The organism is Streptomyces sp. C10-9-1 (assembly GCF_024497955.1).
GTDB classification, from domain to species: domain Bacteria; phylum Actinomycetota; class Actinomycetes; order Streptomycetales; family Streptomycetaceae; genus Streptomyces; species Streptomyces sanyensis.
In genome coordinates, this window is record NZ_JANHKP010000001.1 from 1 (window position 1) to 461373 (window position 461373).

General features: G+C 75.0%; 390 protein-coding genes, 1 tRNA gene and 2 pseudogenes (1 of these 393 only partly in view). 177 read left to right on the top strand and 216 right to left on the bottom strand.

All coding sequences use genetic code 11. The features are described from left to right. A partial coding sequence (sph, locus tag NPS70_RS00005) for a sphingomyelin phosphodiesterase (protein WP_374211911.1) occupies positions 1–986 on the top strand: 986 nt, incomplete at its 5' end. Between the two features lie 195 nt (positions 987–1181). Here sph and NPS70_RS00010 read toward each other — a convergent pair. Then, a complete protein-coding gene (locus NPS70_RS00010; protein ID WP_256521295.1) occupies positions 1182–1670 on the bottom strand; it encodes a macro domain-containing protein in 489 nt (162 codons plus the stop codon). 178 nt (positions 1671–1848) lie between these two features. Here NPS70_RS00010 and NPS70_RS00015 point away from each other — a divergent pair, with 178 nt between their 5' ends. After that, entirely contained in the window at positions 1849–2595 is a 747-nt protein-coding gene (locus tag NPS70_RS00015; RefSeq protein ID WP_256521296.1) for a MerR family transcriptional regulator, read from the top strand. Between the two features lie 119 nt (positions 2596–2714). Here the strand turns inward: NPS70_RS00015 and NPS70_RS00020 are convergent, their stop codons facing one another. From NPS70_RS00020 to NPS70_RS00035, 4 genes are read right to left on the bottom strand one after another with little or no spacing between them, the layout of a single operon-like run. Continuing rightward, entirely contained in the window at positions 2715–4892 is a 2178-nt protein-coding gene (locus NPS70_RS00020; RefSeq protein ID WP_256521298.1) for a 3-hydroxyacyl-CoA dehydrogenase NAD-binding domain-containing protein, read from the bottom strand. 46 nt (positions 4893–4938) lie between these two features. After that, positions 4939–6153, bottom strand: a complete 1215-nt coding sequence (locus NPS70_RS00025; protein ID WP_256521299.1) for an acetyl-CoA C-acetyltransferase — start codon at positions 6151–6153, stop codon at positions 4939–4941. A gap of 55 nt (positions 6154–6208) precedes the next feature. Next, the gene (locus NPS70_RS00030) at positions 6209–7351 is read right to left on the bottom strand and encodes an acyl-CoA dehydrogenase family protein (protein ID WP_256521300.1); all 1143 of its coding nucleotides are present in this window, start codon (positions 7349–7351) and stop codon (positions 6209–6211) included. After that, positions 7348–8481, bottom strand: a complete 1134-nt coding sequence (locus tag NPS70_RS00035) for a CaiB/BaiF CoA-transferase family protein (RefSeq protein WP_256521302.1) — start codon at positions 8479–8481, stop codon at positions 7348–7350. Before NPS70_RS00035 ends, NPS70_RS00030 begins: the two co-directional genes overlap by 4 nt. Before the next feature lie 275 nt (positions 8482–8756). Here NPS70_RS00035 and NPS70_RS00040 point away from each other — a divergent pair, with 275 nt between their 5' ends. Beyond that, positions 8757–9941 (top strand): trans-acting enoyl reductase family protein, encoded by a 1185-nt coding sequence (locus NPS70_RS00040; protein ID WP_256521303.1) that lies wholly within the window; start codon positions 8757–8759, stop codon positions 9939–9941. 15 nt (positions 9942–9956) lie between these two features. Here the strand turns inward: NPS70_RS00040 and NPS70_RS00045 are convergent, their stop codons facing one another. Beyond that, on the bottom strand, positions 9957–10655 hold the full coding sequence (locus tag NPS70_RS00045; RefSeq protein ID WP_256521305.1) for an endonuclease V: 699 nt from the start codon (positions 10653–10655) through the stop codon (positions 9957–9959). A 44-nt stretch (positions 10656–10699) separates the two neighbouring features. On the opposite strand from NPS70_RS00045, the gene NPS70_RS00050 reads away from it, so the two are divergent. The 5 genes from NPS70_RS00050 (at position 10700) to NPS70_RS00070 (ending at position 15990) form a co-directional block, all read left to right on the top strand. Next, positions 10700–10999 (top strand): YciI family protein, encoded by a 300-nt coding sequence (locus NPS70_RS00050; protein WP_256521306.1) that lies wholly within the window; start codon positions 10700–10702, stop codon positions 10997–10999. Positions 11000–11483: 484 nt separating this feature from the next. Beyond that, positions 11484–12092 carry a hypothetical protein gene (locus NPS70_RS00055; RefSeq protein ID WP_256521307.1) on the top strand — a complete coding sequence of 203 codons (609 nt, stop codon included), beginning with the start codon at positions 11484–11486 and terminating at the stop codon, positions 12090–12092. A 206-nt stretch (positions 12093–12298) separates the two neighbouring features. After that, on the top strand, positions 12299–12718 hold the full coding sequence (locus tag NPS70_RS00060; RefSeq protein WP_256521308.1) for an SsgA family sporulation/cell division regulator: 420 nt from the start codon (positions 12299–12301) through the stop codon (positions 12716–12718). 426 nt (positions 12719–13144) lie between these two features. After that, positions 13145–14806 (top strand): ABC-F family ATP-binding cassette domain-containing protein, encoded by a 1662-nt coding sequence (locus tag NPS70_RS00065; protein ID WP_256521309.1) that lies wholly within the window; start codon positions 13145–13147, stop codon positions 14804–14806. A gap of 206 nt (positions 14807–15012) precedes the next feature. Beyond that, complete coding sequence (locus NPS70_RS00070; RefSeq protein ID WP_256521311.1) at positions 15013–15990, top strand: acyl-ACP desaturase; 978 nt, start codon at positions 15013–15015, stop codon at positions 15988–15990. Positions 15991–16108: 118 nt separating this feature from the next. Here the strand turns inward: NPS70_RS00070 and NPS70_RS00075 are convergent, their stop codons facing one another. Both NPS70_RS00075 and NPS70_RS00080 read right to left on the bottom strand, forming a co-directional pair. Then, positions 16109–17437, bottom strand: coding sequence for an SDR family NAD(P)-dependent oxidoreductase (locus tag NPS70_RS00075; protein WP_256521312.1), 1329 nt, complete (start codon positions 17435–17437; stop codon positions 16109–16111). A 137-nt stretch (positions 17438–17574) separates the two neighbouring features. Then, positions 17575–17820, bottom strand: a complete 246-nt coding sequence (locus NPS70_RS00080; protein WP_256521313.1) for a WhiB family transcriptional regulator — start codon at positions 17818–17820, stop codon at positions 17575–17577. A gap of 486 nt (positions 17821–18306) precedes the next feature. On the opposite strand from NPS70_RS00080, the gene NPS70_RS00085 reads away from it, so the two are divergent. Beyond that, positions 18307–19488, top strand: a complete 1182-nt coding sequence (locus tag NPS70_RS00085; RefSeq protein ID WP_256521314.1) for an MAB_1171c family putative transporter — start codon at positions 18307–18309, stop codon at positions 19486–19488. A gap of 154 nt (positions 19489–19642) precedes the next feature. Next, positions 19643–20044, top strand: a pseudogene (locus tag NPS70_RS00090) (GNAT family N-acetyltransferase); the annotation flags it as partial. A gap of 348 nt (positions 20045–20392) precedes the next feature. Here NPS70_RS00090 and ligD read toward each other — a convergent pair. Then, the gene (ligD, locus tag NPS70_RS00095; RefSeq protein ID WP_256521315.1) at positions 20393–21397 is read right to left on the bottom strand and encodes a non-homologous end-joining DNA ligase; all 1005 of its coding nucleotides are present in this window, start codon (positions 21395–21397) and stop codon (positions 20393–20395) included. Between the two features lie 52 nt (positions 21398–21449). Here ligD and NPS70_RS00100 point away from each other — a divergent pair, with 52 nt between their 5' ends. Then, positions 21450–22517, top strand: a complete 1068-nt coding sequence (locus tag NPS70_RS00100; protein ID WP_256521318.1) for an ATP-dependent DNA ligase — start codon at positions 21450–21452, stop codon at positions 22515–22517. On the opposite strand, the gene NPS70_RS00105 is transcribed toward NPS70_RS00100, so the two are convergent. The 16 genes from NPS70_RS00105 to NPS70_RS00180 form a co-directional block, all read right to left on the bottom strand. Further along, positions 22481–23857, bottom strand: coding sequence for a lytic transglycosylase domain-containing protein (locus NPS70_RS00105; protein WP_256522161.1), 1377 nt, complete (start codon positions 23855–23857; stop codon positions 22481–22483). The two genes, NPS70_RS00100 and NPS70_RS00105, sit on opposite strands and share 37 nt — an antisense overlap. Positions 23858–23916: 59 nt before the next feature. Next, positions 23917–24705, bottom strand: coding sequence for a hypothetical protein (locus NPS70_RS00110; RefSeq protein ID WP_256521319.1), 789 nt, complete (start codon positions 24703–24705; stop codon positions 23917–23919). 23 nt (positions 24706–24728) lie between these two features. After that, positions 24729–25256, bottom strand: a complete 528-nt coding sequence (locus NPS70_RS00115; RefSeq protein ID WP_256521320.1) for a hypothetical protein — start codon at positions 25254–25256, stop codon at positions 24729–24731. Between the two features lie 57 nt (positions 25257–25313). Beyond that, on the bottom strand, positions 25314–25910 hold the full coding sequence (locus NPS70_RS00120) for a hypothetical protein (RefSeq protein ID WP_256521322.1): 597 nt from the start codon (positions 25908–25910) through the stop codon (positions 25314–25316). Beyond that, positions 25907–26395, bottom strand: coding sequence for a hypothetical protein (locus NPS70_RS00125; RefSeq protein WP_256521325.1), 489 nt, complete (start codon positions 26393–26395; stop codon positions 25907–25909). The genes NPS70_RS00120 and NPS70_RS00125 overlap by 4 nt, the downstream gene beginning before the upstream one ends. Beyond that, positions 26392–27651, bottom strand: coding sequence for an MCE family protein (locus NPS70_RS00130; protein ID WP_256521326.1), 1260 nt, complete (start codon positions 27649–27651; stop codon positions 26392–26394). Before NPS70_RS00130 ends, NPS70_RS00125 begins: the two co-directional genes overlap by 4 nt. Next, positions 27651–28784, bottom strand: a complete 1134-nt coding sequence (locus NPS70_RS00135; protein ID WP_256521327.1) for an MCE family protein — start codon at positions 28782–28784, stop codon at positions 27651–27653. Before NPS70_RS00135 ends, NPS70_RS00130 begins: the two co-directional genes overlap by 1 nt. Beyond that, entirely contained in the window at positions 28781–29938 is a 1158-nt protein-coding gene (locus tag NPS70_RS00140; RefSeq protein WP_256521329.1) for an MCE family protein, read from the bottom strand. The genes NPS70_RS00135 and NPS70_RS00140 overlap by 4 nt, the downstream gene beginning before the upstream one ends. Continuing rightward, the gene (locus tag NPS70_RS00145; protein WP_256521331.1) at positions 29935–31026 is read right to left on the bottom strand and encodes an MCE family protein; all 1092 of its coding nucleotides are present in this window, start codon (positions 31024–31026) and stop codon (positions 29935–29937) included. The genes NPS70_RS00140 and NPS70_RS00145 overlap by 4 nt, the downstream gene beginning before the upstream one ends. After that, positions 31023–32054 (bottom strand): MCE family protein, encoded by a 1032-nt coding sequence (locus NPS70_RS00150; RefSeq protein ID WP_256521332.1) that lies wholly within the window; start codon positions 32052–32054, stop codon positions 31023–31025. Before NPS70_RS00150 ends, NPS70_RS00145 begins: the two co-directional genes overlap by 4 nt. After that, on the bottom strand, positions 32051–33289 hold the full coding sequence (locus NPS70_RS00155; protein ID WP_256521335.1) for an MCE family protein: 1239 nt from the start codon (positions 33287–33289) through the stop codon (positions 32051–32053). Before NPS70_RS00155 ends, NPS70_RS00150 begins: the two co-directional genes overlap by 4 nt. Next, positions 33286–34089: an ABC transporter permease gene (locus NPS70_RS00160; protein ID WP_256521336.1), complete on the bottom strand. Its 804-nt coding sequence runs from the start codon at positions 34087–34089 to the stop codon at positions 33286–33288. Before NPS70_RS00160 ends, NPS70_RS00155 begins: the two co-directional genes overlap by 4 nt. Before the next feature lie 3 nt (positions 34090–34092). Further along, positions 34093–34908, bottom strand: coding sequence for an ABC transporter permease (locus tag NPS70_RS00165; protein ID WP_256521337.1), 816 nt, complete (start codon positions 34906–34908; stop codon positions 34093–34095). After that, positions 34905–35942, bottom strand: a complete 1038-nt coding sequence (locus tag NPS70_RS00170) for an ABC transporter ATP-binding protein (RefSeq protein WP_256521338.1) — start codon at positions 35940–35942, stop codon at positions 34905–34907. The genes NPS70_RS00165 and NPS70_RS00170 overlap by 4 nt, the downstream gene beginning before the upstream one ends. Positions 35943–36212: 270 nt before the next feature. Next, positions 36213–37823 (bottom strand): DUF6801 domain-containing protein, encoded by a 1611-nt coding sequence (locus NPS70_RS00175; protein WP_256521339.1) that lies wholly within the window; start codon positions 37821–37823, stop codon positions 36213–36215. 163 nt (positions 37824–37986) lie between these two features. Beyond that, positions 37987–38580: a hypothetical protein gene (locus NPS70_RS00180; RefSeq protein WP_256521340.1), complete on the bottom strand. Its 594-nt coding sequence runs from the start codon at positions 38578–38580 to the stop codon at positions 37987–37989. A 542-nt stretch (positions 38581–39122) separates the two neighbouring features. Here NPS70_RS00180 and NPS70_RS00185 point away from each other — a divergent pair. Then, a complete protein-coding gene (locus tag NPS70_RS00185; RefSeq protein ID WP_256521341.1) occupies positions 39123–40334 on the top strand; it encodes a helix-turn-helix domain-containing protein in 1212 nt (403 codons plus the stop codon). A gap of 203 nt (positions 40335–40537) precedes the next feature. Then, entirely contained in the window at positions 40538–41926 is a 1389-nt protein-coding gene (locus NPS70_RS00190) for a diacylglycerol kinase family protein (protein ID WP_256522164.1), read from the top strand. 60 nt (positions 41927–41986) lie between these two features. Here NPS70_RS00190 and NPS70_RS00195 read toward each other — a convergent pair whose 3' ends face one another. Next, entirely contained in the window at positions 41987–43018 is a 1032-nt protein-coding gene (locus tag NPS70_RS00195) for a zinc-binding alcohol dehydrogenase family protein (protein ID WP_256521344.1), read from the bottom strand. A gap of 146 nt (positions 43019–43164) precedes the next feature. On the opposite strand from NPS70_RS00195, the gene NPS70_RS00200 reads away from it, so the two are divergent. Both NPS70_RS00200 and NPS70_RS00205 read left to right on the top strand, forming a co-directional pair. Then, a complete protein-coding gene (locus tag NPS70_RS00200; RefSeq protein ID WP_256521346.1) occupies positions 43165–43518 on the top strand; it encodes a helix-turn-helix domain-containing protein in 354 nt (117 codons plus the stop codon). A gap of 324 nt (positions 43519–43842) precedes the next feature. Next, positions 43843–44100 carry a hypothetical protein gene (locus NPS70_RS00205; RefSeq protein ID WP_256521347.1) on the top strand — a complete coding sequence of 86 codons (258 nt, stop codon included), beginning with the start codon at positions 43843–43845 and terminating at the stop codon, positions 44098–44100. Positions 44101–44230: 130 nt separating this feature from the next. Here NPS70_RS00205 and NPS70_RS00210 read toward each other — a convergent pair whose 3' ends face one another. Next, positions 44231–44665 carry a YchJ family protein gene (locus NPS70_RS00210; RefSeq protein ID WP_256521348.1) on the bottom strand — a complete coding sequence of 145 codons (435 nt, stop codon included), beginning with the start codon at positions 44663–44665 and terminating at the stop codon, positions 44231–44233. Between the two features lie 82 nt (positions 44666–44747). On the opposite strand from NPS70_RS00210, the gene NPS70_RS00215 reads away from it, so the two are divergent. Further along, a complete protein-coding gene (locus NPS70_RS00215) occupies positions 44748–46094 on the top strand; it encodes a 6-phospho-beta-glucosidase (RefSeq protein ID WP_256521349.1) in 1347 nt (448 codons plus the stop codon). Positions 46095–46396: 302 nt separating this feature from the next. On the opposite strand, the gene NPS70_RS00220 is transcribed toward NPS70_RS00215, so the two are convergent. Both NPS70_RS00220 and NPS70_RS00225 read right to left on the bottom strand, forming a co-directional pair. Next, on the bottom strand, positions 46397–46633 hold the full coding sequence (locus tag NPS70_RS00220; RefSeq protein WP_256521351.1) for a DUF397 domain-containing protein: 237 nt from the start codon (positions 46631–46633) through the stop codon (positions 46397–46399). Then, positions 46634–47494, bottom strand: a complete 861-nt coding sequence (locus NPS70_RS00225; protein ID WP_256521352.1) for a helix-turn-helix transcriptional regulator — start codon at positions 47492–47494, stop codon at positions 46634–46636. Between the two features lie 126 nt (positions 47495–47620). On the opposite strand from NPS70_RS00225, the gene NPS70_RS00230 reads away from it, so the two are divergent. From NPS70_RS00230 to NPS70_RS00240, 3 genes are all read left to right on the top strand, one after another. Next, positions 47621–48121 (top strand): ATP-binding protein, encoded by a 501-nt coding sequence (locus tag NPS70_RS00230; RefSeq protein ID WP_256521353.1) that lies wholly within the window; start codon positions 47621–47623, stop codon positions 48119–48121. A 134-nt stretch (positions 48122–48255) separates the two neighbouring features. Then, positions 48256–48597, top strand: a complete 342-nt coding sequence (locus NPS70_RS00235) for a hypothetical protein (RefSeq protein ID WP_374211912.1) — start codon at positions 48256–48258, stop codon at positions 48595–48597. A 110-nt stretch (positions 48598–48707) separates the two neighbouring features. Beyond that, positions 48708–49004, top strand: coding sequence for a hypothetical protein (locus tag NPS70_RS00240; RefSeq protein ID WP_256521354.1), 297 nt, complete (start codon positions 48708–48710; stop codon positions 49002–49004). Between the two features lie 72 nt (positions 49005–49076). Here the strand turns inward: NPS70_RS00240 and NPS70_RS00245 are convergent, their stop codons facing one another. Continuing rightward, on the bottom strand, positions 49077–49970 hold the full coding sequence (locus NPS70_RS00245) for a transcriptional regulator (RefSeq protein ID WP_256521355.1): 894 nt from the start codon (positions 49968–49970) through the stop codon (positions 49077–49079). 254 nt (positions 49971–50224) lie between these two features. Between NPS70_RS00245 and NPS70_RS00250 the strand changes: the two genes are divergently transcribed. The 5 genes from NPS70_RS00250 (at position 50225) to NPS70_RS00270 (ending at position 54757) form a co-directional block, all read left to right on the top strand. Next, a complete protein-coding gene (locus NPS70_RS00250; RefSeq protein ID WP_256521356.1) occupies positions 50225–50857 on the top strand; it encodes a helix-turn-helix transcriptional regulator in 633 nt (210 codons plus the stop codon). A 78-nt stretch (positions 50858–50935) separates the two neighbouring features. Then, positions 50936–51466 carry a toxin-antitoxin system, toxin component gene (locus NPS70_RS00255; RefSeq protein ID WP_256522168.1) on the top strand — a complete coding sequence of 177 codons (531 nt, stop codon included), beginning with the start codon at positions 50936–50938 and terminating at the stop codon, positions 51464–51466. 4 nt (positions 51467–51470) lie between these two features. Then, entirely contained in the window at positions 51471–52658 is a 1188-nt protein-coding gene (locus tag NPS70_RS00260; RefSeq protein WP_256521358.1) for an MAB_1171c family putative transporter, read from the top strand. Between the two features lie 68 nt (positions 52659–52726). After that, the gene (locus NPS70_RS00265) at positions 52727–54142 is read left to right on the top strand and encodes an FAD-dependent monooxygenase (RefSeq protein WP_256522170.1); all 1416 of its coding nucleotides are present in this window, start codon (positions 52727–52729) and stop codon (positions 54140–54142) included. A 408-nt stretch (positions 54143–54550) separates the two neighbouring features. Continuing rightward, complete coding sequence (locus tag NPS70_RS00270; protein WP_256521359.1) at positions 54551–54757, top strand: hypothetical protein; 207 nt, start codon at positions 54551–54553, stop codon at positions 54755–54757. A 54-nt stretch (positions 54758–54811) separates the two neighbouring features. Here NPS70_RS00270 and NPS70_RS00275 read toward each other — a convergent pair whose 3' ends face one another. Then, positions 54812–55714 (bottom strand): helix-turn-helix domain-containing GNAT family N-acetyltransferase, encoded by a 903-nt coding sequence (locus tag NPS70_RS00275; RefSeq protein ID WP_256521360.1) that lies wholly within the window; start codon positions 55712–55714, stop codon positions 54812–54814. A 304-nt stretch (positions 55715–56018) separates the two neighbouring features. Then, complete coding sequence (locus tag NPS70_RS28420; protein ID WP_308314961.1) at positions 56019–56714, bottom strand: ATP-binding protein; 696 nt, start codon at positions 56712–56714, stop codon at positions 56019–56021. 213 nt (positions 56715–56927) lie between these two features. On the opposite strand from NPS70_RS28420, the gene NPS70_RS28645 reads away from it, so the two are divergent. Beyond that, positions 56928–59876 carry a helix-turn-helix transcriptional regulator gene (locus NPS70_RS28645; protein WP_308314962.1) on the top strand — a complete coding sequence of 983 codons (2949 nt, stop codon included), beginning with the start codon at positions 56928–56930 and terminating at the stop codon, positions 59874–59876. 21 nt (positions 59877–59897) lie between these two features. Here NPS70_RS28645 and NPS70_RS00295 read toward each other — a convergent pair whose 3' ends face one another. The 5 genes from NPS70_RS00295 to NPS70_RS00315 form a co-directional block, all read right to left on the bottom strand. Next, a complete protein-coding gene (locus NPS70_RS00295; protein ID WP_256521361.1) occupies positions 59898–60959 on the bottom strand; it encodes a YeiH family protein in 1062 nt (353 codons plus the stop codon). After that, complete coding sequence (locus NPS70_RS00300; RefSeq protein ID WP_256521362.1) at positions 60959–61531, bottom strand: cysteine dioxygenase family protein; 573 nt, start codon at positions 61529–61531, stop codon at positions 60959–60961. The genes NPS70_RS00295 and NPS70_RS00300 overlap by 1 nt, the downstream gene beginning before the upstream one ends. A gap of 147 nt (positions 61532–61678) precedes the next feature. Next, positions 61679–62584, bottom strand: coding sequence for a LysR family transcriptional regulator (locus NPS70_RS00305; RefSeq protein WP_256521363.1), 906 nt, complete (start codon positions 62582–62584; stop codon positions 61679–61681). 233 nt (positions 62585–62817) lie between these two features. Beyond that, the gene (locus tag NPS70_RS00310) at positions 62818–63633 is read right to left on the bottom strand and encodes an SAM-dependent methyltransferase (RefSeq protein ID WP_256521364.1); all 816 of its coding nucleotides are present in this window, start codon (positions 63631–63633) and stop codon (positions 62818–62820) included. 169 nt (positions 63634–63802) lie between these two features. Beyond that, the gene (locus tag NPS70_RS00315) at positions 63803–64165 is read right to left on the bottom strand and encodes a MerR family transcriptional regulator (protein WP_256521365.1); all 363 of its coding nucleotides are present in this window, start codon (positions 64163–64165) and stop codon (positions 63803–63805) included. Between the two features lie 125 nt (positions 64166–64290). Here NPS70_RS00315 and NPS70_RS00320 point away from each other — a divergent pair, with 125 nt between their 5' ends. Further along, on the top strand, positions 64291–64776 hold the full coding sequence (locus tag NPS70_RS00320; RefSeq protein WP_256521366.1) for a hypothetical protein: 486 nt from the start codon (positions 64291–64293) through the stop codon (positions 64774–64776). 26 nt (positions 64777–64802) lie between these two features. On the opposite strand, the gene NPS70_RS00325 is transcribed toward NPS70_RS00320, so the two are convergent. Together NPS70_RS00325 and NPS70_RS00330 are read right to left on the bottom strand one after the other, a co-directional pair. Beyond that, positions 64803–65390, bottom strand: a complete 588-nt coding sequence (locus NPS70_RS00325) for an isochorismatase family protein (protein WP_256521374.1) — start codon at positions 65388–65390, stop codon at positions 64803–64805. Between the two features lie 84 nt (positions 65391–65474). Next, positions 65475–65804, bottom strand: coding sequence for a deoxyxylulose-5-phosphate synthase (locus NPS70_RS00330; protein ID WP_256521375.1), 330 nt, complete (start codon positions 65802–65804; stop codon positions 65475–65477). 161 nt (positions 65805–65965) lie between these two features. On the opposite strand from NPS70_RS00330, the gene NPS70_RS00335 reads away from it, so the two are divergent. Both NPS70_RS00335 and NPS70_RS00340 read left to right on the top strand, forming a co-directional pair. Beyond that, positions 65966–66781 carry an N-formylglutamate amidohydrolase gene (locus NPS70_RS00335; protein WP_256521376.1) on the top strand — a complete coding sequence of 272 codons (816 nt, stop codon included), beginning with the start codon at positions 65966–65968 and terminating at the stop codon, positions 66779–66781. A gap of 110 nt (positions 66782–66891) precedes the next feature. After that, positions 66892–67392: an NUDIX domain-containing protein gene (locus tag NPS70_RS00340; protein WP_256521377.1), complete on the top strand. Its 501-nt coding sequence runs from the start codon at positions 66892–66894 to the stop codon at positions 67390–67392. 177 nt (positions 67393–67569) lie between these two features. Here the strand turns inward: NPS70_RS00340 and NPS70_RS00345 are convergent, their stop codons facing one another. Both NPS70_RS00345 and NPS70_RS00350 read right to left on the bottom strand, forming a co-directional pair. After that, a complete protein-coding gene (locus NPS70_RS00345; RefSeq protein ID WP_256521378.1) occupies positions 67570–68709 on the bottom strand; it encodes a winged helix DNA-binding domain-containing protein in 1140 nt (379 codons plus the stop codon). 65 nt (positions 68710–68774) lie between these two features. Further along, a complete protein-coding gene (locus NPS70_RS00350; protein WP_256521379.1) occupies positions 68775–70418 on the bottom strand; it encodes an alpha-amylase family glycosyl hydrolase in 1644 nt (547 codons plus the stop codon). 259 nt (positions 70419–70677) lie between these two features. Between NPS70_RS00350 and NPS70_RS00355 the strand changes: the two genes are divergently transcribed. Both NPS70_RS00355 and NPS70_RS00360 read left to right on the top strand, forming a co-directional pair. Then, positions 70678–71169: a DUF2975 domain-containing protein gene (locus tag NPS70_RS00355; protein WP_256521381.1), complete on the top strand. Its 492-nt coding sequence runs from the start codon at positions 70678–70680 to the stop codon at positions 71167–71169. Beyond that, on the top strand, positions 71169–71390 hold the full coding sequence (locus NPS70_RS00360) for a helix-turn-helix transcriptional regulator (protein WP_256521388.1): 222 nt from the start codon (positions 71169–71171) through the stop codon (positions 71388–71390). The genes NPS70_RS00355 and NPS70_RS00360 overlap by 1 nt, the downstream gene beginning before the upstream one ends. A gap of 281 nt (positions 71391–71671) precedes the next feature. On the opposite strand, the gene NPS70_RS00365 is transcribed toward NPS70_RS00360, so the two are convergent. Next, positions 71672–71759: transfer RNA gene (locus NPS70_RS00365), tRNA-Leu, on the bottom strand. Positions 71760–71927: 168 nt separating this feature from the next. Here NPS70_RS00365 and NPS70_RS00370 point away from each other — a divergent pair. Beyond that, the gene (locus NPS70_RS00370; RefSeq protein WP_256521390.1) at positions 71928–73256 is read left to right on the top strand and encodes a DUF2254 domain-containing protein; all 1329 of its coding nucleotides are present in this window, start codon (positions 71928–71930) and stop codon (positions 73254–73256) included. A gap of 252 nt (positions 73257–73508) precedes the next feature. Here NPS70_RS00370 and NPS70_RS00375 read toward each other — a convergent pair whose 3' ends face one another. The 3 genes from NPS70_RS00375 to NPS70_RS00390 form a co-directional block, all read right to left on the bottom strand. After that, positions 73509–74153, bottom strand: a complete 645-nt coding sequence (locus NPS70_RS00375) for an HAD family acid phosphatase (RefSeq protein WP_256521391.1) — start codon at positions 74151–74153, stop codon at positions 73509–73511. A gap of 962 nt (positions 74154–75115) precedes the next feature. Beyond that, positions 75116–75592 carry an NUDIX domain-containing protein gene (locus NPS70_RS00385; RefSeq protein ID WP_256521393.1) on the bottom strand — a complete coding sequence of 159 codons (477 nt, stop codon included), beginning with the start codon at positions 75590–75592 and terminating at the stop codon, positions 75116–75118. A gap of 37 nt (positions 75593–75629) precedes the next feature. Further along, positions 75630–76577, bottom strand: a complete 948-nt coding sequence (locus NPS70_RS00390) for a beta-ketoacyl-ACP synthase III (protein WP_256521395.1) — start codon at positions 76575–76577, stop codon at positions 75630–75632. A gap of 303 nt (positions 76578–76880) precedes the next feature. Here NPS70_RS00390 and fdhD point away from each other — a divergent pair, with 303 nt between their 5' ends. Continuing rightward, positions 76881–77720, top strand: a complete 840-nt coding sequence (gene fdhD, locus NPS70_RS00395) for a formate dehydrogenase accessory sulfurtransferase FdhD (RefSeq protein ID WP_256521396.1) — start codon at positions 76881–76883, stop codon at positions 77718–77720. Between the two features lie 91 nt (positions 77721–77811). Here fdhD and NPS70_RS00400 read toward each other — a convergent pair whose 3' ends face one another. Beyond that, positions 77812–79233 carry a condensation domain-containing protein gene (locus NPS70_RS00400; protein ID WP_256521397.1) on the bottom strand — a complete coding sequence of 474 codons (1422 nt, stop codon included), beginning with the start codon at positions 79231–79233 and terminating at the stop codon, positions 77812–77814. 402 nt (positions 79234–79635) lie between these two features. On the opposite strand from NPS70_RS00400, the gene uppS reads away from it, so the two are divergent. Next, positions 79636–80322, top strand: coding sequence for a polyprenyl diphosphate synthase (gene uppS / locus NPS70_RS00405; RefSeq protein ID WP_256522173.1), 687 nt, complete (start codon positions 79636–79638; stop codon positions 80320–80322). Next, a complete protein-coding gene (locus NPS70_RS00410) occupies positions 80319–81830 on the top strand; it encodes an oxygenase MpaB family protein (protein ID WP_256521404.1) in 1512 nt (503 codons plus the stop codon). The genes uppS and NPS70_RS00410 overlap by 4 nt, the downstream gene beginning before the upstream one ends. Positions 81831–81879: 49 nt before the next feature. Here NPS70_RS00410 and NPS70_RS28650 read toward each other — a convergent pair whose 3' ends face one another. From NPS70_RS28650 to NPS70_RS00430, 3 genes are all read right to left on the bottom strand, one after another. Continuing rightward, positions 81880–82038 carry a hypothetical protein gene (locus NPS70_RS28650; RefSeq protein ID WP_308314964.1) on the bottom strand — a complete coding sequence of 53 codons (159 nt, stop codon included), beginning with the start codon at positions 82036–82038 and terminating at the stop codon, positions 81880–81882. Positions 82039–82351: 313 nt separating this feature from the next. Continuing rightward, positions 82352–83398, bottom strand: coding sequence for a bile acid:sodium symporter family protein (locus NPS70_RS00420; protein WP_256521406.1), 1047 nt, complete (start codon positions 83396–83398; stop codon positions 82352–82354). Between the two features lie 224 nt (positions 83399–83622). Then, a complete protein-coding gene (locus NPS70_RS00430) occupies positions 83623–83919 on the bottom strand; it encodes an ester cyclase (protein WP_256521407.1) in 297 nt (98 codons plus the stop codon). A gap of 258 nt (positions 83920–84177) precedes the next feature. On the opposite strand from NPS70_RS00430, the gene NPS70_RS00435 reads away from it, so the two are divergent. The 3 genes from NPS70_RS00435 to NPS70_RS00445 all read left to right on the top strand — a co-directional run bounded on the left by NPS70_RS00435 (position 84178) and on the right by NPS70_RS00445 (position 88132). Next, complete coding sequence (locus NPS70_RS00435; protein WP_256521408.1) at positions 84178–85104, top strand: LysR substrate-binding domain-containing protein; 927 nt, start codon at positions 84178–84180, stop codon at positions 85102–85104. Between the two features lie 251 nt (positions 85105–85355). Continuing rightward, a complete protein-coding gene (locus NPS70_RS00440) occupies positions 85356–87155 on the top strand; it encodes a long-chain fatty acid--CoA ligase (protein ID WP_256522174.1) in 1800 nt (599 codons plus the stop codon). Positions 87156–87298: 143 nt separating this feature from the next. Then, entirely contained in the window at positions 87299–88132 is an 834-nt protein-coding gene (locus NPS70_RS00445) for an aldo/keto reductase (RefSeq protein ID WP_256521409.1), read from the top strand. Positions 88133–88203: 71 nt separating this feature from the next. Here the strand turns inward: NPS70_RS00445 and NPS70_RS00450 are convergent, their stop codons facing one another. After that, a complete protein-coding gene (locus NPS70_RS00450; protein ID WP_256521411.1) occupies positions 88204–88506 on the bottom strand; it encodes a 4a-hydroxytetrahydrobiopterin dehydratase in 303 nt (100 codons plus the stop codon). A gap of 113 nt (positions 88507–88619) precedes the next feature. On the opposite strand from NPS70_RS00450, the gene NPS70_RS00455 reads away from it, so the two are divergent. Beyond that, a complete protein-coding gene (locus tag NPS70_RS00455; protein WP_256521412.1) occupies positions 88620–89126 on the top strand; it encodes an FBP domain-containing protein in 507 nt (168 codons plus the stop codon). Between the two features lie 18 nt (positions 89127–89144). Here the strand turns inward: NPS70_RS00455 and NPS70_RS00460 are convergent, their stop codons facing one another. After that, positions 89145–90713, bottom strand: coding sequence for an ATP-dependent DNA ligase (locus NPS70_RS00460; RefSeq protein ID WP_256521413.1), 1569 nt, complete (start codon positions 90711–90713; stop codon positions 89145–89147). 154 nt (positions 90714–90867) lie between these two features. Between NPS70_RS00460 and NPS70_RS00465 the strand changes: the two genes are divergently transcribed. The 3 genes from NPS70_RS00465 to NPS70_RS00475 all read left to right on the top strand — a co-directional run bounded on the left by NPS70_RS00465 (position 90868) and on the right by NPS70_RS00475 (position 93805). Then, complete coding sequence (locus NPS70_RS00465) at positions 90868–91923, top strand: phosphatidylinositol-specific phospholipase C domain-containing protein (RefSeq protein WP_256521416.1); 1056 nt, start codon at positions 90868–90870, stop codon at positions 91921–91923. Between the two features lie 554 nt (positions 91924–92477). Then, positions 92478–92909: an SsgA family sporulation/cell division regulator gene (locus tag NPS70_RS00470; RefSeq protein WP_256521418.1), complete on the top strand. Its 432-nt coding sequence runs from the start codon at positions 92478–92480 to the stop codon at positions 92907–92909. A 65-nt stretch (positions 92910–92974) separates the two neighbouring features. Beyond that, positions 92975–93805, top strand: a complete 831-nt coding sequence (locus NPS70_RS00475) for a helix-turn-helix domain-containing protein (RefSeq protein ID WP_256521419.1) — start codon at positions 92975–92977, stop codon at positions 93803–93805. 317 nt (positions 93806–94122) lie between these two features. Here the strand turns inward: NPS70_RS00475 and NPS70_RS00480 are convergent, their stop codons facing one another. Then, positions 94123–96288 carry a phage holin family protein gene (locus tag NPS70_RS00480; protein ID WP_256521422.1) on the bottom strand — a complete coding sequence of 722 codons (2166 nt, stop codon included), beginning with the start codon at positions 96286–96288 and terminating at the stop codon, positions 94123–94125. Between the two features lie 290 nt (positions 96289–96578). Here NPS70_RS00480 and NPS70_RS00485 point away from each other — a divergent pair, with 290 nt between their 5' ends. Continuing rightward, complete coding sequence (locus tag NPS70_RS00485; RefSeq protein WP_256521424.1) at positions 96579–97361, top strand: MBL fold metallo-hydrolase; 783 nt, start codon at positions 96579–96581, stop codon at positions 97359–97361. Next, entirely contained in the window at positions 97358–98011 is a 654-nt protein-coding gene (locus tag NPS70_RS00490; RefSeq protein ID WP_256521429.1) for a VTT domain-containing protein, read from the top strand. The genes NPS70_RS00485 and NPS70_RS00490 overlap by 4 nt, the downstream gene beginning before the upstream one ends. A gap of 75 nt (positions 98012–98086) precedes the next feature. On the opposite strand, the gene NPS70_RS00495 is transcribed toward NPS70_RS00490, so the two are convergent. Further along, entirely contained in the window at positions 98087–99304 is a 1218-nt protein-coding gene (locus NPS70_RS00495; RefSeq protein WP_256521430.1) for an aminotransferase class I/II-fold pyridoxal phosphate-dependent enzyme, read from the bottom strand. A gap of 222 nt (positions 99305–99526) precedes the next feature. Between NPS70_RS00495 and NPS70_RS00500 the strand changes: the two genes are divergently transcribed. Next, entirely contained in the window at positions 99527–101047 is a 1521-nt protein-coding gene (locus NPS70_RS00500) for a bifunctional phosphatase PAP2/diacylglycerol kinase family protein (protein WP_256521436.1), read from the top strand. A 204-nt stretch (positions 101048–101251) separates the two neighbouring features. On the opposite strand, the gene NPS70_RS00505 is transcribed toward NPS70_RS00500, so the two are convergent. After that, positions 101252–101686 (bottom strand): protein phosphatase, encoded by a 435-nt coding sequence (locus NPS70_RS00505; protein ID WP_256521438.1) that lies wholly within the window; start codon positions 101684–101686, stop codon positions 101252–101254. 162 nt (positions 101687–101848) lie between these two features. Between NPS70_RS00505 and NPS70_RS00510 the strand changes: the two genes are divergently transcribed. The 4 genes from NPS70_RS00510 to NPS70_RS00525 all read left to right on the top strand — a co-directional run bounded on the left by NPS70_RS00510 (position 101849) and on the right by NPS70_RS00525 (position 106029). Further along, positions 101849–102667: a methyltransferase domain-containing protein gene (locus NPS70_RS00510; protein ID WP_256521439.1), complete on the top strand. Its 819-nt coding sequence runs from the start codon at positions 101849–101851 to the stop codon at positions 102665–102667. Positions 102668–103088: 421 nt separating this feature from the next. Next, positions 103089–104276 (top strand): PP2C family protein-serine/threonine phosphatase, encoded by a 1188-nt coding sequence (locus NPS70_RS00515; RefSeq protein ID WP_256521442.1) that lies wholly within the window; start codon positions 103089–103091, stop codon positions 104274–104276. Positions 104277–104488: 212 nt separating this feature from the next. Continuing rightward, positions 104489–105610 (top strand): cation diffusion facilitator family transporter, encoded by a 1122-nt coding sequence (locus tag NPS70_RS00520; protein WP_256521444.1) that lies wholly within the window; start codon positions 104489–104491, stop codon positions 105608–105610. A 62-nt stretch (positions 105611–105672) separates the two neighbouring features. Further along, on the top strand, positions 105673–106029 hold the full coding sequence (locus NPS70_RS00525; RefSeq protein WP_256521450.1) for a VOC family protein: 357 nt from the start codon (positions 105673–105675) through the stop codon (positions 106027–106029). 31 nt (positions 106030–106060) lie between these two features. Here the strand turns inward: NPS70_RS00525 and NPS70_RS00530 are convergent, their stop codons facing one another. The 12 genes from NPS70_RS00530 to NPS70_RS00585 all read right to left on the bottom strand — a co-directional run bounded on the left by NPS70_RS00530 (position 106061) and on the right by NPS70_RS00585 (position 117427). Continuing rightward, positions 106061–106762 (bottom strand): SUMF1/EgtB/PvdO family nonheme iron enzyme, encoded by a 702-nt coding sequence (locus NPS70_RS00530; protein WP_256521451.1) that lies wholly within the window; start codon positions 106760–106762, stop codon positions 106061–106063. An 86-nt stretch (positions 106763–106848) separates the two neighbouring features. Beyond that, positions 106849–107448 carry a GNAT family N-acetyltransferase gene (locus NPS70_RS00535; RefSeq protein WP_256521452.1) on the bottom strand — a complete coding sequence of 200 codons (600 nt, stop codon included), beginning with the start codon at positions 107446–107448 and terminating at the stop codon, positions 106849–106851. Beyond that, positions 107445–108425 carry an LD-carboxypeptidase gene (locus NPS70_RS00540; protein WP_256521454.1) on the bottom strand — a complete coding sequence of 327 codons (981 nt, stop codon included), beginning with the start codon at positions 108423–108425 and terminating at the stop codon, positions 107445–107447. Before NPS70_RS00540 ends, NPS70_RS00535 begins: the two co-directional genes overlap by 4 nt. Next, the gene (locus NPS70_RS00545; RefSeq protein WP_256521456.1) at positions 108422–110422 is read right to left on the bottom strand and encodes a prolyl oligopeptidase family serine peptidase; all 2001 of its coding nucleotides are present in this window, start codon (positions 110420–110422) and stop codon (positions 108422–108424) included. The genes NPS70_RS00540 and NPS70_RS00545 overlap by 4 nt, the downstream gene beginning before the upstream one ends. Before the next feature lie 9 nt (positions 110423–110431). Continuing rightward, the gene (locus tag NPS70_RS00550) at positions 110432–111772 is read right to left on the bottom strand and encodes a M20/M25/M40 family metallo-hydrolase (protein WP_256521459.1); all 1341 of its coding nucleotides are present in this window, start codon (positions 111770–111772) and stop codon (positions 110432–110434) included. After that, the gene (locus NPS70_RS00555; RefSeq protein WP_256521461.1) at positions 111765–112604 is read right to left on the bottom strand and encodes a M55 family metallopeptidase; all 840 of its coding nucleotides are present in this window, start codon (positions 112602–112604) and stop codon (positions 111765–111767) included. The genes NPS70_RS00550 and NPS70_RS00555 overlap by 8 nt, the downstream gene beginning before the upstream one ends. 164 nt (positions 112605–112768) lie before the next feature. Further along, positions 112769–113992, bottom strand: a complete 1224-nt coding sequence (rocD, locus tag NPS70_RS00560; protein WP_256521463.1) for an ornithine--oxo-acid transaminase — start codon at positions 113990–113992, stop codon at positions 112769–112771. Then, the gene (gene ddaH, locus NPS70_RS00565) at positions 113989–114819 is read right to left on the bottom strand and encodes a dimethylargininase (RefSeq protein ID WP_256521465.1); all 831 of its coding nucleotides are present in this window, start codon (positions 114817–114819) and stop codon (positions 113989–113991) included. Before ddaH ends, rocD begins: the two co-directional genes overlap by 4 nt. A gap of 151 nt (positions 114820–114970) precedes the next feature. Then, on the bottom strand, positions 114971–115492 hold the full coding sequence (locus NPS70_RS00570) for an Lrp/AsnC family transcriptional regulator (protein WP_256521467.1): 522 nt from the start codon (positions 115490–115492) through the stop codon (positions 114971–114973). 236 nt (positions 115493–115728) lie between these two features. Then, on the bottom strand, positions 115729–116175 hold the full coding sequence (locus NPS70_RS00575) for an SRPBCC family protein (protein ID WP_256521468.1): 447 nt from the start codon (positions 116173–116175) through the stop codon (positions 115729–115731). A gap of 259 nt (positions 116176–116434) precedes the next feature. Continuing rightward, on the bottom strand, positions 116435–116737 hold the full coding sequence (locus NPS70_RS00580; protein ID WP_256521470.1) for a hypothetical protein: 303 nt from the start codon (positions 116735–116737) through the stop codon (positions 116435–116437). A 120-nt stretch (positions 116738–116857) separates the two neighbouring features. Then, positions 116858–117427 carry a HEAT repeat domain-containing protein gene (locus NPS70_RS00585; RefSeq protein ID WP_256521472.1) on the bottom strand — a complete coding sequence of 190 codons (570 nt, stop codon included), beginning with the start codon at positions 117425–117427 and terminating at the stop codon, positions 116858–116860. A gap of 335 nt (positions 117428–117762) precedes the next feature. On the opposite strand from NPS70_RS00585, the gene NPS70_RS00590 reads away from it, so the two are divergent. The 9 genes from NPS70_RS00590 to pssA all read left to right on the top strand — a co-directional run bounded on the left by NPS70_RS00590 (position 117763) and on the right by pssA (position 128641). Further along, entirely contained in the window at positions 117763–119547 is a 1785-nt protein-coding gene (locus NPS70_RS00590; RefSeq protein WP_256521474.1) for a 3-hydroxyacyl-CoA dehydrogenase family protein, read from the top strand. Positions 119548–119641: 94 nt separating this feature from the next. Then, positions 119642–120490 carry a TetR family transcriptional regulator gene (locus NPS70_RS00595; RefSeq protein ID WP_256521476.1) on the top strand — a complete coding sequence of 283 codons (849 nt, stop codon included), beginning with the start codon at positions 119642–119644 and terminating at the stop codon, positions 120488–120490. 417 nt (positions 120491–120907) lie between these two features. Next, complete coding sequence (gene ccrA, locus NPS70_RS00600) at positions 120908–122245, top strand: crotonyl-CoA carboxylase/reductase (protein ID WP_256521477.1); 1338 nt, start codon at positions 120908–120910, stop codon at positions 122243–122245. Positions 122246–122254: 9 nt separating this feature from the next. Continuing rightward, positions 122255–124267: a protein meaA gene (locus tag NPS70_RS00605; protein ID WP_256521478.1), complete on the top strand. Its 2013-nt coding sequence runs from the start codon at positions 122255–122257 to the stop codon at positions 124265–124267. After that, positions 124264–125229 carry a CoA ester lyase gene (locus NPS70_RS00610; RefSeq protein WP_256521479.1) on the top strand — a complete coding sequence of 322 codons (966 nt, stop codon included), beginning with the start codon at positions 124264–124266 and terminating at the stop codon, positions 125227–125229. The genes NPS70_RS00605 and NPS70_RS00610 overlap by 4 nt, the downstream gene beginning before the upstream one ends. A gap of 2 nt (positions 125230–125231) precedes the next feature. After that, complete coding sequence (locus tag NPS70_RS00615; RefSeq protein WP_256521480.1) at positions 125232–125756, top strand: MaoC family dehydratase; 525 nt, start codon at positions 125232–125234, stop codon at positions 125754–125756. 2 nt (positions 125757–125758) lie between these two features. Beyond that, on the top strand, positions 125759–126964 hold the full coding sequence (locus NPS70_RS00620; RefSeq protein ID WP_256521481.1) for an acyl-CoA dehydrogenase family protein: 1206 nt from the start codon (positions 125759–125761) through the stop codon (positions 126962–126964). A gap of 170 nt (positions 126965–127134) precedes the next feature. Then, complete coding sequence (locus NPS70_RS00625) at positions 127135–127791, top strand: phosphatidylserine decarboxylase (RefSeq protein ID WP_256521483.1); 657 nt, start codon at positions 127135–127137, stop codon at positions 127789–127791. Further along, on the top strand, positions 127784–128641 hold the full coding sequence (pssA, locus tag NPS70_RS00630) for a CDP-diacylglycerol--serine O-phosphatidyltransferase (RefSeq protein WP_256522175.1): 858 nt from the start codon (positions 127784–127786) through the stop codon (positions 128639–128641). Before NPS70_RS00625 ends, pssA begins: the two co-directional genes overlap by 8 nt. 100 nt (positions 128642–128741) lie before the next feature. On the opposite strand, the gene NPS70_RS00635 is transcribed toward pssA, so the two are convergent. Beyond that, a complete protein-coding gene (locus tag NPS70_RS00635; protein ID WP_256521484.1) occupies positions 128742–129875 on the bottom strand; it encodes a glycerate kinase in 1134 nt (377 codons plus the stop codon). Positions 129876–130090: 215 nt separating this feature from the next. Here NPS70_RS00635 and NPS70_RS00640 point away from each other — a divergent pair, with 215 nt between their 5' ends. Next, the gene (locus tag NPS70_RS00640) at positions 130091–130603 is read left to right on the top strand and encodes an NUDIX hydrolase (RefSeq protein ID WP_256521486.1); all 513 of its coding nucleotides are present in this window, start codon (positions 130091–130093) and stop codon (positions 130601–130603) included. Between the two features lie 138 nt (positions 130604–130741). Here the strand turns inward: NPS70_RS00640 and NPS70_RS00645 are convergent, their stop codons facing one another. Next, on the bottom strand, positions 130742–131908 hold the full coding sequence (locus NPS70_RS00645) for a sulfite oxidase (RefSeq protein ID WP_256521487.1): 1167 nt from the start codon (positions 131906–131908) through the stop codon (positions 130742–130744). A 125-nt stretch (positions 131909–132033) separates the two neighbouring features. On the opposite strand from NPS70_RS00645, the gene NPS70_RS00650 reads away from it, so the two are divergent. Beyond that, positions 132034–132615: a hypothetical protein gene (locus NPS70_RS00650; protein ID WP_256521489.1), complete on the top strand. Its 582-nt coding sequence runs from the start codon at positions 132034–132036 to the stop codon at positions 132613–132615. A gap of 137 nt (positions 132616–132752) precedes the next feature. Beyond that, positions 132753–133484 (top strand): Sir2 family NAD-dependent protein deacetylase, encoded by a 732-nt coding sequence (locus NPS70_RS00655; RefSeq protein ID WP_256521491.1) that lies wholly within the window; start codon positions 132753–132755, stop codon positions 133482–133484. Between the two features lie 106 nt (positions 133485–133590). Here NPS70_RS00655 and NPS70_RS00660 read toward each other — a convergent pair whose 3' ends face one another. From NPS70_RS00660 to NPS70_RS00690, 7 genes are all read right to left on the bottom strand, one after another. Then, positions 133591–134088: a methylated-DNA--[protein]-cysteine S-methyltransferase gene (locus NPS70_RS00660; protein ID WP_256521492.1), complete on the bottom strand. Its 498-nt coding sequence runs from the start codon at positions 134086–134088 to the stop codon at positions 133591–133593. Positions 134089–134091: 3 nt separating this feature from the next. Further along, the gene (locus NPS70_RS00665) at positions 134092–135582 is read right to left on the bottom strand and encodes an AlkA N-terminal domain-containing protein (protein ID WP_256521495.1); all 1491 of its coding nucleotides are present in this window, start codon (positions 135580–135582) and stop codon (positions 134092–134094) included. A gap of 90 nt (positions 135583–135672) precedes the next feature. After that, the gene (locus NPS70_RS00670) at positions 135673–136383 is read right to left on the bottom strand and encodes a L,D-transpeptidase (RefSeq protein ID WP_256521496.1); all 711 of its coding nucleotides are present in this window, start codon (positions 136381–136383) and stop codon (positions 135673–135675) included. A 168-nt stretch (positions 136384–136551) separates the two neighbouring features. Further along, complete coding sequence (locus tag NPS70_RS00675; protein WP_256521498.1) at positions 136552–137076, bottom strand: O-acetyl-ADP-ribose deacetylase; 525 nt, start codon at positions 137074–137076, stop codon at positions 136552–136554. Between the two features lie 25 nt (positions 137077–137101). Continuing rightward, a complete protein-coding gene (locus tag NPS70_RS00680) occupies positions 137102–138517 on the bottom strand; it encodes an NAD(P)/FAD-dependent oxidoreductase (RefSeq protein WP_256521501.1) in 1416 nt (471 codons plus the stop codon). Between the two features lie 446 nt (positions 138518–138963). Further along, complete coding sequence (locus NPS70_RS00685) at positions 138964–139782, bottom strand: inositol monophosphatase family protein (protein WP_256521502.1); 819 nt, start codon at positions 139780–139782, stop codon at positions 138964–138966. Between the two features lie 136 nt (positions 139783–139918). Beyond that, the gene (locus tag NPS70_RS00690; protein WP_256521503.1) at positions 139919–140656 is read right to left on the bottom strand and encodes an SDR family NAD(P)-dependent oxidoreductase; all 738 of its coding nucleotides are present in this window, start codon (positions 140654–140656) and stop codon (positions 139919–139921) included. A gap of 251 nt (positions 140657–140907) precedes the next feature. Between NPS70_RS00690 and NPS70_RS00695 the strand changes: the two genes are divergently transcribed. Beyond that, positions 140908–141540: a universal stress protein gene (locus NPS70_RS00695; protein WP_256521504.1), complete on the top strand. Its 633-nt coding sequence runs from the start codon at positions 140908–140910 to the stop codon at positions 141538–141540. Between the two features lie 46 nt (positions 141541–141586). Here NPS70_RS00695 and NPS70_RS00700 read toward each other — a convergent pair whose 3' ends face one another. Further along, positions 141587–142192, bottom strand: coding sequence for a hypothetical protein (locus NPS70_RS00700; RefSeq protein ID WP_256521505.1), 606 nt, complete (start codon positions 142190–142192; stop codon positions 141587–141589). Positions 142193–142464: 272 nt separating this feature from the next. On the opposite strand from NPS70_RS00700, the gene NPS70_RS00705 reads away from it, so the two are divergent. Next, complete coding sequence (locus NPS70_RS00705; RefSeq protein WP_256521507.1) at positions 142465–143346, top strand: universal stress protein; 882 nt, start codon at positions 142465–142467, stop codon at positions 143344–143346. Between the two features lie 201 nt (positions 143347–143547). Next, a complete protein-coding gene (locus NPS70_RS00710; protein WP_256521511.1) occupies positions 143548–144222 on the top strand; it encodes a CBS domain-containing protein in 675 nt (224 codons plus the stop codon). Between the two features lie 82 nt (positions 144223–144304). Here the strand turns inward: NPS70_RS00710 and NPS70_RS00715 are convergent, their stop codons facing one another. From NPS70_RS00715 to NPS70_RS00725, 3 genes are read right to left on the bottom strand one after another with little or no spacing between them, the layout of a single operon-like run. Beyond that, a complete protein-coding gene (locus NPS70_RS00715; protein ID WP_256521512.1) occupies positions 144305–144961 on the bottom strand; it encodes a M15 family metallopeptidase in 657 nt (218 codons plus the stop codon). Positions 144962–145019: 58 nt separating this feature from the next. Further along, entirely contained in the window at positions 145020–145640 is a 621-nt protein-coding gene (locus tag NPS70_RS00720; RefSeq protein ID WP_256521513.1) for a TetR/AcrR family transcriptional regulator, read from the bottom strand. 33 nt (positions 145641–145673) lie between these two features. Then, positions 145674–147110: an amidase gene (locus NPS70_RS00725; RefSeq protein ID WP_256521514.1), complete on the bottom strand. Its 1437-nt coding sequence runs from the start codon at positions 147108–147110 to the stop codon at positions 145674–145676. 55 nt (positions 147111–147165) lie between these two features. Here NPS70_RS00725 and NPS70_RS00730 point away from each other — a divergent pair, with 55 nt between their 5' ends. The 4 genes from NPS70_RS00730 (at position 147166) to NPS70_RS00745 (ending at position 150614) form a co-directional block, all read left to right on the top strand. Beyond that, the gene (locus NPS70_RS00730) at positions 147166–147954 is read left to right on the top strand and encodes an SDR family oxidoreductase (RefSeq protein WP_256521515.1); all 789 of its coding nucleotides are present in this window, start codon (positions 147166–147168) and stop codon (positions 147952–147954) included. Positions 147955–148320: 366 nt separating this feature from the next. Beyond that, on the top strand, positions 148321–149655 hold the full coding sequence (locus NPS70_RS00735; protein ID WP_256521516.1) for a phosphoribosyltransferase family protein: 1335 nt from the start codon (positions 148321–148323) through the stop codon (positions 149653–149655). 67 nt (positions 149656–149722) lie between these two features. After that, a complete protein-coding gene (locus NPS70_RS00740) occupies positions 149723–150184 on the top strand; it encodes a cyclic nucleotide-binding/CBS domain-containing protein (protein WP_256521517.1) in 462 nt (153 codons plus the stop codon). Between the two features lie 133 nt (positions 150185–150317). Next, positions 150318–150614, top strand: coding sequence for a hypothetical protein (locus tag NPS70_RS00745; protein WP_256521519.1), 297 nt, complete (start codon positions 150318–150320; stop codon positions 150612–150614). 196 nt (positions 150615–150810) lie between these two features. Here the strand turns inward: NPS70_RS00745 and NPS70_RS00750 are convergent, their stop codons facing one another. The 8 genes from NPS70_RS00750 to NPS70_RS00785 all read right to left on the bottom strand — a co-directional run bounded on the left by NPS70_RS00750 (position 150811) and on the right by NPS70_RS00785 (position 159633). Further along, positions 150811–152064 carry a hypothetical protein gene (locus tag NPS70_RS00750; protein WP_256521520.1) on the bottom strand — a complete coding sequence of 418 codons (1254 nt, stop codon included), beginning with the start codon at positions 152062–152064 and terminating at the stop codon, positions 150811–150813. Positions 152065–152298: 234 nt separating this feature from the next. Then, entirely contained in the window at positions 152299–153312 is a 1014-nt protein-coding gene (locus NPS70_RS00755; protein WP_256521521.1) for a TIGR03842 family LLM class F420-dependent oxidoreductase, read from the bottom strand. Between the two features lie 11 nt (positions 153313–153323). Continuing rightward, complete coding sequence (gene hydA, locus NPS70_RS00760; protein ID WP_256521526.1) at positions 153324–154727, bottom strand: dihydropyrimidinase; 1404 nt, start codon at positions 154725–154727, stop codon at positions 153324–153326. A gap of 49 nt (positions 154728–154776) precedes the next feature. Next, positions 154777–156057 (bottom strand): aspartate aminotransferase family protein, encoded by a 1281-nt coding sequence (locus NPS70_RS00765; protein WP_256521528.1) that lies wholly within the window; start codon positions 156055–156057, stop codon positions 154777–154779. Further along, positions 156054–156896, bottom strand: coding sequence for a nitrilase-related carbon-nitrogen hydrolase (locus tag NPS70_RS00770; protein WP_256521529.1), 843 nt, complete (start codon positions 156894–156896; stop codon positions 156054–156056). Before NPS70_RS00770 ends, NPS70_RS00765 begins: the two co-directional genes overlap by 4 nt. A 297-nt stretch (positions 156897–157193) precedes the next feature. Further along, positions 157194–158876 (bottom strand): hypothetical protein, encoded by a 1683-nt coding sequence (locus NPS70_RS00775; protein ID WP_256521530.1) that lies wholly within the window; start codon positions 158874–158876, stop codon positions 157194–157196. A gap of 79 nt (positions 158877–158955) precedes the next feature. Next, the gene (locus NPS70_RS00780; protein ID WP_256521533.1) at positions 158956–159339 is read right to left on the bottom strand and encodes a PPOX class F420-dependent oxidoreductase; all 384 of its coding nucleotides are present in this window, start codon (positions 159337–159339) and stop codon (positions 158956–158958) included. 39 nt (positions 159340–159378) lie between these two features. Continuing rightward, positions 159379–159633, bottom strand: a complete 255-nt coding sequence (locus tag NPS70_RS00785) for a helix-turn-helix domain-containing protein (RefSeq protein WP_256521534.1) — start codon at positions 159631–159633, stop codon at positions 159379–159381. A gap of 85 nt (positions 159634–159718) precedes the next feature. Between NPS70_RS00785 and map the strand changes: the two genes are divergently transcribed. The 4 genes from map (at position 159719) to NPS70_RS00805 (ending at position 162744) form a co-directional block, all read left to right on the top strand. Next, positions 159719–160486 carry a type I methionyl aminopeptidase gene (gene map, locus NPS70_RS00790; RefSeq protein ID WP_256521536.1) on the top strand — a complete coding sequence of 256 codons (768 nt, stop codon included), beginning with the start codon at positions 159719–159721 and terminating at the stop codon, positions 160484–160486. Positions 160487–160746: 260 nt separating this feature from the next. Continuing rightward, the gene (locus tag NPS70_RS00795) at positions 160747–161034 is read left to right on the top strand and encodes a transposase (RefSeq protein WP_256521537.1); all 288 of its coding nucleotides are present in this window, start codon (positions 160747–160749) and stop codon (positions 161032–161034) included. A gap of 102 nt (positions 161035–161136) precedes the next feature. Continuing rightward, positions 161137–161955 carry a DUF2182 domain-containing protein gene (locus NPS70_RS00800; RefSeq protein WP_256521538.1) on the top strand — a complete coding sequence of 273 codons (819 nt, stop codon included), beginning with the start codon at positions 161137–161139 and terminating at the stop codon, positions 161953–161955. A gap of 129 nt (positions 161956–162084) precedes the next feature. Continuing rightward, positions 162085–162744, top strand: a complete 660-nt coding sequence (locus tag NPS70_RS00805; protein ID WP_256521544.1) for a DUF1326 domain-containing protein — start codon at positions 162085–162087, stop codon at positions 162742–162744. Between the two features lie 222 nt (positions 162745–162966). Here the strand turns inward: NPS70_RS00805 and NPS70_RS00810 are convergent, their stop codons facing one another. Together NPS70_RS00810 and NPS70_RS00815 are read right to left on the bottom strand one after the other, a co-directional pair. Then, on the bottom strand, positions 162967–164529 hold the full coding sequence (locus NPS70_RS00810; RefSeq protein WP_374211913.1) for a M28 family peptidase: 1563 nt from the start codon (positions 164527–164529) through the stop codon (positions 162967–162969). Positions 164530–164824: 295 nt separating this feature from the next. Beyond that, a complete protein-coding gene (locus NPS70_RS00815) occupies positions 164825–165433 on the bottom strand; it encodes a TetR/AcrR family transcriptional regulator (RefSeq protein WP_256521545.1) in 609 nt (202 codons plus the stop codon). A 386-nt stretch (positions 165434–165819) separates the two neighbouring features. On the opposite strand from NPS70_RS00815, the gene NPS70_RS00820 reads away from it, so the two are divergent. Both NPS70_RS00820 and NPS70_RS00825 read left to right on the top strand, forming a co-directional pair. Next, the gene (locus NPS70_RS00820; protein ID WP_256521547.1) at positions 165820–166740 is read left to right on the top strand and encodes an NAD(P)/FAD-dependent oxidoreductase; all 921 of its coding nucleotides are present in this window, start codon (positions 165820–165822) and stop codon (positions 166738–166740) included. A gap of 29 nt (positions 166741–166769) precedes the next feature. Then, positions 166770–167402: a hypothetical protein gene (locus tag NPS70_RS00825; protein WP_256521548.1), complete on the top strand. Its 633-nt coding sequence runs from the start codon at positions 166770–166772 to the stop codon at positions 167400–167402. 93 nt (positions 167403–167495) lie between these two features. On the opposite strand, the gene NPS70_RS00830 is transcribed toward NPS70_RS00825, so the two are convergent. Both NPS70_RS00830 and ggt read right to left on the bottom strand, forming a co-directional pair. Then, positions 167496–168383 carry a glycoside hydrolase family 75 protein gene (locus tag NPS70_RS00830; protein ID WP_256521549.1) on the bottom strand — a complete coding sequence of 296 codons (888 nt, stop codon included), beginning with the start codon at positions 168381–168383 and terminating at the stop codon, positions 167496–167498. 136 nt (positions 168384–168519) lie between these two features. Beyond that, positions 168520–170340 carry a gamma-glutamyltransferase gene (gene ggt / locus NPS70_RS00835; protein WP_256521550.1) on the bottom strand — a complete coding sequence of 607 codons (1821 nt, stop codon included), beginning with the start codon at positions 170338–170340 and terminating at the stop codon, positions 168520–168522. 106 nt (positions 170341–170446) lie between these two features. Here ggt and NPS70_RS00840 point away from each other — a divergent pair, with 106 nt between their 5' ends. After that, complete coding sequence (locus NPS70_RS00840; protein ID WP_256521551.1) at positions 170447–171193, top strand: hypothetical protein; 747 nt, start codon at positions 170447–170449, stop codon at positions 171191–171193. A 463-nt stretch (positions 171194–171656) separates the two neighbouring features. On the opposite strand, the gene NPS70_RS00845 is transcribed toward NPS70_RS00840, so the two are convergent. The 3 genes from NPS70_RS00845 to NPS70_RS00855 all read right to left on the bottom strand — a co-directional run bounded on the left by NPS70_RS00845 (position 171657) and on the right by NPS70_RS00855 (position 173846). Beyond that, positions 171657–171950 carry a hypothetical protein gene (locus NPS70_RS00845; RefSeq protein ID WP_256521557.1) on the bottom strand — a complete coding sequence of 98 codons (294 nt, stop codon included), beginning with the start codon at positions 171948–171950 and terminating at the stop codon, positions 171657–171659. 593 nt (positions 171951–172543) lie between these two features. Continuing rightward, positions 172544–173008, bottom strand: a complete 465-nt coding sequence (locus NPS70_RS00850) for a DUF6278 family protein (protein ID WP_256521558.1) — start codon at positions 173006–173008, stop codon at positions 172544–172546. 58 nt (positions 173009–173066) lie between these two features. Then, positions 173067–173846 carry an exodeoxyribonuclease III gene (locus NPS70_RS00855; RefSeq protein ID WP_256521559.1) on the bottom strand — a complete coding sequence of 260 codons (780 nt, stop codon included), beginning with the start codon at positions 173844–173846 and terminating at the stop codon, positions 173067–173069. A 344-nt stretch (positions 173847–174190) separates the two neighbouring features. Here NPS70_RS00855 and NPS70_RS00860 point away from each other — a divergent pair, with 344 nt between their 5' ends. The 5 genes from NPS70_RS00860 to rbsD all read left to right on the top strand — a co-directional run bounded on the left by NPS70_RS00860 (position 174191) and on the right by rbsD (position 180050). Further along, entirely contained in the window at positions 174191–175228 is a 1038-nt protein-coding gene (locus NPS70_RS00860) for a LacI family DNA-binding transcriptional regulator (protein ID WP_256521560.1), read from the top strand. Further along, positions 175225–176748: a sugar ABC transporter ATP-binding protein gene (locus NPS70_RS00865; protein WP_256521561.1), complete on the top strand. Its 1524-nt coding sequence runs from the start codon at positions 175225–175227 to the stop codon at positions 176746–176748. The genes NPS70_RS00860 and NPS70_RS00865 overlap by 4 nt, the downstream gene beginning before the upstream one ends. Continuing rightward, positions 176738–178684, top strand: a complete 1947-nt coding sequence (locus NPS70_RS00870) for a substrate-binding domain-containing protein (protein WP_256521563.1) — start codon at positions 176738–176740, stop codon at positions 178682–178684. Before NPS70_RS00865 ends, NPS70_RS00870 begins: the two co-directional genes overlap by 11 nt. 74 nt (positions 178685–178758) lie before the next feature. Next, positions 178759–179661: a ribokinase gene (locus tag NPS70_RS00875; RefSeq protein ID WP_256521565.1), complete on the top strand. Its 903-nt coding sequence runs from the start codon at positions 178759–178761 to the stop codon at positions 179659–179661. After that, on the top strand, positions 179658–180050 hold the full coding sequence (rbsD, locus tag NPS70_RS00880) for a D-ribose pyranase (protein ID WP_256521568.1): 393 nt from the start codon (positions 179658–179660) through the stop codon (positions 180048–180050). The genes NPS70_RS00875 and rbsD overlap by 4 nt, the downstream gene beginning before the upstream one ends. A 474-nt stretch (positions 180051–180524) precedes the next feature. On the opposite strand, the gene NPS70_RS00885 is transcribed toward rbsD, so the two are convergent. The 8 genes from NPS70_RS00885 to NPS70_RS00920 all read right to left on the bottom strand — a co-directional run bounded on the left by NPS70_RS00885 (position 180525) and on the right by NPS70_RS00920 (position 188491). Beyond that, the gene (locus NPS70_RS00885) at positions 180525–181178 is read right to left on the bottom strand and encodes an MBL fold metallo-hydrolase (RefSeq protein ID WP_256521569.1); all 654 of its coding nucleotides are present in this window, start codon (positions 181176–181178) and stop codon (positions 180525–180527) included. 12 nt (positions 181179–181190) lie between these two features. Continuing rightward, positions 181191–182504 carry an alpha/beta fold hydrolase gene (locus NPS70_RS00890; protein WP_256521570.1) on the bottom strand — a complete coding sequence of 438 codons (1314 nt, stop codon included), beginning with the start codon at positions 182502–182504 and terminating at the stop codon, positions 181191–181193. A 130-nt stretch (positions 182505–182634) separates the two neighbouring features. Next, on the bottom strand, positions 182635–183207 hold the full coding sequence (locus tag NPS70_RS00895; protein ID WP_256521572.1) for a hypothetical protein: 573 nt from the start codon (positions 183205–183207) through the stop codon (positions 182635–182637). Then, positions 183204–184373 carry an ROK family glucokinase gene (locus NPS70_RS00900; RefSeq protein ID WP_256521574.1) on the bottom strand — a complete coding sequence of 390 codons (1170 nt, stop codon included), beginning with the start codon at positions 184371–184373 and terminating at the stop codon, positions 183204–183206. The genes NPS70_RS00895 and NPS70_RS00900 overlap by 4 nt, the downstream gene beginning before the upstream one ends. A 133-nt stretch (positions 184374–184506) precedes the next feature. After that, on the bottom strand, positions 184507–185325 hold the full coding sequence (locus tag NPS70_RS00905) for an ATP-binding cassette domain-containing protein (RefSeq protein ID WP_256521576.1): 819 nt from the start codon (positions 185323–185325) through the stop codon (positions 184507–184509). Further along, positions 185322–186386, bottom strand: coding sequence for an ABC transporter permease (locus NPS70_RS00910; RefSeq protein ID WP_256521577.1), 1065 nt, complete (start codon positions 186384–186386; stop codon positions 185322–185324). Before NPS70_RS00910 ends, NPS70_RS00905 begins: the two co-directional genes overlap by 4 nt. Next, positions 186383–187399 carry a sugar ABC transporter substrate-binding protein gene (locus NPS70_RS00915; RefSeq protein ID WP_256521578.1) on the bottom strand — a complete coding sequence of 339 codons (1017 nt, stop codon included), beginning with the start codon at positions 187397–187399 and terminating at the stop codon, positions 186383–186385. The genes NPS70_RS00910 and NPS70_RS00915 overlap by 4 nt, the downstream gene beginning before the upstream one ends. Before the next feature lie 318 nt (positions 187400–187717). Further along, positions 187718–188491 (bottom strand): GntR family transcriptional regulator, encoded by a 774-nt coding sequence (locus NPS70_RS00920; protein ID WP_308314965.1) that lies wholly within the window; start codon positions 188489–188491, stop codon positions 187718–187720. 101 nt (positions 188492–188592) lie between these two features. Between NPS70_RS00920 and NPS70_RS00925 the strand changes: the two genes are divergently transcribed. Further along, positions 188593–189597 (top strand): Gfo/Idh/MocA family oxidoreductase, encoded by a 1005-nt coding sequence (locus NPS70_RS00925; RefSeq protein WP_256521579.1) that lies wholly within the window; start codon positions 188593–188595, stop codon positions 189595–189597. Positions 189598–189614: 17 nt separating this feature from the next. Here NPS70_RS00925 and NPS70_RS00930 read toward each other — a convergent pair whose 3' ends face one another. From NPS70_RS00930 to allB, 4 genes are all read right to left on the bottom strand, one after another. Further along, positions 189615–190802 (bottom strand): cytochrome P450, encoded by a 1188-nt coding sequence (locus NPS70_RS00930; protein WP_256521581.1) that lies wholly within the window; start codon positions 190800–190802, stop codon positions 189615–189617. Positions 190803–191034: 232 nt separating this feature from the next. After that, positions 191035–192264, bottom strand: coding sequence for a sensor histidine kinase (locus tag NPS70_RS00935; RefSeq protein ID WP_256521582.1), 1230 nt, complete (start codon positions 192262–192264; stop codon positions 191035–191037). Between the two features lie 185 nt (positions 192265–192449). Further along, positions 192450–193580, bottom strand: a complete 1131-nt coding sequence (gene alc, locus NPS70_RS00940) for an allantoicase (protein WP_256521583.1) — start codon at positions 193578–193580, stop codon at positions 192450–192452. 4 nt (positions 193581–193584) lie between these two features. Beyond that, positions 193585–194943 carry an allantoinase AllB gene (gene allB, locus NPS70_RS00945; protein WP_256522178.1) on the bottom strand — a complete coding sequence of 453 codons (1359 nt, stop codon included), beginning with the start codon at positions 194941–194943 and terminating at the stop codon, positions 193585–193587. Between the two features lie 381 nt (positions 194944–195324). Between allB and NPS70_RS00950 the strand changes: the two genes are divergently transcribed. Next, positions 195325–196125, top strand: coding sequence for an IclR family transcriptional regulator (locus NPS70_RS00950; RefSeq protein ID WP_256521585.1), 801 nt, complete (start codon positions 195325–195327; stop codon positions 196123–196125). 99 nt (positions 196126–196224) lie between these two features. Here NPS70_RS00950 and NPS70_RS00955 read toward each other — a convergent pair whose 3' ends face one another. Beyond that, entirely contained in the window at positions 196225–196896 is a 672-nt protein-coding gene (locus tag NPS70_RS00955) for an ABC transporter ATP-binding protein (protein ID WP_256521586.1), read from the bottom strand. Continuing rightward, positions 196893–197999, bottom strand: a complete 1107-nt coding sequence (locus NPS70_RS00960; protein ID WP_256522182.1) for an ABC transporter permease — start codon at positions 197997–197999, stop codon at positions 196893–196895. The genes NPS70_RS00955 and NPS70_RS00960 overlap by 4 nt, the downstream gene beginning before the upstream one ends. A 111-nt stretch (positions 198000–198110) precedes the next feature. On the opposite strand from NPS70_RS00960, the gene NPS70_RS00965 reads away from it, so the two are divergent. Then, positions 198111–199361, top strand: coding sequence for a sensor histidine kinase (locus NPS70_RS00965; RefSeq protein WP_256521588.1), 1251 nt, complete (start codon positions 198111–198113; stop codon positions 199359–199361). Further along, a complete protein-coding gene (locus NPS70_RS00970) occupies positions 199358–199999 on the top strand; it encodes a response regulator transcription factor (protein ID WP_256521589.1) in 642 nt (213 codons plus the stop codon). Before NPS70_RS00965 ends, NPS70_RS00970 begins: the two co-directional genes overlap by 4 nt. 83 nt (positions 200000–200082) lie before the next feature. Here NPS70_RS00970 and NPS70_RS00975 read toward each other — a convergent pair whose 3' ends face one another. The 3 genes from NPS70_RS00975 to NPS70_RS00985 form a co-directional block, all read right to left on the bottom strand. After that, the gene (locus NPS70_RS00975; protein WP_256521590.1) at positions 200083–200838 is read right to left on the bottom strand and encodes a class I SAM-dependent methyltransferase; all 756 of its coding nucleotides are present in this window, start codon (positions 200836–200838) and stop codon (positions 200083–200085) included. 115 nt (positions 200839–200953) lie between these two features. Then, positions 200954–201334 carry a DUF5955 family protein gene (locus NPS70_RS00980; protein WP_256521591.1) on the bottom strand — a complete coding sequence of 127 codons (381 nt, stop codon included), beginning with the start codon at positions 201332–201334 and terminating at the stop codon, positions 200954–200956. A gap of 117 nt (positions 201335–201451) precedes the next feature. After that, positions 201452–203341, bottom strand: a complete 1890-nt coding sequence (locus NPS70_RS00985) for a serine/threonine-protein kinase (RefSeq protein ID WP_256521592.1) — start codon at positions 203339–203341, stop codon at positions 201452–201454. Positions 203342–203648: 307 nt separating this feature from the next. Between NPS70_RS00985 and NPS70_RS00990 the strand changes: the two genes are divergently transcribed. Beyond that, entirely contained in the window at positions 203649–204230 is a 582-nt protein-coding gene (locus NPS70_RS00990) for a nucleotidyltransferase family protein (RefSeq protein ID WP_256522190.1), read from the top strand. A gap of 330 nt (positions 204231–204560) precedes the next feature. Continuing rightward, positions 204561–206183 carry a malate synthase A gene (gene aceB, locus NPS70_RS00995; protein ID WP_256521594.1) on the top strand — a complete coding sequence of 541 codons (1623 nt, stop codon included), beginning with the start codon at positions 204561–204563 and terminating at the stop codon, positions 206181–206183. 102 nt (positions 206184–206285) lie between these two features. Here the strand turns inward: aceB and NPS70_RS01000 are convergent, their stop codons facing one another. Next, complete coding sequence (locus tag NPS70_RS01000) at positions 206286–206552, bottom strand: hypothetical protein (protein ID WP_256522191.1); 267 nt, start codon at positions 206550–206552, stop codon at positions 206286–206288. A 172-nt stretch (positions 206553–206724) separates the two neighbouring features. Here NPS70_RS01000 and NPS70_RS01005 point away from each other — a divergent pair, with 172 nt between their 5' ends. Both NPS70_RS01005 and NPS70_RS01010 read left to right on the top strand, forming a co-directional pair. Further along, positions 206725–207564: an alpha/beta fold hydrolase gene (locus NPS70_RS01005; RefSeq protein ID WP_256521595.1), complete on the top strand. Its 840-nt coding sequence runs from the start codon at positions 206725–206727 to the stop codon at positions 207562–207564. Between the two features lie 169 nt (positions 207565–207733). Continuing rightward, positions 207734–208639 carry a carbohydrate kinase gene (locus NPS70_RS01010; protein WP_256521598.1) on the top strand — a complete coding sequence of 302 codons (906 nt, stop codon included), beginning with the start codon at positions 207734–207736 and terminating at the stop codon, positions 208637–208639. A gap of 480 nt (positions 208640–209119) precedes the next feature. Here the strand turns inward: NPS70_RS01010 and NPS70_RS01015 are convergent, their stop codons facing one another. Both NPS70_RS01015 and NPS70_RS01020 read right to left on the bottom strand, forming a co-directional pair. Continuing rightward, positions 209120–209788 (bottom strand): hypothetical protein, encoded by a 669-nt coding sequence (locus tag NPS70_RS01015; protein ID WP_256521599.1) that lies wholly within the window; start codon positions 209786–209788, stop codon positions 209120–209122. 53 nt (positions 209789–209841) lie between these two features. Beyond that, the gene (locus NPS70_RS01020) at positions 209842–211713 is read right to left on the bottom strand and encodes a hypothetical protein (RefSeq protein ID WP_256521600.1); all 1872 of its coding nucleotides are present in this window, start codon (positions 211711–211713) and stop codon (positions 209842–209844) included. Positions 211714–212034: 321 nt separating this feature from the next. Between NPS70_RS01020 and NPS70_RS01025 the strand changes: the two genes are divergently transcribed. Further along, the gene (locus NPS70_RS01025) at positions 212035–212799 is read left to right on the top strand and encodes an RICIN domain-containing protein (RefSeq protein WP_256521601.1); all 765 of its coding nucleotides are present in this window, start codon (positions 212035–212037) and stop codon (positions 212797–212799) included. Positions 212800–212972: 173 nt separating this feature from the next. Next, positions 212973–214190 carry a hypothetical protein gene (locus NPS70_RS01030; protein WP_256521602.1) on the top strand — a complete coding sequence of 406 codons (1218 nt, stop codon included), beginning with the start codon at positions 212973–212975 and terminating at the stop codon, positions 214188–214190. Between the two features lie 60 nt (positions 214191–214250). On the opposite strand, the gene NPS70_RS01035 is transcribed toward NPS70_RS01030, so the two are convergent. Both NPS70_RS01035 and NPS70_RS01040 read right to left on the bottom strand, forming a co-directional pair. Continuing rightward, a complete protein-coding gene (locus NPS70_RS01035; RefSeq protein ID WP_256521603.1) occupies positions 214251–215117 on the bottom strand; it encodes a PhzF family phenazine biosynthesis protein in 867 nt (288 codons plus the stop codon). Between the two features lie 87 nt (positions 215118–215204). Next, complete coding sequence (locus NPS70_RS01040; RefSeq protein ID WP_256521605.1) at positions 215205–215843, bottom strand: hypothetical protein; 639 nt, start codon at positions 215841–215843, stop codon at positions 215205–215207. Positions 215844–216008: 165 nt separating this feature from the next. Between NPS70_RS01040 and NPS70_RS01045 the strand changes: the two genes are divergently transcribed. Both NPS70_RS01045 and NPS70_RS01050 read left to right on the top strand, forming a co-directional pair. Further along, positions 216009–216770, top strand: a complete 762-nt coding sequence (locus tag NPS70_RS01045) for an IclR family transcriptional regulator (protein ID WP_256521606.1) — start codon at positions 216009–216011, stop codon at positions 216768–216770. An 89-nt stretch (positions 216771–216859) separates the two neighbouring features. Further along, positions 216860–217186 (top strand): putative quinol monooxygenase, encoded by a 327-nt coding sequence (locus tag NPS70_RS01050; RefSeq protein WP_256521608.1) that lies wholly within the window; start codon positions 216860–216862, stop codon positions 217184–217186. 13 nt (positions 217187–217199) lie between these two features. On the opposite strand, the gene NPS70_RS01055 is transcribed toward NPS70_RS01050, so the two are convergent. Together NPS70_RS01055 and NPS70_RS01060 are read right to left on the bottom strand one after the other, a co-directional pair. Then, a complete protein-coding gene (locus NPS70_RS01055) occupies positions 217200–217652 on the bottom strand; it encodes a hypothetical protein (RefSeq protein WP_256521610.1) in 453 nt (150 codons plus the stop codon). Between the two features lie 226 nt (positions 217653–217878). Beyond that, the gene (locus NPS70_RS01060; protein ID WP_256521611.1) at positions 217879–218832 is read right to left on the bottom strand and encodes a fibronectin type III domain-containing protein; all 954 of its coding nucleotides are present in this window, start codon (positions 218830–218832) and stop codon (positions 217879–217881) included. A 314-nt stretch (positions 218833–219146) separates the two neighbouring features. Between NPS70_RS01060 and NPS70_RS01065 the strand changes: the two genes are divergently transcribed. Further along, positions 219147–220058: a CAP domain-containing protein gene (locus NPS70_RS01065; protein WP_256521612.1), complete on the top strand. Its 912-nt coding sequence runs from the start codon at positions 219147–219149 to the stop codon at positions 220056–220058. Positions 220059–220397: 339 nt separating this feature from the next. On the opposite strand, the gene NPS70_RS01070 is transcribed toward NPS70_RS01065, so the two are convergent. Genes NPS70_RS01070 through NPS70_RS01080 form a run of 3 tightly spaced genes read right to left on the bottom strand, consistent with a single transcriptional unit; the run spans position 220398 to position 222816 of the window. Further along, entirely contained in the window at positions 220398–221708 is a 1311-nt protein-coding gene (locus NPS70_RS01070) for a sensor histidine kinase (protein WP_256521613.1), read from the bottom strand. Continuing rightward, complete coding sequence (locus tag NPS70_RS01075) at positions 221705–222394, bottom strand: response regulator transcription factor (RefSeq protein WP_256521614.1); 690 nt, start codon at positions 222392–222394, stop codon at positions 221705–221707. The genes NPS70_RS01070 and NPS70_RS01075 overlap by 4 nt, the downstream gene beginning before the upstream one ends. Positions 222395–222447: 53 nt before the next feature. After that, complete coding sequence (locus tag NPS70_RS01080) at positions 222448–222816, bottom strand: hypothetical protein (RefSeq protein WP_256521615.1); 369 nt, start codon at positions 222814–222816, stop codon at positions 222448–222450. On the opposite strand from NPS70_RS01080, the gene NPS70_RS01085 reads away from it, so the two are divergent. Then, positions 222806–223027 (top strand): hypothetical protein, encoded by a 222-nt coding sequence (locus NPS70_RS01085; protein ID WP_256521616.1) that lies wholly within the window; start codon positions 222806–222808, stop codon positions 223025–223027. The two genes, NPS70_RS01080 and NPS70_RS01085, sit on opposite strands and share 11 nt — an antisense overlap. Positions 223028–223078: 51 nt before the next feature. On the opposite strand, the gene NPS70_RS01090 is transcribed toward NPS70_RS01085, so the two are convergent. The 3 genes from NPS70_RS01090 to NPS70_RS01100 form a co-directional block, all read right to left on the bottom strand. Beyond that, positions 223079–225319 carry a hypothetical protein gene (locus tag NPS70_RS01090; RefSeq protein WP_256521617.1) on the bottom strand — a complete coding sequence of 747 codons (2241 nt, stop codon included), beginning with the start codon at positions 225317–225319 and terminating at the stop codon, positions 223079–223081. 194 nt (positions 225320–225513) lie between these two features. Then, positions 225514–228249: a SpoIIE family protein phosphatase/ATP-binding protein gene (locus NPS70_RS01095; RefSeq protein WP_256521618.1), complete on the bottom strand. Its 2736-nt coding sequence runs from the start codon at positions 228247–228249 to the stop codon at positions 225514–225516. A gap of 163 nt (positions 228250–228412) precedes the next feature. Continuing rightward, positions 228413–228622, bottom strand: coding sequence for a hypothetical protein (locus NPS70_RS01100; RefSeq protein ID WP_256521619.1), 210 nt, complete (start codon positions 228620–228622; stop codon positions 228413–228415). An 833-nt stretch (positions 228623–229455) separates the two neighbouring features. On the opposite strand from NPS70_RS01100, the gene NPS70_RS01105 reads away from it, so the two are divergent. Continuing rightward, complete coding sequence (locus NPS70_RS01105) at positions 229456–230148, top strand: response regulator transcription factor (RefSeq protein ID WP_256521620.1); 693 nt, start codon at positions 229456–229458, stop codon at positions 230146–230148. A 113-nt stretch (positions 230149–230261) separates the two neighbouring features. Here NPS70_RS01105 and NPS70_RS01110 read toward each other — a convergent pair whose 3' ends face one another. From NPS70_RS01110 to NPS70_RS01145, 8 genes are all read right to left on the bottom strand, one after another. Further along, positions 230262–230597 carry a YnfA family protein gene (locus NPS70_RS01110; RefSeq protein ID WP_256521621.1) on the bottom strand — a complete coding sequence of 112 codons (336 nt, stop codon included), beginning with the start codon at positions 230595–230597 and terminating at the stop codon, positions 230262–230264. Between the two features lie 170 nt (positions 230598–230767). After that, complete coding sequence (locus tag NPS70_RS01115; protein ID WP_256522193.1) at positions 230768–232111, bottom strand: nucleobase:cation symporter-2 family protein; 1344 nt, start codon at positions 232109–232111, stop codon at positions 230768–230770. A gap of 409 nt (positions 232112–232520) precedes the next feature. Beyond that, the gene (locus NPS70_RS01120) at positions 232521–233918 is read right to left on the bottom strand and encodes an 8-oxoguanine deaminase (RefSeq protein ID WP_256521623.1); all 1398 of its coding nucleotides are present in this window, start codon (positions 233916–233918) and stop codon (positions 232521–232523) included. A 378-nt stretch (positions 233919–234296) separates the two neighbouring features. Then, on the bottom strand, positions 234297–235220 hold the full coding sequence (gene pucL, locus NPS70_RS01125) for a factor-independent urate hydroxylase (protein ID WP_256521625.1): 924 nt from the start codon (positions 235218–235220) through the stop codon (positions 234297–234299). Between the two features lie 6 nt (positions 235221–235226). Next, positions 235227–235640 carry a hydroxyisourate hydrolase gene (uraH, locus tag NPS70_RS01130; protein WP_256521626.1) on the bottom strand — a complete coding sequence of 138 codons (414 nt, stop codon included), beginning with the start codon at positions 235638–235640 and terminating at the stop codon, positions 235227–235229. Further along, a complete protein-coding gene (uraD, locus tag NPS70_RS01135; protein ID WP_256521628.1) occupies positions 235637–236158 on the bottom strand; it encodes a 2-oxo-4-hydroxy-4-carboxy-5-ureidoimidazoline decarboxylase in 522 nt (173 codons plus the stop codon). Before uraD ends, uraH begins: the two co-directional genes overlap by 4 nt. Before the next feature lie 153 nt (positions 236159–236311). Beyond that, positions 236312–236686 carry a helix-turn-helix domain-containing protein gene (locus NPS70_RS01140; RefSeq protein WP_256521631.1) on the bottom strand — a complete coding sequence of 125 codons (375 nt, stop codon included), beginning with the start codon at positions 236684–236686 and terminating at the stop codon, positions 236312–236314. Then, entirely contained in the window at positions 236683–236943 is a 261-nt protein-coding gene (locus NPS70_RS01145; protein ID WP_256522195.1) for a hypothetical protein, read from the bottom strand. The genes NPS70_RS01140 and NPS70_RS01145 overlap by 4 nt, the downstream gene beginning before the upstream one ends. Positions 236944–237153: 210 nt before the next feature. On the opposite strand from NPS70_RS01145, the gene NPS70_RS01150 reads away from it, so the two are divergent. The 3 genes from NPS70_RS01150 (at position 237154) to NPS70_RS01160 (ending at position 240630) form a co-directional block, all read left to right on the top strand. Continuing rightward, positions 237154–237993, top strand: coding sequence for a TIM barrel protein (locus tag NPS70_RS01150; protein WP_256521633.1), 840 nt, complete (start codon positions 237154–237156; stop codon positions 237991–237993). Between the two features lie 35 nt (positions 237994–238028). Next, on the top strand, positions 238029–238916 hold the full coding sequence (locus tag NPS70_RS01155) for a 2-hydroxy-3-oxopropionate reductase (RefSeq protein WP_256521634.1): 888 nt from the start codon (positions 238029–238031) through the stop codon (positions 238914–238916). Positions 238917–239166: 250 nt separating this feature from the next. After that, positions 239167–240630: a catalase gene (locus NPS70_RS01160; protein WP_256521635.1), complete on the top strand. Its 1464-nt coding sequence runs from the start codon at positions 239167–239169 to the stop codon at positions 240628–240630. A gap of 422 nt (positions 240631–241052) precedes the next feature. Here NPS70_RS01160 and NPS70_RS01165 read toward each other — a convergent pair whose 3' ends face one another. The 4 genes from NPS70_RS01165 to gcl form a co-directional block, all read right to left on the bottom strand. Beyond that, positions 241053–241739 carry a sigma-70 family RNA polymerase sigma factor gene (locus NPS70_RS01165; RefSeq protein WP_256521637.1) on the bottom strand — a complete coding sequence of 229 codons (687 nt, stop codon included), beginning with the start codon at positions 241737–241739 and terminating at the stop codon, positions 241053–241055. Positions 241740–241866: 127 nt separating this feature from the next. Continuing rightward, a complete protein-coding gene (locus NPS70_RS01170) occupies positions 241867–242580 on the bottom strand; it encodes a hypothetical protein (RefSeq protein ID WP_256521639.1) in 714 nt (237 codons plus the stop codon). A 212-nt stretch (positions 242581–242792) separates the two neighbouring features. Further along, entirely contained in the window at positions 242793–243989 is a 1197-nt protein-coding gene (locus tag NPS70_RS01175) for an acyl-CoA dehydrogenase family protein (protein WP_256521642.1), read from the bottom strand. A 205-nt stretch (positions 243990–244194) separates the two neighbouring features. Beyond that, positions 244195–245982, bottom strand: a complete 1788-nt coding sequence (gcl, locus tag NPS70_RS01180; RefSeq protein WP_256521644.1) for a glyoxylate carboligase — start codon at positions 245980–245982, stop codon at positions 244195–244197. Between the two features lie 357 nt (positions 245983–246339). Between gcl and NPS70_RS01185 the strand changes: the two genes are divergently transcribed. Continuing rightward, positions 246340–247110, top strand: coding sequence for a hypothetical protein (locus NPS70_RS01185; RefSeq protein WP_256521645.1), 771 nt, complete (start codon positions 246340–246342; stop codon positions 247108–247110). Between the two features lie 408 nt (positions 247111–247518). On the opposite strand, the gene NPS70_RS01190 is transcribed toward NPS70_RS01185, so the two are convergent. Both NPS70_RS01190 and NPS70_RS01195 read right to left on the bottom strand, forming a co-directional pair. Continuing rightward, the gene (locus NPS70_RS01190) at positions 247519–249210 is read right to left on the bottom strand and encodes an AMP-binding protein (RefSeq protein WP_256521646.1); all 1692 of its coding nucleotides are present in this window, start codon (positions 249208–249210) and stop codon (positions 247519–247521) included. Then, positions 249207–250883: an AMP-binding protein gene (locus tag NPS70_RS01195; RefSeq protein WP_256521647.1), complete on the bottom strand. Its 1677-nt coding sequence runs from the start codon at positions 250881–250883 to the stop codon at positions 249207–249209. The genes NPS70_RS01190 and NPS70_RS01195 overlap by 4 nt, the downstream gene beginning before the upstream one ends. A gap of 113 nt (positions 250884–250996) precedes the next feature. Here NPS70_RS01195 and NPS70_RS01200 point away from each other — a divergent pair, with 113 nt between their 5' ends. Then, the gene (locus tag NPS70_RS01200; RefSeq protein ID WP_256521654.1) at positions 250997–251854 is read left to right on the top strand and encodes a helix-turn-helix transcriptional regulator; all 858 of its coding nucleotides are present in this window, start codon (positions 250997–250999) and stop codon (positions 251852–251854) included. A 49-nt stretch (positions 251855–251903) separates the two neighbouring features. Here NPS70_RS01200 and NPS70_RS01205 read toward each other — a convergent pair whose 3' ends face one another. From NPS70_RS01205 to NPS70_RS01230, 6 genes are all read right to left on the bottom strand, one after another. Further along, positions 251904–253394 (bottom strand): histidinol-phosphate transaminase, encoded by a 1491-nt coding sequence (locus tag NPS70_RS01205; RefSeq protein ID WP_256521657.1) that lies wholly within the window; start codon positions 253392–253394, stop codon positions 251904–251906. 329 nt (positions 253395–253723) lie between these two features. After that, positions 253724–254875 carry an XdhC family protein gene (locus NPS70_RS01210; protein WP_256521658.1) on the bottom strand — a complete coding sequence of 384 codons (1152 nt, stop codon included), beginning with the start codon at positions 254873–254875 and terminating at the stop codon, positions 253724–253726. Between the two features lie 67 nt (positions 254876–254942). Next, positions 254943–256424 carry an NCS2 family permease gene (locus tag NPS70_RS01215; RefSeq protein ID WP_256521660.1) on the bottom strand — a complete coding sequence of 494 codons (1482 nt, stop codon included), beginning with the start codon at positions 256422–256424 and terminating at the stop codon, positions 254943–254945. A gap of 333 nt (positions 256425–256757) precedes the next feature. Then, a complete protein-coding gene (pucD, locus tag NPS70_RS01220) occupies positions 256758–259163 on the bottom strand; it encodes a xanthine dehydrogenase subunit D (protein ID WP_256521661.1) in 2406 nt (801 codons plus the stop codon). 2 nt (positions 259164–259165) lie between these two features. Continuing rightward, a complete protein-coding gene (locus NPS70_RS01225; RefSeq protein WP_256521662.1) occupies positions 259166–259768 on the bottom strand; it encodes a (2Fe-2S)-binding protein in 603 nt (200 codons plus the stop codon). 2 nt (positions 259769–259770) lie between these two features. Further along, the gene (locus NPS70_RS01230) at positions 259771–260661 is read right to left on the bottom strand and encodes a xanthine dehydrogenase family protein subunit M (protein WP_256521664.1); all 891 of its coding nucleotides are present in this window, start codon (positions 260659–260661) and stop codon (positions 259771–259773) included. Positions 260662–260954: 293 nt separating this feature from the next. Between NPS70_RS01230 and NPS70_RS01235 the strand changes: the two genes are divergently transcribed. The 3 genes from NPS70_RS01235 (at position 260955) to NPS70_RS01245 (ending at position 264592) form a co-directional block, all read left to right on the top strand. After that, positions 260955–262658: a PucR family transcriptional regulator gene (locus tag NPS70_RS01235; protein ID WP_256522197.1), complete on the top strand. Its 1704-nt coding sequence runs from the start codon at positions 260955–260957 to the stop codon at positions 262656–262658. Between the two features lie 627 nt (positions 262659–263285). After that, positions 263286–264083, top strand: a complete 798-nt coding sequence (locus NPS70_RS01240; RefSeq protein WP_256521665.1) for a hypothetical protein — start codon at positions 263286–263288, stop codon at positions 264081–264083. Beyond that, positions 264080–264592 carry a protein phosphatase gene (locus tag NPS70_RS01245; RefSeq protein WP_256521667.1) on the top strand — a complete coding sequence of 171 codons (513 nt, stop codon included), beginning with the start codon at positions 264080–264082 and terminating at the stop codon, positions 264590–264592. Before NPS70_RS01240 ends, NPS70_RS01245 begins: the two co-directional genes overlap by 4 nt. Positions 264593–264625: 33 nt before the next feature. Here NPS70_RS01245 and NPS70_RS01250 read toward each other — a convergent pair whose 3' ends face one another. The 3 genes from NPS70_RS01250 to NPS70_RS01260 all read right to left on the bottom strand — a co-directional run bounded on the left by NPS70_RS01250 (position 264626) and on the right by NPS70_RS01260 (position 267280). Continuing rightward, complete coding sequence (locus tag NPS70_RS01250; RefSeq protein WP_256521669.1) at positions 264626–264988, bottom strand: hypothetical protein; 363 nt, start codon at positions 264986–264988, stop codon at positions 264626–264628. A gap of 211 nt (positions 264989–265199) precedes the next feature. After that, the gene (locus tag NPS70_RS01255) at positions 265200–266402 is read right to left on the bottom strand and encodes a hypothetical protein (protein ID WP_256521671.1); all 1203 of its coding nucleotides are present in this window, start codon (positions 266400–266402) and stop codon (positions 265200–265202) included. An 11-nt stretch (positions 266403–266413) separates the two neighbouring features. After that, the gene (locus tag NPS70_RS01260; protein WP_256521673.1) at positions 266414–267280 is read right to left on the bottom strand and encodes a GntR family transcriptional regulator; all 867 of its coding nucleotides are present in this window, start codon (positions 267278–267280) and stop codon (positions 266414–266416) included. A gap of 145 nt (positions 267281–267425) precedes the next feature. On the opposite strand from NPS70_RS01260, the gene NPS70_RS01265 reads away from it, so the two are divergent. Both NPS70_RS01265 and NPS70_RS01270 read left to right on the top strand, forming a co-directional pair. Further along, positions 267426–268271, top strand: a complete 846-nt coding sequence (locus NPS70_RS01265; RefSeq protein ID WP_256521675.1) for a (2Fe-2S)-binding protein — start codon at positions 267426–267428, stop codon at positions 268269–268271. 214 nt (positions 268272–268485) lie between these two features. Continuing rightward, positions 268486–269574 (top strand): DUF2637 domain-containing protein, encoded by a 1089-nt coding sequence (locus tag NPS70_RS01270; protein ID WP_256521685.1) that lies wholly within the window; start codon positions 268486–268488, stop codon positions 269572–269574. A gap of 115 nt (positions 269575–269689) precedes the next feature. On the opposite strand, the gene NPS70_RS01275 is transcribed toward NPS70_RS01270, so the two are convergent. Together NPS70_RS01275 and NPS70_RS01280 are read right to left on the bottom strand one after the other, a co-directional pair. Then, positions 269690–270172, bottom strand: a complete 483-nt coding sequence (locus NPS70_RS01275) for an ATP-binding protein (RefSeq protein WP_256521687.1) — start codon at positions 270170–270172, stop codon at positions 269690–269692. A gap of 181 nt (positions 270173–270353) precedes the next feature. Continuing rightward, positions 270354–271901, bottom strand: coding sequence for a protein phosphatase 2C domain-containing protein (locus tag NPS70_RS01280; RefSeq protein ID WP_256521690.1), 1548 nt, complete (start codon positions 271899–271901; stop codon positions 270354–270356). Between the two features lie 562 nt (positions 271902–272463). Here NPS70_RS01280 and NPS70_RS01285 point away from each other — a divergent pair. The 4 genes from NPS70_RS01285 (at position 272464) to NPS70_RS01300 (ending at position 277546) form a co-directional block, all read left to right on the top strand. Then, on the top strand, positions 272464–273471 hold the full coding sequence (locus tag NPS70_RS01285) for a helix-turn-helix transcriptional regulator (protein ID WP_256521693.1): 1008 nt from the start codon (positions 272464–272466) through the stop codon (positions 273469–273471). 147 nt (positions 273472–273618) lie between these two features. Further along, positions 273619–274101 (top strand): DUF456 domain-containing protein, encoded by a 483-nt coding sequence (locus tag NPS70_RS01290; RefSeq protein ID WP_256521694.1) that lies wholly within the window; start codon positions 273619–273621, stop codon positions 274099–274101. Between the two features lie 128 nt (positions 274102–274229). Further along, entirely contained in the window at positions 274230–276731 is a 2502-nt protein-coding gene (locus tag NPS70_RS01295; RefSeq protein ID WP_256521696.1) for a SpaA isopeptide-forming pilin-related protein, read from the top strand. A gap of 113 nt (positions 276732–276844) precedes the next feature. After that, the gene (locus NPS70_RS01300) at positions 276845–277546 is read left to right on the top strand and encodes a L,D-transpeptidase family protein (protein WP_256521705.1); all 702 of its coding nucleotides are present in this window, start codon (positions 276845–276847) and stop codon (positions 277544–277546) included. A 63-nt stretch (positions 277547–277609) separates the two neighbouring features. On the opposite strand, the gene rsgA is transcribed toward NPS70_RS01300, so the two are convergent. From rsgA to NPS70_RS01320, 4 genes are all read right to left on the bottom strand, one after another. After that, complete coding sequence (gene rsgA, locus NPS70_RS01305; RefSeq protein WP_256521710.1) at positions 277610–278725, bottom strand: ribosome small subunit-dependent GTPase A; 1116 nt, start codon at positions 278723–278725, stop codon at positions 277610–277612. Positions 278726–279092: 367 nt separating this feature from the next. Next, positions 279093–279782 (bottom strand): type 1 glutamine amidotransferase domain-containing protein, encoded by a 690-nt coding sequence (locus NPS70_RS01310; protein WP_256521712.1) that lies wholly within the window; start codon positions 279780–279782, stop codon positions 279093–279095. An 86-nt stretch (positions 279783–279868) separates the two neighbouring features. After that, on the bottom strand, positions 279869–280462 hold the full coding sequence (locus NPS70_RS01315) for a TetR/AcrR family transcriptional regulator (RefSeq protein WP_256521715.1): 594 nt from the start codon (positions 280460–280462) through the stop codon (positions 279869–279871). A gap of 63 nt (positions 280463–280525) precedes the next feature. Continuing rightward, positions 280526–281557, bottom strand: a complete 1032-nt coding sequence (locus NPS70_RS01320) for a PHP domain-containing protein (protein ID WP_256521718.1) — start codon at positions 281555–281557, stop codon at positions 280526–280528. 343 nt (positions 281558–281900) lie between these two features. Between NPS70_RS01320 and NPS70_RS01325 the strand changes: the two genes are divergently transcribed. Next, the gene (locus NPS70_RS01325) at positions 281901–282341 is read left to right on the top strand and encodes a subtilase-type protease inhibitor (RefSeq protein ID WP_256521722.1); all 441 of its coding nucleotides are present in this window, start codon (positions 281901–281903) and stop codon (positions 282339–282341) included. Positions 282342–282484: 143 nt separating this feature from the next. Here the strand turns inward: NPS70_RS01325 and NPS70_RS01330 are convergent, their stop codons facing one another. The 3 genes from NPS70_RS01330 to NPS70_RS01340 all read right to left on the bottom strand — a co-directional run bounded on the left by NPS70_RS01330 (position 282485) and on the right by NPS70_RS01340 (position 285535). Continuing rightward, positions 282485–283282: a hypothetical protein gene (locus NPS70_RS01330; protein WP_256521728.1), complete on the bottom strand. Its 798-nt coding sequence runs from the start codon at positions 283280–283282 to the stop codon at positions 282485–282487. Further along, positions 283282–284556: a VWA domain-containing protein gene (locus NPS70_RS01335; RefSeq protein ID WP_256521730.1), complete on the bottom strand. Its 1275-nt coding sequence runs from the start codon at positions 284554–284556 to the stop codon at positions 283282–283284. The genes NPS70_RS01330 and NPS70_RS01335 overlap by 1 nt, the downstream gene beginning before the upstream one ends. A 100-nt stretch (positions 284557–284656) precedes the next feature. Next, positions 284657–285535: an ABC transporter substrate-binding protein gene (locus tag NPS70_RS01340; protein WP_256521732.1), complete on the bottom strand. Its 879-nt coding sequence runs from the start codon at positions 285533–285535 to the stop codon at positions 284657–284659. Between the two features lie 345 nt (positions 285536–285880). Between NPS70_RS01340 and NPS70_RS01345 the strand changes: the two genes are divergently transcribed. Beyond that, a complete protein-coding gene (locus NPS70_RS01345) occupies positions 285881–286273 on the top strand; it encodes a VOC family protein (protein WP_256521741.1) in 393 nt (130 codons plus the stop codon). On the opposite strand, the gene NPS70_RS01350 is transcribed toward NPS70_RS01345, so the two are convergent. Further along, on the bottom strand, positions 286213–286944 hold the full coding sequence (locus NPS70_RS01350) for a helix-turn-helix domain-containing protein (RefSeq protein ID WP_256521746.1): 732 nt from the start codon (positions 286942–286944) through the stop codon (positions 286213–286215). The genes NPS70_RS01345 and NPS70_RS01350 overlap by 61 nt on opposite strands. Positions 286945–286953: 9 nt before the next feature. Further along, entirely contained in the window at positions 286954–288237 is a 1284-nt protein-coding gene (locus NPS70_RS01355) for a YihY/virulence factor BrkB family protein (RefSeq protein ID WP_256521748.1), read from the bottom strand. Positions 288238–288254: 17 nt separating this feature from the next. Here NPS70_RS01355 and NPS70_RS01360 point away from each other — a divergent pair, with 17 nt between their 5' ends. The 14 genes from NPS70_RS01360 (at position 288255) to NPS70_RS01420 (ending at position 302001) form a co-directional block, all read left to right on the top strand. Further along, a complete protein-coding gene (locus NPS70_RS01360; RefSeq protein WP_256521749.1) occupies positions 288255–289886 on the top strand; it encodes an acyl-CoA dehydrogenase family protein in 1632 nt (543 codons plus the stop codon). A 367-nt stretch (positions 289887–290253) separates the two neighbouring features. Next, a complete protein-coding gene (locus tag NPS70_RS01365) occupies positions 290254–291567 on the top strand; it encodes a GAF domain-containing protein (protein WP_374211914.1) in 1314 nt (437 codons plus the stop codon). Between the two features lie 124 nt (positions 291568–291691). Next, on the top strand, positions 291692–292258 hold the full coding sequence (locus tag NPS70_RS01370; RefSeq protein ID WP_256521750.1) for a GNAT family N-acetyltransferase: 567 nt from the start codon (positions 291692–291694) through the stop codon (positions 292256–292258). Positions 292259–292469: 211 nt separating this feature from the next. Further along, complete coding sequence (locus NPS70_RS28830; protein WP_360643994.1) at positions 292470–292553, top strand: putative leader peptide; 84 nt, start codon at positions 292470–292472, stop codon at positions 292551–292553. A 115-nt stretch (positions 292554–292668) separates the two neighbouring features. Next, on the top strand, positions 292669–294366 hold the full coding sequence (locus tag NPS70_RS01375; RefSeq protein ID WP_256521752.1) for a nitrite/sulfite reductase: 1698 nt from the start codon (positions 292669–292671) through the stop codon (positions 294364–294366). After that, on the top strand, positions 294363–294542 hold the full coding sequence (locus NPS70_RS01380; protein ID WP_256521754.1) for a hypothetical protein: 180 nt from the start codon (positions 294363–294365) through the stop codon (positions 294540–294542). The genes NPS70_RS01375 and NPS70_RS01380 overlap by 4 nt, the downstream gene beginning before the upstream one ends. Continuing rightward, the gene (locus NPS70_RS01385; RefSeq protein WP_256521756.1) at positions 294539–295234 is read left to right on the top strand and encodes a phosphoadenylyl-sulfate reductase; all 696 of its coding nucleotides are present in this window, start codon (positions 294539–294541) and stop codon (positions 295232–295234) included. The genes NPS70_RS01380 and NPS70_RS01385 overlap by 4 nt, the downstream gene beginning before the upstream one ends. Continuing rightward, on the top strand, positions 295234–295800 hold the full coding sequence (cysC, locus tag NPS70_RS01390; RefSeq protein ID WP_256521759.1) for an adenylyl-sulfate kinase: 567 nt from the start codon (positions 295234–295236) through the stop codon (positions 295798–295800). Before NPS70_RS01385 ends, cysC begins: the two co-directional genes overlap by 1 nt. A gap of 121 nt (positions 295801–295921) precedes the next feature. After that, positions 295922–296857, top strand: coding sequence for a sulfate adenylyltransferase subunit CysD (gene cysD / locus NPS70_RS01395; protein ID WP_256521761.1), 936 nt, complete (start codon positions 295922–295924; stop codon positions 296855–296857). A 2-nt stretch (positions 296858–296859) separates the two neighbouring features. After that, positions 296860–298200: a sulfate adenylyltransferase subunit 1 gene (locus tag NPS70_RS01400; protein ID WP_256521763.1), complete on the top strand. Its 1341-nt coding sequence runs from the start codon at positions 296860–296862 to the stop codon at positions 298198–298200. 227 nt (positions 298201–298427) lie between these two features. Beyond that, on the top strand, positions 298428–299537 hold the full coding sequence (locus NPS70_RS01405; RefSeq protein ID WP_256521765.1) for an aliphatic sulfonate ABC transporter substrate-binding protein: 1110 nt from the start codon (positions 298428–298430) through the stop codon (positions 299535–299537). 31 nt (positions 299538–299568) lie between these two features. After that, complete coding sequence (locus tag NPS70_RS01410; RefSeq protein WP_256521771.1) at positions 299569–300360, top strand: ABC transporter ATP-binding protein; 792 nt, start codon at positions 299569–299571, stop codon at positions 300358–300360. Further along, positions 300347–301249 (top strand): ABC transporter permease, encoded by a 903-nt coding sequence (locus tag NPS70_RS01415; RefSeq protein ID WP_256521772.1) that lies wholly within the window; start codon positions 300347–300349, stop codon positions 301247–301249. The genes NPS70_RS01410 and NPS70_RS01415 overlap by 14 nt, the downstream gene beginning before the upstream one ends. A gap of 8 nt (positions 301250–301257) precedes the next feature. Next, complete coding sequence (locus NPS70_RS01420) at positions 301258–302001, top strand: sirohydrochlorin chelatase (protein WP_256521774.1); 744 nt, start codon at positions 301258–301260, stop codon at positions 301999–302001. Positions 302002–302074: 73 nt separating this feature from the next. Here the strand turns inward: NPS70_RS01420 and NPS70_RS01425 are convergent, their stop codons facing one another. From NPS70_RS01425 to NPS70_RS01450, 6 genes are all read right to left on the bottom strand, one after another. After that, on the bottom strand, positions 302075–302305 hold the full coding sequence (locus tag NPS70_RS01425; RefSeq protein ID WP_256521776.1) for a hypothetical protein: 231 nt from the start codon (positions 302303–302305) through the stop codon (positions 302075–302077). Beyond that, positions 302292–302543, bottom strand: coding sequence for a DUF6400 family protein (locus tag NPS70_RS01430; protein WP_256521779.1), 252 nt, complete (start codon positions 302541–302543; stop codon positions 302292–302294). The genes NPS70_RS01425 and NPS70_RS01430 overlap by 14 nt, the downstream gene beginning before the upstream one ends. A 239-nt stretch (positions 302544–302782) precedes the next feature. Continuing rightward, positions 302783–303415: a DsbA family protein gene (locus tag NPS70_RS01435; RefSeq protein WP_256521780.1), complete on the bottom strand. Its 633-nt coding sequence runs from the start codon at positions 303413–303415 to the stop codon at positions 302783–302785. Between the two features lie 114 nt (positions 303416–303529). Then, positions 303530–303919, bottom strand: a complete 390-nt coding sequence (locus NPS70_RS01440; protein WP_256521782.1) for a nuclear transport factor 2 family protein — start codon at positions 303917–303919, stop codon at positions 303530–303532. Next, the gene (locus NPS70_RS01445) at positions 303912–304148 is read right to left on the bottom strand and encodes a hypothetical protein (RefSeq protein WP_256521784.1); all 237 of its coding nucleotides are present in this window, start codon (positions 304146–304148) and stop codon (positions 303912–303914) included. The genes NPS70_RS01440 and NPS70_RS01445 overlap by 8 nt, the downstream gene beginning before the upstream one ends. 305 nt (positions 304149–304453) lie before the next feature. Next, positions 304454–305656: a S8 family peptidase gene (locus NPS70_RS01450; protein WP_256521786.1), complete on the bottom strand. Its 1203-nt coding sequence runs from the start codon at positions 305654–305656 to the stop codon at positions 304454–304456. A 417-nt stretch (positions 305657–306073) separates the two neighbouring features. Between NPS70_RS01450 and NPS70_RS01455 the strand changes: the two genes are divergently transcribed. Continuing rightward, positions 306074–308332: an MMPL family transporter gene (locus tag NPS70_RS01455; RefSeq protein WP_256521788.1), complete on the top strand. Its 2259-nt coding sequence runs from the start codon at positions 306074–306076 to the stop codon at positions 308330–308332. A 129-nt stretch (positions 308333–308461) separates the two neighbouring features. On the opposite strand, the gene mgt is transcribed toward NPS70_RS01455, so the two are convergent. Continuing rightward, positions 308462–309679 (bottom strand): macrolide-inactivating glycosyltransferase, encoded by a 1218-nt coding sequence (mgt, locus tag NPS70_RS01460; protein WP_256521790.1) that lies wholly within the window; start codon positions 309677–309679, stop codon positions 308462–308464. A 161-nt stretch (positions 309680–309840) separates the two neighbouring features. Here mgt and NPS70_RS01465 point away from each other — a divergent pair, with 161 nt between their 5' ends. Beyond that, positions 309841–310701 carry an aminoglycoside phosphotransferase family protein gene (locus NPS70_RS01465; RefSeq protein WP_256521791.1) on the top strand — a complete coding sequence of 287 codons (861 nt, stop codon included), beginning with the start codon at positions 309841–309843 and terminating at the stop codon, positions 310699–310701. Between the two features lie 67 nt (positions 310702–310768). Here the strand turns inward: NPS70_RS01465 and NPS70_RS01470 are convergent, their stop codons facing one another. The 3 genes from NPS70_RS01470 to NPS70_RS01480 form a co-directional block, all read right to left on the bottom strand. Beyond that, on the bottom strand, positions 310769–311482 hold the full coding sequence (locus NPS70_RS01470; protein WP_256521792.1) for an exonuclease domain-containing protein: 714 nt from the start codon (positions 311480–311482) through the stop codon (positions 310769–310771). Positions 311483–311643: 161 nt separating this feature from the next. Then, on the bottom strand, positions 311644–311973 hold the full coding sequence (locus NPS70_RS01475; RefSeq protein ID WP_256521793.1) for a hypothetical protein: 330 nt from the start codon (positions 311971–311973) through the stop codon (positions 311644–311646). Positions 311974–312105: 132 nt separating this feature from the next. Then, positions 312106–313341, bottom strand: a complete 1236-nt coding sequence (locus NPS70_RS01480) for an SAV2148 family HEPN domain-containing protein (protein ID WP_256521797.1) — start codon at positions 313339–313341, stop codon at positions 312106–312108. 375 nt (positions 313342–313716) lie between these two features. Between NPS70_RS01480 and glgX the strand changes: the two genes are divergently transcribed. Then, positions 313717–315834 carry a glycogen debranching protein GlgX gene (gene glgX, locus NPS70_RS01485; protein ID WP_256521798.1) on the top strand — a complete coding sequence of 706 codons (2118 nt, stop codon included), beginning with the start codon at positions 313717–313719 and terminating at the stop codon, positions 315832–315834. A 90-nt stretch (positions 315835–315924) separates the two neighbouring features. Next, positions 315925–318357 carry a malto-oligosyltrehalose synthase gene (treY, locus tag NPS70_RS01490; protein WP_256521799.1) on the top strand — a complete coding sequence of 811 codons (2433 nt, stop codon included), beginning with the start codon at positions 315925–315927 and terminating at the stop codon, positions 318355–318357. On the opposite strand, the gene NPS70_RS01495 is transcribed toward treY, so the two are convergent. Both NPS70_RS01495 and NPS70_RS01500 read right to left on the bottom strand, forming a co-directional pair. Beyond that, positions 318314–319264, bottom strand: coding sequence for a cytochrome P450 (locus tag NPS70_RS01495; RefSeq protein ID WP_256521800.1), 951 nt, complete (start codon positions 319262–319264; stop codon positions 318314–318316). The two genes, treY and NPS70_RS01495, sit on opposite strands and share 44 nt — an antisense overlap. 159 nt (positions 319265–319423) lie before the next feature. Continuing rightward, positions 319424–319975, bottom strand: a complete 552-nt coding sequence (locus NPS70_RS01500) for a DUF1707 and FHA domain-containing protein (protein WP_256521802.1) — start codon at positions 319973–319975, stop codon at positions 319424–319426. Between the two features lie 300 nt (positions 319976–320275). Here NPS70_RS01500 and NPS70_RS01505 point away from each other — a divergent pair, with 300 nt between their 5' ends. Continuing rightward, positions 320276–321169 carry a GNAT family N-acetyltransferase gene (locus NPS70_RS01505; RefSeq protein ID WP_256521803.1) on the top strand — a complete coding sequence of 298 codons (894 nt, stop codon included), beginning with the start codon at positions 320276–320278 and terminating at the stop codon, positions 321167–321169. Positions 321170–321263: 94 nt separating this feature from the next. Here NPS70_RS01505 and NPS70_RS01510 read toward each other — a convergent pair whose 3' ends face one another. Next, the gene (locus NPS70_RS01510) at positions 321264–322637 is read right to left on the bottom strand and encodes a GH1 family beta-glucosidase (RefSeq protein ID WP_256521805.1); all 1374 of its coding nucleotides are present in this window, start codon (positions 322635–322637) and stop codon (positions 321264–321266) included. Positions 322638–322786: 149 nt separating this feature from the next. Between NPS70_RS01510 and treZ the strand changes: the two genes are divergently transcribed. Further along, on the top strand, positions 322787–324532 hold the full coding sequence (treZ, locus tag NPS70_RS01515) for a malto-oligosyltrehalose trehalohydrolase (protein WP_256522202.1): 1746 nt from the start codon (positions 322787–322789) through the stop codon (positions 324530–324532). 82 nt (positions 324533–324614) lie between these two features. Here treZ and NPS70_RS01520 read toward each other — a convergent pair whose 3' ends face one another. After that, positions 324615–325295: a nucleoside/nucleotide kinase family protein gene (locus NPS70_RS01520; RefSeq protein WP_374211915.1), complete on the bottom strand. Its 681-nt coding sequence runs from the start codon at positions 325293–325295 to the stop codon at positions 324615–324617. Positions 325296–325347: 52 nt separating this feature from the next. Here NPS70_RS01520 and NPS70_RS01525 point away from each other — a divergent pair, with 52 nt between their 5' ends. Then, positions 325348–325737, top strand: coding sequence for a VOC family protein (locus tag NPS70_RS01525; RefSeq protein WP_256522206.1), 390 nt, complete (start codon positions 325348–325350; stop codon positions 325735–325737). A gap of 67 nt (positions 325738–325804) precedes the next feature. Here NPS70_RS01525 and NPS70_RS01530 read toward each other — a convergent pair whose 3' ends face one another. Beyond that, positions 325805–326215: a Fur family transcriptional regulator gene (locus NPS70_RS01530; RefSeq protein ID WP_256521806.1), complete on the bottom strand. Its 411-nt coding sequence runs from the start codon at positions 326213–326215 to the stop codon at positions 325805–325807. 364 nt (positions 326216–326579) lie between these two features. Between NPS70_RS01530 and katG the strand changes: the two genes are divergently transcribed. The 3 genes from katG to NPS70_RS01545 all read left to right on the top strand — a co-directional run bounded on the left by katG (position 326580) and on the right by NPS70_RS01545 (position 330174). Continuing rightward, positions 326580–328811, top strand: coding sequence for a catalase/peroxidase HPI (gene katG, locus NPS70_RS01535; protein ID WP_256521807.1), 2232 nt, complete (start codon positions 326580–326582; stop codon positions 328809–328811). Between the two features lie 189 nt (positions 328812–329000). Next, positions 329001–329453 carry a hypothetical protein gene (locus tag NPS70_RS01540; protein ID WP_256521811.1) on the top strand — a complete coding sequence of 151 codons (453 nt, stop codon included), beginning with the start codon at positions 329001–329003 and terminating at the stop codon, positions 329451–329453. A gap of 373 nt (positions 329454–329826) precedes the next feature. Continuing rightward, positions 329827–330174 carry a VOC family protein gene (locus NPS70_RS01545; protein WP_256521812.1) on the top strand — a complete coding sequence of 116 codons (348 nt, stop codon included), beginning with the start codon at positions 329827–329829 and terminating at the stop codon, positions 330172–330174. 143 nt (positions 330175–330317) lie between these two features. On the opposite strand, the gene NPS70_RS01550 is transcribed toward NPS70_RS01545, so the two are convergent. Then, the gene (locus NPS70_RS01550) at positions 330318–330761 is read right to left on the bottom strand and encodes an ATP-binding protein (RefSeq protein WP_256521813.1); all 444 of its coding nucleotides are present in this window, start codon (positions 330759–330761) and stop codon (positions 330318–330320) included. A gap of 164 nt (positions 330762–330925) precedes the next feature. Between NPS70_RS01550 and NPS70_RS01555 the strand changes: the two genes are divergently transcribed. Both NPS70_RS01555 and NPS70_RS01560 read left to right on the top strand, forming a co-directional pair. Further along, positions 330926–331858 (top strand): helix-turn-helix transcriptional regulator, encoded by a 933-nt coding sequence (locus NPS70_RS01555; protein ID WP_256521815.1) that lies wholly within the window; start codon positions 330926–330928, stop codon positions 331856–331858. After that, positions 331855–332103, top strand: coding sequence for a DUF397 domain-containing protein (locus NPS70_RS01560; RefSeq protein WP_256521816.1), 249 nt, complete (start codon positions 331855–331857; stop codon positions 332101–332103). The genes NPS70_RS01555 and NPS70_RS01560 overlap by 4 nt, the downstream gene beginning before the upstream one ends. A 45-nt stretch (positions 332104–332148) precedes the next feature. Here the strand turns inward: NPS70_RS01560 and NPS70_RS01565 are convergent, their stop codons facing one another. Beyond that, the gene (locus NPS70_RS01565; RefSeq protein WP_256521818.1) at positions 332149–332673 is read right to left on the bottom strand and encodes a DUF1772 domain-containing protein; all 525 of its coding nucleotides are present in this window, start codon (positions 332671–332673) and stop codon (positions 332149–332151) included. 104 nt (positions 332674–332777) lie between these two features. Here NPS70_RS01565 and NPS70_RS01570 point away from each other — a divergent pair, with 104 nt between their 5' ends. Further along, entirely contained in the window at positions 332778–333425 is a 648-nt protein-coding gene (locus tag NPS70_RS01570) for a TetR/AcrR family transcriptional regulator (protein ID WP_256521820.1), read from the top strand. A 139-nt stretch (positions 333426–333564) separates the two neighbouring features. Here the strand turns inward: NPS70_RS01570 and NPS70_RS01575 are convergent, their stop codons facing one another. Both NPS70_RS01575 and NPS70_RS01580 read right to left on the bottom strand, forming a co-directional pair. Then, positions 333565–335376, bottom strand: coding sequence for a hypothetical protein (locus tag NPS70_RS01575; RefSeq protein WP_256521822.1), 1812 nt, complete (start codon positions 335374–335376; stop codon positions 333565–333567). Continuing rightward, the gene (locus NPS70_RS01580; RefSeq protein WP_256521823.1) at positions 335373–336434 is read right to left on the bottom strand and encodes a MoxR family ATPase; all 1062 of its coding nucleotides are present in this window, start codon (positions 336432–336434) and stop codon (positions 335373–335375) included. The genes NPS70_RS01575 and NPS70_RS01580 overlap by 4 nt, the downstream gene beginning before the upstream one ends. Positions 336435–336921: 487 nt before the next feature. On the opposite strand from NPS70_RS01580, the gene NPS70_RS01585 reads away from it, so the two are divergent. The 5 genes from NPS70_RS01585 to NPS70_RS01605 all read left to right on the top strand — a co-directional run bounded on the left by NPS70_RS01585 (position 336922) and on the right by NPS70_RS01605 (position 357818). Continuing rightward, positions 336922–338667: a fatty acyl-AMP ligase gene (locus NPS70_RS01585; RefSeq protein WP_256521824.1), complete on the top strand. Its 1746-nt coding sequence runs from the start codon at positions 336922–336924 to the stop codon at positions 338665–338667. 199 nt (positions 338668–338866) lie between these two features. After that, complete coding sequence (locus tag NPS70_RS01590; RefSeq protein WP_256521826.1) at positions 338867–353266, top strand: type I polyketide synthase; 14400 nt, start codon at positions 338867–338869, stop codon at positions 353264–353266. 112 nt (positions 353267–353378) lie between these two features. Further along, entirely contained in the window at positions 353379–355823 is a 2445-nt protein-coding gene (locus NPS70_RS01595; RefSeq protein WP_256521837.1) for a thioester reductase domain-containing protein, read from the top strand. After that, the gene (locus NPS70_RS01600) at positions 355820–356959 is read left to right on the top strand and encodes an alpha/beta fold hydrolase (protein ID WP_256521839.1); all 1140 of its coding nucleotides are present in this window, start codon (positions 355820–355822) and stop codon (positions 356957–356959) included. Before NPS70_RS01595 ends, NPS70_RS01600 begins: the two co-directional genes overlap by 4 nt. Positions 356960–357041: 82 nt before the next feature. Further along, positions 357042–357818 carry an alpha/beta fold hydrolase gene (locus NPS70_RS01605; RefSeq protein WP_256521840.1) on the top strand — a complete coding sequence of 259 codons (777 nt, stop codon included), beginning with the start codon at positions 357042–357044 and terminating at the stop codon, positions 357816–357818. Between the two features lie 57 nt (positions 357819–357875). On the opposite strand, the gene NPS70_RS01610 is transcribed toward NPS70_RS01605, so the two are convergent. From NPS70_RS01610 to NPS70_RS01630, 5 genes are all read right to left on the bottom strand, one after another. Then, the gene (locus NPS70_RS01610) at positions 357876–358421 is read right to left on the bottom strand and encodes a hypothetical protein (protein WP_256521841.1); all 546 of its coding nucleotides are present in this window, start codon (positions 358419–358421) and stop codon (positions 357876–357878) included. A gap of 254 nt (positions 358422–358675) precedes the next feature. Next, on the bottom strand, positions 358676–359089 hold the full coding sequence (msrB, locus tag NPS70_RS01615; protein ID WP_256522208.1) for a peptide-methionine (R)-S-oxide reductase MsrB: 414 nt from the start codon (positions 359087–359089) through the stop codon (positions 358676–358678). Beyond that, a complete protein-coding gene (murC, locus tag NPS70_RS01620; RefSeq protein WP_256521842.1) occupies positions 359089–360495 on the bottom strand; it encodes a UDP-N-acetylmuramate--L-alanine ligase in 1407 nt (468 codons plus the stop codon). The genes msrB and murC overlap by 1 nt, the downstream gene beginning before the upstream one ends. A 138-nt stretch (positions 360496–360633) precedes the next feature. Then, positions 360634–361104, bottom strand: a complete 471-nt coding sequence (locus tag NPS70_RS01625; RefSeq protein WP_256521843.1) for an indole-3-glycerol phosphate synthase — start codon at positions 361102–361104, stop codon at positions 360634–360636. Positions 361105–361343: 239 nt separating this feature from the next. Beyond that, positions 361344–362147, bottom strand: coding sequence for a pyrimidine reductase family protein (locus NPS70_RS01630; RefSeq protein WP_256521844.1), 804 nt, complete (start codon positions 362145–362147; stop codon positions 361344–361346). Positions 362148–362178: 31 nt separating this feature from the next. Here NPS70_RS01630 and zapE point away from each other — a divergent pair, with 31 nt between their 5' ends. The 4 genes from zapE (at position 362179) to NPS70_RS01650 (ending at position 366283) form a co-directional block, all read left to right on the top strand. Further along, entirely contained in the window at positions 362179–363255 is a 1077-nt protein-coding gene (zapE, locus tag NPS70_RS01635; protein WP_256521845.1) for a cell division protein ZapE, read from the top strand. 38 nt (positions 363256–363293) lie between these two features. Then, complete coding sequence (locus tag NPS70_RS01640) at positions 363294–363719, top strand: OsmC family protein (RefSeq protein ID WP_256521847.1); 426 nt, start codon at positions 363294–363296, stop codon at positions 363717–363719. Positions 363720–363894: 175 nt separating this feature from the next. After that, on the top strand, positions 363895–365253 hold the full coding sequence (locus NPS70_RS01645; RefSeq protein WP_256521849.1) for an alkaline phosphatase PhoX: 1359 nt from the start codon (positions 363895–363897) through the stop codon (positions 365251–365253). A gap of 130 nt (positions 365254–365383) precedes the next feature. Further along, a complete protein-coding gene (locus tag NPS70_RS01650; RefSeq protein WP_374211916.1) occupies positions 365384–366283 on the top strand; it encodes a PPK2 family polyphosphate kinase in 900 nt (299 codons plus the stop codon). 43 nt (positions 366284–366326) lie between these two features. On the opposite strand, the gene NPS70_RS01655 is transcribed toward NPS70_RS01650, so the two are convergent. The 3 genes from NPS70_RS01655 to NPS70_RS01665 form a co-directional block, all read right to left on the bottom strand. Continuing rightward, positions 366327–366740, bottom strand: a complete 414-nt coding sequence (locus tag NPS70_RS01655) for an organic hydroperoxide resistance protein (protein WP_256521850.1) — start codon at positions 366738–366740, stop codon at positions 366327–366329. Between the two features lie 392 nt (positions 366741–367132). Further along, complete coding sequence (locus NPS70_RS01660; RefSeq protein WP_308314966.1) at positions 367133–368275, bottom strand: S1 family peptidase; 1143 nt, start codon at positions 368273–368275, stop codon at positions 367133–367135. Positions 368276–368438: 163 nt separating this feature from the next. Further along, positions 368439–368936 carry a cupin domain-containing protein gene (locus tag NPS70_RS01665; RefSeq protein ID WP_256521853.1) on the bottom strand — a complete coding sequence of 166 codons (498 nt, stop codon included), beginning with the start codon at positions 368934–368936 and terminating at the stop codon, positions 368439–368441. A 187-nt stretch (positions 368937–369123) separates the two neighbouring features. Between NPS70_RS01665 and NPS70_RS01670 the strand changes: the two genes are divergently transcribed. Then, the gene (locus tag NPS70_RS01670; protein ID WP_256521855.1) at positions 369124–370026 is read left to right on the top strand and encodes a polysaccharide deacetylase family protein; all 903 of its coding nucleotides are present in this window, start codon (positions 369124–369126) and stop codon (positions 370024–370026) included. Between the two features lie 90 nt (positions 370027–370116). Here NPS70_RS01670 and NPS70_RS01675 read toward each other — a convergent pair whose 3' ends face one another. Then, the gene (locus tag NPS70_RS01675) at positions 370117–370989 is read right to left on the bottom strand and encodes a DMT family transporter (RefSeq protein WP_256521857.1); all 873 of its coding nucleotides are present in this window, start codon (positions 370987–370989) and stop codon (positions 370117–370119) included. A 321-nt stretch (positions 370990–371310) separates the two neighbouring features. Here NPS70_RS01675 and NPS70_RS01680 point away from each other — a divergent pair, with 321 nt between their 5' ends. The 5 genes from NPS70_RS01680 to NPS70_RS01700 all read left to right on the top strand — a co-directional run bounded on the left by NPS70_RS01680 (position 371311) and on the right by NPS70_RS01700 (position 377550). After that, entirely contained in the window at positions 371311–372036 is a 726-nt protein-coding gene (locus tag NPS70_RS01680) for a peptidyl-tRNA hydrolase (RefSeq protein ID WP_256521858.1), read from the top strand. Positions 372037–372404: 368 nt separating this feature from the next. After that, entirely contained in the window at positions 372405–373178 is a 774-nt protein-coding gene (locus NPS70_RS01685) for a DUF4142 domain-containing protein (RefSeq protein WP_256521859.1), read from the top strand. Between the two features lie 174 nt (positions 373179–373352). Next, positions 373353–374726: a DUF692 domain-containing protein gene (locus tag NPS70_RS01690; protein ID WP_256521862.1), complete on the top strand. Its 1374-nt coding sequence runs from the start codon at positions 373353–373355 to the stop codon at positions 374724–374726. Then, positions 374723–375685: a TIGR04222 domain-containing membrane protein gene (locus tag NPS70_RS01695; protein WP_256521863.1), complete on the top strand. Its 963-nt coding sequence runs from the start codon at positions 374723–374725 to the stop codon at positions 375683–375685. The genes NPS70_RS01690 and NPS70_RS01695 overlap by 4 nt, the downstream gene beginning before the upstream one ends. 206 nt (positions 375686–375891) lie before the next feature. Next, the gene (locus tag NPS70_RS01700; RefSeq protein WP_256521865.1) at positions 375892–377550 is read left to right on the top strand and encodes an alpha/beta hydrolase; all 1659 of its coding nucleotides are present in this window, start codon (positions 375892–375894) and stop codon (positions 377548–377550) included. A 69-nt stretch (positions 377551–377619) separates the two neighbouring features. Here the strand turns inward: NPS70_RS01700 and hemQ are convergent, their stop codons facing one another. Further along, a complete protein-coding gene (gene hemQ, locus NPS70_RS01705) occupies positions 377620–378333 on the bottom strand; it encodes a hydrogen peroxide-dependent heme synthase (protein ID WP_256521866.1) in 714 nt (237 codons plus the stop codon). A 4-nt stretch (positions 378334–378337) separates the two neighbouring features. Beyond that, positions 378338–379762 (bottom strand): protoporphyrinogen oxidase, encoded by a 1425-nt coding sequence (hemG, locus tag NPS70_RS01710; protein ID WP_256521868.1) that lies wholly within the window; start codon positions 379760–379762, stop codon positions 378338–378340. Between the two features lie 129 nt (positions 379763–379891). Between hemG and NPS70_RS01715 the strand changes: the two genes are divergently transcribed. From NPS70_RS01715 to NPS70_RS01725, 3 genes are all read left to right on the top strand, one after another. Continuing rightward, the gene (locus tag NPS70_RS01715; RefSeq protein ID WP_256521869.1) at positions 379892–380884 is read left to right on the top strand and encodes a DUF4349 domain-containing protein; all 993 of its coding nucleotides are present in this window, start codon (positions 379892–379894) and stop codon (positions 380882–380884) included. A 9-nt stretch (positions 380885–380893) separates the two neighbouring features. Next, positions 380894–382273: an FAD-dependent oxidoreductase gene (locus NPS70_RS01720; protein ID WP_256521870.1), complete on the top strand. Its 1380-nt coding sequence runs from the start codon at positions 380894–380896 to the stop codon at positions 382271–382273. A gap of 100 nt (positions 382274–382373) precedes the next feature. After that, positions 382374–382775 (top strand): SHOCT domain-containing protein, encoded by a 402-nt coding sequence (locus NPS70_RS01725; protein WP_256521871.1) that lies wholly within the window; start codon positions 382374–382376, stop codon positions 382773–382775. Between the two features lie 151 nt (positions 382776–382926). On the opposite strand, the gene hemE is transcribed toward NPS70_RS01725, so the two are convergent. Next, positions 382927–383991, bottom strand: a complete 1065-nt coding sequence (hemE, locus tag NPS70_RS01730; protein WP_256521872.1) for a uroporphyrinogen decarboxylase — start codon at positions 383989–383991, stop codon at positions 382927–382929. Positions 383992–384083: 92 nt separating this feature from the next. Here hemE and NPS70_RS01735 point away from each other — a divergent pair, with 92 nt between their 5' ends. The 5 genes from NPS70_RS01735 to NPS70_RS01755 all read left to right on the top strand — a co-directional run bounded on the left by NPS70_RS01735 (position 384084) and on the right by NPS70_RS01755 (position 391020). Beyond that, positions 384084–384755: a DUF3000 domain-containing protein gene (locus NPS70_RS01735; protein ID WP_256521873.1), complete on the top strand. Its 672-nt coding sequence runs from the start codon at positions 384084–384086 to the stop codon at positions 384753–384755. A 227-nt stretch (positions 384756–384982) separates the two neighbouring features. Then, positions 384983–385645 carry a response regulator transcription factor gene (locus tag NPS70_RS01740; RefSeq protein ID WP_256521874.1) on the top strand — a complete coding sequence of 221 codons (663 nt, stop codon included), beginning with the start codon at positions 384983–384985 and terminating at the stop codon, positions 385643–385645. A 132-nt stretch (positions 385646–385777) separates the two neighbouring features. Then, on the top strand, positions 385778–387067 hold the full coding sequence (locus NPS70_RS01745) for a ribonuclease D (RefSeq protein ID WP_256521875.1): 1290 nt from the start codon (positions 385778–385780) through the stop codon (positions 387065–387067). 600 nt (positions 387068–387667) lie between these two features. Beyond that, positions 387668–388894 (top strand): acetyl-CoA C-acyltransferase, encoded by a 1227-nt coding sequence (locus tag NPS70_RS01750; protein ID WP_256521876.1) that lies wholly within the window; start codon positions 387668–387670, stop codon positions 388892–388894. Beyond that, a complete protein-coding gene (locus NPS70_RS01755; protein WP_256521877.1) occupies positions 388891–391020 on the top strand; it encodes a 3-hydroxyacyl-CoA dehydrogenase NAD-binding domain-containing protein in 2130 nt (709 codons plus the stop codon). The genes NPS70_RS01750 and NPS70_RS01755 overlap by 4 nt, the downstream gene beginning before the upstream one ends. Before the next feature lie 105 nt (positions 391021–391125). On the opposite strand, the gene NPS70_RS01760 is transcribed toward NPS70_RS01755, so the two are convergent. Continuing rightward, positions 391126–392211: a hypothetical protein gene (locus NPS70_RS01760; protein WP_256521879.1), complete on the bottom strand. Its 1086-nt coding sequence runs from the start codon at positions 392209–392211 to the stop codon at positions 391126–391128. Positions 392212–392363: 152 nt separating this feature from the next. On the opposite strand from NPS70_RS01760, the gene NPS70_RS01765 reads away from it, so the two are divergent. Then, positions 392364–392735, top strand: coding sequence for an NTP pyrophosphohydrolase (locus NPS70_RS01765; protein ID WP_256521880.1), 372 nt, complete (start codon positions 392364–392366; stop codon positions 392733–392735). Between the two features lie 537 nt (positions 392736–393272). Here NPS70_RS01765 and dxs read toward each other — a convergent pair. From dxs to ngcE, 8 genes are all read right to left on the bottom strand, one after another. Further along, positions 393273–395198, bottom strand: a complete 1926-nt coding sequence (dxs, locus tag NPS70_RS01770; protein ID WP_256522211.1) for a 1-deoxy-D-xylulose-5-phosphate synthase — start codon at positions 395196–395198, stop codon at positions 393273–393275. A gap of 235 nt (positions 395199–395433) precedes the next feature. Further along, positions 395434–396918, bottom strand: coding sequence for a sugar ABC transporter permease (locus NPS70_RS01775; protein ID WP_256521881.1), 1485 nt, complete (start codon positions 396916–396918; stop codon positions 395434–395436). Between the two features lie 2 nt (positions 396919–396920). After that, a complete protein-coding gene (locus tag NPS70_RS01780; protein ID WP_256521884.1) occupies positions 396921–397709 on the bottom strand; it encodes an ATP-binding cassette domain-containing protein in 789 nt (262 codons plus the stop codon). 288 nt (positions 397710–397997) lie between these two features. Next, positions 397998–399113: a substrate-binding domain-containing protein gene (locus NPS70_RS01785; protein ID WP_256521885.1), complete on the bottom strand. Its 1116-nt coding sequence runs from the start codon at positions 399111–399113 to the stop codon at positions 397998–398000. A gap of 121 nt (positions 399114–399234) precedes the next feature. After that, positions 399235–400443: an ROK family transcriptional regulator gene (locus NPS70_RS01790; protein WP_256521886.1), complete on the bottom strand. Its 1209-nt coding sequence runs from the start codon at positions 400441–400443 to the stop codon at positions 399235–399237. Between the two features lie 252 nt (positions 400444–400695). Then, entirely contained in the window at positions 400696–401640 is a 945-nt protein-coding gene (locus tag NPS70_RS01795; protein ID WP_256521887.1) for a carbohydrate ABC transporter permease, read from the bottom strand. 15 nt (positions 401641–401655) lie between these two features. Then, a complete protein-coding gene (locus NPS70_RS01800; protein ID WP_256521888.1) occupies positions 401656–402588 on the bottom strand; it encodes a carbohydrate ABC transporter permease in 933 nt (310 codons plus the stop codon). A 30-nt stretch (positions 402589–402618) separates the two neighbouring features. After that, on the bottom strand, positions 402619–404067 hold the full coding sequence (gene ngcE / locus NPS70_RS01805) for an N-acetylglucosamine/diacetylchitobiose ABC transporter substrate-binding protein (RefSeq protein WP_256521891.1): 1449 nt from the start codon (positions 404065–404067) through the stop codon (positions 402619–402621). A 504-nt stretch (positions 404068–404571) separates the two neighbouring features. Here ngcE and NPS70_RS01810 point away from each other — a divergent pair. Then, positions 404572–408411 carry a GH92 family glycosyl hydrolase gene (locus NPS70_RS01810; RefSeq protein WP_256521894.1) on the top strand — a complete coding sequence of 1280 codons (3840 nt, stop codon included), beginning with the start codon at positions 404572–404574 and terminating at the stop codon, positions 408409–408411. 103 nt (positions 408412–408514) lie between these two features. Here NPS70_RS01810 and NPS70_RS01815 read toward each other — a convergent pair whose 3' ends face one another. The 3 genes from NPS70_RS01815 to NPS70_RS01825 are packed head-to-tail and all read right to left on the bottom strand — an operon-like array spanning position 408515 to position 411928. Continuing rightward, positions 408515–408829, bottom strand: a complete 315-nt coding sequence (locus NPS70_RS01815) for an SCO4225 family membrane protein (protein ID WP_256521895.1) — start codon at positions 408827–408829, stop codon at positions 408515–408517. A gap of 31 nt (positions 408830–408860) precedes the next feature. Further along, positions 408861–409541 (bottom strand): response regulator transcription factor, encoded by a 681-nt coding sequence (locus tag NPS70_RS01820; protein WP_256521897.1) that lies wholly within the window; start codon positions 409539–409541, stop codon positions 408861–408863. Further along, on the bottom strand, positions 409538–411928 hold the full coding sequence (locus NPS70_RS01825) for a histidine kinase (RefSeq protein WP_256521900.1): 2391 nt from the start codon (positions 411926–411928) through the stop codon (positions 409538–409540). The genes NPS70_RS01820 and NPS70_RS01825 overlap by 4 nt, the downstream gene beginning before the upstream one ends. A gap of 272 nt (positions 411929–412200) precedes the next feature. On the opposite strand from NPS70_RS01825, the gene NPS70_RS01830 reads away from it, so the two are divergent. The 3 genes from NPS70_RS01830 to NPS70_RS01840 all read left to right on the top strand — a co-directional run bounded on the left by NPS70_RS01830 (position 412201) and on the right by NPS70_RS01840 (position 417583). Further along, positions 412201–412650: a DUF5707 domain-containing protein gene (locus NPS70_RS01830; protein ID WP_256521902.1), complete on the top strand. Its 450-nt coding sequence runs from the start codon at positions 412201–412203 to the stop codon at positions 412648–412650. Positions 412651–412892: 242 nt separating this feature from the next. Next, entirely contained in the window at positions 412893–413279 is a 387-nt protein-coding gene (locus NPS70_RS01835) for a beta/gamma crystallin domain-containing protein (protein WP_256521905.1), read from the top strand. Positions 413280–413596: 317 nt separating this feature from the next. Then, the gene (locus NPS70_RS01840; protein WP_256521912.1) at positions 413597–417583 is read left to right on the top strand and encodes a glycoside hydrolase family 9 protein; all 3987 of its coding nucleotides are present in this window, start codon (positions 413597–413599) and stop codon (positions 417581–417583) included. A gap of 144 nt (positions 417584–417727) precedes the next feature. Here the strand turns inward: NPS70_RS01840 and NPS70_RS01845 are convergent. The 4 genes and pseudogenes from NPS70_RS01845 to NPS70_RS01860 form a co-directional block, all read right to left on the bottom strand. Continuing rightward, positions 417728–417886: pseudogene (locus tag NPS70_RS01845) on the bottom strand (transposase); the annotation flags it as partial. Positions 417887–418217: 331 nt separating this feature from the next. After that, positions 418218–420932 (bottom strand): aconitate hydratase AcnA, encoded by a 2715-nt coding sequence (acnA, locus tag NPS70_RS01850; protein ID WP_308314967.1) that lies wholly within the window; start codon positions 420930–420932, stop codon positions 418218–418220. Between the two features lie 1101 nt (positions 420933–422033). Continuing rightward, positions 422034–423263, bottom strand: coding sequence for a peptidoglycan-binding protein (locus NPS70_RS28655; RefSeq protein WP_256521915.1), 1230 nt, complete (start codon positions 423261–423263; stop codon positions 422034–422036). A 161-nt stretch (positions 423264–423424) separates the two neighbouring features. Continuing rightward, positions 423425–423772 carry a hypothetical protein gene (locus tag NPS70_RS01860; protein ID WP_256521917.1) on the bottom strand — a complete coding sequence of 116 codons (348 nt, stop codon included), beginning with the start codon at positions 423770–423772 and terminating at the stop codon, positions 423425–423427. Positions 423773–424117: 345 nt separating this feature from the next. Between NPS70_RS01860 and NPS70_RS01865 the strand changes: the two genes are divergently transcribed. Continuing rightward, a complete protein-coding gene (locus tag NPS70_RS01865) occupies positions 424118–424537 on the top strand; it encodes a hypothetical protein (RefSeq protein ID WP_256521920.1) in 420 nt (139 codons plus the stop codon). A gap of 91 nt (positions 424538–424628) precedes the next feature. Here the strand turns inward: NPS70_RS01865 and NPS70_RS01870 are convergent, their stop codons facing one another. Next, positions 424629–426236 carry a sigma-70 family RNA polymerase sigma factor gene (locus NPS70_RS01870; protein WP_256521921.1) on the bottom strand — a complete coding sequence of 536 codons (1608 nt, stop codon included), beginning with the start codon at positions 426234–426236 and terminating at the stop codon, positions 424629–424631. A gap of 619 nt (positions 426237–426855) precedes the next feature. On the opposite strand from NPS70_RS01870, the gene NPS70_RS01875 reads away from it, so the two are divergent. After that, complete coding sequence (locus NPS70_RS01875; protein ID WP_256521923.1) at positions 426856–427479, top strand: TetR/AcrR family transcriptional regulator; 624 nt, start codon at positions 426856–426858, stop codon at positions 427477–427479. Positions 427480–427593: 114 nt separating this feature from the next. Here the strand turns inward: NPS70_RS01875 and NPS70_RS01880 are convergent, their stop codons facing one another. Then, positions 427594–430815 carry a bifunctional cytochrome P450/NADPH--P450 reductase gene (locus tag NPS70_RS01880; protein WP_256521925.1) on the bottom strand — a complete coding sequence of 1074 codons (3222 nt, stop codon included), beginning with the start codon at positions 430813–430815 and terminating at the stop codon, positions 427594–427596. Between the two features lie 311 nt (positions 430816–431126). On the opposite strand from NPS70_RS01880, the gene NPS70_RS01885 reads away from it, so the two are divergent. The 5 genes from NPS70_RS01885 (at position 431127) to NPS70_RS01905 (ending at position 436368) form a co-directional block, all read left to right on the top strand. After that, positions 431127–432716, top strand: a complete 1590-nt coding sequence (locus tag NPS70_RS01885) for a DHA2 family efflux MFS transporter permease subunit (RefSeq protein WP_256521927.1) — start codon at positions 431127–431129, stop codon at positions 432714–432716. A 323-nt stretch (positions 432717–433039) separates the two neighbouring features. Continuing rightward, complete coding sequence (locus NPS70_RS01890; protein WP_256521929.1) at positions 433040–434569, top strand: UDP-N-acetylglucosamine 1-carboxyvinyltransferase; 1530 nt, start codon at positions 433040–433042, stop codon at positions 434567–434569. 467 nt (positions 434570–435036) lie between these two features. Then, positions 435037–435699 carry a hypothetical protein gene (locus NPS70_RS01895; protein ID WP_256521931.1) on the top strand — a complete coding sequence of 221 codons (663 nt, stop codon included), beginning with the start codon at positions 435037–435039 and terminating at the stop codon, positions 435697–435699. Beyond that, positions 435624–435833 (top strand): NucA/NucB deoxyribonuclease domain-containing protein, encoded by a 210-nt coding sequence (locus tag NPS70_RS01900; protein ID WP_256522213.1) that lies wholly within the window; start codon positions 435624–435626, stop codon positions 435831–435833. Before NPS70_RS01895 ends, NPS70_RS01900 begins: the two co-directional genes overlap by 76 nt. A gap of 16 nt (positions 435834–435849) precedes the next feature. After that, positions 435850–436368, top strand: a complete 519-nt coding sequence (locus tag NPS70_RS01905; RefSeq protein ID WP_256521932.1) for a hypothetical protein — start codon at positions 435850–435852, stop codon at positions 436366–436368. Between the two features lie 547 nt (positions 436369–436915). Here NPS70_RS01905 and NPS70_RS01910 read toward each other — a convergent pair. Together NPS70_RS01910 and NPS70_RS01920 are read right to left on the bottom strand one after the other, a co-directional pair. Then, positions 436916–437452, bottom strand: a complete 537-nt coding sequence (locus tag NPS70_RS01910; RefSeq protein ID WP_256521934.1) for an SMI1/KNR4 family protein — start codon at positions 437450–437452, stop codon at positions 436916–436918. Beyond that, positions 437446–446658, bottom strand: coding sequence for a DNRLRE domain-containing protein (locus NPS70_RS01920; protein ID WP_374211917.1), 9213 nt, complete (start codon positions 446656–446658; stop codon positions 437446–437448). The genes NPS70_RS01910 and NPS70_RS01920 overlap by 7 nt, the downstream gene beginning before the upstream one ends. 384 nt (positions 446659–447042) lie before the next feature. Here NPS70_RS01920 and NPS70_RS01925 point away from each other — a divergent pair, with 384 nt between their 5' ends. The 4 genes from NPS70_RS01925 (at position 447043) to NPS70_RS01940 (ending at position 451760) form a co-directional block, all read left to right on the top strand. After that, entirely contained in the window at positions 447043–448599 is a 1557-nt protein-coding gene (locus tag NPS70_RS01925; RefSeq protein ID WP_256521936.1) for an FG-GAP-like repeat-containing protein, read from the top strand. Between the two features lie 591 nt (positions 448600–449190). Next, positions 449191–449574: a hypothetical protein gene (locus tag NPS70_RS01930; protein WP_256521937.1), complete on the top strand. Its 384-nt coding sequence runs from the start codon at positions 449191–449193 to the stop codon at positions 449572–449574. Between the two features lie 2 nt (positions 449575–449576). Next, positions 449577–451097, top strand: a complete 1521-nt coding sequence (locus tag NPS70_RS01935) for a caspase family protein (RefSeq protein ID WP_256521939.1) — start codon at positions 449577–449579, stop codon at positions 451095–451097. 186 nt (positions 451098–451283) lie between these two features. Beyond that, positions 451284–451760, top strand: a complete 477-nt coding sequence (locus tag NPS70_RS01940) for a hypothetical protein (protein WP_256521943.1) — start codon at positions 451284–451286, stop codon at positions 451758–451760. A gap of 306 nt (positions 451761–452066) precedes the next feature. On the opposite strand, the gene NPS70_RS01945 is transcribed toward NPS70_RS01940, so the two are convergent. From NPS70_RS01945 to NPS70_RS01960, 4 genes are all read right to left on the bottom strand, one after another. Next, positions 452067–452510 (bottom strand): response regulator, encoded by a 444-nt coding sequence (locus NPS70_RS01945; protein WP_256521944.1) that lies wholly within the window; start codon positions 452508–452510, stop codon positions 452067–452069. 62 nt (positions 452511–452572) lie between these two features. Next, positions 452573–454165: a CHASE3 domain-containing protein gene (locus NPS70_RS01950; protein WP_256521953.1), complete on the bottom strand. Its 1593-nt coding sequence runs from the start codon at positions 454163–454165 to the stop codon at positions 452573–452575. After that, positions 454162–455388, bottom strand: coding sequence for a PP2C family protein-serine/threonine phosphatase (locus tag NPS70_RS01955; protein WP_374211918.1), 1227 nt, complete (start codon positions 455386–455388; stop codon positions 454162–454164). Before NPS70_RS01955 ends, NPS70_RS01950 begins: the two co-directional genes overlap by 4 nt. Positions 455389–455645: 257 nt before the next feature. After that, entirely contained in the window at positions 455646–456887 is a 1242-nt protein-coding gene (locus NPS70_RS01960; protein ID WP_256521955.1) for an MFS transporter, read from the bottom strand. Positions 456888–457037: 150 nt separating this feature from the next. Here NPS70_RS01960 and NPS70_RS01965 point away from each other — a divergent pair, with 150 nt between their 5' ends. After that, positions 457038–457547: a MarR family winged helix-turn-helix transcriptional regulator gene (locus NPS70_RS01965; RefSeq protein WP_256521957.1), complete on the top strand. Its 510-nt coding sequence runs from the start codon at positions 457038–457040 to the stop codon at positions 457545–457547. Positions 457548–457635: 88 nt separating this feature from the next. Here NPS70_RS01965 and NPS70_RS01970 read toward each other — a convergent pair whose 3' ends face one another. The 3 genes from NPS70_RS01970 to NPS70_RS01980 all read right to left on the bottom strand — a co-directional run. Beyond that, on the bottom strand, positions 457636–458634 hold the full coding sequence (locus tag NPS70_RS01970) for a zinc metalloprotease (protein ID WP_256521960.1): 999 nt from the start codon (positions 458632–458634) through the stop codon (positions 457636–457638). 452 nt (positions 458635–459086) lie between these two features. Beyond that, entirely contained in the window at positions 459087–460634 is a 1548-nt protein-coding gene (locus NPS70_RS01975) for an alkaline phosphatase family protein (RefSeq protein ID WP_256521961.1), read from the bottom strand. A gap of 182 nt (positions 460635–460816) precedes the next feature. Continuing rightward, positions 460817–461373: the 3' portion of a phosphonatase-like hydrolase gene (locus NPS70_RS01980; RefSeq protein ID WP_374211920.1), read on the bottom strand. Its footprint extends 166 nt past the window's final position; 557 of the gene's 723 nt are visible here — the last part of the coding sequence; its start codon lies beyond the right edge, outside the window; its stop codon occupies positions 460817–460819.

Sequence of the window (461373 nt, forward strand, 5' to 3'; positions counted from 1 at the left end):
TGCCGACCTCCACGCTCCGCCGCGCCCTGGGCGCGGCGCTCGCCGCCGCACTCTCGGCCACCGCACTCGCCACCGCCGCACCCTCGGCATCGGCCGCGGCGGACACCTACGAGACCCCGCGGCTGAAGGTGCTCAGCTACAACGCGTTCCTGTTCAGCAAGACGCTGTACCCCAACTGGGGCCAGGACCACAGGGCCTCCGCCATCCCCCGGACCTCGTTCTTCCAGGGCAACGACGTGGTCGTCCTGCAGGAGGCCTTCGACAACTCCTCCTCCGAGGCGCTGAAGTCGAACGCGGCCTCCCAGTACCCGTACCAGACCCCGGTGATGGGCCGCAGCAAGAGCGGCTGGGACGCCACCGGGGGCGCCTACTCGGCGACGACGCCCGAGGACGGCGGTGTCACCGTGCTGAGCAAGTGGCCGATCCTGCGCAAGGAGCAGTACGTCTACAAGGACGCCTGCGGCGCGGACTGGTGGTCGAACAAGGGCTTCGTCTACGTGGTGCTGGACGTCGACGGCACCCGGGTCCACGTGGTCGGGACGCATGCCCAGTCCACCGACCCCGGCTGCGGCTCCGGCGAGGCGGCGCTGATGCGCAGCCGCCAGTTCCGGGCCATGGACGCCTTCCTGGACGGCAAGGACATCCCCGCCTCCGAGCAGGTCGTCGTCGCGGGGGACTTCAACGTGGACCGGCACAGCGCCGAGCACGCGACGATGCTCGCGGACGCGGGGCTGGTCGACTCCGACGCACGGACCGGGCACGCCTACTCCTTCGACACGCGGGACAACTCGATCGCGGCGTACCGCTACCCCGACGACCCCCGCGAGGACCTCGACTACGTGCTGCACCGCGCCGGGCACGCGAGGCCCGGCGGCTGGACCAACGACGTGGTCAAGGAGCAGAGCGCCCCGTGGTCCGTGTCCAGCTGGGGCAGGACCTACACCTACACCAACCTCTCCGACCACTACCCGGTGATCGGCGGCTGAGGCCCGCCCGGGGCCTGTCCCGCCCGTCCGCCGGGGGACAGGCCCCGCACGGATACCGCCCCGGGGCCTGTCCCGGGCGGTATCGGTGCCCGTCCGCCGCATCTCCCGTCCGGGCCGCGGCGGACGGGCCCCGTGGGCCGGGGTGCCCTCGCGGGGATCCCCGGGGGCACGGTGGCGGCGCGCCACTCCCCCGCCTCAGGCCCGCCCCGCGTCACCGCCCTCGTGGTCGTACACCGTCACCGCCACGCCCCGGGCCACCAGGCGCCGGGTGACCAGCGGCTCCACACGGGACCACTCGCCGCCCGCAAGTCCGCAGCCGATGCGGGGCATGTGCACGGAGGCGCCGAGTTCCAGCGCCCTGTCCCCCAGGGTCCCGAGCGCCGTGTCGATCGCCGCGTACCGCACGGGCACGGCCGTGCTCCCCTTGGTGCGCAGCCCGTGCTGGCCCACCATGTTCGCCACCCACAGATCGGGCTCGACCCGGACGAACTGCGCGTCCCCGAGGGCGAAGCCGTCCGCGTGCCATGCGCGGAACGCGGCCTCGGGCCCGGGCCACCGGCGGGAGAGGGCGAGCACGAAGCCCTTGCCCCAGCCGCCGGAGTCGTTGCACACATGGGCGATGATCCTGGCGCCACCGCCCCGGGGCGCGGTGGCGTCCCCCCGTACGTACTCGATCGTCGTCATAGAACAAACGTACGACGCTTCTTCGGTGGGCACCCCCGATTTCCTCCGCCCCCGCGGCCGCCGCCCCCTGGAGGCAGGGGGCGTCCCGCGAGGACTTCGCAGTCCCGGTGAGACAGCAATACTGTTGAGCCGGACCGCGGCGGCACGGCACGCGGGAGGCGGCGACGGAAGGACGGGTATGGCGGACGGGAACGGGGAGCCGGCCCTGACCGTGGACGAGCTGGCCGCGCGTGCCGGGGTCACCGTGCGCACGATCCGCTTCTACGGCACCCGCGGCCTGCTGCCGCCCCCCGAGATCGGCCCGCGCCGCGTCGGCCGCTACGGCTCCGGCCATCTGTCCCGGCTCGCGCTGATCGAGGAGCTGCAGCGCCAGGGCATGACGCTGGCCGCCATCGAGCGGTACCTGGAGCAGCTCCCCGACGACCTGAGCGACCGGGACCTGGCCATCCACCGGGCCCTGGTGGCCTCCTGGGCGCCGGAGTCGGCCGAGGAGGTCACCCGGGAGGAGCTGGAGCGGAAGGCCGGGCGGGAGCTGCGCGAGGCGGACGTCGACCGGCTCGCCGCGATGGGGGTGCTGGACCGCACGTCCGGCGGGGTGCTGCGCCTGGACTGCTCGCTGCTGCGCCTGGGTCTGGAACTGCTGGACGTGCCGATCGCGCACGAGACGATCCTCGCCTCGCGCACGGTCCTGCTGGAGCACGCGCGCGCCGCGGCCGAGGAGCTGTCGCGGCTCTTCCGCGACGAGGTCTGGGGGCCCTACCGGGAGCGGGAGGGGGACGGGGACCATCTGGCGGCCATGAAGTCCCTCTCCGCGCACATGCAGCCGATGGTGGTGCAGGCCCTGGTGACGGCGTTCCAGAGGTCGCTGCGCGAGGAGCTGCGGGCGGCGTTCGAGGCGGACGGGGTGCCGCCTGCGGGCGGGTGACGGCGGCCCGCAGGGCGGCGGCGCACCCGGGACGACGCCCGGCTCCCGGGACCGCGACCGGTCCCGGGAGCCGGGCGTGACGGACGGCGCCGGACGGCGGTGGCCCGCCGCCCGGGCCGTCACCGGGCGTCGGTGAAGACCTCGCCCCGCTCCGCCATCTCCACCAGCCCGGCCGACGGCAGGAAGCGGTCCCCGTAGCGGTCCGCCAGTTCGCGGGCCCGTGCCACGAAGCCGGCCGGCCCTCCCGGGTAGCCGTTGACGTACTGGAGCACGCCGCCGGTCCACGCGGGGAAGCCGATGCCCATGAGGGAGCCGATGTTGGCGTCGGCGACGGTCGTCAGGACTCCCTCCTCCAGGCAGCGGACGCTGTCGAGCGCCTCCGAGAAGAGCATCCGCTCCTGCATGTCCGCGAAGGGGATCTCGGTTCCCGGGCGGGTGAAGTGCTCGCGCAGGCCCGGCCACAGCCGCGTGCGGGCGCCGTCCGCGTCGTACTCGTAGAAGCCGGCGCCGCCGCTGCGGCCGGGCCGGTCGAACTCGTCGACCATCCGGTCGACGACGGCCTCCGCCGGGTGCGGCGTCCAGGTGCCGCCCGCCTCCTCGACCGCCCGCCGGGTCTCGTTCCGGATCCTGCGGGGCAGGGTGAGGGTGAGCTCGTCCATCAGGGAGAGCACCTTGGCGGGATATCCGGCCTGTGCGGCGGCCTGCTCCACGGAGACCGGGTCGGCACCCTCGCCGACCATGGCCACGCCCTCGTTGATGAACTGCCCGATGACCCGGGAGGTGAAGAAGCCACGGGAGTCGTTGACCACGATGGGCGTCTTGGAGATCTGCCGCACCAGGTCGAAGGCGCGGGCCAGGGCCTCGTCCCCGGTGCGCTCCCCCTTGATGATCTCCACCAGGGGCATCTTGTCCACGGGGGAGAAGAAGTGCAGACCGACGAAGTCGGCCGGGCGCTCGACACCCTCGGCGAGTGCGGTGATCGGCAGCGTGGAGGTGTTGGAGCACAGCAGCGCGTCGGTCGCCACCACACCCTGGATCTCCTGGAACACCTTGTGCTTGAGGCCCGTGTCCTCGAAGACGGCCTCGATGACCGCGTCGCAGCCCGCGAGGCCGGCGGTGTCGGCGGTCGGGGTGATCCGGGCGAGCAGGGCGTCGGCCTTCTCCTGCGTGGTGCGGCCGCGGGAGACGGCCTTGGCGCACAGCTTCGCGGAGTAGCCCTTGCCCTTGGCGGCCGCCTCCTCGGTGACGTCCTTCAGCACGACCTCGATGCCCGCGCGGGCGCAGGAGTAGGCGATGCCCGCGCCCATCATCCCGGCGCCGAGGACGGCGACCCTGGAGACGGTCCGCGGCGCGACGCCCTTCGGGCGGCTGGCACCGGAGTTGACGGCCTGGAGGTCGAAGAAGAAGGCCTGCATCATGTTCTTGGCCGTCTGGCCGGTGACCAGCTCGGTGAAGTAGCGGGCCTCGATGACCTGCGCCGTCTCGAAGTCGACCTGGGAGCCCTCGACGGCGGTGGCGAGGATGTTGCGCGGCGCCGGGTAGGGCGCGCCCGCGGTCTGCTTGCGCAGGTTGGCCGGGAAGGCGGGCAGGTTGGCGGCGAGCTTCGGGTGGGCGGGGGTGCCGCCCGGGATCCGGTAGCCGGGGGTGTCCCAGGGCTGGCGGGACTCGGGGTGGGCGTCGATGAAGGCGCGCGCCTGCCGGATCATCTCCTCCGGAGTGGCGGCCAGTTCGTGCACCAGCCCGGCCTCCAGGGCGCGCTTCGGGGAGTACTGGGTGCCCTGGAGGAGGACCTTCAGCAGGGCGTCCGCGATGCCCATGAGGCGCACGGTGCGGGTGACGCCGCCGCCGGCGGGGAGCAGCCCGAGGGTGACCTCGGGCAGGCCGATCCTGGAACCGGGGGCGTCGAGGGCGATGCGGTGGTGGCAGGCGAGGGCGATCTCGTAGCCGCCGCCGAGGGCCGCGCCGTTGATCGCGGCGACGACGGGCTTGCCGAGGGTCTCGATGCGGCGCAGGGCGCGCTTGATGCCCATGCCTGCGTCGAAGACCGCCTGGGCGTCGCCCGGTCCGGCCTTGATCATCTCCTTCAGGTCGCCGCCCGCGAAGAAGGTCTTCTTCGCGGAGGTGACGATGACTCCGCGGACGGTCTCCCGCTCCGCTTCGAGGCGGTCGGCGACCTGGGCGATCGACGCCTTGAACGCCTGGTTCATGGTGTTGGCGGACTGGTCCGGATCGTCGAGCACGAGGGTGACGACGCCGGTCTCGTCCTGTTCCCAGCGGATGGTGGTGGACTCGCTCATGGTGGTGGCTGCTCCGTAAGACAGGGCCGAAGGGGACGGGACGGATTCAGAGGCGCTCGACGACGGTGGCGACCCCCATCCCGCCGCCGACGCAGAGGGTGGCGAGGCCGTACCGCTTGTCCCGGCGCTCCAGCTCGTCGACGAGCGTGCCGAGGATCATGGCGCCGGTGGCCCCGAGCGGGTGGCCCATCGCGATGGCGCCGCCGTTGACGTTGACCTTGTCCAGGCTCAGGCCCATGTCCGCGGCGAAGCGCAGCACGACGCCGGCGAAGGCCTCGTTGATCTCGACCAGGTCGATGTCGTCGATGGTGAGACCGGCCTTGGCCAGGGCCTTGCGGGTGGCGGGCGCGGGGCCGGTGAGCATGATGGTCGGCTCCGACCCGGAGACGGCGGCGGACACGATCCGGGCACGCGGGGTGAGCCCGTGGCGCTCGCCGACCGCCTTGCTGCCGATCGCGACGAGCGCGGCGCCGTCGACGATGCCGGAGGAGTTCCCGGCGTGGTGGACGTGGTCGATGCGCTCCACCCAGTGGTACTTCTGCAGCGCCACGGCGTCGAAGCCGCCGAGTTCGCCGATGTCGGCGAAGGACGGCTTCAGCCCGGCGAGCGAGTCGGCGGTGGTGCCGGGGCGCATGTGCTCGTCGTGGTCGAGGACCACCAGGCCGTTGCGGTCGGTGACGGGGACCACGGAGCGGTCGAAGCGCCCGTCCTTCCACGCGGCGGCGGCGCGCTCCTGGGAGAGGGCCGCGTACTCGTCCACATCGCGGCGCGACCAGCCGCCGAGGGTGGCGATCAGGTCGGCGCCGATGCCCTGGGGAACGAAGTCGGTCTGGAGGTTGGTCATCGGGTCGGCGAACCAGGCGCCGCCGTCGGAGGCCATGGGGACGCGGGACATCGACTCGACGCCGCCGGCCAGGACCAGCTCCTCCCAGCCGGAGCGCACCTTCATCGCGGCCAGGTTGACCGCCTCCAGCCCCGAGGCGCAGAAGCGGTTCTCCTGGACGCCGGCGACCGTGTCGGGGAGCCCCGCGGCGATGGCGGCGATCCGGGCGATGTCGGAGCCCTGGTCGCCGACGGGTCCGACGACGCCGAGCACGATGTCGTCGATCGCCGCCGGGTCCAGGTCGGGGAGGCGGCGCCGGACCTCGTGGATCAGGCCCACGACCAGGTCGATGGGCTTGGTGCCGTGCAGGGCGCCGTTGGCCTTCCCGCGTCCGCGCGGGGTGCGGATCGCGTCGTACACGTACGCTTCGGTGCTCACCTTGTGTCAGCCTTTCGGGGAGGATGGGGCCCGGCGGGGAGGGTGCCGGTCGCCGTCAGCCGAGCAGCGAACGGCCGATGATCTCCTTCATGATCTCGGTCGTGCCGCCGTAGATGGTCTGGATGCGCCCGTCGGTGAAGGCCCGGGCGACGGGGTACTCGTTCATGTACCCGTACCCGCCGTGGAGCTGGAGGCAGCGGTCGGCGGCCCGCTTCTGGAGTTCGGTGGCCCACCACTTGGCCATGGAGGCGTGGACGCCGTCGAGCGTGCCGGCGGCGTGGTCCTCGATGCAGCGGTCCAGGAAGGCCCGGGTGACGGCGCACTCGGTGGCCAGCTCCGCGATCTCGAAGCGGACGTGCTGGAGCCTCGCCAGCGGCCGGCCGAAGGCCTCGCGCTCCTTGACGTACGCCGTGGTGATCTCCAGCAGGTGCTCGGCGGCCGCGATCCCGGCGACGGCGATGGCCATCCGCTCCTGGGCCAGGTTGGTCATCAGGTGGACGAAGGCGCCGTTGAGCTCGCCGAGCAGGTTCTCCTTGGGCACCCGCACGTCGCGGAAGAACAGCTCGGCCGTGTCCTGCGACTTCTGGCCGATCTTGTCGAGGTTGCGCCCCCGCTCGAAGCCCTCCGCGCCCCGCTCGACGGCGAGCAGCGACAGGCCGTGGGCCCCGCCCTCGGGGGTGGTCCGCGCCACCACGAGCACGAGGTCGGCGAGGATGCCGTTGGAGATGAAGGTCTTGGAACCGTTGAGCACCCAGTGGTCGCCCCGGTCCTCGGCGGTGGTGCGGATGCCCTGGAGGTCGGACCCGGCGCCGGGCTCGGTCATGGCGATGGCCGTGATCAGCTCGCCGCTGCAGAACCCGGGCAGCCACCGCCGCTTCTGCTCCTCGGTGGCCAGTGCGGTGAGGTACGGGCCGATGATGTCGTTGTGCAGGCCGATCGCCAGTCCGGGGGCGCCGGCCCGGGTGAACTCCTCGTGCAGCACCGCGGCGTAGCGGAAGTCGGCGTTGCCGCCGCCTCCGTACTCCTCCGGCACGGCGAGGCCGAGCAGCCCCTGGCGCCCGGCGGCCAGCCAGGCAGCCCGGCTGACGATGCCGTCCTTCTCCCACTGCGCGTAGTGCGGCAGCACCTCCTTGGCCAGGAAGGTGCGCACGGTCTCCCGGAACGCCTCGTGCTCGTCGGTGAAGATCCGGCGCTTCAACGGTCCTCCTGGGGGTCGGTCAGGGGCACGCCCCAGTCCCGCGCGACCTCCGCGGTGTCCGCACCGGGCAGGGCGGGTCCCCGGCGCACCGCACCGGGAGTGGCGGAGAAGCGGGGGGCGGGCGCGGGCTGGACGGTGCCGCCGTGCTCGACGAAGGTGGAGCGGGCGGCGAGATGCGGGTGGTGCGGGGCCTCCCGCAGGGACAGCACGGGGGCGACGCAGGCGTCGGAGCCCTCGAAGAGGGCCGTCCACTCGGCTCGGGTACGGGTCAGGAAGCGGGCGGCGACGGCGGCCCGCAGCTCGCCCCAGCGGTCGAAGTCCTTGCGGGAGGGCAGCGTGTCGGCGATGCCGAGCAGGCGGACGAACTCCTCGTAGAACCGCTGCTCCAGGGCGCCGACGGCCATGTACTCGCCGTCGGAGGTCTCGTAGGTGCCGTAGAAGGGGCAGCCGCCGTCGAGGAGGTTGCCGCCGCGCCGGTCCTGCCAGCCGCCGGCGGCCATCATCCCGTGGATCATGGTGGCCAGGTGGCTGGCGCCGTCCACGACGGCGGCGTCCACGACCTGCCCGGTGCCGCCCTCGGTGCGCGCGTGCTGGAGGGCGGCGAGGACGCCGACGACCAGGTAGAGCGCGCCGCCGGCGTAGTCGCCGAGCAGATTGGCGGGCAGGGCCGGCGGCTCCCCGCTCCGGCCGACCATGGACAGGGTGCCGGTCACGGCGATGTAGGAGACGTCGTGCCCGGCGCGGTCCGCGAGCGGGCCGTCCTGCCCCCAGCCCGTCATCCGGCCGTACACGAGCCCGGGGTTCCGGGCGAGGCAGGCATCGGGCCCGACGCCGAGCCGTTCCGCGACCCCGGGGCGGTAGCCCTCGATCAGGATGTCCGCCGCCGCGGCCAGGTCCAGCACCCGGGCGGGCCCGTCCGCCGACTTGAGGTCGACGAGCACGGAGCGCTTGTTGCGGTTGGTGAGGTCGTGGGCCGGGTCGATACCGAGGCCCGGCCCTCCGGGGCGGTCCACCCGGACGACGTCGGCACCGAGGTCCGCCAGGTGCATGGCGGCGAACGGGCCCGGCCCGATGCCGGCCAGTTCGACCACGCGCACCCCGGCGAGCGGTCCGTTCCCCGATGCGGCCATCCGCCGACCCCCAGAGGTGTGACACAGTTGATGTAACACCATCGATGATAAGAAGGTGCCCCCGGGCGCACAAGGGCTTCCGGCACCTGTTCCGAGCGAGCGCTTAGCTCCGTACGCCCGCCAGGTTACCGATGGGGAACCCCTCTTCTGCGGGACCGCGCGGCGCGTTAGGGTCTCCCGGACGGATCACCCGCGGTCCGCTCCCCGGACCCCCGGGGGGACCCGCCCGGCCCCGGCGCCGGAGGGCAGCCGCGGGCCGCACCGCGGAGGAGCCCTTGAACAGCAAGAACGCGCGCCCCTACGACCTCGTGCTCTTCGGGGCGACCGGGTTCGTCGGGGAGCTGACGGCCCGCCGGCTCGCCCTCAGGGCACCCGCCGACTGCCGCTGGGCCCTCGCCGGCCGCAGCAGGGCGAAGCTGGAGGCGCTCCGGGACCGGCTGAGCGCGGAGCACCCCGACTGCGCCTCGCTCCCCCTGGTGGTGGCGGACGCCGCGGACCCCGCCTCGATGCGCGAGCTCGCCGAGTCCACCCGGGCCCTCGCCACCACCGTGGGCCCCTACGTCTGGTACGGCGAGGCGCTGGTGGCGGCCTGCGCCGAGGCCGGCACCCACTACGCGGACCTGACCGGGGAGCCGGAGTTCATCGACTCGGTGTTCGTCCGGCACGACGCCAGGGCACGCGAGAGCGGGGCCCGGCTGGTGCACGCCTGCGGCTTCGACTCGATCCCGGCGGACCTGGGCGCCTACCACATGGTGCGGCAGCTGCCGGAGGGCGTGCCGCTGCGGGTCGACGGCTTCGTGCGCTCCGGCGCGATGTTCTCGGGCGGCACCTTCGCCTCCGCGCTCACCGCCATGGGGCGCGGAACGCAGACGCTGCGGGCCGCCCGCGCGCGGCGCCTGCACGAGCCCCGGCTCGTCGGGCGGCGCGCCACATCCCCCGTCGGCATACCCCGGTTCCGCCGCGAGACGGGGACCTGGGCCCTGCCGCTGCCCACCATCGACGGGCCGATCGTCGCGCGCAGCGCGCGCGCCCTGGAGCGCTACGGACCGGACTTCCGCTACCGGCACTTCGCCTCGGTCCGGACGCTGCCGATGGCGCTCGCCGGGCCCGCGGTCGTCTGCGCGGGCGCGGCCCTCGCGCAGATCCCGCCGGTGCGCCGTCGGCTGATCGACCTCGTGGAGCCCGGTACCGGCCCGAGCGCGGAGCGCCGCGCCCGCAGCTGGTTCTCCGTCCGCTTCGTGGGCGAGGGCGGTGGACGCCGCGTCCTGACCGAGGTCGCCGGCGGCGACCCCGGGTACGACGAGACGGCCGTCATGCTGGCGGAGTCCGTGCTGTGCCTCGCCCTCGACGAACTCCCCGAGGCATCGGGCCAGTTGACCACCGCGGTGGCGATGGGCGACGCGCTGCTGGAGCGGCTGCGCAGCGCGGGGCTGTCGTTCCGGGTGGTCCACTCCCGCTGACCGGGCCGCGGGAGGTCACCGGGATCCGATCGCCTCCCGCAGAGCGCGACGGCACAGGGCGTCCGCGCGCCGGGTCGTCTCCGGCAGGCGGAAGTCCCGCGCCAGGTGGAGGGTGTGGGCGCAGGCCGCCTCCAGCGTGGTGCGGTGGCCCGCGGAGACGAAGAGGGGCTTGACCCCCGCGCGGGTACGCAGGGCACGGCCGACCTCCTCGCCGTCGTCGGCGAGGAGCGGCGCGGTGTCGCCGCGTGCCGGGCCCGGCTCCTCGTGGCGGAAGACGAAGGGGTTCTTGGCCACGCCGATCGCCGGCAGGCCCGTCAGCACGCCCAGGTGGCTGGCCAGGCCGAAGCGCCGCGGGTGCGCCAGCCCGTAGCCGTCGCAGACCACGAGGCCGGGATCGGTGCCGAGCGCCTCCAGCGCGGCACGGACCGTGGGGAGCTCCCGGAAGGCCAGCAGACCGGGGACGTAGGGGAAGGACACCCTGCCCACCGCGGTGGCCTCCGCGACGACGTGGAGGTCCTCCGCGTCCAGCACGACGGCCGCGGCGGCCACCAGGTCGCGCCCGTCGTCGTAGGCGACGTCCACCCCGGTCACGCGGCCGGAGCCCACGGGGGGCGCCTCGTCCGCGAGGACGACACGGCATCGCAGGTCGTCCTGGAGGGCACGGGCCGCCTCCTCGGTGGCAGGCCAGTCCGCGGGTGCTTCGACGATCGTCATGGTGGCACCCAGCCTACGGTGCCGGGGTGGGTAGCCTGCCGTTCATGTTCGTAATGGAATTGACGTACACCGCCCCGGTCGACCGCGTCGACACCCTGCTGCCCGCACACGTCGCCTGGCTCGACGCGCTGTACGCGCAGGGCGTGTTCATCGCCTCGGGCCGCAAGAACCCTCGGGACGGGGGCATCATCCTCGCGGTGGCGGACGACCGGGCGCGGATCGAGGAGATCGCCGCGGGCGACCCGTTCGTCTCGGGTGGCGTCTGCACCTACCGCATCACGGAGTTCGCGGCGACGAAGACGGCGCCCGCGCTCTCCGCCTACCGGGAGCAGCCCGCCGCCTGACGCTCCCGGGCACGGAACCGGGGGGCGGGGCGGGCCCCTTTCCCGCCCCGCCCACCCGGCGGTCCGGGCCGGGTGCCCTCCGTGCCACCTGCTCCGACGGACCCGCTGCGGCCACCGGCCACCGCCGTTGCCGCACGGGGCCGTGGCGCCTGCCGCGATGGCGGGGGGCGGCACGGTGCGGTGTCCGCGGCTGCGCCGGGCGCCGCTGTTCCGAGGAGCAGGCATGACGAGGAAAGGCAGTCGGCATGGCCGTGTCCAGAGTCTCCCCTGATGCGCTCCCCCGTCCGGGCGGCGTACCGGACGCACCGGTGGCCGCCGGGGGCCGCGGGCCCGCCGGGCCGGAGCCCCGGCGGCCCTCGCGGGCCTGCTGGTATGACTCTCTCCCGGTGCGGCGGCGGCCGCACCGGGCGACCCGGACACCTCCTTCGGCACCGGCGGCACGGCCGTCACCGACCTCGGCGGGTCCAGCGACCAGGCACTGGCCGTGGCCCTTCAGCCCGACGGCAGGATCGTCGCCGCGGGCCTCGGCAGTCCGGGCGGCCGCAGCGCGTTCGCGCTCGCCCGCTACGACGGCGGGGCCCTCCCCCCGCCGTCCCTGACCGTCGCCAAGGAGCACACCGGTTCCTTCGTCCGGGGGGAGACCGGCACCTACACCATCACCGCCGGCAACCGGGGCCCCGGCCCGACCGACGGCAGCACGGTCACCGTGCACGACACCCTGCCACCCGGGCTCACCGCCACCGCGATCGGCGGCTCCGGTTGGCAGTGCGCACTCGCCACCCTCACCTGCGTCCGCGACGACGTCCTGGGCCCCGGCGACAGCTACCCGCCGATCACGCTCACGGTGCACGTGCCGTGCGACGCACCGGCGTCGGGCGTCAACACCGCCACGGTCACCGGGGGCGGCGACAGCACCACGCACACCGCCGCCGACCCCACCGCCATCGTGGCCGGCCGCCACTGCGGAAAGCCGCCTACGCCGGGGAAGCCGCACGAGCAGGTGCACCACCATGAGCACCACCACCTCCACTTCCATGTGCACTACCACCTGCACCACCACGGAGACGGCCGGGCCCCCGAGGGCTCCCGGTAGGGCACCGCCCGCTGGCCGGACCGGGCGCGAGGCGGCGTCCGGCCCGCCTCCCGTCCGGTGGGTCACGTTCCGGTGACGCATGTCACGGCACGGGCCGATGCACGTGCGGGGGCCTCGCGCCGTCTACTCCGGTACCGGGGTCAGCGCGTGCCCGGAAGCACTGCCGACCGGGCACCCCGGCAGCGGCACAGGTTGAGGAGCGGCCCTTGTCCACCGTCATCGAGCAGGCCGTCCAGGCCCGGCTCGTCGCCTCCGCACCCCGGATGGAGTCGGTCCCCGCGACGCTCCACTACGACCGCCGGGACCCGTTCACCGTGCGCATCGACTTTCCCGCCCCGGCGACGCTGGAAGGCCGGGACGTCTCCTGGGAGTTCGCCCGGGAGCTGCTGGCGGAGGGGGTGGAGGCGCCCGCCGGCCTCGGCGACGTGCGGGTGCGGCCCTTCGGCTACGACCGCACGGTGATGGAGTTCCACGCACCGGAAGGCGTGGCGATGGTGCACCTCCTCACCGGCGAGCTGCTGACCTTCCTCCGGCGCACGCAGGAGCTGGTCCCGCTCGGCGACGAGCGGGACCGCCTCGACCTCGACGGGGCCCTCGCACTGCTGCTGGGAGGCGGCACCCCCTGAGCGGCCCGCGAGGCCCGAAGGCGCCTTCGCCCGGCGGCCCCGCACCCGCACCCGCACCCGCACCCGCACCCGCACCCGCACCCGCACCCACGATGGGGACGCCCACGCCGACGCCGTCGTCGCCGCCGCCGCCGAAAAACAGGTGGCCCCGCGCATGCGCCCGGACTACTGTCGTCCTCGGTTCTGCCCCCTGTCGATCGGAGAAGGACGTTGCTCGTCTGAGGTCCTGAGACACCGTGCCCGCCCGCCCTGTGCCGGCGCGCCGCGTGCGACCTCGACGCCCTGCCGTCCTCCGCCCGGCCCGTATCCGACCGCCCCGTCCCCTGCACCCGTGCAGCGGTCCGCGGTCCCCCGCGCCGGCGGCCCGTCGCCGCCCCGGTGTCTCCACCCGTTGCCCCTCTTCCACCACGCAACCGGGAGGCCACCGTGCCAACTGCCGCCAACCACCACGTCGTCTGCTCGTCCCTCTCCTTCTCCTGGCCTGACGGGTCCGAGGTCCTCTCGGGCCTCGACCTCGCCATCGGCCCCGGCCGGACGGGGCTCACCGGCTCCAACGGCTCGGGCAAGTCGACCCTGCTGAAGCTCCTCGCGGGGCGCCTCGCTCCGACGTCGGGCACCGTCCGCGCGGTCGGGGACATCGGCTGGCTGCCGCAGGACGTCGTGCTCGACACCGCGTCCCGGGTGGACCAGGCGCTCGGCATCGCCGCCGCCCGCGCGGCCCTGCACGCCATCGAGGGCGGTGATCCGGACGAGGAGCACTTCGCGGCCGTCGGTGACGACTGGGACGTGGAGGAACGGGCCCGGGCCACGCTGGACCAGCTGGGCCTCGGGCACATCGGCCTCGACCGCACCATCGGCGAGGTGTCGGGCGGGGAGGCCGTCCTGCTGCGGCTGGCGGCACTGCTGCTGGCCCGCCCGGACGTCCTGCTGCTGGACGAACCGACCAACAACCTCGACCTGTACGCCCGGCGCCGGGTCCACGAGGCCCTCGCCGGATGGCCGGGCGCACTGGTCGTCGTCAGCCACGACCGCGAACTGCTGGAGCGGGTGGACCGCATCGCGGACCTGCACGAGGGCGAGGTGCGCCTGTTCGGCGGCCGCTACAGCGAGTTCGAGCAGGCCCTCGCCACGGAGCAGGAGGCGGCCGAGCGCATGGTCCGGGTCGCCGAGGCCGATGTGCAGCGGCAGAAGCGGGAGTTGGCCGAGGCACAGGTGCGCCTCGCCCGCCGGCGGCGCTACGGGCAGCGGATGCAGGAGTCCAAGCGCGAGCCGAAGATCGTGATGGGAGCGCGCAAGCGTGCCGCGCAGGAGTCCGCGGGCAGGCACCGCATCCTGCACGCCGAGCGGCTGGCCGGGGCCCGCGAGCGCCTCGGCGCGGCGGAGGGCGCGGTGCGGGAGGAGGACGCCATCCGCGTCGACCTGCCGGACACGGCCGTCCCTCCCGGGCGCCGGGTGCTGCGGCTGCGCGGGCTCCGGCTGCGCCACGGTCTGGACCTCGCCCGGGACCTGGACGTGCACGGACCCGAGCGGATCGCACTGGTGGGGCGCAACGGCACGGGCAAGAGCACGCTGCTGCGCACGCTCGCCGGGGAACTGGCCCCGCTCGGCGGCGAGGCGGTCGCCGAGGTGCCGCTGCGCTTCCTGCCGCAGCGGCTGGACCTGCTGGACGACGGGCTGAGCGTGGCGCGGAACGTGGCGCGGTTCGCCCCGGGCGCGTCGGACAACCGCATCCGGGCGCAGCTCGCGCGGTTCCTCTTCCGGGGGACGGCGGCCGACCAGTCCGCGGGAGGCCTGTCGGGCGGCGAGCGCTTCCGGGCGACGCTGGCCGCGCTGCTGCTGGCGGACCCGGCCCCCCGGCTGCTGCTGCTGGACGAACCGACCAACAACCTCGACACGGCGAGTGTGCGCAGCCTGACCGGTGCGCTCGCCTCCTACCGGGGGGCTCTGGTGGTCGCGAGCCACGATCCGGCGTTCCTCGCCTCTGCGGGGATCACCCGCTGGCTGCTGCTGGACTCCGGCGGCCTGCGGGACGTCCCCCGGGAGGAGGCACTCGGCGGCGGGGCGGAGGCGGAGGGGGCCGCGGGATAGCACCGGGCGGCGGGGGCGGCGGCGGGCGGCCTGCGAGCCGCGTCTCCGCTCGCCCCTCCCCCGCCGTACCCCTTCCTCACCTGGGGACATAACGGTGCGCAAGGGGGCATCACCGATCCGGGCTTGGCCGAAGGCTTACGGCCGCTTAACCTACGGGTTCGTAACCTACGAAGCCGTAAGTACCACTCCCGTCCCCAGGAGCACCAGTGACGATCACCTCTCCCCACCTCGGCAGCAGCTCGGACGCCTGGACGGACGCCCGGCTGCTGTACGCACTCGAAGAGGTGGTCGAGAAGGAGCTGAACCGCCACCTCAAGGCCGCCAAGGACTGGATGCCGCACGAGTACGTGCCCTTCGGCGACGGCCGGAACTTCCCCGGCTTCTTCGAGGACGGCGAGGCGTGGGAGCCGGGCCAGTCCAAGGTGACGGACATAGGGCGCATCGCCCTGGTGGTGAACCTCCTCACCGAGGACAACCTGCCGAGCTACCACCACGAGATCGCCTCCCTCTTCGGCCGCGACGGCGCCTGGGGGACCTGGGTGCACCGCTGGACGGCGGAGGAGGGCCGGCACGGCATCGTGATGCGGGACTACCTGCTCACCTCCCGGGCCGTCGACCCGGACCAGCTGGAGCAGTTCCGCATGGCGCACATGGCGGAGGGCTTCGAGTCGGACAACCGGCACTCGATGCTGCACTCGGTGGCGTACGTGGCCTTCCAGGAGCTGGCCACCCGGGTGTCCCACCGCAACACGGGCCACCAGTCCGGCGACCCGGTGTGCGACCGGATGCTGGCGCGCATCGCCACGGACGAGAACCTGCACATGGTCTTCTACCGCAACCTGCTGAAGGCCGCCTTCGAGCTCGCCCCGGACCTGACCATGCAGGCCGTACGCGACGTGGTGGTGAACTTCCGCATGCCCGGGCACGGCATGCCGGGCTTCGAGCGCGCGGCCGCCCAGATGGCCATCGGCGAGATCTACAACCTGCGCATCCACCACGACGACGTGCTCGAGCCCGTCCTGCGCTTCCTGAAGATCATGGAGATCGACGGCCTGGGGCCGGAGGGCGCCAAGGCCCAGGAGGAGCTGGGCCTGTACATGGGCGGCCTGGACGCCGAGGCCGTCAAGTTCGACGACCGGCTCGCCGCGCGCAAGGCGCGGATGGCGGCCCGCGCCGCGCAGTGAGGCGCCCCGCCCGGTGCGGCGCCCGGCGCGCCGCACCGCGTGCGGACGGGGCCCCGGGGCGGTGCGCGGAGGGAGGCGCCGGTGCCCGCGCCGCGTGCGGCCCGCCCGGCCGAGGGGCTCACCAGGCGGCCTCCCGGTAGTCCTTGAGGAGCACGCCCGCGACCGGGTCGCCCGCCTCGCCCCGCACGATCGGGTCGTAGACGCGGGCGGCGCCGTCCACCACGTCGAGCGGGGTGCGTCCCCCCGCCTCGGTGATGCGCGCCAGCCGCGGGGCCGGGTTCTCGTCGGTGACCCAGCCCGTGTCCACCGCGCACATGTGGACGCCCTGCCGGGCGAGGTGCGGGCCGCTGGTGCGGGTCAGCATGTTGAGCGCGGCCTTCGCCATGTTGGTGTGCGGGTGGTTCGCCGTCTTGCGGCGGACCGCGAACCGGCCCTCCACCGCGGACACGTTGACGACATAGGCCCGGCCCCTGGGCGAGGCGAGCAGCAGCGGCAGCAGGCGGTCGGCCAGCAGCGCCGGCGCGAGGGCGTTGACCAGCTGGGTCTCCAGCACCTCCGCCGGGTCGAGCGCGCCCAGTGCGGTGGTCCAGGAGTTGCGGGCGGACGGGTCCGGCAGCAGCCCGGCCTCGTCGGGCTCCCCCAGCACCAGGGCGAGCGCCCCCGCCGGGGCGCCCACCGCCGCGTGGGGCCGGTACCCCGGCGCGAGGAGGACCCCGGGGGCCGGGTCGCCGCTCTCCCCCTCCGCCAGCAGCGCGTACGAGGCGGGCGGGCGCCGGATGGTCTGGGCGGCGTTGTTGACCAGGATGTCCAGGGGTGTGCCGTCCCGGCGCAGGTGCGCGCAGAGCCCGAGGACCTGGCGGGGGTCGCGCAGGTCCACCGCGACGACGGTCAGCCGGTCCAGCCAGGCGTCGCTGCCGGGGGCCGCCCGGAAGCGGCGCAGGGTGTCGTCGGGGAAGCGGCTGGTGACCATGAGGTCGGCGCCGTCCCGCAGCATCATCAGCGCGAGCTGGAAGCCGATCTTCACCCGGCCTCCGGTCAGCAGCGCCCGGCGCCCGGCGAGGTCGGTGCGCAGCCCGCGCCGTGCGGCGTTGTCCGCGGCGCACCCCGGGCAGAGGCGGTGGTAGAAGGCGTCGGCCTCGGTGTACGGCTCCTTGCACACGTAGCAGCGCCGGGGCTTGAGGTAGTGCTCACCGGTCGGGCCCGTCACGGCCGGGGCCGTCAGGGGGGCGTCCGCACGGCGGTCGGCGGCACCCGTGGCGGTGCGGGCCGCCAGGCTCCGGTCGGCGGCGGCGCGGGCCCGGCGGGCCTGCTTGACGCGCCGGTTGCGGCTCTCCCGGACGAACCGGGAGGCAGCCGTCTCGGCACGCCCGCGGAGCGGGTCGTCCAGCGGCAGCTCCCTCAGCCGCGCAAGCGTGTCCGTGAAGGACTCCAGTTCCTCGTCCGTCATCCGCCCGTCCATGTGAGGTCCCCACCCGTGAAGTTGACCGGAGCGTAGCGCCGGGCGGGCGGGAGCGGCATCCGCTTATCGCGCCGCGGCCCGGCGACGCGGCACCGGCGGGCAGGGGGCGCGGCCGGCTGCCGGGGTCAGCCGCGTTCGCGGCGCAGCTTCAGGCGCTCCTTCTCGGACAGTCCGCCCCAGACCCCGAAGCGTTCGTCGTTGGCGAGGGCGTACTCCAGGCAGGCCTGACGGCCCTCGCAGGCTCCGCAGAGCTGCTTGGCCTCGCGGGTGGAGGAACCGGGTGCGGGGAAGAAGAACTCCGGTCCCGCCTGGGCGCAGAGCGCGGCTTCCTGCCAGGCCAGCGCCGGCTCCGTCGTCGTGTTCATCGGCATGGCGCCCAGCCTGCACGGCGGTGATAAACGGCCGATCAACGACACGTCAACGGTCCCCGCGGCCCGGGGGCGGGGCCTCCCGGCGCTTCCGGCTGCGGGGCGGCCGGACACCGATTCTGCCGGGGGGAGGGGTCCCGCGCCGCACCGTCGCCGTGCCTCGGCGCGTCGCGCGGTGCGCAGGCGCCCGCCCCGCAGCGGTGGGGCGCACGGTGCCGGACCGGCCGCGCGGCGGACCGCGTCGGCCGACGCGGCGGCTGGCACCCGGCGACGCGACGGGGCGGACCCGGCCGACGCGGCACTAGGATGGGCCGCCCCGCTCGGCCGCGTACGGGAGTTCGAGATGCCGGGGAGCGAAGGAGGACCGACGGGTGGACGCCCACACCAGCGGGACGGCACCCCCGCGGACCGCCCGCGTCCCCCGGCCCGCTCCGCGCGCCGCGGCGCCCGCGCCCGCCACGCGACGCCTGCACCGGCGGAGAGCGTGACATGGACGGACTGGACTTCTACCTCCCCGCCGCCGTCCTGTTCGCGGCCTTCGCCGCCAAGATCCCCGAACTGGCCCGCAGCAGGCGGGACCCGCTCCTGCTCTCCATGGGCGGGCTGCTCTTCGTCGCGGGCCTGGTCTTCCTGTTCGCCGCGCCCCCCACCATCGTCGCCGTCAACGACCTCACGGGCGTGCCCAACGCCAGTGCCCCGCTGGTCTACACGGTCCTGACCGCGTTCTGCGCGTCCTGCCTGGTCCTGGTCGTGCACTGGCGCGAGGAGCGGCCCGGCAGGGCCCGGTTCGTCACCCGCTGGGTGGCCGGCGTCTACCTGGCCGTGATCGCCGCCCTGTGGGCGCTGTTCCTGCTCGCGGACGCCCCCGTGGAGCGGGTGCACGACCTGGACACCTACTACGCCACGACCCCGTACATGCGGGAGATGATCGTGCTGTACCTGGTGGCGCACCTGGTGGCCTCCTCGGTCACCGGCGGCCTGTGCTGGCGCTGGTCGCTGCGGGTGGGCGGCTGGCTGCGCGGGGGGCTGCTCCTGCTGGTCCTGGGCTTCCTGCTCAACCTCGGCTACGACGCGGCCAAGTTCGCGGCCGTCTTCGCCCGCTGGAGCGGGCGGGACTGGGACGGGCTCAGCACGCACACGGCCCCGCCGCTGGCCTCCTCCTCGGCGCTGCTGATCGGGCTGGGCTTCCTGCTGCCCCGGGTGGGCGGCACGCTCTCGGAGTGCTGGCGCGCCCACCGGACCTACCGCCGTCTGGGCCCGCTGTGGCGGGAGCTGCGCGGGATCGCCCCGGCCGCGGCCCGCCCCTCGGTCTCCTGGCGCGACGGGAGCGCGCGCCTCATCGCCCGGGAGTCCGCCATCTACGACGGGCTGCTGCAACTCGCCCCCCACCTGGACGGGCGGGTGCGCGCCGCGGCCGTGGCGCGGGCCGCCGCCGAGGGCGCCGGACCGGAGCGCGCCGAGGCCGTGGGGGACGCGGCGATGGTCGCCGCCGCGCTGGCGGGCCTCGGAGCCGGACGTGTGCCGCGGGATCCGGCAGACGGCGCGGCCGGTGTGCCTCCGGAGGGCTTCCGGGACCTGGTGGGCATGGCGCAGGCGCTGCGGACCTCGCCGGTGGTGGCCCGGGCGCGGGCCGCGGCCGCCGTGCGGCCGCGCAGCGCGGCGGCGCCCTGAGCGGCCCGGGCGCCGGCGGGACGGCCCGCGGCGCCGGGCGGGCCGTGCCGCGGGGCACTGCTCCGGGGACGAGGCGCCCTGCCGGGGCAGGAGGGTGGGGGAACGTACCGTGCGGGGTGCCGAGGCCGATCCCCGTGTTCCCCCTGGAGCCACCGTGCCGCTGCCCTGTCCGGAACTTCTGCCCGGTGAGGGCTTCACGCTGCGTCGGCACCGCCCGGCGGACGGGGAGGCGTTCGCGGCCTTCCTCACGGACCCCGAGGCCACCCGCCACATGGCCTTCACCGCGGAGCAGAGGACGGCGGAGGGCGCGCGGGGCATGCTCGACCACGTGGTCTCCGCCTACGGCTCGGATCACGAGGTCCTGTCGCTGACCATCGCCGACGCGGCGGACGACTCCTACCTGGGCTCGGTCGGGGGCACCGCCACCGACACGGAAGGCGTGGTGGAGATCTACCGCACGGTCGTGCCCGCCGCGCAGGGGCGCGGCCTGGCGACCGGCGCCGTGCGGCTGCTGGTCGCCTACCTGTTCCCGCTCGACGGCGTCACCTCGGTGCGCGCGGACGTCACGGCCGGGAACCGGCCGTCCCTGCGCCTGCTGGAGAAGCTGGGCTTCCGCGACCGCGGTCCCGTGGAGCGGGCCGCGGGGGGCGGCGACCTCGCCCCACGGCTCCCTCACCGGGCGCCGGTACGTGCGGGACGCGGACGCCTCCGAGGGGTGAGCCGCCGCTCCGCGGCCCACCGGCCGGGGCCGCGCGAGCGGACCGGCAGCGCGCGGGGGGCGGGGCAACGGCAGGCGGGCGGGGCGGACCGGCAGCCGGGTGACCGGCAGCGCGCGGGGGGGCGGGGCAACGGCAGGCGGGCGGGGCGGACCGGCAGCCGGGGCGGCCGCGGCCCGGTCCCGCCGTCAGTCCTTGGCCCGGCTCGGCTGCACCCGCTTGGGCTCGCCGGGCATCTTCGGGTACTCCGGCGGGTAGGGCAGGTCGCCCAGGCCGTGGTCCGCCTCGTCCTTGCGCGCCCACTCCAGCAGGTCCTCCAGGGAGAACCGGTGGTCGTCCATGTCCGCGTGGACGTCGCCGACCTCGGCGTAGCGCCCGGGCATGGTGCGCAGGTCGAAGTCCTCGGGCCGGGCGTCGTCGACCTCCTCCCAGCGCAGCGGCGCGGAGACGGGGGCGTGGGGCCGGGGGCGCACCGAGTAGGCGGAGGCGATGGTCCGGTCGCGCGCGGTCTGGTTGTAGTCGAGGAAGATCCGCTCGCCGCGCTCCTCCTTCCACCACTTGATCGTCACCCGGTCGGGCATCCTGCGTTCCAGCCGGCGCCCGCAGGCGATCGCGGCGCGGCGGACCTGGGTGAACGTCCAGCGCGGTTCGATGGGGACGAAGACGTGCAGGCCGCGCCCGCCGGAGGTCTTGGGCCAGCCGCGCAGCCCGGCGTCGTCGAGGACCTCCCGCAGCACGTGGGCGGCGCGGACGGCGTCGGTGTAGTCGGTGCCGGGCTGGGGGTCGAGGTCGAGTCTCAGCTCGTCCGGGTGCTCGGTGTCCGCGCGGCGGACCGGCCACGGGTGGAAGGTCACGGCCCCCAGGTTGGCCGCCCAGAGCACGGCCGCCGGCTCCTGCGGGCAGAGTTCGTCGGCGGAGCGGCCGGAGGGGAAGGTGATGTGCGCGGTGGGGATCCAGTCCGGCAGGTGCTTCGGGGCGCGCTTCTGGAAGAAGGACTCCCCGTTCACCCCGTCGGGGTAGCGCTCCAGGGTCGTGGGCCGGTCGCGCAGCGCGCGGGTGGCGCCCTCTCCCACGGCGAGGTAGTAGCGGACCACGTCCAGCTTGGTGTAGCCGGGCTCGGGGAAGTAGACCTTCTCCGGGTGGGACACCCTGACGGTGCGCCCGCCTGCTTCGATTTCCACGGCGTCGGCCATGCCCGTCAGCGTAGGCCGCGCCGTCAGGGCGCGCATACCGGACAATCGGGCCATGCAGCTGCCCGTGATGCCGCCCGTGAAGCCGATGCTGGCGAAGTCGGTGAAGAAGATCCCGCCGGGGATGCAGTACGAGGCCAAGTGGGACGGGTTCCGTGCGATCGTGCACCGCGACGGGGATGAGCTGGTGCTGGGGTCGCGTACCGGCAAGCCGCTGACGCGGTACTTCCCGGAGCTGGTGGCGGTGCTGCTGGAGCAGCTGCCCGAGCGCTGCGTGGTCGACGGCGAGATCGTGGTCGCGCACGGGGGGCGGCTGGACTTCGACCGGCTGTCCGAGCGCATCCACCCGGCGGACTCCCGCGTGCGGATGCTGGCCGAGCGGACGCCCGCCTCGTTCGTCGCCTTCGACGTGCTCGCGCTCGGCGACACGTCCCTGCTGGAGACGCCGCTGCGGGAGCGGCGGCGCCTGCTGGAGCAGGCGCTGGCCGGGGCCCGGCCGCCGCTGCACCTGGCGCCCGCGACGACGGACGCGGCGCTGGCCGGGCGGTGGTTCGAGCAGTTCGAGGGGGCGGGCCTGGACGGGGTGGTGGCCAAGCCGCTCGACCTGCCCTACCGGCCGGACGCCCGCCTGATGTACAAGATCAAGCACGAGCGGACGGCGGACACGGTGGTCGCGGGCTACCGCTTCCACCGGAGCGGCCCGGTCGTGGGCTCGCTGCTGCTGGGTCTGTACGACGGCTCGGGCGCCCTGCAACACGTGGGTGTGTGCGCGGCCTTCCCCATGCGGCGTCGCGAGGAGCTCGTCGGGGAGCTGGAGCCGCTGCGGATGGGGGACGTCTCGGAGCACCCCTGGGCGCGCTGGGCCGAGGAGGCGGCCCACGAGGGTGCCCGGCTGCCCGGGGCACCGAGCCGGTGGTCGGGGAAGAAGGACCTCTCGTGGGTGGCGCTGCGGCCGGAACGGGTGCTGGAGGTGGCCTACGACCACATGGAGGGCGACCGCTTCCGGCACACCGCCCAGTTCCGGCGGTGGCGCCCGGACCGCGACCCCTCCGGGTGCACCTATGCGCAGTTGGAGGAGCCGGTGCGCTACGACCTCTCCGAGGTGCTGAAGGCGCCCGTCTGACGTGCCGCGCCGGCGGGGCCGGTCGGGGCGATCCCCCGGGGGCGGGCCGCCGGGCGGGTCCGGTGGGGCGCTCCGGTGGAGGGGTCCGCCTCCGGTGCCCTGGCGGGGCCGGGAGCCCAAGCGGGCGCCGTGGCCGGGGACGGGGAGGGGCCGGGGGTGGCGGTGGGTGACCCAGGGGGGTCGGGGCTCGGGGACGGGTCCGAGGTCGGGGACGGGGCGGGGCTCGGGGACGGGTCCGAGGTCGGGGACGGGTCCGAGGTCGGGGACGGGGCGGGGCTCGGGGACGGGTCCGAGGTCGGGGACGGGTCGGAGGTCGGTGAGGGGTCCGGGCTCGGGGACGGGTCGGAGGTCGGGGAGGGGTCCGGGCTCGGTTCCGGTTCGGGCGACGGCGACGGCGAGGGGGCCTGGCTCGGCGACGGCGACGGGGACGGGCCGGGGCCCGTGGTGGGCCCGGGGACCGGGGTGGTGCCTCCCGGCGGCGCCGGGCGCTCCGGCGGCGGCGTCCCGCGCGAGGGCCGCACCGGGGAGGGGCCGATGACGACCGGGTCGTCCCGGGCTCCCGCGTCCGGGCCGACGGCGGGGCCCGGGGGCGGGCTCCCCGCCCCGTCGGCCACGGCGTGGGCACCCTGCCGGTAGAAGGCGTACCAGGCGAGCACCGTGCGCAGGTACGCCCGCGAGCGGTTGTAGGCCAGCACCGCCCGTGCGAGGTCCTCCGGCCGGTCGAGGTCGCGGTCCCCCGCGCACAGGTGGTGTCCGGCGGCGAGTGCGGCGTCGTGGATGTCCGACGGGTCGCGCCGTCCGTCGCCGTCGGCGTCCCGGCCCCACACGGCCCAGGTGGACGGGATGAACTGCATGGGCCCCACCGCGCGGTCGTATCGGGTGTCCCCGTCGTGGCGGCCGCCGTCGGTGTCGAGGATGCGGGCGAAGCGCACACCGTCGAGGACCGGTCCCAGGATCGGGGCGAGGGCGGTGCCCCGGGCGTCCACCCGGCCGCCGTGCGCGTGGTCGGACTCCACCTTGCCGACGGCGGCCAGGAGCTGCCAGCGCAGGCCGCAGCCGGGGTCGGTGCGGGCCACGGCCGCCGCCGCGCCCCGGTAGGCGGCCAGCACCGTGGCGGGGATGCCGGACTCGGCACGGACCCGGTCCGGGGCCGGGGCGGCGGGCCGCCGCCCCGGCCCCCCGCGCAGGGGCACGCCGTCCGAGCCGCGCAGCGGAGGCAGTTCGGTGCGGAACGCACCGTCGCCCGGGGCGCCGCCGGGCTGCCGTGCGGTCGGCGCGGTCCCGGCGCCCGTCCCCGTGCCGGGACCGCCGGGTGCCTGGGAGGCCGTGAGCGCCGCCATCGCGGCGACGGCCGCGGCGGTGGCGGTCAGGCCCCGGCGGGTACGGGCCGCGGGGCGCCTCACGAGCCCGCCCCGAGGGTGTCGAGGGCCGCGATCCGCCAGCTCCCGCCCTTGCGCACCAGGTCGGCGGCGAGCATCGCCGCGGCGTAGGTGGTCGCGTCCCGCGGCGCCGCGCCCCCGGTGCCGGCCCCGGCCTTCCCCGTGTCGCCCGCGGCGCCCTCCGCAGCGGTGCGGGTACTGCTCTGGTCGGCGTAGACCAGCACCCGGGCACGGTCCCCCTCGACCCTCTCGACCGCGCTGTCCGTGACCGTCGTGGTGAGCACCAGTCGCTGCCGGGGGCCCTGTTCGCGGACGGCGGCGAGCAGCTCCGCGTGCTGCTCGACCGCGGCGCCGGTCAGATGGGCCGCGACGGCGCGGTCCAGCGCCTCCGGGTCGGCGAAGTCGTAGCTGAAGACGGCCTCCACGGCGCGGGTGGCGGCGCCCCCGGCCTCGCTGGTGCGGGCGGTGTCGGTGAGGGCGGTGTTGCGCACCGCGGGCCGGTCGCGGAGGTCGTGGGCCCGCTCGGCACCGTAGGCGGCGAACGCGCCCAGCACCGCGGACAGCAGGCAGAGCAGCACGGGCAGCCGGCGGCCGCCGCGGAGCGCCGCCGGCCCGCGGCCCGCCCGGCCGGGTGGCTTCGCCGGAGGGGTGCCGCTCCCTCGGGCATCGGGGCCGGAGCGTCGGCCCCGGCGACCGGACGGGGGCGCCTCGGCGGCGCCCGGGGCGGGCGGGGCCGTGCCCGGGGCCGCTCCCCGGGAGGCCGAGGCCAGTCTGCGCTGCCGGTTGATGAGATGACGGGTCGTCGACATCGGCGGGATCCTCTCGTGGCCTGCTACTCGGCGGCCGTGCCGCCCACGGGCGCCTGGCCGAGGGCGCTGAGCTTCCAGCCGCCGGCGGTGCGGGTGAGCGCCGCGATCATGCGGCTCTCCTTGCGGACGGGTTCGCCCTCCGGGGCGGTGACGGTGATCCTCAGGGCGACGAGCACCCGGGCCTTCCCGGCCCGTTCGTCGAGTTCAGTGACGGCCGCGGAGAGGACGGACGCCTCGGTCACGGTCCCCGCCTCGCGGATCTGCTTCTCGAAGGCGGCACGGCCGTCGGCGAGCTGGTCGTGCAGGTCCCCGGTGGCCGAGTCCTCCCAGCCGTCCAGGCCCCGCCGGAGGTCGCGGTGGTCGAGGGTGTTCAGGTTCCGGACGGCCTGCCGCCCGGCGGCGAGCACCTCCTCACGGGTGTGGGCGAAGGCCGCCGCGTCGTCGTGCGCGGCCGCGTACCAGGACCAGCCGCCCCAGCAGGCGGCGGCGGCCGCGAGCGCGGCCAGGGCGAGCGCCGCTGCGAGCACCGGGTTCCTCGTGGTCCGTGCCATGGGTGGCCAGTTCCTCTCCTGGGTGCCGTGTGCCCGTGTGCCCGCGGGGCGCGGCGGTCAGCGTGCGGCGATGTCGGTGATGCGCCACCGGCCGGCCTCCAGGCGGGCGGTGACGGAAAGCTGTGCGGGGACGGTGGAGGCGGCCCGGCCGGGCCGCTCGGCGACCTGGTCGAGGAAGACCAGCAGCCGGGCCCGGCCGCCGTCGAGCCGGGTGACGCCCGCGCGGACGACGTGGGTGGTGAGGGTCAGCTTCTGGCGGGCGGCCTCCTGCTCGACCCGGGCGAACAGCCCGGTGTACTGGCGGGCGGCCCGGCCGTCGAGCAGGTCGGCCGCGGCGGCGCGGGTGCGGCCGGTGTCCTCGGGCCGGTAGGAGAACACCTCCCTCAGGGCGGCGCCGACCTCGGCCGCGACCCGGTCGGTGGCCGCGCCGTCGGTGAGGGCGCGGTTGGCGGCGGTGGGCGAGCCGCTCAGCATCCGCTCCTGGTGGTACAGGACGGCGGCGGCGAGGAGCAGCAGGAGCGCCGCCGCGAGCACGGCGGCCGTCCCCCGGGTCCGGGTGGCGGCCCGGGGCGCGGCCGCGTCCTCCGGGGCGTCCGGCGGGCGCGGGGGCCCGGGGGCGGGCGGCTGCGCAGCGGCCTCGCGTGCGGGGCTCATCGCCGGCCTCCCACCGGGACGGCCGCCAGCGAGCGCGGCTTCCAGCCTCCGTCGGTCCGGTCGAGGAGGGCTTCCAGGCGCTTGCGCTCGGTGTGCGCGGCTCCCCCGCCCTCGGGGCGGGTCTCCACCTCGACGGTGGCGATCAGCGCGGCCGTCCCGGCCCTGCGGTCCAGTGCGGTGACCGCCGCCGCCGTGACGCGGGCGCGGGCGGTGGGGCCCGTCCCGGCGCTCGCCCGCGCCAGTTCCTCGCGCAGCTCCCCCGTCGAGGCCCGCAGCCAGGACTCCCGTGTGGCGCCGGGGGCGTCGGCGTCGAAGCTGGTGAGTTCGGCGACGCGGCGGGTGGCGTCGGCGAGGACCGCCTCGCGGGCCCTCGCGTGGGCGAGGTCCTCGTCGCCCCTGGTCTGCGCGTAGGTCCACCCGGCGACGGAGCACAGCACGGCCGCGAGGCCCAGGGCGGCCCGGGCGGCGGCGCGGCCGGCGGTCATCGGCCCGCCTCCGGCACGAGCAGCCCGCCCATCCCGGTGGGGCCCGCGGTGAGGGCGGGCAGCCCGAGGACTCCGGGGAGCGGGGCGGCTTCCGTCCCCGGGCGCCCGGGGTCCGGGAGCACCCCCGGCCGGGCGGGTTCGGGCACGCCCCCGCCGTCGGGGGCGTGCGCGCTGCCGCGGACACCCGTGCCGGTGGAGGCCGGAGCGGTGCAGCGGGCACCGGTGTTGGCGGGGGCCGGCCCGGTGTCCAGGCCGTTGCGGTAGGCCGTGTCCTCGTAGCCCGCGGTGCAGGGCAGGGGCTCGAAGAAGGTGACGGACAGGCCGAAGGAGGCGCCCTCGGGGGTGACGGCCGTCGCCCCGGCCGCAGCGACGGCGGGCAGTTTCACCAGCAGTTCCTCGATGCCGCGCTGGCGGGTGACGGCGAGTTCGGAGGTCGTGAGCAGGTTGGCGACCACGACGCCGAACGAGGGGTCGAGGTCGCGCAGGAGTGCGCTGACCTGACCGGCCGCCGCGGGGGCGGTGGCGATCAGGCGCCGCAGGTCGGTGTCGGACTCTTTCAGGGTGGCGGCGAGTTCCGCGGCCCCGCGGGCGAAGCCCCGCAGGGCGCGGCCCTGTGCGATCTGGGTGCGCAGCACCGTCTCCCCGTCGGCGATCAGGCCGGTGGTGGCGGGCAGCGCCCGGTCGGCGGCGCGCACGAGGTCCCCGCCGCTGTCGAGGAGGACCTGGAGGTCGTCTCCCCTGCCCTGGAGGGCGGAGCCGAGTTCGTCCACGACCGTGCGCAGCGACTCGGTGTCGACGGAGGAGGCCAGGGCGTCCACGCTGGTGAGGAGGGTGGTGACGGGTTCGGGGACCCGGGTGCGGGAGCGGTCGATGACGGACCCGTCCGCGAGGTGGGGTCCGGCGGACCCGGCGGGGCGGAGGTCGATGTACTGCTCTCCCACGGCGGAGAGTCCGGCGACCACCGCCTGGAGGTCGGCCGGGATCGGGGGTGCGGAGTCCTTGATGCGGAGCTCGGCCTCCACCCCGTCGTCGGTGAGCTCCACGGCCCCGACCCGCCCGACGGACACGCCCCGGTAGGTGACGTCGGAGTGGGTGAACAGCCCTCCGGTGGAGGGCAGCTGGACGCGCACGGTGTAGTGGTCGCGGAGGCCGAGCCGGGGGCCGAGGTCCGCGTAGCGCAGGCCGAGGAAGCCGAGGGCGAGCACGGCGACAAGCAGGAAGACCAGGTTCTTCAGGCGGGTGGCGGTCGTGAGCATCAGCGCTCGCCTCCCCCGGCGGTGACCGCGGGCAGCGCGAGGGGCACCCCGCTCCCGCCCGCCGAGGCGGTCGGGGTCTCTCCGTCCGGCGCGGTCTCCGGGACGAACTCCGGGACGACGGTGGTCCCGGGTGCCGCGGCGGTGTCGAGGTAGACGTTGAGGTAGTCGCCCTTGACGCCGCGCAGCACCTCGTCGGTGAACGGGTAGGTGAGCAGCACCTGGAGCGAGGCGGGCAGGTTCTGCCCGGAGTCGGCGAGCGCCTTGAGCGTGGGGGCGAGCGCCTTCAGGTCGGCGACGGTGTCGGCCCGGGACCGGTTGACGGTGTCGACGGCGACGTCGGCGAGGCCGTCCAGTGAACGCAGCATCCCCAGCAGGGCGGTGCGCTGCTCCTCGAGGACCTTCAGCCCGGGACTGAGGCCGGTCAGGACGGTGCCGACGTCCTGGCTGCGGGTGGCCAGGGTGGCGGAGAGCCGGTTGACGGCGTCGAGGGCCCGGGTGATGTCGCCCTTGTGGGAGTCGAGACTGGTGACCAGTTCGTCCATCCTCCTCAGCAGCGAGCGGACCTCGGGTTCGCGCCCGCCGAGCGCCTTGTTGAGTTCCGTGGCGATGGTCCTGACCTGCTGGACGCCGCCGCCGTTGAGCAGCAGGGAGAGCGCTCCGAGCACCTCCTCGACCTCCGGGTTGCGGCCGGTGCGGCTCTCGGGGATCACCGCGCCGTCGGCGAGGGTGCCGCGGGCGCCGCGGACGGGGGCGGCGAGCTGCACGAACTTCTCACCGAGCAGACTGGACTGTTCGAGGCGGGCGTAGGCGTTCGCGGGCAGGCGCACCTCGCGGTTGATCCGCAGGGTGACGGTGGCCGTCCAGCCGTCGGGGGCCAGCCCGATGCGGGTCACCCGGCCGACGGGGACGTCGTTGACCTTGACCGCGGACCGGGGCACCAGGCTGAGGACGTCGGCGAACTCGGCGGTGACCTCGTAGGGGGAGTGCCCGAGGTCGGCTCCGCCGGGAAGCGGCAGGGAGTCGAGGCCGTCGAGCCCGGGGGGCGCGCAGCCGGCGGCTCCCGCGGCGAGCGCGAGGGCGAGCAGCACGGCGGCGGTGCGGCGGGGGGCGGGACGGGGCGGGACGGCGGTCATCGGTGTTCTCCCTCCCGTGCCGCGGGCGTGGTGGAGGACGCCGTCCCAGGGGCTGCGGAACGGGTCTGCCCGGGTGTGCCGTAGACGGTGCCGACGGCGGGCAGGGGCACCGCGGGCAGGGCCCGGCGGCGGGAGTCGGCGACGGGGACGAGGCCGGCGAGGCCGCCCGCCGCGGGCGGAACGGTGATCTCCGGTCCGAAGGAGAGTTCGTTGATGTTCGCGCGGCCGTTGAGCGTGCGGTGGAGGGGGTCGTAGGCGCCGAGGGCGTTGCCGGCGGCCAGCGGCGCGGTGTCCAGTGCCTCGGCGAGGGAGGCGCGCTGCTCGACCAGGGTCCGGGTGAGGGGGGCGAGGGCGTCGACGTTCTCCTTCAGGGCGCCGCGGTTCCTCTGGATGAAGCCCTTGACCTGGCCCAGGGCGGTGCCGAGTTCCTTGAGGGCGGCACCGAGGTTCTCCTTGTCGTCGGCCAGGAAGCCGGTGACGTCGGCGAGTTGGCGCTCGGCCCTGGCCACGTTCCCGTCGTTCTTCTTCAGCATGGCCGTGAAGGACCGGAGGCGGGCGAGCGTGTCGAAGAGGTCGGCGCTGCTGCCGTCGAGGGTGCGGGCCGCCTTGGCGAACTGGTCGACCGAGTCCCCGATCGCCTTGCCGTTGCCGTCGAGGTTGGCCGCGGCCGTGTCCAGGAGCCCGGCGAGGGCCCCCTGGGCGTTGGCGCCGCCGGGTCCGAGGGCCGTGGCGAGCTCGGTGATCGACGCGTAGAGCTGGTCGACCTCCAGTGGCAGGGCGTTGCGTTCGGCGGGGAGCACGGCTCCGTCCCGGAGGGCCGGACCTCCGGTGTAGGCGGGGGCGAGCTGGACGTAGCGGTCGGCGACGACGCTGGGGGCGACGACCACGGCGCGGGCGTCGGCCGGCACGGTGACGCCCGCGTCGACGCGCAGGGTGAGTTCGACCCGGTCGCCGTCGGGGCGCACACGGTCGACGGTGCCGACCTTCACTCCGAGGACCCGCAGGTCGGAGCCCGCGTAGACGCCCGTGGCGCGTTCGAAGCAGGCGGTGATCCGGGTGGTGCCGGAGGTGTCGAGGGCTCTGATCCCGCTGATCGCCGCGACGAGGGCGAGGGCGAGGCCGGCGGCGGCCGCGGCGGTGCGTCGGAGGTTCACGGGGCATCGCCTCCGCTGGTGGGCTTGGGCGGCATGCACCCTGTCTCGGGGGGTGTGCCGTCGGGCAGGTAGTGGCGGGGGACGAGTCCGCAGAGGTAGGTGTCGATCCAGCGCCCGTTGCCCAGGGTGTTGCCGATGAGCCGGTAGTAGGGACCGGCCAGGGCGAGGGTCTCGTCGAGGTGCCTGCGGTTCTTCAGCAGCACGGCGGTGACCTTGGACAGGGCCTCCAGCGTGGGGCCGAGCCGGCGGTCGTTGTCCCGGACGAGGCCGCGGAGTTCGGTGCCGAGGCTCCTGGTTCCGGACAGCAGCGCGTGGATGGCGTCGCGGCGGGCCTGGATCTCGCCGAGGAGCAGGGTGCCGTCCTGGAGCAGGGTCTCGACGCTGCTCCTGTTGCGGTCGAGGGTGCCGGTGAGCCTCTTGGCGGCCCGCAGGAGTCCGGCGAGCCGGGCGTCGCGTTCGGAGACCGTGCGCGAGAGCGCGGACAGGCCGGTGGCGGCCTTCCTGACGTGCTCGGGCGAGTCCTCGAAGGTGGCGGAGATCGCCTCGAAGCTCTTCGCGAGGCGGCCGGTGTCGATCGCGCCGAAGGTCTCGCCGAGCCCGTCCAGCGCCTGGGTGACGTCGTAGGGGCTGGTGGTGCGGGAGGCGGGGATGCGGGTGCCGGGGTCCTGGGGGCGGGTGCCGAGCGGGTCGACGGCGAGGTACTTCGCGCCGAGGAGGGTCTTCACGGCGATGGCGGCGGTGCTGGCGTCGCCGACCCAGGCGTCCCCGACGTCGAAGGAGACGGCGACCCGCGCGCCGTCCAGCCGGACTCCGGCCACCCGGCCGACGGTGACGCCGGCGATGCGCACCTCGTCGCCCTCGGTGAGGCCGGCGGCCTCGGTGAACTCCGCGGTGTAGGTGGCGGACCGGCCGGTGAGCGGCAGGGAGTCCGCGCGGTAGGCGCCGACGGCGAGCAGGGCCAGGACCAGCAGCCCCGCCACGGCCGTGGCGACGGGGTTGCGCTCGCCCACCCGGGTGAGGCGGCGCGGGGCGCGGTCCGCTGTGCCGCGCCGCGGTCCGCGGCGGCTCTCCGGGGTCGTGGGGGTCATGCCCGGCACCTCGGCTCGGTGATCGCGATCCCGGTGGGGGGCGCGCTGCCGTCGGAGGTCGACACCCCGCTGACGGTGGCCTCGCACAGGAAGAGGTTGAGCCAGGAGCCGTAGGAGGCGAGGCGGGTGAGGGCGCGCATCTTCTCGGGGGTCCGGCGCAGGAAGTCCTCCACCTGCCCGCTGCCGCGGTCCAGCTCGCGTGCGAGGCGGCCGAGTTCGGCGATGTCCTGCTTCAGGGGCTCCCGGCCCTCGTTCAGGAGTCCCGCCGTCACGGTGGTCAGCTCGCCCATGGCGGTGACGGCCTCGCCGAGGGGGCGCCGGTCGCCGGAGAAGCCGGAGACCAGCTTCCGCAGGGTCACCGCGAGCTCGTCGAAGCCTTCCTCGCGGTCGTTGACGGTGGCGAGCACGGTGGTGAGGTTGTCGACGACCTCGCCGACGACCCGGTCCTTGGCGGCGACCGTGGTGGTCAGCGAGCCGATGTGGCGGATGAGGCTGTCGACGGTGCCGCCGTCGCCCTGGAGGACCCGGACGATCGAGTCGGCGAGGTCGTTGACCTCGTCCGGGGCGAGGCCCTCGAACAGCGGCCGGAAGCCGTTGAACAGCTGGGTGAGGTCCAGCGCCGGGCTGGTGCGCTCCAGGGGGATGGTCCCTCCGGGCGGGAGGGAGTCCCCCAGGGGCCCGGGACCCTGGGCGAGGGCGAGGTAGCGCTGCCCGACCATGTTCCGGTACTTGATCGAGGCGGTGGCGCCCGCGGGGAGGCCGCGCCCCTCGGCGACGCTGAAGGAGACCTCGGCGATCCGGCGGTCCGCCACACGCACGGAGTCCACCCGGCCGACCTTGACCCCGGCGATGCGGACGCCGTCCCCGGGGGCGAGGCCGGTGGCGTCGGTGAACCGGGCGGTGTAGGAGGTCGTGGCGCCGACGCCGGGGTCCGCGATCCCGAAGGCGAGCACCGTGGTGGCCAGGACGGTCGCCAGGACGAACGCGGCCGACTTCAGCAGCGGGCCGACGAGGCTGCGGCGTCTCATCCGAGCGTCACCTCCGTTCCCCGGTAGACGGGCCCGGCGAGCACGCTGCTCCAGTCGGGCAGTTCGGCGGGGCCGGTTCCCAGCCCTGGTGCGAGGAGTTCGTTGACCAGCCGGTTCTCCTGTGGGGAGTTGGGCAGCGGCAGGTTCTCGGCGGCCGCCTCGGCTGCGGCGGGTGCGGGCCGGCCGGTGTAGGGGACGCCGTAGCAGCGCGGCCCTCCCGCGGCGTCGTAGAAGGGGGTGTCCTCGCCCGGGACGTACCGCCCCAGGGAGGGCACGGAGGTGACGGTGACATGGAGTCCGGGGCGGTCCGTCCCCTTGCCGAGCGCCTTGTCCATGGCCGGGACGAACCCGGCGAGCGTGCGCAGGGTGCAGGGGAAGGACGGGGCGTACTCGGCGAGGAGTTCGAGGGTGCCCCGGCTCGCCGCGGTGAGCCGGATGAGGTGGTCGCGGTGGGTGTGCAGGAAGTCCGTGAGGTCGTCGGCGGCGGTGGTGGCGGTCCGGTGGAGCGCGGCCAGCTCGTCCCGCCGGTCGGAGAGGGTGGCACTGGTGGTGGCGGCGTCGGTCAGGGCGTCGAGGATGCCCGGGGCGGTGTCGGCGTAGAGGTGCCCCACCCGGACCAGCGCGGTGATGTCGCGGTTGAGGGCGGGCAGGTGGGGGTTGAGCCTGCCGAGGTGGCTTTCGAGGGCGGCGAGGGTGTCGCCGAGCTGCTCACCGCGGCCCCGGAGGGCGTCGGCGGCGGCCGTGAGGGTGGCGGCCAGCTTCTCGGGCTTGACCGCGGTCAGCAGGGGCAGGAGCCCGTCCAGGACCTGCTCCAGCTCGACGGCGCTCGCGGTGCGGTCCTGGGCGATGGTGTCCCCGGGCGCGAGGCGGCGGGTGGCGGCCGCTCCCCCGGGCTCCACCAGGGCGACATGCCGGGCGCCGAACAGGGTCGTGGGCAGCATCCGCGCCGTGACGCCCGCCGGGACGCGGTCCAGGGCCTCGGGCCGGAGGGCGAGGGTGAGCCGGGCTCCGCGGCCGTCGGTGCGGACGGCGCGGACCTCGCCGACCACGACGCCCCGCAGCTTGACCTCGGCCCCGCGCCGCAGCTCGTTGCCGACGGGGCCGGTGAGCACGGTGACGGTCGCGTCGTCGCTGAACTCCTTGTCGTAGACGGCCACGGCGAGCCGTGCGAGCAGGACGGGCACCAGCAGGAAGACGGCGCCGGCCAGGCGCCGGCGCAGGGTGTGGGCTTTCATCCGGCCACCTTCACGGTCGTGGTCGCCCCCCAGATGGCGAGGGAGAGGAAGAAGTCGGTGACACTGATCAGGACGATGGCGTTGCGCACCGAGCGCCCGACGGCGATGCCGACGCCCGCGGGGCCGCCCTCGGCCCGGAAGCCGTAGTAGCAGTGGGCGAGGATCACCATCACGCTGAAGACCAGCACCTTGAGGACGGACAGCACCACGTCGTCCGGGGAGAGGAAGAGCGCGAAGTAGTGGTCGTAGGTGCCCGCCGACTGGCCGTTGACGAACACGGTCACCCATCGCGAGGCGAGGTAGGAGCTGAGCAGGCCGACGGCGTACAGGGGGACGATCGCCACGACCCCGGCGATGATGCGGGTGGTGACGAGGTAGGGCAGCGAGCGGACGCCCATGGCCTCCAGGGCGTCGATCTCCTCGTTGATCCGCATGGCCCCGAGCTGCGCGGTGAAGCCCGCGCCGACGGTGGCGGACAGCGCCAGGCCCGCCACCAGGGGGGCGATCTCGCGGGTGTTGAAGTAGGCGGAGACGAACCCGGTGAACGCCGAGGTGCCGATCTGGTTGAGGGCGGCGTAGCCCTGGAGCCCCACGACGGTCCCGGTGAACAGGGTCATGGCGACCATCACGCCGATGGTGCCGCCGATCACGCCGAGGCCGCCGCTGCCGAAGGCGACCTCGGCGAGCAGGCGCTGCACCTCCCTCAGGTAGCGGCCCAGGGTGCGGGGGGTCCAGAGCAGGGCGCGGACGTAGAAGGCGAGGTGGTCGCCGGAGCGGTCCAGCCAGCCGAGCATCGCCATCGCTCAGCCTCCCTTCGGCGGGACGGTCTCGAGGTAGACGGCGGTGAGGACCATGTTCACGAAGAACAGCAGCAGGAAGGTGATCACCACCGACTGGTTGACGGCGTCGCCGACGCCCTTGGGGCCGCCGCGGGGGTTGAGCCCCCGGTGGGCGGCGACCACTCCGGCGATGAAGCCGAAGACCAGCGCCTTGAACTCGCTGATGTAGAGGTCGGGGAGCTGGGCGAGGGCGGAGAAGCTCGCCAGGTAGGCACCGGGGGTGCCGTCCTGCATCACCACGTTGAAGAAGTAGCCGCCCAGGGTGCCGACCACCGAGACCATGCCGTTGAGCAGGACCGCCACCAGCATGGTGGCCAGTACCCGCGGGACGACGAGCCGCTGGACGGGCGAGATGCCCATGACCTCCATGGCGTCCAGCTCCTCCCGGATGCTGCGGGAGCCGAGGTCGGCGCAGATCGCCGAGCCGCCCGCGCCCGCGATGAGGAGGGCGACGATCAGGGGGCTGGCCTGCTGCACGACCGCGAGGACGCTGGCGCCGCCGGTGAAGGACTGGGCGCCGAGCTGCTGGGTGAGCGAGCCGATCTGGAGGGCGATGACCGCGCCGAAGGGGATGGAGACCAGTGCGGCGGGCAGGACGGTGACCCCGGCGATGAACCAGAACTGCTCGACGAACTCCCTGAACTGGAAGGGCCTGCGGAAGACGGCGCGCACCACGGCGGCGGCGAGGGCGAACAGCCTGCCCGTCTCCCGCAGGGGGGCCAGGGCCCGGGAGGGCGTCCGCTCCCGGCCGGGGGACGCGGCCCCGGGGCGGGCGGTCACGGGCGCACCCCGTCGGCGGCGGGCGGGTGGCCGGGGGCGGGCGACGCATCCGGTCCCGGAGCCCGGCCCGGGGCGGTGTGTCCGCGGAGCACGGCGTCGCGCGCGGCCCCGGGCAGGGTGTCGAGCAGGCCGAGCACCCGCTCCCGGCGGCGCAGGGCGCCCTGTCGCGGGGGCAGTCCGGGTGAGGGTTCCAGCTGCGGTGCCAGGCGACGGGGGCCGTCCGGGCGCGGTGCGGGGGCGCGGTCCTGCTCGCGGGCCAGGGCTGCCGCGTCCTTCTCCTCCGCCATGCCGATCGGGCCTTCGCGCCGCCCGCCCAGGAACTGGGCGACGACGGGCTCCTCGCTGGTCAGCAGCACCTCCCGGGGACCGAAGGCGACGAGCCGGCGCAGGAAGAGCATGCCCATGTTGTCCGGGACGGTGGCCGCGATGTCGAGGTTGTGGGTGACGATCAGCATCGTCGCGTCGATCTGGGCGTTGAGGTCGATCAGGAGCTGGGACAGGTAGGCGGTGCGCACGGGGTCCAGTCCGGAGTCCGGCTCGTCGCACAGGACGATCTGGGGGTCCAGTACCAGGGCGCGGGCCAGTCCGGCGCGCTTGCGCATCCCGCCGGAGATCTCACCGGGCAGCTTCCCCTCGGAGCCCACCAGGCCGACCATGTCCATGCGCTCCATGACGATGCGCCGGATCTCCGACTCCTTCCTGCGGGTGTGCTCGCGCAGCGGGAAGGCGACGTTGTCGAAGAGGGACATCGAGCCGAAGAGCGCGCCGTCCTGGAACATCAGGCCGAAGAGCTTGCGGACCTCGTAGACGTCCCGTTCGGGCCCGCCGACCATGTCGACGCCGTCCACGAGGACGCGGCCCCGCTCGGGCCTGAGCAGTCCGACGAGCGATTTCAGGAACACCGTCTTCCCGGTGCCCGAGGGGCCGAGCATCACGCTGACCTCACCCGCGGGGAGGGTGAGCGTGACGTCCTGCCAGATGTTCTGTCCGCCGAAGGACTTGGTCAGTCCCTCGACGACGACCTCGATTCCCATCTCACCTCCCGGTCCGGCTGGTTGCGCGCACACGAAGGCGGTGTGTGCGCGGTGGGGCGGAAGTTGCATCGGGCGCCCGCACGCTACGGTCGCCCTCGTCACCGGGGCAATGCCTGTGACCAGCGGTTTCCGGTCGAACCGCAGGGTTTGTCACCCGGTGACAACGCGAGGTGCGCACCTTGTCCGCGGGTGCGCGCCCCGGCGGTCGGCATGCATCACGGCCGGGCTGCCGGGCCCGGAGCCGGAGCGGCTCCGCGCGGGCCCGGCGGCTCAGTCGTCCTCCTCGCGGCCGGGCAGCACAGGCACGTCCGGCGGGCAGGACAGCTGGGACGCGGGCACGCACAGCGGGCCCTGGTTCATGGCGACCAGGTTCCCGGGGCCGGAGAGCGCGGCGCTGAACAACGGGTCGAGGTCCTCGCCCGGGGTGCCGCAGCCCTCGAACTCCGGAATGGCGACCGTGCCCCGCATCGGCCCGCCGAACAGCACGTTCTGGTAGTGCGGGAACTCACCGTGCAGCACGACGCGGAAGGGGCGGGCGGTGCGGCAGGCGGGGCCGACGTCCAGGGGCGTGCCGTTGACCGTGACGTCGCGGATGCGCAGCGACTGGTAGAAGCCGGCCGTGGCGAAGTTGACACGGTCGGGCGGTGAGCCGATGGTGCCCGTGGTGATGGTGAGGGGGCCGTTGGTGAACTCCACCCGCGCGCTGACCGGTTGGAAGCCGAAGGCGAGGAAGGTCGCCTCGGCGTCGGGGAGGGCGATCTCGCCGAAGGAGTCGGCGCGGAAGTAGTTGCCTCCGGGGCGGGTGCCGGGCCGGACGACGGTCCGCTTGACGGCCATCGCGTTGATCTTCCGGGGGTTCCGGGCGGGGTCGTTGACGATCATCGCGCCGCCGAGCTTCCTGACGTTGGCGAGTCCGACGACGTAGGCGCAGCCGTGCCGTCCGGGGAGGTCGATCACCCGGGGCGGCTCCCCGGGGGTGGGTTCGGGGACGAAGCTCTCGTCGAAGCCCCCGGTGGGCGGCTCCTCGGGGCAGGCGTCGCCAGCGGGGGGCTCGGCTCGCGGGGCACCCTCCCGGGCGCCGGACGGGGCGCCGGGGCCGGGCACGGGGTCCGGTCCGGGGTCCGGTCCGGGGTCCGGGCCGGGGTCCGGGCCGGGGTCCGGGCCGGGGTCCGGGCCGGGGTCCGGGCCGGGGTCCGGGCCGGGGTCCGAGGGGGGTGCGGCGGGGTCGGCGGCCGGCGGGCTCGGCGGCCGCGTCGGGGGGTGGAGCGCACGGACGGTGGCGAGCAGGGTGTCCCGGTCGTCCGCGGGGGTGCACTCCACGGGCGGCAGGGTCAGGGGCTCCGCTCCGCCGGCGGTCCCCGGGTGCACCTCCAGGCGGATGTCCCCGGCCCGGACCTCGACGTCGCCGGGGCCGGTGACGGTGACGGCGGGGACGGGGCCGGTGTGCTCCAGGGCGAGCCCTCCGCCGGGGTCGGGGGCCGCAGCCGGGGCGGTGAGCCGGTCCCAGGACACCTCGGCGGTGCGGCCGTCGTGCGCCACGAGGGTGGTCATGCGCAGGGTCGCGGAGACGGTGGCGGTCCCCTCGGGGAGCAGTCCGGCGGCCGCCTCGGGCGGCAGTGCGACCTTCACGGCCGGGTCGCCCGGGGTGATCGGCCGGTCCGGCACCGCGGTCTCCGGGAAGGCCCCGGTCACGCGCACCGCCACCTCGTGGGTGCGGCCGAGCACCTGGCAGCGGTAGGCCAGGTGGGACGTGCCGTCGCGGGCCTGGGCCGGGCCGGGCCCGGCGAGGAGGCCGGCGGCGAGCCCGGCGGTCAGGGCGACGACGGTGAGGACGGTGGTGCGCCGTGTGCGGCGAGCGTGCTGCTCCGCGACCGCGGTCATGCGTGTGCCCCCCTGTGGGTCCCCTGCTGCCGGGGACGTCGGGATCGGGTGCCGTGGGCCGGGGCGGTCCCGGGGCGCGGGGCGCCGGTACGGCCCGCGCCCCGGAGCGGCGCGGGCCGCGGGTGGGGCCCGCCGGGCGGGCCCCACCACCGCCTCCCGGGCGTCAGTCCCGGGTGATGGTGTGGTTGCCGGTGACGGCGTAGTCGGCCTCGAAGAGGGCCTCGTCGCCGTCGTTGATGAGGCCGAAGCAGTCGGCCCCGGAGGCGGACAGGTCGCCGCCGTCGATCACCAGGCGCTTGGTGCCGTTGAGGTAGCGGCCCGTGACGGTGCCGGTGAAGTCGGCGGTGCAGCCGGAGCCGCTGATGGTGGCGTCGACGCCGCTGATCGAGCCGTCGATGGCGCCCGGGACCGCGCTGACGGCATCGGCGTTGAGGCTCCAGGGCTTGCTCGCGGTGGTGACGTCGAAGGGGATGCCGATCACCGAGCAGCCGGTGAAGGTGAGTTCGGTGATCGAGCCGATGCCCGCTCCGGCGTGGCCGGAACCCGTCTTCAGGGTGCCTTCGGCGTCGGAGCCGACGCACTGCAGCGTGGCGGCCGGGGTGCTGAGCGTGGGGTTGTCGGCGTGGGCGGTGAACGCCCCGCCCGGGGTGACGGTCCAGGTGGCCAGCGAGGTGGCCGAGGCGGAGGTGGCCGTCATTCCGAGGGCCGCCGCGAATGCCGCGGCGGCGGTCACGGCGTTTCTGGTGAGTCTGCGCACGAGGTCGGTTCCCTTCCGGGGGATAGGCGCGTACCCGAGGATCCCTTTTCGGCCGCACAGCCCGAAAAGCGATTGCGGCTCTTTCATGGAACGCGCACGGAAACGGAGCGCGGGCAATGCCTTTCAGCCACGCGAGCGAGCAGGTTGCGGAAGCGACGTTACGAGCGGGTAACCCGGCAGGCAATACCGGTCCGCCAGTTTCCCGGACGCCCCCTACCAGCGGGTATTTTCTTGTCGCGGCGCGAGGAGGGGACAGCGCTTTCTTGTCGCCCGGTGAGCAATCCGCCGCGGCCGTCCGCGCACGCCGTCGCGTATCGGTCGCGCTCGCACCCGCCCGTCCCCACCGCTGTGCAGGGGCGCCGGACTGGTCTATGTTCAGCACTCAATGACTGCCGCCCCGCCTGCCGGAACCCCGGCGGCGCCAGGCGCGGTCCGCCCCGTCGCGCCCCCACCGGACGGGACCGGAGAACACCGCCGGGGGCCGCGGAGAGAGGAGCGGAGCAGCGGTTCTCCGGAAATCCCGGCCCACGAGGGGAGAATGCATGCAGAGAACCACCCGGCCGTCCGGGGCCGGTGAGCCCCTGGCACCGCTCCCCCAGGAGTTCGCCGCACTCATCCGGCCCGAGTTGCCCAGCCTCATCCAGGAGATAGGGATCGAGGTCACCCGCGCCTATCCGGAGTACGCCCGATTACTGAACGGACCGTACGGAAAGGCCGTCCAGCTCGGTGTGGAACAGAACATCCGGGTCTTCGTCGAGCAGGTGGCCCGGCCTTCCTCCCCCTCCCCGCTGCGGGACGAGATGCTGCGCCGGTTCGGCCGCTTCGAGGCCTACGAGGGGCGCAGCCTGGAGTCGCTCCAGGGCGCCTACCGCCTGGGCGCGCGCGTGGCCCTGCGCCGGGCCAAGCGCATCGGCCGGCGCTACAACCTCTCGCCCACCCTGATGCTGAGCTTCGCCGACGCGCTGTTCGCCTATGTCGACGAGCTGGAGGCACTGACCCGGGAGGGGTACCTGGAGGTGCAGGCCCGCTCGGGCGACCGGGCGGAGGCGACCCGGCGCAGGCTGCTCCACCTGATCCTGGCGGGGCCTCCGGTACCGCGGGCCGCACTGGCGGAACTCTGCGAGCAGGCGCGCTGGCCGCTCCCGGAGCAGGTGACCCTGGTCGCTCTGCGGCCCGTGCCGGATCTGACCGAAAGAGGGCTCGACAACGATGTCCTGGCGGACCTCGGAGGGCCCCAGCCCCATCTGCTGCTCCCCGGCCCCTTCGACGACCGCCGCCGCCGCACGCTCTCCTCCCTCCCCGAGGACACCCGTGCCGCGGTGGGCCTGACGGTGGCCGTCGAGGGCGCGGCCGACTCGGTCCGCTGGGCGCGGCGCCTGCTGGAGCTGGTCGACACCGGGGCGGTGGACGACGCCCCCGTGCTCTGCTGCACCGACCACCTGCTCACCCTCTGGCTCCTGTCCGACCCCGCGCTCCTGGAGGCCCTGGCGCACCGGGAGCTGGCCCCGCTGTCGGGCCTCACGGCGACCCGGCGCAACCGGCTGGTGGAGACGCTGCGCACCTGGCTGGAGACGCGTGGCACGGCCGCCCGGATGGGCGAGCTGCTGGCGGTGCACCCGCAGACGGTGCGCTACCGGCTCCGCAGCCTGGAGGCGATCTTCGGCGACCGGCTCGCCGACCCGGACGGCCGCTTCGCCACGGAGGCCGTGCTGCGGGCCCTGCAGCTGCGCGGGCGCGGCAGGCCCCGCACCTGAACCGGCCCCCGGGCGGCCGGGAGGCGTCCGCGCGGGGCCGTCCGGTCGGGAAGCCCCCGGAGGCGCCGTCGCCCAGCCCGGCGCGGGCGTGCACGCCCGGGTGCGCGCGCCGCTCGTCGCCGCGGCACCGGCCCGGCCCCGGCCTCGCCGCGCGACCGCGGAGCCGTCCGATCCCTAGGATGACCTCCGGACAAGGGGGATCGATGGGGCTGGAGACGACGGAGCGCGTGCACCGCGCCCAACGCTGGGCGGCGAGGGCCTCCCTCGCCGCGGCCGCGCTTGCCGCGCTGCTGCCGCTCTGGTTCGGCGGCGCGACGGGGGTGCTGCTGCTCCTGGCGGGAGCGGCCGGGCTCGCCGTCACCGCGGCCGCCCTGTGGTGGGCCCTCTCCCGGCGGGGGCCCGTCCGCGCGGCGGCGGCGGTGCTCGCGGTGGCCGCGCCGCTGTCGGTCATGGTCCTGGTGGTCTCCACCCGCCTGCTGTGGGTGGTGGCCGCCTCCGCGGCCCTGTGGGCCCTCGCGCTGGCCACCGGGCGGTACGCCCTGCGCTCGACGGGCCTGCGCCCGGCGCGCCCCAGGGAGTACCGCACGTCCCGCCCGCGCCGCCCGGTCATCCTGATGAACCCGCGCTCCGGGGGCGGCAAGGTCGGACGGCACGGGCTCAAGGAGCGGGCGGAGCAGCTCGGGGCGCGCGTGGTCCTGCTCGACGCGGACCGCCACGTGGACGTGGCGGCACTGGCCCGGCAGGCGGTCCGGGAGGGAGCGGACCTGCTGGGCGTGGCCGGCGGCGACGGGACCCAGGCACTGGTGGCCGCCGTCGCGGCGGAGCACCGCGTGCCGCTGCTGGTGGTGTCCGCGGGGACGCGCAACCACTTCGCCATGGACCTCGGACTCGACCGCGAGGACCCGGCGAGCTGTCTGGAGGCTCTTTCCGACGGCGTCGAGCTGGACGTGGACCTGGGCTTCGCCGGGGACCGCCCCTTCGTCAACAACGTCTCCTTCGGGGCCTACGGGGCCGTCGTGCAGAGTCCGGCGTACCGGGAGGACAAGGTGGGCACCGCGCTGGAGCTGCTGCCGGACCTGCTCAGCAGACGGCGCGGCCCGCGGCTGACCGTCCGGGCCGGTGCCGCGGTCCTCAGGGAGCCGCAGGCGGTGCTGGTCAGCAACAACCCGTACCGCACGGACGACCCGCTCGGGCTGGGACGGCGCGAGCGGGTGAACGGCGGGGTGCTGGGAGTGCTGGGGCTGCGGGTGGACAGCGCGGCCGAGGCGGCCGCGCTGCTGCTCGCCCCCGAGCGCGAGGGGTTCACGGTGCTCACGGCCCGCACGGTGGTCGTCGAGGCCGACGCGGCGGAGCTGGAGGCGGGCATCGACGGGGAGGCGGCCGTCCTGGCCGCGCCCGTCCACTGCCGGATCGCCCGGCACGCCCTGCGGGTCCGGGTGCCGCGGCACCGCCCGGGTGTACCGGGCGTGCCGCCCCGCTTCGAGTGGCGGCGGCTGCGCAAGCTGGCCGCCGCGGTGGGCCGCACGGCCGTCACCGGGTACGACGTCCCGCGCCGCGAGCGCACCGGTCGCGGCGCGGGCCCCGGGGCGTGAGGGCGCCCGCTCTCGCGGGGCCCGGTCCCGCCGTGCTCCGCCCGCCGGGCCGGCGGCCGGTCAGAAGCCGGTCAGCGTGGTCTTGCCGATCGTGCCGCCGGACTCCTGCGACCGGTGGGCCCGGCGCAGCGTGGCGGCGCTGACCGGTCCCAGGTCCCGGGTGGCCGTGCTGACCAGGGCACCCGCGTCGGCGAGGCGGGCGATCCGGGTCAGGATGCGGTGCTGGGCCTGCCGGTCGGACGTTCCGTACATGGACCGGGTGAACATGAACTCCCAGTGGAAGGAGATGCTCTTCGCCTTCAGCGCGCCGAGGGGCAGCTCGTCCACGTCGTCGATGGCGACGATCCTCCCGAAGGGGTTGAGCACCTCGGCGAACTCGCCGAGCCGGCGGTCGGTGCCGTTGGTGCTGAACACGTAGTCGACGCCCTGCGGGGCCGCCTCGGCGAGCTGGGGCGCCAGCGGCCGGTGGTGGTCGACGACGTGCTCGACGCCCATGCGCCGGGCGAACTCGGCCGTCTCGGGGCGCGACGCGGTCCCGATCACCGTGAGGCCGGTCAGGGCGCGGGCCAGCTGGGCGGTCACGGATCCGACGCCCCCGGCGGCGGCCGTGATCAGCAGGGTCCCGGTGCTCTCCGTCCCCGCGCCGCGCAGGCCCAGGCGCTCGAACAGCCCCTCCCACGCGGTGAGGGAGGTCAGCGGCAGGGCGGCCGCCTCGGTGAACGAGAGCGAGGCGGGCTTGCGGCCGACCAGGCGCTCGTCCACCGCGTGGAAGCGGGAGTTGGCGCCGGGGCGGTCGAGGGCCCCGGCGTAGAACACCTCGTCGCCGACGGCGAACAGGCGGACCTCGGAGCCGACGGCCACCACGGTGCCCGCGGCGTCCCAGCCGAGGACCTTCGCCTCCCCGCCCGGGTCCACGTTCTGCCGGACCTTGTGGTCCACGGGGTTGACGGCGATCGCCTCGACCCGTACGAGCAGGTCGCGCGGACCCGGCTTCGGCACCGGCAGTTCGACGTCGACCAGGCTCTCGGGGTGGTCGGCGGGGAGCGACCGGCGGTAGGCGACGGCGGGCATGGTCGCGGGGACGGTGGTCATGGGGGGCCTCCCACGGGGTTGCGGATGCGGTCGGGCACGGCGGCCCGGTCCGGCGGGCGGCTGGGCGGCCGCCGGTGTGACAACGGTATGGAAGGGGTAGTGGTTACCCGCAAGGGATACTGGTACCCGTTGGGTACCATGGCGCCATGACGACGACCACCGAGCCGGGCGGGGCCCCCGCGAGCGTGTACGCCGCCGCCTGCCCCTGCCGCGACATGCTCGATCTGCTGGCCAACAAGTGGAGTGCCCTGGCCCTGGGGGCCATGGAGGAGGGCACGCAGCGCTTCGGCGCCCTGCGCAGCCGCCTCCAGGGCGTGAGCCCCAAGGTGCTCACGCAGACACTGCGGCGCCTGGAGGAGCACGGGCTGGTGCACCGCGAGGTCTTCGCGGAGGTGCCGCTGCGCGTCGAGTACAGCCTCACCCCGCTCGGCCGGGACGCCTGCGCCCCGCTCGCGCATCTGCGGTCCTGGGTGGAGGAGAACATCGACCGCTTCGACTGAGCCCGCGGGCGGCGCCCAGGGACGCGCGCGGTCGGGGCGGGGGCGGCGTTCGCGTAGGGTGGTCCGGCGCCGCCGACGGGGGGCCGCGGCACGTGGCCGCGGGCTTCCGGGGACGCGGCGGCGCCGCTCCGGCAGGTCCGCGCTCCACCGCCCCCGCCCGCACGCACCCTGCCCGCACGGAGGCGGACGCGGGCCGGGGCCCCGCGGGGACCGGCGTTCCCCGCCGAGGGACCCCGCCGGGGAACCGGGATGACCTTCCGGTACTCATGAAGGACGGGACCGACCGACCGACGGGCCCGACACAGCAGAAGACAAGGACTCCACGTGACCGCCTCCGACCTCGTACCGGTCCCCATCCCCGACCGCGTCGCCGTGCTCATCGGCTCCTGCATGCCCGCGCATGTGCTCAACGCCGAGATGGAGGCCGTCTGGGCGGCGCGTGAGGTGGGGCGGTTCCGCGGGCCGCTGTGCACCGAGGACCGCGCCGACCGCGAGCACGCGCTCGCGGCGCTGGCCCGGGCGAACAAGGTGCTCGCCGCGTACAACCCGGGTCTGACGGTCCGTCCCGGCGGTTCTCTCTGAGCAGGCCCCGCACGACCGGGGGGGGGACGCCCCTCCGGAGGAGCGTCCCCGCGGTGCCCGGCCGCCGGGGCGGGGCGGGGGGTCCGGCCGCAGGCCCCGCCGCGGTCTCCGCGGGCGGGGCGGGGGGCGGTCAGTCCAGGAAGCTGCCGTCCACGTAGACCCAGGCCCCGCCCTCGCGGGCGAACTCGCTGCGCTCGTGCAGTTCGCCGCGCTTGCCGTGGTGGCGGTAGCGGGCCCGGAAGGTGACGGTGCCCCGGGAGTGGAAGGCGCTCCCGTCGGTGGCCCCGGTGACCTCCAGACCGGACCAGCGCATGCCCTCGTCGAGCTCCAGGTGCGGCGGCCGGGTCGAGGAGTGCCAGGTGCGCAGCAGGTACGCGGTGTCGCGGACCACGAACGCGCTGTAGCGCGAGCGCATCAGCCGCTCGGCGGTGGGTGCCGCCTCCTCCCCGCTGTGGAGGCGGCCGCAGCACTCCCCGTACGCGGCGGGAAGTCCGCAGGGGCAGGGCGATCCGGCGTCGGGGAGGGCCGGTGCGGTGCGTTCGCGGCGCTTGGTGTGACGTGGCATGGGTCCATCTTCCCGCCGGCGCGGCGAACGGCCCACGCGGGTCCCGCCCCGGGGCACGGGGCGCGCGCGTACCGTACGGGACATGAAGCTCACGATCCTCGGCGGCGGCGGTTTCCGGGTCCCTCTGGTCTACGGCGCGCTGCTCGGCGACCGCGGCGAGGGGCGGGTCACGGAGGTGGTGCTGCACGACGTGGACGGCATGCGCCTGGCCGCGGTTCGGCGGGTCGTCGAGGAGCTGGCGGCCGGGCGGGCGGACGCCCCCGCGGTGACGGCGGCCCGCGGCCTGGACGAGGCGGTGAGGGGGGCCGACTTCGTGTTCTCGGCGATCCGGGTCGGCGGCCTGGCGGGGCGTGCCGCGGACGAGCGGATCGCGCTCGCCGAGGGCGTGCTCGGCCAGGAGACGGTGGGCGCCGGGGGCATCGCCTACGGCCTGCGCACGGTGCCGGTGGCCGTGGAGATCGCCCGCCGGGTCGCGGCTCTGGCCCCGGATGCCTGGGTCATCAACTTCACCAACCCCGCGGGGCTGGTCACGGAGGCGATGAGCCGGGTGCTCGGCGACCGGGTCGTCGGCATCTGCGACTCCCCCGTCGCCCTGGGCCGGCGGGTGGCGCGGGCGGCCGGGGCCGATCCGGCCACCGCCTGGTTCGACTACGCGGGCCTGAACCACCTGGGCTGGCTGCGCGGGCTGCGGGTGGGCGGACGGGACCTGCTGCCCGGGCTGCTCGCCGACGACGCGGCGCTCGGCACCTTCGAGGAGGGGAAGCTGTTCGGTGCGGACTGGCTGCGCTCGCTCGGTGCCGTCCCCAACGAGTACCTGCACTACTACTACTTCAACCGGGAGACGGTGGACGCCTACCGCCGGGCGGACCGGACCCGGGGGGCGTTCCTGCGCGAGCAGCAGGCGGGGTTCTACGAGCGGGCGCTGCGCCCCGGCTCTCCCGCGCTGGAGGTCTGGCGCCGCACGCTGGCCGAGCGCGAGGCCACCTACATGGCCGCCAACCGGGGGGCCGCGGGAGCGGGCGCACGCGAGGAGGACGACCTGGAGTCCGGGGGCTACGAGCAGGTGGCCCTCGCGCTGATGCGGGCCATCGCCCGCGACGAGCGCACCACCCTGGTCCTGGACGTCCGCAACCGCGGTGCGCTGGCGCCCCTCGACGCGGACGCGGTCGTGGAGGTGCCGTGCCTGGTGGACGCGGGCGGGGCGCACCCGGTGGCGGTGGACCCGCTTCCCGGCCATGCGACCGCGCTGGTCACGGCGGTGAAGTCGGTGGAGCGGGAGGTCCTCGCGGCGGCGGAGGGCGGTTCGGTGTCGGCGGCCGTGCGGGCCTTCGCCCTGCACCCGCTGGTGGACTCGGTGTCCGTGGCGCGGCGGCTGGTCGACGCCTACCGGGCGGAGCACCCCGGCCTCGCCTACCTCAGGCGCCCCTGAGCCCTCCGCCTCCGCGTCCCCGCGGCAGGCGTCGTCTCGCGGTACGGGCCGTACGCGCCGGGTCCTCCGCGGCCCCGCGAGCCCGCGGAGGCGGGTGCGGCGACCGGGAGCAGGCCGGCGACCGGGTACCCCCGAGGCGCCGACTCCCGTGGCTTTACTATCCGTTGATCACTCACGTACACTGAGCACCGGCCGATCGGAGTGCGGCCGGTGCTCCCGGGTGCCGGAAAGGCTCCTCACCGTCTCGGCGAGGCGCCACCCGCCCGCGGTCCCGACGAGCCTGCTGCCCCCGCGGCAGCAGGTCAGCCGACCAGGAAGTCCGCCGCGCCCGCCTTGGCCCCCTGGATGAACGCGGCTATCTCGCTCCGGGTGTAGATGAGGGCGGGTCCGTCCGGGTCGGAGGACTGGCGTACGGCCACCCTGCCGTCGGCGAGCTTCATCGTCTCGACGCAGTTGCCGCCGTTTCCGCCGCTCCAGGGTTTGTGCCAGCCCTCCTCGCCCAGCTCGGCGGCGGGCATCCCGTTGTATATGCGTTTCATTCACAGCTCCCTGCGGAGTTCATCAAGGATCTCCTTCGTGCGTTGCGCCGACGCGGCCTGTGCCGCCATGCGGTCCATCACCTCCAGGTGCGTGGCGACTTCGGGGCGCGCGTCCAGGTAGACGGCGCCGGTCAGGTACTCGCTGTAGACCATGTCCGGCAGTTCGGGCACCGAGAACCGGAAGAGCACGAAGGGCCCGTAGGTGCCCGGGTGGTGCCCACCGGCGAACTCGGCGATCTGGAGGGTCACATGGGGCAGCCGGGTGCATTCGAGCAGCTTCTCCACCTGGCCCCGCAGCACCCCGGGCGCCCCGACCGGCCTGCGCAGCACCGTCTCGTCCATGATCACCCAGAGCCTGGGCGCGTCCGGGCGGGCGAGCAGCGCCTGACGCTCCATCCGCAGGGCCACGTGGCGCTCGATCTCCTCCGGGTCGGTGTGGCCGACGGCCCCGCCCCGCATGATCGCCCGCGCGTAGTCCTCCGTCTGGAGCAGTCCGGGGACGAACTGCGGTTCATACGCACGGATGAGGCTGGCGGCACCCTCCAGGCTGACGTACATGCTGAACCAGCCGGGCAGGACGTCGTGGAAGCGCTGCCACCAGCCCGGCTTGTTGGCCTCCTCGGCCAGCTCCACGAAGCCCTGGGCCTCGTCCTCGGGCACGCCGTAGGCGGCCAGCAGCAGCTGGACGTAGGGGATCTTCAGCGCGACCTCGGCGGTCTCCATCCGGCGGATGGTGCCGGGTGCGACGCGCAGGACCTTCGCCGCCTCCTCGCGCCTGAGTCCGGCGCGTTCCCGGAGGTCCTGCAGACGCCGGCCCAGGACCACCTGTCCCACGGTGGGGGCGGACCGCGGCTCGCTCACTTCGACTCCTCCCCACGTGCTCCGATGCGAGCAGTGTGCCACGGAGCATCCGCCTTGAATACGACCACTCTGAATTTTTCAGAGTGAGCCTTGCCAAGGTGGCTGTTGCGGCGGGAGACTTGCCGTGTGAACCGTGACGCGCTCACCACCCCCCTCCTGGACGCGAGTCCGGCCGCCGACACCTTCCGCCACGGCTTCGAGGTGCCCGCGCGCGCCGAGTCCGTCTCACGGGCCAGACGCCGGGTGGGCGAGGTCCTGCACCGGTGGGGCGTCACCGGCGACGACCGCGAGACGGCCCTGCTGGTCGTCTCCGAGCTGGTCACCAACGCCGTGGTGCACACCGGCGGGCACCTCGTCTCCTGCCTGCTCCACCGCACCGCCGACCGCCTGCGCGTCACGGTCCACGACCAGGGCTCGGAACCCTCCGGCCCGCGCGTCTGCCGGGACGCCCGAGGGGAGCGCGGGCGCGGCCTGCTCCTGGTCGAGGCGGTCAGCCTCGCCTGGGGGAGCTACGACGGCGAGCGCGGCACGGGCCGCTCGGTCTGGTGCGAACTCCCCATCCGCCCGGACGCGTTCCTCGCGGAAGGGCCCGGCAGCGGCCCGCGCGGCCCGGCGTGGCCGTGCTGAGGATCCTCGCGAACCGACTGACCCGGGGCCCGGCAGCCGTCGGGGCCGGCCGGGAGGCGCACCGCCCCTCCCGGCCGGCCCCGCGCCCCCTCCCCTCGTTCCGGCGCGAGGAGGCCCGCCCGATCCGGCTCGAGGTGCCCGTCGCGGGCCCCGGCGGCCCGGGGTACGACGCCGTGGGGCTGCCCGCCCGGTACGGAGCACGGCTCATCGACCGGGCGGGCGGGGGAGGTTGCGTCTTCGCGGTCGACGGCTGGTGGTGGTGGATCGTCCCGGCCGGTTCCGACCACGGGCTGCGCTGGCCGCTGCCGTCCCACTACGCTCCCGGCGCCCGGGTGCCGGGGCACCGGCCCCGGCTGATCCGCGGCGCCGACGGCCCCTCCCCCTACACCCCGCCCATCCTGCTGTACCTGATGGCCTGCCAGCTGACCGGTTCCGAGCCGCACTGGCCCGTCGCGGCCCCGGGCCTGCGGCACTGACCGGGCCCGCCTCCGCGCCCGCGGTGCGGCCCGGGACCGGCGGCCCGGGACCGGCCGGGCGGCTCCGGACCACCGGGGCGGGCCCCCGCCCGGGCCGATAGGCTTCCCGCATGTCAGAAGCCAACGTCGACCCCGACGAGCACCCGGGTCTCACTCCGCGTCAGGCGCGCCGCATCCGCATAGCCCTCTCCGGCGGCATCATGATCGCCGTGGGCGCGGTCCTGGCGCTGCGCCTGGGCAGTACGCACTCGGTACTCACCGTCGCGTTCTACGGGATGGCGCTGATCCTCTCCGGCAGCGCCCTGATGCTCAGCCGGGCGGGCCGCACCCGCTGGGCCACGCTCGTCCTGGGTGTCGGCGTCGCGGTGGCGGTCGTCGCGGAGTGGGCCCTCGCGTCCGTGCGCTGAGGGGTGCGGGCGCCCGGCCCGGGCACGCGCCCGGGGGGCGGCGCGGTCCGCGCCCGTGCCGCCCCGGGCCGGTCAGCCTCCCGAGACCGCCCGCAGATACGGCTTGGCGCGACGGGCCCCCGGGACCGCGGAGCGGTTCTCGCGCAGTACCAGCGTGAGCCGGGTGTAGCCCTGGCCGCGCAGGCCGGCCGGAGTCTCGTCCACCACACGGCAGTCGGTGCTGCCCCAGCGCGGGTCGGGGTGGTGCACGGGGCGCACGGCTCCGTCGTGGCGGAGGGCGGTCGCGCCCACCGCACTGATCCACAGCGGCAGGCCGCACCGGTAGGCGGCGTCCATGATCGGGTCGAGGGCGATGTCGTCGCGGACCGCCTGCAGGGCCCGGTCGTCCGCCCCGTCCCCCGCCTCCTCCAGGGCCGCGGCGAGCTGCGCCATGACGGGCAGGCACCAGCTGGTCTCGTGTTCGGCGAGCACCGTCCGCGCCTCGGGGTGGAAGAGCACGAAGCGCAGGAAGTTCTGCTGGGGCATGGCGGTGGGGTGCGGGCCGATCGCGCGAAAGAGGGCGTCGTAGGCGGCGTTGGCGTGCACGACGTCCCATCGGCGGTCGATGAGCAGCGAGGGCAGCGGCACGGCGTCCATCAGGGCGGCGTAGTCGCGCAGGTACGCCTCCCCGTCCGGCTCCCGGGGCGGCTGCGGCTCGGCGGGCCGCGCAGGGGGCTGCGGGGCCGCGGGGGCGGGGTCCGGCAGCGGGTGCACGGGCCCCGGGGGGCGCACCGGCACGGGCCTGCGGCCGGGCGAGGAGGGCGGGACGGGACCCGAGGGGCGCAGCGGCGCGTTCCACGGGCCGGACACGGGGCGCTCACCGATCAGCCTGCGCAGCCGTATGCTCCTCACGCCGCCGCGCGCCGTTCCGGTCCGGCCCAGGGGTCCCTGGGTGCCGGTGAGTCCGATGCCCGCCTCGTTCGCCATCGAGAACGCCACCTCTCCGAAGTTCTCGAAGTCCTGCCAAGTCCCGCTCTGGCAGCCCCCTTTGGATCTTCTCGTTCTTCCGCGATCCTGCTACCGCGCAGCCACGGATGTCAACTATCGTGGCATTCGGCCGTCGTGAGCGCCGGTTTCGCGCCACAGCTGTGGCAAGGTGTGGCTGCCTTCGCCCATAACGGCTAATCTCCCGGCAGCCCCTTGTGTGCGGGGCGGCCCCGCATGATCTAGGAGACCCACAGGTGACGGACGGCTTCTCGGTTCCGGGTCCGGCGTCGCACGGGCAGCTGGCGGCCACGGTCGCCCGCGTCGCCGACCTGGCGGACAAGCTCGGAATCAGCCATGACGAGGTCTTCGACATCGATCTGCTGTCGGAGGCCTCCGGCGTCCCGGCGGACGTGGTCCGGGCGCTGGTCGACGGCAGACCGGCCGGCGAACCCGACCTCCAGGCACGCTTCCTGCAGCGCTTCGACCTGCTCCGGCGCACGCGCCTGAAGGCCAACGGCCGCCGCTACACACAGCAGGAGATCGCCGACGGAGCAGGGATGTCGCGCCAGCAGGCCGGTGCCCTGATCAACGGCGACCGCAGGCCCACCATGGAGCACTGCGACGCCATCCAGCGCTTCTTCCGGGTGCACGCCGGCTTCCTCACCGCCGACGACGCGGACGCCCTGGAGACCGCCCTGCAACGCACCGAGCAGGGTCTGCTTCAGGACGTAGCCGGGGAAAGCGACCCGCTGGAGCGGCTCTTGCAGGACCATGGGGTGCGGGGCATCGCCTGGCGGGCGGCGCAGCTGCCCACGGACAAGCACCGGGACAAGGTCACCGAGTGGCTGGACCTGCTCCTGGAGAGCGTGAAGCCGACGGGCACCTGACAGCGGGACGTACGGGGATCCACACGTGTCCGAACGGCAACGGGCGGGGAAGGGAGAGCGATGAGCATAGGCAGGGACATGCGCCGGCTGTGCGGCGAGCTGGTCGCCGGGATCGACCTTCCCGCCCCCACCGCTCCCGCCCATCTCTACGGGGCGCTCTGCGGGGTGATGAGCCGCCGCCGCGGCAGGCCCGTCAGCTACCGCATGGCCTCCTTCCCCCCGGGGACGGCGAGCGGCCTGTGGCTCGACATGGCCGAACAGGACCTGATCGTCGTCGAGGAGCGCACCGCACCCGACCACCAGCTGGTCATCCTCGGCCACGAGCTCTGGCACATGAACGCCGGCCACTGCAGCCACCACGTCGAGGGCGCGGCCGTGGCCGCACGGCTGCTGAGTGACGAGGCCGACCTCCAGGCCACCGTGCGGCAGGTCGCCGCCCGTTCCCGCTCCGACGCGGCCGAGGAGCGGGAGGCGGAGAGCTTCGGGCTGCTGCTGGGCAGCAAGTGCCGCGCGTGGCTGCCCGGTTCGCCGGGGCGCGGGCCGGTGCGGCGGGACGGGCTGGCCGGGCGGATCGAGGCGTCCCTGGGATACCGAGGGCCGCAGGGCTGACCGAGTGGACGGTTCGGACTACTACATACCGGCCGCGGCCCTCGCCGTCGCGCTCGCGTGCAAGCTGCCGGGGCTCAGGCGCGACTGGCGCGACCCGCTGCTGCGTTCCGTGTGCGCGCTGCTGGTGCTCGGGGCCTGCACCTTCTTCTTCGCCGCGCCGCCCACGATCGGGGCCGTGAACCGGCTGACGGGTGTGCCGAACATCTCCGCGCCGCTGGTGTACTGCATCCTCTCGGCGTTCAGCGCCTCCTGCCTGATCCTGCTCGTCAACTGGCGCGGCGGGCCGCCACGGGAGACGCGCAGCGTCTCCGCCCGCTGGATGGCGGGGTACGCCGGCGTCGTGATCGCCCTGGTGGCGCTCTTCCTGCTCGGCGAGGCGCCTGTCGAGCGGCTGCGCGACCTGGACACCTACTACGCCAACACGCCCTACATCCGCGAGATGATCGTGCTCTACCTGATCGCCCACAGCGTGGCCGCGGTGAGCATGACCGTCCTGTGCTGGCGCTGGTCGACGCAGGTCCGCGGATGGCTGCGCGGCGGGCTGACCGTCATCGTGGTGGGGTCGCTGTTCAACCTCGCCTACGGGGCCAGCAAGTTCGCGGCCGTCTTCGCCCGCTGGGGCGGCACCGACTGGGACGGGCTGAGCAGTGTCCTCGCGCCGCCCCTGGCGTCCGTGGGCGCGCTGCTGAGCGCCGTCGGCTTCGTCCTCCCGCTGGTGGGCCAGCGGGTGTCCGACCACTGGCACGCCTGGTCGGCGTACCGCAGGCTCGGCACGCTGTGGCAGGAGCTGCGGGCGGCCGCCCCGACCGGCACCCCGGCCGTGCGCATCTCCCCCTTCTCCCCCGTCGCGCTGCGGGTGACCCAGCGGGAGTCGGACATCCACGACGGCATGCTCCAGCTCGACCCGTACTTCGACCGCACCCTGCGCACCGCCGCCTACCGGGAGGCCCTCGCCTCGGGCGCCGACGCCCGCCAGGCCCAGGCCGTCGGCGACGCCGCCATGGTCGCCGCCGCCCTGCGGGCCAGGGCGGCCGACCCCGAAGGGGAGATCATCAGCTCGGCCCAGGAGTACACATCCGAGGCGGCGGAGGGGCGGCGCGACCTGGTGCGCATGTCCCTGGCGCTGCGTCATTCCCCCGTCGTCGCTGCGGCGCGCGAGCGCGCGGCCAGGTCCGAGAGCGGTACCCCGTGAGCGATCCCCTGAGAACCCGCCCGAGCACAGCGCGCACCGCGGTCGTCATCGGCGGCGGCCTGGCCGGCATGCTCGCCGCGGCCGCCCTGTCCGCGTCGGTGGACGAGGTCACCGTCGTCGAGCGCGACGTGCTGCCCGACGGGCCGCGGCCCCGCCGGAGCCTCCCCCAGGCCCACCACGCGCACCTGCTGTGGTCGGGCGGGGCGCGGGCGATCGAGTCCCTGCTGCCGGGCACGACCGCGCGCTGGCTGGCGGCGGGGGCACGGCGGATACCGCTGCCGACCGGACTGGTGTCGATGTCGGCCCTGGGCTGGTTCCGGCGGTGGCCGCCGATGCAGTTCCTCGTCGCCTGCAGCCGGGACCTGCTCGACTGGGTCGTGCGCGAGCAGGTCCTGGCCCGGCCCGGGGTGCGGCTGCTGGAGGGCACCGAACTGCTGGGCCTGGAGGGGGACCGGGCGCGGGTGCGGGGGGTGCGGATCCGGTGCGCCGAGCACGGCGAGCGCACCCTGGACGCCGACCTGGTGGTCGACGCCAGCGGACGGGGCTCCCGGGCCCCCCAGTGGCTGCGGGAGCTCGGCGTCGGCCCCGTGGCCGAGGAGACGGTGGACTCCGGGCTGGCCTACGCGACGCGGATCTTCCAGGCCCCGCCCGGGGCCGGGGAGTTCCCCGTGGTGAACGTCCAGGCGGACGCGCGCGAGCGGCGGCCCGGCCGCACGGCCACGATCGTGCCCATCGAGGGCGACCGCTGGCTGGTGACGCTCTCCGGCACCCGGGGCGGGCAGCCGACCGCGGACGCGGCCTCCTTCGAGGACTTCGCCCGTTCGGTGCGGCACCCCGTGGTGGGCGAGCTGATCTCCCGGGCGAGACCGCTGACGGACGTCGTGGTCAGCCGCAGCACCGTCAACCGCAGGCGCTACTTCGAGAGGACCCGCGGCTGGCCGGAGGGCTTCGTCGTGGTCGGGGACGCCGTGGCGACCTACAACCCGGTCTACGGGCACGGCATGTCGGTGGCCGCGCAGGGGGTGCTGGCACTGCGCTCCGAAGTCGACCGCCACGGGGTGCGCGCCCCGGGTCTGGCGCTGCGGGTGCAGCGGGCGGTCGCCGGGCCGGTCGCCACGGCCTGGGACCTGGCCACGGGACAGGACATCCTCTACCCGGGGGCCGTCGGCAGGGGCCCGGGGCGCGGGTCGGAGGTGGTGCGCCGCTACCTGGACCGGCTGATGCTGACGGCGACCGGCCGCCCGCTGGTGACCAAGGCGCTGTTCGACGTGATGACGCTGTCGGCGCCGCTGACCTCGCTGCTGCGGCCGGAGATCGTGTGCGCCGTGCTCCGGGGACCGAAGCTGCCTCCGCTGCCCGGGCCCCCGCTGACGGCCCGGGAGCGGGAGGTCGCCCGCCGTCCGGTGGCGCACGACGAGGACCGCCGGGGCGAGCGGGTCCCTGCGTCCGGCGGCCCCGGCCGCCCGGAGGCCGGGGAGGGGTAGGGGCCCGGCAGGCGGGGGTGCCCGTCACTGCCGGTGGGCGGCAGTGCTCGGGGAGCGGCCGGTGTGCCAGGCTGCCGGGCATGGGGTGGACGTACACACTGCATGGCGGGGTCGCGATCGAGCTGGGCGGCCTGCTGCTGGTGTCGGCGGCGCTCACCTGGCTGCCCGGGACCCCGTCGTGGACGGAGGCCGGGTGGCCGGTCGGCGTGGCCGCCCTGCTGCTGGTCCCGGTCCTCGTCGCCGCGCCGGTACGCGTCCTCCTCACGGGAGCGGACCGGCACGCGGTCTGGTGGGCGTTCCGGTGCCTGCCCGGCGGGGTCCAGGCAGGGCTCGGCGCCCTGGCCCTCACCGGGATCGTGCCGGGGGGACTCGGTGCGAGAGGGGGGAGCACCCTGCAGGCCGCAGAGGTTGCGGGAGGGCCGCTACTACGCCTTCGAGACCGCGCCGCACGCCCGCGGCACGGTGGAGATCTCCCGGAGCCGCTACCCGGCCGTGCTGGAGGACGACCGGCGCGTCTGGCTCACGGCCCCGGGGGTGCTGTGCGTCTTCGCCGCGTACGCGGTCCTGGCGGCCGGGGAGCTGCGGCGGGCGGACCGCGGCGCCGCGCGGTCCTGACGCCGAGGGGCCGGGCGCCGCCCCGGGTGCGGCATCCGGCCCCGGGTACCCGGCTCAGGCCGCGGGTCCGTCGTCGAGGTGCTTCTCGAACCAGTGGTCCGCGTAGGGCTCGTCGTTGAACGCCGGTACCTCGCGGTAGCCGCAGGAGCGGTAGAGGGCGAGGGCCGCCTCCAGGCGACCGTTGCTGTCGAGCCGCAGCACCGTGCGGCCGAGGCCGCGGGCACGGGTCTCCAGTTCGGCCAGGAAGCGGCGGCCGAGACCGAGGCGGCGCGCGCCGGGGGCGACCCACATGCGCTTGATCTCCGCCGGGGCGCCCTCGGGGAGCTTCAGCCCGCCGCAGCCGACCGGTTCGCCGTGCAGCCTGGCCAGCAGCAGCAGGCCCCGGGGCGGGCGGAGGCCGGCCGCGTCGGGCAGCAGGCTCAGGTCGGGGTCGTAGCCGCTCGACAAACGCTCGTGGAGCTCGGCGAAGTAGGCCCCCATGCAGTGCCGGGCGTCCGGATGGTCGGGGTCGACGGCGTCGACCGTGACGGTGGCCGCCGTCAGCAGCCGGTCGACCTCCGCCATGGACCGGACCAGCCGCGCCTTCTGGACCTCGTTCAGGGGCTCCAGCAGCGAGCAGGCCAGCTCGTCGCTCCGCCCGTCCAGGGTGGCCAGCTCCTCGCGGCCCGCCCCGGTGAGCCGGACGGTGCGCACCCGGCCGTCGCGCTCCTGGCGCTCCACGGTGACGAGCCCGTCCGCCTCCAGGGACCGCAGCAGGCGGCTGACGTAGCCGGAGTCCAGGCCGAGGCGGTCGCGCAGGCGGCGGACGTCGGACCCCTCGTGGGCGTCGACCTCCCACAGCAGGCGGGCGGCGCCGATGGAGCGGTCGCGGCCGAGGTAGCTGTCGTGCAGCACGCCGACGCGTGCGGTGACGGTGCGGTTGAAGCGGCGCACCTGGTCGATCTGCTCTCTCTGCATTCTCTGACTCTAGTCAGAGAACAGGAGGGGTCGCCACCCTTTTCACGGCCCGGGCGGACGGCGGGACGGCGGCGGGTCCCGGGCGGGGCACACCGCGCCGCCCGGGCTGCGGGCCGGGGGCGGACGCCCCGAGCGCGCCCGCGCACCCCGGCCCGCAGCCCGCACGGGCACCGCGGCGCGAGGGCCGGGGGCGGACGCCGCCGAGGGGACGGCCCCCTCCGCCGACCCGGCACGCACACGGCCCGGGAAGCGGGCCGGCGTGAGCGGCATCCGGCGGGGCGGGACCGGTCAGGGGGCCGGACGGTCACGGACGCAGGTCGAAGTCGAGGTCCAGGCCCAGGTCGCGGTCGAACTCCTCCAGCTCGGCCTCCACGTCCAGCCCGAACTCCTCGGGGGGATGCTCCAGGGTCTCGGCCATCTCCAGATCGAGGTCCGGGTCCAGGCCCGGGTCGAGACCCAGCTCGGGGTCGACGGCCTGACCGTCGGCGGCGAGCCCCCGGCAGCTCCGGGGAGCGGCCTCGCCCTGCCCGCGCGGCACACCGGAGGCCCTGCACAGGGCGATCTCGGCGAGGACCACGCTGCCGTGGTCGTAGCGGTGGGCGACCGTGCGGTGCGCGTAGGCGTCCACCAGGGTCAGCCCCCTGCCGCAGGGCACGTTCGCGTCCAGCGGCTCCTGCCTGCGGTCCCGGCGGTCCTTCCAGCACCCGCCGTCCATGACCTCGATCGTCACCGCGTCCTCCCGGACGCTGATCACCGTCGACACCCAGGGGCTGCCGCTGTGCATCACCGCGTTGGTGACGAGTTCGGTGACGATCACCGACAGCGCCTCGTCGAGATGCTCGGCCAGCCGCCATCGGCGTGCGACCGCCCGGGCGAGGCGCCGGAAGGTGCGCGCGGCCTCGGGCGAGGCCGGCATCGCGCAGTGGGCCAGACCCCGGAGGTCCGAGGCCGGACCGGCCCGCCTCCGGGCCGGGTCCGAGGCACGTTCTATGGCAATCACTTGGGCTCCTGTTCGGCCGGGCTCCTGCGCCTCGACCTAGGTCCAGCGGCCTGGAGGACGGTTCGCGTCGCTCCCGGGCCGTCGACAGCCATGCAGATCTTCTGCGGCAGCACACACACTGTCGGGCAGCGCCGAACCACCGCAATCAGGGACACTGAAACCCGTATACGTAAAGAATCGAATTGCCCCGGAAACTCCCAGGAGGGTGATGCGGTGGACACCGTGAGTGACGAGGCGGGCGACCGCTGGCTCGCCCGTGTCCTCGCCCGCGACGGAACGGACGCGGAACGTGCGCCGGGGGCCGCGCTGCTGCTGGTGGAGGGCCCCGCCGGTACCGGGCGCTCGCGGCTGGCGCGCCGGCTCCTCGCCGGGGCCGAGGCCGCCGGCGCCCGGACGGTGGCGGTCGCCTTCACCCCGTTCGGCGCCGCGCTCGCGGGCTCCGGGGGCACCGGCACCTCCCCGCGGCCGCCGGGCGCGCCGCCGGCAGCGGAGCGCACCCGTCCGGACGGCGCGCCGGGGACGCGGCCCGCGGGCACCCCGCACGACGGCGGCGCACCCGGCGCCGCCCGGGGGGACAGCGGCGCACCCGCCGCCGCCCTTCCCCCGGTAGACGGCGAGCCCCTCACCGGCGAGGCCTTCGCCGCCGCCCTGGACCGCCTCCTCGTCCCGCGGGCCCGCGCGGCCGGGGAGGGACCCGCCGTCCGGCCGGTCCTGCTCCTCGCCGAGGACGTCCATCTGGCCGACCGCGCGGCGCTGCGGCAGCTGCGCCGGGTGCTCGGCGCACCCCCGCCCGGGCTGGCGACCGTCCTCACCTACCGGCCCGAGGAGCTGCGCGAGCCCGGGCTGCCCCTCGGGCACGCGGCCCGGCTGCCCGCCGGGCTGGCCGTGCAGCGGCTGCGGCTGGAACCACTGGACGCGACGCAGGTGCGGGCCGTGGTGGAGGAGGTGCTCGGGCCCGGCTGCGGGCCGTCGGAGCTGTTCGCCCGGATCGCGCAGCGGTCCGCCGGGATCCCGCAGGTGGCCGTGGACCTCGCCCGGCTGCTGCGCGACACCGGTGAGCCCCGGGAGCGCTACACGGTGCGGGATCTGGAGGCGGTCGGCGCCCCGCCCCGCCTGGCCCACCTGGCCCTCGCCCGTGCCGCCGCCCTGCCGGAGGCGGCGCGCCCCGTCGTCCGGGCGGCCGCCGTGCTGGGCGAGCCGGTGGAGGCCGAGGAGCTGTGCGCGGTCGCGGGGGTGGCGGGCGAGGCCGGGACCCGCGCCCTGGTGGGGGCGCTGCGCGGCGGCCTGCTGACCGAGGACGCCGCGGGCCGCTACGGCTTCTTCGCCCCGCCGGCCGCCGCCGCGGTGTACGCGCAGATACCGGGGCCGGTGCGGCGGGATCTCCACCGCACCGCGGCGCACGTGCTGGGGCACCGCCGCCCGGTGCCCTGGATGGCGCTCGCCCGGCACCGGCGCCACGCCGGCGAGGTCCGCGGCTGGCTGTACGCCGTGGAGCAGGCCGCCCGGGAGCGGGCCGCGGCCGGCGACCACCAGGCCGCCGTCGACCTGCTGGAGCAGACCCTGTCCGGCCCCGCCGTCCCGCTCGGCGCCCGCGCCCGCCTGGCCCCCCTGCTGGCGCACAGCGCGGTCCTCGGGCTGCGGTCGGAGCAGACCGTCACCGTGCTGCGCCAGATCCTCAGCGAGCAGTCGCTGCCCGTGGCCGTGCGCGGCGAGATCCGGCTCGACCTCGGCCTGCTGCTGTGCAACCAGGCGGTGTCCGGGATGCAGGGCCGGCTGGAACTCCAGCAGGCGGTGGAGGAGCTGGCCGAGCGCCCCGTGATGGCGGCGCGGGCCATGTCGGCCCTGGCGATGCCGCTGCTGTCGACCGTCCCCCTGGAGCGGAACCTGTACTGGCTGGAGCAGGCCGAGAAGACGGGGGCCGCCAGCGGCGACGAGGAGGCGCGCACCTCGGTGGCGGCCAACCGGGCCGGCACCCTGATGTACACGGGGGACCCCGCCGCCTGGGCGGCGCTGGAGGCCCTGCCGAGGGACACCGAGAGCCCCGTGTACCAGCAGCACGTGGCGCGCGGCCTGTGCAACGCGGCGGACGGCGCGCTCTGGCTCGGAGAGCTGGGACCGGCGCGGGAGCTGCTCGCGGAGGGCGTCGCGATGGCCACGCGCAGCGGTGCGGCGTACGTGGAGGAGGGAGCCCGGGGAACCGGGCTGCTGCTCGACTGGGCCGAGGGCCGGTGGGACGGGCTCCCGGCGCGGGCGCGGGCGTTCGTCGCGGAGGTCGAGGCCATGCCGGGGATGGCGGTGGACGGGCGGATGGTGCTCGGGATGCTCGCGCTGTGCAGGGGCGAGTGGCAGCAGGCGGCCGCGTGGCTGACCGGGGACGGCCCGCGGGACCGGGACGCCGTGGCGGTGCCGCACCTGGCCGCCGCCTCGGGGGGCCTCATCCGCATGGCCCTGGTGCGCGAGGACGTGGCCGCCGCGGCCGAGGAGGCGTCCGACGCCTGGGACCGGGTGCGGGACAAGGGCGTGTGGGTGTGGGCGGCGGAGCTGGCCCCGTGGGCCGTCGAGGCGACGCTCCGGGCGGGGCGCCGGGAGACGGCCCGGGGCATGGTGGAGGAGTACGCGGCAGGGCTGGCGGGGCGCCGGGCCCCCGCCTCGGACGCGGCCCTGCTGTGGTGCCGGGCCCTCGAGGCGGAGGCCGGCGGCGAACCGGCGGAGGCCGCGGCGCTGTTCCGGGAGGCGGCCTCGGTCTACGCGGGCCTCCCCCGGCCGTACGCGGCGTTGCTGGCGACCGAGTCCGCGGCCCGCTGCGCGCTCGCCGGGGACGGGGACACCGCCGCCGCCGTGGAGGAACTGGCCGCCTGCGTCGAGCGGCTGACGGAGCTGGGAGCGGGATGGGACGCGGCCCGGGTCCGGGCCCTGCTCCGCGCCCACCGCCCGGCCGGGGACCGGCGGCCGCGCGGGCGCCCCGGGTACGGGGACCAGTTGTCCCCGCGCGAGCAGGAGGTGGCGGACCTCGCGGCGACCGGGCTCACCAACAAGGAGATCGCCGCGACCCTCCATCTGTCGCCCCGCACGGTGGAGCAGCACGTGGCGCGGGCGCGGCGCAAGCTGGAGGCCCGGTCGGGGCAGACCCTCTCCCGGGGCAGGTCCCCGCGCAGGCCCTGAGGGCACGCGGCCGCGCCCGCCTCAGCCGCCGGCCAGCAGCACACCCCCGTAGGAGGCCCCGGCGACCACCCCCCAGGCGGCCAGGCCCAGCAGCGCGACCCGGCCTCCGCCGCGCACCAGCGACGGCAGCCGCACCGCGCTTCCCAGGGCGAACAGCGCCGCGGCGAGGAGCAGTTCCCGCACCGCGTGGGCCCCGCCGAGGACGGCGCCGGGCAGCAGCCCCGTACTGCGCAGGGCCACCGCCGCCAGGAAGCCCAGGACGAACAGCGGCACGAGCGGGGGGCGCCGCGCCCCTCCCCCGGCGGCACCGGGCGCGACGGCCGCGGCGGGGTGCCGCAGGCGGCGGCGCACGGACAGGGCGACCGCGGCGACCACGGGCGCCAGGAGGGCGACCCGCATCAACTTCACCATCACCGCCTCGCCCAGTGCCTCGGGACCCGCGGTCCGGGCGGCGGCCACCACCTGCCCGACGTCGTGCACACTGGCGCCGACCCAGCGGCCGAATGCGGCGTCACCGAGCCCCAGGGGCCCCTGGAGCAGCGGGAGTACCAGGACGGCCAGGGTGCCGCAGAGGGTGACCAGGGCCACCGCGGCGGCCGCGTCGCGCTCCTCGCTCTCCCTCGCCTCGGCGACCGCGCCGACGGCCGAGGCGCCGCAGATCGCGTATCCCACGGCGACCAGCAGGGGCTGGTCGCCGGGGAGGCCGAGTCTCCGCCCGAGCCACCAGGTCCCCAGCAGCGTGGCACCGACGACCGCGGGCACCGTCAGGGCGGTGGCCCAGCCGAGCCCCAGGACGTCGTCGAGGCCCAGCGCCAGTCCCAGCAGCACGATGCCGACGCGCATCAGCCGCCGCCCCGCGAAGGTGAGCCCCGGCCTCGCCCGGCCGCGGACCACCGGGCCGAGCCGGGGCAGATGGGCCGCGGCGATACCGAGGACCAGGGCCGTGGTGAGCAGCGGCACCCCGGGCAGCAGCAGGTGGACCGCCCAGGCGGCGGCCACGGCGGCGGCGGCGAGGGCGAGCCCGGGCAGCGGCCCGGGCAGCGCGGCACGCCCGGTGGGGGCCCGCTCCCTGAGCAGGGCCATCAGCGGTCGGCGGGCAGGTCGTAGACGCGTCGGACGCTGGTGCCGAGCCGGGAGATGTCGGCTCCGTAGACGTGCAGCGAGAGGGCCCTGCCGGGTCCGGCGTTCCACACCCGGTGGATGTCCCCGGGCGGGGCGAAACCGCAGACCTCGCCCCGGCGGTTGACCGCCTCCGCGGTCGCGAGGAGGTGCGCGGGCGCGGCGGGGCCGTCGCCGGGGACGAGGCGGTACCGGCGCTCCCGCTCCTCGCCCTCGTGGACGCCGGTGGTGCACCAGGCGACGTGGTCGTGCACGGACGTGCCCTGCCCGGGGAGCCAGACCAGGGCGACGAGGGAGAAGCTGCCGTCGTGCTCGGCGTGCAGCAGGTGCTGGCGGTACCGTCCCGGGTCCCCCTGGCGCTGCTCGTCCGTGAGCAGGTCCCGCTCCCCCAGGTGGGGGGCGAGTGCCTCCCCGACCGCCCGGGCGGTGCCGTCCGGGCACAGGCCCGGGCGCACCGCCCGGCGCACGTCCTCGATCAGGCGCCCGGCGCGCGGGGTGAGACGGGGTGCGGTGTACGCGGAGGGAAGTGTGGTCATACGAAGAGGCTCGGGGCGCCCTTCCGCCACGTCCAACGACCGTTTCTTGGACTCCCCGTCGAAACGCTTATGGTTCGGGGCGGCGCCCCGCCGCCCCGCAGCGCCCGGTCCGTGCGCGCGGTCCGTGCGCGCGGTCCGTGCGCGCGGTCAGCAGCCGGACTTGTTCGCGGCGACCGTGCGCAGCTGCTCCAGGACGGCCGCCGTGGCGGGGATCCGCAGGTGCTCGCGGAGGACGTAGGCGAAGATCCGGCGTCGGGTGAGCGGTTGGAGCGGACGCCCGGTGACGGCCGGGTGGCGCAGGAAGGTCAGGACCAGCGCGGGGATCATCGCCACGCCCAGCCCCTCGGCGACCAGGCCCTGCACGGCCAGGTTGTCGTCGGTGGTGAAGGCGACGTCGGGGACGAAGCCCGCCTCCGCGGACTCGTGCAGCAGGTTGGCGCGGCACCGGGGGCATCCGGCGATCCACCGCTCGCCGGCCAGGTCGTGCAGCCGCACGGCGCGCCGCCGGGCCAGCGGGTGCCGGGCGGGCAGCAGGACGGTGAGCTGGTCCTCCAGCAGCGGTATCTCCACGAGCTCCTCGGGCACGTGCTCGTGGAGGCCGGGATAGGTGAAGGCGAGGGAGATGTCGCACTCTCCGCGGGCCAGGCGGCGCAGGGAGGCGGGGGGCTCGTCCTCCAGCAGGTCGACCCTGATGCCCGGGTGGGCCGCGTCCAGCCGGGCCAGGGTCTCGGGCACCAGGGTGGCACCGGCGCTCGGGAACGCGCACAGCCGCACCCGGCCGGTCTTCAGCCGCGCCAGTGCGTCCATCTGCTCCTGCGCGGCCGCCATCGAGTCGAGGATCCCGCGGGCGTGGCGGGCGAACGACTCCCCGGCCTCGGTCAGCCTCATGCTCCGGCCGACCCGGACGAACAGGGCCGATCCCACGTCCCGTTCGAGGGCCTTCATCTGCTGGGTGACGGCCGGCTGGGTGTAGCCGAGGGCACGGGCGGCGGCCGAGTAGGACCCGGTGCGGACCACCTCGTGGAAGGTCTTGACGTGCCGTGAGTCGAACACCGGCGCATCATAGGCCCGCGCGAACCATAAGGAGCGGTTGGGGACGCGTGCTCTTCTCCGCCGTGTGCACTCCCGCCCCGCACGGCGCCCGCGCCCCACCCGCCCGGCGCCCGCGCCGTCGCGGCGTCCGCCCGGGGCCCGCACGGTCCCGGCCCGACGACGGGCCCTCGCCGCCGCCCGGCGCACCGCCGCCGCTCCCGGCCCGGCGGGCGCCGGTCCGGGAGTGCGGCCGCTCAGGGCTTGCGGCCGACCGCCCCGTACAGGGAGATCACGGCGCCCTCCAGCACGGCCTCGTCGGCGGCCAGTTCGGGGTGCCACCCGGTCACCTGCACGACGCCGGGGTCGACCAGTTCCAGGCCCTCGAAGAAGCGGCCCACCTCGGCGTGGGTGCGCGGCGCCAGGGTGACGCCGCTCGCCTTGTACATCTGCACGCCGGTCATCACGGCCGCCGGGTCGAGGTCGGCCGTGAGCTGGGAGAGCACCAGGTAGCTCCCGGAGGGCAGCGCCCGGACGAGCTCGGCCACCAGGTCGTAGGGCCGGTCCTCGTCGCCCAGGAAGTGGGTCAGCGCCACCAGCGACAGGGCCACGGGGCGGCCGAAGTCCAGGGTCCTGCGGGCCTCCTGCAGGATGCGCCCGGGATCGCGGACGTCGGCCTGGATGTAGTCCGTCGCGCCCTCGGGGGTGCTGCGCAGCAGCGCCGCGGCGTGGGTGAGGACGATGGGGTCGTTGTCGGTGTACACGATCCGCGCGGCCGGGTCCGCGGCCTGGGCTATCTGGTGGAGGTTCGGCTCGGTCGGGATGCCGGTGCCGATGTCGAGGTACTGCCGGACACCGGCCTGCCCCGCGAGCCAGCGGACCACCCGCTGCATGAACCAGCGGTTGGTGCGGGCGACGTGCTGTGCCGTCCCGTCCACTCCCATGATCCGGCGCCCGAGCTGCTCGTCCACCGGGTAGTTGTCCTTGCCGCCGAGGTACCAGTCGTAGACGCGGGCCGGATGCGGCCTGCTCGTGTCGATCCGCGAGAAGGCGGCCGGATCGGTCCCGGTCATGGTCGGACTCCCTCACTGGTCGGCGTGCGGGGGACGGGGCCCCCGCAGCGGTCGACCAGTGATCTTCGCAGGCGGGCGGGTCGGGGGCAAGCAACTCCGTTGCGCAGTGGCAGGGTTGGCGGGAGTCGGCCTCGAAGGCCCTGGTGCCCGGCCGGTCGGTCCGGCGGGCTCAGCCGGAGGGTGCCGTCAGCACCGGGCAGGGGACGCCGACACGCGCGTCGAGGTCGGCTCGCAGGGCCGCGAGTTCGGCCATGCGCTCGTCGATGAGGCGGATCCTCTCGCGGAGCAGCGCGTCCAGCGCCTCGGCGGCGTCCGCGGCCCCGCGGACGCCTTCGCCGTGCTGCGCGATCTCCGCGAGGGTGAAGCCGAGTCGCCGGGCGGTGCGGACCTGCAGGAGCCAGTCCACCGTCTCCGGGGGGAAGTCCCGGTACCCGTTGGGCAGTCGGCGGCCGGTGACGAGGCCGACCTTCTCGTAGAAGCGGATGGCGTCCCGGCTCATCCCGGCACGCTCCGCCAGTTCGCCGATACGCATCGCCGCCTCCGCCGGGCCGTGGGACTCGTGCGCCGGACCGCGGTCGCCGCCCGGCCTTGACCCTGGAGCGTACTCCACTGTTTACGGTCGGGCTCCATCGAAGACCGACCGAGCAGGAGTCCGCCGTGACCCCCTTCCCTCCCCCGGCCGACGTGCGCCGCTATCTGCGGCTGGTGCGTGCGAGCGCCTGGTACGACCTGGTCGTCACCGCCGGATTCATGACCCCGTGGACGTACGTGCTGCTCCACCGCGCGCTGTCGTGGGCGGGTGAGGCGCTGGGCCTCGGCGGGATGCCTCCGCTCGACCCGGTGCAGACGCTCTACGCCAACCTCATGGGCTCGGTCGTGGTCGTCTGGTCCCTGTTGCGCCTCACCGGGACGCGGGCCGTGCACGGTGTCCTCGACGCTGCGGCACGAGTGCTGTTCGCGCTGTGGCAGGGCTACGCCCTCGCGCACGGCGCCACGCGGCTGCTGTGGTTCTTCCTGGTCGTCGAGGTCGCCTTCGGCGCGGTGCAGCTCGCGCCGTGGGTCCGCCGCCGGGCCCGGCGTGCCACGGGTTCCGCCCGGGCGGAGACGGCCGCGGCAGGAGAGCCGGCCTCCGTCCGCAGGTGAGGGGCCGGCGCGGTGCCGCCCCGCGGTCAGCGCGGCGGCACCGCGGGCGGGCGGGTGAAGCGCACCTCCGCCGCGCGGGGGACCACCTCGGCGTCGCTGCCCAGGGACCACTCGGCCACGCGGGAGACGGCCGCCGCGGGCACGGCGTCGGCGATGCCCGGCGCCGCCGGGATGTCGTGGGTGGCATGGGCGTCGTGCGGCAGCACCACGCGGTAGTCCCTCGACAGCGCCGCCCGCGCGGTGGCCCGGACGCACATCTCCGACATCAGCCCGCAGACCGCGAGGGCCGTCACGCCGCGGTCCTCCAGCAGCCGTTCCAGTGCGGTCCCCTCGAAGCCGTCGTCCTCCTCCTTGCGCACCACCGTCTCGTCCGGGCCCGGCACGACCGTGTGGTGGAGTTCCCAGCCCGGTGTGCCGGGCTCGTCCTCCGCGCCGGGCGGCCCGTCGTTCTGGAGGTGCACGAGGAGGGCTCCGGCCGCGCGCGCCCGGGCGATGAGGCCCGTCGTCCGCGCCAGCAGCCGCCCGGCGCCGGGCACGGCGCCGTCCCCGGCCACGAAGGCGCGCTGGACGTCAACGACGAGCAGGGCCTGCACGGGCGGGGGGTGTTCGCTCATGGCGGCATCATCACCGCCGCAGGCCCGCTCCCACCACCGGATATCCCGCCCTCGCGCAGGCGGGACCGGCCGGGCCCCGGAAGGTCAGGGGAGTTCGGGGCGTACCAGCGCCCGGGCGATCGGCTCGCCCGTGCGCTCGGCGTGCACCATCCGCTCGCGGACCTCCCGCAGGGTGCGGGGGCGGTAGCCGGGACCCCCGCAGCAGCCCGCGCGAAAGCGCACGCCCGCGTTCAGCAGCACGGACAGCGTCCGCCAGGCGGCCCGGTCCCGGCGCGGCGGAGGCGCGAACGCGGAGCCCGCGTGGACGAGCGGCGCGGCACAGCGGGGGCACACGCGCCGCCGGGACGGGTCGGAGTGCTGCTTGTAGGAGGCGCGGCAGGGAAGGCACACGTAGGAGGTTCTCGCCGGGGGCATGCGCATCAGGCTAGGGCCGCGCCGGCCGGGGTGCACCGGGAATTCCCCGGCGCCCGAAGGCTCCGGCCGCGTCCTGAGGGCCGCCGCCCGGCACCCGGCGCGGCGGGCCTTCCGCCCGGACGAACGGCCGCGCCGTCCCCGGCATGCGCTTCCATGGACGCATGACCACGCGCGACGACGCTCCCTTCCACGTCCTGCCGGGGGCTGTCGGCTCCCCCGTCCTCCTGCACGTGCCGCACTCCTCGCGCGCGCTGCCGCCCGAGGTCCGCCGCGGGATCGTGCTCGACGACGAGGCGCTGGAGCGCGAACTCGACCTCCTCACCGACGCCCACACCGCCGAGTTGGCGGCGAGGGCCGCCGAGCTGGCGCGGGAGAGGCCCTGGCGGTTCGTCAACCGGCTGTCCCGGCTGGCCGTCGACCCGGAGCGCTTCCCGGACGAGCGGGAGGAGATGCTCGCGGCCGGAATGGGTGCCGTCTACACGCGCACCGCGCACGGGGGGCCGCTGCGGGCCGGGGACTTCGACCCCCGCGGGCTCCTCGGGCGCTACTTCGCCCCCTACGCCCGGGCGGTGGCCGGGGCGGTGGACGAACGCCTCGCGGCCGCGGGACGGGCCGTGGTGATCGACGTGCACTCCTACCCCAGTGCGCCACTCCCGTACGAGCTGCACGGCGACGGCCCCAGGCCACCCGTCTGCCTCGGCACGGACCCCTTCCACACACCGCCGTGGCTGCGGGACGCGGCGCGCAGGGCGTTCGGGGGCTTCGGCGGAACGGGCCTCGACAGCCCCTTCGCCGGGACCTACGTGCCGCTGGAGCACTACGGGCGGGACCGGCGGGTCGCCGCCCTGATGGTGGAGATACGTCGGGACCTCTACATGACCGAGCCCGGCGGCCCGGCCGGGTCCGGAGCGGAGGCGCTCGCGTCCGCGCTGGCCGTGCTGGCCGACGCGGCGGCCGTGGCGGATGCGGGGGCGTGAGGCGCCGTCACGGCCTCCCGGCCGGTGCCGGTGCGGGCGGACCGGCCGGTGCGGGCGGACGGGCCGGTGCCGGGCCCGTGCCGGCAGACGGCAGACGGCAGACTGGGGGCATGACGACGAACGGATCACCCTCGGCCGAGCGCCCGGAGCGGGCGTCGCCGTCGCCCAACGGACTGGTCGGCGTGGGCGTCGCCCTGCGCGATCCCGGCGGGCGCGTCCTGCTCGGCCTCGGACACGACGGACGCTGGGAACTCCCCGGTGGCAAGGTCGATCCCGGTGAGCGGTTCGAGGAGGCGGCGGCCCGCGAGGTGGAGGAGGAGACCGGGCTGATGCTGGACCCCGCGGGCGTCACCGTGGGCGCCGTGCTGCTGGACGGCGAGCGCGGGCTCACCCGCGTGACGGCCGCGGCCACGGCCCCGGCGGCGACCGGCGTCGCGCGGGTACGCGAGCCGGACAAGATCGTCCGGTGGGAGTGGTTCGCCCCGGGCGAACTGCCCCAGCCGGAGCGGCTGTTCGCACCCTCGGCAGCCGTGCTGCGCCACTTCCTCCCCTCGCTGCCCCGGCCGTCCGGGAGCCCCGTGTTCCACCACCTGCCCGTCGAGGGCGGCTGAGAGGCAGCCGCCGGAGCCGCGGTGCCGGCGCACCCGGGCGAGAGGCCGGTTCCCGGATGCGCGGGCACCGCACGTCCCGCGCCCGCCGACCGGGCCGGGTCCCCGAGCCGCGCCGGCGCTCCCGGAGCCCCCGTCAGCTCCCCGGCTCCCCCCACTCCCTCAGCTCCCTCAGCTCCCTCAGCTCCCGACGATCCGCTGCTCGGCGTGGGGAAGGCCCTTCTCCCACCAGTGCCCGTAGCGGCGGTAGACGCTGCGGTCCCGGGCGGCCAGCACGCCGCCGAGGCGCTCCGCCTCCTCGGTGAGGCCCCGCCACGCGGCCCTGCCGAGCCGGTGGAAGGCGGTCAGCTCCACTCCGCCGTCGACCGCACGCCAGACACCGGCGACCCGCCCCTCGACGAGCAGGCAGGGCAGCACGTCGCCGTTGCGCCGGACCGTGAAAGGACGGTACTCCGGGGGCATCAGCCTGCCGGGGACGGCGTGCGCCAGCAGGGTGCTGTCCCACATCGGCAGCAGCCTCGGGGGCGCGGGGGTGTCCTCGGCAGGCACCCCGGACCCGGCCAGGTCGAGGACCGGGGCCCGCGGGGAGCCCGCCACCTGCTCCACCCGGTCGCCGAGCTGCCGGAGCGCCCTGGCGATCACGGAACGCGTCAGCAGGGTGAAGCGGGCGAAGTCCTGGGCCGACGCGGGGCCGAAGGCGCGCAGGTAGGCGAGCAGCAGGTGCCGGACACCGGCATCGGTGTCCGGCCCGTCGGCCGCGGGGGCCGCCGGGGAGGCGCGGTAGGCGTTGCGGTGCCCGAACGCCCAGGACCCGCCGGTGGGCGCGTGGTGGATCGGTGCGTAGGTGCGCAGCGCCCACCACATGCGGTGCGCGTGCTCCCCGTGCCGCGCCGTGACCTCCTGCTCCACCTCGGCACCGGTGCGCGGCCGGCGGAGGTAGGCGGCGAGATCCGGGAGCAGCGCGTCGGCGTCCTCGGGTGCCAGCCCCGTGGCGGCGAAGCGGCGGTCGTGCAGGCGCGAGGCCCGCAGGGTGGCGAGCATGGCAGCGCGGAAGGGCCCGTAGTCCTCGGCGTGGACGGCGTGAAGGGTGATCCGCATGAGGCTGGCCTTGACGATCCGGCCGTCCGCGAAGGCCGCGTCGAGGTCCTCCGGCGCGAAGTCCCGCACCCGGTTCCACAGGGCCAGGTAGGGGGAGGCCGGTTCCTGCGCCTGGAGGGCGCAGACCCGGCGGACGGCCTCGGCCACGTCGAGCTGCCGTCGTTCGAGCAGGAGCTGGCGTTCCAGGGTGGCCAGGGCGAGCTGTCGCGCCGTGAGACTCATGTCAGGACTATGTCACCGGGGTGCTCCGGGGACCGGGGCGGGGCCCGTCGTCGGCGGCCGTCCGGTCAGGGGAGTTCGAAGACGCCGAAGCCGTGGCCCTCCGCCGCCACCCGCCCCGCGCCGGCGCGGACGCCCTCGGCCACCACGGGCCTCGCCTCCTCCGTGCCGGGGAGGTCCGATCCGGCCGGTTCACGGCGCGGGTTGACGACGACGAGGTAGCGCTCGCCGCGCACGTAGGCGAAGGGGTAGCCGGAGGCCAGCACGCGGACGGCGCCCCGGGGCCCCAGCTCGGGGGCTGCCCTGCGCAGGGCGATGAGCCGGCGCACGAGGTGGAGCAGGGAGGCCGGGTCCCGGCGCTGGGCGGCGACGCTGGGGCGGTCGGGGGACGGGTCGAGCGGCAGGTAGAGCGCCTCTGCGGGGGCGGTGGAGAAACCCGCCCCGGGGGTGTCGTCCCACTGCATGGGGGTGCGGGACCCGGCCCGGTTGTACCGGGGGCCGAGCCTGCTGCCCTCGTGGTCGGGGAGCCCCTCGACATAGCGCATGCCGATCTCGTCGCCGTAGTAGACGGCGGGCAGGGTGGGCCAGGTCAGCAGGAAGGCGAAGGCCGCGCGGAGTTGCCCGGCCGTGCGGGGCCCGGAGGCCAGACGGGAGAAGTCGTGGTTGGCGGTGGGCAGGGCGATCACACCCCCGCCCGCGAGGGAGGCCGCCTCGGCGGCGGCCCGCCAGCCGCCGAGGAAGGTGCCCACGGCGCCCGCGCCCTCGGCGTCGAAGTAGGCGGGCAGCGGTGCCCAGTGCTCGTGGACCGTGCCGGTGCCGTTGCTCCACAGCGAGCGCAGTGCCAGCCCGTCGGCGTTCCCGCCGAACTGGAGGAGGAAGTCGGCGTGGAAGCCCGCGGCGAGCGCGGCCGCCGGGTCCCCCCACTCCGCGATCAGCACCGCCTCCGGATGGGCACGGTCGAGCCAGGCCCGCTGCTCCCGCCAGAGCCTCGCGGTCTCGGCGTGGCCGGGGTCGTCCTTCACCAGGGAGGAGGCCATGTCGACCCGGAACCCGGACACCCCGAGGGCCAGCCAGTGGTCCATGGTCGTGCGGAGCGCTCCGCGGTTCGCCCGGGGCCCTTCGGCGTCGACGGTCAGGCGCCACGGCTCGGCGGGGTCGGGGCGGGCGTAACCGTAGTTCAGGGCCGGCTGGCTCGGGAAGAAGTTGGGCCGGTACCAGCCGCGCCGGGTGCCGGGGGACGCCTCGAACCCGTCGCCGGGGCGCTCGTCGGTGTCGGCCCAGATGTAGCGGTGGTCCCCGGGGTCCCGGGCGGAGCGGGTGAACCAGGGGTGCCGGTCGGAGGTGTGGCCGGCGACGAGGTCGAGGAGTACGCGGATGCCGCGGGAGCGGGCGCGGTCGACGAGCCGGGCGAGGTCGTCGGTGGTGCCGTAGCGGGGTGCGACGGCCAGGTGGTCGGTGACGTCGTAGCCCGCGTCCCTGAACGGGGAGGCGAAGCAGGGGTTCAGCCACACCGTGTCCACCCCGAGCCAGGCCAGGTGGTCGAGGTGCTGCTCGATACCGGCGAGGTCCCCGATGCCATCGCCGTCGGAGTCGGCGAAGGACTGCGGGTAGACCTGGTAGAGCACGGCGTCCTCCAGCCAGGCGGGGCCGGTGCGCCCGGGGTGGGCGCGCGGGTGCGCCCGGCGTCCGTCCCGGCGGGGCGGGGTCGTCATCGGGGGCCTCCTTCGCTCCGCGGGCGGCACGCCGCCCCCGCCGGGGGCACTGCGCGCCGGACACCTCCGTCTACGACCATCGCGCGCGGTCGGGCCCGGCACAAGCAGGGCGGGGGAGGCGGTCGGCGGGCCTGCCGCGCCGTCCGTGGCGCGGCAGGCCCGCCGTCGGGCGGACGGCGGTCCCGCCCGTCGACCCGAACCTTGCCCAGCCTCTCGATATTCGATAGATTCCTATCGTGGATCGATGGAAGGACAGGGCATGGGACGACTGACCGTGCACGCGCTGCGCGCCGTGATCGCGGTGGTGTTCACCGGCGCCTTGCTCGTACAGGCACTGATGGTGTGGGCGCTGGTCAGCGGAAGCGACCCGGAGGACGGATCGCTCCCGCTGACCCCGCTGCGGGTGCTGACGGTCCTGGGCATCGGGACGGCACAGGTCGCCCTGGTCTGCGTCTGGCGCCTGGTGACGAGGGTGCGGCGCGGAACCGTGTTCTCCCACGCGGCCTTCCGGTACGTGGACGTCCTGACCGGCGCGATCGTGGCGGCCGCCCTCGTGTGGTTCGCGGTCACCGCACTCAACGCGCCCGGCCAGCGGGACGACCCGGGCGTCACCCTCCTGATGGGCGGCGTCGGCGTGGCCATCCTGGGAGTCGCGCTCATCGTGGCCGTCCTGCGGACGCTCCTCGCGCAGGCCGTCGCCCGCGACGTCGAAGCGGCGCGGATGCGGGCCGAGCTGGACGAGGTGATCTGATGCCGATCGCCGTCGACATCGACGTGATGCTGGCCAGGCGGAAGATGACCGTGGGCGAACTCGCGGACCGCGTGGGAATCACGCCCGCCAACCTGGCGGTACTCAAGAACGGCCGCGCCAAGGCGGTGCGCTTCTCCACGCTCGCCGCGCTCTGCGAGGTGCTCGGATGCCAGCCGGGAGACCTGCTTCGCTGGGAGGCCGAGGACCCCGCGGGCGGATGAACCACCGGCCTCCGTTCCGGTGTCCCTCGACGCCCTCGTCGCCACGTCGGGGCAGGCAGGGATCGCGCTGAGCCGGCCCGGGCGCCTTCCTCAGCCGGGCTCGCATGCCGGCGGGGCGGCAGGAGTCGGGTGCCGGTCTCGACGACGGTGCCCCGGCCGCTTCCGGCGCTGCCCGAATACGACTGTCATCCCTGGTCCGACCAGGCGATTCGACCGGGCCGTCGGTCACGCGGCCGATCACACCGAAACGCAAGAGACCCCAGGTCGACTGGGGTCTCTACTGGTGTCCGAGGGGGGACTTGAACCCCCACGCCCGATAAAGGGCACTAGCACCTCAAGCTAGCGCGTCTGCCATTCCGCCACCCGGACCAGGTGGTCGGCCCCGGTCTCCCGTGGCGACAGGGACAACAATACCAGGGGTTCACGGCGCCCCTCACCCACATTTGCCGTGGTCAGCGACGCCCGGCCGCACCTTCCGCGACACCCCTCGCCGTGTGTGCCGCTCCGAGCACGCTGCGTGGGGTTAGCGTCGGCGGTGTGAGCAACGGCAGTCCTCCCGCCCCGCGCCGCACGCGGCAACCGCGCCCCCTCTCGCCCCTGCGCGAGCACCTGCGCGACACGTTCTGGTTCGCCCCCACGGCCGCACTGTTCCTGGTGGGGTTCGTCTGGAGCGGCGCGGAGGCGCTCGACCAGGCGATCCTCACGGAGCTCCAGCAGGCCGGGGAGGACGAGGCCGTGCGGACCCTGGTGTCCTGGGCACAGGACGCCAGGGCGATCGTGACCACGATCAGCGCGGCGATGATGACCTTCATCGGCGTGGTCTTCAGCATCTCGCTGGTGGCCGTGCAGATGGCCGCGGGGAACTTCAGCCCGCGGGTGGTGCGGCTGTTCACCCGCAGCCGCATCAGCAAGGCGACCTTCGCGGTGTTCCTGTCGACCTTCGCCCTCTCACTGCTGGTGCTCACCTCCTACGACAGCGAGACCGACCCGGCCCGGGTGACGTCGGTGCCCCTGGTCCAGAGCCTGCTCACCCTGGTGCTGGTCGGGCTCAGCCTGCTGCTGTTCATCGCCTACGTCACCCAGACGCTCCAGCTGATGCGCGTGGGCCCGGTGGTGGACCGCGTGCTGCGGGAGTCGCTGACCGGGCTGACCCGGATGCCCGTACAGCCGCCGGACCGCGCGGACCTGCCGCCCGAGAGGGGGCGGCTGGAGCACCGCGGGCCTGCGGGGACACTGCGGGACGTCCACGTGGCCCGCCTGGTGCGGGCCGCCCGGCGCAAGGACGTGGTGCTGCGGCTGATCCCCCGGATCGGCGACTACGTGGTGTCCGGGACCCCCGTCCTGGCGGTGCACGGGCACGGGGCGGAGGCACCCTCGACGGCGGTGCTGCGGTCGGCGGTGTCCGTCGGGGTGGAGCGCACCTTCCACATGGACCTCGCCTTCGGCCTGCGGCAGCTGGCGGACATCGGGCTGAGGGCGGTGTCCCCCGGTGTCAACGACCCCACGACGGCCGTGCAGTGCATCGACCGGATCGTGGCCTACCTGGCGGTCGTCGCGCACCACCCCCTGGGCGCCGTGCACCATCGGGACCGCGGGGGCGCGGTGCGGCTGGTGCAGGAAGGTCCGGGGTGGGAGGACCTGGTCGACCTGGGCTTCGCCGAGCTGCGCGGCCGCGCCGTGGACGACCCGCAGGTCTCCCGGCGGCTGATGGCGGGCTTCGAGGACCTGCTGCGGATCGTGCCGGCGGAGCGGCGCGGGCCCCTGGAACGGCACCGGCGGCTGCTGGTGCGGGCGGTGACCGCTGAGCAGCCGGTCACCGCCGACCGGGTGTTCGCCCTGGAGCCGGACCGCCAGGGGATCGGCTGAGGCGCACTCCCCCGCGGGGGACTCGCACGGCCCGCCGTGCGCCGTGACCCGCGACCGCACGGGGGCCCGGTGCCCCGCGGGGACGCACCGCCCCGGGACCGCCGCGCCCCCGCACCCCCGCACCCCTGCGCCCCCGGGCTTCAGGGCTTCAGGGCTTCAGGGCTTCAGGGCTTCAGGACTTCAGGGCTTCAGGGCTTCAGGGCTTCAGGGCTTCAGGGCTTCAGGGCTTCAGGGCTTCAGGGCTTCAGGGCTTCAGGAGAGCTTGCCGCCGTAGTCGGGCAGCTTGAACGCCCGCTCCGCGTGCCCGCCGACGACGTCGGTGGTGTTGTTGCCGATGTTGGCGATGATCGTGTACCCCTTGGCCTCGATCTCGGCCCGCTTCTCCGTCTTGTAGGCGCTGACCTCCTCGAACAGGTCGGGCAGGTCACGGACGTAGAGGCCGTCGACGGGGTAGCCGGCCTTCCTCAGGTTCCAGTCGGTGAGCGATCTGATGATGCCCGGGCGGGCGGTGACGAAGAAGACCGCGACGCCCTGGGAGTCGGCGTAGCGCGCGAGTTCACGGACGGGCGCCACTGCGGGAGTGGGCAGCTCCCAGAACCAGTGGAAGTCCGTCTCCAGCGCGGTGTTGTCGATGTCGAGGACGATCGCCTGCTTCTCCTGCCCCGCCTGCCCGGCGCGCTCCTCGACATAGGGCCGCGCCTCGGCGATCACGGCGGCGACGTCGCGCTGCCAGGTGGCGTAGTCGACGTCCACCGGCACGATGGCGGCCGCGGAGGCCGGGGCGGTGCGCTCGGGGGCCGTGTCCGCGGCCGAGGCCGAGGTCGCCGGGACGGCGACGAGGACGGCGCCCGCCGCGAGTCCGGCGGCGGCGCGCAGGGTGATGGCATGTGCATGCATGAGGGGTCTCCCGGGTGTGGAACCGGCTCGTGTCCCGCTCGCCGAGGCCGGACGAGCGATTGTCATGCTCGCGCTCAATAGTGGACGGCAGGCGACCATCCCACTACCGGTCGGTAGCATCTTTTTCCGCCTCCGCCGGCGCCCCGCGGGGCGCCGGCGGACCGGAAGTGCCCCGCGGACGCCCGGGCGGAGGCCCTGGCCGGGATGCCGCTGTCGGCGTGCGTCCGCGGCCGGCGGCTCACCCTGTCGGGTGCCGGGGTCCCGGACGGCCGGAGGACCCTGCCGGAGATCGCCGTGCGCCACGGCTACGGCTCGGATGGGGCCTTCGCCCGGGCGTTCCGCGCCGTGCGCGGCGTCGGTCCGGGCGAGGCACGGCGCAGGGGGCCGCGTTGCGGGCGCAGCCCAGGATGTCCATCCGGCTCGTCGTGGAGGGCGGCAGCGGCATGCGCTGGCGGGTGGTGGAGAAGGGCGCCTTCGCGGTGGTGGGCCGGGGGCCCGGGTGCCCGTGGTGCACGAGGGGCTGAACCCGGCGATCACCGAGTTCGCCCGCGGCCTCGACCCGGCCGCGGCCGCCCGGACCGAGGCCCTGTCCGACCAGGAACCCGGGGGCACGGTCCAGGTGAGCGCCGATGTGGACGACAGCCGCGCGAGGGGACCGAACCGGACGAGCGGCACGGGGTGGTCAGCGGCGCCGGGGTTCCCGAGGGGCCGGACGCGCCGCGCGCGGAGGCGGGCCCCTGGGCCGTGTCCGGGACTCCGGCCCCTTCCCCGCGGCCCTCCAGCGGCTGTGGCGCGACGGGTTCACGCAAGGGTCCCCGGCGAGCGCCTACCGCACCGGGCCGGGCCCCGCGATCCTGCGGGCCCGGGTCGCCGCCGGCGGCACGGCGGCCGGGGAAGAGCCGTGGATCCCCGTGGAGCGCGCCCGGGTCCGAGGGCGCGGCCGGCGCCCCCGAGGGGCGCCGTCAGCCGCCGCCCTCGCCGAGGAGGTCCAGCAGCCGGTCGAGGAACGCGCGCTGGGCGGCCACCAGCCGCGGGCGGGCGGCCTCGGGAGTGCACCACCGGGCGCGGTCGATCTCGGGGAACTCAACGCGGCTCCCCGAGCCCGGCGGCCACTCCATGGTGAAGGTGCCCGGCACCACCAGCGCGGTGTCCAGGTCGCCCTCCAGCGCCCAGGCGGTGACGATCTTGCCGTTGCGCTGCCGGACCTCGCCGAGCGGCCTCCAGTCCCCGGGCGGCGGCTGGAGCCCGAGTTCCTCCTCGAACTCGCGCCGGGCGGCAGCGGCCGGTTCCTCGTCGGCCGTGTACTCGCCCTTGGGGATGGACCAGGACTCCCCGTCCCGTCCGGCCCAGAACGGTCCGCCCATGTGCCCGATGAGCACCTCCAGCAGGCCGCCGCGCCGGCGGTACAGCAGCAGCCCCGCGCTCCGCTTCGTCGTCATGGGCCCAGTCTGGCGCGGCGGGTGCCCGCTCGGGGCCTCAGGGGCAGCGGATCACCTGTCCCGCGTACGAGAGGTTCCCGCCGAACCCGAAGAGCAGCACCGGATCGCCCGAGGCGATCTCGCCGCGCTCGACCAGCTTGGACAGGGCCATGGGGATCGAGGCGGCCGAGGTGTTGCCGGAGTCGACCACATCGCGGGCGACCACGGCGTTGACGGCGCCGATCCGCTGGGCCACCGGCTCGATGATCCGCAGGTTGGCCTGGTGGAGGACGACCGCGGCCAGGTCCTCGGGGCCGAGGCCGGCCTGCTCGCAGACCCGGCGCGCGATCGGGGGCAGCTGGGTGGTGGCCCAGCGGTAGACGGCCTGGCCCTCCTGCGCGAAGCGCGGCGGGGTTCCCTCGATCCGTACGGCGTGGCCCATCTCCGGGACCGAGCCCCAGACCACCGGGCCGATTCCGGCCTCCTGGCCGGGACCGGCGGCCTCCACGACCGCCGCGCCCGCTCCGTCGCCGACGAGGACGCAGGTGGTCCGGTCGGTCCAGTCGGCGATGTCGCCCATCTTGTCGGCGCCGATCACCAGGGCCCGGGTGGCGGCACCGGCGCGCACGGTGTGGTCGGCCGTGGCGAGGGCGTGGGTGAAGCCGGCGCAGACGACGTTGAGGTCCATGACGGCGGGCGCGCCCATGCCCAGGCGAGCCGCGACCCGGGCGGCCGTGTTCGGGGAGCGGTGCTCGGCGGTGGAGGTGGCGACCAGCACCAGGTCCACGTCCGCCGGGGTGAGTCCGGCGGAGGCGAGGGCCTTCGCGCCCGCGTGCGCCGCGAGTTCGTCGACCGGCTCGTCGGGGCCGCCGATATGGCGGGTGGAGATCCCGACCCGGCTGCGGATCCACGCGTCGCTGGTGTCGACCATGGCCGCCAGATCGTCGTTGGTGAGGACCCTGGCGGGCTGGTAGTGCCCGACGGCGACGACACGTGAGCCGGTCATGGTGGTTCCCCTCGGTACTGCGGTGGCGATGAACCACCCAGTCTTGGCTGCTACCAACGGGTACGGGGGCAGGTGATCCCACAGCTTCGCGGCCCAGGATTTGGAGGCTTCCCCTCCGCCTGGCCCGGCGCGGCGGCGGGGCAGGCGGCCGCGGGGCACGGAAGGACCGTGCGGGAGAATGGGGGCGCCGAGGTCCGCGCGGCGTTGGACGAGCGGGGAACCGCGGCGCCCGCGGCGGCACGGGTGGTGCCGCTTCCCGGTGTGTCCGGCGGTTGCCGGACCGAGGACGAGTGGACTGATGGCATGGGACGGGTCACCGAGCGCCGCCGCACCCTCCGCATCCGCGACGGGGCCGTCTCCGAGCGCCCCGACACCCTGGTGGCGGAGGAACCCCTGGAGATCCGCCTCGACGGCAGACCGCTGGCCGTCACGATGCGCACCCCGGGCGACGACTTCGCCCTCGCGGCGGGCTTCCTGGTGAGCGAGGGGGTCCTCGGTGCGGCGTCCGAGCTCCGGACGATCGTGTACTGCGCGGGCGCGCGGGAGGACGGTTCCAACACCTACAACGTGGTGGACGTGCGGCTCGCTCCGGGCGTCCCCGTTCCGGACATCACCTTGGAGCGCAACGTCTACACGACCTCCTCCTGCGGGCTGTGCGGCAAGGCGAGTCTGGACGCGGTCCGCACCACCGCCAGGTTCCCGGTCGACGACTCGCCCCCGGTGCGGGTCACCCCGGCGCTGCTGTCGCTGCTGCCGGACCGGCTCAGGGCGGCTCAGCGGGTCTTCGACCGGACCGGCGGGCTCCATGCGGCGGCGCTGTTCACGCCCGAGGGCGAGCTGGTCGACGTCCGCGAGGACGTCGGGCGGCACAACGCGGTGGACAAGCTGGTGGGCCGTGCGCTGCGGGAGGACCGGCTGCCGCTGTCCCGCTCGATCCTGCTGGTGTCGGGGCGGGCGTCCTTCGAGCTGGCGCAGAAGGCGGTGATGGCGGGCGTCCCCGTGCTGGCGGCCGTGTCCGCGCCGTCCTCGCTCGCCGTGGACCTGGCCGCCGAGTCGGGGCTCACCCTGGTGGGCTTCCTGCGCGGCAACGGGATGAACGTGTACACGGGGGCCGAGCGGATCGACGTCCGGGACGGCGCCTGAGCGCCCCGGCGCGCGGGGCGGCCGGGCCGTGCGGCCCCGTCCCGGTCCGGGCCGCCCGCCGGTGGGTGCCGGGCCCTCGGCCGCCGGGGTGTCACGCAGGCGCGGGAACCCGGCGGGGCGCGGTGGTGGCGTTCCCCGTCCGGGCCACGCACCGCACGATCTCGCGGAAGGTCTCCGCGAACCGGTGCAGGTTCGCCGCGGCGACGTCGGTGTCGGGGTGGCGGGCGAACAGGTACAGGCCCTCCGGCGCGCACATGGCCCACAGGCACGCCTTGCCGCTGTCGGAGATCCGGGTCAGGAGGCGGGCGTTCAGCCGGGCCCAGTCCTCCGCACCGGGGAGTTCGCGCAGGTCCATGTAGGAGAGCAGCGAGAACGGGTCCGGCTCGGTTCTCCGGTAGTCCACGCCCAGGAGTTCGGAGACCCGGAAGAACGGGACGCGGGCCACCCGGCGGGCCCCCCGGGCCGCGGCCTGGGCGAGGGGGAGGGCCGTGCGGAAGTCGCAGGCGGGCGGCAGGTCCACCTCCACCGGGCCGACGCCGACGAACCAGCCCACGGAGAAGGTCCACTCCGCCCGGGACCGGGTGTGGAACGGCATGACCGTCCGGTACGGTCCGGGTGCGCCGAGCGCGCGCGCCGCCATGGCGGCCGCGGCGAGCACCCCGGAGGGCAGGATGGTGTCCTCGGCCCGGCAGGCGTCGGTGAACGCGGCCGTCTCGGCAGGGTCCAGCAGCCACCGGAACAGCGACTTCTGGGGCAGCAGCTCCCCCTCGCGGGCCCCCAGCGGCAGCGGGAACCGCGGCGGGCGTCCGCCGCAGTCCGCGAGGAAGCGCTCCCATGCCAGGACGGCGGGGTGCTCGCGGCCGATGCCCTGCGCCTCGTGGCGCTCCACGGCGCTGTAGCCGACGTGGCTGCCGGTGGCCGCGAGCACGGGGGCGCGTCCCTCGCGGGCGGCCAGGTAGAACTCACGGACCTCCTGCACCATGCCGAACAGCGTGTAGCCGTCGAAGTGCAGGTGGTCGAAGGCCAGCAGCACCGTCACCGAACCGGCCCGCTGCACGGTCTCGACCACGAAGCTCGGCCACCGCAGCGTGTGGGTCCCCGCGTCGAGCCGGTCCCGCAGGAAGCGGTTCAGCACCGCGGCGTCCCCGAAGTCCCCGAGGACCTCGCAGCTCAGGTCGATCGCGTCCGCGGGCAGGGTGAAGCGGTGCATCTCCCCGCCCGCCTGGCGGAACCCGCTGCGCAGGGACTCGTGGCGGCCCATCCAGGCGACCAGCGCCCTGCCGAACGCCCCGGTGTCCAGCTCGTCCGGCAGCTCGAACGCCACACCGGCCCAGTCCGCCGTGCGGGTGCCGAGCTCCGTCAGCCGGGCCATGGTGCGGATGTGGGACTCCTGGTTGTACGAGGGAGGCGCCGCGTCCCGCCCGGCCCGGCGCGCGGCCGAGAACACCGAAGGGTGCAGCGTCCATTCCCGTACCAGCCCGGGCCGAACGGCGTAGTCCTCAAGCTCCGTCATCTTCATGTGCGGGACAACGAGGCATCACCGCGACGGACACTCGGGCCCGACGCGTGCCGCGTGCGCACACCCGGTGCCCGCGTCCCGGCGGCGGCGGGGAGGCGCCGGTCGCCGGAGGCGTGCCTGCGGCGCCCGTGGACGGCGCCTCGTACGTACGAGCCAAGGGTGACAGCACCCCGCCGTGCCCGCGCGGCCCTCCCCCGCGGTGCCAGAATCCCGGCAGGCACCGCGCCGGACGGGGCGCGGGCGAGGCAGGGGGCGGCGAAGCAGGTGGTGTCGACCGTGCGTGGCGGTACCGGGCGGGCGGCTCCGGGCGGGGCGGCGGGCGGGAGGGCCCGCAGCGTCCCGGTCGGGGCGGCGGCACAGCCCCGGCCGGGTCGGCCCCGGCACGTGGCCTGCGTGATGGACGGCAACGGCCGCTGGGCGAAGCGGCGTTCGCTGCCGCGCACGGCCGGCCACGAGGCCGCCGAGGCCACCGTCATCGACGTCATCGAGGCGGCCAGGTCGGCCGGTGTGGAGTGGCTGAGCCTGTACGCCTTCTCCACCGAGAACTGGAACCGGCCCGGTGCCGAGGTCGACCACCTGATGCGGCTCGTGCGCCGGGTCGTGCGCAAGCACGCGCCGCTGCTCCTGGCCCGCGGCATCCGCTGCCGCTTCCTCGGCGTCTCCGACCCGCGGATCCCCCCCGGACTGGCCCGGGACTTCGAGGACCTGACCACGCTGACCGGCGGCAACCGGGCCATGACGCTGACCGTGGCCTTCGACCACGGCGGGCGCCGGGACATCGTGGAGGCGGCCCGCTCGCTGATCCGCGGCGGGACGCCCGCCGAGGAGGTGACCGAGCAGCTCTTCGCGGCGCATCTGCCGTTCCCCGACACCCCGGACGTGGACCTCGTCATCCGCACCTCCGGCGAGCAGCGCATCTCCAACTTCATGCTCTGGAAGGTGGCCTACGCCGAGTGGGTCTTCCCCGAGGTGCTCTGGCCGGACTTCCGGGCCCCCGACTTCCTTGCCTGCCTGCACAGCTACGGGCGCCGGGAGCGCCGCTTCGGCGGCCTGCCGCCCCAGACGAACGGAGACACCCGATGACGACCGGTTCGAGCGGCGAGGACGCGCCCCGCACGGACGCCGGGCGACCGGCCGGCGGTCCCGACCTCCTCGGCCCCGACTCGCACTTCGGGGCGTTCTTCGACGATCCCCGCTGGGCGCTCGCCCTCATCCGCGCAACGGTGCTGGAGGCGGCCCACCCACAGGTCGGCGCCGCCCTCGTCGCCAACTCCACCTTCGTCGCCCACCCCTGGCGCAGGCTCCGCAACACGCTGCTGAGCCTGCGGCGCATGTTCGACGCCGACCCCGCGGTACGCGAGCGGGAGGCCGCCAGGCTCAACCGGCTGCACGGCCGCATGAGCGGCTCCGACAGCCGGGGCCGGGCCTACGACGCGATGGACCGCCCCACCCGCGCCTGGGTGGTCGCCACCCTCTTCGAAAGTGCCGTCACCATGTGCCGGCTGAGCGGCCAGCCCCTCGACGGGGACGCCGTGGAGCGGCTGTACGCGGAGCACCGCGCGTTCCTCGCCGTCCTCGACGGTGACGCCTCGGAACTCCCCGAGGACCTCCCCGGCTTCTGGCGGTACTTCGACCGGGTCGTCGAGAACGAGCTGGAGAACACCGAGGCCGCGCGTGTCATCCTCTTCCGGCTCTTCGACCACCTGCCCGCCCCGGCGCTGCTCGACGGCGCGCCGACGCTGTGGGCGGCGGGCCGTGCCGTCGCCGGGCCGCTCCTCGGCGCGATCACCGTCGCCTCGCTGCCCGAACCGTACCGCCGGAGGGCCTGCCTGCCGGAGATGCCCGGTGCCCGCAGCCTCATGCAGGGTGCCTACCTCGCCGCCGGGCTGGCGCGCTTCCTGCCCGAGGGCTGGCTCGACGCCGAGAGCGCCATCCGCCTGCTGACCCTCTCGCCCGGGGACGAGGACCCGCAGTCCCGGACCGCCGCGGCCCTGCACAGCCGCATGAAGCGGGCGTCGGCCCTGCTCCGCCTCCTCACCCCACTGGGCGAGGGCTCCGGTGGGGACCCGGCGCCCACCGCGCGTCCGGCCTCCGCCGCGGGCCGGGGGGAGGACCGGCGTTCGGCGGAGGAGTTCTTCCGGCAGGTGCTCGACCAGACGGGCGACGGCTACCTCGACTGGCCCGACCTGGCCGCCATGGCCCGTGAACTCTGCACCCGCCTGGACCTGGACGAGCCCGAGGAGACCCGGCTCTACGACGCCTTCGCGGCCTGGTGGCGCGAGCTCCAAGCCGCCCTCGACGCGGACGGCGACGGGCGCGTCAGCGCCGAGGAGTACGCCGCGGCCGTCCCCTCACTCGCGGGGCCCGCCCTCATCCGCGTGGCCGAGGTGCTCTTCGACGCCACCGACAAGGACGGCAGCGGGACCATCGACGCGGACGAGTACCGGGCCCTGTTCCGGACCGCCTTCCACCGCGACCTCACCGGCGGCGACGGGGTCTGCGGCCGGAGCGCCTTCGTCGGCGACTTCCTCTCCTTCATGTCCGCACGCCGCACGAGCACCCCCTACGACTCCGTGCTCGCGGACGCCTGAGGGCCCCTGGCCCCCCGAGGCCAGCGGCGGGCCAGGGAGGGCGGCGGGATCATCTGGAGGGTGCGGGCGGCCGGGGGTTCGGCGATTCCCGGTCCCCCGCCCCCGCCCGGCGGACGACGTCCTCGACGGCGTCCTCGTCGAGCGGCTCCCGGCCGATCCGGGCGGCGCGGGCCCCGCGGCGGCGCCCCTCGGCGGAGGGCTGCACCACGGTGACGTCGGCCTGGCCGCGGGGGCCGAGGCGGTCGCCGGTGCGGACGGCGAAGCGGCCCGCGGAGGCCGGGGACGCCGGGTGGAGGCGGGCGAGGTGGCCCGCGTGGTCGGCGCCCGGGTTCCTGTGTCCGTCGCCGCAGCAGCGGCCTCGGCGGACGGCCGGGGTGCAGGGGCGGGCTCCGAAGGGGGTGGCGCGAAGGCCGTCGTCACCCGGCGCTCCCCGGAGCCCGCGGGCCGGGGCGGCACCGCGGGGTGGCCGTCCGGGGGCGAGGCGTCGATCATGCGCACGGCGCCCGCGGCCGGGCGGGTGATCAGACCGGGACGGTCCCGGGGCGCCCGGCCGCGGGCTCCGCTGCGGGACCCCCGTCCCCGGGGTCGCGTCCGCGCCGCTTGGCGATCACGGCGCACACCATCAGCTGCATCTGGTGGAAGAGCATCAGCGGCAGCACGGCGAGGGCCGCCTGGGCGCCGAACAGCACGGAGGCCATGGGCAGTCCGGCGGCGAGGCTCTTCTTGGAGCCGGCGAACTGGATGGCGACGCGGTCGGCGCGTCCGAACCCCAGACGCCGCGCTCCGTACCAGGTGAGGGCGAGCATCGCGGCGAGCAGCAGGGCCTCGGCGCCCAGCAGCGCGGCCAGGCGCCCCGGGGTGACCCGGCCCCAGATCCCTGCGGTCATCCCCTCGCTGAAGGCCGTGTAGACGACCAGCAGGATGGCGCCCCGGTCGACGCGGCCGAGGAGCATGCGGTGCCGGTCGAGGAGCCCGCGGAGCGCGCGCCGCAGGAGCTGCCCGGCCAGGAAGGGGACGAGCAGCTGGAGTGCGATCCGCAGGAGCCCCTCCGGCGACACCCCGCCGGCGGTGCCGCCGAGGAGCAGGGCGGCCAGCACCGGCGTGAGGACGAGGCCGGCGAGGCTGGAGAAGGAGCCGGCGCAGACGGCCGCGGGCACGTTGCCGCGTGCCATCGAGGTGAAGGTGATCGAGGACTGGATCGTCGACGGGACGAGGCACAGGAAGAGCAGCCCGTCGGCGAGTTCCGGGGTGAGCAGCGGCCCGGCGGTGGCGCGGGCCGCGAGCCCGAGGAGCGGGAAGACGGCGAAGGTGGCGGCGAGCACCGTCAGATGGAGCCGCCAGTGGCGGAGTCCGTCCAGGACCTCCCGCGTCGACAGGCGGGCCCCGTAGAGGAAGAACAGCAGTGCCACGGCGGCGGTGGCCGCCCCGTCCGCGGCCTCGGCGGCGGTGCCGGAGGCGGGCAGCAGGGCGGCGAGCCCCACGGTGGCCAGCAGGGCCAGGACGTAGGGGTCGACCGGCGGGCGGCGGAGGGCCCGCAGCGGCGCACGCGGGAGGCGGGGGCGGTTCATGGGTCCGTTCGGCGGCGGTCGGGGGAACGTACCCGCCCATGATCCGCGCCCGAGGGCGATCGGGAAACCCGTACACCGCACTGACTGTCATCACGCTCCATGATGGGCGGCCCTCGGGTCAGGGGCTGGCCCGGTGTGCCGCGGCCGACGGCGAGCCGGGGCGCGGCCCGGGCTCGGTGGGGGGGCGGCCCGGGCTCGGGGGCAGCGCCGCGGGCGGGGAGAGGTCAGCCGGAAGCGGCGGTCCGCTCCCGCCGGGCGGTGGTCCCCCGGCGGTCGATCCGGATCCGGTACCCGGCGATCGGCCGGTCCTCGACGCGGTGGACGGCGCTCGCGGTCTCGGTGAGTTCGGCGTCGGTGGGCGGGTGGGGGCCGATCCGCCCGCCGTGCCGTCCGGTGCGGGCCCATCGGGCGTACACCCGGTCGTCCTCGGCGATCAGCTCGTCCACGGTGAGGGGGAAGGAACCGTAGGCGTCGGGCATCCAGCGGACGTGGTCGGCGTGCTGCTGCGGTGTGCGCTCCACGACCGCGGGTGCCTCCGCGACGACCCGGTGGGCCAGGGCCCGGCCGGCCGGGAAGCGGCCGGTCGGGAAGCGGCCGGTCGGGAAGCGGCCGGCCGGCCGGGACGCCGCCCGACCTCACCCGGAGCGGGAACGCGCGGGCCGTCTCCTCGGCGCTCGTCCCCACCGCGTGCTCGCACTCCGCGGCGGGGGCCGGCCGCCGGGGCCGCTCCCCCGCGCTCCCGGCCGGTTCACCGGCGGGCCCGGGCTTAGGCTCGTGCCATGCCCGCCCCGTCGCCCCTGTACGACCCGAACCAGCTGCGGACGTTCCTGGCCGTGGCGCAGACGCTGAGCTTCACGCAGGCGGCCCGACGGCTCGGACTGCGCCAGTCCACGGTCAGCCAGCACGTGCGGAGACTGGAGGAGGCCACGGGCCGGGCCCTGTTCACGCGGGACACCCACACCGTGGAGCTGACCGAGGGCGGCGAGGCGATGCTCGGCTTCGCGCGCACGATCCTGACGGCCCACGAGCGGGCGGCGGCCTTCTTCGGCGGCACCCGGCTGCGCGGCCGGCTGCGCTTCGGGGCCTCCGAGGACTTCGTGCTGACCCGCCTCCCGGAGATCCTGGAGTCCTTCCGGCACGAGCATCCGGACGTCGACCTGGAGCTCACCGTGGAGCTGTCCGGCACCCTGCACCGCAGGCTGGAGGCGGGGCGGCTCGATCTGGTGCTCGCCAAACGCGGTGCCGGGCAGGACGCGGGGGCTGCCCGCGGGGAGCTGGTGTGGCGGGACCGGATGGTGTGGATCGCCGCCGAGGGCTTCCGCCCGGACCCCGACCGCCCGCTGCCGCTGATCCTGTTCCCGCAGCCGGCCGTGACCCGCGCCCGCGCACTGGACGCGCTGGAGCGCGAGGGCCGGGCCTGGCGCGTGGCCTGCACCAGCGGCAGCCTCAGCGGTCTGGTCGCCGCGGCCCGCGCGGGGCTCGGCGTGATGGCGCACACCCGGGGGCTCGTCCCGCCGGGGCTGGTGCCGCTCCCCGAGCGGGTGGGCCTGCCGGATCTGGGCGACGTGGATTTCGTGCTGCTCTACGGGCGGCGGCCCGCGACCGCGCAGGAGGCCGCGGGCGCTCTGGCCAGGGCGCTGCTGGCGGCCGGTGACCGGCTCCAGGCACCGGTGGGAGGGGCACCTCCCGCCCCGGGTGGGAGGTGACCGGTCCGTACGGATGCCGCAGGGATTCGGTGGAGATCGCGCCGCACCGGCCCGGCGCGTTCTTACCCCGGGGTAAGAATGCTTGTCACCAGCCGTCTCCCCCGTTCCGGCGCCCCCGGCCACCCGTGCCGCCGCCGCGGGTCCCGGTGTGTGCACGGCCCCTCCCGCACGGGCGGAGGGTGGGGTAGCGTCGCGGCGCTGTGCGGAGCGCCACAAGGAGCAGGCCATTGCGCGAGTTCACCGTCCCCCCGATGGCCGCGGCACCGCAGGTCGGCGGTCTGGCGGATGCCGTCTTCGACCATGCGGAGCAGGAACCCGACCGGATCGCGCTCCGGCGCAAGGACGCCGCGGGCGCCTGGCGGGACGTGGCCTCCGCGCGGTTCCGGGACGAGGTGCTGGCGCTGGCCAAGGGGCTGCTGGCGCAGGGGGTGCGCTTCGGCGACCGGGTGGCCCTGATGTCCCGTACCCGCTACGAGTGGACGCTCTTCGATTTCGCGCTGTGGACGGTGGGCGCCCAGCCCGTCCCCGTCTACCCGACCTCCTCGGCCGAGCAGGTCTCCTGGATCCTCCAGGACTCGGGGGCCTCGGCCTGCGTGGTGGAGCACGAGGACCACGCGATGACGGTCGGCTCGATCATGGACCGGCTGCCCCAGCTGAAGCGGCTGTGGCAGCTCGACGCCGGAGCCGTGGCGGAGCTGACGGCGGCCGGGGAGCGGATCGAGTCGGAGACCGTGCACCGGCACCGGCGGGCGGTCACGCCGGACTCGGTGGCCACGGTGATCTACACCTCGGGCACCACGGGGCGTCCCAGGGGGTGCGTCCTGACCCACGCCAACCTCATGTTCGAGGCGGACACGATGGCCTCGCGCTGGGAGCCGGTCTTCCGCTCCCGGCCCGGGGACGAGGCGTCCACGCTGCTGTTCCTGCCGCTGTCCCACGTCTTCGGGCGCATGGTCGAGATCGCGGCGGTGCGGGCCCGGGTCACCCTGGGGCACCAGCCGGCGCTGGCGGCCGCCGAACTCCTGCCGGACCTGGCCTCCTTCCGCCCGACCTTCGTGCTGGCCGTGCCGTACGTCTTCGAGCGGGTCTTCCACGCGGCCCGCCGCAGGGCGGAGACGGAGGGCAGGGCGGGTGCCTTCGACAAGGCGGTGGAGGTGGCGGTGCGCTACGCCGAGGCGCTGGAGCACCGGGCCTTCGGGCAGGGCCCCGGCCCGTCGGCGGGACTGCGGGTCCAGCACCAGCTGTACGAGAAGCTGGTCTACTCCCGTGTGAGGGCGGCGCTGGGCGGACGGGTCCGCCACGCGATGTCGGGCGGCTCCGCGATGAACCGCAGGCTGGGCCTGTTCTTCGCGGGTGCGGGAGTGACCGTGTACGAGGGGTACGGCCTGACCGAGACCTCGGCGGCCGCCACGGCCAACCCCCCGGAGAAGCCGCGCTACGGGACCGTGGGCATGCCCGTGCCGGGGACGAGCGTGCACATCGCGGAGGACGGCGAGGTGTGGCTGCGCGGCGCCCATGTCTTCTCCGGGTACCTGAACGACCCCGAGGCCACACGCACCGTACTGCACGACGGCTGGCTGGCGACCGGCGACCTCGGCTCCCTCGACGCGGACGGCTACCTCACCATCACCGGGCGCAAGAAGGAGGTGCTGGTGACCTCCGGGGGCAAGACCGTGTCCCCGACGGGCCTGGAGGAACGCGTGCGGGCGCACCCGCTGGTGGCGCAGTGCCTCGTCGTCGGCAACGACCGCCCGTACGTGGCCGCCCTGGTGACGCTCGACCCGGAGGCGGTGGAGCACTGGCTCTCCCTGCAGGGCCGGGGGGCCCTGGCCCCGGCCGAGCTGGTGCGGGATCCGGGCCTGGAGGCGGAGATACGCCGTGCGGTCGTCACGGCGAACACCCTGGTCTCGCAGGCCGAGTCGATCCGCACCTTCCGCATCCTGGCGCACCCGTTCAGCGAGGAGCACGGGCTGCTGACCCCCTCGCTGAAGCTGAAGCGCCGGGCGATCGAGAAGGCCTACGCGGCGGAGGTGTCCGCGCTCTACCGCTGACGGGGGGCGGGCTCGCGCGCCCGTCCCGGGCGCCGCGGGCGGACGCGGTCCGCCCGGTGTGCGGGCATGCGGGAATGTGTCCGGGTGTGTGATCGTTGGGGCTCGGAGTACACCCGACGACGACGTAAGGATCGAGACCGGTCGTGACCAAGGTCCCCTCCATCACCCTCAACAACGGTGTCACCATGCCGCAGCTCGGCTTCGGTGTCTGGCAGGTGCCGGACGACGAGGCGCGCACGGCGGTCGGCACGGCCCTGGAGGCCGGCTACCGCAGCATCGACACCGCCGCCGTATACGAGAACGAGAAGGGCACCGGCGAGGCCGTCGCCGCCTCGGGCCTGCCCCGCGAGGAGCTCTTCGTCACCACCAAGCTGTGGAACAGCGAGCAGGGCAGGGACGCGACGCTGCGCGCCTTCGACGCCTCCCTCGGCCGACTGGGCCTGGAGTACGTGGACCTCTACCTGATCCACTGGCCGATGCCGGCCAAGGACCTCTACGTGGAGACGTACCGGGCCCTGGAGGAGATCGCCGCCGAGGGGCGCGCCAGGGCCGTCGGCGTGTCGAACTTCCTGCCCGAGCACCTCGAGCGGCTGATCGGCGAGACCTCCGTGGTCCCCGCGGTGAACCAGATCGAACTCCACCCGCAGCTCCAGCAGGCCGCCGCCCGGGAGGTGCACGCCCGGCACGGCATCGCGACCGAGGCGTGGTCGCCGCTCGGCCAGGGCCGGGGGCTGCTGGAGGTGCCGACGGTGGTGGCCGTCGCGCAGAAGCACGGGCGCAGCCCCGCCCAGGTGGTGCTGCGCTGGCACCTCCAGCTGGGCAACGTGGTGATCCCCAAGTCGGTGACCCCCTCGCGGATCGCCGAGAACATCGACCTGTTCGGCTTCGAGCTGGACGCCGACGATCTGGCCGCCCTGGCGGCGCTGGACGAGGGGCGCCGGCTGGGCCCGGACCCGGCCCTCTTCAGCATGGCCTGAGCCGCGGGTCCCCGCCCCGCACCGGCGGCCGCCGGTGCGGGGCGTGTGCGGCGCGTTTCCGGGCCGGGCGGTCAGGCGGCCCCGTGGGCGGCCGCGGCGTCCTCGACCCGGCGGGCGAGGGTGAAGTCCCGGTCGGTGAGGGCGTCCGCGTCGTGCGAGTGGACGCTGAGCCGGACGGTGTCGTAGCCGAGTGTGAGGTCGGAGTGGTGGTTGAGCTCCTCCTGGATCCGGGCCACGTGCACCACCAGGGCGGTCGCGGCGATATGCGAGCCGAGGCGGTAGCCGCGGGTGAGGCGCCCGTTCTCCTGGGACCAGCCCGGCAGTTCCCTCAGGCGGTCCTCGATCTCCTTCTGCGACAGCGGCTCGGTGGGCATGGCCGTGCTCCTTCGGTGCGGGGACGTGGGGCGGTGTGCCGGTCGGGGCCACCATAGGGCCGATGCCCGGAAACCGGGCTGCGTGCACCGGGACGCGCGTGTACGTTCACCGGGTGGAACCCCTGACCGACAGACAGATCCGCTCGTCCTTCGTCAACTGCACCAAGGGCGAGGCGGCGCGCATGCGGCTGCCCCTCGACTTCGCCGAACGCCCCTGGGAGGACCTCGACTTCCTGGGGTGGACCGACCCGGGGGCGCCGCTCCGGGCCTATCTGGTCGTCCCGCGGGAGGAGGGCCCGTGCGGCATCGCGCTGCGGGTGCCGGGCAGCTCGCGCACCAGTGCGGTCAGGTCCAGCATGTGCCAGGTGTGCCTGACCTCGCACGCGGCCTCGGGCGTGGCCCTGTTCGCGGCGCCGCTCGCCGGGAGCGCGGGCCGCGAGGGGAACAGCGTGGGGACCTACCTCTGCGCGGATCTCGACTGCTCGCTCTACGTGCGGGGCAGGAAGCAGCCGCGGCTGCGCCACGGCCGCCCCGAGGAGTCGCTGACCCTGGAGGAGCGGATCGCGCGGACGGGGTCGAATCTGGCGGCCTTCGCCGACCGGGTGCTCGCGGGGCGGTGAGGCGCCCGGGCCGCGCCCTCAGCGCCCGGGCGCGGCGGGGGCGTCCGGCGCGCCGCCCGTGGCGAGCACGTGCTCGACGGTGTCGGCCTCCGCGGCGCTCTTGTCGGGCCGGTGGCGTACGACGCGGGCGAAGCGCAGGGCCACGCCCGCCGGGTAGCGGGCCGACCGCTGGAGGCCGTCGTAGGCGATCTCGACGACCAGTTCGGGGCGGACGGTGACGGTCCTGCCGTCGTCCCGCACGGCGAGGCGGCCCAGGTACTCGGTCTGCCAGGCGAGCATCGCGTCGGTGAGCCCCTTGAACGTCTTGCCGAGCATCACCATGCGGCCGTCGGCGCCCCGGGCGGCGAGGTGGAGGTTGGAGAGCAGCCCGGTGCGCCGCCCGTGGCCGCGCTCCACGGCGACCACCACCAGGTCGAGGGTGCGGACCGGTTTGACCTTGAGCCAGGAGCGGCCGCGGCGGCCCGCCGAGTAGGGCGCGTCCAGGGACTTGACCACCACGCCCTCGCGGCCGTCGCGCAGGGCCCGGTCGAAGAAGCGCCGCGCGGCGTCCGCCTCCTCGGCGGAGGCCGGGTCCTCGACCGTGAGGCGGCGTACGCGCAGGTCCTCGGGGACCAGTGCGGCCAGGCGCGCATGCCGCTCGCGGGCGGGCAGGTCCAGCAGGCCGGTCCCGTCGGCGGCGAGGAGGTCGAAGTAGACCGGCGACAGCGGCAGGGCGGCCCGGGCGGCCGCGACGTCGGAGCGCGAGCCGACCCGGGAGGCGATGTCCTGGAAGGGGGCGGGCCGGCCCCCGGGGGTGAGGGCGATGACCTCCCCGTCCAGGACGAAGCCGTCGCCGGCCAGTCGGCTGGCCGCCTCGGCGACGTCGGGGAGCCGGTCGGTGACGTCCTCCAGGGAGCGGGTGTAGACGCGGACCTCGCCGCCCCGGCGGTGGACCTGCACCCGGATTCCGTCCAGCTTCTCCTCCACCGCGCAGGCGGTGCCGAGTGCCGCCAGCGCCTCGGCGACGGTTCCGGCCGAGTGGGCGAGCATCGGCTGGACGGGGCGGCCCACCCGCAGCCGGAACAGGGTCAGCGCCGGGGCCCCGTCGGCGAGGACGGCACGGGCGACCCGCGGCAGCGAGCCGTCGAGCATCACGGCCCTGCGCAGGTCGGCGGCGGGGACTCCGGCGGCACGGGCGACGGCCTCCAAGGCCACGGCGTCCAGGGCGCCCTGGCGCACCTCCCCGGTGAGGAGCCGGACCAGGAAGCGCTGCTCCTCCGCCGTCGCCGCGCCCAGCAGCGCGTGCACCGCGTCCCGGCGCGCGGCACGGGAGCCGGGTCCGGTCGTCCCGGCGATCGCGGTGAGGGCCGCGTCCGTCTCCGCGACGGTGAGGGTGGGTTCCGCCGAGGCCGGAACCTCCTCGCCGAGCAGGCGCCACCCGATGCCGATACGGCCCTGCGGCAGGCGACCCGAGAGGTAGGCGATCACCGGCGCCACGTCCTCGGGGCGCGCCTGTCCGAACAGGTCGGCCAGGAGCGCGGTCTTGCCGGAGCGGGCGGAGGTGGCGGCCACCTCGCGGGAGGCGGCGGCGACGCGGGCGAGCAGCATGCGGCCATGCTGCCCCGTCCCCGGGGCGGGCGCCCACCCGGCGCGCGCGTGGCCGGAGGCGGACTCCCGCGGCCCGTCCGGCTCCCCTAGTCTGCACCCGACCTGAACATGTCAATTCACGGCCTCACGGCCGGTGACACAGAGGGACGGGCAGATGGGGAAGCTCCTGCACACGCTCGCGACCGCCGCCGCCACCGTCGGCATGCTCGCCGCCGCGCACGCCCCCGCCGGCGCCGCCGGCGCCGACCCGGGACGGCTGCCGTACGCGGCGACCACCTCGGTGGGCGTGCACAACGCCTACGAGCAGGCGAAGTTCCCCTACCTCGCGGACGCGCTCGACTCCGGGGCGGGAATGCTGGAGATCGACGTGTGGACCAATGTCTTCGGCCGGTCCTGGCGGGTCTCGCACAGCAACCCGTTCGGCAACGCCAACAACTGCGCGGGCGCGACCCGCGAGGGCGAGCTGCGCACCGGCGCGCGCAACCGCGACCTGGGCGGCTGCCTCGCGGACCTGCGGGCCTGGCACGACGCCAACCCCGGACACCGGCCGATCCTGATCAAGCTGGAGCTCAAGGACGGCTTCCAGGCCAACGCGGGCCGCGGGCCCGCCGCACTCGACGCCCTGCTCAGGGCCCGCCTCGGGGACGCGCTGTTCCGCCCCGCGGACCTGGCCGCCGGGCACCCCGACCTCGACACGGCGGTCCGGACGTCCGGATGGCCCACCCGCTCCGCCCTGGCCGGCCGCTTCCTGGTGGAGCTGATCCCCGGAACCCTGGAGGAGGGCAACCCGCTGGACTCCCTGTGGACCGACCGGGAGTACGCCCAGCACCTGCGCGGGCTCGGCGCCGCGGGCAGACTCGCGGAGGCGGGCGCCTTCCCCGCCGTCCACCACGCGGCCGCGGGCGACCCGCGCACCCGCTACACGGACGCCTCGATCCGGCCGTGGTTCGTGGTCTTCGACGGGGACGCCGCCGCCTACGCGGGCGGGACGATCGACACGGGCTGGTACGACCGCAACGGCTACCTGGTCGTCATGACCAGCGCCCACGGCGTGGCCCCGGCCATCGACGCGACGCGACCGGACGAGCGGCAGGCGCTCGACCGGGTCGCGCTGCTGGCGGACCACCACGCCAGCGTGGCGTCCTCCGACTGGTACCCGCTGCCCTCGGTGCTCGGCACGGTGCTCGCCCGGGGCGGGGCGCGGCTCTAGCGGGAGAGCCGGCCGGGGGTGCCCGAGGCGGGGGCGGGAGGGCGGCCGCGCGCCGGGCTCACCCCCGCTGCCCTGCGGAAAGGGCGCCGACGGCGTTGCACGCGTCACATCGGCCCCCGGGGATTCCACGGCGCACGCCTGGATGATTTATCGTTCACCTATCGCCCCGGCCGAAATCCCCCGTTCGGCCGGGGCGCTCTCCTGCCGCCCCCCGCCGCCGTGCGACGCGCACCGCACCCGGAACCGGCACCCCCGCGCGCGGACCCGGGCCATGCGCCCCGGCATCCGCCGCCCGACCGGGATCCGTGCGCACCCCGCCCCGAAAGCGGACCTGGACGGACACAGCCGCTCAGCAGCGGACAGGGGCGGTCACCTGCCGGAATCATCCCGGAATCCGGTGGCGCAAGGGGCTGGCCATTCCGCCTCCGGAGTTCGAAGGTAGTGATACAGGTCACACGCGCCACTGGTGTAGCTCGCGTCCTGGTGAGCCCTGCCGTGACGTCGTCGTCCCGTGCAGAAGGAGCAGATCCGCGCAGCAGCAAGAGGAGCGAGCGATGTCATCCTCCATCGAGCAATCCGTCGAGCAGTCTGTTCTCGCCCGCCTGATCAGCGACACCCCCCACCCCTCGGGCGTGCCGGTGGTCCTGCGCTACCGCCGGAGCGACCCGCTCGCCGTCCGCATGGTGTTCCCCGCCGAGGTCTGCCTCAGCGAGTCCGCCGTGACCTGGACGTTCGCCCGGAGCCTGCTCGACGGCGGGCTGCGCGCACCGACCGGCGACGGCGATGTGCACATCTGGCCCTGCACCCGCTCGCAGACGATGGTGGAGCTGCGCTCGCCCGAGGGGGTGGCCCTGCTCCAGTTCGACAGCGCGAGCCTCCGCCGCTTCCTGCTGCACACCTACGCCGCCGTCCCCGCGGCCCACGAGAGCGCCGCCATGGACATCGAGCGGGCCCTCGCCGCCCTCCTCGGCGAGGCGCGCGGCTGACCGGCCTCGGCACGGGCCCCGCCCGGCCCCGGCGGGAGGCGGGCGGGAGGTACTACGGTCGGGCCATGACGACCGCCGCGAACGGAACGGCAGTGGGGCCCCTGCTGCGGAGCTGGCGGGAGCGCCGACGCGTCAGCCAGCTGGAACTCGCCCTGCGCGCCGACTCCTCCGCCCGCCACATCAGCTTCGTCGAGACCGGGCGCTCCCGGCCCAGCGAGGCCATGGTGCTGCGCCTCGCCGAGCACCTGGACGTACCGGTGCGCGAGCGCAACGCGCTGCTCCTCGCGGCCGGGTACGCCCCGCGCTATGCCGAGACCCCCGTCGACGCCCCGGCCCTGGGCGCCCTCCGGCAGGGCATCGACCGGCTGCTCCTCGGCTACGAGCCCTACCCCGCCCTGGTCGTCGACGGGACCTACACGGTGGTGGCGGCCAACCGGGGCGTGACGATGCTGCTCGACGGCGTCGCGGGGCACCTGCTCGCTCCCCCGCTCAACGCCATGCGGCTCACGCTCCACCCCGAGGGCCTCGCGCCGCGCATCCGCAACCTGCGCCAGTGGCGGGGCCACCTGCTGGAGCAGATGCAGCGGCAGATCGCCCTCGTCCGCTCGGCGGCGCTGCGTGCCCTGTACGAGGAGGTGGCGGGCTATCCGGTGCCCGCGGGAGAGGGGCCCGAGGGCGGGGAGGACGGCCCGTTCGCGGGGCATCCGTACGTCGCGCTGCCGCTGCGGATCGAGCACGCGGGCCGGGTCCTGACCTTCGTGTCCTCGATCTCCACCTTCAACACCCCGCTCGACGTGACGGTCGCCGAACTGGCCATCGAGACCTTCCTTCCGGCCGACGAGGAGACGGCCTCCCACCTGCGCGCGCCCACCCCCCGGAGCCCGTTGGGCCCGTGAACCACCGGGCCCCGGCCGCGCGGAGGAGCGGTCCGGACGGTGGACGGCCCGGCGGGCACGGACCGGTCGGGGCGGAACCGCGGCAGCTCGCCGTCCGGAACGAGGAAGCCGCCGCAGCCGGGGGCGTGGAACTTCCGCCCCGCACATCGCACCGGCCACCACGTGGCCGCCGCCACCGGACCCGGTCTCCAGGACACGTGCGCGCCGGTCGTGCCAGGGGCGGGGATGGCGGCCCGCAACCGCTCCACTCCACCCCCGTGCTCTCGGCCCCGGGCCGCCCCGCGGTCGCCCCCCGGACCGGTGCCGCCGGCGCCCCGTCAGGCGGGGCGCTCGTCCGGCAGCGGGCGCTCGTCCGGCAGGGAGGCGTCGCCCGTCGAGGGGGGCCGGGCGGGCGGGCGGCGGTCGGCGGGCACGGCGGTCCGCAGGGGCTGCGCGATCGGCACCTCCGGCCCCTGCGCCTCCCTCAGCCAGCGGCGCAGCACCCGGTGCACCTGCTCGGCGCCGGCCAGCTCCCCGCCGACCGGGACGGGCGGGGACAGCTCGAACGGGGACAGCAGGAAGGGCCGGGACTGCTCGCCGCCGAGCCCGCCGTGCGAGCCGATCTGCTCCTCGAAGGCGTGGACGACACCGGTCCGCGGCTCGTACACGGAGTTGACCATGATGTCGGCCACGTGCGGGAAGCCGTCGGTGCGGCGCACGGCGGCCGCCGCGCCGGGTCCGAAGACCTCCAGCGGCCCGGGCGCGCCGTCCCTCAGCCGGGCGACGGGGATCTCGGCGCCGTCCTTCCCGAGCACCAGCGAACCGTGCTCCTCGCTGCGCACCAGCAGGAAGCCGACCCCGGGGTGGGAGGCCAGCGTGGGCAGCAGCGCGGGGTGGCGGCGGTCGATCTCCTCGCGGCTCATCCGGTGCGGCACGTCCGGGAACGAGACCAGGGCCAGGTTCCCCGAGGCGAGGACGACCGGGTCGGGTCCCTCCGCCGGGCCCGCCTCCTCGCCCGGTTCGTCGAGCTGCCGGTGGAGGGCGGTGCGCAGGGCGTCGCGGGCGGCGTCACGGGCCTCGGCCCCACTGCGGGAGCGCCGGGCACGGCGCGGCAGGGGCAGCCCGCAACCGGCCCGGACCAGGTCCCGCAGGGTCAGCCCGTAGGCCGCCTCGAAGGTCGTCCCGGGGCTCTGGCCGTGGTCGGAGAGCACCACGATCCGGTACTCGCGGGGCGCGTGGTCGGCCACCTTGGCGATCAGCGCGAGGGAGCGGTCGAGCCGTTCCAGCACGTCCTGCGCGTCCCCGCTGTGGGGGCCCGAGTGGTGGGCCACCTCGTCGTAGGCGACGAGGTCGGCGTAGACCACCGTCCGCCCGGCGAGCATGTCCCCGATCACCGCGGCGACCACCACGTCGCGCTCGACGACCGTGGCGAAGGCGCGGATGAACGGGTAGAGGCCGCCCCGGCCGACCCGCGGCCGGTCCCCGCGCAACCGGGCCCGTGAGGACTGCCCGATCTCCCGGAGCACCTCCGCCACGAAGGACCCGGCGGTGCGCACCGCGTTCGCGGGGTCGGAGAAGTACGCGAAGTAGCCGGCCCGGGAGCGGTTGGCACGGCCCCGCCGGGCCGCCACCGACAGCACCAGCGCGAGTTCGTCGGCGCCGCCGCTGAACAGGTTGCCGCGGCTCGCCCCGTCGAGGGTGAGCAGCCCGCCGTCGGCGGTGCGGGCCACCGCCCGCCGCTGGAGTTCCGCGGCGCCGGAGGGCCGGTTGCTGACGATGACCCGGCCGGTGTCCTTCTCGTACCAGCGGAAGGCCGGGACGTCGTGGTTGGAGCCGTGCAGGATGCCGAGCTGGCTGGCGCCGGTCTGGCTGGACCAGTCGGTGCGCCACGGCGTCAGCCGGTGGGTGGCACCGATCCACGAGGCCACCGTCGGCATGACCCCGCTGTCGGCGGCGCGCCGCAGGACCTCGTGGCCCACGCCGTCGAGCTGCAGGAAGACGGTGCCGGGCGGGGCGGGGGCGAGGTCGCCGCCGCCGCGTCTGCGGCGCCTGCGCTGGGCCAGCCGGGAGAGCCTGCGCCGGTAGGCGTCGTCGTCCCGGACGGCGAGCGCGGTGGAGGTCGCGGAGGCGACGGCCGACATCACGGCGGCCACCACCACGGCGGTCTCGGGTGCCGCCGCCCCGCGGCCGCCGGGGATGAGCCAGAGGGCGAGCAGCAGCAGCGAGCCGTTGAGGAAGAACACCAGCAGCCCGAGCAGCAGGGCCGGCACCAGCAGCAGGGCCCGTACGACGACCGGCCACACCAGCGCGCCGAGCAGGCCGAAGGCCCCGGCGCCCCAGGCGGCGGTGAGGGCGGTGCGGGTGATCGAGTCGCCGTCGCCCGACTGGAGCCGGAAGTCCGGCAGCGCCCCGGCGAGTACCAGCATCGTCGCGGTGGAGACGGCCCACACGGCCACCACCCTGAAGACGGCGCCGCCCACCGCGCTCCATCGGCCTGCGGCCACTCGCGCTCACCTCACCCTCCACCGCGGGTCTCCAGCCTGTCACAGGCCGCGTGGAGGGGGCTGCGCGGCCCGAGCGCACCCCGGCGGGGGCGGGGGCGCACGCACCGCCGTGCGCCCCCCGGGGGCCGCCGCGCGGGGCGGGGTGCCCGACCGGCCGGGAGGCGCGGAGAGCGCGGGGGTGCCCCTGCGGTCCGCCCCCGGCGCGGCGGGGGCCGGGGGCGAACTAACCTCGGAGGCGTACGCGCCCCGGGCAGGCGACCGGGCGGGAGCGGCGGCGAGGAGGGCGGCACGTGCCGGTGGAGGTCACCTGGTGGGGTCATGCCACCTGCACCATCGAGGACTCCGGCGTGCGGATCCTGACGGACCCGCTGCTGGTGCGGAGGTTCGCCCATCTCCGCAGGCGGCGGGGCGAGCTCCCGCCCGCCGAGGCGACGGCCGCGGACGCCGTGCTCGTCTCCCATCTGCACTCCGACCACCTGCATCTGCCCTCCCTGGCGCGGCTGGCGCCCGGCACCCGGCTGATCGTGCCCCGCGGGGCGCTGCGCGCGGTGCGGGGGCTGCGCCGCACGGCCGCCGCGGCGGGGTTCGCGGTGACCGAGGTGTCGGCGGGCGAGGAGGTCCGGGTGGGCGGTGTGGCGGTGCGCGCCGTGCGGGCGGCGCACGACGGCCGGCGCCTGCCGGTCGGACCCCATCACGCGCCCGCGCTCGGCTACGTGGTCAGCGGCGAGGCGGCCACCTACTTCGCCGGTGACACGGGTCTGTTCGACGCCATGGCCGAGGAGGTGGGGCACGTGGACGTGGCGCTGCTGCCCGTCGGGGGCTGGGGCCCCTACCTCGGCCACGGCCACCTCGACGCGGGCCGCGCGGCCGAGGCCCTGGCCGCCCTCGCGCCCCGGGCCGCGGTACCCGTCCACTACGGCACCTACTGGCCCGTCGGGATGGACGCCGTCCGGCCGCACGAGTTCTACGCTCCCGGGGACGAGTTCGCCCGCAAGGCGGCCCGGCTGGCCCCCGGGGTCGCCGTCCACCGCCTCGCGCACGGCGAGCGCGTCCGCCCGGAGGCGGGGCGGTGAGCGCCGCTCTGGCCGGAGCCGTGCGTCAGTTCTCGGACACCGTGGGCGTGCTGCCCCCGGAGTCCACCCAGCAGGCGGTCGGCTATCCGTCCCTGTTCCTGCTGGTGGCCCTGGGCGCGCTGGTCCCCGTGGTGCCGACCGGCGCGGTGGTCAGTTCCGCGGCGGTGGTCGCGTTCCACCAGACGTCCCCGCTGGCCCTCGGCGCGGTGTTCCTGATCGCCTCGCTCGCCGCGTTCACGGGGGACGTGGTCCTGTACTGGCTCGGGGCGCGCGGCGTCCGCTCGCGCAACGGCTCGCGCTGGCTGGTCGCCCTGCGGGACCGTGCCGCCCCCGACCGGCTGGAGCAGGCGCGGAACCGGCTGGCGACGCACGGCGGGACCGTGCTGGTGCTGTCCCGCCTGGTGCCGGCCGGGCGGATCCCGGTGATGCTGGCCTGCCTGCTGTCGCACATGAGCCTGCGGCGGTTCGCCCGCGGGGACGCGCCCGCCTGCCTGGCCTGGGCGGCCACCTACGGCCTCATCGGCATCCTGGGCGGATCGCTGTTCCCGGAGCCCTGGCAGGGCGTGGTGGCGGCCGTGGCCCTGACCGTCGCGCTCAGCGCGGCCCCGGCACTGTGGCGCCGGGCCCGGCGGGCGCGCCACGCGGGCTGAGCGCTCCCGGTCCCGCGGGCGTGCGGGGCCGCTCCGCGAGGAGCGGCCCGGGGTCGGTGCGGGGCCGGGCGTTACTCACCGGAGTTCGTCGAGGACGGCGGCGAGCCGCCCGAGGCCGCCGCTCACCTGGGGCAGTGCGAGCGGATCGGGTGCGGCGAGGGCCGCGCGCTGCTCCTCCGCCGTGGCGCCGAGGAGCGGGCCGGTCGGCAGCCGGACGCGCAGGGCGCCGAGTTCGTCGCCGAAGCGGTGCCCGCCGGGAACCGGTGCTCCGAGGCGGCCGCCCAGGTAGTCCTCCAGGTCCATCGAGTCCCCCACCCCTCGCTCGGCGAGCCGGCCGCGCAGCGGTGCGAGGTCGGCGTACAGGTGGCGTCCGGCCTGCGGGGGCCGGGCCAGGGCACCGGCCGCCAGGACGGTGCCGTGCAGGGCGGCGGCGACGCTCGCGTGCAGGCGGGCCGCCCGGGCGGCCCGCTCGGCCACCGCGGCGGGCTCGCCGAGGACGTGGGCGGCCGCGGCGGCCACCGGACCGGCGACGACCGCCCCGAGCGCGGTCAGCAGGTCGAGCGTGCGGCCCCGTTCCACGGCACCCGGGCGGGTCGCCGGAAAGCGGGCCACGGCCACCGGCCAGGACTCGGGGGCGAGGCCACCGACCAGGTCGGCCAGGACCGTCACGTCCTCGGGACACATCTCGGCCGGGCTGAACAGCACCGTGTCCTCGGGCCGGTGCAGCGTGTCCCGCCAGGTCTCGTCGCTGATCACGTGCAGGCCCTCGGCGACGGCCGCCTCGCACGCCTCGCGGACGGTCTCCGGAGGGGCGACGGTGGCCGTCGGGTCGTCGGCGACGGACAGCAGCAGCAGACGGGGGCGCCCGCCCTCGGCCCGTACCCGCCGGACGGTCTCCAGCAGGGCCACCGGATCGGGGACGCCACCGCACTCGGCGGGGGTGGGCACGTGGTAGGCGGGCCTGCCCAGCAGCCGGGCCTGCGGGGCCCACCAGGCGGGGCAGGGTCTCGGCATCAGCACATCGCCGTCGTGCGCGGCGAGAAGGGCGAGCAGCAGGGGCTGGGCCCCGGGGGCCGCGACGACGCCCTCGGGGCCGCCGTGCAGTCCGCGGCGCCCCCAGTAGCCGGAGGCGGCCGCCCGCAGCGCGGCGCCGCCGCCGGGGGGCTCCGCCCGCGCCGCGCCGGCCGCGGCGCACAGCACCGCGGCGGCCGAGTCGAGGACGGGCAGTCCGGTGCCCGGCGCCGGAGGGCCGAAGCGCACGGGTCCCCGTCCGGCGGGCTCGGCGTCCTGCATGCGGTCACCTCCTGCTCGGCGCCGTCCGCGCTCCGGTGCGCCCGCGCCGGTGGCGCGGCGGTTCGCGTGCCCGGCCCCACACGCCCTTTATACGAAGGTTCGCCCGCGACCGCGCGGGGGCGGCGACCGGGCGGGGCATCCGGTGCCCGGCGAATCCGCCGGGCCGTCGGCCGCCGGGGTGGCTGCGGCGTGGCTCAGGCGGTCCCGGGGTATCCGAGCCGCATGACAGAGCATCGGACCCCCTCGTCCTCCCCGGCCGGCGCGCCCCGCGGACGGCTGCACGACCTTCTCGGCACCTGGGACCGGCGGGTCTTCCACGCCGTGGCGGCCCGCGAGTGGCCGGGGGCGGAGCCGGTCCTGCCGCGGCTGAGCCGCAGCGCCAACCACGGCCTGCTGTGGTTCGGCACGGCGGCGGCGATCGCGGCGTTCGGAGGGGGCGCGCGGTCCCGGCGGGCCGCGGTGCGCGGCGCGGCCTCGCTGGCGGTGGCCTCGGCGGTGATCAACACCGTCGGCAAGCGCTCGGTGCGCCGGGCGCGTCCGCTGCTCGACGCGGTGCCGGTGATACGGCAGCTGAAGCGCCAGCCGTTCACCTCGTCCTTCCCCTCCGGGCACGCCGCCTCCGCGGCCGCCTTCGCCACCGGTGTGGCCCTGGAGTCCCGTGCCTGGGGGGCGGTGGTCGCACCGGTGGCCGCCTCGGTGGCCTTCTCCCGGGTGTACACGGGCGTGCACTACCCGGGGGACGTGCTCGCGGGTGCCGCGCTCGGGGTGGGCGCCGCGCTCGCGGTCCGCGGCGCGGTGCCGACCCGCTCGCAGCTCCCCCCGCCGGGCCGCCCCCGCGAGCACGCCCCCGCGCTGGCGGGCGGCGAGGGCCTGGTGGTCGTGGTCAACCGCGAGTCGGGCACGGCCGACTGCGCCGCGGCGGTCCGGGAGGCGCTGCCGCTCGCGGAGGTCGTCGAGTGCGCACCGGACGAGCTGCCCGACCAGTTCGCGAAGGCGGCGGAACGGGCGCGGGCCCTGGGCGTGGTCGGTGGCGACGGCACGGTCAACCTGGCGGCGACCGTGGCGGTGACGCGGCGTCTGCCGCTGGCGGTCTTCCCCGGCGGGACGCTCAACCACTTCGCCTACGACCTGGGAGTGGAGGAGGTGGCCGACGCCTGCCGGGCGGTGGAGGCCGGCGAGGCGATCGGGGTGGACCTCGGGCGCTTCCGGCCGGACCCGGGAGCGGGGGGCGCAGGCGAGCCGGGGTACTTCCTCAACACGTTCAGCCTCGGCGTCTACCCGGAGCTGGTCCGGATCAGGGAGCGGTGGTCGCCCCGGATCGGCGCCTGGCCCGCGGGAGTGCTGGCGGCGAGCCGGGTCCTGCGCGGGGAGCATCCCCTGGAGGCCGAGGTGCAGGGCCGCCGGCGGCCGATGTGGCTGCTGTTCGCGGGCAACGGCGTCTACCGGGGCGTCGGGCCGACCCCCGGCCTCCGGCAGAACCTGGCGGACGGCCTGCTCGACGTGCGCGTGGTGCACGGCGGCCGGTTGCCGGGGCTCCGGCTGCTGGGGGCCGCCGTCGCGGGGAAGGTGCGCCGCTCGCCGGTGCACGCGGCCCGGCAGCTGCGGCAGGTGCGGATCGGCGGGCTGGCCCCGGGCACGCTCCTGGCCTACGACGGGGAGGTGCGCCGGGCCCCGGGCGGCGGGCTGGTGGTCGACAAGCTCGTCGACGCGCTCACCGTCTACCGCCCGCAGCGGCTGCTCTGACCGGACGGCGGCCGGAGACCGCGCACCCGCACCCGCACCCGCACCCGCACCCGCACCCGCACCCGCACCCGCCGGAAAACGGATCGACGTGCGGACGCGGTGTCACGCACCATGGCCGAGCCGCTGCCGCGGCCGGCCACGGGGGTGCCGGCCGCGGGGCGGGCACGGCCTGCCGCCCGGCCGTGCCCGTCGTGCGCCGGGTGCTCAGCCGGCGGCGAAGCGGCGGGCGTACCGCCGCTGCCAGGGAGTCTCCACCGCGCGCCGGTCGTAGTGGCGCCGCACATAGGCCACCGCCTCCCCCGGCGGGACGCCGTCGAGGACGGCGAGGCAGGCGAGCGCCGTGCCGGTGCGGCCGCGGCCCCCGCCGCAGGCGACCTCCACGCGCTCCTCCGCGCAGCGCCGCCACGCCTCGGTGCGCAGCCGGTGGGCGAGCACGCGGTCGCGGGGCAGCCCGAAATCGGGCCAGGGCAGCCACCGGACCTCCCCGGCGTCCGGGGCGGGCCGCCTGCCGAGGAGCCGGACGGACAGCGCGGGCACGGGCCCCCCGGGCAGCGGGCCGCGCAGCGCCCTGCCGCGGACGAGGCGCCCGGAGGGCAGGCGCAGCACCCCCGGGCCGTTCGGTTCCCAGGTCTCCGCCATCCCCCCGCCTCCCTGCGCGCGCTCCCTGCCGCCTCGCCCCCCATGATGCCCGCACACCCCGGATGCCCATGATGCGAGATACAGGTCTCGCCATTCGGTCGCGACGCGTACGGTGGAGCGCAGCTCCTCCGCACCCTCCGCCACCGAAGGGACTCCACTCCCATGCCGAAAGAGACCGCCGTCTACACCCACGGGCACCACGAGTCGGTGCTGCGCTCGCACAGCTGGCGCACCGCCGAGAACTCGGCCGCCTACCTGATCGGGGAACTCCGCCCGGGGATGCGGGTCCTGGACGTCGGCTGCGGCCCCGGCACCATCACCGCCGACCTCGCCGGGCTGGTGTCCCCGGGCGGCAGCGTCACGGCCGTGGACGCCGCCGCCTCCGTCCTGGACCAGGCCCGGGCCCTCACCGCCGAACGCGGTCTGGAGTGCGTGGAGTTCGCGGTGGCGGACGTCCACGCACTGGACTTCGAGGACGGCTCCTTCGACGTCGTCCACGCCCACCAGGTGCTCCAGCACGTGGGGGACCCCGTCCAGGCCCTGCGCGAGATGCGCCGGGTGTGCCGGCCGGGGGGTGTCGTCGCCGCCCGGGACAGCGACTACCGGGGGTTCACCTGGTTCCCCGAGCCGCCCGTGCTGGCCGAATGGCTGGAGCTCTACATCAGGGTCGCCCGCTCGTGCGGCGGCGAGCCGAACGCGGGCCGGCGGCTGCTCTCCTGGGCGCGCGCCGCGGGCTTCACGGACGTCACCGCGTCGGCGGCCGCCTGGTGCTTCGCGACCCCGCAGGACCGGGCCTGGTGGAGCGGACTGTGGGCCGACCGCACCACCGAGTCGGCCTATGCGAGGCTGGCCGTGGAGGGCGGCCACGCCACCCGCGGGCAACTCGCCGCGATCGCCGAGGGGTGGCGCGCCTGGGGCGCCGCCGAGGACGCCTGGTTCATGGTCCCGCACGGCGAGATCCTGTGCCGGGTGCCGGACTGACCGGACCCTCCCCCGCGGCCGCGCTCCCCGCGAGGGGCGGCCGTGGGCGCCGGCCCCGGAGCGGGAGGGGCGGAACGCACGGACGGCGCGCGCCCCGGGCAGCCGACCGGGACAGGGCACCGCCGACGGGCGGTCAGAACCGGTCACTTCACGTGCACTTCACGACATGCCGAGGCCGGAAGCGCTCGCCCCGGCAGCGGATCGGCACTCCGGGGGCTGTTCCGGGACCAATGCCCCTGCGCCGGGAGCCGTCCGGCCCGTAGACTCCGGCACCTGGACAACACCCGCGGTGCCGTGCCCGAGACGCCCCGGAGAACGGCAGCCCTCCCGACCGGCAGGCGTCGGCGCGGCCCCGACGCCGGCAGGTCACCGGGGGCGGCACGTACCCGCCTGCGCGGCCCCACGCTGCGCTGGAGAACTCATGACGATCTCGCGGACCCGCATCCGCCCGTGCCTCGCCCCGGCCCTGGAGGGGGTGCCGTTCGCCCTCCTGCTCCTGGACCTGCTCCTCGGGCCGGAGATACGGCTGGTGGAACTGCTCGCCGTGGTACCGCCGTTAGCCGCCCTGCACTCGTCGGCGGCCACCACGCTCCGGCTGGGCGCCACGTGCGCGCTCCTGGCCCTGGCGGCGCACGCGCTGGGCGGAGGGCCCGCCCGGCACGCGTACCCGGCCGTCACCGCGCTCGCCCTGATCACCCTCTGCTCCGCCTGGGCGGCGCACGCCCGGCTGCGCTCCACGCGGCGGCTCGCCGCCGTCCAGTCGGTCGCCTCGGCCGCGCAGGAGGTGATCCTCCGTCCCCCGCCGGCTCGCGTGGGGTCCGTCTCGATCGCCGCCTCGTACGTCTCCGCTGCCGCCTCCGCGGAGATCGGCGGCGACTTCTACGCCGTCGAGCCCGTGCGCGGCGGCGTCCGCCTCGTCGTCGGCGACGTCCAGGGCAAGGGGCTCGACGCGGTCCGCACCGCCGCGACCGTCCTGGCCTCCTTCCGCGAGGCCGCGCAGGCGACCGTGGACCTGGAGGCCGTCGGACGGAGCATCGAGTGCGCGCTCTCGCGGCGCACCGACGACGAGAAGTTCGTGACCGCCGTGCTCGCCGAACTCCGCGACGACGGAACGCTGACCCTGCTGAACCACGGCCACCCGGGACCGCTGGTGGTGCGCCGCGACGCAGGCGGGGAGGGCGGCCGCGGGGGCGTGGCCCACGGGGACGTCCCCCGCCGGGGCACGTCCGAGCCGGCGCGCTTCGGCCTGCCGCTCGGCCTCGGCCTGCCCGACACCGCGGAGCCCTCGCAGGAGCGTGCCGTCCTCGCCCCCGGGGACCGGGTGCTCTTCTACACGGACGGCCTCAGTGAGGCCCGGGACGCCTCGGGGGCCTTCTACCCCGTCCAGGCCTGCGCACCGCTGGTCCGCCACGGCACCCCGCAGGAGGCCCTCGACGCGGTGCGCCGCAGCGCGCTCAGCCACGCCGAGGGCCCGCTGGACGACGACTCCGCCCTGCTCCTGCTGGAGGCCGGCGCCCGCCGGGAGATCCCCCTGCCGCCGCTCGCCGGGGGCGTCGACGCCTCCTGCGCACTGTGCCCGGTGGAGGACTGCTCGGTCCGCACGCCGTGACACGGCCCCGGACCGGAACGCGGGCGCGCGCCCGCCGGAGGCCGCCCCGGGGCGACGGCACGGGCCACCGCCCGTGCCCGCCGTGCCGGGGGCCCGGGCGGCGCCGCCTCGGCGCTCCGGGGCACAGGACGCTGTTGCGCATGCATCGCACCTGGTCAGGCCGGGTACCACGGCTGTAGCCGCAAGGGGATTCCTGTGCCACGGTAGGCGTCATGGAGGGGAACCGGCACCACCACGAGCACGCGCACTCCCACCCCGGCGGCACGGACCGGCAGGGCCGCGCACCGCAGCACGGCCACCACCACGCGCACGGGCCCGCCCGGCGGCCGGCGGCGCGGCTGCGGCGGCGGGTCGCCCACCTGCTCACCCCGCACGGCCACGAGGCGGCCGACCGGGTCGACCCCGCCATGGAGGCCTCGCGGGAGGGGATGCGGACCCTCTGGCTGTCCCTGGCGGTGCTCGGTGCGACCACCGTGGTGCAGGCCGCCATCGTCGCCCTCTCGGGCTCCGTCGCGCTCCTCGGCGACACCGTCCACAACGCGGCCGACGCCCTGACCGCGGTGCCCCTCGGCATCGCCTTCCTGCTCGGGCGGAGGGCGGCCAACCGCCGCTACACCTACGGCTACGGCCGCGCCGAGGACCTGGCCGGGCTCGTCATCGTCGCCGTGATCGCCGCCTCGGCGGCCGTCGCCGCCTACACGGCCGTGGAGCGCCTCCTGCACCCGCAGGACGTGACCCATCTGTGGGCCGTCTGCGCGGCGGCCCTCGTGGGCTTCGCCGGGAACGAATGGGTGGCCCGGTACCGGATCCGCACCGGGCGCCGGATCGGTTCCGCGGCGCTGGTCGCCGACGGGCTGCACGCCCGGGCCGACGGGTTCACCTCGCTCGCCGTGCTGTTCGGCGCGGGCGGCGCGGCGCTCGGCTGGCGGTCGGCGGACCCCGTGGTGGGCCTGCTGATCACCCTCGCCATCCTGCTGGTGCTGCGCGACGCGGCCCGCGAGGTCCTGCGGCGGCTGATGGACTCCGTCGACCCCGCCCTCGTGGACCGCGCGCACACGGCGCTGGCCGGGGTCGAGGGGGTCCTCGCCACCGGTGGGGTGCGGATGCGCTGGATCGGCCACAGCCTGCGGGCCGAGGCCGAGATCGTGGTGGCGGCCGACCTCACGGTGGTGGCGGCGCACCGGGTGGCCGTCGCGGCGGAGCACGCCCTGCTGCACGCCGTCCCCCGGCTGACGGCGGCCACCGTCCACACCGACCACCCGCCGGCGGGGGACGACCCGCACGCGGCCCTCGTCCACCACGCCCGCGGGACGCCTCCGGCACCCGGTTCCTGAAGGCGGCCCCCGGCCCGGGGGAACCGTGCCGCGGACGGCGGGCTCCAACTACCCTCGCCCGTATGGAGATCCTCGGAACCACGATCCGCGTGTGCGTCGACGACCTGGACGCCGCGGCCGCCTTCTACCAGCGTCTGACGGGCGCACCGCCGCAGCGCTTCGAACGCGGCGGGGTGTCCGTCGCGGCGGTGGGGTGCTTCCTGCTGATGAGCGGCCCGGAGGAGGAGCTGGAGATCCTGCGCAAGGTCACGGCGACCATCGCGGTGGCCGACGTGGAGGAGACGCACGCCGTGCTCACGGGCAACGGCGCCCGCGTCCTGGCCGGTCCGGTGCCCACCCCCGCCGGGCGGAACCTGATCGCGCTGCACCCCGACGGCTCGGTGTTCGAGTACGCGGACCGCAGGGTCCCGGCCTCCTGAGGCGGCCCGGGGACGCGGCCGCCGGAAGGGCTCAGGCCGCCGCGTCCCGGGCCACCCGGAAGCCCACGTCGTCGATGCGCAGCGTCGGATGGCTGCGCCGCCGGACGGAGGCGCGGCAGCTCCAGTGCTCGTCGAACCAGCCGCCGCCGCGCAGCACCCGGTAGCTTCCGTAGACCTCGGGGTCGTACAGGTCCCAGCACCACTCCCAGACGTTGCCGAGCATGTCGTGCAGGCCCCAGGCGTTGGGGCGCCGGCCGCCGACCGGGCGGGGGGCGCCGCCCGCGTTGGCGCGGTGCCAGGCGATCTCGTCCAGCGGTCCGTAGCGGGCCTGCGCCGTGCCGGCGCGGCAGGCGTGCTCCCACTCGGCCTCGGTGGGCAGCCGGTAGCCGTCGGCCGCCGGGTCCCGCTCCACGGCGTCCGCGGCGTCCGCGACGCGGTAGGCGGGGGCGAGTCCCTCCCGGGCGGAGAGGGCGTTGCAGAAGGCGACGGCGTCCTGCCAGGAGACGCTCTCGACCGGCAGTGCGGGGCCCTCCGCCGCGCTCGGGCGGTCGCCGGTCACGGCCGCGTAGAGCTCCTGCGTCACGGGGTGGGTGCCGAGCAGGCAGGGGTCCACGTCGACGGTCCAGCTGCGCCGGGTACGGCGGTCCGAGAGGACGGCCCGCCCCGCCGGAACGGCCGTCATCAGCAGCCCTGTTGCGTTGGTGCCCACGCCCGTTGCCATGCCCGTTGCCATGCCTGGAGGATAGCCGGGGCGGATCCGGGTCCGCCCGCCGCGGGCGGGCCCGGCGGACGGCCGGACCCCTCGGCTGACGTCCCGGGTCAGCGGTGTGCTCCGGCGGCGTCCTTCCCGGTCGACTCCCGTGTGAGCGCCCAGCGTTCGTGGTCGCGCCAGGCCCCGTCGACGTGGAGGAAGTCGGGGGAGAAGCCCTCCAGCCGGAATCCGGCCGAGCGCACCAGGGCGAGGGAGGCGGCGTTGCCCGGCTGGATGTTGGCCTCCAGCCGGTGCAGCCCCATCGGGCCGAAGGCGTGGCCGACCACCAGCCGCAGCGCCTCCCCCATCAGGCCCCGGCCCGCGGCATGCGCGAAGGCGCCGTAGCCGAGGGCGCCGCACTGGAACGCTCCCCCGACGATGTTGTTGACGTTGACGAAGCCCGCGAGGGCCCCGGTCGGCCGCTCGCAGACCAGGAACCCCGCGCGCGCCGGGTCCTCGGTGAGGCGCCGGGCGTAGTCCGCGTACGCCTCCTCGGTCAGCGGGGGGAAGAGCCAGGGCCGGTGCAGGCCGGTGCTCTCGCGGGCGCGGGCGGTGAACTCCGGTCCGTCCCCCGGTGCGAAGGGCCGCAGGGCGACGCGGTGGCCCGCGGCCTCGTACACGGTGCCCTGCTCCCCCATGCCGGTCCGGCCCTCCTCCCGGTCGCTCATCTCAGCGGCGCGACGTCGAGCACCAGTCTGCACGCGTCGGCGTCCAGCAGCGCCGGGACCCCCAGCGGGACGGTGAGCGCACCGGGACCGTGCCCGAAGCCGAACTCCTCCACGACGGGCACGCCCAGCGGGCCGAGGCGGTCGAGCAGGACCGCGCGGACCTCCTCGTAGCGGCCGCAGTCGGCCCAGGAGCCCAGCAGGACGCCCGCGACGCCGGTGAGCCAGTCGGCGCGCAGCAGCTGGGTGAGCAGGCGGTCGATGCGGTAGTCGTCCTCGCCGACGTCCTCCAGGAGCAGCAGCCCACCGCGCGCGGAGGTCCGGGTGCCGGGGACACCGAGGTCGGCGGCGAGCAGCGCCAGGCAGCCGCCGAACGTGGTGCCGCGGGCGCGGCCCGGGACCATGGCCCGCGCCCCGGCGCGGGCTTCGACGACCCGTGCGCGCTCGGGGTCGAACAGGGTGGTGTGCAGGGAGGCACGGGCGGCGGCGTCCGTCAGGAAGGCCTCGGTGGCGGGCATGGGGCCGTGCAGGGTCGCCACGCCCGCCCGGACGGCGAAGGCCTCGTGGAGCGCGGTGGCGTCGCTGTAGCCGACGAAGGGCTTGGGGGGTGCGGCGCGGATCGCGTCCCAGTCGACGAGGTCGACCATGCGCTGCGCGCCGTACCCGCCGCGGGCGCTCAGGACGGCGGCGAACGCGGGGTCGCACCATGCCTCGGTCAGCTCCTGTGCCCGCAGCCGGTCCTCGCCCGCGAGGTAGGCGAGGTCGCGGTGGGCGGCGGGGGTGCGGGGCAGGGCGACGGGGTCCAGGCCCCAGTCGCGCAGGATGCGCAGCCCGGCCTCCAGCCGTTCGGGCGGGGGCGGTCCGCTCGGGGCGACGACGGCGACCCGGTCCCCGGGGCGCAGACGCGGCGGGCGGGTGAGCGCGCGGACGGCGCCGGGGCCCGGTGCGGGGGTGGGGGCGGCGCCGGGCGGCGAGGTCACGTGTGCAGCTCCAGAGGGGGGACGTCGGAGCGCGCCGCCCCGAACACCTGCGCGTAGAGCGCGAGTTCGGCTTCCAGCGCACGGACCAGGGTGCCGGCCCGGCGGAAGCCGTGGCCCTCCCCGGCGAAGGCGAGGTAGGCGTGCGGGACGCCCCGGCCGGCGATCCGGGCGAGGAAGCGCTCGCTCTGCGCGGGCGGGCAGACGGCGTCGTCGAGCCCCTGGAGCAGCAGGAACGGGGCGGTGACGCGGTCGGTGTGGTGGGCGGGCGAGCGCTCCCGGTACCGGGCGGGGTCCTCGGAGCGGGGGCCGACCAGGGAGTGGAGGTAGTGGGACTCGAAGTCGTGGGTCTCGTCCTCGGACCAGGTCTCCAGGTCCAGCACCGGGTACAGGACGGTCGCGCAGGCGTACAGGTCGGTGGTGGCGAGCGAGGCCGCGGCGGTCCAGCCGCCCGCGCTGCCACCGCGGATCGCCAGCCTGGCGGGGTCGGCCGTCCCCTCCTCGGCGAGTGCGCGGGCGACCGCCGCGCAGTCCTCGACGTCGACCACCCCCCACTGGCCGCGCAGCCGCTCGCGATAGGCGCGGCCGTAGCCGGTGGAGCCGCCGTAGTCGACCTCGGCGACACCGATGCCGCGGGAGGTGAAGTAGGCGATGCCCAGGTCCAGGGCGAGCGGCGCCCGGCCGGTGGGCCCTCCGTGGGCCCGGACCACGAACGGCGGCAGTTCCTCGCCCGGGGCCGTGCGGTCGGGGCTGTGCGGCGGGTAGACGCGGGCGTGGACGTCCCGGTCGCCCGGACCGGTGAAGGTGCGCAGCTGCGGTTCGGGGTAGTACGCGGGGTCGACCGGGTCGTCGTGGGGGCTGCCGAGGACGCGGGCGTGGCCGGTGCGGGTGTCGAGTTCCACGACCTCGTGGCCGCTGCGCGGGCTGGCGGCCACGCCGATGACGCGGTCGCCGCTGACGGCGAGGGTGGGCGACCACTCGGTCCAGGGGCCGGGCGCGTCGACGAGTTCCCCGGTCTCCGAGTCCAGGATGCCGAGGACGGCGGCGCCCCTGCCGTGGACGGTGGCGAGCATGCCCCCGGCCAGCGGGCGGAACCAGGCCGAGCCCAGCGTCCACAGGGGACCGGCGAACTCCTCCTCGCGGCCCGGGCAGAGGTCCCGCGGGGGGCCGAAGCCCCGGCCCTCGGGCCGCAGGCTCCGCAACTCCCACCAGCCGCCGGCGTCGGAGGCGTACACCAGGGAGCCGTCGTGCGCCCATGCGACCTGGGGGACGGACTCCCGGTCCCCGCCGGCGACCTGCCGGACCCCGGTGAAGGGGCCCTCGGCGGGGACGTCCGCGACCAGGACGCGGGTGCCGTCCCAGGGCATCCGGGGGTGGTCCCAGGCGATCCACGCGGCGCGCCGGCCGTCGGGCGAGCGCTGCGGGGAGGTCAGGAAGCGGTGCCCGTCGCCGCCGAGTTCGCGGACGGCCGCGCGGTCCCCGGCCGCCGAGCCGTCGAGGGGGACGGCCGCGATCACCCGGCGCAGCGCGGCGGGGCCCTCGCCGGTGAACTCCTCCAGGACGCACCACACCTCGCCGCGGTCGGGGTGGAGCTGCGGGTCGGCCCAGCGCAGTCCGCCGCCGACGGCCGAGAGGGGGGTCAGGGGGCGCGGCCGGGCGCCGGGGGTGTCCGGTTCGTAGGCGTACAGGCGCTGGTCGGGGAAGTGGACGAAGACGACCAGCGGACGGCCGCCGGCCGCGAGCGGGTCCCCGGCCCAGGGGTGGCCGCCGTACTCCATGACCCGGGAGCGGACGTTCCAGGGCGCCGGGAGCACCGTCTCCTCACGCCCGTCGGCGCGCAGCCGGACGAGCGTGCGGCGGCCGTCCTCGGCGGGGCGGGGCGCGGTCCACCACACCTCGGCGCCGACCGTGCCGAGGTGGTCGGGGTGGCCGTCGTGGGCCGCGGCGAGGCCCGAGCCGATCGGCGAGGGCCAGGTTCCGTAGGGGCCCGTGGGCACCATCGCGGCCTCCTAGGCGGTGCGCAGGTAGTGGTCGAGGACGCGGACGCCGAAGTGGAGGGCGTCCACGGGCACGCGTTCGTCCACGCCGTGGAAGAGGGCGCCGTAGTCGAAGCCGGGGGGCAGCCGCAGCGGGGAGAAGCCGTAGCCGGTGATGCCGAGCCGGGAGAAGTGCTTGGCGTCCGTGCCGCCTCCCAGGCAGAAGGGCACGGCGTGGGCGCCCGGGTCGAACTGCGCGAGGGCGGCTCGGAGTTTGGCGAAGGTCGGCGAGTCGACGGGCGCCTGGAGCGGGATCTCCCGGTGGTGGAACTCCCAGTCGACGTCCGGGCCGGTCAGGCGGTCCAGGGTCGCGGCGAACTCCTCCTCGGTGCCCGGCAGCATCCTGCCGTCGACGAGGGCGGTGGCCTTCCCGGGGATGACGTTGACCTTGTAACCGGCTTCCAGGAGCGTCGGGTTGGTGCTGTTGCGCAGGGTGTCCCGGACGAGGGCCGCGGCGGGGCCGAGGCGTTCCAGCAGCGCGTCCGCGTCGAAGCCGGGGTCCTGGACGTCGGCGTCGATGCCGTACAGCGCGGACAGTTCGGTCAGCGCGGCGCGCACCGTGGGGGTCAGGCGCACCGGCCAGCGGTGTTCGCCGATCCGGGTGACGGCGGCGGCGAGCCGGGTCACGGCGTTGTCCTGGTTGGCCTTGGAGCCGTGCCCGGCGCGGCCCCGGGCGGTGAGCCTCAGCCAGGCGGTGCCGCGTTCGCCCGCGCCGACCGGGTACAGGCGCTGCCCGCCCGCGTGGACGGTGAAGGCGCCGCACTCGCCGATGCCCTCGGTGCAGCCCTCGAAGAGCGCCGGGTGCTCGGAGGCGAGGTAGGCGGCGCCGTCGGCGGCGCTGTCCTCCTCGTCGGCGGTGTAGGCGAGGACGATGTCGCGGCGCGGCCGCACCCCGCCGCGGGCCCAGGCCCGGGCCACGGCGAGGACCATGGCGTCCGTGTTCTTCATGTCGACGGCGCCCCGGCCCCACACGACGCCGTCGCGGACCTCCCCGGAGAAGGGGTGGACGCTCCAGTCGGCCGCGTCGGCGGGGACGACGTCCAGGTGGCCGTGCACCAGGAGGGCGTCGGCGGAGGGGTCCGTGCCGGGGATGCGGGCGACGACGTTGGTCCGGCCGGGAGTGCGCTCCAGCAGCACGGGGTCGAGGCCGGCGTCGGCGAGGCGCTCGGCGGTGTACTCGGCGGCGGGGCGCTCCCGGCAGTCGCCGGAGCCGCGGTTGGTGGTGTCGATGCGGATCAGGTCCGAGGTGAAGGCGACCACCTCGTCGAGCGCGGTCCCGTCGACGGGCGAGGGCGCGGTGGTCTGCTCAGCCATAGCTCTCCTCCACGGCCGCGGAGACGATCGTGGTGACCGCCTTGAAGGTGCGGATGCACTCGTACATCGTGGGGCTGGTGTAGGCGACGCGGCGTTCGCCGCCGGTGGCGCGCTCCACGCCGGGGACGACGGTGGCGGCCGCGGCCAGGTGCTCGGCGTCGAACTCGACCTCGACGGTGAACGGCCCCTCCCGCACCGGCTCGTGGCGGACGGCGAGGGCGGTCGCCTCGCGGGCGGCGGCGCGGATCTCGGCGGCCGTCCGGGCGGGGGTGCGGCAGACGGCGGCGTAGCGCGAGACGTGGTCCTTGACGGCGACCTTCCGCGCCCCGGGCGCGTAGCGGAGGGCGTCCTCGCAGGTCAGGTCGTCACCCGTGACGAGGATGACGGGGACTCCGTACTCGGCGGCGACACGGGCGTTGAGCAGGCCCTCGCCCGCGCGGACGCCGTCGAGCCAGACACCGGTGACGGAGTTGGCGAGATAGGTGTGGGCCAGGACGCCCTCCTCGCCCGCGCCGGTGTGGTAGCCGACGAAGGCGATGCCGTCGACGTCGCCGTACTGGACGCCCTCGACCATGGAGAGCGACTTGTGGCGGCCGGTGAGCAGCTGCGCCCGCTCGTCGAGCCGTTCGAGGAGCAGGTTGCGCATCGTCCAGTGGGCCTCGTTGACGAGGACCTCGTCCGCCCCGCCGTCGAGGAAGCCGAGGACGGCCGCCTGGACGTCGGAGGTGAACAGCGCGCGGCAGCGCTCCCACTGGGGGGTGCCCGGGAGTACGTCGGCGGGCCAGGTCACCCCCGTGGCACCCTCCATGTCGGCGCTGATGAGGATCCGCAACTCTCGCTCTCCGTTCCGGCGGGTCCGGGACCGCGGGTCCCGGGGTGGGTCCGGGACCGCGAGTCTAGACCGCGGAGCGGGTCCGGGGCGGTGAGGACGGGCAGCCGGTGCGGCGCCGTGGCCGGGCAGGGCCGCCCGGGCGGGAGCCCGGGCGGCCGGGGGGCTCAGCGCAGGGACTTCTCCAGCGCGGCGAGGGCGGTGGCGAGTTCCTCCTCGGTGATGGTCAGCGGCGGCGCGATCCGGATGGTGGACCCGTGGGTGTCCTTGGCCAGGACGCCCTCGGCCATGAGGCGTTCGCTGATGCGCCGCCCGGTGCCGATGGCGGGGTCGATGTCGACTCCGGCCCACAGGCCGCGGGAGCGGAACCCGACGACGCCCTTCCCGAGCAGGGCGGTGAGGCCGTCCCTCAGGACCTCGCCCAGCTCGGTCGCCCTGCGCTGGAACTCGCCGGTGGCCAGGAGGTCCACCACGGCGGAACCGACCGCGGCGGAGAGCGGGTTTCCGCCGAAGGTGGAGCCGTGCTCGCCGGGGCGGAGCACGGCCATGACGTCGCTGCGGGCCAGGACCGCGGAGACGGGCACGATGCCGCCGCCGAGGGCCTTGCCGAGCAGCAGGACGTCGGGGCGCACCGATTCGTGGTCGACGGCGAGGGTGGTGCCGGTGCGGCCGAGGCCGGACTGGATCTCGTCGGCGATGAGCAGGCAGCCCGCACGGCGGGTCGCCTCGCGTACGCCGCCGAGGTAGCCGTCGTCGGGGATGACGACCCCGGCCTCTCCCTGGATCGGCTCGATGAGGACGGCGGCGGTGGTGTCGTCCAGGGCCGCCTCCAGGGCCGGGAGGTCGTTGTAGGGGACGACCCGGAAGCCGGGGGTGAAGGGCCCGAAGCCGCCGCGGGCGGTCTCGTCGGTGGAGAAGGAGACGATGGTGGTGGTGCGGCCGTGGAAGTTGCCGTCGGCCACGACGATGGTGGCCCGGTCGGGGGCGACGCCCTTGACCTCGTAGGCCCATTTGCGGGCGAGTTTGACGGCGCTCTCGACGGCCTCGGCTCCGGTGTTCATGGGCAGGACCGCCGGGAGGCCGGTGAGCTCGGCGAGCCCCTCGGCGAAGCCGGCGAGCCGGTCGTTGTGGAAGGCCCGCGAGGTGAGGGTGAGGGCGTCGAGCTGGCGGTGGGCCGCGGCGATCAGGTCCGGGTGCCGGTGGCCGAAGTTGAGCGCCGAGTAGCCGGCCAGCATGTCGAGGTAGCGCCGGCCCTCCACGTCCTCGACCCAGACGCCCTCGGCGCGGGCGACGACCACCGGGAGGGGGTGGTAGTTGTGGGCGAGGACTCCGTCCTCGGCGGCGATCAGCTCGGCGGAGGAGCGTCGGGTGCGTTCGGGCGTGAGTGTCATGGGCGGATCTCCAGAGTGCAGCACTTGACGCTTCCGCCGGCCTTGTGGAACTCGGAGAGGTCGACGGGGACGGGGTGGTAGCCGTGCTCGGCGAGCCGGTCCGCGAGGGCGCCGGCCTGCAGCGGCACCACGACGTTGCGGCCGTCGGAGACGGAGTTGAGGCCGAAGGCCATGGCGTCCTCGCGGGTCGCGGTCACGGCGTGGGGGAACATGCGCTCCAGCACCTCGCGGCTGCCGGGCGAGAAGGCGCCGGGGACGTAGCAGACGTTGGCCTCGCCGCCCCCGTGGCCGTCGTCGAGGACGAACAGGGCCGTGTCGAGGTGGTAGAGGTAGGGGTCCACCAGGGTGAGCCCGACGACGGGGGTGCCGAAGAACTCCTGCACCTCGCGGTGGGCGGCCGGGGTGGTGCGGAAGCCGGTGCCGGCGAGGACGAACCCTCCGACGGGGACGAGGTCGCCTTCGCCCTCGCACACCGACTCGGAGCGGTGGACGGTGTGCCCCGCGGCCTTGAACCACGCCTCGAAGGCGGGCTCCTCGCCCTGGCGCTGCGGGGCGTGGAAGCGGGAGGCGAAGATGCGCCCGTCGAGGACGAGGGCCGAGTTGGCGGCGAAGACCATGTCGGGCAGGCCCGGTTCGGGCCGGACGTGGTCGACGGTGTGGCCGAGGTCGAGGTAGGTGCGGACGAGGCCCTGCCACTGGGCGAGGGCGCGGTCCCGGTCGACGGGGGCCTCCCCGGTCATCCAGGGGTTGATGGCGTACTGCACGTCGAAGTACCGGGGTTCACAGACCAGGTAACGCCTGACGCGAGGCACACGCTGGGTTGGCACCGAAGGGGCCCTCCTGTCGTCGCGATATCCGGTGACGCATGTCCGGTGACAGCAACCACGGTAGGAATCGGGACGTACGGCGGACAAGAGACGACACTTGCGCATCTACGCAGGAATGCTGCGCGCTTGACTCCTCGGACGCAGGAATTCTTCAGGCGTCCCCGGTGGGGTCCGCTGCGGCCGCCGGGTCCTCGGGGGCCGCGAGCGCCGCGCCCGCCTCCGGGCTGGCGGTGAGCAGGTGGGAGAGCACCATGTAGCTGATCGTCTTGCGGATGAAGGGCTCCGCCCGGATGCGCTCCAGGACCTCCTCGAAGTGCTCCACATCGCGGGCGCGGACGTGCAGCAGGGCGTCGGCACCGCCGGTGACGGTCATCGCCGCCATGATCTCCGGGTAGTCGCGCACGACCTCGGCCAGCCGCCTGGGGGGAGCGGCGCTGTCGCAGTACACCTCGACGTACGCCTCGGTGCGCCAGCCGAGTGCGGAGGGGCGGACGGTCGTGGTGAAGCCGGTGATCACACCGTCCTCGCGCATCCGGTCCACACGGCGTTTGACGGCGGTGGCGGACAGGCCGACGGCCGCGCCGATCTCGGTGAAGCTGGTGCGGGCGTTCTCCACCAGGGCGGCGACGATCTTGCGGTCCAGCGCGTCGAACGGTACCGGGCGCTGCGTCATGGCGGTGTCCTCCCTGGTGCTGGTGCACTGCGGCGCGCGGACCCTACCGGACGGCGGAGGCGGCCGCGGGCCGGTACGGGCAGGGTGCCGGTGCACCGGGCGACCGGCCCGCGCACCGGCGGGGCGTTCGCGCACCGCGCGCCGTGATGCGACCGCGCCCCGGCGCGTGCCGGGGCGCGTCGACCGGAGCGCGGTCGGGACCACCCGATCCGGTGAGCCTCGCGGGGCCCCGGGGCTTACGCCTTCTCGACCTGGGCGGCGAGATTGGCCAGCAGGGCGTCGTAGATCCGCGCCAGGCCCTTGGGGGCGAAGGTCCTCTCGAAGAACCCGCCGATGCCGCCGGCACCGTTCCAGACGGTGGTCACCACGGCCCGGGACGCTCCGTCACCCGCGGGGGTGACCCGCCAGGTGGTGACCATGGAGGAGTTGCGGTCCTTCTCGACGAGTTCGCCGTCGGTCGGCTCGGTCACCTCCAGCAGGCAGTCGCGGACACGCTTGCTGGTGGCCTGGAGCTTCCAGTGCACCAGGGTGCCCTCGCCGTCGCCCCCCTCGCGGACCTCGTACTCGCTGAAGTGCTCGGGGAGGATCTTCGCGCGGGTGCCCTCGTAGTCGGCCAGAGCGTCGAACACCGTCTCCGCGTCCGCCGCGATGATCCGTTCCGTGGTCGCCTCGACCTGCGCCATTCCTTCTCCTCCAGCAGTCGCTCCAGCGGGATGCCCCCAAGCCAACCACCTCGGGCACCCCCGCCCAAATCCTCGTCGCGCGGATCACGGGAACTGGTGTTCCGCGTGCGGTCGCGCTCTCCGTGCCCGGCTCCCCGGCCGCTCCGCACGAGGCGCCGACCGCCGGCGGCACTCCGCCGCGCACGGGCGTCCGCGCGCAGGGCTGCCGGCCGCGCCCGTGGACCGCGCGGCGGGCGCGGGGGGCCGCCGTGAAGGGCGGTCAGCCGCGGCGCCGGGCGGTCCGCGGCATCTGGCTCACACCGATGAGCAGCAGACCGCAGAGCAGCAGCGCGAACACCGCGTAGAAGCGGACGTCCCGGGACACCGCGGGCAGGACGCCGAGGGAGAACAGCCCCTGCCCCAGGCACGCGGTACCGAAGAGCACGCCGCCGAGCCCGTAGAGCTGCGGCCTGAGGACCTTGCCGCGCGTCCAGGGAAGCGTCCAGCCGGAGCGCAGCGCCGCCGCTCCCAGGACGAGTGCCGCGGCACCCACCGCCGCCGCCAGTGCCCCGAGCCAGTGCACGGCCCCACCTCGCTTCCGTTCGCGCCCGCGACCCCGTACCGCGGGGCCGCGTCCTGCGCCGACCTTAGCCCGTGCACCCCCGGCTGCCCAGGCCCGGTCGGCGCCCGGCCCGGGGGCGGGTCAGCGCTCCAGGCGCGCGAGGGCCGCGGAGGCCGCGGCCGCCAGGCGCGGATGCGGCAGGGCGGCGCGTACGGCCTCGGTGGCGCCGGGGTCCCCGAGGGCGCCGAGCCCCTCGACGCAGGCCAGCGCGACCCTCCAGTGCGGGTCACCCGGGGCCAGGCGCCGCCTCAGGACGGTGACCAGGGCGGGGGCCGATTCCGGGGCCCTGAGCAGGGTGAGCAGCCGGACGGGGGCGAGGGCGTAGGCGATGCGGAGCTCGTTGGTGGCCAGGGCGGCGGCGGCGCGCGGGGTGCGGGGGTCGCCGAGGAGGCGGAGGGCGTGGGCCGCCGAGACGCAGCGTTCGGGGTCGCGGTGGTTGAGCAGCAGGACCAGGGCCTCGAAGGCCCGGGGGTCGCCGGCGCAGCCGAGGCGGAAGGCGGCCAGTTCGCGGGACCAGAGCGGGCGCCCCGGTTCGGTGAGCACCCCGGCCAGCTCCTCGGGGCCGGCGGCCGCCAGCAGGTGCTCGTAGGCCGGGCCGCCGCCCGACTCCTCGCGTAACCGGTGTGCGAGCGAGCGCAGTTCCTCGTCCATGGGGCGAGGGTATCCGGCGGCACGGCGACGCAGATCACAGCCGCCGGGGGCTGGCGCGCTCATTACCCACGGGTTAACCTCATGTGAGCGGGTTGAACCCCGCACCCCGCGGCGGCCTGGTGACGCAGCCGTCCGCGGAGCTGATCGGTTCGGCATATCGCCGTGCGGTACGACGCGACTGGGGACAGAGTCCGTCGGCTCCTGTGTACGCCCGTGCGCATGCCCGCGCAGCCGCGCCCCGCCGGCGTCCCGCACGCCGGCGCACCGGGCCCCGCCTGCGCAGGCACTGCGCAGGCGCCCTCCTCTCAGCCGTCACTCATCCCTGGAGTCCCGTGATGGACACCCCTCTCCACACCATCGCCGTGGTCGGCCTCGGCACCATGGGCACCGGCATCGCCGAGGTCCTGGCCCGGGCCGGCCGCGAGGTCATCGGCATCGACGTCAGCGACGAGGCAGCCCGCCGGGCCGCCGACGCGCTCGCGGACTCGACCGCCCGCGCCGTGGAGCGCGGGCGGATCACCGGGCAGGAGCGCCGCGACGCCCTCGCCCGCTTCCGGACCTTCACCGAACTGCGCGCGGCGGCGGAGGCCGACCTGGTCATCGAGGTCGTGCCCGAGTCCTACGAACTCAAGCAGCAGGTCTTCCGCGAACTGGACGCCGTGGTGCGCCCGGACACCATCCTCGCCACCGGCACCAACGCCCTGTCGGTGACCCGGCTGGCCGCCGAGTCCCAGCACCCGGAGCGCGTGCTGGGCCTGCACTTCTTCAACCCGGCCCCGGCGATGAAGCTGGTCGAGGTGGTCTCCTCGGTGCTGACCTCCCCGCAGGCCGTCGCCGCCGTGACGGAACTGGCGCGGGCCCTCGGCAAGGAGCCGGTGGCGGTCGGCGACCGGCCGGGCTTCGTCGCGGACGGACTGCTCTTCGGCTACCTCAACCAGGCCGCGGCCATGTACGAGTCCCGCTACGCCTCGCGGGAGGACATCGACGCGGCGATGCGCCTGGGCTGCGGCCTGCCGATGGGGCCGCTGGCGCTGCTCGACCTGATCGGCGTCGACACCGCCCGGACCGTGCTGGACGCGATGTACGCGGCCTCCGGAGACCGGCTGCACGCACCGGCCCCGATCCTCGGCCAGCTCGCCGAGGCGGGCCTGACCGGGCGCAAGGCGGGCCGCGGCTTCTACACCTACGCCGGGGCGGGTTCCGCGGAGGTGGTGGCGGACGCGCGGACCCCGTCGGCGGACGCCGCGGGGGCCGCGGCCCCGCGCCGGGTGGCCTCGGTGGGCGTCGCGGGCTCGGGCACCATGGCGAGCGGCATCGCCGAGGTCTTCGCCAAGGCCGGGTACGACGTGGTCCTCGCGGCACGCACCCCGGAGAAGGCGGAGAAGGCCAAGGGGCTCATCGCCCGTTCGCTGGAGCGCTCGGTGGCGAAGGGCCGCATGACGGCGGAGGCCCGCGAGAGCACGCTGGCCAGGATCGCCCCGGCCGGTTCGCTGGACGCCTTCGCGGAGGTCGACCTGGCCGTGGAGGCGGTGGCCGAGGACCTGGAGGTCAAGCAGGAGCTGTTCCGCACCCTGGACAAGGTCTGCCGCCCGGGTGCGGTGCTCGCGACCACGACCTCCTCGCTGCCGGTGATCGCCTGCGCGCGGGTCACCTCCCGCCCCCAGGACGTGGTCGGGATGCACTTCTTCAACCCGGCGCCCGCGATGAAGCTGGTGGAGGTCGTCCGCACGGTGCTGACGGCGGACGACGTCCACGCCACCGTCCGGGAGGTCACCGCCAAGGTCCGCAAGCACCCCGTGGACTGCGGCGACCGGGCGGGGTTCATCGTGAACGCCCTGCTCTTCCCCTACCTGAACAACGCGATCAAGATGGTCGAGGAGCACTACGCCTCGCTGGACGACATCGACGCGGCCATGAAGCTGGGCGGGGGTTACCCGATGGGGCCCTTCGAGCTGCTGGACGTCGTCGGACTGGACGTCTCGCTCGCCATCGAGAAGGTGCTGCACCGGGAGTTCCGCGACCCGGGCCTGGCCCCGGCACCGCTGCTGGAGCACCTGGTGGCGGCCGGGTGCCTGGGCCGCAAGACGGGCCGCGGATTCCGCGAGTATGCCCGTCGCTGACCCCGGTGCGGGATGGGGCGGGCTGCTCGATCCGGGCGGCCCGCCCCCGGCGGCGGAGGGGGGACACGACCCGCACGCGCGTCCGGGCACGTCGATGCAGTACGTTCAGGTCATGCCGCTGCCTGCCGATCCCGCCCGACGCACCGTACGCGCCGGTTCCCCGCCCGACGCCGCGGAGGGCACCGCGGGCTCGAAAGCCGCCGCCCAGCGCCTGCGGATGCGCCGCGAGCTGGCTGCCGCGGCCATGGAACTCTTCGCCACCAAGGGGTACGAGGCGACCACCGTCGACGAGATCGCCGCGGCGGCGGGGGTGGCGCGCCGGACCTTCTTCCGCCACTTCCGCTCCAAGGAGGAGGCGATCTTCCCGGACCACGACGACACCCTGGTCCGCGCCGAGGCCGTGCTGAACGCGGCCCCGCCCCACGAGCATCCGCTGGACACGGTGTGCCGGGGCATCAAGGAGGTCATGCGGATGTACGCGGCCTCCCCCGCGGTCTCGGTGGAGCGCTACCGGCTGACCCGCGAGGTGCCCACCCTGCGCGAGCGGGAGATCGCCTCGGTGGCCCGCTACGAGCGGCTCTTCACCCGCTACCTGCTGGGCCACTTCGACGAGCGCGACCACCACGACGGCAACGACGACCCGCTGCTGGCCGAGGTGGCCGCCTCCGCGGTGGTCACCGCCCACAACCACGTGCTGCGGCGCTGGCTGCGGGCCGGCGGCCAGGGCGACGTGGAGGCGCAGCTGGACCACGCCTTCGCCATCGTGCGGGACACCTTCGGCTCCGGGATAGGCGCCGGACGCAAGGCGGGCGCGCAGCTCCCCGCGGCCGAGGCGGCCGCGGCGGTGCGCACCGAGGGCGAGGTACTGGTGGCCCTCGCCCGCACCGACGCCCCGCTGAGCGAGGTCATGCGCACGATCGAGCAGGCACTCAAGGAGGCCTGACCCTCTCGGAGGGGCGCCGTTCGCCGCCGTCCCTCCGCACACTCCCCCGGCGATGGCCGTCCGTTTCGGGCGGCCATCGCCCGTTGTGCGCGCCCGTTCGATCGATCATCGCTCATATGTGGCGGTGAATTTTCAGATGAGAGAGATTTCTGGCACGGAGTGTCTTGCGGCCTGGCACGGCGTGCCATACGTTGAAGGAGTCCGGTCGGCCGGCGCAGCGGGAACTCCCGTACGCCGGCTGTCCCGGCGGCCTCCCGACCGCCCCGCCCGGACGCCTGCGTCACAGGCACCTCACGCGCACACCAGCGCCGCCAGCAGCACCCCCAGCCGAACCGACGGCACACCTCCACAGCAGCAGCACCACCCCGACGTACCCAACGGCGTCCCCTCGGGACGCTCCCCGCCGGAGGCAACACCGTGAAGGAAATCCTGGACGCGATCCAGTCGCCGGAGACCACCTCCGCCGACTTCGCCGCTCTGAAGCTCCCCGAGAGCTACCGCGCGATCACCGTGCACAAGGACGAGACCGAGATGTTCGCGGGCCTCGAGACCCGCGAGAAGGACCCGCGCAAGTCCCTGCACCTGGACGACGTGCCGCTGCCCGAGCTCGGCCCCGGCGAGGCCCTGGTGGCCGTCATGGCCTCCTCGGTCAACTACAACTCCGTGTGGACCTCGATCTTCGAGCCCCTGTCCACCTTCGGCTTCCTGGAGCGCTACGGCCGGCTCTCCGAGCTCACCAAGCGCCACGACCTGCCGTACCACGTCATCGGCTCCGACCTCGCGGGCGTCGTGCTGCGTACCGGCCCGGGCGTCAACGCCTGGACCCCCGGGGACGAGGTCGTCGCGCACTGCCTCTCGGTCGAGCTGGAGTCCTCCGACGGCCACAACGACACGATGCTCGACCCCGAGCAGCGGATCTGGGGCTTCGAGACGAACTTCGGCGGTCTGGCCGAGATCGCGCTGGTGAAGTCGAACCAGCTGATGCCCAAGCCGAAGCACCTCAGCTGGGAGGAGGCGGCAGCCCCGGGCCTGGTCAACTCCACCGCCTACCGCCAGCTGGTCTCCCGCAACGGCGCCGGCATGAAGCAGGGCGACAACGTCCTCATCTGGGGCGCCTCCGGCGGCCTCGGCTCCTACGCCACCCAGTTCGCCCTCGCCGGCGGCGCCAACCCGATCTGCGTCGTCTCCAGTCCGCAGAAGGCGGAGATCTGCCGCGCCATGGGCGCCGAGGCGATCATCGACCGCAACGCCGAGGGCTACCGGTTCTGGAAGGACGAGCGCACCCAGGACCCCAAGGAGTGGAAGCGCTTCGGCAAGCGCATCCGGGAGTTCACCGGCGGCGAGGACATCGACATCGTCTTCGAGCACCCCGGCCGCGAGACCTTCGGCGCCTCCGTCTACGTCACCCGCAAGGGCGGCACCATCACCACCTGCGCCTCGACCTCGGGCTACATGCACGAGTACGACAACCGCTACCTGTGGATGTCGCTGAAGCGGATCATCGGCTCGCACTTCGCCAACTACCGCGAGGCGTGGGAGGCCAACCGCCTGATCGCCAAGGGCAAGATCCACCCCACCCTGTCCAAGGTGTACTCCCTGGAGGACACCGGCCAGGCCGCGTACGACGTGCACCGCAACCTGCACCAGGGCAAGGTCGGCGTCCTCGCGCTCGCCCCCGAGGAGGGCCTGGGCGTCAGCGACCCCGAGCTGCGCGAGAAGCACCTCGACGCCATCAACCGCTTCAGGAATGTCTGAGGTCAGCGCATGAGCGAGCGCAAGAAGGACCGGCCCTGGCTGATGCGGACGTACGCCGGCCACTCCACGGCCGAGGCGTCCAACGAGCTGTACCGGCGCAACCTCGCCAAGGGCCAGACGGGTCTGTCGGTCGCCTTCGACCTGCCGACCCAGACCGGATACGACCCCGACCACGTCCTCGCCCGCGGCGAGGTCGGCCGGGTCGGGGTCCCGGTCTCCCACCTGGGCGACATGCGGCGCCTGTTCCAGGACATCCCGCTGGAGCAGATGAACACCTCGATGACCATCAACGCCACCGCCATGTGGCTGCTGGCGCTGTACCAGGTGGTCGCCGAGGAGCAGGGCGCCGACGCGGCCAAGCTCCAGGGGACGACGCAGAACGACATCGTCAAGGAGTACCTGTCGCGCGGGACGCACGTCTTCCCGCCCGGTCCTTCGCTGCGCCTGACCACCGACATGATCACCTACACGGTGGCGCACATCCCCAAGTGGAACCCCATCAACATCTGCAGCTACCACCTGCAGGAGGCGGGCGCCACGCCGGTGCAGGAGATCGCCTACGCGATGTCCACCGCCATCGCCGTGCTGGACGCGGTGCGCGATTCGGGGCAGGTGCCGCCGGAGAGGTTCGGCGACGTGGTCGCCCGCATCTCGTTCTTCGTGAACGCGGGCGTCCGCTTCGTCGAGGAGATGTGCAAGATGCGCGCCTTCGGCCGCATCTGGGACCAGGTCACCCGGGAGCGCTACGGCATCACCGACGCCAGGCAGCGGCGCTTCCGCTACGGCGTGCAGGTGAACTCGCTCGGCCTGACCGAGGCGCAGCCCGAGAACAACGTCCAGCGGATCGTGCTGGAGATGCTCGCCGTGACGCTCTCCAAGGACGCCCGGGCCCGGGCCGTGCAGCTGCCCGCCTGGAACGAGGCGCTGGGCCTGCCCCGGCCCTGGGACCAGCAGTGGTCGCTGCGCATCCAGCAGGTGCTGGCCCACGAGAGCGACCTGCTGGAGTACGAGGACATCTTCGCCGGCTCGCACGTGATCGAGGCCAAGGTGGAGGCGCTGGTCGCCGAGAGCCTGGCGGAGGTCGGGCGGATCCAGGAGATGGGCGGCGCGATGGCGGCCGTCGAGTCCGGCTACCTCAAGTCGCAGCTGGTCGCCTCGCACGCCGAGCGGCGGGGCCGCATCGAGGCGGGCGAGGAGAAGATCGTCGGCGTCAACATCTTCGAGACCACCGAGGAGAACCCGCTCACCGCGGACCTGGACACGGCGATCATGACGGTCGACCCGGCCAACGAGGCACGCGTCGTCGCCAAGCTGCACGCCTGGCGGGCGGAGCGCGACGAGGCGCGGGCCGCCGAGGCCCTGGCGGCCCTGAAGAAGGCCGCCGCGGGAACCGAGAACCTTATGGCGACCACCGTCGAGTGTGCGCGTGCGGGCGTCACCACCGGCGAGTGGGCCTGGGCGCTGCGTGACGTCTTCGGCGAGTTCCGTGCGCCGACGGGCGTCAGCAGCGCCCCGGTGGCCGTCCCCGCGGAGGCCGGCACCCCGCTGGCCGCCGTCCGGGAGAAGGTCGCCCGGACGGCCGAGGAGCTGGGCTGCGGCCGGCTGCGGCTGCTGGTGGGCAAGCCCGGCCTGGACGGGCACTCGAACGGGGCCGAGCAGATCGCCGTGCGCGCCCGCGACGCCGGGTTCGAGGTGGTCTACCAGGGGATCCGGCTCACCCCCGAGCAGATCGTCTCCGCCGCCCTCGCGGAGGACGTGCACTGCGTCGGGCTGTCGATCCTCTCCGGCTCCCACGCGGAGCTGGTGCCGGACGTGCTCGACCGGCTCCGCGAGGCGGGTGCCGGCGAGGTCCCGGTGATCGTGGGTGGCATCATCCCGAACGCCGACGCCGCCCAGCTCAGGGCGGCCGGCGTGGCCGCCGTCTTCACCCCGAAGGACTTCGGCATCACGGAGATCATCGGCCGTATCGTCGACGAGATCCGCCAAGCGAACAAGCTCGACCCCCTGGAGGTCCCCGCATGAGTACGCCGGTCAACCGTCTGCGTCCGCGCCGCTCCTGCCTGGCCGTGCCCGGCTCGAACCCGCGCTTCCTGGAGAAGGCCCAGGGCCTTCCCGCGGACCAGGTCTTCCTGGACCTGGAGGACGCCTGCGCGCCGCTCGCCAAGCCGGACGCCCGGCACACCATCGTGAAGTTCCTCAACGAGGGCGACTGGACCGGCAAGACCCGCGTGGTGCGGGTCAACGACTGGACCACCCACTGGACCTACCGGGACGTGGTGACCGTCGTCGAGGGCGCCGGCCAGAACCTGGACTGCATCATGCTGCCGAAGGTGCAGGACGCCCAGCAGGTCGTGGCGCTGGACCTGCTGCTGACGCAGATCGAGAAGACCATGGGCTTCGAGGTCGGCAGGATCGGCATCGAGGCCCAGATCGAGAACGCCCAGGGCCTGAACAACGTCAACGCCATCGCCCAGGCCTCCCCCCGGGTGGAGACCATCATCTTCGGCCCGGCCGACTTCATGGCCTCCATCAACATGAAGTCCCTGGTCGTCGGCGAGCAGCCGCCCGGCTACCCGGCCGACGCCTACCACTACATCCTGATGAAGATCCTGATGGCCGCCCGCGCCAACGACCTCCAGGCGATCGACGGCCCCTACCTCCAGATCCGCAACACCGAGGGCTACCGCGAGGTGGCCCGGCGCGCCGCGGCCCTGGGCTTCGACGGCAAGTGGGTGCTGCACCCCGGCCAGGTGGAGGCCTCCAACGAGATCTTCTCCCCCTCGCAGGAGGACTACGACCACGCCGAGCTGATCCTGGACGCGTACGACTACTACACGTCCGAGGCGGGCGGCAGGAAGGGCTCGGCGATGCTCGGCGACGAGATGATCGACGAGGCGAGCCGCAAGATGGCGCTGGTCATCGCGGGCAAGGGGCGCGCGGCGGGCATGCGGCGCACCAGCACGTTCGAGATCCCGGAGGCCTGAGCATGCAGTTCGGACGCACCTACGAGGAGTTCGAGGTCGGGGCGGTCTACAAGCACTGGCCCGGGAAGACGGTCACCGAGTACGACGACCACCTCTTCTGCCTCCTCACCATGAACCACCACCCGCTCCACATGGACACCAACTACGCGGAGAGGACGACGGACTTCGGCAGGAACGTCGTCGTCGGGAACTACGTGTACTCGCTGCTGCTCGGCATGTCCGTGCCGGACGTCTCCGGCAAGGCCATCGCCAACCTGGAGATCGAGTCGCTGCGGCACGTGGCCCCCACCTTCCACGGGGACACGATCTACGGCGAGACCACCGTCCTCGACAAGACGCCCTCGCGCTCCAAGAGCGACCGCGGGATCGTTTACGTGGAGACCAAGGGCTACAAGCAGGACGGCACCCTGGTCTGCGTCTTCCGGCGCAAGGTGATGGTCCCCACCGAGGCGTACATCAAGGAGCGCGGCGGCGAGCAGCCCGGACGGCCGGAGCTGAACGAGCCCCAGAAGAAGGCGGAGAAGTAGTCATGGCGCGACTCGCCCAGACCCACGGTCTGACCGATGTCCAGCAGGAGATCCTGGCCACGGTGCGGGACTTCGTCGACAAGGAGATCATCCCGGTCGCGACCGAGCTGGAGCACAAGGACGAGTACCCGGCCCAGATCGTCGAGGGGCTGAAGGAGCTCGGCCTGTTCGGGCTGATGATCCCCGAGGAGTACGGCGGCCTGGGCGAGTCCCTGCTCACCTACGCCCTGTGCGTGGAGGAGATCGCCCGCGGCTGGATGTCCGTCTCGGGCATCATCAACACCCACTTCATCGTGGCGTACATGCTCAAGCAGCACGGCACGCAGGAGCAGAAGGACACCTTCCTGCCGCGGATGGCGCTGGGCGAGGTGCGCGGCGCCTTCTCGATGTCGGAGCCGGGCCTCGGCTCCGACGTGTCCGCGATCACCTCCAAGGGCGTGCGGGACGGCGACGAGTACGTCCTCAACGGCCAGAAGATGTGGCTGACGAACGGCGGGACCTCCAACCTGGTCGCCGTTCTGTGCCGGAGTGACGAAGGACACCCCGAGGGGACCGCGCCGCACAGGTCCATGACCACCTTCCTGGTGGAGAAGGAGCCCGGTTTCGGCGAGGTGCGCCCCGGGCTCACCATCCCCGGCAAGATCGAGAAGATGGGCTACAAGGGGGTCGACACCACCGAGCTCATCATGGACGGCCTGCGCGTTCCGGCCGACCGGGTCCTCGGCGGGACCACCGGCCGGGGGTTCTACCAGATGATGGACGGGGTCGAGGTCGGCCGCGTGAACGTCGCGGCGCGTGGCTGCGGTGTCGCCCAGCGTGCCTTCGAGCTGGGCGTCTCCTACGCCCAGCAGCGGCACACCTTCGGCAAGCCCATCGCCTCCCACCAGGCGATTCAGTTCAAGCTGGCCGAGATGGCTACCAAGGTCGAGGCCGCGCATGCCATGATGGTGAACGCGGCACGCAAAAAGGACTCCGGGGAACGAAACGACCTGGAGGCAGGGATGGCGAAGTACCTCGCCTCCGAGTACTGCAAGGAAGTCGTCGAGGACGCCTTCCGTATCCACGGCGGCTACGGCTTCTCCAAGGAGTACGAGATCGAGCGCCTCTACCGTGAGGCTCCGATGCTGCTGATCGGCGAGGGTACCGCCGAGATCCAGAAAATGATCATTGGCCGCCGACTGCTGGAGGAGTACCGGTCGCAGGGCTGATTGTCTCTTTTGAGTCGGTTCGGGCCGGAAGATGATCACACCCTGTCATCATCTTCCGGCCGTCGACTCGGCTTCTGGCTTTCCCAGTTGCGGGTCGTAACCGATAACATCGCGGGAAAGCCGCCGTCCCCCGTTTGCCAGCGCGGCATCATCCGCTACGAAGGTCATCCATGCCCCACAGCCAAACCTCTGCATCTCGCGACAGCCTCCTCGGCGTACGGATCGCTCGCGGAGCATCGCCGTGGCTTCTGCCGACCGTCGCCACCGCTGCCCTCAGCCTGGCCCGCTCGCGGCGGTCGCGCCGCGCCGCGGCCCTCGCCGTGCCCACCACCGCGCTCGCGGCGGGCATGCTCTGGTTCTTCCGCGACCCGGAGCGCGAGATCGCCCGGGGCCGGGTCATCTCCCCCGCCGACGGTGTGGTGCAGAGCATCATGCCGTGGAAGGACGGGCGGACCCGCGTGGCGATCTTCATGAGCCCGCTCAACGTCCACGTCAACCGGGCGCCGCTGGCCGGCACCGTGACCTCGGTCGAGCACGTGCCCGGCGGCTTCGTTCCCGCCTTCAACAAGGAGAGCGAGAACAACGAGCGCGTCGTCTGGCACTTCGACACGGAGCTCGGCGACATCGAGATGGTGCAGATCGCCGGCGCGGTGGCCCGGCGCATCGTCCCGTACATCCCCCAGGGCACCAAGGTCGAGCAGGGCGACCGCATCGGGCTGATCCGTTTCGGCTCGCGCGTCGACATCTACCTGCCGGAGGGCGTGGAGGTGGACGTCGAGGTCGGTCAGGTCACCACGGCGGGGGTGACTCGCATTGACCGTGATTGATCCGGACACCCAGGCGTCGACCTGGACGGACGACGAGGACGACGACGCGGAGGAGATGCCGCTCAGTCTCCGGCTGTCGATAGCGGACACCCTCACGCTCGGCAACGCCACGTGCGGCTTCATGGCGGTGTACTTCACCACCACGGGCATCCTCATCCCGCACCTCCAGGGCAGCCAGGAGACGGGGATGGCGCGCCACAGCGCCGCCACCGCCGTGATCCTGATGCTGCTCGCGGCGATCTTCGACCTCTGCGACGGGCTGGTCGCGCGCAAGCTGCGGTCCTCGCCCATGGGCGCGGAGCTGGACAACCTCTCCGACCTGATCAGCTTCGGTCTGGCACCGGCGTACTTCGTGCTCGTCTACGGCATGGTCGCCGACGACGCCCACCAGCGGGTCTCGGCGGTCGCGGCGATCGTGGTGCTGCTGGCGGTGGTGCTGCGGCTTGCGAGATTCTCCTGCGTGACCCTGAAGGACGGCATGTTCCAGGGCATGCCGAGCCCCTTCGGGGCGCTGACGGTGGTCTCGATCGTGCTGCTGGAGCTGCCGTTCATCCCGACCCTGCTGGCCATCATCGGGACGGCATGGCTGATGGTGAGCCGGGTCGAGTACCCCAAGCCCCGGGGTGTGCTGGCGGTCGCGATGCTCGGCTGGATCGTCTCGGCGATGGGGATGCTGGCGGCGTGGGCCTTCGACGCGCCCGGCGGTGAGGGAATGCTCCAGGCCGGGTGCGCGCTCCAGATCGTGATGGCGGCGACGATCCCCCTCTTCGCCACCGCCCGTCGCGTGAACACCTTCCGCGACAACCGGCGCGAGAACCGCGAGGCACGCGCGGCGCGCGCCGTGCAGTAGCAGACCGCGCGAGCGGACGTGCGAGGGCCCCGGAGGCGATGCCTCCGGGGCCCTCGCACGTTCGCCGGGCTCCGCCCGGACCAGGGCAGGGCGCCCGCTCTCAGAGCAGGAAGTCCCGCGCGACGGACTCCGCCGCGCGCTCCAGCAGGGGCCCCGCCTGGGCCATGGACACCGCCGGGTCGGGCTCCAGCTCGGAGAGCGGGTAGGCGCGGCGGATGCCCGCCCGGCCCAGCTCCTCCGCGGGCAGCGCGAGGCGGCCGCAGACCGCGACCACCTCCACCCCCCGGGCCCGGGCGGCGGCCGCCACCCCCGCGGGTGCCTTGCCGTGCAGCGTCTGCCGGTCGAGGGAGCCCTCGCCCGTCACGACCAGCGTGGCCCGCTCCAGGGCCGGGGCGAAGCCCAGCACGTCCAGCATCACCTCGATGCCGGGGCGGAAGCGGGCGCCCAGGGCGACGAGCGCCCCGTAGCCGATGCCCCCGGCCGCGCCCGCGCCCGGCGCCTCGGCCTGCTCCGGGCCGAGGACCGAGGCGTAGTGCCTCAGGGCGGCGTCGAGGACGGCCACGTCCTGTTCGCCGGCCCCCTTCTGGGGCCCGTAGACGGCCGCGGCGCCCTTGGGGCCGGTGAGCGGGTTGTCCACGTCGCTCGCGAGGACCAGGTCCACCTCGGCGAACCGCGGGTCCAGGCCCGACAGGTCGGCCGTGGCGAGTGCCCGCAGGCCGCCCCCGCCCGGGGGCACCTCCCGGCCCGAGGCGTCGAGGAAGCGCGCGCCGAGCGCGGCGAGCATCCCCGCGCCGCCGTCGGTGGTGGCGCTGCCGCCCACCCCGAGGACAAGGGTCCGCGCCCCGGCGTCCAGGGCGGCGCGCAGCAGCTCGCCCGAACCGTAGGTGGTGGCCGTGAGGGGGGCGAAGACGCCGTCGGGCAGCAGCTGGAGCCCGGAGGCCTCGGCCATCTCCACGACCGCGGTGCCGTCCCGCAGGGCGAAGGCCGCGGTCACGGGGGCGCCGAGCGGTCCGGTGACCCTCACCTCCCGGCGCTCGAAGCCGGCGGCCACGGCCGCGGCGACCGTGCCGTCGCCGCCGTCGGCGACGGGCAGGCGGTCGACCGGGAGGCCGGGGACGACGCGCCGGAGCCCGGCGGCGACCCGCTCGGCGACCTCCACGGCCGTCAGCGAGCCCTTGAACTTGTCAGCCGCCACGAGCACCCGGGCAGGCTGAGAAACTGCTCCGTCCGTCACCTTGTATCCCTTGCTTTCGAACAGGCAGTCGCGCCGCCCCGACCCTATCGGCCCCGCCTCGGCCCCTGCCACCCCGCGTTCCGACAGCTCCGGGGCTCTTGGCCGGGTGTTTCCTCCAGCCCGGATGCGGCCCCTCCGGCGGTGGGGCGGCGGCCCGGAAGACCCCTCCCGCAATCCCCGGCGGGCGCGTGACGGCAGCCCCTAGGCTGCACCGGGTGACGACCTCCGAGGAATCCGACTACGCCGCCTACATCGCCTCGCTCCCGCGCATCCTCGCCGGTGCGGCCGTCCTGCTGCGCGACGCGTCGGGCCGGGTGCTGCTTGTCGAACCCAACTACCGGGAGGGCTGGGCCTTGCCCGGCGGGACGGTGGAGTCCGACCGGGGCGAGACCCCGCGGGAGGCCGCGCGCCGGGAGGCACACGAGGAGATCGGGCTGGACGTCGAGCCCGGCGCGCTGCTGGCGGTGGACTGGGTGCCGGGAACCGCGCGTCCGCCACTGGTGGCCTATGTGTACGACGGCGGTGTCCTGCCGGACGAGCGCTTCGCGGAGATCCGGATCCAGGAGGAGGAGCTGCTGTCCTGGCGGCTCGCCGCGCCCGAGGAGCTGCCGGGCCTGCTGCTGGGCGAGCTCGGGGACCGCGTGCGGCACGCGCTGGACGCCCTGGCGTCGGGGAGCGGGGCGGTGGAACTGGTCGACGGGCGGCCCCCGGTGACGCGGACGGGCTGAGGCGCCCGGTGCCCGTCGGAGCGGGCACTCGCCGCTTCAGGGGGCCGGCCGCGAACCGGCGGGCCGGCCCGGGCACGCGACGACCGCGGCGGGCCCCTCACGACGGCCCCACGGGTGCCGGGCCGAGGGCAGGCCGCCTCAGCGGTCGGCCGCGGGGCCGTCCCTGCCCGTCGGGCCGTCGTGAGCGGCCGCGCAGAGCACGGGCAGCCGCTGGACCTCGTTGTTGGCGAAGCCTCCGCGGTTCCACGGCGACCGGACCGGCTGCCGGTCGCCCCGTGCGTCCGTGGCCCGTGCGCCGAGGACGTGGCGGCCGGGCTCGGCCGTCCAGTCGAACCGCCAGCGGCGCCAGGCCCAGCGCCCGCTGCCGTCCGCGGGTTCCGGGTCCAGCTCGGCGTCTCGCCAGCTGCACCCGCCGTCCGCGCTCACCTCGACACGGACGACCGGGCCCCCTCCTGACCAGGCACGCCCCTCCAGCCGCACCGGCCCCGGACGCACCACACGGGTGCGGGACATGAAGTCGGGGAAGCCCGGCGGCACCAGCAGGGCGCGTGGTGCGATCCGGGTGACGGGCTCGCCCTCCTCGTCGGCACCCTGCCGCAGCCGGTAGGCGACGGCCTGCTGGAAGCCGTCGAACGGTGTGTCGGTGACGGTGACGGAGCGCAGCCACTTCACGTGGGCCATGCCGTACCAGCCGGGGACCACGAGCCGCAGCGGCCGGCCGTGCTGGGGAGGCAGCGGGCCGCCGTTCATGGCGTAGGCGACGAGCACCTCGTCCGACTCGCCCAGGGCGGTCCCCACCGGCAGGGCGCGGGCGTAGTCCTGCTCCACACCGCGCTCCACTCCGTGGTCCGCGCCGGTGAAGACGACGTCCACCGCACCGGGCAGCACCCCGGCCTCGCGGAGCAGGTCGCGCAGCGGGACGCCGGTCCAGTCGGCCGTCCCCACGGCCCCGGTCAGCCAGGGCTGGCTGACCGGGCGCGGCGAGAGCAGCGCGCGTCCGTTGCCCGCGCACTCCAGGGTGACGCGGAGGGTGACCGCGGGAAGCGACCGCAGCTCGTCCGGCCCCAGCACGAGCGGCCGCCGCACCCGGCCCCCGATCGCCAGCTCCCACCCGTCCGCCTCGGCGGCGGGGATGTCGTAGTGGGTCAGCACGTAGTGCAGACCGGGCGGGGTGACGTCGTAGCGCAGCGCCTCGGGGGGCATGGCGTGATTGCGTGCCGCGAGAGCCAGCTCGTCCGGACCGATGCCTTCCCCGGGATCGGCCAGGCGCGCGGGGGTGCTGATGTCACCGAGGCCCCGTCCCATGGGCCCAGTGTCCTCCCGCCCGGCCCCGCCCCACCACCGGAGCCCGGCCGTCGACGGCCGGTGGCGGGGCTCGTGCGCGCATGCGGTTGACTGTCCCCGCACATGATCACAGAGGGGGTAGCGGAATGGCCGGACGATACGGCAGACGGGCTGCGGCGCTCGCGGCGCTGCTGGTGTGCGGGCTGGCGGCCTGCGCGGGCGAGGCGAGGCCGCTGTCGGCCGAGGACATCGGGAAGGCGCTGCCGACCGACGCGTCCCTGCCCGACGGCTGGGGGCTCCGCCACGAGCCCGGCACGGAGGACCCCCTCTGGGCCGAGAACAAGTGCCGCACCTTCACCGGCACCAAGTGCCCCGGTATCCGGGCCATGGGCGGTGCGGGCGTGGAGGACCCGCGGCACCGGAAGACCGGCAGCGGATCGTACGCGGGGATCAACATCCTCTCCTTCGACACGGCCGAGCAGGCCCAGGCCGCCCTGGAGGCCAAGGTCGGGGACTTCGATCTCGATCTTCCGCTGGAGCTCGAGACCTCGGCGGACCGGACGGTGGCCACCCACCGCTATACGCCCCTCGTCGGCTACTCCTCACGCGTGGCCCTGCGCATCGGCCCGAACTTCGCCTACGTCGCGGGCAATGTGGTCTCCCCCGAGGACCTCAACGGCCTCGCGCAGCACGTCGCCGAGCGGATCAGGGAGCACAGCGGGGGCTGATCCCCCGCCCGGCCCGGATCCGGACCGGGCCCCGCCGCAGACCACCGCGGCAGCAGATCTGATACGTCATCAGCACCTGCCCCGGGCTCTGCCGGAATCCGCTGGCGGGCCCTGCCGGGGCTGCCTACGCTGCGGGTATGACTCTCGTGGCCATCCTCAGCGGGGCGGGCATCTCCACCGACTCCGGCATTCCCGACTACCGCGGCCCGCAGGGGCTGTGGCGCCGCGACCCCGAGGCCGAGAAGCTGGTCACCTACGACTCCTACATGTCCGACCCGGACATCCGGCGGCGCTCGTGGCGGATGCGGCGGGAGAGTGCCACCTGGTCCGCGGAACCGAACGCGGCGCACCGGGCGGTCGCCGCGCTGGACGGGCGCCCGGGTGTCGCGGTCCGGGTGATCACCCAGAACGTGGACGGGCTCCACCAGCTGGGCGGCATGCCCGCCCGCAAGGTCCTCGAACTCCACGGCACCGCCCGGACCGTGGTGTGCACCCGCTGCCGGGTCCGCTCCCCCATGGCCGAGGCGCTCGCCCGGGTGGAGGCGGGCGAGGAGGACCCGGCGTGCGAGGCGTGCGGCGGGGTGCTCAAGTCGGCGACGGTGATGTTCGGCGAGCGCCTGGACCCGGTGGTGCTGGGCGAGGCGCTGGGGGTGGCCAAGGCGTGCGAGGTGTTCGTGGCCGTGGGGACCACGCTCCAGGTCCAGCCCGCGGCCTCGCTGGTCGGCATCGCCGCCGACCACGGCGCCCGCCTGGTCATCGTCAACGCCGATCCGACGCCGTACGACGAGCTCGCGGACGAGGTGGTGCGCGAGCCGATCGGTGCGGCGCTCCCGCCCCTGCTGGAGCGGATCGCGGCCGGGGGCGTCTGAGCGAACTACGCCGGGAGCCCGCGGGTGCCGCATCCGGCCGCCGCCGTGTCAGGGAGGGCTCGGAAGCCGGGTCGAGGGCGGGCCCGGAGGGCCGGTGCGGGCGGGCTCAGAAGAGGGTCCCGTCCGGCGCCCCGCGTTCGAGGGCGAGCAGGCGGCGCTTGCGGTCGAGGCCCCCGCCGTAGCCGGTGAGACCGCCCGAGGAGCCGACGACCCGGTGGCAGGGGACGATGATGCCGATCGGGTTGCGTCCGTTGGCGAGGCCGACGGCCCGGGAGGCGCCCTTGCCGCCCAGTTCCCCGGCGAGCTCGCCGTAGCTGCGGGTCTCGCCGTAGGGGATGCGCAGCAGGCACTCCCAGACACGGCGCTGGAAGGGCGTGCCCGCCAGGTGCAGCGGCAGGTCGAAGGCGGTGCGCTCCCCCGCGAAGTAGGCGCCGAGCTGGCGTGCGGCCTCGTCGAAGGCCGGGGCGCCGCCCCGCTCGCCGAAGGTCTCCTCGGCCGGGCGGTGGCGCTGGCCGGTCATGTAGAGGCCGCTGAGGACGCCGTCGGTGGCGACGAGCGTGAGAGGTCCGAAGGGGCTGTCGAGGACGGTGTGGTTCCTGGTCACCGCTCAGAATCCTTCCGCGGGGAGGTGGTTGACGGGGTGGTCCTCCGCGGCCCACAGGTACTGGACGGCGTAGGAGCGCCAGGGCCGCCAGGGGGCGGCGCGTGCGGTGAGGGCCGCGGGGGTGGCGGGCATCCCCAGTCCGGCGGCGGCCCGGCGGATGCCGAGGTCGGTCGGGAGGAAGGCGTCGGGGTCGCCCAGAGCGCGCATGGCGATCACCTCGACGGTCCACGGACCGAAGCCGGGCAGGGCGGCCAGGTGGGCGCGCGCCCGGTCCCAGTCGCTGCCGGGGTCGAGTTCCAGGCTTCCACCGGCGAGGGCCGCGACGAGGGTGGTCAGGGTGGTGCGGCGGCTGCGGGGCAGGGCGAGGCGCTCCGGGTCGAGGGCGGCCAGCGCGGCGGCCGCCGGGAAGAGGTGCGTCAGCCCGCCCTCCGGGTCCTCGACGGGGGTGCCGTGCGCGGTCACCAGCCGGGCGGCGTGGGTGCGGGCCGCGGCCGTGGACACCTGCTGCCCGAGGACGGCGCGCACGGCGAACTCGGCCGCGTCGGCGGTGCGCGGGACCCGGCGGCCGGGTGCCCTGTCGACGAGGGGCGCGAGCCCGGCGTCGGCGCGGAGCTGCTCGTCGACGGCCTCGGGGTCCGCGTCCAGGTCGAGCAGCCAGCGGCAGCGGCTGATGGCGATGGTCAGGTCGCGCAGGTCGGTGAGGGCGAGCCGGCAGGCGACGTGGTCGGGGCGGGGGGCGAGGGAGGCGATGCCGTGCCCGTAGGGCAGGGACAGGGTGCGGCGGTAGGCGCCGCCGCGCCACTCCTCCACCCCGGGGACGGCCGTCGCGGCCAGGTGCCCGAAGAGGTTGCCCGGCTCCAGCGGCGCCCGGAAGGGGAGCCTGAGGGCGATCGACCCGGCCGTGGGGGGCCCGGCGGCGCCCCCGGGCCTCCGGGCGGCGCGGGAGCGCAGCTCGGTGGGGGGCAGGGCGAAGACCTCGCGCACCGTGTCGTTGAAGGTCCGCACGGAGGAGAACCCGGCGGCGAAGGCGATGTCGGCCATGGGCAGGCCGGTGGTCTCGATGAGCAGCCGGGCGGTCTGGGCGCGCTGGGCGCGGGCGAGGGCGAGGGGCCCGGCGCCGAGCTCGGCGAGGAGCTGCCGCTCGATCTGGCGGGTGGAGTAGCCGAGCCGGGCGGCCAGACCGGGCACGCCCTCGCGGTCGACGACGCCGTCCGCGATCAGCCGCATGGCCCGGGCGACGGCGTCCGCGCGGGTGTTCCAGGCCGGGGAGCCGGGGCTGGTGTCGGGACGGCAGCGCTTGCAGGCCCTGAACCCGGCCTGCTGGCAGGCGGCCGCGCTGGGGTAGAAGACCATGTTCTCCCGTTTGGGGGGCACGGCGGGGCAGCTGGGGCGGCAGTAGATGCGGGTGGTCAGGACGGCGGTGAAGAACCAGCCGTCGAACCGCGCGTCCCGGGAGCGGACGGCGCTCACACAGCGGTCCATGTCGGTGTGCATGGGTCAAGGATGCGCCGACGGCCCGCTCGGTGCTGGCAGGAATTCGACACCGATGTTCCACTGCCTGCGGCTCTGTGCCGCCCACGAAGCTCAGCCGATGGCGATCCGGGGGTGCCGGTCCGGGCGGATCCAGGCCATGAGCCGCTCCATCGTCTCGCGTGGGACGGAGACGCAGCCCGCGGTGGCGCCGGCGCCGTTGACGTGGAGGAAGATCCCCGCTCCCCGGCCGGGCACGGCGGGCCACCGGTTGAAGTCGATCACGAGGGCGAGGGCGTACTGCACCGGCCGGCCGGCCAGGTGCTCGCTGCCGCGCTCGCCCTCCTCGGTGAGGGGGAAGTCGGCCCCGTCCGCCGTGCGCAGCTGGTTGTAGTGGGGGGACTGCGGGTCCTGGACCCACCAGTGGCGCTCGTCGACCCGGGTGTAGGGCATCCGTGTGCGGGCGGGCTCCAGCCCGAAGCCCTCGGTGACCGTGTACGTGCCCGACGGCGTGGTCGAGGTGCCCTGGCGCCGGGTGGCGCCGTCGGTGACCCCCCGGGCCCCGACCCGGGCCCCGGTGGTGGCGAAGCGGGGCTTCCAGCCGAGGGGCCCCTTGGACCACGCCGTCACCGTCGCGCGGGTGCCGTGCGCCTCGACGGTGATCAGCTGGCGGGCGTCGCCCGGCGCGGCGGGGACGGGGAAGGCGGTGGCCGAGGAGGCGGGACCGGGGTGCGGCGGCCCCGCCGGGGCCCAGGCGGTGGCGAGGGCGACCGCGCACGCCGCGGCGGCGAGCGGGAGGCGGCGGGCGGTGGGGGGTCGGGCCACGGTGCGCTCCTTGCCGGGAGGGCGGCTCCCCGGAGGGTTCCCCCGGGGAGCCGGGTGCGTCTGTCGCGGGGAGGTCGTTCGGGGGCCAGTCTGCCGCTGGGGGCGGCGCGGGCCGCGGCGCGAACCGCCGCCGGCCGGGTGGCCCGTGCCCGAGGGGGCGCCGGCGCCTCAGGCGTACTCGGCGAGGGCGGCCTGGAAGGCGATGTACGCCGCCTCGTCGAAGAGCACGAAGCGCACCTCGCGCACGGAGGTCTCGGTGCCCCGGACGGCGGCGACCGCGATACGGGCCGCGTCCGCCATCGGCCAGCCGTAGACGCCGGTGGAGACGGCCGGGAACGCGACGGTGGCGGCGCCGAGTTCGTCGGCGACGCGCAGGGACTCCCGGTAGCAGGAGGCCAGCAGCCCGGAGCGGTCCTCGGAGGCGGAGTGCACCGGGCCCACGGTGTGGATGACGTTCCGGGCGGGCAGGCGCCCCGCGGTCGTCGCGACGGCCCTGCCGGTCGGCAGGCCCTTGCCGTAGTGGGAGGCGCGCAGGCGGCGGCAGTCGGCGAGGATCTCGGGGCCTCCCCTGCGGTGGATGGCGCCGTCCACCCCGCCGCCTCCCAGCAGCGAGGAGTTGGCCGCGTTCACGACGGCGTCGGCGTCCTGCTCGGTGATGTCGCCGCGGACCAGGGTGATCGTCGGTGCTGTCATCCTGTCATGATGGCCGCTGCCGCGCTCACTTCGCTCGCAGGACCCGCCAGACCGCCTTGGCGGCGTGGTGGCCCGACATGCCGTGGACGCCCGGACCGGGCGGGGTGGCCGAGGAGCACAGGAAGACGGCGGGATGGGCCGTGGCGTACGGCACCCGGGCCAGCCTCGGCCGGATCAGGGTCTGGAGCCCGGCGAAGGCCCCACAGGCGATGTCGCCGCCGACGTAGTTGGCGTTCCGCGCGGCGAGTTGGGGCGGGCCGGCGACGGCGCGGGCGAGCACCAGGTCGCGGAACCCCGGTGCGAACCGCTCGATCTGGCGCTCGATCACCTCCGTGGCGTCGCCTTCCCACCCGGCGGGGACGTGTCCGTAGGCCCACAGCACGTGGCGCCCCTCGGGGGCGCGGCCCGGATCGACGAGGCTGGGCTGGGCGGTGATCAGGAAGGGGACCTCCGGGTCGCGGCCCTCGACGGCCGCCCGGAGGGCCGCGTCGATCTCGGTCGCGGTGGGGCCGAGGTGCACGGTGCCCGCGATGCGCGCCTGCGGCGAGGTCCACGGGACGGGGCCCGAGAGCGCGTAGTCGACCTTGAAGGCGGCCGCGCCGTAGCGGTAGCGCCAGTAGGCGGAACCCAAGCCGGCGATCCGTGCCAGCGCGGTGGGCGAGGTGTCGAACACATAGGCGCGGGCGGGTGGGAGCTCGTCCAGGCGCCTGACCTCGACGCCGGTGTGGATGGTCCCGCCGAGTTCGGAGACGTAGGAGGCCAGGGCGTCGGAGACGGCCTGCGAGCCGCCGCGCGGCAGCGGCCAGCCGACCTCGTGGGCGGCGAGCGCGAACATCAGGGCCACGCCGCCGGTGGCGACGCCGCCGGTGGGGGCGATGGCGTGGGCGGCCAGCCCGGCCATCAGGGCCCGGCCCTTGTCCCCGCCGAAGCGCCGGGCGAGCCAGGTGGAGGGGCGGACGGCGTCGAGGCCGAAGCGGACGAAGCGCAGCGGGTCCCGGGGCAGTCCGTCCCAGGGGGTGCGCAGGAAGTCGGCGGCCAGGGTGTCCCAGTGGCCGGTGTAGGGGGCGAGCATGCGGCGGTAGGCCCCGGCGTCGCCCGGCCCGAGGGAGAGCGCGGTCTCCGCGACGGAGCGGCTGAGCACGGCCGCGGTGCCGTCGGGGAAGGGGTGCGCGAGGGGCAGTTCGGGGTGGATCCACTCCAGTCCGTGCCGGGCGAGCGGCATGCCCGCGAAGGCGGGCGAGCCGACCCCGAGGGGGTGGACCGCGGAGCAGGGGTCGTGGCGGAAGCCCGGGAGGGTGAGCTCCTCGGTACGCGCGCCGCCGCCCACCGTCCCCAGGGCCTCGAACACGGCGACGGAGAAGCCCCGGCGGGCCAACTCGGCCGCGGCCGTGAGTCCGTTGGGGCCCGCCCCCACCACGACGGCATCGAGCATCGACGGCACCTTGGGACTCCTTCGTCAGCCGGCGGCCATGGACGTCCAGGATATTCGGCGGCACGGGCGGCAGGGGCCCGGGTCCGGTCCGCGGCGGGACGAGGCGACGGCGGCGAGGGGGCGGCGGCCGCCGCGCCCTTCGGGGGCCGCGCGGTGGCGGCGGCGCATGCATGGTGGGACCGCCGGGGAGGCGGAGTTCGCCGTGGGGCCGCCGGGGAGGCGGCCGGCTCGGAGGGGCGCGCCGACCGTGTCGCCGTGTCCGTCCCGGGCGTTCGCGGTGGCGGCCCCCACGCACCCGGCGCCGGGTGCGGTGCGTGCACGGGAAGGGAGCGCTGCCGAACCCGCCCCCCGCCCGGGGCCGCACGGGCACGCGGCGCACCGGGCGAGGCGGCCGCCGACGGGGCGGCCCGCCGGTCCGGCAGGTGCACGGCCCGGATGCGCGGGCGGGCCCGGGCTCAGCCGAGCAGGGCGAGGAGCCGCTGTGCCGTGGCCGCGTCCCGGGCCGCCGTGAACGGCAGCGCGTTGCCGCCGGCTATCCGGAAGGGCTGCCCGGCCACCGTCGTCTGGTGGCCCCCGGCCTCGGTGACCAGCAGCAGCCCGGCCGCGTGGTCCCAGGCGTACTCCCAGCTGAAGGCCGTGGCCTCCAGCTCGCCCCGGGCGACGCGCAGGTACTCCAGCCCGGCGGACCCGCAGGGCCGGGTGTCGACGCCGGGCCCCGTGAGCCCGCGCAGCAGGCGCTTCTCCTCGGGCGAGGAGAAGTCCGGGTTGGACATGGCGATCCTCAGGGGTGCGCCGGGCTCGGGCGACCCGGTGCGCAGGGGGGTGCCGTTCAGCCGCGCGCCGCGCCCGCGGACGGCGACGGCCATCTCGTCGGCAACCGGCGCGTACGTCCACGAGGCGAGCAGCTCACCGTGGTGGGCGAGGGCGACGAGGGTGCAGAACCCGGCGTCGCCGCGGACGAACTCGCGGGTGCCGTCGACCGGGTCGACCACCCATACCGGCGCGTCGCCGCGCAGGGCGTCGTAGACGGCCGGGTCGGCGTGGACCGACTCCTCACCGACGACCACCGAACCGGGCAGCAGGGCGGTCAGCGAGGCCGTGAGGTGCTTCTCGGCGAGCCGGTCGGCGTCGGTGACAAGGTCGTGGGGACCGCGCTTCTCGTCGACCTCGTCCTCGGACAGGCGGCGGAAGCGCGGGGTGATCTCGGCCTCGACCGCGGCGCGGACGGCCTCCTCGACGTCGGACAGGCCCTCGGTAAGGAATGCATCGATCATGTGTCCAGCCAACCATGCCCGACCGACATCCGGGGACGCGGTCGGCACCCCCGTGCGCAACCCGGCGTTCCCCCGGGGTTTCACCGCGGCGCGCGGCAGGGCCCGGCGAGGAGCGGGCCCCGCCGGGGGCGGAGGGTCAGAGCCGGTCGCCGAGCATCGCGCTGCCGGTGGTGGCACCGCCGTCGATGACGAACTCGCAGCCGGTGGAGTACAGCGCCTCGGCCGCGACGAACACCGCCATGGAGGCGACCTCCTCCGCGGTGCCGTAGCGGGCGGTGGGCTGGCCGGCCACCATCTCCTCGCCCATGCCGGCGGTCATGGGCGTGCGGATCGGGCCGGGATGGAGGGAGCAGACGCGCACCCCGTCGGGCGCCAGTTCCAGGGCTGCCGTCTTGGTCAGGCCCCGCAGCCCCCACTTGCTGGCCGCGTAGGCGCCCAGCCCGGCGTACCCCATCAGGCCGGCCGCCGAGGACATGTTGATCACGACACCGCCACCGGCGCGGCGCAGGGAGGGGATCGCGGAGCGCACCCCGAGCCAGGCGCCGTACAGGTTGACGTCGGTGACCCGCCGGAAGGACTCGGGCTCCTGGTCCTCGATGCCGCCGACCTCCAGGATGCCGGCGTTGTTCACGAGCACGGACACCGGGCCGTACGCCTCCTCGGCCGCGGCCACGGCCGCCGCCCAGCTGCCGGCGTCGGTGACGTCCAGCGGCGCGAAGCGGGCCGCGGCACCGAGCCCGGCCGCCAGGTCGCCGCCCTCCCCGTGCAGCACGTCGCCGATCGTGACGGTCGCGCCCTCCTCGACGAAGCGGCGGACGACCGCCGCCCCGATGCCGCGGGCGCCCCCCGTGACGATCGCGTTCCGCCCGGTCATACGTCCCACGGTGTCCTCCGGTCTCTCGCCTGGCCTCCGGAGCAGCGTCGTCCTCCCCGCGCCCGGCGGCCGGTGCGACACGCCGGGAAGGACGGCACCCCGGCGAAGAGCCCTCCGCCCCCGCGGCGGCCGCCCGGGGCGCGTGACCCGTTGACCCGAACGGGTGCTCCACGGCCCGGAGCACCTCGGCCCCCCGCCCGCGGTGGCAGGGATCACCTGCATCCCGACTCCCCCACCGCATGGGACCCTCCATGAGCCAGCTCGCCTACGTCCTCGCCGCCGTCGGAGCCTGGGTCGCCATCGGCCTGGCCACCGCCTGGTGGATGGCACGCCGGGGCTACCACCACTGGGGGTGGCTGCTCATGGGCGTCGTCTTCGGGCCGTTCCTGGCCCTCGCCGCCAGTGACCGCATCCAGGTGCACCGCGTCGGGCCGCTCGCGCGGATCCCGGTCGGCACGCCGGGGCCGGGCGGTCTGCGGGTGCTGGTGGGTCTGGACGGCTCCCCCGAGTCGCAGGACGCGCTGGACCTGGCCGTCGCGCTGCTGGGGCCGTACGCGCAGGCGCTGGTCGCGGCCGAGGTGGTGGGGTACGACGCGGCCGACGACGAACGGGACCCGAGCGTGGCCGCCGCGCGGAGGCGTCTGGAGGCGGCGGCCGAGCGCAGCCGCGGACGGGTGACGGAGTGCGACATCCTCTCGGGGCCGCCGGCCCGGGCCCTGGCGGACTACGCCGCGGAACAGGACATCGACCTCGTCGTCGTCGGTGCACAGGACGGGGGGCTGCCCCACCGCCTCCTGGGCGACGTCGCCCAGGAGCTGGTGCGCCGGCACACCGTGCCCGTCCTCGTGACGGGACGGCGGCCGCGGCGCGCGGCCTCCGGGTGAGTCCCCCCGCCGCCGCACGTACGGCGGCGGCACCGCGCGGGGACCGTCACGGGCGGAAGCGCGCGGACCACACGGGCTCCACCAGGTCCCACTCCCTGTCCCAGCGCGCGTAGCGTCCGCGGTCCAGCGCGCGGCGGACGCCGGCGCGTGCCGCGTACACGCCGCCCGCCACGCCGAGCGCCGCCGTGAGGCCCGCGGACCAGCCGCCTGCCGCCGCGTTCGCCCCGCTCGCCGGCGCACCGGTGAGGCGGCCGTCGCGGTCCACCCATACGCGCACGGCGGCGCCCTCGGCCGTTCCCGAGTCCACCAGGGTCGTGCCCGTCCGCACCGTGCCGTCGCCGTCGGTCCAGCGGACCCGCGCCGACTGCTTCCCGTAGGCGCTGGGGCCCGAGGTGCCTGCGGTCAGCCGGGCGGTGACCTCGTGCCGTTGCTCCGCCTGCACCTGCGCGGCGCGCAGCGAGGACGCGTAGACGGCCGTTCCCGCGCCGAGCGCCGCCGCCGGAAGTCCGAGCAGCAGCACCAGCGCCAGGAGGAGGCGGCACCAGGACTCGACCCGGTCGGACGTCCGGCGCAGGGGGTTGGCGCCCGCCGGCGGTCCGCCCCGGTCGGGCGGGGGTGTGCCGGGCGGGTGCGGAGAACCGTCTGCGCTCATGGGCCGCCCTCCGGTGGATGGCCGGTCCCCCCGTCGCCACCTCCTCACCATGGGACGGCACCGGGTCCCAGGGCACGGGGCCGAAGGTCCCTTCCGGCACGGCATCCGGCCCCGGCGGTCCGGCCGCGCGCCCGCCGTGGCTCCCCCGGTGCCGCGGAAGGGCCGTGCGGTCCCCCGTGCGGCCCGGGGTGCCCTGGCGGCGGGGTCCGGACGGGCCGAGGCTGGAGGACGGAGCGGCTGCCCGCCGACGCCGTTCCGGGACGGAGTTCCCCATGACCGGTCCGGTGATCGTCGGGGTGGACGGGTCCGCCTCCAGCCTCGCCGCGGTCGACACCGCGGCCCGTGAGGCGCGTCTGCGCGGGGTGCCGCTGCGGATCGTGCACGCCTTCGGCCGCGCCCCGGGGCACCTGCCGCACGGCGCGCCGCCGTGGAACCCGGGCGGCCACGGGGTGGAGCCGATGGTCCACGGCGGGCTGGCGCACGCCGAGGAACGGGCCCGGCGGGCGGCGCCGGACCTCGCGGTCACCCGGTCGGTGGTGTCCGGCACCCCGCTGGAGGTGCTGGAGATCGAGTCGCGTGCGGCGGTGCTCGCCGTGGTGGGCAGCCGCGGCCACTCCGGTCTCGCCCGGCTGCCGGCGGGCTCGACGGCCGTGCAGCTGGCCGCCCGCGGCGGCTGTCCGCTGCTGGTCGTGCGCGGCCGCCCCGAGCCCGGCGGTCCGGTGGTGCTGGCGGTGGACGGCTCCGAGGCCGGGGAGGCCGCGGTGGACTTCGCCTTCGCCGAGGCCGTACTGCGCGGAGCTCCCCTGGTGGCGCTGCACGTGTGGAACACGGTGGGCGAGCACGCGTACGAGGGTCCCGGCGACCCCCTGAACGCCGTGGTCGCCGACGTCGAACACCGCCGGGCGGCCGAGCGGCACGTGCTGGACGAGGCGGTCGGCCCGCGCCGGGAGCTCTTCCCGCGGCTCACCGTGGAGCGGCGCCTGGTCCGCTCCCGGGTCCGGCCCGCGCTCGTCGACGCGAGCGGGTCCGCGCAGCTGGTGGTGACGGGGGCGAAGGGCCACGGGGGCCTGGCCGGTCTGCTGCTCGGCTCGGTCAGCCAGGCCCTGCTGCACCATGCCCGCTGTCCCGTGGCCGTCGTCCGCGGCGGCGGGTGAGACGGGCCCGGCCGGCCGCTCGGGCGGTCGGCCGGTTCGTGCCGGGCGCGGGGGGGTGCGGGTGGGCGGCCGGGTGCCGTGGGCTCGCACGATGGCCCCCGGCTGCTCAGAATGGTGCTGTGCCCAAGCTGCCACGCACCGCGCCGGCCCGGTCGGCCGAGCCCGGTCCGCGGGGCGGACGGCGGATCTCCGGGAGGCGGTATGCACCACAGGACGGTCGGGGAGCTCATGACCCGGGACGTGGTCAGGGCCCGGCGGGACACGCAGTTCAAGGAGATCGCCAGGCTGCTGACGGAGAGCGGTGTCACGGCCGTGCCCGTGGTGGACGACCTCGACCGCCCCATGGGCGTGGTGTCCGAGGCCGACCTGCTGCGCAAGTGCGCCGACCAGGCCGATCCCACCGGGCTGGCCCCCGTCCCGCACCGGGAGGCCTGGGAGCGGGCCAAGGCCGAGGGGGCGCGCGCCGAGGAGCTGATGTCGGCTCCCGCCGTGTGCGCCCGGGAGGACTGGAACGTGGTCGAAGCCGTCCGCCTGATGGAGGCCCAGCAGGTCAAGCGGCTGCCCGTGGTGGACGAGGCGGACCGGCTGCTGGGCATCGTCAGCCGCGGCGACCTGCTGCGGATCTTCCTGCGCCGCGACGACGCCATCCGTGACGAGATCACCGGGGACGTGTTGCGGCGCACCCTGGGGCTCGCCCCGTGGGAGGTGACGGTGGACGTGCACGACGGGAGGGTGGAACTCGGCGGCACCGTCGCGAGCGAGGGCCTGATCCCCGTCGTGGAGCGGCTGTGCCGGAGCGTCGACGGCGTGGTCGAGGTGTCCGCGCGCCTCACACGGCGCACCGGCGACGCCCTCCCCTCGCCCACCGCCGACTGAGGCCGCGGCGGGGGGCCTTGCCGCGCCCCCGCGGTCCGCCGGGTCCGCCGGGGCCGCCGGGCGGGCTCCCGGGCGGCGCCGGTCAGGTTCCGTCGGCGGAGAAGTGCTGGTAGTCCGGGGGCGACCAGGTACCGCCCCAGGTCCACCCCGCCTCCTCGATCGCCCGGGTCACGGCGTCGCCGTCGACGAGCATGCCGGGTTCGGGGGGTGTGCGGTCCAAGGCGTCCTCGGCGCCGGGCGGATGGACCTCGCCCGAGCGGTCGACGTAGGGGTTCTCCCGGGGGTTGAGGTCGACGGCGTCGCCGTAGGCGTGCCGGGAGAGGTGGCGTGCGTCTCCGGTGACGCGGCGGCAGTTGAACGCCGAGGTGTTGCCGTCGGCCATGGCCCGGGCGTCGCTGCCGCCGTACTCGGCCGTCACCCGCATCCGGTGGATCGGGAAGCGCGCGTCGAAGGCCCGTCCGAAGATGTGCAGTACCGCGCCGACGGCGTCCTGGTGGACGACCATCTCCCCGCGGTGGACCCGTCCGTCGAACCCCCAGTGGTTCATGCTGACCAGCCGCAGCCGCTCCGGGGGCACCGGGCAGCCGGGGCGGTGGCTCGCCCCCAGCTTCTGCTCGGGCACGCGGCCCACGGTGGCGCGGAGCGCGGGTTCCTCGGCCGCGGCGGCCCCGGCGGGCGGCGCGGCCAGGACCAGCGCCAGGGCGAGCGCGGGTGCGGCGCACCGGCGGGCGGCAGGCATCCCTCAAGGGTAGGAGGGCTCCCCCGGGCCCGCATCAGCGACGGGGCGGGGCCGGACGTCAGCGGGCCGGCGCGGAGGCGTTCGCCCCCGGCACCGTGGCGCCGGGCCCGACGGCGCCCCGGGCGAGCAGCAGCAGGGCGTCGACCAGGTCCTCGGCGGGGCTCCCGGTGGCCAGGCGGCGCAGCTGAAGGCCCATCACGAGCGCCACGGTGGCGGCCGCGTACCGCTCGGCGTCCGGGACGCCCAGGCCGGCGAGGATCTGGGCGGCCAGCCGGTCGTAGGCGGTGAACGCCTCCGCCGCGGCCTCCCGCAGCCGTGCGTCGCGCCCCGCCTCGACGTAGAGCTCGAAGGGGGCGATGTGCTCGCTGTCGAAGCCGATGTCCCCGGCGACCTGCCCGGCGAGGGCCGCCGCCCCCGCCACGTCGAGGTCGCAGGCGGTGCGGTGGGCCTCGGCGAGTTCGGTGAAGCGCCGGGTCTCCTCGCGCACGAAGTGCAGCAGCGACTCCCTCAGCAGCTCGTGCTGCGTCTCGAAGTGGTACGTCACCGAGCCGAGGGAGACGCCCGCCTCGCGGGCGATCCTGCGGTTGGTGACCCCTGCGACGCCGTCCCTGCCGATGATCCTCAGCACGGCCTCGATGATCCGCTGCCGGGTGGGGGCGGGGCTGGTGGCGCTCGACATGGGGCCATTGTCCCATCGGGTCGCGGCCGCGGGTCACCGGACCGGCGCGTCCTCCGGCGCCCGGCCGCCGAAGGACGCGGGCGGGCGCTTCTCGTACCAGCGCAGTTCCGCCTCCAGCTGAGCGGCGAGCGAGACCAGCCGCGCCTCGCTGCCGTCCGGGCCGAGCAGTTGGGCGCCCACCGGGAGCCCTTCCGCGGTCAGTCCCGCGGGGATGCCGACGCCGGGCCAGCCGAGGACGTTCCAGGGCCAGGCGTAGGGGCAGGCGGAGGCGATGGCGAGGTCCGTGCGGGCGGCGGACAGCCCGTCGAAGGTGCCGACCCGGGGCGGCGGGACGGCCGTGCTGGGGGTCAGCAGGACGTCGTAGTCGTCGAAGAAGCCGCCGATGCGGCGGTGCTGGACGGCTTCGCGCGCCCGTGCGGCGCGCACGGCCCGCCCGCCGAGGCGGCGGCCGGAGCGGGCGGCCGCGCGGGTGCGCGGGTCGAGGAGGGACGGCTCGGGGTGGCGGTCGGCGTAGGCGGCGATCCCGCTCGCCGCCCGGGGAAGGAAGCCCAGCCCGATCAGTCCGTAGCGCGGCCGCGCCTCCTCGACGCGGTGCCCGAGCCGGGCGAGCACCTCGGCCAGGGCGGTGACGGCGCGGCGGACCTCGGGGTCGGGCCGTGCCCCGGTCAGGGTCAGCGGCGGGCGCAGGGCGAGCGCGATGCGCAGGCGACCGGGCTCGCGGCGGGCGGCGGCGGAGGCGTCCACCGGGGCCGGGCGGTGGCGTTCGCGGGGGTGGGCGCCGGCGGCGGCGTCGAGGAGCAGTGCCGCGTCGGCGACGGTGCGCGCCAGCGGGCCGTTGACGGTCAGGCCCTGGAAGCAGTCGTCGTAGGGGTGGACGGAGATCCTGCCGCGCTGCGGCTTGATGCCGACCAGGTGCGTCCAGGCCGCCGGGATGCGGATGGAGCCCGCGCCGTCGGAGCCGAGGGCGGCGGGGACCAGGCCGGCGGCGACGGCGGCGGCGGAGCCCCCGGAGGAGCCTCCCGGTGTGTGCCCGGGGTCCCAGGGGTTGCGGGTGGCGCCGAAGGCGGGACCCTCGGTGAAGGGCCACTGGCCGAGTTCGCAGGAGTTGGTCTTGCCGACGATGACGGCTCCCGCGGCACGCAGCCTGCGGACCGCCTCGCCGTCCTCCGCGGCGGCCGGCAGCTCGCCCGCGCAGCCGAAGTAGGTCGGCACCCCCGCGACGTCCGTGTCGTCCTTCACCGCGACGGGCACGCCCAGCAGCGGCAGCCGCTCCCCTGCCGCGAGTCTGCGGTCGGCCGCCCGCGCCTCGGCGAGGGCGGTCCCGGTGAGCACCGTGCGGAAGGCGTTGAGGCTCTGCCCCGTCGCCTCGATCCGGGCGAGCGCGGCGCCGACCAGCGCCTCGGAGGTGCTCTCACCGGACGCCAGCGCCCGTGCCTGCCCGGCCAGCCCGAGGAATCCGTCTGTGGACACGCTGCGCCCGCCTCTCTATTGTTCGTTCGAACGAACAGTACGGGAGGGTAACCAGATGCGGATCAGCGGAGCAACCGTCCTGCTCACCGGGGTCACCGGCGGTATCGGCGGCGCCCTGGCGGCCGGGCTCGCCGGGCTCGGGGCGAAGCTGGTGGTCAGCGGCCGCCGCGAGGAGGCGCTGGCACCGCTCGCCGAGCGCTACGGGGCGCGGGCCGTTCTCGCCGACCTCGCCGACGCCTCCGACGTGGAGCGCCTGGCCCGCGAGGCGGCGGACGCGGACGTCCTGGTCGCCAACGCGGCCCTGCCGTCCAGCGGCGACCTGCTGGAGTACACCCCGGAGCAGATCGACCGGGCGTTCGCCGTGAACCTGCGGGCGCCGGCGGTACTGGCCCGGCTGATGGCCCCCGCCATGGTCGAGGCGGGTCGCGGCCACCTGGTCTTCGTCGGCTCGATCTCCGGCAAGGCCGCCACCCGTTCCGCCTCCCTGTACAGCGGCACCAAGTTCGGTCTGCGCGGTTTCGCCCTCGGGCTGCGCCAGGACCTGCGGGGCACGGGCGTGGGGGTGTCGGTCGTCCAGCCGGGGTTCGTGCGCGACGCGGGCATGTTCGCCGAGACCGGCGCCAGGCCGCCGGCCGGGATGCGGACGGTCTCCCCGCGGCAGGTGGTCCGGGGCGTGGTGCGCGCGGTGGAGCGCGATGTCGCCGAGCTCAACGTCGCCCCGCTGGAACTGAGGCTGCTGAGCGCCGTGGCCGGGCAGTTCCCCGGCTTCGCGGAGCGGGTCCAGCGGGGTGCGGGCGAGGCGACGCTGCGGCAGGTGGTGGCGGCGCAGCGCTCCCGGCGCTGAGGACCGGGGCGGCGCCGCAGGACGCCCCCGCCCGACAGGCCGCGCCGCCGGGCCGCACTGCCGGGGCCGCGCTTGCCGGGCCGCACCGCCCCCGCAAGGGTGCCCGAACGGCTCTTCCCCGCGGGGCGGGCGGCGGAGCGATGCTGGAGGGAGAGCGGCGGACGCCGGACGGCGGCCGGAGGACGGACCCGGGCGGCGTCGGCCGGTCGCCGCGGCGGGCAAGACCGGTCCGCATTCCCGTGGTCGGCTCCCGGCCCGGGGCCATGCCTCCCCGGCGCGCGCAGGCGGCGGCACGGCGTGCCGCGGATCCGAAGGACCGGGACGCCGTCGCGCGGCCGCCCGGTCTCCGAGGCAGGGAGTGCGGACGTGTTCTTCAGGGACCGGCGTGACGCCGGGGAGCGGCTGGCAGCCCGCGTGGCCCACCTCGCGGGTTCCGATGTCGTGGTGCTCGGACTGCCCCGCGGCGGGGTTCCGGTCGCCGAGGAGGTCGCCCGGGCCCTGGGCGCGCCACTGGACGTGTGCCTGGTCCGGAAGCTGGGAGCGCCCTTCCAGCCGGAACTGGCCATGGGCGCGCTCGGCGAGGGCGGCGTCCGGCTCGTCAACGAGGAGGTCCTGCGCGCCGCGGGCGTCACGCCCGAGCAGCTGGCCACGGCGGAGGACCGTGAGCGGGCGGTGCTGGAGAGCCGCGCCCGGCGCTACCGCGGGGCACGCAGACCGGTCCCGCTCGACGGACGCACCGTGCTGGTGGTCGACGACGGGGTGGCCACCGGCGCGACGGCCCGGGCGGCCTGCCGCATCGCGCGCGCCCGGGGTGCCGCCCGGGTGGTGCTGGCGGTCCCGGTGGCCCCCCACGACTGGGCGGCGCGCCTCGGTGCGGACGCCGACGAGCTGGTATGCCTGCACGCGCCCCACGGCTTCCGTGCGGTCGGCCAGTACTACGCCGACTTCTCGCAGACCGACGACGACGAGGTCGTCGCCTGCCTGGAGGAGAGCACCCCGCGCCCGGTGACCGACCGCCCGGCCGGAGCGCGTCCCGCCGGTCCGGTGGACCGGGACGCAGCGGTGCGGGCGGGCCCGCTGGTGCTTCCGGGGCGGCTGACGGTGCCCGGGGACGCGCGGGGTGTGGTGGCCTTCGCACACGGCAGCGGGAGCAGCCGCCACAGCCCGCGCAACCGCCGGGTGGCGTCCGGCCTGAACCGGGCGGGTCTGGGGACCCTGCTGTTCGACCTCCTTTCACCGGAGGAGGAGCGCGACCGGGCGAACGTCTTCGACACGGAGCTGCTGGCCGGGCGGCTGGCCGGGGCCACCGAGTGGCTGCGCCGCCAGCCGGAGGTGCACGGCCTGCCCGTCGGGTACTTCGGCGCCAGCACCGGGGCGGCCGCGGCGCTTCGGGCGGCGGCCGGGCCGGACGCCGGGATCGCCGCGGTCGTCTCCCGGGGCGGCCGGCCCGACGCCGCCGGACCGCGACTGCCCGAGGTCTCGGCGCCCACCCTGCTCATCGTCGGCGGCCGGGACCGGATGGTGCTCGACCTCAACCGCGAGGCGCAGGCCCGTCTGCGCTGCGAGAGCGACCTCGTGGTGGTGCCCGGCGCCACCCACCTCTTCGAGGAGCCGGGGGCCCTGGAGGCGGTCACCGAACTGGCCGTGCGCTGGTTCACCGACCACATGGCCCCGGCGGCCCGCGTCCCGGCCGGTCCCTGACGGCACCGGGCCCGGGGTTCCGCCTCCCCGGAGAGGCCGGGAGTCAAGGAGACAAGGAGCCGAATCGATGAACGTGTCCGAGCCGATGAGCCGCCCGGCGGTGTCCGTGCCGACGGGGACGCCCCTCGGGCAGGTGGCCCGTGAGATGGCCGCGTACGGGGTCGGTTCCGTGGTGGTCACCGAGGGCGGCGCCCTGCGCGGCATCGTCACCGACCGCGATCTCGCCCTGTCCGCCCTCGCCCGGCGCCTGGACCCGGACGAGGCGGTGGAGGCGGTGATGACCTCGCCGGTGATCACCCTGGACGCGGACGACGACGTGCAGACCGCCTACCGGACCTTCCGCCGGGCCGGTGTGCGCCGCCTGCCCGTCCTGGACGGCCCGCGGGTGGTCGGCATCCTGACCGTCGACGACCTGCTCATGGACGTCTTCCAGCGCCTCGCCGACCTCCTGGGCCCGGTCGCCTGGAGCGTGCTGGAGGAGCCGCCCGGGCCGCCCGCGTCGGGGACGGCTACGCGGGCCGGGGGCTGAGGCCGCCCGCGGCGGGCCGCACGCTCGCCGTCATTGGGCCGCGGGGCAGGCCCCGGTGGGGTTCTGTCCTCACGTGCCGGGCCCGTGCCGGCGGCGACGCGAGGGCGACGGCCGCCGGCAGGACCCGGCGGTCGTGCCGTGGCGCCTGGCGGCACTGCCCCGCTCCATCGAGCTCACGGCCCGGTACGGCGGGCCGACGGCGGAACAGGCGGGGGAATCCGCTCCGCCGACCGGACCGCGTACAGGGCGCCATCACCGACACGGGGCGGACTCGCGTTCGATCCAGGACTTCAACGGCAACGGCAAGGACGACATCCTCTGGTACGGCCCGGGCTCCGCGCACGACAGCATCTGGTGCGGAACCACCACCAAGGGCCGCTTCCCGTCCGGCTCCATCGAGGTCAAGGGCACCTACACGTCCGTCCCCTGAGGGCACCCGAAGGCGGATGATCCCGAGTCGGGGATCACGGTCGGACGATGCGCGCCGTGATCGGCCCGACGCCGTGCGGGCCTTCGTCCGGGAGCGCCTCTGACAGCCTCCCGCCCGCCTGCGACCACCACCGCAGCCACACCGCGGGAGGCCGCCACCCGCCGTCGGACGCGTGAACGACGCCGCAGGGCGGGCCCTACTGCCGGCCGGCCTCCCCCAGGCAGTGCAGGGCCTCGCGGAAGTCGTCGAGCGCGGGCCCGAACTCGCGGGCGGCGACGAGGAAGGCCGATCGGTCGACCAGGGTCCGGGCGAGGGTTCGCGTTCCCTCTGCCGGGTCGTGCCGGGACAACCGTCGCGCCAGGTCCACCCCGTCGTCGAACAGCGGGCGCACCCGGTCCGCGAACAGATGGGTGCGGTGCTGCCAGTAGACGGCGGAGCGGATCGTGAGGACCCGGTGCAGACGGACCAGATCGGCCAGATGACGGTCCGGATCCTCGGCAGCCCGCGCGGCGAGGGTGTCGGCCTCCTCGCGGAGGGCATGACGGCTGTCGAAGTAGCGCTGCCTGGCCTCCGGTGACCAGTCCAGGGGGTCCACTCCCGCAGGCGGACGCGGCCCATCGGACGGAGGCCGGTCGCTCTCGGCTCCGGAGAGGGTCAACAGCGCGGCCCAGAACGCCGTCTGACGGCCGCTGCAGCAATGCCGCCCGCCGGTATCGGCCAGCTCCGTCAGCGCGACGCGTGCCTCCTGCCGTACGAGGGCGGCCTGCTCCCCCCGGCCGTGCAGGTCGAGCATCCGCGCGTGTCCGATCAGCGCCTGGAGACGGCAGGCCGTCCGGCCGGGGTCGTCCGCGGCCCCGGCGGCTTCCGTGTCGACGACCACCCGGAACCCGGCGAGCGCTTCACCGGACCGGCCCGCGTCCTGGAGAGCGGCGATCCACGCCAGGTGCGGCCAGGGGAGCGCCCCGCTGCCGGACTCCTCGGGCCGGACCGCCTCCACCAGCTCCGTCAGGGCATCGGCGGCCTCGGCATACCGGCCTTCCTCGGAAAGCCCCGTGGCCCAGCCGTACAGCCCTGCGACCACGGGCTTTCCGGACCGCTCGGCCTGTGCACGGCCGATGGCGAGCATCTCGGCGCGGGTGGCGAGCCCTTCGGCACGTCGCCCCGCGCCGTACAGCTCCCTCTGGTACGTGTCGAGGGCCCCGTACAGCACGTCCGCACGGGCCGGATCGGCCGGGTCCATGGACCGCGCCGCGGCCACCGCCTCCTCGCCGAGGGCGAGGGAAGCCGCATGCCTCCTGCCGGTCGCGGTGTCGTAGGTCTGTCCCCGCAGCGCCCTGGCCAGGAGGGGCAGGTAGGAGGCGGGGCTGACCCGGGCGAGCACCCGGTAGGCGTCGACCTCCTCGCGCGGCGTACGGCGCCCCGACGCGAGCAGCACGTTCCGCGCTCGCATGATGTCGTCCTGATCGACTGTTCCCGCATGCTTCATGACGGGGATTCTGGGTTCCCGGGAGAGGGCTGGACAAGGCCGACTGCCTGTGCTGTTCCTCCTACGCGAACGCCCTCTGAGCTGTCATGATGGGTGTGACGTCCTCCCTCCCTGCCCTGGAGCGCGGGGGTTTCGCCGATCACGCAGCGGCACCCGGGCCCGCGCAGGCGACCGCCCTGCGCGGGCCCGGGTGCCGTCTCACGCGAAGGCGGGGATGACCTCCGCCCCGTAGGCGTCGATCGTCGCCTCCTTCGCGTCGTGCATGTCGTAGACGGCGAACTGGTCGACGCCCAGCGCCCGCAGGGCCTGGAGCTTCTCGATGTGCGCCCCGGCGGGGCCGAGGAGGCAGAAGCGGTCGACGATCTCGTCGGGGACGAAGTCGGTGGACGGGTTTCCCGCACGGCCGTGGTGGCTGTAGTCGTAGCCCTCGCGCTCCTTGACGTAGGCCGTCAGCTCCTCCGGGACCACCTCGGAGTGCTCGCCGTAGCGGGAGACGAGGTCGGCGACGTGGTTGCCGACCATGCCGCCGAACCAGCGGCACTGCTCCCGGGCGTGGGCCAGGGCCTCCGGGGAGTCGTCGGCGGTGACGTAGGCGGGGGCCGCGACGCAGACGGTGACCGAGGCCGGGTCGCGGCCGGCCTCGGCAGCTGCTCGCCGGACCGCCTTGACCATCCACTCGGTCAGGAAGGGGTCGGCGAGCTGGAGGATGAAGCCGTCCGCCTTCTGGCCGGCGAGGGCGAGGGCCCTGGGACCGTAGGCCGCCATCCAGACCGGCAGCCGGCCGCCGCGGACCCACGGCAGGCGCAGCGTCCTGCCGTCGACCTCCGCCTCCCGCCCCTCGGCCAGGTCGCGGATGACGCCCATGGCCTCGCCGAGCCGGGCCAGGGTGTCGGGCTTGCGGCCCGCGACCCGCATCGCGGAGTCGCCCCGCCCGATCCCGCACACCGTGCGGTTGCCGTACATCTCGTTGAGCGTGGCGAAGGTGGAGGCGGTCACCTCCCAGGTACGCGTCCCGGGGTTGGTCACCATGGGCCCCACACGGAGCGTGGTGGTGTGCTCGAGGATGCGGCTGTAGATGACGAACGGCTCCTGCCACAGCACGGCCGAGTCGAAGGTCCAGCCGTAGCGGAAGCCGTTGCGCTCCGCGCGGCGCATGAGTCCGACCACCTCGGAGGCGGGCGGGTCGGTCTGGAGGACGAGTCCGAAGTCCACGCGGGGGCCTCCTAGTCGAGGTACTGGCAGGTGGAGCGGGGTGTGTAGACGCCGTGTCCGGCCCGGCCGGTGTAGGTGCGGTTCTCGATCACCGTCTCCCCCCGGGAGAGGACGGTCTCGACGCGCCCGGTGACGGTGCGCCCTTCGTAGGCCGAGTAGTCCACGTTCATGTGGTGGGTCGCGGCCGACAGGGTCTGGGTGGCGTGCGGGTCGTAGACGACGATGTCGGCGTCCGAACCGGGGGCGATGGTGCCCTTCTTCGGGTAGAGGCCGAACATCCGCGCGGGGGTGGCGCAGGCGATCTCGATCCAGCGGCGGCGGGAGATGTGCCCGTCGACCACGGCCTGGTGGAGGAGGTCCATCCGGTTCTCCACCCCGGGCAGCCCGTTGGGGATCTTGGAGAAGTCGCCGCGGCCGAGGTCCTTCTGGCCGGTGAAGCAGAACGGGCAGTGGTCGGTGGAGACCACCTGGAGGTCGTTGGTGCGCAGCCCCCGCCACAGGGCGGCCTGGTGCTCCCTGGGGCGCAGCGGGGTGGAGCAGACGTACTTGGCGCCCTCGAAGTCCGGCTCGGCGAGGTTGTCGGTGGACAGGAACAGGTACTGGGGGCAGGTCTCGCCGAAGACGGGCAGCCCCTTGTCGCGGGCGGCCGCGAGCTCGGCGACGGCCTCCTCGGCGGAGACGTGCACCACGTAGAGCGGGGCGCCGGCCACCCGGGCCAGCTGGATGGCGCGGTGGGTGGCCTCGGCCTCCAGCAGCACCTTGCGGACCTCGCCGTGGTGGCGGGGGTCGGTCTCCCCGCGGGCGAGGGCCTGTTCGACCAGGACGTCGATGGCGATGCCGTTCTCCGCGTGCATCATGATCAGCCCGCCGTTGGCGGAGGAGCGCTGCATCGCGCGGAGGATCTGTCCGTCGTCGCTGTAGAAGACGCCGGGGTAGGCCATGAACAGCTTGAAGCTGGTGACGCCCTCCTCGACGAGGTGGTCCATCTCCTTCAGCGAGGAGGCGTCGACGTCGGAGAGGATCATGTGGAAGGCGTAGTCGACGGCGCAGTTGCCGTCGGCCTTGGCGTACCAGGCGTCCAGCCCCTCGCGCAGGGAGCGGCCGACGGTCTGGACGGCGAAGTCGACGATGGTGGTGGTGCCGCCCCAGGCCGCCGCCCGGGTGCCGGTCTCGAAGGTGTCGGAGGCGAAGGTGCCCCCGAAGGGCAGCTCCATGTGGGTGTGCGCGTCGACGCCGCCCGGGATGACGTACCGGCCCGTGGCGTCGATGACGCGGTCGGCGGTCCAGGACTCGGCGGCGGGGGTGCCGTGCGCGGCGAGTGCCGCGACGCGGCCGTCCTCCACGAGGACGTCGGCGTGGATCTCGTCTGCGGCGGTGACGACGAGTCCGCCGCGGATCAGGGTGCGGGTGCTCATGGGCGGTCCCTTGCTGGTCGGGTCCCTCAACGGGTCCGCGGGTCTCGGGTCACAGGCTGCGCAGGGCCCCTTCGAGCACGGCGGCGCCCTCCTCGGCCTCGGCGACGGTGAGGGACAGGGGCGGGGCGACGCGCAGCACGCTGGTGCTGTGCCCGCCGCCCTTGCCGATCAGCAGGCCGTGCTCACGGGCGTGCTCCAGGACCCGGGACGCGGCCCCGGGGTCGGCCTCGTCGGTGCCGGGCCGCACGAGCTCGACGCCGATCATCAGTCCGCGGCCCCGGACCTCGCGTACCGCCGCGACCTGGGCGGCGACGGCGCGCAGCCGCTCGATCAGCAGCCCGCCGACCCGGCGGGCGTTGCCCTGGAGGTCGTGTTCCAGCAGGTGGGCGAGGTTGGCGTTGGCGGCGGCCATGGTGAGTGGCGAGCCGCCGAAGGTGGAGATGGAGTTGGCGTCCAGGCTGTTCATCACCTCGGCGCGGGCGACGACCCCGCCGACGGACATCCCGTTGCCGATGCCCTTGGCGAAGGTGAGCAGGTCCGGAGGGCCGTTCCGGGCGTGGGCCTGCCAGCCCCAGAAGTGGTCCCCGGTGCGCCCCCAGCCGGTCTGCACCTCGTCGGAGATCCACAGGACGCCGTGGCGTTGCAGGACCTCGCGGAAGGCCGCGTAGAGCCCGTCGGGGGGTGCGGTGAACCCTCCGACGCCCTGCACCGGTTCCGCGATGAGCGCGGCGGGGGCGCGGGTGTGGCCGAGCAGGTCCTCCAGGTCCGCGACGCAGGCCGCGGTGAAGTCGGCGTCGGACAGGTGGGCGTAGGGGCCGCGGGTGCGGACACCGCCGTGCACGTAGAGCGTCTGGAGCGGGGACAGGCTGGTCGGGGACCAGGCGGCGTTGCCGGTCACGGAGACCGTCGAGAAGGAGCGCCCGTGGTAGCTGTTGCGCATCGCGAGGATCTGGTTGGAGCCGCGGTGCGCCGTGGCGAGCAGCAGGGCGGTGTCGTTGGCCTCGGTGCCGGAGGTGGTGAAGAAGACCCGGGCGTCGGGGATGCCGGAGAGGGAGGCGATGCGCTCGGCGAGTTCGACCATCGGCCGGTTCAGGTAGAGCGTCGAGGAGTGGATGATCCGCCCCGCCTGCTCGGCGACGGCCTTGGTGACCTCGGGCAGGGCGTGGGCGGTCATGGTGGTGAGGATGCCGCCGAAGAAGTCGAGGTAGCGGTTGCCGTCCGCGTCCCAGACGTGGCGGCCCTCGCCGTGGGTGATCTCGATCGGGCGGTCGTAGTAGAGGGCGAGCCACTCGGGCAGGACGGCGCGGTGGCGGGCGTGGAGGTCGTTCACGGCCGGACCAGTCCCTCGTAGGCGTCGGGGCGCCGGTCGCGGTAGAAGGCCCACTGCCGGCGCACGGTCTCGATCAGGTCGAAGTCCAGGTCGCGGACGAGGAGTTCCTCCTCCTTGTCGCTGGCGAGGTCGCCGACGAAGCGGCCCCGGGGGTCGACGAAGTAGCTGGTGCCGTAGAAGTCGTTGTCGCCGTACTCCTCGGTGCCGACGCGGTTGATGGCGGCGATGAAGTACTCGTTGGCGACGGCCGCCGCGGGCTGCTCCAGCTGCCAGAGGTAGGCGGAGAGGCCGCGGTGGGTGGCGGAGGGGTTGTAGACCAGCTGGGCTCCGCCGAGGCCGAGTTGGCGCCAGCCCTCGGGGAAGTGCCGGTCGTAGCAGATGTACACGCCGACCTTGCCGACGGCGGTGTCGAAGACCGGCCAGCCCGCGTTGCCGGGGCGGAAGTAGAACTTCTCCCAGAAGCCCTTGACCTGCGGGATGTGGTGCTTGCGGTACTTGCCGAGGTAACTGCCGTCGGCGTCGATCACGGCGGCGGTGTTGTAGTAGAAGCCGGCGTCCTCGACCTCGAAGACCGGGACCACGATCACCATGCCGGTCTCGCGGGCGAGGTCCTGCATCCGGCGCACGGTCGGGCCGTCGGGCACCGGCTCGGCCCACCGGTAGTGCTCCGGGTCCTGCACCTGGCAGAAGTAGGGGGCGTTGAACACCTCCTGGAACCCGATCACCCCGGCGCCCTGGCGGGCCGCCTCGCGGGCGTGCTCCTCATGCTTGGCGATCATGGACTCGGTGTCGCCGGTCCAGGTCGCCTGGACGAGGGCGGCGCGTACGACATGGGCCATGAGCTGCTCCTTCGACGGGACGCCAGAGAGCCTCTACGCACGTAGATGGGATGCGCAGATGGAGAACGTAAGCCACGTCACACGGCGGGGCAAGACCATCGCCGTCAACCCGCCGAGTCGATCATGTTTCATCAGCGTGCGGTCGATTGCGGGAGTATGTCCGATCCTCGACGCCACCGCCGGTCCGAAACGGTCGCCCGGCGGCGGGGAGCGTCCGGCGGGCGACGCGGCCGACGCTGGGGAACGGCCGGATCCGGCACCCCGGAACACGCCTCCCGGACAGCCCGCCGGGGACGCTCAGCCGGCGAGACCGGCGACCCGCAGGGCATGGACGAGGTCCCGCTCGCGGGAGGCGGAGACGGCCCGGGCCGCACGGAGCAGCCGCGGCACCAGTCTTCCGGGGTCCCGCCCGGCGACCGCCGCGGACTCCGCGGCACCGCGGACCTCGACGTAGACGGCGAGCAGGGCATCGGCACGCGGGCCCTGCCCGCGGTCCTCCAGCGCCAGCGCCGCCTCGGCGATCTCGGCGGCCGGGCGGGCCACGCCCTGGCGCAGGAGCTGCCGGGCGTCCTCGCCGCGCCCCGAGGCGTCCAGGAGCTCGGCGGCTGCCGCGACCCGGTCCGCGGGCTGGGAGGCCACCTCCCACAGCAGCGTGGAGCGGTCGGCGGCGAGTCCGGCGCGGTCCAGCGCGGCGGCGAGCGGGGGCAGCCAGTCCACGGGGCGGGCCGCGGCCTCGCAGAGCACGACGTGCGCCTCGCCGCCGCGCCCCTCGGCGCGCAGCCGCCTCAGGTCGGCGGCGGCCTCCAGTGCGGCGGCGGCGGCACCGGGGGGCACGGGCGGCGGGGCGGGTTCCGGCGGCGCCGCATCGGCGGCGGCACCACCGAAGCGTGCCCCGCGGGGAGTGTCGGCCGCATCGGGGAGCTGCGGGACGGGGAGGACCGGCAGCGCGGGGGCCTCGGCCGCGTCGTCCTCGATTCCTGCGAACCGTGCACCGCCCCGGCGGCGCCCGCTCCGGTGCCCGCGGGGTCGGCGCGCCGGGGCGTCGACGGGCGGCGGGGAGGCGGGCGGGTCCGGGGAGACGGCCGGGTCCGGACCGTCGGCGGGGCCGGGGCCACCCGCGGGGAACGGGGCGGCGCCCGGTTCCCGGGAGGCGGCGTCCTCCTCGGCCCGCCCGGCCGGGGTCCCCGTCCGGCCGGGCCGGGACGGGACGGCCGCCGCCCGCGGGAGCCCGCCGGGGGATCGCGGCGCGGGCACCCGGGGGGCCTGCGCACCCCCGAACCACTCGGGCCCGGGAGCGGCAGCCTCCGGCGGGCACGGGCCGGGCGGGGCGGGGGGCGCGGCATCCGCGGCGGGCGCCGTTCGCGGCGCCCCCTCGGGCAGGTCGCCGGGGAGCGGACCGGCTCCGCCCGGGGCCCCGGGCGGAGCACCGTGGCCGCCCGGCCCCGGCGGGCGGCCACGGGCCTCCACGCCGGCCGCGTTCACCCGCGCCAGCCGCGCGGAGAGCTCGGCGATCCGGGCCATCGCCCGGGCGTGGTCGTCGCGGGTCCACGCCAGCTCGTGGGAGAGCCGCTCCGCCTCGGGGCCCCGCTCCGGTACACCCGCGAGGAGCCTCAGCAGCTCCTCGGCACGCCCCTTGGCATGGAGTTCCTCGCGGAGCATCAGCTCCAGCCGCTCCTGGAGCGCCCCGGCCCCGCCCGGCAGCCGGTCGTGTGCGGCGGCCGCGGCGGCGTGGAGGGCGCGGGCCCGCGCGGACTCGCGTCCCGCGTAGACGGCTCCCGCTGCCGCCGCCAGGTCGTGCAGAAGCGACTCGACCACGTCCCAGGGCGGTATCTCGGTTCCGTCCAGGCAGGCGCGCAGGCCGTCGGGGTCCCGTCGGCGGAAGATCGCGTACCAGCCGTCCGTGCGGTCGATCCGGCCGGTGAGGTCCGCCAGGTATCGCGCGAACGCCCCGGCCTCGACCGGCAGTTGATGCACCGTCATCGCCATCCTGCCCGTTGGTGAGGTCCAACCGGGAGGCCATTCGACCGCAGTCGTGTTACGGCACTGCTACACAGCGTTTTCAGAAGGTGACCGCGATGCCCGTATGAGGCCGCTTGCCGAGGCGGACGACGGTTGCCGGCCAGTCGATGGCCCAGAACTGCCAGGTGTACTTCCGGGAGAGCAGCCTGCGCACGGCGCGGGTACCGGCCTCGTCGAGCAGGCGGCCCGTCCCTTCGGCGCTCACCGCGCCCCCGGCGACGTTGCCGCGCGCATCGCACACGGTGACCACCACACGGCCGTCCCTGCGCAGCCGCTTGACCTTCCAGGAGTCGGTGCGCGTCCACACGAAGAGCTCGCCGCCCTCGACGGCGAACCAGACGGGGGTCGCCACGGGCGTCCCGTCCTTGCGGTAGGTGGTGAGGCTGACGTAGCGGGCCCCGGCGAAGCTGTCTGCTGCGTTCATGCCCGCCGACACTACGCCCCGGGGGCGCCCGGTGCGCCGTCAGCCCGCCGGGACCAGGGCGCAGTGCACCACCAGCGCGTCCAGGGAGAGCCCGAGCGCGCCGGCGAGGGCCGCGACGGTGAAGAAGGCCGGGGTGGGGGCGCGCCCCGTCTCGATCTTGCGCAGGGTCTCGGCGGAGATCCCGGCCACGGCGGCCACCTCCGCCATACTGCGGCCGGCTCGCGCCTCCCGCAGCAGGCGGCCGAGCCGCTCGCCGCGTTCGCGCTCTTCGGGGGTGAGGGGGGTGCGGACCATGCCGTTATTCTAATCCCACCCCGACCCCACCCCCTCCGGAGCCCGAGCGGTATTCTCATACCGGTAGACCGGTATAGTAATTGGCATGATCGAGCTCAAGACGGATGCGTCCCTCGACGCGATGCGCGCATCGGGCCGTGTGGTGGCCCACGCACTGGCGGCCGCCCGGGCGGCCGCCGCCCCCGGAGTGACCCTGCGGGAACTGGACCGCGCCGCCCGGAAGGTCCTCGGCGACGCCGGGGCCGGCTCACCCTTCCTCGGCTACCACCCCGACTGGGCGCCGGTGCCCTTCCCCGCCGTGGTCTGCACCTCCGTCAACGACGCCGTGGTGCACGGCATCCCGACGGACGAGAAGCTGCGCGACGGTGACGTCGTGAGCGTCGACTGCGGCGCCCTGCTCCACGGGTGGGCGGGGGACGCCGCCGTCACCTTCACCGTCGGCCGCCCGCGCGCCGCCGACGTCCGGCTGATCCGCACGGCGGAGGACGCGCTGGCCGCGGGCATCGCGGCGGCCGTGGTCGGCAACCGGATCGGGGACATCGCCCACGCCGTGGGGCGGGTGTGCCGCGAGGCGGGCTACGGCCTCCCGGACGGCCTCGGCGGCCACGGCATCGGCCGCCGCATGCACGAGGACCCGGGCGTCCCCAACGAGGGACGCCCGGGTCGCGGGGTGCGCCTGCGGCACGGCATGGTGCTCGCCATCGAGCCGATGGTGCTCGGGGGCGGCCGGGACGGCCACTACACCGCGCGCGACGGCTGGACGGTGCGCACCGGCGACGGGAGCCGGGCCGCCCACGCCGAGCACACGGTGGCGATCACCGAGGACGGGCCGCGGATCCTGACGCTTCCCTAGTGGTGCTTCGTGGGGTGGTGTCGCAGGGCTGCCATGGGACGGGTTGCCGGCAGGCGGGCAGGTGCCTGTCCAGGTGCCGATGAGCTGTTGGACGAGGTCCAGGGCCTGGCAGAGAGTCAGGATCCGGCAGGGACTTTCGGGGACCTCCGCTGTTCGGCGCGCACGCGAAGGGCCTGATCACCTGGGACGTCAACGTCGACTCCACCGTCTGCCGAGCCCATCGGCATGCCGCCGGGGCAGCCGCGCAAGCGCCCGGCGGGGTGCGGGCAGAAAAGGCGTACGACTCCCGCGGCAATCGCTCCTACCTGCGCAGACGCGGGATCAAGGGCACTGGCCCGGTTCCGGCGGGCCGGGCCCGTAACCGCCTCAGCGGATCGCGTGGCGGGCGGCCGCCGACGTTCGACAAGGACGACTACAAGCGGCGACACGCGGTCGAGTGCGGGATCAACCGGCTCAAGCGCCACCGGGCCGTCGACACTCGGCACGACGAACTCGCCGTCCGCTACGAAGCGACAGTGCTCGTCGCAGCCATCAACGAGTCACTGTGACCAGCACCTGCACAACAGAGCCCAGCTGAGAAGCGGGCACAGGCGGCCAGGGTGACGATGGTGGCAGGAGGCGGGGACGGGACACCTGGAAGGAGGAAGGCCATGCTGCGCATCCGCATCACGACGCCCGCGCCGGCACAGCCCGGCGGCCTCCTGCCGCGGCGCGATGTGGCTGTCGCGTGGATCCTCATGACCCTTCTTGCCGGGCTGGCATGGGTTCTCACGGTGGCCCAGTCCCGCGACATGAGCATGGAGCCGGGAACGATGGGGATGGCACTGCCGCTCTTCCTGCTCCTCTGGGTGATCATGATGGTGGCGATGATGTTTCCTTCGGTGGCGCCGGTGGCGATCGCCTGGGCGCGGGCGATCGGCCGGCAGTCGGCCGGCGCCGCCCGCGCCGCGCGCATCACCCAGTTCACCGCGGGCTATCTGCTCTCCTGGGCGGCATTCGGCCTGGTCGCGTACGCGGCACTGGCGGCGACGGGGAGCCTGGTGGACGACCATCCCGATGCAGGGCGCTGGCTGGGCGCCACCGTATTCCTGCTTGCGGGGCTCTATCAGATCGGGCCACTGAAGCGCGTGTGCCTGCTTCACTGCCGGAATCCCTTGGCGCACCTGGCCCGGTACGCGCGCTTCCGGCCGTGGGCCCGGGATCTGCGCGTGGGCGCCCACCACGGGCTCTACTGCGTGGGCTGCTGCTGGGGCCTGATGATCGTCCTTGTCCCGCTCGGCGCGATGAACGTGGCGGCCATGGCGGGACTGGCTGCGGTGATCTTCTTGGAGAAGCTGTGGCGGTGGGGCCCGTGGCTCACCTGGGCGGTCGGCATCGCCTTTCTGTGCCTGGCCGTTCTCGCCCCCTTCCAGGACGCGCTGCTTCCCGGCCTCTCCATGCCCGAGCACATGTCCGAGCCGCCGGGGTAGCCGCTCGCTTCCCGGCCCGATGGGGCGCACCATGGAAAGGGAGGCCGCTTGCGATCCCGGGAGCGGCTCGGGACGAACGGCTTCGCCACTCCAGGCGAGTTCTCCTGGGCTCGACGGGAGGGAACCGACATGACAGAGCAGGTCGCTACCGATGCGCGCTGGCACCTGGCCGGCGACTGGTTCGATGTGTGCAAGTGCGCTATCCCGTGCCCCTGCACGTTCGCACAGCCCCCCACCTACGGCGACTGCGAAGGCGTGCTGGCCTGGCACATCCAGGAGGGCAACTTCGGCGACGTACGTCTCGACGGTCTCAACGTGGTGATGCTGGGCTCCTTCGTGGGCAATCCCTGGACCCGCTCGCACACCGACCCGTATGCCGCGGTGTTCTTCGACGACCGCGCCGACGACCGGCAGCGCGCGGCGCTGCAGAGCATCTTCGGCGGCGAGGTGGGCGGATGGCCCGCGGAGTTCGGCGAGATGTTCGGCCCCGAGATGCGGGGCGTGGAGTTCGCCCCCGTCCGCGTCGAGGTCGACGACGACCTGGCCACCTGGCACGCGGAGATCCCCGGTCGGGTATCGGCCAGCGCAGAGGCACTGACGGGACCGACCACCCCGGAAGGGGCACGGGTACAGGTCCTCAACGCACCGGGCTCCGAGGTCGGTCCGGGCCAGGTGGCCACCTGGGGGCGGGCCACTACCGACAACGCCGACGCTTACGGCTTCTCCTGGAACCGCTCGGGGAAGTCGAGCAAGCACTTCCACTTCGACTGGAGCGGGGGCCCGGACTGACAGCGGATTGCGGCCCGCGCCGGGGCGGCAGCCGGCGCGGGCATGCACTGTCGCAACAGGCCCTGGGCGTCCGGCGAACGGCACTGCCCGCCCGCAGGGCGGGGTGCCTGCCGGGCGCCGCGCGCCGGGCGGGATCCGCCGGACGCTCCCGGTGGCGCGGCGGAGCCGCGGCGCCCGGCACCGGTCCGGGCCCGGCAGCCCCGCGGCGCCGCCGCCCCCGCGCTACTCGGCCGCCTGCGGACCCCGCGCGCCCCGGGAGGCGTCCGCGGCCCCCGCCGCGCCGCGGCGGGCGGCGGGCGGAGCGGAGTCCCCGAGCGCACCCAGGTCGTGGGCGTAGGTGCCCACCGCGTTGGCGATGACGTCGGTGTTGACGTCGAGCGCCCGCATGCTGATGTTCCCGATGGTGTCGCCCGGCCCGTGGTAGTCGGGGTGGAAGGCGGCTCCGGCCGTGCCCCCGAACAGGGCCGCCTCGGCTTCGGTCTTGACGGCCTCCGCCCCGGCGAAGGTACCGCCCGCCGGGATGCCCGCGTTGACGAACGCGGTGTAGTCGGAGCGGCTCACGAACGGGGTGCCCGCGTGCGGCAGGCCCCGCCGGTCGAGGAAGGAGGCGATGTCCCGCTCCAGCTGGGCCGACCCCTCGGGCCCGGGGGTCGTGTTGGCGCCGTCGGAGCCGTCGCCGTCGAGGACGAACAGCCCGTAGTTGGGCGAGGCGATGGTGCTGAAGTCGAGGTAGAGCCGGATCTCCTGCCGCTGCCGCGGTGCGAGGGCGCCGACGTAGTGGTGGGAGCCCACGAGGCCGAACTCCTCGGCCGACCACCAGGCGAAGCGCACCTTGTTGCGGGGGTGCTTCTCCTTCTGCGCGAACGTCAGCGCCACGTCGAGCAGGGCCGCGGACCCGGATCCGTTGTCGTTGATCCCGGGACCCGCCTTCACCGAGTCCAGGTGCGCACCGAGCATGACCGTGCGGGCGGCGTCGCCGCGGGCGGTCTCGGCCAGCACGTTGCGGGTGAGGCGCTTCTCCTGGAGCTGCCGGATCTCGAAGCGCAGGGCCACCGGCCCCCGGGCGGCCTCGGCGGCGAGCCGCTCGCCGTCGGCCAGGGAGATGCCGCCGGTGGGGATCCTGGCGGCGGACGGGTCGCTCAGGGTTCCCGACAGGGGGCCGTAGCCGGTGTCGATGTTGTTGTAGATCACGGCGCCGATCGCGCCCGCGTCGGCGGCCCGCTGCTGCTTGGTGGCGAAGGCGCAGCCCCCGCGCTTGATCAGCGCGACCCTTCCGGTGAACGCGCCCCCGGCGTAGTCCCCGGGTTCGCAGCCCGTGGTGCCGTCGGCGTCCACGGGGACGGCGGCGAGTTCGGCGGCGACCCCGCCGACGGGGGTCGACGTCGTGTACGTCATCGCCTTGATCTCGACGTCGTGCGGTGCGGGCGCGACGGTGGCGAGGCGCTCGGCCAGGGTCTCGGTGTAGACGAACTCGAAGCTCTGGTAGGAGACCCGGTACCCGGCCTTCTTCAGACGGCTGTAGACGTAGGCGGCGGAGGCGTCGTGGCCCAGCGATCCGGCGACGCGGTGGCCACCGGTGGAGTCGGCTATCGCCTGTAAGCGCTCCAGGTGCCGGTGCGCACCCTCCGCGGAGGCGGCCCCGACGAGCGCCCTCGACAGCCGTGCCGCGTCCCTGTGGGCCCCGTCCCGGTGGGCGGAGGCGGAGGGTGCGGAGGCCAGCAGGAGCGGGGTGGCGAGGGCGGCGGCGGCCAGGGTGGCCACGGCTCTTCGGCTGCGTATGGGCACAGCGATCCTTCCCGGTGCGAACGATGATGACCGGAAACTAGCGATCCACCCGTCGCACGGGGAACACTTGAGCCACAACTCAGCGCCTATATCGCACTGTTGTCATCTTCTCGCAGTACGTGACCATGGCGCATTCCGCTTTGGGGGCCCCGGCGGCGGGCCCATCGCACCTGACCGCGGGGGCCCTCCGCGAGGCCGGAGCGGACGGCTCCCCTCAGCCCTGGCGCGATCCCCACCGGCCGTTCCGGGCCACCCGCGGGGTTTCGAACCGGCCCTCCGGTCGCCGCCCGGGAGTTCAGTGCGGCCGCTCCGGCGGGCGGGCGGCGACGACGCGGCGGAAGAGGGCCTGCACGGCGGCGGTGACATCGCCGTCGGTCCTGGCGTGGTGGCAGGGGCCGGTGTAGCCGTGGGTGAGGAAGTCCGCGGTGAGCTCGGGGTCGGGGACGTCGAACTCGCCCGCCTCGTGGCCCTGCACGAGGAGGGTGACGAGCAGGTCGCGGGCGGCCGCCAGCGGCTCCTCGGCGCCCGCGCCGCCGGGTTCGTGGAAGAGCTGGTGGTAGAGCTCGTGGTGGTCCTGCTCGGCGGCGATCCAGACGGCGACGAGACCGTCGAGGCGTTCGGTCCAGGTCAGCCCAGGCTGCTCCAGAAGGGCGGCGGGCTGCTGGAGCATGCGGTCCCACATCTGGGCCTGGAGGGCCGCCAGGAGCGCCTGCTTGGAGTCGAAGTAGAGGTAGACCGTTCCCTTGGCGACCCCGGCGCGGGCGGCGACCCTGCTGATCGTCAGGGCCTCGTAGCCGTCGGCCAGGAGCAGGGCGGCCGTGGCGTCGAGGATCTGGCGGCGCCGTACGTCCGGGGGCTGGAAGCGGCCGATGGGCTGGGCGGGGGCGGACTGGTCCGCGGGCACGGTCCCTCCTGTGGCGTCGGACGACTGACCGGCGGTCGGTCGGGGGTTCCCAGGGTGCCATGCGGCCGGCGGGCGAGGGCGAGGGCCACGCCCCTCCACCCGGAGTGCCGCGCCCGGTGGCCGCGGGTCGCCGCCCGGGCGGCATCGGCGGGAGGCCCATCGCCGCTGCGGGGCCGGCGGCGGCCTTCCCCGGCCGGTGCGGGCGCCGCGCTCCCCGGTGCGGGGCGACCGGCGGACGCGAGGGCCCGGCGGCGGCCGGGCCCTGTGTCGCGGCTCACATACCCCGGGGAATGCGGGCAAGCGAATGACCGTTGGTCAGTAGTATGACCGCCGGTCATTCCATTGCGCCGCATCCCTTGCGCACCACATCCCTTCGGAGGCACCCCGTGAATCCCTCAGCCCAGTACGACACCGTGATCGTCGGCGGCGGGCCCGCCGGCCTGACCGCCGCGCTGGCCCTGACCCGCTACCGCCGCCGCACCCTGGTCGTGGAGTCCCCCGCCCCGCCGCGCAACGCCGCCTCCCGCGGAGTCCACGGCCTGATCGGCCTGGAAGGCGCCACCCCCGACGAGCTGCGCGCCCGCGCCTGGGAGGAGCTGGACCGCTACGGACTGGCCCGGCGGCTCGACGCCACGGTCGCCGAGATCGTCCCGCTGGGCGGTGACGGCTTCACCGTGCGCGCGGACGACGGCAGCACCGCCTGGGCCCGCAACGTGGTCCTGGCGACCGGCGTGATCGACCGGTACCCGGACGTGGAGGGGTTCGCCGCGTGCTGGGGCCGCACGGTGATCCACTGCCCGTTCTGCGTGGGCGAGGAGAACGCCGACCGCACCTGGGCCCTGGTAGCCGACGAACCGGGCTACCTCGCCATGGCGGCCACCGCCTTCCGCGCCTGGACCGGCGACACCATCGCCCTGGCCCCGCCCGCGCTGCCCGGCGCGGACGACCTGCGCCGGAGTCTGCGGGAGCAGGGCAGCGACCTCGTCCAGGGCGAGATCACCCGTCTGCACCACACCGACGGCGACCTCCACGCCGTGGAGCTGGCCGACGGCACCCTCCTCAGGCGCCAGACCCTGCTGTGGCCCCAGCCCCAGCGGCAGGTGCCGCTCGTCGAACGCCTGGCCGCGGAGCACGGCCTCGCCCTGGGCGACGGCCACGTGAGCGTGGACGACGACCGCCGCACCAGCATCCCCGGCCTCTACGCCGCCGGCGACCTGACGGGCAGGAGCTGGGAGCAGGGAGCCGTCCCCGCCGTCACCGCAGGAAGCGTCGCCGCCGACGCCATCCACTTCGCCCACCTGGCCTGACGGCCCCGACACCGCCACCGGAGGCCTCCGTGCCCGAGCAGGACTTCACCGCCTACGGCGACCGCATCGGCGATCGCACCACCCTCTACCGGGCCGTCGCCTCCCACACCGGAGCGCGCCGTGTCCTCTACCCCGGCAGCTACCTCGACCTCGCCCCCTCCTCGGTCTGGCCCGACGTCACCTACCTCGACGCCGACGCCCGCGCCCGCAGGGCCTTCGACGGCCCCGGGGCCACCACGCTCGCCGCCCGGCACAGGGAGTACGCCGAGCGCCCCCGTATCGCCTTCGTGCCCGGCGACTACACGCGCACCCTCGCGGAACTGCCCGAGGCCGCGTGGGACCTGGTGATCTCCCTGTACGCGGGGCCCGTCTCCGAACACGCCACCCGCTGCCTGCGCCCGGGAGGCTGGCTCCTGGCCAACAACAGCCACGCCGACGCGGGGCTCGCCCACCTCGACCCCCGCTACCGGCTCACCGCCGTCCTGCGGCACCGCGCGGGCCGCCACCACCTCACCACCGACGGCCTCGACCGCTACCTGCGGCCCAAACGCCCGCCCCACCCCGGCCGGGAACGGCTCCGCGCCGCGGGCAGAGGCGTCGCCTACACCCACCCGGCGGCCGCCTACCTCTTCCGCCTCGGCCCCGGCACGCGCGAGCGGTGAGCGCGCCACTGGACGCCGGGACCCGCCGGGCCGGCACCCCCGGTCGGGCCCCTGCGTGCCGGGGCCCCTGACGGGAGGCGGGCCGCGGCGGCGTCAGGACGGGGTACCGGCGCCGAGGGTCCCCGCGACCAGCTCACGGGCGAGCGCCTCACCCAGCGCGGTGGCCGCGGCGCGGTTCTCGATGGGCTCGGCCCGGGTGCCGGGGAAGAGGATGTAGGTGACGCCGGACGCGGCGCCGCCCCGCAGCGGGTGCGGGTCGATGCCGAGGGCCTCGGCGGCCGCGTAGGAGGCCTCCCCGATGGTGTCCGCGGGCCCGGTGTCGCCCACGACGCCGTAGACCACCCGGTCCTCGTGGACCACGGCCGCGACGGTGCCGCCGCGGATGCCGGAGGCCCAGTAGTTCCAGCGCGGGCCGGGGGCGGGCACCACCACGAACGGAAGCTCCTCGGAGTTGAGGTAGCGCCCGTCGGACTGCGTGAAGGCCGTGGCGGGCTGGAAGTAGGGGTCGGAGCCCGGATGGCAGTGCGCGGTGCGGATCCCGTCGCAGTCGATGTCGAGGTCCGCGGTCCAGTGCACGACGCCGTCGCGTCCGCACACCGGGACGTCGGCGGGGGCGCCCCGGTCGGTGCGGTAGGCACCGTGCGAGATGCGGTGGCAGGCGCTGACCGCGGCGCGCAGCGCCTCGGCGTCCACCGCGGGCGCCGAACCCGCCCGGGAGTCCGCGGAGGGTTCCCCGGCCCCGGCGCCGGAACGGTCGGCCGCGTCCGGCGCGGGGGCCGGGGGCGGCAGGGCCGCGGGCGTCTGCCGGACCGGGGCCGGACGGGAGACGGAGGCGGACGGGCCCCCGCCGGCCCCGGCCGCGCGCTCCGCGAGCGGGCCCCGGGGCGGCACCGCGACGGGCTGCGCCGCGGCGGGCAGGGCGAGGCTGCCGATGAGCACGGATCCGGCGGCCGCGGCCAGGACGGTTTTTCGCTTGTGCACAGGAGAGCCTTTCTGTCGACAGGCTCCCTACCCGCCCGGCCGCGAACCGGCTCCCCCGCACCCGCCGGACGGGTTACCCCGCGCCCCGCACCCGCCCGGGGCGGAGGCCGCGGCGGCCTGCCGCGGGCCGCGGGCCTCAGCGCACCGGGCGCACCACCCGTGCCGCCCCGCCGCCCCGGCGCTCCGTCTCCGCCGCGGCCAGCCAGCGGCCGCCGCCCAGGCGCTGGACGCCGGTCACCGCGCCGAGCTCGGGGTTCGGCTGGAAGCGGTGCCCCAGGGCCTCCAGCTCACCGCGCGTTCGCCCGTCCCACAGTCCGGGCTCCAGATCGGTCGCGCTCCGGTTGCGCTGGCTGGCGCGCGGTGCGGCGATCGCCTCGACGAGCGGCATGCCGCGGTCGAGGTGGTTGGTGAGCGTCTGCAGGACGGTGGTGATGATGGTCGACCCGCCCGGCGACCCCAGGGCCAGTACCGGGGCGCCGTGCCGGTCCAGGACCACCGTGGGCGCCATGGAGGAGCGCGGCCGCTTGCCCGGACCGGGCAGGTTGGGGTCGTGGACCAGCGGGTCAGCCGGGGCGAAGGAGAAGTCGGTCAGCTCGTTGTTGAGCAGGAAGCCCCGGCCGGGGACGGTGATCGCGCTGCCACCGGTCTGCTCGATGGTCAGCGTGTACGAGACGACGTTGCCCCACCGGTCGGCGGTCGTCAGATGGGTGGTGCTCTCGCCCTCGTAGGTGGTCGGCACCGCCCGGCCACCACCGGCGCAGCGGGCCGGGTCGCGCGGGTCGCCCGCCGCGAGCGGGCTGGCCAGGACGGCGTCGTCGCGGACGAGGCAGGCCCGGGAGTCGGCGAAGCCCCGGGAGAGCAGTCCGCGGGTGGGGACATCCTCGAAGGCGGGGTCCCCGACCCAGCGGCCGCGGTCGGCGAACGCGATCCTGCTGGCCTCGATCAGGCGGTGGAGGTAGTCGGCCTCGGTGGCCCGGGACAGGTCCCAGCGCTCCAGGATGTTCAGGGCCTCGCCGACCGTGGTTCCACCGGACGAGGAGGGGGCCATGCCGTACACCTCCAGACCCCGGTAGGAGACCTTGGTCGGGGCCCGCAGGACGGTGCGGTAGGCCCGAAGGTCGCCGCGGGTCAGGTCGCCGGGCCGGACGACCCGGTCGGCGCCCTCGGCGACGGGCGGACGCCGGACCGTGCGCACGATGTCGTCGGCGATCGGGCCCCGGTACAGCGCCCCGGCGCCCCGGCGCCCCAACTCGCGGTAGGTGCGCGCGAGATCGGGGTTGCGGAAGACGGAACCGACGGCGGGCGACCGGCCGCCGGGGAGGAACAGGGCCGCGCTGGCCGGGAAGTCGGCGAAGCGCTCCCGGTTGGCCTCGGTCTGCGCCCGGAAGGTCGCGTCGACGGTGAACCCCCGCTCGGCCAGGCGCTCCGCGGGTGCCAGCAGGCTCCGCAGCGGCCGGGTGCCCCAGGCGTCCAGCGCCGTCTCCCAGGTCGCCGCGGTGCCGGGTGTGCCGACGGCGAGCCCGGAGGTGACGCCCTCCGCGAACGGGATGGGCGCACCGTCCTCGACGAACAGCGCGGCGTCCGCGGACCGCGGTGCGGTCTCCCGGCCGTCGACCGTGTGCACCCTGCGCGAGGCGGCGTCGTAGTAGACGAGGTACCCGCCCCCGCCGACGCCCGCGGAGTAGGGCTCGGTGACGCCCAGCGCGGCGGCCGTCGCCACCGCCGCGTCGACGGCGTTGCCGCCGCGGCGGAGCACCTCGATCCCCACGGCGGAGGCGTCGGCGTCCACGCTGGCGACGGCTCCGCCGTACCCCGCGGCCACCGGGGTCTTGACGGGGGCCGGAGCGGGGGGCGCAGGGGCCGGGGTGGCGGCCGTGGGCGGACCGGCGGCCCCGACCGCCAGGGCCGCCGCCACCAGGGCGGGTACCGCGACCTTCCGAACGGCACTGCGACGCATGCCTACCTCCCGTGTGCGGACGTCGGCGCAGCGTAACCCCGCTCCGGCGCCCGGCGACAGGACCGCCTCGGACAGCCCGGGGCCGATGCCGCTACCATGCGCGCCCATGAGTGACGAGATACGCGACATCGTGCTCGGCGTGGCAACGGCGGGCCTGTGCGCAGCGATCGGCTGGCTCGCCCGGACGCAGCTCTGGCGCCGTCGGCTGCGGCGCAGGCGGGTCTTCTTCGGCATGCCGGAGGGGTCGGAGTGCCTGCTCGTCGTCAACCGCGAGGCCGGCCGCGACGGCTCGGTGCACCGCTTCGACGTCTTCGCGCTGATGGAGCTGTCGGCGCTGGTCCGGGAGTGCGGGGCGCATCCGCAGGTGGTGTGGCACGACGCGGCCCAGCAGGGCTTCGGCGAGCGCACGGAGTTCTGCGTCGGCGGACCGGTCTCCAACCGCCGCACCTCCGCCCACCTGTCGTCGCTGCTGCCCGGGGTGCGGATCAACACGGACGCGGAACCCGGCCCGGAGCAGGGCTCGTTCCAGATCGGCCCGGACCACTACCGCATGGATCCGGGTGTCTGCGAGTACGTGCTGCTGGCGAGGTTGACGACGGGTCAGGACACGCGCCCGGTGTTCCTCTTCTGCGGGCAGCGGGCGATCACCAACCAGGCCGCGACCCGCTATCTGTCACGCCATCACGAGAAGCTGGCCCGCAAGCACGGCGGCGGCTCCTTCGCGCTGCTGCTCAAGGTGGTCAACTCCCGTGCGTACGGGCCCGATGTGGTGGAGGTGGTGGCCGACGTGTCCCGTGCGGCGCAGGCACCCCTCCCCGGCCCGCGGACCCAGCAGCGCGCGGCCTCGTCCTGACGCGCGGGGCGGCGGGCGGCATACGGAGCGGTGTGCGGGGCGGCTGCGGCCCTCGGGCGTTCCCACCGTCCGGGCACCCTGCGCGGCCGGGGGTCGCGGAGCGCCCGGGGGGACCGCCGGGTCGCGGGCGACGGACCGTCACCGCGGGTACGGGGAGCCGAGGGGAGCGGTGCCCCCGCCGCCGCACAACGGCGGCGGGGCACCGCTCGGCGTCGAGCACGACCCGCCCGGTGGGCAGCTGACCTTCTCCCCGCGGGGAGTGATCACCGGCTGCCACCGGCCCCTGCTCCGGGCAGGGAAGGGCGATGCCCCTTGAGCCGCTGCCCCCTCCGTCCCCCGCGCCCGGTGGCGGGGGGCGGCCGCCCCATCACCACGGGGCTGAACGACACAGCGTAGTCCAGATCGGGCGTGCGTCGGGCGCCCAGGGGAGGCGAGCCCTTGTTCGCATCGCGGACGCGCCCCCTCAGCGCTTGACGGTCTTCGACAGGAGGCCCGCGGCCCCGCCCTTCCCCCGGGCGCCGGAGGGGGCGTCCGGGGGCCGGTCCGTCCCGGCCGCCGTGCAGAACGCCGGGCGGGCGGACCCCCGCTCGCGGGAGGCGGTCGCGGCCGCACCCGCGCGGCCGCGGCCCCGTGCCGCCTCGGCCGCCTCTCCGGTCCTCGCGGGGGCGGGGGTCGGCTCGCCGGGGAGCACGGCCCCCGGGTCCGCTGCCGGCGGGCGGGCGAACGCGACGCGCTGCCACCGGACCCCGGTCCGCATCGCCGGCAACGTCGCGGCCCGGTCGGCGGGTCCGAGCCGCCCGAGCGGTTCGCGGGCCCGTCGTTCGGCCTCCTGTCTGCTTCGGCCCCGGGCCCGCCGCGGCCCCGGGGCGCGCTCCGGGACGGTGGCGGCGGGCCCGGGCTCGCGCGCCGGGGAGTTGAGACGCGGCAGGACCATGCCCGTACCGGCGCCCGCTGCGGTCCTGGGACGTCCCGCGGGCCGCGGCGGCGGCACCTCGGCGCGAGCCGTGCGGGGCTCGACGGCCGGGTCCACGACCCGGGGTGCGGGCAACGGGCCGGCGTGCCCGTCGACGCGGCGCGGCTCGATCAACGGCTCACCGGCCATCCGATGCCCTCCCCCTGGTCGCTGTCTCGGTGTCGGTCGGAGCGCGCGGCGGCTGTTCCGCCGCGATGGGAAACTACCCACCCGGATGGGGCACTTCATGGCGACACGCATAAGGACCGGATAAGCCGTACTAGTCGAGAAGTCGCACCGGGGACGGGCGCGGTGCACGGGGCGAGGGCGGCGGGCACGGGGCGAGGGCGGCGGGCGCGGGGCCGCGCCACACGGGCCGGGGCCCGCCTCGGCCCGGGCTACGCCTCCGCGGCCTCGGCGTAGACCTGGGACAGCTCGGGGGCCCCGGTGACCGCCCAGTCGAGTCCCGAGTCGACGACGCGGATCTCCCGGCCCGAGGCCAGGCGCACCACCGGCTGCCCACCGGGCCAGATGTGCCAGTAGGCGCCGGGCACGGTCCGGACGATCACGGTGCCGAGGTAGAGGCCCGCGTCGTTGCCGAGCCAGGGAAGCTCCTCGGGGTCGTCGCGCCAGCGGGGCGGCACCTGGTCGAGGGCGGCCAACGAGGCCGGGGTGTCGTCCAGTTCGATCCCCGCCCGGGCGGCCCGGGCGCGCAGCAGCTCGCACTCCGACAGCAGCTCGGTGACGGCCGCGGCGCGCTCGGGGTCCCGCTCCCGCGCCGCGCCGTGGCCGCCACCGGGCTCCTGCTGCTCCTGCCCGCCGGAATGGCGCCGGAGCCAGTTGTCCAGGAAAGGGATGTTCATGCCCTCCAGCGTCCCACCCCGGCCGGAGGATGCACGGCACGGCACGGCAGGGCGAACGCTAGATGTCCAGGTCCACAACGACCGGTGCGTGGTCGGACGCCCCCTTGCCCTTGCGCTCCTCACGGTCCACGTAGGCGTCCCCCACGGCCCCGGCGAAGGCGGCGTTGCCGTAGACGAGGTCGATGCGCATGCCCCGGTTCTTGGGGAAGCACAGCTGGCGGTAGTCCCAGTAGGTGAAGGGGCGGTCGTACTTCAGGGGGCGCGGCACCACGTCGGACAGCCCCTGCCCGCGCAGCGCCGCGAGGGCGGCGCGCTCGGGCTCGGTCACGTGGGTGAGCCCCTCGAAGGCAGCGAGGTCCCACACGTCCTCGTCGGTGGGCGCGATGTTGTAGTCGCCCATGACGGCGAAGGGGCGCCCACCCGCGGCGTCGCCCGCCACGGCGCCGGAGAGCGCCTGGAGCCACCGGAGCTTGTAGTCGTAGTGGTCGTGCGCCACCTCACGGCCGTTGGGCACGTACACCGACCACACCCGCACCGGACCGCAGGTGGCCGCGACGGCGCGGGGCTCCTGCACACCCTCGTACTCCGGCCCTCCCGGGAGCCCCCTGACCACGTCGTCGAGGCCGAGCCGGGAGACCACGGCCACGCCGTTCCAGCGGCCGGTCGCATGGACGGCGGACTCGTACCCGAGCTCCCGCAGCGCCTCGGCGGGGAACTGCTCCTCGGTGCACTTGGTCTCCTGGATGCACAGCACGTCGGTGCCGCTGCCCTCCAGCCAGGCCAGCAGCCGCGGGAGCCGGGCGGTGATCGAGTTGACGTTCCATGTGGCGATGCGCATGCCGTCAGCCTAGCGGCGGCGTAGGACAGCGCGGCCGCGGCCGCCCGGCCCCCGGTGGGGCGCCGCCGGGCCTCCCGGAGGAGTCCGGGAACCCGCCGCGGCCCGCACCGGCGCCCGACCCGCCGGAGCGGACGGGAAGCCCCCGCGGCCGGCCGCGCGCGGACCGACGGACCTCCCGGCGGCCCTCCCCCGGGACCCGGACGGCCCGGTCACGATCCGGTCTCGTCGCGCACGGGCCCTTGCCGATCACCCGTGTAATCGATTCCAATCGTCCCTGCACACCCCGTGTAATCGATTCCAGCACCGAGCTTCCCCTGCTTGTCCGACAGAGAGGTGGACCAGCGATGGCGAGTATCAAGGACGTCGCCGCCGAGGCGGGCGTCTCCGCCGCCACGGTCTCGCGTGTCCTGAACGACCATCCTTCGGTCAGCGCGGACGCCCGCACACGAGTGCTGGCCGCCGTCGAGACCCTCGGCTACCGCCCGAACGCCGTCGCCCGTTCCCTGCGCACCGACCAGACCCACACGCTCGGCCTGGTCATCAGCGACGTGCTCAACCCGTACTTCACCGAGCTGGCCCGCTCCGTCGAGGAGGAGGCCCGCGCGCTCGGCTACAGCGTGATCATCGGGAACGCCGACGAGCGGCCCGACCTCCAGGACCACCATGTGCGCAACCTGCTGGACCGCCGTATCGACGGCCTGCTCGTCTCCCCCACCGACGGCGGCTCGCCGCTGATGCTGGACGCCGCGCGCGCGGGAACGCCGATGGTGTTCGTGGACCGGTGGATCCCGGGCGTGGACGTCCCCGTGGTGCGGGCGGACGGGCGGGCGGCGGTGCGGGACCTGGTGGCGCATCTGCGCGGCCTCGGGCACCGGCGGCTCGCGATCATCGCGGGACCCGCCGCCACGACGACCGGGCGGGAGCGCGTGGACGCCTTCAGGGAGGCGCTCGGCGCGTACGGTCTCGCACTCCCCGACGCCTACGTGGGCCAAGGCGACTTCCAGGCCGAGAGCGGGCGCCGGGTCACCGAGGGGCTGCTCGACCTGCCCGAACCTCCCGAGGTCGTCTTCGCGGCGGACAACCTGATGGCCCTCGGCGCCCTGGACGCCGTGCGGGCGCGGGGGATGCGGGTGCCCGACGACATCGCACTCGCCGCCTTCGACGACATCCGGTGGTTCGTCCACACCGACCCGCCGATCACCGCCATCGCCCAGCCCACGGGCGAGCTGGGGCGCGCCGCCGTACGCGCGCTGGTCGCCCGGATCGAGGGTCGGCCCGGCGAGTCCGTCACCCTCCCCGCCCGTCTCGTCGTGCGCCGCTCGTGCGGCGAGCCCCCCTCGCCCCTGCCGCCCCTGTCCCCCGCACCGAGGAGTACGCCGTGAGCGACCCGGACGAGTTGCTGCGTATCGAGGGCATCCGCAAGACCTTTCCCGGCGTGGTCGCGCTCGACGGCGTCGACTTCGCCCTGCGCCGGGGCGAGGTGCATGTGCTGCTCGGCGAGAACGGGGCCGGCAAGAGCACGCTCATCAAGATGCTCTCCGGCGCCCACACGCCCGACGCCGGGCGGATCCTGGTGGACGGTGAGGAGGTGCGCATCGACGGTGCGCACGACTCCGAGCGGCTCGGGATCGCCACCATCCACCAGGAGTTCAACCTCGTTCCCGATCTGTCCGTCGCCGAGAACATCTACCTCGGGCGGCAGCCCCGGCGGTTCGGGATGGTCGACCGGAAGCGGATGGAGGCGGACGCCGGGGACCTGCTCGCGCGCGTCGGCGTGGACGTGTCCCCGCGCACGCCGGTGCGTGAACTGGGCATCGCCCGGATGCAGATGGTCGAGATCGCCAAGGCCCTCAGCCACGACACGCGCGTGCTCGTCATGGACGAGCCGACCGCCGTCCTGACCACCGGGGAGGTCGAGAAGCTGTTCGCCATCGTGCGGCAGCTGCGGGCGGACGGTGTCGGGGTGGTGTTCATCACGCACCACCTGGAGGAGATCGCCGCCCTCGGGGACCGGGTGACCGTCATCCGCGACGGGAGGACCGTCGGGCAGGTGCCCGCCTCCACCGGTGAGGACGACCTCGTACGCCTCATGGTGGGGCGGTCCATCGAGCAGCAGTACCCGCGGGAGCGGGGCGATGCCGGGGCCGCGCTGCTGACCGTCGAGGGGCTCACGCGGGACGGGGTCTTCCACGACGTGGGCTTCGAGGTGCGGGCCGGCGAGGTGGTGGGGATCGCCGGGCTCGTCGGGGCCGGCCGCACGGAGGTCGCACGGGCCGTCTTCGGAGCCGACCCCTACGACAGCGGGAGCGTGCGGGCCGGGGGCGCCTCGGTGAGGCGCCATGACGTCAACGCCGCCATGGCCGCCGGGATCGGCCTGGTGCCCGAGGACCGCAAGGGGCAGGGGCTGGTGCTCGACGCCTCCGTCCAGGACAACCTCGGGCTGGTCACCCTGCGGGGCGCCACCCGCGCGGGGCTCGTCGACCTCAGGCGCCAGCGGGAGGCCGCCGAGCGGATCGCGGGGCGACTCGGCGTGCGGATGGCCGGGCTCGGGCAGCAGGTGCGGACCCTCTCCGGCGGCAACCAGCAGAAGGTCGTCATCGGCAAGTGGCTGCTCGCCGACGCCAGGGTGCTGATCCTCGACGAGCCGACGCGCGGGATCGACGTCGGCGCCAAGGTCGAGATCTACCAGCTGATCAACGAACTGACCGCCGCCGGCGCCGCCGTCCTGATGATCTCCAGCGACCTGCCCGAGGTGCTCGGCATGAGCGACCGGGTGCTGGTGATGGCCCACGGGCGGATCGCCGGCGAACTCCCGGCCGGCGAGGCGACCCAGGACGCGGTGATGGCCCTCGCCGTCAGCAACCCCCTTACCACGGAAACGGAGGCCACCCGTGGCCAGTGACACCATCAGGAGCTCCGCGGGCGCGGGCGGCGCCGCAGGACTGCGCCGGCTGCTGCTCGACAACGGGGCGCTCACCGCGCTCATCGTCCTCGTCATCGCGCTGTCGGCGCTGTCCGGCGACTTCCTCACCACGGACAACCTGCTCAACATCGGCGTCCAGGCGGCTGTCACCGCGATCCTCGCCTTCGGCGTCACCTTCGTCATCGTCGCCGCGGGCATCGACCTGTCGGTCGGCTCGGTCGCCGCGCTCTCCGCGACCGTCCTCGCCTGGAGCGCCACCGACGCGGGCGTACCGGTGGCGCTGGCCGTGGTCCTCGCCGTCGCGACCGGCACGGTCTGCGGCGTGGTCAACGGCTTCCTCGTCTCCTACGGCAAACTCCCGCCGTTCATCGCGACACTCGCCATGCTGTCCGTGGCACGCGGGCTGTCGCTGGTCGTCTCGCAGGGCTCCCCGATCGCCCTTCCGGAGTCCGTCTCCCACCTCGGCGACACACTCGGCGGCTGGCTGCCGGTGCCCGTGCTGGTGATGGCCGTCATGGGGCTGATCACGGCCTTCGTGCTGGGGCGCACGTACATCGGGCGGTCGATGTACGCGATCGGCGGGAACGAGGAGGCGTCCCGGCTGTCGGGTCTGCGGGTGAAGAAGCAGAAGATCGCCATCTACGCGCTGTCCGGGCTGTTCGCCGCCGCCGCGGGCATCGTCCTCGCCTCCCGCCTGTCCTCCGCCCAGCCGCAGGCCGCCCAGGGCTACGAGCTGGACGCCATCGCGGCCGTCGTCATCGGCGGTGCCTCGCTCGCGGGCGGCACCGGCAAGGCGTCCGGGACGCTGATCGGTGCGCTGATCCTGGCGGTGCTGCGCAACGGCCTCAACCTCCTGTCGGTGTCCGCCTTCTGGCAGCAGGTGGTCATCGGTGTGGTGATCGCGCTGGCCGTGCTGCTCGACACCGTGCGCCGCAGGGCGGGGGCGACCCCGGTCGGTGCCGGCGGGGGCGGCGGCAGGAGCAGGAGGGCGGGCACGTACCTCCTCGCCGCCGTGGTCGCGGTGGCGGTCGTGGGAGCGACCTCCCTGCTGCACGGCGGCTCGTCGACGGCCGCGCAGCGGAAGATCGGACTGTCGCTGTCCACGCTCAACAACCCCTTCTTCGTCCAGATACGGGCGGGCGCGGAGGCCGAGGCGCGGGAGCGCGGGGTCGACCTCACCGTCACCGACGCACAGAACGACGCCTCGCGGCAGGCCAACCAGCTGCAGAACTTCACCAGTGAGGGCCTGGCCTCCATCGTCGTCAACCCGGTGGACTCGGACGCGGCAGGTCCGGCGGTACGGGCCGCCAACGAGGCCGGGATCCCGGTCGTGGGCGTCGACCGGGGCGTCAACAAGGCCGAGACGGCCGCTCTGGTCGCCTCCGACAACGTCGAGGGCGGCGTGCTGGGCGCACGGGCGCTCGCCGAGAGGCTCGGCGGCAGGGGGACGATCGTCGTCCTGCAGGGCCAGGCCGGTACCTCCGCCAGCCGGGAGCGCGGCGCGGGCTTCGCCGAAGGGCTGAAGGCCTACCCGGGCATCACGGTGGTCGCCCGGCAGCCGGCCGACTTCGACCGCACGAAGGGCCTCGACGTGATGTCGAACCTCCTTCAGGCGCACCCCGGCATCGACGGCGTCTTCGCCGAGAACGACGAGATGGCGCTCGGCGCGATCAGGGCCCTGGGCACGAAGGCCGGAACCTTGGTCCAGGTGGTCGGCTTCGACGGTACGCCGGACGGGCTTCAGGCGGTCGCGGACGGGACCCTGTACGCCTCGGTGGCACAGCAGCCGAGGGAACTCGGCCGCATCGCCGTGGAGAACGCCCTGCGGGCCGCCGACGGCGGGAAGCTGAGTGCGACGGTGAAGGTGCCGGTGAAGGTGGTCACCAAGGAGAACGCGGCCGGCTTCGGAGGCTGAGCCTCCGACGTCCGCGAGACGACTGGCGCCTCGGCGCCGGTCACCCACCACGACGGGGAGCAGGGAGACCACTGATGTACGACTACGACCTCCTGGTCATCGGGTCGGCCAACGCCGACCTGGTGGTCGGGGTCGAGCGGCGGCCCGGGCCCGGGGAGACGGTGCTCGGCTCCGAGCTGGACGTCCATCCGGGCGGGAAGGGCGCCAACCAGGCCGTCGCGGCCGCCCGGCTGGGAGCCCGTACGGCCCTGCTGGCCAGGGTCGGTGACGACGCGTACGGCCGGCTGCTGCTCGACGCGCAGCAGGCGGCCGGGGTCGACACGGCGGGCGTGCTGGTCGGCGGCGCGCCGACCGGTGTCGCGCTGATCACGGTGGACCCGTCCGGTGACAACAGCATCGTCGTCTCACCGGGGGCGAACGGGAAGCTCGCGCCCGGGGACGTGCGGGCGGCGGGGAGCCTCCTCCATGCCTCCCGGGTGGTGTCGGCGCAGCTGGAGATCCCGCTGGAGACGGTGGTGGAAGCGGTGCGGGGCCTGGCGCCCGGCACCCGCTTCGTCCTCAATCCGTCGCCGCCGCGCCCCCTGCCCCCGGAGGTGCTCCGGGCGTGCGACCCGCTGATCGTGAACGAGCACGAGGCGAGGGTGATCCTCGGCGGCGAGCGGGGCGGCGAGGAGCCCGCCGGCTGGGCGCGGGCCCTGCTCGCGCGCGGGCCGCGTTCGGTGGTCGTGACGCTGGGCGCGCAGGGCGCATGGGTGGCGTCGGCGCAGGGCGCGGTCCTGGTCCCCGCCGTGCGGGTGGACGCCGTCGACACCACGGGCGCGGGCGACGCCTTCACGGCGGCACTGGCGTGGCGGCTGGGGAGGGGCGACGCGCTCGCGGACGCGGCGGCGTACGCGGTCCGGGTCGGGGCGGCGGCGGTGACGAAGGCGGGGGCGCAGGCGTCGTACCCGACGCCGGGGGACGTCGCCGCGCTGTGAAGAGGGCCGGGATCCTCAACCGCCATCTCGCCGGGGCGCTGGCGGAGCTGGGGCACGGCGACGGCGTGCTGGTGTGCGACGCCGGGATGCCGATCCCGGACGGGCCGCGCGTGGTCGACCTGGCCTTCCGGGCCGGGGTGCCGTCCTTCGCCGAGGTGCTGGACGGGCTGCTGGCCGAACTGGTGGTGGAGGGCGCGACCGCGGCGGCGGAGGTACGGCGGGCCAATCCGGCGGCGGCCGCGCTGCTGGACGGGTACTTCCCCGGGCTCCGCCTCGTGCCCCACGAGAGGCTGAAGGGGCTGGCGGGCGGCGCGCGGCTCGTCGTACGCACCGGGGAGGCGTCCCCCTACGCGAACGTGCTGCTGCGCTGCGGCGTCTTCTTCCCCTAGGGCGTGTCCGGCACGGAGCGCCGTCCGCCCGCGGGGCGGGGTGCGCGGCGTCCGGTGCGTGCGATCGCACGGCGGAGGGGCGTCCTCCGACGGGAACGTACGTGGACGGCTCCGACGGCGCAGCGGGTGCGGGGGCCGGGCGTCGCGCCGGGGCGGGCCTCGCCTGACGGGGCACCGGCACAGGGTCGGGCCGGCGCCGCACCGTGGGGCCGGACGCACCGGCGCCGGGGCGGCCGCCCACCCGGTCGGGCCGTCCACACGCCCCGGTGGCGCTCCGCGGCGGCCGCACGGGGAACCGCGCCCGGTGCGGGGCGGAGGGTCCGCGGCCCCCTGCCGTGCCCCCGGACCGGGCGGCGGTGCCTGCCGGCCGTCGCGGTCACCGGGCGCATCGAACTCCCGCGGCCTCGGCGGCCGCCCCGCGCGGCTCCGGGCCACCGGGTCAGGAGTGCGCCGACCGCCTCGCAGGCCGTCGCGTCAGGCGTTCCCGGAGTCCTCCGGCAGGTCCAGGAAGGCGCCCGGAGCGAGGCGGCCGTGCTCGGCGCCGCCGAGCTCGCCGATCTGGCGGTCGTAGATCGGCCGCGCGAGATCCGTCAGGAGCGCGTCGTGGACGTCGAGCACGTAGCGGGGCCGGACCTCGCGGACGTAGTCGATCACCTCGGAGATCTTGTTCCACGGCGCGTGCACGGGCAGCAGCAGGGTGTCGACCGGCGCCTCGGGCACGGTCAGCGCGTCACCGGGGTGGAACACCCCGCCGTCCACCAGGAAGCCCACGTTGGTGAGGCGCGGGATGTCGGGGTGGATGACCGCGTGCAGTTCGCCGTGGACCTGGACCCGGAACCCCGCCGCCTCGAAGGCGTCGCCGTGCCCGACGGTGCGGACCCGCCCGGGGAAGGCCGGTGACAGCCGCTCGGCGACGCTGCGCAGGGTCCACAGCCCGGCGGCGGGGTCGGCCTCCAGGGCCGCCCGCAGCCGTCCCTCGTCGAAGTGGTCGGGGTGCTCGTGCGTGACGAGCAGGACGTCCGCCCCGGCGGCGGCGTCCTGCTCGCTGAAGCCGCCGGGGTCGATGACGAGTGTCCGTCCGTCCTTCTCCAGCCGGACGCAGGAGTGGGTCTTCTTGACGATCCTCATCCCTCCATCCTGCTACGCCCGGTGCGTGGTCTCCTCCCGGATGACGTTCCGGGCGACACGGAAGGCCGCGTTGGCGGCGGGCATCCCGCAGTACACGGCGGCCTGGAGGAAGACCTCGCGGATCTCGGCGGGCGTCAGCCCGTTGCGCAGTGCCGCCCGGGTGTGGACGGCGAGTTCCTCGTGGTGGCCGCCCGCGAGGAGCGCGGTGAGGGTGACGCAGCTGCGGGTGCGGCGGTCCAGGCCCCCGCGGGACCAGACCTCGCCCCAGGCGTACCGGGTGACCAGGTCCTGGAAGTCCGCGGTGAAGTCGTCGGCGGAGGCGGCGGCGTCGTCGACATGGGCGTCGCCCAGGACCTCGCGGCGGAGCTTGGTGCCGAGCTCGTGGGGGTCGGGCCGGGTGTCCACGGGGACGGCGACGGGCTGCTCGGCCGCCGCCGGGGCGGGCTCGGGTGCCGGGGCGTCCGCGGCGGGGGCGGCCGGGACGGCGTGCGCGGCCGTCGGCGCGGGCGTGCCTGCCACCGGTACGGGGATGGCGGTGAGCGTGTCCTGCCAGGCGGTGCCGAAGTGGTGGGCCAGCAGGTCGGTGACGGCGGAGGGCTGTTCCACCGGGGCGAGGTGCGAGGCGCCCGGCACCAGCGCGAGGCGGGCGTCGGGTATCCCGGCCACCAGGGTCCGCGCCTCTGCGGGACCGGTGACCCGGTCCTCCGAGCCGACCAGGACCAGGGTGGGGACGCCCACACGGGAGAGTTCGCCCCGCACGTCGAAGGCGGCGAGCGCCTCGCAGGCGGCGATGTAGCAGCCGGGGTCGGTGGTGCGCACCATCTGGACGGCCCACTCGACGATGGCGGGCTGCGCGGCGGCGAACGCGGAGGTGAACCAGCGCTCCGGGGCGCTGCGGGCGACCGGGTCCAGGCCGTTGGTGCGGACGACGACACCCCGCTGGCGGAACTCGTCGGCGGTGCCGAACCGGGGGGAGGCCGCGACCAGCGCGAGGGAGGCCACCCGGTGGGGGTGGCGCAGGGCGAGTTCGATGCCGATGGCGCCGCCGACGGAGCAGCCGGCGTAGCCGAAGCGCTGCACGCCCAGGGTGTCGAGGGTGGCGAGGAGCCGTTCGGCGAGTTCCGCGACGGAGTCGGCGGGCTGGGCGGGAGCGCCCCCGTGCCCGGGCAGGTCGAAGCGGATCAGGCGCCAGCGCGAGGACAGTTCGGCGATCTGTCGGTCCCACATGTGCCAGGTGGTGCCCAGTGAGGGACCGAGGATCAGGGCGGGTGCGTCCTCTGGCCCGTCGAGCCGGTACTGCAGGGTGTTCGTCGGTGTCTCTCTCACGCCCTGCACGCTCTCACAACTCCCCCCGCGCCCGGGTCGGAACCCCCGTCAAGTCCGCCCGGGGGGTGGCGATCGGGGGGCCGGGGCGCCGGCGGGACCGCGGGGGCCGGGGGTGTACGGCGCGGGGCGGCTACGGAGTGGAGGTGGAGACCACGTAGACCCAGGGCTTGAGCGGTTCGGAGAGGTCGACGGTGATGCTCTGGGTGGGCCGCGGAGGGGTGTTGCGATGGGTGAGCCCGGCCCACCGGCGGTCCGGGAGGGTGAAGTTCCAGCCCACGACGTCGGCGTGGCGGTCGTCGATGGCGACCTCGCCGTCGTTCAGGGCGGAGCGGTCGGTGCCGACGTCCCGGAGGAACTCGTCCAGCCCGTCGGGCGTGGTGCGGAACTGCACGTAGAAGCGGCTGGTCTTCCAGTTGCTCGTCTCGAAGTAGCCGACCCGCCAGGCGCCGTCGGGGATCGGGATCTCGAAGATGCGGCGCTTCACCAGGGAGGGCCAGCGGTCGCGCAGGCCGGTGGCCTTGGCGTCGGCCTCCTTGTCGCGCCCGCTCTCGCGGCTCTGCTCGGCGGAGACCAGCAGGTAGCCGGCGGGGATGCCGACGAGGAGCACGATCGTGAGCAGGGTGAGGCTGCGGCGCACCAGCATGCGGCGCCGGCTCTCGTTCCCGGTCGGCGTCGGGGCGGGAGGGCGGGTCACGGTGGTCATGAGGCGGGGGGTTCCTGGGTCGGGCGGGCGGAGCCGGGGTTGCGCAGGGCCTGCGCGTAGCGTTCGTAGCGTTCGTGCCGCTCCACCCGGCGCCGGTTGGTCCGGCGGAAGCGCCGGGCGACCAGGCGGGCGAGGTCGGCCGCACCGACCATACCGGCCTCGGGACCCAGCTGGGCCTTGGCGATCCGGGCCTCGGGGCGGTAGCCGCGGCCGGTGAGGTGGCGCCGGAAGGCGTCGCGGGCGGGGGCGATCAGGAGGTCGTCGGCGGCGCTGACGCCGCCGCCGATGACGAAGCAGGAGGGGTCGAGCGCGGCGGCCAGGTTGGCGATGCCGACACCGAGCCACTGCCCGATGTCCTGGAGGAGTTCGACGCACATCGCGTCGCCCTCGCGGGCCAGTTCGGTGATGAGCGGGCCGGTGATGTCCCGGACGTTGCCGCCGACCCGGTCGATGATGCCGTAGGCCACCGGGGAGTCGGCGGCGGCCAGCTCCCGGGCCTCGCGGACCAGGGCGTTGCCGGAACTGTACTGCTCCCAGCAGCCGCGGTTGCCGCAGGGGCAGCGGTGGCCGCCCGGAACGACCTGCATATGACCGAACTCACCCGCCACCCCGTACTTGCCGCGCTTGACGCGGCCGTCCTCCAGGATGGCACCGCCGATGCCGGTCCCCAGGGTGATCATCACCAGGTGGTCCTCGCCGCGGCCGGCTCCGAAGCGCCACTCGGCCCAGGCGGCCGTGTTGGCGTCGTTGTCGACCAGCACCGGCACGGCCAGGCGGGCGGTGAGGGCGTCCCGCAGGGGTTCGTTGCGCCAGGCCAGGTGGGGTGCGAACAGGACGGTGGCGCGGTGGGCGTCCACCCACCCGGCCGCCCCGATGCCCACGGCGTGCACGTCGTGCCGGTCCGAGAGGTCGAGCACCAGCTCGCAGATGGTGTCCTCGACGACCTTGGGGCTCTTGGACTTGTCGGGGGTCTCGGTGCGGATCCTCTCCAGGATGACGCCGTCGGCGTCGACGACGCCCGCCATCACCTTGGTGCCGCCGATGTCGATGCCGACCGTGGGGACCCGGGGCGCGGAGAGGTGCGAGCGGCGCTCGCGGGTGCCGGCGGTCCGCAGGACGCCGGCACGGGCGGTGCCTCGCTGCGTGAAGTCGCGGTACGTGCTCACGTCGTCCCTGCGGGTAGGTCGTGGGGGTGCCGGTCCGCTCACCGGGACCCGGGGCGGACGGCGCCCGCCGCCGTCGATGCTAGTACCCATCCCGGCGGGCGGACGCCCGGCGCGGCCCCCGCCGGCCGGACCGTCAGGCGCCCTCGGCCCGGTCGGGGCCCGCGGGGGGCGGGGCGGGCGGGCGCTCCAGCTCGTGGGCGAGGTCCTCCAGCTCGCTGCCGCCGGCCATCTGCCGGGTGAGCTCGTCCAGGGTCACCGCGCCCCGGGTGTGGGCGGCGGCCATGGCGCCGCGCTTGAGGAGCACGAAGCGGTCGCCGACCAGGGAGGCGTGGTGGGGGTTGTGGGTGATCAGCACCACGCCGAGACCCGCGTCACGGGCGGCGGCCACGTACTTGAGGACCACCCCGGACTGCTTGACGCCGAGTGCGGCGGTCGGCTCGTCGAGGACCAGCACCCTGGCCCCGAAGTACACGGCGCGCGCGATGGCCACGCACTGCCGCTCACCTCCGGACAGGGTGCCGATGGGCTGGTCGACGTCGCGCAGGTCGATGCCCATGCGCAGCAGCTCGGAGCGGGTGGTGGCGCGCATCAGCCCGACGTCCAGCCGCCGGAAGGGGCCCTTGCCCCGGACCGGCTCGGAGCCGAGGAAGAAGTTGCGCCAGACCGGCATCAGGGGGACGACGGCGAGGTCCTGGTAGACGGTGGCGATGCCGCGGTCGAGGGCCTCGCGCGGGTTGCCGAGCACCGTCTCCTCCCCCTCGATGCGCAGGGAGCCGGCGTCGTGCCGGTGCAGACCGGCGATGATCTTGATGAGGGTGGACTTGCCCGCTCCGTTGTCGCCGAGGACGCAGGTGATCTCACCGGCGCCGACGGTGAGCGAGACGCCCTCCAGGGCGCGGATGTTGCCGTAGTACTTGCTGACGCCGTCGAGTTCGACGAGGGGGGTGGTCATCGTGTCGCCTCCGCCCGTCGGCGGACCCAGGTGTTGAGGAGGGTGGCCAGCAGGAGCATGGCACCGAGGAAGAAGGTGAACCAGTCGGGGTTCCACTCGGCGAAGACGATGCCCTTGGAGGTCATGCCGAAGATCAGGGCGCCGACGGCCGAGCCGATGGCGGAGCCGTAGCCGCCGGTGATCAGGCAGCCGCCGATGACGGCGGCGATGATGTACGTCAGCTCGTTGCCGACGCCCTCGCCGGACTGCACCACCTCGAAGGAGAACAGCAGGTGCTGGCCCGAGACCCAGGCGGCGAAGGCGACGCCCGTGTACAGCAGCGTCTTGGTCCGCCGGACCGGGACGCCGACCGCGCGGGCGGCCCCGGCGCCTCCGCCCACGGCGAAGACCCAGTTGCCGAAGCGGGTGCGCAGCAGGATCCAGGTGGCGAGCGCCACCAGCAGCAGCCACCACAGGACGGTGGACTTCACGGTGGTGCCGAGGACCGGTGTCTCGGCGAAGACCGCCCGGGCGGAGGCGAAGCCCTCCATGTCGGCGATCGACTTGGTCGACACCGTGCCGCTGACCAGCTTGGTGAGGCCCAGGTTGAGTCCGGTCAGCATCAGGAAGGTGCCCAGCGTGATGATGAAGCTGGGCAGTCCGGTGCGGGTGAGCAGGAAGCCGTTGAAGCAGCCGACGGCCAGGGTGACGAGCAGCGACACCCCGACGCCGACCCAGACGTTGGCGGTCATCTGGTAGCTGAACATCGAGGAGACCAGTGCCGAGGTGGTGACCAGGACACCGGCCGAGAGGTCGAACTCCCCGCCGATCATCAGCAGCGCCACCGGCACCGCCATCACCCCGAGGGTGGAGGCCGCGTACAGCACGGTGTCCAGGCTGGACGGCCGGAGGAAGGAGTCCGCCGCGAAGGAGAAGAAGACGAAGACGGCGACGGCGCCGACCACGGACCCGAGCTCGGGCCGCCCCATCAGGCGGCGTGCGAGCGAGGTGCGCAGCAGCCGCTCGTCGGCCGGCGGCCCGGGTGCCGTGCCGGGGGAGGCGGGCGGTGCGGTGGTGCTCATCGGGTGCCCCGCTCGGTGAGGTCCTTCAGCCGGGCGGCGTCCTCCCGGGTGACGATCTGCGGACCGGTCAGCACGGGCAGGCCGCCGCCGAGGACGTCGGCGTTGTACTTGTAGAGCCACAGCAGGTCCACGGCCTGGTAGCCCTGGAGGTAGGGCTGCTGGTCGACGGCGAAGCCGAGCGAGCCGTCCTGGAGGCCGGCCGCGACCTTGGCGTTCAGGTCGAAGGTGTCGACCTCGGCGCCGGAGCCGGCGGCCCTGGCCGCCTGGACGGCGGCGTCGGCGAAGGGGGCGCCCAGGGTGACGACGGCGTCGATCCCGGGGTCGGCCTGGAGCTTGGCCTCGATGGAGGAGCGGACGTCGGGCATGTTGGTGCCGTCGACGTACAGGTTCTGCAGGTCGCCGCCGAAGCCCTCCCGGGCCCCGTCGCACCGCTGCTCGTGGCCCACGTTGCCCTGCTCGTGCAGGACGCACAGGGCCTTGGCGCGGCCGCGGGCCTCCAGCTCCTCGCCGACGGCGCGGCCGGCGACGGACTCGTCCTGGCCGATGTGGGTGAGGGCGCCGAACTCCCTGGACTGCTCGGATCCGGAGTTGACCGTGATCACGGGGATACCCGCCCGGCGGGCCTTGCCGACCACGGCCTTCATGGCCTCGGGCTTGGCGAGGGTGACGATGAGCGCGTCGACGTCCTTGGCGATGTAGGAGTCGACGAGCTGCGCCTGCTGCTGGGCCTCGTCGCTGTGGGCGTAGAGGAAGTTGATGTTGTCCTTGGCCGCCGCCTCCCGGGCGCCCTTCTGGACGATGTCCCAGAAGGTGTCGCCGTCACCGGAGTGGGTGACCATCGCGAAGGTCCAGCGGGGTGTGGTGACCGCGGCCTCGCCCCGGGCGGCCTCCGCTGCCCTGCGCGCGTCCTCGGCGCGCTTGCCGCCGGTGCTGCTGCATCCGGCGAGCCCCATGCCGACCGCCACTGCGAGCACCGCGCCGATCACGCGGAGTCCTGTCCTTGCCCGTGCCACGAAGACGTGCCCTTCTTGCTCTGCCGTTCCTGCGGGCCCGTCCGGCCCGGCCGGGGAGGCACCGCCCGGTCCCGGCCGCCGACCAGTATCCGTCACGCCTGGTGGCGGCGGCCGAAACGGGTGGGGGCGGGCGGTGGTGCGGGGCTCGTGCATGGCGGTCCGCCGTCCTGTCCCGGGGCCGCCCGGGTGCGGCCGGACTGCGTTTCTACGGCGGGCCCGGAACCCGGTCAAGGGCCTCTCCGGACGCCCGGGGCCGGGGTGGCGTGTTCCGGTCATACCGGCGGGCGGCCCCCGGTCCGGCGCACGGGACGGGCGCGCTCAGGGGCGGACCAGGAGCTGGAACTCGAAGGCGTAGCGGCCCGCCCGGTAGACGTGGGAGCCGTACTCGACCGCACGGCCCGTGTCGTCGAAGGTGGTGCGCTCCATGGTGAGCAGCGGGGCACCGGGCTTCTCGCCGAGCAGCTCCGCCTCCGGGCCGTCCGCCGCCCGGGCGCCGACCGTCTGGCGGGCGCTGTGGAGGGTGATGCCGGCCGCCCGCATGATCCGGTAGAGACCGGTGGCCTCCAGCCGCTCGCTGTCGCAGTCCAGCAGCCGGGCGGGGAGGTGGTTGCGCAGCCGGGCCACCGGCTCGCCGTGCGCGAGGCGCAGCCGCTCGATCCGCCGCACCTCGCTGCCCTCGGCGATGCCCAGCGACGCCGCGACGAGCGCGTCGGCGGGCTCGACGGTGTTGGCGAGCACGGTGGTGGCGGGGTCCTGCCCGGCGGCCTCCAGGTCGTCGTACAGGCTGCTGAGCTCCAGCGGGCGGCGCACCCGGCTGTGCACCACCTGGGTGCCGACACCGCGCCGCCGGACCAGCAGCCCCTTGTCCACGAGCGACTGGATGGCCTGGCGGACGGTGGGGCGGGACAGCCCGAGGCGTCCGGCGAGGTCGATCTCGTTGCCGAGCAGGCTTCCCGGGGTGAGCACACCGCCCTCGATGGCCGATTCCAGCTGCTGGGCGAGCTGGAAGTAGAGCGGGACCGGGCTGCTGCGGTCCACGCTCAGCGGTAGCGGCGCTGCGGGGTCGGGGTCGTGGCGGGGCTGCTTGGGCACGTGGGGGAGCGTAGTCGCACGCCATGCCGACGGGAAGCCATCAGGTCCAATTGTCAGGACAAACTCTTGACAGGGGGGCGCGCGACCCCCACCTTTGGGCCATGCGCATCGGATTGATCGGCACGGGACGGATCGGCGGCTTCCACGCCGGGATCCTCAGCCGCCACCGCGAGGTGGGTTCCCTGGTCGTTGCGGACACCGACGCGGCGCGGGCGGTGGCGACGGCCGACCGCTACGGGGCCACCGCGGCCCCCAGCGCCCACGAGGTGTTCGCCTGGGGCGTGGACGCGGTGGTGATCGCCTCGGCGACCGCCGCGCACGCCGAACTCATCGGCCGGGCCGCCCGCAGCGGGCTTCCGGCCTTCTGCGAGAAGCCGATCGCCCTGGACCTGCCGGGAACCCTCGCGGCGCTGCGCGAGGTGGAGGAGGCGGGCACCGCGCTGCAGGTCGGCTTCATGCGGCGCTTCGACGCCGGGTACACGGCGGCGCGGGAGCGCGTCCGCTCCGGGAGGCTGGGGCGGCTGCACACCGTCAGGGCGGTGACCTCCGATCCCGCACCGCCGCCCGCCGACTACCTGCCGCTGTCGGGCGGGCTGTTCCGGGACTGCCTGGTGCACGACTTCGACATCCTGCGCTGGGTGACCGGCCGGGAGATCACCGAGGTGTACGCGACGGGCTCGGACGGTGCGGGCGCCGCCTTCCGGGAGGCGGGCGACGTGGACACGGCCGCGGCGCTGCTCACCCTGGACGACGGCACCCTGGCGACGGCCACGGCGACCCGCTGCAACGGCGCGGGCTACGACGTGCGGATGGAGCTGGCGGGCGAGCTGGACCAGGTGGCCGTCGGGCTGGACGACCGCACCCCGATCAGCTCGGTCGAACCCAAGGGCCTGCCGCCCGTCGACAACCCGTGGCCGGGGTTCATGGAGCGCTTCGCCCCGGCGTACGAGGCCGAGCTGGACGCCTTTCTGCGCCTGGTGACCGGCGAGGGCGACAACCCCTGCGACGGCCGGGAGGCACTGACCGCCCTACGGGTGGCGGAGGCGTGCGAGCTGTCCCGGGCGGAGCGCCGCCCGGTGCGGCTGGAGGAGGTCCCGGGCGGCTGACCGGCGCCCCGGGCGGGTCACCAGCGCACCGGGAGGCGCCGGGTGCCGCGGATCAGCAGTCCCGGCAGCCACTCCTCGGGTCCCGCGTCGGGGTCCGGCGCCAGCCCGGGGCAGCGGGTGAGGAGCGAGGCCAGGGCGGTCCGCGCCTCCAGCCGGGCGAGCGGCGCGCCGAGGCAGAAGTGGATGCCGTGCCCGAAGGCCAGGTGCCCGCGGGCGTCGCGGCGGATGTCGAAGCGGTCGGGTTCGGGGAAGCGCGCGGGGTCGCGGTCCCCGCCCGCGAGGCAGACCAGCACGGTCTCCCCCGCGGGCACGGTGGTCCCGCCGTAGGTGACGGGTCGGGTGGTGAAGCGCAGGGTGGCGTTCTCCACCGGGCCGTCGTAGCGGAGCATCTCCTCGACGGCGCCGTCCAGCAGCCCGGGGTCGGAGCGCAGCAGGGCGAGTTGGTCGGGGTGGGCGAGCAGGGCGCGCACCCCGCCCGCGATCAGGTTGACGGTCGTCTCGTGTCCGGCGATCAGCAGGAGGTAGGCGAGCGAGCGCAGCTCGGTGCCGGTCAGCGGCTCCTCCCCCGGCTCCGCGTCGGACGCCGTGCCGATCAGCGCGGAGAGGAGGTCGTCCGACGGTCCGGAGCGGCGCTTGTCGGCGATCAGTCCGTCGAGGTAGGCGCCGATGCCGAGCACGGCCGCCTCCCCGGCCGCGACGGAGGTGGGCGCGACGATCTCGTCGGACCAGGCCCGGAAGGCGTCCCGGTCGGCGGCGGGGACACCCAGCAGTTCGCAGATGACGATGATGGGCAGCGGGAAGGCCAGGTGCTCCACCAGGTCCGCGCGGCCGCGGGGGACCATCGCGTCGAGCAGTCCGTCGGTGATCTCCTGCACCCGCGGTGCCAGCCGCTGGGCCCGGCGCGCGGTGAACTCCCGGGCCACCAGGCGCCGCAGGCGCGTGTGGTCGGGCGGGTCGACGGAGAGCAGGGTGGAGCCGATGACCTCCTGGTCGAAGCGGACCACGCCCACCGTGGCGGGCGACTTGGACAGGGCCGGGTCGGCGAGCGCCCGGCGCGCCTCCTCGTATCCGACGACCAGCCAGAAGTGCGTGCCGTCCTCGCCGCGCAGTCGGTGGACGGGGCCGTCCTGGCGCAGACGGGCGTAGGTGGGATACGGATCGGCGGTGAACTCGGGCCCGTACACGGCGAGATCGGCTGTCGTCATCGCCTCAGCCTACGAAGCGCGGGCGCCCCCGTCATCGCAGGGCGGCCCGGCGGCGGGGGCGGGGAGCGTGATCCGGACACGGCCGCCGGGGGGCCGTTTCCGCCGCGGTACGCGGCAGGCGGGTCCTCGGCGGGGCGGGAGGCGGGTGCGAGGTCGGCGCGATCTCGGCGCCGGGCGGCCGCGGTCGGGCGCCGGGACCGCCGGGCCGCCGGAGCCGGGAGGCGCCGGGCAGTCAGGGCGGCCAGGGCAGCCAGGCGGCCACCCGGAACCCGCCCTCGCCGGTGCCCCCGTGCTCCAGGCGCCCGCCCGCCAGCACGGCGCGCTCGGTCAGGCCGATGAGCCCCTGCCCGGAGCCGGGCACCGGCTGCACCTCGCCCGCGGGAGCGGGGTTGGCGACCTCGACGCTGAGCCCGTCCCCCGGACGTCCCCGCACGACGACGCGGACCGCGGTGCCGGGTGCGTGCTTGCGGGCGTTGGTCAGCGCCTCCTGGGCGATGCGGTAGGCGGTGCGGCCGGTGGACGCGGGCACCCCTCCCGGGTCGGGGACGTCGCTGTCGAGCACGACGTCCATCCCGGCCCCGCGGGACTCCTCGACGAGCGCGCCGAGGGCGGCGAGGGTGGGCCGGGGGCGGTCGGGGGCCCCGCCGTCGTCCCCCGGCGCGCGCAGCACCCCGATGATCTCGCGCAGGTCCTGGAGGGCCTCGTGGGCGCTGTCCCGGATCACCCCCGCGGCACGGGCCACCTCGGCGGCAGGGGCGCCGGGGCGGAACTCCAGCGCTCCCGCGTGCACGGACAGCAGGGTGAGGCGGTGGGCGAGCACGTCGTGCATCTCCCGGGCGATGGCCTCGCGGGCGAGCCGCTGGGCCTGCTCGGCACGGAGCGCGGCCTCCGCCTCGGCCCTGCGGGCGCGCTCCCGCAGGGCCCTGAACAGTTCCCTGCGGGACCGCACCAGCATCCCCCAGCCGACCATCAGCAGCACCAGCACCAGCCCGGCGACGACCGACGCCGGGTAGGAGGCCCCCGGATCCGGGCGCACCAGCGGCTGGACCACGGCGGAGACGGCCGCGAGGACGCCGACGGCGGCGACCGGCCGGAAAGGGCGGTGGACGGCGAGGCTGAACAGGGCGAGCATCGACGCGCCGCCCGCGGTGGGCGCGAGGACTCCGACGACGAGCGCCCCCACCGCCAGGGCGACGGGGAAGCGGCGGCGCACCCACAGTGCTCCGCAGGCCGCGGCACCCGCGACCAGGTCGGCGGCGACGAGCGCCTCGGGGGTGTCCGCCTGCTGTACCGCCTCCCCGGCGAGCAGGCCGATCCCGGCGGCGAGCAGGAACACCAGGCTGTCGACCACCCAGTCCCGCACGGTGCGCCGCGGGCGGGGCCGGCCGCCGGGTGCGGGGCCCCGTTCGGGCGGCTCCGCCATGGCGGAGGGCAGCAGCCAGGGGTACTCCGTGCGCGTCATGCGGCACACGGTAGGGCGCCGGGTGGCGGGATCCGGGGAAGGGCGTGGGGAGGCGGACCGCGGGGCGGGCAGGACCTCTCCCGGAAGCTGCCGGATGCCGGGGCCCTGCGGTGCGGCGGCGCGGGGCCCGCCGCACCGCCGCACCCGCCGGTGCGCTCCGCGGGCGGGAGGGTGACGCGCCCCGGTCAGCCGCCCAGTTCCCGGTGGCGGGCGGCGAGTTCCGCGGCGCCGCGCTCGGTGAGGGAACCGAAGAGCCGCAGCCGGGAGATGCCGCCGTCGGGGTAGATGTCGAGCCGGGCGTCGGTGCCCGCGGCGGGGGTGCCGAGCACGAAGCGGTGGTTGGTGTCGGGCTGGAGGCGGGTGCGGGGCAGGACCTCGCGCCACTCGCCGTCCTCGCCGTCGCGGAGCGAGAGGGCGGCCCAGCCCGCGCTGTTGCCCTTGAGGTAGGCGGTGTCGATCTCGACGGCGCGGACCTCGCAGTGGGCGGCCAGGTGGTAGCGGATCCAGTCGTTGCCCCGGTCCCGGCGGCGGCGGGTCTCCCAGCCGTCGTCCATCTTGCGCGAGCGGCCGGGCTGGATGGTGTTGGCGGCCGGGGAGTAGAAGCGGTCGGAGGCGTCGTCGACGCAGCCGCCGTTCTCCAGGGCCGCCACGTCGAAGGTGCCCAGGGCGGCCAGCCACTGCGGGTCGGGGGCCACCTCGCCGTACACCCGCAGCCGGGCGATGCCCCCGTCGGGGTGCTGGTTGACGCGCAGGTGGGTGTAGCGCTGCTCGCCGCGGACGGCGAAGCCGTTGGCGGCGTGGCCGCCGACGGCGGTGCGGGGGACGAGGGTCGTCCACTTCACGTCGCCCGACAGCAGTTCCCCGGGGGAGGGCGACCCGGCGACCGCGGCGCCCTCGACGGAGACCGCCTGCGGGTAGTTGCCGCGGAAGTGGGCGGTGTCGACGACGATGCCGCGGACGACCCCGGGGGCTCCGAGGCGGACGAGCGCCCAGTCGTGGTCCTCCGCGGCCGGGTGGGGCTCGGCGGCGGAGGCGCCTCGGCGGCGGCGGGTCTCCCAGCCGTCCATGACCTTGCCCTTGTGGCCGAAGTGCTCGGGGTCGAAGTGCGCGGCCTCGGGCCTGAGCAGGTTCTCGCGCTCGGCGAAGAACTCGTCGTTGGCGGCGATCACGCCCGCGCCGAGCCGGCGGTCGGCGAGGTCGGTCAGGTGCGAGAAGGGGAAGCCCCCGGGGCCGGGGCCGCGGTAGTCGGCGTAGGGGTCGCCGCCGCCGTAGGGGGCCGCGTCGCCGGTGAAGGACGGGAGGGAGGATGCGGACACGGTTTCAGTTGTTCCTTTCGAGCAGTCGGCCCGCCGGTCCGGCGACCTCGCCGCCGGTGGCGATGCGTCGGCCCCGCAGCCAGGTCGAGCGGACGACGCCGTGCAGCGTCCGGCCCGCGTAGGCGGTCACCCGGTTGCGGTGGTGGAGGCGGGCAGGGTCGACGGTGAAGGTCTCGTCCGGCGCGAGGACGGCGAAGTCGGCGTCCCGTCCGGCCTCGACGGCGCCCTTGCGGTCCAGGCCCGCGAGGGCCGCGGGGCCGGCGGACATCCAGCGGACGACGTCGTCGAGGGTGTGGCCCCGGCGGCGGGCCTCGGTCCAGACGGCGGGCAGGCCCAGCTGGAGGGAGGAGATGCCGCCCCAGGCGGAGGCGAAGTCGGGGGTCTTGAGGTCGGTGGTGCAGGGCGAGTGGTCGGAGACGATGCAGTCGATGGTGCCGTCGGCGAGGCCCTGCCAGAGCAGGTCCTGGTTGGCCGACTCCCTGATCGGGGGGCAGCACTTGAACTCGGTGGCGCCGTCCGGGATCTCCTCGGCGGTCAGGGTGAGGAAGTGGGGGCAGGACTCGACGGTGACCGCCACGCCCCGGCGGCGGGCGTCGGCGATCAGGGGGAGGGCGTCGCTGGAGGAGAGGTGCAGGATGTGCACGCGTGCGCCGAGGCGCTCGGCGTGGCCGATGAGGGACTCGATCGCGGTGTTCTCCGCGTCGCGGGGGCGGGAGGCGAGGAAGTCGGCGTACCGGGGCCCCGGCCGCCGGGGCGCGGCGTCGAGGTGGTGGGGGTCCTCGGCGTGGACGATCAGCAGTCCGCCGAAGCCCGCGATCTCGGCCATGGCACGGGCGAGGTGCTCCTGGTCGAGTGCGGGGAACTCCTCGACGCCGGAGGGCGACAGGAAGCACTTGAAGCCGAACACGCCGGCGTCGTGCAGCGGGCGCAGGTCCGTGAGGTTCGCGGGGATCGCACCGCCCCAGAAGCCGGTGTCCACGTGCGCCTTGGAGCGGGCCACCGCCTGCTTGGTGCGCAGGTGGTCCGCGGTGGTGGTGGGGGGCAGGGAGTTGAGCGGCATGTCGAGCAGGGTGGTGATGCCTCCGGCCGCCGCGGCGCGGGTGGCCGTCCAGAACCCCTCCCAGGCGCTGCGCCCGGGGTCGTTGACGTGGACGTGGGTGTCGACGAGCCCCGGGAGCAGGACGTCGTCGCCGAGGTCCTCCACCCGGGCTCCGGGGGGCGGGGCGGTGTCGTGGGGGTCGACGGAGGCGATGGTGCCGCCCGCCACGGCGACCGCCGCGGGGCGGGTGCCCTCGGGGGTGACGACCCTCGTCGAGCGCAGTACGAGCGTCACGTCGGCGTTCACGGCCGCGGTGTCGTCCACGTCGGGCACCCGTCCACCTCATCTCTCTCGGCACCGGGGGATCCTGTATCCAGCGTCCGGCAGCGCACGGCAAACCGAAAATTCAACGAACTGTTGAAGCGATCAGGAGTCTTCCCCTCCGCCGCACCCCCGTCAAGACCTCCCCGGCAGAAGGGCGGCCCCCGGGGGAGGGATTGGACGTTTCCACAAAGCGGAAGTAGTTTTCCGCAGAGCGATTGGGGTGGTTCCTCCGAGGGAGACCCCGCCCACTCCTCCCCGGGGCGGCCGACACCGGGACAAACGGGCCCTGACCGGCAGGGACGGCCCGGCGGGCGCGAGCCGCCCGGCGCGGGCGACCGGTAGGCTGCTGCCTTGCCCCGCCTGCCCGAAAGGACCGCCGACGTGCCGACGTCCCACGCCACCGACGCAGCCAAGCCCGCCGCCAGCGGAGGGGTGCAGTCCCTGGAGCGCGCCTTCGACCTCCTCGAACGCATGGCCGACGCCGGGGGTGAGGTCGGGCTCAGCGAGCTGTCGGCCAGCAGCGGGCTCCCGCTGCCGACCATCCACCGGCTGATGCGCACCCTCGTGGCCTGTGGCTACGTGCGCCAGCAGCCCAACCGCCGCTACGCGCTCGGCCCCCGGCTGATCCGTCTCGGCGAGTCCGCCTCGCGCCTCCTCGGCACCTGGGCCCGCCCCTACCTGGCCCGCCTGGTGGAGGAGACCGGCGAGACGGCGAACATGGCCCTCCTCGACGGCGACGAGGTCGTCTACGTGGCCCAGGTGCCCTCCAGGCACTCCATGCGGATGTTCACCGAGGTCGGGCGCCGGGTGCTCCCCCACTCCACCGGGGTGGGCAAGGCACTCCTCGCGCACACCCCGGCGGAGGAGGTCGCCGCGCTGCTGGCCCGCACCGGGATGCCCGCCGCCACCGAGAAGACGATCACCACCCCCGAGGGCTTCCTCGCGGCCCTGGAGCAGGTCCGCAGCACCGGCTACGCGGTGGACGACAACGAGCAGGAGATCGGCGTGCGCTGCCTCGCCGTCCCCGTACCCGACTCCCCCACCGCCGCGGCCATCTCGATCTCCGGCCCCGCCGGACGGGTGACGGAGGCGGCCACGGACACGATCGTGCCGCTCCTCCAGGAGGTCGCCCGCGAGCTGTCGGCCGCCCTGAGCAGCAACGGCGGGACGCCCGGCGCCTGAGGGCCCGGCCCGGGCGCCCGCCGGGAAGCGGCACGGGCGCCCGCCGGGAAGCGGCACGGGCGCCCGCCGGGAAGCGGCACGGGCGCCCGGGCCGGCGGGTCAGGCCCCGGTCAGGCGCCCGTCCCGCATCGTCAGCACCCGGTCCGCCCGCGCCAGGTGCTCCCGGTCGTGGGTCACCAGCACGGTCGCGGTCCCGCGCTCCCGGGTGAGGCCCACCAGCAGGTCCAGCACCGCCGCGCCGCGCTCGTGGTCCAGTGCGGACGTGGGCTCGTCGACGAGCAGCACCGCGGGGTCGTTCATCAGGGCCCGGGCGATGTTCACCCGCTGCCGCTGCCCCCCGGAGAGCCGGTGGGGGCGGCGGTCCGCCTCGCCCGCCAGACCCACCGCGGCCAGCAGCTCCCGCGCCCGGTCACGCGCCGCGGCCGGCGGGCGACCCGACAGGTGCGCCATCAGCTGCACCTGCTCCGCCGCAGTGAGCGACGGCAGCAGGTTGGGCTGCTGGAAGACGATCCCCACCCGCTCACGGCGCAGCCGGGAGCGGGCGCCGCGGTCCAGCGCCGCCGTGTCGGCGCCGTCCACGACGACCCGTCCGCGGTCCGGTGCGATCAGGGTCGCCGCCACGGCGAGCAGGCTCGACTTGCCGGAGCCGGAGGGACCGACCACCGCCGCCACCGTCCCCGCGGGGACGTCGAGGCGGACGCGGTCCAGGGCGGTCAGACGGCCGCCGCCGTCCTCGTAGGTCAGCGTGACGTCGTCGAGCAGCAGGGTCATCGGGCGCTCCCCAGAGCGGTCAGCGGGTCGACGGCGGTGATGCGCCGCACGGACAGGGCGGCCCCGGCGGCACCGAGGACCACGGTCACGGCCGCGGGCACCAGCACCGTGGCCGGCTCCACGGCGAAGGGCACCTCGCTCCGCCCGATGAGCAGCCCGGCCCCCGCGGCCAGGGCGGTCCCGGCGAGGGTGCCGGCGGTGAGCACCAGCAGCGCCTGGCCGAGCGCGTCGCGCAGCAGGTAGCCGGTCGAGGCCCCGAGCGCCTTCAGCACGGCGATCTCCGGGGCGCGCTGCACCGTCCACACCGTGAAGAAGGCTCCCACCACGAGGGCGGAGATGGCGAAGAGGAATCCGCGCATCAGCTGGAGGGAGCCGTTCTCCGCCTGGTAGGAGCCGATGGCGGCGAGGGCCTCGTCGACCGTGAGCGCGGTGGTGCCCAGAGCCTCGTCGGCGGCTTCGGACGCGGCGGCCGTGAAGCCCTCCCCCGTCGTCAACGCGATCACCGTGGCTCCGCCGGGCGCGCCGGGCAGCCGCCGCCAGTCCTGGAGCGCGGTCCACACCACGGGAAGGTGGGCGTGGGAGGCGTCGCCTTCCACCGCGGCGACCGCGGCCGTGCCCGGACCGAGGCGCACCCGGTCTCCCACCCGGACACCGAGCTCCTCGGCGGCCCGGGCGGACAGCACCACCCGCCCCGGAGCGAGCCCGCCGGGTGCCAGGCGCCCGCCGGGCTCCGCGCCGAAGGCGGCGACGGCGACCCGGGCGGCACCGCCGCCCGTTCCACCGCCGGAGCCCGGGGCGGCGGCGGCCTCGGTGGTGCGCACACCGAGGGGTGCGGCGTCCACCACCCCGGGGCGCCGCGCCCAGGAACGCCACTGCCCTTCGGACACGGCCGAGTCCGAGAAGGACGGCGACCTGCCGTCGGGCGGTTCGGCGAACACCAGCCGGTCGGCCGGAAGGCCGGTCACCCCCGAGACGTTCTCCCTGGCCAACCCGGCCGTGAGCCCCGACAGCAGGCCCACCAGCAGGGTGACGAGCACGATCACCGTGCCCATCAGCGCGAACCGCCCCTTGGCGGTCCGCAGATCTCTCCATGCGACGAACATGGCGTCCAGCCTGCTCGGCGGGGCGGTCGGCGGCATCGCACCCGGGTGCACCGCCGGGTCAACCTTTCGGTTGACCCGGCTCCCGGCGGGCCCGCTTAGGCTGGACGGGACATGGACTCCCGCACCCTCACCCCCGTCCTGCGCGTGCTGCGGCTGTGCCTCCACGCCCTGCTGCTGGGCCTGCTGGCACTGGCCGCCGCGCGGGCCGCCGCCCGCGGCGGGCCGCAGGCGCCCGCCGCCGCTGCCCTCGCCGCGCTCACGGCCTGCGTCTACACGGCCGGGGTCCTCGTGCCCGCCGTCCGGCACTCCGCCCGGGCCTCGGGCGTGTGGCTGGCCGCCCTCGGGGCCGCCTGGCTGGCACTGCTGGCCGTCTCCCCGGACGCGCTGTGGGTGGCGTTCCCGCTCTACTTCCTCCAGCTGCACCTGCTGCCGAGGCGCTGGGCGCTGGGCGCCGTCGCCGCCACCGCCGCAGCGGCCATCGGCGGTTTCCTGGCCCACGACGGCACGGCCACCCCCGGCACCTTCATCGGCCCCCTGCTGGGCGGTGCCGTCGCCGTCGCCACCGTCCTCGGCTACCAGGCGCTGTACCGGGAGAGCGAGAGCCGCCGCCGGCTGATCGAGGAACTCGTCGCCACCCGTGCGGAGCTCGCCGCCGCCGAGCGCACCGCGGGCACCCTCGCGGAGCGCGAGCGGCTGGCCCGCGAGATCCACGACACCCTCGCCCAGGGCCTGTCGAGCATCCAGCTGCTGCTCCGCGCCGCCGAGACCTCGCTCGCCGGGGACGACCCGGCCGCCCGGCACGTCGCACAGGCGCGCCGCGCCGCACAGGACAACCTGGCCGAGGCGCGCCGCTTCGTCCGGGCCCTCTCCCCGCCCGACCTGGAGCAGGGCTCCCTGCACGGCGCGCTCCGGCGCCTGTGCGCGGGCACCACCGGCCCCGAGGTCCGCTTCGGGGTGAGCGGCACGCCCGTCGAGCTGCCGACGCCGTACGAGGTGGCGCTGCTGCGCACCGCCCAGTCGGCCCTGGCCAACACGGCCCGGCACGCGGGGGCGTCCCGCACCGAGGTCACCCTCAGCTACATGGACGCCTCGGTCTGCCTGGACGTGGTGGACGACGGCGCGGGCTTCGACCCCGCCCGGGCCCTGCGGGCGGCGCCGCGCGGCGACGGCGGGTTCGGCCTGCGGGCGATGCGGGCCCGGGCCCGGGCCCTCGGGGGCACGCTGAGTGTGGAGTCCGCACCGGGCCAGGGGACGGCGCTGGCGGTGACCCTGCCGATGCCGGACCGGGACGCGGCGGTGGACGCCCCCGGCGCCGGGCCCGCCCGCCGCGAGGCGCGGGAGGCCGGGGGGTGCGCCGCATGAACGCGGCCGCCCCGATCCGGCTGCTGCTCGCGGACGACCACCCGGTCGTCCGGGCGGGGCTGCGCGCGGTCCTGGACACCGAGGACGGCTTCACGGTCGTCGCCGAGGCCGCGACGGCCGAGGAGGCGGTACGCAGGGCCGCGGCGGGCGGGATCGACGTGGTGCTGATGGACCTCCGGTTCGGGCCGGGCCTGCACGGTGCGCAGGCCACCGAGCAGATCACGGCGCTGCCCGAGGGGCCCCGGGTCCTGGTGCTGACCACCTACGACACGGACGCCGACATCCTGGCCGCCGTCGAGGCCGGAGCGGCCGGGTACCTGCTCAAGGACGCGCCTCCGGGTGAACTCGCGGCGGCGGTGCGCACGGCGGCCGCGGGCCGGTCGGCGCTCGCCCCGGCCGTGGCGCACCGGCTGATGGACCGGATGCGGTCTCCCGCGCAGGCGCTGACCAAGCGGGAGCTGGAGGTGCTGGGGCTGGTCGGCGAGGGGCTGTCGAATCTGCAGATCAGCAGGCGCCTGTTCCTGAGCCAGGCCACGGTGAAGTCCCATCTGGTGCACATCTACGCCAAGCTGGGTGTCGATTCGCGCACCGCGGCGGTGGCCGCCGCGGCCGGGCGGGGCCTGATCCGGCGCGGCTGAGGGGCCGGGGACCGCGGTGCGCGGCCGCTCGCCCGCGCCCGGCGACGGGTGCCGGGCAGCGCCGGGGCCGGCCTCCCGGACCGTCAGGGCTTGCGGGCCTCGACGAGTGTGCGGGTGGAGTGGGCGAGGAAGACCCCGTGCTCCAGGATGTGCTCGTGCAGCTCGCGCAGACGCTCCCGGTGGGTGTCCACCGTGAACCCCGGAACGGTCCAGACCACCTTGCGGAGGAAGTACACGACGGCGCCGACGTCGAGGAACTCCATGCGCAGCCGCTCCGTGCGCAGGTCCGCGACCTCCAGCCCGGCGGCCCGCGCGTCCGCGGCCTCCGCGTCCGGGTGGCGCAGGGCACGGGCCTGCGGCTGCGGGCCGAGGAAGTACTCCACCAGCTCCCAGGCGGTCGCGGGCCCGATGTGCTGCGCCAGATAGGTGCCTCCGGGGCGCAGCACCCGCGCGATCTCCTCCCACCACACGGTGGCGGGGTGGCGCGAGGTGACGAGGTCGAACGCCCCGTCGGCGAAGGGCAGGGGCGGCTCGTCGGGATCGGCGACGACGACCACGCCCCGGGGGTGCAGCAGCCGGGTCGCCCTGGCGAGGTTCGGCGGCCAGGACTCCGTCGCGGCCATGGTGCGGGGCAGCTCGGGCACCCCGGCGAGCACCTCTCCACCGCCGGTCTGGATGTCCAGCGCCGCCCCCGCCGCGGCCAGCCTCCGGCCCATCAGGCCCTGGTAGCCCCAGGAAGGGCGCTCCTCGGTTGCCCGCCCGTCGAGCCAGGAGAAGTCCCAGCCCTCCACGGACACGCCACCGGCCTCGTCCAGCAGTTCCTGGAATGATCGGTCCACCGCCCCAGTGTGGCCGAAGCGGGCGGCCGCCGCCGTGCCGGGGCCGCGTGTCGGGGCCCGTCCGGCCGGGGCCGCGGCGCGGCCGCGCTCGTCGACACCGGCACCGCGGCCCGGCTCAGGGGCTGCCGGGGTGCCCCGGGTCGGTGCCGGGCGGGGCGAACGGGCCGTCAGCCGCGGGCTGCACGGGCGGCGCGGCCTCGGCGAAGAGGTCGACGGCGTGGCGGACCTGCAGCAGTGCGTGCGACAGCGCGCTGACCGAGCCCACGGCACCGGCCACCAGCAGCAGCGAGCGCCGCATCCTGCGGATCTCCGGGTCTCCGGCCGCGGCCATCGCCGCCAGCACCGCCAGTTCGTCCTCGGCTATGCCCCGGTCGCCGAACTCGGCCGGATGACCGGCCAGTTCGCGGCGGAGCCGGGAGACGGCCGCACGCAGGCGCGCCACCCTCGGATCCTCGCCGCTCCCCGCCACACGCGTCTGCCCCACGCTCCGTAACACGGCCCCGCCCCTCGCACGTCCAGGTGCCCCTGCGCACCCCGCGGGCAGGTGCAGCGCCCGAGGGGTGCGGGCAAGTAAACGCCATCGCCCCGCAACACGCCACCGGCAGGACGGAATTCAGGACGCGGCGGCTCGTTCGATCGCATCGCGCCAGACGGTGACGTCCAGGGTGATGTAGGCGCTGGGGTCGGTCTCCGGCGCCTTGCCCTGGTAGGTCGCGACCCCGACGTGCCCGGAGTCGGTGAGCACGCAGAAGCGGGAACCTTTGGAGAGGATCTTCAGGTCGATGATCGTGGCGTAACGCGTCTCCGTGCGGCAGGTGTCCAGGTCGGCGGTCTGGCTGGAGCGCAGCAGGACCAGCTTGCCGTTGTCCGTGCGCACCTGGTCGGTGAGCCCGCTGTAGCGCAGGTCGGAGGGCGTGGAGTCGTCCACGGGCTTGAGCGGCTCGTCGTCGAGGGTGAGGTGGTAGCCGTGGACGACGTCGAGCCCCCGGTACACACGGGCCTCGGGATCGTCCAGGGGCTCGTCCGGCGGGAGGTCCGCGCCGGGGCCCTCGTCGTCGTCCGCCGGGCCCTCCGGGGTGGCCTCCGCTCCGGCGGCGGGGCTCTCGGCCGCCGGGGCGTCCGCCTCGGCGGCGCTGCGGCCGGGGTCCGCGGCCCGGCTCTGCCCGGCGGCGTCCCCGCTGCCCCCGTCGCCGGAGAGGGCGAGGTAGGCGCCGCCGCCCGCCGCGCCGGCCAGCACCAGGAGGGCGGCCGCGGCGAGGGCGGCGGTGCGTCCGGTCCTCTTGGCGGGCCCGGGTGCCGGCGCGGGCACCGGGGCGACCGGTCCGGTGCCCGCGTACCCGGTGGGCCCGCCGGGCTGCCGGGGCGCGGCCGGATGCGGGTGGCCGTAGCCGGGGGTGTGCGGCGCGGGCGTTCCCGGGTAGCCGTACGCCGGCTGGATGGTGTGCCCCGGCTGGGGGCCCGTCGGGGCCTGGGGCGCGGACGGCGGGGTCGGGGGACCGAAGCCCGGGGGCGGGGTGGCGGGGGCCGCCGGCACCGTGGCCGGACGGGTGGGCGGCGCGGCGGGGTGGGTGGGCTGTGCGGCGGGCGGCGCGGGTGCGGCCTTGCGGGTGGTGATCTCCTGCGCGACGACGCTCGGCAGCCACTCGTCGGGGCGGCGCAGGACGGTGCCGTCGCCCGCCGCCTGGCAGAGCGCGAGGATGTCCGCGACCGGGGGGCGGTCCTCGGGAGCCTTGGCCATGCAGCGGGTGACCAGTTCCCGGAGTTCCTCGGGGAGGCCGGTGAGGTCGGGCTCCTCGTGGACGATCCGGTACAGCACACCGTGCGAGGTGCCCTCGCCGAAGGCGGCCCTGCCGGTGGCGGCGTAGGCGGTGATCTGGCCGAGGGCGAAGATGTCCGTGGCCGGGGTGATCCGGCTGCCGGCCGCCTGCTCGGGGGCCATGAAGGACGGGGTGCCGATGGTGACGCCGCTGCCCGTGAGGGAGGTGGCGTCGGCCGCCCGCGCGATCCCGAAGTCGATCACCCGGGGGCCGTCCGCGGCGAGCAGCACGTTGGCCGGCTTGAGGTCGCGGTGGACGATGCCCGCGCCGTGGATGACCTGGAGGGCCTCGGCGACTCCGGCGACGAGCAGCAGCACGGTCTGCACGGGCAGCCGCCCGTGCTGGACGACCGCGTCGGCGAGCGAGGGGCCGGGTACGTAGGCGGTGGCCAGCCACGGCTGCTCGGCCTCGGCGTCCGCGTCGATGACGGGCGCGGTGAACAGCCCCTGCACCCGCTGGGCGGCCTGGACCTCCTGGGCGAACCGGCGGCGGAACTCGGCGTCCTGGCCGAAGTCGGGGCGGATCACCTTGATCGCCACGGCCCTGCCGCCGGGGGTGTAGGAGAGGTAGACCTTCCCCATGCCCCCGGCGCCGAGGCGGGCGGCGAGCCGGTACCCGGCGACGCTCCTCGGATCGCCGTCCCCCAGCGGTTTGAAGACCGTATCCCCCTGCGCGCGCCCAGTCATCGACTCTCGATCCCCCTGATGAAGCCTCAGTATTCGGACGTGCACCCTATCCAAGAGGGATGCACGCCCTCCAACGCGAGGGCGCGAGGGCGTCCGCGCGGGGCGCCGCCAAGAGAACCGAGGAGAAGCCGCCATGACGGACCATCGACCCCGCGGCACGGAGGGACGGCCGGACCGGCGGCCCGCGACCGGAGCCGGGGCGGGGGGTGCGGAGCCGCCCGGCGGGCGGGCCCGGACGGGCGGCGGCGCGGCCCGGACGGGCGGGCACACCGCCCCTGCCGCGGGCCGCGCCCCGGGGCGCGGCCGTGTGGCGGGGCTGCTGCTCGCGGCGGGAGGGGGCAGGCGGCTGGGCGGGCGCCCCAAGGCGCTGCTGCCGTACCGCGGCGGGCTGCTGGTGGAGCATGCGGTGGAGGTGCTGCGCGCGGGCGGCTGCGGGCCGGTGCACGTGGTGCTCGGTGCGCAGGCGGAGCGGGTCCGCGAGCGGGCTCCGGGGCTCGCGGGGTGCACGGTGGCCGTGAACGAGCGGTGGGAGTCGGGCATGGGGTCCTCACTGCGGGTCGGCCTGGACTCGCTCGCCCGGGCGGGCGGCGCGGACGCGGTCCTGGTGCTGCTGGTCGACCAGCCGGGCATCGGCCCCGAGGCGGTGGCCCGGGTGCGGGCGCACGGAGCACGGGACGCGCTGGCGGCGGCCTCGTACGGGGGCCGTCGCGGGCACCCGGTGCTGTTCGGTGCGGAGCGGTGGGACGAGGTGGCGGCGAGCGCGGCCGGGGACCGCGGGGCGCGGGCCTACCTGGCCGCCCACGAGGAGGCGGTGACGCTGGTGGAGTGCGGCGACGTGGCCGAGGAGGCCGACATCGACACGCCCGGGGACCTGCGGCACCTGCGCTGACTCCCCCGCCCGGGCGTGCGCAGGGTCGCACCGCCCCCGCCGGGCGCCCGGACGGTCCGCGCCCGGGCCCCGCGGGCCGGGAGGGAGGACGCCCGGTGAACGGCGTGGCACGGTGCGCCACGGTCTGTCGACCCGGAGAATCTCGATGTCAACAAACCATTGAACTTCCACTATGCGATAACTACTATCCACTGATCAGAAGCGCCTGCCCCATCGGACGGCGCCCGCGGCCGTACCCCGGGCCCGTGGCACCCGGTGCCGCCACGGCGGCCCGCACGTCCCGGTGCCGTCCTCGAAGACCGTGAAGCCCGCTGAAGGAAGTGACAGCTCATGTCCGCACCAGCGCCGTCCCCGCTGGCCATCGTCGAAGCCGAGCCCCTGCCGCGGCAGGAGGAGGTCCTGACCGAGGCGGCCCTCGCGTTCGTGGCCGAGCTGCACCGCCGGTTCACGCCCCGGCGCGACGAACTGCTCGCCCGCCGCGCCGAGCGCCGCGCGGAGATCGCCCGCACGTCCACGCTGGACTTCCTCCCGGAGACCGCCGCCGTCCGCGCGGACGACTCCTGGCGGGTCGCCCCCGCGCCGCCGGCCCTCGACGACCGCCGTGTGGAGATCACCGGGCCCACCGACCGCAAGATGACCGTCAACGCCCTCAACTCCGGCGCCAGGGTCTGGCTCGCCGACTTCGAGGACGCCTCAGCCCCCACCTGGGAGAACGTCGTCCTGGGCCAGCTCAACCTGATCGACGCCTACGAGCGCCGCATCGACTTCACCGACCCCCGGTCGGGCAAGTCGTACGCGCTGCGCCCCGCCGGGGAACTGGCCACCGTCGTGATGCGGCCGCGCGGCTGGCACCTGGCCGAACGCCACCTGACCGTCGACGGCTCCCCCGTCCCCGGTGCGCTGGTCGACTTCGGCCTCTACTTCTTCCACAACGCCCGGCGCCTGCTCGACGCCGGCAAGGGCCCGTACTTCTACCTCCCGAAGACGGAGTCCCACCTGGAGGCGCGCCTCTGGAACGACATCTTCGTCTTCGCCCAGGACCACGTCGGCGTTCCGCAGGGCTCGGTCCGCGCCACGGTCCTGATCGAGACCATCACCGCGGCCTACGAGATGGAGGAGATCCTCTACGAACTGCGCGACCACGCCTCGGGCCTGAACGCGGGTCGGTGGGACTACCTCTTCTCCATCGTCAAGAACTTCCGCGACGGCGGCGAGAAGTTCGTCCTGCCGGACCGCAACGCGGTCACGATGACCGCCCCGTTCATGCGCGCCTACACCGAACTGCTGGTCCGCACCTGCCACAAGCGCGGCGCGCACGCCATCGGCGGCATGGCGGCCTTCATCCCCTCGCGCCGCGACGCCGAGGTCAACCGGGTGGCCTTCGAGAAGGTCAAGGCCGACAAGGACCGCGAGGCCGCCGACGGCTTCGACGGCTCCTGGGTCGCCCACCCCGACCTCGTGCCGATCGCGATGGCCTCCTTCGACGCCGTCCTCGGCGACCGCCCGAACCAGAAGGACCGGCTGCGCGAGGACGTCTCCGTCGCCGCGGGGGACCTGATCGCCGTCGACTCCCTCGACGCCCGTCCCACCTACGAGGGCCTGCGCAACGCGGTCCAGGTCGGCATCCGCTACATCGAGGCATGGCTGCGCGGACTCGGCGCCGTCGCCATCTTCAACCTCATGGAGGACGCGGCCACCGCGGAGATCTCGCGGTCGCAGATCTGGCAGTGGATCAACGCGGGCGTCGTCTTCGAGAACGGCGAGCGGGCCACCCCCGAACTCGCCCGCACCGTGGCGGCCGAGGAACTCGCCGCGATCCGCGAGGAGCTGGGCGGGGAGGCGTTCGCCGCCGGCCACTGGCAGCAGGCCCACGACCTGCTGCTGAAGGTCGCCCTCGACGAGGACTACGAGGACTTCCTGACGCTCCCGGCCTACGACCAGCTCACCGGCTGAACCCGCGCCCGAAGCCGCGAGCCGTCCGCCCTCCGTCCCTCGGCACCGCACAGCACCGGGGGACGGGGGGCGCCGCGCTGCACGGCGGTCCGGTCGGCCGGCTCAGTCGAGCGCCTCGTACTCCTCGGGCGGGCACACCAGTCCGGGCCGGTGCACGTAGTCGCCGCCGTGGAGCGCGAGCATGGCCCAGTGCCACGCCTCGTCGTGGAAGACGAGGGTGCGGTAGGCCGCCTCCGGCGGTTCGTACGGATAGCAGTCCATCGCCTCGTGCGCGGCACGACCGGCCGGCATCCCCCCGTGGGTGCGCATCACCCAGGCGTATCTGCGGCGCTCCCCCGCCAGGTACGCCACGTACTCCTCCTCGGTCATGTCCACCGGACCACCCTACGGTCCTGCGCGCCCGCACCGGCCGCGCCGGTGGCCCTCCCCGAGCCGCGGTGAGCGGCCGTGCCCGTGGCCCGGTCCCACCGCTGCGCGTTCCCCGTCCCGGGGCCGGGAACGCGCTTGCCCCGCACGCCGGGGCGCTGCGAGAGTTCGGGCCATGCACACGTTCCCCGCCCCCGACGGCACGCCCCTCGCCTACCACCCCTCCGGAGCGGGAGCGCCCCTGGTCTGCCTGCCCGGAGGGCCGATGCGCGACTCCGCGTACCTCGGCGACCTGGGCGGTCTCGGGGACACGGGGGTGCGGACGGTGCGTCTGGACCTGCGCGGAACCGGCGACTCGGGGGTCCCGGCCGACCCCGGCAGCTACGCCTGCGAGCGCCAGGTCGAGGACGTCGAGGCGCTGCGCCGCCACCTCGGGCTCGACCGGATCCGGCTGCTCGGGCACTCGGCGGGCGCCGCGCTGGCCGTGCTCTACACGGCCCGCCACCCCGAACGTGTCTCCTCGCTCGTGCTGGTGACGCCTCAGACGGAGCCCCTGGGCGAGCCGGTGCGCGTCGAGGACCGGCTGGAGACGGCCCTGCTGCGCAAGGGCGAGGAGTGGTTCCCCGCCGCCTACGCCGCGATGGAGGCCATCACCGAGGGCCGGGCCACCGAGGACGACTGGGCCGCGGCGGCCCCGCTCAGCCACGGCCGGTGGGACGAGGCCGCCCGCGCCCACCGGGCCGCCGGACCCGCGCAGCGCCACCCCGGGGCGGCCGCCGCCTACGCGGCGGAGGACATCGACCCGGACACCGTCCGCACGGCCCTGGGCGCCTACCGGGGCCGGACCCTGCTGCTCGCCGGGGAGTTCGACGTCGCCGCTCCTCCGCGCCCGGTCACCGCCTGTGCCTCGGCCTTTCCCGAGGCCGAGACCGCGGTGCTCCCGGGCGCGGGGCACTTCCCCTGGCACGACGACCCCGCGGGCTTCGCCTCGGCGGTTGCGGGCTTCCTGGCCTGACGTCCGCGCCGGCACGGCCCCTCGCCCGGGACGCGGCACCGCCCCGGGCGCGGGCGGGCGGTGCGCGCGGTACGGTCCACGGGCGGCACGGCGCGGCCCCGCACCGAACCGGCCACGGCGGGTGCGCCGACGAGGCGTCCCGCACGAGAACGCAGGAGAGGCAGCAGCCGTGATCGTCGTCGCCGGAGAGGCCCTGATCGACCTCGTACCGCTCTCGGCGGGCGACCCGCTGGCGCCCCTGCGCCCGGTGCGCGGCGGCGGCCCCTACAACACGGCCGTCGCCCTGGCCCGCCTCGGCGCCGAGGCCGCCTTCTGCTCCCGGATCTCGACCGACGCCTTCGGCGACGCCCTGGTCGGGCGGCTGCGGGAGGAAGGAGTGGGAGTCGGCCTGGTCCAGCGGGGACCGGAGCCCACCACCCTGGCCCTGGCCTCGCTCGGCGCCGACGGCTCGGCCGTCTACGACTTCCGCACCGAGGGCACGGCGGACCGCCTCTTCCGCGCCCCGGGCGGGCTCCCCGGGGGCACGCTGGCGGTCGCGTTCGGCACCTGCTCCCTGGTCCTGGAACCCGGCGCGAGCGCCTACGAGGAGCTGATGCGGGAGGCCGCGGGGCAGGGCGTGTTCACCGCGCTGGACCCCAACATCCGGCCCGGGCTGATCCCGGACGCCGACGCCTACCGGCGCCGCTTCGAGCGGTGGCTGCCGCACACGGGCCTGCTGAAGCTGAGCGAGGAGGACGCGGCCTGGCTCGGCGGCGCGGTCCCGGACTGGCTGTCCGCGGGGCCGGGCGCCGTCGTCGTCACCCGGGGCGCGCGGGGCCTGCGGGTGCACCTCCGCGAGGGCGCACCGGTGGAGGTACCGGCCGCGCCGGTCGAGGTGGTGGACACCATCGGCGCGGGCGACACCGTCTACGCCGCCCTGCTGCACGCGCTCGCGCAGCGCGGGGCCCTGCGCCCGGGCGCGCTCGGCGCCCTGGCACGGGACGACTGGCGGGAGGTGCTGGCGTTCGCCGCCCGTGCCTCGGCCCTGACCTGCTCCCGCCGGGGAGCGGAACCGCCGTACGCGGGCGAGCTCTGAGGGGGTGCCCCGCGTCCCGCACGGGGAGTGCGGGCGGGCACCGGGGGACCGCGGCCCGGTCGCCCCGTTCGTGACCGCCGTGCCGGAGCGCCCCGGTCGCCCGGATGCGGCCACCCGGCCCTGCCCGGTGGCGGGGCCCTTCACCGGGGCGCGCCGTCCTCCCCCGGCTCCACCGCGCGCGTCCTCCGGCCCCGCCGACACGATCCGACCGTGCGCGGGCCGGTCCGACGGGCGTGCCCTCCTCACCGCAGCCGGCGCCCTCGCCGGCCGGCTCCCGGAGAACGCCGCGAACGGCGTCCGCGAGCCCGCCGGGCGGACCGCCGCGAGAGTGCGGCAGAGCGGCTGAGGACGGGGACGGGGACAGGGGCGGTCCACCGGGCAGCCGCGGGTGCGGCGGGCACGGTCTCCTCGGTGCGCCGCCGCGGTCGGCGCGGTGCGCCGGTGCGGGCTCCCGGCGGGCCGGTCGGGGCCGCGCCGGGGTCAGAGGGCGAAGCGCTCCAGCACGGGCCGCCGTCCGCGGCGGCGCAGGAAGTGGCCGCGCCAGCCGGCCGCGACGGCGAGGAGCGTCCATCCGCCGGTGCCCGTGACGAGGCCCCCCAGCCGGCCCTCCGGGTCGACGTCCCCGGCCTCCTCCATCGGCACGACGCCCTCCGGGTCGCGGACCACCTCGACCCGGTCCCCCACGTCGATGCCGGGGCGGCTGCCGCGGTGGCGGAGCGTCTCGTCGAGCTCCCCCTCGGGACCCACCAGCGTGAAGCGGTGGTCCGTGCTGTCCGTGCCCTGCGCACTGTCCTCGGTGACGACGACGACCTGGTGGACCCCGCGGCGCTCCAGGGCCGCCTCGGGCGCGTACTGGACGGATCCGACCAGCACGAACAGGCCGGGAACCAGGGAGAGCAGGGCGAGCCACCAGGCTCCGTGCAACGCCCTCAGGGCCACGACCACGGCCAGGACGCCGATCAGGCCGGTGACGACGGGGACCGCGTCCAGGCCCAGACTCGCGTACGCGATCCCCGTGTTGGCGGCGGGTACCAGCCAGCACAGGCCCAGCACCGCCGAGGTGGCCGCGAGCGACCGCAGGGCGCCTCCCCGGACCGCCCCCGGTGCCGCCGGGCCGCCGGGTGCGAGGTGTGTGGCTGCTCCGCTCATGCCGGGCAGCATAGGGGCTCGCCCGGCGGGCCCGCCGGGCAGCCGCCGTGCGGTCACCCGCCGAACGCGGCGGTCTCCTCGCCCAGCGCCGCGGCGATCGCCGTGACACCCCTGCGCAGGCGGCGGAAGTACGTGGCACGCCCCAGGTGCAGGCGGCCGGCGACCTGGTGGTGCGTGGTGGCCGGTCCGCCCAGGTAGTACGCGGCGAGCACGGCCCCCGCCTCCGCGTCCACGGGGTCCCCGCTCTCCGCGAGGCGGTACACCGCCTCGCGCAGCCACTCCCTCAGGGCCGCGGGCGTCGACGTCGCGGGACCGGCCGGCAAGCCGCTGCCGGCCAGGGCGCGATCGTCGCCGAGGTGTCTCAGGGCGCGCGTCACTCCCGCAACGAGGTGCTCGCCGGGGCCGGCTCCGCGCCCGCCGAGGCGTTCCAGCCACAGGGGCAGGGAGGCCGGGGCGAACGCGTGGCTGAAGACCTCCGGCCGGCGGCCGCAGCGGTAGACGTCCTCCCGGACGCTCCCGTGGAGGCGGAACCCCATGCCCCGCACGAGCCGTTGGTAGTCGGCCGTCGCGGTGGAGACCACCAGATGGCCCGCGAGCACGGAGTCGGTCAGGATGTCGTGCAGGATGCGGGCGTGGGCGGCCGGTTCGGTGGCGTAGGCGGCGCCGAGGAACAGGCCGCCGGCCCGCGGGGCGGCCGCGACGTGCTCGGTGTGCTGCTGGAGCACCGGCTCCACGGCGTCCGCCGTCGCCGCGCCGAGCGGGAGGAGGGCGGACAGGCCGCATGCGCGTCCGTCGGCGTCGCGGGCGAGGCGGAAGGCGGAGGTGCCGTGGGCGAGCCAGCCCTCGGTGATCCGCTCCGCGCGGGCGCCGTCGAAACCGCCCCGGCGCGCCCAGCCGTGCAGCAGGCGGCCGATGTCGCCGGCGTCGCCGTCCTGCGCGGGCGCCACGCGCACCGGCGACTCGGCGGCCGGGAACAGCATGCCGCGCAGCGTCGCGTCCCCGTTGAGGAAGAGCCCCTCGCGCACGAGCGCGGCACGGGCGGCCGGGGTGCCCGCGCGCGCCAGCAGCGTGCCGCGGTAGGCCGCCGCCCGGCTGCGGGAGCTGTGGTGGGCCAGCGGTCTGCGCCAGCGGTAGGCGGTCTCCAGCACGGTGCGGTAGGGCTCGCGGACGGCCAGCCCGAGGGGCGTGCGCCGGACCACGCTGAGCGCGCCCAGCCTGGTGAACAGTTCCGGGCCCGCGGAGAGCAGCTGCTCGTCCCCCGCTCCGACGGTGGCCAGCAGGCGCAGGGCGTGCTGCCAGCGGGTACCGGGAAGCTCACGGGCCAGCCGCTCGGTCAGCTCCCCGGCCGCCTGGTCGGCCACCGCCCCCTCGTCGCCCGGCCCGGCCCCCGCGTGCAGCGCGCGGCAGGCGGCGCCCGCCAGCAGCGGCACGCCGCCGGAGAGGCGGACCACCAGCGCACGGGCGGCCGGGTCCTCGATCCCGGCCGCCGCCGCCAGGTCCGCCACCTCCCGTTCCGGGAGGGGGGCGAGGGCGACGGTCGCCTGCACCCGGCCGGTCCAGCCCTCCACGGCGGCCAGGGGCCGCCTGCTGACCACCAGCAGGCGGCGGGGGCCGGTGCCGAGCAGGTCGAGCGCCTCGGCGGCGTGACCGGGCCCGTCGGCGCCGTCGAGGACCAGCAGGCCGCCGGTCCCGTCGGGGAGGGGCGGCCGCTCCGGGTGGGCCAGGTCGACGACGACGGCGGGCTCCCGCGCGCCCGCCGTACCGGGAGCGTCTGCCACCAGGCCCGCCAGGAGCGCGGACTTGCCGATGCCCGGCGGTCCGGTCAGGTTGACCACCGTGCTGCTTTCGACTGCCGCGCGCAGCCGCGCGGCGTCCCCGGCACGCGCTCCCCCGCGCCGCCCCCGGTCCCGCTCCGCCGTTCCCACGCCCGGACACCCCCCTGTCCCTCGTGCACCGCGCTCCACGCCGTCCGCCTCGGTCCGGCGCCCTCTCCGGCTCCCCCCGGGCGGCGGCCGGGGCGGATCGCGCCCCCGACCCGGTCCGCTGCCGCGCGCCCCCGCCGTCCGCGCCGTCCATACGGCGGGCTCGCGGTGCGCTCCAGCCATGAGGACGGCAACCGGCCCACGGAGGTTGAGACTTCGGTGAGACGGAACCGGGCCCGGGGGTCGGTAGCGTCCCCGTCCGTCCCGCACGACGGGGTCCTTTCGCCCGCGCCGAGCGCCGGGCACCGACCGAGAGGAACGACGGTGAAGTTGACTCGATGGCTGGCCGCGGCCGCCGCGGCGGCCTGTGCCGCGGCCACGCTGCTGACGGGCCCCGCGACCGCGGCGCCCCGGGAACCGGCCGCCGCCGCCACGCGGCAGGCGCCCGCGGGGACCGGCGAGGCGGTCGCGGCCGCCGCCCCCACCGCGCCCAAGCACTTCCTCGGCGCCGGCTACGGCCCGTGGAACATCGCCGTGGAGGCGGCGTGGAACTCCGCGTACGCCGCGGCCGCCCGGGAGGGGTACACGGCATCCTGGTGCCGGCGCGCCGCGGGCCCGGCCGGAAACGAGATCCGCCCCGGCTACTACCAGGTGCTGGTCGAGATCCTCTGCACACCGCCGCCCCCGCCCGGCAACGGGGAGATCGTGGGCGTGCACTCGGGCAAGTGCGTGGAGGTGCGGGGCGGCAGCACCAAGGACGGCGCACCGATCCAGCTCAACACGTGCTCGGGGGCGGCCAACCAGTCGTGGAAGCTGTACCCGGACAGGACGCTGCGCGTCCTCGGCCGGTGCATGGACGTCCAGTACGCCAGGACCGGGAACGGCTCGCTCGTCGGGCTGAACTCCTGCCACCAGGGGCTGAACCAGAAGTGGGAGCTGCTGCCGGGCGGTCTGCTGCGCAGCGTCCACTCGGGCCGCTGCCTGGACGCGCTGGGCTGGGCCACCGGGAACGGGGCGCGGCTCGGCATCTGGGACTGCACCCCGCACCACACCAACCAGCAGTGGCGCGGCGCGGGGCTGACCGTCTGACCCCCGCCCGTCCCCCGGTCCGCCGCGCACTGCGGCGGACCGGGGGTCCACATCGCGAGACCACGACCGTGGCAGCCGTGCTGACCTGCCCGTTTTGTGATCGGTTCGTGCTGTCCCGGAGCCGGTGCCACCGAGCACCATAGGCCCCTGTGCGACGGCGAGGGGTGGATCACGTGACGGTGTCGAGGCGGCGGCGTACCGCGGTGCTGGGCGCCCTGCCGATCCTGCTGGGGGCCCTGTCGTGCGAGACCGGCGGCAGCGGAGCGACGGCCCCGGTGCCCGGTGCCGCGGTCTTCTCGCTCCCTCCGGAGCAGCAGCTGCGCGCCGCGGCCGAGGCCACCCGCCGGGCGGGCACGGCCACCTTCGTCGCCACCCTCGCCCTCTCCTCGGCGGACGGCACGGCCGTCGAGCACACCACCGGGGCCATGGACTTCGCCGAGAGCAGGTCCCGCGCGGAGGTGTCCCTGGAGGTCGCGGGGACCTTCCCCGAGGACGCGGCCGACGCGCTGCGCGGCGGTCGCGCGGCGCCCGGGCCGCTGTCGCTGGCGACCGACGGAGGCGATGTCTTCGCCAGGGGCGAGGGCCCCGCCTGGCTCCGGTTCACCCCCGGCGCGGTCGAGGAGTTCGGGGGCGCCGTCGCCGCGTTCTCGGAGCACTCCGCGAGCCCGGCCGCGCCCTACGGCGGCACCCTGGCGGACCTGGTCCCGTCGGCGGTCGCGGAGCGGACGCCCGGGGAGCGGGCCGACGGCAGCCGCCGCTACCGGGTGTCGGTGCCGGCGCGGACCGCGGCGCGGGCCCTTCCGTCGGCGCTGCGCCCGGGGACCGCGGAGTGGGGCGGGGAGCAGGTGCCGCTGACCGTCGAACTGGACGGGCTGGGCCGGATCACGCGGGTCGACGCGGACTTCGGCCCGCTGCTCGCCGCGCTGCGGTCCGGGGGGCTGCCGGAGGGGGTGACCGGCGTCCGCGGAACGCTGGAACTCGGCGCTCTCGGCGAGCCGACCGCGTACCGGCTGCCCGGCAGGGACGGGGCGGGGGTGGAGGACGCGCGCAAGGTGCTCACCCCGCTGCGCGAGTTCGCGGCCGGGGGCTGCGCGGCCCGCGAGCCGGTGCTCGCGGCGGCGCCCCTGAACCGTGCGAGCCCGCTGCGCACCGCGGACTGCGGCGGAGCACACGACCTGCGGGTGCTCGCCCAGCTCGGGCCCGGCGAGCCGACCGCCGGGCAGCATCCGGTCGGGGGCGCGGAGTCGGGCACCCGGTGCGCGCGGTCCCTCGCCCGTGCTCCGGAGGAGTGGAGGCGCGAGGCGCGGCGGGACGGAGCCGCGCTGGTGGCCGCGGTGGAGCCGCCCCCCGCGGGGGCTGGCGGCACCACGTGTGTGGTCGAGCGCGTCTGAGGCGCGGCTCGTGCCCGGAGGCCGGCCGGCGCCGCGGGGTGCCGGTCGCGGGGGCGGGCGTCAGCCGAGGGGCACTCCCGTGCCGGTGACCCGCACCCTGGGGTCGCCCGCACGGAGGTCCACGGTGAGCACCCCGGGGCGTCCCATGTCCTCGCCCTGGTGCAGGGTGAGCGTGGACTCCGGGGGAACCAGGCCCAGTTCGCGGGCGTAGGCGCCGAAGGCGCCCGCGGCCGCCCCGGTGGCGGGGTCCTCCACCACGCCGCCCACGGGGAAGGGGTCCCGGACGTGGAAGACGTCAGGCCCCTCGCGCCAGACCAGCTGGACGGTGGTGAGGTCGAGGCGGTGCATCAGGGCGGTGAGGCGGTCGACGTCGTAGTCGAGGTCGGCCAGCCGCCCGCGGGTGGCGGCGCCGAGCACGAGGTGGCGGGCCCCGGCGAAGGCGATGCGCGGCGGAATCGCCGGGTCCAGATCGGCCGCGGGCCATCCCAGGGCCCCCAGCGCCTCGGTGAGGTCGGCGTCCCGGACCGCCTCGACCGCGGGCTCGACCGTGGTCAGCGTGGCGTGCAGGCGGCCGTCCCGCTCGGCGACCGACACCGGGACCCGGCCGGCCCTGGTGGCGAAGAGCAGTTCCCCGGGGCCGATGCGCTCACCGAGGGCGATGGCGGCGGCCACCGTGGCATGGCCGCAGAAGGGCACCTCGGCCCTGGGGCTGAAGTACCGGACGGCGAACGCCCGTCCCTCCCCGGCGTCCGTCCCGGCGGGCGGCGGCGTCAGGAACGCCGTCTCGCTGTAGCCGAGTTCCGCGGCGACGGCGAGCATCTCCGCGTCGCGGAGGCCCCTCGCGTCGAGGACGACCCCGGCGGGGTTGCCGCCGGCCGGGTCGGCGGAGAAGGCCGTGTAGCGCAGGACCTCGGGCTTCGTCGTCATGGTCCGGGGAACCCGGGCGGGGCGCGGATTGTTCCCGGCGCCGCCGTCCGCCCGATGCCCCGGCGCCTCCGGGGCCGGGGCGGCGGACTACACGGAGGGCCCCCGCCGGAGGACGACCTCGCTTCCCAGCGGGACGAACCCGGCGGCGAGGAAGGCGCGCAGCGACCGGGCGTTGCCCGGGGAGACCGCGGCGAAGACCGGCTCGCCCTCCGGGACCAGGGTGAGGGCGTCCCGCAGCAGGCTGCGGCCGTGCCCGCCGCCGTGGCCGCCCCCGTCCAGCTCGATGCTCAGCTCGCGGCGCCCGGCCGGGCCCCGGGCGAGGGTGACGAGACCGCGCCCGTCCCCGTGGACGCGGACGCCGCCGCGCAGGGCGCGGGCGCGGCGTACGCGGGGGTGGTCCTCGGCGTCGGTGCGGCGCGGCAGGCGGTGCCCGCCGCCTGCGCCCCGGGCGGCGAGCACCGCGTCGAGGCAGTCGATCCAGCCGTCGGGGCCCGCGAGGTACCGGAGGAAGTCGGGGGCCTGCGCGCCGCCGTAGCCGTCGGGGCCCCGGGCCAGGACCTCGTCCCCGGGCAGGTCCGTGGCGATGACGGAGTGGCCGGTGAAGGCGACCGAGCAGGACAGGCCGCCCGGGAGCACGGGGAGGACCGTCACCCGGCCGTCCACGGCGGGGAACCGGCCGTCCGCGGCGTCGTGGAGATACCGGAGGAGAGGATGCGGGTCGGGCACGGGGGTCACGGTACGCGGATCCGCCGTGCGCGGCGGGGCGGTCCGGGCGCGGGGGCGGTCCCCGGCGGCCCGGGCGCCGCGTAGGCTCAGGGAGCCCTGCCCCGCCCCGGCGCCCCGGGTCCCCGCCCTTCGGCCACCCGGGGCCCGAGACCCGAGGAGCACGCCATGCCCAGCCCCGCCGGCGGACCCACCGGCCCGCAGTCGGTCGACCGCGCGCTCGAGATCCTCGACATCGTCGCGGACGCGGCCGGGCCGGTGGGTGCCAGGGACCTGGCCGGTCGCCTGGGCTGCTCCCTGTCCACCGTGTACCACCTGCTCGCCCCGCTGACGGCCCGCGGGCATCTGGCGCGGACCGCCGACGGCTACGCGCCCGGTCCCCGGGTGGCCTCGCTGCACCGGTCCTACCGGCGGCACCTGGGGCTGGACCCGCGGGCCGCGGAGCTGCTGCCGCGGCTGCGCCGGGCGACGGGGGCGGAGGCGTACCTCACCGCCTACCGGGACGGCCGGATCGTCATGACCGACAGCACGGTGCCGGTGACGGACCGGGAGCACCCGTTCCTGCCGGGTCCCGAGACCCGCGCGCACGCGACGGCGCACGGGAAGGCGCTGCTGGCGCGGGTGTCGCGTCCGGCACGCCGCCGGTATCTGGCCGAGCACGGGATGGCCCGGTACACCGGGCGCACCATCACGGAAGCGGAGCGGTTCGAGGCGGAGCTGGCCGGGGTGCGCGCGCAGGGCTTCGCGGTCTCGATCGGCGAGGCCGATACGGCGTTCACCTGCCTGGCGGCCGTGCTCCCCGGCGGTGCGGGGGTCCCGGACGGCGCGCTGCACGCGGTGTCGGTGTCCCTGCCGACCGCGGACTTCCTGCGGCGGCGGGGCGAGATCCGGGCAGCGGTGGCGCGGGCCGCCGCGGGCCGGCTGCCCTGACCGCCCCGCCCCGCGCGTGATTCCGGCAGGGCCGGAATCACGGGGGGCGACGGTGGCGCCCGTGGGCCGTCCGGGGTCACCGTGGGGGCATGATCTTCATCGCCGTCAGGTTCACCGTCCGCCCCGAGTGCAGCGACCGCTGGCTGGACACCGTGGACGCGTTCACCCGCGCCACCCGCGCCGAGCCCGGGAACCTCTTCTTCGACTGGTCCCGCAGCGTCGAGGACCCGCACCGCTTCACGCTGCTGGAGGCCTTCGCGGACTCCGCCGCCGGGGCGGCGCACGTGGCCTCCGACCACTTCCGCGCCGGGCTGGAGGCGATGGCCCCCGCGATCGCGGCCACCCCGGAGATCGTCAACGTCGAGGTGCCGGGGCAGGGCTGGGGCGAGATGGCGGAGCTGCGGCCCGCGTCCTGACGGCGGCACCGTTTCAGATGCCCATCGAGGCCATCTCCACGGCGGAGCGGTAGTTCGCGGCGGTCGCCACCACGCAGGCCCGGTAGCTGCGGTTCTCCTTGACGACGCGGAAGTAGTCGCGGACCTGCTTCCAGTACTGCCGCAGATAGCCGGGGCCGGGGAAGAAGGCGGGCGGGCGCGGGACGAGGGCGAAGGCCTCCGAGCAGCGCAGGATCTCGCCGGTGGCCGTCCCGAGCAGGGCTTCGACCTCGCTGTTCATGTTCCACCCCGCGGCCAGTTGCGGGGTCCAGATCGCACCGGCCACCTCCCGCAGGTGCTGCTGCTCCTCGGGGGTCGGGTCGGCGTGGACCACGAGGGTGGTGCGGACGGCCGCCTCCGCCGGCCCGGGATGGGCCGCCGCGGGTGCGCCGCCGAGCGCGGCGGCGAGCAGCGCCGCGGCCAGTGCGGTCGCCGCAACGGACGGCATCCGGCTTCCTCTTGTGTGCGTCATGGGTTCCCTCCCCTTCGTCGTGGCGCCCCTCCCCCGGTGCGCCCGCCCCGTGCGCGGGGCGGCGTGCCGCACGCTGGCACGTGGGCCCCGCGGGGTCAACGAGGACGTGTGCGCCACGGCCGGATTGCGCCCGGGCGGGGCGCGGAGCCGCCCGGCCGGTGAGGCGCGCTCCTCGCGGTGCCCGTCCCCGGAACGGGGGGGCTCAGCCGACGACGACCACGGTCCGCTGGGCCGAGAAGTCGCCCCAGCCGCCGTCCGGCAGTCTGGCGCGGATCTTGATGCTGTAGCGGGTGCCCGGCGGGTCGGTGACGGTCATCGTGTAGCCCACCTCGGGGCCGGGTGGGACGGTCCCCCACACGATGGTGGTGGCGGGCCGCCCGTTGAGGTGGAGCTGGTGCTCCGTGACGGGGGCGCCGGTGTCCGGCGGGGTCCAGCGGAGGTCGATGCGGCCCGGACGGGCGGAGGCGGTGAGGCCGGTGGGGGCGGTCGAGGGCCCCCCGCCGGGCCCGGCGGGGGTGGCGAGGTCGACGGGTGCGCTGTCCGGGGAGGAGTTCTCGGCGGCGTCCCGCGCCCGGACGGTGAAGGTGTACACGGTGCCCGGGCGCAGGCCCGTGACCCGGGCCCGGGTGGCGCCGCCGCCGACACTGTGGACGCGTACGTCCTCCCGGTACACGTCGTACGCGGTGACACCGCCCGCGTCGGTGGCGGGCGACCAGGTCAGGACGGCGGCCCGGTCGCCGTCGAGGGCTCCGCGCACCGCCTCGGGGCGGGTGGGGGGCGTGTGGTCGTCGGGCGTCTGCGCGGGAGTGGTGACCGAGACGGGTGCCGCGGCCGGGGAGAGGTTGCCCGCGGCGTCGCGGGCGCGGACGGTGAAGCGGTATCCCGTGCGCGGTGCGAGGCCGTCCACGTCGACCATGTGCCGGGGTGCGGCGAGGGTGGTGACGCGGGTGCCGCCCCGGTAGACCTCGTAGGCCGCGACGTCGGAGCCGTCCTCGGCCCGGTCCCACATCACATGGACGGAGGTGGCGCTCCCCGCCTGGGCGGTGAGGCCGGAGGGGGCGGCGGGCGGCTCGCGGTCCTCGGGCTCGGCGCAGCCGGCGAGGACCACGAGGAGCGCGGCGCAGGCCGACGCGACGGGGGCGCTGGGGCGTTGCACGGTCGGACCTCCGCGGGGGACGGGCTGACGTGGTGCCGCTGCCATGCTGGCAGCCCTCCATCCATTGGTCCAGACCTGCGAGGGGGCCGGTGCCGGCTGCGGGGCGCCCGGCCCCACCGGGTCCGTGAGCCGCCGCGGGACCCCAAGGGGATCTTGGTCGCACCTTTATGGCTTCTTGAAGAAAGGCCCTCGGGGGCTCCGGGACACCGTGGGGGCGCATACGATCTCCGCCAACCCCCCACGAATCCCGGCGGGCGCGGTCAGCGCCTGCCGGGATTGTGCTCAACCGTCGACACTCCGAGGTGTTACCACGCATGGGTTCCCATCGAGCCGGCAAGCGCACCGGAAGCCGCCAGCCCCGCGCCCACGCCCGCCCCGCCACCGGCGGCCGGGCACGGAGTGCGGCCCTGGCGCTCGGCGTGTTCACGGTGGCCGCGGGCGTCGGCACCACCCTGGTCGCGAACGGGGGCGGGCAGGGGGCGGCGGACAGCGTCGCCGCGGACGTCCCCGACGCGACCCTGCCCTCGCTGGGGGTGAACGCGGCGGGCGGGGCCACTCCGCTGGTGACGCCCACCCCCTCGGCCACTCCCACGGCGCTGCCGAGTGCGACGCCGACCACGTCGGCCACGGTCAGCGCCACGCCCTCGCAGCGGCCCACGGCGGACCGGGCCGAGCGCGGCGCCACGCGGAGCGCGACCAGCGCGGCGCCGTCCCCGGCACGCAGCACGGCGTCCGCCGGCAGCGGCGGCAGCACGGCGAGCGGCTCGGGCGGTTCCGGCGGTTCGGGCGGCAGCACCGGCAGTGGCACGGGAGGCGGCGGATCGTCGAGCGGAACCCCGGCCGACGGCGCCGAGGCCCAGGTCCTGGCCCTGGTCAACAAGGAGCGCGCGGCGGCCGGCTGCGGCCCGGTGGCCTCGGACCCGCAGCTCACCCGCGCCGCGGACGACTACAGCGACGTCATGGCCGCCTCGGGGGTCATGTCGCACACCGGCCCCGACGGCTCCACGATGACGAGCCGGGTCGAGGCGGCCGGGTACGCGTGGTCCACCCTGGGCGAGAACATAGCCAGGGGGCAGGGCGACGCCGAGGCGGTCATGGACGCCTGGATGAACAGCCCCGGCCACCGGGCCAACATCCTGAACTGCTCCTTCACGGAGCTGGGCGTGGGTGTGCACATGGGGGACGGCGGCCCCTGGTGGACGCAGAACTTCGGGGCACCCCGCTGAGGGCTGTCCTGCACCACCCGGCGGACCGGCGTGCGGTGCCGGATGCGGTGCGGCGCGCGGCGGAGGATCGCCTGCCCACCGGGTGTACGCGGGCGACGCGACGACGCGGCGAGGTGCCGTAGGCGCCGGCGCGTGCGGGGCAGGCCCCGGGCCGCCCCGGTCCGCCCTCGGCACAGGGGGCCGAGGGGGCGTGGAGGAGGAGGCCGGGTCCGGGCGGAACGCCCGCACCCGGCCTTTCGCCGTGCCGGGGAGGGGGGACGTCCACCCGGCGGGCGGTCCCCCCGCCGCGGTGGTGCGTCCCGGGGGACCGGCGGCGCACCGGGCCCGGGCGGCGCGGGGTCAGACCACCGGCCCGGCCAGGGAGAACGAGACCCGCACACGCGCCCCGCCGAGCGGCCCCCGGGTGATGCCCAGGTCCCCGTCGGCCGCGCGGGCGGCCCGGGCCACGATGTCCAGCCCGAGTCCGGTGCCCCCCGACCCGCCCGTGCTGACGCCGCGGGTGAGGGCGGCCTCGGGGTCGGCGACGCCGGGCCCGGCGTCGTCCACCGTCAGGACGGCATGGCTCCGGGTGCGCTCGACGCGCACCGAGAAGGCCGTCCCCTGGGGTGTGTGGCGGAAGACGTTGCCGATCAGGGCGTCGACCACGGCGGAGAGGTCGTCCTCGGGGAAGCGCACCGGAGTCGGCCTCGGGGAGAGCGAGCGCTCGCAGGGGCGGTCCTGCTGGGCGGCGAGGACCGACCAGAAGTCCAGGCGCAGGGCGACCACGTCGCCGAGTTCCACCGGCCGCCCCGCGGTACCGGGGCCCGGCTGGCCGGGCGCGAGCGGGGTCCGCGCGGCGGTGATGATCGAGTCCAGCTCGCGCTCCAGCCGGGCGACGGCCACGCCGATGCGCCGGGCTCCGGGTGCCTGGCCCATCAGCTCCGCCTCCAGCGACAGCGCGGTGAGCGGGGTGCGCAGCCGGTGGGAGAGGTCGGCGACCATCTCCCTCTCGACCGCGAGCAGTTCGACCACACGGTCGGCCATGGTGTTGAAGGCCTGCCCGGCCTCCTGGAGTTCGGGGGGACCGTCCGGCTCCACCCGTACGTCGAGATCGCCCGAGCCGAGGGCGAGCGAGGCGCTCTTCAGGCTGCGGGAGGAGCGCACCACGCGGGCGCCGAGCCGGTCGGCGACGAGGACGGAGCCGCCCACCAGGCCGAGCGCGAGCAGGGACATCACGCCCCAGGAGGCCCAGACGCCGCGGGTGAGGTCGGCGCCGGGGACGTACGCCTCGACCACGGCGACACGGTCCTCGGGCAGCACCACGGGCTGGAGGTGCACCCAGCCGTCGCCGGTGTCCGCGGACAGCGTCTCGCGCTTCCCGACGGCGCGCTCCAGCGCCTGCGGCGGGGCCTTCGAGGTGCCGACGAAGCTGCCGTCCGGGAGCCGGACGGCGAGCTGGTCGCGGGAGCCGATCTCGGCCACGGCCTGCTGGACGTCGGAGCGTTCGGTGGTGAGCGCGAGCACCGGGGAGAGCGCGGCGGCGCGCTGCTCGGCCGCCGTGGTCACCCGGTCGCGGGCCTGCTCGCGGACGAGCAGCGCGAGGGGGATGAGGAAGGACAGCGCGACCATCGAGGTGACGGCGAGGGCGATGCCGACGAGGGCGCGCCTCACGGCGTGGTGACCAGTTTGATGCCGATTCCGCGCACCGTGTGGAGATAGCGCGGATCGGATGCCTTCTCGCCGAGTTTGCGCCGGAGCGCGGAGAGGTGGACGTCGACGGTCGGCTCCTCGAGGTACGGCTGCTGCCAGACCTCGGCGAGGATCCGCTTGCGGGACACCACCTGGTCGGCATGGGCGGCGAGGTAGGCGAGCAGGTCGAACTCGCGGCGGGTCAGCGACAGCTCCCGCCCGGCGAGGTGGGCGGTACGGGCGTCCGGGTCGATGCGCAGGTCGGCGACCCGGAGGGCGGGCCGGCGCTCCGCCTCCGCCTCGGCGGGTCCCGACCTGCGGAGCACCGCGGCCAGGCGGGCGGCGAGCTGGCCGCCGGAGAAGGGCTTGACCATGTAGTCGTCGGCACCGGCGTTGAGCAGCCGGATGATCTCGGTGTCCTCGTCGCGCGCGGTGGCGACGAGGACCGGGACACGGGATATGCCGCGGATCATCCGCAGCACGTCGATCCCGTCCAGATCGGGCAGACCGAGGTCGAGCACCACGATGTCGGGCGGGTCCTGGGTGATCTCGCGCAGCGCCTCGAAGCCCTGGTGCGCGGTCCTGACGGCGTACCCGTGCCCCGTGAGCACCTCGATCAGGGCACCACGGATGACCGGGTCGTCCTCGACGACAAGTACGGAGGCCATGGGCAGGCACGTTAGCCGGTCCGTCACTATGGTGTCGTGTCCCGTCTCCTGCGCTACGTGTTGATCTGGCTGTCCTGCACCGCGGCCAGCGTGACGGCCGTCATGCTCACCGTCCATTTCGTGGTGGGGTCGACCCGGCCGACGGCTCCGGTCGCCCAGTCCGCGCCGGGCCCCTTCCCGCCGTCGCCGTCCGCCGCGCCGTCCCCCTCCCCGTCGCCTTCCCCGTCGCCGTCGCCGTCGCCGAAGCCCAGTCCGAGCCCCCGCACCATCTCCCCTGCCCCCGCCCGCACCACGGCGGCGCCCCCTCCGCCGCCGACGCCGACACCCGTGGCGCGCACCACGGCCCCGCCTCCGTCGACGAAGCCCCCGGCCGAGACCTCGGGCGGGGGCTGCCAGGAAGGCGGCTCGGGGGTGCACACCATCTCCGCCCAGGGCGGCAAGGCCACGGTCCGCTTCGGCAGCGGCGGCGTCTGCCTGATCTCCGCCGTCCCCAACCAGGGGTTCACCGCCAGTACGGAGCAGGACTCCCCGCAGACGCTGACGGTCACCTTCGCCGCGGAGCGGCACCGCTCGGAGATCACCGCGTCGACCGAGCCCTCCGACCGGGCGACGGTACGCGAGACGTCCTTCTGACGGGGGTCCCGGCGCTTGCGGGAGTGCGACCGGCCGGGTGCGCCCGGCGGGTCAGTGCCGGTGCCCGCGCCGGTGCCCGAGCTCCTTGAGCTCGTGCGCGGCCGCGTCGGCGACCGCGGTGTCCGGGTGGTGGCCGCGCAGCGCGGACAGCACCCCGCCGACCGACTCGGGGGCGGCACGGGCGAGCCCGGCCACCAGGGCCGCGCCGCCCCGGGGCCAGTCGGCGGCGGCCGCGTCGAAGGCGCCGAGCAGCCGCCGGGGTGCCTGCCCGCTGCCCTCCGCACCCCCGGGCTCCGCCGCGGCCGCGCGGCGGTCGGCGAGCCGCCGCTCCTCCAGCTCCTCGGCCAGCAGCAGGGCCCGCGACTCCAGCGGCACGGCGGCGGCGTCGGCGTCCTCGCCCCGGGCGCGGAGCACCCGCAGGGCGTGCGCACCGAGCACCGGGTCGGTGAGCGCCGAGCGGAGCACCCCGTTCGGCACCCCGGCGTGGTCGAGCGCGGCGACGGCCCCGAGCAGCGCGGGTCCGCGGTGGCCCGCGTCCCGTTCCCCGGCGAGGGCGGCGAGCAGCGGCGCCCACTCCGCGTCACCGCCGCCGCGGTGCTCGGCCCAGGCCGCGAGCGCGGCGGCGGCGACGGCCGGGGGCCAGCGCCGGGCTGCCGCCGTGGCCGTCCGCGCGTCCCAGGCGGCCGCCTCGGCCGCGTCGGGGGCCGCCACCCCGGCGCTCAGCAGGACGTGGCGCAGGACCGTGCCGCCCAGCGGGGTGAGGCCGTAGGCGTCGCCACGGCGGAAGAGGCACCCCGTGGCCCCGAGGGCGTCCACCACGGTGGCGAGGGCGCGGGCGGGGGCGGTGAGGCGGGCACGCTGGGTCTCGGTGACCTCGGGCCGGCCCAGCAGGTCCGCGAACTCCGCGAGCGGCGGCATCGCGTACGCGCCGTCGTCGGAGGCGGAGGCCGGGACGGGCACCGGCTGCTCCTCGGCCTCCACCGCCACCTGCGCGCCCGCCGCCTCGGCGACCCGGCGGGCCACGGAGTCGGGGGTGCCGCCGCGCTCGTAGAGGGAGTAGAGCAGGTGGGCCGGGCCGAGGGACCAGTCCTGCGCCGTGTCCGCCGCGACCGCGCCGGGCCCGGTGCCGTCCGGCACCGACCCGTCCGCCGCGACCGCGGGCAGCCGCTCGGCGACGGCGGCCAGCAGGTCCGCGGCCAGCTCGGTCAGCTCCTGCGGGGTGCCGCCCTGCCACACGGCCAGCGCCGCGGGGAAGCCGCAGCGCTCGGCGATCGCCTCGATCTCCGCCTCGGCGAAGGCGGCCGGGGTCCGCCGGGGGGCGGCGCCGGGCAGGGCGCCGGCGGTGGTGCCCGGCACACCGGCCGCCACCGCGTCGGGCAGCGGGGCGGCGTGCAGCAGGGCGCGGACCTCCTCGGGGGCCGCCGCGCGCACGGGCGGCGGGAGCGGGGCGTCCCCGGCGCCGTAGTAGTCGAGGTGGTCGTCGCGCAGCCGGTCCGCGAGCTGGAGGTGGGGCAGTACCTCGGGACCGGGGGCCAGGTCGGCGTGGCGCCCGGCGAAGGCGGCGCTGAGGCCCGCTGCCGTCCAGCGGTCGGTCAGGGTGTCGGCCAGGGCCTCCAGGGCCGCGCCGAGCGCCTCGTCCGGCCGCGCGTCGGAGAGCGGCGGCGGGGGCAGCAGCGGCCCCTGCGGGCCCGGGCGGGTGTCCCGGGAGAAGGCGGCGAGGAGCAGCTCGGCGAGGCGGGCGCGGGCGGCGAAGGTCCGGCCGGACACCGCCGCCCGGCGCAGCGCTCCGGGCAGCGCGGGGCGGCTGTCGTGGGGGGCCGCGGCATAGCCGCCGAGCCAGGCGGCGACGGCCGACGGGTCGTCGGGGTCGACCCCGTCCGCGCGCAGCAGCGAGGCGTACCAGCGGTGCCAGGTCAGCCGGGCCGGGTCGGCCATGGCCTGCCGGAAGGCGGGGACCGCCGCGTCGACGGCCTCCAGCAGCCGCAGGTGCCGCTTGGCGTTGAGCCGCCCCGCCTCGTGGACCCGGTCGGCGAGCGCGTACAGCACCCGCGGTACGGCGTCGGTCTCCGGGGCGGTCGCCCACAGCAGCCCGGGCAGGTCCTCGCCGAGCACCCGGGCGACGAGCTCGGGGGTGGGCTCGGGCACCCCGGCGCGGCGGTCGGCACCGCGCAGCGCGAGGAGGCACAGCACGGCGTCCGCGGGCCGCCCGGGGAGGGCGGGAGCGCCCTCCCGGGCGGCGGCCCAGGCGAGGAAGTCGTCGAGTCCGGTGTTCAGGCCGGTGGCAGGCGTCACGTCGTGAGCGTAGGGAACCGCGGGGGCCCCGGCCCGCGGGGCCGGTCCGGGGGTACGCCGAACGGCGGAGGAAGGCGGCCGGTGCGGCGGTGCGCGGGCGGGCGGCGCGGTCCGCTCCGGGGGCGCCCTCGGCGCGGCCGGCGCCGGGCTGCCGCCGGTGCCGTGGCGCCGGGGAGGTTACCGGCGGCAGGCCGTCAGGGGGCCTCCTCGCCGGGCACCGGCTGCTCGGCCCAGATGACCTTGCCCTCGTCGGTGTAGCGGATGCCCCAGCGGTCGGCGAACTGGGCCACCAGGAACAGTCCGCGCCCGCCCTCGTCCGTGATCTCGGCGTGCCGCAGATGCGGCGACGTGCTGCTGGAGTCGTGCACCTCGCAGATGAGTGTGTGGTCCGTCCGGATGAGCCGGACACCGATGGCACCGCTGGTGTACCGGATGGCGTTGGTGATCAGTTCGCTGAGAATCAGCTCGGTGGTGAAGGCCAGGTCGTCCAGCCCCCATGCGCCGAGTCTCCCGGTGACGGCTCCGCGCATCGGCGGCACGGACGACGGGTCGGGGGCCACGTCCCAGTCGGCGACGTGGTTCTCGTCGAGCACCCGTGTACGCGCGACGAGCAGGGCGATGTCGTCCCGCGGCCGTTCGGGCAGCAGTGCGCCCAGTACGGCGTCGCAGGTCTCCTCCGGAGCCGCCGGCGCGTCTGCCAGGCGGGCGCGCAACAGCTCCAGTCCCGCGTCGATGTCCCGTTCGCGGCTCTCGACCAGACCGTCGGTGAACAGGACCAGCCGGCTGCCCTCCGGCAGCTCGCGTTCGGCCGTCTCGAAGGGAAGCCCGCCCAGGCCCAGTGGGGGGCCGCCGGGCAGTTCGGGGAACTCCACGGTGCCGTCGGGGCGCACCAGGGCGGGTTCGAGGTGCCCGGCGCGTGCCATGGTGCAGCGTCGCGTGACCGGGTCGTAGATCATGTACAGGCAGGTCGCGCCCGTGATCGCCCGGCCGCCGTCGTCGGCCTCCTCGTGGTCGATCCGGGTCACCAGCTCGTCCAGGTGCCACAGCAGCTCCTCGGGAGGCAGGTCGAGGGCCGCGAAGTTGTGCACCGCGGTCCGCAGCCGGCCCATCGTCGCCGCGGCGTGCAGGCCGTGCCCCACGACATCGCCGACGACCAGGGCGACGCGGGCCCCGGAGAGCCGGATGACGTCGAACCAGTCGCCGCCGACGCCGCCCATGCCGGCGTGGGCGGGCAGATAGCGGTGGGCGACGTCGAGCGCCTGCTGCTCGGGCAGCAGGCTCGGCAGCAGGCTGCGCTGGAGGGTGACCGCCAGGGTGTGCTCGCGCGTGTAGCGCCGGGCGTTGTCGACGGCCAGCGCGGCTCGGGCGACGATCTCCTCGGCGAGGGTGACGTCCTCACCGTCGAACGGCTGGGGCCTCCCGGACCGCCAGAACGTGACCACGCCCAGGATGTCGCCCCTGGCCTGCAGCGGAGCGCTGATCATCGAGTGCAGCCCGTACTGGACCATCCTGCGGGCCCGGGGCGGATCCTGTTCCTGCCAGCCGGAGAAGGTCCTCATGTCGGGTTCGAGAACGGCCAGCCCGCTCTGGAAGCCCTCGGCCTGCGGAGTGGTCGGGACGAAGTCGATCAGGGCGCCCAGCGGGTAGATCGGGGCGTCGCCCCGGATGCCGGACACGGCGACACGCCGCATCAGGTTGGAATGCGCGCCGGCGCGCCCCGGATCGTCGCCGGGCAGCACCCGTTCGAGCAGGTCCACGGTCGCGAAGTCCGCGAACTGCGGGACCACGAAGTCGGCCAGCTCCTCGGACGTCCGCACCACGTCCAGGGTGTTGCCGATCCGCAGACCGGCTTCGTACACCAGCCGCAGCCGGGCGCGCGCCGTGTCCGCCCGTCCGGACAGCTCCTGGAGCTCGGTGGTGTCGCGCAAGGTGGCGACGGTGCCCGGCGGTCCGCCGTCCTGGTCCGTCGACCGCTGGTTGATCGCCAGCAGCCGGTCACCGGACAGGTACACCTCGTCCGAGGCCGGACGGCCGGACCTCAGCAGCTCGGTGAGGCGGGGACTGAGGCCGAGGTCCGTCACCTGACGGCCCTCCGCCTCCGGGGGCAGGCGCAGCAGGCGGCGCGCTTCGTCGTTGGCGAGCAGCAGCCGGCCGTCTCCGGCCACGATGATCACACCCTCGCGGACCACGTGGAGCACCGCGTCGTGGTGGTCGTACATGCGCGTCATCTCGGCCGGGCCCAGGCCGTGTGTCTGACGCCGGAGCCGCCTGCTGGTCAGGCCCGTTCCCACGACGGACAGCAGGAGTGCGGCCCCGCCGGCAGCGAGCACCACGGGCAGCTGGCGGTCGGCCTGGCCGCTGACGTGCTCCACCGTGACCCCGGCGCAGACGACCCCGATGACGTCGCCCGAGTCGTCGGTGATCGGCACGATCGCCTGCACCAGCGGGCCGATGGTGCCGGTGATCCACTCGACGACCACTCCCTCGCCCTGGAGAACGGGCTCGATGGTGCCGACGAACGTCTTGCCGATCCGGTCGGGCAGGGGGTGAGTGTAGCGGATCGCGTCCTCGTTGGTCACGACGATGAAGTCGACGTCGGCCGCCTCGCGAGCCGCCTCGGCGGCCGGCTGGAGTTCCGCCGTGGGGTCGGGGCTGTTCATGGCCTCGGTGAGGCCCGGGGAGTTCGCGAACGTCTCGGCCACGGCCAGGGACTGGTTGCGGGCCTCACGCCGGACGTCGCTCCGCGCCTGAAGAACCAGCGCGGTGACCGTGCCGACGACGAGCAGCGCCACGATCGCCACCTGGAGGATGAAGACCTGACCGGCGACGGTGCGCAGGCTCCCGGCCAAGCGACGACGTCGGCCGGCGGCGGGGGCCGCCGGATGCTGCTTGGGTCCCGGAGAGCGGCGTATCCGAATGTTCCGGACCATGTTCTCCTTTCTACCATCGGTGCCGTTTCGCATCGAACGTGAATGCGATCGGCAGATGCTCCGCGAGGGGTGCGGGGGCGTCGCGTCGCGGCACGCGCGACTCCCTCCCCCCTCCGCGAGGACGGGGGCGCCCGTACGCCCCCGCGCCGCTCCGGCCCGGGGGTCAGGGCCGTTCCGGGGCACCCGGTTCCGCTCCCACGGCTCCTGTGCCCGTCCCGCGCCGCGGGCTCAGCAGCAGCGCGAGGAGGTCTGCCGGCAGCAGGCCCTTGTCCAGGGCGGTTTCGACGGCCCCGGTCTCCCCGGTACGCGGTGCGCGGGCACCCGGGCGCGCCTCGGCCGGGTCGGGCCCGTCGCGGTGGGCCGTGCCGGTCATGACGCACCCGCATCGCGGGCGACGGAGCGGGCGTGCACGGCGCGCAGTGGCGCCCCTCCGCCGGCGAATGGGCGCCTTGCGGCCTCGGCGCCCTGGGAAAGCACCGGGACCGGCACCGTTGTGCGGGGAAACCGCGCGGGTGCGGCTTCGGCCGGGAGAGCGGAAATGGACGCCTCTGGAACGATCATTGCGAGCAAGGGGGTCTCCGCGGAAGGAAGAAGGTGCCGGGGATCGATTCGGCAGGAATTCCCCGATGATTCCGGCGATTTCCCTGATCACGGAATCCCCCGGAATCGGTCCGGTAAGCAGACGGCCGCCCCCGCGTCGGTCCGGCGGCGAAAGCCCGTCCGGCCCGCGGTCTCCCGCCCCGTCCGGCCCCCGGGCCGACCGGAGGCGACGGCGCGAGGCCCGGGGCCCTCCTCCCCGGGAGAGGACCGCCGCCCTCCCCGCCCGCACACGAGGGCAACCTGCCGGCAGGCTCGGTCGCGCCCTGCGGCGAGGGCGGCGCAGGGCGCGCGCCCTCCGGTGTCCTCGTCCACCGAGAATTCGGCCATGAGAAGCGCTCCGCCCGTCGTGGTGGGGAGAACGCTAATGAGGCAGGATGCGCGGCGTCATCGCATCTGAGGAGAATCTGAGGAACGGCCGCCGGCCCGGCACGGGCATCCGGAGCCCGGGGTGCGGAAGTTTCCCGCCGGTAGGCGCATGGCGTCCGCGGTGGACAATCGATCGAATGTGTCCGCATCCCGGATGCCCTCTTGACGTCACCCGTGGAACAGGAGTGGATTCACCGCACTGTCATTTTCCGAACGACTGCCGAAAGCCCGGGAGACGGAATGCGACTGCTGCTGGTCGAGGACGACAGGCACGTGGCTGCGGCGGTGTCCGCCGTACTGACCCGGCACTGCTTCGAGGTGGTGCACGCCGCCACCGGCCAGGCGGCCGTGGACGCCGTGCTCTCGACGGGCGCCGACCCGTTCGGTGTCGTCCTGCTCGACCTCGGTCTGCCCGACCAGGACGGGTACACGGTGTACGGCAGGATCCGACGATGGACCAGCGCCCCGGTGATCATGGTCACGGCCCGCGGCGATGTGCGCTCACGCGTTGACGGGCTCAACCGCGGCGCCGACGACTACGTCGTGAAGCCCTACAGCACCGGTGAGCTGATCGCCCGCATCCATGCCGTCAGCCGGAGGGCCGCCGCACCGGCCGGTGGTGAGGCGCGGCACGAGCCCGACCTGCGGCTCGGTGCCGTACGCATCGAGCTGACCGCCCGGCGGGTGAGTGTGGGCGGCTCCGAGGTGCGTCTGACCCGCAAGGAGTACGACCTGCTGGTGCTGCTGGCGAAGCGCCCGGGAGTCGTCTTCCGCCGGGAGCAGATCATCAGCGAGGTGTGGGAGAGCCGCCGGGAGGGGACGGAGCGCACCCTGGAAGTCCATGTGGCCTCCCTGCGGTCCAAACTGCGGACGCCCGCGCTCATCGAGGTGGTACGAGGTGTGGGCTACCGACTCGCCGCCACCGCCCCGTAGCGCCGTCCGGCCGGGCCGCCCAAACGGGCTCCGGTGCCGTGGTGCGACCGGCGGGCGGGGCGTGGCCCCCGGCCCCCGCATCCCGCGTGCGGGCCGCCGTCCCCGGGGAGGGGTCAGCCGCCGCGCGGGGCGTACATGATCACGGCCATGCCCGCCAGGCAGACGAGGGCTCCGGCGATGTCGAAGCGGTCGGGGCGGTACCCGTCGGCCACCATCGCCCAGGCGAGGGACCCGGCGACGAAGACCCCGCCGTAGGCGGCGAGGACGCGGCCGAAGTCGCCGGAGGTCTGCAGGGTGGCCACCACCCCGTACAGCCCGAGGGCGACCGCGCCGGCGCCGACCCAGATCAGGCCGCGGTGTTCGCGCAGGCCCTGCCAGACCAGCCAGGCGCCCCCGATCTCGAACAGGGCGGCGAGGGCGAACAGGGCGGCTGAGCGGGCGATGGTCACGGGGGCCTTCCGGGTGGGAGCGGATCGCCCGGGAACTCCACCCGCGCCACCGGGGTCCCGTCAAGTCGCCGCGGCCGGGCCTCGGCGGGGCGGAGGCGGGCGGCCCGGACCGGGCCGCCCGCCCGGCCGCGTACCGCCGTCCCCGTGGGCGGCGGACGCGGGCCGCCGTCTCAGTGGGCGGCGGACGCGGGCTGCCTGGCGGTGGTGCCCTCGCCGGGCTCCCCCGGCACGGTGTCGTCCTCGCTCCCGCCCTGCCTCCCGAGGTGGTTGAAGACCAGGTTGAGCAGGACGGCCGCGACGCAGCCGGTGGAGATGCCGGAGTCCAGGATGATCTTCGCGGTCTCGGGGAAGGCGTGGTAGAAGTCCGGGGCGCTGATCGGGATGATGCCGACGGCCAGGGAGACGGCGAGGACCAGCACGTTGGCGTCCTTCTCCAGTCCGGCCCGGACCAGGGTCTGGATGCCGCTGGCGGCGACCGAGCCGAACAGCACGATGCCCGCGCCGCCGAGGACCGGCCGGGGCACGACCGCGATCAGGGCGGCGGCCATCGGGCACAGCCCCATCAGGACCAGGAAGCCGCCGCCGCAGGCGACGACGAAGCGGCTGCGGACGCGGGTCATGGCCACCAGGCCGATGTTCTGGGCGAAGGCGCTGCACATGAAGCCGTTGAACAGCGGGCTCAGCGCGGAGCCGAGGGTGTCCGCCCGCAGCCCGGCGGCGATGGTCCTCTCGTCGGCGGGGCGCTCCACGATCTCGCCGAGGGCGAGCATGTCGGCGGTGGACTCCGTCATGGAGACGATCATCACCACGCACATCGAGAGGATGGCGGCGAGCGCGAACTGCGGGGCGCCGAAGTGGAACGGCGTGGGGAAGCCGACCACGTCCGCCTCGGTGACGGGGGCGAGGTCGACGACGCCGAAGGGGACGGCGGCCAGGGTGCCGGCCACCAGGCCGACGAGGACCGCGACCTGCCGGAGGAAGCCGGTGGTGAAGCGCCGCAGCACGAGGACGATCAGCAGGGTGAGGGCCGCGAGGGCGAGGGAGGGGGCCGAGCCGTAGTCGGCGGCCGAGGGGTCCGGGCCCTGGGCCCAGCCGAAGGCGACGGGGAGCAGGGATATGCCGATCAGGGTGATCACGGTGCCGGTGACCACGGGCGGGAAGAAGCGCACGAGCTTGCCGAAGAACGGTGCGGCCAGGAAGCCGAGCAGGCCGGCGACGATGATCGCGCCGAAGATGATCGGCAGGGCGTCGTCCTTGCTCGGCGCGGTGTCGACGATCGCGAGCATGGGCGCCACACCGGCGAAGGTGACGCCGTTGACGAACGGGAGCCGGGCGCCGATCCTCCAGACGCCTAGGGTCTGGAGGAAGGTGGCGAGGCCGGCGGTGAAGAGGCTGGCGCCCGTCAGGAAGGTGAGTTCGGCGGCGGAGAGGCCGACGGCCGCTCCCACGATGAGGGGCGGGGCCACGACGCCCGCGTGCATGGCGGCCACGTGCTGGAGGCCGCTGGTGAGCATCCTGGCGGGGGGCAGGGTCTCGTCGACCGGGTGCCTCCGGTCTTCCCCGTCCGCGCGGTCCGGGGATCCGGCCCGGTCCGGGGTGTCGGCGTTCGGCTTCTGCACGGCCACGGCGGTGCCTCCGGTCGGTTAACACGTCGTCGTCGACATGGGTGTCAGGGAGGTGGTGCTGGTGGTGCTGTGCACGCACCGGTCGCCCGTCCGGTGTGGTGCGGTGGTGCGCGGTGGCACGGGGTCCGCAGGGGGACACGTGTCACCGCATCCGGGGGGCGCGGCGTCCGCTGACGCGCACCCCCCGGTGCGGCTGCCGTGGACCCCGCTCGGGTCCACGGCCGCCGGCCGGGGGCCGTCCCCCCCGACCGGAGCCTCGTCGGTGCGGGCCGCGGCGGTGCGCGGCCCGCACGGGCCGTCAGGCCCCTGCGGCGATCCGCGCCAGGCGGCGGGCCTCGTCCCGGGTGGAGCGGGCGACGGCCTCCTCGTCGACGGTGGTGAGGCGGCCCGACTCGACGACGGGGCGCCCGTCCACCAGGGAGAGGGTGACGGGGGCGGCGGCGCCGAACACCAGGGCGACCACCGGGTCGGCGATCGAGGAGTGCGCCAGGGTGTCCAGCTTCCAGAGCACGAGGTCGGCGACCTTGCCGGGCTCCAGGGAGCCGATCGCGTCGGCGCGGCCGAGTACCTGGGCGCCGCCGTAGGTGCCCAGGCGCAGCGCCTGGCGGGCGTTCAGGGCCGCCTCGCGGTGGGCGCCGAGGCGGTTGATCAGAAGCGCGTTGCGCAGCTCGGTGTGCAGTTCCCCGGACTCGTTGGAGGCGGTGCCGTCGACGCCGAGGCCGACCGGGACCCCCGCGGCGAGCATGTCGGGGACCCGGGCGATGCCGGCGGCGAGGCGGGCGTTGGAGGAGGGGCAGTGGGCGACACCGGTGCCGGTGCGGGCGAAGGCCGCGATGTCGGAGTCGTTCATGTGGACGCAGTGGGCCATCCACACGTCCTCGCCCAGCCAGCCGGTGGACTCGAAGTAGTCGGTGGGGCCCATGCCGAAGAGCTCGTGGCACCACTTCTCCTCCTCCACGGTCTCCGAGCCGTGGGTGTGCAGCCGGACGCCGAGGCGGCGGGCCAGCTCGGCCCCCTGCCTGAGGAGTTCGGTGGAGATGGAGAAGGGGGAGCAGGGTGCGACGGCGACCTGCGTCATGGCGTCGAAGGAGGCGTCGTGGTGGGCGCGGACGGTCTCCTCGGTGGCGGCGAGGGCGCCTTCGAGGGTCTCGACGGCGAAGTCCGGCGGCAGGCCGCCGTCCTTCTCGCTGCGGTCCATGGAGCCGCGGGCCAGGGTGAAGCGGACGCCCGTATCGCGGGCGGCGCCGATGATGGCGCCGGACAGGTCGCCGCTGCCCTCGGGGTAGACGTAGTGGTGGTCCATGGCGGTGGTGACGCCGCCGCGGGCCATCATCGCGAGGGAGCCCTGCGCGGCGGCGCGGACCATGGCCTCGTCGATGCGCGCCCAGGTGGGGTAGAGGGCCACGAGCCAGTTGAAGAGGTTGTGGTCGGTGGCCAGTCCGCGGGTGATCCACTGGTAGAAGTGGTGGTGGGTGTTGACCAGGCCCGGGGTGGCGAGGTGGCCGGTGGCGTCGATGCGGCGCACGACGTTCTCCAGGCCCTCGGGGGCCGCGCCCGCCCCGACGGACTCGATGCGGTTGCCCGCGACGACGATGTGGCCCGTCGCGTACTCGGTGTCCCGGGCGTCGACGGTGGCGACGGCGCAGTTCTCGATGACGAGGCGCTCGGTCGTTCCGGGGGCTGCCGAAGGTGCCATGATGCGTCCTTCTTCGTGTCGTGTGGGGTGTCGGAGGCTCCCCGGGGCGGGTGTCCCGGGACGTCGTCCGGGCGACGGCGTCCCCGGGGCGGGCCCCCGGGGAAGGGCACGGCAGGACCCTGGAGGATTTGAGTGCCGCAGCCGGGTGGCCTTCCGGGACGGCCGGTCCGGCGGCTGCGGGTGCCGAGAGGGTGGAGGAACGGGACGGGGAGACGGGGCCGCCCCGGCGCGGGCCGTGCCGCGCCGCTCGCCCGCGGCGTCCGTGGGGCGGCTCCCGGGTGTCGTGCTCCCGGGCACCGGGGGCTGTGCCATGGTCCTCCCTCCGGTCCGCGGGCCGCTCCGCCCGTGTCGGCGGGCGGGGCGGCGCGCGGCCTCGCGTCAGAGGTTGGTCATGTCGACCGGGATCCTCGGTTCGACTCCGTCGCGCAGCACGGTGGCCTCGATGAGGCCGTACGGGCGGTCCGCGGCGAAGTAGACCTCGTTGTCGTTCTTCAGGCCGAAGGGTTCGAGGTCGGCCAGGAAGTGGTGCTTGTTGGGGAGCGAGAAGCGGATCTCGTCGATCTCGCTGCGGCTGTTGATGATGCGCGAACCCATCTGGTACAGGGTCTGCTGCAAGGACAGCGAGTAGGTCTCCGCGAAGGCCTGGAGCATGTGCTTCTTGGCCTGCTCGTAGGACTTGTCCCAGTTCGGCGACCGCTGCTCGTCGGAGGTCCAGTTGTAGCGCCACTGGGCGGCCACCTGGGTCGCCAGGATGCGGTCGTACGCCTCCTTGAGCGTGGTGTACCGGTCCTTGACGTAGCCCCAGAACTCGGAGTTGGTCGAGTTCATCACGACCAGGTCCTTGAGGCCGGACACCACCTCGAAGGACGAGCCGTCGTAGGTGACCTGGGTGGTGCGGATCTCCTGGCCCCTGCGGACGAAGGAGTGCCGGACCTCGTCGGCCCCGATGAACTTGGAGTTGCCGTCGGAGGTCGCGATGCGCTCCCAGGCGTACTCCTCGATGCGGATGCGCGCCCGGTGGATCGGCTCCTGGCTGGTGACGAAGTGCCGGGCCAGGTGGATGCCGAACTGCTCGGCGGACTCGATGCCGTACTCCTTGGCGAACGCGAACACCGTGTTCTTGGTGGTGTCGGTCGGCAGGACGTGGGCGTTGGAGCCCGAGTAGTGCACGTCGTCCATGTCGCCGGAGAGGGCGACGGAGACGTTCAGGTCCTTGATGTGGTGGGTGTCGCCGTCCCGCGTGATCCTGACGACGCGGTTCTCTGCTTTGCCGTACTGGTTCTGGCCGAGAATCGTGGGCATTGTCTGCTAGCTCCCTCGGTAAACGGAGTAGCCGAACGGGTTGAGCAGCAGCGGTACGTGGTAGTGCTCGCCCGGTACGACGGCGAAGGTGATCGCCACCTCCGGGAAGAACGCACCGGTCGCACCGCTGTCCCGATTCGCGGGGGCGTCCTGCTGCACATCGGCTTGCTGGGGTCCGGCGTCGCGGCGGAGGAGGTACTCCTCGGTCGCGAAGTCCAGACGTACGTGGGTCGTGCCCTCCGGCAGGGCCGGGAGGTCCTTGCACCGCCCGTCCGCGTCGGTCGCCGAGGCGCCGAGCGCCCGCCACCCCGCACCGGCGCCACTGCGGGCCGACAGGGAGACGGCGACGCCCTCGGCGGGGCGTCCGGCGCTCGTGTCCAGGATGTGCGTGGACACCGATGCGGTGGTGTGCGTGCTCATGCGTCCTCTTCCTCTGCGGGCTCCACGAGGCGGGCCAGCCGGATGCGGTTGATCCTGCCGAGTTCGGTGCGGACGGTCTCCCGCTCCTGCTCCGGCGTGTTGCCGATCCGCTCGCGCACGGCGTCCCTCATCTGCTCCCCGGTGCGCCCGGTCGCGCAGATCAGGAAGACGTGCCCGAACCTCTCCTGGTAGGCCAGGTTGAGTTCGAGCATCTCGGCCTTCAGCTCCTCGGACGCCCCGGCCATGCCGCGCTGTTCGCGGGAGGAGGTGGGGTCGCCGGGCCTGGGCCGGCCGATCGGGGGGTGCCCGGCCATCGCCTCGGCCAGGTCCTGCGCCGTCAGCTCCGCCATGGCGGCGTCACTGGCGCCCATCAGGCTTTCCACGTCGGCGTACGGGCGCCGGGCGAGGATCGCGCCCACCCAGGCGGCGCTGGCGCACACCTCGTGCAGTGCGGTCTGCGCCGCACTGTCCTCGGAGGCGTTGAACCGGGCGAGGCCCGGGTTCTCAAGTGCAGTCACGGGAGCCTCCGTGGCTTGATCATCTCGGTGCGTCGGACGGGCTGCGGATAGCTAACGCCCTCCGGAAGTCGACGTCAACACTTTGTTGAAAAGTCGCGGGGGCGGAGGCCGCCGGCCACCACACCGGGCGGCGCCCCCCGCCGGCACCGGGACTCAGTCGCCGCGGGCGGCGTTCTCCCTGTTCAGGTAGTTGTACACGGTGAAGCGGCTGACCCCGAGGGCCGCGGCCACCGTCTCGACGCCGTGCCGCACGGAGAAGGCCCCCCGGGCCTCCAGCGTCCGCACGACCGACTGCTTGGTCCTTCGGTCGAGTTCGGCGAGGGGGCAGCCGTGCCGGCGCTCCATCGCGGCCAGGATGTGCTCCAGGGAGTCGGCGAGCTGCGGCAGGCGCACGGCCACCACCTCCTCGCCCTCCCAGCTGAGCACCACGTCGTCGTCCTGCGCCTCGCCGGGGGCGAGCAGCTTCCCGCCCATCGCGTCGACCAGCGGCTTCACCGCCTGCGCGAACGCGTCCTCCGCCCCGCTCATCTGCGCTCCTCCCCGGCACCGTCCACCACGTTCACCTGGAGGGACACCCGGGTCGCACCGCTGTGCAGAGCCGCGCGCAGCAGCGCGTCGACGGCTCCGAGCACCTCGTCGGCCCCACCCTCGGCCGTGTTGCCGAAGGGGCCGACGTCCACCTTGTCCAGCGCCGCACCCTGGACGACCTCGCGAGCGGCCACGGCGTGCGCGGGCGGTTCGTCGAGGTCGAAGGGCTCGGTCGTGAACTCCACTCTCAGTCGCACCATGCCCCCACCGTAGCGGCGCCCGCGCGGATCGGACCCGCCCCGGCGGCACCGGCTCCGACCAGGGACGGAACACCGGCACAGGGACCCGTGGCGACCCACGGGGCGGAGGGGGATTTCACGTCGGCCGCTTGACAGGCCCGAGTCTCGCTCTACAGAATTCCGTTAAGCAGAAAGAAACTTCCGCAATACGGAAGGAGCGCACCTCTCATGGGATTCGCGGACCAGCGCTTCGATGTGAACCTCTCGATCCTCTTCACCGAGCTCCCGCTCCTGGAGCGCCCCGCGGCCGCGGCCGCGGCGGGCTTCACCGCGGTGGAGCTGTGGTGGCCCTGGACCGACACCCCCACCCCCGGGCAGTCCGAGCTCGACGCCCTGAAGAAGGCGCTGGACGACGCCGGCACCCGGCTGGTGGGCCTGAACTTCTACGCCGGGCGGCTCCCGGGCCCGGACCGCGGCGCCCTGTCGGTACCGGGCGAGGAGTCCGACCGCTTCCGGGCCAACATCGAGGTGGCCGCCGACTTCGCCGCCTCGGTGGGATGCACGGCACTCAACGCCCTGTACGGCAACCGCGTCGAGGGCACCGACCCCGGGACCCAGGACGCCCTGGCACTGGAGAACCTCGTCCTCGCCGCCCGTGCGGCCGACCGGATCGGCGCCGTCCTGCTCGTCGAGGCCCTCAACCGGCCGGAGTCCCCGCTCTACCCGCTGGTGAGCGCACCGGCGGCGATCGAGGTCGTCGACAAGGTGAACGCGGCGACCGGCCTGGGCAACGCCCGGTTCCTGCTCGACATCTACCACCTGTCCATGAACGGCGAGGACGTCTCCGGGGTCATCGCGGCCTACGCCGACCGGACCGGCCACGTCCAGATCGCCGACAACCCCGGCCGCGGCGCCCCCGGCACCGGCTCGCTCCCCCTGGAGCAGCTCCTCGACGAGCTGCGGGCAGCGGGTTACGACGGCTGGGTCGGGCTGGAGTACAAGCCCGGCGACCGCCCGAGCGCCGAGGCGTTCGACTGGCTCCCCGCCTCGGCCCGAGCGGCCAACTGACCCCCTTCGCACGTGTTTTCCAGAGAGGTACCCTCATGAGCACTCCCACCATCGCCTGGATCGGCCTCGGCATCATGGGCTCCCCCATGTCCGAGAACCTGCTGAAGGCCGGCTACTCCGTCACCGGCTTCACGCTGGAGCAGGACAAGCTGGACCGCCTGGCCGCCGCCGGCGGCACCGCGGCCTCCTCGGTCGCCGAGGCGGTGCGCGACGCGGACGTCGTGATCACGATGGTGCCCGCCTCCCCGCAGGTCGAGGCCATCGCCTACGGCCCGGACGGCATCCTGGAGAACGCCAGGCGCGGCGCCCTGCTGATCGACATGTCCTCGATCACGCCGCAGACCTCGATCGACCTGGCCGAGGCCGCGGCCGAGAAGGGCATCCGGGTCCTGGACGCCCCCGTGTCCGGCGGCGAGGCGGGCGCCATCGAGGCCGTGCTGTCCATCATGGTCGGCGGCGAGCAGGCGGACTTCGACGCCGCCGAGCCGATCCTCCGTGCGCTCGGCAGGACGATCGTGCTCTGCGGGCCGCACGGTTCCGGCCAGACGGTGAAGGCCGCCAACCAGCTGATCGTGGCGGTGAACATCCAGGCCTGCGCCGAGGCCGTGGTCTTCCTGGAGAAGTCGGGCGTGGACCTGGCCGCCGCCCTCGACGTCCTGGGCGGCGGGCTGGCGGGCTCGACGGTGCTCACCCGCAAGAAGGCCAACTTCCTCGACCGGGACTTCACACCGGGCTTCCGCATCGACCTGCACCACAAGGACATGGGCATCGTCACCGACGCCGCCCGGACCGTGGGCGCCGCCCTGCCGGTCGGCGCGGTCGTCGCCCAGCTGGTCGCCTCGCTGCGCGCCCAGGGCGACGGCGGGCTGGACCACTCCGCCCTGCTCCGCGCCGTCGAGCGGCTGTCCGGCTCGCAGGCCTGACCCCTTCCCGGGCTCCCGCCCCGCACACCGCCCCTCCCGGCGGCCCCGCACGCCCCTGCCGCGGGCGCGGGGGCGGGGGCGGGCAACGTCTTCCGGTCGGTGCCGGTGCCGACACCTGTCCTGTCGCGCCCAGGCGCCGGCACCGGCCGGAACCCCTCTCCAGAATTTCAACAAACTGTTGACGTCTTCTCGGGAGCGAACCTACGCTCCTCGCACCGTCAGCCAGTGCAGCCCCGTACGGAAGGTCACGATGTCGAAGCGCGTGCTTACGACCGAGTCCGGCGCCCCCGTCGCCGACAACCAGAACTCCGCCACCGCCGGCGTCGGTGGCCCCCTCCTCCTCCAGGACCAGCACCTGCTGGAGAAGCTCGCGCGCTTCAACCGTGAGCGGATCCCGGAGCGCGTCGTGCACGCCCGCGGCTCCGGCGCCTACGGCTACTTCGAGGTCACCGACGACGTCACCGCGTGGACCAGGGCCGACTTCCTCTCCGCGGTCGGCCGCCGGACGGAGACCTTCCTGCGCTTCTCCACGGTCGCCGACTCCCTCGGCGGCGCGGACGCCGTCCGCGACCCGCGGGGCTTCGCGCTGAAGTTCTACACCGAGGAGGGCAACTACGACCTCGTCGGCAACAACACCCCGGTGTTCTTCATCAAGGACCCGATCAAGTTCCCCGACTTCATCCACTCCCAGAAGCGCGACCCCTTCACGGGCCGCCAGGAGCCGGACAACGTCTGGGACTTCTGGGCGCACGCCCCGGAGGCGACGCACCAGGTGACCTGGCTCATGGGCGACCGCGGCATCCCCGCCTCGTACCGCCACATGAACGGCTACGGCTCCCACACCTACCAGTGGACCAACGCGGCGGGCGAGGCCTTCTTCGTGAAGTACCACTTCAAGACCAACCAGGGCATCCGCTGCCTCTCCGCCGAGCAGGCGGCCGAACTGGTCGGCGAGGACGCCACCTCGCACCAGACGGACCTGCTCCAGGCCATCGAGCGCGGCGTCAACCCCTCCTGGACCCTCTACGTCCAGGTGATGCCCGCGGCCGAGGCCGCCGACTACCGCTTCAACCCCTTCGACCTGACCAAGGTGTGGCCGCACGCCGACTACCCGCTCCAGCGGGTCGGCCGCCTGGTGCTGGACCGCAACCCCGACAACGTCTTCGCCGAGGTGGAGCAGGCCGCGTTCTCGCCCGGCAACTTCGTCCCCGGCATCGGCCCGTCCCCGGACAAGATGCTCCAGGGACGTCTGTTCGCCTACGCGGACGCCCACCGCTACCGGCTCGGCGTCAACCACACCCAGCTGCCGGTCAACGCCCCCAAGGCGGTGCCCGGAGGAGCCGACAACTACGGCCGCGACGGCTTCATGGCCACCCGCAACGGCTCCCGCCACGACAGGAACTACGAGCCCAACTCCTTCGCCGGGCCCGCGCAGACGGACGCCGCGCTCGCGGCCCCGCTGGAGGTCCGGGGCTGGACGGGCACCCACCCGGCCCCCGGGCACGCCAAGGACGACGACTTCTTCCAGGCCGGCGAGCTCTACCGGCTGATGTCCGAGGAGGAGAAGCGGCGCCTGGTCGCCAACATCGCCGGGGGCCTCTCCCAGGTCACCCGCGACGACATCGTCGAGAAGAACCTGGCCCACTTCCACGCCGCGGACGCCGACTACGGCCGGCGCGTGGAGGAGGCGGTCCGCGCCCTGCGCGAGGACTGAGCCGACAGGCTGCGCGCGGAGCACACCACGGGAGGTCCGCTCCGCGCGCGAAGCCCGCGCCGCGTGACCCGATGAGGGGTGGTCATGCGGCGTGGCACAGGCGAGGACCGCGGCGGTCGGACGATGCCAGTGCGGTGGTCAAGGCCACCGGCACCCTCTCCGACCTGACGTGAGGAGTGCCGGCGGGCCGATCGCCCCGCCGCGGTCCCAGCCGCCCTCCCCCGCTCCGCCCGGCGGCGCGAACGCACTGCACCGACAGCCTCGCACCGTCGGGCGGCCACCACGGGGGCGCTGCCGCCCCGCGCGCCCCCGGCTCCGCCCCGACGACCAGGACCCGGCCTTCACACGGAGGCCGGGTCCTGGCCGTTGTGGGCCGGATGCCGCGCCCCCGGCCTGTGGCGCGGCGCGCCCCCGGGGCGGGCTCAGCCGCCGCCGACCGCGGTCAGCACGCGCGGGCGGAGCGGCGCCCCGGGCACCGGCTCCTCCGCCGACCGGGGCCGGCCCTCCTGCGGGTCCGTCAGCAGGGCGACCAGTGCGGCCCGCGCCCGGGCCACCCGGGAGCGCACCGTGCCCACGGGCACGCCGAGCGCCTCGGCCGCCTCCGCGTAGGGCAGACCCAGCACCTGGGTCAGCTCGAACGCCGCGCGCCGCTCCGCCGGGACCGTGGCCAGCAGCTCCGCCAGCGCCACGCCGTCCTCGAAGCCCGGGGTCCTCGGCTGACGCCGCTCGGCGACCCCCTGCCAGTCCTCCCGGTCCGACAGCCGGGGCCGGGCGGCCGCGCGCCGGAGGCTGTCGACGACCGTGCGGCGGGCGATGGACAGCAGCCAGGTCCGGGCGGAGGAGCGCCCCTCGAACCGGTGGAGGCTGCCGAGGGCGCGCAGGAAGGTCTCCTGGGTCAGGTCGTCCGCGCCCTGGGGGTCGGCGCTCAGATAGGCGACGTAGCGCCAGATGTCCCGGTGGAGGGCGCGCACGAGGCCCTCCACGGCACGGGCGTCGCCGCACCGTGCGGCAAGGGCGATCCGGGTGATCTCCTCGTCGCCGGAGGGCTGGTGGGAGGCCGGTCCCCGCGGGGGTGCGGCCGTGTCGGTGGCTGTCGGGGCAGCAGTCATCGCCGTGTGTCCTTCGGTGAGTCGGGGTCCCGGCCGGCGCGCGGCGGCCGGTGGGGGTACGACGGCCCGCCGCAGGGCAGGGCCGATGCCCGAGGCGCCCGGTGGCGGCGCGTCGGGGTGCCGGCTGTCAGCAGACAGCGGAGCCGGCGGGTGGACCCCGGGTGACGCAGGAGGAGGCGAGCAGGAGCGGGCGCAGCCGCGCGGAGACGCGCCTGCGCCGCACCCGGCTGCGCGGGGCGCAGGGCGGCGGCGCGAGGCGCAGCGCGCACCGCAGCGGGGCGGCCAGCCAGCCGGCGAGGGCGTGCAGCGCACGGAAGACGACGCGCTCGCCGTGCGCGAGCCACAGCCCGCACAGCAGGGCGGCCAGCAGGTGGGCGGCCAGCATGCCCGCGGGCGACATGCCCGCCGGCCCGTGGCCGGCGGGCGTCGCCGCGTGCGCCAGGTGTGCGGCCCCGTGGCCGAGGTGCCCGGCGGAATGCGCCGCGGCGGCGCCGGAGAGGTGTCCGCCGGTACCGGGGGCCGGTGAGCACAGCAGGTGGCCGGCCCACTCCCGCAGCAGGGAGCCGGACCCCGTCCGGGGCGCGGCCAGCGCCTGCGCCAGTGAGAAGGCCGCGTGCAGGCCCGCCTGGACGGCGACGGTCGCGCCCGTCACCGCGCCGGGGGTGCGCTCGCGGCCGCCGAGGAGCCAGGCGAGCGCGCCGGTCACGGCGAGGGCCGCGGCGAGGCCGCCCGGACCGACCGGTGAACCGGACATGAGGATGTGGCCGACGGCGGCGAGCAGCACGCACGTGGCCGCGAACATCGCGGCCCTCGCTGCGCGGCACCACCGGCCTGTCGTCATGGCGGCCTCATCCTCGCACTCCTCGGGGAGCTGACACGTGTTGGTACGGGAATCGCCCTCCGGCCCTTCACCCCACCCCATGTGTCATGCGCCACAGCCGCGTTAGGGAACCAGGTGGGGTCCCCGCACGACGCCCGGGGGCGGGCCCGGCCCGCCCCCGCAGACGGCGGAGGCGGGGCGCCTCGGCACCTCGCGCCCGGCGTGACGCCGCCTCAGGTGCCCGCGCCGGTCTCCCCGTACGCGCGCAGGACCCGGCGGGCGACGGCACCGATGTGGAGTTCGTCGGGGCCGTCGAGGATGCGGGCGGCCCGGCCCACCCGCATCAGGGCGGGCAGGGCGGTGTCCGGGCCGAGCCCGGCCGCGCCGTGGACCTGCACGGCCGCGTCCGTGACCTGCTGGAGCATCCGCGCGGCGGCCACCTTCGCCAGCCCGACCTCCGTGCGCGCGTCCCGTCCGTCGGCGAGGCGCGCCACCGCCTCGTGCACGAGGGGGCCGGTGGTGCGCAGGGCCAGCAGCGCGTCGAAGACGTGCTGCTGGACGAGCTGGTGGGAGGCGAGCGGGCCGTGGGCCCCCGCCCGCCCCGCGGCGCGGGCGCACATCAGGTCGAAGGCCCGGCGGCCCTGCCCGAGCCAGCGCAGCGCGCGCAGCGTGCGGCCGAGTTGCAGGCGCTCGCCGGCCACGGCCAGGGCGGCGCCGGGCGTGCCGATCACGTGGTCCGCTGGCACCGGGACGCCGTCCAGCTCGATCTCGCCCTGCCCGGCGGCGCCCAGGACGGGGATCTCCCGGACGAACCGGAAGCCCGGCGCGTCGGCGCGCACGAGGAGCAGCGACAGCCCGTCGCGGTCGCCCGCCGCGCCCGCGGTCCGCGCGAGGACGGTGACCACGTCGGCGTGCGCCGCGCCGGAGACGAACCACTTGCGCCCGGTGACCCGCCAGGTGCCGTCCGGGCGCCGCTCCGCCCGGGTGGCGACGTGCGCCGGTTCGCTGCCGGGGACGTCCGGCTCGGTCATCGCGTAGCTGGCGGAGACGTCCCCCGCCACCAGCGGCCTCAGATAGCGGTCGCGGACGGCCGGCCGGGCGTGCCGGTCGAGCATGCCCGCGTCGAGCAGGGAGGCGGAGCCGAGCGCGGCGGGGCCGTGGTCGCTCGCCCCCTCGGCCTCCGCCACGGCCGCGTAGCGGGCGAGCGGCATGCCCTGGCCGCCGAACTCCTCCGGCAGCGGCAGGGCCCACAGGCCGGCCTCCTTGGCCTCCCGGCGCAGCGCGGCCCGCGCACGGCGGGCGCCGGGTCCGCCGGCGTCCAGCTCGGGTTCCCGGGGCACGACCCTGGAGCGGACGAACTCCTCGACCCGGTCCCGTACCGGGTCCTCGCCGCCGGTGCCGCGGGTGCGGTCCTGCTCGGAGGGGGTCATGACGTGTCTCCCGTCTGGCCCGGCACCCCGGTCCGGGGCCTGCCGGTACCCGGTGGTGCGGCGGTCGCTTCCGTCGCAGTGGTCGGGCGGGGGTGCCGGGGGGTTCCCGGGCCAGGGGCGGGGCGGGGAAGACGCACCGAGGTCCCGGCGCGCGGCGGGGCGCGGGCCGGGACCTCGGCGGAGGGTGCCGTGGGCGGTGGCCGGGTCAGACCTCCAGCGGCCTGACGGCCGTGGGGGCGTGCCCGGGCTCGGTGGCCAGCTCCTCGAACTCGGAGACGTCGCTGATGTCCATGGTGCGGCTCATCGAGATGTTGGTGACCCGTTCCAGGATGGCCTCGACCACGACCGGCACCCGGAACTCGGCGGCGAGCTTCTTCGCCTGCTCCAGCGCGGGGAGCAGGTCGTCGGGCTCGGTGACGCGGATCGCCTTGCAGCCCAGTCCCTCGACGACCTTGACGTGGTCCACGCCGTAGACCCCGATCTCGGGGGAGTTGATGTTCTCGAACTCCAGGTTGACCTGGAAGTCGATGTCCAGGCCGAGCTGGGCCTGGCGGATCAGGCCCAGGTAGGAGTTGTTGACCAGGACGTGGACGTAGGGGATGCGGTGCTGCGCGCCGACCGCGAGCTCCTCGATCATGAACTGGAAGTCGTAGTCCCCGGACAGGGCGACGACCTGGGCCCCGGGGTCGGCGGTGGCGACGCCGAGGGCGGCCGGGACGGTCCAGCCGAGGGGGCCCGCCTGGCCGCAGTTGATCCAGTGGCGCGGCTTGTAGACGTGCAGCATCTGCGCGCCGGCGATCTGGGAGAGCCCGATGGTGGTGACGTAGCGGGTGTCGGGGCCGAAGGCCCTGTTCATCTCCTCGTAGACGCGCTGCGGCTTCAGGGGCACGTCGTCGAAGTGGGTGCGGCGCTGGAGGGTGGCCTTGCGCTCCTGGGCGGAGGCGATCCACGCGGAGCGGTCGGGGAGGCGGCCGGCTTCCCAGAGTTCGCGGGCGACCTGGACGAAGAGCTCCAGGGCGGCCTTGGCGTCGGAGGCGATGCCGTAGTCGGGAGCGAAGATCCTGCCGATCTGCGTCGGTTCGACGTCCACGTGGACGAAGGTGCGCTCCCCGCGGTAGACGTCGAGCTTGTAGCCGGTGTGGCGGTTGGCCCAGCGGTTCCCGATGCCGAGGACGAAGTCCGACTCCAGGAACGTGGCGTTGCCGTAGCGGTGGGAGGTCTGGACGCCGACCATGCCCGCGTTGAGCTCGTGGTCGTCGGGCAGCACGCCCCAGCCCATGAGCGTGGGGATGACGGGGGTCCCGGTCAGCTCCGCGAACTCGACCAGCAGCTCGCAGGCGTCGGCGCTGATCACCCCGCCGCCGGCGATGATCAGCGGGCGCTCGGACTCCAGCAGGTAGGAGATCGCCTTCTCGATCTGCGCCCGGGTCGCGGCGGGCTTGTAGACCGGCAGCGGCTCGTAGGTCTCGGGGTCGAAGTCGATCTCGGTGAGCTGGACGTCGATCGGCAGGTCGATGAGGACGGGTCCGGGGCGCCCGGAGCGCATCAGGTGGAACGCCTGCTGGAAGACGCCCGGGACCTGGGCGGCCTCCAGGACGGTGGTGGCCGCCTTGGTGACCGGGGCCGCGATCGAGGCGATGTCGACGGCCTGGAAGTCCTCCTTGTGGATGACCGCGGTGGGCGCCTGCCCGGTGATGCAGAGGATCGGCACGGAGTCGCCGGTCGCGGAGTAGAGCCCGGTGATCATGTCGGTGCCCGCGGGACCCGAGGTGCCGATGCAGACGCCGATGTTGCCCGGGTGGGTGCGCGTGTACCCCTCGGCCATGTGGGAGGCGCCCTCGACATGGCGGGCGAGCGTGTGGTGCACGCCGCCGCCCTCCTTCAGGGCCTTGTAGAAGGGGTTGATCGCCGCGCCCGGCACGCCGAACGCGTGGGTGACGCCTTCACGCTTGAGGATCTCAACGGCCGCTCGGGCGGCGGTCATACGAGGCATGGGTGCTCCTGCTCCGGCCTTCGGGATCGGGCTCTGCCGCGCCACCTGAGAGCGTCGGTCCCGTGTCGGCGTCCAGTCGGTGTTTCCCTCATCTTCCACATAGTGGAAGACTAGTTCTGCTATACGGAAGCAATCTAGAACGTGCCCGTGACCACGTCAAGGGACGGAGCCGCGCGCGGTGGCCCGCGGGGGCGGCTCGGGGCGCACCGGGGGCGCAGTCCGGCAAGCGCCTCGCCAACTCCCGTCCGGTGATGGACGATGGACCGCGACACACACCCACGGGGGTCCCGCGGGCAGCGGGCCGACGGCCCGCTGCGGCGCGCGAGCCGGTGTGACGCACGAGGGGAAGACTCCGCGATGATCGAGAGCGTGCCGGTCCGCTGCCCGGCCTGCCGCCGCGAGCACCTGTACGCCCCGCCGGTCTATCCGTGCGCCTGCGGGGCTCCTCTCGCACCGCCCCTGCTGCCCGCGGCTCCGCCGGAGCCGGTCACCCACCGGACCTGGACCGAGGACTGGGTGACCGTCTGCTGCCCGGCCTGCCGGCGGCGGGACCAGTGGCCTCAGCCCGAACTGGGCTGCCCGTGCGGGACGGTCCTGCGCATCGCCGTGCGCCCCCCGGACGACGCCCCCACCCCACCGCACCATCCGGCCCCCGGGACCCGCCCGGCGGGGTTCCGCACCCCCGGCCCGGCCGGCCGGGTGCCCGCCCCGCTCCCGGCACCGCCGCACCTCGCGGCGCCGCCGGTGCGCCCCGCGTTCCGGCCCGTGCCGATCCGCACCGCCCGGGACGCGGTCACGGCCGCCGCCATGTACCTGCGCTGGCTCGGCTACACCGAGGTCGTGCAGCCCGAGGGCCGCCCCGCCTCGGGGATCGATCTGCGCGGCGCCGGGGTCCTGGCACAGGTGGACCCCTCCACCCGCCCCTCACCGCTCCGGTCGGTGGAGTGCCTGTGGCTGAGCGGCCTCGCCGAGTCCGCCCAGTGCGTGTTCTTCTCCCTGGCGGGCTACTCCGCCGAGGGACGCGGCGGCGCCGACCGCCTGGGCGTCCCCCTGTTCGTGCTGGACCTCGCGGGCTGCCCCCAGCCGGTCAACGCCGCCGCGGACGAGCTGATCGCGACCGGGCCCTGACCTCCGCCGCGAGGTGCGGCACGGGGCGCTGCCCCCGGGGGGCGGGTGACGACGGCCCGGAGTGCGACCGGCCCCTCGGCCCTGCCGCGGTGCCCGTGCCCGTCGCGGACACGGCCTCGACCTCACCTGCGCCGTGGAGACCGAACCACCCGGGGCGCCGTTCCTTCCGGGAGCGGGCGAACGCGCGCTCGGCCGCGCCGAGCGCGGCGAGGAGCCGCCGACCGCCCGCGCACACGCGCCTGCCCGTCGGCGTCTCGCAGGTGCCCGGCGGCGACGTGCGACCGGACACGTCCGCCCGGGCCGTCACCGGCGCCCGGGCCCGGCCCGTCCCCCGGCCCCTCCCCCGTGGACGCCGCACGCACGGGCACCCCCGAACGCGCCCGTGCGTGCGGCAGCCCGGCCCCCTGGTCAGCCGCCGAAGCGGCTCCGCAGCTCCACCTTGCGCACCTTCCCGCTCACGGTCATCGGGAAGGCGTCGAGCACTTCCAGCCGCCGCGGCACCTTGTAGTGGGCGAGGCGCTCCCGGCAGAAGGCGGCGACCTCCTCCAGCGTCGGCGGGTCCGCCGGGTCGCGCGGGACGACGCAGGCGAGGACCTCCTCCCCGTAGCGCTCGTCCGGCACACCCACCACCTGCACGTCGGCGATCTTGGGGTGGGCGTAGAGGAACTCCTCGATCTCGCGCGGGTACACGTTCTCGCCCCCGCGGATGATCATGTCCTTGATGCGCCCGACGATCCGGACGTAGCCGTCCTCGCGCATCACCGCCAGGTCGCCCGTGTGCATCCAGCGGCCCGCGTCGACGGCCTCCGCGGTCCGCTCGGGCTCCTCCCAGTAGCCGAGCATGACCCCGTAGCCCCGGGTGCGCAGCTCCCCCGCCTCACCGCGCGGCAGGGTGACCCCCGTGGCGGGGTCGACCACCTTGACCTCGGTGTGCGGCAGCACCCGGCCCACCGTCGCGGTGCGGCGGTCGAGGTCGTCGTCGCGCCGTGTCTGGGTGGACACCGGCGAGGTCTCCGTCATGCCGTAGCAGATGGACACCTCGGCCATGTTCATCTCGGCGACCACCCGCTTCATGATCTCCACCGGGCACGGCGAGCCCGCCATGATGCCGGTGCGCAGCGAGGAGAGGTCGTAGGAGGCGAAGTCCGGCAGCCCGAGTTCGGCGATGAACATGGTCGGCACGCCGTACAGCGAGGTGCAGCGCTCCCGCTCCACCGCCCGCAGGGTCGCCGCGGGGTCGAAGGACGGGGCCGGGATCACCATGCAGGCGCCGTGCGAGGTGGCCGCGAGGTTGCCCATCACCATGCCGAAGCAGTGGTAGAAGGGCACCGGGATGCACACCCGGTCCTGCTCCGTGTAGCCGAGCAGCTCCCCCACGATGTGGCCGTTGTTGAGGATGTTGTGGTGGGAGAGCGTGGCGCCCTTGGGGAAGCCGGTGGTCCCCGAGGTGTACTGGATGTTCACCGGGTCGTCGCAGGAGAGCTCCGCCTCGCGGGCGGCGACCGCCGACTCGGGCACCCCCGCCCCCGCCTCCAGCAGCCGGTCCCAGGACGCGGCCCCGATCAGGTGGACGGACCGCAGCGCGGGGCACTCGCCGCGGACGGACTCCACCATGGCCCCGTAGTCGCTGCCCTTGTGCGAGCGGGAGGCCACCAGGAGCGAGACTCCCGCCTGGTTCAGCACGTACGCCAGCTCGTGCGCCCGGTAGGCGGGGTTGATGTTGACCATGATCGCGCCGATCCGGGCCGTGGCGTACTGCACCAGCACCCACGCGTCGCAGTTGACGGCCCAGATCCCGACCCGGTCCCCCCTGGCGACGCCGCTGCCGAGCAGGGCACGGGCCAGCCGCCCGACCTCGGCGTGGAACGCGGCGTACGTCCAGCGGCTGCCGGAGGCGGCGTCGACCAGTGCCTCCCGCTCGGGCCACCGGGCCGCCGCGCGGTCGAGGTTGCGGCCGATGGTGTCGCCGAGCAGGGGCGTGCCGGAGACTCCGTGCGCGTAGGACGGGGTGCCCTGGGGGGCGGACGCGCCGCCGGGGGCGCCGGCCGGCGCCGCGGGTGCCGGGCCGGAGCCGGTGGCGGCGGGTGCCGGACGGGTCATCGCAGGTCCCCCTCGTGGTACTCGGCGGTCGACCCCTCGGCGGTCAGCCGGCGCAGTTCGACCCGGCGGATCTTGCCCGAGACGGTCTTCGGCAGTTCGGCGAACTCCAGCCGCCGGATGCGCTTGTACGGGGCCAGCACGGCGCGTGCGTGGGCGAAGAGCACCTTGGCGGTGTCCGCTCCCGGTTCCCAGCCGTCGGCGAGGACCACGTAGGCCTTGGGCACGGCCAGGCGCACCGGGTCCGGTGCGGGCACGACGGCCGCCTCGGCCACGGCCTCGTGCTCCAGCAGGGCGCTCTCCAGCTCGAAGGGGCTGATCTTGTAGTCGCTGGCCTTGAAGACGTCGTCGGAGCGGCCGACGTAGGTGAGGTAGCCCTCCGCGTCGAGGGAGCCGATGTCGCCGGTGCGGTAGTAGCCGTCCGCCATCGCCTCGGCGGTGCGCTCCGGGTCGCCGTGGTAGCCGGTCATCAGGCCCACCGGCCGCTCGGACAGGTCGAGGGCGATCTCGCCCTCCGCGGCGCCGGGGGCTCCGGTCACCGGGTCCAGCAGGGTGACGGTGTACCCGGGGCCCGGGCGCCCCATGGAGCCCGTCTTGAGCGGCTGCCCGGGGCTGTTGGCGATCTGCACCGCCGTCTCGGTCTGGCCGAAGCCGTCGCGGACGGTCACTCCCCAGGCCCGCCGGACCGACTCGATGACCTCGGGGTTCAGCGGCTCGCCCGCGGCGACCGCCTCCCGGGGCGGGGTGGCGAGCGCGGTCAGGTCGGCCTGGACGAGCATCCGCCACACGGTCGGCGGGGCGCAGAAGGCGGTCACGCCGTTCCGGTCCATCTCGGTCATCAGCCGGGCGGCGTCGAAGCGCGTGTAGTTGTGCACGAAGACGGTGGCCTCGGCGTTCCACGGCGCGAACAGGTTCGACCAGGCGTGCTTGGCCCAGCCCGGCGAGGAGATGTTGAGGTGGACGTCGCCCGGCCGCAGGCCGATCCAGTACATCGTGGCCAGGTGGCCCACCGGGTAGGAAGTGTGGGTGTGCTCGACGAGCTTGGGCCGGGCGGTGGTCCCGGAGGTGAAGTAGAGCATCAGGGGGTCGCCGGCCCGGGTGGGGCCCTCGGGCGTGAAGCCCGGGGGCGCCGCGGCGGCCTCGCGGTAGTCGAGCCAGCCCTCGACGGGCGGACCGACGGCGATGCGCGTGTAGTCGCCGGGCACCCCGGCGAACTTCCCGGTCTCCCCGGAGCGGGCGAGGACGTGCCGGACCCGGCCGCGCCCGATCCGGTCGCGCAGGTCGGCGGTGCCCAGCAGGGGGGTCGCGGGGATGAGCACGGCCCGCAGCTTCATGGCCGCGAGCGCCGTCTCCCACAGCTCGGCCTGGTTGCCGAGCATGACCAGGACGCGGTCCCCCGCGGCGACTCCGTGCGAGCGCAGCCAGTTCGCCGCGCGGTCGGAGGCCTCCGACATCGCGGCGAACGAGACGCGTGTCCCGGTCCCGTCCTCCTCGACGAGGTGGAGGGCGGTGCGGTCGTTGTCCCGCGCGATGGCGTCGAACCAGTCCAGGGCCCAGTTGAAGTGCTCGAAGCGGGGCCAGGAGAAGCCCGCCCGGGCCGCGGCGTAGTCCTCCCGGTGCCTGAGCAGGAGGTCCCGGGCCGCCCGGAACCTCTCCGTCGCACTGCCAGACGTCATGTCTCCTCCTCGTTGCGGGACCGGCCCCGTACATCGTGTAATCGGTGACGCAGCTCTCACCACCCCCGGACGGGGGTGCCGTCACGGGCGCGGCCGGTCAGGAGGAACAACGCATGCGGGTACCCGAGGACGCGGCCGAGATCCGTTCCGCCCTGCTCGGGCTGCGCCGCTCCACCGGGCTGCCCGTCGCCTTCGGGGGGCTGCTGCCCGGCCCCGGCGGGGCCGGGGCCGGCGGCCGGCTGCGCATCGCCGAGCTGGCGGGCGCCTCGACGGGGGTGCTGCGCGGCCTGGAGATCCGGACCGGGAACGGCCTCGGGGGACGGACCATGGCGCTGGCGCGGCCCTGTGCGGTGGCGGACTACCGGGTGGCGCGCACCATCAGCCACGAGTACGACGCGGCGGTGGCGGCGGAGGGGCTGCGGTCTGTGGTCGCCGTGCCGGTGGTGGTGCGTCGCGCCGTGCGCGGGGTCCTCTACGGGGCTCTGCGCCAGCCCCTCGCCCTCGGCGACCGGGTGCTGGACGCGGCGGTCGCGGCGGCCCGCGACGTGGAGCAGGCCCTGGCCGTCCGGGACGAGGCGCGGGCGCTGCTGGCCGCCGCGGCGGGCGCACCGCCCGGAGCGGCGCCGGGTGCCTGGGAGACCGTCCGCGAGGCGCACGGGGCGCTGCGCGCGCTGGCGCCGCGGATCGCGGACGAGGCGCTGCGGGGCGAACTCCTCGCGGCCTGCGGCCTGCTGGCCTCGGCGGCGCGCCCCGTCGGCGGGCCGGGCCGGCCGGGGCCGGCGCTGACGGCGCGGGAGAAGGACGTGCTGAGCTGTGTGGCGGGCGGGGCGACGAACGCGGCGGCCGCGCAGCGGCTGGGCCTGCGGCCGGAGACCGTGAAGAGCTATCTGCGGTCGGCGATGCGGAAGCTGGGCGCCCACACGCGGCTGGAGGCGGTCACGGCGGCCCGCCGCGCGGGGCTGCTGCCGTAGGCCGGGGCGGCGGGCGGGGCCGGCCCGCGGCGGCCCCGCCCGCCCGTGCTCAGGGGCCGGAGATCAGCCGGTCGACGGCCGGTGTGCCGGAGGAGGTGTAGCCGGCGGTCATCGCCCGGGCCAGTCCGGGCCGCTGCACGCCCGGCTCCGGGAGCCGCCCGTCCAGGGGCACCCCCGCGCCCACGACCGTCCCCTCCACGCCCGTCGGCGGCAGGGGTGCGGCAGCGCTCGGCACGACCGACTCCGGGGCCACCGCCCGCGGAGGGAACGGCTCCGCCGCGACGACGGGGGAGTCGAAGGACGGGGCGGGCCGCAGCGCCGGGGCGGCGTGCCGGGCCGCGGGCGGGGCCGCACCGGGCACGCTCGCCAGCATCGGCCGCGCCGCCGCCGCTTCGGGGGCGGGCGGCGGAGCCGTCACGCGCCGTCCGTACAGCACCTGCTCCATCGCCCCGACCAGGCGCTCCACATCGGGCTCGGGCCGCACCACGAGCCGGAGGAAGCGGCTGGAGCTGCCGATCTTGTTGCCGCACTCCCGCACCAGCACGCCGTGCTCCGCCAGCAGCCGGTCCCGCAGCAGCGCCCCGTCGGCGCCCTCGGGGAGGCGCACGTACACGAAGTTGCCCTGGGACGGGTAGACGGTGAGCCCCGGCAGGCCGGAGAGCCGGGCGGTCATGTCGCCGCGGTCGCGGCAGACCCTGCGCAGGCTCTCGGCGTACTCCTGCCGGTGCTCCCCCAGCATGAACACCACCGTCTCGGCGAAGGAGTTGAGGTTCCACTTGGGCAGTGCGTCGCGTACCCGGCCCGCCAGCTGGGGGTTGGCGACGAGGTAGCCGAAGCGCACCCCGTGGAGCCCGAAGTTCTTGCCCAGGCTGCGCAGCACGATGACGTTCGGCCGCAGCACCGCCTCCTGGGCGACGCTCGTGCGCGGCCCGTCGTCGGCGAACTCCAGGAAGGACTCGTCCACGACCACCAGGTCGAGGTCGTGGAGCTGGTCGAGCAGCGAGAGGACCTCGCCGCGGTCCAGCAGGCCCCCGTCGGGGTTGTTGGGGTTGCAGACGACCGCGGCGCGCGATCCCCGGCTGCGGACGAAGCGCACGAAGGAGGCGGCCTCCAGGGCGAATCCGCGCGCCTCGGGCAGCAGCATCATGTCCACCCGCTTGCCCGTCTCCATCGGCTGGTCGGTCCAGCGCCCGAAGGTGGGGACCGGTACGGCGAGGGACTCCCGGACCAGCAGGTGGTCGATCCAGGTGATCAGTTCGGTGGAGCCGTTCCCCATGGCGACGGTCTGGGGGTTGAGGTCCAGCAGCCGGCAGAGCTCGGCGGTGATGGTGTCCGCGCTGCTGGGGTAGTAGGTGAGGATCTCCCGCAGCCGCCCGCCGAGCCGGTCGAACATGTCGGGCGTGGGGAAGTAGGGGTTGCAGGGGATGCAGAAGTCCACGATCTCGCCCGCCCGGGCCCCTGCGGCCCGGCCGAGCGTGAAGTACGAAGGGCTGTGCGCGGTGGTCGCGCGGAACAGTGCGGTGACGTCGCTGCCGGCCACGGCATGCCTCCCAGGGGCTGCTTCCCGCCTCCGCCCGGACGCGGACGCGTCCCGGCCGCCCGGAGGTACGCACGGCGCGGCGCGGGCGTTCACGGCCGCGGCGGGCGTGCGGTGCGGGCCGGGGCACCGCACACCCGGCTGCCCGCATGCGGGCGCCGTGGCCGGCGGGGCCGCGTCCTGCCCGTGCGCCCCGGTTCCGTGCCGTGCGGGCGGGCGGCACCGGGCCGGGAGGGCGGCTCGCGGCGGGTGTTCCGGCGGTTCGCCCCCGGTCACCCGCCGAGGTGGTCGCGCGGTCCCCGTGGCTCCCCGGCGGCGGTCCCGGGGGCGTCTCAGGCCACCGAGCCGATGCGGCCCGCGACGCCCTCCGTGCCGTCGTGGTGGATCGGGGTGTGGGCGCCGGTGAGGGGGACGCCCGAGCCGCCGCGGCGGCTCGCGACGATCTCGGCGCCGATCGACAGGGCCGTCTCCTCGGGCGTGCGCGCCCCGAGGTCGAGTCCGATCGGCGAGCGCAGCCGGGCGAGTTCGAGTTCGGTGACCCCCGCCTCGCGCAGGCGGCGGTTGCGGTCCTCGTGGGTGCGGCGCGACCCCATCGCGCCGACGTAGGCGACCGGGAGGCGCAGCGCGGCCTCCAGCAGCGGGACGTCGAACTTCGCGTCGTGGGTGAGCACGCACAGCACGGTCCGGCCGTCCACCCCGGTGGAGGCGAGGTAGCGGTGCGGCCACTCCACGACGACCTCGTCCGCCTCCGGGAAGCGGGCGCGGGTGGCGAACACCGGCCGGGCGTCGCACACGGTGACGTGGTAGCCGAGGAAGCGGCCCACCCGCACCAGCGCGGCGGCGAAGTCGATCGCACCGAAGACGATCATGCGGGGGGCGGGGACGCTGGACTCCACGAGCAGGGTCAGCGGCCGCCCGCAGCGGGAGCCCTCCTCGCCGATGACGAGGGTGCCGGTGCGGCCGGCGTCGAGCAGGGCGGCGGTCTCGGCGGCCGCCGTCCGGTCCAGTTCGGGGTGGCCTCCGAGGGTCCCCTCGTGGGTGCCGTCGGGGCGGACGAGCAGGGCCCGCCCCGCGAGGTCCGCGGGGCCGTCGGCGATCCGGGCGACGGCGGCGGCCTCGCCCCGCGCCGCAGCGGCCAGGGCGGCCGCGTACACCGCCCGGCCGGGGTCGTCCGGGCGGACGGGGACGACGAGGATGTCGATGACGCCGCCGCAGGTCAGACCCACGGCGAAGGCGTCCTCGTCGCTGTACCCGAAGCGTTCGAGCACGGTCCGGCCGTCGATGAGCGCCTGCGTGCACAGGTCGTAGACCGCGCCCTCCACACAGCCTCCCGACACCGATCCGACGGCGGTCCCCTCGCTGTCGACGGCGAGCGCCGCCCCGGGCTGCCGGGGCGCGCTGCCGCCCACCGCCACGACCGTGGCGACGGCGAACGAGCGGCCCTGCCCGACCCACCGGTCCAGCTCTTCGGCGATGTCCAGCATCTGGGGTTCTCCTCGGGGTGTCGGGAGGCGGGGGCGGACCCGCCGGGGCGGGTCCGCCGGTGGCCGGCTACTTCACGCCGAGCCATCCCTCGATCGGGTGAAGGGCGAAGTAGGCGAGGAACACGGCGGTGAGGACCCACATCAGCCAGCCGACCTCGCGGGCCTTGCCCTGGGCCGCCTTGATCAGGACGTGGGCGATCACACCGGCCGCGATGCCCGCGGTGATGGAGTAGGTGAAGGGCATGAGCACGGTCGTCAGGAAGACCGGGATCGAGGTCGCCGAGTCGGTCCAGTCGATGTGCCGGGCGTTGCTCATCATCATCGCGCCGATGACCACCAGGGCGGCGGCGGCGACCTGCGAGGGGATGAGCTGGGCCAGCGGGGTGAAGAACAGGCAGAGGGTGAAGGCGAGACCGGTCACCACGCTGGACAGGCCGGTCCGCGCGCCGTCGCCGACTCCCGCGGTGGACTCGATGAAGACGGTCTGCCCCGAGGCGCCGGCCACACCGCCGATGACGCCGCCGGCGCCGTCGACGGCCAGCGCGCGGTTCAGCCCGGGCATCCTGCCCTGGTCGTCGGCCAGGTTGGCCTGCTGGCCGATGCCGATGATGGTGCCCATGGCGTCGAAGAAGCCGGCCAGCACCAGGGTGAAGACGATCACGCCGACGGTGATGCCGCCGACGTCGGTGATGCCGCTGAAGGAGACGTCGCCGAAGAGGCCGAAGTCCGGTGCGCTGACGACCGATCCGGTGATCTCGGGTGCGTTGAGACCGCCCCAGGCGTCGCGGTCGAGCCCGGCGAACTGGTGGACCAGCGCGGCGAAGACGGTTCCGCCGACGATGCCGATGAGGATCGCGCCGGGCACCCTGCGCACCTGGAGGACGAAGATGAGCAGCACGGTCACCGCGAAGCAGAGCACCGGCCAGCCGGTGAGCATGTCCGCGGTGCCGAGCTGGATGGGCTTGGCACCGGCCACGCCGCCCGGCCCTGGCATGGAGGTCACGAAGCCGGCGGAGACCAGGCCGATCAGGCAGACGAAGAGCCCGATGCCCATCGTGATGGCGTGCTTGAGCGCCAGGGGTATGGCGTTCATGATCAGCTCGCGGAGGCCGGTGACGACCAGGAGCACGATCACCAGACCGTAGATGACGCACATGCCCATCGCGTTCTGCCAGGTCATCTCGGGTGCGACCTGGAAGGCGATGACGGCGGAGACGCTGAGCCCCGCGGCGAGGGCCAGCGGCACGTTGCCGACGAGGCCCATGATGATCGTGGTGGCGGCGGCCGCGAAGGCGGTGGCGGTGGTCAGCTGGTTGCCGTCGAGGGTGGCGCCGGTGGCGTCCGGCACGGAGAGGATCACCGGGTTGAGCAGGATGATGTACGCCATCGCCATGAAGGTGGTGATGCCGCCGCGCACCTCCCGGCCGACGGTGGATCCGCGCCGGGAGATGTGGAAGTAACGGTCGAGCCAGGATCTTCCGGCGGGCTGGCGCGTTCCCGCGCCGGCGTCGTCCGCCGTGGTTCTCGGCTCGGTGGACTGCTGGGTCATGATGCCTACTCCCAAGGTTCACAGGGGCACCCGACGCACAGGGGCGGCGGCGGGATTTGGGAAGGTGCTTCGGCTGCACGACCCGGGGGACGGCCCGAGACGAACGTGCTCTGCGGGGTCTTGCGGTACTGCTCGGTGGGGCCGCGGGTCCCGTCGCTGCGGGGTCCCGCGGGGTACTGCGTGGGGGTGCCGGTGGTCCGGCCGCGAGCGGTGCGGCGGGGCGGCTGCTCCGGGTGGTGCGGGCGGCGCCCTCCGGCCCGCGGCCGGGGCCGCGGGCGGCAGGGGGGCCTGTGCTCGGGCACTGCGCGCACCACCCGGAGGGTTCGGGGGCTCTCAGGTACCGGTGAGGTGCTCGGGGCGCACCGGCGTCCTGTTCAGCTCCAGCCCGGTCGCGTTCCGGATCGCCGCGAGGACGGCCGGGGTGGACGACAGGGTGGGGGCCTCGCCGATGCCGCGCAGCCCGTAGGGGGCGTGCTCGTCGGCGAGTTCGAGCACGTCGACCGGGATGGTCGGCGTGTCGAGGATCGTGGGGATCAGGTAGTCCGTGAAGGAGGGGTTCCTGACCTTGGCCGTCTTGGGGTCGACGATGATCTCCTCCATCACGGCCACGCCCAGGCCCTGGGTGGTGCCGCCCTGGATCTGGCCGATGACGGAGAGCGGGTTGAGCGCCTTGCCCACGTCCTGGGCGCAGGCCAGCTCGATCACCTTGACCAGGCCGAGTTCGGTGTCGACCTCGACCACGGCCCGGTGGGCGGCGAAGGAGTACTGGACGTGGCCGTTGCCCTGGCCGGTGCGCAGGTCGAAGGCCTCGGTGGGCCGGTGGCGCCATTCGGCCTCGACCTCGACGACCTCGTCCTGGAGCACCTCGGCCAGGTCGGCGAGGACCTCGCCGCCGTCGGTGACGACCTTGCCGCCCTCCAGCAGGAGTTCCGCGGTGGCCCAGGCCGGGTGGTAGGAGCCGAACCGTCGGCGCCCGATCTCCAGGACCTTGTCCCGGACCAGCTCGCAGGAGTTCCTGACGGCGCCGCCGGTGACGTAGGTCTGGCGGGAGGCCGAGGTGGATCCGGCGGAGCCGACCTGGGTGTCGGCCGGGTTGATGGTCACCTGGGTGACGCCGAGTTCGGTGCGGGCGATCTGGGCGTGGACGGTGATGCCGCCCTGGCCGACCTCCGCCATCGCGGTGTGCACGGTCGCCACCGGCTCGCCGCCGACGACCTCCATGCGCACCTTGGCGGTGGAGTAGTCGTCGAAGCCCTCGGAGAAGCCGACGTTCTTGATGCCGACCGCGTAGCCGACGCCGCGCACCACTCCCTCGCCGTGGGTGGTGTTGGACAGCCCGCCGGGCAGGGCGCGGACGTCGGCGCCCTCGGTGGTCTCCCACTGGCGCTCGGGCGGCAGCGGGCGGGACTTGACGCGGCGGAGCAGCTCGGCGACGGGCGCGGGCGAGTCGACCGGCTGGCCGGTGGGCAGCAGGGTGCCCTGCTCCATGGCGTTGAGCTGCCGGAGGGCGACCGGGTCCATGTCGAGGGCCGCGGCCAGCTTGTCCATCTGCGCCTCGTAGGCGAAGCACGCCTGGACCGCGCCGAAGCCGCGCATGGCGCCGCAGGGCGGGTTGTTGGTGTAGAGGGCGATGGCCTCGATGTCCACGTCGTCGACGACGTAGGGGCCGACGGAGAGCGAGGAGGCGTTGCCGACGACGGCCGGGGAGGCGGAAGCGTAGGCGCCGCCGTCGAGCACGATCCGGCACCGCATGTGGGTCAGCTTGCCGTCCCTGGTGGCGCCGTGCTCGTACCAGAGCTTGGCCGGGTGGCGGTGGACGTGGCCGAAGAAGGACTCGAACCGGTTGTAGACGATCTTGACCGGCTTGCCGGTGCGCAGCGCGAGCAGGCAGGCGTGGATCTGCATGGACAGGTCCTCGCGGCCGCCGAAGGCGCCGCCGACCCCGGAGAGCGTCATGCGGACCTTCTCCTCGGGCAGCCCGAGGACGGGGGCGATCTGGCGCAGGTCGGAGTGGAGCCACTGGGTCGCGACGTACAGGTCGACGCCGCCGTCCTCGGCCGGCACGGCCAGTCCGGACTCCGGGCCCAGGAATGCCTGGTCCTGCATGCCGAAGGTGTACTCGCCGGAGACGACGACGTCGGCGCGCGCGGCGGCCGCGTCGGCGTCGCCGCGGACGATCGGCTGGCGGTGGACGATGTTGGGGTGCGGGACGTGGCCGACGTGGTGGTCGTCCCGGCCCGGGTGCAGCAGCGGGGCGTCCTCGGCGACCGCGGAGGCCTCGTCGGTGACGACGGGCAGCTCGCGGTACTCGACCTTGATCTTCGCGGCGGCGCGGCGGGCCGTCTCGGGGTGGTCGGCGGCCACCAGGGCGACGGGCTCGCCGTGGTGGCGGACCACACCGTTGGCGAGGACGGGGGTGTCCTGGATCTCCAGTCCGTAGTTCCTGACCTCGGTGGGCAGGTCCTCGTAGGTGAGGACGGCGTAGACGCCGGCCTGGGCGAGTGCCTCGGAGGTGTCGATGGAGACGATCTCGGCGTGGGCGACGGTGGAGCGCAGGATCTGGCCCCAGAGCATGTCCTCGTGCCACATGTCCGAGGAGTAGGCGAACTCGCCGGTGACCTTCAGGGTGCCGTCCGGGCGAAGGGTGGACTCCCCGATGCCGCCCCTGGTGCGGGAGCCCTGGGTGACGTCGGTGGGCGTGCCCGCGGGGGTGGACGCGACCCGGGTGTGCTGCGTCATCGTCAGACCGCCTCTTCCTGGCGCTCCTGGCGGGCGGCCGCGAGGCGGACGGCGTCCAGGATCTTCTCGTAGCCCGTGCAGCGGCAGAGGTTGCCGGAGAGGGCCTCGCGGATGTCCTCGTCCGTGGGCGAGGGGTTGCGCTCCAGCATCTCGTCGGCGGCGACGAGCAGACCGGGGGTGCAGAAGCCGCACTGGACGGCCCCGGCGTCGATGAAGGCCTGCTGGATCGGGGCCAGCTCGGTGCCCTCGCCGGTGTGGGAGTCGGTGCCCTGGGCACTCCAGCCCCGGGCGTCCTGGAGGCTGGTGCCGCCCGGGGCGCCGCCGCAGGCCCCGGAGGCGCAGCCCTCCTCGCGCTGCCTGGCGTAGTCCGCCAGGCCCTCGACGGTGACGACCTCGCGGCCCTCGACCTGGCCTGCGGCGACGAGGCAGGAGCAGACCGGGACGCCGTCCAGGCGCACGGTGCACGAGCCGCACTCGCCCTGCTCGCAGGCGTTCTTGGAGCCGGGCAGGCCCAGGCGCTCGCGCAGCACGTACAGCAGGCTCTCGCCCTCCCAGACGTCGTCGGCCTCCTGGCGGCGTCCGTTGACGGTGAAGTTGACGCGCATGGCTATGCAGCTCCTTCCAGCGTGCGGGCGGTGCCGCGGTACTGCTCCCAGGTCCAGCCGAGGGTCCGGCGGGCCATGATGCCGACGGCGTGGCGGCGGTACCGGGCGGTGCCGCGGACGTCGTCGATGGGGTTGCAGGCGCCGGAGGCGAGCTCCGCGAACTGCTTGGCGACGGAGGGCGTGATGATCTTGCCGCTCTCCCAGAAGCCGCCCTCCTCCAGCGCGGCGTTCAGGAAGTCCTCGGCCGCCTCGGCGCGCACGGGGGTGGGGGCGGCGGAGCCGATGCCGGTGCGGACGGTGCGGCTCTCGGGGTGGAGCGCGAGCCCGAAGGCGCACACCGCGATGACCATGGCGTTGCGGGTGCCGACCTTGGAGTACTGCTGCGGTCCGTCGGCCTTCCTGATGTGCACCGCGCGGATCAGCTCGTCGGGGGCCAGGGCGTTGCGCTTGACCCCGGTGTAGAAGGCGTCGATCGGGATCATGCGGGAGCCGCGGACGGACTCCGCCTCGACCTCGGCGCCCGCGGCCAGCAGGGCGGGGTGGGCGTCGCCGGCCGGGGAGGCGGTGCCGAGGTTGCCGCCGACGCCGCCGCGGTTGCGGATCTGGGGGGAGGCCACCGTGTGCGAGGCGAGGGCCAGGCCCGGCAGCTCGGTCCTCAGGCTCTCCATGATCGCGGTGTAGGGGACGGAGGCACCCAGCCGGACGCTCTCGCCGCCGACCTCCCATTCGGTGAGGTCGCCGATGCGGTTGAGGTCCAGGAGGTACTCGGGCCGGCGGTGGTCGAAGTTGATCTCGACCATCACATCGGTGCCACCCGCGATGGGGACAGCTGTGGGGTGCTCTGCCTTCGCAGCGAGCGCCTCCTCCCAGCTGGCGGGGCGAAGGAAGTCCATGAGCGGCTCTCTTCTTCTTGATCGAACGTGATCGGGGTCCGTCGCAACGGGCCCGGGACGGCCGGCCCTCGACTGGATGTTCATGCGCTGTTCATGCGATGTGGTCCAGTACACAAGCCGCCACCGGCGGGGTGCAGTCACCGAAACCATGAAGGAGTTGGCTGGCCGCCTCCCTCGTCTTGTAGATTCGAACGAAAGGCGGACACCGGCAACCTCACCGTTTCCCCCCGGAAACCGTGGCCACGGCTTTCCGCCTGGTACCGGCCAACCAACGACAGATCGGCGGCGACGACATGCGGCTGCGCGCACTGCTGGAGACCGATGCGCTGGGGCTGCGCCTGCTCGGCGGCGAGGAGGAGCTGGACCGCGGGGTGCGGGGCGTGATGACCACCGACCTCAAGGACCCGAGCCGCTACCTCTCCGGCGGGGAGCTCGTACTGACGGGTCTGGCGTGGCGGCGCGGCCCCGAGGACTCCGAGCCGTTCGTACGGATCCTCGCGGGCGCCCAGGTGGCGGGGCTGGCGGCGGGCGAGGCGGAGCTCGGGGACATCCCCGACGATCTCGTCCAGGCGTGTTCGCGCCACCGGCTGCCGCTCTTCGCGGTGAACGAGTCCGTTGCGTTCGCGACGATCACGGAGCATGTCGTCCGCCAGGTCTCCGGGGAGCGGGCCGGGGACCTGGCCGCCGTCGTCGACAGGCACAGACGGCTGATGACCTCCGGCCCCACGGGCGGCGGCCCCGACGCGGTGCTCGACCTCCTCGGCTCCGACCTGGACCTGCGCGCCTGGGTGCTGTCCCCCACCGGCCGCCGGATCGCCGGCCCCGGCGAGGTGCTCGCCCGGCCGACGGCGGCCGCCCTCGCGGGCGAGCACCTCGCCGCCGTCCGGGCGGGTCGGCGCGCCCCCCACCGGGCCGCCGTGGACGGGACCACGTACTCGCTGTTCCCGATCCGCAACACCGCGCGAAGCGGCGGGACCGCCGCCCGTGACGTGCGCGAGCAGGTGCTCTCGGACTGGCTGCTGGCCGTCGAGGCCGACGCCGCCGACTGGCCCGCCGCCCGGCTGGACCTGCTCCAGGGCGTCACCCAGCTGATCGCGGTCGAGCGGGACCGGCGCGAGGCGGCCCGCACGGTGCGCCGCAGGCTGGCGCAGGAGGTGCTGGAGCTGGTCCAGACGGGTGCCGCACCGGCGGAGATCGCCGCCCGGCTGCGGGTGGCGGCGCCGGTGCTGCTGCCGGGCCTCGGCACGGCGCCCCACTGGCAGGTCGTGGTCGCGCGGGTCGACTGGGGAGGTCCGCAGGCGGACTCCGAGCCCGGCCCGGTCGCCCAGTCCCTGCTGGAGGAGGTGCTGGTGGACCCGGCGGTGGCGGGTACCGAGTCCGCGGACCGGATCGCCGTCGCCCACACGGGCGACGAGGCGATCGCGCTCGTGCCGCTGCCGCCGCTGGGGCCCCCGGGCGCCGACGGGGAGGGCGGGCGGGGTGCGGCACCGGACGCGGACGCGGGCCTGCACGCCGACGCCCTGCTCTCCTCCGTGCAGGAGCCGCTGTCCGCGGGGCTGGGCGACGACGGACGCCTCACTCTGGGCGTCAGTGCGGCCGTGCACTCCGCCGAGGGGCTGCGCGGGGCGCTGGAGGAGGCGCGGCACGCCCGCCGGGTGGCCGCCGCCCGCCCCGGGCGGGTCTGCGCGGCGGGCCACCACGAGCTGGCCTCCCATGTGCTGCTGCTGCCGTTCGTGCCGGACGACGTCCGGCGGGCCTTCACCGCACGGCTGCTGGACCCGCTGAGGGACTACGACCGCAGGCACCGGGCGGAGCTGATCCCCACCCTGGAGGCGTTCCTGGACTGCGACGGCTCCTGGACGCGCTGCGCGGGCCGGCTGCACCTGCACGTGAACACGCTGCGCTACCGCGTGGGGCGCATCGAGCAGCTCACCGGCCGGGACCTGTCCCGGCTGGAGGACAAGCTGGACTTCTTCCTGGCGCTGCGGATGTCCTGACGGCCCGGCACCCGCCGACCCGCGCGGGCGGCGGTCCGGACGGACTGCCCCACACGGGCGGCGGTCCGGACGGACGGCACCCGGGGCGCGAACCGGACACCGCACGGCGCCCGGGGTCCCGGGCGGCACCGGCCCGTCCTCCGGCCGTGCGTCGCCGCGCACCGCCCCGTCTACGCAGCCGTCCACCCGCCCGGCGACGCACGCGCCCCGATCGCTGCGCATTCCGGCGTAGGCGGCGTCCGCGTCCGGGCGGGGACGCCGTCCGCGGCCGTCGCCCCGACCGCCGGGGGCGCGCCCCGGCGGGGTGCGGCGCGGCGCGTCACCCGCCCGGCCGTCCGCCGCCCTCACCCGTGGGGGTCGAGACGGGTACCGCCGGATTGACGACGAACGGGCCGGTGGGGAGGGGTCCCTGACGGCGCGGCCGGCAGGCCGGCCCCGCTCAACCACGGGGGCCGCCCGGGTTCCGGCACCGCAGGCGACCGTTCCCACCGCGACCCGGTCGGCCGCCGAAAGATTGTGAACCAATTCACTCGACCCCTTGGCCCGGTGCGCGGATCCGTGCTGAGATTCCCTCCTGACTCGACAGCTCAATGGCGTGCTAGGGGAGGGCAAGTGGCGCATACCGCCATGTCTGGTTCCGGAACCACAGCAGGTGACGATCCCCTCCAGACCGCGGTATGGCGGCTGCGCTCGCGCGGCTGTTGGACCGACGCTGCGGCTCTCCTGACGGACCGCGCGGACGAGCCGGCGGCGGCTCTGGAGCGGGCCGGGCTGCTCGTCGAACGGTGCCTGTTCACCTCCGAGGGCTGGGCCGAGGCCGAGGACGCCCTGCGGACGGCCGAGGCCGTGGCGGGCGACGACGAGGAGCGCGGCGGGGCCGCGAGCGAGCGCGGCAGGCTGGCGTACGCCGCCACCCGGCTCGGCGTCCGGGACCGTGCGGACGAGGCGCGCTCGGCGCTGGGCCGCGCGGCGGCGCTGCTGTCGCCGGCCTCGCCCCGCCGCCCGCTGCTCGACTTCCGGCGGGGGCTGGTCGCCGAGCACATCGGCGACGCCCCCCAGGCGGCGAGGGCGGCCTACCAGCGGGCGCACACGGGCGCGGAGGCGCAGGAGGACCCGCTGCTGCTGTCCTTCACCTGGGAGCAGCTCGCGGGGATCGCCCTGGCGGAGGGCGATGCGGCGGCCGCCCGGACGGGGTTCACCGAGTGCCTGCGGATCCGCGAGGAACTCGGCTACCTCGTGGGCACGGTGCCCGCGCTCGCCGGGCTCGCGGACTGCGCCCCCGACCCGGACGCGGACCGGCTCCGGGCCGAGGCGCGACGCCTGTTCCGGCTGCTGGGCGGGGTGCCGGTGTCCCTGGCGGGGCGGCTCTCCGCCGTCCCCGCCCAGCCCTCCCCGCCCACCCACCCGGAGCCGGCCGCACCGTGAGAACGCGCCGCAGGGAGGGCGACGTACCGGAGCCCCGGACCCGCTGGGACGAGATCACCACCGGGCTGTGGATGGGCGGCCATGTGTGGTCCGACGGCGTGCTGGCGCATCAGGACGTGGTGGTGGGCCGCGAGTTCGACCTGGTGATCAGCCTCTGGACGCGCAGCGGGCACGGTCCGGCGGGCGGCGTGGAGCACCGGGTGGCGCCCATCCCGGACGACTGGCTGACCGCCGGGGAGATCGACACCGTGCGCCGCCTGGCCGTGCTCGCGGCGGACGCGGTGCGCGACGGGCGCAGGGTGCTGGCGCGCTGCTACTCGGGCTACAACCGCTCGGGCCTGGTGGTGGCGCAGACCCTGATCGAGCTGGGGCACGACAGCGGCAGCGCCATCGACCGCGTGCGGCTGCGGCGTTCGCCGTGGGCGCTGCACAATCCGGCCTTCGAGCAGTATCTGCTGACGGGGCTGGACGTGGCCTCGCTGCTGTCGGGGCTGGACCCTCCGCCCTGACGGGGCCCCGGGGCACCGGCCCGGGTGGCGGCGTCAGCGGAGGAAGGGCAGGACCTGCTCCGGGAACAGCAGGGCCAGGACGAAGCCGAGGGCGACGGCGATCCAGATGAAGGTCCACACCCCGCCGCGGCGGACGGGCGCCCGCTCGGGCGCGCTCCAGGCGCGCCAGCCCTCCGGCTCGGCGCGACCGCGGCGACGGCGGCGCAGGCGGCCCGGCCCGCGGCGGCGTGCGGCTTCCTCGTCCCGGCGGCGCAGGCGCCCGGCGACGATGCGCGAGCGTGCGGAGGGTTCCTTCGGCGCCCGCAGCCTGGCCGGGCCCTCGCTCTCGATCTGGAAGGCCTTCCACTCCTCGTCGGAGTAGGACGCCCGCGGTTCGTCGGGCTGCTCGTCGGCCATGGCACCCCCTGACACCCGCGACGGCTCCGTCCGCCCTGGACGGAGGGGCTCCCAGGGTAGTCCACCCATGGCCACGATGTGACCGAACGTGATGCGTGCACGACGGGCCCGGTCACGGCCGGGCGCGCCTCCGCCCGCCGCGGGGCTCCGGTCGCAGGGCCGTGCGAGCGGTTGCGGGCGGCCGCCCGGTGCGGGCGGAGCACGCGGCCCCTCAGTGCGGGCGGAGCGTCACGAGCGCCTCGTCGGTGGCCACCACGAGTTCGCCGGACCGGGTCGCGGCGACCGCCCGCACCGCGGGACCCGGCCGGAAGCCCGGGGAGGGGCCCGGCCCTGGGCCGTACAGCTCGGCCAGGCCGTCGGCCCAGGCCACCGCCACCGCCGGGCCCCACTCGGTGACCGCCGCATGGAGGGCCACGACGGCGTGGCCGCGCTCGGCGAGTTCCTCCCCGCCCGCCGCCCGGCCGGTCCGCCCGGGGCGCCAACGGCGGACCGCGCCGTCGGCGCCGCCGCTGAACACCACCGGCCCCGCCGCGGCGAGCGCCGTGACCCGGCCCGCGTGGAGCGCCGCCTGGTCCAGCCCGGCCGGGCCGAAGGCGTGCACCGACCCGGTCCGGTCCCCCACCGCGATCGCCCCGCCGCCCACGGCGAGGGCCGTGCCGGGGTGGACCTCCAGCGTCGCCGTCACGGCCCTGGTGAGGGCGCTGCCGGGGCCGCGGGTCCGCAGGCGCCCGCGCTCGTCGAGGATCAGCAGGGTGGCGTCGGGCAGTGCGGCGAGGGCACGGATCCGGGCGGCGGTCGGCACCGTCACCGGGCGCCGCTCGTCGAGGCCGTGCACGGTGCCGGAGCGGTCGGCGACCAGGAGCCGGCCCGCGAAGTCGGCGAGGGCCACCACGGGCCCGGGAGCCTCCCACCGGTCGGCCACGGACCAGTCGGCGGCGGCGGCCAGGGCTCCCAGCGCGGCCCTCAGCACCGCGGGCGCGTCCGGGGGAAGGGCGGCGAGCAGGACCAGGGCGCGGTCGGCGGGCGCCTGCTCCCGCACCAGCGCCTGCCCCGCGTGCAGCCAGGCGGTGCGCAGCCCCCCGCGGTCGTCCTCGTCGGCCTCGAAGGCCGCCGTCACCTTCAGGGGGTCCGCCGAGCAGAGGGCGGCCGGGTCGCCCCGGTCGGGGTCCGCCGGCGGGGGCGGGGCGGGCTCCGGCCCGGGCGCCCGCTCCCCGGAGGGTTCGAGGACGATCCGCCCGTGCCCGAACTCGCCCAGTATCCGGGCGAGTTCGCCGAGCTTCTCGGGGTCGTGCCCGAGCGGGGCGAGGCGCACCGGGCCGCGGGGCGGCCCGGAGAGCAGGGCCGACTGGAGTTCCGCGGGCGTCGTGGCCACCACACCGAGCTGGTTGGCCACCGCCCAGACCGTGCCGCGCACCGATCCTCCCGTCAGGCGTCCGAGCCGGAGATGTGCCCGCGGACCAGCGAGCGGACGGCATCGAGGTCCCGCGCGATCAGCGCCTCCAGCAGGGCCGTGTGCTCGGCCGCGTCCGCGGCGAGGACGGCCCGGTCGGCGGCCGCGGCGCCGGGGGCGGGCGGCGGCCACCGGGAGCTGCGGTGCAGCTCCTCGGCGAGCGCGAGCAGCCGCCGGTTGCCCGCGAGGGAGAGCAGGGCGCGGTGGAAGGCGCGGTCCGCCTCGGCGTACGCGGCGCGGTCCCCGGCGGCCGCGGCGGCGGCCGTCGCCTCGGCGAGCGGGCGCAGTTCCTCCCACCGCCCGGCGGGCACGGTCGCCGCGAGCCGCAGGACCACGGGCACCTCGATCAGCGCCCGCACCTCGGCGACTTCGGCCAGCTCGGCGGCGGAGCGCACGCAGACGCGGAAGCCGCGGTTGGGGACCACTTCCACGGCGCCCTCGGAGGCGAGCTGCTGCATGGCCTCCCGCACCGGGGTGGCCGAGACGCCGAAGCGCGCGCCGAGGGCGGGAGCGGAGTAGACGTGCCCGGGTTGCAGTCGGCCGTCGGCGAGCGCGGAGCGCAGCGCCTCCAGGACCTGACCGCGCACGGAGTGGCGGCGCACCGTGCGGGGAGCCGGACCGGGCGGCGGGGCGGCAGGGGCCGTGCCCGGGACGCCGGGCGCGGGGCGGGGGCCGCCGAGGTCCCGCGCCGGTGAGGGGGCTCTCGCGGCGGGCACGGCCGACGGCGCGGGCGGCCCGGGCACGGACGGCGGCCCGCCGGGCGCGAGAGGGGTCCGGACGGGGACGCGGGGGGCCGGTACGGACGGCAGCGCCTCGGCGTCGCGCACGCGCGCCTGCTCCATGGGAACCTCCTCCGGCCGGAGCGGCACCGCCGATGTGCGCGATGCCCGGTGAGCACGATAGGCGGGCAGGGCGGCAGGTCAAACACCACGATGATCGGGTAAGGTAAGCCTAACCTGCTGACGATCGCGATTCGGTGGCCCCGGCATGACCGTTCCCGCACTGCTCTCCGGCCTGTCCTCCCCCGTCGGGGCGGCCTACACACGCCTGACCGAGGTCTTCGGCGGCCTACGGGTCACGGAGCTGTCGGCGGCCGACGCGGCACCCTCGGGGCCGGGCTGGGTGGCCGCGGAGGAGCTCGCCGCGGGCGGCCCGGCTCTGGAGGCGTTCCTCGCCTGGGACGACGCCCAGGTCCTGAGCGACTACGGGCGGCGCGCCCGGCCCGACGTGACCGCGAGCTTCGGCCTCCACCGCTACGCCTGGCCCGCCTGTCTGCTGGTCACCGTGCCCTGGTTCCTGCTCCGCCGGGTGCCCCGGCTGCCCGTCGGCGCCGTGGCGTACCACCGGGGCGCCGGCGAGATGGCGGTACGGGTCGGGAGCTTCGCCTGCCTTCCGGGCGACCCGGCCGCCGCGCTGCCCGGTGCGCGGGTCGTGGCGGACGAGGAGGCACTGCGGGGCGAGGTGCGGGCGGCCGTCGCCGAGCACCTCGGCCCGGTGCTGGACGGTTTCCGCCCCCGGATGCGCCGCGGCAGCAGGGCCCTGTGGGGCATGGCGACGGACGAGGTCGTCGAGGGCCTGTGGTACGTCGCCCACCTCCTCGGGGAGGAGGAGCGGGCCATGGCGGAGCTGGAACTCCTGCTGCCCGGCACCACCCGCCCCTACGTGGGCACCGCCGGGTTCCGCCGCCTGGCCGCCCCGGGCGGCGGCTCGCTGCCCACGCGGGACCGGGCGAGCTGCTGCCTGTTCTACACCCTGCGCCCCCAGGACACGTGCGTGACCTGCCCGCGCACCTGCGACGAGGACCGGGTGGAGCGCCTGCTGCGGTCGGCCTGAGAACCCACTCGGACACCCACCGCCCACGTCCCTCGTTCGAGCGAGTCGATCTCGAACACATCCCGATCATCATGCGTACCCGTTCGACCGGATCGCACCTATCCGTGCCGTGATCCGCCTCATTGGCGTTCACTTGCCCCGAAACCCCCTGGGGCCCCTTCGCGGTCGGCCACTATGTGCGCCGGAACGCCTACCGCGATGCAAGGGACACCGCATGAGACTGACCGACATATCGCTGGACTGGCTGCTGCCCGGCGGCGTGATGATCCTCGGGGTCCTTGCGGCGGTCGCGGTGCTCACGCGCGCCAAGCGCGGCGGCGACACCGACAAGGCGGCCGAGGACTCCTGGGAACGCAGCGAGGAGCGTCGGCGGCGCAAGGAGGCCGTCTACGGCACCGCGTCCTACGTCCTCCTCTTCTGCTGCGCCGCCGTGGCCGCGGCGCTCTCCTTCCACGGGCTCGTGGGGTTCGGGCGACAGAACCTCAACCTCTCCGGCGGCTGGGAGTACCTGGTGCCCTTCGGACTGGACGGCGCCGCCATGTTCTGCTCCGTGCTCGCGGTGCGCGAGGCCAGCCACGGAGACGCCGCCCTCGGCTCCAGGCTGCTGGTGTGGACCTTCGCCGGGGCCGCCGCCTGGTTCAACTGGGTCCACGCGCCGCGGGGCATCGGGCACGCGGGCGCCCCGCAGTTCTTCGCGGGCATGTCGCTGTCCGCGGCGGTGCTGTTCGACCGGGCGCTCAAGCAGACCCGCCGTGCGGCGCTGCGCGAGCAGGGCCTGGTGCCCCGGCCGCTTCCGCAGATCCGCATCGTCCGCTGGCTCAGGGCTCCGCGGGAGACCTTCGCCGCCTGGTCGCTGATGCTGCTGGAGGGCGTGCGCTCGCTGGACGAGGCCGTGGACGAGGTGCGCGAGGACCGCAGGGAGAAGCAGCAGAACCGGATGCGGCGCCGGGACCAGGAGAAGCTGGAGCGCGCCAGGATCAAGGCGTACAACCGCCAGCACCGGTCCTGGGGGCTCGGACGGTCCTCCCGGCCGGCCCAGCTGCCGGCCCTGGGGCCGGCGGGCGGCCAGCCGGGACAGGCGGCAGGGGGCTCGATGGTGGAGTCGGCGGGGTCCGTCGTGGAGCCCGCCATACCCGAGCCGCCTCAGCTGCCGGTACGTACCAGGCCCTCGCTCCAGGCGGTCGGTACACGCGGCCCTGAGCCGGTCACCGTGGACCTGACGGCGGAGGACGACACCCAGACGCTGCCCCGGCTCGACTCCCTGGAGCGCAAACTCAAGGATCTGGAGCAGCAGTTCGGCTGAGTACGGCAGGGCCGCCCGTCCACCGCGGGCGGCAGGCACCGGACCGGGCGGATCCCGCGCCGTGGGGCGGGCGGGGCCGCCCGGTCCTCCGTGCGCGCACCGCGGGCGGCGGACGCTACGCGGCTCCCGCGTGCAGCTCGAACCAGATGACCTTCCCCACACCCTGCGCGGTACGCACGCCCCAGGCGTCGGCGAGGCTCTCCACGAGGACCAGTCCGCGTCCGGAGGTGCCGAGCGGAGGGTCCTCGGGCGCCCTGCCCGGATCGGGGTCGGGGGCGTCCCTCACGGGCAGTCCGGCCACGAAGTCGCGGACCTCCACGTGGAGTCGGCGGTCCTCCACCGTCGCCGTGACCACGGCGCCCCGGTCGGTGTGGATCAGGGCGTTGGTCACCAGTTCGCTGGCCAGCAGCTCGGCCACGTCGACGGCGTCCACGGTGTGGTCGGCACCGGGGCGCGCGGCGTCCGCGCCGGGCTCGGGCCACTTGCCGAGCAGGTCGCGTAACGCGTGGCGGACCTCGGGCACGGCCGTGAGGTCACCGCTGCAGAGTCTCCTGTGCAGCCGTCCCCGCACTTCGGTGCCCCCGTGACGTCCTGTCATGTTCCCCCCACTCGGGCCGAGTCCGCACTGCGTGTCCGTTCATGGTTCGTAGACGTTCACGGGATGCATGCCCCACCGGCGGAACGCCACGCATGGGATTCGCCCGTACCGGAAGGCGGGCCTCAGCGCGGGGGACGGTGCGTAGGCCGGATCGGGCCATGCGGGGCGGCCGCCCCGGTCCTCATGACTCCCACACCGCCACCGCCGTGCGGTCGTCGGCATAGCCCTTCACCCGCAGCTGGGCGTCGGCCAGGAACTCCGCCATGCCGGGCGGCTCGGCTCCCGCCCAGCGCAGTGCCAGTTCACGGGCGAGGGCGGCCTCGCCCCGGAAGGGGTCGGCGAGCCCGGCGCCGCACAGCAGCAGGGTGTCGCCGGGGCGGGCCACCGAGGCACGGAAGCGGAACGGCTCGGCGGGCGGCGGGAGCGGGTCCCCGGCATCGGCGCCGGGCGGTGCGGCGACGCTCAGGTCCAGGGTGAGCCGGTCCCCGCCGGGGCCCGCCTCCGGGACGCCCCGGGCGGCCGGTCCCCGCTCGGGCGAGCCGTAGCCCACGACGGGCCCGCCCGTCGCGGGGGCCGCCGGTTCCAGGTCGTGCCAGGCTCCGTCGCGCAGCCGGAACAGCCCGCCGGGTCCGACGCCGAAGAAGACCCGGGTGCGGCACCCGGGGTCGGCGGGCAGCAGCAGGCAGCGCAGCCCCGCGGTGTACTCCTCGGGGGCGATGCCGAGTTCCGCGGCACGGGCGCGCAGCCTGCCGTAGCCCCGGTCGGTGAGCCGGTGCAGGCCGGACTTCAGGTCGTCGCGGCGGCCGGCCCTCATGTCGTCGGCGAGCCGGGCGTGGCTGCGTCCGATCGCCGTGCAGATCCGGCGGCAGAGCTCGGCGGCCGCGAGCGGCGCGTGACCGGTGTGCCGGCTGCCTCCCGCGACGGCGACGAGGACGAGCGCGGCCTCCCCGGTCCCGAAGCGCGCGGTCATCAGCGCGTCGCTGCGCGGGGCGCCCCGGAAGCGTGCGGAGTCGCCGCGCACGGAGGCCGCGCGCAGGGTGAAGGTGCCGTAGCGCGCGCCGTCGAGGACCGTGTCGGGAACGACCCGGTCCGGCGCCAGGGGATCGGCGGCGGGCAGCGCGGTGGGGTCGGGCTCGTAGGTGGGCGGTCCCGCCCCCACGACCTCGACCCGGGGTCGCGGCACGGCGCCCGGCGGCTCCGGCGCGGTGCGCCCCGCCGCCTTCACCGGGCCCCCGGGGCCGGCCGCTCCCGCGGCGGGTTCCCCGGCCGGCTCCGGCGGCACCGGGGGCGGCGCGGTGCGCTTCCCCCGGGCGGCCGGGCCCCCGGGGCCGGCCGCTCCCGCGACCGGCGGGCGGGCGGGAGGCGGCGGCGTCTCGGGAGGCGCGGGCGGGGGCGGCGGTCCGCCCGCCGGGTCCGCCGCACACCCGGCCGCCCCCGCGGGAGCGACGGGCGGAGGTGGGGGCGCGGTGGGCGGGGGCGGGGCCTCCCCGGGAGCGGCGGCGCGGCCGGGGAGGCGGGGGTCGGGGGCCCCCGGCCCGGCGGGCGGCCCGCCCGCGCCCTCCGGGGGCCGGGACAGGGCACCGGCGGCCGAGTCGAAGCGGTCGTCCAGGCTGTCGCCGGCCGGGGCGGGCGGGGGGCCCGCGTCCGGGGCGCTCTCCTCGTAGAGCCGCCGCCACCACTCGTCCTCGGACCGCGGGCCGACCGGCGGCCTCTCCCCCTGATCGCTCATGCCGGTATCTTCCACCGCCCGCCGTCCCGAAAAACGGTGTCCGCCGAAAAATGGCAATACGACGCAAGGGGCCCCGGCGGCGGCGCAGGTGGTCCGCCAGGCGACCCAACCCCCCACGGGAAGATCGCCCGGCGGACCCTTCGTGGTCAGCGCACGGCGTTTGCGCCGACCACGAGCCGGTGGGCGGGGGCGCCCGGCGGGGCGGCACGGCGAGTGTCGGCCCTCTGCCGTGTCCGCGGGTCCGGTACGCCCTCCCGCGGGGTATCACGCGCACGACACCGCGTCGCGGCGGGACCGTCCGAGGGCCGGGGCACCACCCGGGCGGGGCGGGGTGACGGGCGCATGGCCTTCACCTCCGGGCCGGGCCGCGAACAGGGACGAATGCCGCGCATCCGGAACTCCTCGGCTCCGCGGTGGCGCCCACCTTGGCAGACGGCCGCCCGCTGCGGGGATGATGTCGGCTGGCGGGTTTACGCCGTGGCCGATTTCCGCCAGGGCAGGGACGGCGCCCATGTCAGGGGAGGTCCGCGGTGGCGGCAGTGACACCAGGGGAGGTCAGGCAGTGCTGGGAGCGATAGGTCTGGACGAGAGGCAGGAGACGGCCTACCGCGCGCTCGTCGCGCTGGGAGCGGCCGAGATCGGCCATCTCGCGCACCGGCTCGCACTCACGGAAGCGGAGACCGAGAGGGCGCTGAGGCGCCTGGAGCAGCACGGCCTGGCGGCCCCGTCCTCGGCGGGTGCGGGCCGGTGGGTGGCCGCACCGCCCGGGGTGGCGCTGGGGGCGCTGCTGACCCAGCAGCGGCACGAGCTGGAGCGGGCGGAGCTGGCGGCGGCGGTGCTGGCCCAGGAGTACCGCGCGGAGTCGGCAGGGGCGGCGGAGCCGGACGTGCGGGACCTGGTGGAGGTGGTGAGCGGGGCGAGCGCCGTGGGCCACCGCTTCGCCCAGCTGCAGCTGGGCGCCGTGCGCGAGGTCTGCGCGCTGGTGACGGGGAAGCCGGTCGCGGTCCGCGGCACGGACAACGAGGCCGAGGAGAAGGCGGCCGGGCGCGGCGTGTCCTACCGGGTGGTGGTCGAGCGGGAGGTGCTGGCCCTCCCGGGCGGGGTCGGCGAGCTGACGGCGGCCCTCGGGCGCAACGAGCAGGTCCGGGTGGTCGACCGGGTACCCACGAAACTGGTCGTCGCGGACCGCTCGCTGGCGATGGTGCCGCTGACCGGGCGGGGCTCCGAGCCGGCCGCCGTGGTGGTGCACGGAAGCGGCCTGCTGGAGTCGCTCATGGGTCTCTTCGAGGCGGTGTGGCGGGACGCACTGCCCCTGCGGCTTCAGGGCGGCGACCGGGTCGCGCAGGCCGTCGCGGCGGGCCCGGACGCCCTGGACCTCCAGGTGCTGTCCCTGCTGCTGGCCGGGATGACGGACGCGAGCGTCGCCAAGCAGCTGGACCTCGGTCTGCGTACGGTGCAGCGCCGCGTCAAGGGACTGATGGAGCTGACCGGGGTGACGACCCGGCTCCAGCTCGGCTGGCACGCCTACGCCGAGGGCTGGGTGGCCCGCGAGCACGCGGACCGCGGCTGAACCCGCGCCCCCGGGCCGCCGACCGCTTCTCGGGCGCGCTCCGTCCGGGCGGCTGTGCGCCCCGGCACCCTCCCGGGCCCGGACGGGGCGGCCCCGGGAGGGTGCCCGTGCCGGGCGGGCGTGCGGTTGTTCCTGCACGCTGGGCAGATGGGCGTGTGGCAGCAGCTGTTGGTCGGCAGCGTGATGCTGCTGGGCCTGCTGGGAGTGCTCGTCCCGGGCGTGCCGGGGCCGTGGCTGGTGTGGGCCGCGGTCCTGTGGTGGTCGCTGCACGAGCTCTCGGGGCCCTCCTGGGCGCTGCTGGTGGGGGCGACCGTGGTGCTGCTGCTCACCCAGGCCGTGGTGTGGCTGCTCCCGCAGCGCCGCCTCCGGGGAGCGGGCGTCACCCGGCGTACGGCCGTGTGGGCGGGTCTGGGCGCCCTGATCGGCTTCGTGGTCGTCCCGGTGGTGGGGGCGCTGCCGGGCTTCGTCGGGGGGACCTACCTCTGCGAGCGGCGACGGCTCGGGGGCCACGGGCAGGCGAAGGCGTCGACGCGGGCGCTGATGCGGGCCGGGGGGACGAGTGTGCTGGTGGAGCTCTTCGGCTGCCTGCTGGTCGTGGCCGCCTGGGTCGGGGTGGCGGTGACGGCCTGAGCCCCGGACCAGGGCCTTCACCACCGTGCAAGCCGGGCGCACCGTTGGAGTGAGAAGGGTCCGGGAATCAGGTCAACCGCCCGTGTCACGACCGCCCCGCCGGAGCGGCGCTCCCGACGATGCCCGGTATGAGACCCATCTCCCAGCGCCTCACCGCGCTCCGTTCGCGCGCCGGTTCGACCGGCGTCGCCTGCGCCGTGCTGGCCACGGTCATGCCCGTCCTGACCCTCGGGCTCGGGGCGGCGCCGGCCGCCGCCGCGCCACTCCCCGGCGGCCTCGGTCCCTGTGTGCCCGGCGACTGCCCGGACCCGTTCCCGCCGATCAACAACGACGCCGATTTCAACGGCCGGGACGCCGCGATCAACATCTTCGTCGGCGACGACTTCCTGGTGCGGGGCCGGGCCGCGGAGGCCGAGGGCCGGGTGGTCGTGCTCGACGACTTCGACCAGAACAAGGAGGCCGATGGCAGCAGCCTCTACAACCTGGGCATCGTCGGGGTCGGCTCCCGTGTGCCCCCGCCCGCCGACGCGGACTTCCTGACCACGGGCGGGAACGTGACCGTGGCGGACGGGCAGACGCTGGACACGACGGGCGGCGTGGTCGGCGAGCCGGGCACCGTCCGGCACGCGGGGACGGCCGACGGCGATTTCACCGGGACGCTCGTCCAGGACGATGACGCGGCCGCCCCCTACCTCGCACTGCGCGACCAGCTGTCGGAGGCGAGCCAGTGCTACGCGCGGGTGGGCGGAGAGCCGCGCACGCCGACCGGCACGGCCGTCAACCAGGGGTTCCAGACGACGTTCACGGGAGACGGCACCTCGCCCCTCCAGGTGTTCAACGTCGACTTCGACATGGTCGGCACGGCGGGCGCGCAGCAGGGCGTCGTCTTCGAGAACGTCCCCGACGACGCGACCATCCTGGTGAACGTCTTCGGCACCGACCGCGTGCTCAACACCTACAGCGGCGGCATCGACGACAGCACCGACCCGCTGAACGCCTATCGCGAGCGCCTGCTCTGGAACTACCCGGACGCCACCTCGGTGGAGCTGACGGGGACGGGCCAGTTCCAGGGCAGCTTCCTGATGGGTGAGCAGTCCTCCATGACCACGGTGGAGCTGCCGGGCATCAACGGCCGCTTCTTCACCACCGGTTCGCTGACGCACACGAGCGCGGCCACCGGCGGTGGCGGGCAGGAGCTGCACGCGTACCCGTTCAACGGGGACCTGCCCGAGTGCGGCGAGGAGCCGGGGCTCGGCGACGTCGGCATCCTCAAGACCGACCTTGAGACCCAGGAACCGCTGGCGGGGGCCGAGTTCACGCTCTGGCGCGAGACCAACAACGTCCCCGGGCTCCAGACCGAGGGCACCGACCGCGACAGCATCATCACCACCTGTACCACCGACACCGACGGCCTCTGCACCGTCACCACGATGCCCGGCACCTACTACTGGGAGGAGACCGCCGCACCCGACGGCTACGACCTCCCCGACCCCAACGTCTTCGGCCCCCTCACCCTCACCGAGGACAACGCCACCGAAGGCGTGCGCACCGAAGCGTCCAACACCCCCACCGCCGCCACCACCGGCGACGTCAGCATCCTGAAGACGGACGCCGACACCGAGGAACCGCTGGCGGGCGCCGCGTTCACCCTCTGGCGCGAGACCAACAACATCCCCGGGCTCCAGACCGAGGGCACCGACCCCGACACCACCGTCACCACCTGCACCACCGACACCGACGGCCTCTGCACCACCAACACCACCCCCGGCACCTACTACTGGGAGGAGACCGCCGCACCCGACGGCTACGACCTCCCCGACCCCAACGTCTTCGGCCCCCTCACCCTCACCGAGGACAACGCCACCGAAGGCGTGCGCACCGAAGCGTCCAACACCCCCACCGCCGCCACCACCGGCGACGTCAGCATCCTGAAGACGGACGCCGACACCGAGGAACCGCTGGCGGGCGCCGCGTTCACCCTCTGGCGCGAGACCAACAACATCCCCGGGCTCCAGACCGAGGGCACCGACCCCGACACCACCGTCACCACCTGCACCACCGACACCGACGGCCTCTGCACCACCAACACCACCCCCGGCACCTACTACTGGGAGGAGACCGCCGCACCCGACGGCTACGACCTCCCCGACCCCAACGTCTTCGGCCCCCTCACCCTCACCGAGGACAACGCCACCGAAGGCGTGCGCACCGAAGCGTCCAACACCCCCACCGCCGCCACCACCGGCTCGATCGACCTGGTGAAGACGGACAGCAAGAACGGCCGGCCGCTCGCGGGCGCCGTGTTCGAGCTGTGGCGCGAGTCCAACGGCACCGCCGGCCTGCAGACGGGCGGGACCGCCCCGGACACCCTCCAGGACGCCGGGTGCTCGACCGACACGGCGGGCACCTGCTCCTTCGAGGACCTGCCGCTCGGCGCGTACTACCTCCGGGAGACCGCGGTGCCCGAGGGGTACGTGCTGCCGGACAACCCGGTCTCCGGCCCGTACGCGGTGACCGAGGAGAACAGCTCCACGGGCGTGGACGTCGCGATCGGCAACACCCGCGGTGAGCCCTGCAAGGGCAAGGACTGCAAGCCCGGCAAGGGCGGGAACGGCCGGCACGGGGTGTAGCGCCTCGCCCCCGGCCCCGGCCGCTCACCGGTTCGGCCGCCCACGCCTGGGCGGCCGGACCGGGCAGCTGATGGACTGGCAGGGCCCCGGCGCTCTCTCCAGGAGGTTGTGACGTGCGCCCTGCCCGACTCCCCCGTGCCGTGGCCGCCTCGGCGGCCGCGGCACTGCTGTGCGCGGCCGCCGTACCGGCGGCCTCCGCGGCCCCCGCCGGCGACGCCTCTGCGTGCACGGCGCCCACCGGCCCCTACCAGCGGCCGCTGGAGCGGTACCTCGACCGGCCGGTGGACGGCCGGCAGTCCCCGGAGGACTGCCGCGCGATCCGCGCCTTCCAGGCCGACTACGGCACCTCGCGCACGGACGGCTATGCCGACCTCGGCACGTACCGCACGATGGTCGCGGCCGAGGCGGCGCCCGATCCCAACGCGGCGGGCGACTGCCCCGTCCGCTCCTTCACGGTCACCTGCGTCGACATGGACCGCCAGCTGCTGTGGGTGCAGAGCGGGGACCGGGTGGACTTCGGGCCGGTGCCGATCCGGACCGGGCGCGACGCGCAGGAGACGCGGCCCGGCTGGCACACGATCTACTGGCGCAGCAAGGACCACGTCTCGACGCTCTACGACGACGCACCCATGCCCTACGCGCAGTTCTTCGACGGCGGCCAGGCCCTGCACGGCCACCCGGGGGACCTGTTCGACGGAGGCGGCTCGGCCGGGTGCGTGAACCTGACCGTCGACGACGCCGCGAGCCTGTGGATGCTGCTGGACGTCGACGACAGCATCTACGTGTGGGGCACCAAGCCCGGGACGGCCGACTGAGCCGCGCCCCCGGTGCGGGACGCGGCGAACGGCCGCGTCCCGCACCGGGGCTCCGCGGGCGGGTCAGCGCACGCGGCCGCGCTTGGCCTCCATCGCGGCCTTGCCCTCCGCACTGCGGAGTTTCCACTCCCGCCGCAGTTCCGCCCGCACCCGCGCATCGGTCTTGGCGACGATGCGCACGTTCTCGCGCTGGAGCTTGCGGTAGCTCTCCAGGCGGCGGTGGTCGAGGCTGCCGTCGTCCAGGGCGGCCAGCACCGCGCAGCCCGGTTCCGCCTCATGGGCGCAGTCGTGGAAGCGGCAGTCCGCGGCCAGGTCCTCGATCTCGGAGAACACCTGGCCCACTCCGTGGCCCGCGTCCCAGAGCCCCACACCCCGTACCCCGGGAGTGTCGATGAGCACTCCGCCGCCGGGCAGCGGCAGGAGGTTGCGGGTGGTCGTGGTGTGGCGGCCCTTGCCGTCGGCGTCCCGGGTGGCCCGGACGTCCATGACGTCCTCGCCCAGGAGCCGGTTGGCGAGGGTCGACTTGCCCGCTCCGGAGATGCCGAGGAGCACGCTGGTGCCGGTGGAGACGATGGCGGCCAGCACCTCGACCCCCTCGCCGGTGGCGGAGCTGACCGGCAGCACCTGGACGCCGGGTGCCACGGTCTCCACGTCCTGCACGAGGTAGGACAGTCCCGTGGCGTCGGGGACGACGTCGGCCTTGGTGAGGACGACGAGGGGCTGCGCCCCGCTCTCCCAGGCCAGGGCGAGGAAGCGCTCGACGCGGCCGAGGTCGATGTCGACGGCGAGCGAGACGCAGATGACGGCGTGCTCGACGTTGGCGGCGAGGATCTGGCCCTCGGAGCGCTTGGAGGAGGTGGATCGCACGAAGGCGGTGCGGCGCGGCAGGACGCAGCGGGCGTAGCGCGGGTCGCCCTCCGGGTCCACGGCGACCCAGTCCCCGGTGCACACGACGCGCAGCGGATCGTGCGGGGTGACGAACTCGGTGTCGGCCTGCACGGTTCCGGCGGCGGTGACGACGTCGCACCGGCCGCGGTCGACGCGCAGGACACGGCCGGGCAGCAGGCCGCGTCCGGCGTGGGGGGCGAAGGTGGCGGCCCAGTCCTCGTCCCAGCCGTAGGCGGTGAGGACGTCCTGGCCGGAGGAGGTGGAGGGGGTGTCGAACGGAGCGTGTGACAAGGGGAACCCTTCGGAGGGTGGCCCCGGCGGCGCGCTCTGCGCGCGGAAGTCGAGTGGGTGTCAGCCGGAGGCCACAGGGGTGGGAACGATGAACTCCTGAATGCGGGCAGCGCCCGTCACCGTGACAGTCATCAATGTCCTCACCTCCTGCTTCCTGCTCAGCGGACCGAATCCGCTCCGTCGACGGCGGCACGGGGCCGCCTCTCGGAACGGACAGAACCATAGCCCCTCCCCGGCGCACCGCACCACCGTGTTTTCCGGAGGCCGGCGGCCGGTGGGGCGGCACGGGCCGCCCGGGCCGGGCCGGTGCGGCGGCCCGGCCCGGGCGGGCCGGTGCGGCGCTCGTGGAGCGCGGCGGCGCAGGCTCTCACACGCCGCCCTTGCCGAGCAGTTCGACCAGGGCGTCCGCCGCGGGGGCCGAGGAGGCCGGGTTCTGCCCGGTGACCAGCAGACCGTCCGTCAGCACGTAGGGCTGCCAGTCCTCGGTCCTGGAGTAGAGGCCGCCGAGGCGAGCGAGCTCGTCCTCGACCAGGAAGGGCACGACGCCGGTGAGCTGGACGGCCTCCTCCTCGGTGTTGGCGAACCCGGTGACCTTCCGGCCCGAGACCAGCGGGGTGCCGTCCTCGTCGACGGCGTGCCGCAGCGCCCCGGGGGCGTGGCACACCAGTCCCACCGGCTTCCCCGAGCGCAGCGTCGACTCGATCAGCCGGGCCGAGGCCGGGTCCTCGGCCAGGTCCCACAGCGGTCCGTGGCCGCCGGGGTAGAAGACCGCGTCGAAGTCGCCGGACGACACCGAGTCCAGGCGCACGGTGTTCGCCAGCGCCTCGGTCGCCTCCGGGTCGGCCTCGAAGCGCCGGGTGTCGTCGGTCCGGAAGCCGGGCTCGTTGCTCTTGGGGTCCAGGGGCGGCCTGCCGCCCCGGGGCGAGGCGAGCACGAGCTCCGCACCGGCCTCCTTGAAGCGGTAGTACGGGGCCGCAAGCTCTTCCAGCCAGAAGCCGGTCTTCAGGCCGGTGTCGCCGAGTTCCTCGTGGGACGTGAGAACGATCAGGATCCTCATGGTGTGCTCCTAAGAAAATAGACCAGTCTACTATTCGATGCGGGGGTGAACCCCTGCGGCCGGACCGGACACGGGGGGCGGGCCCGCTACAGGTGCAGGAGCCCGCGGGTCACGGCCGTGGCGGTGTCCAGCGGCGCCGGACTCCGATGGATCTTGGACATCACGCTCGCACCCAGCCACATGCCGTACAGGGCCTGCGCGACCTCCCGGGGGTCGCCGTCCACCGCGAGGGAGCCGTCCTCCAGGCCGTCGGCGACGGCGCGCCCGATGCGGTCGACCACGGCGCCCGTGCCGTCCTTCAGGGCCAGGCGCATCGGCTCCGACAGGTCGGCGACCTCGGCACCGAGCTTCACGGCCAGGCACCTGCCCTGGCACTCCCCCGCGCTCTGCGTCTCCCTCCACTGCCGCCAGTAGTCCATCAGCCGTTCGGCCGACGAGCGGCCGGAGCGGGAGAGCACAGCGTCCATGTCGGCCAGGTAGTCCGCGAAGTAGTCCCTCAGGATCGCCTCGCCGAAGGCGTCCTTCGAGGCGAAGTAGTGGTAGAAGGACCCCTTGGGCACGCCGGACTCCGCCAGCACCTCGTTGATGCCGACGGCGGAGTAGCCCTTCCGGGCCATGATCTGCCGTGCGGTGTCGAGGATGAGCCGACGGGTGTCCGCACTGCGCGTGGTGACCGACATGCAGGGAACGTACCACCGGAATAGACCGGTCGTCTAGTACGGCCTCCGCGGACCGGCCGCAGGTCAGGCGTCCGGGATGCGCCGGGCACGGGTCCACTCCGCGAGCTGCGCGGCCGTGAAGGCGGTGACCACCCGCTCCGGTGGGACGCCGCAGCGCTCGGCGCGGTCGCAGCCGATCAGCTGCCAGTCCAGCTGCCCGGGCGCATGGGCGTCGGTGTCGACGGCGAAGAGCACGCCGGCCTCCACCGCGCGGCGGAGCAACCGCAGGGGCGGATCCCTGCGTTCGGGCCGGGAGTTGACCTCGACGGCCGTGCCGGTCTCGGCGCAGGCGGCGAAGACCCGGTCCGCGTCGAACCGGGACTCCGGCCGGGTACCGCGCTCCCCCGCGACCAGGCGGCCGGTGCAGTGCCCGAGGACGTCGGTGAGGGGGTTCCGCACGGCGCGGACCATCCGGCGGGTCATGGCGGGGGCGTCCATCCGCAGCCTGGAGTGGACGGAGGCGACGACGAGGTCGAGGCGGTCGAGGAGTTCGGGATCCTGGTCGAGCGTGCCGTCCGGGAGGATGTCGCACTCGATACCGGTGAGGAGCCGGAAGGGCCGCCACCGCCGGTTGAGTTCGGCGACGAGGTCGAGCTGCTCGCGCAGCCGGCCGGCGCTCAGGCCGTGGGCCACCGTGAGGCTGGGCGAGTGGTCGGTGAGGACCGCCCACTCGTGGCCGAGCCTCCGGGCGGTGGCGCCCATGGCCTCGACGGGACTGCCGCCGTCGGACCAGTCGGAGTGGAGGTGGCAGTCGCCGCGCAGGGCGGCGCGCAGGGCCCGGCCGCCCTCGGCGAGGGGCTCGGCGGCCTGTTCCTCCAGGCGGGCCAGATAGGCGGGGGTGCGCCCGTCGAGCGCCTCCCGGACGACGGACGCGGTCCTGGGCCCGACACCCCCGACGCGCTCCAGGGTCCCCGCCTCCGCGCGGCGCGCCAGGTCCTGCGGATCGAGGGCGGCGAGGGCGGACGCGGCAGTGCGGAAGGCCCGGACACGGTAGCTCCCGGCGAGGGAGCGCTCCAGGAGGAACGCCACCCGGTCCAGGGCTTCGAGGGGATCCATCGGCACCTCCGGCCTCGGCGCGGGCCCTCCTGCCAGTGAACCCCGCACGGGGAACGCCGTCCAACACACAGACGTCCAAGGCGCCAACCAGACTTCACCTTTCAATCAACGATTCAAGAATGTTTCCACCTTGGCATTGCCTCCTGAATCACCTCTAACGTCTTTCTTCGGCCGTTTCCCGCGGCTACTGAACCGCTGGTCAGCAAGAGCCGGCCCGGTCACCGCCTGGGCTCGGAGGGTGACGGGTGGTGACCGGATCCCGCGGTAGGCGAAAGCGTTCTTCACGGGGATCGGTAAGACTCCTGTCCGATTACCGAAACCCCGACCCCATGGAGTGTTCGTTATGCGGTACGTCGCCAGAGGACTCGCGCTCGCCGGTCTGTCGCTCGGGCTCGCCTTCGCCCCCGCGGCCGGCACCGCGGGAGCGGCCCCGGCACCGGCAGGTGCCACGAGCCTGTACGCCCCCTCGGCGCTGGTCCTCACCGTCACCGCCGGCGAGGACGCCGTCGATGGCACGGTGCTGCGGGCCGTCACCCTGGAGTGCGCCCCGGGGGCCCGCGGCAGCCACCCCGCGCCCGAGGACGCCTGCGGCGAACTGCGCGCCCAGGCGGGCGGCTTCGACGCCAGTGTCGCGCTCGACCCGGACCGCGCCTGCACCAAGCAGTGGGACCCGGTGACGGTGACCGCCACCGGTGTGTGGGAGGGCCGCCACGTCTCGTACAGCCACACCTTCGGCAACCCGTGCGTGAAGAGCACCGCGCGCGGCGTGCTCTTCTCGTTCTGACACTCCCCGGCCCCCGCGCCCCGGCGCGCGGCGGACGGAGAGGACGCCGCCCCGCCCGGGCGGTGCACGACGGCGGCCCCGGCAGATGACTGCCGGGGCCGCCGCCTCGTGTCCGGACCCCGCACGCACCGCGGGGTACCGGGTCAGGCGCCCGGTGGCACCCGCGCGGGGCGTCCGGTTCCGCGGGTCAGCACGTACCCGCCGACGCCCGCCAGCGCGGCGAGCACGGCCCCCGCGCCCGTCCACAGCCAGCGGTCGGACCACCAGCCGGTGGACACCTCAAGCCCCGCCCGCTCCTCGTTGCGCTGCTCCTTGGCCGAGACGCCCGGCACCAGGGGCTCCGCCAGGGCCCCGTCCACCGCGTAGGCCCCGCCGACCTCCTTGGAGACCGCCTCCATTTCCGCGCGCACGGGCAGCCCCAGGTCCTCCTCGGGCAGCGCGGTGACGGTCAGCCGGACGTAGTAGCTGCCCGGCAGCGGGTCACCCTCCCACGGGTCCGCGAGGGACCGCACGGGCCGCAGCGTGCAGGCGAGGTCCACCGACGACGCCTCGGCACCCGCGGCCCGGCTCTGCATCCCGTACATGCAGGGCTGGCGGCGGCGCAGGCCGTCGTAGACGTCGATCCGCCAGGTCGAGGCGCCGTGCCGGGCCGCGGACTCGGGCAGGGTCACCGTGGCGCGCACCGTGGGGCGCTGGCCCGCGTCGGCGGTGAAGACCCAGTACAGGTAGTCGCCGCTGGAGGCGTTCGCGGTGGCGAGCTGCCCCTGCCGGACGGGCGTCGCCGTGCGGAAGGTCGTCCCCGCCTCGGTCGGTCCCCCGCCCTCGGTGGCCGTGCCGTCCGAGGACGAGGGCGAGGGGCTCTCGGCGACGGCGCCCGGCGCCGCGCCGAGCAGCGCCGCGGCGGCCAGCGCTCCGGCCGCCAGGATCCTGGTGATACGCATCAGTTGGTCCTCCAGACGGCGACGCGCCAGCGCGATACCCAGCCCCACAGCAGGCCGGCGGCAAAGCCCACGACCACGAGCAGCCCGAGCAGCCACCAGCCGCGTCCCAGGCCGAAGGAAGCCACGTCGGCCGCCTCGTCCGGGGCGTCGACGACGTCGACCGTCAGCTCCAGCGGCAGACCGGGCTCGCTCGTGACACCCGGTGCGGCGGAGAAGGAGTTGCTCACCTGGAGGCAGACCACCTCGGCGGCGGATGCCTCGACGTCGTCGTCCGAGGGCGCCTTGGGGTAGCGCAGGCCGGTGGATATCAGGTCCGTCCGGCCGTCGCCGGCCTCCGAGCCCCGCACGATCTCCCGGCCGTGCACGGTCACGGCACGCATCAGCACGCCGTAGTCGCGCTCGACCGGGCGGTCGGCGGCGATGCTCACCGAGGCCCGCAGCTCCTGGCCCGGCCGGACGTCGACCCGGTACCAGCGGTGCTCGCCGAAGGCCTCGCGGTCGGTGTAGAGACCGGGGGTGAGCACGGGGGCGTCGGCGCAGCGCGCGGCGCCTTCGAGGGGCACGGGCGTCACCACCGGGTCGGCGGCGCGCTCGACCAGCTGGCTGACCCTGCCGGAGAGCTCCTCGGTGTGCTGGACGGAGGTGTAGGTGCCTCCGGTGGCCTCGGCGATGCAGCGCAGCTGCGCCCGGGTCTTGGCGTCCGGGACCAGGCCCAGGGTGTCGATGACGAGGTGGATGCCCTTGGCGGCGATATCGCGTGCCACCTCGCAGGGGTCCAGGGGCGCGCAGGTGTCCTCGCCGTCGGTGATGAGGACGATCCGGCGGGTGGCGTCCCCGCCCGCCAGGTCGTCGGCGGCCCCGAGCAGGGCCGGGCCGATCGGGGTCCAGCCGGTGGGTGCGAGGGTCGCCACGGCGGTCTTGGCCTCGGTGCGGTCCAGCGGGCCGACCGGGTAGAGCTGCCGGGTGTCCTTGCAACCGCGCTCGCGGTCCTCTCCCGGGTAGTCGGCGCCGAGCGTGCGGATGCCCAGCTCCACGTCCTCGGGGACGGCGTCCAGCACTTCGTTGAACGCCTGCTTGGCGGCGGCCATCCGGCTCTGGCCGTCGATGTCGCGGGTCCTCATCGAGCCGCTGACGTCGAGCACCAGCTCGACCTTCGGGGGTTCCTTCGCCGCCGGTCCGTCGGCGGCGGTGGCGGGGGCCGGAGCGGCGAGCCCGGCCACCAGAGCCGCGAGCAGGGCCCAGGCCCCAGCCGCAAGGCGTTTTCTTGTGATCATCCGGCGGATGGTAGTGAGCCGCCGCCGCAGAGCCAAAACGCGCCCGCCGCCGGGCCGTTCGCCCCGGCGGCGGCCGGTGGCCCGGCGGGGCGGGGCGGGTTCAGGGGGTCCGCGCGGCGAGGGCCGCCGCCACCGCGCCGAAGAAGTCCGCGTGCGCCCGTGCGCTGCACGGCAGTTCGGGGTTCCACGGGACGACCGCGGCCCGCGCGGTGAGCGCCCGCCAGGCGGGGACGTCCCCGAGCGACACCAGGGGCTCGGCGTTGGCGCGGACGTCGACCAGCACCACGTCCGGTTCCAGCAGGGCCACCGCGCTCCAGTCCCCGGGGGCCCAGTTGACGCCCGGGCCGGGCGCCGGGGCGGCCGTGCGCACCCCGCAGTCGGCAAGCGCCCGCAGATCCGGCCAGGCCCCCGGCCGGGCGAGGTGGACGGTGCCGGCGCCCGCGGGCGAGAGCGCGAGGACGCGGGCCCCGCCGGACCGCTCGGCCGCCGTCCGCAGGGCCCGGCGGGCGGCCTCCTCCTCGCGGCGTGCCTGGGGCTCCGCGGCGCCCAGGGAGGCGGCCAGCGCGGCCGTCCGGTCCCGGAGTCCGTCGAGGGTGCGGTCCTGCCCGACGTCGATCAGGACCAGCGGGACCTGCTCCTCCAGGTGCTTGGCGGCGTCCGGGTCGAGCCCGTAGACCTGGTCCGGCCCGTAGCCGACGGCCACCACCAGGTCCGGGCGCCGGTCGAGCACCGCCGCGGCGTCGAGGGCGGGCCCGGGGCCCAGGTACGCGACCTCCCCGAGCGGCAGGGAACCGGCCTTCGCCGGGTCCGCGACGGGGCCGTCGTGCGCCGAGCCGAAGACCGCCACGGGGCGCAGGCCGTGGTCCTGGAGTGCCGCGCCGGCCCGGATGTAGGCCACCACGCGCTCCGGGGTGCGCGGGGCACTCGCCGTCCTCCCCCGGTCGTCCGCGAACCGCCATCCGCTCGTCTGCTGGTCCATGCCGCCTCCGCTCGGGTCCCCGGCGGGCCCCGCCGGGGACCCGCCGTCGCACACGTCGGGGGTCTGCCTGCCCCGGGGCGGCCCGGCGTACGCACGGCAACGGGCGGGAAGCGGAGGGGAGTCGGACGACGGCGGCGGGAGCTGGAGGGGACGGGTGCGCGCGGACCTCCGGAGCGGGGCGCGCGCGGGCGCAGGCGCCGCGGGCACGCCGCACGAGCCGCTGCCCGGTGCGCCTCCCGCGCGCCCCCGGAGAGGGCGCTGCGGACACGGGCGGACCCGCGCAGGCGCCCGGCCGTGTCCGAATCGTTCAAGACGGCTCCCTGGGCCTGGAGCGACCATGGCGGTATGACTCCTCGACTCGACGCCGTCGGACTCGTCGTCTCCGACATGGCCGCCTCGCTCGCCTTCTACCGCCGCCTCGGCCTCGACGTACCGGCCGGCGCGGACGACGCCCCGCACGTCGAGGCGGTGCTGCCCGGCGGGACGCGGGTGCTGTGGGACACCGAGGAGACCGTCCGGTCCTTCGACCCGGGCTGGACCGCACCGTCCGGGGGCGACCGGCTCGGCCTGGCCTTCGCCTGCGACACCCCGGCGGAGGTGGACGCCCTCTACGACCGGCTGGTCGGCGCCGGCTACCGGGGGCACCTGAAGCCCTGGGACGCGGTCTGGGGGCAGCGCTACGCCCTGGTGCTCGACCCGGACGGCATGGCCGTGTCGCTCTTCGCCGACGCCTCGTAGGCACCGAGCGTCATCCCCGCGAGCGCCTTCGTCTCCCGGGCCAGGTGCGCCTGGTCGGCGCAGCCGGCCAGATGGGCCGCCTCGGCGTAGGAGGTCCCGCCGCGCACCAGGGCCAGCGCGCGCTGGAGGCGGAGGATCCGGGCCAGCGTCTTGGGCCCGTAGCCGAAGACCTCCAGGGAGCGGCGGTGCAGGCGGCGGGGCCCCAGCCCGACGGCCTCGCCCGCGCGGGCGACGCTCCCGCCGTCGGCGAGGTGCCGCACCACCGGGGCGATCCACGGCTCCGCGGCTGGAGCGTCCGCGGCGCGGCGCAGGGCGAGGTCCTCCAGGCCGGAGGCGGGGTCGCCGGGGTCGATCCGGGCCGCGAGCCGGCGTGCGGTGGCCGCGCCCCACAGGTCCGCGAGCTCGACACGCCGGTCGCGCAGCGCATGGGCGGGGACGCCCAGCAGGGCCGGCGCGGCCCCGGGGGCGAGGCGCAGGCCCGCCCACGCGGCTCCGGGGGCGGCGGTGTGGGCGCGGGTGTCGGGGCCCGCGACGCGCAGCACGCCCTCGCTCCACAGCAGGTCCATACAGCCGTCGGGGAGGATCGGGCGCGGCGCCCGCCCCGGCCCGTCCCCGGGGGAGACGGTCCACACGGCGGCTCCGGGCAGCCGGGAAGGGCGCTCTCGGTACACGCCGCCAGGCTACCGGCGCTGCCCCCGGCCCCCGTTCCCGCGGCCCTCGCCGGGCCGCGGGAGCGGGTCCTCGCGCGTCGCCGGGTCCTGTCCGGGGTGCCCCGGCCGGGGCGCGGCCGGCCGGGTGGGGTCCGTCGGGTCCTTGGGCTCCTTCGGCTGCTCCCGGCCGCCGTGCAGCGTGGTGTGCAGCCGCGCCCTGACGTCGTCGGGGGGCAGGAACCTCGACCAGCGCTCGGGGAACTCCGAGGGCATGTCGCCGCCGCCGTCGTCGTCGTCCTCGTCCGCGTCTCCGTACAGCTGGGCCGTCCGGGCGCGGGCGAGCAGCTCGGCCGCGTCCGCGGCGCGGGCCCGCTCGTTGGCGGCGCGGGCGGCGGCGGTGGCCACGGAGGGCCAGACCCGGTCGATGGCGGCGTTCACCGCCGCGCCCACGAGCACGGCGAAGGCCGAGATGCCGATCCACAGCAGGAAGGCGATGGGCGCGGCGAGCGAGCCGTAGATGGTGGGGCCCTCGACCGTGCTGGTGAGGTAGATCCGCAGCAGGAAGCTGCCCACCACCCACATCGCCAGGGCGACCAGCGCGCCGGGGACGTCCTCCACCCAGGGGGAGCGCACCGGCACGGAGACGTGGTACAGCGTGGTCAGGAAGGCGATCGACAGAAGGATCACCACCGGCCAGTACAGCAGCCGGACCAGCTCGGCACCCCAGGGGATGAGCTCGACCAGGCGGTCGGGGCCGACCACGGCGAGCGGGAGCACCACCGCGCCGATCAGCAGGGCGACCACGTACAGCAGGAAGGCGAGCAGCCGGGTGGCGACGATGCCGCGGTGCCCGTCGAGCCCGTACATCACGGTGATGGTGTCGATGAAGACGTTGACCGCGCGGGACCCGGACCACAGGGCGATGGCGAAGCCGATCGAGATGATGTCCGGGCGGCCGCTGCGGGTGACGTCCTCCAGCAGGGGCCTGGCGATGTCGTTGACGCCCCGGTCCGACAGGACCGTGCCGACGGCGGAGAGGATGTTCTGCTCGATGGAGGCGACGGTGGTGGTGTCGGTCCAGTCGTCGATGTACCCGAGCAGGCCCATCAGGCCGAGCAGCAGCGGGGGTACCGACAGCAGGGTGAAGAAGGCCGCCTCGGCGGCGAGGCCCAGGATGCGGTACTCGATGCACGAGTTCACCGTGTCCTTCAGCAGCAGCCACGTCATCTTCCGCTTGGAGACGTTGCGGTAGAGGACTCGGGCCCGGTGGAGCCGGCCCGGCGGTGGCTCGGGTGTTTCGTTCGCTGCCTGCACGTCCTTACCGTATCCGCATGGCAGCAGGCACCCACACAGTGACCAACCAGGCTCCGCCCCTGGTGGGGTACGACGTCTTCTCCTCCGACCGGGCCCTGGCGGAGGCGGTCGGGCGCCATGTCGCCCCCGAGGCGCTCGACGGGGCGCGGCAGGAGCTGACCGTGCTCGGCCGCTCGGCCGGGTCGGCGCAGGCGCTGCGGTGGGGCGAGCAGGCGGACCGCAACCCCCCGCGGCTGGTGACCCACGACCGCTACGGCCACCGCGTCGACGAGGTCGACTTCCATCCGGCCTGGCACCGGCTGCTCGGCAAGGCGGTCACCTCGGGGCTGACCTCGGCCTGGGGCCGGCCCTCCGGGCACGTGCGGCGCGCCGCGGGCTTCCTGGTGTGGACGCAGGCCGAGGCGGGGCACCTGTGCCCGGTGTCGATGACGCACGCGGCGGTACCGGCCCTGCGCGCGGACCCGGAGCTGGCGGCCGTGTGGGAGCCGCTGCTGACCTCGCGGGTGTACCAGCAGGGACTGGTGCCCGTGCGGGAGAAGAGCGGCGCGCTGGTCGGGATGGGGATGACGGAGAAGCAGGGCGGGAGCGACGTGCGCGCGGGGACCACCCGGGCCGAGCCGCTGGGCTCCCCGGGCGCGTACGCGCTCACCGGGCACAAGTGGTTCTGCTCCGCCCCGATGAGCGACGCCTTCCTGGTCCTCGCCCAGGCTCCGGGGGGCCTGAGCTGCTTCCTGGTGCCGCGGGTGCTGGAGGACGGCTCGCGCAACACCTTCCTGCTCCAGCGGCTGAAGGACAAGCTGGGCAACCGGTCGAACGCCTCCGCGGAGGTCGAGTTCGCGGGGACCTGGGCCCGGCGGGTGGGCGAGGAGGGGGCGGGGGTGCGCACCATCATCGGCATGGTCGCCGCGACCCGGCTCGACTGCGTGCTCGGCTCGGCCGGCCTGATGCGGGCGGCGGTGGCGCAGGCCGTCCACCACTGCGCGCACCGCCGTGCCTTCGGCGCCCTGCTGGTCGACCAGCCGCTGATGCGCAACGTGCTGGCGGACCTCGCGGTGGAGTCGGAGGCCGCGACCGTGCTCGCGCTGCGGCTGGCCGCCGCGTACGACGCGGACACGCCGGAGGACCGGGCGCTGCTGCGGATCGCCGTCCCGGTGGCCAAGTACTGGGTCACCAAGCGCACCACCCCCCTGGTCGCCGAGGCTCTGGAGTGCCTGGGCGGCAACGGGTACGTGGAGGAGTCGGGGCTGCCCCGGCTGCTGCGGGAGTCGCCGCTGAACTCGGTGTGGGAGGGCGCCGGGAACGTGCAGGCGCTGGACGTGCTGCGGGCGCTGCGGCAGGGGGGAACGCTGGACGCCTTCCTGAAGGAGGTCGGGCGGGCCCGCGGGGCCGACCACCGGCTGGACGCGGCGATCCGGGACGTGCTGACGCAGTTGGCGGACCTGGACGGCATCGAGGCGCGGGCGCGGCGGCTGGCCGGGCGGATGGCCGTGGTGATGCAGGGGGCGCTGCTGGTGCGCTGGGCGCCGCCGGAGGTCGCCGACGCGTTCTGCGCCTCCCGGCTGGGGGGCGGCTGGGACGGGGTCTTCGGGACTCTGCCGGTCACGCCGGGGCTGGAGGCCGTGGTCGAGCGGGCCCGCGTGGTCCTCTGAACGGCCCGGGAGCGGGGCGGGGCGCGCGGCGGGGCCCGGGACACCGGGCGCAGGGGCACGGCCCCAGGCCGGCGGGCCGCCCGCGGAGGCCGCTCCACGGGCGGCCCGCAAGGCCGTCCCACGGGTGCGGGCCGCGTTGCCGCGGCCGCCGCCCGTGACGGATCGGGGTGGTGCTGCGCCGACACGGCACCACCCCCGGTACCGGCGAACCGGTGCCCCGCCAGCCTCGTACAGGGGCTCGCCGCTCCGCGACGGTTGCAGAAGGTTGCATCCTGGGGGGAGGTCCGCGGCGGGTGCCGTCCGCCCGCAGGGCAGGATGGGTGCCGTACCACCGCACCGCGCCGCCGGGGGCGTCGAAGGAGGGCCCGTGCCGCACAAGACACTCGACCTGGCCAGGCTGGCCGTGATGGACGCGACGGAGGCGGCGCGGCTGCTGAGGGAGGTGCGTCTGGCGACGCTCTCCGGGCTGCGGCCCGAGGTGGGCCCTCGCACGGAGATCGACGAGTCCTGGCGGCGGATGCTGAGCAGCGGCGTCGACCCCGACCGGGACCGGCGCTCGGGGATCCTCGGGCTGGACGAGATCGAGAGGCGCAGGCGCTCCTCCCCCCTGCTGGAGGTGCTGCCGGTGCTGCGGGCGGGCCTGCTGTCGGTGTCCGAGGCGGCCCGGCACATCATGGTGGTGGCCGACGCCGACGGCCGGCTGCTGTGGCGGGAGGGCAGTACCGCGGTGCTCCGCAAGGGCGACGCCCACGGCTTCGTCCCGGGCGCGGACTGGGCGGAGAACCAGGTCGGCACGAACGGGGTGGGCACGCCGCTGGTGACGCGGCGGCCGGTGCAGGTGCACTCCGCGGAGCACTTCGTCGCCTCCCACCACACCTGGACCTGCGCGGGGGCACCGGTGATCGACCCGCGCGACGGCCGGCTGCTGGGTGCCGTCGACGTCAGCGGGCCGCTGACGAGCATGCATCCGGCCATGCTCGCTCTGGTCACGGCCGTGGCGGGGCTCGCGGAGGCCGAGCTGCGCACCCGCCACCACGAGGCGCTGGAGCGGCTGCGCTCGGTGGCCGCGCCGCTGCTGGGCCGGGTCGGCGGACGTGCGCTGGCGGTGGACGACCGCGGCTGGCCGGCCGCGGTGACGGGGATGGCGCCCCCGGACCGGCTCGCCCTCCCCCGGCAGCCGCGCGCGGGCCGCACCTGGCTCCCGCCGCTCGGCATGTGCACCCTCGAACCGCTGCCCGGGGGATGGCTGGTGCGCGTGGACGACGGCGCGGAGGCGGATGCCGCCGCGCCCGGCCGGGTGGTCCTGGACCTGAGCCGCCGGCACCGGCCGTCGGTGCGCCTGTCGGGCGCCGCCGGCGACTGGACGTACGAGCTGAGCCCCCGCCACGCCGAGCTGCTCTACCTGCTGGCGCGCAACCGCGCGGGGCTGAGCGCCGCCCAGCTGGCGCAGGACCTGTTCGCGGACCCGACCAGGACGGTCACGGTGCGGGCCGAGATGTCCCGGCTGCGGCGCCGTCTGGCGCAGGTGCTGGCCCACCGGCCGTACCGGATCGCCGACGAGGTGGACGTCGAGGTGGTGCTGCCGGAGCACCCGTGCGACCTGCTGCCCCACTCGACGGCCCCCGCGGTCCGACGGGCCCGCACGGGGCCGGAACCCGCCGCCCGTAAGCCCGCGCCGTGAGCGGCCGGGGGCGCCTCGGGGCGGTCCGGCCGCGGGAGCCCGGGGAGCCCGCCGGGCGGCGTGCGACCGGTCCCACCGCACCCCGTGTTGGGCCGACGGGGGGCGGCATGGTTCCCTGGCGCCCATGAGCATCACCGTCACCACATGGTCCCTGGAGCAGACCTCGCCGGCCGACCAGCGCCCCGCCTCCGCTCCCGAGGGGGACATCCGGATCACCCGGGCCGAGGTCCCCTCGCCCGAGTTCAGCCGCTTCCTCTACACCGCGGTGGGCGGCGACATCCGCTGGACCGACCGCCTGGGCATGACCTACGCGGAGTGGCGGAAGTGGCTGGAGCAGCCCGGGGTGGAGACCTGGGTGGCCTACGACCGCGGCACGCCCGCCGGGTACGTGGAGCTCCAGGCGCAGGAGGGCGGCTCGGTCGAGATCGTGTACTTCGGCCTCGTCCCCGCCTTCCGCGGACGCCGCATCGGGGGCCATCTCCTGGCGCACGGGACCGCCCGGGCCTGGGACCTGGCGGAGCGCTGGCCGGGGCTGCCGGCCACGTCGCGGGTGTGGCTGCACACCTGCTCCAAGGACGGGCCGCACGCCATGGACAACTACCTGCGGCGCGGGTTCCGGCTCTTCGACACCGCGGTGGCCGAGGAGGACGAGGTGACCACGCCGGGGCCGTGGCCGGGCTCCGGCCTCTGAGCCCGGGCCGGTCGCGCGGGCTGAGCCCGCTCCCCCACCCCCGTACACGCCGCGCCCGTCCCGCGCGGCCCCCGCGGCCCGCGGACGGCCGGCGCCGCCGCCCGTCCGCGCCGCGGTGACCCACGACACAGCGTCTCGCCATACGAGACAGCAGTGTCCACATTCCGGATAGCGGTGGACTGGGTCCAAAGTCCCATGACACGCTTCCGTCATGTCCAGCACTGGAATTGCCTTGGTGAGTCGGCGGCACGTCGACCTCGGCCGCATGTCCAGCGCCATCTGTCAGGCCTGCTGAGAGCTCAGCACCGCCGGATCCCCCTCGTCACCACCCCGCCCTGCGCACCGTCGCGCTCTTCTCGCGAGTGTGCAGCTCAGAGCCGCCCTCCTGCCTTCTCGAAGGATTCATCACCATGGCCGCCACCCCGGAAAAGCCCGTCGCCGCCACGCCCCGACGCAAGGCCGGACGCCACCGTGGCGAGGGTCAGTGGGCCATGGGCCACCACACCCCGCTCAACGCGAACGAGCAGACCAAGAAGGACGACGACGGTCTCAATGTGCGGACACGCATTGAGACGATCTACGCGCACCGCGGGTTCGACTCCATCGACGGCGCCGACCTGCGCGGGCGGATGCGCTGGTGGGGCCTCTACACCCAGCGCAAGCCCGGGATCGACGGCGGCAAGACCGCGATCCTGGAGCCGGAGGAGCTGGACGACTCGTACTTCATGCTCCGGGTGCGCATCGACGGCGGCCGCCTGACCACGGAGCAGCTGCGGGTGATCGGCGAGATCTCCGAGGAGTTCGCGCGCGGCACCGCCGACCTAACCGACCGGCAGAACGTCCAGTACCACTGGATCCGCATCGAGGACGTGCCCGAGATCTGGCGGCGCCTGGAGGCCGTCGGCCTCTCCACCACCGAGGCCTGCGGCGACACCCCCCGGACCATCCTCGGCTCCCCCGTGGCCGGCATCGCCGAGGACGAGATCGTCGACGGCACCCCCGCCGTCGACGAGATCCACCGGCGCTACGTCGGGAACAAGGACTTCTCCAACCTGCCGCGGAAGTTCAAGACCGCGATCTCCGGGTCCCCGCTCCTGGACGTGGCGCACGAGATCAACGACATCGCCTTCGTCGGCGTGCACCACCCCGAGCACGGCCCCGGCTTCGACCTGTGGGTCGGCGGCGGCCTGTCCACCAACCCCAAGCTGGGCGTGCGCCTGGGTGCCTGGGTCCCGCTGGAGGAGGTGCCCGACGCCTGGGAGGGCGTCGTGTCCATCTTCCGCGACTACGGCTACCGCCGGCTGCGCAACCGCGCGCGTCTGAAGTTCCTCGTCGCCGACTGGGGCGCGGCGGAGTTCCGCCGGGTGCTGGAGGAGGAGTACCTGGGCCGGCCGCTGCTCGACGGCCCCGCCCCCGCGCAGCCCGTCCAGCACTGGCGCGACCACGTCGGCGTCCACCGCCAGAAGGACGGCCGCTACTACGTCGGCTTCGCACCGCGCGTCGGCCGGGTGGACGGCACCACCCTGACCAAGATCGCCGCCCTGGCCGAGGAGCACGGCTCGGGCCGGCTGCGGACCACCGTCGAGCAGAAGATGATCGTGCTCGACGTGACGGAGGAGCAGATCGACTCCCTCGTCTCCGGGCTGGAGGCGCTCGACCTGCAGGTCCGGCCGTCGCCGTTCCGCCGCGGCACGATGGCCTGCACCGGCATCGAGTTCTGCAAGCTGGCGATCGTCGAGACCAAGGGCCGGGGCTCCAGCCTCATCGACGAACTGGAGCGCCGCCTGCCCGGGTTCGACGAGCCGATCACCATCAACATCAACGGCTGCCCCAACGCCTGCGCCCGCATCCAGGTGGCGGACATCGGGCTCAAGGGCCAGCTGGTCCTGGACGAGGCGGGCAACCAGGTCGAGGGCTACCAGGTCCACCTCGGCGGCGCACTCGGCCTCGACCCCGCGTTCGGCCGCAAGGTCCGGGGGCTGAAGGTCACCGCCGCCGAGCTTCCGGACTACGTCGAGCGGGTGCTCACCCGCTTCCGCGAGGAGCGCCACGAGGGCGAGCGCTTCGCCACCTGGGCGGCCCGCGCCCCCGAGGAGGCCCTGTCGTGAGCGAGCGAGCCGCCCCGTTCTACTGCCCCTACTGCGGCGACGAGGACCTGCGCCCCAGCGAGGAGGGGCACGGCGCCTGGGAGTGCGCGGCCTGCAACCGCGCCTTCCGGCTGAAGTTCCTCGGGCTCCTCGCCCGGGGTGTGCGCTCCGACGGCAACGGAAGGGACGACCTGTGACCACCGCCCAGCAGGACCTGCGCACCCTGGCCGAGCAGGCGGGCCGGGAGCTGGAGGAGGCCCCCGCGCTCGACGTGCTGCGCTGGGCCGCCGACGCCTTCGGGCCGCGCTTCTGCGTGACCTCCTCGATGGAGGACGCGGTCGTCGCCCACCTCGCCTCGCGCGCCCTGCCCGGCGTGGACGTCGTCTTCCTCGACACCGGCTACCACTTCGAGGAGACCATCGGCACCCGGGACGCGGTCGAGGCCGTGATGGACGTCAACGTCATCACCCTCACGCCCCGCCGCACGGTGGCCGAGCAGGACGCCGAGTACGGCCCGCGGCTGTACGAGCGCGACCCCGACCTGTGCTGCGCCCTGCGCAAGGTGGCGCCGCTGCGGGACGGCCTCGCCGGGTACGACGCCTGGGCGACCGGCCTGCGCCGCGACGAGTCCCCCACCCGGGCGAACACCCCGGTGGTCGGCTGGGACGAGAAGCGGCGGAAGGTCAAGGTCTCCCCGATCGCCCGCTGGACGCAGGAGGACGTGGACGCCTACGTCACCGCCCACGGTGTGCTCACCAACCCGCTGCTCACAGACGGCTACGCCTCCGTCGGCTGCGCACCCTGCACGCGCCGGGTGCTGGACGGCGAGGACGCCCGCGCGGGCCGCTGGGCCGGACGCGGCAAGACCGAGTGCGGACTGCACGGCTGATGACGAACGACCTGAACCCAGGGGAGAACGACGTGACCGGAGCCACCATCTGGCTCACGGGTCTGCCGAGCGCCGGCAAGACCACCATCGCCCGTGAGCTGGCGCGGCGGCTGCGCGCCGAGGGCCGCCGGGTCGAGCTGCTGGACGGAGACGAGATCCGCGAGTTCCTCTCCGCGGGACTGGGGTTCAGCCGCGAGGACCGGCACGTCAACGTGCAGCGGATCGGCTTCGTCGCCGAACTGCTCGCCTCCAACGGCGTGCTGGCGCTGGTGCCGGTGATCGCCCCGTACGCGGACAGCCGGGAGGCCGTGCGCAAGCGCCACCAGCAGGAGGGCACGGCCTACGTCGAGATCCACGTGGCCACCCCCGTGGAGGTCTGCTCGGAGCGCGACGTGAAGGGCCTGTACGCCAAGCAGGCAGCCGGCGAGATCAGCGGGCTGACGGGCGTCGACGACCCCTACGAGCAGCCGGAGTCGCCGGACCTGCGGATCGAGTCCCAGGACCAGACCGTCGAGGAGTCGGCCGCGGCCGTCCGCGCGCTGCTGGCCGAGAGGGGCCTGCTGTGAGGCGGGGCGCGGCCGCCGGACCGCGCCCCGCCGGGCGTACCGCGCCCGCGCACCCCCGGCACCGCGCGGGCGGCGCAGCCCGCGCCGGCGAAGAAGCCCAGCAACAGGAAAGGGGTCGGCTGTGACGACCGTCGCCACGCTCCACGAGGGCACCGACAGCCCGTTCGCCCTGTCCCACCTGGACGCGCTCGAGTCCGAGGCGGTGCACATCTTCCGCGAGGTGGCGGGCGAGTTCGAACGGCCGGTGATCCTCTTCTCCGGCGGCAAGGACTCCATCGTCATGCTGCACCTGGCGCTGAAGGCCTTCGCCCCGGCCGCCGTGCCGTTCTCGCTGCTGCACGTCGACACCGGGCACAACTTCCCCGAGGTCATCGAGTACCGGGACCGCACGGTCGCCCGGCACGGGCTGCGGCTGCACGTCGCCTCCGTGCAGGACTACATCGACCGGGGGGTGCTCAGGGAGCGCCCGGACGGCACCCGCAACCCGCTGCAGACCGTGCCGCTCACCGAGGCCATCCAGCAGCACCGCTTCGACGCCGTGTTCGGCGGCGGGCGCCGCGACGAGGAGAAGGCCCGGGCCAAGGAGCGGGTGTTCTCCCTGCGCGACGAGTTCTCCCAGTGGGACCCGCGCCGGCAGCGCCCCGAGCTGTGGCAGCTCTACAACGGGCGGCACGCCCCCGGCGAGCACGTGCGGGTGTTCCCGCTGTCCAACTGGACCGAGCTGGACGTCTGGCAGTACATCCAGCGCGAGCGGATCGAGCTCCCGCAGATCTACTTCGCCCACGAGCGCGAGGTGTTCAGCCGCTCGGGCATGTGGCTGACCGCCGGCGAGTGGGGCGGGCCGAAGGACACGGAGCCCGTCGAGAAGCGCCTGGTGCGCTACCGCACCGTCGGCGACATGTCCTGCACGGGCGCCGTCGACTCCGACGCCGGCACCCTCGACGCCGTGATCGCGGAGATCGCCGCCTCCCGGCTCACCGAGCGGGGAGCCACCCGCGCCGACGACAAGCTGTCCGAGGCCGCGATGGAAGACCGCAAGCGCGAAGGGTACTTCTAGAGATGACCAGCACCACCGAGCAGCTCGCCGCCCAGGTGTCGGCGACCACGCTGCTGCGCTTCGCCACCGCGGGCTCCGTCGACGACGGCAAGTCGACCCTGGTCGGACGTCTGCTGCACGACTCCAAGTCCGTGCTCGCCGACCAGCTGGAGGCCGTGGAGCACGCCTCCCGCTCCCGCGGCCAGGAGGCACCCGACCTGGCGCTGCTCACCGACGGCCTGCGCGCCGAGCGGGAGCAGGGCATCACCATCGACGTGGCCTACCGCTACTTCGCCACGCCGCGGCGGCGCTTCATCCTGGCCGACACGCCGGGGCACGTGCAGTACACCCGCAACATGGTGACCGGCGCCTCGACCGCCGAGCTGACCGTGATCCTGGTGGACGCCCGCAACGGCGTGGTGGAGCAGACCCGGCGCCATGCGGCGATCGCCGCCCTGCTGCGCGTGCCGCACGTGGTGCTGGCCGTGAACAAGATGGACCTGGTGGACTACGCGGAGGGCGTCTTCGGCTCCATCGCCGAGGAGTTCACCGCCTACGCGACCGAGCTGGGCGTGCCCGAGGTGACCGCGATCCCGATCTCCGCCCTGGCCGGGGACAACGTCGTGGAGCCGTCGGCGCGCATGGACTGGTACGCCGGGCCCACCGTCCTGGAGCACCTGGAGACGGTCCCCGTCAGCCACGACCTGACCGGCTGCCACGCCCGGTTCCCGGTGCAGTACGTGATCCGGCCGCAGTCCGCGGAGCACCCCGACTACCGGGGCTACGCGGGCCAGATCGCCGCCGGCGCCTTCCGGGTGGGCGAGGAGGTGACGGTGCTGCCCTCGGGCCGCACCACCACCGTCAGCGGCATCGACCTGCTGGGCGAGGCGGTGGACGTCGCGTGGACGCCCCAGTCCGTGACGCTGCTGCTCGCGGACGACATCGACGTCTCGCGCGGCGACGTCATCGTGCCGAGCGCCGACGCCCCGGCGACCACCCAGGACGTCGAGGCGACGGTCTGCCATGTCGCCGACCAGCCGCTCGCCGTGGGCCAGCGGGTGCTGCTCAAGCACACCACCCGCACGGTCAAGGCCATCGTGAAGGACATCCCCTCGCGGCTCACCCTGGACGACCTGTCGCAGCACCCGGCACCGGGCAGCCTGGTCGCCAACGACATCGGCCGCGTCACCGTGCGCACCGCCGAGCCGCTGCCCATGGACTCCTACGCGCACTCCCGCCGCACCGGCTCGTTCCTGCTGATCGACCCGGCCGACGGGACCACGCTGGCGGCCGGGATGGCCGGCGAGTCCTTCGCCGCCCCCGCCGAGGCGCCCGGCGCCGACGACGAGGGCTGGGACTTCTGATGGCGGCCGACGTCTACGCCACCTTCGCCAAGGAGGGCGGACGCGTGGGCAGCGGGGTGCTCGGCGCGGGCACCGGCGGGGTGGCGCGATGTGCGCGATGACGCAGGTACGGGTGGCGCTCCGACGCCCCCGTACCCGGCCCCCGCACCGCCGAAGACCCCCCGACGAACACGACCCGGCAGCGTCCGCGAGGACGTAGCACCGGGCCGACGAGAGGAAAGCCTCCCGTGCCAGGCATCCGTTCCGCCACGCGCCGCGCCCTCGCCGCGGCGCTCGCCCTGCCCCTGCTCGCCGCGGCGCTTACCGCCTGCGGCTACGGCTCCCAGGCGCCGAAGCAGGAACAGGCCGCGTTCGCGCCCGAGGGCGAGCAGCTCTCGGCCGGGGAGGTGCGGGTCGGCTACTTCCCGAACCTGACGCACGCCACCGCGCTGGTCGGCGTCGAGAAGGGCCTGATCCAGAAGGAACTCGGCGGGACGCGTCTGTCGGCCACCACCTTCAACGCCGGACCGTCCGCGGTCGAGGCGCTGAACGCGGGCAGCGTCGACATCGGCTTCCTCGGGCCCTCGCCGTCGGTCAACGGGTACACCAGGTCCCACGGCGGCAATCTGCGGATCATCGGCGGCGCGGCCTCGGGCGGCGTGAAGCTGGTGGTCGACCCCGACGCGATCCGCACACCGGCCGACGTCAGGGGCAAGCGGATCGCCACGCCGCAGAAGGGCAACACGCAGGACGTGGCGCTGATCCACTGGATCGGCGAGCAGGGCTGGAGCGTGGACCCCGAGAGCGGCGAGGGCGACGTGTCGGTGGTCCGGTCCAACAACAAGGTGACCCCCGGCGCCTTCCGGACGGGCTCGATCGACGGCGCCTGGGTGCCCGAGCCCACCGCCTCCCAGCTGGTCGCCCTCGGCGGCGAGGTCCTTCTGGACGAGGCGGGGCTGTGGCCGGACGGGGAGTTCGTCATCACCAACATCGTCGTCTCCCAGCGGTTCCTTGCGGAGCACCCGGACGTGGTGGAGGCCGTGCTGCGCGGCACGGTGCGCACCAACGACTGGATCGACTCGCACCCCGACCAGGCCAAGGCCGCGGCGAACCGGGCGCTGGAGCGGCTGTCCGGCAAGCCGCTGCCCTCCGCGGTCCTGGACGCGGCCTGGCCGTCGATCAAGGTCACCGACGACCCGCTGGCCGAGACGCTGAGGACGCAGGCCGCCTGGGCCGCCGACGCCGGACTGCTGGCCGACCCGGAGCTCGACGGCATCTACGACCTGCGCCCGCTCAACACGGTCCTCGCGGCCGAGGGCAGGCCCGCGGTCGGCGACGCGGGCCTCGGCGCCAGGTAACCCGAACCACGTTTCCCAGGAGGTGACGACCATGGCCATCACGACCACCCGAGCCGCCGAACCCGGCGCGGCCATCACGCCCGCGGCCCGGATCGAGCACGTCTCGAAGTCCTTCGCCGGACCCTCGGGGCGGCAGCAGGTACTCGACGACATCACCCTCGACGTGGGCCGCGGCGAGTTCGTCACCCTGCTCGGGGCGTCCGGGTGCGGAAAGTCCACGCTGCTCAACCTGGTCGCGGGGCTCGACCGCCCCACCTCGGGGTCGATCGCCACGCCCGGCGGCCGTCCGGCGCTGATGTTCCAGGAGCACGCGCTGCTGCCCTGGCTGACGGCCGGCAGGAACATCGAGCTCGCGCTCAAGCTGCGCGGGGTGGCGAAGTCCGAGCGCCGCGCGGAGGCCGAGCGGCTGCTCGACCTGGTCCGCCTGGGCGGCGCCCACCGCAAGCGGGTGCACGAGCTGTCGGGCGGGATGCGCCAGCGGGTGGCCATGGCGCGGGCGCTGGCGCAGGACAGCGAGCTGCTGCTGATGGACGAGCCGTTCGCCGCCCTGGACGCGATCACCCGCGACGTGCTGCACGACGAACTGACCCGCATCTGGAGCGAGACGGGGCTGTCGGTGCTCTTCGTGACCCACAACGTGCGCGAGGCGGTGCGCCTGGCCGAGCGGGTCGTGCTGCTGTCCTCGCGCCCGGGGCGCGTCGCCCGTGAATGGACGGTGGGCATCGACCAGCCGCGCCGTATCGAGGACGCCGCCGTGGCGGAGCTCTCCGTCGAGATCACCGAAGAACTGCGTGGGGAGATCCGCCGCCATGGCCAGCACTGACACACCCGCGCCCGCGAAGGGCCGGGCCATGCCCGACGACCTGGCCGGTCTGGAGGCGGGGCTGGACGCGCTCGACACCGTGCAGAGCCAGCGCGCGCCCCTGCGGCAGGTGCTCGTCGGGAAGGTGCTCCCGCCGGTGGTCGCCGTCGCGCTGGTGCTCCTGGTCTGGCAGCTGCTGGTCGCCGCGGAGGTGACCGAGTCCTACAAGCTGCCGCCGCCGTCCGCCGTGTGGGACGGGGTCCGCGAGATGTGGCTCCAGGGGACGCTGCTGGACGTGGTGTGGACGAGCGTGTCCCGGGGCCTGCTCGGCTTCCTGCTGGCGCTGGCCATCGGCACGCCGCTGGGTCTGCTGGTCGCGCGGGTCCGGTTCGTGCGGGCCGCGATCGGACCCATCCTGTCCGGGCTCCAGTCGCTCCCCTCGGTGGCCTGGGTCCCGCCGGCGGTGATCTGGCTCGGGCTCAACGACGCGATGATGTTCACCGTCATCCTGCTCGGCGCGGTCCCCTCCATCGCCAACGGCCTGGTGTCCGGAGTCGACCAGGTGCCGCCGCTGTTCCTGCGGGCGGGCCGGACGATGGGGGCCACCGGGCTCCGGGGCACCTGGCACATCGTGATGCCCGCGGCGCTGCCGGGCTACCTGTCCGGGCTGAAGCAGGGCTGGGCGTTCTCCTGGCGCTCGCTGATGGCGGCCGAGATCATCGCCTCCTCGCCGGACCTCGGGCTGGGCCTGGGCCAGTTGCTGGAGAACGGCCGGAACAACTTCGACATGCCGGGCGTGTTCCTGGCCATCCTGCTCATCCTCGTCGTCGGCATCGCGATCGACCTGCTGGTCTTCAGTCCGCTGGAGCGGTGGGTGCTGCGCAGCCGCGGCCTGCTCGTGAAGGGCTGAGCCACCCCGTGAGCGCTCCCGTCCTCCTCGCCGTCGCCCACGGCAGCCGCGACCCGCGGCACGCGGCGACCGTGCACGCCCTGCTGAGGGCCGTGCGGTCGCTGCGGCCCGGGCTGCGCGCCGAGGTGGCCTTCCTCGACTTCAACGCCCCGTCGGTGCCCCGGGTGCTGGAGCGCCTCGCGGCCGACGGGGTGCGCGAGGTGGTGGCGCTGCCCCTGCTGCTGACCCGCGCGTTCCACGCCAAGGCGGACATCCCGGCCGTGCTGCGGTCGGCGCCTCCGTCGCTGCGGATCCGGCAGGCCGAGGTGCTCGGCCCCTCCCCGCTGCTGCTGGAGGCCGTGCACCGGCGGCTGTACGAGGCCGGGCTCGGCCCGGCCGACAAGGGCTCGACCGGCCTGGTGCTGGCGTCGGCGGGCTCCACCGACCCGGAGGCGATCGCGGTGATCGCAGACACAGCGCGGGAGCTGCGGCACACCGGTTGGTGCGCCGTGCGGCCCGCGTTCGCCTCCGCATCCCTTCCCCGGACCGAGGACGCGGTGCGGGAGCTGCGCGCGGAGGGCTGCGCGCGGGTGGCGGTCGTGCCGTACGTGCTCGCACCGGGACGGCTGCCGGACCGCATCGCCGAGGGGGCCCGCGGAGCGGACGTGCTGGCGGGGGTCCTGGGCGCGGCACCGGAGCTGGCGCGGCTGCTGCTGGAGCGCCACGACGGCGCGGTGGCCGGGGCGGGGCGGGTGCTGCGGGACACGGCCTGAGGGAGCCTGCGCGGGCCGGCCAGGCCCGGGCGCGGCAGGACCCGCCGTGGGCCGGCAGCTGGCCGCCGCGGGTTCAGGCCCGGGAGGGGCCGCCCGCGCCGAATCCGCTCTCGTGCACCCACAGATGGGTGCAGCCGGGGCACTGGAGGTGGAGCCTGCTGCCCTCGTGGGACAGCAGGTAGCGCCAGTGGTCCCGGCAGGTCCGGCCGCCCGCGCAGACGGTGCAGCCCCGGTGGTCGGCGCAGCCCGGGCAGGGCACCCAGGCGCGCCTGCCGAGGTCCGCGGTGGGGTCAATCGGCAGCACGGCCGTCTCCGTCCCGTGCGGGGAGGACTCCGGCGGCGACCAGGCGGTCGTAGGTCCGCTGCTGGTCCTCGTCCAGTCCGGAGTAGAGCAGGCGGTGCGCCTCCTCCTCGCCGGCCAGCACGGCGCCCGGGTCCCAGCCGTCGCCGATCGCCGTGACCACGGCGGCGCGGCGGACGGCCTCGTGGTGGGTCAGGTCGAACCCGAAGGAGCGGAGTTCCGCTTCGCGGTGGTGGCTCATGCTGGTTCCTCGGGCTGGTTCCTCGGCGGTCCGGTGGGTCCCGTCGTGTCTACCAAGGGCGGCGGAACCGAGGAAGCGTCAGCTGGGAGGGGTGGTCACGGCGCGAAGCGGACTGTCGACCCACCGCACCCACAATCGGCTATAACCAGACAAAACGCCCTACCTTCCGGGCTCGGCTGTGAGGGATCGCACAAGGCCGCGGGGCCGCTCCCCCCGGCCGCGGGCCCGCGCTGCCGCACTCAGTCGAGGACCAGCGAGCCGGTACGGGTGCGCTTCAGCTCGAAGAGGTCGGCGTGGCCCGCGAGCACCCGGAAGCTGTCGAAGAGCCGCGCCGCCTCCTCGCCCCGCGGGACGGAGTTGAACACGGGCCCGAACCAGACGGTGCCGTCCACGTGCAGGGTCGGGGTCCCCACATAGCCGTCGGCCGCCGGGTCCTTGCCCCGGTCGTGGCTGTCGCGGACGGCGTCGTCGTACGAGGGGTCGTGCGCCGCCCCGGCGAGCGCGGCGGGGAGCCCGAGCTCCGCCAGCGAGGCGGCGACCACCTCGTCGAAGTCCTGGTTCCTCTCGCGGTGGATGCGGGTCCCGAGCGCCGTGTACAGCTCGCGCAGCACCTCGTCCCCGTGCTCCCGGGCGGCGGCCGCGACGACGCGGACCACGCCGAGGGAGCGGTCGACGAGGTCCCGGTACCACTCGGGCAGCTCGTTGCCGAGGTTGTGGAGGTAGAGGCTCATCAGACGGAAGCGCAGCTCGACCGGACGCTCGCGCTCGACCTCCAGGAGCCAGCGCGAGGTGATCCACGCGAACGGGCAGACCGGGTCGAAGTAGACGTCGACGGTGGTGCGGGCGGTCTCGGGGCTGTCAGTTGTGATCATGACCGGGACTCTAGCCAGCCGGTGGCGCATCCGTCCGGGCCACTTGGCGGCCCTTTCCCTGGGCCATTCCCCACCCCGGGGGACGCGCCACCGGCGCGGCGGCCCGCGACCGGGTCAGTGCGCGCCGTCCGTACCGGCCGCCTCGAACCGGGTCGCCTGGTGGAAGTAGAGCAGCCACACGCCCTCCGTCAGACGCCATACCGAGCTGCGGTGGGCCCGACGGCCCCCGGACTCGGTGTCGAAGGTCAGATGCACGACGCTCTCGGCCAGTTGAGCCCCCCTCATCCGCGAGGTCGCGATCGGGCGGGGCACGGGGGTCCGTCGCTCGCCCAGGGCCTCCATGATCGACGCGCGGGTCCACAGCCGACCGGAGGTGCCGTACTCCTCGTACTCGGGGTGGAGGAGTTCGGCCAGCAGCTCGGGCGAGGCCCGCACGGCCGGGTCGAGCAGCCGGAGCTCGGCCTCGATCGCCGCGCCCACCGCGTCCGGCCACCGCTCAGCCACGGCTCGCCTCCGCGGGCCTGCGCGCGGCGTTCCCGTCGCGCGTGGTGGCGACGGCGCCGGGGCGGATCGCGGGGCCGGGCTGGGCCGCCGCGCCCACGGAGCGGCCCGGCCCGGCCGAGACGTCGCGCGGGCCCCTGTCCGCCGGGAGCGGGCGCAGGCCGGCCTCGGGGACCCTCTTCGCGCCGTCGGCCCTGATCCCGCGCAGCAGCGCCGCGTAACTGGCTGTCATGGCCCATACCCTAGTGCTCCGGCAGCAGTTGACGGTCTGGCCTGCGCGGATGTCACCCGGTGGACGGGCAGGCGGCCGGGCCCGTCACGGACGGCTTCCGCCCGCCCTCTCCCGGAGGAGCACCCCCCGGCGGGCGGGCCCGCCCGCCGCCGCGGTGCCGTTGCGGCCCTCCGGGCGGGGTCCCCACCCGTCGGACGGGTTGCGCGGACCACGGGGCGCCTCGCCCGGAGCGCACACCCCGGACGGCCGCCGTGCCCCGTGGGGGAGGGCACGGCGGCCGCCGGTCCGGTGTGGGGGAACGGGCCCTACTCGACGATCCTCAGCAGCCTGTTGGGCGTCCCCGGGGACGGGTCGGAGACGGCGTCCGGCGTGGCCCCGGCGAGCAGCGCCGCCGCGACCTCGGCGGGCGCGGAGTCCGGGTGGCCGGCGAGGTAGACGGCCGCGGCGCCGACGACGTGCGGGGTCGCCATGGACGTGCCGGAGATGGTCCGGGTGCCCTGGTCGCTGTCGTTCCAGGCCGAGGTGATGTCCGAGCCCGGCGCGTACAGGTCCACGGCGGCACCGTGGTTGGAGAAGTCGGACTGGGTGTCCTGGTCGGTGGAGGAGGCGACCGTGATGGCCTCCGCGACCCGGGCCGGGGAGACCTGCCCCGCGTCGGCGGACTCGTTGCCCGCGGCGACGCCGAAGGTGACGCCGGAGGCGACGGCCTTGCGGACGGCCTCGTCCAGGGCCTCGTCGGCGCCGCCCCCGAGGCTCATGTTGGCCACCGAGGGCCCCCGGTGGTTGGCGGTCACCCAGTCGATGCCGGCGACGACCTGCTCGGTGGTCCCCGAGCCGTTGTCGTCGAGGACCCGGACGGCGACGATCTCCGCCTTCTTGGCGACCCCGTGCGCCGCGCCGGCGATGGTGCCGGCGACGTGGGTGCCGTGGCCGTTGCCGTCGTCCGCGGACGCGTCGCCGTCGATCGCGTCGAAGCCGTGGGAGGCGCGGCCCTCGAAGTCCTCGTGCGATATGCGGACCCCGGTGTCGATCACATAGGCCGTCACCCCCTCGCCCCCGCCGTCCGGGTAGGTGTAGGAGGCGTCGCCCGCGGTCGCGGCCTGGTCGATGCGGTCCAGGCCCCACGACGGCGGGTTGGTCTGGGTCGCGTCGATGGTGAACCTCTTGTTCTGCACGACCTTGTCCACGGCCGGGTCGGCGGCGAGGCGCCTGGCCTCGGTGCCCGACAGGCCGTCGGCGGAGAAGCCGTTGATGTCGGAGCTGTAGTCGCGGCGGAGCGTGCCGCCGTACTCCTTCGCGAGGTCCTTCTTGTCGGCCTTCTCGTCGAGCAGCACGATGTAGCTGCCCGCGACGGCGCCCTCGGCGTTCGCGCCGTAGACGGTGCCCTCGGCCGGCGGGGCCGCACCGGCGAAGGACGTACCGAGGAAGGTCGCACCGGCCGCGGCGGCGACCGCGGTGGCCGCCGCGGTGAGCTTCGTCCTCGCGTTCGAGCGCTTGTGATCTGCCATGAAGAGGGGTCTCCTCGTCATCGTTTGTGTGGGGGGAAGGCCCCCGCGGAGAAGAATCTGCGGGGACTGACTCGAAACCCTGACCGATCGGCCATGCCGGATCAAGCGCTTCATCCACCTCTGACAGCTCCCTCAAGGTTTCTTGACACAAACTCGACCGGACCCGCCCACCTCCGCGACAGGCAGTACGGATGCCGGTGCCCGGGCGGCAGGCAGCGCAACTGCCGCTCGGTGTAAGGGACATGGGGCTCGGGACTCAGGGGTGGCCCCGTCCGCAGGGAGGACGGGCGCGCCCACCGGGTCACCGGCTGGCACGACGAGGAGGCGGGGGAGGCTCCCCTACCGTCGTGGCGTTGTGGCACGGCCCCCTGGCGCCGTGCCGGTCGGCAGGCGCAGCACGGAGGGGACGAGCCCGGCATGGGGAGAGCTGAAGGAGGACCTCGCGGGTTCGCCGCGAGGGCGGGCGGCTGGAGCGCGCGGCACCGGTGGGCCGCCGTGGGCATCTGGGTGCTGTTCGTGGTGGTGTCCGTGCTCGCCGGCGGCGCGACCGGCACCGAGGAGCTGGGCAACGGCCAGCTGCGCGGCGAGACGACGCAGGCCGACCGGATCGTGGACGAGGCGGGCATCGTCGAACCGGCGGGGGAAACCGTCCTGGTGCAGGCCGAGGACGACACCCTGACCTCTCAGGACGCCGCCTTCCGCAGCGCGGTGGACGCCGTCGTCACGGCCGTGCGGCAGACCGGCGAGGTCACCGCGGTGGTCTCGCCCTACGACTCCGGGAGCATCTCCCGCGACGGGCGCAGCGCTCTGGTCGCCTTCGACATGAAGGGCGACCCCGAGACGGCACCCGACCGCGTGGGCACCGTCCTGGAGGCGGTCGCCGAGGTACAGGAGGAGCACGCCGGGACGCTGCGGATCGAGGAGATCGGCAGCGCGAGCATGAACAAGACCTTCGACGACGCCTTCGCCGACGACTTCACCCAGGCCGAGTACTCCGCCGTGCCAGTGGCCCTCGGCATCCTGCTGATCGCCTTCGGGGCCCTGGTCGCGGCCCTGCTCCCGGTGGTCCTCGCGATCACGGCCATCATGGCGACGATGGGGCTGATGGGCGTCGTCAGCCAGATCCAGCCCATGAGCGACACGGCGAACTCGATGATGCTCCTCGTCGGCCTCGCCGTCGGTGTGGACTACTGCCTGTTCTACCTGCGCCGCGAGCGCGAGGAGCGGGCCGCCGGTCGGGACGCGCGCACCGCCATCCTGGTCGCGGCGGCGACCAGCGGCCGCGCCGTCGTCGTCTCCGGTGTCACCGTGTGCGTCGCCATGGCCGGGATGCTGTTCACCGGCATCGGCGAGTTCCAGTCCATGGGGCTCGCCTCGCTGATGGTGGTCGCGGTGGCCATGGTGGGCTCGGTGACCGTGCTCCCCGCGCTGCTGTCCCTCCTCGGCGAGCGGGTGGAGAAGGGCCGGGTGCCGTTCCTGGCCCGGCTGAGGAAGGGCGCGGGCGGCCGCGGCGGCGAGAGCCGCTTCTGGACGGCCGTCCTCGGCGGTGTGCTGCGGCGCCCGCTGCTGTCGCTCGCCGTGGCGGGCGGGGCGCTGGTGGCCGTCGCCCTCCCGGCACTCGGCATGAAGACCCAGAACCTGACCCTGGACCAGGAGTTCGGCGACTCCCTGCCCATCGTGGCGACCTACGAGCGGATCAACGAAGCGTTCCCGGGCGGGGCGGACCCCGCGCAGGTGGTCGTCAGGGCCGGGGACATCGACGCACAGCCGGTGCAGGAGGCCATCGCCGCCTTCCGCGAGCAGGCCGTCTCCTCCGGTGCCTCCGAGGGCCCGGTGGAGGTGGTGACGGACGCCGGGAAGGACATCGCCTTCATCTCCGTTCCCCTGGTGGGCGGTTCGGACCAGGAGAGGGCCGAGAAGAGCCTGCTGCTGCTGAGGGACGAGGTCCGGCCGGCGACCCTGGGCGCGGTGGACGGGGTGGAGGCGCCGATCACCGGCCAGGTGGCGGGGTCGCTGGACTTCAACGAGCAGCTCACCGACGCGGCGCCGCCGGTGTTCGCCTTCGTCGTGGTCTTCGCCTTCGTGCTGATGCTGCTCTCCTTCCGCTCCCTGGCGGTGGCGGTGACCTCGATCCTGCTCAACCTGCTGTCCGTGGGGGCGGCGTACGGCATCCTCACCGCGGTGTTCCAGCACGGCTGGGGCGCCTCACTGGTCGGTGCCGAGGGCGTGGGCGCGATCATCGCCTGGCTGCCGCTGTTCCTGTTCGTCATCCTGTTCGGCCTGTCGATGGACTACCACGTCTTCGTGGTGTCCCGGATCCGCGAGGGCCGGATGCAGGGGCGGACGACCCGCGAGGCGATCACCCACGGGGTCGTCACCACGGCGGGCGTGGTGACGAGCGCCGCCGTGATCATGGTGGCGGTCTTCGCCATCTTCGGGACGCTGTCGATGCAGTCGATGAAGCAGATGGGCGTCGGCCTGGCCGTGGCCGTGCTGATCGACGCCACCGTCATCCGCGCGGTGCTGCTGCCGGCGGTGATGGCGCTGCTGGGCGAAGCCAACTGGTACCTGCCGGCGTGGCTGCGCTGGCTGCCCGACCTGTCGCACGAGGCGCCGGGAGCGCCCGCGGCGGCCGAGGAGGCGCGGGGCGAGGAGCCGGCACCGGCGCGGATCTGACCCCCGTATCCGCTCCGGTGCCCGCGGCGCCCCGCCCCTCCCCACGGGCCGGGGCGCCGTTCTCGTCCCCGGGCGGGGCGGGCGTGCCGTCCGGGGAGGACGGGGCGGCCGCCGTCCGGGGCGGTGCGGTCAGGCCGTCGAACCGGCCGCGCGGCCGGCGAGTTCGGCCTCGACCAGGTCCGCCGCACGGGGCGCCCCTCCCTCGCGGGCCATCCCCCGGAGGATCTCCGCGAACCGCACGGGGACCTCCGGGTCCCCGACCAGCGAGAGCACCGCCTCCCGCAGCCTCTCCGCCGTGGCCTCCTCGGTGGACAGCCGCCGGGCCACGCCCAGGCCGACCAGCATGTCCGCGTTGCCGAACTGGTCCACCGCCTGGGGGACCGCGACCATGGGGGTGCCGGTGGCCAGCCCCTCCTGGCTGCCGCCCGCGCCCGCATGGGTGACGAAGGCGTCGGCCTGGCGCAGCACCGCGAGCTGGGGAACCCAGCGGTGCACCTCCACGTTCGGCGGTACCGCGCCGAGTTCAGCGGGGTCGACGTGGCGTCCGACGGACAGGACGGTGTGCCAGCCGGGCAGGTCCCCGAAGGCCTCGATGCAGGCGCGGTAGAAGGCGGGCTGCTTGGTGAAGGCCGAGCCGAGCGAGACGAGGAGTACCTTCCCGGCGCCCGCGGGCCGCTCCCAGGTCCCCTGGTCGGCGCGTTCCCCCTGGCAGGAGCCGACGAAGGAGTGGACGGAGCGGTCGACCCGGTCCGCGTGCGGCTGGAGGGCCTCGGGGATCAGGACGAGGCTCCGGCGGGGCCTGCCGACGAAGGCGTCCGGGTGCCGGTGGATGCCGTTCGCGGCCAGCCAGGCGGTGAAGCGGTCGCCGTAGGCGCGGCCGCGGTCGGTGGCGCGCATCGGGGCGAGAGCCGGTTCGCCCACCTCCTCCTCGTACCCCTCCCAGGCGACCAGGTTCGGGGAGAGGGAGACCGCGGGAACGGCCCAGCGGTGGGCGAGCACCCGCGCCGGGTAGGACGTGATGTCGTGGAGGACGAGGTCCGGCTCGTCCCCGGCGAAGGCGTCGGCGAGCCGGGGCAGCGCCTGGACCGCGTCGTCGAGGAAGAGTTCCAGGTGGTCGATGAGTTCCGTCCCCCACCGCTCGGGGTCCTGGTCGGTGGGGAGGGTGGAGGGGTAGACCACGGGCCGGGCGCCGGTGGCGGCGACCAGGTCGGCGAACGGGGCCGGAATCGCGTAGCTGACGCGGTGACCGCGGCGCACGAGTTCCCGGACGACCTCCAGGCTGGGACGGACGTGGCCCGCGGCGGCGATGGAGAACATGGCGAGGTGGGCGGGGGCGGCTGGTGTCATGCCCCCACCTTAGGCGAGACGATACGTCTCGTCTAAGAGTTTTCCGCTCCGTGGTCCGGAGCACCGATGGACCGCCCGTGCGGCCGGGCAGCCGCGGTGCCACCGGCCGGGTGGGAGACTGGCCGTATCGCGACGGGCGCGGCATCGGGAGCGGGCGGGACATGGACGAGGCACGGGCACGCGGCGTGCTGGCCGCGGCGGGGCTGGCGTCGGGCGCGGAGCGCGCGGAACTGCTGGCGCTCGGCGAGAACGCGGTCTTCGGCATCGGCGGCGTCGTCGTCAGGGTGGGCAGGGACCGGGAGCTGCTGCCCCGGGCCGAGCGGGAGCTCGCCGTGGCCGCGTGGCTCGCCGAGGCCGGGGTGCCCGCGGTGCGGGCCGCCGAGCCCGGGGCCCGGCTGGTGCGCGGCCACCCGGTGACGGTGTGGCGGCGGCTGCCCCCGCCGGTGCGGCCCGCCGCCCCGGCCGACCTGGCCGTGCTGCTCCGCCGCCTCCACGCCCTGCCCGCGCCGCCGTTCACCCTCCCGCCGCGCGACCTCCTCGGGGGCGTGGAGCGGTGGCTGCGACTGGCCGGGGACGCCGTCGACGCCGAGGACGCCGCCTATCTGCGCGAGCGCCGCGACGGGTTCGCGCGGGCCGCCGCCGCCCTCGTCCCCCACCTGCCGCCCGGCCCGATCCACGGCGACGCCCTGCCGCGCAACGTGCAGGTGGGCCCGGACGGCCCGGTGCTGGTCGACCTGGAGACCGTCTCCCGCGACCTGCGCGAGCACGACCTGGTCGTGATGGCCCTCTCCCGGGACCGCTACGGCCTGGACCCGGCGGCCTACGCGGCCTTCAGCGCGGCCTACGGCTGGGACGTGCGCGACTGGGAGGGCTGCGCGGTGCTGCGGGGCGCGCGCGAGACGGCCAGCTGCGCGTGGGTCGCCCAGCACACTCCGGCCAACCCGGCGGCACGGACCGAGTTCCGCCGCCGGGTCGACTCCCTGCGGCACGGCGACACCGAGGTGCGCTGGCACCCCTTCTGAGGGCGCACCCGCGCGCGGGTGCGCGGGGCGGGAGCGGCCCACCCGGCGGGCGCCCCGGACACGCCCGTCACCGGCTCCGCGGGATGACCGGCCAGGCCGGCTCGACGACGGCCGAGGGGTTCGTGGTCCGGCGCAGATAGGACTGGAGCGAGGCCGACTGGGCGGCGGCCGCGCGCACCTGGAGGGCGTGCAGGTCCGTCAGGGACAGCGCCCCGACGGGGCGGTGGCGCTCCCCCATGCGCCGCACCACGCGGACGGCGGCCACCGCGTCCGCCCGGGCGTCGTGGGCGTCGTCGAGCGGCACGCCGTAGTGCGCGCACAGGGCGTGCAGGGCGCGCTTGCCCTTGCGGTACCGGTCGACGTGCTTGTCGAGCACCAGCGGGTCGAGGATCGGGGACGGCAGCACACCCAGCCGTTCGCTGATCGACCTCAGGCCGTACCGACGGCACTCCCGGTCCAGCAGGGACAGGTCGTAGCGGGCGTTCATCACGACCAGCGGCGTGCCCGAGCGCAGCACCTCGGCCACGGCACCGGTGATCTCCTCGACCGCGGACGGCGCCGGGACGCCGTGCTGCCGGGCGTGGCCGGTCGTGATGCCGTGGATCTCCGAGGCCTGCTCGGGTATCGCCACTCCGGGATCGAGCAGCCAGGTCCGCTCCCGCGAGACCGTGCCGTCCGGCTCCAGCCGCACGACCGCCGCCGTGACGATGCGGTCCGACTCGACATCCGTGCCGGTCGTCTCCAGGTCGAACCCGACGAGCGGTCCACCGTGCCAGGACATGACGCCCCCCTCCTCCACGAGCGCGGTGCGCCCCGATGGATCCTCACCCTCGCACGCCGCACTGACACCGGCGCCGGCCCGTCCGCCGGGCTCCGGCCCCGGCCCCGGCCCCGGCCCCGGCCCCGGCGGGAGGCTCCCGCCCGGGCGCGGCCCGCCCGCGCTCAGCGGCCGCCGTCGCGCAGCAGCCTGCCGACGGGGCGGGGCACCGGGTAGTCCAGCGAGTCCGAGCAGTGCCGCAGCCACCGCCGCCCCTCCGCCGGGGTGGCCGACCACGCCCGGCGCAGGGCGCGCCGGAGGCGGATGTCCGCGACGGGGCCGTGGCCCCGCACGCCGCAGGGGATGCGCTGGCAGGTGTCGGCGATGACCTCGACCCTGCGCCAGTGCTCCCTCGCGGGAGGCGGCGCGCTCTCCGCGAGGGTCCGGATCTCGTCCAGTCCGGCCCTGGCGACGTCCTCGCACCAGCGCGCCACGGACACCCGCGTCCTGTCCACCGACCTCACCCGTCCCCCGGTACCGGTGGCCGGACCGCCCCGCGGCCCGCCGCGCGCGCCCCCGGCGCGCGGTCCCGCGCGACCGGTGGTCGGCCGCCGCGCCGGGACCCACGGGACCATGGTGCGCGCGGTTCAGGACACCGGGCGGGAATCGGCCCAGACCGACTCGAACTCCTCGCGATATGTCTGGAACAGGCCCGTGTCGAGTTCCTCGTCGGAGCGCACCACCGCCCGCCCCCCGCCGCGGAGGACCAGCACGGGCGCCTCCATGCCGCGGGCGCGGCGCAGATAGGACTGGACGACGGCCAGCCCGCCGGGGCCGTCCCCGTCCACCAGGTAGGCGGTGAAGCGCGGGGTCTCGTCGAAGACCTGGATCTCGAAGGCCCCGGGGTCCTTCAGCCGGGCGCGCACCCGGCGCACGTGCAGGATGTTCATCTCCACGGTGCGGCTCAGCTCGCCCTTCCTGAGGCCGAGTTCCCGCTCGCGCCGCTTGACGGCGCTGCTCGCCGGGTTGAGGAAGAGGAGCCGGACGCGGCACCCGGACTCGGCGAGCCGGACCAGCCTGCGGCCCGAGAAGTTCTGCACCAGCAGGTTCAGGCCTATGCCGATGGCGTCGAGGCGGCGCGCCCCGCCGAACAGGTCCTCGGCCGGGAGCTGGCGCTGCAGGCGCACCCGGTCGGGATGGACGGAGACCACGTCGGCGTACCGGTCGCCCACCAGGTCCTCGACGGCGTCGACGGGGAGCCGCTCGGCGGAGGGCGCCCCGGTACCGCCGCCGAGTATCTCCAGCAGCCGCGCGGAGGCCCGCTCGGCCTGGGCGAGGACGGCCTCGTTGAGGGCGCGGTTGCGCGAGACGACGTTGCGGGCGACCTCCAGCTCGTCCAGGGCGAGCTCGACCTCCCGGCGGTCGTCGAAGTAGGGCTCGAAGCAGGGCCAGTGCTGCACCATCAGCTCGCGCAGCTGGGGCAGGGTCAGGAAGGACAGGACGTTGTCGTCCGCCGGGTCCAGCAGGTACCCCTTGCGGCGGGAGACCTCCCGCACGGCGACCGCGCGCTGCACCCACTCCTGACCGGCGGGACCCGCCGCCGCCACCACCCAGTCCTCGCCGTGCACCGGGTCGTACACCGGCCGCAGGACCGCGGCGACCACGGATCTCAGCCGCTGCTCCACCAGATTCAGCCAGATGTAGGCCCGGCCGGCCCGCTGGGCGCGCGTGCGCACCTCGCTCCAGGCGTCCGCCCCCCACGCCAGCTCCGCCCCGATCTCGATCGGCCGCGCGAGCGAGACCGCACCTGGCGGGATCTCGGCGGAGTCCTCTCCCTCGTGACCCGCGTCACCGGGGGGTAGCTCCAGCCCTCCCGAGCTCACCCACGCACCGCCTTCTGCTCCTGTACGCCGATCTTGACGATCAAGGAGCCTACTCCGGGAGCGGGATCCGGTGCAGCCCGATGGCAGGGGTTGTTTATCAACTCCCCTGATTGTGAAGACCGTTCCGGGCAGGTCGGGCAGGTTCCGTGAGCGGATTCACGGACGTCGGCGCCACCCCGGCACCCCGGGGCGGGGGCGGCGCCCGGACGGGGGCGCAGGGGGCGCCGGCGCCCGGCCGGGCAGGGGGCGGGCCGCGGCACCGGGTTGACCCGGACGACCGGAATGTCGAAGGTCCTAGGAGCTTGCCCCGATTTGGGGGAGGATCTTGGCCGATAGTTCCCCGTACCCCGGATCAGAAGTGGAAGAGTCGTATCTATGCAGGTCTGGCCGGGACAGGCGTACCCACTCGGTGCCACGTACGACGGCGCCGGAACCAACTTCGCGGTGCACTCCGAGGCCGCTCGGCGGATCGAGCTGTGCCTGCTGCACGACGACGGCTCGGAGACGGCCGTCGAGCTGCGCGAGACGGACGCGTTCGTCCGGCACGCCTACCTGCCGGGGGTGATGCCCGGGCAGCGCTACGGCTTCCGGGTCCACGGCCCGTACGCGCCGGAGAACGGGCAGCGCTGCAACTCGGCGAAGCTGCTGCTGGACCCCTACGCGCGGGCCGTGAGCGGTTCGGTCGACTGGAACGAGTCGGTCTACGGCTACCATTTCGGCCGCCCGGACTCGCGCAACGACCTGGACTCGGCGCCGCACACGATGTCCTCGGTGGTCGTGAACCCCTACTTCGACTGGGGCGACGACCGCCCGCCGCGCACGGACTACCACCGCACGGTGATCTACGAGGCGCACGTCAAGGGCCTGACGATGCTCCATCCGGAGCTGCCGCCGGAGCTGCGCGGCACCTATGCGGGCCTGGCCCATCCCGCGGTGATCTCGCACCTGACCGAACTGGGGGTGACGGCGATCGAGTTGATGCCGGTGCACCAGTTCGTCAACGACCACCGCCTGGTCGACGCGGGTATGGGCAACTACTGGGGCTACAACACGATCGGCTTCTTCGCCCCGCACAACGCCTACGCCTCCTGGGGGGACCGGGGGGAGCAGGTGCTGGAGTTCAAACAGGCGGTCAGGGCACTGCACCAGGCGGGCATCGAGGTGATCCTGGACGTCGTGTACAACCACACGGCGGAGGGCAACCACCTGGGGCCCACGCTGTCGTTCCGCGGCCTGGACAACGAGTCGTACTACCGGCTGACCGAGGACCGCCGCTACTACATGGACACCACCGGCACGGGGAACTCCCTGCTGATGCGCAGTCCGCACGTGCTCCAGCTGATCATGGACTCGCTGCGGTACTGGGTGACCGAGATGCACGTGGACGGCTTCCGGTTCGACCTGGCCGCCACCCTCGCACGCCAGTTCCACGAGGTGGACCGCCTGTCCTCCTTCTTCGACCTGGTGCAGCAGGACCCCGTGGTCAGCCAGGTCAAGCTGATCGCCGAGCCCTGGGACGTGGGAGAGGGCGGCTACCAGGTCGGCAACTTCCCGCCGCTGTGGACGGAGTGGAACGGCAAGTACCGCGACTGCGTGCGCGACCTGTGGCGTGGCGAGCCGCGGACGCTGGCGGAGTTCGCCTCCCGGCTGACGGGCTCCTCGGACCTCTACCAGGACGACGGGCGGCGCCCGCTCGCCTCGATCAACTTCACGACCTGCCACGACGGCTTCACCCTGAACGACCTGGTCTCCTACAACCACAAGCACAACGAGGCCAACGGCGAGTCCAACCGCGACGGGGAGAGCCACAACCGCTCGTGGAACTGCGGAGCGGAGGGGGAGACCGAGGACAAGGGCGTGAACGAGCTGCGCGAGCGCCAGATGCGCAACTTCATCGCCACCCTGATGCTCTCCCAGGGCGTGCCCATGCTCAGCCACGGCGACGAGTTCGCCCGCACCCAGCACGGCAACAACAACGCCTACTGCCAGGACAACGAGCTGGCCTGGGTGCACTGGCCCGAGCCGGGCGCGGAGGAGGGGCCGCTGCTGGCGTTCACCAAGACCATGGTGTGGCTGCGGCGGGACCACCCCGTCTTCCGGCGGCGGCGCTTCTTCCACGGTCGCCCGGTGGAGGGGACCCACGACGAGCTGACCGACATCGCCTGGTTCACCCCCCGCGGCGAGGAGATGGTGCAGCGGGACTGGCAGGCGGCCCACGCCAAGGCGCTGTCGGTGTTCCTGAACGGCCATGCGATCTCCGAGCCGGGGCCGCGCGGCGAGCGGATCTCCGACGACTCCTTCCTGCTGATGTTCAACGCGAGCGCGGAGGACCTGGACTTCACCGTTCCGGTGAACCACGGGGAGGAGTGGCAGGTCGTCGTGGACACGGCGAAAGCCGACGGGATCCCGCCCGGGCAGGGCCCGAAGGCCACCGCGGGAGAGTCGCTGCGCCTGGTGGCGCGGAGTCTGACGGTGCTGCGCCGCCCCGCGTAGAAGGTTCCCGGTGGCGCGGAACATCACCCGATGGACCGAACGGGTGCACGGAACGGCACAGAACCGTTCACAGCGGGTACGTGTGTTCGCATGACACCCACGGCCACCTACCGGCTCCAGCTCCAGCCGGACTTCACCTTCGCCTCCGCGGCGGCTGCGGTCCCGTACCTCGCCGCCCTCGGCGTCTCCCACCTGCACCTGTCGCCGGTGCTGGAGGCGGTGCCCGGCTCGACGCACGGCTACGACGTCGTCGACCACGGCCGGGTGCGGGAGGAGCTCGGCGGCGAGGAGGGGCTCCGCGCCCTGGCGCGGACCGCCCGGGCGCACGGCCTCGGGCTGGTGGTGGACATCGTGCCGAACCACATGGCGGCCGTCCCCCGCCACAACCGGGCCTTCCGCGAGGTGCTGCGCGAGGGCCCCTCCTCCCCCTACGCGCACTGGTTCGACATCGACTGGTCGGCGGGGGACGGCAGGGTGCTCCTGCCGGTACTCCCCGGGCGCCTCGGCGCCGAGCTCGACCGGCTGCGGGTCGAGGGCGGGGAGCTGCACCACGGGGAGCAGCGCTTCCCCCTGCGGGAGTCCACGGCCCACCTGCCGCTGGGGGAGCTGCTCGACGCCCAGTGGTACCGGCTCGCCTGGTGGCGGCTGGCCCGCACGGAGCTCAACTACCGGCGCTTCTTCACGGTCTCCGACCTGATCGGCGTCCGCGTGGAGGACCCGGCGGTCTTCGAGGCCACGCACGCCAAGATCCTGGAGCTGGTGCACGACGGCGTGGTCGAGGGCCTGCGCGTGGACCACCCCGACGGGCTGGCCGACCCGGAGGGCTATCTGCGCCGGCTGCACGAGGCCGCGGGCGCGTCCTGCTGGATCGTCGTGGAGAAGATCCTCACCGGACCCGAGCGTCTTCCGTCCGGCTGGCCCGTCGCCGGGACCACCGGGTACGACGCGCTGCACCGCGTCGACGGGCTGTTCACCGACCCGCAGGGGCTGCGCCGGCTGATCGGCGCCTACCGCGACACCACCGGGGTCGAGGACGCTCTGGGCGGGCGGTGGGAGGCGACCGTGCGCCGGGCGGCGTACGAGGTGGTGACCCACGAACTGGCCGCGGAGACGGCCACCCTGGTCCGGCTCGCCGAGCGGATCTGCTCCGCCGACGTGCGGCTCGCGGACCTGGCGCCGTGGGCCCTCGGCACCGCACTGCGCGAGCTGCTGGTGCGGGTGCCGGTCTACCGCCCGTACCGGGTCGGGGAGGAGGAGGCGCTGCCGGAGGAGGCGGCGCGCGCCGCACGGGCGGCGTTCACCGTGGAGGAGGAGGCCGCGGCCGTGGACGCCGTCCGCGATCTGGCGCTCGGCAGACTGGGCGACGGCCCGGACCACGTACGCTTCCGGGCGCGGTTCGCCCAGACCTCCTCGGCGCTGCGGGCCAAGTCGGTGGAGGACACGGCCTTCTACCGCTACGCCCCCCTGATCTCGGCCGACGAGGTCGGCGGGGACCCGGGGGACCCGGCCGTCGCCCCGGCGGCCTTCCACCGCTTCTGCGGCCGCCTCGCCGAGGACTGGGCCGCCACCGGCACGGTGCTGACGACGCACGACACCAAGCGCAGCGCCGACGTCCGCGCGCGCATCGCGGTGCTGTCGGAGTGCCCGGAGCGGTGGACCGCCTTCCTCGACGGCATCGCCTCCCACGTCCCGGCGCCGGACCCGCAGCTCGCCTGGGTCGCCTGGCAGACGGCCGTCGGACTCGGCACCCCGGACGCGGACCGGCTGGAGGGGGCGCTGCTCAAGGCGGTCCGCGAGGCCGGGGTGCGCACCAGCTGGACGGAGGCCGACCCGGCGTACGAGAAGGCGGTCTCGGCCTTCGTCGGCGCGGGGCCCGCGGGGGCGGGACGGGAGGCGGTGGCGCGGCTGGTGGCCGGACTCGCGCCGCATGTGCGGGCGAACGTGCTGGGCGCGGCCCTGCTGCACCTGACCATGCCCGGGGTGCCGGACGTCTACCAGGGGTCGGAGGGCGAGTTCCTGGCCCTGGTGGACCCGGACAACCGCGCACCCGTGGACTTCCCGGCGGTCGCGGGGCCCGGTGCCGGGCCGGGCGCCGCCCCGGCCGCGTCCGCGCCGGGAAGCGCGCCGGTCACCGGCCCGGGCGCCGGCTCCGAGCTGGGTGCGGAGAAGCTGGCGCTCACGGCGGCGGCACTGCGGCTGCGCCGCGAGCGGCCGGAGTCCTTCGGCCCCGGCTCGGGCTACGCGCCGCTGGCGGCCGAGGGCCCCGCGGCCGACCACTGCGTCGCCTTCCACCGGTCGGGCGCGGTCGTCACCGCCGTGACCAGGCTGTCGATGCGCCTGGCCCGGCGCGGCGGCTGGAGCGGCACGAGCCTGCCCCTGCCGCCCGGTGAGTGGGTCGATCTGCTCGGCGGCGGCCGGCGGTTCGCCGGGGGCACGGTGGCCCTGGCCGAGCTGTTCGCGCGGCGCCCGGTGGCGCTCCTCAGCCGCGCGGACGCACCAGCAGCGTCTTCGGGGAGCGGGTGATCAGACCGCTGGAGACGGGGCGGAAGCCCTCCGCCCACCGGATGCGCGGCATGGCCGCCATCAGCGCCCGCAGGCCGTACTCCGCCTCCATCGCGGCGAGGCCCACCGCCGGGCAGCCGCCCAGTCCGTAGGTCAGCTGCCCGGGGTCGCCGCGCAGCATGTCGAAGCGGTCGGGGTCGCGGAACCGCTCCGGGTCCCGGCCCGCGGCCCCGATCAGGCAGGCCACCGTGGCACCGGGCGGCAGCGTCCCCCCGCTGAGGGCGACCTTGGCGGCGGTCCGGCGGATGACCACGAGGACGGGCGGGTCGCGCCGCAGGGACTCCGTCCAGGCCCGCGGTATCAGCCGGGGCTCCGCGCGCAGGGCCGCGAGCCGGTCCGGGTGGTCGAGGACGTTGGCGAGGAACGAGGCGAGTGCCTTCTCCCGCACCGGTACCTGGGCGACGCACCGCCCGGCGAGCAGGGCGCGCCCGGCGTTCCTGCCGCGCACCCCGACCGCGCCCGAGGGCAGCCACCGGCAGAACTCCTCCACCAGGTCCGCCTGCGAGCGGTCGGCGATGCGCCGCGCCAGGACGTACGCGGTGCGCTCCACCACCTCGCGCAGCGCGCCCGGCACCGGCGCGGCGTGGGGCGCGCAGGCGGCGTCGCCCGGCCGGTGGCCGTGGGTGAAGCGGAGGTCGGTCAGCGCGGTGGCGACGTCGCGGTAGCGGCTCAGGAGCCAGGCTCCCACGGAGGCGTCGTAGGTGAGCGGGTGGTCCTCGCGCAGGCGCCGGTAGCCCTCGTAGAGCTCGTGCTCGTTTCCGGTCGGCAGCCCCGGCAGCAGGCTGACCCGGTGCGAGGAGGGGCCCGGCGGGACGGCCGAGGGGCGGGGCGGGGCGGGCTCGGGCGTGGCATGGGTGTCCGCGTGCATCGGCAACTCCCCTGTCGCGGCCGCGGCTCCTCGTGGTGCGCGGTCGACTCCAGGCCACCACCGCCGCCCCCGCACCGCAGGCCCCGTACGGCCGTTCGGGTGATTTCGGAGGGTGACGGGCCGGGGCGGCGGAGCCCCTCTCGCCCGGCCGCCGGAGGGTCAGCGCGCGGTCAGGCGGAACAGCACGTTGCCGAAGCCGACCATGTCGCCGTCCTGGACGACGATGGAGCCGGTCAGCCGGCGCCCGTTGACCGTGGTCCCGTTGGTGGAGCCGAGGTCCCTGAGCACCCACAGCCGCGCCTGGTGGCTCAGCTCGGCGTGCATCCGGGAGACGGAGTCGTGGGTGAGGCGCAGCCCGTTGGCCGGGTCCCTGCCGATGCGCAGCGGGTCCGGCCCGGGCTCGGGCAGCAGCAGCGGCGGCAGCTTCTCCGCCTGCCAGGCCCGCCGCATCCGCACCGAGAAGGCGGACATCCGGCCCACGAGACCGTACAGGCCCCGGGAGATCCGGCCGTCCTGGGCGGCGAGGTCGGAGGTGAGCGCCGCCAGCTCCTCCGGCCTGCGCGCGGCCAGGACGAGCTCCATCCGCTGGACGAAGGTGTCGTGCGACAGCCGCCCCTGGGCAGCGCCCTCCCGCAGCACGGCCAGGGCGTGCTCGCGCTCGGCATCGGAGACCCGCACGGGGCAGGAGGGCAGCTCATGGGACGACGTCACACGGAGGATTGTCCGCCGGGGGCACCCGAGGTGTCCAGAAGAGCGGCCGTGGTCCGCCGATCCCCGCCCGCCGTACGGGAGTTACGCCGCGGAGCCGGGGGAGGCGGGTGCGGCCGGGCGGCGGAAAACCGGTGGACCGGGGCGGGCCGCCGCGTCTACCGTGGCCGCGACGCCCTGGAACAGGAGAGGAGGCGAGTGCCGTGACACCCACACGATCCCCGCGCTCCCTGCCCTGCCGCCCGGCGTCCGCCGTCTGACCGGGAGCGCTCCGCAGAGCCTGTCTTCCCGGAGGACCCTCCCGTGACCCGACTGGTCATCCGTGCGCTCGACGCGCACGACGCCGCGCTGTTCGACACCCTGCCCGACCCGCTCGGCCTCGCCGCCGCGCACGCCCGCACCGTCCACCGGCCCGAGTGGAAGAGGGTGGCCCTGCGCGACGGCGTGGTCGTCGCCCGGGGGGCCTGGTGGGGCGGCCCCGACGACACCACCCCCGTGAACATCAACTGGTTCGACGTCGCCGAGGGCGAGGAGGAGGCGGGCGCCGCCCTGCTGCGCACCGCCCCGCACCGGGTGGAGCTGGAACTCGACCTCCCCGCCGGGTGGCGCGGCTCCCCGGTGACCCGCGCCGCCGGGGAGACCCGGCTGCGGGCCGCACGGGCGGCCGGGTACGAGGTGCTCGCCGAGCGCTACCTCTACCACTGGACCCCGCGGTGCGGGCTGCCGGAGCGGCCGGGGCGGCTGCGCTTCCGCCCGGAGGCCGACGACGCGGTGTTCTTCGACGCCCTGCGCCGCATCCACTCCGACACCCTGGACGCCCACGCACGGCGCGCCGTCGCCGAGGGCGGCCTGGACCAGGCGGCCCAGGAGGAGCTGGACTTCTTCCGCTGGTGCCCCTCGCCCCGCCGGTGGTGGCAGGTGGCCCACACGCCCGGCGGCGAGTTCGTCGGCATCCACGTCCCCGCGCACAACCCGGGCGGGCCGTGCATCGGCTTCATCGGGGTGGTGCCCGAGCAGCGCGGCCGGGGCTACTCGCTGGACCTGCTGGCCGAGTGCACCCACTTCCTCGCCGAGCGCGGGGCGCAGCTCGTCAAGGGCGCCACCGACCAGGCCAACGTCCCGATGGCGCGGAACTTCGCCCGGGCGGGCCACCCGGTGGCGGCCGAGCGCATCAGCCTCGTCCCCGGGCGCGGCTGAGCTGCCGGACGGGCCGCCGCCGGCGGCGGCCCGTCCCCCGGGCGGTCCCCCTCCCCCGGGCGCCCCGCCGGGGCCGTCGCGGCGGTGGCCGCCGTCAGGACGCCGCGCGGCCCTTCTGGGCCGCGATCACCTCCCGGTACCAGTGGTAGGAGGCTTTCGGTGTGCGCTCCAGGGTCGTGTAGTCGACATGGACGAGCCCGAAGCGCTGTGCCGCGCCCTCCACCCACTCGATGTTGTCCGTGAGCGACCAGGTGAAGTAGCCGCGCACGTCGACCCCGTCGCCGATGGCCCGGTGCAGGGACCGCAGGTGGGCGTCCAGGAAGGCGATGCGGCGGTGGTCGTCCGCCGCGTCGGCGTAGGAGCAGCCGTTCTCCGTGACGACGACGGGCGGCAGCCGCCGCCCGTAGCGCGCATCCAGCCCGAGCAGCAGCTCGCGCAGCCCCTCGGGGACGACGGGCCAGCCGAAGCCGGTGCGCTCCGCCCCGGGGTACTCCCGCAGGCCGAACGGGAGGTCCCCGGGCACCGCGACGCCCCCGAACCCGGACGGAGCCCCCTGCTCCGGGGCTCCCACCACCATCGGGTGGTAGTAGTTCACGCCGTAGAAGTCGAGGGGCGCGGCGATGACCGCCAGGTCCTCCGCGACCGGACCGGGCATCAGGGAGGCGATCGCCTCGTCGGGGTAGGCGCCGGTGAGGAGCGGGTCCGAGAAGAGGTGGTTGGTGAGCGTGTCGTACAGCCCGGCGGCCGCCCGGTCCGCCTCCCCCTCCCCCGCGGCCAGCACCGGCGAGTGGGAGACGGCGATGCCGACCCGCCGCGCGCCCGCCGCACGCAGCGCCCGCGCGGCGAGGCCGTGGGCGAGCAGCTGGTGGTGGGCGGCGGGCAGGGCGTCGAACAGCAGGCGCCTGCCGGGGGCGTGCTCCCCCAGGGCGTAGCCGAGCAGGGTCACCTCGGCGGGCTCGTTGAGGGTCATCCACATCCCGACCCGGTCCCCGAGGCGGGCGGCGACCTCGGCCGCGTACTCCGCGAAGCGCTCGGCCGTGTGCCGGTTCAGCCAGCCGCCCGCCTCGTCCAGGGGGAGCGGGGTGTCCCAGTGGTACAGGGTCGGTGCGGGTGCGATGCCGTGCCGGCAGAGCTCGTCCACCAGCCGGTCGTAGAAGTCCAGGCCGCGGGCGTTGACCGGGCCCCGCCCGCCGGGGACGACCCGCGGCCAGCTCACCGAGAAGCGGAAGGCGTCGGCGCCGAGTCCGGCGAGCAGGGCGACGTCCTCCCGGTAGCGGGCGTGGAACCCGGTGCCGCGCGAGGCGTCGGCGCCGTCCTTGATGCGTCCGGCGGCGGCGAAGGCGTCCCACCCCGAGGGGCCCTTGCCGTCGGTGTCCGCGGCCCCCTCGGTCTGGAACGCGGAGGCGGCGGCACCCCACAGGAAGCCGGACGGGAACGCGGGCAGCGGCTCGTGCGGCGGCGTCGGCATGGGGAGTGACCTTAATGGCCCAAGCACCCCGCCAGAAGACCCCGGACTTGCCAGGATGGACGGGCACGCCCGGACCGGCGGCGAGGTGCGGTCCGGCGGGCGGGCACGGGAGCGACGCAAGCGGCGACGACCACGAGGGGACGCCAGTGCTGCTGTTCGAGGTGTGGGCACCGAACGCCGAGGAGCGGGTGACGCTGTGGCTGGAGGGCGAACCGGTGCCGATGGAGCCGGCCCAGGGACGGGCCGGGTGGTGGGCCGCCGAGGCCCCGGCGCAGGACGGCTCCCGCTACGGCTTCGCCCTCGACGGCGGCCCGGTGCGGCCCGACCCCCGCTCCCGCCGCCAGCCCGACGGCCCCGACGGCACGAGCGCCGTGGTCGACCACGGCACCTTCGCCTGGCGCCACCCGTGGCCGGGACGGGGCCTGCGCGGCGCGGTCCTGTACGAGCTGCACGTGGGCACCTACACCCGGGAGGGGACCCTGGACGCCGCCGCCGGGCACCTCGGGGAACTGGCCGAACTGGGCATCACCCATGTGGAGCTGATGCCGCTGTGCCCGTTCCCGGGGGTGCACGGCTGGGGGTACGACGGGGTCGCCCCCTGGGCCGTGCACGAGCCCTACGGGGGCCCGGCGGCCCTGAAGCGCTTCGTCGACGCCGCGCACGGCCTCGGCATCGGCGTCGTCCTCGACGTGGTGCACAACCACCTCGGCCCGGCGGGCAACCACCTGCCCGCCTTCGGGCCCTACTTCACCGACACCCACCACACCCCGTGGGGCTCCGCCGTCAACCTCGACGCCCCGGGCTCGGACGAGGTGCGCGCCTACTTTCTGGAGAGCGCGCTGGCGTGGCTGCGCGACTACCGGCTGGACGGCCTGCGCCTGGACGCCGTGCACGCCCTGGCCGACTCCCGCGCGCTCACCTTCCTGGAGGAGCTGGGCGCGGCCGTGGACGGACTGGCGCGGGACCTCGGGCGGCCGCTGTTCCTGGTGGCCGAGTCCGACCGCTGCGACCCGCGCACGACCACACCCCGCACCGCGGGCGGCATCGGCCTGCACGCGCAGTGGAACGACGACTTCCACCATGCGCTGCACACCGCGCTGACGGGCGAGGCGCAGGGCTACTACGCCGACTTCGCGGCCGCGCCGATGGCGGCCCTGGCCAAGACGCTGTCCCGGGCGTTCTTCCACGACGGCACGTACTCGACGTTCCGGGGGCGCACCCACGGCCGCCCGGTGGACGTCGCCTCCGCGCCCGCGCACCGCTTCGTCGGTTTCGCCCAGACGCACGACCAGATCGGCAACCGGGCGCTGGGCGACCGGCTCTCGGCCGGGCTCACCCCGGGGCTGCTGGCCTGCGCGGCGCTGCTGGTGCTCACGGGGCCGTTCACCCCCATGCTGTTCATGGGCGAGGAGTGGGGCGCCGGGACGCCCTGGCAGTACTTCACCGACCACACCGACCCGGAGCTGGCCGAGGCCGTCCGGGCGGGCAGGCGGCGGGAGTTCGCCGAGCACGGCTGGCGGCGGGACCAGATCCCCGACCCGCAGTCGCCCGCCACCCGGGAGCGGTCCTGCCTGGACCGCGCCGAGCGCGCCCGGGAGCCCCACGCGGACCTGCTGGCCTGGCACCGGGAGCTGATCGCTCTGCGCCGCGGCGCGCCGGACCTGACGGACCCGGACCTGGCGGCGCTCAGGATCGCCTTCGACGAGCAGGGCCGCTGGCTGGCGTACCGGCGCGGCGAGCTGCTGATCGCGGTCAACCTGGGTGCCGGGCAGGCCGAGATCCCGGTGGGCGGGGGCGGGCGGATCGCCGCCGCGTGGGGCAAGGTCCGGGTTCCGGACGGGGACGGGGTGCTGCGTCTGTCGCCGGAGAGCTGCGTGGTGCTGGCGGGGAGCTGAGCACACGGCGGGCGGCCGGGTGCGGTCGCGGGCGGGCCCCGCGGTGCCCGGGCCGGCAGCGGGCCCGGTCGCGGTGCCCCGCTCAGGCCCCGCTGTCCCCGGGGAGGGCCACGACCAGGTCGGCCCGGCTCCTGCCGCGGGCGACGAGGCGGGCGTTGGGCTCGTCGGTGTCGCGGACCCAGCGCTCGGCCCGGGCGCGCTCCTTGCCGAAGCGCACATGCCGCTCGACCAGCCGCCGCACGCGCAGCGCGCCCGGCGCCTCCAGGAACCACGCCTCGTCCAGGAGCGGGCGCACCCGCGCCCAGTGGCCCTCGTCGTGGAGCAGGTAGTTGCCCTCGGTGACCACCAGGGGCACGTGCGGCGGCACGGGCACCGCCCCGGCCAGGGGTTCCTCGACGAGGCGGTCGAAGCAGGGCGCGTAGACGGTCACTCCCGGCTCCGGGGTGCGCAGCCTGGCCAGCAGGGCGGCGTATCCGGCGGCGTCGAAGGTGTCCGGGGCACCCTTGCGTCCGGCCCTGTCCAGGCGCCGGAGCTCCCTCCCGGCCAGGTGGAAGCCGTCCATCGGCACCAGCACGGCGTGCTGCGGACCCAGTGCGGCGACGAGGCGGGCGGCGAGGGTGGACTTCCCGGCGCCCGGGGCCCCCGCAATGCCGAGCACCCGCCGCTCCCCGGGCCCGGCGAGGGCGCGGGCGCGCTCCGGCAGGCCGGCCGGGAGCCCGGTGCGGTCGGGGTGGTCGGGGAGGGGCGCGGCGAAGGAGGGCACGGCGGTGATTGTCCCACGCGGATCATACGTATAACGTTCTGCCATGCCCTCCCTGCCCTCCCTCGCCCTGGTGACCCTGGTGGTCGCCGACTACGACGAGGCCATCGCCTTCTACACCGACGCCCTCGGGTTCCGCCTGGCGGAGGACGCCGACCGGGGCGGCGGCCGCCGCTGGGTGGTCGTACGGCCCCCGGGAGCGGCGGAGGGCACGGGCCTGCTGCTGGCCCGCGCGGAGGGCGGGGCCCAGCGGGCGAGCGTCGGCGCGCAGACCGGCGGCCGGGTCGGCTTCTTCCTGCACACCGACGACTTCGCACGGGACCACGCCCGGATGACCGCGGCGGGCGTCGCCTTCCTGGAGGAGCCCCGCCACGAGCCCTACGGCACGGTCGCGGTCTTCGAGGACCTCTACGGCAACCGCTGGGACCTGCTGGAGCCGCGGTGAGGAGGCCGCCGTTCCGCACCGCGCCCGCACCGGCCCCCGCCGAGGGTCGCCGCCGCTCCACCCCAGGTCAGCCGCACGACGGGCACAGCCCGCGGTAGACCACCTCGGCACCGGACAGGGTGAAGCCGAAGCGCTGCGCGGCGGGGAGCCCGTCGAGCGGGTCCCCGGTGGGGCGGACGTCGCGGATGAGGCCGCAGCCGGTGCAGACCAGGTGCTGGTGCGGCCGGTGCGCGTTGGGGTCGTAGCGCTTGGCACGGCCGTCGGTGGACAGCTCCGCGACCTCGCCGAGCAGGACCAGCTCCCCCAGGGTGTTGTAGACCGTCGCCCGGGAGACCTCCGGCAGCCGCAGGACCGCGCGGGCGTGCACCTCGTCCGCGGTGAGGTGCACATGCTCCCCGTCCAGGACCTCCGCGACGACGCGCCGCTGCGCGGTCACCCGCCACCCCCGCGCGCGCAGGCGCCTCAGCAGGTCGCTCACCGGTGTTCACCTCTTCCGGGCCGACGCGACACACACGTGTCACCAGGTCATGTCCGAGACCCGATCTGATGTACCTCAGGCGAGCTTCTTGACCTGGACAGAGTCCATCGTAGGATCGGATCCGGCGATGGCCAAGGGAGCAGGAGACTGCGGCACGGCAGGAGACGTGAGACATGACAGGACCGCCCTCCGCGGGACCGGCGGCACCCGTCCGACCCTGAAGGCCGCCCGCGCCGCCCCTCCCCCGCCCCGACGGACGCCGAGCGCCCCCGGAGCGGGGACGGCGGACCGGGACCCGTTCCCCGGCTCTTCCACCGCCTGGCACTTGCGAGCCCCACGAACCGCACAGCCCGAGAGGAATCCCATGGCCGAGAACCCGGACGCGATCGTCACCGACCCGAAGACGGAGGAGGCGGGCGGCTGCCCGGTCGCGCACGGCCGCGCGCCGCACCCGACGCAGGGCGGTGGCAACCGGCAGTGGTGGTCGGAGCGGCTGAACCTGAAGATCCTCGCCAAGAACCCGGCCGTGGCCAACCCCCTCGGCGAGGACTTCGACTACGCCGAGGCCTTCGGGAACCTCGACCTCGCCGCCGTGAAGCGGGACATCGCCGAGGTGCTGACCACCTCGCAGGACTGGTGGCCGGCCGACTTCGGGCACTACGGCCCGCTGATGATCCGGATGGCCTGGCACAGCGCGGGCACCTACCGCATCAGCGACGGCCGCGGCGGCGCCGGGGCGGGCCAGCAGCGCTTCGCGCCCCTCAACAGCTGGCCGGACAACGGCAACCTGGACAAGGCCCGCCGTCTGCTGTGGCCGGTCAAGAAGAAGTACGGCCAGGCGATCTCCTGGGCCGACCTGCTGATCCTCACCGGCAACGTCGCCCTGGAGACGATGGGCTTCAAGACCTTCGGCTTCGCCGGTGGCCGCCCGGACGTCTGGGAGGCCGAGGAGGACGTCTACTGGGGCCCCGAGTCCACCTGGCTCGGCGACGAGCGCTACACGGGCGACCGCGAGCTGGAGAACCCGCTCGGCGCGGTCCAGATGGGCCTGATCTACGTCAACCCCGAGGGCCCCAACGGGAACCCGGACCCGATCGCGGCCGCCCGCGACATCCGCGAGACCTTCCGCCGGATGGCGATGAACGACGAGGAGACCGTCGCGCTGATCGCCGGCGGCCACACCTTCGGCAAGACCCACGGCGCCGGTCCGGCCGAGTCCGTGGGCGCGGACCCGGAGGCCGCCCCGATCGAGGAGCAGGGCCTGGGCTGGCGCAGCACCCACGGCACCGGCAAGGGCGGGGACGCCATCACCAGCGGTCTGGAGGGCATCTGGACCGACACCCCGACCGCCTGGGACAACAGCTTCTTCGACATCCTCTTCGGCTACGAGTGGGAGCTGTTCAAGAGCCCGGCCGGAGCCCACCAGTGGCGGCCGAAGGACGGTGCCGGCGCCGGCACCGTGCCGGACGCCCACGACCCGGCGAAGACGCACGCGCCGACGATGCTCACCACCGACCTGTCGCTGCGCTTCGACCCGGCCTACGAGCAGATCTCGCGGCGCTTCCACCAGAACCCGGACGAGTTCGCGGACGCCTTCGCCCGCGCCTGGTACAAGCTCACCCACCGCGACATGGGCCCGGTCGCCCGCTACCTGGGGCCGGAGGTGCCGAGCGAGGTGCTGCTGTGGCAGGACCCGCTACCCGAGGCCGACGTCGCGCCGCTGACCGCCGAGGAGGCGGCCGACCTCAAGCGCCGGGTGCTGGAGTCGGACCTGACGGTCTCCCAGCTGGTCTCCACGGCCTGGGCCTCCGCCGCGTCCTTCCGCGGCAGCGACATGCGCGGCGGCGCCAACGGCGCCCGCGTCCGCCTGGAGCCGCAGAGCGGCTGGGAGGTCAACGAGCCCGACAGCCTCGCCGTGGTGCTGCGCACCCTGGAGGGCATCCGGGAGTCCTTCAACTCCTCCGCCCCGGCCGGACACGGCGTCTCGCTCGCCGACCTGATCGTCCTCGCGGGCGGCGCGGCGGTGGAGCAGGCGGCGAAGGACGCGGGCGTGGCGGTGGAGGTGCCGTTCACCCCGGGCCGCACGGACGCCACGCAGGAGCAGACGGACGTGGAGTCCTTCGCCGCGCTGGAGCCCTCCGCGGACGGCTTCCGCAACTACCTCGGCAAGGGCAACCGGCTGCCCGCCGAGTACCTGCTGGTCGACCGGGCCAACCTGCTGACCCTGAGCGCCCCGGAGATGACGGTCCTGGTCGGCGGTCTGCGCGTGCTGGGGGCGAACACCGGAAACTCGCAGCACGGCGTCCTGACCCGCACGCCGGGGCGGCTGACCAACGACTTCTTCGTCAACCTGCTCGACCTGGGCACGACGTGGCGGCCGGTGGCCGAGGACGCGGGCACCTTCGAGGGCGTCGACGCCGCCACGGGCGAGGTCCGCTGGACCGGCACCCGGGCCGACCTGGTCTTCGGCTCCAACGCGGAGCTGCGGGCGCTGGCCGAGGTGTACGCGAGCGACGACGCGCGCCGCAAGTTCGTGGACGACTTCGTCGCCGCGTGGGCCAAGGTGATGGACCTGGACCGCTTCGACGTCGCCTGATCCCTCCCCCTCCCCGGAGTCGGCTGTTCCCGACCCGGCTCAGGGGTGGTTGACGAGATCCCGTCCGGTCGCCGCGACCGGGCGGGATCTCGTGGTTCGGGTGGGGTGACCGGGAGGGCTGGAGGGTCAGCTGACCACCGCGCCCGGCCCCTGCACGGGGCCCCCGTCCGCATATCCCCAGGAGACACCTTGCGCCGTCACCTCCTCGTCGCTGCCGCCGCCACGGCCCTTCTCGTCGGGGGCTGCACCGGTGGTGCCGAAGAGAGCCCCCCTCCCCACCCCGGTTCCACGACCTCCTCAGCCCCTCCCTCGCCCGAACCCACCGCGACGCCTCCCTCCCTGGACGTGCCCGACGACGCGCGGGTCCTGGTACCCGAGACGGCGGACGGCGAGGACCGGCACCTGCCCGACTTCACCCCCGACCAGGACGTCTACACCATCTACGCCTCCTGCACCGGCACGGGCGAGGTGGCGATCGCGGACCAGGACGACGAGGGCAGCCCTCATCCCGTCGCCTGCGACGGCGTCCGCACCGTGGGCACCGTCCACACGGAGAGGACGCCGCAGCGCCTGATGGTGCAGGTGTCCGGGGGTGCTGCGCAGTGGAGGGTCGCGATCGTGTCCGGAGACCAGCAGCCGTGAGCGGCCGACCGTGGGTGCGGCCACCGGCTGCTCGAAGGCCGCGCCATGCGCCCCTGCCACCTGCTTGCCCGGGTGGCGATCGACAGGAAACAGCCTCAGGCTCGTCCCGGCTCACGGGGAGGTCGGCGGGACGCGCTCCATCGGTTGGCAGGCCGTTCCCCCTTGAGGGGGCCTGGGGGAAGGATGCCCCAGATCCGCGAGGGGAGTGGATTTCGCCTTCACCCCGGGTTCCCGACGCTGTTTCGGTCTGACCGGTCCGGTCGAATCATCATCACGCGGCGAGGGCGTGTATCGACGGTGCGTGTGCCGGCCGGTGTGGCGTAGTACTTCTGGGGAGCCTCAACCCCGGTCTGTTGTCACCTTGGAGCTGTCGATGGCCGTTCGCCGTGTCGTACCCAATGTCCAGTCGGAAGCTGCGCAGGAGAGCCGGGAGTTCTACGGCCTGCTCGGATTCGAGGAGGTCATGAACCACGGCTGGATCAGGACGCTCGCGTCCCCGTCCAGCCCGACGGCGCAGATCAGCCTCATGGCCGGTGACAAGACCGCGCCCGTCGTTCCCGACATGAGCATCGAGGTGGACGACGTGGACGCGGCCTACGCGGCCGTGCGGGACAGCGGCGCGGAGATCGTCCACCCCCTGCAGGACGAGGAGTGGGGGGTGCGGCGGTTCTTCGTCCGGGACCCCAACGGCCGGGTGGTCAACGTGCTGGGCCACCGCTGACGGTCCGCCGGCCGGCTCGCGGGGAGCCGGACTCCTCCGCGGCCCCGGTACCGGGCGCGGGGGCAGGTGACGCCCCTGCCTCCGGCGCCGAGCGGGGGCGGGCGGGGCCCGCCCGGCCCACGGGGGTGCACGTCAAACCCCCCTCACTCCAGGTCGAGTTCGGCCCGGACGGTCTTGCCGAGCGGGACCCGGTCGCGGACCTCCCAGCGGTCGGCCAGGGTGTCGACGAGGAGCAGGCCGCGCCCGCCGGGTGAGGCGGGGTCGGGTGCGGGGAGGCTGCCGGGCGCGGGCGGGCGGCGTTCGCCGCGGGTGTCGGAGACCTCGATGCGCAGCCGGTCCGGTGTGAGGGTGAGCCGCAGTTCGATGTCGCGTCCGGGGACGCGCCCGTGGGTGGCCGCGTTGGCGGCCAGCTCGGCGACGACGACGGCCGCGGTGGCGGAGGTCCCGGAGCCGTGGGGGATGCCCCAGACGTCGAGTTGGTGGAGCGCCAGGCGGCGGGCGAGGCGGGCGCCGAGCGGAGTGGAGCTGAAGCGCTGGGTGAACACGCGGACGGTGCCCTGCTGCTGGGGGGCCAGGGGTGAGTGCATGGGGCCGAGCCTGGCCCCGCCGGGCGCCGTACCCCAGATCACCGACCCGTACGCTGGGTGTGCGTACGGGTACGCAGGGTGGACGGTAGGGGTCTCCGGCCGTGACGATGGCCGGGGTGCGGGCGTTGCCCGACCCAGGGACCGTGCACGGGAGGTGGACGCGCATGACGGGGTCGGCGGGCAGCGACGGCGAGACCAGGGCGGCGGGCGGTGGCGGCGCCGGGACGGGCGGCAGCGGCGGGGCCGGGACGGACAGCGGCCAGACCAGAGCGGGCGCGGGGGGCGGCGGGGAGCCGGAGGTCTCGGACAGCCTCAGGGCGTTCGGGGCCGTGGTCAAGGCGTTCCGGAGGCGGGCGCGCCTGACGCAGGAGGAGTTCGCGCCCCTGGTGCGGTACTCGCTGCCGACCGTCGCCTCCATCGAGCAGGGGCGGCGCTTCCCTCCGGACGCCTTCGTGGACCGGGCGGAGGAGGTGCTGGACGCCTTCGGGGCGCTCACGGGGGCGGCGCGGCACCTGTCCCGGCAGCCGGGGCTGGCGAGCTGGTTCCGGCAGTGGGCGGCGCTGGAGGCGAGGGCGCTGAGTCTGTCCACCTACGAGTGCCGCCTGGTGCCGGGCCTGCTCCAGACGGAGGCGTACGCCCTGCGGCTGTTCATGGACCAACTGCCGCCCCTCGGGGACGCGCAGATCGAGGCGCAGCTGGCCCAGCGAATCGGGAGGCAGCGGCTGCTGACGGAGCGTCCGAACACGGCCTACAGCTTCATCGTGGAGGAGCATGTGCTGCGGCGGGGGCTGGGCGGCCCGGAGGTCACCCGGGGGCAGCTGGACCGGGTGATCGAGCTGGCGCAGCTGCAGAACGTGGAGGTCCAGGTGATGCCGCTGGTGCGGGAGAGCCATGCGGGGCTGCACGGTCCGCTGCGGCTGCTGGAGACCCCGGAGCACCAGTGGCTGGGATACGGCGAGGGCCAGGAGAGCGGGCAGCTGATCGCCGACGCGGCGGTGGTCAGCATGCTCCAGATGCGGTATGCCAGGATGCGGTCACAGGCTCTCCCGTTGACGGAATCCCTGGGCCTGTTGCGGCGGATACGAGGAGCGACATGAGCGGCAGCGGTGCACTGGCCTGGTTCAAGAGCAGCTACAGCAGCGGGTCCGGCGACTCCTGCGTCGAGGTCGCCCTCTCCTGGCGCACCTCGACTTACAGCAGCGGGTCCGGCGACGACTGCGTGGAGGTCGCGGCGTGCCCCGACGCCGTCCACGTCCGCGACTCCAAGGTGCCCGACGGCCCCCGCTTCGCCGTCGGCCCCCGCGCCTGGGCCGCCTTCGTCGGCCACGCCCACCGGGCCTGAGCGGCACCCCGGGCCCGGCGGGCTTCTCGGCGCCAGGGGCGGCGGTCACCCGCGCCGGGGGCGCCCGGTGCGGGTGACGGCGGACCCGGCGAGGAGGGCGAAGGCCGTCAGGGAGGCGACGGTCCGCAGGGTGTTCCACCGGTTCCACTGGGACTCGTAGTCGGCGCGGATGCCGGAGAGGTCCTGGTGCGCCGCGAGGGAGACGCCCGCGAGTTCCTCGTTGAGCGGCACGTTGAGGGCGAACGTGACCCCGAAGCCTCCGAGCAGGTAGGTGGCCAGCGCCGCGGCGATCAGCCAGAACGTGGCCGACCTCCACCCGGCGGCGCGCCAGGCGAGCACGAGGGCGACGGCGGTCAGCACGATCGCCCCGAAGAACGACATCGCGAAGGGCGCGTTGCGTATCACGCTGTTGATCGCCTGCATGGCGGTGACGTACGTGGCGTCGTCCACCTCGGCCAGGCCGGTGGTGACGGAGACCTCGTAGGCGTAGAAGAACCCCGCTATCGCGCCCATGGCGAGCAGCGCGGCGATCAGGAAGACACGGAACACGGTCGGGATGGTGCTGGCCATGACGCCTCCAAAAGCGTACCTGCTGGTACGGTTAATGAAACGAACCAGCAGGTACGATTGTCAAGCCCGCCGGCCGGTCGGGCCCGGATCGAGCGAGGAGGATCGTGACACCGCGTCAAGGTGACAGCCGCAGGGGCCGTCCGCGGCAGGGAGAGGCGGACGCGCGGCGGGCGGCCGTGCTGGAAGCCGCCTTCGCGGAGCTGGTGCAGCACGGCTACGCGGGGACGACCATGCTCGGCATCGCCCGCCGCGCGGGTGCGTCCAAGGAGACGCTCTACCACTGGTTCGGCAACAAGCGCGGCCTGTTCGCCGCCATGATCCGCCGCCAGTCGGAACTGGCCAACGCCCAGATGGCCGCCGCACTCGAACGCCGCTCCGACCCCCGGGAGACGTTGACCGGCTTCGCCGTCAGCCTGCTGCAACTGCTCCTCGGCACCTACTCGATCACCCTGAACCGTGCCGCGATCGCCGCTCCCGAGCTGGCCGACGTCCTGCTCGCGGAAGGCCGCCACACCACCGGCCCCCTGGTCGCCGACTACCTGGCCCGGCTGGCCGAGGACGGCGAGCTGGCCATCGGCGAGCCCGAGGACGCCTTCCGTCTGCTCTACGGCCTGGTCGTGTCCGACAGCCAGATCCGCGTGCTCCTCGGCGAACCGCCACCGACCGACATCCAGGACCGCGCCCGCCGTGCCGTGGACCGCTTCCTGACCCTGACCGCACACGGATCGGGCGGCGCCCCGGACGGGGACTGAGCCCGGCTCCAGCGGGGACGCCGGGGCATGCCGGTGCGTCGGGGTGATCGGCGGGCATGCCCGGGACGTTCCGCGAGCCCATGCGTGTGCCGCGGGAGCGGAACCACGCCCAGGTCGGGCCAGGCCAGGTGAGGTCTGGTCAGGTCAGGCGGAAGACCGGGCCCTTCGGGGTGAACGGCAGCGAGGCGCCCAGCGGCACGAGGTAGGCGTGCTCGCGGCGCACCCGCAGCACGTCGCACCAGCCGTCGGTGATGACCAGCACCGGCGCGTCCGGCGGGAAGTCCCGGGCGCGGTGCAGCAGGTCGATCCCCGGCTGGAGCACGGTGCCGCCGCGCCCGCGCACCCGGACCCGGCCCGCGATCTCGCTCGGCGGGAGGTACCCGGCGTCGTAGGCGGCCGCGTCGCAGAACACCACCCGGGCCGCCGGGACGTCGCGGGCCTCGGCGTAGGAGGCGATCGCGCCGAGGGCCTTGCCCAGCAGGGGCGTGCCCATGGAGCCGGAGGTGTCGAGGACCACGCCGAAGGTGCAGCGCGGCACCTCCTCCTCGGGGAAGTACCGCCCGGCGCGCGGGATGCCGGGCGTGGATGCCTGGCGGCGGGAGGGGCGGGCGTAGGAGCGCACGGGCTCCGGGCGCGGGACGTAGGCGTCGAACCAGCGCGCCAGGCGGGCGTCCCACGGCACGGGCGGGTGGGCGAGGGTGCGGATCTCCTGCACCAGCCCGGCGGGCAGCAGCCCCCGCTCCCCCGCGCAGTGCAGCTCGAAGCCCTGGGTCAGGCCGCGGCGGTAGAACTCGTCGAGGTCCGTGTACGGCTTCGCGCCGGGGTGCGGGAGGGCGTCCCCGAGGATGTCGCCCGCGTGCCGGCCGCGCAGGGTGGCGAGGCGCCGGTGGCGGCGCAGGTCGGTGGCGATCCGGTCGTGGACCTCCTCCACCGACAGGCCCGCCAGCGCGGGGTCGTGGAGCAGCCCTTCGGGCATGTCGCCGACGCGCATCTCCACCAGCCAGCCGTTGACGACGTAGTCGGCGGCGACGTTGAACAGGAACGGGTCGCGCGGACCGCGGCGCTCGCCGTGGCGCAGGGCGGCGTGCAGCATCTCGTGGGCGAGGACGAAGCGCCACTCCCCGTCGGTGAGGGTGCGCAGCGGGTTGACGTAGATCTCGCCCGCCACCGCGCTGACCGCGGCGATCGCGATGCCCTGGGCGCGGGCGAGTTCGGCGTCGGCGACGACCGTGAGCCCGGCGGCGAGGCCGCCCAGCAGCGGGTAGGAGGAGACGAACCAGTTGAGGGCGCGGTCCCAGGGACGCTGGGGCAGGCGCTCGCCCGTCCTGCGGTCCCGCCGCCCGCCCGCGTCGTCCATCGAGGCCGAGACGCTGCGGGTGAGGGCATGGGCGAAGGCGGTCTCCCAGTCGGGCGGGGTGCTGCCCTCCCATGACGGCCAGGTGACGAGGAGCTGGTCGGGGTGCTCCCCGGCGGTTCCGCAGTGCTCGAAGGCGGCCGGGATGCCGTCGCGGCGCCAGCGGGCGGCGAGTTCGGCCTCGTCGCCGCCCGGGTAGCTCCCGGGCAGGTGGTCGGGGGCGCGGCCGACGGGGAAGGTGAGCAGGAAGCGGTTGACCACGGCGCAGCGCGCGGCGCGTGCGAAGCGGTCGGGCTGGGTGCGCACGCGCTCCGTGGAGGCGGGGACGTGGCCGAAGCCGAGGTGGAGCAGGCAGTGGGCGAGGCTCCAGGCCCACTGGGCGGGCTCGGCCCGCTTGGTGGGGTGGACGTGGACGACTCCGCCGGAGTCGACGGCCGCGAGCCCGCCCGCGGGGGTGCGGGCGCACTTCTTCCGGCGGCAGACCTCCGCCTCCACGGCGGCGAGGGCCGGGTTGCGCTTGACCAGGGCGAGCCCGGCGGCGAAGGCCTCGGCGGCCGGGTCCGGGCGGTCGCGCCTGCCGCCGTGGCCGCCGCTCACCGGCGGGCCTCCACCAGGCGGGGCATGTCGCGGGCGGCCTCGACGAGGAACCAGGAGGGCAGCACGGGCAGGCCGTCCGCGTCGTCGGCGATCACGGTCTGGGCGACCTCGACGGAGATCTCGGCGAGCTGGACGAGCAGCGCCTTGGCCCGGTGCGCGGTCTGGCGCAGCGCCGGGGAGACGTGCTCCTTCTGCCGGGGCAGCTCCTTGACGAGCCGTCCGCGGAAGGCGTCGGCCAGGTAGTAGAGCAGGTCGCGGTCCTGGAGCCGGGTGGGCCAGGAGGCGTCGCCCTTGAGGATCGCCTCGATGCCGAAGGTGTGGCGGACGATCTTGGCGTAGCCGCAAAAGGAGACGGCGTGGGCGGGTGTGAGCGTGCCGTGGACGACCACCCGCAGGGTGTCCTCGTCGATGCCGGACCCGAAGGAGTGCAGGGCGTCGGAGAGCATGTGCCAGGAGCGGGGCGTGGAGAAGGGCTCCTCGGTCTTGGGCGGCTGGGACCACAGGTGGTCGGGGCGGTCGGTGAGGTAGTCGGTCACCCAGGGGTGGATGCCGTGGGCGCCCGCCCAGACGAGCCAGTCGGCGGCGGAGGCCCGCAGGTGGACGTGGGTGAGCCGGTTGACGAGCGCCGAGGCGATGGGGCGGGCCAGGGCGTTGTCGGTGGCCCGGTTGCCGGCGCCGACGACGATGGAGCCCTCGGGCAGCTCGTAGGAGCCGATCCGGCGGTCCAGGATCAGGGAGTAGAACGCCTTCTGGACATCGGGCGAGGCGGCGTTGAGCTCGTCGAGGAAGAGGCAGTACGGCTCGGAGCGGGCGATGGCCTCGGGCGGGCAGAACACCGAGCGGCCGTCGCGGATCTGGGGGACGCCGATCAGGTCCTCCGGGGCGAGCTGGGTGCCGAGCAGGCTCACGCACTCCAGCCCGAGCGAGTCGGCGAAGCCGCGCACCAGGGAGGACTTGCCGATGCCCGGTGCTCCCCAGAGGAAGACGGGCCGCACGGTGGCGAGCCCGAGCAGCAGTTCGGGGACCTGGGCGGGAGTGACGGTCACGGCAGCCTGCACGGGCGGGAGTTCCTCTGTTCGACCAACGGCGGTCCGCCCAGTGTGGGAAGCGCGGGCGCCGGGCGCAGCCGATTTTCGTGCGGCGGGAGGCGCGCGGCGGGGGCGGGGGCGGGCCGTGGTTGTCGCGCTCGTCCGCGAGTGCGCCCTCTACCCGGTAGATGGCGGAACTCCGTGCTTTTTACACCCGGTTCACCTGAACGGGGGATGGAACTTGATATCGTCCCCATGACCGATGGCAGCCGAAACGGGGTGAATTCGACGCTGCCCGGTCTGAGGACATCGCTATCGTTCCACTCGCTGGTAACGAGCTGAACGGGGGGACGGGGGAAGCGGCCGCGGTGCCGGGCCCCCGGGCGGACGGCACGTGCTGCCGGTCCGGCAAGGGGGCCGGAGCGGTCGCGGCCGCCACAGGGTGCGCCCGCGCACGCTCGCGCGCCCTCGCGCGTCGGCTCCGCGCCTACTGAACCGAACAGGTGAGACACGTCTTATGGCACGTTCCCTGGTCGACCTGCTGACCGAGCACGCCGATCGACAGCCGGACCGCACCGCGTACCGCTTCCTCGTCACGGGCGAGAGCGACGGCGAGGTCCGGGAGCTCTCCTACCGCGCCCTCGCCACACGCTCCCGGGCGATCGCCGCCCGGCTCCAGGACCGGGGGCTCGCCGGGTCACGGGCCATGCTGCTGTACCCGCCGGGCCTGGAGTTCGTCTGCGGGTTCCTCGGCTGCCTGGCGGCCGGGGTCACCGCCGTCCCGGGTGTCCCCCCGCAGGGCCGCTCGGACAACCGCCGCGCCCTGAACCGGATGAGACGGCTGATCGACGACGCGGACGCCGGTGTCGTCCTCGGCGGCCGGGAGACGATCGCGGCACTGGACGGCATGGCCGCCCACCTGCCCGACCTGGCGGACGTCCCCCGCGTCGCCACCGAGGACATCCCCGACGAGGCCGCGGCCTCCTGGCGCGAGCCGGGCGTCGGCGAGGGGGACCTGGCCTTCCTCCAGTACACCTCCGGGTCCACCTCCGCACCCCGCGGGGTGATGGTCACCCACGGCAACCTGATGGACAACGAGCGGGTGCTGACCCGGCAGATGGGCCACACCCCGGAGATCCTGGCCGAGCACGCCAACGAGCTGTTCGTCAGCTGGCTGCCCGTCTACCACGACATGGGGCTCATCGCCCCGGTGCTGAACACCTTCTTCCTCGGGGCGACGAGCACCCTGTTCTCCCCCCTGCACTTCCTCCAGCGGCCGGACCGCTGGCTCACCGCGGTCAGCCGCTACCGCCCCTACAGCAGCGGCGGCCCCAACTTCGCCTACGAGCTGGCGCTGAAGCACGCGACCCCCGCGTTCGTCGACGGGCTCGACCTGAGCGCCTGGAAGCTGGCGTTCAACGGCGCCGAGCCGGTGCGCCCGGCCACGCTGCGCAGGTTCGCCGCGACCTTCGGCCCGGCCGGGTTCCGCCGGGAGGCGCTGTACCCCTGCTACGGGCTCGCCGAGGCCACCCTGATGGTCAGCGGCGGCCCGGTGGGGGCACCGCCGGTGCTGCTCGACGCGGCGGAGGCCGGGCGCCCGCGCCTCGACCCGGCCGATGCGGCGGCCGTCGGCTGCGGGCGGCCCGGGGAGGGCGTGACCGTCGCCGTCGCGGACCCCGAGCGGAAGGTGGAGCTGGCGGACGGCGAGACCGGCGAGATCTGGGTGGCGGGGGCGAGCGTGGCCAAGGGCTACTGGCGCAACGCCGTGGCCACCCGCGAGACCTTCCGGGCCTCCTTCGCCCCCGGCCCGGACGGCACCCGCCGCGAGGGGCGCTTCCTGCGCACCGGTGACCTGGGGTTCCTGCGCGGCGGGGAGCTGTTCGTGACCGGGCGGCTGAAGGACCTGATGGTGCTCGACGGCCGCAACCACTACCCGCAGGACCTGGAGCTGGCCGCGGAGTCCGCCCACCCCGCGCTGCGCCCCGGCTGCACGGCGGCGTTCTCCGTCGACGGCGGGGCGGAGGGCGAGCGGCCGGTGCTCGTCGCGGAGACCGAGCCCGACATGGCGGGCGAGGCCGAGAAGATCGCGGACGCCGTCCGGGCGGCGGTCGGCGACGCCTGCGGGCTGCCGGTGCACGACGTGGTGCTGGTGCGGCCCGGCACGATCCCGAAGACCTCCAGCGGGAAGATCCAGCGCCGCGCGACGCGCACGGCCTACCTCGGCGGGACGCTCGCGGTGCTGGAGGCACCCGTCGTGAGCTGACGCCCGGGCCCCGGGCACCCCGGGCCCACCCGCCCGGCGGTGCCCGGGGCACCGCACCCGCCACCACCGCCGGGGGGACCGCGCGCCGTGCGCGGGGCCCGGGGCGGCCGAGGGCGGCCGCCCGTGCGCCGGGACACGCCCCGCTGCCCCCTCCCAGACCACCACCCACCGAGCCAGGACACGCGAGGACACCTGCCAGATGCCTGCGAACGCGACCCCGAAGCAGCCCAGCTCCTCCGGCTCCTCGCCGTCCGGCCCCGCGGCCCCGTCCCCCGAGGAGGTGCGCGGCTGGCTGGTCGCGGCGGTGGCCGAGGCCACCGGGACCCGCCCGTCCGCCGTCGACCCCGAGCGGCCCCTGGCCGAACTCGGGCTCGGATCCCGCCAGCTGGTGACCCTGGCGGCGGGCCTCGCGGAGCACGTCGACCGGCCGCTCAACCCGGCGCTGCTCTTCGACCACCCCACGATCACGGCGATCGCCCGGGCCGTGGCCGGGCCGCCCGCCCCGCACGGGGCACCCCAGGCGGCGCCCGCGCCCGGGACCGGCGCCCCGGACGCCCCGGCGGAGCAGCAGGACATCGCCGTGGTCTCCATGGCCTGCCGCTTCCCGGGCGGGGCGGACGACCCCGAGTCGCTGTGGCGGCTGCTGTGCTCCGAGGAGGACGCCGTCACCGAGGTGCCCCCCGGCCGGTGGGACACCCGGGGCCTGCACGACCCCGACCCGGAGGCCGCCGGCACCGCCTACAGCCTCCGCGGCGGCTACCTGGCGGACATCGACCGCTTCGACGCGGCCTTCTTCGGGATATCCCCGCGCGAGGCCGAGGCGATGGACCCGCAGCAGCGGCTGCTGCTCCAGACCGCCTGGGAGGCCGTCGAGCGCGCCGGGATCGTGCCCGGCACCCTGCACGGCAGCTCCACGGGCGTCTACGTCGGCCTCTACGAGAGCGGCTACCTCGCCTCGGCGGGCCTCGACCGGCTCGACGGGCACGTGGGCACCGGCTCCGCGCCCAGCGTCGCCTCCGGCCGGATCGCCTACAGCCTCGGGCTCCAGGGCCCGGCCGTCACCGTCGACACCGCCTGCTCGTCCTCGCTGGTCGCCCTCCACCTCGCCGCCCGCGCACTGGCGGCGGGCGAGTGCGACCTGGCGCTCGCGGGCGGCGCCACCCTGCTGGTGACCCCCCGCGGGCACGTGGAGTTCAGCCGGCTGCGCGGCCTGTCCCCCACCGGCCGGTGCAGCGCCTTCTCCGCCGACGCCGACGGGGTGGTGTGGGCCGAGGGCTGCGGGCTGGTGCTGCTCAAGCGGCTGGCGGACGCCCGGCGGGACGGCGACCGGGTCCTCGCCGTGGTCAAGGGCTCCGCGGTCAACCAGGACGGCCGCAGCCAGGGACTGAGCGCCCCCAACGGCCCCGCGCAGGAACGGGTGGTGCGCGCCGCCCTGGAGAGCGCCGGGCTGCGGCCCGAGGACATCGACCACGTGGAGGCGCACGGCACCGGCACCCGGCTCGGCGACCCCGTCGAGGGAGGCGCGCTGGCGGCCGTCTTCGGCCCGGGGCGCCCCGCGGACCGGCCGCTCGGCGTCGGCTCGCTGAAGTCCCGCATCGGTCACACGCAGGCCGCGGCCGGTGTCGGCGGGGTCATCGCGACCGTGCTGGCCCTGGGCCGGGAGCGGATCCCCGCCTCGCTGCACACGGGGCGGCCCACCCCGCTCGTGGACTGGGCCGGGGGCGGCATGCGGCTGCTGGACGCCCCGCGGGACTGGCCCCGCACCGCGGACCGCGTCCGCCGGGCCGGGGTGAGCGCCTTCGGCATCAGCGGCACCAACGCCCATGTGGTGCTGGAGGAGGCCCCCGCCGGACCCGGCGCCGGGTCCGCCGACCCGGGGCGGCCGGACGCGGGGTCCACCGCCCCGGGGCGACCGGACGCCGGGGACGCGCGCCCCGGGGCCGGACCGCGCCTGTTCCCCCTCTCGGCCCGGAGCCTGCCCGCGCTGCGCGGCCAGGCCGCCCGCCTCGCCGGAACCCTCGCCGCCGCACCAGAACTGACGCCCGGGCAGGTCGCGGGCACGCTGGCCCACCACCGCACCCACTTCCCCCACCGGGCGGTCGTCCTGGCCGGTGACCGCGAGGAGCTGACGGCGGCGCTGCGGGGTCTCGCGGAGGGGGCCGAGGACGACGCGCGGGTGGTCCTGGCCGAGGAGCCGGCCCCCCGGGACCCGGGGAGGACGGCCTTCGTCTTCCCCGGCCAGGGGTCCCAGTGGGCGGGCATGGCCCGGGACCTGCTGGCCGGCTCCCCCGTGTTCGCCGAGGCGCTCGACCGCTGCGACGCGGCCCTGCGGCAGTTCACCGACTGGTCGGTGGCGGCGGTCCTGCGCGGTGAGGCGGGCGCCCCGTCCCTGGAGCGGGTGGACGTGGTGCAGCCGGTGCTGTTCGCCGTGGGCGTGTCGCTGGCCGCCGTGTGGCGGGAGCGCGGCGTCCGGCCCGACGCCGTCGTCGGTCACAGCCAGGGCGAGGTGGCCGCGGCCTGTGTGGCGGGGGCCCTCAGCCTCAACGACGCGGCGGCCGTGGTCGCCCTGCGCAGCCGCGCGCTGACCGCACTGTCCGGGTCGGGCGGCATGGCGGTGGTCGGCCTGCCGCACGGGGAGGTGGCGGCCCGCCTGGCCGACTCCGGCGGTGCGCTCTCCGTCGCCGCGGTGAACAGCGGCCGGTCCACCGTGGTGGCCGGACCCGTCGCAGCGCTCACCGCGCTGCTCGGCTCCCTCGACGCGGAGGGGGTCTTCGCCCGCCGCCTGGCCGTGGACTACGCCTCCCACTGCGAGCTGGTCGAACCCGTGCGCGAGGAGATCCTCGACGAACTCGACGGGGTGACGGCCTGGCCCGGCTCCGGCGCCACCTGGTACTCGACGGTGACCGGCGAGCCGGTCACCGGGGAGCAGGAGGCGGAGTACTGGTACCGCAACCTGCGCGAACCGGTCCGCTTCGCGGACACGGTCGAGCGGATGGCGGCGGACGGCTACCGGACCTTCGTCGAACTCTCCCCCCACCCCTCGCTGCTGACCGCGCTGCGCACGGTCGCGGAGGAGACCGGTGCCGCGGCCGGAGCGGACGACGGGCGCCCGGCGCTGCTCGCCGTCGGCTCGCTGCGCCGCGAGGAGCCGGCGGCCCGCTGCCTGGAGAGGGCCGCCGCCGAACTCCACGCGGGGGGAAGGCCGGTGGACTGGCGGGTGCTCGCCCCGGCACCGCCGTCGCCCGCCGCACTGCCCACCTACGCCTGGGACGCGCAGCGCTTCTGGTCGCAGCCCGCGGCGGCCGCCCAGGGCCCGGGGCTGTTCGAGCGTGCGGCCCATCCGCTGCTGGGCGTGCAGTTGCAGTCCCCGGACGAGAGCCGCTGGACCTTCCGCGGCGAGTGGTCGGCCGCCACCGCCGAGTGGCTGGGCGACCACACGGTCTTCGGACGCACCGTCGTGTCGGGCACGACCGTGCTGGAGCTGTGCCGGGCCGCGCTCGCCGCCGCCCGGCCGGGGGCCGAGGTCGCGGACCTGTTCCTGGCCGCGCCCCTGGTGCTGCCGGACTCCGGCACGGTGGAGGTGTCGGTGGAGGTCGCCGCCGCGCCGGGGCAGGTGCCCGGGGGCGGGGGCCCGGAGGTCACCGTGCACAGCCGCCCGCGGGGCCGGGAGGCCGCCGGATGGAGCCTGCACGCCACCGCGGTCGCGGCGGAAGCGGCGGGCGGCGCGGCGCAGGGCCCGGCTCCCTCATGGCCCGAGGACGCGGCGCCCGCCTGGGGGCCGGACGCCTACGAGCGGCTGGCCGCCCGGGGGCTCGGCTACGGTCCCGCCTTCCGCGGCGTCCGGGAGGCCGTCGCCACCGGGGACGGTGCCCTGCTGGCCCGGCTGTCCCTGCCGTCCGCGGCCCGTGCGGACGCCGAGCCCTACCCCGTCCACCCGGCGCTGCTCGACGCGGCGCTCCAGGTGGCCACCGCCTTCGACCAGGGCGCGGCGGACGGGTCCGGCGGGCGGGTGCTGCTGCCCGTCGCCGTGGGCCGCTGCACCCTGCCGCCCGGAGCGGGGGGCGAACTCCTCGCCTCGGTGCGCCGGTCCGCGGACGCGGCGGGGGACCTCGCGCTGGACGTGCTGCTGTGGGACGCCGACGGGCTGCCGGCGGGGCGCCTGGAGGGCGTGCGGCTGCGGGCCGCCGCGCCCGCCGACCTGCACAGCGCCTCGGAGGCAGGGCGGAACCTGTACGAGGTGGCGTGGAGCGCGGTGACCGGGCCCGGGGAGGACGCCTCCCGGGAGCCCGGTGCGGCGGCCGAGGGGCCCCGCGGCGGGTGGGTGGTGGCGGGCGGCGCCCGCGACCCGCTGGCGGCCGGCGCCGCCCGGGCGCTCGGCGCGCGGACGGCCGACGGGGACCCGGCCGCGGAGGCCGACGCGTCCGCGGGCAGCGCCCCGTCGCCGGACCCGCTCCCCGGGGCGGGCGGGGAGCCTGCGCCCGGCGCGGTCCGGGTGCGCTTCTGGCCCTCGGCCGCGGGCGGCGGGCCGTCGCCCGCACCGGAGGACGGGGAATTCCCCGCCGCACTGCGCGCGCTGGCCGAAGAGGCCCTGGACGAGCTGCGATCGCTGCTGTCCGCGCCGCCCGGCGGGGCACCGGAGCGCACCGTCTGGGTGACCTCCGGCGCGGTCGCCGCCGCGCCCGGGGACACCGTGCCCTCGCTCGCCGCCTCGGTGCTGTGGGGGCTCGCCCGCAGCGCCCGCGCCGAGCACCCGGAACTGGGGCTGACCCTCCTCGACCTGGACCCCGGCCCGGGCCTGGGCCTCGACCCCGGCCCCGGTGCCGACCCGGACCCCGGCCCCGGTGCCGACCGCCCGGCGGAGGAGGGCGCACCGGGCGCGGCCACGGCTGCGCAGGACGGCGCGGCAGCCGCCGCGACGGCCCTGGCCAGGGCCGCGGCGCTCGCCGACGAACCCGAACTCGCCCTGCGCGGCGGGGTGCTGCTGGTTCCCCGCCTGGTGCGGTCCCGTCCCGCGGGCGGCCCTCGGGAGCCGCATCCCGCCGCGGGACCCGCGGAGCCGTCCCCGGGGCACCTGCCCGTCCCCACCGGCGGCACGGTCCTCGTCACCGGCGGCCTGGGGGCCGTCGGCCGCCGGATCGCCGCCCTGCTCGCCGAGCAGGGGGTGCCCCGGCTGCTGCTCACCTCCCGCCGCGGGGAGTCCGACCCGCGGGCCGCCGAAGTGGCGGCCGAACTCTCCGCGCTGGGCGCCGAGGTGGAGGTCGCGGCCTGCGACACCGGGGACGGCGAGGCGGTGGCAGCGCTCCTCGACCGCCTCACGGAGCGCGACGGCGCGTCCCCGCACGGACCCGAGGACGCCGGTGGCGGCGGGTCGCACCGGGAGCTGCGCGGCGTCGTGCACTGCGCGGGCGTCCTGGCCGACGGAGCCGTCGCCGAGCTGACCGGGGAGCAGCTCGCCCAGGTGCTGCGCCCCAAGGCCGACGGCGCCGCCCACCTCCACCGTCTCACCCGGCACCTGCCGCTGGAGCTGTTCCTCCTGGTCTCCTCGGCGGCCGGGGTCGTGGGCAGCCCGGGACAGGCCAACTACGCGGCGGCCAACGCCTTCCTGGACCAGCTCGCCCACCACCGCAGGGCCGCGGGTCTGCCCGGCGTGTCGGTCTCCTTCGGGGCCTGGGCGGGCGAGGGCCTCGCCGCCGCCCACGCCGATCTGGCGCGGATGGCGCGGCTCGGCCACCGGTCGCTCTCCCCCGGCCAGGGCCGCGACCTGGTCGAGCTGGCGCTGTGGCGGGACGCCCCGCACACGGTCGCCACGGCGCTCGACCTGCCGCGGCTGCGCGAGGCGGTCCAGGCCGCCGGGGGCGGCCCCGCCGCGGCGCTGTGGCGCACCCTGCTGCCCGCGCCGCCTGCCGCGGCCGCGGGCACCGCCCTGGCGGACCGGCTCGCCCGGCTGAGCGAGGCCGAACGCGCGGAGCGGGTGGCCGCGCTGGTCCGCGAGGAGGCGGCCCGGGCGCTGGGCCTGCCCTCCGCCGCCGCGGTCCCCGCGGACCGGCCGCTGCGGGAGCTCGGCATGGACTCGGTGACGGCGGTCGAGCTGCGGGGCCGCATCGGGACGCGGATCGGCGCCCGGCTCCCCGCGACCCTGCTGTTCGACCACCCGACCCCGGCGCGGCTCGCCGCCCACCTGCTGCGCACCGCGCTGGCCGCACCGGGCGGCGGGCCGGCGGCCACCGCCGTGCGCCCGGCCGCCGCCCGGCACGGTGCCGGGGAACCCGTCGCCGTGGTGTCCATGGCCTGCCGCCTGCCGGGCGGCGTGCGGGACCCGGAGGGGCTCCGGGACCTGCTCGGGGCGGGAACCGACGCGATCGGCCCCTTCCCGCGGGACCGGTGGGACGTCGAGGCGCTGTACGACCCCGACCCGGAGGCCCCGGGCAAGTCCTACGCCCGCGAGGGCGGCTTCCTCGACGACATCGCCTCCTTCGACGCGGCGTTCTTCGGCATCACCCCGAAGGAGGCCGCCGCCATGGACCCGCAGCAGCGCCTGCTGCTGGAGACCTCCTGGGAGGCGCTGGAGCGGGCGGGCATCGTGCCCGGCCGCCTGGCGGGCACGAGCACCGGCGTCTACGTCGGCATGTTCGCCAGCGAGTACCTCGCGGGCTCCCCCCTGGACCGGCTGGACGGCTACGTCGGCACCGGCTCCGCGCCCAGCGTCGCCTCCGGCCGCCTCGCCTACACGCTGGGCCTCAACGGCCCGGCCCTGACCGTGGACACCGCCTGCTCCTCGTCGCTGGTGGCGGTGCACCTGGCCGCCCAGGGGCTGCGGGCGGGCGAGTGCGACCTCGCCCTCGCGGGCGGGGTGACCCTGATGGTCACCCCGGGGACCTTCGTGGAGTTCAGCCGCCTGCGCGGGCTGTCCCCCACGGGCCGCTGCCGCTCCTTCTCCGACGACGCCGACGGCGCGGTCTGGGCGGAGGGCTCGGGCGTCGTGGTGCTCAAGCGCCTGTCCGACGCGGAGCGGGACGGCGACGAGGTGCTGGCCGTGCTGCGCGGCACGGCCGTCAACCAGGACGGCCGCAGCCAGGGCCTGTCCGCGCCCAACGGCCCGGCGCAGGAGCAGGTGGTGCGCCGGGCCCTGGAGCTGTCGGGGCTCGCGCCGTCCGACATCGACTACGTGGAGGCGCACGGCACGGGCACCACGCTGGGCGACCCGATCGAGGCCAACGCCCTGTCCGCGGTGTTCGGCGGCACCCGCCCGCCCGGCCGCCCGCTGCTGCTCGGGTCGCTGAAGTCCAACCTCGGCCACACCCAGGCCGCTTCGGGGGTCGCGGGGCTGATCAAGGTGGTGCAGTCGCTGCGGCACGGCACGCTGCCGCGCACCCTGCACGCCGACCGGCCCAGCCGCCATGTCGACTGGGAGGACGGCGGGCTGCGGCTGCTCACCGAGCCCGCCGACTGGCCCGCCGCCCCCGGGCGGGTGCGGCGGGCCGGGGTGAGCGCCTTCGGCATCAGCGGCACCAACGCGCACGTGGTGGTGGAGGAGGCGCCGCGCGCCTCCTCGGCCGGGGCGGCCGCCCCGGAAGGAGCCCCGGCGGACGGGCGTCCGGAGCCTGCGGGCGAGGACGTGCCGCGGCTGTTCCTGCTCTCCGCGCGCAGCGAGGCGGCCCTGCGCGGCCAGGCCGGGCGGCTGTCCCGCCATGTGGCCGGGGACGTCCCGGTCGAGGACGTGGCCTACTCCCTGCTGCGGCACCGCTCGCACTTCGAGCGGCGGGCCGCGGTGGTGGCGGCGGACCGGGCGGAGCTGCGCTCGGCGCTGGACGCCCTGGCGGCGGGCCGCACGCCGGTGGCCCCGGCGTGCGAGGAGCGCAGCGGGAAGACGGCGTTCGTGTTCCCCGGGCACGGCGGCCAGTGGCACGGCATGGGCGTGGAGCTGATGGCCGCGTCGGGGCCGTTCCGCGAGGAGCTGCTGCGGATCGACGAGGCGCTGCGCCGCCGGGCGGGCTGGTCCGCGGTGGACGTGCTGCGCGCCCCGGAGGAGTTCTCCCCGCTGCACCGGACGGAGTTCCTCCAGCCCGTGCTCTTCGCCCTCGACGCGGCCCTGGCGGCGGCCTGGCGGGAGCTGGGGGTCGTCCCGGACGGGGTGGTGGGCCACAGCCTGGGCGAGATCGCGGCGGCCTACGCCGCGGGCGCGCTCCCGCTGGACGAGGCGGTGCGGGTGGTGACCGGGCGGGCCGAGGCCGTGGTGCCCCTGGTGGGCCAGGGCGGGATGCTCTCCGTCGAACTGCCGGAGCAGGAGGCGGCGGCGCTGCTGGAGCCGTACGCGGGGCGGCTGTTCGTCGCGGCCCTCAACGGGCCCCGGGCGACGGCGGTCTCCGGCGCGGCCGGGGAACTGGCCGAGCTGCGGCGCGCGCTGGAGGCGCGGGGGGTCGGCGTGCGGCGGCTGTCGACGCCGTTCGCCTCGCACACCCCGCTGATGGAGCCGCTGCGCGGGGAGCTGCGCGAGCGCTTCGCCGGGGTCCGCGGGACGGACGGCGGGGTGCCGCTGTACTCGGCGGTCCGCGCCGAAGCGGTGTCCGGGGAGGACCTGGACGCCGGCTACTGGTTCGCCAACCTCGCCCGGCCGGTGCGCTTCGCCGAGGCCGTGCGCCGGATGCTCCGGGACGGCTACCGCACCTTCGTCGAGCTGAGCCCCCATCCGTCGCTGAGCGCCGCGGTGCAGGCGGTGGCGGCCGAGGCCGGGGTGGAGGTGGTCACCGCCGGGTCGCTGGACCGGCGGCGCGACCGGGGGGACGTGCTGCTGCGCCGCCTCGGCGAGCTGTACACGGCCGGCCGCACGCCGGAGGGGGGCCGTCTCGCCGCCTCCGGCCGCCGCACCGCGCTGCCCGTCTACGCCTTCGACCGGACCCAGCACTGGCTGGCCCCCGCCCCGGCGGGACCCGCGGGGGTGTCCCCGCTGCTGGGGACGCATGTGGAGGCGAGCGACACCCCCGGGCGGCACCTGTTCCAGAGCGAGGTGGACCTGCGCGACGCCCGCTTCGCCTACCTGGCCGACCACCGGGTGGGCGGCGAGGTGTGGCTGCCCGCGTCCGCGTTCCTCGGCATGGCGCTGGAGGCCGCGGCCGCGGTGCGGGAACGGGACGCCGGGACGGCCGGGCAGGACGGGGGCGGTGCGCTGTCCGGCGTCCGGTTCGAGCGTCCGCTGCGGCTCCCGGCCGACCGGGCCGTGCGGCTGCAGCTGGTGCTCCGCCAGGAGCCGGACGGGCAGCAGGGGTTCACCGTCTCCTCGGCGCCCACCGGGGAGCGTCCGGTCCGCTGGGAGCGCCATGTCACCGGGCGGATCGCGCCCCATGCCCCGGACGGCGGCGGGGACGGGCAGGGTCCGGCGGAGCTGCGCGAGCGGTGTGCGGCCCCGGTGGACACCGCCGCCGTGTACGCCCGCCTCGCCGGGCTGGGCATCGAGTACGGGCCCGCGTTCCGGGGCCTTCGCGAGGGGTACCGCGGGCGGGGCGCGGCGCTCGGGCGGCTGGCCGCCCGGCCGGCCGACGGCCACCTGCTGCACCCCGCGGTCCTGGACGCCGCCTTCCACGCGGCCGCGCTGCCCGAAGGGGCACCCGAGGGGCGGCCGTTCGTACCTGCCGGGGCCGGCCTGGTCCGGTACACCGGGCGGGGCACCGCGCCGGTGAGGGTGGGCTGCGAGCTGCGCTCCGCCGGGGAGGACCGGGCGGTGGCGGACCTGCGCCTGTGGGACGCCGAGGACCGGCTGGTGCTGGAGTGCGAGGGGCTGGAGCTGGCCGCCCTGTCTCCGCTGGACGGCGCGCTGTTCGAGACCGTGTGGCGTCCGCGCTCCGCGCCCCGGGAACCGGCCGGGCAGGGGCGCTGGCTGATCCTCGCCGACGAGGGCGGGACGGCCCGGGACCTCGACGGGCTGCTCGGCTCCGGCACCCCGCGGGTGGTCGTCCGGCGCGGGCCGGGCTTCGCCGAGGAGGGTCCGGGGCGCTACGCGCTGGACCCGGCGGACCCCGGGCAGTTCGTCCGCCTGCTCGACGAGGCGTTCCCGGACGGTCCCCCCGAGCGGGTGGTGCAGTTGTCGGCGCTCGACACCCCGGCCGTCTCGGACGCCCCGAGCGCACGGGAGGCGGCCCGGCTGTGCTGCCTGGCCACCCTCCACCTGGTCCGGGCGCTCACCGGGCGGCCCGGCCCGGCGCCGCGGCTGTTCGTGGTGGTGCGCGGCAGCCAGGCGGCCCTGCCGGGCGACCGGGTGACGGCGCCGTGGCAGGCGCTCGCCTGGGGTTTCGGGCTGACCGTGGCGCAGGAGCACCCGGAGCTGGCGACCACCCTGGTGGACCTGCCCGCCTCCGGTGGCGCGGACGCGCTCTGCACCGAGCTGCGGCACGCCGACGGCGAACGGCTGGTCGCCCTGCGGGAGTCGGGGCGGCTGGTGCCCCGGCTGGCCCGCACCCGGCCGGACGGGAGCGGCGACGGTGCGGTCACCGCCGAGGGCGTGTACCTGGTCACGGGCGGGCTGGGCGGTCTCGGCCGCGTCGTGGCCGAGCGGCTGGCGGGCCTCGGGGCCCGGCGGCTGGCCCTGCTGGGGCGCGGCGCCCCCGCCCCGGAGGCCGAGGCGTGGATGGAGGAGCTCCGCGGGCGCGGAGTGGACGTGCGGGCGGTCCGCGCGGACGTGGCGGAGCGCGCGGGGCTGGCCGCCGCGCTGGACACCGTCCGCCGCGCACTCGGCCCGGTCACCGGGATCGTCCACACGGCCGGTGTCCTCGACGACGCGCCCCTGGCGGCGCTCACGGAGGAGCGGATGCTGCGGGTCCTGGCGCCGAAGGTGCTGGGCACGGCGCTGCTGGCCGAGCTGGTTCCGGAGGCGGAGAGCCTGGTGCTGTTCGCCTCGGCCGCGGGCCTGCTGGGCTCCGCGGGCCAGGCCCCCTACGCGGCGGCCAACGCCTTCCTCGACGCCTGGGCCCACCACTCGGGCTCCGGCGGGCGCCGGGCGCTCAGTCTGGACTGGGGGGCCTGGAGCGGCGTCGGCATGGCGGCGGAGTCCGGGGAGCGGGCCGCCGGTGTGCGCCGGTCCGGCCTGGTGCCCTTCTCGCCCCGGGAGGGCGGTGAGCTCTTCGCGCGGGTGCTGGGCAGTGAGCGGCGCCAGCTGGCGCCGCTGGCGGTGGACTGGGAGGTGCTCGGGCTCGATCCGGACGCCGTGCGCACCCGCCCGCTGCTGGCGGAGCTGGTGGCGACCCCGGCCGGGGACCCGGCCGAGGACGCCCTCGCCGCCGCGGTGCTCTCGGCACCGGCGGGCCCGGGCCGCGTCGCGCGGCTGGAGGCGTACGTGCGGGCCCGGGTCGGCACGGTGTCCGGCGGGGCCGTGGACGCCTCCTCGACCACGGCGCTGAAGGAGCTGGGGCTGGACTCGCTGATGCTGGTCCAGCTGCGCAACGCCTTCGCCCGCGAGCTGGGCGTGGAGCTCCCCGCCGCCGCGGTGTTCTCGGCCTCCGACATCCAGGGACTGGCCGGGGTGCTGGACGCCGCGCTCTCCGACGGCGCGGGTGCGGCCCCGGGCCGGGGGGACGCCGCCGGGGCCCCGGCGGCGGGCGGCGCGCCCGCCGAGGTGCCCGAGAGCGAACTGCGGCCCGCGACCCGGGACGTGGTGCGCCTGCTGCGCAGCGCACGGCCGGACATGCCGGGCGCCGCCCACGCCGTGGGGCTGGCGGTCCGGCTCCTCGCGCCGGTCACCCGGGAGGTCCTGGCGGCCGCCCTGGACCGGCTCGCGGCGCGCCACGCGGCCCTGCGGACGGCGGTCGTCGCCGGAGGGGACGCGGAGGCCGGCGGGACCGGCGGGACCGGCGGAGGCGGCTGGCGGCTGCGGGTGGACCGCGCGCCGGGCGGGCCGCTGCTGCGCTGGACCGGGGTGCGCCCCGGCGAGGGGCCCGCCGACCCGGCCGGGCGGCTCCGTGCCCTGCTGGAGCCGCCGTTCGACCTGGCGCGGCCGCCCCTGTGGCGGTTCGAGCTGCTGGACGGCGGCGAGCAGGGGCAGGTCCTGGTCTTCGGGGCGCACCACGCGGTGAGCGACCTGCAGTCGCTGCTGCTGGTCGCGGCGGAGCTGGACGCCGAACTGTCGGGCACCGTCCTCGGCGGCGAGGTGACCAACCGCGACGTCGACCTGCTGATCGAGGCGCAGCGGAGCGCCGGCACCCCGGACGCCGGGACCCGTGCCCGCGACGCGGCCTGGCGGGAGGCGTTCGAGGGCAGCGGGCGGCTGGACCTCGTGCCCCCGGAAGCCCGTCCCGCCACGCGCTCCTACCGGGCGGGCAGCGTCTCCGTCCCGCTCCCGGAGGGGCTGACGGACCGGGTCTCGGCGGCCGCGGGCGCCCTCGCGGTCACGCCCGCCGCCTTCTGCCTGGGCGTGCTGACGGTGCTGCTGGCACGCAGGCGCAACCGCGAGCGGTTCGTGCTGGCCGTGCCCGTGGACACCCGTGTCCACGCCGACGCCTTCGAGGCGGTGGGCTTCTTCGGCGTACCCGTCCCGTTCCCCGCGCAGGCGGGTCCGGCGGAGGCGGTCGCCGACGTGCTGCGCCGCACCGACGCGCGGCTGGAGCAGGTCCTCGGCAAGGGGACGGCGTTCACCGACACCCTGGCGACGCTGGCGCGCCAGGGCCTGTACCGCGAGAACGCCCCGCTGGTGGAGGTGTACTTCAACTTCGTCCGCTCCGCCGCCCGCGGCCTGTCCCGGATGGAGGTGCTGCCCGCGGGCACGGGCTGGTCCGACCTGGACCTGATGGTGACCATGACCCCGGACGCCGGGCGGGTCCGGCTCGACCACAACCTCGACATCCTCGACGAGGACGCGGTCTCCGCACTGGCCGGGGACTTCCTGGACTTGCTCGACGAGGCGGCCCGGCATCCGGCGGCGCCGGTGGGCGGGGCCCGTCCGGCCGGGGAGGGCGGCGCGCCCGCAACCCTCCCGGCCGTCGCGGAGGACGCGGGCGGGGCCCCGCTCCCCGACGGCGGCCCCCCGCGCGGCCGCACCCTGGCCCTGGCGGCCACCTTCGCCCTCGGCCATCTGCCGCTGATGTGCGCGACCGCCCTCGCCGACGGGGAGCCCGGGCCCGCTCCGGTGATCGCCGAGGCGCCGTACCACCAGGTGCTGGCGAGCCTGCGCGACCCCTCGGGGGTGTTCGCGGACCCGGACGCGGCCGCCGGGGTGGTGCTGCTGCGCGCCGGCGACCTCGCCCGCTTCGGGCCGGTGGACGACGCGCTGCTCTCGGAGCTGGGACAGGCCTACCCGGCCGCGCTGCGGGAGCTCGCGGCCCGCACCCGCAGGCCGCTGGTGGTCGGCCTCCTGCCCTCCGCACGCCCCGAGCCGCGCTTCGCGGCCTGGGAGCGCCAGGTGGCCGAGGCGCTGCGCGGGGTACCCGGGATCGCCGTCGTCACCGCGGAGTCCTGGACGGACGGGCACGCCGTCGGCGAGCTCTTCGACGAGCGCACCGAGCGGCTGGCCCACCTCCCGTTCACCCCGCCCTTCCAGGCCGCGGTCGCGCTCCGCCTCGCCGGGGTCCTGCGGGCGGCCCTGCGCCCGGCGCCGAAGGTGATCGCGGTGGACGGCGACGAGACGCTGTGGGGCGGGGTCGCCGGCGAGGCGGGGCCGGAGGCGGTGGACCTGGGCGGCCCGCGGGCCGAGCTGGCGCGGCGGCTGCTGCGCTGGCATGCCGCGGGCACGCTGCTGGTGCTCGTCAGCAACAACGACGAGGACACGGTCCGCTCCGTGCTGAAGCGCCCGGACAGCCTGCTGGCGGCCGAGCACTTCGCGGTCGTCTCGGCCGCCTGGGGCCCGAAGCCGGACCGGCTGGCGCAGGCGGCCTCGGCACTCAACCTGGGCCTGGACAGCTTCCTGTTCCTGGACGACAACCCGGCCGAGATCGCCCGGATGCGGGCGGCGCTGCCGCAGGTGCTGTCCGTGACCTGCCCGGCGGGTCCCGGGCTGGAGGGGTTCCTCGACCGGTTGTGGCCGCTGGTACCGGTCGCGGCGACGGCGGAGGACGCCCTGCGGGCCCGCTTCTACCGGGAGGAGCGCGAACGCGACGCGGTGCGCGCCCAGGCCGGGTTCGAGGAGTTCCTTGCGGAGCTGGGGCTGGAGGTCGAGGTGCGGCCCCTGCACGAGGAGGACGTGCCCCGGGCCGAGCAACTGGTGCGCCGCACGAACCAGTTCACCCTGCGGGCCCGTTCGGCGGACGGCGGCGACGTCGCGCGCTGGCGGCGGCGGGGCGAGGTGTGGACGGCCTCGGCACGGGACCGGTTCGGCGACTACGGGCAGATCGGACTGCTGGCCGTGCGCCCCGAGGGCGAGCGGCTGGAGGTCGAGGCCTGGCTGATGAGCTGCCGTGCCCTGGGCCGCGGGGTGGAGGAGCGGCTGCTGGGCCGGCTGGCGGACCGGGCGGAGGAACTGGGCTGCTCGGCTGTGCGGTTCACCGCGGAACGCACCCCGCGCAACGAGCCGGCCCGCCGCATCGTGGCCGCCCTGGGCGGGGGCGCGGTGCAGGACGAGCGGCTGGAGGCGGTGGTCGCACCGGAGCGGCTGCGGGAGTTCCGCTCCTGGCGGCAGCGGTGACGGGCGGCGGGACGGCCCGCGGGACGGACGGGGCGCAACGGGCGTGCGGCACGCGCACGGCCGGGCGGCGGCCTGGTGGACGGAAGGACCTGGCAGAGGGTGGAAGGCGCACATGGGTGAGGTGAACGACGCACCGGCGGACGCCGGGGCGGCCCGCCGGACGGCGGAGGAGATCGAAGGGGGAGGCAGCGGTCTCGGCGTGGCCGAGCTGCTGGCGAAGGTGGCGGCCGCCTCCCGGCCGCCGGCGGCCGGGGCGGATCCGGGCCCGCCGGGCGGCGGGCTGCCCGGTGCGGCGCCGGACGCGGGCGGGGGCTCCCCCGCCGCGCCGTCCGTGCCCGCCTTCACCGGCGGCCCGGACGAGCTGGCCTCGGCGATCGCCGAGGCGGCGGGGCGCCACCTGCCGGACGGGGTGCTCTCCCCGGACGCCGACTTCTTCGACGCGGGCGGGACCTCCGTCCAGGCGGTGGAGCTCATCGCCGCGCTCGGGCGGGAACTGGGCGTGGATCTGCCGCTGGACGAGGTGTTCGCCGACGCCCGCCCGCGCAGTCTGGCGCGGAGGTGGCTGGGCGCCGCGGACCCGGAGGCCGCCCGGCCCCCGACCGACGGCGCCGCCGCGGACCCCGGCGCCGCGGTGCCTCCGGCTACGGCGCTCCCGGTCCCGGCGCCCGCCCCCGCCGTGTCCGCGCCCGCGCCCGCGGGCAGAGGTGCCACCGGGGAGCCCGCAGGCGCCCGGCAGGAGGACCTGGACCAGATCCTGGCCGACCTCTCGCTCGCCGACCGGCTGCCCTGGACCGGTCCGCCCGAGCCGCTGCCCCCGCGGTGCATCCTGCTGACCGGGGCGACCGGCTTCCTCGGCAGCCATCTGCTGCTGGACCTGCTGCGCCACAGCGACGCCCGGGTGTACTGCCTGGTCCGGGGCGCCGACGAGGAGGCGGCCACGGCCCGCCTCGGCGAGGCGCTGCGCGGCTACGCGCTGCCCTGGTCCGCGGAGGTGCGCCGGCGGGTGACGGTGCTCCCGGGCGACATCCGCGAACCGCGCCTCGGGCTCGACGAGGAGCGCTGGGAGGCCCTCGCCCGCGAACTCGACTGCATCGTGGGCGTCGCCGCGGCGGTGGACTTCCTGCGCGGCTACCCCTCCCTGCGGCGCAGCAACGTGCTCGGCGCGCTGACCCTGGCCGAACTCGCCGCGACCGGGCGCCCCAAGCCGCTGCACCACATCTCCTCGATCGCGGTGTTCAACGAGGTCGGCATCACCTCCATGGGCGAGGACGACCCGCTGGCCCGGGCGGACCGGCTGATCGCGGGCTACGACCAGACCAAGTGGGCCGCGGAGGTGGCGCTGCGGCGCGCCCGCGACCACGGCCTGGTGGTCACCGCGCTGCGTCCGGGCGGCATCGGGGGCCACAGCAGGACCGGCGCCTACAACCCGCAGGACCTGAGCAGCGGGCTGATCTCCGCCTTCGGCCGGTTCCGCACCGTGCCCGCCTTCCGCTACCTCAACGCCGCCCCCGTGGACTGGGTGAGCCGGGTGGCCGCGGCGATCGTGTGCGAGCCCGACGCCTGGGGCTTCGACTACAACCTCACCGGTGTGCCCAACACCCTGGACGACGTGGTCCGGGACATGGCCCTCGGCGGCATGCACGTGCGCGTGCAGGACTGGGACGAGTGGCGCGCCGACACCCTGGAGCGCCTGCGGGCGGATCCGGTGCCCGAGCTGGAGTTCCTGACCCGGGTCCTGCAGAGCCCGACCGCCCTCAAGCTGTGCGAGGCGACCCTGAAGGGCCCGGCGGCCGTGGACGAGCGGACCGCGGCCCTGGTCCGGGCCCTGGGGCTGCCGCCCGCGGCCCGCTACGACGCCCGGGCGCAGCAGCGGACCTTCGAGCGGCTGAGCCGCGACGGCCTGGCCCGCCTGCCGCAGCGCGAGGACCCGCCCTACCTGTGGTTCCCCGAGACGTTGCAGGGCGCGGTGAGACCGGTGGGCTCGGCGGCGGACACCCCGTGCTCGCTGGCGCTCACCCTCTCCCTCGCCAGCATGTACCAGCTGGTGACCGAGCGCCGGGTGGACGTCGCGGGCGAACTGCTCTGCACCGCCCTCCATCCGCAGCCGCTGGCGGTGGAGCGCGGCGACGTGTGGGTGCGGCCCGAGGAGGGCATCCCCGAGGAGCACGGGATGCGCCATCCGCTGCTGCGCTACCGGCTGCTGCTGCGCGACGCGGACGGGGGCCGCTGGTGGCTGGAGGGGCGCAAGTACGCGCGCGCCCGCCGCGACCTGTGGCGGCAGACGCGGGCGCTCACCGTGGACATCGGCAGGCAGGACGGGCCGCCACTGCTGTCCGGGGAGGTCGTGGTGCCCGCCGACAGCTATCTGCGCGACCAGGTCGACGGCATCCGGGTCGACCCCCGCCTGACCGACCGGGAGAAGCGGGCGGCCAAACTCACCTGGCTCGCCTGGTTCGGCGCGGAGGTGGGCCGCGGTCTCCTCGGCCCCTTCGCCCGCGCCGCCGCCGACCTGCTGGACCTGCGCCGCGACCAGACCCCCAGGGAGCACCACCGATGATCCGCCGCACACGACGGCCCGCACCCCGGCCCGCGCTCCGCGCGGTGCGCACCGGCACCGCGCTGCGCCCGCTGCGCCACCGCCTGTCCCCGTCGGCCGTCGAGGACGTCCCGTTCCGGGCCGGGGACGGCGTGCGGCTGGGGCTGACCCGGATCCGCACCGCCGGGCGCCCGGCCGGACCGGCCGTACTGCTGCTGCACGGGCACACCGCCTCCTCGGACATGTTCCTGCTGCCCGAGACCCGCAACCTGGTCGACGTGCTGCTCGACGAGGGCTACGAGCCGTGGCTGCTCGACTGGCGGGGCAGCTGCCGGCTCCCCTACAACGAGACCGGCCGCCGGTACACCTACGACGACGTCGCCCTGTACGACATTCCGGGGGCCGTGGCACGGGTCCGGCAGGAGATCGGCGACCGGCCGCTGTTCGCGGTGGCGCACTGCATCGGCTCGCTGGCGCTGTCGATGAGCATGGCGGCGGGGCTGGTGCCGGGGCTCGCCGGTGTGGTCTCCCAGGGGGTGTTCCTCACCCCGAGGCTCGCGGGCCGCACCTCGCTGCGCATGACCCTCGCGGGGGAGCTGCTGAAGTCGCGGATCGACCACATCCCGGTGGACTTCCGCACGGTGGGCTTCCGCTCGAAGTACACGCCCCTGTTCGCGCTCGCCTCGCGACGGGCGGAGTGCCCCGACCCCACCTGCCAGATCCTGCACAACTCGGCCTGGGGAACGGGCGCCTCGCTGTTCGTGCACGAGCACCTGACGCGCACGACCCACGACCGCCTGGCCGAGCTGCTGGGCCCGGCGCCGCTGTGGATCCTGCCGCACCTGCGCCGGATCGAGCTGGCCCGCACCGTGGTCCGCTGGAACGACGGGGACCTGCGCTACCGCGCGCTGCCGCGGAACGCGCTGGACGCGGCGGGGGCGATCGACGCACCGGTGCTGCTGCTGTCGGGCAGCGAGAACGGGCTGTGGCTGGACTCGCAGGAGCTCTGCCACCGGGTACTGGCCCGCAGGCAGCCCCGGTTGGACGTGGCGTACACCGAGATTCCCGGCTACGGTCACCTCGACACGTTCCTCGGCAGGGGCGCCGCGCTGGACGTCTTCGGGCACATCGTCGAGTTCCTGGAGAAGCGCCGGTGACCGCCCCGGGGTGCCGCGCACGTCCCCGCGGCACCCCGGGGGCGCCCCGTCCCACCCGCTCCGCACCAGGAGGCCACCCGCCATGCCCCAGCTGGAAGTCGACGGCGCACGCCTGACGTACGACGACGAGGGACCGCGCGAGGGCGGCGGGGTCCCGCTGGTGTTCGTGCACGGGTGGACGGCCGACCGGCACCGCTGGGACCACCAGACGGCGCACTTCTCCGCGACGCGGCGGGTCGTACGGCTCGACCTGCGCGGCCACGGGGAGAGCGAGGGCTCCGGGCGGCGCAGCATCGCGGAGCTCGCCGGGGACGTCATGGCGCTCCTGGACCACCTCGGCCTTGAGCGGTTCGTCTTGGTGGGCCACTCGATGGGCGGGATGATCTCCCAGACGATCGCCCTGGCCCACCCGGAGCGGGTGGAGCGGCTGGTGCTGGTCGACTCGATCTCCAGGATGGCCTACAGCCGCGGCCGGGGACTGCTGATGGCGGCGTCCACGCTGGTGCCGTTCCGGCTGTTCGTCGAGGCGAACATCCGGCGGGCCTTCGCCCCCGGCTATCCCCGGGAGCGGATCAGGCAGTACGTCCGGGAGTCGGCGGCCACCCCGCGGGAGGTCGTGATGACCTGCTACGGCGCGATGCGGGACTTCGACGTGCTGGACCGGGTGCACGAGATCCGGGTTCCCGTGCTGCTGGTCCACGGGTACCACGACATCCAGCTTCCGCTGTCGCAGATGCTGCGGATGGCCAAGGAGTACCCCGACGCGCAGGTGCGGATCGTGGACGCCGGGCACGAGCTGCCGGTGGAGAAGCCCGAGGAGCTGACCGCGCTGCTGGAGCCCTTCGTCACGGCGGCCTGAGCCGCCGTGCGGCGGGCCGGACCGCGGCAGGGGCGTTGCGGGGCTCCGGCCCGGAGTTCAGCGGCGCCCGGCGGCGAAGGCCGCGGGGGACGTGTCGTCCAGGTCCACGCAGCACCCGTAGCCCCAGTACACGTAGTAGTGGGGCGTCGCCAGCTGGCGACGGCAGCGGGGGCAGACCACCTGCTGGTGGGGGTTGGCGCGGATGACGGCCGTGTCCTTGAGGCCGAAGACCGCCCGGGTCGCCTCCAGGCCGTGTTCCTCGATCCCCTGCCGGACGAACTCGAGTGCGCCGTAGGTGTGCCCGTCGGGGCAGGTGATGCGGTTGGAGTAGGCCGAGCCGCATGCCTCGGCACCGAGCTCCGCCGTGATCCGGGCCATCTCGTGCTCGGCCACGGGCTCCAGCCCCAGGTGGCTCATCCGCTGCGGTGTCCAGTACCAGGCGTTGACAGCCGAGAACTGGGCCCGGGTCAGGTAGAAGGTGGCGGTCCTGCCGCTCCTCACGGTGGCCTTCACGATGTCCACGACGATGTTGTCCTCGGCCGCGATGACGGCCCTGCCGCCGCCGACGACCGACTCGACGGCGGCCAGGGAGGACGGGTCCATGGTGCATCACTCCGAAACGGGCAGCGGCCGGAACACACCGGCGCGGGTCTCTCCCGCTGCGATGCTCCGCCGGCCGGCCGCACCCCGCAATCGGGAGGATCCGTCCGGGTCGGCGCCCCGCGCCGCACGGCCCTTCACCGGTCTGCCCGGGGCGGTGTCGCCGAGGGGCACCGGGGCTCCGCCGCGCCGGGTCGGCGCAGACGCGGCCCCGGTGGCCCGGGGTGCGGGGAGGCCGCGGGGGCCCGCCGGGCCGGTCAGCCCTCGCCGGATTCCGGGCTCAGCGTCAGCGAGATCGAGTTGATGCAGTAGCGCTGGTCGGTGGGGGTCGGGTAGCCCTCGCCCTCGAAGACGTGCCCCAGGTGGGACCCGCAGCGGGCGCAGCGGACCTCGGTGCGGACCATGCCGTGGGAGCGGTCCTCGATCAGCTCCACCGCGTCGGTGTCCCTCGGGTCGTAGAAGGACGGCCAGCCGCAGTGCGAGGCGAACTTGGTGTCCGAGCGGAAGAGTTCGGCCCCGCAGGCGCGGCAGGCATAGGTTCCGGGGGTCGTGGTGTCGGTGTACTCGCCGGTGAAGGCGGGCTCGGTGCCGGCCTGGCGCAGCACCGCGTACTCGGCCGGGCTCAGCTCGGCCCGCCACTGCTCGTCCGGCTTCTCGACGTCGTAGGCCATCATGCGCTCCCTCGGTTCGACAGGTGGGCCAGCACGTCCGGGCCGAGGTCCGTGACGTCGCCCGCGCCCATGGTCAGAACGAGATCGCCCGGCCCGGCCATTCCCGCGACGACGGCGGGGACGTCGGCCTTGTCGTGCACGGCGACGACCTCGGCGCCCGCGTCCTTGGCGGCCTCGATGATCAGTTCGCTGGTGACGCCGGGGATCGGGTCCTCGCGGGCCGGGTAGATGTCGAGGACGACGGAGGCGTCGGCGAGGGCGAGGGCCCGGCCCATCTCGCGGCCGAGTTCCTGGGTGCGGGAGTAGAGGTGGGGCTGGAAGACGACCAGCAGGCGGGAGTCCTGCGCGGCACCCCGCATGGCCTCCAGGTCGGCCGTCATCTCGGTGGGGTGGTGGGCGTAGGAGTCGACCACCTGCACCCCGGCCGCCTCGCCCTTGGGCTGCAGCCGCCGTCCGACACCGGTGTAGGCGGTGAGGGCGCGGGCGAGCTGCGCGGGGTCGACGCCGAGGCGCGCGCCGGCGGCCAGGGCGGCGGCGGCGTTGTGGGCGTAGTGGCGGCCGGGCACGGAGACGGTGAAGACGTGCTCGGCGCCGTCCATGACCACGGCGACCTCGCTGGTCATGCCGCGGGGGGTGAGGGAGCGGATCCACACGTCGGAGCCCTCCGCCTCGCCGACCGTGACGACCGCGGGGCCGCCGGGGCGCCCGGAGAGGCGGGCGGCCAGTTCACGGGCGCCGGGGTGCTCGCCGACGACCAGGGTGCCGCCGGGCACGATCTTGGCGGCGAAGGCCTCGAAGGACTCGTAGATCTCGTCCATGGAGGCGTAGTTGGCGTGGTGGTCGAGTTCGACGTTGAGGACGATCGCGACCTCGGGGTCGTACTTCTGGAAGCTGCGGTCGCTCTCGTCGGCCTCGGCGACGAAGATCGCGCCCTCGCCGTGGCGGGCGTTGGTGCCGGGTCCGGCGAGGTCCCCGCCGATCGCGTAGGAGGGGTCCAGGCCCAGTTCGGTCAGGGCGACCGCCAGCATCGAGGTGGTGGTGGTCTTGCCGTGGGTGCCGGCGACGGCGAGCGGGCGGGTGCCGTGCATCAGGGACGCCAGGGCGTCGGACCGGTGGACGACCGGCACCGAGAGTTCGGCGGCCCGCACCAGCTCCGGGTTGTCGGCGCGGATGGCGCTGGAGACGACCACGCACGTGGCGTCGGGGGCGAGGTGCCCGGCGGCGTGGCCGAGGTGCACGGTGACGCCGAGTTCGCGCAGGGAGGCGGCGGTGGCGGAGTCCCGCGCGTCGCTGCCCGCGACCTTCGCGCCCCGGCTGGCGAGGATCCTCGCGATGCCCGACATCCCGGCGCCGCCGATGCCGATGAAGTGCGGGCGCTCCATGGCGCTGGGGACGGCGGGTGCCATGTGTCGATCTCCCGGGGTGTGCGAGTACGTACCGGGGCCCACCCTAATGGGCGACCGGGGGCCCGCAGGGCACCGCGGGGGCCGGGTCCGCGGCGCCCCGCCGGGCCCGGCGCGCCCCGCGGACCGGCCCGGGTGCGGCTACTCGCTGTGCGCGAACAGCTTCAGGACGGGCACGCCGACCTTGTGGCGGGCCCGGGAGGCCCAGTCCCGGTGGAAGAACTCCTCGACGTAGTGGGGCTCGGTGAGCACGATCACCTCGTCGGCGCCGGACTCCTCGACGACGGCCTTCAGTCTGTCCAGCGGGTGTTTCTCCACCACCTGCCCGCGCGCCTCGCAGCCTGCGGCCTTCAGTGCGGCGAGCGAGTGGGCGAGGCCCCGCTCGGCCGGGCCCTTCGCCTCGCTGCCCTCGGGCTCGTCCCCTTCCCGGACCGCGTCCTTCAGCTCGCCGAGCGCCACGTCGTCGATGGCGCGCAGCAGGACGTCGGCCTGGTCCCCGCGGGGCTGCATCAGCAGGACGAAGGCGACCGCCTCGTCCCCGTGCAGCGTGGTGAGGAAGTCGACGTCTTCCGGGGACAGGGGCTTCTCGATCATCAGTACGCTTGTGAACACCGGCGGGAGCCCTTCTGCGGAAACCATCCTCCCCCGTTGACGCACGGGGCCTGCGAGACCAGTGTGCCCCTCCGGCGCTAACCGGAACGGGAAATTCCGGTGATTGTCGCCTTCCGGGTACCCACGCTCACACGCAGGTGGGACGGCCCCTCACACGCCCGTGGGACGAGGCCGGGCATCCCTGGCCCGCTCCGGCCCCCCTCCCGCCCGGCCCGGCGCCCCCGGCGGAGGGGGCGCGCTCACGCCCGGCGGTACCGGGTGAACAGGAAGCCCGACTCCTCCAGCACCGACACCAGGGCGAAGCGCGCGGGGTCCGCCAGGGCCGGTCCCCCGGCGATCCGCTGGGCGTCGCCCGCGGCCATCGTCGGCGAGAGGGTCAGGCAGAGCTCGTCCAGCACCCCGGCCGCGGCGAACTGCCCGAGCAGACGCGGCCCGCCCTCGGTCAGCAGCCGGGTGAGCCCCCGCGCGGCCAGCGCCCTCAGCGCCTGGGCGGGCTCCACACCCGGGCCGTCGCCCGCGACGACCACCACGGCCCCGGCGCCCTCGGCGCGCCTGAGCCGGTCGGGCGGGGCCGCGGCCCCGGTGAGCACCAGCGTCGGCACCAGCGGCTCGGTGAACAGCGGCTGCGAGAAGTCCAGGTCCAGCGAGGCGCTGACCACGGCGATCGCCGGGGCCGGGCCCTGGCCCGCGGCCTCGCGCCGCCGGGCGAAGACCTCCCGGGCCCGGGCGGGCCGGTAGCCCTCCGAGCGCACCGTCTGGGCTCCCACGAGCACGGCGTCCGCGAGGCCGCGCAGCGTGCCGAAGATCCGCATGTCCGCGGCGCCGGAGAGCGGCTGCGAGCGGCCCTCGTGAGCCGCGGCGCCGTCGAGCGAGGACACCATGTTCCCCCGGAGCCAGGCGCGGCCCGGGGCTCCCGGCTCCGCACGGGACCCGTCCGGCAGCGGGTAGGCGTAGGCGTCGGCCAGCTCGTCGAGCGACCACTCCCGGTCTCTCGCACCCTCGGAATCGGATGTCTGGTCGGTCACAGGGAACAGGCGTCGCATACCGAGCAGTCTTACACGGCCCTTACAGTTGATGACTGTGCCGACCAGCCCGATAGCAGAAGCCGCCCCCCTCTCGCTGTGCGCCCGCGAGCCGCACGTCCCCGCCGACCGGCTGGTGGCGGAGATGGTGCCGCCGCCGCGCTTCGACGCGGTGCGCTTCGACACCTACGTCCCCGACCCGAACCAGCCCAGCCAGGTCGAGGCCGTGAAGGTGCTCGGCGGGTTCGCCTCGGGCCTCGGCGGCGCCCATGCGACGGGCAGCGGCAGGCGGCGCTGGTTCTCCCGCAGGCCCCCGGCCCCCGTCGGCCCGCGCGGGGTCTACCTCGACGGCGGCTACGGCGTCGGCAAGACCCACCTGCTGGCCTCCCTGTGGCACGCCACCCCGGCGGAGCCCTCCCTGAAGGCCTTCGGCACCTTCGTCGAGCTGACCAACCTGGTGGGCGCGCTCGGCTTCCAGCAGACGGTGGCCACGCTCGGCGGGCACCGGCTGCTGTGCATCGACGAGTTCGAACTCGACGACCCGGGCGACACCGTGCTCGTGTCGACGCTGCTCAGCCGCCTGGTCGAGGCGGGCGTCGCGCTCGCGGCCACCTCCAACACCCTCCCCGGCAAGCTGGGCGAGGGCCGCTTCGCCGCAGCCGACTTCCTGCGCGAGATCCAGGGGCTGTCCGCGCACTTCCGGCCCCTGCGGATCGACGGCGAGGACTACCGCCACCGCGGACTGCCCGAGGCGCCCCCGCCGGCCACCGAGGACGAGGTGACCCGGACCGCCTACGCGACCGAGGGCGCCTCGCTCGACGACTTCCCCCTGCTGCTGGAGCACCTGGCCCGGGTGCATCCGAGCCGCTACGGAGCGCTGACCGACGGTGTCCGCGCCGTCTGCCTCACCGGCGTCCGGCCGGTGCCGGACCAGTCGACGGCGCTGCGCCTGGTCGTCCTGGCGGACCGGCTGTACGACCGCGAGGTCCCCGTGCTGGCCTCCGGGGTGCCCTTCGACGCGCTGTTCGGTGACGAGATGCTGCGCGGCGGCTACCGGAAGAAGTACTTCCGGGCCATCTCCCGGCTCACGGCGCTGGCACGGGACGCGAAGGGCTTGGTGGCGCAGTAGGTTTGGGGGCGTCACCCCCGTTTTCCGAAGGGAAGATCATGGCTACCACGCGCCAGGCGCACACCGTTTGGGAAGGCAACCTGATGGACGGCAAGGGCGTCGTCACGATGGACTCCTCCGGAGTCGGTGAGTACCCGGTCTCCTGGCCCGCCCGCGCGGAGGCCCCCGACGGCAGGACCAGCCCCGAGGAGCTGATCGCGGCCGCCCACTCCAGCTGCTTCTCCATGGCGCTCTCCCACGGCCTGGCGGGCGCGGGCAACCCGCCCGCGCGGCTGGAGACCAAGGCGGAGGTCACCTTCCAGCCGGGCGAGGGCATCACCGGGATCCACCTGACCGTGCAGGGCGAGGTGCCCGGTCTGGACGAGGCGGCCTTCGTGAAGGCGGCCGAGGACGCCAAGGCCAACTGCCCGGTCAGCCAGGCCCTGACCGGCACCACCATCACGCTGAGCGCCTCGCTGGCCTGAGGCCCGGCCGGTGCCGCCGTGCCGCGGGTCCGGCACGGCGACACCGGCGGCCCCCTCGGCCACGCCTGGTTCCCCGGCGGAGCACCCCGTGCTACACACGAGCGGTCGCGTTTCCCGACCCCTCCCGCGCCCCCCACGGCGGCGGACGGGGGACCCCACAGGGAGTTGATTGCCGATGAGCACCACACGACGTCAGGTACTGGCGGGCACCGGGGCGTTGGGCGCCTCGATCGTCTTCAACGGCGCGCTCGCCGAGCTGTTCGCGGGAACGGCCGCCGCCCGCGGCCACCGCGGGTACGGCCCCCTGGTGCCCGACCCCGAGGGGCTGCTCGACCTGCCGCGGGGCTTCCGCTACCGGGTCCTCTCCCGTGAGGGCCGCCCCCTGCGCTCCGGTGAGGGCCGGGTGCCCTCCAACCACGACGGCATGGCCGCCTTCGCGGGCCGCGGGGGCGGGGTCGTGCTGGTCCGCAACCACGAGAACCGCCCCCGCAGCCGGGTGCCGGTGCCGCGGATCGACGGCCTGACCTACGACCCGGCCGCCGAGGGCGGCTGCACCGCGCTGGTGCTCGACGACCGCGGGGCGGTGGTCTCCGAACGGGTGGCCGTCGCCGGTACGGCCGTCAACTGCGCGGGCGGCCCCACGCCCTGGCGCACCTGGCTGACCTGCGAGGAGAACGAGGACAAGGCCGGCACCCGGGGCTACACCAAGGACCACGGCTTCGTCTTCGAGGTCGACGGCACCGATCCGCGCCGCACCGGGGCCGTCCCGCTCACGGCCATGGGGCGCTTCCAGCACGAGGCCGTCGCCGTCGACCCGCACACCGGGATCGTCTACGAGACGGAGGACGCCTTCGAGCGCCCCTTCGGGCTCTTCTACCGCTTCCTGCCCGCCCGGCCGCTCGGCGGGCGGGGATCGCTCCGGGCCGGGGGCGAGCTCCAGGCCATGCGGGTGCCGGGGGTGGCGGACCTGTCCGGCATCCGGGAGACCGGGGCCCGCTTCGACGGGGTCTCATGGGTCCCGGTCCCCGACTCCCAGGCGCGCGAGACGCCCATCCGGCACCAGGACTTCGGCCGCGGCGGCATCACCCACGCCCAGAAGCTGGAGGGCTGCTACTGGGGCGGCCGCTCGGTGTACTTCGTCTCCAGCTTCGCCCGTGTCGACGACGGCTCCGCCGGGACCCACTTCGGACAGGTCTGGCGCTACGAGCCGGACCGGCGGCGGCTGACGCTCGTCGTCGCCTTCGGCCCCGACACCGACGTGCAGCTGCCGGGCGAGTCGCCGGACAACATCTGCCTCGCACCGGGCGGCGGCCTGATGGTGTGCGAGGACGGCAGCGGCGTCCAGCACGTCTACGGCGTGACCAGGCGCGGCGAGGTCTACGCCATGGCGCGGAACGCCCAGGACATCGGCACCCCCGGCGACCCCGAGTGGGGCGAGTTCGCCGGGGCCTGCTTCTCCCCCGACGGGGGGACGATGTACCTCAACTGCTACACCCCGGGGACGACGTTCGCCGTGACGGGCCCCTGGCACTGACCGAGCCCGGTCGCCCGCGGCGCCCCCGGGGTCGCGGGGGCGCCGCGGGCGTCGGACCATCGTGACAGGAGTCCCGGCGGCGCCCGGCGGGCGGCAGAAGGCCGGGACGGCGACGGAGAGGGGCTGTGCGGTGGCCGAGGCGGACGGCGGGAAGCGGAGCGGGGGCCGGGGGGCGGAGGCGGACGGCGGGAAGGGGATCTCCGACCTGCTGCGCCTGCCGGGAGGGAAGCGGATCGAGCTGTCCGGATACGACGCGCGCGCCACTCCGGGGGGCCCTCCCGACAAGGCGGCCGCCCTGGCGGAGACGGCCGCGACGGGCAGCCGTCTCGCCGACCTCCAGGAACGCCTGTTCGCCTCGGCGACCGGCGGTGACCGCAGGCGCCTCCTGCTGGTCCTGCAGGGGATGGACACCAGCGGCAAGGGCGGCACGGTCAAGCACGTGGTGGGCCTGTTCAACCCGGCCGGCTGCCGTATCCGGGCGTTCAAGGCGCCGACCGAGGAGGAGCTCGGGCACCCGTTCCTGTGGCGGGTGACCCGGGCCCTCCCCCGGCCGGGGGAGATCGGCATCTTCGACCGCTCGCACTACGAGGACGTGCTGATCGCCCGGGTGCGCCGCCTGGTGGCGCCCGAGCGGCTGGAGCGGCGCTACGGGCAGATCAACCGCTTCGAGGAGTCGCTGGCGGAGGACGGCATCACCCTGGTGAAGGTCTTCCTGCACATCAGCTGGGAGGAGCAGCGCAAGCGCCTGCTGGCGCGGATCGACAACCCCGACAAGCACTGGAAGTTCGCGCCCGGGGACATCGAGGAGCGCGAGCTGTGGCCGCAGTACCAGCAGGCGTACGAACTCGCGCTGGAGCGCTGCGCCGTCCCGGAGGCCCCCTGGTACCTGGTGCCCGCGGACCGCAAGTGGTACCGCAACTGGGCGGTGGGCAGGCTGCTGCTGGAGCACCTGGAGGCGATGGACCCCCGCTTCCCGGTCGGCGGCTTCGACGCGGCGAAGGCCAGGAGGTTCCTGCTGGCGGGCGCCTGAGGCGTGCGGCCCCGGGCTGGCCGGGGACCGCACGCCCGCGCGGTCACTCGACGACCAGCTCCACGGGCAGGTTGCCGCGGGTGGCCTTGGAGTACGGGCAGTAGGCGTGGGTCTTCTCCAGCAGGTCGCGGCCGGGCTCGCCCTGGAGGTGCTCGGGGAGCTCCACGCGCATGATCACGGAGAGGCCGAAGCCTCCGTCGGTGTCCTTGCCGATCGAGACCTCCGCGGTGACCGAGGCGTCCTTGACGTCGATCCTCTCCTCGCGGCCGACGACCCCCATGGCGCTGGCGAAGCAGGCGGCGTAACCGGCCGCGAACAGCTGCTCGGGGTTGGTGCCCTGCCCGTTGCCGCCCAGCGCCGCGGGGAAGGCCAGCGGCAGGTCGATCACGCCGTCGGAGCTGACGGCGCGGCCCTCGCGCCCGTTGGCGGTGGCGACGGCGGTGTAGAGCGCATCCATGGGAGTCCATCCCTCGTGGGTCGGGAACCGGGAGCACCCATCAAAGCACACGATTAAGTTGTGCACAATTCAGTTGTGCACCTGGTACATCCCGGGCGCGGAGGCCCGGCACGCCGCCGCAGACACCGGACGAGCGCCGCGCAGGCACCGGACGCGGCCGCCCGGGCACCGTGTCCGCACGGGCGGTCCCCGGCCCGGACGCGAAACGGCGGCGGGTGGCGGACCGCCTTCCTCGGTCCACCACCCGCCGCCCCCGGGCGGCACCCCCTGGGGGGCACCGTCACGGAACACCGTCAGCCGCGGCCTCCCGGGAAGCCGCCGCCGTTGCCCGCCTCACCTCCTCGACCCTGCTCAACGGTGCCCGCCGCGCGGCCGGTGCCGCCCTGGTCCCGTCAGCCCCCGCCCCGCTGCCCGCCGCCTCCGTCGATCCGCGCACCGACCGCCGCGAGTGCCGTGGTGACCGGGTGGAAGAACGTCTCGCCGCCGGAGGTGCAGTCGCCGCTGCCGCCCGAGGTGAGGCCGATCGCCGCGCCGTCCCGGGTGAACAGCGCGCCCCCGCTGTCCCCCGGCTCCGCGCACACGTCGGTCTGGACGAGGCCGGTGACCGTGCCCTCCGGGTAGTTCACGGTGGCCCCGAGGCCGGTGACCCGGCCCCCGTTCAGGCCCGTCGTACTGCCCATCCGGAAAACCTCCAGGCCGACCGCGGCCTCGGCGGGGCCCCGGATGTCCAGGGTCTGCCCGTTGCCCAGGTCGACCGAGCTGGGGGCCTCGGTCGCCGGGTCGTCGTACGTCACCAGGGCGAAGTCCCCGTCACCGGGGAAGGTCGCGGCCCGGACGGTGCCCACCGGGGCACCGCCCGGCTCCTCGGACCACCGTGCGGAGGAGACGGCGCAGTGCCCGGCGGTGAGGAAGCCCGGCGCACCCCCGCCCGTCACCACGTTGAAGCCGAGGGAGCACCGGGCCCCGCCCCCGAAGATCGCGTCCCCGCCCTCCAGGAAGGTGCGGAACTCGCCCTTGGAGCGGGACAGGCGCGCGGTGCCGGCGCCGAGTTCCTCGACGGCCGCCTCCAGGCGGTCCCAGCGCTCGCCGGAGACCGTGCGGTCGGCCGTGACCCGGAGGGTGTTCGTCCGGGGGTCCACGGCCCAGGCCGTGCCGGGGACGGCGGCCCTGTCCGACAGGGTGTCCGCCGCGCGGTTCAGCGCGCCCATGCTGTTGTTGACGCTTCTCGGCACGGCCCCGGCGCGGCGCACCCGCTCGACGGCCTCGCCGTCGCCTCCGGCGACGTTGACGACCAGCCGGCGCTCGGCCGCGTCGTAGTAGGCGCCGCCGTACGCCTCGCCGAGGTCCGGCCCGATCCGGACCATCAGGTCCCGCGCGGAGGCGGCGCTCAGGGCACGCGGCGCCGCGGCCGAGGGCTCCTCGGAGCCGGACTGGGACGCGTTCGCCTGGGGCAGCAGTACCGCCGCCGCCGCGACGGCCGCTGCTCCGGCCGCGGCCATCACGGCCTTCCGCTTGGGTATTCGCCTGTGACTCAACTCGCTGCCTCCTGCGGGGGGATACGGGTTCCGGTGCCGCGGGGCACCGGGGGACGCGTCCGCACAGTGGTACGCAGGAGACGGGCGTCGTGCTCAACGGCGTTGCGGAATCACGACTCTGGCTGCCCGTCCGGTTCCGCAGGGGACCCGCGAGGGGCCCGGTTCAGTCCGGGAGGCGGGTGCCGCAGCGGGCGCAGAAGCGGGCGTCGGCCGCTTCGGCGGGACGGCCGCAGTCAGGGCAGAGACGGTGCGCCGCGCAGGGGGGCTCACCGCCGTCCCGGCGTGCCCCGGCCGGCGGGGCGGAGCCGATCGTCAGGCCGGGCCGCCTGCGGTGCGCCGTCAGGTACACCAGTCCTTCGGGACCTGCGGCCAGCGACCTCCGTGCGCCGCGCGGCAACCAGACCAGGGCCCCCGCCCCCAGGCGCTGCTCCTCCCCGGCGACGGTCAGTGCCCCGCCGCCCTCCAGGACGCACAGCAGCACGTCGAGATCGGGTTCCCCGTGGGCCGCGACGCTCCCCCCGGGCGGGAGGCGGACGAGGTTGGCGTCGAGCTGCCGCGCCGTGGGCGACAGGGCCCACAGGACGCCGCCGCGCTCCGGTGGGGCCTCGGCGAGCAGGTCCTTCGCGGTGGTGAGCACTCCGTGCGTGCGACGCGGGGCCATGCCGCTCCTTCCTGGGCACCGGCGGGATCGACCGCCGCATCATCGCACGGCCGGGCGCGGCACCGGGTCCGCCCCGCTGCGGCGACGGGCGGCGGCGCGGTGGCGGCGGTGCACCGGCTGAGCGCCCGTCACGAGGCCGTCGGATACCTTGCGTCGAGTGAACTCCTTTGTGCGGACATTGACGTGTATGTGCCTGCCGGTGGCGGTGCTGGCCGGCTGCTCGGCGGGCGGCGGAGCCGCCCCCCTCGCCCCGGGAAGCCCCTCGGCCGCACCGTCCCCGGTGTCGCGGGCCCCGGCGCCGGGAGCGGCACGCTCCCCGGAGCCGACCGGCGCGGCGGGAGCCTCGGCGCGGCCCGGGAACGAGGCGGCCGGGCCCGGCCGGGTCCCGACCCTGGCACCGGGGCCGGGCGGGGCCGCACCGGTGTTCTCCCGTGCCGAGGACCGCGGGGACGGGGCCCCCAAGCTGGTCGCCCTCACCTTCGACGCCGACATGACGGCGGACCAGGGGCCGCGCGCCGCCCGGGGCGAGCGCTTCGACAACCCGGGGCTGATCGCCGCCCTGCGCGCGCTGGAGGTCCCGGCCACGGTGTTCATGACCGGACGCTGGGCCGAGGAGTACCCCGGCCAGGCCCGGAGCATCGGCACCGATCCGCTGTTCGAGACCGCCAACCACTCCTACAGCCACCACGCCTTCACCCCCGACTGCTACGGGCTCCCGGTCGTCGCACGGACGGACATGCGCGCCGATGTGGAGCGGGCGTTCCGCGCCTTCGAGAAGGCCGGCGTGCGCAACACGGTGCCCTACTTCCGCTTCCCGGGCGGCTGCCACGACGACGCGGCCCTGCGCGCCGTGGCACCGACCGGGGTCACGGCCGTGCAGTGGGACGTGGTCAGCGGCGACGCCTTCGCGACGGACGCGGACGCGGTCGCCGAGCAGGTGCTCGCCGGGGTGCGCCCGGGCTCGCTCGTCGTCATGCACTGCACGCGCAGCGCGGCACCGGTGACGGAGCCCGCGGTGCGCCGGATCGTCCCCGAGCTCCGACGCCGCGGCTACACCTTCGTCAAGGTCTCGGACCTGATGCGCGGCTGAGTCACGGCGGCCGCGGCCACCCGGGGAGCACGGCCGGACGACCGGGCCAGGGGCCGGGTCTCAGGGAGCCCGGCCTCAGGGGGCCCGGCCTCAGGGCGGGTCCGCCGCCAGCGAGCGGGCCAGCGGCAGCCGGGCCAGCGCGAACACCCCCGCGGCCACCAGCGCCACCCCCACCGCCTGCGGGAGGAGCCACCACCCGGTGCGCAGGTGCTCCTCGTAGAGGAGGATCCCCAGAGCCAGGCTCACGGCCGCGTCCCCGAGGGTGATGGCGGGCTGCGAGGCGACCAGCGGACCGGCCTGCATGGCGTTCTCCAGCAGGAACAGCGCCAGGACGCCGGTGACTGCGAAGGCGTAGGTCTGCCAGGCCGTCAGGAAGCCGGTGATCCCCTCTCCGTCCAGGATGTGCATGGCGGACTTCATCAGCGCGGCCGTGACCGCGTAGGAGATCGCCGTCGCCGTGCCGAGGAAGGCCGCGCGCGCCCGGCCCTCCGGCCGCCGCACGGCCGCGACGGCGAGCGCGGCGACCACCACCGCGCAGACGGCGAGCGCGGTCACCCAGCGGTCCAGGGGCACGCTGGTGCGGTTGCCGCTGGGCGACGCGGCGAACAGCGCGAGCCCCAGGCCCACCACCACGGCGCCCACGGCCCGCCAGCCGGCGGCGGGCAGTCCGCTGTGGAACATCAGCGAGGCGATCACCAGGGTCAGCGGAAGCTCCAGCACGAAGAGCGGCTGCACCACCGTCAGCGGGCCCGTCGCCAGTGCCACGGCCTGGCAGACGGCCGCCGCCACGACCGCCGCCATGCCGCCCAGCCAGACCGGGTGGCGCAGCAGGTCGAGCATCAGACCGGGCCGCAGGCCGGCGGAGCGCGGGACGTCCAGGGCGGCCTTGCGCTGGAGGACGGTCGCCAGGGCGTTGCTGAGAGCGGCCCCGATCGCGAAGGCCACCGGGAGCAGCAGGTGCACGGGAGGTGCCTCCAGTCGTGGGGTGCGGATCAGGGGGCCGGGAGAGGGGTGCGCGGGGCGGTCGGGGCCGGGCGGGGGAACGGGGGCGTTGGCTCACGCGGTGTCAGGACGGCCGCCGTCCCCCGTCCGGGGCGGACCGGACCGCCGGCGACCGGGCGGTGCGGGCATCCCCTTGGGCGTACCACCGGGCGCCCTCCCGGCCACGCCCCGGGCGGGGGAATCGCCCGAAGGCACCGCGGCCACGCGGGGTCCGCGACCGGCGTCCGCCCGCGCCCCGGGCCGGGCCGGGGGCGCGCACCGGGCTGCTGGCAGACTGGCCGCGTGAGCAGCGACGGCACCGGTGAGAACGGCCCCTTCGGCGAGGAGCGCAGCGCGCGGGAGGAGGCGCCGCAGTACGTGCTGCCCCTGGTGGTGCGGATCGAGAAGGCGCGGCCCCCAGCGCGGACCGACGCCCTGGAGACGGCCGCACGGGCGGTGCTGTCGATCCTCGACGACCCGCGCGCCCACGGCGAGGGCGCGTGGGCGGAGGCGATGCGCGCCTGGCAGGACGGGCGCATCCGCAAGGTGGTCCGCCGGGCCCGGGGGTCCGAGTGGCGCCGCGCGGGCGAACTGCCCGGCCTGACGGTGCACGGGGAGTCGGCCGAGGTGCGGGTCTTCCCACCGGTCCCGCTCGACGGCTGGCCCAGGGAGCTCTCCCGCCTCCAGGTCTCCGGCACGGAGCTCGACGACCCCCTTCCCCCGGCCGCCCCCGAGCCCGCTGACCCGGTGCTGTGGATGAACCCGGGGGTGGACATGTCGGCGGGCAAGGCGATGGCCCAGGCGGGCCACGGCGCCCAGCTCGCCTGGTGGGAACTGTCCGAGGACGAGCGGGCGGCGTGGCGGGCGCGCGGCTACCGCCTCTCGGTGCGGACCGCGGAGCCGGGGCGGTGGGCGCGGCTCAGCGGCGGCGGGCTGCCCGTGGTCCGCGACGCGGGGTTCACGGAGGTCGCCCCCGGCTCCTGCACCGTCGTCGCCGCGCACCCGGCGCTGCCGCGCCGCCGCCCCTGAGCGGTGCGTCCCGGCCGGGCCGGGGCCGGCAGGGCGCGCACCCGACGGGAGCGCGGGCACCGGCCCCGGGGACCCCGCCCGCGGGCCTCGACCGTGCGGACGGGACCTCGACCGGCTACCGCGGGTATCCGGTGGCCGCCGTGTTTCGCTACCGCGGGTAATCGGCGAGGACTTCCGTCCGCACCCGGGCGGATGCGGACAGAACACCGCCGCGGGACTGAACAATTCCGCCCCCGGGCGCGTACATGCCGGTATCGCCGAGTAGTTTGACCGGCTGATCCGGCCCCTGAAGCTCGGCGGCGGGGCCGGGCCGGACTCTCGGCCGGCATCGGTCTGCCGTGGAACGCATCGGCTCTGGAGGCACATTGTTGCAGCGCATCAACGGGACGGTTCTCATCATCGCGGCCCTGGTCGCCACGGTCGGCGCCCTGGCCTTCCCCGTGTGGTCGTTCGCCGACCGGTCGGGCACCGGGCAGGCGAACCTCAACGCCTCGACGGTGGCCACCCAGTGGGGTCCGCTGTCGGCGACGGACCGGGACTTCCTGGTGAAGGTGCGGCTGGCCGGACTGTGGGAGCTGCCCGCGGGCCAGCAGGCGATCGAGCGGGCCCCGAGCCAGGCGATCAAGGAGGCGGGCGACCACCTGATCGTCGGCCACAGCGACCTCGACGTCCGGGCCCGCGACGCGGCCGCCAAGCTGGGCGTCCAGCTGCCGAACCAGCCCACCGAGGAGCAGCAGGGCTGGCTGCGCGAACTGTCGGCCGCCAGCGGCAAGGAGTACGAGTACAAGTTCGCCAACCTGCTGCGCAACGCGCACGGCAAGGTCTTCGGCCTGATCGCCCAGGTCCGGCACACCACCCGCAACTCGCTGATACGCCAGCTCGCCTCGGACGCCAACCAGACCGTGCTCGACCACATCACCATGCTGGAGGCGACCGGCATGGTCGACTTCGACGCCATCGCCAACGAGGCCGCGGGTCTGGCCACCTCCAGCCCGACCGGACCGCCGCCGCCGGACGGCAACCTCCCGCCCGCGCCGCAGCCGGCGGAGCCCTCCGGGGAGGTCTCGCTGACCTCCCAGCCCTCCCCCGCCGAGCCGGGGACGGTCAACACCCAGCGGCCCGAGGTCCGTCCGGCGGGCTGAGCCGCCGCGCGGCGGTGCCGGGGCGGCGGCTGTCCCCGGCACTGCCGCGGAGGTGCCCCCGCACCGCCGCGGAACCTCAAATGTTGCTCTGAACGTCCCCCTTCCCGGATTCGCCCGCACCGGGCGGGGCCATCACCCCTGCGACGGTGCAGGAGTGCACGGGAGGGGGAGCACATGGAACTGGGGACGGGAATCGGCTGGCGGCCCGAGATAGCCGAGGCGGTGGAGGGACTGCCGGAGCTCGACTGGGTGGAGGTGGTGGCGGAGAACATCTGCCCCGGCCACCTGCCCGACTCGCTGGCCCGGCTGCGGGCGCGGGGCGTGCGGATCGTGCCGCACGGGGTGTCGCTGGGCCTGGGCGGGGCCGAGCGGCCCTCCCCGGAGCGGCTCTCGGCCCTCGCCGAGCGCGCCGAGGCGCTGGGGGCGCCGCTGGTGAGCGAGCACATCGCCTTCGTGCGGGCGGGGGGCCCGCTGACCGCCTCGCCCTCTCTGGAGGCGGGGCACCTGCTGCCGGTGCCCCGCACCCGGGAGGCCCTTGCGGTGCTGTGCGAGAACGTGCGCATCGCCCAGGAGTCCCTGCCGGTGCCGCTGGCGCTGGAGAACATCGCGGCGCTGGTCTCCTGGCCCGGCGACGAGCTGACGGAGGGCCGCTTCCTCGCGGAGCTGGTCGAACGGACCGGGGTGCGGCTGCTGATCGACGTGGCCAACCTCCACACCAACCGCGTCAACCGGGGCGAGGACCCCGTGGCGGCCCTCGACGAGCTGCCGACGGAGGCGATCGCCTACGTGCACGTCGCGGGCGGGGTCGAACGTGACGGCGTGTGGCACGACACCCACGCCCACCCGGTGCCGCGGCAGGTGCTGGACGTCCTGGCGGAACTGCGGCGGCGGGTCGCACCGCCCGGGGTGCTGCTGGAGCGGGACGACGCCTTCCCGCCCCCCGGCGAGCTGGCCGCGGAGCTGGAAGCGATCACCGCGACGCTGCGCGGGGCGGCCGGGGGCGGCAGCCGGTCCCCCGGCCCCGCCGGCACCCCCGGGGCGCCGCCCGCGGCCGCCGTGCCCCCGGCCCCGGAACCGGCCGCGGAACCGCCCGCGGCCCCCGGGACCCCGGTCCCGGCCGCGGAACCGGCGGACCGGGCGCGGGAGCGGCTGGCGATCGCTCAGACGGCCCTGCTCTCCGCCCTGGTGGCGGGCACCCCGGCGCCCGAGGGGTTCGACCCGGCGCGGCTGCGGGTGCAGGCCCGCGCCCTGGCCGCCAAGCGCGCCGACGTCGTCGCCAGGATCGCCCCCGAACTCCCGGAGCTCCTCGGCGGGACCTACCGCCCCGCCTTCCTCGCCTACGCCAAGGGCCGCCCCCTGCGCGGCGGTTACCGCCGGGACGCGCTCGCCTTCGCGGAGCACCTGCTCGCCCGCGGCCGTCCGGAGGATCCGCGCCACCGGCGGCAACTGGCCCTGTGGTGGCGGGACCGGACCGGGCCCCGGCCCCCGCGGCGCGGCACCCGGCTCGTCCGGGCCGCGCGCACCCGCCTGGCGGGGGTGGGCCGATGAGCACGATGCTGGTGGTGGTCGCGGTCGTCTGCACGGCCGTCCCGCTGTCCAGCAGGCTGCTCGGACGGAGGGTCAGGACGGCGACGGGACAGCCGGTGACCCGCCCGGTGGCGCTGAGGAACATCTACGAGACGGCCTTCGCCTCCGGGGGACCCGGCCGGGTGGCGGACACGGCGATCGTGGGAATGCACACGGACGGGCTCGTCCTCATCGGCGCCCCGGGCGTCGTCACCGCCCGGCAGGACGCCGTCGCCCGGGACGACGTGGAGCAGGCGGTGCTGGACTCGCTGGCATCGGCGCCCGACGGGGCGCTGGGCCGGCTGCGGTCGGCCGTGATGCGCAGCACCGAGGTGCAGCGCATCGGTGATTCGCTGAGGGTGCGGAAGGTGCTGCACCCGCCGGGCGGCCACCCCGGGCTGTACGCGTGGTGCCTGCTACAGGGCGTGCTCTGCGTGCTCGGGATCCCGGCCGTCTGGGTGCTGACGGTCCTGCTGGCGCTGTGGACCGGCTCCTCGGCGGTGGTCCTGGTGTACGGCGCCATCCTGACCGTGTCCGTCCTCTTCGGCGGCGCCGTGTTCGGCTTCCGGCGGGCCGCGCTGCTCCGGCGCCGCGTGACGCCCCTCGGGCGGCACTCGCTCGGCTACCACCCGCCCACCGGGGGCCGCGGGCTGCGGCACCCGGCGGTCCTCACGGCACGGCGCGGGGTGGGGGCCCTGACCGGCACCGCACTGGCCGGGCTGCTGGGCGAGGCCGCCCTCCACGACCCGGCCGCGGTCCGCCCCGGGGCGGTGGACACGGCGTCCTCGGCGTCGACCTCGTGCGGGTCCTCGGAGCCCTCCTGGTGCGGGGGCTCCGGAGGCGACGGGGGCTGGGACGGCGGCTCGGGGGGCGGTTCGGGCTGCGGCTCCTCGGGGTCGGGCTGCGGCTCCGGCGGCGGATCGGGCTGCGGCTCCTCCTGACGCCCCGCCAAGCGCCGGAGCCCTCGGCCTCCGGCGCCCGCTCCCTCGGCGCTCCGCCCCGCGGCGCGCCGAGGGAGCGGCGGGTGCCGTACATGCCCGGGTGTGCTGCGAGGATCCCTTCAGTCCCGGCGTCCCGATGCCCCCGGGCGGGCACGGACGGCCGGGAGCGAACGGCCGCCCCGAGGGGCCCGGCACGAAGGGGACCCATGAGAGCAGTGGCGAGGTGGGGGGCCCTGGCGGGCATCGGCTCCCTGGTCCTGACCGCGGCGGCCTCCCCCGCCGCCCCGGCGGCGGCCGCCCCCGGCACCACCGCGGCGGCCGGGGCGTCCCCGGCGCCCGGCCCCGCCGCCTTGGCGGCCGACGAGGCCCGGGGCACCGCGCAGGCCGCCGCCCGCGCCGCCGCGTCCGGCATCGCGTTCGGAAGGTGCCCTGCCCGGGAGCGGCTGCCCGAGCAGGTGCGCTGCGGGACCGTGGAGGTCCCGCTCGACTACGCCGACCCGGCCGGTCCGGCGATCACCCTCACCGTCAGCCGCATCCCGGCGACCGGCGAAGCCTCCGAACGCCAGGGCGCCCTCGTGTACAACCCCGGCGGCCCCGGCGCCTCCGGCACCTGGTTCCCGCTGGCGGGGCGGCTGCCCGCCTGGGAGCGCATCGCCCGGGCCTACGACATGGTGGGATACGCCCCCCGCGGCGTGCTCGGCTCCTCCGCCCCCCTGTCCTGCCAGGACCCGGAGGAGTTCCACGAGGCGCCGACCGCGGCCCCCACGCACCCCTCGCCCTCCGAGAAGCGGGAGCGGATCGCCCGGGCCCGCTCCTACGCCGCCGGGTGCGCCCGGTCGGCGGGGGCGGCGCTCGCCCACTACACCTCGCTGAACAACGCACGGGACCTGGAGGTGATCCGCGCCGCGCTGGGCGAGCCGGGACTGACCTTCATGGGCGCGTCCTACGGCACGTACATCGGCGCGCTGTACGCCACCCTGTTCCCCTCGCAGGTACGGCGCATGGTCTTCGACTCCGCCGTCGACCCGGACCCGCGGAAGGTCTGGTACCGCAACAACCTCGCCCAGTCCCTGGCGTTCGAGGGCCGCTGGGCCGACTTCCGCGCCTGGGTCGCCCGGCACGACGGCGTCTACGGGCTGGGGGCGACGCCGCGCGAGGTGGCCCGCTCCTACGAGACGGCGCGGGAGCGGCTGGCCGTGGAGCCCGCGGGCGGCACCGTGGGCCCCGGGGAACTGCACGCGGCCTTCCTCGGCGCGGCCTACTACGACGACTTCTGGCCCCGGCTCGCCGAGGTGCTCTCCCGCTACCTGAAGGGGGACCCCGGGCCGCTCGTGGAGCGCGCCGCACCGGACCCGGCGGGCGCGCGGGAGTCGGAGAACGCCACCGCCGTCTACACCGCCGTCGAGTGCAACGACGCGCCGTGGCCGCAGGACTGGGCCGTGTGGGACCGGGACAACACCCGGCTCGCCCGGGTGGCGCCGTTCGAGACCTGGGACAACGCCTGGATGAACCTGCCCTGCGCCTTCTGGTCCGCGCCCCGGCGGACGCCGCTCGACGTGGGGACCCGGCGCGGCGCCCTGCCGCAGGTGCTGATCCTCGCGGCGGAGCGGGACGCGGCCACGCCGTACGCGGGGGCGCGCGAACTCCAGCGGCGGCTGCGCGGCGCGGCGCTGGTGACGGAGGAGGACGCGGGCACCCACGGCATCGGCGGGGGCGCGAACGCGTGCGTCAACGGGTACATGGAGGACTACCTGCTGACGGGGAGGGCACCGGTGCGGCGCGCTTCCTGCGCGCCGCACCGGGAGCCGGACCCGGTGTCGCTGGACCGGCGCGCGGGAGGGCTCGGCCAACCGCACACCGTCTGATCTTCCGGGTCGAGGGGCGGGCGGCGCGCCGGCTGCGCGCCCCCGCCCGGGGCCTCGTCGGGCGGCCGGTCAGGCCAGGCCCGCCACCAGGTCCGCGACGCTCCTGCGGCGGCCGGTGTAGAAGGGCACCTCCTCGCGGACGTGCAGCCGCGCCTCGGAGGCGCGCAGGTGCCGCATCAGGTCCACGATCCGGTACAGCTCGTCGGCCTCGAAGGCGAGGATCCACTCGTAGTCGCCGAGCGAGAAGGAGGCCACGGTGTTGGCGCGCACGTCGGGGTAGCCGCGGGCCATCTTCCCGTGGTCGGCCAGCATCCGGCGGCGGTCCTCGTCGGGCAGCAGGTACCAGTCGTAGGAGCGGACGAAGGGGTAGACGGAGACGTACTCGCGCGGCGTCTCGTCGGCCAGGAACGCGGGGATGTGCGACTTGTTGAACTCGGCGGGGCGGTGCAGTGCCATGTTCGACCACACCGGCTCCAGGGCGCGCCCGAGGCGGGTCCGCCGGAAGCGGTTGTAGGCGTCCTGGAGCGCGTCCGAGGTCTCCGCGTGCCACCAGATCATGACGTCGGCGTCGGCGCGCAGCCCGGACAGGTCGTACGTGCCGCGCACGGTGACGTCCTCGGCGTCGAGCCGGTCGAACAGCTCCTGCACCTCGTCGGCGAAGCCGGTCCGGTCCTCGGGCAGCACGTCGCGCAGCTTGAAGACGGACCACAGCGTGTACCGGATGACCTCGTTGAGGTCCTTGGCCTTCTTGCCTGCGTTCGGGATCTTTTCGGGCGCACTCATGGGGCTATTCTCCCGTGCCGCCGGGGGTGCCCCGCGCCGGGGTGGGCGTGGCGAGGATCTCGTCCGCGGCCCGCCGCCCGCTGCCGATGCAGGCGGGGATGCCGACGCCGTCGTAGGCCGCCCCGCACACCCGCAGGCCGGGCAGCGCGGCGACGGCCTCGCGGATGCGCCCGACCCGGGCGAGGTGCCCGACCGGGTACTGGGGCAGGCCGCCGCGCCAGCGGGTGACCTCGGCGGCCACGGGGCGGGCGGCGAGGCCCACGGCCGCTCCGAGGTCGGCGAGGGAGAGGTCGACCAGCTCGGCGTCCTCCCGGTCGAGGGCCTTCTCCTCGCCGTAGCGGCCCAGGGAGGTGCGCAGCAGGAACAGCTCCTCGGAGCCCTTGCCGACCCAGTCCCACTTGTTGCTGGAGAAGGTCGAGGCCTTGATGGAGCGGCCGTCGACGGGGGGCACCAGGAAGCCGCTGCCGGGCAGCGCGCCGAGGTCCGCGCGGCGGAAGGCCAGGGTGACCAGGGCCATGGAGGCGTACTCGACGCGGGCGAGTTCCCCGGCGGCCTCGGGGCAGACGCCGGTCAGCAGGGCCGCCGCGGGCCCGGCGGGTGCGGCGAGGACCACCGCGTCCGCGGCGAGCGGGCCGCTGCCGGTGCGCACGGTCCAGCCCTCCGCACCGCGGTCCAGGGCGTGGACGGCGGTGCGGGTGCGGATGTCCCCGCCCGCGGCGCGGACGGCGTCGGCGACGGCGTCCGGCAGCGTGCCCATGCCTCCGTCGAGGCCGGTGAACACGGGTCCGGCGGCCTGCTGCGCGGCGCCGCGGGCCTGCACCTCGCGCACGGCGTCGAGCAGGTTCGCATGGCGCCCGAGGGCCTCGGCGAGCGCGGGGACGGCGGCGCGCAGCGAGATGCGGTAGGCGTCGCCCGCGTACACGCCGCCGAGCAGCGGTTCGACGAGGCGGTCGACGACCTCGCGCCCGAGGCGCTCCGCGACCAGGGTGCCGATCGCCGTGTCCCGGTCGGCCTGAAGGGGCGGCAGCTCGGCCTCGCGGGCGATCCGGGCCACCCCCTCGGGGGTGAGCAGCCCGGCGAGCGCCTCGGCCGTGCCGGGGACACCCATGACGTGGCCCTTGGGCAGCGGCCGCAGGGCTCCGCGGGTCCAGACCGCGGAGACGGCGACCGCCGGGGGCTGGAGCCGGTCGCCGAGACCGACGGCCCGGGCGAGTTCGACGCCCTCGGGCCTGCGGGCGAGCATCGACTCCGCCCCCAGGTCCACCGGCACGCCGGCGACACGGCCGGCCAGGAGCTTGCCGCCGAGCCGGTCGCCGGCCTCGGCGAGGGTGACCCGGCATCCGGCGGAGGCCAGACGGTGGGCGGCGGAGAGACCGGCGATGCCGCCGCCCACGACGACGACATGGCGCGCAGCTGTGTCCACGTTCATGGGCCAACTCTCTCAAACCGCCCGTGCCGCCCCGGGACCGAGTCCCCTTCGTGACCTGCCGGGGGCAACCGGACCACCGGGGCGCACGTCGAACCGTCGAGCAGCCCGTCCGACGTTTCTGGGGGTCCCATGCGCGCACCACGCGCCTTCGCGGTACTGATGCTGTCCGCCGTCCTCGGCCTCACCGGCTGCGGGGCGTCCGACTCCGCCGACTCCGGGGTGGCGGCGGAACGCGCGCCCGCCGGCCGGGACCTGGCGGACTCCGCGTCGGGGTACGCCGGGGCGGAGCCCGGCGACGGGAAGGCCGGAGAGGCCGGGGCGGAGGGGCCGGAGGCGGACCGGGCGGCGGCGCCGGCCGTCGCGGCGCACCTGGTCCGCACCGCGGTGCTGGAGGTGGAGGTGGCGGACGCGGCGAAGGCCCTGGCCGGTGCCAGGGCGGCGGCCGAGGGGGCGGGCGGGCGCGTGGAGAGCGAGAGCACCGAGCGGCTCGACGACTCCCGGGTCACCTCCCGGATCGTGCTGCGCGTGCCGCAGGAGCGGTACGAGGCGGTGCTCGACCGGCTGTCCGGTGCCGGAAGGCTGCTGTCGCGCCAGGTGGAGGTCGAGGACGTCACCGACCAGGTGGTGGACGTGGACAGCCGGGTGGCGACCCAGCGGGCCAGCGTGCAGCGGGTGCGGGAGCTGATGGACCGGGCCACCCGGCTGTCCGACGTGGTCTCGCTGGAGGGCGAGCTGAGCAGGCGTCAGGCGGAGCTGGAGTCGCTGCTCGCCCGTCAGAAGGCGCTGGGCGACCGCACGTCGATGGCGACGGTCACGCTGGAGCTGACCGAGGCCGAGCCCTCGGGCGGGCAGGGGGACGGCGGCCCCGGGTTCCTGGACGCGCTCGGCGGCGGCTGGCGGGCCCTGGTGGCCGCGGCGCACTGGGCGGCGGTGGCGGTCGGGGCGGTGCTGCCCTTCGCGGTCGTGGCGGGCGTGCTCCTCGCCGCCTGGCGGCTGCTGGTCCGCTTGCGCCGCCCGCGCGCGGAGGACGGCCCCGCGCAGGTGCCCGGTCCGGCCCGGGAGCCCGCCGGGGGCGGGGCGCCGTCGGAGGCCGCGGCCGACCGGACGGGCGGCACACCGTAGCGTGTGCCCATGACGACCGAGCGGCTGGTGATCGTGGGAGGCGATGCGGCGGGCATGTCCGCCGCATCGCAGGCGCGCAGGACGAAGGGCCCGCAGGAGCTGGAGATCACGGCCTTCGAGCGGGGCCGGTTCAGTTCCTACTCGGCCTGCGGCATCCCCTACTGGGTCGCCGGGGACGTCTCCGGGCGGGACCGTCTGATCGCCCGCAGCCCCGAGGAGCACCGGGCGCGCGGCATCGACCTGCGGATGTGTACGGAGGTCACGGAGCTGGACGTGGCGGGCCGGCGGGTGCGCTGGCGGGCGCTGGAGACCGGCGAGGAGGACTGGACGGGGTACGACAAGCTGGTGCTGGCGACCGGGGCGCGGCCCGTGCGGCCGCCGCTGCCGGGCATCGACGCCCCCGGTGTGCACGGCGTGCAGACCCTCGGCGACGGCCAGGCGCTGCTGGACGCCCTCTCGCAGGAGCCGGGGCGCCGGGCGGTCGTGGTGGGCGCCGGGTACATCGGCGTGGAGATGGCGGAGGCGCTGCTGCGGCGCGGTTACGCCGTGACGGTCGTCAACAGCGGCGAGCAGCCGATGGCCACCCTCGACCCGGACATGGGGCGCCTGGTCCACGAGGCGATGACGGCCATGGGGATCACCGTCGTCGGCGGCACCGAGGTGACCGAGGTGCTGACCGACGGCGACGGGCGGGCCCGCGGTGTGCGCGCGGGCGGTGCCGACTACCCGGCGGAGCTGGTGGTCCTCGGCATCGGCGTGGAGCCCGAGACGGCGCTGGCCCGGGCCGCGGGGCTCCCCCTCGGGGCGCACGGCGGGCTGCTCACCGACCTGGGCATGCGGGTGCGCGGGCACGAGGACGTCTGGGCGGGCGGGGACTGCGTGGAGGTCCTGGACCTGGTCTCCGGCCGGGAGCGGTACGTGCCGCTGGGCACGCACGCCAACAAGCACGGCCAGGTCATCGGGTCCAACGCCGCGGGCGGCTACGGCACCTTCCCGGGTGTGGTGGGCACGGCGGTGAGCAAGGTGTGCGACCTGGAGATCGCGCGCACGGGCCTGCGCGAGAAGGACGCCCGGGCGGTCGGGCTGCGGTTCGTCACGGCGACGGTGGAGTCCACCGGCCGTGCCGGGTACTTCCCCGGTGCGGCGCCGATGACGGTGAAGATGCTGGCGGAGTACCGCACGGGCCGCCTTCTGGGGGTGCAGATCGTGGGCCGGGACGGAGCCGCCAAACGGGTGGACGTGGCCGCGGTGGCGCTGACGGCGGGGATGACGGTCGAGGCGATGACCGCTCTGGACCTGGGCTACGCGCCGCCGTTCTCGCCGGTCTGGGACCCGGTGCTGGTGGCCGCCCGCAAGGCGACGGCGGCGGTCCGCGCGGCGGGGGCGTAGCCGCACGGGGCGGGGCGTTCCATGATCGCCTCGCGGGTGCGGGCGGCCGGGACCACAATGAACCCGTCACTCGGGGATCGACCTGCGAACGGGCGGCGCCATGCACCTTGCGTACGACTACCCCCTGCTGGGGGCCATGTGGAGCATCATGTGGCTGTTCCTGTGGATCCTGTGGTTCTTCCTGCTCTTCCGGATCATCATCGACATCTTCCGCGACGACACCATGAGCGGCTGGGCCAAGACGGGCTGGCTGATCTTCGTGATCATCCTGCCGTTCCTCGGGGTGCTGGTGTACGTGCTGGCCCGGGGCAAGGGCATGGGGCTGCGCGAGCTGGAGCACACCCGGTCGCAGAAGCAGGCCATGGACGAGTACATCCGCACCACCGCGGGGCAGGGGGAGCAGAGCCGGGCGGAGCAGCTGGCGAAGCTGTCCGAGGTGCGGGCGCGCGGCGACCTGACGGACGAGGAGTTCCAGCGCGCCAAGGAGCACATCCTGCAGTGAGCGCGCCCGGGGCGCCCCAAGCCCCGGGCGACCGCGCCCCCGGACCACGGTGGTCCGGGGGCGCGGTCGCCGGGGCCCGTGCGACGCACGGCGTCGTTCGCCCGGAGCCCGGGCGGGACGCGCCGGACGGGCCCCGAGTGCGGGACAGGCCTCAGCGGGCGGTCTGCTCGTGGACGTCGGCGACGAGCCGGGTGAGGGCGTCCGGGTCGGTCGTCGGCAGGACGCCGTGGCCGAGGTTGAAGATGTGGCCGTCCAGTCCGGCGGCGGCGTCGAGGACCTCGCGCGTCTTGGCGCGCACCGCCTCGGGGGTGGAGAACAGCACGGCCGGGTCCAGGTTGCCCTGGAGCGCCCGGCCGGGGCCGACGCGCCGGGCGGCCTCGTCGAGCGGGACGCGCCAGTCGACGCCCACCACGTCCGCGCCCGCCTCGCCCATCAGGCCGAGCAGCTCGCCCGTTCCGACACCGAAGTGGATGCGCGGCACGCCGTAGCCGGCGACCGCGTCGAAGACCTTGGCGGAGGCGGGCATGACGGAGCGCCGGTAGTCCGCGGGGGCGAGGGCGCCCACCCAGGAGTCGAAGAGCTGCACGGCGGAGGCACCGGCCTCGATCTGGACCTTCAGGAAGGCGGAGGTGATCTCCGCGAGGCGGTCCAGGAGGTCGGCCCACAGCTGCGGGTCGCCGTACATGAGCGCCTTGGTGTGCTCGTGGTTGCGGGACGGGCCGCCCTCCACGAGGTAGCTGGCGAGGGTGAACGGCGCACCGGCGAAGCCGATCAGCGGGGTGGCGCCCAGCTCCGCGGTGAGCATCCCGATGGCCTCGGTGACGTAGTGCACGTCCTCCGGGGTGAGGTCGCGCAGCCGGTCGAGGTCGGCCCGGGTGCGGACCGGGTCGGCGACGACGGGGCCGACGCCGGGCTTGATGTCGAGGTCGATCCCGATGGCCTTGAGCGGGACCACGATGTCGCTGAAGTAGATCGCGGCGTCGACCTTGTGGCGCCGCACGGGCTGGAGGGTGATCTCGGTGACGAGCTCGGGCCGCATGCAGGACTCCAGCATCGGGATGCCCTCGCGCACCTTCAGGTACTCGGGCAGCGAGCGCCCGGCCTGGCGCATGAACCACACCGGGGTGTGCGGCACCGGCTCGCGGCGGCACGCCCTGAGGAACGCGGAGTCGTGGGTCGTGGTCTGCGGGGCCCGGGGGCTGTCGTTGGCGCTCACGCCGCAAATCTTCGCACGCCCGCGACACCTGCCCGCCGCGGGTCGGGTGTCCCTGCCTGCGCCGCGCCGCGCTTCCGCCTAGTCTTCCCGGCATGGCTGCGGCTCAGGGACATTTCTCCGATCATTCCAACGGCAACGAGGCGGCGCGGCGCTCGGAGGGGGACGAGGTGCCGACCGCGTTCCGGACGGCGGTCGACGCCCTGCACTCGGCCCGGCTGCGCCCGGAGATCGAGATCGATGCGACGCCGCCGCCCCGGAAGCTGGCTCCCTACGCCCACGCCCTGGAGGCCGCCGTGGTGGCGGACGGCGAGGACCTGGCGGACGGCCGCCTGGTCCTGCTGCACGACCCGTCGGGCCACGAGGCGTGGAAGGGGACCTTCCGGCTCGTGACCCTGGTGCGCGCGGAGCTGGAGCCGGAGATGGCGGCCGACCCTCTGCTGCCCGAGGTCTGCTGGTCCTGGCTGACGGGGGCGCTGGAGGCGCGCGGGCTGGTCCCCGGGGAGCCGAGCGGGACCGTCACCCGTGCGGGTTCTCACTATTTCGGAGGACTCGCCGACCGCCGGCCGGCGACCCAGATCGAGATCCGCGCCTCGTGGACCCCGCAGGAGGACGCGGGGGGCGTGCCCGGCACCGCCGCGCACCTCGCGGCCTGGTGCGATCTGCTCTGCCAGGTGGCCGGGCTGCCGCCGTCCCCGGCGGGGTCGGCGGACTCGGCGACGGGCGTGGTGACGCTTCCGCAGCGCAGGGGACCCCGGCCGGCCTGAGCCCGCGGAGGGCATACGGTGCGGGGGCGCCGGTGCGGGCCGACGCCCCGGTGACGGGGCCGATCACCGCTCACGTGTCCGAATTGCCCCACTTGACCCTCACTAAATCGTGATCATTCCCTAAAGGCCGACGGGTTCGGTGCCGAAGAGGTCAATGACCCGACTGCACGGTTCGCCCCGGCTTACCCCCTGAGCCGGTCCCGTCCCGCACCTTCCCAGGAGGCCTGGTGTCCGTTCTTCTCGAGCAGCCCGCAAGCCTGGTCGCCTACCGCCCGAACAAGCCGACGGCCATGGTCGTCGTGGCCGACCCGCGCGTCCGCTCCACCGTGACCCGCCACCTGTGGGCGCTCGGTGTGCGCGACGTGATCGAGGCGTCGTCCATCGCGGAGGCACGCCCCCGAGTCGGCAACCCGCGCGACATCTGCGTGGCCGACGTCCACCTGCCCGACGGCTCCGGGCTGACCCTGCTGTCCGAGACCCGCGCCGCGGGCTGGCCCAACGGCCTCGCCCTGTCCGCCGCCGACGACATCGGCGCGGTCCGCAACGCCCTGGCCGGCGGCGTGAAGGGCTACGTCGTCACCGGCACGCGCACCAACATCGGCCACCCGGGCCGCCCCGGCGCCGCCCCGATCGGCGCGGCGGCGGGCCGGATGCACCGCCGGCCCCCGGGCGCCCCGAGCCACCCCGGCGGCTACCGGGAACTCTCGGGGCGCGAGGTCGAGGTGCTGCGCCTGGTGGCGGAGGGCCAGTCGAACAAGGCCATCGGCGTCTCCATGGGGCTGTCGGCGCTGACGGTCAAGAGCCACCTCGCCCGTATCGCCCGCAAGCTCGGCACCGGGGACCGCGCCGGAATGGTCGCCGTGGCCCTGCGCACCGGCATCATCCACTGACGGCGCGGCGGACGGGCCGGAGTGCCGACGGAACGTTCCGCCGCCCTCCGGCACCCCGCCGGCCGCCACCCCGCGAACGGGCCGTCACGACAGGGCGCAGGCCCCGTCCACCGGGCCGGATACCCTTGACACGTGACCGACGCCCAAGAGACCGCAGCGCAGACCCAACTGCGAACCACCGGGGGCGCTCCCCCGGCCGACGGCGTTCCGGCCGACGGGCTGCCCATCCCGCTGCTGGAACCACGCGAGGGCATTCCCCCGGTGGTCGCCGACGACCTTGCCCTGGCGGAGGTCGTCGCGGCCTTCGCCGGCGGATCGGGTCCGGTGGCGGTCGACGCGGAACGCGCCTCCGGCTACCGCTACGGGCAGCGCGCCTACCTGGTGCAGCTGCGGCGCGAGGGCGCCGGGACGGCGCTGATCGACCCGGTCGGCTGCCCCGACCTCTCCGGACTGGGGGAGGCCCTCACCGGCACCGAGTGGATCCTGCACGCCGCCACCCAGGACCTCCCGTGCCTGCGCGACATAGGCATGCGCCCCACCAGCCTGTTCGACACCGAGCTGGCCGGGCGGCTGGCGGGCTTTCCCCGGGTCGGCCTGGGCGCCATGGTGGAGAGCGTCCTCGGCTACGCCCTGGAGAAGGGCCACTCGGCCGTCGACTGGTCGACCCGGCCGCTGCCCGAGCCCTGGCTCCGGTACGCCGCCCTCGACGTCGAACTCCTCGTCGACCTTCGCGACGCGCTGGAGAAGGAGCTGGACCGGCAGGGCAAGCTGGAGTGGGCCCGCCAGGAGTTCGACGCCATCGCGGCCGCGCCCCCGGCGCCCCCGCGCAAGGACCCCTGGCGCCGCACCTCGGGCATGCACAAGGTGCGCAGGCGGCGGCAGATGGCCGTGGTCAGGGAGCTGTGGACCGCGCGGGACCGGGTCGCCCAGCGCCGGGACGTCTCCCCCGGCAAGGTGCTCGGCGACGCGGCCATCGTCGAGGCCGCGCTGGCGCTGCCGCAGAACGTCCAGGCACTGACGGCACTGCCCGGCTTCGGCAACCGCATGGGCCGCCGGATGCTGGAGCAGTGGCAGGCGGCGGTCGACCGGGCCAGGGCGCTTCCGGACGGGGAGCTCCCCCAGCCGGGGCAGTCCCCCTCCGGTCCGCCGCCCCCGCGCTCGTGGGCCGACAAGGACCCGGCCGCGGCCGCCCGGCTGTCCGCCGCACGGTCGGCGGTCTCGGCCCTGGCCGAGGAGCTGAACCTGCCCCAGGAGAACCTGATCACCCCCGACACCGTGCGCCGCGTGTGCTGGGAGCCCCCCGCCACCGTCGCACCGGAGACCGTCGCGGCCGCCCTGACGGAGCTGGGCGCGCGCCCCTGGCAGGTCGGCCTCACCACGCCCCTGCTGACCGGGGCGCTGGCCGCCTCCGAGGACGGCTGAGCAGGCCCACCGCGCGCCCCGGGCCCCGGGGGCGGAGCCGTCGCCCCCCGGGTGTCCGGCACCCCCTCGGCCGGACGCGCCGCGGCCGGTGGGCCCGGCCCCCGGCGCCGTGCGCGGCCTCCGGCCCCCGGCTCACCCCGGCCCGCTCACCGCGGCCCCGGCCCGGGCGGGCAGGCTCCCGGAGCCGACGCACCCGAACGGCCGCTCCGGGCGCCGGTGCCCCTCGGCGGCGACGCCGTCCCTCGGGACGGTGAGGTCCCGCACCCGCGGCAACCGCGCCGACGCCTCCCGCCGAGCCCCGGCGCCGAAGGCACGGCTCCCCCGCGTCCAGGGGCGGCGACCCGCCCGGGAGGGGACGGGGTGTCGCGGAGGACACCGGTCGGGCCGGTGCGGGGCCTCTCGCCGGCGGCGGACGGTGCGGTTTCGGCCGCCGCCGCACCGGGGAGACGGTCCGCGCGGAGTCCCGCGCATGTGACCTTCGCCGCTCCAGGCCCCGGGACTGGGCAGCTTGGTTACTCATAAGTAGCATGGGGCGAGCAAGCGCACGCTCAGGCGTGTGTGCCGCAGCAGTGCCACCCCGCACCCTGGAGGAGAGCCATCGTGCCTCGTACCGTCAGGGACGTCGTCTTCGTCGACGGCGTCCGCACCCCGTTCGGCAAGGCGGGCCCGAAGGGCATCTACCACGAGACCCGCGCCGACGACCTCGTCGTGAAGGCCATCCGGGAGCTGCTGCGCCGCAACCCGGCCCTCGACCCGAAGAAGATCGACGAGGTCGCCATCGCCGCGACCACCCAGATCGGCGACCAGGGCCTGACCATCGGCCGCACCGCCGGGATCCTCGCCGGGCTGCCGCAGTCGGTGCCGGGCTACTCCATCGACCGCATGTGCGCCGGCGCGCTGACCGCCGTCACCTCGGTCGCGGGCAGCGTGGCCTTCGGCGCCTACGACGTGGCCGTGGCCGGCGGCGTCGAGCACATGGGCCGCCACCCGATGGGCGAGGGCGTGGACCCGAACCCGCGCTTCGTGTCGGAGAAGCTCGTCGACGAGTCGGCCCTGTTCATGGGCATGACCGCCGAGAACCTGCACGACCGCTACCCCTCCATCACCAAGCAGCGCGCCGACGAGTACGCCGTGCGCTCGCAGGAGAAGGCGGCCAAGGCCTACGCCGACGGCAAGATCCAGCAGGACCTGGTCCCGATCTCGGTGCGCCGCACCAACCCCGAGGCCGGCGAGACGGGCTGGGGCCTGGTCACCGCCGACGAGCCGATGCGCCCGGGCACCACCCTGGAGAACCTGACCGGCCTGAAGACCCCCTTCCGGGTGCACGGCCGCGTCACCGCGGGCAACGCCGCCGGCCTCAACGACGGCGCCACCGCCTCGCTGATCGCCTCCGAGGACTTCGCCCGCGAGAACGACCTCCCGGTGAAGATGCGCCTGGTCTCCTACTCCTTCGCCGGCGTGGAGCCCGAGGTGATGGGCTACGGCCCGATCCCCGCGACCGAGAAGGCCCTCGCCCAGGCGGGCCTGTCCATCGGGGACATCGGCCTCTTCGAGATCAACGAGGCCTTCGCCGTCCAGGTGCTCGCCTTCCTGGAGCACTACGGCATCGCCGACGACGACGCGCGCGTCAACCAGTACGGCGGCGCCATCGCCTTCGGCCACCCGCTGGCCTCCTCCGGCGTCCGCCTGATGACGCAGCTGGCGCGTCAGTTCGAGGAGCAGCCGGAGGTCCGCTACGGCCTCACCACGATGTGCGTCGGCTTCGGCATGGGCGCCACCGTGATCTGGGAGAACCCGCACCACAAGGACGCCGGAGGCGACAAGTGAGCACCACCGCCGAACTTCTCAAGGGCGCGGCCGAGCTCTTCCCCGACGAGGTCGTGACGCAGGCGCACGTGCGCCACCTCGACCTGCCGGGCGGCGCCGGGCGCTTCGCGCTCATCACGCTGGACAACGGGCTGGACCACACCAAGCCCACCACCTTCGGCCCCCAGTCGCTGGCGAACCTCAACGCCGCCGTCGACCAGGTGGAGAAGGAGGCCGCCGAGGGCGCGATCGTCGGCGCCGGCATCACGGGCAAGCCGTTCATCTTCGCGGTCGGCGCCGACCTCAAGGGCGTGGAGCTGCTGAAGCAGCACTCCGACGCGCTCGCGATCGGCAAGGGCGGCCACGACGTCTTCAAGCGGCTGTCCGGCCTCGCGGTGCCCACCTTCGCCTACTACAACGGCGCGGCCATGGGCGGCGGCGTCGAGGTGGGCCTGCACTGCACCTACCGCACGGTCTCCCGCGCGATCCCCGCCTTCTCGCTGCCCGAGGTCTTCCTCGGCCTGGTGCCCGGCTGGGGCGGCTGCGCCATCCTGCCGAACCTCATCGGCGCGGAGAAGGCCGTCTCGGTCATCATCGAGAACTCGCTCAACCAGAACCGCCAGCTCAAGGGCGCGCAGGTCTTCGAGCTGGGCATCGCCGACGCGATCTTCGACGGGGCCGACTTCCTGGAGCAGTCCCTGCTGTGGACGGCCTCCGTCCTCACCGGCGCGACCACCGTCGAGCGCCCCGAGGTCGACCGCGGCGAGGCCTGGGACCAGGCCGTCACCAAGGGCCGCTTCGTCGCCGACTCCAAGGTGCACGGCGCCGCCCCGGCCGCCTACCGCGCCCTGGACATCATCGAGGCCGCCAAGGACGGCGACCTCCAGAAGGGCTTCGACGCCGAGGACCAGGCCCTCGCGGACCTGATCATGGGCGGCGAGCTGCGCAGCGGCATCTACGCCTTCAACCTGGTGCAGAAGCGCGGCAAGCGCCCCGCGGGCGCGCCGGACAAGTCGCTGGCCCGCCCGGTCACCAAGGTGGGCGTCGTCGGCGCCGGTCTGATGGCCTCGCAGCTGGCGCTGCTGTTCCTGCGCCGCCTGGAGGTGCCGGTGGTGCTCACCGACATCGACCAGGAGCGGGTGGACAAGGGCGTCGGCTACGTCCACGCCGAGATCGAGAAGCTGCTCGGCAAGGGCCGCGTCAACCAGGACAAGGCCAACCGCCTCAAGGCCCTGGTGACCGGCGTGCTCGACAAGGCGGAGGGCTTCGCGGACGCGGACTTCGTCATCGAGGCCGTCTTCGAGGAGATGTCGGTCAAGCAGAAGGTGTTCGCCGAGGTGGAGGCCGTCGCCCCGGCCCACGCGATCCTCGCGACCAACACCTCCTCGCTGTCGGTGACGGAGATGGCCTCCAAGCTCAGGCACCCCGAGCGCGTGGTCGGCTTCCACTTCTTCAACCCGGTGGCGGTGCTCCCGCTGCTGGAGATCGTCCGCGGCGAGCAGACGGACGACGCCTCGCTGGCGACGGCCTTCGGCGTGGCGAAGAAGCTGAAGAAGACCGCGGTCCTCACCAAGGACGCCCCGGCGTTCGTGGTGAACCGCATCCTGACCCGCTTCATGGGCGAGATCCAGAACGTGATCGACGAGGGCACCCCCGTCGCCACGGCGGAGAAGGCCGTCGAGCCGCTCGGTCTGCCGATGTCGCCGCTGGTGCTGCTGGAGCTCGTCGGCCCGGCGATCGGCCTGCACGTCTCGGAGACCCTCAACCGGGCCTTCCCCGAGCGCTTCACGGTCTCGCCGAACCTGAAGGCGGTCGTCGAGGCGGGCAAGCGCGGCTTCTACGTCTACGACTCCGGCGCCCCGGAGCTGGACCCGGAGGTCGCCGCGCTGCTGAAGCAGGGCGACACCGTCCTGACGGAGGAGCAGGTCCGCGACCGCGTCCTCGGCGCGGTGGCCCAGGAGATCGGCCTGATGCTGGAGGAGGGCGTGGTCGCCGAGGCGCAGGACATCGACCTCTGCCTGATCACCGGTGCCGGCTGGCCCTTCCACCTGGGCGGCATCACGCCGTACCTGGACCGCGAGGGCGTCTCCGAGCGGGTGAACGGCAAGCGGTTCCTGGCGCAGGGCGTGGCGAGCGTCCCCGCCTAGCCGCGGAGCGCGGTCCGGCCCGAGCGCGGGCCGGACCGCCGCACGCGAAGGGGCCGTACGGAGTACTCCGTACGGCCCGTCCGCGTCTCCCGGCCCGGCGGCCGGTCAGCCCAGGGGCTCCCAGCGGCCGAAGGCCAGGCCGTCCTCCCCGGTCCTCTGGCGGGCGGCGAGCGGTTCCCCGCCCGGCGGCAGCGCCATGGCCACCAGCCCTCCGTCCCGGTGCTCGCGCAGGGCCAGGGCGAGCCCCCGGCCGGCGCGCGGGGCGGTGGGCGCCCAGCCGGCCCCGGCGCCCTCGTCCTCGTCCTCGTCACCGGAGGGGAGGACGGCGAACGCCACGTCCCCGCCCCGGGTCTCCTGGGCGAGCACCGTGCAGTCGCGGCCGCCGACGAGGAGCCGGACCGGCACCAGCGGGCCCGGGCCCGCGGCCTTCAGCAGCGGGCGGGGGTCCCGGCCTCGGTGCGGGGCCCAGACGTGGATCATGCCCTCCTCGTCCGGGAAGAAGAGCGAGACCGTGCCGTCCGCGGCGGCCAGGGCGGCGAAGGAGCCGGAGCCCACCGCCGTCTCCAGGCGCTCGGCCAGGGCGAACGGGGCGCCCGGCTTCTCCTGCGTGTAGCGGCCGACGGAGGTCGCGTCCGGGACGAACAGCTCGACCAGACCGGTCCCGTCCACCGCGGCGGCGAGGGTGTCGCGCGTCCCCACGCCGCCGAGGTCCTGCCAGCGCCCCCACCCGCCGCGGGTCTGCTGGCAGCGGACGCTCACACCGGAGCCGCGGTTGCGCAGGGCCACGCACAGCCGGCCCTCCCCGTCCACGGCGGCCACCGGGTCTCCGGTGCGGCGGTCGGTCTTGTTGGGGTAGCCGAGCGCCGTCCAGCCCAGCAGGGGGCGACCCGTCTGCAACTGCACGGCGTGGACCAGCTCGACCTGTCCCGCGGGGGTCAGGCGGGTGCCCAGCAGGTGGATGTAGTCGTCCGCGCCCTGGGCGACGGTCAGCGGGGCCTCGACACCCGGAGCGGGCAGCAGGTCGGGCCCCCTCCAGCCGTCCCCCTTCTGCGTCCAGCGCCGCACCGTGTCCTCGCCGGGGGTGCAGGCGGTCAGCAGGCCCTCCCTGCCCCGGGTGAGCCAGGTGCCCAGCAGCGGTGCGGGATCCCGCGGGTCGCGGTCGGAGGGCGTCGTCGCGGGGGCAGTGGCCATCGGCAGTCGTCCAGGAGCGTCGGGAGGCGGGGCGGGCAGGTTCACGCCCGACGATTGTGTCAGCACCCCGCGGCGCTCCCGCCCCCGGCCCGGCCCTGCCGCCGGGCGGGGGCCGGCGTCTCGCCGGGCCGCCGTCTGGGAGGCTGGCGCCCATGGACACTCTGCTCGTGGTCGACGGCGCCAACGTCGTGGGGTCGGTTCCGGACGGCTGGTGGCACGATCGCGCGGCCGCCGCGGAGCGCCTGCGGGACGCGCTGGCCGCGGAGGGCGGACAGTCGGCCGTCACGGGGCCCGTGGAGATCGTGCTCGTCGTCGAGGGCGCGGCGCGGGGCCTCGGCTCCGTGCCAGGGGTGCGGGTGGAGTCCGCGGCGGGAAGCGGCGACGACCTGGTGGCCCGGCTGGCGGCCGGGGCGGGGGCCGAGGGCCGCGCCTGCGTGGTGGTGACGGCCGACCGGGGTCTGCGGGCGCGGGTGACGGCGGCCGGGGCCCGGTGCGCCGGGCCCCGCTCGGTGCGCCGGAGGTAGCGGGCACGGGCCGACGGCCGGAGCGGCCCCGGCGGCCCGGTGTCGGCGAGGAGAGCCCCTGTCCTACGGAGCGGCAGCGCAGGGGGCCGTCGGATTCGGCGCCCCCGGGGGAACTAGAGGACGGACGGCGCCGGACGGACCACCCGTGCGCCCGCCGCGTCCTCCAGAACGGGGGGCGTCCGGTGCTCCCGCCGGACCGGGCCGCCGCCGGCCGGGTCCCCGGCGGGGCGGCACCGCGGAGAGGTGCCGTGGCCGTGGTCGCACGCTCCCGGGCACGAGACCCCGTGACCAGGCCCCCGCCCGCCCTCGCGGGCGTCCGTCGCCGGGCGGTGGGCGCCCGGCCTGGTCGGCTCCTCTTCCCGGGGACCGGGTGCAGCCGCCGCTCGCCCCGCGCACCTCCCGGACGGCCCCGGGGGCTACTCCCTCGCGGGTGGGTCGAGGCGGCCGCCGGTCGGCCCCCACCGGCCGAACGGGCCGGTGGGACCACCCGTGCAGGGTGCTCCCACCGGCCCGGTGGCGGTGCGAGGGAGGGGCGCCTCAGTCGCGGACGCGCTCGACCTCCGCCTCCTCGACGCGCCCGTCGAGGGTGGAGACCAGCCCGGTGACCTGGCGGGCGATGTCCGGCGCGGTGAGTCCGATCTCCGCGAGGACCTCCCCCCGGGAGGCGTGGTCGAGGAAGCGCGGCGGAATGCCGAAGTCGCGCAGCGGGACGTCCACGCCCGCGTCGCGCAGCGCCTGCGCCACCGCGGAGCCCACACCGCCCACGCGGATGTTGTCCTCGACGGTGACCACGACCCGGTGGCGCGCCGCGAGCGGGGCGAGCGCCTCGTCGACCGGCTTCACCCAGCGCGGGTCGACCACCGTGGTGGAGATGCCCTGGGCGTCCAGCAGGTCGGCGATCTCCAGGCACATCGGCGCCAGGGCGCCGACGGAGACCAGGAGCACGTCGGGGCGCTCGGCGTCGGCGTGCCGCAGGACGTCCATGCCGCCGACGGTGCCCACCGCGGTGACGGCGGGGCCCACGGCGCCCTTGGAGAAGCGGACCACGGTCGGCGCGTCGTCGACCTCGACCGCCTCGCGGAGCTGGGCGCGCACCTGGTCGGCGTCGCGCGGGGCGGCGATCCGCAGACCGGGTACGACCTGGAGGATCGACATGTCCCACATGCCGTTGTGGGAGGCCCCGTCGGTTCCGGTGACGCCCGCCCGGTCCAGGACGAAGGTGACGCCGCAGCGGTGCAGGGCCACGTCCATGAGGACCTGGTCGAAGGCCCGGTTGAGGAAGGTCGCGTACACCGCGAAGACGGGGTGCAGACCCCCGGTGGCGAGTCCGGCGGCGGAGACGGCGCCGTGCTGCTCGGCGATGCCGACGTCGTAGACGCGGTCCGGGAACTCCTTGGCGAAGCGGTCGAGGCCCACCGGCTGGAGCATGGCCGCGGTGATGGCGACGATGTCGCGGCGCTCGCCGCCGAGCTTGACCATCTCCTCGCCGAAGACCGAGGTCCAGTCGAGCCCGGAGCTGGCGATGGGGAGCCCGGTGTCGGGGTGGATCTTGCCGACCGCGTGGAAGCGGTCCGCCTCGTCCGCGAGGGCGGGCTGGTAGCCGCGGCCCTTCTCGGTGAGGCAGTGGACGATGACCGGGCCGCCGAAGCGCTTGGCGCGCGCCAGCGCGGACTCCAGCGCCTCGATGTCGTGGCCGTCGATGGGGCCGACGTACTTCAGGCCGAGGTCCTCGAACATGCCCTGGGGGGCGATGAAGTCCTTCAGGCCCTTCTTGGCGCCGTGGAGGGTCTCGTAGAGCGGCTTCCCGAGGACGGGGGTGCGCTCCAGGATGTCCTTGCCGCGGGCGAGGAAGCGCTCGTAGCCGTCGGTGGTGCGCAGGGTGGCGAGGTGGTTGGCCAGGCCGCCGATGGTGGGTGCGTAGGAGCGCTCGTTGTCGTTGACCACGATCACCAGCGGGCGGTCCTTGGCCGCGGCGATGTTGTTCAGCGCCTCCCAGGCCATGCCGCCGGTGAGGGCTCCGTCGCCGATCACGGCGACGACGTGGTCGTCCCTGCCGAGGACCTCGTTGGCCTTGGCCAGCCCGTCGGCCCAGCCCAGGACGGTGGAGGCGTGCGAGTTCTCGATGACGTCGTGCTCGGACTCGGCCTGGGAGGGGTAGCCGGACAGGCCGCCCTTCATCTTCAGCCGGGTGAAGTCCTGGCGCCCGGTGAGCAGCTTGTGGACGTAGCTCTGGTGGCCGGTGTCCCAGAGCACCTTGTCCTTGGGAGAGTGGAAGACCCGGTGGAGCGCGATCGTCAGCTCCACCACGCCGAGGTTCGGGCCGAGGTGGCCGCCGGTCTTGGAGACGGCGTCGACCAGGAAGCCGCGGATCTCCGCGGCCAGCTGCTCCAGCTGCTCGGGGCCGAGCCGGTCCAGATCCCGCGGTCCCCTGATCCGGGAAAGCGAACCCCATCCGTCGCCCATCACCGCCCGCGTAGGGCGCGCATCGCGCGGCTGCGTCACTCTGCCTCCTTGCTTCGAGCTGCGTTCGGGCTGATCGGGCGTGCTGATCGAGCCGTGCCGACTGCCCGAGTCTAATGTTCCGGTCGTCGTCGCGGACGCCCGGCGCCTGCTTACCGTGTCACGGCTGTGGCACAGAGGCACCCCTGCCCGGCACCGCGGTGCGGTGCCGGGCAGGGGTGCGGGACGGGGCGGGTGCTCAGGCGCGCCCGGCGGTCCGCTGGGTCTTGCGGGTGACCGAGTCGATCACGACGGTGGCCAGCAGGACACCGCCGGTGATCATGTAGACCACCGGGGTGCGGATGCCCTCCAGCGCCAGGCCGTACTGGATGGAGACGATCACCAGGGCGCCCAGCAGGGCGTTCCAGGTGCGGCCCCGGCCGCCGAAGAGGCTGGTGCCGCCGATCACGGCCGCGGCGATGACGTTCATCAGCAGGTCGCCGGTACCGGCGCTCTGGTTGGCGGCCGCGATCTTGGAGGCCCAGAACAGGCCGCCCGCGGCGGCGAAGAAACCGGCCAGCGCGAAGACCGACACCCGGACGGCGGTGACGTTGATGCCCGCGCGGCGGGAGGCCTCCACGCTGCCGCCGAGCGCGAAGATCTTCCGGCCGTAGGCCGTTCGGCGGAGCACGAAGTCCGTGGCCACCAGGACGACCAGGAAGATCACCAGCGCCAGCGGCAGTCCGCGGTCCTGGTTGAGCATGTACGCCGCGGCGAAGGCCACCACCGCCAGCACCACGCTGCGCAGCACGATGTCGGCGACCGGGCGGGAGGGGATGCCCGCGGCGGCCCGGCGGCGGTTGTCGGTGAAGGCACCGAGGAAGTAGGCGGCGACCGCCAGCGCGGCCAGGCCGTAGGCGGCGGCGATGTCGGTGAAGAAGTACGTGGTCAGCTTGCCGACCACGCCGTCGCCGTCGAGGTTGATGGTGCCGTTGTCGCCGAGCAGCTGGAGCATGAAGCCCAGCCAGAACAGCAGGCCCGCCAGGGTGACGGCGAAGGCCGGGGCCCCGATCCGGGCGAAGAAGAAGCCGTGGAGCGCCCCGATGGCGGCACCGCTGACCAAGGCGACGAGCAGGGCGAGCCATTCGTTCATGCCGTGGGTGACGCTCAGGACCGCGACGATTGCGCCCGAGACGCCGCTGACGGAGCCGACCGAGAGGTCGATCTCGCCGAGCAGCAGCACGAAGATGATGCCCACCGCCATCATGCCGGTGCCCACCATGGTGACGGCGATGTCGGTGAGGTTCTTGGCGGAGAGGAAGTTCGAGTTCAGCAGCTGGAAGACGACCGCGATGACCGCCAGGCCGATGACCACCGGGATGGAGCCGAGGTCGCCGGCGTGGACCTTGCGCTTGAACTCGGCCCAGTAGCCGAGCAGGCCCTGCTCGCGCACGAGCAGGCGCGGGTCGACGGCCGTGAGCGCGTCGTGGGCCGCCTCCGCGTTGACCACCTCGTGGGAGGCGGCCTCCTCCGCCGGGGCGGCGATCTCCTCCTCGGGGGCGGCGGCCTCCTCCGCCGGGGCGGCGGCCTCCTCCGCCGGGGCGGCGGCCTCCTCCGCCGGGGCGGCGGCCTCCTCCGCCGGGGCGGCGGCCTCCTCCGCCGGGGCGGCGGCCTGCTCCGCCGGGGCGGGGGTCTCCTCCTCGGGGGCGGTGGTCTCTTCGGCCTGGGTCGAGGTCTTGTCCATGCTCACTTCTGCTCCTCCGCGGTGCGCGCCGCACGACGGGTCACGGCGTTGTCCGTGGCTCCCGTGATGGCGGAGATGATCTCTTCCTGGGAGGTCGACGCGACCTCGAAGACGCCGTTGTTGCGGCCGAGCCTCAGCACGGCCACCTTGTCGGCGACGGCCTTGACGTCCGCCATGTTGTGGCTGATGAGGATCACGGCGTGGCCGCGCTCCCGCAGCCGCTCCACCAGGTCCAGCACCTGGGCGGTCTGCTCGACGCCGAGCGCGGCGGTGGGCTCGTCGAGGATGACCAGCTTGGGCTCGCCGAGCATCGAGCGGGCGATGGCCACGGTCTGGCGCTGGCCGCCGGAGAGCGAGGCGATCGGGATGCGGACGCTCGGGATGCGGATCGAGAGCGTCTTCAGCAGTTCGAGGGCCCGGCGCTCCATCTCGACCTCGTCGAGCACCCCGCGCTTGCGGAGCTCACGGCCGAGGTAGAGGTTGCCGACCACGTCGATGTTGTCGCAGAGCGCGAGGTCCTGGTAGACGGTCGCGATGCCGAGGTGCTGGGCGTCGTGGGGGCGGTTGATGCCCACCTTGCGGCCCTCCCACTCGATCGCGCCCTCGTCGATGGGATGCACGCCGGCGATCGTCTTGACCAGCGTGGACTTTCCGGCGCCGTTGTCGCCGACGAGGGCGACCACCTCACCGGCGTGGACCTCAAGCTCTACGTCGGTGAGCGCCTGGACGGCACCGAACCGCTTGGAGACCCCGCGCAACGCCAACACGGGCGTAGCGGACACGTGAACCATCTCCTTCGCCGCCTGACCGGCGGGGATGCCGCGCCGGTGGAAGGCGGCGCGGTGGCTGAGCAGAAATGTCGCGCCCGGTGGCACCGGGCGCGGGTGCTCCTCCCGGTGCCCGCCCCGCAGCGGGGGCGGAGGGCGGGGCGGGCACCGGAAGGTTTCTGCGGGACGCTGTCGGGCGTCCCGGCATGGGTGGAGCCTCCCGTCCCCCAGGGGGACGGGGGCTCCGTGAGCGGCCCTGGGACGCGGCCCGGGGGCCGGGTCCCGAGGCTCGGGCGAGTCGGCCCTGCGGGCCTACTTCAGGCCGAGCTCGTCGCACGCCGCCTTGAACTTCGGCGTGCAGATCTCCTGGACGGTGTAGACGCCGTCCTTGATCACGGTGTCCTGGATGTTGTCCTTGGTCAGGGAGATGACGGGGACGAGGACCGAGGGCACGCCCTTGGTGGTCGGGCTGTCGACCTTCGCCTTGGCGACGGCGTCCAGGGACTCGCCCCTGGCCAGCGCCACGGCCATCTCGGCCGCGGCCGCGGCCTCGGGGGCGTAGGGCTTGTAGACGCTCATGAACTGCTCGCCCGCGACGATGCGCTGCACACCGGCGAGTTCGGCGTCCTGGCCGGTGACCGGCGGCAGGGGCGAGACGCCCGCGGCCTTGAGGGCGGTGATGATGCCGCCCGCCATGCCGTCGTTGGCGGAGTAGACGCCGACGATCTTGTCCTTGCCGAGGGCCGAGATCGACGCCTCCATGTTGGCGTTGGCGTTCTCCGGCTTCCACTCCTTGGTGTCGTACTCCTTGCCGACGGTCACCTTGCCGTCGAGCTGGGAGTGCGCGCCCTTCTTGAACAGCGCGGCGTTGGGGTCGGTGACGGCGCCGTTCATCATGACGATCTGGCCGCCCTCGGCCTTGTCGCCCAGGGCCTCCAGCAGGGCCTTGCCCTGGACCCGGCCCACCTCCTCGTTGTCGAAGGAGGTGTAGGCGTCGATCGGGCCCTCGGCGAGGCGGTCGAAGGCCACCACGGGTATGCCCGCGTCCTTGGCCTTCTTCACGCTGCCGGCGATCGCCTTGGCGTCGACCGCGTCCACGATCAGGGCGTCGACCTTGTTGGTGATCATGGTCTCGACCTGCTGCGTCTGCAGCGTGGCGTCCTGCTTGGCGTTGGCGTAGACGACCTTGGCCTTGTTGTTCGTCAGCTCGCTGATCTTCTTCTCGATCAGCGGCTTGTCGAACTTCTCGTAGCGGGCGGTCTGGTTCTCCGGCAGGAGCAGACCGATGGTGAGGTCGTCGCCCTTCTTCTCGGCGGGCTCGGAGGCGTCCGATCCTCCGGCCTGCCCCGCGCTGCCGCAGGCGGCGAGCGAGACGGCCATACCCGTGGCGGCGACAGCAACGGCGGCACGACGCAGATGTGCGTTCACTTTGTAAACCTCCCTGACGTGGCCGCGTCGCTGCGGCCGAGGTGGCGTGAAGTCAACTCGGCCCCGCCGTCGCCGTCAAGGAGTAAATCCTTAACGAGATGACAACGGTGCCATCCGTTATCTAGGTGAACGCGGGCGCCTTGCCTGTCTGAGCACTCTCAGAGCCGAGCAGAAGGGTCGAATCGCCCATCTCGCTGAGCACCAGGGCGAGGGCGCCGAGCACCTCGGCCCGCCCCCCGAGGGCACCGGGAGCCACCGAGAGCCGCCGCGCCGCACTGGGGATGGCATAGCGGGACACGGAGTCGCGGATGGGCCCGAGGACCAGCTCACCGGCCTCCGCGAGGTCGCCGCCGAGCACCACCCGGCTGGGGTTCAGCAGGTTGCACAGGTTGGCGACGCCGCTGCCGACGTGGCGGCCCACGTCGGCGACCACGCGGCGGCAGCCGGGGTCGCCCTCCCGGGCGAGCTGCACCACGCGCTCCATGGTCAGCTCGCCGCCGTAGCTGGGCTGCAGCAGGGGCAGGACGTACCGGGCCGCGGCGAAGGTCTCCAGGCAGCCCCGGTTGCCGCAGCGGCAGACCGGGCCGGACTCGTCGAGCGTGATGTGCCCGATCTCCCCGGCGGTGCCGCCGGGACCCCGGTAGATCTGCCCGTCTATCACCAGCCCGGCGCCGACGCCGCTGGCCACCTTGATGTAGGCGAGGTCCCTGACCCCCCGCCCGGCGCCCCAGACCATCTCCCCCAGCGCGCCGAGGTTGGCGTCGTTGTCCACGTGCACGGGGACCCCGAGGCGCCCGGAGAGCTCCTCGCTGGGGTTGATGCCGCTCCAGCCCGGCAGGATGGACGTGGAGCCCAGCGTGCCGCTCTCCACGTCGATGGGGCCCGGCACGCCGAGCCCCACCCCCACCACCTTCTCCCGGCTGATCCCGGCCTGCTCGACCAGCCGGTTGACCAGTTCCTCGGCGCGGCCGAAGCCCTGGGCGGACGAGGCGTCCACGTCGAGCGGCTCCGACTCCTCCGCCAGCACCTGGTGGGCCAGGTTCCCGATGGCCACCCGCAGGTGGGTGTGGCCGAAGTCCACCCCGATCACGATGCCCGCGTCCCCGCTGAGGGACACGCTCCGGGCCCGCCGCCCGCCGGCCGAGGTCGGTGTGACCTCGACCGTCCCGCCGTCCTTCAGCTCACGCACGATATTGGAAACCGTGGCCGCGGAGAGGCCGGTGCTCCTGGCGATCTCCGCCTGCGTGAGCGAGCCGGCCATGCGCACCGCGCGCACGACCCGCTCGAGGTTGGCCCGGTGCAGCGATGTCTGCGAACCCGGAGTCTCCATCGACCCATCCACTCCTGCCCCCGGCGGGCGGCACGACCACCGCCCCCGGTCGGGGCCGCGCACGGCAGCCCCGACATCTCTCCAACTTGTGAACTCTGAGTTCAACGCTCGGGGGGTTATTCCGTCAAGACCTTGAGCGGGGTGAGACTCCGATGAGCACAGGGGCGGAACATGGCGAAACGCCCCGCCGCCCGTGCGGGGCGACGGGGCGGCGGGGTCCTCGGAGCGGTCCGGGGCGGCGGCCCGCGGGCGCTATTTGAGCGTGCCCGCGGTCAGGCCCGACTGGACCTGGCGCTGGAAGGACAGGTAGACGACGACCACCGGCAGCATGGCGATCGTCATACCGGCGAAGATCACCGGGAGGTCGCCCTCGTAGCCCTGCTGCTGGTTCAGCAGGACCAGGCCCTGGGTGAGCACGGAGCGGTCCTTGTCGAAGCCGCTCTGCTGCTGCATCAGGGTCATCGGCAGGATGTACTGGTTCCACTGGCCGAGGACGTTGAAGATCCCGACGCTCAGCAGTCCGGGCTTGGCCATCGGGACCATGACCTGGAAGAAGATCCGGGTGTGGGAGGCGCCGTCGATCACCGCCGCCTCGTGGATGGCCGTGGGCAGCGTCCGGAAGAAGGCGTGCATGAAGAAGACCGTGAACGGCAGCGAGTAGGCGACGTAGACCAGGATGAGGCCCTGGTACGTGTTGAGCATGCCGAGCATGTCGACGAGGAAGTACAGCGGCACCAGGCCGAGGTAGACGGGGAACATCGCCCCGGCGACGAAGAAGTAGTAGAAGAAGCGGTTGCCGCGGAACTCGTAGCGGGCGAGCACGTAGGCCGCCATCGCGCCGAGCAGCATGGTCAGGGGGATGGAGAACACCAGCACGATCAGCGTGTTGGCGAAGTAGTCGCCGATGCCCTTGTCCCAGGCCCGGCCGAAGGCGTCGAAGTTCCAGTTCGACGGCCAGGACCAGGCACTGGCACCGATCTCGCTGTCGGTCTTGAAGGAGCCGAGCAGCAGCCAGAACAGCGGCAGCACGATCATCACGGCCCACAGGATCAGGAAGCCGTGCGAGAAGACGTTGAGGACCCTGCCCTCCGTGTCGCCGCGCCGGTCACCGCCGGAGCGGCGCCCCGCGCCCTTGGGCGGGAGTGCGACGGGTACGGCGTCCCGGGCGGTGTCGGGGATCAACCGGGTGTTCGACATGGCGTGGTACCCCGATCAGTATTCGATGCGCTCGCGGCGGCTGATCCGCAGCGTGACGAGGGACAGGACCAGCGTGAGTCCGAGGATCACGACTCCCATGGCACAGGCGTAGCCGCTCTTGCCGAAGGCGAGGAAGTTGCGCATCAGATAGGTCGCCATGACCTCGCTGTTGTGGTCGGGGCCGCCGCCGTAGCTGTTGCCCGGGGTCATGACCGAGATCAGCGCGAAGCAGTCCATGGCCAGGATCGCGAGGTAGACCCAGGCGGTCTGCACCGTGTCCCACAGCAGCGGGAGCGTGACCTTGAAGAAGGTCTGGGTGCGGCTGGAGCCGTCCAGGAGCGCCGCCTCGTAGATCTCCCTGGGGATGGACTGCATGGCCGCCGAGAACAGCACCAGGTAGAAGCCGACCCCCCACCAGAGCAGCACGAAGGCCACGCACCACAGCACGAGGTCGGGTTCGTTGAGCCATTCGATCGGGTGGGCGGGGTCGGAGAGGCCCAGCTTGATGAAGACGCCGTTGATCAGCCCGGCGACGTCACCGCGGTAGATGGCCCGCCAGAGGACGGCCAGGATGGCGATGGACAGCACGTGCGGGACGAAGAAGAGGATCTTGTAGAAGCCGGAGCCCGCAACTCCGCGCACTCCGCCCGATCCGCCGCGCCCTCCCACGTTCACCATGTAGGCGAAGAAGAGGGCGAGCAGGATCGTGGCGACGGGGAGGAAGATCAGGAGCAGGATGTTGTGCCACAGGGCCTTCAGGAACACCGAGTCGGAGAACAGCGCGGTGTAGTTGTCGAAGCCGACGAAACCCATCTCCTGCGACTGGCCCTGCCAGTCGGTGAAGGAGTACCCGAAGGTCTGCAGATACGGCCAGATCATGAAGACCGCGTACAGCGCGACCGGAACGATCAGAAACCCGGTGACGAACCGGTACTTTCCCTGTTGCATGGCACCCTGCCCCTGGTTTCCCGGCCTTCGCTACGGACGCTTGTTGTTCTTGCTCTCCGGGTCCTCGGCCGCCTTGTCGACCGCGGCCTGGGCGCGCTTGAGCCATTCGTTCGGCTGAATGCGCTTGGCCATCAGCTCGGCCGAGGCGGTGCGGATGGACTCGTCCATCTCGCTGTACCAGTTGGTGTAGTAGTAGTCGAAGCGCTGGTCCACGGGACACGCCTCAACCGCCTCGATGGCGGACTTGGTGCCCGGCCGCAGCTCGACGCTCTTGTCGACGCCGTCCTGCACGATGGTGAGCGAGTTCGCCTGCTGGGCGAAGGTGGTCGACCACTCCCGGGAGCACATCATCCGCAGGAACTCCAGGCCGCCGGCCTTGTTGCGGGCCTTCTCCGGGACGATGAAGGGCTCGCCCGCGCCCGCGCGGATCGCCTCGAAGGGCAGCTTGCTCCCCGGCAGCACGGGCATCGGCAGGAACCTCATGTCGAAGTCCTCCGGGGTCTGCTTGAGCTGCTCGTTCTCCAGCCAGGAACCGGAGGGGATGAAGACGGCCTTGCCCTCGTTCCAGGCCGTCTGGGACTCGATGTGGTCCAGTGAGTTGGTGCCCGGCAGCAGCAGGCCCTTCTCCACGATCTCGTAGACCGCCTCGATGGACTGCTTGGCCGCGGCGCTGCCGACGAAGGCCTTGGGGTCGAGGTTGTCGATCGCCTTCATGGCGTCCAGGCCGCCGGTCTTGGCGATCAGGTCCATGATCATGACGTTGATGTAGTAGGGGTGCTTGCCCTGGTGGGCGAGACCGCCGATGCCCTGCTTCTTGGCGTCCTGCATGATCGCCAGGAGGGCGTCCCAGGTCTTCGGCACCTCCCAGCCCCTGTCCTGGAACATCTTGCCCGAGTACCAGAGGCCGTAGACGGTGTAGACGTAGTTCAGGGAGTGCATCTTGCCGCCGATGAAGCCCTTCTCGGCGGTCCCGGGCACGAGGATGTCCCTGACCTTCTTCGACGGGTCGTCGGGCGCGGGGGCGTCCAGCAGTTCGGTCAGGTCGGCGAGCTGGCCGTTCTTGTGGAGGACGTCGAGCTTGATCTGCTGGGCGCCGGAGTTGTCCACGACGTCCGGCGGGTTGCCCGCGTTGAAGCGCGGCTGGAGCTTGCCGGTGATCTCCTGGGTGCCGAGGTGGCTGATCTCCGGGCCCCACGTGTCCTTGTAGAGCTTCTCCCACTCGATGGCGTACTGGTCGCCGAAGCCGCCCTTGAAGATGACCACGTCCAGCGTGCCGCCCTTGGCTACGCCGAACGGGTTGTCCTTGGTGACCTCGCCCTTCTGCCTCTCCTGGTCGTCACCGCTGCCGCTGGCCGCACAGGCGGACAGGAATCCCATGGTCGGCACGGCGATCAGGCCGAGGGCGGCCGACCGCTTGATCAGATTGCGGCGGCTGAAACCCTCGCCGTTCGCGCCGTTCGAGGTGGAGGTGGTTCCCATGCTCAAGTCCTCGCCTTCATCCAGGACTCAGGCGGTGTACTGGTCGCCCGTCCTACTCGCCTCAGGCGAAGGGCCCCGCCACCGCGGTCAGTTGCTGCGCGCTCCCGAAGGGAAGCGCGGTGGAGCTCGGGTCGTGCTCGGCCGGCAGGGGGAGTGCGGGCGGGCACGGGCATCCGTCCGCCTGACCGTGGGCACCACCGCCCCCTGCCCGCAACCTTGTGGAACAGCTTTGCGGACGCCGACAGGTATAGTCCACTTCCCTTCGGGGGAGCAAGATCGAATGCAGCTTTGCACGGCAGTCTTTCCCTAGTTGAGACCTCGCGGACACATCCTCCTCGCGTGCACCCTTTAGAGCCCCGCGCGTTTCTGACGGTTCGAATGGTTCCGGCCATTTACCGCCGTCGACACTCTTGACACCGCACACCGCCCGACTTCCTACTGGAGCCTGCACTTTCTCGTTGACAACGTTGTCCTACAGACCTTCACCTGGAGGAACGACCCGGGATGCGACCCACACCCCGAGCACGACGACGAAAACTCCGCGCGGTCACCCTGGCGGTGGCCGGATCTCTTCTGGTGCTGACGGCCCACTCCCCCGCTTCCGCCTCCCCCGACCGCCCCGACCACCGGCGCGGGACGGACCGGGAATTCGCCACCTCCTTCGAATCGGACGAAACACCACCGGACTGGCGCCATTCCGTCGAACTCGGCGCCGACGGAAAGAAGCGGTCCTTGGGCGTGGACGGCGGATTCGCCACCGGAATCCCCGGCAACGTGACCGACCGGGTGACCCGGGTGCGGGCCAGCGGCGAGAACGCCGGTGCCGGTGAGACGAAGGAGAACCTGGTCGACCTCACGCCCTCCAGCAAGTGGCTGGCCTTCGCGCGCACGGCCTGGCTGGAGTTCGACACCGAGACCCCGGTGAAGGTCGCCGCCTACGCCCTGACCTCGGCGAACGACCACGCCCCTCGCGACCCCCGCGACTGGACCCTCAAGGGCTCGGCGGACGGAACCGACTGGACCGTCCTCGACACGCGCACGGACGAGACCTTCGGCGAGCGCCTGACGACCCGGACCTTCCCGGTGGGCGATCCGGCCGAGGTCACCGCCTACGCCCACTACCGGCTGGAGATCACCGCGAACGCCGGAGCCGGGGACGCCACCCAGCTGGCGGACGTCCAGTTCTCCGACGGGGACACCTCGGCACCCGTCCCCGAGGACATGCGCTCCCACGTGGCCCGGGGCCCCGGCGGCTCGCCGACCGGCAAGTCCGGTGCGGGCTTCACCGGCACCCGCGCCCTGCGCTACGCGGGCAGCCACACGGCCGGGGGACGGGGGTACTCCTACAACCGGGTCCTCGACGTCGACGTGGCGGTGGAGCGCACCACCCGCCTGTCGTACCGGGTCTTCCCCTCCATGGCCGAGGCCGATCTGTCGTACCCCGCCACCCACGTCGCCGTCGACCTCGCGTTCACGGACGGCACGTACCTGAGCGACCTGGGCGCACGCGACTCCCACGGGGGCTCCCTCACCCCGCAGGGCCAGGGCGCCGCCAAGCGGCTGTACGTCGACCAGTGGAACGCCGTGGCCTCCGACATCGGCACCGTGGCCGCCGGGAAGACCGTCGACCGCATCCTCGTCGCCTACGACGCGCCCTCGGGTCCCGCGCGCTTCCAGGGCTGGATCGACGACGTCGTGCTGCGGCCCGAGACTCCGCCGGAGCCCCCGTCGCACCCGGCCGACCACGCCTCGACGACCCGCGGCACCCACTCCAGCGGCTCCTACTCCCGCGGCAACACCTTCCCCGCCACGGCCGTCCCGCACGGCTTCACCTTCTGGACCCCCGTCACCAACGCGGCCTCCAGGAGCTGGATCTACGAGTACGCGCGCGGGAACAACGCGGACAACCTCCCGACGCTCCAGGCCCTGAGCGCGAGCCACCAGCCCAGTCCGTGGATGGGCGACCGGCAGACCTTCCAGGTGATGCCCTCGGCGGCCGCGGGCACACCGGACACCTCACGCACCGCCCGGGCGCTGCCCTTCCGGCACGAGAACGAGACCGCCCGCCCGCACTACTACGGCGTCACCTTCGAGAACGGCCTGCGCGCGGAGATCGCACCGGCCGACCACGCGGCGATGATGCGCTTCACCTACCCGGGCGACGACGCCTCGGTGGTCTTCGACAACGTCACCCCCGAGGGCGGCCTCACCCTGGACCCGGACGGCCGCTCCTTCTCCGGCTACTCCGACGTCCGGAGCGGCCTGTCGGCCGGGGCGACGCGGATGTTCGTCCACGGGGTCTTCGACGCCCCGGTGACCGAGGCGGAGGCCGACGGCGTGCGCGGCAGGGTGCGGCTCGACGCGGGCCGTGACCGCACCGTGCACCTGCGGATCGCCACCTCGCTGATCGGCGTCGACCAGGCGCGCAGGAACCTGGCCCAGGAGATCCCGGCCGGCAGCCGCTTCGAGGGCGTCCGGGACGCGGCGCGCGCCGCGTGGGACCGCATCCTCGGCCGGGTCGAGGTGGAGGGCGCCACGCGCGACCAGCTCACGACCCTCTACTCCAGCCTCTACCGCCTCTACCTGTACCCGAACGCGGGCCACGAGAACACCGGCACCCGCTCACGCCCGGTGTACCGGTACGCGAGCCCCTTCTCCCCCGCCGCCGGGCCCGGCACACCCACGCGGACCGGCGCGGAGATCGTCGACGGGAAGGTCTACGTCAACAACGGCTTCTGGGACACCTACCGGACGACCTGGCCCGCCTACTCCCTCCTCACCCCGGGCACGGCGGGCGAGCTGGTGGACGGCTTCGTGCAGCAGTACAAGGACGGCGGCTGGATCTCCCGGTGGTCCTCCCCCGGCTACGCGGACCTGATGACCGGCACCAGCTCCGACATCGCCTTCGCGGACGCCTACGTCAAGGGGGTCCGCTTCGACGCCGAGGCCGCCTACGAGGCCGCACTGAAGAACGCCACGGTCGTCCCCCCGTCCTCCGGCGTGGGGCGCAAGGGCATGGAGACCTCGCCGTTCACGGGCTACGCCTCCACCGCGACGCACGAGGGGCTCTCCTGGTCGCTGGAGGGCTACCTCAACGACTACGGCCTGGCCAGGATGGCCGAGACGCTGCACCGGCGCACGGGCGAGAACCGCTACCGTGAGGAGGCCGCGTACTTCCGCAACCGCGCACGCAACTACGTGCTGCTCTTCGACCGGGACGCCGGCTTCTTCCAGGGCCGCACCCCCGGGGGCGGCTGGCGGGTGCCCTCGGACCGGTACGACCCCCGGGTGTGGGGCTACGACTACACCGAGACCAACGGCTGGGGATACGCCTTCACCGCCCCGCAGGACAGCCGGGGGCTGGCCAACCTCTACGGCGGCCGGGCAGCGCTCGGCAGGAAGCTCGACACCTACTTCTCCACCCCCGAGACGGCCTCCCCCGAGTTCGCCGGGTCCTACGGCGGCGTGATCCACGAGATGACCGAGGCGCGCGACGTGCGGATGGGCATGTACGGGCACTCCAACCAGGTGGCCCACCACGCCGCCTACATGTACAACGCGGCCTCCCAGCCGTGGAAGACGCAGGAGAAGGTGCGCGAGGTGCTGTCCCGCCTCTACGTCGGCAGCGAGATCGGGCAGGGCTACCACGGCGACGAGGACAACGGCGAGCAGTCGGCCTGGTACCTGTTCTCGGCGCTCGGCTTCTACCCGCTGGTGATGGGCAGCGGCGAGTACGCCATCGGCTCCCCCCTGTTCACCAAGGCGACCGTGAGACTCGGCAACGGCCGGAAGCTGGTCGTGAAGGCGCCGAACAACAGCGCGGAGAACGTCTACGTCCAGGGCGTGAAGCTCAACGGCCGGACATGGACCTCCACCGCGCTGCCGCACCGCGCGATCGCCCGGGGCGGCACGATCGAGTTCGCCATGGGGCCGCGGCCGTCGGCGTGGGGGACGGGGGAGGACGCGGCGCCCGTCTCCGTCACCCGGGACGACCGGGTGCCCGAGCCCCGGCGCGACCTGGCCGCGCGGACGGGGCCGCTCACCGACGACACGTCCGCCACCGGGGCGGAGTTCACCGCCCTCGACCTGGACGTCGCGGAGGGCTCCCGCGCGGTGCAGTACACGCTGACCTCGGCGGAACGGGGCGAGGCGCCGAGCCGGTGGACCCTTGAGGGGTCGGCCGACGGTGAACGCTGGGTCCCCCTCGACACGAGGTCGGGGGAGCACTTCTCCTGGGACCGGCAGACGCGGGTGTTCACGGTGGCCCGGCCCGGTCCCTACGCGCACTACCGCCTGGTCGCGGACGGGCCGGGGAGGCTGGCGGAGGTCGAGCTCCTGGGCTGAGCAGGAACGCCACGGCGCCCGGCGCCCGGCCCACGACCCGGGCCGGGTGCCGGGGCGGTTCAGACCGGGAATCGGACCGGCTATCGGAAGGGGGAGAACGGGCTCAGGACGCGGGGCCGGGGCCGTCGCCGCGGCCCAGGGCGCGGGCGCACCAGCCGATGACCGCGGCGTTGACCTCCGCCCCGAGGGCGACGGCGGCGATGAACCACAGGGGGTCGTCCGGCAGCGCAAGGACGACGAGGCTGCCCGGGGCGGTGGCGAGCAGCGGGATGACGCCTGCCATGGACTCGCCCGAGTCGTCGCCCATGGTCGCCACGAGCGCCCACACGAGCAGGACGGCACAGATCGCCAGGTAGAACAGGGCGGCGGCCTCGCTGTGGGTGCGGCGCAGGCGGCGGATGAAGGGGCGGTCTGTCACGAGGGCGGATTCCTTGTTCGTGTCGTGGTGGTCAGAGGTGGCCGGCGGGCGGGTTCGGGCGGGCGAGGCCGAGGTCATAGGCGAGGATGGTCACTTGTACGCGGTCGCGCAGGCCGAGTTTGCGGAGCAGTGCGTTCACGTGGGACTTCACGGTGCCTACGGTGATGCCGAGTTGCTCGGCGATCTCCGGGTTGGTGAGGCCGGACGCGACCAGGGTGAGGACGCCCCGCTGGCTGCCGGTCAGGCTGTCCAGCTCGGGGGCGCTGCCGGCCGGGACCGCGGTACCCGGACCGGACGCGTAGTGGCCGATGAGGCGGCGGGTCGCAGACGGGGCGAGCACGCTCTCACCGGCTGCCACCACCCGGATGCCCCGCAGCAGTTCGCAGGGGCGTACGTCCTTGAGGAGAAAGCCCGAGGCGCCGGCGCGCAGCGCGTCGAAGACGTACGCGTCGAGGTCGAAGGTGGTCAGGACGAGGACCCGGGGCGCGTCGTGGCGGCCGGTGATGATGCGAGTGGCGGCGATGCCGTCCAGTTCGGGCATGCGTACGTCCATGACGACCACGTCGGGTGCCAGCTCTTCGGCGAGTCGCACCGCGGCGGCGCCGTCGGCGGCCTCGCCGACGACCGTCATGTCCTCCTCGGCGTCGATCACGGCGGCGAACCCCGCCCGTACAATGCCCTGGTCGTCGACGACCAGCACCTTGAGGCTCATCGTTCCCTCTCCTTGTTGTCCGGGCTGAACGGGGCGTCCGGGCTGTCCGGCGCGAGCGCGAGTGGCAGCCGGAGGCGGACCGTGCCCCGTGGGCCGGTCGTCAGGGTGCCGCCGAGTGCCGAGACGCGCGTGGTGAGCCGCTCTCGTACGTCCGGATCGGCGGTGCAGGGCACCCCGGTGGCGGTGAGCGTCAACATATCGTCTTCTGCGTCGAGTTCGAGCGTCGTCGGCTCCCTGCCGCCGGTCGCGAGCAACGTCTCAGCGGCGTGGTAGGCGGTCAGGTCGAGGGCGGTGGAGAGTCGTTCCGGTACGCGTCGGGTCCGTCGTATCTCGATGTCGCGGCCGGTGGCCTGGAGGTGGTGGGCGAGCAGGTCGAGTGCCTGGAGGGTCGGCTGCGGCCGTAGCTCGGGCTCTGTCTCGCCCATCCGGACCGCATCGAGCAGGGAGCGCATCGCGGCGAGGGCCTCGCGGGCGCGTTCGGCGGTCATGTCGAGCCGGCCCGCCTCCGCCTCCGCGATCATGCCGGCGGTGCGTGAGAGGACGGTGGTCTCCAGTCCGGCGGCGATTCTGCGTCGCTCGGCCCACGCGTCCCGGACGGCTTTCTCGGTGAGGGCGGCCAGGAGTTCGTTCCGCGTGCCGCGGTCTGCTCTCTCGCGCCGCCCGTGCAGGGCTCCTCCCCAGCAGGCCACGCAGACCGCGAGGGACGCCACGGCCGTCGCCGACGCGGCGACGGCCCAGACGGGGGCCGTCGTGCCTCGGTTCAGGACGGCTGCCGTCGCGGCGGCCGCGTGGGCTGCGACGGCGGCGGCCGGGAGGGCCGACCGCGGCTTGAGCAGGCGGACCGGCAGCGCCCTGCGCGGGCGACCTTCGCCACGTGTGCCGTCTGCGGCAGGGGGCTCGCCTGCGATAGTGCGGGCAGCGTCCGCGGCGAGTGCCGCGCAGGGTGCGAGCAGGCTCAGCACAGGCGGCAGGAGCACTGGACCGGTGTAGTCGCCCGTGGCCATCGCCACCGGCCACAGCAGGGCCAGGCCGAGCAGGACCCCGTGGGCCGCGCGGGGTGCCCGGCGCAGCCACAGCAGCGCGACCGCCTGTGCCGCGGCCAGCAGCGCGAAGAGCACGCCCGCGGACATTGGCGTCCCGCTCGACGCGTCCTGCGCCCGGATGACCAGCGCCGGGAGCAGCGGCTGTACGACCAGGCCGGCGGCGGCCGTCAGTTGCGCCAGGCGGTAGCTCCGCGGAACGGACGGCTCCGTCGACACTGCGGTCCGGCCCGGCAGGACCGCGCGCACTTCCCAACCGCCGTCCGCCGTCGGGCCGGTGGTGACGGTACCCCCGGCCTCCCGGGCCCGGGACCGCAGAAAGCCCTGGCCACGGCCGCCGCCGAGCCCCGCCCCGTGCGCCACCGCACCGGCCGGCGGTGCCGCGCTCGTCACCACGACGTCGGTGCGGGGGTCGCCGTATCGGACCCGCACGCTGGTATGCGCACCGGGGGCGTGCCGTGCCACGTTGGTCAGGGCCTCGCGCACGATGCCGTACGCCGCGTCGGCGAGGGCGCCGTCCGGCAGAGGGTCGATCTCGCTGCTCACCTGCTGGTCCAGGCGTCGGAATCCCGCGATCAGAGCCAGCAGTCGCTCCTTCGGCGGCGGCTGAGCCTCGTGGGAGGGCGCCGGGGCTCGTACCGCGCCGAGCGCGCGGGTGATCTCACGGCCGGCCTCGACTGCGAACTCGAGTGCCTCTCGGGCCAGCTCGGGCCGACGGTCGCGCAGCCCGAGAGCCGCCCCCGCCGTGACCACCACGGCCGTCAGATGGTGGGCGCTGACGTCGTGCAACTCCCGTTCCATACGGTGCCGTTCGGCCGCAGGGAGACGATGGCGCTCGGACTCGGCCCGCTTCAGCAGGTGTGCGGCTGCTCTCCGCGCACGGCTTCTGCGCCGCACGAGGAGGCCGGTACCGCACGCGGTGGAGTACAGCACCGCAGTCAGGACGATGTCGAGTCCGTTGCGGTCGCTGAGACCGTGCAGGCTGATGTCCCGCAGGAGCTGCCAGGCGGCGAGCGCCACCGCGCACAGCACGACGGTGAGGGCATCGCGTTCGCTCGCCACGGTGAACAGGGCCAGCGCCACGCCCGCGGTGCCCAGAACCGCCATCGCCCCGGCGGGCAGCGGCCCGGCGCCCAGTGCACAGGCCGCGGCGACCACAACGAGGACGGTCACCGGTCGAACCCGGCGGAGGGTCAGCGCGGCCGTCACCACCACGGCTACCAGGGCAGCCACGAGAAGGGCGGACCCGGGCGGGACCGTGCCGCGCACCAGCGACGCCCCGGGCCACACCACGGACTGGGCGCAGATCAGCAGGACCGGGAGCAGCCGGTCGTCGGTTCGGTTCATGACGCAGCAAGGCTATGGCCGCAGTTGAGCGGCCCGACTCCGGCTGAATGCCGATTCCGGTCTCATACCCTGGTTGCAGAGTCTCTACCTGCGGTTCGAAGCGCCAATCGTCCCGCGGCACGAGGTCGGCGCCACAACCCCGGCCCTAGGCTCGATCACGTCGAGAACGCGGTCGACGACTGCTGCTGCGACCCCTTCCACGACCGGTACCACCCGTGGTTCTTCCGCGCCTTCCGCACTCTGGCCCTCCAACGAACTCAGGGGGATCCCCCATGTCCAAACGCATTCTCTTCTCCTCGCTCGTCGGCGCCGTAGCCCTCGCCGGCGTGGCCGCCGGCGGAATCGCCCTGGCCTCGGCCTCCACGCAGCCGACCCTGGAGAACGGCTCGGCCCGCTACGTGGCTCCGTCCGACACCGGCGCGGGCTCGTTGACCTACACCGTGGACGTGAGCGACGACTCGGGCGTCCGGGACCTGAAGGTCCTCGCCTGGCCGACGAGTTCGAAGCTCGACCCGACCGAGGTGGAGCTTCGCTCGGCGGAGAGCGCCACCTGCCGGAAGACCTCGGACGAGAGCACCCGCTGCACCTACACGCTGACGGTCACGAAGCGGGAGGCGGCCGCACTGACCCAGGGCACCTGGTACGCCTCGGCACTGGCGACGGCCGAGGACGGGGACACCACATTCGTACCCCGCGCCGCCACCTTCGACGTCACACACTGACCCACCAGCCGAACCCCCGGGTCGCACGGGATGTGCGTGACCGGTTGCCGGGTCGCCCGGTCGCCGTTCGAACCGGACCAGTGGGTCGGAGCTGACGGTGCCGCCGGCGATCGGCCCGTTCGTCCGCTCCCACGCGGCCCCGGGGCTGCGGCATCTGGGGACCTTGCCGCCTCTTCACAACCCGCCCTGCTGCCGCCTCGTCTTTCCACTCGATCAGCATCACTCCCCACTGGAGGACCCTTGTGACGAACCGTCCGATCAGCCACGTCCTGCGCCTGGCCGGTGTGACCACCGCAGCATTGCTGACCACCGTCACGGCCGCCCTTCCCGCACATGCCGTCAACAGGACGGAGTGCGGCAACAGGACGGACTTCTTCAAGATCGAATCAGTGCACGGATCGCTCTGCTTCGCGAACGCCGGCGACATGAACGTGGCCGTCTACGGAGTGAACTGGATCTCCACGGGCAACAACAAGGTCAGGTTCCGGTTCCAGGCCATCGAGGGCGATCCCCGCAGATACGAGATCAGCGCTGGCAAGTGGGTCGCCTACAACCCCGTCGTGGACAGCTACGGGGTGGCCGAGCCGGGCCACCGGGTACACAAGATCGAGTGGATCAAGATCTACTGAGGATGGCAGCACCGCCTGCCCGCCCACGCGTTCCGTGCGGTGGCCGCTCCGGGGCGGCCCCCGGACTCGTGGGCGCAGATACCCAGGGCGTGTTTCGAACGTAGCGCCGTCCGCCCGCGGGACGGGGCCCGCGGCGCCTGGTCCGAGTCACTGCGAGAGCGCTGTCCGGGGAACAGGGGCTGCAAGCGCCATGCGTGAACCGGGTCGCATCACATGGGAGGGAGTGAGGAGTGCTCAAGAGCACGCTCAGATCAGGAACGACGCGAAGGAAACGCTCCGGGGGTGCTGCGCTTGTCGCGCTCGTCCTCTCGGTGGTGATGACGGTCGTCGGGTCTGCCGAACCCGTCGCGGCTTCGGCAGCGGAGGTCACGGGGTGCGCCGCGGCAGGCTCGTCCTTCGCCACCGAGCCGATCGAGGACGGGGGCGCGGCACTGCGCATGGGCTGCGCGCGCGATGCCGGGAACCTTCGCTCACTGGCGCGGAGCGACAACGACCTGATGGCAGTCATCGACTTCGACCCCGTCCAAAGACCGGAGCAGTTGCGGCAGCTGATGCGGCAGATGGTCGACGACGCCCGGGCCGACCAGGCCGACGGGCATGCGCTGAGCGAGTTCTTCACGCGTCAAGCCCAGAAGAACAGCGTGGGGTACTACCAGCAGCCGACCGACGATGTCAGGTATGACGGGAGCGTCCAAGCCGTCGGCGACAGCCTCATCATCGTGGTGCCGGCGGCGGAGGTCGGCACCACGGGATTCTGGGACGGTTTCTGGAAGAAGTTCGTCACCGGCCTGGCCGCAACCGCCGCGGGAATCGTGTCCGGGGCCCTCTGCCTGGCCGCCTTCAACGTAGGGGCTCCGGCGGCCGCACCGGTGTGCGCCGCCGTGGCCGGGGGCATGGCGGGGGGCGTCGGCGAACTGGTGAGCGCCGCCCTGGACGGGAAGCCGATCGACGCGGAGGTCTGGGGCGCCGCGTTGGGCACCGCGATCTGGGGCGCGCTCGCCGGAGCGTTCACCGGAGCACTCGTGGAGTTCGCGGTCGCCGGTTCCAGCGCGTTGGTGGCCGACGCCCAGACCACTCTGAGGCGCTACGCGGCCAAGCTCGGAAACTGGGGGAACCCCCTCGGCGCCGTGGCCGACGTACTCAACGGCAATGCTGCTCGACGCTTCCTCGAGACGCTCCAGCGGCTGCAGCGCGGCGTCGGTTCCTGGGCACCGCTCGGCGAGGTCGTGGACGGTGCGGACGACGGCTCGCAGACCCGGTTCCTCGACATCGACGGCGACGGCGACGCCGATCGCGTCGTCGCCGGATCCGGCGGCCGGATCCATGCCTGGCGGAACGACGGTGCGCGGGACTGGTCCCCGATGGGCGACATCACGCCGGAGGCCGCCGCACAGGACGACGGGGACCCGCCCCAGGTGTTCTTCGGCGACGTCGACGGCGACGATCGCGACGACTACATCAGGATCCTCGGCGCAGACGAGTCCCCGACCGGCTTCGCGAGCATGCGTGTGTGGCGAAACGAGTCCACTGCCGAGGCGGTCGGATGGGCGGAGCCGCGCACGGTCGCGAACGATTTGGGCTACACCGGAGACCTGCTGTTCGTCGACATCGACGGTGACGGCGACGACGACCTTCTCGTGAAGGGAAGGCTCAGCTACATCACCGCGTGGGAGAACACGGGGCATGGCCTCCCCTCGGAGGGCGACTGGAAAACGATCGGCTTCGGGTATCCCATGGAAGGCCCGAGCGGGGAGCTCTCCTTCGCGGACATCACCGGCGACGGCCGCGCCGACGTGGTACTCGTCGAGTACATATCCGGTGACGTCTTCGCCTGGGAGAACACCGGCGGACCGTGGAGCCTGACGACCGGCTGGAGATCGCTCGGCACCATCCGCTCCGGCGACGCCTTCGCCGGCACCGCGGGCGCCTTCGCCGATCTCGACGCCGACCTCGTCGCGGACTTCCTGCTGTTCAACGGCAGCTCAGGGGGTGTCGACGGCTGGCTTCTGCCCCGGTACGGCTCCGGTGAACAAGGGCCAGGCCAGCCGGGCCATCCGCAGGAACCCGCCGAGCTTCCGGCCGGCACGCTGCCTGCGTACAGCGGCGGGCAGCCACGGCCACAACTCGACGGCAGGCTGCTGCAGAACAGCAACTTCACCGGGACGTCCAAGCCGTGGTGGTTCAACGCGGGGATGACTCCGAAGCTCCAGGGCGGTGTCCTGTGCGTCGACGCCCCGGCATCGGAGAAGCCGTGGGACGTTCTCGTCGGGCACAACAGCATCTATCTGCCCGGCGGAAGTTCGTACACCCTGAGGTTCCGCGCGAGGACGAGCGCTGCGGCGAATCCGATCGTGCGCATCGGGCCGTTCGACAATCCCGACAAGATCGAGTACTTCGCCAGGGGATTCACGACGGGAGAGTCCTGGAAGCACTACGAGTACACGTTCACGACGAGCTACAGCGACGCCTATGTGCTGTCGCAGTTGCAGTTCCGCCTCGGGGCGGCCGACAAGGCGTACGAGTTCTGCATGGACGACGTGTCGCTCGACGGCAAGGAGTTCGCCCATGCGGCGAACACCGGTCCGGCGGTGAAGGTGAACCAGCACGGCTACCTCCCGAACAGTCCGAAGCGCGCAACCCTGGTGACCGACGCGGCGAACGCGCTGCCATGGACGCTGCGCAGTGTCGGCGGTGGCACGGTCGCCACGGGCACGACGGAGCCCGGGGGCTTCGACGCCTCGGCCGGCGCGTCAGTGCACACGATCGACTTCGGTGGCGTCTCGGCCACGGGCACGTTCAGGCTGGCAGTCGGCGGCGAGGAGAGCCACTCCTTCGACATCAGACCGGATCTGTACGATTCGCTCCGCACCGACTCGATGCGGTTCTTCTACACCAACCGCAGCGGCATCGCGATCGACGGGGGCATTGCCGGAGCCGCGTACGCTCGGCCTGCCGGGCACCTCGGTTCCGCACCCAACACGGGGGACACCCAGGTGCCGTGCCAGACGCCGAAACCCTACGTCGACAACTGGACCTGCGACTACATGCTCGACGTGACCGGTGGCTGGTACGACGCGGGCGACCACGGAAAGTACGTGGTCAACGGCGGCATCGCCACCTACCAGCTGCTGTCCGCCTGGGAACGGGCCGTCGCCGAGGGCTCGCAGGCACAGCTCGGCGACTCTGCGCTCGCCGTTCCCGAACGCGGCAACGGTGTCCCGGACATCCTCGACGAGGCCCGGTGGAACCTGGAGTTCATGCTCAAGATGCAGGTACCTGACGGCAGGCCGCTGACCGGCATGGTGCACCACAAGGTGCACGACGCATCCTGGACCGGCCCGCCGACGCTCCCCCATCAGGACAAGAAGAAGCGCGAGCTGCACCGCCCCTCGACAGCGGCGACGCTCAACCTCGCAGCCGTCGCCGCACAAGGAGCCAGGATCTACGAGCGGTTCGATCCAGGCTTCGCCGCAAGGCTGCGCAGCGCGGCCGAACGCGCCTACACCGCAGCGCGGGCCGAGCCCGCGCTGTACGCCCCCCGCGCGGACCGCGTCGGCGGCGGTCCGTACAACGACAGCGACGTGTCGGACGAGTTCTACTGGGCGGCAGCCGAGCTCTATCTGACGACGAAGAGGGGAAGCTACCTCGACGACGTCCGGTCGAGCCGGTTCCACACCGCCGGGGCCGCCTTCAGCCAGAACGGCTTCTACTGGGGATCGGTCGCCGCTCTCGCCCAGCTCGATCTCGCACGCTTCGGTGACGGACTCACCGAGCACGCGAAGATCCGGACGTGGGTAACGGCTGCCGCGGACCGTCTCATCTCCTTCCAGAGAGCCGAGCGGTTCGGCCAGACGTACACCCCGACGACCGGGAAGTACGACTGGGGCTCGAACGCAGCCATGCTGAACAACCAGGTGGTCCTGGCCACCGCGTACGACCTCACGGGCACCGATGCCTACGCCGACGCCGCTTTCGAAGGGTTCGACTACCTGTTCGGCCGCAATGCGCTCGGGCAGTCGTACATCACCGGATACGGTGCGAACGACGCGAAGAACCAGCACAGCCGCTGGTACGCGAAGTCCTTCGACGCGTCACTGCCCAACCCGCCGGTCGGAACGGTCGCAGGCGGGCCGAACTCCAGTCTCCAGGACCCCCTCGCCTCGTCGTGGCTGCACGGCTGCGCACCGCAGCTGTGCTACGTCGACAACCTCGAGGCCTGGTCGCTCAACGAGATCACCATCAACTGGAACTCCGCACTGGCCTGGATGAGCGCATTCGCGGCCGACGTAGCAGGGCGCCCGTGACAGGGAAGGGTCGTGTCCTTCGTGGTGGTGCAGCGGATCACTCAGCGGTGCCGGGTAGGCAGGTGGTGTCGTCAGGATGGAGGCTGTCCGTGCTCTCGATGGAGAGGTAGCGGCGGAGGAAGGCGATCCACTCGTCGTAAAACCCGACACGCCGTGGACGTACGCCTCCACGAGGACCCCGTAGAGGGCTTGGTCGATCCGGCGCCGACGCCCGAGCAGGCTCGGGAGGAAACTCCCGGCCCGCAGCTGCGGGATCGCCGGCTCCAGGTCGCCGTCCTGCGTGGTCAGGATCTTCTCCCGGTGGCGGAAGCGTGCGAACCCGGGACGTGACGGAGAGGAGACCTCGCGCTCCGGTACGCCCGCGTCTCCGCAAGGCGCGGGCCCGGGCGAACGCACCACCGCCGAGTTCAGGCAGCGATGGCGCACCCTGCGGTACGTCACACTCGACCCCGGCCGGCCGGAGCCCCCGCACCTGTTACCAGGTGCGGGGGCTCCGTCTTCCAAGGATCCGCAGTTCCGCTCCGGGAACAGATCACGTGCGATCACGCTCGCAGGCACGTCTTCCGCCCGGTCGCGCGCGAGCGCCCTGCCCCCGCGCGCGCGACGCAGGGGCAGGGCGTTCGTTCACGTCAGGTCAGGAACCGACGAGCTGGCGGAGCACGTACTGCATGATGCCGCCGTTGCGGTAGTAGTCCGCCTCACCGGGGGTGTCGATGCGGACGACCGCGTCGAACTCCACGCCGGTGTCGGTCGAGACCTTGACCGTGCGCGGGGTGGTGCCCTCGTTGAGCTCGGTCACGCCCGCGATGGAGAAGGTCTCCTCGCCGGTGAGGCCCAGGGCCTCGGCCGAGGCGCCCTCCGGGAACTGCAGCGGCAGCACGCCCATGCCGATGAGGTTCGAGCGGTGGATGCGCTCGTAGGACTCGGCGACGACGGCCTTCACGCCCAGGAGCGCGGTGCCCTTGGCCGCCCAGTCACGGGAGGAACCGGAGCCGTACTCCTTGCCCGCCAGGATGACCAGCGGGGTGCCGGCGGCCTGGTAGTTCTGCGAGGCGTCGTAGATGAAGGAGACCGGCCCGCCGTCCTGAGTGAAGTCGCGGGTGTAGCCGCCCTCGGTGCCCGGGGCGATCTGGTTCCGCAGGCGGATGTTGGCGAAGGTGCCCCGGATCATGACCTCGTGGTTGCCTCGGCGCGAACCGTAGGAGTTGAAGTCGCGGCGCTCGACGCCGTGCTCCGTGAGGTACTGGCCCGCCGGGGTGTCGGCCTTGATGGCACCGGCCGGGGAGATGTGGTCCGTGGTGACCGAGTCGCCCAGCTTGGCGAGGACGCGCGCACCGGCGATGTCCTGGACGGGGGCCGGCTCCGTCTGCATGCCCTCGAAGTAGGGGGGCTTGCGGACGTAGGTGGACTCGGCGTCCCACTCGAAGGTGTTGCCGGTCGGGATCGACAGGGCCTGCCACTGGGCGTCGCCCGCGAAGACGTCCTGGTAGGACTTGTTGAACATGTCCTCGCCGATGGCGTTGGCGACGACGTCGTTCACCTCGGCCTCGGTCGGCCAGATGTCGGCCAGGTAGACCGGCTTGCCCTCGGTGTCGAGACCCAGCGCCTCGGTGGTGATGTCCGTCTTCATGGAGCCGGCGATGGCGTACGCGACGACCAGCGGCGGGGACGCCAGGTAGTTCATCTTGACGTCGGGGTTGATGCGGCCCTCGAAGTTCCGGTTGCCGGAGAGGACCGAGGTGACCGCGAGGTCGTGGTCGTTGACGGCCTTGGAGACCTCCTCCGGCAGCGGGCCGGAGTTGCCGATGCAGGTGGTGCAGCCGTAGCCGACGAGGTTGAAGCCGACCTTGTCCAGGTACGGGGTGAGGCCCGCCTTGTCGAAGTAGTCGGTGACGACCTTCGAGCCCGGCGCCAGGGTGGTCTTGACCCACGGCTTGCGGGTCAGGCCCTTCTCGACCGCCTTCTTGGCCACCAGCGCGGCGGCGACCATGACGTACGGGTTCGAGGTGTTGGTGCAGGAGGTGATCGCGGCGACGGTGACGGCGCCGTGGTCCAGCTCGTAGGTCGAGCCGTCGGGGGCGGTGACGGTGACCGGGTTCGAGGGCACGCCGTCGGTGACCGCGGGGGCGTCGGAGGCCGGGAAGGACTCCTTGCCCGCCTCGTCCACGGAGTCGACGTAGTTGCGCACGTCGCTCTTGAACTGCTCGGCGGCGTTGGCCAGGACGATGCGGTCCTGCGGGCGCTTCGGGCCGGCGATGGAGGGGACGACCGTGGAGAGGTCCAGCTCCAGCTTCTCGGAGAAGTCCGGCTCGGCGGCCGGGTCCAGCCAGAGGCCCTGCTCCTTGGCGTACGCCTCGACCAGCGCGACCTGCTGCGCGCTGCGACCGGTCAGCTTGAGGTAGTTCAGCGTCTCGCCGTCGATCGGGAAGATCGCGGCGGTGGAGCCGAACTCGGGCGACATGTTGCCGATGGTGGCGCGGTTGGCGAGGCTGGTGGCGGCCACGCCCTCGCCGTAGAACTCGACGAACTTGCCGACGACACCGTGCTTGCGGAGCATCTCGGTGATCGTGAGCACGAGGTCGGTGGCGGTGGTGCCGGGCTTCAGCTCACCGGTGAGCTTGAAGCCGACGACGCGCGGGATGAGCATGGAGACGGGCTGGCCGAGCATGGCCGCCTCGGCCTCGATGCCGCCGACGCCCCAGCCGAGCACACCGAGGCCGTTGACCATGGTGGTGTGGGAGTCGGTGCCGACGAGGGTGTCGGGGTAGGCCTGGCCGCCGCGGACCATGACGGTGCGCGCGAGGTGCTCGATGTTCACCTGGTGGACGATGCCGGTGCCGGGCGGGACGACCTTGAACTCGTCGAAGGCGGTCTGGCCCCAGCGCAGGAACTGGTAGCGCTCCTTGTTGCGGCCGTACTCCAGCTCGACGTTCTGGCCGAAGGCGTCCTTGGTGCCGAACTTGTCGGCGATGACGGAGTGGTCGATGACCAGCTCGGCCGGGGCGAGCGGGTTGATCTTCGCCGGGTCGCCGCCGAGTTCCCTGACGGCCTCGCGCATGGTGGCGAGGTCGACGACGCAGGGGACACCGGTGAAGTCCTGCATGATCACGCGGGCCGGCGTGAACTGGATCTCCTGGCTCGGCTGGGCCTGCGAGTCCCAGCCGCCGAGCGCACGGATGTGGTCGGCGGTGATGTTCGCGCCGTCCTCGGTGCGGAGCAGGTTCTCCAGGAGGACCTTGAGGCTGTAGGGGAGGCGCGCGGAGCCCTCGACCTTGTCCAGCCTGAAGATCTCGTACGACTCGTCGCCCACGCGCAGCGTGCTGCGGGCGTCGAAGCTGTTCGCCGACACGACAGTCTCCTTCATCAATGTGCGCGTACTACGTCCATGCTGCCGCCACGGAACCTCGCCGATCCGCTAAGGTAAGGCTTAGTTAGGTAACCCTTACCAACTGGCGGCGTGCGGTGCGCCTTCGGCAGATATCTCGATGTCGAGATAACTCTAGTACATGACCGCCGCGCGGTCATGCCCGGACACCCTCCTGACCGCTCTCGCCCCATCGAGGCGCCTGCCCGGCGAACCCGGCCGTCCGGCCTTCCGTCTCGGCGAACCCGGTCGTGCGGGTGATCGCGCGGGAGGGGCAGCGCGGGCGCACCGGCCGGGGTGGCCGGCGGAGCCGTGCCGCGAGCTGCCGTACGTGGACGCGGTACGCGAGCGGCAACGCCGTTCGCTGCCGGGCTGCGTGACGGCCCGGTTCGAGCAGGTCGCGCCGGTGGGCCGTCTCGGCGGTCTCGTGGTGAGCGTCACGTCGCGTGGCCGGTGCCGGGCGGCGACGGCCGGGTGGCACGCCGGCGTCGCGTCCCGGCCGGAGCGGGACCGGCTTCCGCTCACGGGACGTCGGCCCGAAGGTGACGGGGATCGCCTCGCACCCCCCGTCCGGCGGCATCGGCACGACGGCGAGCGGGAGCGTCCGCTCGCTCCGGACCACGTCGCACGCCGCGTGGACGGCTCGGCGGCGAGGGTCGATGCCGGTGCGGACGAGCGGATCGAGCCGAAGGGCGCGGAGGCGTTCGAGGCGACGCGGACGGCCTGCGTTCAGTCGGGGTGGGCTGCGAGCGGGTCGGGATACCGGAGGCGGCGCGGCTGGCGCATGGCCGGTGGCTGTCGCGCCCTCCGCGCTCACGACGCCTGCGTCGCACGGCCGCGGACCGCCTGCCGGAGGCCCTCGCGGACGATGCCGTGGCCGTCGGCCCGGGGCCCCGACGCGGACGGGGTCGTCCGGTACCCGCCGGGCTTCCCCCGCGGGTTCCGGCAGCGGACTCCGTACGGGAGGGAGACCCTGCTGCGCCGTGCCCGGGAAGCGGTCGAGGACGGCATGCCCCGGCAGGGGGTGGGCGGCACTCCGCCGCGAGCGCACACCGCCGGGTCGCGCCCTTGCCGGGGCGGAGCGGGTCAGTAGGCGAGGATCCCGGGGACCTCGGCCCGCAGGGCCGCCCGGGTCTCCGGCCCGTAGACGCCTCGCGGATCGGCGCGGACGCCCCGGCTCCGCTGGTAGGAGGCCACCGCGCGGGTGAGGCGCCGGTTGTACGCGCCGTCGGCCTCGCCCTTGTAGAGGCCGAGGCGCTGGAGCCGTATCTGGAGGTCGACGACCTCCATCCCCCGGGCGCCGCAGCACAGGTCGGCAGCGGCTGCCGGGGCGGACGGCCGCCCGGTCGCGGGGCTGCGGGAGGGGCGCGGCGGGGCGGGAGGCGGTGCGGAGGTGGGCCGCCGCCGCTCGGTGGCGATGCGGGGCGCGTCGGCCTCCGGCGGTGGCCCAATCCGTGGCCGGGCCGTCCGCGTGGGCGAGGCGGACGGGGCGCGGGAGGCGGAGGCGGGCCCGTCGTCCGCCGACGGACTCGGGCTCGGGCTCGGACCGGGCGTCGTGGGCGCGGGCGAGGTCGGCGCGGGCGAGGTCGGCTCGGGCGAGGTCGGCTCGTCGGGAGCGGGCAACCGGGTCGTCACGGGAGCCACGCGGTCCACCGAAGCGCCCTGGTTCACCATCGTCCCCGTGAGGGTCACCGTGCCGACCACCGCCGCCGCGGCGGCGGCGATCCCCGCCGTCCTGGCCGGTCCCCCGGCCTGCGCAGCCGTGCGGGCGTGCCGCCCCGCGCCCCGGCCGCGCGCCCGGTGCCGTCCACGGGCCCGCCCCGGTGCGGCCGGGGCGTCGGGGGCGGGCTCGGGGACACGGCGCAGCCGCACGGTGTCGTCCGGGAGCACCTCCGCCGGAGCTCCTGCCGTCGCCCCCGGCCCACCGGAGGCGTCGTGCGGGGCGGGGGGTGCGCCGCAGGGGTGCGGGTACGCCTCCGGCCCGGTCGCGGCCGAGGCGTACCCGTCGAAGAGGGCCGCCGCCCAGGCGGGGTCCCGCGGGGAGGGGCCCGGGAACGGCGGCTGCACGATGCCCCACACCCGGTCCGGTGGAACCGGCAGGTGCCCCCCGGCACCCGCCGGTTCCACCGGACGTCCTCGCCCCGACGCGGCGCGGACGCGGCGGGGCGGTGCGGGCGCCTCCGCGGAGGGGCGCACCCGGAGCCACTCGAAGGGCTCCGCGCCCTCGGGAGCACCCGTCCGTGCGGCGGCGCACGGGCAGGCGGCGGGCCGCGGCGGAGCGGCGGCGCCGCAGTGGAGGCAGACCGTCTGGGCCACTTCCGTACCTTCCTGGGGGTCGTGGTGAACGGGGTCGCACGGGGAGGTGCGGCCCGCCGCAGCCATGGGGGAAACCGCGGCGGGCCGCCTGGGAGGACGCCGTCGCGGCGCGGTGGGCCCGTCGAGGGGAGTCGAGGGGCGGCGCCGTGGCGGCGTCCGGTTCAGTGGCGCACTCGTCCGCGGCCGACGGCGACGGCGCCGAGCGCGGGCAGGGCCGGACCAGCCGTCACGAGGAGCGCGGTGGTGATGGCGTCGCCGCCCGTGGCGGCGAGGTCCGCGGGACCGGGCCGGGCCTTCTCCGGGACGGCGGGCACACGGACGACGCGCCCCCGGAAGACGCGGTCGCGGTAGGCGGCAAGCGAGGCGCCGGCACCGAGGCAGCGGTCCGCGAGACCGGCCCTGGCAGCCGCCGGACCGGGGTGGGCCCGGTCCCGCAAGTCCACCGTCACCACCAGGACGCGGTCGCTGCGCGCGTCGTCGGCGGCCGCCTTTCCCCGTCGGGTCCCCATGATGTCCGCTCCCCTTCTCCCGGTGGCGCTCACGGGGAAGGAGCGGCCGGGCGCCGCAGCCTCCCGCTCCTTTGCCGTGTCTTTACCCGGAGTGACGCACGCCCTTCGCCGACCGGCGGAGAGCGGCGGCCGCCGCGGCGGACCGGGCACCTCAGGTAAAGGACGGGCAAAGCCACGGGAGGATGTGCGGCCCCGGCGGTCCCTCCCCATGCGGCCCGGGCGTTCGGACCGACGAGCACACCGGCCGTTCCGCCGCGCCCCACCGGGCGGGGAGTGGCGGAACCACCCGCGAGGCCCCCGCCCGGACCCACGCCATCCGTCCGCCCATGACCCCGAGGACCCCGGATGAACGACGCAGCAGGCGACGCCACGACCCCCCTCGCCCTCCACGCCCGCCCCGACGGCGAGGCCGAACTCCCTCTCGTGCTCCGGTTGCGCTGGGAGGACGTGGCCGCCCTCGGCCGCGACGCCGGGCGGCTGGCCGCCCGGCTCCGACGGCCCGTCACCCTGGACGAGGCGGTCAGCCACCGACTGCGAGGCAGCGCCTCCTTCGCTCCGGCGGCCCTCGACGGGTCACACGGCCCGGCGGGTTCGCAGACGACCGCCCTCGACGAGCGGCCGGCCGGCGCACAGGCGGGCGAGGCCCCCTCCGAGGGGCCCGGCGGCGCGGGCGCCGCGGCTCCGCCCACGGCACCCACCGGTCACGTTTCAGGCGGGCGCGTCGTCCGGGAGCAGCTCGAAAGCGCCCGGCCCGGCGCCCGCTGACGGGACGGCCGGGGGCGCGGGCCGGGCCGCCCGCACCCCCGGTCCGTGTCGCCGCGGCACCGACGGCGGCGCCCCGGCGGTCCCGCCCGGGTCACCAGTCGGTGCGGAAGTGCAGCGAGGGCGAGAGGTAGTAGTGGCGGGTCGTGGCGATCAGCGTGTCGTGCGGCTCGCCACGCGCTCCGGGCGCCCACTCCTTGAGCCCCAGGTACATGTTGTCGCTGGTGAAGATGCCCGCCGTGCCCCGGTCGTCCTGCCGGTTCATCGTCCAGACCTGCAACGGGTCGGCGGGGTCGCAGGCGGCCTGGCGCACGGGGGCGCCGTCCGTGGTGGTCCCCGTGTGGGACAGGCACAGGTCGGTGCCCGCGTTCCTCAGGACCACCCTGCGGCGCTTCTCCTGCGGCATGACGTCCCACACCTGGTGGGCGGCGCCGCTGCACGGCGCCTCCCGCGGCTGCACCCCGGTCTCGGTACTGCCGCCGGGGATCTCCATGCACAGGTCCGTCGACTGGATCCGCAGCCTCGTCCGCTCGCCGTACACCGCCGGCGCGGCCGCTTGGGACACCGTGGCCAGGGGTGCGGCCGGGAACGGGTCCGACGAGGCGGACGCGGACACGGAGGCGGACGGGGACGGGGACGGCGAGCGGGGCGGCGTGCCCGCCCCGGGCCGGGGTGCCGCCGCCTGCCGCACCACGGACGGGGCCGGGGGGCCGACCTCGGGCGCGGCCGGGAGGGCGACGTAGACGAGGGCGCCCACCACGGCCACCGCGGCCACCGACGCCCCCGCCGTCACGGCGACGGGCTTGGCGGCCGCCGCCGCGGACGCGACGTCGGCCCCCGGCACGGGCACCGCTCCCCCGCCCGCGGTGCCGCCTGCCGCGAGGGAGGCGGTCGTCCCGTACGCGGCCGTGTACTTCTCGGCGCCCCAGAGCAGGACGGCCGCCGGCAGCACCACCCGCAGACGGGAGTTGAGGTCCCGCAGGTCCCGGAAGGCCCGCCGGCAGGCGCGGCACCCCGTCAGATGGCGGTCCAGGTGCCGACCGGTGCGCCTCCCGCCGCGCCGCACCGCGGTCGCGAGCAGAGGGCCGTAGCGGCGGCACTCGTCCGAGGCGCGCGGGCCGTGCGCGTGCTCCGTGAGGTACGCCTCCCGCAGCCCCTCCCGCGCCCGCTCGGCCAGCGACCACACGCCGCTCGCGCTGAGCCCCAGCATCACCCCCACGCGCTGGGCGCTCTCCCCCTCGACGAGGGTCTGCCACAGGACGGCCTGCCACCGCTCGGGCAGGGAGCGGAAGCTGCGCACGACCAGGTCGCCCTCCTCCCCGCGGAGGGCGAACTCCTCCCCGCCCTCCTCCGCGGGCGCGGCGGCGGCGCAGCGCTCGACGTCGTCGGTCAGCTCGCTGCGCCGTGCGGTGGCCGCCCAGGCGATGGCCGTACGGCGGACCACCGTCAGCAGGTACGGCCGCCACGGGCCGGTCGGCCCGCCACCCGAGCGGACCGCCTCCAGCGTCCGCGCGAAAGCCTCCGCCGCGAGGTCCTCGGCCGTGTGCGCATCGCGGCAGCACGTGCGCGCGTAGGCCAGCACGGCCGCGCGATGCCGGGCGTAGAGCTCGGCCATCGCCGCGTCATCGGAACCGTCGCGGAGGCCGGAGGCCAGTTCGGCGTCGGAGCGCTCCGCGGTGCGGGAACTCCCGTGTTCAGTCATGGTGCTCCTGGAAGACCGGCCGGACGGCTCGGGTTGCGGGTACCTGGTGGCCGGGGGCGGCCGTGCGGGCGAGCACCCGTACCGGCGGCCGGAACCAGATCACCCGATGGCCGAACCGTCGGACGAGGATAGAGGGATGCGCCGCCGGCTCCCAGGCCGGCGTCGCCGCACGGCGGGACCGGGGGCGGCCCGTCCGTGCAGGGGGACGGCCCCGTGCCGCGGTGCCCGCCCGTTCGCGGGAGCGGCGACGAGGCCACGGGGCGCGGTCGACCACGCCCTTGCGGGGGCGCGGCAGCCGGCCCGGGGGCTCAGCCGGCCCCGGGGGCCCGAGGCGGAAGGCCCCCGGCGTGTGCCGTGGACGCCCGCCGACCGGGGCCCGCGTGGGCGGGGCGGTCGACGCGTCCGGACGCGGCGGCGGGGCGGGGGGCGGGACGCGGGGCGCCTCGGGGACGTGCGACGTGCATGGGCTTCCTCGCAGCGTGCGGATGAAGGGTGTTCACCCCGGACGATGCGCGCCTCCCCGCCGCCTCCCGCGGTGTTGCCGATTCGTTATCCGCCGAGGACGGCCGGGGAGGCAGGGGGCGACCTGGTCCCCCGACCACGTCGCTAGGCTGAATCCATGCCCCATGTCTCCGCCGCCGAGCGCCGCCCCCAGCTGATCAGAGCAGCGATCACGCTGATGACCAGGGAGGGTGTCGCCGCCGGCAGCACGCGCGCCATCGCCGCGGAACTCGGCGTCGCGCAGGCGACGGTGCACTACACCTTCGGCACGAAGGAGGACCTGTACCGGGCGGTCATGGAGCAGCTGACCGGGGACCTGGTCGCGCAGGTCGAGCGGGCGGCGCCCCGGGACGCGGGCTTCGAGGAGACGATCGCCGCGCTGGCCGGTGCGCTCTGGCGCACCGTCGAGGAGGAGACCAGCGGCTACCGGCTGCTCACGGAGCTGGCGATGCTTGCCCTGCGCACCCCGGGTCTCGGCGAGGCCCGCACCGCGCACTACCGGCAGGTCAACGAGGTCACCGAACGCATCGTGTCCGAGACCGCGGCCCGCACCGGATTCACCCTCGCCCAGCCCGCGGACCTGGTCGCCCGGTTCTTCCTCGCCGGTTTCGAGGGCCTGACGATGCAACGGCTGTACGTGCCGGACGAACCCGCGAACGGCTCCGACCTCCGGGCCCTGGTCGCCGCGACCGTCGCACTGGCCTCCGGCGGGCTCGACCTCGCCGCCGTGCCCACGGGGTGACGGCGCGCCCCGCCCCCATCTGCCGGGCCGACGGGGTGTGCGCGGACGGGGCGGGACGTCCGGCGGCCGCGGACGCCGGCGCGCCCGCGGCCCCGGTCGCCGGGGACCGGCGGGTCAGCCGCTCCAGACGTCCTCGACGAAGCGGCCCGACTCGACGAGGCTGATCAGCCAGCCGGCCGCCTCGCCCTCGCCCGAGCCGGTCCGCTGACGGTAGACCGCCATGAACGCCTCCCGCACCGCGGGCGCCATCCGGTTGCCGTCGCCGCAGACGTGGACCCGGCCGCCGGCCTCCAGGACCGCCCAGACCTCGTCGGCCTCGCGGGCGATGCGGTCCTGCACGAAGCGGGCGCCGTCGACGGGGGCGTGACGGAAGGTGGGGCGCATGCTGACGGCTCCGGCGGCCTCGGCGGCCTCGAAGTCCTCGCGGTGGAGGTAGTCGACGTCCGGGTGGTCGCAGCCGAAGTAGCACAGCAGGGTGCCGGTCGCCCCGGTGCGGTGCCGGTCGAGCACGGCTCCGCGGAAGGGGGCGAGTCCGGTGCCCGCGCTGACCAGGACCACCGGGACGGAGGGGTCCTCGGGGAGGCGGAAGGACTCGTTGCAGGGCAGCACCCGGGCCTGGACGACGTCGCCCGCGCGCACCCGCCGGAGGTAGTCGGAGGCGATCCCGCGGAAGGTGCCCTCGCCGGAGCGGTGGGGCGCGGCGAGCAGCGACACCATCAGGTCCGCCTCGCCGGGCTGGGCGGCCGCGGACGAGGAGATGGAGTAGTGCCGGGGGCGCATGACCGGCAGGAGTTCCAGGAAGCGCTCGAAGGGCAGCTCGCAGGCGCGGTACCTCTCCAGCAGGTCCAGGACGCTGCGCCCCGGTGCCGTCACCTGCGCGTGGAAGGTGTCCGCGTCCGCCGCGGCGAGGGCCGACAGGGGCTGCTTCTCGGGCGGGCAGGCCGTGTGCTCCGCGAGCACGGCCGCATCCGCGGGCGTGGCGGCGGACTGGAGCTCCACGAAGTCGGCGAGGAGCCGGCGCAGGGTCAGCGGCCGGTCGACGGGCAGGACGCCGCGGGTGCGGCGCCGGGCCCGGAGGCGGACGGTGCGGTCCGGGTCGAGTCCGAAGCGTTCGGCGACCCGCCGGACGAGAGCGTCCGGGTTGCGCGGGAGGACGGCCAGGTGGTCGGCGGTCCGGTAGGTGACGCCCTCGGGCAGCCGCAGCCGCAGGAACCGCTTGGACCGGCCGAGTTCGTGGTCCGTGTCGACGAGCTCGCGGGTGTCGAGGACCTCCATGGGCCGGAGGCCGTGGCGCTCGGCGAGAGCGCCGACGACGGAGTCGTCCGCGTCCTCCAAGGTGTAGAGGGCCTGGCCCGCGTCGGGCTCCGCGGGTGCCTGGGCCCCTGACACGGCGTCGCCGTACCGCTCCAGCAGCACGGTCCACAGCTCGGTGGTCCAGCGGTCCACCGCCCCCGCGAAGTCGCCGGAGGCGTCGGCGGCGCCGCGCGCCAGGAGGGGGACGGCGCCGGCCGCCGCCAGGCGCTCGTCGACGAGCGTGGGGATCCGCTGGTAGGTGGCGGCCCAGTTGCGGTCGCCGACGCCGAGCACGGCGTAGCGGAGACCGGTGAGCGAGCCGGCCTCCAGCCCCTCCAGCCAGTCGAGGAACCGGGCGGCGTCGTCGGTGGGCCTGCCGTTGTAGGAGGCGGCGACGATCACCAGCGGGCCGGCGGCGGGGTCCAGCCTCCCGGCGGCCTCGTCGAGGGGCGCCACACGGGGGTCGAAGCCGTGCTCCGCGCCTTCGACCGACAGTTCCCGGGCGAGACCGGCGCAGGTCCCGAGGTTGGAGCCGTGCAGCACGGTGAGCGTGGCGCCCGAGGCCCGCCGGGCCCGGCCCGCGGCCTGCCCGCGCCCCGCCGTCGCGGCGGGCGCCGCGACGGCGGGCCGGCGGCGCTCCCCGGGGGTGCGCCGGGCCAGTTCGAGCGTGAAGCCGTCCGGCTTGAGGGTGAGCGTCTGCTTGATCCGCAACCGGTAGTCGGCATGGTCGATCAGCCGGTAGCGGTGGACGAGCAGGCCGAGCAGGAGGGTGGCCTCGTGCAGCGCGAACTGCCGTCCGATGCAGGCCCGTTCCCCGCTGCCGAAGGGCTTGAAGAGGTGGACGGAGCGCTTCTCCTCCTGCTCCCGGGTGAAGCGCTCGGGGTCGAACAGCTCGACGTTGTCGCCCCAGGCGGGGTCGCGGTGCAGGGCGGGGGTCAGGACCATCAGCGTCTCGCCCTCGCGGACCGCGTACCTGCCCCCGATGACGGTGTCCCGAAGGGGCTCCACCGCGTAGCCGGGCGCGGTCGGCCACAGCCGGAGGCTCTCGTTGAGCACCTGGCGGATGTAGGTGAGCCTGCCGACGTCGCCGTGGTCGGGGTCCGGCGTCTCCTCGTCGCCCCACAGCGCGTCGGCCTCGGCCTGCGCCCGTGCGAGCACCTCCGGGTGCTTGGTCAGGTAGTACAGGGCGAAGGACAGCGCGCCGCTGGTCGTCTCGTGCCCGGCGATGAGGAACGTGATGACCTGGTTGCGGATGTTCACGTCGTCGAGCGGCCGGCCCGTCCGGGGGTCCGGGGTGTGGAGCATCCGGCCGAGCAGGTCGCCGGTGCCGGTGTCCCCGGACGCCCGGCGCCGCCGGACGACCTCGTCGACGAGGTCGGTCATCAGCGCGATGTCGCGGCGGAACTGCTCGGACCGCCTGACCCTGAAGCGGTCCGAGCCCGGGAGGGACTCCGTCTTGGCCTGGGCGAAGGCCAGGGCACGGGCCATGGCCCCGACGAAGGCGTGCTGCTCCTCCCGCCGGAACGACGCGAAGTCGTGGCCGAACCCGCAGAGCCCGATGGTGTCGAAGGTCAGACGCGTCATGTCCTCGGGCACGTCGACGGCGCGGCGGCCGGCGGCGGCCCGGTCCCACACGCCGATCAGCGAGCGGGCCACGCGCAGCATGGTCGCGTGGTAGTCGCGCATCGCCCCGAGGGAGAAGGCCGGCATCAGGATGTCGTGCGCCTTGCGCCAGTTCGCCTCGTGGTGGAAGGCGGTGAACAGGCCGTCCCCGGCGAACTGCCGGAGTTCGACCAGGTCGGCGTGCACGTTCTTGCGGAAGCGGGACTCGTCCGCCAGTTCCGCCACCAGGTCCAGGCCGCCGACGATCACGACCTCGCCCCCGAAGGCGCGGACCCGGTAGACCGGCCCGAGGTCCCTGACCTCTCTCATCAGGTGGGCGGTCCCCTCGAACCCCCTGGGGAGCGTGAGGGCGTGGCCGACCAGGGGCAGGGCCGGGCGCTCGGGTACCGGGAGGAGTGTGGGGACGGACGACTGGGTCATGGGCGTGCCTTTCGTTCCGCATCGTTCGGCACCGTCAACCTACAAGCGACCTTGTCACTCGACAATGTCACTTGATTGTGTCGATTGACACCCCGCACGGCAGAACGAAACGGCGCCCTCGAACGTCTCGCCCCGGCCCGACGACCCGACGACCCGACGACCCGACGACCCGACGACCCGACGACCCGACGGCGACCGGGCGGCGACCGGGCGGGCACGGGGCCGCCCGGGCCGCGCACCCCTCCCCGCACGGAACGGGGCGAGCCGTGTCCCGGCCCGGGACGGCGGGCCCCGCGTACTACCGTGTGACGGTGCGTCAGAACGAGCGGCCGACCGGCACCCCGTGGACGAGAACCCAGAGACTGACGATCGTCGCCACCGGACTGGGACTCTTCCTGGTCTTCCTGGACGCACTGATCGCGAACGTGGCACTGCCGGACATCCAGCGGGACTTCGGGGTGGGCGAGTCCGGGCTGCAATGGGTGGTCGCCGCGTACTCCCTCGGCATGGCCGTGTTCATCATGGCCGGGGCCACCGCCGCCGACCGCTTCGGGCGCAGGCTCCTGTTCCTCGCCAGCGTCTCCGTGTTCACCCTCGCCTCCGTGGCGGCGGGCCTGGCCCCGGGGCTCACCTCGCTCGCGGTCGCGCGGGCGGTGCAGGGTGTCGCCGCCGCGACGGTGACCGTCACCTCGCTGGCGCTGGTGAGCGCCGCGTTCCCGGACGCCGCCGACCGGGCGAAGGCCATCGGACTGTGGACCGGCGTGGCGAGCGTCGCCACCGCCCTGGGGCCGACCGTCGGCGGCGTGCTGACCGAGAGCATCAGCTGGCGGGCCGTGTTCATGGTCAACGTACCCGTCAGCCTGCTGGTGCTGGCACTGACGCTCCGGTACGTCACCGAGTCCCGGGAGGAGCGGCCCCGCGGGTTCGACTGGGGCGGCCAGCTGCTGTTCGTCGTGGCCGTCGGCGGCCTGGCCTACGGGCTCATCCAGGGCCAGAACGTCGGCTGGACCTCGGCCGGGATCCTGACCCTGCTGACGGTCGGCGCAACGGGACTCCTCGCCTTCGCCTGGTACGAACTCCGCACCCCGCAGCCGATGATGGACGTCCGGCTCTTCGGGCGCCGCACCTACGCCGTGGCCATCGCCACGATCTTCTCGGCGTTCTTCAGCGCCTACGGGATGCTGCTCGTCGTCACCCAGTACTTCCAGAACGTCGAGGCCTACTCGCCCGAGCTCTCCGGGCTGCTGATCCTGCCGTTCTCGTTCACCATCATGGTGCTCTCCCCGATCTCGGGGCGGCTGGCCGCGCGGTTCGGGCCGCTGCCCGTCGCCAGGATCGGCCAGCCCCTGCTGGTGGCGTCACTGGTCGTCATCGCCCTGGGCATGCCGGTCTCCGTGGCCGTCGTCGCGACGGGCCTGTTCCTGTGCGGCGCCGGGGTGGCGCTGCTCGCCACCCCCATCACCGCCCTGGCCATGGGCTCGGTACCGGTGGACCGGGCCGGGATGGCCTCGGGCATCATGAGCGCCCAGCGGGCCATCGGCTCGACCTTCGGCTTCGCGGCCCTCGGCAGCATCCTCGCGGTCTGGCTCGGCAGCACCCTCGACGCCGACCTGAGCGAGGCCGTTCCCGACGCGCGAGCCCGCCAGGCCATCGCGGACAGGATCGTCGACGAGGCGAACCCCCACGCCTACGCGGCCGAGATCGGCCCCGGCAGGCCGCTGCCCGCTCCGTCCCCCGGCCAGACCGAGGCCGTCGCGGACGCGGCGCGACAGGACTTCGTCGAGGCCTGCCAGGTGAGCGTCGGGGCCGGCGCCGCGGTGTGCGCGGTGACCATGGTGCTGCTCTGGACGGCCACCCGCCGCGACTCCGGCAGGGACGCACCCGGGCGGGACGGGGGGTGACCGTCCCGCCGCACGCGGCCGGCGGATGCTCGGCGTCCGACCGCCGACCGCCGACCGGACGGCGGAAGGGGCCCGGCGAGCCCCGCCAGCCACACGCCCCCACACGGCTGGACGAACACCACCTACCCGGACCATTCACCCGAAACACCGCACCACACCCGCTTCGCCTTGCCAGACGCCCCGAAGGGAACGACGATGCCCTCGGGGGCCGTTCACACGCCGGACCCCGGCAGCCGCCCCACCGGGGCCGCCGTCGCCCCCCGTTCACCCGAACACCACACCCCGGTGCATTCACATCTCATATATGAGATAGCCTCCACGTCATGTCAGACGACTACCTCGTACGCATCGGCAAGCTCATCCGTGACGCCCGGCAACACCGGGGCTGGACGCAGAGTCAGCTTGCCGACGCGCTCGGCACCAGTCAGAGCGCGGTCAACCGGATCGAGCGCGGCAATCAGAACATCAGCCTTGAGATGATCGCGCGCATCGGCGAGGCCCTCGACAGCGAGATCGTCTCGCTCGGGTACGCCGGTCCCATGCACCTGCGCGTCGTCGGCCGCCGGCACCTCTCCGGCGCCATCGACGTCAAGACGAGCAAGAACGCCTGCGTCGCGCTGCTGTGCGGGGCCCTGCTCAACAAGGGCCGCACCGTCCTGCGCCGCGTCGCCCGCATCGAGGAGGTCTACCGGCTGCTGGAGGTCCTGGGCTCCATCGGCGTACGGACCCGCTGGATCAACGACGGCCGGGACCTGGAGATCGTGCCGCCCGCCGACCTGGACATGGACTCCATCGACGCGGAGGCCGCACGCCGCACCCGGTCCATCATCATGTTCCTCGGACCGCTGCTGCACCGGATGGACGTCTTCCGCCTGCCCTACGCGGGCGGTTGCGACCTCGGGACGCGCACCATCGAGCCGCACATGATCGCCCTGCGCCGGTTCGGCCTGGACATCACCGCCACCGAAGGCATCTACCACGCCCAGGTGGACCGCTCCATCACCCCGGGGCGCCCGATCGTGCTGACCGAGCGCGGCGACACCGTCACCGAGAACGCGCTGCTGGCCGCCGCACGGCACGACGGCGTGACCGTCATCCGCAACGCCTCCTCCAACTACATGGTCCAGGACCTGTGCTTCTTCCTGGAGGCGCTCGGCGTGAAGGTCGAGGGCGTGGGCACCACGACCCTCACGGTGCACGGCGTGCCGACCATCGACGTGGACGTGGACTACTCCCCCTCGGAGGACCCGGTCGAGGCCATGAGCCTGATCGCGGCCGCCGTGGTGACGGAGTCCGAGCTGACGATCCGCCGGGTGCCGATCGAGTTCCTGGAGATCGAGCTGGCCGTCCTGGAGGAGATGGGCCTGGACCACGACAGGGGCGGCGAGTACGCGGCGGACAACGGCCGCACCCGCCTGGTGGACCTGACGGTGCGCCCCTCGAAGCTGGAGGCGCCCATCGACAAGATCCACCCGATGCCGTTCCCCGGGCTGAACATCGACAACGTGCCCTTCTTCGCGGCCATCGCCGCCGTGGCCCAGGGGCAGACCCTCATCCACGACTGGGTCTACGACAACCGGGCCATCTACCTCACCGACCTGAACCGCCTCGGCGGCCGCCTCCAACTCCTCGACCCGCACCGGGTCCTGGTCGAGGGGCCCACCCGCTGGCGCGCCGCCGAGATGATGTGCCCCCCGGCGCTGCGCCCGGCCGTGGTCGTCCTGCTGGCCATGATGGCCGCCGAGGGCACCTCGGTGCTGCGCAACGTCTACGTCATCAACCGCGGCTACGAGGAGCTGGCGGAGCGCCTGAACTCGGTGGGGGCGCAGATCGAGATCTTCCGCGACATCTGACGGGCAGGGTGTCGTGCCCCTTGGAGACAAGGGGCACGACACCGCGACATGTTGCCTGACCTGCGAATACTTACCTTCACAACCTTTCGCTGATCTCTGTTGTCTTTCAGCACCTTGTGCAACGCGTGTGCAAGATGATCTTGATTGGTCGACGATGCGTCAGGTAAACCTGAGCAGTCGTCAGCTTTAACGCAGAGTTGTCACCGAAGCGACCTCGCAACGTCTGATGTCGGTCGCGTCACGCCGACCGCGTGTGGTCGAGGAGGCAAGCCGCCACCTGCCCGATATCTCCGGCCTCGCGACGCAGCCTGGGGTCCAGCCACGCATCTGGGTCCTCTAAGCGCCACTACGACCTGGCCCTCCGGGACAAGAACAACCGAGACAGCCCTCGAGGGCGGCTCATCTTCGACGTATGGGTCCTGGGCTTCGCCCACGACGGCAAACGCGAAGTCGACTTCGCCGCCAGTGTGGAGAACATCCAGGTCGCGGCCTCGGGGGACGAGGACGCCAAGCAGTGGCGGATCGGACAGCACTTCAGTTCATCCATCGACGCCAGCTCTAGCGACCCCAATCCCCAGCTCACCCAGCCGACCGGTACCAAGCGCGACGAACTCCTCGGCGTCTGGGACTCCCGGCCCACCTGGACCCTCGTCTACGGCTCGCCGGACCTCGGGGCCAAGTACGCGCAAGGCAACCTCCAGCGCGTCTTCGCCGCGCTGGACATGAACATGACCGTCAACTCGCCCACTGTGGACCCCTACGTCGAGGTCGGCGCATACCAACCCGCCTTCCGCTTCGACTACGCCGGCCCCATCGCCGGCAAGTACAAGGGCACGGTCTTCACCGACGCCCGGGTCGAACTTCTCATGAGCCAAAAGGCTCCCGCTGTCAACGAAAGCGCGCTGCACATCTACGACGCGACAAAGCGACCGGAACGGACCTTCCCGTCCTTCGTCGGCAAGTCGGTACCCGGTGAGAAGGAACCACTGCACCGCCTCGTCGACACCGATAAGAACGAAAGCAGCGGGCGAACTCCATCAAGGAGTGCAAGAAGATCTGGGGCGACTACTCCGGAACCCGCCTGCAGTGCGACGAGTACCCCTTCGCCAGCACTCACGAGGGATCCCTGAAAGGCAACAACCGCTTCTCCGTCCGCCTGATCGAAGGAACCGACAACGAAGCCGGTGGCCGGATGCTCAACAGCATGTACACCGCCAACCGCATACTCGATGGCGACCCCTTCTACGTGAAGATCACCCCCTGACCAAGGAGTCCATCCGATGCAGCTCGTCGCCGAGTACAGCGTCACCGCCCGCCCCGACCGCGGCATCGTCGAGGTCTATGACGCAGACGCCTACCTCGGCGACGAGCAGGCCCTACAGGCGGCCCGTGACCACGTCGTGGCCGGCAACGGCTACCACCTCTACCTGCACTCCCTGCAGCCTGACATCCCGGTCCACATCACCATTCGCCTCTGGGACACCCCGGTCCCGCCCCCCGCTGACGCCGACGGCCACACCACCATCACGCTCGACTCCGAGACCGGCATCCTCGTCATCAACCAGTTCACCCTCGGCCCCGCCGGAGAGATGACCCTGCCCCAGCCAGGCGTCTACGAAGGCACCGCCTGGTGGAGCGGCCGGCAAGCCAGTGCCGACTACTACACCGAAACCCTCCAACAGATCGACGAACACTGGGAGCCCGAGCGCATCACGCAAGCCTGGGCCAACTGCCCCACCCCCGAGCGGTACGTTCTCGACCTTGCCCGCACAGGGCCGTCTGCGGAGGAAGACGACTGACACCGCGCACCGTCCCACCCAGGTCGGCATCCTTCGGTATCTGAGAGGGCGTTAAGTCCGTTTCTGGTGGCGGCCTCGTCCGGGTTGTTCGAGGAGCCCTTGGCGGACGAGTCGTCCCAGGCGGGAGCGGGTGACGTTGATCGAGGGCTCGTCGGTGGGCAGGCCGAGGTGTCTTCCCCACCGACGCGGGGGTGTTCCGTACGCGGCCGAGCAGTCGCCCGCCGGGCCGGTGTCTTCCCCGCCGACGCGGGGGTCCGTCGCTCGACTTGCGCGAACCGAACCTGATCCAGTCCTCCCCGCAGACGCGGCGGTGGCCCCGTCTCCGGGATCGCCGTGCCCGGGGCGGACACGGTCACGAAGCCGTCGGCGTCGGCCCCCGAGCCGAGAGCACGTGCGCACTTCCCGCGGTCCGTGGGCGGTACCGACCCCAGCACCGCGTTCCGTCTCCGCCGCGACACGGTGATCCCGCGCGACGCCCCCAGCCCCGCCCGGGCGCGGAGCGCGCCCGGGGGTGCGTCACGGACGCGGGGCATCGGGGGCAGGGGGGTCAGGGGCCGTAGACGCGGACCTGGGGGTCGCGGCCGGGGACGTCGGCGGGCAGGCCGCGGCGCTCGACGGTGCCGTCGACGAGGCCCGCCAGGAAGGCGAGGGCGCCGCCCTCGAACTCCCACCACTCGCCGTTCCTGCTGTTGACGACCACCGGCCAGCCGTCCGGGTCGTCGCCGGCGGTGCGCCAGTAGAAGACGTCGCCGGACAGGGACTCGCTCCAGGGCAGGAGCCCGCCGGGCTCCGGATACCCGACGTGGCCCTCCGCCATGTCCTCGTCCACGAGGTCCTGGAGGACCTCCAGCTCGTAGCGCACCCCGTCGACGTACTTCTCCTCCCCGCCCGGGCGGGGGGTCGGCACACGCAGGAAGCCGTCGAACTCCAGCGTCGGGTAGGCCCGAGACAACTCCCGGAAGTCGGAGGGCAGGCCGGTCCCGAGCAGCCGGGCCACCAGGGCGAAGTCGACGTCGCGCGGCTGCTCCGGGCGATGGGCCCGAAGACCGCCGACGACCTCTTCGAGACGTGCGACTGTCAGCATGTGATCTGCCAATCAGAGATGTTCTGCACCGTTTTGTCGAACAACAGACCGTCCTGAGTGTAGGCGGTCATGCGGATCGCCTCGGGGATGGCGTCGCCACCGTCTCCGTAGACGAGCTGCCCCGAGTAGAACACGGGCTTGTTCGCCCGCAGCTGGCGCGCTATCCGGTTCTCGCAGCGCTTCATGCCGCTCTTGTTCATGCGGTCCGTGCCGGTGAAGAGGTTCTCGCTTCTCCATTCCCCGTGGAACTTGTCACCGATGATGTGCGTGCGGTTGTAGATCGGCTTTCCGTCGTCGCCGATGTTGTTGCCCTCGGGGAAGCCGTGGACGGTGACCCTGGCTTCGTCGTCGCGCTTCGCGCCCGTGGGCTTGAGGTCGCTCGGGCAGATCAGCGCGGTGGCTCCGTCGGGGCGGCCGTTGCGCAACGGCTGGTAGTTGTACCGCTCGGAGCGCGGCGTGGAGGAGCACCTGTCCCTGCTGGTGGACGAGCCTCCACCGCCGGACGCCGGCTGCGGGGCGAAGCCCAGGAGCTCCTGTGCCATCTCCTCGCCCGTGGCACGGGGGTAGAGCTTGAAGTAGCCCCGCAGCTCCTCCTCCGTGACCTGGACCTCCCGCTGCGAGCGGGTGGCGGAGTCCTCGACGTACTGCTCGAAGGCCGGGTCGATCGTCGCCTCGGAGGCTTCCCGGGCGTGGTCCTGCTGGAGCACGCGGCGCAGGATGACCGACCACGGGGGCGGCGGGGGCGGCGGGGGCGGGCCGACGTGGACCGGCGTGCCGACGGGCCACGCACCGCCGGAGCCGCCGCCGTACGAGCCACCGGAGCCGCCGCCGTACGAGCCGCCGGAGCCGCCCCAGTGGTTCCGGGCCTTGTCGGCCAGCCGGGCGGCCTCCCGGGCGGCGCGTACCCGGGCCGCGTCCTGCGCCGCCTGCATCTGGGCGCGCCAGGCCCGGTTCTGCGCCGCTTCCGCCTGCGCGCGGAGGGAGGCCGCGAGCGAGCTGTGCGGGGAACCCCACGAGAAGGAGTAGGAGGAGGACGACGAGGACGACGAGGAGTCGGGACGGCTCCAGTAGTAGATGCCGATGCCGACGAAGAGGCCGACGGTCCCGCCGATCGTCGATCCGATGGGCCCGCCGGGCGAGCCGACGGCCGCTCCCGCGCACGCCGGTGCGGTCACCGGCGTGGCGCAGGCGACCAGGTGCCCCGACGGGTCGGTGTGGACGAGGGGGCTGGCGTTGCCGTAGGTGAAGCGGTTGGCCTGGACGGACGGGACCGGGTCGAGGGTCCAGCTGTCGCGGGAGGCGAAGGCGCCGGTGCCGGGGTCGTACCAGCGGGCGTGCATGTTCACCTTGCCGGTGTCCGGGTCGGTGTACTCGCCCTGGTAGCCGAGTGCGCCCCGGGCGCCGGACTGCTGGGTGGCCTCGCCGAAGGGGGCGTAGGCCGTGGAGCCGGCGAGGGCTCCCGTGGACGGGGCGAAGGTTCCGGTGACGTCGCCGTGGGCGTCGGTGAGGACGGCCGTGGCGCCGGTGCCGTCCGCGCCGGCGGTGGACATCGGGTTGCCGGACGGGTCGCGGGCGATCAGCTCTCCCGCGGCGTCGACCGGGTTGTTGGAGGTGTCCGCGTACTTCAGGCCGGTGCCGCCGCGCTGCACGAGACGGCCGAGGCCGTCGTAGGCGTAGGCGGTGGTGCCGTCGGTGAGCAGGCGGCCGAGGGCGTCGTAGGCGGCGGTGGTGTCGCCGTCCGGGCCCCCGGTGGTGCCGAGCAGGGTGCCCCGGGCCGACCAGGTGTAGCCGGTGCCGTCGGCGGTGAGGAGGCGGTTGCGCTCGTCGTAGGTTGCGGTGGCGTCGCCGGCCCGGGTGCGGTTGCCCGCGGCGTCCCAGGCGTAGTCGGTGACGGTGCCGTCGGGGGCGGTCCAGCCGGTGAGGCGGCCGGCGGCGTCGTAGGTGTAGGCGTTCTCGCCCGCGCCCGCGGTGCCGGTGGTCGTCTTGCCGGTGAGCCGGTCGCGGTCGTCGTAGGTGTAGGCGACGGACGCCGTGGTGGTGCCGTCGGACGCCTTGAGGGTGTCGTCGGCGAGGCGTCCCAGGACGTCGTACCCGAAGGTGCGGGTCGCCGCCCCGGTGCCGTAGCCGACGCTCGCCGGGCGGGAGGCGGCGTCGTAGGTGTACGCCTGCGTCGTGCCGGTGAGCGGGTCGACGGCGGAGGCGAGGCGGCCGGCGGCGTCGTAGCCGAAGCCGGCCGTTCCGGCGGCGTCGGTGCGTCCGGTGAGCCGTCCTTCGGCGTCGTAGGTGAACGTGGCGTCGCCCGAGGGCCCGGAGGCGCTGAGGAGGTTGCCGCGGTCGTCGTAGGCGAGGTTGTTGGTGCCGCCCGGGGCGGACAGCGAGGTGAGGCGGCCGGCGAGGTCGTAGCCGAAGGCGTCCGTGCCGGTGGCGGCCTCGGCGCCGGAGCCGGTCGCCTCGGTGAGCCGGCCGAGGGCGTCGAAGGTGCGGACCTGTTCCACGCCACCGGGCTGGATCTCCCGGACCGGGCGCCCGGCCGCGTCGTACACCGTGGTGAACGTGCGGTCGGCGGCGTCGGGGTGGGCGGTGGTGGCCGCTTCGACGACGGACTCGGGGCCGCCGCGGCTGGTGAAGGTGTACCAGGTGGTGTTGCCGCGCCCGTCGGTGAGCCGGGTGCGGTTGCCCGCGGCGTCGTAGCCGAAGGTCGTGGTGAGGGACGTCGTCCCGTCGGCGGGTTCCGTCAGCCCGGTGATGCGGCCGAGGGCGTCGAACGTCCGGTGGACGGTGTGGCCCAGAGGTCCGGTGAGGTCGACGGCGTTGCCCGCCGCGTCGTAGGCGGTGCTGCGGGTGCGCAGTTCGGTGCCGTCGGGGGCGACGTCGGTGACGGAGGTGGCGCGTCCGGCCGGGTCGTGGGCGGTGCGCACGGTGCGGCCGAGCGGGTCGGTGACGGAGACGGGCAGGCCGGTGGGGCCGTAGGCGTGGGTCGTCGTCTTCCCGGCGGCGTCGGTGGTGGTGAGGGGCTGGCCCGCCGCGTTGTACGTGCTGCTGGTGACGATGCCGGTGGGGCTGGTGGTGGAGAGCAGGTTCCCCGCGTCGTCGTACGCCAGGCGGGTGGTGTGGTTGCCCGGCGCCGGACGGCGCTCGACGACGGTGGACGTGATCCGGCGGCCCAGTTCGTCGTAGGTGGCCTCGGTGCGTGCGCCGGTCGGGTCGGTCGTCGACAGGCGCTCGCCGAGGAGGTCGTGGGTGTGGCGGGTGACGGGTTGCTCCGCGCCCTCGGTGGGGGCGGGCTCGGTGACGGCCGTGAGCCGGCCGAGCTGGTCGTAGGTGTAGGAGGTGACGCTGCCCAGCGGGTCGGTCTCGGTGGCCACCCGGCCGGCCGCGTCGTAGGTGCGCCGCAGGGTCGCCGTCTGCGGGGTGCTCGCGCCGGGCGGGGTGTAGTCGGGCAGGGTGGTGGAGACCGGGCGCCCGGCGGTGTCGTACGCGGTGCGGGTGACGTGGCCGTTCGGGTCCCGCGTGGCCGTCACCTCGCCGAAGGTGTTGTATCCGGTGCGGGTGGTCGGGCGCGCGGTGGTGGCGGTCGCGCCGTGCTGCTCGACGGTCACCGGGGCGGCGGCGGTCTCGACGAGGCGGCCGAGGGCGTCGTAGGTGAAGCCGGTGGTGTGGGCGGCGGGGTCGGCGCCGCCGGCGTTGCCACGCGGGGCGGTCTCGGTGAGCGTCAGACCGCGGTCGTCGACGGTGCGCGTGGTGACGAGGTCGTCGGTGCCGTTCTCCACGGTGACGCGCACGACGTCGCCCACGGTGTTGCGCTGGTAGGTGACGCGCTCGGTGCGGGCGCCGCCCGCGCCGGTGCGGGTCTCGGTGAGGACGTCGCCGCCCGCGTCGTGGGTGTAGGCGGTGCGCCGGGCGAGGCCGGTGGGGTCGAGGACCTCGGCCGTGGTGCGCCCGGCGGCGTCCACCTCGTAGGCGGTGGTGACGGAGCCGTTGCCGGTGGTCTCGGAGGTGAGGTTGCCGGCGGCGTCGTAGCGGCGTTCGGACAGGACGACGTCGCGCGTGGTGCCGTCCTGCTCGCGGAAGCCGACGAGGGTCCGCCGGGCGGGCAGCCCGTCGTCGTAGTAGCTGTGCCGGGTGGTGCGGCCCATCGCGTCGGTGTGCTCGGCGAGGCGGCCGGCCGGGTCGTAGGCGTACGAGTCGAGGACGACGTCGGCCGCGGTGCCGCTGCCGTCGTCGTAGTCCTTGAGGGTGACCTCGGCGAGCATGCCGAGAGCGGTGTAGGCGTAGGTGAACTCCTCGCCGGTGGGCATGGTGCGTGCGGTCTGGTGGCCGCGGACGTCGTACGCGTAGGTCTCCTGGCCCTGTTCGGGGCCGGTGGAGGTGGCCAGGCGGCCGTGCGCGTCGTAGGTGCGGGTGGTGGTGCGCGCGGCGTCGCCGCCCAGGGCGTCGGCCACGGACTCGGTCAGCATCAGGCCGTCGGCGTCGTAGGTGTAGGTCGTCACCGCCTGGTGCTCCTCGCCGGTGACGGCGTCGGTGGTGGCCGGTGACGTCGCCTTCACGACCCGGGACTCGCCGTCGTAGGCGGTGGTGCCGGTGACGCCGTCGGGGTGGGCGTCGCTGGTGACGGTGCTGGAGAGCTCGCGGCCCAGCGCGTCGTAGGTGTACTCGGTCACGACCCCGGCGGGGTCGGTGACGCGGGCCGGGTCGCCGGCGGCGGTGTAGGCGCGGGTGGTGACTCCGCCACGCGCGTCCGTCGTCGTCTCCAGCAGTCCGGCCGGGGCGGTGCCGCCGCCGACGGCCGTCTCCGAGCCGTCGGTGAAGGTGTGCGTCACCGTGCGGCCCGCCGGGAAGCCCGGGGTGGCCGGGGAGGTGGTGGAGATGCGGTCGCCGTGGGCGTTGTAGCCGTAGGACGTGCGGTAGGTGTCGTCGGTCGCGCTCGCCGATCGGGCGTCGCGGTGGGCGGTCACCTGGTCGTTCCGCGGGTCGAGCGGATCGTCCGCGTTGAGGAAGTACGCCGTGTAGGCGGTGTGGCAGGTGGCGTCGTCACCGGCGTCGCGGCAGGTGGTCTGCGAGATCCTGTTGCCGCGCTCGTCGTGGCCGAGCCGGGTGACGGTGCCGTCGGGTGCCGTCGTGGCGGCGAGGAAGCCGCCGGTGTCGTAGGCGAACGTCGCGGTGTGGCCGCCGGCGTCGGTCTGGGCGACCAGCCGGTGGCCCTGCAAGGGGTCGTAGCTGTAGGTGGACTTCCGCTCGTCGGGGTCGGTGACGGTCACGGTCACGGTCGGGTCGGCCTCGACCCCGGCCTCGCCGTCGGAGGCGGGGCGGCCCTCGGGGCCGGTCAGTTCGTGGGCGGAGAGCTGGTAGGTGCCGCCGTCGGCGTCGGTGGAGGACGCGACGCGGTCCAGTGCGGTGTCGTAGGCGACCTCCGCGTGCACCCGGCCGCTGGGCCGGACAACCTTCGTCAGCTGCTGCGCGGTGGCGCCCGCCGCGTGGTGCTCCGCGATCGTGCGCTCACCGAGCGGGCGGCCGTAGACGGCGACCTCGTCGATGCCGCCGGTGAAGTGGCCGATCGTGCCGGTGGTGCCGGGCCAGTCCTTCCAGTACCCGGCGCCCAGGTAGACGAAGCGCTGGTCGTACTGGGAGATGCCTCCCGCGAGGGTGCCGACGGCCTGACCGTCGAGGTACAGGGTCTGGGTGTTGCCCGCCGCCGTCAGCGCCGCGTGGTGCCAGGTGCCGTCGTCGACCGGTGCCGCCGAGGTGATCGGCGCGTCGGTGCCGTTCCAGAACTCACCGCGCAGCTTGCCGTCCGTGCCGACGTAGAGGGCGGGCGTGTAGGTGCCGGTGGTGTTCTCCTCCAGCGTGTGGTCCTGGTAGCTGAACAGCACGCCGCTGCCGCTGGTGCGGAACCACAGCTCCACCGTGAGGTACGGGGTGTCGGAGACGAGCTGGTCGGGCAACTGCACGTACGAGCTGGTGCCGTTGAAGGACGCGGCGCCGTCGGGGCTGCCCGCCAGCGCGCCGGGCAGGCCCAGCGTCACGTCGCGGTAGGTGCCGGCATGGTTGCCGCGGTTGAGCAGCAGGTCGCTCTCGGCCTGGTCGGCCCCGGAGTCCTCGCCCAGGCGCCAGTACGAGTAGGGGTTCGCGTCGCGCAGCACCGTGCGGTGGTGGGAGCCGTCCCCGTAGGTGTAGCGGGTGCAGGCGCCGGTGCCGTCCTCGGGCCCGCACACCTCGGTCAGGCGGTCGCCCGCGTAGGTGTACGTCCACGCCAGGGGCTCGGCCTGGCCGTCGGGGCTCTCCGTGGTCACGCCGGTGACGTGGCCGTCCGCCCAGGTGAGGTGCAGGGCCCGCCCGCCGGCGCCGGTGACGGTGGTGAGCTGACCGCCGGTGTACGTCATCGTCTGCGCTCGGCCGCGGAAGTCGGTGACCTCGGTGATGCGGCCCTGCGCGTCGAAGACGTAGCCGGTCTGCTCCTTGTCCGTCAGCCGCCAGCCGTCGTCGGCCGTGCGGGTGAGGGTGGTGAAACTTCCGTGGGGCGGGGCGTAGCTGCCGTCGGGGTTGTGCCCGAAGCGGACCTGACGGCCCGAGGGGTAGGTGACGACGACGTTGCCGCTGCCGTCCCCGTCCGGTTCGACCCGCATGTCGTAGCGGGTGCTCCAGCCCGCGCCGAAGGCGCTGCCGTCGCGCGGGTCACGGCTGTTGTAGGTGCGGGTGACGGTGAGGGCCGGGCCCGCCGTCGCGACCTGGGCGTCGGTGTCCGTCGTGGTGTAGTTGCCGATGCGCGGGTCCACCTCGCGCCCGCCGGCCTCCGCACCGCCCAGGTGCGAGGTGACGGCGGGCTGCTCGACGGCCGTGGTGAAGGGGTAGTACGGGCTGAGCGGCCCTTCCTTGGTGGCCTCGCGCGCCTTGACCCGCCACACGTACTGCTCGCCCCAGCCGAGCTTGCCGGCGGGCACGTTCCAGGTGCGGTGCTCGACCCAGTTGGAGTCGACGCAGTTCACCGGTGCCTCGGTGGTGCCCTCGCAGACCTCGAACCAGTAGTCCAGGTCGGCGCCGGCGGGCCAGTGGTCGACGGTCTCCGCGTCCACGAACAGGGCGGGGGTCAGGCTGCCGACCTGTCCGCCGGGCCTCGGGTAGACGTCGGTGATGCGCGGGCCGACGTCCTGCGAGGTGACGGTGACCGTGGTGAACGGGACGTTCTCGCTGGACATCCACTTCTGGTCCCGCAACCGCTGCATGTCGAAGCTGACCTTGTACGTGCCCGGCGGCAGCTCCGGTATCCGCGCGTCCAGCGTGGCGTCGTCGCCGGGGGTGAGGCGCTCGTTGAGGCGCGTGAAGGCGACGGCGTCCAGCAGGGCGCCGCTGTCGTAGTCGCGGACCCGGGCGCCGAGGCGGAGCTCGTTCCAGCCCAGCGGTTCCCAGGTGAAGTCGCCCAGGTTCCTGACGTTGACGCTGAGCTCGCCGCCCTGATGGCCGGTGAGCGGTGCCTTGGGTGTGGTGCCGACGCTGTACTTCGCGCCCCACGCGCTGTGCGTGACGGCCAGGTAGGGCTCGTTGGCGGAGTTGCGGCTGCCGAAGCGCTTCCAGGCTCCGCTGTCGCTGTAACCGGCGCGCAGGCTCAGGCCGTGGTTCGCGACGGAGCCGTCCACCCAGCCCTGCACGAGGTCGGTGCCGCTGCGGCCGAGGTCGATGACCTCCCAGCGCGAACCGCCGCAGTTCTCGCCGTGGGCGAAGGAGTCCTTCGCGACGGGGGTGGACTTCACGGACGGCGCGTTGTTCCAGGTGACCGTGGAGACGCTCCAGGACTCGGTGACCTGGTGGACGCGCACCTCGTGGTCGGAGCAGGAGGAGGACCAGTGGTTGAACAGTCCCAGGTCGGCGTTGAGGATGTAGCGGTTGTCCAGCGTGGCGGCGAGGTCCTGGAAGCTGAGGTAGCTCATGGCGCGGCTGCCGCCGCCGTCGTAGCTGCCGACCTTCAGCTCGTCGTCACCGCTGAAGTTGCTGTTCGGCCAGTCGTCCTGGACGAAGGCGTCGCCGTAGGTCTCGACGTCGTCGACGCTGGGGTCGACGTAGACGGGGTAGACGCGTTCGGGGCTGTCGAGCCAGGCGTCGTCCATGGTCACCTGGAGTGCCCAGCCGCCGTCGCGCTTCTTCAGCCGGTAGGTGACGTCGCCGGAGATCGCCGGTCCGCCGGAGGCGGGGTCCTCGGCGGAGTCCTCCATCCAGCCCGTCGGGATGACGGCGCGGACGGTGCCCTCGCCGTCGCGGAGCAGGACGGCGCCGTCCCGGTCGAGCTTCGGTGTGAGGCCGTCGAGTTCGAGGGGGAAGGTCCAGGTGCGGGGGGCGTCCGGCGAGTTGAGGACGATCGTCTCCTTGATCATCCCGTGCTTCGCCTGGATGGCCAGGTCCGCGTCCTCGCGGATGCCCGCGTAGGTGACGGTGTCGTCGGCGACCGTGCCCGTGACGCCGTCGGCACCGCTGAGCCCGAAGGCGACAGCGTGCCCGTCCTTGCCGACGGCCATCTCGGCGAGGGCGGAGTCGTCGCCCTGCCCGGCGACGCTGAGGGCCGTGTCGTCCGCCGCGACGTGCAGCCGGCCGCCGGCGGCGGCCGGGGCACGCCGTGCGGCGGCGGGGCGTTCGGCCTTCGCCGAGGGCACGAGCGAGGTGTCGATGTCCTTCCAGCCGCCGTCCTCGGCGCGGAAGTGAACGGGCTCCGGGTAGACGCGGGTCGTGCGGGTGCCGTCCGGGTTGCGGAACTCCTTGGTGGTGGCGGTCCGTTCGCCGGTGTCCTCCGTGCTGCGGCCGGGTACGAAGCCGGGAGTGCTGTCCTCGGCCGGGGTCCGGTCGGCTTTGATCCCCACCGGGTCGGCCTCGGGCTCGACGGGCGCGAACCCCGCGGCGTCGTCGGCCAGGGGCAGCGCGTCGCCGTCGGCTGCGAGAGCGGCCGCGTCGGCGCGGTTGGGGCCGGTGGCGTCGGTCCGGGCGGAACTGACGGCGTGCTCGCGTCCGGCCGCCGTGCCGGTGCGCTGCTCCGGCGCGTCGGTGGTGGCCCCGGGCAGGGTGGGGGCTGCGGTGGCGATCCCGGTGAGGGCCGGGGACGGCAGCATTCCTGCGGCGACGGCCAGCACGAGGGCGCCCGCGGTGAGCCGGAGGGTTTCACGCCCTCGCCCCGAACGGTGCCGCCGTCGGGGACCGGACAGCTTCCGCGGCGAAGAGCGGGGCACGGGGACTCCTTCTGACGGCTGATACAGCAAAGCCGACCGCACCCGCGAGGGGACGGCCGGCCACGTGCGTGTGGGGCTCAGGGCGCACGGGGGCCACGGACATGGGTTCGTAGCCTCCGAGCGGCGTAAACGTTAGATGATCTGATGCAGGAGATGTGTTGGCCATGACAACGAACGCATAACGCCTGAGGGGTCCGTGAAGGTCCGGCGAAGACCGGAGCGACACGGCCCGCTGCCCCAACAAGGCGTGCTGGGCACTTGTTTGGCGTCCCCGAGCGGTCGCCCCGGACCGGCGCGAGGCGGCTCCGGCGGTGATCAAGTTGAGATCTTGGTCTGGTTAGCCTGCGTTCTCGATCCGAAAGGCCGCCGCGCGAATGGGGAGTCATGGCTGAGACGAGAACGAGGGCACCGCGCCTGCGGGGCCGGCTGGTCGCGGCCGGGCTGCTGGCGTGCGCCGGTGCCGTGACCGTCGGCAGCCTGCTCATCGGGGCCGCCCAGCCCGCGGTGCAGCCCTACGACTTCAACGGCGACGGGATCGCCGACCTGGCGATCGGAGTGCCGGGCAACGTCGTCGCGGGCAAGAGCGCGGCCGGTTCGGTCGTCGTCGCGAACGGCACGTCGAACGGCCCGGCCGGCAGTTCCGTCCGCATCGACCAGGAGTCCCCGGGAGTGGCCGGGGTCGCCGAGGCGGACGACAGCTACGGAAGCGCCTTCGCCAGCGCGGACTTCGACGGCGACGGCTACGCCGACCTGGCCGTCAGCGCCCCGCTGGAGGCCATCGGCGACACCCAGGGCGCCGGATTCGTCATCGTCCACTACGGCAGTTCCGGCGGCGTCCACGGCTCACGGAGCACCGCCTTCGACGAGGACACCGCCGGAATCCCCGGCGCACCGGGCTGGGACGAGTTCTTCGGCTACTCCCTGGCCGCCGGTGACCTCAACGGCGACGGGTACGCCGACCTCGTCGTCGGCCAGCCGCTCGACCATGTGGACGGCCACGCCAACGCCGGAAGCCTGCGCGTCGTCTTCGGCTCCGCCTCCGGCCTGGACACCTCCTCGGCCGTGTGGATCGACCAGTCCACCCCCAACGTCCCGGGCACCCCCGAGGACGAGGACCGTTTCGGCGAGCAGCTCGCCATCGGCGACATCGACGGCGACGGCAACGCCGACCTCGTGGTCACCACCCTGGGCGAGCAGATCTCCGGCAGCTCCGACCGCGGCTCCGTCCACGTGCTGTACGGCCCGGTCGACGACGCGCCCGCCGCCGGGGGCTATATCGACTCCGCCCACATCGACGGCATCGGCGAGTTCTCCGGAAGCGCCCTCGCGCTCGGCCACTTCAACGACGACGCCTACCTCGACGTCGCCATCGGCGTCTCCGACCAGAAGGTCGACGAGGACGGCGCCGCCGGCCGCCTCGCCGTCCTCTACGCCGACGCGGACGGGCTCTCCCACGAGGACGTCGAGGTCTTCGACCAGGACACCCCCGGCATCGCCGGAGGCCCCGAGCCCGAGGACTACTTCGCCTCCTCGCTCGCGGCGGGCGACTTCGACGGCGACGGCGTGGACGACCTCGTCGTCGGCATGCGCAGCGAGGCCATCGGCTCGGCGAAGGGCTCCGGCGCCTCCCTCGTCCTCTTCGGCAACGCCACCGGAGGCATCACGGCGAGCGGAGCCGTCTGGATCGACCAGGACACCGAGGGAGTTCCGGGCACGGTGTGGGAGGGCGACCACTTCGGCTGGACCGTCGGTGCCCTGGACACCGACGGCGACGGACGGGACGAACCGCTCATCGGCGCCCCCGGCAACGCCGCCGGAACCGTCACCGTGGTGAAGGTCCGCCCCGGCGACCTGGAGTCCGCCACCGCCCTCGCCGAAGCCGACCTCGGCTGGCCCGCCGGCTCCGACGGCGACGCCTTCGGCATCACCCTGCCCCGCTGACGCCCCGTCCGGTCCCGCCCGCGCCCCGTGTGCACGGTCCCGGGCAGGGCTGACGGGCCGGAGGGCCGTGGTGCGTCAGGGCGGTGGGAGGTCCTGGAGGTCCTACGGGAGGCCGCCCGGCTGCCGGACACGACCTGAACCCCGGCCGACCGGTCCTGCCGGTGACGGCGCGGGCGTTCAGGAGGCCGCGCGGACGACTGCCGACGCCGTCCAGCGGTTGGACACCGCGGCCGGAAGGACGTGCCGGCGCCAACTCGGCGTCGTACAGTCGGCGTGAAGGACGCCGCCGCGTACCCCCACCTCTCGCACGCCGTGGACCGACACGGGCATGCTCTTGTGGTGAGACCTGTCCGGCCGGGGGCTTTCGTCCATCCGGGGCCAGAGCCGCCCGGCCCGCTCCACCCGGACATGGGCCGACCAGTCCGCTTCCCGGAGAGCATTCCGCCGAGAAGGCGTCACCGTTCGGGAGGGCCATTCCCTTTCGTCACACGTCTACCGGAGAGCCAGCCCCACTCCATGGCCGACGGCGCAAAGGTCTGCAGTGCGCGTCACTGCGCCACTATGATCAGCGACAGAGGGACAGGGGGTGGCATGACATCCGGTATCGAACTGGTAGTCAGCGCGGACACAACGAAGTTCGCCTCAGATGATCAGCGCTGGCTCGATCAAGTGGCGTTATTGCGTTCCACACTTCACGACCAGACCGGTGCGGTGTCCCGGCGGGGTGTCCCTGCCCCGGGTGCGAAGGGGGCCCTTGAGGCGACCATCCTCGCCGTGGGCTCATCCGGTGCCCTGGCTGCTGTCGTGGCGTGCTTCCGGGCCTGGTTGGCGCGGGACAAGACACGGACGCTTACGGTGACCTGGACCGACGATCAGGGTATGACGCGGACCATGACTCTCAGTGGGAAGAATCTTGATCAGGCGTCATTCCAGGCCCTTGCCGAAGCCGCCGGCAAGGGCCTCGGAGGATCCTGATCGTGGCCGACCCCCGCTATCGTGCGCTGCTGATCGGCAACGCGAGCTTCCCTCGCGCTCCGCATGCACTACTGACGCTGCGCGGCCCTCTGGTCGACATCGAAAGGGTCGGCCGCGTTCTGACCGACGGAGACGTGGGGCTCTTCTCGCCGCGGAACGTTGTGACCCTTCCGGACAAGGGGGTTCAGGAACTGCGGGAGCAAGTGGAGGGATTCTTCTCCACTGCCAGGCCCGAAGACGTGCTCCTCCTGTACTACAGCGGTCACGGAGAGCTCGACACGTACAACAAGCTGTACCTGTGCGCCAACGACACCACGCCTCAGCGACTTGTGGCCACAGCGCTCAGCGCCGCGGAGATCAGCATGATGATTGACCGCTCGGCGGCCGGGACCACCATCATCATTCTCGACTGCTGTCACGGCGCCGCGTTCAAGACAGGCAGCAACCCCCTCACGGCTTCGGTCGCGGGAAGGGGCCGGTACGTCCTGGCCAGCAGTCGTTCCACTCAGCTCGCCCGGGACGCCGAGATCGACGGACAGCCGAGCCCGTTCACCTCCATGCTGGTGCGCGGGCTTCAGCATGCGGAGGGCCGGGGAAACCTCACGGTGGGTGAGCTGTACCGGCAGGTCCACCATTGGATAACAGCGGAGAGCCCCCAGCCTCCCCATCTGACCTTCGACGGGGAGGGGGACGTCGTCATCGCCCGCCGACGTGCTCCGCACCCGCCACATCACACGAGCCGCCTCTCGCCGGGCAGCGGCCGGGCCCACCGGACCGAGCGACCGGGCAGCACGGGAAGACTCCCGGACCAGGCACCCGGGGCACGGCCCCTGGCCGTCCCCCTCGACTCGTCCCCACGCGCCCCCGGCCCCGTGGAGCTCTCGTGGACCGGTAAGGAACCACTGTCCGAGTACGCTGACGTGGAGAGTCGCAGTCGGTTGCGCTCCCCCGTTCTCCGCAGATGGTCCTCTGCCCTCCCCGTGATCGTCAGCGCAGTGATTGTCACTCCGATATGGCTGATCGCGTTCATCTGGGTCATGACTGCGGACGACAGCAAGCTGGGGGGACATCCGGTCCTTACCCGGGGGGCCTATCTTGCAGCCGTCTACCTCGTCGGGTTCATGGCACTCATGAACTGCGCCTTGGCGTACCGGGAGTGGCGGAAGATTCCCAAGCCGGTCTGGTGGACCCTGTCCATCGGTCCCCATTACATCGCGACCACTACGATCAACGGACGTCGCGAGTTCTACTGGGAGAGCATCGAGCGCATCGCGATCGAGCCGATCGAGAGTTCGGGTCCGCACCACTACAACGGACTCCACATCAAGAACGTCCCGATGGCGAACAGGCCGAAATTGAATGCTCCGGCGGGGTGGCCCGTCGCTCAAGAGCCCCCCTCGTCCAGGCACTCCTCCCTGTTCCCCGTCTGCGTACTCGGGCCGCTCACGGAACAGGAGCGGGTAGCGCTGTTCAGCGCCCTCTCCCGGTACGGCGGGCGCCGCTGGAAGAAGCCGTGGCCATGACGGCTTCTCCGTGAAGCGGACTGACCGGCGTGTGCGGGGGCAACGGGCCGGTCGTCCCGGCCGGCGGTCCGGTGCGGCGGCCCCGCCCGCCGGGGGCTTCGGAGCGCTCCCGGAGGGAAGGCTCCCCGTGAGGTGCCCGGGCGGGGCGGCGGCGGGGCCCGGGGTCACCGGCGGAGGGTGGAGGCAGTGGCACAGCCGACGAGGACCGTTCCGCTGATCCTCACCTTCGTCGTCGGGCACACGGACACCGGGCGGACCGCGGCACCCCTCGTCGCCCACTCCGGCGCGCTGGAGCTGGCGCGGCCCGAGACCGGCGAGGCCGTACGGGAGGTCGTCTGCGCGGACCCCGCATGCCGTCAGCGGCTGCGCGTACGGGTACGCGGACTGGCCGAGACCCGGTCGCGCCGCCGCGCCCTGTGGGGCTGGGCCGCCGCGGCCGGGTCGCTGTCCGCGGCGTCGTGGTTCCTCGCGGCCGGGCTGCTCGGCACCGCACCGGCCGTGCTCCTCGGGCTGGCCGGGACGGCGCTCGCGGCCTCGGCGCTCGTGCTGGCGTGCACCGCGCACGCGTATCCGGGCGTCGGCCGGCCCCAGCCGGTACCGGCGGGCTCGGAGGACGGCGGCCGCCACGTCGTCCTCGGGCCGGGGAGACGCGGCCCGCCCTGAGCGCGGTCCTGCCGAAGCCCGGGCCCCCCGCCTTGACGGCAGGGATACGCGGCGGTGGCCCCACGGCACCCCGCGTGGTGCCGTGGGCGGGTCAGCGGGGCGCCCGCGGCCGGGGCGGGTGCGCTCGTCCCGCGGGAGTCACCGCAGTTCCGTGCCGGGGCGCCCGGAGCCGGAGCGGGGCGGTGGCACGGTGCGCCGAGGCCGGGACGGCGACCCGGCGCCGTCGGGGGGAACGGTCCGCGGAGGCCGGGGCGGGGACGGGCCGGGGCGGGTCGGCACCGCCTCCGGGGGCACCGGGCGGCGCGCTCAGCGGCGGCGGGGCAGGCGCACCACGCTGACGAAGAAGTCGTCGATCTGCCGGACCGCCGCGATGAACTGCTCCAGGTCCACCGGCTTGGTCACATAGGCGTTGGCGTGGAGCTTGTAACTGCGCAGGATGTCCTCCTCCGCCGAGGAGGTGGTGAGCACGACGACCGGGATCATGGCCAGGTCCTCGTCCGACTTGATCCGCTCCAGCACCTGGCGTCCGTCGTACTTCGGGAGGTTCAGGTCGAGCAGGATCAGGTCCGGCCGGGGGGCGTCGGCGTACCCGCCCTTCCGGAAGAGGAACTCCAGGGCCTCCTGGCCGTCCCTGACCACGTGCAGGGTGTTCCGGATCTTGTTGTCCTCAAACGCCTCACGGGTCATCAGCTCGTCGCCCGGGTCGTCCTCGACGAGCAGGACCTCGATGGGCTCCACGGGGGTGTCCACAGCAGCACTCCGGTTCTCGGGTGGGGATGGGGGTCGTCGGTGGTGCGCGGGGGGCTGCCGCGTCATTCCCGGGGCAGTGTGAAGCGGATCGCCGTGCCGCAGCCCTCCGCGCTGTCGATGCTGATCCGGCCGCCCGCGTGCTCGATGATCTTGCGGCAGAGCGCGAGTCCGATGCCGGTGCCCTCGTACTCCTCCCGGCTGTGCAGCCGCTGGAAGATGACGAAGACCTTCTCGGCGAACTCGGGCGCGATGCCGATGCCGTTGTCGCGGACGGTGAACTCCCACTCCTCCCCCGCGTGGTCGCAGGAGATCTCGACGCGGCAGCCCCGTTCCGGGTGGCGGAACTTGACGGCGTTGCCGACCAGGTTCTGCCACACCATGGTCATCAGGGTCGGGTCCACCGTCACCGTCGGCAGCTCGCCGGTGCGCACCACCTCCGCGTCGGCCTCCTCGACGATGGCGCCGAGGTTGCGCAGCGCCCGGTCCACCGTGGAGTCCAGTGCCACCGCGGAGCGGTGCTCGTCCAGCCTGCCGACCCGGGAGAAGGTCAGCAGGTCGTTGATCAGGACCTGCATCCGCTTCGCGCCGTCGACGGCGAAGTCGATGTACTGCCGTCCCCGGTCGTCCAGTTCGGAGCCGTACCGCTTCTCCAGCAGCTGGCAGAAGGAGGCCACCTTGCGCAGCGGCTCCTGGAGGTCGTGCGAGGCGACGTAGGCGAACTGCTCCAGCTCGGCGTTGGAGCGGCGCAGCTCCGCCGCCTGCTCCTCCAGCTCCACGGTCTGCTCGGCGAGCAGTCTCTCCCGGTTGCGGGTCGTCCTGAGGGCGTCCACGATCCGGTGGCGCATGGCCTCCACGGCGGCCGAGACGGCGCGGACGTCCGCCGGCCCGTCGATGGAGATCTCCTCCTCGAAGGAGCCCTCGCGCACCCGGGTGGACGCCTCCTCCAGACGGCGCAGCGGCCGCCCCACGATGCGGTTGACCAGAACGGCCATCAGCACGGCCGCCAGCAGGATGGCGGCCACCATGACGGCGAAGGAGACGTTGCGCTGGGTACGGGCCGTCTCCAGGCCCTCCCGGGCGCGGACGCGTTCGGTGTCGATGTGCAGTTGCTGCCGTGCGAAGCCGAGCCGCAGCGAGTCGAAGGACCGCTTGCTGCGTTCCAGGGTCGCGGCGGTGTCCGGCCCGGGCGCGGTGCCCGCGGCCGTGTCGGACACCGCGCCGGACGCATCCGGTGTGGTGATCGTCTCCGCGTACTCGGTGCGCCAGGCGGCGCCCGCGCTCTGCAGTTCCCGCAGGTCCTGCCGGAGCACCGGGTAGTCGGAGACCAGTCGCCGCAGCGCGGCCAGGGCGCGCTGCTCGTCCGCCTTGCCCTGCTCGTAGGGCTCCAGGAACCGGGGGTCGCCGGTCAGGGCGTAGCCCCGGATGCCCGTCTCCTGGTCCAGCAGCGCCTTCTGGAGCTGGAAGGCGGTCGAGCGGGCGGGCTGGAGCCGGTCCACCAGTTCGTCGGTCCGCTGCTGGGTGCGCACGAGCATCTGGGTGCCGGCCACGGCCGAGAGGACGACGACGAAGGCCATCAGGGCGAGGACCAGATGTATCCAGCCCTGTGTGGACAGCCGGCCGCGCAGGCTGCGCGGGGCGCTCCCGCTCTCGTTCATGAACCGTGCTCCCAGTCGAGGTGGAGGATGGCGACGTCGTCCGACAGGCCGCCGTGGTCCGCGGCCCGGTCCGAGACGTCCTGGACCAGCCGGTCCACGAACTCCTGGCCGGGAAGGCCGCGGAGCCCTTGCGCGGCGCGCAGCAGCCCCTGCTCGCCGAGGCGCTCGCCGGCGGGGCCGGTACGGCCCTCGAAGAGGCCGTCGGTGAAGGCCACGACGGAGGTCCCCGGCCGGAGCGGCAGGGAATCCTCCGTCCACCGGGCGTGGCCCGGGAGGAAGCCCAGGGCCATCCCGCCCGGCGACTCGTACCAGGAGACCCCTGTCTCGGTGCGCAGCATGATGCCCGGGTGACCGGCGCGCACCACGGTGAGTTCGGTGCCGCCGGGTGGGAAGACGCAGGTGACCAGGGTGGCGAAGAGGTGCTCCTCCTCGCGCTCGGCGACCAGGATCTCCTCCAGCAGCCGGAGCTGGTCGGGTCCGGTCCGGCCGCTCATCACGGCCGCCCGCCAGGCGACGCGCAGGCACACGCCCAGCGCCGCCTCCGCCGCCCCGTGGCCGGAGACGTCGCCGACGACCGCGTGGACGGAGCCGTCCTCGGTCTGCACCACGTCGTAGAAGTCGCCCCCGAGGATGCCGTGGTCCCGTCCCGGCTCGTAGCGGGCGACGACGCGGAAACCGGGGTCGCGCAGCAGCGGTACGGGGAGCAGGCCGCGCTCCAGGCGGGCGTTCTCCTGGGCCTGGAGCCGGCCGGCCTGGAGGGCCGCCGTGGCGCGCTGGGCCTGCTTGCGCTGGAGGGCGTAGCGGACGGCCCGGTTGAGGCCGTCGGGGGTGAGCTGGGCCTTGGAGAGGTAGTCCTGGGCTCCCTCGGCGACGGCGGCCAGGCCGGTCCTGCCGTCGGCCAGGCCGGTCAGCACCACGATGGCCGCCTCGGGCGCCACTTCCAGCATGCGCCGGACCGCGGCCAGGCCGGTCGCGTCGGGCAGGTGGAGGTCCAGCAGGATGCAGGTGCCGCTTCCGCTGCCCCGCAGTTCCTCCTCGGCCTCCGCCAGGCTCTTGCTCCAGGTGAAGTCGTGACCCAGGTCGCTGTCGGCCAGCACCTCCTCGAACAGCACGGCGTCGCCTGCGTCGTCCTCGACAAGGAGGATGGGCACGTCGTGCCGGTGCGGCACGGACGGCTCCGTTTGAGCCGGCACCGCCGCGGTGCCCGCCTTCGACCAGTCCACAGGACAGCCTCCCCTTGAGTCGCCGCACCCGGGTGGGCGGCAGCGAGCAAGGATACTGAGGCGCGGTCATGTGTCCTACCGGCCGGTCACCGGCAGTGCGACGGGACGGGCACGACTGCGGAGCGGAGCATTCCGCACGCGGGCGCAGCGGCCGTCCGGTGCGGCGGCCCCCAGCTTGGGGATGTCCGGTGCGGCGTCAGCGGGTTCGGTGGGTCCACCGGGGTGTCCGGTCCGGCGGCCGGGTGTCCGGTGCGGCCTCAGCCGAGGACGAGCAGGGTCGCCAGCGCCGGGCCGAGGGCGCCGCCCAGTTGGTAGCACAGGACGCACAGGCCGATCGCCGCGGGCCGCTGCCCCGCCGCGGCGTCCCCGGCCGCGGTCACGGACAGCAGTGCGTTGCCACCGGTGGCCGCGAGGATCGCGGCGGCGGCGCTCAGCAGGAGCAGCGGGGCCGATGCGGCCAGCGCCGCGGTGAGCGGGGCGAGCACGGCGAGGACGGTGAGGACGGCCATGGCCCTGCGGGTCCCCATCCGCCCGGCGCCGGCGGCGAGCAGCCAGGCCAGGGCCGATCCGGTGAGCATGGCGGCCAGTTGTCCCGTGCCGACGGCCTCCGCGCTCCACCCGGTCCGCTGTTCGAGCAGCCGCGGGAGGCTGTAGAGCTGGGCGAAGTAGGAGGTCGAGACCGCGCAGGCGGCGAGCGCGGACCCGATGAAGGCCCGCGAGGCCAGGAGGCCGGCGGGGACGAACCCGTCGGGCCGGCGCCGGATGTGGAGCGCCAGGGACACGGCGGCGGCCAGGGCCCCCGCGGCGGCCGCCTGCGGCACGATCGGCAGCAGGGAGACCGCCGTCGCCAGCGCCGCCACGAGTACCGCGCCCGTCGCGTCGAAGGAGGCCGCTCCGGCGGAGGGGTGGCGGGCGGGCAGGCGCCGCCGCACGGCGGCGACCGCGACGAGGGAGAGGACGGAGAGGGCCAGGGCCGCGCGCCAGGAGCCCGCCCAGGCCAGCCGGGCTCCGAGCAGCGGCCCGCAGGCCGCGCAGACGCCGAACCCGGCGGTGAGCACGCCCGTTCTCCGCGGGGAACCGGCGAGGTTCATGGCGACGACGGCGAGCCCCGCCCCGCCCGCGCCTTGGAGTGCCCGCCCTCCCAGGAGCACCGCAAGCGACGGCGCGAGGGCGACCAGCACGGTGCCGCCCCCGACCGCCGCGGCCCCAGCGGCGAGTCCCGTCCGCATCCCCTGATGCCGGATCAGGCCCGTGAACAGCGGTGTTCCCACGGTCATGGCCCAGGCGAAGACCGTGACGAGCCAGGTCGCCGAGGCCGCCGGCACGCCGAGGGAGCCGCCCAGGCGGGCCAGGATCAGCACGGGCGCGTTCCCGCCGAGCGCGACGGGGGTGGCCAGCAGGGCGAGCCACAGCACCGGAACCGGCTGCCGGGGCGGCGCCGGCGGCCCGGTACCGCCCGGCGGCGCAGGGGTCGGCGGGGAGAGGCGGCGGTCGGTCATGGAACCCCCGGAGGACGGCGATACGGACGGGGGATCCCATCCGTTCAACATTGAGAATTTCAATGTTGAGATAAACACCGGAATCCTTCAGCGTCAAGTTTTTCAACGTTGAGATACCCTTCGGGGGTCACCGGGGACCGAAGGAGGACGATGAGCACCGACGCGGTGGACGAGATCGTGGGGCAGTGGACCGCCGAGCGCCCCGAACTGGCCGACCGGCTGTGGCCGGTGCAGGTCCTCGGGAGGCTGCAGCGGCTCGGGGCCGCACTGGAGAAGGAGTTCCGGGCCTTCGCCGCCGAGCGCGACCTCGAACTCGGCGAGGTCGACCTCCTCACCACGCTCCGGCGCTCCGGCCCCCCGTACCAGCTGACCGCGGGAGCCTTCCGCAAGGCGGCCATGGTGACCTCGGGCGCCATCACCCACCGGATCGACCGGATGGAGGCGAAGGGGCTGGTCGAACGGGTGCGGGACGCCGGGGACCGGCGCACGGTGCAGGTCAGGCTGACCGCGCGGGGGCACGAGGTGACGCTCGCCTACGTCGGCGCGCACCTGGCGAACGAGGCCCGGCTGCTGGAGGCCCTCGGGGAGGAGGACTCCGAGGAACTGGCCGGTCTGCTGCGGCGCCTCCTGGTGTCCCTCGGGGACACCTCCGTCACCTGAGCGGGCACGGCCCCCGGACACCCCTTCCGCACGCGGGACCGCCCGGTGCGCGGGAGGCACCGGGCGGTCGAGGAGTGCGGAGGCGGGGTCAGGCGCGGTACGCCGCCCAGTGGTCGCCCATCCGCTGCACCTGGCCTGCGGTGAACTGGTACATGCAGGCGTCGTAGGTGTAGTCCATGAAGTTGTGGATCGGGTCCGCCCCCGCCTTGCGGGTGCAGCTGTCGCGGCCCGTCGGGCAGGCGTAGGCGGGGCTCTTCTCGGCCGGGGTGTCGTCGACGTAGTCCCCCTTGCCGTTACAGCCGCCCTGGAAGGTGTGGTACAGCCCCATCCAGTGGCCGACCTCGTGCGTGGCGGTGTCGCCCTCGTCGTAGTTGGCGGCCGAACCACCGGGCAGGGAGGCGTCGAGGAGCACCACGCCGTCCATGGACGGGCTGGAGTTGTAGGACGACGGGAAGGTCGCCCAGCCCAGGAGGCCGCCGCCGAGGTTGGCGGTGTAGATGTTGAGCGCGTCCGCACCCCCCTGACGCAGGGCGGACTTCATCTGCTTCTCGGCGGTCGAGCCGGAGGAGAGGTTGTACCAGGAGGCGTTGTCGGTGTAGTCGGTGCCGGCGAGCGAGAACCGGAAGCCCGAGTCCACGTTGCCGCTGCCCTGGCCAGAGAAGGCCCCGTTCAGGACGGCCATCTGGTCCGAGACCTGCCCGGCGGACAGCTTGCCCGCCGAGCCGCTGTGGATGACGTGGAAGTACACCGGGATCGTCGTGGCGGCCGCGGCGGAGGCCGACGGGGAGGCGAGCCCCTTGCCGCGGAGCGCGGAGAGTCTCTTGCGCAGGTCCTCGTCCATCGCCTTGGCCCTGGCGTCCGTGACCGCGTTGGGCTCGTGGGCGTGCGAGGCGCCGCCGGGGCGCGCCTCGCGGGCCGCGGCATCCGCGGCGGTGTCGTCGGCACAGTCCGCCGCCGTGGCGGCGAGGGCCGGGGCGGCGGAGAGACCGGGGGCGGAGAGCGGAGCAAGGGCCAGGGTTCCGGCCATGATTGCCGTACCGATCGCGCGGTGGCGCAGACGGGGGGATATACGGCCAAGCGTGCGCATGACGTCTCCTCGCGGGGGGATGGGGAAGGGGCCGGTTCGGCCACCGCGGGGAGATTACGGGTGCATGTCAGATCTTGAAGAGGATCGAACGAGCCCAATCAATCCAAGGGGAATTGCGGACATCGGGGAGAAATTTTTCGGCCAGCCACCGGACGCGAAACCGGAGTGTCACAGGGCGGGGTGGGAGCTCGGATGATGTGTCCGCTTTCATGACGCCGCAAGCAGGCACCCGGCGTGGCCGGGTGATGTGCTGTTAATACAGGCCGGGGTGGCTTGATTTCGACTGTCGGTGCCCGCCGTTCAGCGGTATGCGTCCCGCCCGCACCGCCTCCCGCACCGCCTCCGCGCCCCCGGGAACACCGGCTTCCCGGCTGGGCCCGCGCCCCGACCGCCCGCCCCGGAGGCCGGGAAGGCCGGGGAGAGCGGGGCGGGCGGGGCGGGCCGAAAGACGGCTACCGGGTGCCCACGCGGACGTCGTCCAGGACCCAGTACCAGTTGTTGCGGCCGGTGTAGTGGAAGTGGAAGGCGACCGTCGAGGCCCCGGCGGGGACGTCGAGCGTCAGCGACTCGGGCCGGGAGACCGCGTCCGCGGTGTACTCCCGGACCACGGACGGCGTCCCCCCGTTGAAGGAGGCGAGGACGCGGGCGGTCTGGCCGGACTCCTGCCGGTAGTGGGTCGTGTAGTCGAGGGTCACCCGGGACGCGCCCGCCACGCTGTGGGCCGGGGTCACCAGTGTCGAGTCGAAGCGGCCGGAGTTGGCCTTGTCGTCCCACTCGTCGGAGTCCGCCACCGCGAAGACGCCGCGGGAGCGGACGTTCAGCTCCCGCCACTGGTCGCGGTGGGTACGGCTCCAGAAGTCGTCCGTCGTGAAGGTCCACCCGCGCCACTCGGCGACCCCGCCGGTGCCCATGGCGTTGTTGGCCACCGACCAGCCGGCGGGCGGGGTGTGGGTGTGGCCGAGGACACCGGCCGGGATGCCGGTCTCGTCCACGCGGCCGGCCAGGGAGCCGACCAGGCCGTCGAAGGGATCGGCGCTGCGCTGCTGGACCGGCCGGCCGTCCAGGCCCCAGGAGGGGTCGGGGTCGATGCCGAGCTGGTGGAAGACGGTGGCGGCGACGTCCACGAGGCGGGTGTCGTGGGGCCGGGCCCCGGCCTCGATGCCGGGGCCGGTGGCCAGCACGAAGGTCATGCGCTCCTGGATGCTGCTGCCACCGTGGCCGCCCCGGTCCACGTGGCCGTGGTCGGTGCAGACGATCACCGTCCAGCGCTCGTCGGCACGGGTGGGGCGGGCCTCGACGGCGTCCAGCATCCGGCCGAGCTGGCGGTCCTGCACCGCCAGGGCCTGGAGGAACCGGCTGCCGGTGCCGGAGGCGTGGGCGACGACGTCGGTATTGCCGAGGTAGACGAAGGCCACGTCCGGGTTCTGGTCGCGCAGGACCGCCTCGGCGGCGGCGGTGATCGCCTCGTCGTGGGCCACGTAGCCGTCGCGGTCGCCGTCCAGGACGAGCTTGGCGTCCGCACCGGCCGTGACCGTGCCGTAGGTGTCCAGCGGCTTCCAGTCGACGGCCGCGAAGAGGGAGAGCTGCGGCCGGACCTGGTGGAGGCGGGCCAGGAAGCCGGGGTAGCGGCCGTAGTCGCGTCCGGTGAAGGAGTTGTCCTGTACTCCGTGCTTGTCGGGCCACACACCGGTGGAGATCGTCGACCAACCGGGCCCGGAGGACGTGGCGGCCATGGGGCCGGAGTAGAGGAGGGAGGCACCGAAGGTGCCGTTCGCGCGCATCGCACGCAGCCGGGGCGTGTCGGCGGCGTCGATCAGGTCGTGGCGCACGCCGTCCATACCGACGACCAGGACCTTGTCCCTGCTGGTGCCGTCCGGGAGCTTCGGGACGGCGGCGGTGGCGGCGCGGGCCGCCGCTGATGCCGTTCCCGTCGCGGTCAGGGCGGCCGTGGCGGCGGTGGCGGCGAGCACGGTGCGGCGGGGTACTCCGGACGTCGGCATGGGGGTCCTCTCGACACTCGGGGATGAAGCTGTCTGGACAACTCGTGTGGTGCGGAGCGGAGTCATGGTTCCGCCGGCAGGCGGCGGGACCGGGTACGGCGGGTGAACTCCCGGTGGGAACAGGCCCGGTGGGAACAGACCCGGCCAGGGAGCCGGCCCGGCGCGGTCGCGGCGGCTGCCGCTCACCGCGCCTCGGCCCCCGCGATGGCGGCGGGGAGTTCGGCGACCGAGCCGAGCACATGGGTGGCCCCGTGGGAGACCAGGCGCCCGCGGTCGTGGGCACCGGTGAGGACACCGGCCACGAGCCCGGCGCCCGCGCGGACACCGCTGAGCATGTCGTAGGCGGTGTCGCCGGCGACGGCGACGCGGGCCACGTCGTCCACGGCGCCGGTGCGCAGCAGGGCGGTCAGCACGAGGTCGGGGAAGGGCCTGCCGCGACCGCCGGCGTCCGCCGGGCACAGCGCCAGGTCGGCGAGGTCCCGCCAGCCGAGGGCGTCGAGCAGCGCCTCCTGGGTGGCACGGCCGAAGCCGGTGGTGAGGACGACGGTGCGGCCCTGCTCCCGCAGGCCGCGGACGGTGTCGGCGGCGCCGGGGACGGGGGTGACGGCGCCGGCGGCGAGAAGCCCGGCGTAGGACTCCTCGAAGGCGGTGGTGGCCCGGCGGGCCTTGGCCTCGTCCCCCGCGAAGAGGTGCCGGAAGACGGAGATCTTGGACTCGCCCATGGTGGCGCGGACGTGCG

Coding starts and splice junctions, on each gene's coding strand:
- NPS70_RS01860 (WP_256521917.1), bottom strand. CDS start 423,772: ATGGGGACCCGACGGGGAAAGGCGGCCGCCGACGACGCGCGCAGCGAC.
- NPS70_RS00215 (WP_256521349.1), top strand. CDS start 44,748: ATGAAGCTCACGATCCTCGGCGGCGGCGGTTTCCGGGTCCCTCTGGTC.
- NPS70_RS01905 (WP_256521932.1), top strand. CDS start 435,850: ATGCAGCTCGTCGCCGAGTACAGCGTCACCGCCCGCCCCGACCGCGGC.
- rocD (WP_256521463.1), bottom strand. CDS start 113,992: ATGACACTCACGCCCGAACGCACCCGACGCTCCTCCGCCGAGCTGATC.
- fdhD (WP_256521396.1), top strand. CDS start 76,881: ATGGGACGGGTCACCGAGCGCCGCCGCACCCTCCGCATCCGCGACGGG.
- NPS70_RS00440 (WP_256522174.1), top strand. CDS start 85,356: ATGGCCGCGGCACCGCAGGTCGGCGGTCTGGCGGATGCCGTCTTCGAC.
- NPS70_RS00845 (WP_256521557.1), bottom strand. CDS start 171,950: ATGCGGACCGGGGTCCGGTGGCAGCGCGTCGCGTTCGCCCGCCCGCCG.
- NPS70_RS00605 (WP_256521478.1), top strand. CDS start 122,255: ATGAGCGAGCGCAAGAAGGACCGGCCCTGGCTGATGCGGACGTACGCC.
- NPS70_RS01600 (WP_256521839.1), top strand. CDS start 355,820: ATGATCCGCCGCACACGACGGCCCGCACCCCGGCCCGCGCTCCGCGCG.
- NPS70_RS01590 (WP_256521826.1), top strand. CDS start 338,867: ATGCCTGCGAACGCGACCCCGAAGCAGCCCAGCTCCTCCGGCTCCTCG.
- NPS70_RS00700 (WP_256521505.1), bottom strand. CDS start 142,192: ATGAGCGCAGACGGTTCTCCGCACCCGCCCGGCACACCCCCGCCCGAC.
- NPS70_RS01115 (WP_256522193.1), bottom strand. CDS start 232,111: ATGCTCACCAGCGGCCTCCAGCACGTGGCCGCCATGCACGCGGGCGTC.
- NPS70_RS01290 (WP_256521694.1), top strand. CDS start 273,619: ATGGGCGTGTGGCAGCAGCTGTTGGTCGGCAGCGTGATGCTGCTGGGC.
- NPS70_RS00925 (WP_256521579.1), top strand. CDS start 188,593: ATGCGCATCGGATTGATCGGCACGGGACGGATCGGCGGCTTCCACGCC.
- uppS (WP_256522173.1), top strand. CDS start 79,636: ATGGACGGCAACGGCCGCTGGGCGAAGCGGCGTTCGCTGCCGCGCACG.
- NPS70_RS00860 (WP_256521560.1), top strand. CDS start 174,191: ATGGCGAGTATCAAGGACGTCGCCGCCGAGGCGGGCGTCTCCGCCGCC.
- NPS70_RS00525 (WP_256521450.1), top strand. CDS start 105,673: ATGGAGATCCTCGGAACCACGATCCGCGTGTGCGTCGACGACCTGGAC.
- NPS70_RS00535 (WP_256521452.1), bottom strand. CDS start 107,448: ATGAGCGACCGGGAGGAGGGCCGGACCGGCATGGGGGAGCAGGGCACC.
- NPS70_RS00515 (WP_256521442.1), top strand. CDS start 103,089: ATGACGATCTCGCGGACCCGCATCCGCCCGTGCCTCGCCCCGGCCCTG.
- NPS70_RS00705 (WP_256521507.1), top strand. CDS start 142,465: ATGACCGGTCCGGTGATCGTCGGGGTGGACGGGTCCGCCTCCAGCCTC.
- NPS70_RS00110 (WP_256521319.1), bottom strand. CDS start 24,705: ATGTCGACGACCCGTCATCTCATCAACCGGCAGCGCAGACTGGCCTCG.
- NPS70_RS00200 (WP_256521346.1), top strand. CDS start 43,165: ATGACGACGACCACCGAGCCGGGCGGGGCCCCCGCGAGCGTGTACGCC.
- NPS70_RS01295 (WP_256521696.1), top strand. CDS start 274,230: ATGAGACCCATCTCCCAGCGCCTCACCGCGCTCCGTTCGCGCGCCGGT.
- NPS70_RS00145 (WP_256521331.1), bottom strand. CDS start 31,026: ATGACCCCCACGACCCCGGAGAGCCGCCGCGGACCGCGGCGCGGCACA.
- NPS70_RS00435 (WP_256521408.1), top strand. CDS start 84,178: ATGCCCGCCCCGTCGCCCCTGTACGACCCGAACCAGCTGCGGACGTTC.
- NPS70_RS01175 (WP_256521642.1), bottom strand. CDS start 243,989: ATGACCCCCTCCGAGCAGGACCGCACCCGCGGCACCGGCGGCGAGGAC.
- NPS70_RS01275 (WP_256521687.1), bottom strand. CDS start 270,172: ATGACAGGACGTCACGGGGGCACCGAAGTGCGGGGACGGCTGCACAGG.
- hemG (WP_256521868.1), bottom strand. CDS start 379,762: ATGAACGTGGACACAGCTGCGCGCCATGTCGTCGTCGTGGGCGGCGGC.
- NPS70_RS00410 (WP_256521404.1), top strand. CDS start 80,319: ATGACGACCGGTTCGAGCGGCGAGGACGCGCCCCGCACGGACGCCGGG.
- NPS70_RS01825 (WP_256521900.1), bottom strand. CDS start 411,928: ATGAACCGAACCGACGACCGGCTGCTCCCGGTCCTGCTGATCTGCGCC.
- NPS70_RS01315 (WP_256521715.1), bottom strand. CDS start 280,462: ATGTCGGTCACCACGCGCAGTGCGGACACCCGTCGGCTCATCCTCGAC.
- NPS70_RS00355 (WP_256521381.1), top strand. CDS start 70,678: ATGGGACGACTGACCGTGCACGCGCTGCGCGCCGTGATCGCGGTGGTG.
- NPS70_RS00840 (WP_256521551.1), top strand. CDS start 170,447: ATGAGTGACGAGATACGCGACATCGTGCTCGGCGTGGCAACGGCGGGC.
- NPS70_RS00295 (WP_256521361.1), bottom strand. CDS start 60,959: ATGGCCCTGCTCAGGGAGCGGGCCCCCACCGGGCGTGCCGCGCTGCCC.
- NPS70_RS01170 (WP_256521639.1), bottom strand. CDS start 242,580: ATGACGACAGGCCGGTGGTGCCGCGCAGCGAGGGCCGCGATGTTCGCG.
- NPS70_RS01000 (WP_256522191.1), bottom strand. CDS start 206,552: ATGACCGAGGAGGAGTACGTGGCGTACCTGGCGGGGGAGCGCCGCAGA.
- NPS70_RS00465 (WP_256521416.1), top strand. CDS start 90,868: ATGGGGAAGCTCCTGCACACGCTCGCGACCGCCGCCGCCACCGTCGGC.
- NPS70_RS00550 (WP_256521459.1), bottom strand. CDS start 111,772: ATGGCTGAGCAGACCACCGCGCCCTCGCCCGTCGACGGGACCGCGCTC.
- NPS70_RS00675 (WP_256521498.1), bottom strand. CDS start 137,076: ATGACAGCACCGACGATCACCCTGGTCCGCGGCGACATCACCGAGCAG.
- NPS70_RS01640 (WP_256521847.1), top strand. CDS start 363,294: ATGGCTACCACGCGCCAGGCGCACACCGTTTGGGAAGGCAACCTGATG.
- NPS70_RS01890 (WP_256521929.1), top strand. CDS start 433,040: ATGTCAGACGACTACCTCGTACGCATCGGCAAGCTCATCCGTGACGCC.
- NPS70_RS00930 (WP_256521581.1), bottom strand. CDS start 190,802: ATGACGACAGCCGATCTCGCCGTGTACGGGCCCGAGTTCACCGCCGAT.
- NPS70_RS00050 (WP_256521306.1), top strand. CDS start 10,700: ATGTTCGTAATGGAATTGACGTACACCGCCCCGGTCGACCGCGTCGAC.
- NPS70_RS01415 (WP_256521772.1), top strand. CDS start 300,347: ATGGCCAGCACTGACACACCCGCGCCCGCGAAGGGCCGGGCCATGCCC.
- NPS70_RS01950 (WP_256521953.1), bottom strand. CDS start 454,165: ATGAACGAGAGCGGGAGCGCCCCGCGCAGCCTGCGCGGCCGGCTGTCC.
- NPS70_RS01960 (WP_256521955.1), bottom strand. CDS start 456,887: ATGACCGACCGCCGCCTCTCCCCGCCGACCCCTGCGCCGCCGGGCGGT.
- NPS70_RS00905 (WP_256521576.1), bottom strand. CDS start 185,325: ATGACCACCCCCCTCGTCGAACTCGACGGCGTCAGCAAGTACTACGGC.
- NPS70_RS01775 (WP_256521881.1), bottom strand. CDS start 396,918: ATGGACAAGACCTCGACCCAGGCCGAAGAGACCACCGCCCCCGAGGAG.
- aceB (WP_256521594.1), top strand. CDS start 204,561: ATGTCCGCACCAGCGCCGTCCCCGCTGGCCATCGTCGAAGCCGAGCCC.
- NPS70_RS01270 (WP_256521685.1), top strand. CDS start 268,486: ATGAGACTGACCGACATATCGCTGGACTGGCTGCTGCCCGGCGGCGTG.
- NPS70_RS01150 (WP_256521633.1), top strand. CDS start 237,154: ATGGGATTCGCGGACCAGCGCTTCGATGTGAACCTCTCGATCCTCTTC.
- zapE (WP_256521845.1), top strand. CDS start 362,179: ATGACTGTGCCGACCAGCCCGATAGCAGAAGCCGCCCCCCTCTCGCTG.
- NPS70_RS01345 (WP_256521741.1), top strand. CDS start 285,881: ATGACTCCTCGACTCGACGCCGTCGGACTCGTCGTCTCCGACATGGCC.
- NPS70_RS01230 (WP_256521664.1), bottom strand. CDS start 260,661: ATGGACTTCCTTCGCCCCGCCAGCTGGGAGGAGGCGCTCGCTGCGAAG.
- NPS70_RS01325 (WP_256521722.1), top strand. CDS start 281,901: ATGCGGTACGTCGCCAGAGGACTCGCGCTCGCCGGTCTGTCGCTCGGG.
- NPS70_RS01665 (WP_256521853.1), bottom strand. CDS start 368,936: ATGGCCCCGCGTCGCACGCACGGAGTGCTCACCACCGCGAAGGACCTG.
- NPS70_RS01050 (WP_256521608.1), top strand. CDS start 216,860: ATGATCTTCATCGCCGTCAGGTTCACCGTCCGCCCCGAGTGCAGCGAC.
- NPS70_RS00495 (WP_256521430.1), bottom strand. CDS start 99,304: ATGCAGGACGCCGAGCCCGCCGGACGGGGACCCGTGCGCTTCGGCCCT.
- NPS70_RS01545 (WP_256521812.1), top strand. CDS start 329,827: ATGGCCGTTCGCCGTGTCGTACCCAATGTCCAGTCGGAAGCTGCGCAG.
- NPS70_RS00785 (WP_256521534.1), bottom strand. CDS start 159,633: ATGGTCCGCACCCCCCTCACCCCCGAAGAGCGCGAACGCGGCGAGCGG.
- NPS70_RS00155 (WP_256521335.1), bottom strand. CDS start 33,289: ATGAAAGCCCACACCCTGCGCCGGCGCCTGGCCGGCGCCGTCTTCCTG.
- NPS70_RS01215 (WP_256521660.1), bottom strand. CDS start 256,424: ATGACCCAGCAGTCCACCGAGCCGAGAACCACGGCGGACGACGCCGGC.
- NPS70_RS00850 (WP_256521558.1), bottom strand. CDS start 173,008: ATGAACATCCCTTTCCTGGACAACTGGCTCCGGCGCCATTCCGGCGGG.
- NPS70_RS01015 (WP_256521599.1), bottom strand. CDS start 209,788: ATGAGCGGAGCAGCCACACACCTCGCACCCGGCGGCCCGGCGGCACCG.
- NPS70_RS00775 (WP_256521530.1), bottom strand. CDS start 158,876: ATGACGGTGCATCAACTGCCGGTCGAGGCCGGGGCGTTCGCGCGATAC.
- NPS70_RS00135 (WP_256521327.1), bottom strand. CDS start 28,784: ATGACCGCCGTCCCGCCCCGTCCCGCCCCCCGCCGCACCGCCGCCGTG.
- NPS70_RS01260 (WP_256521673.1), bottom strand. CDS start 267,280: ATGGAGCAGGCGCGCGTGCGCGACGCCGAGGCGCTGCCGTCCGTACCG.
- NPS70_RS01495 (WP_256521800.1), bottom strand. CDS start 319,264: ATGCACGCGGACACCCATGCCACGCCCGAGCCCGCCCCGCCCCGCCCC.
- NPS70_RS01400 (WP_256521763.1), top strand. CDS start 296,860: ATGACCAGCACCACCGAGCAGCTCGCCGCCCAGGTGTCGGCGACCACG.
- NPS70_RS28830 (WP_360643994.1), top strand. CDS start 292,470: ATGTCCAGCACTGGAATTGCCTTGGTGAGTCGGCGGCACGTCGACCTC.
- NPS70_RS00020 (WP_256521298.1), bottom strand. CDS start 4,892: ATGAGCGAGTCCACCACCATCCGCTGGGAACAGGACGAGACCGGCGTC.
- NPS70_RS01225 (WP_256521662.1), bottom strand. CDS start 259,768: ATGCGCGTCAACTTCACCGTCAACGGACGCCGCCAGGAGGCCGACGAC.
- NPS70_RS00935 (WP_256521582.1), bottom strand. CDS start 192,264: ATGACGCGCACGGAGTACCCCTGGCTGCTGCCCTCCGCCATGGCGGAG.
- NPS70_RS00505 (WP_256521438.1), bottom strand. CDS start 101,686: ATGGCGGAGACCTGGGAACCGAACGGCCCGGGGGTGCTGCGCCTGCCC.
- NPS70_RS01510 (WP_256521805.1), bottom strand. CDS start 322,637: ATGCCGACGCCGCCGCACGAGCCGCTGCCCGCGTTCCCGTCCGGCTTC.
- NPS70_RS00420 (WP_256521406.1), bottom strand. CDS start 83,398: ATGAACCGCCCCCGCCTCCCGCGTGCGCCGCTGCGGGCCCTCCGCCGC.
- NPS70_RS01160 (WP_256521635.1), top strand. CDS start 239,167: ATGTCGAAGCGCGTGCTTACGACCGAGTCCGGCGCCCCCGTCGCCGAC.
- NPS70_RS00620 (WP_256521481.1), top strand. CDS start 125,759: ATGGCGCGACTCGCCCAGACCCACGGTCTGACCGATGTCCAGCAGGAG.
- NPS70_RS00985 (WP_256521592.1), bottom strand. CDS start 203,341: ATGACTGGGCGCGCGCAGGGGGATACGGTCTTCAAACCGCTGGGGGAC.
- ngcE (WP_256521891.1), bottom strand. CDS start 404,067: ATGGGAACCACCTCCACCTCGAACGGCGCGAACGGCGAGGGTTTCAGC.
- NPS70_RS00585 (WP_256521472.1), bottom strand. CDS start 117,427: ATGGACGAGGAACTGCGCTCGCTCGCACACCGGTTACGCGAGGAGTCG.
- NPS70_RS01765 (WP_256521880.1), top strand. CDS start 392,364: ATGGACACTCTGCTCGTGGTCGACGGCGCCAACGTCGTGGGGTCGGTT.
- NPS70_RS00325 (WP_256521374.1), bottom strand. CDS start 65,390: ATGAGCGAACACCCCCCGCCCGTGCAGGCCCTGCTCGTCGTTGACGTC.
- NPS70_RS00470 (WP_256521418.1), top strand. CDS start 92,478: ATGTCATCCTCCATCGAGCAATCCGTCGAGCAGTCTGTTCTCGCCCGC.
- NPS70_RS00595 (WP_256521476.1), top strand. CDS start 119,642: ATGCAGTACGTTCAGGTCATGCCGCTGCCTGCCGATCCCGCCCGACGC.
- NPS70_RS01140 (WP_256521631.1), bottom strand. CDS start 236,686: ATGAGCGGGGCGGAGGACGCGTTCGCGCAGGCGGTGAAGCCGCTGGTC.
- NPS70_RS01035 (WP_256521603.1), bottom strand. CDS start 215,117: ATGACGACGAAGCCCGAGGTCCTGCGCTACACGGCCTTCTCCGCCGAC.
- cysC (WP_256521759.1), top strand. CDS start 295,234: ATGACGAACGACCTGAACCCAGGGGAGAACGACGTGACCGGAGCCACC.
- NPS70_RS01095 (WP_256521618.1), bottom strand. CDS start 228,249: ATGGTCCGGAACATTCGGATACGCCGCTCTCCGGGACCCAAGCAGCAT.
- NPS70_RS00085 (WP_256521314.1), top strand. CDS start 18,307: ATGGACGGACTGGACTTCTACCTCCCCGCCGCCGTCCTGTTCGCGGCC.
- NPS70_RS00960 (WP_256522182.1), bottom strand. CDS start 197,999: ATGTTCGTCGCATGGAGAGATCTGCGGACCGCCAAGGGGCGGTTCGCG.
- NPS70_RS00610 (WP_256521479.1), top strand. CDS start 124,264: ATGAGTACGCCGGTCAACCGTCTGCGTCCGCGCCGCTCCTGCCTGGCC.
- NPS70_RS01105 (WP_256521620.1), top strand. CDS start 229,456: ATGCGACTGCTGCTGGTCGAGGACGACAGGCACGTGGCTGCGGCGGTG.
- NPS70_RS01210 (WP_256521658.1), bottom strand. CDS start 254,875: ATGCTGGACATCGCCGAAGAGCTGGACCGGTGGGTCGGGCAGGGCCGC.
- NPS70_RS01880 (WP_256521925.1), bottom strand. CDS start 430,815: ATGACCCAGTCGTCCGTCCCCACACTCCTCCCGGTACCCGAGCGCCCG.
- NPS70_RS00245 (WP_256521355.1), bottom strand. CDS start 49,970: ATGGCGAACGAGGCGGGCATCGGACTCACCGGCACCCAGGGACCCCTG.
- NPS70_RS00730 (WP_256521515.1), top strand. CDS start 147,166: ATGCGGATCAGCGGAGCAACCGTCCTGCTCACCGGGGTCACCGGCGGT.
- NPS70_RS01595 (WP_256521837.1), top strand. CDS start 353,379: ATGGGTGAGGTGAACGACGCACCGGCGGACGCCGGGGCGGCCCGCCGG.
- NPS70_RS00220 (WP_256521351.1), bottom strand. CDS start 46,633: ATGAAACGCATATACAACGGGATGCCCGCCGCCGAGCTGGGCGAGGAG.
- NPS70_RS01655 (WP_256521850.1), bottom strand. CDS start 366,740: ATGGATGCGCTCTACACCGCCGTCGCCACCGCCAACGGGCGCGAGGGC.
- NPS70_RS01925 (WP_256521936.1), top strand. CDS start 447,043: ATGGCTGAGACGAGAACGAGGGCACCGCGCCTGCGGGGCCGGCTGGTC.
- NPS70_RS00910 (WP_256521577.1), bottom strand. CDS start 186,386: ATGAGCACCACCGCACCGCCCGCCTCCCCCGGCACGGCACCCGGGCCG.
- NPS70_RS01670 (WP_256521855.1), top strand. CDS start 369,124: ATGTGCCTGCCGGTGGCGGTGCTGGCCGGCTGCTCGGCGGGCGGCGGA.
- NPS70_RS00530 (WP_256521451.1), bottom strand. CDS start 106,762: ATGGCAACGGGCATGGCAACGGGCGTGGGCACCAACGCAACAGGGCTG.
- NPS70_RS00955 (WP_256521586.1), bottom strand. CDS start 196,896: ATGACCCTGCTGCTCGACGACGTCACGCTGACCTACGAGGACGGCGGC.
- NPS70_RS00170 (WP_256521338.1), bottom strand. CDS start 35,942: ATGGGAATCGAGGTCGTCGTCGAGGGACTGACCAAGTCCTTCGGCGGA.
- NPS70_RS01795 (WP_256521887.1), bottom strand. CDS start 401,640: ATGTCGAACACCCGGTTGATCCCCGACACCGCCCGGGACGCCGTACCC.
- hydA (WP_256521526.1), bottom strand. CDS start 154,727: ATGAGCACCCGCACCCTGATCCGCGGCGGACTCGTCGTCACCGCCGCA.
- NPS70_RS00345 (WP_256521378.1), bottom strand. CDS start 68,709: ATGAGTCTCACGGCGCGACAGCTCGCCCTGGCCACCCTGGAACGCCAG.
- NPS70_RS01375 (WP_256521752.1), top strand. CDS start 292,669: ATGGCCGCCACCCCGGAAAAGCCCGTCGCCGCCACGCCCCGACGCAAG.
- NPS70_RS01725 (WP_256521871.1), top strand. CDS start 382,374: ATGCACCTTGCGTACGACTACCCCCTGCTGGGGGCCATGTGGAGCATC.
- NPS70_RS00190 (WP_256522164.1), top strand. CDS start 40,538: ATGGGGCTGGAGACGACGGAGCGCGTGCACCGCGCCCAACGCTGGGCG.
- NPS70_RS00075 (WP_256521312.1), bottom strand. CDS start 17,437: ATGACGGACGAGGAACTGGAGTCCTTCACGGACACGCTTGCGCGGCTG.
- NPS70_RS01760 (WP_256521879.1), bottom strand. CDS start 392,211: ATGGCCACTGCCCCCGCGACGACGCCCTCCGACCGCGACCCGCGGGAT.
- NPS70_RS01075 (WP_256521614.1), bottom strand. CDS start 222,394: ATGGCCTCCGTACTTGTCGTCGAGGACGACCCGGTCATCCGTGGTGCC.
- NPS70_RS01700 (WP_256521865.1), top strand. CDS start 375,892: ATGAGAGCAGTGGCGAGGTGGGGGGCCCTGGCGGGCATCGGCTCCCTG.
- NPS70_RS00045 (WP_256521305.1), bottom strand. CDS start 10,655: ATGACGATCGTCGAAGCACCCGCGGACTGGCCTGCCACCGAGGAGGCG.
- NPS70_RS00385 (WP_256521393.1), bottom strand. CDS start 75,592: ATGACGACGAAGCGGAGCGCGGGGCTGCTGCTGTACCGCCGGCGCGGC.
- NPS70_RS00875 (WP_256521565.1), top strand. CDS start 178,759: ATGTACGACTACGACCTCCTGGTCATCGGGTCGGCCAACGCCGACCTG.
- hemQ (WP_256521866.1), bottom strand. CDS start 378,333: ATGAGTGCGCCCGAAAAGATCCCGAACGCAGGCAAGAAGGCCAAGGAC.
- NPS70_RS01735 (WP_256521873.1), top strand. CDS start 384,084: ATGGCTGCGGCTCAGGGACATTTCTCCGATCATTCCAACGGCAACGAG.
- msrB (WP_256522208.1), bottom strand. CDS start 359,089: ATGGCCTACGACGTCGAGAAGCCGGACGAGCAGTGGCGGGCCGAGCTG.
- NPS70_RS01780 (WP_256521884.1), bottom strand. CDS start 397,709: ATGGTTCACGTGTCCGCTACGCCCGTGTTGGCGTTGCGCGGGGTCTCC.
- NPS70_RS01250 (WP_256521669.1), bottom strand. CDS start 264,988: ATGGCCGACGAGCAGCCCGACGAACCGCGGGCGTCCTACTCCGACGAG.
- ligD (WP_256521315.1), bottom strand. CDS start 21,397: ATGGCCGACGCCGTGGAAATCGAAGCAGGCGGGCGCACCGTCAGGGTG.
- map (WP_256521536.1), top strand. CDS start 159,719: ATGATCGAGCTCAAGACGGATGCGTCCCTCGACGCGATGCGCGCATCG.
- NPS70_RS01790 (WP_256521886.1), bottom strand. CDS start 400,443: ATGGAGACTCCGGGTTCGCAGACATCGCTGCACCGGGCCAACCTCGAG.
- NPS70_RS01465 (WP_256521791.1), top strand. CDS start 309,841: ATGGACGAGGCACGGGCACGCGGCGTGCTGGCCGCGGCGGGGCTGGCG.
- NPS70_RS01330 (WP_256521728.1), bottom strand. CDS start 283,282: ATGCGTATCACCAGGATCCTGGCGGCCGGAGCGCTGGCCGCCGCGGCG.
- NPS70_RS00740 (WP_256521517.1), top strand. CDS start 149,723: ATGAACGTGTCCGAGCCGATGAGCCGCCCGGCGGTGTCCGTGCCGACG.
- NPS70_RS01335 (WP_256521730.1), bottom strand. CDS start 284,556: ATGATCACAAGAAAACGCCTTGCGGCTGGGGCCTGGGCCCTGCTCGCG.
- NPS70_RS01410 (WP_256521771.1), top strand. CDS start 299,569: ATGGCCATCACGACCACCCGAGCCGCCGAACCCGGCGCGGCCATCACG.
- NPS70_RS01715 (WP_256521869.1), top strand. CDS start 379,892: ATGCGCGCACCACGCGCCTTCGCGGTACTGATGCTGTCCGCCGTCCTC.
- NPS70_RS01055 (WP_256521610.1), bottom strand. CDS start 217,652: ATGCCGTCCGTTGCGGCGACCGCACTGGCCGCGGCGCTGCTCGCCGCC.
- NPS70_RS01930 (WP_256521937.1), top strand. CDS start 449,191: ATGACATCCGGTATCGAACTGGTAGTCAGCGCGGACACAACGAAGTTC.
- NPS70_RS00520 (WP_256521444.1), top strand. CDS start 104,489: ATGGAGGGGAACCGGCACCACCACGAGCACGCGCACTCCCACCCCGGC.
- NPS70_RS01080 (WP_256521615.1), bottom strand. CDS start 222,816: ATGGTGTGCACCCCCGAGCCGCCTTCCTGGCAGCCCCCGCCCGAGGTC.
- NPS70_RS00115 (WP_256521320.1), bottom strand. CDS start 25,256: ATGGCACGGACCACGAGGAACCCGGTGCTCGCAGCGGCGCTCGCCCTG.
- NPS70_RS00450 (WP_256521411.1), bottom strand. CDS start 88,506: ATGCCCACCGAGCCGCTGTCGCAGAAGGAGATCGAGGACCGCCTGAGG.
- NPS70_RS01840 (WP_256521912.1), top strand. CDS start 413,597: ATGACGGTCGTCGGGTCTGCCGAACCCGTCGCGGCTTCGGCAGCGGAG.
- NPS70_RS00390 (WP_256521395.1), bottom strand. CDS start 76,577: ATGACCGGCTCACGTGTCGTCGCCGTCGGGCACTACCAGCCCGCCAGG.
- glgX (WP_256521798.1), top strand. CDS start 313,717: ATGCAGGTCTGGCCGGGACAGGCGTACCCACTCGGTGCCACGTACGAC.
- NPS70_RS00035 (WP_256521302.1), bottom strand. CDS start 8,481: ATGGCCGCATCGGGGAACGGACCGCTCGCCGGGGTGCGCGTGGTCGAA.
- NPS70_RS00855 (WP_256521559.1), bottom strand. CDS start 173,846: ATGCGCATCGCCACATGGAACGTCAACTCGATCACCGCCCGGCTCCCG.
- NPS70_RS00150 (WP_256521332.1), bottom strand. CDS start 32,054: ATGAGACGCCGCAGCCTCGTCGGCCCGCTGCTGAAGTCGGCCGCGTTC.
- mgt (WP_256521790.1), bottom strand. CDS start 309,679: ATGACACCAGCCGCCCCCGCCCACCTCGCCATGTTCTCCATCGCCGCC.
- NPS70_RS01165 (WP_256521637.1), bottom strand. CDS start 241,739: ATGACTGCTGCCCCGACAGCCACCGACACGGCCGCACCCCCGCGGGGA.
- NPS70_RS00690 (WP_256521503.1), bottom strand. CDS start 140,656: ATGACCGGGCGGAACGCGATCGTCACGGGGGGCGCCCGCGGCATCGGG.
- NPS70_RS01450 (WP_256521786.1), bottom strand. CDS start 305,656: ATGGCAGATCACAAGCGCTCGAACGCGAGGACGAAGCTCACCGCGGCG.
- NPS70_RS00695 (WP_256521504.1), top strand. CDS start 140,908: ATGAGCCAGCTCGCCTACGTCCTCGCCGCCGTCGGAGCCTGGGTCGCC.
- NPS70_RS00780 (WP_256521533.1), bottom strand. CDS start 159,339: ATGAACGCAGCAGACAGCTTCGCCGGGGCCCGCTACGTCAGCCTCACC.
- gcl (WP_256521644.1), bottom strand. CDS start 245,982: ATGCCTCGTATGACCGCCGCCCGAGCGGCCGTTGAGATCCTCAAGCGT.
- NPS70_RS00375 (WP_256521391.1), bottom strand. CDS start 74,153: ATGCATGCACATGCCATCACCCTGCGCGCCGCCGCCGGACTCGCGGCG.
- NPS70_RS00160 (WP_256521336.1), bottom strand. CDS start 34,089: ATGGCGATGCTCGGCTGGCTGGACCGCTCCGGCGACCACCTCGCCTTC.
- NPS70_RS00970 (WP_256521589.1), top strand. CDS start 199,358: ATGAACGCGGCCGCCCCGATCCGGCTGCTGCTCGCGGACGACCACCCG.
- NPS70_RS01045 (WP_256521606.1), top strand. CDS start 216,009: ATGCCCAGCCCCGCCGGCGGACCCACCGGCCCGCAGTCGGTCGACCGC.
- murC (WP_256521842.1), bottom strand. CDS start 360,495: ATGGCACCCGCCGTCCCCAGCGCCATGGAGCGCCCGCACTTCATCGGC.
- NPS70_RS00800 (WP_256521538.1), top strand. CDS start 161,137: ATGCTGCGCATCCGCATCACGACGCCCGCGCCGGCACAGCCCGGCGGC.
- NPS70_RS01875 (WP_256521923.1), top strand. CDS start 426,856: ATGCCCCATGTCTCCGCCGCCGAGCGCCGCCCCCAGCTGATCAGAGCA.
- NPS70_RS01630 (WP_256521844.1), bottom strand. CDS start 362,147: ATGCGACGCCTGTTCCCTGTGACCGACCAGACATCCGATTCCGAGGGT.
- NPS70_RS00015 (WP_256521296.1), top strand. CDS start 1,849: ATGGCGGACGGGAACGGGGAGCCGGCCCTGACCGTGGACGAGCTGGCC.
- NPS70_RS00080 (WP_256521313.1), bottom strand. CDS start 17,820: ATGCCGATGAACACGACGACGGAGCCGGCGCTGGCCTGGCAGGAAGCC.
- NPS70_RS00460 (WP_256521413.1), bottom strand. CDS start 90,713: ATGCTGCTCGCCCGCGTCGCCGCCGCCTCCCGCGAGGTGGCCGCCACC.
- NPS70_RS01610 (WP_256521841.1), bottom strand. CDS start 358,421: ATGGACCCGTCCTCCCTGGCCGCCGTCGAGTCGGTCGTCGGCGGCGGC.
- NPS70_RS01820 (WP_256521897.1), bottom strand. CDS start 409,541: ATGAGCCTCAAGGTGCTGGTCGTCGACGACCAGGGCATTGTACGGGCG.
- NPS70_RS01695 (WP_256521863.1), top strand. CDS start 374,723: ATGAGCACGATGCTGGTGGTGGTCGCGGTCGTCTGCACGGCCGTCCCG.
- NPS70_RS00100 (WP_256521318.1), top strand. CDS start 21,450: ATGCAGCTGCCCGTGATGCCGCCCGTGAAGCCGATGCTGGCGAAGTCG.
- ggt (WP_256521550.1), bottom strand. CDS start 170,340: ATGCGTCGCAGTGCCGTTCGGAAGGTCGCGGTACCCGCCCTGGTGGCG.
- NPS70_RS01065 (WP_256521612.1), top strand. CDS start 219,147: ATGGGTTCCCATCGAGCCGGCAAGCGCACCGGAAGCCGCCAGCCCCGC.
- NPS70_RS00400 (WP_256521397.1), bottom strand. CDS start 79,233: ATGACGGAGCTTGAGGACTACGCCGTTCGGCCCGGGCTGGTACGGGAA.
- NPS70_RS00240 (WP_256521354.1), top strand. CDS start 48,708: ATGTCAGAAGCCAACGTCGACCCCGACGAGCACCCGGGTCTCACTCCG.
- NPS70_RS00010 (WP_256521295.1), bottom strand. CDS start 1,670: ATGACGACGATCGAGTACGTACGGGGGGACGCCACCGCGCCCCGGGGC.
- NPS70_RS01185 (WP_256521645.1), top strand. CDS start 246,340: ATGATCGAGAGCGTGCCGGTCCGCTGCCCGGCCTGCCGCCGCGAGCAC.
- NPS70_RS01565 (WP_256521818.1), bottom strand. CDS start 332,673: ATGGCCAGCACCATCCCGACCGTGTTCCGTGTCTTCCTGATCGCCGCG.
- NPS70_RS00275 (WP_256521360.1), bottom strand. CDS start 55,714: ATGCAGAGAGAGCAGATCGACCAGGTGCGCCGCTTCAACCGCACCGTC.
- NPS70_RS01800 (WP_256521888.1), bottom strand. CDS start 402,588: ATGCAACAGGGAAAGTACCGGTTCGTCACCGGGTTTCTGATCGTTCCG.
- NPS70_RS00175 (WP_256521339.1), bottom strand. CDS start 37,823: ATGACCGCGGTCGCGGAGCAGCACGCTCGCCGCACACGGCGCACCACC.
- NPS70_RS00195 (WP_256521344.1), bottom strand. CDS start 43,018: ATGACCACCGTCCCCGCGACCATGCCCGCCGTCGCCTACCGCCGGTCG.
- NPS70_RS00350 (WP_256521379.1), bottom strand. CDS start 70,418: ATGACGACCCCGCCCCGCCGGGACGGACGCCGGGCGCACCCGCGCGCC.
- NPS70_RS00300 (WP_256521362.1), bottom strand. CDS start 61,531: ATGACCACACTTCCCTCCGCGTACACCGCACCCCGTCTCACCCCGCGC.
- NPS70_RS00130 (WP_256521326.1), bottom strand. CDS start 27,651: ATGCTCACGACCGCCACCCGCCTGAAGAACCTGGTCTTCCTGCTTGTC.
- NPS70_RS01320 (WP_256521718.1), bottom strand. CDS start 281,557: ATGGATCCCCTCGAAGCCCTGGACCGGGTGGCGTTCCTCCTGGAGCGC.
- NPS70_RS01310 (WP_256521712.1), bottom strand. CDS start 279,782: ATGAGGATCCTGATCGTTCTCACGTCCCACGAGGAACTCGGCGACACC.
- NPS70_RS00545 (WP_256521456.1), bottom strand. CDS start 110,422: ATGGTGCCCACGGGCCCCTACGGAACCTGGCCCTCGCCGATCGGCTCG.
- NPS70_RS00720 (WP_256521513.1), bottom strand. CDS start 145,640: ATGTCGAGCGCCACCAGCCCCGCCCCCACCCGGCAGCGGATCATCGAG.
- pucD (WP_256521661.1), bottom strand. CDS start 259,163: ATGACGCAGCACACCCGGGTCGCGTCCACCCCCGCGGGCACGCCCACC.
- uraH (WP_256521626.1), bottom strand. CDS start 235,640: ATGAGCACGCACACCACCGCATCGGTGTCCACGCACATCCTGGACACG.
- NPS70_RS00710 (WP_256521511.1), top strand. CDS start 143,548: ATGCACCACAGGACGGTCGGGGAGCTCATGACCCGGGACGTGGTCAGG.
- NPS70_RS01970 (WP_256521960.1), bottom strand. CDS start 458,634: ATGCGCACGCTTGGCCGTATATCCCCCCGTCTGCGCCACCGCGCGATC.
- NPS70_RS01645 (WP_256521849.1), top strand. CDS start 363,895: ATGAGCACCACACGACGTCAGGTACTGGCGGGCACCGGGGCGTTGGGC.
- NPS70_RS01370 (WP_256521750.1), top strand. CDS start 291,692: ATGAGCATCACCGTCACCACATGGTCCCTGGAGCAGACCTCGCCGGCC.
- NPS70_RS00120 (WP_256521322.1), bottom strand. CDS start 25,910: ATGAGCCCCGCACGCGAGGCCGCTGCGCAGCCGCCCGCCCCCGGGCCC.
- NPS70_RS00185 (WP_256521341.1), top strand. CDS start 39,123: ATGCAGAGAACCACCCGGCCGTCCGGGGCCGGTGAGCCCCTGGCACCG.
- NPS70_RS01720 (WP_256521870.1), top strand. CDS start 380,894: ATGACGACCGAGCGGCTGGTGATCGTGGGAGGCGATGCGGCGGGCATG.
- NPS70_RS01555 (WP_256521815.1), top strand. CDS start 330,926: ATGACGGGGTCGGCGGGCAGCGACGGCGAGACCAGGGCGGCGGGCGGT.
- NPS70_RS01430 (WP_256521779.1), bottom strand. CDS start 302,543: ATGAGCCACCACCGCGAAGCGGAACTCCGCTCCTTCGGGTTCGACCTG.
- NPS70_RS00615 (WP_256521480.1), top strand. CDS start 125,232: ATGCAGTTCGGACGCACCTACGAGGAGTTCGAGGTCGGGGCGGTCTAC.
- NPS70_RS01155 (WP_256521634.1), top strand. CDS start 238,029: ATGAGCACTCCCACCATCGCCTGGATCGGCCTCGGCATCATGGGCTCC.
- NPS70_RS00315 (WP_256521365.1), bottom strand. CDS start 64,165: ATGCGTATCGGCGAACTGGCGGAGCGTGCCGGGATGAGCCGGGACGCC.
- NPS70_RS01240 (WP_256521665.1), top strand. CDS start 263,286: ATGTCTGGTTCCGGAACCACAGCAGGTGACGATCCCCTCCAGACCGCG.
- NPS70_RS00770 (WP_256521529.1), bottom strand. CDS start 156,896: ATGGCCCATGTCGTACGCGCCGCCCTCGTCCAGGCGACCTGGACCGGC.
- NPS70_RS00265 (WP_256522170.1), top strand. CDS start 52,727: ATGCTCGCCGCGGCCGCCCTGTCCGCGTCGGTGGACGAGGTCACCGTC.
- NPS70_RS00340 (WP_256521377.1), top strand. CDS start 66,892: ATGACGACGAACGGATCACCCTCGGCCGAGCGCCCGGAGCGGGCGTCG.
- NPS70_RS00625 (WP_256521483.1), top strand. CDS start 127,135: ATGCCCCACAGCCAAACCTCTGCATCTCGCGACAGCCTCCTCGGCGTA.
- pucL (WP_256521625.1), bottom strand. CDS start 235,220: ATGCCCACGATTCTCGGCCAGAACCAGTACGGCAAAGCAGAGAACCGC.
- NPS70_RS01810 (WP_256521894.1), top strand. CDS start 404,572: ATGCGACCCACACCCCGAGCACGACGACGAAAACTCCGCGCGGTCACC.
- NPS70_RS00645 (WP_256521487.1), bottom strand. CDS start 131,908: ATGGGACGGGGCCTCGGTGACATCAGCACCCCCGCGCGCCTGGCCGAT.
- NPS70_RS00105 (WP_256522161.1), bottom strand. CDS start 23,857: ATGGCGGCGCTCACGGCCTCCCAGGCACCCGGCGGTCCCGGCACGGGG.
- NPS70_RS00255 (WP_256522168.1), top strand. CDS start 50,936: ATGCGCCGGCTGTGCGGCGAGCTGGTCGCCGGGATCGACCTTCCCGCC.
- NPS70_RS00500 (WP_256521436.1), top strand. CDS start 99,527: ATGACAGAGCATCGGACCCCCTCGTCCTCCCCGGCCGGCGCGCCCCGC.
- NPS70_RS01280 (WP_256521690.1), bottom strand. CDS start 271,901: ATGAGCGATCAGGGGGAGAGGCCGCCGGTCGGCCCGCGGTCCGAGGAC.
- NPS70_RS00895 (WP_256521572.1), bottom strand. CDS start 183,207: ATGACCACCGTGACCCGCCCTCCCGCCCCGACGCCGACCGGGAACGAG.
- NPS70_RS00965 (WP_256521588.1), top strand. CDS start 198,111: ATGGACTCCCGCACCCTCACCCCCGTCCTGCGCGTGCTGCGGCTGTGC.
- NPS70_RS01265 (WP_256521675.1), top strand. CDS start 267,426: ATGACCGTTCCCGCACTGCTCTCCGGCCTGTCCTCCCCCGTCGGGGCG.
- NPS70_RS01560 (WP_256521816.1), top strand. CDS start 331,855: ATGAGCGGCAGCGGTGCACTGGCCTGGTTCAAGAGCAGCTACAGCAGC.
- NPS70_RS00125 (WP_256521325.1), bottom strand. CDS start 26,395: ATGACCGCCGGCCGCGCCGCCGCCCGGGCCGCCCTGGGCCTCGCGGCC.
- NPS70_RS01200 (WP_256521654.1), top strand. CDS start 250,997: ATGCGGGTACCCGAGGACGCGGCCGAGATCCGTTCCGCCCTGCTCGGG.
- NPS70_RS00805 (WP_256521544.1), top strand. CDS start 162,085: ATGACAGAGCAGGTCGCTACCGATGCGCGCTGGCACCTGGCCGGCGAC.
- NPS70_RS01470 (WP_256521792.1), bottom strand. CDS start 311,482: ATGTCCTGGCACGGTGGACCGCTCGTCGGGTTCGACCTGGAGACGACC.
- NPS70_RS00475 (WP_256521419.1), top strand. CDS start 92,975: ATGACGACCGCCGCGAACGGAACGGCAGTGGGGCCCCTGCTGCGGAGC.
- NPS70_RS00655 (WP_256521491.1), top strand. CDS start 132,753: ATGACTCTCGTGGCCATCCTCAGCGGGGCGGGCATCTCCACCGACTCC.
- NPS70_RS00210 (WP_256521348.1), bottom strand. CDS start 44,665: ATGCCACGTCACACCAAGCGCCGCGAACGCACCGCACCGGCCCTCCCC.
- NPS70_RS01445 (WP_256521784.1), bottom strand. CDS start 304,148: ATGACAGCCAGTTACGCGGCGCTGCTGCGCGGGATCAGGGCCGACGGC.
- NPS70_RS01605 (WP_256521840.1), top strand. CDS start 357,042: ATGCCCCAGCTGGAAGTCGACGGCGCACGCCTGACGTACGACGACGAG.
- NPS70_RS01455 (WP_256521788.1), top strand. CDS start 306,074: ATGGGGAGAGCTGAAGGAGGACCTCGCGGGTTCGCCGCGAGGGCGGGC.
- NPS70_RS01975 (WP_256521961.1), bottom strand. CDS start 460,634: ATGCCGACGTCCGGAGTACCCCGCCGCACCGTGCTCGCCGCCACCGCC.
- NPS70_RS00590 (WP_256521474.1), top strand. CDS start 117,763: ATGGACACCCCTCTCCACACCATCGCCGTGGTCGGCCTCGGCACCATG.
- NPS70_RS01910 (WP_256521934.1), bottom strand. CDS start 437,452: ATGCTGACAGTCGCACGTCTCGAAGAGGTCGTCGGCGGTCTTCGGGCC.
- NPS70_RS00570 (WP_256521467.1), bottom strand. CDS start 115,492: ATGACGCAGCGCCCGGTACCGTTCGACGCGCTGGACCGCAAGATCGTC.
- NPS70_RS00510 (WP_256521439.1), top strand. CDS start 101,849: ATGCCGAAAGAGACCGCCGTCTACACCCACGGGCACCACGAGTCGGTG.
- NPS70_RS01690 (WP_256521862.1), top strand. CDS start 373,353: ATGGAACTGGGGACGGGAATCGGCTGGCGGCCCGAGATAGCCGAGGCG.
- NPS70_RS01550 (WP_256521813.1), bottom strand. CDS start 330,761: ATGCACTCACCCCTGGCCCCCCAGCAGCAGGGCACCGTCCGCGTGTTC.
- NPS70_RS01195 (WP_256521647.1), bottom strand. CDS start 250,883: ATGACGTCTGGCAGTGCGACGGAGAGGTTCCGGGCGGCCCGGGACCTC.
- NPS70_RS00360 (WP_256521388.1), top strand. CDS start 71,169: ATGCCGATCGCCGTCGACATCGACGTGATGCTGGCCAGGCGGAAGATG.
- NPS70_RS01190 (WP_256521646.1), bottom strand. CDS start 249,210: ATGACCCGTCCGGCACCCGCCGCCACCGGCTCCGGCCCGGCACCCGCG.
- NPS70_RS01965 (WP_256521957.1), top strand. CDS start 457,038: ATGAGCACCGACGCGGTGGACGAGATCGTGGGGCAGTGGACCGCCGAG.
- NPS70_RS01360 (WP_256521749.1), top strand. CDS start 288,255: ATGGCAGCAGGCACCCACACAGTGACCAACCAGGCTCCGCCCCTGGTG.
- katG (WP_256521807.1), top strand. CDS start 326,580: ATGGCCGAGAACCCGGACGCGATCGTCACCGACCCGAAGACGGAGGAG.
- NPS70_RS01340 (WP_256521732.1), bottom strand. CDS start 285,535: ATGGACCAGCAGACGAGCGGATGGCGGTTCGCGGACGACCGGGGGAGG.
- NPS70_RS00715 (WP_256521512.1), bottom strand. CDS start 144,961: ATGCCTGCCGCCCGCCGGTGCGCCGCACCCGCGCTCGCCCTGGCGCTG.
- NPS70_RS00575 (WP_256521468.1), bottom strand. CDS start 116,175: ATGGCGCAGGTCGAGGCGACCACGGAACGGATCATCGCGGCGGACGCG.
- NPS70_RS01830 (WP_256521902.1), top strand. CDS start 412,201: ATGTCCAAACGCATTCTCTTCTCCTCGCTCGTCGGCGCCGTAGCCCTC.
- NPS70_RS00685 (WP_256521502.1), bottom strand. CDS start 139,782: ATGATCGATGCATTCCTTACCGAGGGCCTGTCCGACGTCGAGGAGGCC.
- NPS70_RS01865 (WP_256521920.1), top strand. CDS start 424,118: ATGAACGACGCAGCAGGCGACGCCACGACCCCCCTCGCCCTCCACGCC.
- NPS70_RS00750 (WP_256521520.1), bottom strand. CDS start 152,064: ATGCGAGCGCGGAACGTGCTGCTCGCGTCGGGGCGCCGTACGCCGCGC.
- NPS70_RS00885 (WP_256521569.1), bottom strand. CDS start 181,178: ATGAGGATCGTCAAGAAGACCCACTCCTGCGTCCGGCTGGAGAAGGAC.
- NPS70_RS01235 (WP_256522197.1), top strand. CDS start 260,955: ATGCGGCTGCGCGCACTGCTGGAGACCGATGCGCTGGGGCTGCGCCTG.
- NPS70_RS00330 (WP_256521375.1), bottom strand. CDS start 65,804: ATGCCCCCGGCGAGAACCTCCTACGTGTGCCTTCCCTGCCGCGCCTCC.
- NPS70_RS01120 (WP_256521623.1), bottom strand. CDS start 233,918: ATGGCACCTTCGGCAGCCCCCGGAACGACCGAGCGCCTCGTCATCGAG.
- NPS70_RS00335 (WP_256521376.1), top strand. CDS start 65,966: ATGACCACGCGCGACGACGCTCCCTTCCACGTCCTGCCGGGGGCTGTC.
- NPS70_RS01100 (WP_256521619.1), bottom strand. CDS start 228,622: ATGACCGGCACGGCCCACCGCGACGGGCCCGACCCGGCCGAGGCGCGC.
- dxs (WP_256522211.1), bottom strand. CDS start 395,198: ATGGGCGACGGATGGGGTTCGCTTTCCCGGATCAGGGGACCGCGGGAT.
- NPS70_RS01870 (WP_256521921.1), bottom strand. CDS start 426,236: ATGACTGAACACGGGAGTTCCCGCACCGCGGAGCGCTCCGACGCCGAA.
- NPS70_RS01585 (WP_256521824.1), top strand. CDS start 336,922: ATGGCACGTTCCCTGGTCGACCTGCTGACCGAGCACGCCGATCGACAG.
- NPS70_RS00665 (WP_256521495.1), bottom strand. CDS start 135,582: ATGCACACCGACATGGACCGCTGTGTGAGCGCCGTCCGCTCCCGGGAC.
- treY (WP_256521799.1), top strand. CDS start 315,925: ATGACACCCACGGCCACCTACCGGCTCCAGCTCCAGCCGGACTTCACC.
- NPS70_RS01435 (WP_256521780.1), bottom strand. CDS start 303,415: ATGATCACAACTGACAGCCCCGAGACCGCCCGCACCACCGTCGACGTC.
- NPS70_RS00310 (WP_256521364.1), bottom strand. CDS start 63,633: ATGACCGGGACCGATCCGGCCGCCTTCTCGCGGATCGACACGAGCAGG.
- NPS70_RS01005 (WP_256521595.1), top strand. CDS start 206,725: ATGCACACGTTCCCCGCCCCCGACGGCACGCCCCTCGCCTACCACCCC.
- NPS70_RS00650 (WP_256521489.1), top strand. CDS start 132,034: ATGGCCGGACGATACGGCAGACGGGCTGCGGCGCTCGCGGCGCTGCTG.